At 64.7% G+C, this 461373-nt stretch carries 427 protein-coding genes, 1 tRNA gene, 1 other RNA gene and 5 pseudogenes (2 of these 434 only partly in view); 150 read left to right on the top strand and 284 right to left on the bottom strand.

Going from position 1 to position 461373, the window contains the following annotated elements; all coding sequences use genetic code 11:
• Nucleotides 1-568: the 3' portion of a malto-oligosyltrehalose synthase gene (gene treY / locus N2605_RS07485; protein WP_260346215.1), read on the top strand. The gene continues 2249 nt to the left of window position 1, outside the view; 568 of the gene's 2817 nt are visible here — the last part of the coding sequence; its start codon lies beyond the left edge, outside the window; it ends in the stop codon at nt 566-568.
• A 2-nt stretch (nt 569-570) separates the two neighbouring features.
• On the opposite strand, the gene N2605_RS07480 is transcribed toward treY, so the two are convergent.
• A complete protein-coding gene (locus N2605_RS07480) occupies nt 571-888 on the bottom strand; it encodes a polyhydroxyalkanoic acid system family protein (protein WP_225112103.1) in 318 nt (105 codons plus the stop codon).
• A 179-nt stretch (nt 889-1067) separates the two neighbouring features.
• Here N2605_RS07480 and N2605_RS07475 point away from each other — a divergent pair, with 179 nt between their 5' ends.
• Nucleotides 1068-1232 carry a DUF3309 family protein gene (locus N2605_RS07475; RefSeq protein WP_009798696.1) on the top strand — a complete coding sequence of 55 codons (165 nt, stop codon included), beginning with the start codon at nt 1068-1070 and terminating at the stop codon, nt 1230-1232.
• A 130-nt stretch (nt 1233-1362) separates the two neighbouring features.
• On the opposite strand, the gene ligD (N2605_RS07470) is transcribed toward N2605_RS07475, so the two are convergent.
• Nucleotides 1363-4038 carry a DNA ligase D gene (gene ligD / locus N2605_RS07470; RefSeq protein WP_260346214.1) on the bottom strand — a complete coding sequence of 892 codons (2676 nt, stop codon included), beginning with the start codon at nt 4036-4038 and terminating at the stop codon, nt 1363-1365.
• Nucleotides 4039-4156: 118 nt separating this feature from the next.
• Here ligD (N2605_RS07470) and ku (N2605_RS07465) point away from each other — a divergent pair, with 118 nt between their 5' ends.
• Complete coding sequence (gene ku / locus N2605_RS07465) at nt 4157-5041, top strand: non-homologous end joining protein Ku (protein ID WP_225155286.1); 885 nt, start codon at nt 4157-4159, stop codon at nt 5039-5041.
• A 120-nt stretch (nt 5042-5161) separates the two neighbouring features.
• Here ku (N2605_RS07465) and N2605_RS07460 read toward each other — a convergent pair whose 3' ends face one another.
• The 7 genes from N2605_RS07460 to N2605_RS07430 all read right to left on the bottom strand — a co-directional run bounded on the left by N2605_RS07460 (nt 5162) and on the right by N2605_RS07430 (nt 13554).
• Nucleotides 5162-5851 carry a response regulator transcription factor gene (locus N2605_RS07460; protein ID WP_109144771.1) on the bottom strand — a complete coding sequence of 230 codons (690 nt, stop codon included), beginning with the start codon at nt 5849-5851 and terminating at the stop codon, nt 5162-5164.
• Nucleotides 5848-8571, bottom strand: a complete 2724-nt coding sequence (locus N2605_RS07455) for a sensor histidine kinase (protein ID WP_260346213.1) — start codon at nt 8569-8571, stop codon at nt 5848-5850. Before N2605_RS07455 ends, N2605_RS07460 begins: the two co-directional genes overlap by 4 nt.
• A 40-nt stretch (nt 8572-8611) precedes the next feature.
• Complete coding sequence (locus N2605_RS07450) at nt 8612-9217, bottom strand: K(+)-transporting ATPase subunit C (RefSeq protein ID WP_109144773.1); 606 nt, start codon at nt 9215-9217, stop codon at nt 8612-8614.
• 111 nt (nt 9218-9328) lie between these two features.
• Nucleotides 9329-11446, bottom strand: a complete 2118-nt coding sequence (gene kdpB, locus N2605_RS07445; protein ID WP_260346212.1) for a potassium-transporting ATPase subunit KdpB — start codon at nt 11444-11446, stop codon at nt 9329-9331.
• A 23-nt stretch (nt 11447-11469) separates the two neighbouring features.
• On the bottom strand, nt 11470-13173 hold the full coding sequence (gene kdpA / locus N2605_RS07440; protein WP_225112098.1) for a potassium-transporting ATPase subunit KdpA: 1704 nt from the start codon (nt 13171-13173) through the stop codon (nt 11470-11472).
• A 112-nt stretch (nt 13174-13285) separates the two neighbouring features.
• Nucleotides 13286-13375 (bottom strand): K(+)-transporting ATPase subunit F, encoded by a 90-nt coding sequence (locus N2605_RS07435; RefSeq protein WP_035698142.1) that lies wholly within the window; start codon nt 13373-13375, stop codon nt 13286-13288.
• 11 nt (nt 13376-13386) lie between these two features.
• A complete protein-coding gene (locus tag N2605_RS07430; RefSeq protein ID WP_225112097.1) occupies nt 13387-13554 on the bottom strand; it encodes a hypothetical protein in 168 nt (55 codons plus the stop codon).
• Nucleotides 13555-13909: 355 nt separating this feature from the next.
• On the opposite strand from N2605_RS07430, the gene N2605_RS07425 reads away from it, so the two are divergent.
• Together N2605_RS07425 and N2605_RS07420 are read left to right on the top strand one after the other, a co-directional pair.
• Nucleotides 13910-14374, top strand: a complete 465-nt coding sequence (locus tag N2605_RS07425) for a hypothetical protein (RefSeq protein WP_225126115.1) — start codon at nt 13910-13912, stop codon at nt 14372-14374.
• Between the two features lie 23 nt (nt 14375-14397).
• Nucleotides 14398-14589 (top strand): hypothetical protein, encoded by a 192-nt coding sequence (locus tag N2605_RS07420; RefSeq protein WP_036007210.1) that lies wholly within the window; start codon nt 14398-14400, stop codon nt 14587-14589.
• A 40-nt stretch (nt 14590-14629) separates the two neighbouring features.
• Here the strand turns inward: N2605_RS07420 and N2605_RS07415 are convergent, their stop codons facing one another.
• A complete protein-coding gene (locus N2605_RS07415; RefSeq protein ID WP_036007209.1) occupies nt 14630-15211 on the bottom strand; it encodes a TetR/AcrR family transcriptional regulator in 582 nt (193 codons plus the stop codon).
• An 85-nt stretch (nt 15212-15296) separates the two neighbouring features.
• On the opposite strand from N2605_RS07415, the gene N2605_RS07410 reads away from it, so the two are divergent.
• The 3 genes from N2605_RS07410 to N2605_RS07400 all read left to right on the top strand — a co-directional run bounded on the left by N2605_RS07410 (nt 15297) and on the right by N2605_RS07400 (nt 18365).
• Nucleotides 15297-16037 (top strand): crotonase/enoyl-CoA hydratase family protein, encoded by a 741-nt coding sequence (locus N2605_RS07410; RefSeq protein ID WP_260346211.1) that lies wholly within the window; start codon nt 15297-15299, stop codon nt 16035-16037.
• 84 nt (nt 16038-16121) lie between these two features.
• A complete protein-coding gene (gene upp / locus N2605_RS07405) occupies nt 16122-16757 on the top strand; it encodes a uracil phosphoribosyltransferase (protein ID WP_036007202.1) in 636 nt (211 codons plus the stop codon).
• A gap of 33 nt (nt 16758-16790) precedes the next feature.
• A complete protein-coding gene (locus tag N2605_RS07400) occupies nt 16791-18365 on the top strand; it encodes an AMP-binding protein (RefSeq protein WP_260347424.1) in 1575 nt (524 codons plus the stop codon).
• 20 nt (nt 18366-18385) lie between these two features.
• Here N2605_RS07400 and N2605_RS07395 read toward each other — a convergent pair whose 3' ends face one another.
• A complete protein-coding gene (locus tag N2605_RS07395) occupies nt 18386-19552 on the bottom strand; it encodes an acyl-CoA dehydrogenase family protein (protein WP_060735112.1) in 1167 nt (388 codons plus the stop codon).
• Between the two features lie 96 nt (nt 19553-19648).
• On the opposite strand from N2605_RS07395, the gene N2605_RS07390 reads away from it, so the two are divergent.
• Nucleotides 19649-20152: a MaoC family dehydratase gene (locus tag N2605_RS07390; RefSeq protein WP_341850358.1), complete on the top strand. Its 504-nt coding sequence runs from the start codon at nt 19649-19651 to the stop codon at nt 20150-20152.
• On the top strand, nt 20152-21003 hold the full coding sequence (locus N2605_RS07385) for an HpcH/HpaI aldolase/citrate lyase family protein (RefSeq protein ID WP_260346210.1): 852 nt from the start codon (nt 20152-20154) through the stop codon (nt 21001-21003). The genes N2605_RS07390 and N2605_RS07385 overlap by 1 nt, the downstream gene beginning before the upstream one ends.
• A 31-nt stretch (nt 21004-21034) precedes the next feature.
• On the opposite strand, the gene N2605_RS07380 is transcribed toward N2605_RS07385, so the two are convergent.
• Nucleotides 21035-21436, bottom strand: coding sequence for a hypothetical protein (locus tag N2605_RS07380; RefSeq protein WP_192893299.1), 402 nt, complete (start codon nt 21434-21436; stop codon nt 21035-21037).
• Between the two features lie 264 nt (nt 21437-21700).
• On the opposite strand from N2605_RS07380, the gene N2605_RS07375 reads away from it, so the two are divergent.
• Both N2605_RS07375 and N2605_RS07370 read left to right on the top strand, forming a co-directional pair.
• Nucleotides 21701-21919: a hypothetical protein gene (locus tag N2605_RS07375; RefSeq protein WP_225123961.1), complete on the top strand. Its 219-nt coding sequence runs from the start codon at nt 21701-21703 to the stop codon at nt 21917-21919.
• A complete protein-coding gene (locus N2605_RS07370; protein ID WP_225112092.1) occupies nt 21916-22092 on the top strand; it encodes a hypothetical protein in 177 nt (58 codons plus the stop codon). Before N2605_RS07375 ends, N2605_RS07370 begins: the two co-directional genes overlap by 4 nt.
• 294 nt (nt 22093-22386) lie before the next feature.
• Here the strand turns inward: N2605_RS07370 and N2605_RS07365 are convergent, their stop codons facing one another.
• The 4 genes from N2605_RS07365 to N2605_RS07350 all read right to left on the bottom strand — a co-directional run bounded on the left by N2605_RS07365 (nt 22387) and on the right by N2605_RS07350 (nt 25111).
• Nucleotides 22387-23496 carry a trypsin-like peptidase domain-containing protein gene (locus N2605_RS07365; protein ID WP_425248837.1) on the bottom strand — a complete coding sequence of 370 codons (1110 nt, stop codon included), beginning with the start codon at nt 23494-23496 and terminating at the stop codon, nt 22387-22389.
• Between the two features lie 161 nt (nt 23497-23657).
• Entirely contained in the window at nt 23658-23993 is a 336-nt protein-coding gene (locus N2605_RS07360) for a hypothetical protein (RefSeq protein WP_124162497.1), read from the bottom strand.
• An 87-nt stretch (nt 23994-24080) separates the two neighbouring features.
• On the bottom strand, nt 24081-24572 hold the full coding sequence (locus tag N2605_RS07355) for an Hsp20/alpha crystallin family protein (protein WP_036007189.1): 492 nt from the start codon (nt 24570-24572) through the stop codon (nt 24081-24083).
• A gap of 77 nt (nt 24573-24649) precedes the next feature.
• Nucleotides 24650-25111 carry an Hsp20 family protein gene (locus N2605_RS07350; RefSeq protein WP_036007176.1) on the bottom strand — a complete coding sequence of 154 codons (462 nt, stop codon included), beginning with the start codon at nt 25109-25111 and terminating at the stop codon, nt 24650-24652.
• A 310-nt stretch (nt 25112-25421) separates the two neighbouring features.
• On the opposite strand from N2605_RS07350, the gene N2605_RS07345 reads away from it, so the two are divergent.
• The gene (locus tag N2605_RS07345) at nt 25422-26984 is read left to right on the top strand and encodes a glycosyl hydrolase family 79 N-terminal domain-containing protein (RefSeq protein ID WP_260346209.1); all 1563 of its coding nucleotides are present in this window, start codon (nt 25422-25424) and stop codon (nt 26982-26984) included.
• On the opposite strand, the gene N2605_RS07340 is transcribed toward N2605_RS07345, so the two are convergent.
• Nucleotides 26973-28274 carry an MFS transporter gene (locus tag N2605_RS07340; RefSeq protein ID WP_260346208.1) on the bottom strand — a complete coding sequence of 434 codons (1302 nt, stop codon included), beginning with the start codon at nt 28272-28274 and terminating at the stop codon, nt 26973-26975. The genes N2605_RS07345 and N2605_RS07340 overlap by 12 nt on opposite strands.
• A gap of 401 nt (nt 28275-28675) precedes the next feature.
• On the opposite strand from N2605_RS07340, the gene N2605_RS07335 reads away from it, so the two are divergent.
• The 3 genes from N2605_RS07335 (at nt 28676) to N2605_RS07325 (ending at nt 32504) form a co-directional block, all read left to right on the top strand.
• Nucleotides 28676-29890 carry an ABC transporter substrate-binding protein gene (locus N2605_RS07335; protein WP_260346207.1) on the top strand — a complete coding sequence of 405 codons (1215 nt, stop codon included), beginning with the start codon at nt 28676-28678 and terminating at the stop codon, nt 29888-29890.
• An 8-nt stretch (nt 29891-29898) separates the two neighbouring features.
• Nucleotides 29899-31632 (top strand): FAD-dependent oxidoreductase, encoded by a 1734-nt coding sequence (locus N2605_RS07330; protein ID WP_260346206.1) that lies wholly within the window; start codon nt 29899-29901, stop codon nt 31630-31632.
• Between the two features lie 77 nt (nt 31633-31709).
• Entirely contained in the window at nt 31710-32504 is a 795-nt protein-coding gene (locus tag N2605_RS07325) for an IclR family transcriptional regulator (RefSeq protein ID WP_260346205.1), read from the top strand.
• 152 nt (nt 32505-32656) lie between these two features.
• Here the strand turns inward: N2605_RS07325 and N2605_RS07320 are convergent, their stop codons facing one another.
• Genes N2605_RS07320 through N2605_RS07305 form a run of 4 tightly spaced genes read right to left on the bottom strand, consistent with a single transcriptional unit; the run spans nt 32657 to nt 37158 of the window.
• Nucleotides 32657-33436, bottom strand: a complete 780-nt coding sequence (locus N2605_RS07320) for an SDR family NAD(P)-dependent oxidoreductase (RefSeq protein WP_260346204.1) — start codon at nt 33434-33436, stop codon at nt 32657-32659.
• 40 nt (nt 33437-33476) lie between these two features.
• Nucleotides 33477-34217 (bottom strand): aspartate/glutamate racemase family protein, encoded by a 741-nt coding sequence (locus N2605_RS07315; RefSeq protein WP_225134472.1) that lies wholly within the window; start codon nt 34215-34217, stop codon nt 33477-33479.
• Nucleotides 34218-34226: 9 nt separating this feature from the next.
• Nucleotides 34227-35492: an NAD(P)/FAD-dependent oxidoreductase gene (locus N2605_RS07310; RefSeq protein WP_260346203.1), complete on the bottom strand. Its 1266-nt coding sequence runs from the start codon at nt 35490-35492 to the stop codon at nt 34227-34229.
• 4 nt (nt 35493-35496) lie between these two features.
• Nucleotides 35497-37158 (bottom strand): thiamine pyrophosphate-binding protein, encoded by a 1662-nt coding sequence (locus tag N2605_RS07305; RefSeq protein ID WP_260346202.1) that lies wholly within the window; start codon nt 37156-37158, stop codon nt 35497-35499.
• Nucleotides 37159-37371: 213 nt separating this feature from the next.
• Here N2605_RS07305 and N2605_RS07300 point away from each other — a divergent pair, with 213 nt between their 5' ends.
• Entirely contained in the window at nt 37372-38061 is a 690-nt protein-coding gene (locus tag N2605_RS07300; protein WP_260346201.1) for an aspartate/glutamate racemase family protein, read from the top strand.
• A gap of 58 nt (nt 38062-38119) precedes the next feature.
• On the opposite strand, the gene N2605_RS07295 is transcribed toward N2605_RS07300, so the two are convergent.
• The 6 genes from N2605_RS07295 to N2605_RS07270 form a co-directional block, all read right to left on the bottom strand.
• Entirely contained in the window at nt 38120-38905 is a 786-nt protein-coding gene (locus tag N2605_RS07295) for an ABC transporter permease (protein WP_036027377.1), read from the bottom strand.
• On the bottom strand, nt 38902-39714 hold the full coding sequence (locus N2605_RS07290) for an ABC transporter permease (protein WP_260346200.1): 813 nt from the start codon (nt 39712-39714) through the stop codon (nt 38902-38904). The genes N2605_RS07295 and N2605_RS07290 overlap by 4 nt, the downstream gene beginning before the upstream one ends.
• A 68-nt stretch (nt 39715-39782) precedes the next feature.
• Nucleotides 39783-40829 (bottom strand): ABC transporter substrate-binding protein, encoded by a 1047-nt coding sequence (locus N2605_RS07285; RefSeq protein ID WP_260346199.1) that lies wholly within the window; start codon nt 40827-40829, stop codon nt 39783-39785.
• A 21-nt stretch (nt 40830-40850) separates the two neighbouring features.
• Nucleotides 40851-42158 carry an NAD(P)/FAD-dependent oxidoreductase gene (locus N2605_RS07280; RefSeq protein ID WP_260346198.1) on the bottom strand — a complete coding sequence of 436 codons (1308 nt, stop codon included), beginning with the start codon at nt 42156-42158 and terminating at the stop codon, nt 40851-40853.
• Nucleotides 42159-42172: 14 nt separating this feature from the next.
• Nucleotides 42173-42889 carry an HAD family hydrolase gene (locus tag N2605_RS07275; RefSeq protein ID WP_260346197.1) on the bottom strand — a complete coding sequence of 239 codons (717 nt, stop codon included), beginning with the start codon at nt 42887-42889 and terminating at the stop codon, nt 42173-42175.
• 33 nt (nt 42890-42922) lie between these two features.
• A complete protein-coding gene (locus N2605_RS07270; RefSeq protein ID WP_225171429.1) occupies nt 42923-44002 on the bottom strand; it encodes an ABC transporter ATP-binding protein in 1080 nt (359 codons plus the stop codon).
• A 210-nt stretch (nt 44003-44212) separates the two neighbouring features.
• Between N2605_RS07270 and N2605_RS07265 the strand changes: the two genes are divergently transcribed.
• A complete protein-coding gene (locus N2605_RS07265) occupies nt 44213-45151 on the top strand; it encodes a LysR family transcriptional regulator (protein WP_128263869.1) in 939 nt (312 codons plus the stop codon).
• 59 nt (nt 45152-45210) lie between these two features.
• On the opposite strand, the gene N2605_RS07260 is transcribed toward N2605_RS07265, so the two are convergent.
• The 7 genes from N2605_RS07260 to N2605_RS07230 all read right to left on the bottom strand — a co-directional run bounded on the left by N2605_RS07260 (nt 45211) and on the right by N2605_RS07230 (nt 53068).
• Nucleotides 45211-46365, bottom strand: coding sequence for an IS4 family transposase (locus N2605_RS07260; protein ID WP_036046927.1), 1155 nt, complete (start codon nt 46363-46365; stop codon nt 45211-45213).
• Between the two features lie 314 nt (nt 46366-46679).
• Complete coding sequence (gene uxuA, locus N2605_RS07255; RefSeq protein WP_260346195.1) at nt 46680-47870, bottom strand: mannonate dehydratase; 1191 nt, start codon at nt 47868-47870, stop codon at nt 46680-46682.
• 72 nt (nt 47871-47942) lie between these two features.
• On the bottom strand, nt 47943-48992 hold the full coding sequence (locus tag N2605_RS07250) for an L-idonate 5-dehydrogenase (protein ID WP_260346194.1): 1050 nt from the start codon (nt 48990-48992) through the stop codon (nt 47943-47945).
• Complete coding sequence (locus N2605_RS07245; RefSeq protein WP_225182751.1) at nt 48989-50395, bottom strand: TRAP transporter large permease; 1407 nt, start codon at nt 50393-50395, stop codon at nt 48989-48991. The genes N2605_RS07250 and N2605_RS07245 overlap by 4 nt, the downstream gene beginning before the upstream one ends.
• A gap of 4 nt (nt 50396-50399) precedes the next feature.
• Nucleotides 50400-50978, bottom strand: coding sequence for a TRAP transporter small permease (locus N2605_RS07240; protein WP_260346193.1), 579 nt, complete (start codon nt 50976-50978; stop codon nt 50400-50402).
• Between the two features lie 216 nt (nt 50979-51194).
• Nucleotides 51195-52160: a sialic acid TRAP transporter substrate-binding protein SiaP gene (locus tag N2605_RS07235; protein WP_425248851.1), complete on the bottom strand. Its 966-nt coding sequence runs from the start codon at nt 52158-52160 to the stop codon at nt 51195-51197.
• A gap of 83 nt (nt 52161-52243) precedes the next feature.
• A complete protein-coding gene (locus N2605_RS07230) occupies nt 52244-53068 on the bottom strand; it encodes a FadR/GntR family transcriptional regulator (protein ID WP_260346192.1) in 825 nt (274 codons plus the stop codon).
• A gap of 143 nt (nt 53069-53211) precedes the next feature.
• Between N2605_RS07230 and N2605_RS07225 the strand changes: the two genes are divergently transcribed.
• A complete protein-coding gene (locus N2605_RS07225) occupies nt 53212-54696 on the top strand; it encodes a mannitol dehydrogenase family protein (RefSeq protein ID WP_199751051.1) in 1485 nt (494 codons plus the stop codon).
• 95 nt (nt 54697-54791) lie between these two features.
• Nucleotides 54792-55199 carry a nuclear transport factor 2 family protein gene (locus N2605_RS07220; protein ID WP_036007097.1) on the top strand — a complete coding sequence of 136 codons (408 nt, stop codon included), beginning with the start codon at nt 54792-54794 and terminating at the stop codon, nt 55197-55199.
• A gap of 24 nt (nt 55200-55223) precedes the next feature.
• Here the strand turns inward: N2605_RS07220 and N2605_RS07215 are convergent, their stop codons facing one another.
• The gene (locus tag N2605_RS07215) at nt 55224-55979 is read right to left on the bottom strand and encodes an HAD family hydrolase (protein WP_260346189.1); all 756 of its coding nucleotides are present in this window, start codon (nt 55977-55979) and stop codon (nt 55224-55226) included.
• Nucleotides 55980-56134: 155 nt separating this feature from the next.
• On the opposite strand from N2605_RS07215, the gene N2605_RS07210 reads away from it, so the two are divergent.
• Together N2605_RS07210 and N2605_RS07205 are read left to right on the top strand one after the other, a co-directional pair.
• Nucleotides 56135-56983: an SDR family oxidoreductase gene (locus N2605_RS07210; protein WP_260346188.1), complete on the top strand. Its 849-nt coding sequence runs from the start codon at nt 56135-56137 to the stop codon at nt 56981-56983.
• Nucleotides 56984-57106: 123 nt separating this feature from the next.
• Complete coding sequence (locus N2605_RS07205; RefSeq protein ID WP_260346187.1) at nt 57107-58375, top strand: serine hydrolase domain-containing protein; 1269 nt, start codon at nt 57107-57109, stop codon at nt 58373-58375.
• Between the two features lie 55 nt (nt 58376-58430).
• Here N2605_RS07205 and N2605_RS07200 read toward each other — a convergent pair whose 3' ends face one another.
• Entirely contained in the window at nt 58431-59318 is an 888-nt protein-coding gene (locus tag N2605_RS07200) for a dienelactone hydrolase family protein (protein ID WP_260346186.1), read from the bottom strand.
• A 631-nt stretch (nt 59319-59949) separates the two neighbouring features.
• Here N2605_RS07200 and N2605_RS07195 point away from each other — a divergent pair.
• Entirely contained in the window at nt 59950-60528 is a 579-nt protein-coding gene (locus tag N2605_RS07195; RefSeq protein ID WP_036007089.1) for a MarR family winged helix-turn-helix transcriptional regulator, read from the top strand.
• A gap of 12 nt (nt 60529-60540) precedes the next feature.
• Here N2605_RS07195 and N2605_RS07190 read toward each other — a convergent pair whose 3' ends face one another.
• Complete coding sequence (locus N2605_RS07190; RefSeq protein WP_036027405.1) at nt 60541-61497, bottom strand: hypothetical protein; 957 nt, start codon at nt 61495-61497, stop codon at nt 60541-60543.
• An 820-nt stretch (nt 61498-62317) separates the two neighbouring features.
• Here N2605_RS07190 and N2605_RS07185 point away from each other — a divergent pair.
• Nucleotides 62318-63088, top strand: a complete 771-nt coding sequence (locus tag N2605_RS07185; protein ID WP_036027407.1) for a response regulator transcription factor — start codon at nt 62318-62320, stop codon at nt 63086-63088.
• 233 nt (nt 63089-63321) lie between these two features.
• Here the strand turns inward: N2605_RS07185 and N2605_RS07180 are convergent, their stop codons facing one another.
• The 37 genes from N2605_RS07180 to motA form a co-directional block, all read right to left on the bottom strand.
• On the bottom strand, nt 63322-63780 hold the full coding sequence (locus N2605_RS07180; protein ID WP_057030136.1) for a hypothetical protein: 459 nt from the start codon (nt 63778-63780) through the stop codon (nt 63322-63324).
• Nucleotides 63777-64289, bottom strand: a complete 513-nt coding sequence (locus tag N2605_RS07175) for a flagellar biosynthesis protein FlgN (protein WP_260346185.1) — start codon at nt 64287-64289, stop codon at nt 63777-63779. Before N2605_RS07175 ends, N2605_RS07180 begins: the two co-directional genes overlap by 4 nt.
• A gap of 39 nt (nt 64290-64328) precedes the next feature.
• Nucleotides 64329-64808: a rod-binding protein gene (locus N2605_RS07170; protein ID WP_260346184.1), complete on the bottom strand. Its 480-nt coding sequence runs from the start codon at nt 64806-64808 to the stop codon at nt 64329-64331.
• Nucleotides 64805-65224 carry a hypothetical protein gene (locus tag N2605_RS07165; protein WP_260346183.1) on the bottom strand — a complete coding sequence of 140 codons (420 nt, stop codon included), beginning with the start codon at nt 65222-65224 and terminating at the stop codon, nt 64805-64807. The genes N2605_RS07170 and N2605_RS07165 overlap by 4 nt, the downstream gene beginning before the upstream one ends.
• Before the next feature lie 7 nt (nt 65225-65231).
• Nucleotides 65232-65984: a flagellar biosynthesis protein FliR gene (gene fliR / locus N2605_RS07160; RefSeq protein ID WP_036007054.1), complete on the bottom strand. Its 753-nt coding sequence runs from the start codon at nt 65982-65984 to the stop codon at nt 65232-65234.
• Nucleotides 65981-68062 carry a flagellar biosynthesis protein FlhA gene (gene flhA / locus N2605_RS07155; protein ID WP_036027411.1) on the bottom strand — a complete coding sequence of 694 codons (2082 nt, stop codon included), beginning with the start codon at nt 68060-68062 and terminating at the stop codon, nt 65981-65983. The genes fliR and flhA overlap by 4 nt, the downstream gene beginning before the upstream one ends.
• A gap of 75 nt (nt 68063-68137) precedes the next feature.
• Nucleotides 68138-68404 carry a flagellar biosynthesis protein FliQ gene (gene fliQ / locus N2605_RS07150; protein WP_025034323.1) on the bottom strand — a complete coding sequence of 89 codons (267 nt, stop codon included), beginning with the start codon at nt 68402-68404 and terminating at the stop codon, nt 68138-68140.
• On the bottom strand, nt 68401-68820 hold the full coding sequence (flgD, locus tag N2605_RS07145; RefSeq protein ID WP_036007048.1) for a flagellar hook assembly protein FlgD: 420 nt from the start codon (nt 68818-68820) through the stop codon (nt 68401-68403). Before flgD ends, fliQ begins: the two co-directional genes overlap by 4 nt.
• Before the next feature lie 15 nt (nt 68821-68835).
• Nucleotides 68836-69246, bottom strand: coding sequence for a flagellar biosynthesis repressor FlbT (gene flbT / locus N2605_RS07140; RefSeq protein WP_036007045.1), 411 nt, complete (start codon nt 69244-69246; stop codon nt 68836-68838).
• Entirely contained in the window at nt 69246-69590 is a 345-nt protein-coding gene (flaF, locus tag N2605_RS07135) for a flagellar biosynthesis regulator FlaF (RefSeq protein WP_036007043.1), read from the bottom strand. The genes flbT and flaF overlap by 1 nt, the downstream gene beginning before the upstream one ends.
• A gap of 68 nt (nt 69591-69658) precedes the next feature.
• Nucleotides 69659-70705 (bottom strand): flagellar hook-associated family protein, encoded by a 1047-nt coding sequence (locus N2605_RS07130; RefSeq protein WP_260346182.1) that lies wholly within the window; start codon nt 70703-70705, stop codon nt 69659-69661.
• Between the two features lie 3 nt (nt 70706-70708).
• Entirely contained in the window at nt 70709-72184 is a 1476-nt protein-coding gene (gene flgK, locus N2605_RS07125) for a flagellar hook-associated protein FlgK (protein WP_225126162.1), read from the bottom strand.
• A 34-nt stretch (nt 72185-72218) separates the two neighbouring features.
• Entirely contained in the window at nt 72219-73451 is a 1233-nt protein-coding gene (locus tag N2605_RS07120) for a flagellar hook protein FlgE (RefSeq protein ID WP_025034317.1), read from the bottom strand.
• A gap of 106 nt (nt 73452-73557) precedes the next feature.
• Entirely contained in the window at nt 73558-74139 is a 582-nt protein-coding gene (locus N2605_RS07115; protein WP_036007033.1) for a transglycosylase SLT domain-containing protein, read from the bottom strand.
• Nucleotides 74090-75433, bottom strand: a complete 1344-nt coding sequence (gene fliK / locus N2605_RS07110; protein ID WP_260346181.1) for a flagellar hook-length control protein FliK — start codon at nt 75431-75433, stop codon at nt 74090-74092. Before fliK ends, N2605_RS07115 begins: the two co-directional genes overlap by 50 nt.
• Nucleotides 75430-76605 (bottom strand): chemotaxis protein, encoded by a 1176-nt coding sequence (locus tag N2605_RS07105; protein WP_036027420.1) that lies wholly within the window; start codon nt 76603-76605, stop codon nt 75430-75432. The genes fliK and N2605_RS07105 overlap by 4 nt, the downstream gene beginning before the upstream one ends.
• Complete coding sequence (locus N2605_RS07100; RefSeq protein ID WP_260346179.1) at nt 76602-77915, bottom strand: MotB family protein; 1314 nt, start codon at nt 77913-77915, stop codon at nt 76602-76604. The genes N2605_RS07105 and N2605_RS07100 overlap by 4 nt, the downstream gene beginning before the upstream one ends.
• 6 nt (nt 77916-77921) lie before the next feature.
• Nucleotides 77922-78617, bottom strand: a complete 696-nt coding sequence (locus N2605_RS07095; protein WP_260346178.1) for a FliH/SctL family protein — start codon at nt 78615-78617, stop codon at nt 77922-77924.
• On the bottom strand, nt 78614-80239 hold the full coding sequence (gene fliF / locus N2605_RS07090; protein WP_036007021.1) for a flagellar basal-body MS-ring/collar protein FliF: 1626 nt from the start codon (nt 80237-80239) through the stop codon (nt 78614-78616). Before fliF ends, N2605_RS07095 begins: the two co-directional genes overlap by 4 nt.
• Before the next feature lie 296 nt (nt 80240-80535).
• Nucleotides 80536-81450 carry a flagellin N-terminal helical domain-containing protein gene (locus N2605_RS07085; RefSeq protein WP_057030126.1) on the bottom strand — a complete coding sequence of 305 codons (915 nt, stop codon included), beginning with the start codon at nt 81448-81450 and terminating at the stop codon, nt 80536-80538.
• Between the two features lie 267 nt (nt 81451-81717).
• Nucleotides 81718-82626: a flagellin N-terminal helical domain-containing protein gene (locus tag N2605_RS07080; RefSeq protein ID WP_057030125.1), complete on the bottom strand. Its 909-nt coding sequence runs from the start codon at nt 82624-82626 to the stop codon at nt 81718-81720.
• Between the two features lie 255 nt (nt 82627-82881).
• On the bottom strand, nt 82882-83622 hold the full coding sequence (gene fliP, locus N2605_RS07075; protein ID WP_225112060.1) for a flagellar type III secretion system pore protein FliP: 741 nt from the start codon (nt 83620-83622) through the stop codon (nt 82882-82884).
• Complete coding sequence (locus N2605_RS07070; RefSeq protein ID WP_225146811.1) at nt 83619-84062, bottom strand: flagellar basal body-associated FliL family protein; 444 nt, start codon at nt 84060-84062, stop codon at nt 83619-83621. The genes fliP and N2605_RS07070 overlap by 4 nt, the downstream gene beginning before the upstream one ends.
• A 42-nt stretch (nt 84063-84104) precedes the next feature.
• A complete protein-coding gene (gene flgH, locus N2605_RS07065; RefSeq protein WP_057030122.1) occupies nt 84105-84812 on the bottom strand; it encodes a flagellar basal body L-ring protein FlgH in 708 nt (235 codons plus the stop codon).
• The gene (locus N2605_RS07060; protein WP_225146810.1) at nt 84813-85559 is read right to left on the bottom strand and encodes a MotE family protein; all 747 of its coding nucleotides are present in this window, start codon (nt 85557-85559) and stop codon (nt 84813-84815) included.
• A 67-nt stretch (nt 85560-85626) separates the two neighbouring features.
• Nucleotides 85627-86757: a flagellar basal body P-ring protein FlgI gene (gene flgI, locus N2605_RS07055; protein ID WP_036007006.1), complete on the bottom strand. Its 1131-nt coding sequence runs from the start codon at nt 86755-86757 to the stop codon at nt 85627-85629.
• Nucleotides 86754-87230, bottom strand: coding sequence for a flagellar basal body P-ring formation chaperone FlgA (flgA, locus tag N2605_RS07050; protein WP_225146809.1), 477 nt, complete (start codon nt 87228-87230; stop codon nt 86754-86756). Before flgA ends, flgI begins: the two co-directional genes overlap by 4 nt.
• Nucleotides 87231-87243: 13 nt before the next feature.
• Nucleotides 87244-88032, bottom strand: coding sequence for a flagellar basal-body rod protein FlgG (gene flgG, locus N2605_RS07045; protein ID WP_260346177.1), 789 nt, complete (start codon nt 88030-88032; stop codon nt 87244-87246).
• 18 nt (nt 88033-88050) lie between these two features.
• On the bottom strand, nt 88051-88380 hold the full coding sequence (gene fliE / locus N2605_RS07040; protein WP_109144820.1) for a flagellar hook-basal body complex protein FliE: 330 nt from the start codon (nt 88378-88380) through the stop codon (nt 88051-88053).
• A 2-nt stretch (nt 88381-88382) separates the two neighbouring features.
• Nucleotides 88383-88799, bottom strand: a complete 417-nt coding sequence (gene flgC, locus N2605_RS07035; protein WP_036006988.1) for a flagellar basal body rod protein FlgC — start codon at nt 88797-88799, stop codon at nt 88383-88385.
• Between the two features lie 11 nt (nt 88800-88810).
• Complete coding sequence (flgB, locus tag N2605_RS07030; RefSeq protein ID WP_260346175.1) at nt 88811-89212, bottom strand: flagellar basal body rod protein FlgB; 402 nt, start codon at nt 89210-89212, stop codon at nt 88811-88813.
• A gap of 64 nt (nt 89213-89276) precedes the next feature.
• Nucleotides 89277-90362 (bottom strand): flagellar biosynthesis protein FlhB, encoded by a 1086-nt coding sequence (gene flhB / locus N2605_RS07025; RefSeq protein ID WP_260346174.1) that lies wholly within the window; start codon nt 90360-90362, stop codon nt 89277-89279.
• Between the two features lie 13 nt (nt 90363-90375).
• Nucleotides 90376-91416 carry a flagellar motor switch protein FliG gene (locus N2605_RS07020; protein ID WP_036027431.1) on the bottom strand — a complete coding sequence of 347 codons (1041 nt, stop codon included), beginning with the start codon at nt 91414-91416 and terminating at the stop codon, nt 90376-90378.
• 2 nt (nt 91417-91418) lie between these two features.
• A complete protein-coding gene (gene fliN, locus N2605_RS07015) occupies nt 91419-91793 on the bottom strand; it encodes a flagellar motor switch protein FliN (RefSeq protein ID WP_036006979.1) in 375 nt (124 codons plus the stop codon).
• A 76-nt stretch (nt 91794-91869) separates the two neighbouring features.
• Nucleotides 91870-92184, bottom strand: coding sequence for a hypothetical protein (locus tag N2605_RS07010; protein WP_036006976.1), 315 nt, complete (start codon nt 92182-92184; stop codon nt 91870-91872).
• A complete protein-coding gene (locus N2605_RS07005; protein WP_036006973.1) occupies nt 92165-93106 on the bottom strand; it encodes a flagellar motor switch protein FliM in 942 nt (313 codons plus the stop codon). Before N2605_RS07005 ends, N2605_RS07010 begins: the two co-directional genes overlap by 20 nt.
• Entirely contained in the window at nt 93103-93999 is an 897-nt protein-coding gene (motA, locus tag N2605_RS07000) for a flagellar motor stator protein MotA (protein ID WP_036027433.1), read from the bottom strand. The genes N2605_RS07005 and motA overlap by 4 nt, the downstream gene beginning before the upstream one ends.
• Before the next feature lie 143 nt (nt 94000-94142).
• Here motA and N2605_RS06995 point away from each other — a divergent pair, with 143 nt between their 5' ends.
• The 5 genes from N2605_RS06995 (at nt 94143) to N2605_RS06975 (ending at nt 100566) form a co-directional block, all read left to right on the top strand.
• On the top strand, nt 94143-94931 hold the full coding sequence (locus N2605_RS06995) for a DUF1217 domain-containing protein (protein ID WP_036006968.1): 789 nt from the start codon (nt 94143-94145) through the stop codon (nt 94929-94931).
• A 3-nt stretch (nt 94932-94934) separates the two neighbouring features.
• Complete coding sequence (gene flgF / locus N2605_RS06990; RefSeq protein ID WP_036027436.1) at nt 94935-95663, top strand: flagellar basal-body rod protein FlgF; 729 nt, start codon at nt 94935-94937, stop codon at nt 95661-95663.
• 40 nt (nt 95664-95703) lie between these two features.
• Complete coding sequence (gene fliI, locus N2605_RS06985; RefSeq protein WP_260346173.1) at nt 95704-97029, top strand: flagellar protein export ATPase FliI; 1326 nt, start codon at nt 95704-95706, stop codon at nt 97027-97029.
• An 815-nt stretch (nt 97030-97844) separates the two neighbouring features.
• Entirely contained in the window at nt 97845-98480 is a 636-nt protein-coding gene (locus N2605_RS06980) for a MarR family winged helix-turn-helix transcriptional regulator (protein ID WP_036006959.1), read from the top strand.
• Nucleotides 98481-99501: 1021 nt separating this feature from the next.
• Entirely contained in the window at nt 99502-100566 is a 1065-nt protein-coding gene (locus N2605_RS06975) for a ketopantoate reductase family protein (protein WP_036006955.1), read from the top strand.
• A 22-nt stretch (nt 100567-100588) separates the two neighbouring features.
• Here the strand turns inward: N2605_RS06975 and N2605_RS06970 are convergent, their stop codons facing one another.
• Nucleotides 100589-101047: a hypothetical protein gene (locus tag N2605_RS06970; RefSeq protein ID WP_260346172.1), complete on the bottom strand. Its 459-nt coding sequence runs from the start codon at nt 101045-101047 to the stop codon at nt 100589-100591.
• A 240-nt stretch (nt 101048-101287) separates the two neighbouring features.
• Here N2605_RS06970 and N2605_RS06965 point away from each other — a divergent pair, with 240 nt between their 5' ends.
• Nucleotides 101288-102802 (top strand): helicase HerA domain-containing protein, encoded by a 1515-nt coding sequence (locus N2605_RS06965; protein WP_036027460.1) that lies wholly within the window; start codon nt 101288-101290, stop codon nt 102800-102802.
• Between the two features lie 3 nt (nt 102803-102805).
• Here the strand turns inward: N2605_RS06965 and N2605_RS06960 are convergent, their stop codons facing one another.
• The 8 genes from N2605_RS06960 to N2605_RS06925 all read right to left on the bottom strand — a co-directional run bounded on the left by N2605_RS06960 (nt 102806) and on the right by N2605_RS06925 (nt 110687).
• A complete protein-coding gene (locus tag N2605_RS06960) occupies nt 102806-103543 on the bottom strand; it encodes an ABC transporter ATP-binding protein (protein WP_036027461.1) in 738 nt (245 codons plus the stop codon).
• Entirely contained in the window at nt 103540-104388 is an 849-nt protein-coding gene (locus tag N2605_RS06955; protein WP_036027462.1) for an ABC transporter ATP-binding protein, read from the bottom strand. Before N2605_RS06955 ends, N2605_RS06960 begins: the two co-directional genes overlap by 4 nt.
• Complete coding sequence (locus N2605_RS06950; protein WP_036027464.1) at nt 104388-106211, bottom strand: ABC transporter permease; 1824 nt, start codon at nt 106209-106211, stop codon at nt 104388-104390. The genes N2605_RS06955 and N2605_RS06950 overlap by 1 nt, the downstream gene beginning before the upstream one ends.
• 54 nt (nt 106212-106265) lie before the next feature.
• Entirely contained in the window at nt 106266-107423 is a 1158-nt protein-coding gene (locus tag N2605_RS06945) for an ABC transporter substrate-binding protein (protein WP_036027466.1), read from the bottom strand.
• Between the two features lie 58 nt (nt 107424-107481).
• Nucleotides 107482-108057, bottom strand: a complete 576-nt coding sequence (locus N2605_RS06940) for an alkylhydroperoxidase domain protein (RefSeq protein ID WP_036027469.1) — start codon at nt 108055-108057, stop codon at nt 107482-107484.
• An 11-nt stretch (nt 108058-108068) separates the two neighbouring features.
• Nucleotides 108069-108668, bottom strand: coding sequence for a CMD domain protein (locus N2605_RS06935; protein ID WP_225142484.1), 600 nt, complete (start codon nt 108666-108668; stop codon nt 108069-108071).
• A gap of 38 nt (nt 108669-108706) precedes the next feature.
• Nucleotides 108707-109744: a putative FMN-dependent luciferase-like monooxygenase gene (locus tag N2605_RS06930; RefSeq protein WP_074447555.1), complete on the bottom strand. Its 1038-nt coding sequence runs from the start codon at nt 109742-109744 to the stop codon at nt 108707-108709.
• A 160-nt stretch (nt 109745-109904) separates the two neighbouring features.
• Nucleotides 109905-110687 (bottom strand): MetQ/NlpA family ABC transporter substrate-binding protein, encoded by a 783-nt coding sequence (locus tag N2605_RS06925; protein WP_036027487.1) that lies wholly within the window; start codon nt 110685-110687, stop codon nt 109905-109907.
• A 333-nt stretch (nt 110688-111020) separates the two neighbouring features.
• Here N2605_RS06925 and N2605_RS06920 point away from each other — a divergent pair, with 333 nt between their 5' ends.
• Nucleotides 111021-112808, top strand: coding sequence for a peptide ABC transporter substrate-binding protein (locus N2605_RS06920; RefSeq protein WP_036027471.1), 1788 nt, complete (start codon nt 111021-111023; stop codon nt 112806-112808).
• A gap of 280 nt (nt 112809-113088) precedes the next feature.
• On the opposite strand, the gene N2605_RS06915 is transcribed toward N2605_RS06920, so the two are convergent.
• The 11 genes from N2605_RS06915 to N2605_RS06865 all read right to left on the bottom strand — a co-directional run bounded on the left by N2605_RS06915 (nt 113089) and on the right by N2605_RS06865 (nt 125019).
• The gene (locus N2605_RS06915) at nt 113089-113367 is read right to left on the bottom strand and encodes a DUF2934 domain-containing protein (RefSeq protein ID WP_036006918.1); all 279 of its coding nucleotides are present in this window, start codon (nt 113365-113367) and stop codon (nt 113089-113091) included.
• Nucleotides 113368-113496: 129 nt separating this feature from the next.
• Nucleotides 113497-113682, bottom strand: a complete 186-nt coding sequence (locus N2605_RS06910; RefSeq protein ID WP_074447556.1) for a hypothetical protein — start codon at nt 113680-113682, stop codon at nt 113497-113499.
• Nucleotides 113679-113840, bottom strand: a complete 162-nt coding sequence (locus N2605_RS06905) for a DUF2934 domain-containing protein (RefSeq protein ID WP_074447557.1) — start codon at nt 113838-113840, stop codon at nt 113679-113681. Before N2605_RS06905 ends, N2605_RS06910 begins: the two co-directional genes overlap by 4 nt.
• Before the next feature lie 292 nt (nt 113841-114132).
• Complete coding sequence (locus N2605_RS06900; protein WP_050996019.1) at nt 114133-116157, bottom strand: S8 family serine peptidase; 2025 nt, start codon at nt 116155-116157, stop codon at nt 114133-114135.
• Between the two features lie 47 nt (nt 116158-116204).
• A complete protein-coding gene (locus N2605_RS06895; RefSeq protein WP_036006916.1) occupies nt 116205-116435 on the bottom strand; it encodes a hypothetical protein in 231 nt (76 codons plus the stop codon).
• 61 nt (nt 116436-116496) lie between these two features.
• Complete coding sequence (locus N2605_RS06890; protein WP_225126204.1) at nt 116497-117645, bottom strand: hypothetical protein; 1149 nt, start codon at nt 117643-117645, stop codon at nt 116497-116499.
• 97 nt (nt 117646-117742) lie between these two features.
• Nucleotides 117743-118567, bottom strand: a complete 825-nt coding sequence (locus N2605_RS06885) for an AfsR/SARP family transcriptional regulator (RefSeq protein ID WP_050996197.1) — start codon at nt 118565-118567, stop codon at nt 117743-117745.
• Nucleotides 118568-119016: 449 nt separating this feature from the next.
• Nucleotides 119017-120192 (bottom strand): Gfo/Idh/MocA family protein, encoded by a 1176-nt coding sequence (locus N2605_RS06880; RefSeq protein ID WP_225146800.1) that lies wholly within the window; start codon nt 120190-120192, stop codon nt 119017-119019.
• 15 nt (nt 120193-120207) lie between these two features.
• Nucleotides 120208-121263, bottom strand: a complete 1056-nt coding sequence (locus tag N2605_RS06875; protein WP_260346168.1) for a sugar phosphate isomerase/epimerase family protein — start codon at nt 121261-121263, stop codon at nt 120208-120210.
• A gap of 142 nt (nt 121264-121405) precedes the next feature.
• Nucleotides 121406-123526: a glucans biosynthesis glucosyltransferase MdoH gene (mdoH, locus tag N2605_RS06870; RefSeq protein ID WP_260346167.1), complete on the bottom strand. Its 2121-nt coding sequence runs from the start codon at nt 123524-123526 to the stop codon at nt 121406-121408.
• Nucleotides 123514-125019: a glucan biosynthesis protein G gene (locus N2605_RS06865; protein WP_260346166.1), complete on the bottom strand. Its 1506-nt coding sequence runs from the start codon at nt 125017-125019 to the stop codon at nt 123514-123516. Before N2605_RS06865 ends, mdoH begins: the two co-directional genes overlap by 13 nt.
• A gap of 219 nt (nt 125020-125238) precedes the next feature.
• Here N2605_RS06865 and N2605_RS06860 point away from each other — a divergent pair, with 219 nt between their 5' ends.
• Nucleotides 125239-126063, top strand: a complete 825-nt coding sequence (locus tag N2605_RS06860; RefSeq protein WP_036006856.1) for an SDR family NAD(P)-dependent oxidoreductase — start codon at nt 125239-125241, stop codon at nt 126061-126063.
• A gap of 244 nt (nt 126064-126307) precedes the next feature.
• Here the strand turns inward: N2605_RS06860 and N2605_RS06855 are convergent, their stop codons facing one another.
• From N2605_RS06855 to N2605_RS06845, 3 genes are all read right to left on the bottom strand, one after another.
• Nucleotides 126308-127927 (bottom strand): tetratricopeptide repeat protein, encoded by a 1620-nt coding sequence (locus N2605_RS06855; protein ID WP_260346165.1) that lies wholly within the window; start codon nt 127925-127927, stop codon nt 126308-126310.
• A gap of 1004 nt (nt 127928-128931) precedes the next feature.
• Nucleotides 128932-129423 (bottom strand): DUF4145 domain-containing protein, encoded by a 492-nt coding sequence (locus N2605_RS06850; protein WP_260346164.1) that lies wholly within the window; start codon nt 129421-129423, stop codon nt 128932-128934.
• A gap of 572 nt (nt 129424-129995) precedes the next feature.
• On the bottom strand, nt 129996-130823 hold the full coding sequence (locus N2605_RS06845) for a hypothetical protein (protein ID WP_260346162.1): 828 nt from the start codon (nt 130821-130823) through the stop codon (nt 129996-129998).
• Between the two features lie 1419 nt (nt 130824-132242).
• Between N2605_RS06845 and N2605_RS06840 the strand changes: the two genes are divergently transcribed.
• Nucleotides 132243-132629: a hypothetical protein gene (locus N2605_RS06840; RefSeq protein ID WP_260346161.1), complete on the top strand. Its 387-nt coding sequence runs from the start codon at nt 132243-132245 to the stop codon at nt 132627-132629.
• A gap of 887 nt (nt 132630-133516) precedes the next feature.
• Here the strand turns inward: N2605_RS06840 and N2605_RS06835 are convergent.
• The 7 genes from N2605_RS06835 to N2605_RS06805 form a co-directional block, all read right to left on the bottom strand.
• Nucleotides 133517-134398 carry a terpene synthase family protein gene (locus tag N2605_RS06835; RefSeq protein WP_260346160.1) on the bottom strand — a complete coding sequence of 294 codons (882 nt, stop codon included), beginning with the start codon at nt 134396-134398 and terminating at the stop codon, nt 133517-133519.
• Nucleotides 134395-135945: a hypothetical protein gene (locus N2605_RS06830; protein ID WP_260346159.1), complete on the bottom strand. Its 1551-nt coding sequence runs from the start codon at nt 135943-135945 to the stop codon at nt 134395-134397. The genes N2605_RS06835 and N2605_RS06830 overlap by 4 nt, the downstream gene beginning before the upstream one ends.
• Nucleotides 135946-136205: 260 nt before the next feature.
• The gene (locus tag N2605_RS06825) at nt 136206-137204 is read right to left on the bottom strand and encodes a polyprenyl synthetase family protein (protein ID WP_260347422.1); all 999 of its coding nucleotides are present in this window, start codon (nt 137202-137204) and stop codon (nt 136206-136208) included.
• A gap of 122 nt (nt 137205-137326) precedes the next feature.
• Entirely contained in the window at nt 137327-138670 is a 1344-nt protein-coding gene (locus N2605_RS06820; RefSeq protein ID WP_260346158.1) for a cytochrome P450, read from the bottom strand.
• On the bottom strand, nt 138670-139515 hold the full coding sequence (locus N2605_RS06815) for an SDR family oxidoreductase (protein ID WP_260346157.1): 846 nt from the start codon (nt 139513-139515) through the stop codon (nt 138670-138672). The genes N2605_RS06820 and N2605_RS06815 overlap by 1 nt, the downstream gene beginning before the upstream one ends.
• The gene (locus N2605_RS06810; RefSeq protein ID WP_260346156.1) at nt 139502-141100 is read right to left on the bottom strand and encodes a cytochrome P450; all 1599 of its coding nucleotides are present in this window, start codon (nt 141098-141100) and stop codon (nt 139502-139504) included. Before N2605_RS06810 ends, N2605_RS06815 begins: the two co-directional genes overlap by 14 nt.
• Nucleotides 141101-141195: 95 nt before the next feature.
• Nucleotides 141196-142398, bottom strand: a complete 1203-nt coding sequence (locus N2605_RS06805; protein WP_260346155.1) for a cytochrome P450 — start codon at nt 142396-142398, stop codon at nt 141196-141198.
• A gap of 386 nt (nt 142399-142784) precedes the next feature.
• Here N2605_RS06805 and N2605_RS36625 point away from each other — a divergent pair, with 386 nt between their 5' ends.
• The 3 genes from N2605_RS36625 to N2605_RS06790 all read left to right on the top strand — a co-directional run bounded on the left by N2605_RS36625 (nt 142785) and on the right by N2605_RS06790 (nt 146219).
• Entirely contained in the window at nt 142785-142949 is a 165-nt protein-coding gene (locus tag N2605_RS36625) for a recombinase family protein (protein ID WP_260346154.1), read from the top strand.
• 754 nt (nt 142950-143703) lie between these two features.
• The gene (locus N2605_RS06795) at nt 143704-144333 is read left to right on the top strand and encodes an FMN-binding negative transcriptional regulator (RefSeq protein ID WP_260346153.1); all 630 of its coding nucleotides are present in this window, start codon (nt 143704-143706) and stop codon (nt 144331-144333) included.
• A 983-nt stretch (nt 144334-145316) separates the two neighbouring features.
• A complete protein-coding gene (locus N2605_RS06790; RefSeq protein ID WP_260346152.1) occupies nt 145317-146219 on the top strand; it encodes a TauD/TfdA dioxygenase family protein in 903 nt (300 codons plus the stop codon).
• A gap of 184 nt (nt 146220-146403) precedes the next feature.
• On the opposite strand, the gene N2605_RS06785 is transcribed toward N2605_RS06790, so the two are convergent.
• The 23 genes from N2605_RS06785 to N2605_RS06675 form a co-directional block, all read right to left on the bottom strand.
• Nucleotides 146404-146646 carry a DUF2274 domain-containing protein gene (locus tag N2605_RS06785; RefSeq protein ID WP_057026419.1) on the bottom strand — a complete coding sequence of 81 codons (243 nt, stop codon included), beginning with the start codon at nt 146644-146646 and terminating at the stop codon, nt 146404-146406.
• 4 nt (nt 146647-146650) lie between these two features.
• Entirely contained in the window at nt 146651-147844 is a 1194-nt protein-coding gene (locus tag N2605_RS06780) for a TraB/TrbI/VirB10 family type IV secretion system protein (protein WP_260346151.1), read from the bottom strand.
• Nucleotides 147841-148875, bottom strand: coding sequence for a P-type conjugative transfer protein TrbG (gene trbG / locus N2605_RS06775; RefSeq protein WP_260346150.1), 1035 nt, complete (start codon nt 148873-148875; stop codon nt 147841-147843). Before trbG ends, N2605_RS06780 begins: the two co-directional genes overlap by 4 nt.
• Nucleotides 148872-149555, bottom strand: a complete 684-nt coding sequence (gene trbF, locus N2605_RS06770) for a conjugal transfer protein TrbF (RefSeq protein ID WP_260346149.1) — start codon at nt 149553-149555, stop codon at nt 148872-148874. Before trbF ends, trbG begins: the two co-directional genes overlap by 4 nt.
• Before the next feature lie 100 nt (nt 149556-149655).
• On the bottom strand, nt 149656-150885 hold the full coding sequence (trbL, locus tag N2605_RS06765) for a P-type conjugative transfer protein TrbL (protein WP_260346148.1): 1230 nt from the start codon (nt 150883-150885) through the stop codon (nt 149656-149658).
• The gene (trbK-alt, locus tag N2605_RS06760; protein WP_260346147.1) at nt 150882-151253 is read right to left on the bottom strand and encodes a putative entry exclusion protein TrbK-alt; all 372 of its coding nucleotides are present in this window, start codon (nt 151251-151253) and stop codon (nt 150882-150884) included. The genes trbL and trbK-alt overlap by 4 nt, the downstream gene beginning before the upstream one ends.
• Nucleotides 151250-151981: a P-type conjugative transfer protein TrbJ gene (gene trbJ, locus N2605_RS06755; RefSeq protein WP_260346146.1), complete on the bottom strand. Its 732-nt coding sequence runs from the start codon at nt 151979-151981 to the stop codon at nt 151250-151252. The genes trbK-alt and trbJ overlap by 4 nt, the downstream gene beginning before the upstream one ends.
• Nucleotides 151978-154419, bottom strand: coding sequence for a conjugal transfer protein TrbE (gene trbE, locus N2605_RS06750; RefSeq protein WP_260346145.1), 2442 nt, complete (start codon nt 154417-154419; stop codon nt 151978-151980). Before trbE ends, trbJ begins: the two co-directional genes overlap by 4 nt.
• Before the next feature lie 10 nt (nt 154420-154429).
• Nucleotides 154430-154693: a VirB3 family type IV secretion system protein gene (locus N2605_RS06745; RefSeq protein ID WP_260346144.1), complete on the bottom strand. Its 264-nt coding sequence runs from the start codon at nt 154691-154693 to the stop codon at nt 154430-154432.
• Entirely contained in the window at nt 154693-155016 is a 324-nt protein-coding gene (locus N2605_RS06740; RefSeq protein ID WP_260346143.1) for a TrbC/VirB2 family type IV secretion system protein, read from the bottom strand. The genes N2605_RS06745 and N2605_RS06740 overlap by 1 nt, the downstream gene beginning before the upstream one ends.
• 1 nt (nt 155017) lies before the next feature.
• Complete coding sequence (gene trbB, locus N2605_RS06735) at nt 155018-155932, bottom strand: P-type conjugative transfer ATPase TrbB (RefSeq protein ID WP_260347421.1); 915 nt, start codon at nt 155930-155932, stop codon at nt 155018-155020.
• A 230-nt stretch (nt 155933-156162) separates the two neighbouring features.
• Complete coding sequence (locus N2605_RS06730) at nt 156163-157488, bottom strand: MFS transporter (RefSeq protein ID WP_260346142.1); 1326 nt, start codon at nt 157486-157488, stop codon at nt 156163-156165.
• A 133-nt stretch (nt 157489-157621) separates the two neighbouring features.
• Nucleotides 157622-158047 carry a ribbon-helix-helix domain-containing protein gene (locus N2605_RS06725; protein WP_260346141.1) on the bottom strand — a complete coding sequence of 142 codons (426 nt, stop codon included), beginning with the start codon at nt 158045-158047 and terminating at the stop codon, nt 157622-157624.
• A 6-nt stretch (nt 158048-158053) separates the two neighbouring features.
• Nucleotides 158054-160042, bottom strand: a complete 1989-nt coding sequence (locus N2605_RS06720; RefSeq protein ID WP_260346140.1) for a conjugal transfer protein TraG — start codon at nt 160040-160042, stop codon at nt 158054-158056.
• A gap of 35 nt (nt 160043-160077) precedes the next feature.
• Nucleotides 160078-161841: a relaxase/mobilization nuclease domain-containing protein gene (locus N2605_RS06715; RefSeq protein WP_260346139.1), complete on the bottom strand. Its 1764-nt coding sequence runs from the start codon at nt 161839-161841 to the stop codon at nt 160078-160080.
• A gap of 666 nt (nt 161842-162507) precedes the next feature.
• Entirely contained in the window at nt 162508-163140 is a 633-nt protein-coding gene (locus N2605_RS06710; protein ID WP_260346138.1) for a lytic transglycosylase domain-containing protein, read from the bottom strand.
• Between the two features lie 263 nt (nt 163141-163403).
• Entirely contained in the window at nt 163404-163916 is a 513-nt protein-coding gene (locus tag N2605_RS06705; protein ID WP_225158341.1) for a S26 family signal peptidase, read from the bottom strand.
• Nucleotides 163913-164377, bottom strand: coding sequence for a DUF2840 domain-containing protein (locus N2605_RS06700; protein WP_225158340.1), 465 nt, complete (start codon nt 164375-164377; stop codon nt 163913-163915). The genes N2605_RS06705 and N2605_RS06700 overlap by 4 nt, the downstream gene beginning before the upstream one ends.
• Nucleotides 164378-164666: 289 nt before the next feature.
• The gene (locus N2605_RS06695) at nt 164667-165548 is read right to left on the bottom strand and encodes a replication initiator protein A (RefSeq protein WP_225158339.1); all 882 of its coding nucleotides are present in this window, start codon (nt 165546-165548) and stop codon (nt 164667-164669) included.
• A 22-nt stretch (nt 165549-165570) separates the two neighbouring features.
• Entirely contained in the window at nt 165571-165852 is a 282-nt protein-coding gene (locus N2605_RS06690) for a helix-turn-helix transcriptional regulator (protein ID WP_092295092.1), read from the bottom strand.
• A 134-nt stretch (nt 165853-165986) separates the two neighbouring features.
• Nucleotides 165987-166427 carry a DUF2285 domain-containing protein gene (locus N2605_RS06685; protein WP_311735360.1) on the bottom strand — a complete coding sequence of 147 codons (441 nt, stop codon included), beginning with the start codon at nt 166425-166427 and terminating at the stop codon, nt 165987-165989.
• Nucleotides 166428-166563: 136 nt separating this feature from the next.
• Complete coding sequence (locus N2605_RS06680; RefSeq protein WP_225158338.1) at nt 166564-166758, bottom strand: transcriptional regulator domain-containing protein; 195 nt, start codon at nt 166756-166758, stop codon at nt 166564-166566.
• A gap of 165 nt (nt 166759-166923) precedes the next feature.
• On the bottom strand, nt 166924-167196 hold the full coding sequence (locus tag N2605_RS06675) for a DUF2285 domain-containing protein (protein ID WP_225158337.1): 273 nt from the start codon (nt 167194-167196) through the stop codon (nt 166924-166926).
• Between the two features lie 146 nt (nt 167197-167342).
• Here N2605_RS06675 and N2605_RS06670 point away from each other — a divergent pair, with 146 nt between their 5' ends.
• Nucleotides 167343-167591, top strand: a complete 249-nt coding sequence (locus tag N2605_RS06670) for a helix-turn-helix domain-containing protein (protein ID WP_172789211.1) — start codon at nt 167343-167345, stop codon at nt 167589-167591.
• A gap of 102 nt (nt 167592-167693) precedes the next feature.
• Here N2605_RS06670 and N2605_RS06665 read toward each other — a convergent pair whose 3' ends face one another.
• The 7 genes from N2605_RS06665 to N2605_RS06635 all read right to left on the bottom strand — a co-directional run bounded on the left by N2605_RS06665 (nt 167694) and on the right by N2605_RS06635 (nt 179167).
• Nucleotides 167694-168014, bottom strand: a complete 321-nt coding sequence (locus N2605_RS06665) for a DUF736 domain-containing protein (protein WP_225158366.1) — start codon at nt 168012-168014, stop codon at nt 167694-167696.
• A gap of 576 nt (nt 168015-168590) precedes the next feature.
• Nucleotides 168591-169040, bottom strand: coding sequence for a hypothetical protein (locus tag N2605_RS06660; protein WP_225158336.1), 450 nt, complete (start codon nt 169038-169040; stop codon nt 168591-168593).
• A 138-nt stretch (nt 169041-169178) separates the two neighbouring features.
• The gene (locus N2605_RS06655; RefSeq protein WP_260346137.1) at nt 169179-170102 is read right to left on the bottom strand and encodes a DUF2493 domain-containing protein; all 924 of its coding nucleotides are present in this window, start codon (nt 170100-170102) and stop codon (nt 169179-169181) included.
• 329 nt (nt 170103-170431) lie between these two features.
• A complete protein-coding gene (locus tag N2605_RS06650) occupies nt 170432-171493 on the bottom strand; it encodes a DUF7146 domain-containing protein (RefSeq protein ID WP_260346136.1) in 1062 nt (353 codons plus the stop codon).
• On the bottom strand, nt 171493-175809 hold the full coding sequence (locus tag N2605_RS06645) for a strawberry notch family protein (RefSeq protein ID WP_260347420.1): 4317 nt from the start codon (nt 175807-175809) through the stop codon (nt 171493-171495). Before N2605_RS06645 ends, N2605_RS06650 begins: the two co-directional genes overlap by 1 nt.
• A gap of 179 nt (nt 175810-175988) precedes the next feature.
• Nucleotides 175989-178106 (bottom strand): ParB/RepB/Spo0J family partition protein, encoded by a 2118-nt coding sequence (locus N2605_RS06640; RefSeq protein ID WP_260346135.1) that lies wholly within the window; start codon nt 178104-178106, stop codon nt 175989-175991.
• Between the two features lie 74 nt (nt 178107-178180).
• Complete coding sequence (locus N2605_RS06635) at nt 178181-179167, bottom strand: ArdC family protein (protein ID WP_260346134.1); 987 nt, start codon at nt 179165-179167, stop codon at nt 178181-178183.
• A 1397-nt stretch (nt 179168-180564) separates the two neighbouring features.
• Here N2605_RS06635 and N2605_RS06630 point away from each other — a divergent pair.
• Nucleotides 180565-180843, top strand: coding sequence for a hypothetical protein (locus N2605_RS06630; protein ID WP_260346133.1), 279 nt, complete (start codon nt 180565-180567; stop codon nt 180841-180843).
• A gap of 25 nt (nt 180844-180868) precedes the next feature.
• Here the strand turns inward: N2605_RS06630 and N2605_RS06625 are convergent, their stop codons facing one another.
• Nucleotides 180869-181057, bottom strand: a complete 189-nt coding sequence (locus tag N2605_RS06625; RefSeq protein ID WP_128931710.1) for a DUF3606 domain-containing protein — start codon at nt 181055-181057, stop codon at nt 180869-180871.
• A gap of 105 nt (nt 181058-181162) precedes the next feature.
• Here N2605_RS06625 and ligD (N2605_RS06620) point away from each other — a divergent pair, with 105 nt between their 5' ends.
• Together ligD (N2605_RS06620) and N2605_RS06615 are read left to right on the top strand one after the other, a co-directional pair.
• Nucleotides 181163-182083: a non-homologous end-joining DNA ligase gene (gene ligD / locus N2605_RS06620; RefSeq protein WP_260346132.1), complete on the top strand. Its 921-nt coding sequence runs from the start codon at nt 181163-181165 to the stop codon at nt 182081-182083.
• Between the two features lie 351 nt (nt 182084-182434).
• Complete coding sequence (locus N2605_RS06615) at nt 182435-182638, top strand: hypothetical protein (RefSeq protein WP_260346131.1); 204 nt, start codon at nt 182435-182437, stop codon at nt 182636-182638.
• 93 nt (nt 182639-182731) lie between these two features.
• Here the strand turns inward: N2605_RS06615 and N2605_RS06610 are convergent, their stop codons facing one another.
• Nucleotides 182732-183334 (bottom strand): cell envelope biogenesis protein TolA, encoded by a 603-nt coding sequence (locus tag N2605_RS06610; RefSeq protein ID WP_260346130.1) that lies wholly within the window; start codon nt 183332-183334, stop codon nt 182732-182734.
• A 140-nt stretch (nt 183335-183474) separates the two neighbouring features.
• On the opposite strand from N2605_RS06610, the pseudogene ligD (N2605_RS06605) reads away from it, so the two are divergent.
• Nucleotides 183475-184421 (top strand): annotated as a pseudogene (ligD, locus tag N2605_RS06605) (non-homologous end-joining DNA ligase).
• A gap of 30 nt (nt 184422-184451) precedes the next feature.
• On the opposite strand, the pseudogene N2605_RS06600 reads toward ligD (N2605_RS06605), so the two are convergent.
• From N2605_RS06600 to ku (N2605_RS06585), 4 genes and pseudogenes are all read right to left on the bottom strand, one after another.
• Nucleotides 184452-185259, bottom strand: a pseudogene (locus N2605_RS06600) (ribonuclease HII).
• Between the two features lie 339 nt (nt 185260-185598).
• Nucleotides 185599-186015: a hypothetical protein gene (locus tag N2605_RS06595; protein ID WP_260347419.1), complete on the bottom strand. Its 417-nt coding sequence runs from the start codon at nt 186013-186015 to the stop codon at nt 185599-185601.
• A gap of 14 nt (nt 186016-186029) precedes the next feature.
• Nucleotides 186030-186230 (bottom strand): hypothetical protein, encoded by a 201-nt coding sequence (locus tag N2605_RS06590; RefSeq protein WP_092220504.1) that lies wholly within the window; start codon nt 186228-186230, stop codon nt 186030-186032.
• A gap of 420 nt (nt 186231-186650) precedes the next feature.
• A complete protein-coding gene (ku, locus tag N2605_RS06585; protein WP_260346129.1) occupies nt 186651-187583 on the bottom strand; it encodes a non-homologous end joining protein Ku in 933 nt (310 codons plus the stop codon).
• Between the two features lie 146 nt (nt 187584-187729).
• Here ku (N2605_RS06585) and N2605_RS06580 point away from each other — a divergent pair, with 146 nt between their 5' ends.
• The 4 genes from N2605_RS06580 (at nt 187730) to N2605_RS06565 (ending at nt 190728) form a co-directional block, all read left to right on the top strand.
• A complete protein-coding gene (locus tag N2605_RS06580) occupies nt 187730-188125 on the top strand; it encodes a hypothetical protein (RefSeq protein WP_260346128.1) in 396 nt (131 codons plus the stop codon).
• 46 nt (nt 188126-188171) lie between these two features.
• A complete protein-coding gene (locus N2605_RS06575; RefSeq protein ID WP_260347418.1) occupies nt 188172-188615 on the top strand; it encodes a hypothetical protein in 444 nt (147 codons plus the stop codon).
• Nucleotides 188616-188624: 9 nt separating this feature from the next.
• Nucleotides 188625-189350 (top strand): SOS response-associated peptidase, encoded by a 726-nt coding sequence (locus N2605_RS06570; RefSeq protein ID WP_260346127.1) that lies wholly within the window; start codon nt 188625-188627, stop codon nt 189348-189350.
• Between the two features lie 796 nt (nt 189351-190146).
• Nucleotides 190147-190728 (top strand): ATP-binding protein, encoded by a 582-nt coding sequence (locus tag N2605_RS06565; protein WP_260346126.1) that lies wholly within the window; start codon nt 190147-190149, stop codon nt 190726-190728.
• Here N2605_RS06565 and N2605_RS06560 read toward each other — a convergent pair.
• A complete protein-coding gene (locus tag N2605_RS06560; protein WP_260346125.1) occupies nt 190714-191139 on the bottom strand; it encodes a hypothetical protein in 426 nt (141 codons plus the stop codon). The genes N2605_RS06565 and N2605_RS06560 overlap by 15 nt on opposite strands.
• Nucleotides 191140-191380: 241 nt before the next feature.
• On the opposite strand from N2605_RS06560, the gene N2605_RS06555 reads away from it, so the two are divergent.
• Genes N2605_RS06555 through N2605_RS06545 form a run of 3 tightly spaced genes read left to right on the top strand, consistent with a single transcriptional unit; the run spans nt 191381 to nt 193852 of the window.
• Nucleotides 191381-192148, top strand: coding sequence for a hypothetical protein (locus tag N2605_RS06555; RefSeq protein WP_260346124.1), 768 nt, complete (start codon nt 191381-191383; stop codon nt 192146-192148).
• Between the two features lie 56 nt (nt 192149-192204).
• Nucleotides 192205-193200 (top strand): ImmA/IrrE family metallo-endopeptidase, encoded by a 996-nt coding sequence (locus N2605_RS06550; protein WP_260346123.1) that lies wholly within the window; start codon nt 192205-192207, stop codon nt 193198-193200.
• Nucleotides 193193-193852 (top strand): hypothetical protein, encoded by a 660-nt coding sequence (locus N2605_RS06545; RefSeq protein ID WP_260346122.1) that lies wholly within the window; start codon nt 193193-193195, stop codon nt 193850-193852. Before N2605_RS06550 ends, N2605_RS06545 begins: the two co-directional genes overlap by 8 nt.
• Here N2605_RS06545 and N2605_RS06540 read toward each other — a convergent pair.
• The 5 genes from N2605_RS06540 to N2605_RS06520 all read right to left on the bottom strand — a co-directional run bounded on the left by N2605_RS06540 (nt 193849) and on the right by N2605_RS06520 (nt 200691).
• Complete coding sequence (locus N2605_RS06540) at nt 193849-194430, bottom strand: hypothetical protein (protein WP_260346121.1); 582 nt, start codon at nt 194428-194430, stop codon at nt 193849-193851. The two genes, N2605_RS06545 and N2605_RS06540, sit on opposite strands and share 4 nt — an antisense overlap.
• The gene (locus N2605_RS06535) at nt 194427-195263 is read right to left on the bottom strand and encodes a bis-aminopropyl spermidine synthase family protein (RefSeq protein WP_260346120.1); all 837 of its coding nucleotides are present in this window, start codon (nt 195261-195263) and stop codon (nt 194427-194429) included. Before N2605_RS06535 ends, N2605_RS06540 begins: the two co-directional genes overlap by 4 nt.
• 732 nt (nt 195264-195995) lie before the next feature.
• Nucleotides 195996-197027 (bottom strand): DUF4365 domain-containing protein, encoded by a 1032-nt coding sequence (locus N2605_RS06530; protein WP_260346119.1) that lies wholly within the window; start codon nt 197025-197027, stop codon nt 195996-195998.
• Between the two features lie 90 nt (nt 197028-197117).
• Nucleotides 197118-200189, bottom strand: coding sequence for a DEAD/DEAH box helicase (locus tag N2605_RS06525; protein ID WP_260346118.1), 3072 nt, complete (start codon nt 200187-200189; stop codon nt 197118-197120).
• 277 nt (nt 200190-200466) lie between these two features.
• A complete protein-coding gene (locus tag N2605_RS06520) occupies nt 200467-200691 on the bottom strand; it encodes a hypothetical protein (RefSeq protein ID WP_260346117.1) in 225 nt (74 codons plus the stop codon).
• A 216-nt stretch (nt 200692-200907) separates the two neighbouring features.
• Between N2605_RS06520 and N2605_RS06515 the strand changes: the two genes are divergently transcribed.
• Nucleotides 200908-202422 carry a DUF2235 domain-containing protein gene (locus N2605_RS06515; RefSeq protein ID WP_260346116.1) on the top strand — a complete coding sequence of 505 codons (1515 nt, stop codon included), beginning with the start codon at nt 200908-200910 and terminating at the stop codon, nt 202420-202422.
• Between the two features lie 145 nt (nt 202423-202567).
• Here the strand turns inward: N2605_RS06515 and N2605_RS06510 are convergent.
• From N2605_RS06510 to N2605_RS06490, 5 genes are all read right to left on the bottom strand, one after another.
• A tRNA-Lys gene (locus tag N2605_RS06510) sits at nt 202568-202643 on the bottom strand.
• 165 nt (nt 202644-202808) lie between these two features.
• Entirely contained in the window at nt 202809-203405 is a 597-nt protein-coding gene (locus tag N2605_RS06505) for a Spy/CpxP family protein refolding chaperone (protein ID WP_260346115.1), read from the bottom strand.
• Between the two features lie 198 nt (nt 203406-203603).
• Nucleotides 203604-204608: a TRAP transporter substrate-binding protein gene (locus tag N2605_RS06500; RefSeq protein WP_057026372.1), complete on the bottom strand. Its 1005-nt coding sequence runs from the start codon at nt 204606-204608 to the stop codon at nt 203604-203606.
• 118 nt (nt 204609-204726) lie between these two features.
• Entirely contained in the window at nt 204727-206289 is a 1563-nt protein-coding gene (locus N2605_RS06495) for a 2-isopropylmalate synthase (RefSeq protein WP_036037552.1), read from the bottom strand.
• A gap of 388 nt (nt 206290-206677) precedes the next feature.
• A complete protein-coding gene (locus N2605_RS06490; RefSeq protein ID WP_036006754.1) occupies nt 206678-206941 on the bottom strand; it encodes a hypothetical protein in 264 nt (87 codons plus the stop codon).
• Between the two features lie 182 nt (nt 206942-207123).
• Between N2605_RS06490 and N2605_RS06485 the strand changes: the two genes are divergently transcribed.
• Together N2605_RS06485 and N2605_RS06480 are read left to right on the top strand one after the other, a co-directional pair.
• A complete protein-coding gene (locus N2605_RS06485) occupies nt 207124-208356 on the top strand; it encodes an SMP-30/gluconolactonase/LRE family protein (protein ID WP_036006753.1) in 1233 nt (410 codons plus the stop codon).
• A gap of 145 nt (nt 208357-208501) precedes the next feature.
• On the top strand, nt 208502-209812 hold the full coding sequence (locus N2605_RS06480; protein ID WP_057026370.1) for an ABC transporter substrate-binding protein: 1311 nt from the start codon (nt 208502-208504) through the stop codon (nt 209810-209812).
• A gap of 214 nt (nt 209813-210026) precedes the next feature.
• Here the strand turns inward: N2605_RS06480 and N2605_RS06475 are convergent, their stop codons facing one another.
• From N2605_RS06475 to N2605_RS06440, 8 genes are all read right to left on the bottom strand, one after another.
• Nucleotides 210027-211196, bottom strand: a complete 1170-nt coding sequence (locus N2605_RS06475) for a Gfo/Idh/MocA family protein (protein WP_260346114.1) — start codon at nt 211194-211196, stop codon at nt 210027-210029.
• 113 nt (nt 211197-211309) lie between these two features.
• Nucleotides 211310-212155 carry a CmcJ/NvfI family oxidoreductase gene (locus N2605_RS06470; protein ID WP_260346113.1) on the bottom strand — a complete coding sequence of 282 codons (846 nt, stop codon included), beginning with the start codon at nt 212153-212155 and terminating at the stop codon, nt 211310-211312.
• A 332-nt stretch (nt 212156-212487) separates the two neighbouring features.
• Nucleotides 212488-213426: an ABC transporter substrate-binding protein gene (locus N2605_RS06465; protein ID WP_036006740.1), complete on the bottom strand. Its 939-nt coding sequence runs from the start codon at nt 213424-213426 to the stop codon at nt 212488-212490.
• On the bottom strand, nt 213423-214523 hold the full coding sequence (locus tag N2605_RS06460) for an LLM class flavin-dependent oxidoreductase (protein WP_260346112.1): 1101 nt from the start codon (nt 214521-214523) through the stop codon (nt 213423-213425). Before N2605_RS06460 ends, N2605_RS06465 begins: the two co-directional genes overlap by 4 nt.
• A gap of 20 nt (nt 214524-214543) precedes the next feature.
• Complete coding sequence (locus tag N2605_RS06455) at nt 214544-215716, bottom strand: acyl-CoA dehydrogenase family protein (protein WP_074448139.1); 1173 nt, start codon at nt 215714-215716, stop codon at nt 214544-214546.
• Complete coding sequence (locus N2605_RS06450; protein ID WP_260346111.1) at nt 215710-216507, bottom strand: ABC transporter ATP-binding protein; 798 nt, start codon at nt 216505-216507, stop codon at nt 215710-215712. Before N2605_RS06450 ends, N2605_RS06455 begins: the two co-directional genes overlap by 7 nt.
• Nucleotides 216501-217523 (bottom strand): ABC transporter permease, encoded by a 1023-nt coding sequence (locus tag N2605_RS06445; protein WP_109144911.1) that lies wholly within the window; start codon nt 217521-217523, stop codon nt 216501-216503. Before N2605_RS06445 ends, N2605_RS06450 begins: the two co-directional genes overlap by 7 nt.
• Nucleotides 217501-218601 (bottom strand): ABC transporter substrate-binding protein, encoded by a 1101-nt coding sequence (locus N2605_RS06440; RefSeq protein ID WP_225183983.1) that lies wholly within the window; start codon nt 218599-218601, stop codon nt 217501-217503. The genes N2605_RS06445 and N2605_RS06440 overlap by 23 nt, the downstream gene beginning before the upstream one ends.
• 477 nt (nt 218602-219078) lie before the next feature.
• On the opposite strand from N2605_RS06440, the gene N2605_RS06435 reads away from it, so the two are divergent.
• Nucleotides 219079-220059: an ABC transporter substrate-binding protein gene (locus N2605_RS06435; protein ID WP_260346110.1), complete on the top strand. Its 981-nt coding sequence runs from the start codon at nt 219079-219081 to the stop codon at nt 220057-220059.
• Between the two features lie 123 nt (nt 220060-220182).
• On the opposite strand, the gene N2605_RS06430 is transcribed toward N2605_RS06435, so the two are convergent.
• On the bottom strand, nt 220183-220629 hold the full coding sequence (locus N2605_RS06430) for a hypothetical protein (RefSeq protein WP_260346109.1): 447 nt from the start codon (nt 220627-220629) through the stop codon (nt 220183-220185).
• A gap of 340 nt (nt 220630-220969) precedes the next feature.
• Here N2605_RS06430 and glgC point away from each other — a divergent pair, with 340 nt between their 5' ends.
• The 3 genes from glgC to N2605_RS06415 are packed head-to-tail and all read left to right on the top strand — an operon-like array spanning nt 220970 to nt 223975.
• Nucleotides 220970-222232, top strand: coding sequence for a glucose-1-phosphate adenylyltransferase (gene glgC, locus N2605_RS06425; protein ID WP_036006706.1), 1263 nt, complete (start codon nt 220970-220972; stop codon nt 222230-222232).
• Nucleotides 222229-223683 carry a glycogen synthase GlgA gene (gene glgA, locus N2605_RS06420; RefSeq protein ID WP_109144914.1) on the top strand — a complete coding sequence of 485 codons (1455 nt, stop codon included), beginning with the start codon at nt 222229-222231 and terminating at the stop codon, nt 223681-223683. Before glgC ends, glgA begins: the two co-directional genes overlap by 4 nt.
• Nucleotides 223684-223714: 31 nt before the next feature.
• Nucleotides 223715-223975 (top strand): SemiSWEET transporter, encoded by a 261-nt coding sequence (locus tag N2605_RS06415; RefSeq protein ID WP_036006700.1) that lies wholly within the window; start codon nt 223715-223717, stop codon nt 223973-223975.
• 47 nt (nt 223976-224022) lie between these two features.
• Here the strand turns inward: N2605_RS06415 and N2605_RS06410 are convergent, their stop codons facing one another.
• Nucleotides 224023-224817 (bottom strand): DODA-type extradiol aromatic ring-opening family dioxygenase, encoded by a 795-nt coding sequence (locus N2605_RS06410; RefSeq protein ID WP_225137738.1) that lies wholly within the window; start codon nt 224815-224817, stop codon nt 224023-224025.
• A 154-nt stretch (nt 224818-224971) separates the two neighbouring features.
• On the opposite strand from N2605_RS06410, the gene N2605_RS06405 reads away from it, so the two are divergent.
• Complete coding sequence (locus N2605_RS06405; protein WP_036006694.1) at nt 224972-225151, top strand: hypothetical protein; 180 nt, start codon at nt 224972-224974, stop codon at nt 225149-225151.
• 7 nt (nt 225152-225158) lie between these two features.
• On the opposite strand, the gene N2605_RS06400 is transcribed toward N2605_RS06405, so the two are convergent.
• Together N2605_RS06400 and N2605_RS06395 are read right to left on the bottom strand one after the other, a co-directional pair.
• Nucleotides 225159-226643 carry a carboxylesterase/lipase family protein gene (locus N2605_RS06400; RefSeq protein ID WP_260347417.1) on the bottom strand — a complete coding sequence of 495 codons (1485 nt, stop codon included), beginning with the start codon at nt 226641-226643 and terminating at the stop codon, nt 225159-225161.
• Nucleotides 226644-226722: 79 nt separating this feature from the next.
• Nucleotides 226723-226971: a hypothetical protein gene (locus tag N2605_RS06395; RefSeq protein ID WP_036025032.1), complete on the bottom strand. Its 249-nt coding sequence runs from the start codon at nt 226969-226971 to the stop codon at nt 226723-226725.
• A gap of 191 nt (nt 226972-227162) precedes the next feature.
• Here N2605_RS06395 and N2605_RS06390 point away from each other — a divergent pair, with 191 nt between their 5' ends.
• The 3 genes from N2605_RS06390 to N2605_RS06380 all read left to right on the top strand — a co-directional run bounded on the left by N2605_RS06390 (nt 227163) and on the right by N2605_RS06380 (nt 230665).
• Complete coding sequence (locus N2605_RS06390; protein WP_260346107.1) at nt 227163-229850, top strand: flavin-containing monooxygenase; 2688 nt, start codon at nt 227163-227165, stop codon at nt 229848-229850.
• Between the two features lie 137 nt (nt 229851-229987).
• On the top strand, nt 229988-230260 hold the full coding sequence (locus tag N2605_RS06385) for a hypothetical protein (RefSeq protein WP_036006682.1): 273 nt from the start codon (nt 229988-229990) through the stop codon (nt 230258-230260).
• An 84-nt stretch (nt 230261-230344) separates the two neighbouring features.
• Complete coding sequence (locus tag N2605_RS06380) at nt 230345-230665, top strand: hypothetical protein (RefSeq protein ID WP_036006679.1); 321 nt, start codon at nt 230345-230347, stop codon at nt 230663-230665.
• 318 nt (nt 230666-230983) lie between these two features.
• On the opposite strand, the gene N2605_RS06375 is transcribed toward N2605_RS06380, so the two are convergent.
• The 15 genes from N2605_RS06375 to N2605_RS06305 all read right to left on the bottom strand — a co-directional run bounded on the left by N2605_RS06375 (nt 230984) and on the right by N2605_RS06305 (nt 247156).
• Nucleotides 230984-231139: a hypothetical protein gene (locus tag N2605_RS06375; RefSeq protein ID WP_167361678.1), complete on the bottom strand. Its 156-nt coding sequence runs from the start codon at nt 231137-231139 to the stop codon at nt 230984-230986.
• A gap of 103 nt (nt 231140-231242) precedes the next feature.
• Nucleotides 231243-231761, bottom strand: a complete 519-nt coding sequence (locus N2605_RS06370) for a septal ring lytic transglycosylase RlpA family protein (RefSeq protein ID WP_036025042.1) — start codon at nt 231759-231761, stop codon at nt 231243-231245.
• A 199-nt stretch (nt 231762-231960) separates the two neighbouring features.
• A complete protein-coding gene (locus N2605_RS06365) occupies nt 231961-233556 on the bottom strand; it encodes an NAD-dependent malic enzyme (protein WP_036006676.1) in 1596 nt (531 codons plus the stop codon).
• A gap of 261 nt (nt 233557-233817) precedes the next feature.
• On the bottom strand, nt 233818-236142 hold the full coding sequence (locus N2605_RS06360; RefSeq protein ID WP_260346106.1) for a mechanosensitive ion channel domain-containing protein: 2325 nt from the start codon (nt 236140-236142) through the stop codon (nt 233818-233820).
• 765 nt (nt 236143-236907) lie between these two features.
• On the bottom strand, nt 236908-237945 hold the full coding sequence (locus N2605_RS06355) for a patatin-like phospholipase family protein (RefSeq protein ID WP_225183977.1): 1038 nt from the start codon (nt 237943-237945) through the stop codon (nt 236908-236910).
• Complete coding sequence (locus N2605_RS06350; RefSeq protein ID WP_225172898.1) at nt 237942-238871, bottom strand: polyphosphate kinase 2 family protein; 930 nt, start codon at nt 238869-238871, stop codon at nt 237942-237944. The genes N2605_RS06355 and N2605_RS06350 overlap by 4 nt, the downstream gene beginning before the upstream one ends.
• The gene (locus N2605_RS06345) at nt 238831-239850 is read right to left on the bottom strand and encodes a branched-chain amino acid ABC transporter permease (protein ID WP_225172897.1); all 1020 of its coding nucleotides are present in this window, start codon (nt 239848-239850) and stop codon (nt 238831-238833) included. The genes N2605_RS06350 and N2605_RS06345 overlap by 41 nt, the downstream gene beginning before the upstream one ends.
• Nucleotides 239847-240728 carry a branched-chain amino acid ABC transporter permease gene (locus tag N2605_RS06340; protein ID WP_109145936.1) on the bottom strand — a complete coding sequence of 294 codons (882 nt, stop codon included), beginning with the start codon at nt 240726-240728 and terminating at the stop codon, nt 239847-239849. The genes N2605_RS06345 and N2605_RS06340 overlap by 4 nt, the downstream gene beginning before the upstream one ends.
• A gap of 5 nt (nt 240729-240733) precedes the next feature.
• Complete coding sequence (locus tag N2605_RS06335) at nt 240734-241438, bottom strand: ABC transporter ATP-binding protein (protein WP_036025019.1); 705 nt, start codon at nt 241436-241438, stop codon at nt 240734-240736.
• Between the two features lie 3 nt (nt 241439-241441).
• Nucleotides 241442-242209: an ABC transporter ATP-binding protein gene (locus N2605_RS06330; protein ID WP_225141612.1), complete on the bottom strand. Its 768-nt coding sequence runs from the start codon at nt 242207-242209 to the stop codon at nt 241442-241444.
• A gap of 12 nt (nt 242210-242221) precedes the next feature.
• Nucleotides 242222-243544, bottom strand: coding sequence for an ABC transporter substrate-binding protein (locus N2605_RS06325; protein WP_036006653.1), 1323 nt, complete (start codon nt 243542-243544; stop codon nt 242222-242224).
• Between the two features lie 93 nt (nt 243545-243637).
• On the bottom strand, nt 243638-244342 hold the full coding sequence (locus N2605_RS06320; RefSeq protein WP_036006647.1) for a hypothetical protein: 705 nt from the start codon (nt 244340-244342) through the stop codon (nt 243638-243640).
• Nucleotides 244343-244372: 30 nt separating this feature from the next.
• The gene (locus N2605_RS06315) at nt 244373-245398 is read right to left on the bottom strand and encodes an ABC transporter substrate-binding protein (RefSeq protein WP_225141610.1); all 1026 of its coding nucleotides are present in this window, start codon (nt 245396-245398) and stop codon (nt 244373-244375) included.
• A gap of 151 nt (nt 245399-245549) precedes the next feature.
• Nucleotides 245550-246338 carry an ABC transporter permease gene (locus tag N2605_RS06310; protein WP_036006641.1) on the bottom strand — a complete coding sequence of 263 codons (789 nt, stop codon included), beginning with the start codon at nt 246336-246338 and terminating at the stop codon, nt 245550-245552.
• Nucleotides 246338-247156, bottom strand: coding sequence for an ABC transporter ATP-binding protein (locus N2605_RS06305; protein ID WP_260346105.1), 819 nt, complete (start codon nt 247154-247156; stop codon nt 246338-246340). Before N2605_RS06305 ends, N2605_RS06310 begins: the two co-directional genes overlap by 1 nt.
• Nucleotides 247157-247434: 278 nt before the next feature.
• Here N2605_RS06305 and N2605_RS06300 point away from each other — a divergent pair, with 278 nt between their 5' ends.
• Together N2605_RS06300 and N2605_RS06295 are read left to right on the top strand one after the other, a co-directional pair.
• Nucleotides 247435-248217, top strand: a complete 783-nt coding sequence (locus N2605_RS06300) for an ATP-binding cassette domain-containing protein (protein WP_225147801.1) — start codon at nt 247435-247437, stop codon at nt 248215-248217.
• Nucleotides 248214-249770, top strand: coding sequence for an ABC transporter permease/substrate-binding protein (locus N2605_RS06295; RefSeq protein WP_225143051.1), 1557 nt, complete (start codon nt 248214-248216; stop codon nt 249768-249770). Before N2605_RS06300 ends, N2605_RS06295 begins: the two co-directional genes overlap by 4 nt.
• A gap of 70 nt (nt 249771-249840) precedes the next feature.
• On the opposite strand, the gene N2605_RS06290 is transcribed toward N2605_RS06295, so the two are convergent.
• Nucleotides 249841-251553 carry a sulfatase-like hydrolase/transferase gene (locus N2605_RS06290; RefSeq protein WP_225127745.1) on the bottom strand — a complete coding sequence of 571 codons (1713 nt, stop codon included), beginning with the start codon at nt 251551-251553 and terminating at the stop codon, nt 249841-249843.
• A gap of 210 nt (nt 251554-251763) precedes the next feature.
• Nucleotides 251764-252417: a TetR/AcrR family transcriptional regulator gene (locus tag N2605_RS06285; RefSeq protein ID WP_225141606.1), complete on the bottom strand. Its 654-nt coding sequence runs from the start codon at nt 252415-252417 to the stop codon at nt 251764-251766.
• Nucleotides 252418-252522: 105 nt separating this feature from the next.
• Here N2605_RS06285 and N2605_RS06280 point away from each other — a divergent pair.
• Nucleotides 252523-253125 (top strand): annotated as a pseudogene (locus N2605_RS06280) (hypothetical protein); the annotation flags it as partial.
• 243 nt (nt 253126-253368) lie between these two features.
• On the opposite strand, the gene ilvC reads toward N2605_RS06280, so the two are convergent.
• The 8 genes from ilvC to miaA all read right to left on the bottom strand — a co-directional run bounded on the left by ilvC (nt 253369) and on the right by miaA (nt 261343).
• Nucleotides 253369-254388, bottom strand: a complete 1020-nt coding sequence (gene ilvC, locus N2605_RS06275) for a ketol-acid reductoisomerase (RefSeq protein WP_036006621.1) — start codon at nt 254386-254388, stop codon at nt 253369-253371.
• Between the two features lie 133 nt (nt 254389-254521).
• Nucleotides 254522-255124 carry a LysE family translocator gene (locus N2605_RS06270; RefSeq protein ID WP_036006650.1) on the bottom strand — a complete coding sequence of 201 codons (603 nt, stop codon included), beginning with the start codon at nt 255122-255124 and terminating at the stop codon, nt 254522-254524.
• Nucleotides 255125-255132: 8 nt separating this feature from the next.
• A complete protein-coding gene (locus tag N2605_RS06265) occupies nt 255133-256008 on the bottom strand; it encodes an EamA family transporter (protein WP_260346101.1) in 876 nt (291 codons plus the stop codon).
• A 49-nt stretch (nt 256009-256057) separates the two neighbouring features.
• On the bottom strand, nt 256058-256753 hold the full coding sequence (locus N2605_RS06260; RefSeq protein ID WP_036006616.1) for a class I SAM-dependent methyltransferase: 696 nt from the start codon (nt 256751-256753) through the stop codon (nt 256058-256060).
• A gap of 3 nt (nt 256754-256756) precedes the next feature.
• A complete protein-coding gene (gene ilvN / locus N2605_RS06255) occupies nt 256757-257299 on the bottom strand; it encodes an acetolactate synthase small subunit (RefSeq protein WP_018640841.1) in 543 nt (180 codons plus the stop codon).
• 22 nt (nt 257300-257321) lie between these two features.
• The gene (locus N2605_RS06250) at nt 257322-258293 is read right to left on the bottom strand and encodes a threonine dehydratase (RefSeq protein WP_036006612.1); all 972 of its coding nucleotides are present in this window, start codon (nt 258291-258293) and stop codon (nt 257322-257324) included.
• Between the two features lie 4 nt (nt 258294-258297).
• Nucleotides 258298-260073 (bottom strand): acetolactate synthase 3 large subunit, encoded by a 1776-nt coding sequence (locus tag N2605_RS06245; protein WP_225189715.1) that lies wholly within the window; start codon nt 260071-260073, stop codon nt 258298-258300.
• A 328-nt stretch (nt 260074-260401) separates the two neighbouring features.
• Nucleotides 260402-261343 carry a tRNA (adenosine(37)-N6)-dimethylallyltransferase MiaA gene (miaA, locus tag N2605_RS06240; protein ID WP_225137973.1) on the bottom strand — a complete coding sequence of 314 codons (942 nt, stop codon included), beginning with the start codon at nt 261341-261343 and terminating at the stop codon, nt 260402-260404.
• Nucleotides 261344-261354: 11 nt separating this feature from the next.
• On the opposite strand from miaA, the gene serB reads away from it, so the two are divergent.
• Nucleotides 261355-262260: a phosphoserine phosphatase SerB gene (gene serB / locus N2605_RS06235; protein WP_074448134.1), complete on the top strand. Its 906-nt coding sequence runs from the start codon at nt 261355-261357 to the stop codon at nt 262258-262260.
• A gap of 144 nt (nt 262261-262404) precedes the next feature.
• On the opposite strand, the gene N2605_RS06230 is transcribed toward serB, so the two are convergent.
• The 10 genes from N2605_RS06230 to N2605_RS06185 all read right to left on the bottom strand — a co-directional run bounded on the left by N2605_RS06230 (nt 262405) and on the right by N2605_RS06185 (nt 271895).
• The gene (locus tag N2605_RS06230) at nt 262405-263922 is read right to left on the bottom strand and encodes a Do family serine endopeptidase (protein ID WP_225147803.1); all 1518 of its coding nucleotides are present in this window, start codon (nt 263920-263922) and stop codon (nt 262405-262407) included.
• A 144-nt stretch (nt 263923-264066) separates the two neighbouring features.
• Nucleotides 264067-264273 (bottom strand): DUF2065 domain-containing protein, encoded by a 207-nt coding sequence (locus tag N2605_RS06225; RefSeq protein WP_025038031.1) that lies wholly within the window; start codon nt 264271-264273, stop codon nt 264067-264069.
• 67 nt (nt 264274-264340) lie between these two features.
• Nucleotides 264341-265237 (bottom strand): protease modulator HflC, encoded by an 897-nt coding sequence (hflC, locus tag N2605_RS06220; protein ID WP_036037453.1) that lies wholly within the window; start codon nt 265235-265237, stop codon nt 264341-264343.
• Nucleotides 265234-266370, bottom strand: coding sequence for an FtsH protease activity modulator HflK (gene hflK, locus N2605_RS06215; protein ID WP_225141599.1), 1137 nt, complete (start codon nt 266368-266370; stop codon nt 265234-265236). The genes hflC and hflK overlap by 4 nt, the downstream gene beginning before the upstream one ends.
• Before the next feature lie 153 nt (nt 266371-266523).
• Complete coding sequence (locus tag N2605_RS06210) at nt 266524-267033, bottom strand: dihydrofolate reductase (RefSeq protein WP_260346092.1); 510 nt, start codon at nt 267031-267033, stop codon at nt 266524-266526.
• Nucleotides 267033-267518, bottom strand: coding sequence for a GNAT family N-acetyltransferase (locus N2605_RS06205; RefSeq protein WP_260346091.1), 486 nt, complete (start codon nt 267516-267518; stop codon nt 267033-267035). Before N2605_RS06205 ends, N2605_RS06210 begins: the two co-directional genes overlap by 1 nt.
• A gap of 6 nt (nt 267519-267524) precedes the next feature.
• Nucleotides 267525-268319: a thymidylate synthase gene (locus N2605_RS06200; RefSeq protein WP_036006577.1), complete on the bottom strand. Its 795-nt coding sequence runs from the start codon at nt 268317-268319 to the stop codon at nt 267525-267527.
• A gap of 173 nt (nt 268320-268492) precedes the next feature.
• Nucleotides 268493-269473: a tripartite tricarboxylate transporter substrate binding protein BugD gene (locus N2605_RS06195; protein WP_036006574.1), complete on the bottom strand. Its 981-nt coding sequence runs from the start codon at nt 269471-269473 to the stop codon at nt 268493-268495.
• 138 nt (nt 269474-269611) lie between these two features.
• Nucleotides 269612-271126 (bottom strand): tripartite tricarboxylate transporter permease, encoded by a 1515-nt coding sequence (locus N2605_RS06190; protein ID WP_036006571.1) that lies wholly within the window; start codon nt 271124-271126, stop codon nt 269612-269614.
• Nucleotides 271127-271133: 7 nt separating this feature from the next.
• Nucleotides 271134-271895 carry a tripartite tricarboxylate transporter TctB family protein gene (locus N2605_RS06185; protein ID WP_036006570.1) on the bottom strand — a complete coding sequence of 254 codons (762 nt, stop codon included), beginning with the start codon at nt 271893-271895 and terminating at the stop codon, nt 271134-271136.
• A gap of 587 nt (nt 271896-272482) precedes the next feature.
• On the opposite strand from N2605_RS06185, the gene ssrA reads away from it, so the two are divergent.
• The 10 genes from ssrA (at nt 272483) to N2605_RS06135 (ending at nt 282162) form a co-directional block, all read left to right on the top strand.
• Nucleotides 272483-272849: a transfer-messenger RNA gene (ssrA, locus tag N2605_RS06180) on the top strand.
• A gap of 115 nt (nt 272850-272964) precedes the next feature.
• Nucleotides 272965-273483 carry an SspB family protein gene (locus N2605_RS06175; RefSeq protein ID WP_225141597.1) on the top strand — a complete coding sequence of 173 codons (519 nt, stop codon included), beginning with the start codon at nt 272965-272967 and terminating at the stop codon, nt 273481-273483.
• 88 nt (nt 273484-273571) lie between these two features.
• Complete coding sequence (fumC, locus tag N2605_RS06170; RefSeq protein WP_260347416.1) at nt 273572-275005, top strand: class II fumarate hydratase; 1434 nt, start codon at nt 273572-273574, stop codon at nt 275003-275005.
• A gap of 275 nt (nt 275006-275280) precedes the next feature.
• Entirely contained in the window at nt 275281-275469 is a 189-nt protein-coding gene (locus N2605_RS06165) for a DUF4169 family protein (protein WP_036006566.1), read from the top strand.
• Nucleotides 275466-275717 (top strand): ribbon-helix-helix domain-containing protein, encoded by a 252-nt coding sequence (locus N2605_RS06160; protein ID WP_025038043.1) that lies wholly within the window; start codon nt 275466-275468, stop codon nt 275715-275717. Before N2605_RS06165 ends, N2605_RS06160 begins: the two co-directional genes overlap by 4 nt.
• A 115-nt stretch (nt 275718-275832) precedes the next feature.
• Nucleotides 275833-276108 carry a FeoA family protein gene (locus N2605_RS06155; protein WP_036006563.1) on the top strand — a complete coding sequence of 92 codons (276 nt, stop codon included), beginning with the start codon at nt 275833-275835 and terminating at the stop codon, nt 276106-276108.
• 37 nt (nt 276109-276145) lie between these two features.
• Nucleotides 276146-278017: a ferrous iron transporter B gene (gene feoB / locus N2605_RS06150; RefSeq protein ID WP_225186394.1), complete on the top strand. Its 1872-nt coding sequence runs from the start codon at nt 276146-276148 to the stop codon at nt 278015-278017.
• Between the two features lie 197 nt (nt 278018-278214).
• Nucleotides 278215-278709, top strand: a complete 495-nt coding sequence (locus N2605_RS06145) for a GNAT family N-acetyltransferase (RefSeq protein WP_260347415.1) — start codon at nt 278215-278217, stop codon at nt 278707-278709.
• A gap of 235 nt (nt 278710-278944) precedes the next feature.
• On the top strand, nt 278945-280459 hold the full coding sequence (locus tag N2605_RS06140; protein ID WP_260346090.1) for an ATPase domain-containing protein: 1515 nt from the start codon (nt 278945-278947) through the stop codon (nt 280457-280459).
• The gene (locus N2605_RS06135; RefSeq protein WP_260346089.1) at nt 280456-282162 is read left to right on the top strand and encodes an ATP-binding protein; all 1707 of its coding nucleotides are present in this window, start codon (nt 280456-280458) and stop codon (nt 282160-282162) included. The genes N2605_RS06140 and N2605_RS06135 overlap by 4 nt, the downstream gene beginning before the upstream one ends.
• 51 nt (nt 282163-282213) lie before the next feature.
• On the opposite strand, the gene N2605_RS06130 is transcribed toward N2605_RS06135, so the two are convergent.
• The 4 genes from N2605_RS06130 to N2605_RS06115 form a co-directional block, all read right to left on the bottom strand.
• Nucleotides 282214-282456: a hypothetical protein gene (locus N2605_RS06130; protein WP_225143065.1), complete on the bottom strand. Its 243-nt coding sequence runs from the start codon at nt 282454-282456 to the stop codon at nt 282214-282216.
• A gap of 31 nt (nt 282457-282487) precedes the next feature.
• Complete coding sequence (locus N2605_RS06125; protein WP_260346088.1) at nt 282488-283606, bottom strand: DUF2336 domain-containing protein; 1119 nt, start codon at nt 283604-283606, stop codon at nt 282488-282490.
• Between the two features lie 334 nt (nt 283607-283940).
• On the bottom strand, nt 283941-287630 hold the full coding sequence (locus N2605_RS06120) for an AsmA family protein (protein ID WP_260346087.1): 3690 nt from the start codon (nt 287628-287630) through the stop codon (nt 283941-283943).
• 133 nt (nt 287631-287763) lie between these two features.
• On the bottom strand, nt 287764-288993 hold the full coding sequence (locus tag N2605_RS06115) for a cytochrome P450 (protein ID WP_260346086.1): 1230 nt from the start codon (nt 288991-288993) through the stop codon (nt 287764-287766).
• Between the two features lie 130 nt (nt 288994-289123).
• On the opposite strand from N2605_RS06115, the gene N2605_RS06110 reads away from it, so the two are divergent.
• From N2605_RS06110 to N2605_RS06095, 4 genes are all read left to right on the top strand, one after another.
• Nucleotides 289124-289735, top strand: a complete 612-nt coding sequence (locus tag N2605_RS06110) for a TetR/AcrR family transcriptional regulator (RefSeq protein ID WP_109144943.1) — start codon at nt 289124-289126, stop codon at nt 289733-289735.
• Between the two features lie 309 nt (nt 289736-290044).
• Entirely contained in the window at nt 290045-290254 is a 210-nt protein-coding gene (locus N2605_RS06105; protein WP_109145937.1) for a cold-shock protein, read from the top strand.
• Between the two features lie 96 nt (nt 290255-290350).
• A complete protein-coding gene (locus N2605_RS06100) occupies nt 290351-290593 on the top strand; it encodes a transcriptional regulator (protein WP_225114925.1) in 243 nt (80 codons plus the stop codon).
• A gap of 51 nt (nt 290594-290644) precedes the next feature.
• Nucleotides 290645-290866: a hypothetical protein gene (locus N2605_RS06095; RefSeq protein WP_036006506.1), complete on the top strand. Its 222-nt coding sequence runs from the start codon at nt 290645-290647 to the stop codon at nt 290864-290866.
• A 52-nt stretch (nt 290867-290918) separates the two neighbouring features.
• On the opposite strand, the gene N2605_RS06090 is transcribed toward N2605_RS06095, so the two are convergent.
• The 3 genes from N2605_RS06090 to N2605_RS06080 form a co-directional block, all read right to left on the bottom strand.
• Nucleotides 290919-293501 (bottom strand): EAL domain-containing protein, encoded by a 2583-nt coding sequence (locus N2605_RS06090; protein WP_425248850.1) that lies wholly within the window; start codon nt 293499-293501, stop codon nt 290919-290921.
• A gap of 156 nt (nt 293502-293657) precedes the next feature.
• Nucleotides 293658-294953 (bottom strand): MFS transporter, encoded by a 1296-nt coding sequence (locus tag N2605_RS06085; RefSeq protein ID WP_225147896.1) that lies wholly within the window; start codon nt 294951-294953, stop codon nt 293658-293660.
• 88 nt (nt 294954-295041) lie between these two features.
• The gene (locus tag N2605_RS06080) at nt 295042-297471 is read right to left on the bottom strand and encodes a bifunctional diguanylate cyclase/phosphodiesterase (RefSeq protein WP_036006497.1); all 2430 of its coding nucleotides are present in this window, start codon (nt 297469-297471) and stop codon (nt 295042-295044) included.
• A 288-nt stretch (nt 297472-297759) separates the two neighbouring features.
• Here N2605_RS06080 and N2605_RS06075 point away from each other — a divergent pair, with 288 nt between their 5' ends.
• Nucleotides 297760-298926, top strand: a complete 1167-nt coding sequence (locus N2605_RS06075; protein ID WP_260346084.1) for an ABC transporter substrate-binding protein — start codon at nt 297760-297762, stop codon at nt 298924-298926.
• A gap of 6 nt (nt 298927-298932) precedes the next feature.
• Here the strand turns inward: N2605_RS06075 and N2605_RS06070 are convergent, their stop codons facing one another.
• The gene (locus tag N2605_RS06070; protein WP_036006494.1) at nt 298933-299910 is read right to left on the bottom strand and encodes a hydroxyacid dehydrogenase; all 978 of its coding nucleotides are present in this window, start codon (nt 299908-299910) and stop codon (nt 298933-298935) included.
• A gap of 187 nt (nt 299911-300097) precedes the next feature.
• On the opposite strand from N2605_RS06070, the gene N2605_RS06065 reads away from it, so the two are divergent.
• Entirely contained in the window at nt 300098-301567 is a 1470-nt protein-coding gene (locus tag N2605_RS06065; protein WP_036006491.1) for a caspase family protein, read from the top strand.
• A 51-nt stretch (nt 301568-301618) separates the two neighbouring features.
• On the opposite strand, the gene N2605_RS06060 is transcribed toward N2605_RS06065, so the two are convergent.
• The 3 genes from N2605_RS06060 to N2605_RS06050 form a co-directional block, all read right to left on the bottom strand.
• Nucleotides 301619-301984, bottom strand: coding sequence for a hypothetical protein (locus N2605_RS06060; RefSeq protein WP_036006488.1), 366 nt, complete (start codon nt 301982-301984; stop codon nt 301619-301621).
• A gap of 34 nt (nt 301985-302018) precedes the next feature.
• Nucleotides 302019-303311 carry a Spy/CpxP family protein refolding chaperone gene (locus N2605_RS06055; RefSeq protein ID WP_260346083.1) on the bottom strand — a complete coding sequence of 431 codons (1293 nt, stop codon included), beginning with the start codon at nt 303309-303311 and terminating at the stop codon, nt 302019-302021.
• Nucleotides 303312-303411: 100 nt separating this feature from the next.
• Entirely contained in the window at nt 303412-304836 is a 1425-nt protein-coding gene (locus N2605_RS06050; protein WP_036006475.1) for an FAD-binding oxidoreductase, read from the bottom strand.
• Nucleotides 304837-304923: 87 nt separating this feature from the next.
• Between N2605_RS06050 and N2605_RS06045 the strand changes: the two genes are divergently transcribed.
• Nucleotides 304924-305430 carry a thioesterase family protein gene (locus N2605_RS06045; protein WP_260346082.1) on the top strand — a complete coding sequence of 169 codons (507 nt, stop codon included), beginning with the start codon at nt 304924-304926 and terminating at the stop codon, nt 305428-305430.
• A 65-nt stretch (nt 305431-305495) separates the two neighbouring features.
• Here the strand turns inward: N2605_RS06045 and N2605_RS06040 are convergent, their stop codons facing one another.
• Complete coding sequence (locus N2605_RS06040) at nt 305496-305669, bottom strand: DUF1328 domain-containing protein (RefSeq protein ID WP_036006471.1); 174 nt, start codon at nt 305667-305669, stop codon at nt 305496-305498.
• 236 nt (nt 305670-305905) lie between these two features.
• Between N2605_RS06040 and N2605_RS06035 the strand changes: the two genes are divergently transcribed.
• The 9 genes from N2605_RS06035 to N2605_RS05995 all read left to right on the top strand — a co-directional run bounded on the left by N2605_RS06035 (nt 305906) and on the right by N2605_RS05995 (nt 314120).
• Nucleotides 305906-308464 carry an ATP-dependent helicase gene (locus N2605_RS06035; protein WP_225186408.1) on the top strand — a complete coding sequence of 853 codons (2559 nt, stop codon included), beginning with the start codon at nt 305906-305908 and terminating at the stop codon, nt 308462-308464.
• An 8-nt stretch (nt 308465-308472) separates the two neighbouring features.
• Nucleotides 308473-308760, top strand: coding sequence for a type II toxin-antitoxin system HicB family antitoxin (locus tag N2605_RS06030; RefSeq protein WP_225114917.1), 288 nt, complete (start codon nt 308473-308475; stop codon nt 308758-308760).
• A gap of 88 nt (nt 308761-308848) precedes the next feature.
• The gene (locus N2605_RS06025) at nt 308849-309265 is read left to right on the top strand and encodes a hypothetical protein (RefSeq protein WP_036006450.1); all 417 of its coding nucleotides are present in this window, start codon (nt 308849-308851) and stop codon (nt 309263-309265) included.
• Complete coding sequence (locus tag N2605_RS06020) at nt 309265-309930, top strand: OmpA family protein (RefSeq protein WP_109144953.1); 666 nt, start codon at nt 309265-309267, stop codon at nt 309928-309930. Before N2605_RS06025 ends, N2605_RS06020 begins: the two co-directional genes overlap by 1 nt.
• A 171-nt stretch (nt 309931-310101) precedes the next feature.
• On the top strand, nt 310102-310620 hold the full coding sequence (locus tag N2605_RS06015) for an Mpo1 family 2-hydroxy fatty acid dioxygenase (protein WP_036006444.1): 519 nt from the start codon (nt 310102-310104) through the stop codon (nt 310618-310620).
• 28 nt (nt 310621-310648) lie between these two features.
• Complete coding sequence (locus tag N2605_RS06010; RefSeq protein WP_036006442.1) at nt 310649-311680, top strand: NAD-dependent epimerase/dehydratase family protein; 1032 nt, start codon at nt 310649-310651, stop codon at nt 311678-311680.
• A gap of 26 nt (nt 311681-311706) precedes the next feature.
• Nucleotides 311707-312333, top strand: coding sequence for a methyltransferase family protein (locus N2605_RS06005; protein WP_036006440.1), 627 nt, complete (start codon nt 311707-311709; stop codon nt 312331-312333).
• A gap of 133 nt (nt 312334-312466) precedes the next feature.
• The gene (locus tag N2605_RS06000) at nt 312467-312676 is read left to right on the top strand and encodes a hypothetical protein (protein ID WP_260346081.1); all 210 of its coding nucleotides are present in this window, start codon (nt 312467-312469) and stop codon (nt 312674-312676) included.
• 139 nt (nt 312677-312815) lie between these two features.
• Entirely contained in the window at nt 312816-314120 is a 1305-nt protein-coding gene (locus N2605_RS05995) for a PQQ-dependent sugar dehydrogenase (RefSeq protein WP_260346080.1), read from the top strand.
• Nucleotides 314121-314124: 4 nt separating this feature from the next.
• On the opposite strand, the gene N2605_RS05990 is transcribed toward N2605_RS05995, so the two are convergent.
• Nucleotides 314125-314949, bottom strand: coding sequence for an aspartate dehydrogenase (locus tag N2605_RS05990; protein WP_260346079.1), 825 nt, complete (start codon nt 314947-314949; stop codon nt 314125-314127).
• A 47-nt stretch (nt 314950-314996) separates the two neighbouring features.
• The gene (locus N2605_RS05985) at nt 314997-315914 is read right to left on the bottom strand and encodes a LysR family transcriptional regulator (RefSeq protein ID WP_109144957.1); all 918 of its coding nucleotides are present in this window, start codon (nt 315912-315914) and stop codon (nt 314997-314999) included.
• Nucleotides 315915-316186: 272 nt separating this feature from the next.
• On the opposite strand from N2605_RS05985, the gene N2605_RS05980 reads away from it, so the two are divergent.
• A complete protein-coding gene (locus N2605_RS05980) occupies nt 316187-317260 on the top strand; it encodes a tartrate dehydrogenase (protein ID WP_260346078.1) in 1074 nt (357 codons plus the stop codon).
• 207 nt (nt 317261-317467) lie between these two features.
• Here N2605_RS05980 and N2605_RS05975 read toward each other — a convergent pair whose 3' ends face one another.
• A complete protein-coding gene (locus N2605_RS05975; protein ID WP_225143097.1) occupies nt 317468-318403 on the bottom strand; it encodes a LysM peptidoglycan-binding domain-containing protein in 936 nt (311 codons plus the stop codon).
• 172 nt (nt 318404-318575) lie between these two features.
• Entirely contained in the window at nt 318576-319055 is a 480-nt protein-coding gene (locus N2605_RS05970; protein ID WP_225127783.1) for a MarR family winged helix-turn-helix transcriptional regulator, read from the bottom strand.
• Between the two features lie 107 nt (nt 319056-319162).
• On the opposite strand from N2605_RS05970, the gene N2605_RS05965 reads away from it, so the two are divergent.
• Entirely contained in the window at nt 319163-320371 is a 1209-nt protein-coding gene (locus N2605_RS05965) for an ABC transporter substrate-binding protein (protein ID WP_050995928.1), read from the top strand.
• A gap of 16 nt (nt 320372-320387) precedes the next feature.
• The gene (locus N2605_RS05960) at nt 320388-321566 is read left to right on the top strand and encodes a cytochrome P450 (RefSeq protein WP_260346076.1); all 1179 of its coding nucleotides are present in this window, start codon (nt 320388-320390) and stop codon (nt 321564-321566) included.
• Between the two features lie 30 nt (nt 321567-321596).
• Here N2605_RS05960 and N2605_RS05955 read toward each other — a convergent pair whose 3' ends face one another.
• On the bottom strand, nt 321597-322316 hold the full coding sequence (locus N2605_RS05955) for a hypothetical protein (RefSeq protein WP_260346075.1): 720 nt from the start codon (nt 322314-322316) through the stop codon (nt 321597-321599).
• 285 nt (nt 322317-322601) lie between these two features.
• Here N2605_RS05955 and N2605_RS05950 point away from each other — a divergent pair, with 285 nt between their 5' ends.
• From N2605_RS05950 to N2605_RS05935, 4 genes are all read left to right on the top strand, one after another.
• On the top strand, nt 322602-323525 hold the full coding sequence (locus tag N2605_RS05950) for an ABC transporter ATP-binding protein (protein ID WP_260346074.1): 924 nt from the start codon (nt 322602-322604) through the stop codon (nt 323523-323525).
• Complete coding sequence (locus N2605_RS05945; RefSeq protein ID WP_036006407.1) at nt 323522-324283, top strand: ABC transporter permease; 762 nt, start codon at nt 323522-323524, stop codon at nt 324281-324283. The genes N2605_RS05950 and N2605_RS05945 overlap by 4 nt, the downstream gene beginning before the upstream one ends.
• 163 nt (nt 324284-324446) lie before the next feature.
• Entirely contained in the window at nt 324447-325256 is an 810-nt protein-coding gene (locus N2605_RS05940) for a L,D-transpeptidase (protein WP_260346072.1), read from the top strand.
• A 37-nt stretch (nt 325257-325293) separates the two neighbouring features.
• Entirely contained in the window at nt 325294-326289 is a 996-nt protein-coding gene (locus N2605_RS05935; protein WP_260346071.1) for a glycerophosphodiester phosphodiesterase, read from the top strand.
• Between the two features lie 106 nt (nt 326290-326395).
• On the opposite strand, the gene N2605_RS05930 is transcribed toward N2605_RS05935, so the two are convergent.
• Nucleotides 326396-328675, bottom strand: coding sequence for a fused MFS/spermidine synthase (locus tag N2605_RS05930; protein ID WP_260346069.1), 2280 nt, complete (start codon nt 328673-328675; stop codon nt 326396-326398).
• 218 nt (nt 328676-328893) lie between these two features.
• On the opposite strand from N2605_RS05930, the gene N2605_RS05925 reads away from it, so the two are divergent.
• Nucleotides 328894-330504, top strand: coding sequence for a phytoene desaturase family protein (locus N2605_RS05925; RefSeq protein ID WP_225127795.1), 1611 nt, complete (start codon nt 328894-328896; stop codon nt 330502-330504).
• A gap of 274 nt (nt 330505-330778) precedes the next feature.
• Here N2605_RS05925 and N2605_RS05920 read toward each other — a convergent pair whose 3' ends face one another.
• Nucleotides 330779-330934, bottom strand: a complete 156-nt coding sequence (locus tag N2605_RS05920) for a Flp family type IVb pilin (RefSeq protein ID WP_085968950.1) — start codon at nt 330932-330934, stop codon at nt 330779-330781.
• Between the two features lie 162 nt (nt 330935-331096).
• Between N2605_RS05920 and N2605_RS05915 the strand changes: the two genes are divergently transcribed.
• Complete coding sequence (locus tag N2605_RS05915; RefSeq protein ID WP_260346068.1) at nt 331097-331984, top strand: 50S ribosomal protein L11 methyltransferase; 888 nt, start codon at nt 331097-331099, stop codon at nt 331982-331984.
• 39 nt (nt 331985-332023) lie between these two features.
• On the opposite strand, the gene N2605_RS05910 is transcribed toward N2605_RS05915, so the two are convergent.
• A complete protein-coding gene (locus N2605_RS05910; RefSeq protein ID WP_036037320.1) occupies nt 332024-332203 on the bottom strand; it encodes a hypothetical protein in 180 nt (59 codons plus the stop codon).
• A 187-nt stretch (nt 332204-332390) separates the two neighbouring features.
• Here N2605_RS05910 and N2605_RS05905 point away from each other — a divergent pair, with 187 nt between their 5' ends.
• Together N2605_RS05905 and N2605_RS05900 are read left to right on the top strand one after the other, a co-directional pair.
• On the top strand, nt 332391-334220 hold the full coding sequence (locus tag N2605_RS05905) for an aminopeptidase P family protein (RefSeq protein ID WP_260346067.1): 1830 nt from the start codon (nt 332391-332393) through the stop codon (nt 334218-334220).
• Nucleotides 334221-334453: 233 nt separating this feature from the next.
• Nucleotides 334454-335726: pseudogene (locus N2605_RS05900) on the top strand (multidrug effflux MFS transporter).
• A gap of 169 nt (nt 335727-335895) precedes the next feature.
• Here the strand turns inward: N2605_RS05900 and ppdK are convergent.
• The gene (gene ppdK / locus N2605_RS05895) at nt 335896-338811 is read right to left on the bottom strand and encodes a pyruvate, phosphate dikinase (protein ID WP_036024905.1); all 2916 of its coding nucleotides are present in this window, start codon (nt 338809-338811) and stop codon (nt 335896-335898) included.
• Nucleotides 338812-338907: 96 nt separating this feature from the next.
• The gene (locus tag N2605_RS05890) at nt 338908-339063 is read right to left on the bottom strand and encodes a DUF3096 domain-containing protein (protein ID WP_008562090.1); all 156 of its coding nucleotides are present in this window, start codon (nt 339061-339063) and stop codon (nt 338908-338910) included.
• A 223-nt stretch (nt 339064-339286) separates the two neighbouring features.
• On the opposite strand from N2605_RS05890, the gene N2605_RS05885 reads away from it, so the two are divergent.
• Nucleotides 339287-339640, top strand: a complete 354-nt coding sequence (locus N2605_RS05885) for a DUF1236 domain-containing protein (protein WP_036006381.1) — start codon at nt 339287-339289, stop codon at nt 339638-339640.
• 275 nt (nt 339641-339915) lie between these two features.
• Here the strand turns inward: N2605_RS05885 and glyS are convergent, their stop codons facing one another.
• The 6 genes from glyS to N2605_RS05855 form a co-directional block, all read right to left on the bottom strand.
• Complete coding sequence (gene glyS / locus N2605_RS05880) at nt 339916-342015, bottom strand: glycine--tRNA ligase subunit beta (RefSeq protein ID WP_225147833.1); 2100 nt, start codon at nt 342013-342015, stop codon at nt 339916-339918.
• The gene (locus N2605_RS05875; RefSeq protein WP_036006377.1) at nt 342015-342953 is read right to left on the bottom strand and encodes a glycine--tRNA ligase subunit alpha; all 939 of its coding nucleotides are present in this window, start codon (nt 342951-342953) and stop codon (nt 342015-342017) included. Before N2605_RS05875 ends, glyS begins: the two co-directional genes overlap by 1 nt.
• 213 nt (nt 342954-343166) lie before the next feature.
• Entirely contained in the window at nt 343167-343358 is a 192-nt protein-coding gene (locus N2605_RS05870) for a hypothetical protein (RefSeq protein WP_057026308.1), read from the bottom strand.
• A gap of 104 nt (nt 343359-343462) precedes the next feature.
• Nucleotides 343463-344371, bottom strand: a complete 909-nt coding sequence (locus tag N2605_RS05865) for a S49 family peptidase (protein ID WP_260346062.1) — start codon at nt 344369-344371, stop codon at nt 343463-343465.
• A 216-nt stretch (nt 344372-344587) separates the two neighbouring features.
• On the bottom strand, nt 344588-345352 hold the full coding sequence (locus N2605_RS05860) for a tRNA1(Val) (adenine(37)-N6)-methyltransferase (protein WP_036006371.1): 765 nt from the start codon (nt 345350-345352) through the stop codon (nt 344588-344590).
• Nucleotides 345345-345572 carry a putative signal transducing protein gene (locus tag N2605_RS05855; protein WP_008562067.1) on the bottom strand — a complete coding sequence of 76 codons (228 nt, stop codon included), beginning with the start codon at nt 345570-345572 and terminating at the stop codon, nt 345345-345347. Before N2605_RS05855 ends, N2605_RS05860 begins: the two co-directional genes overlap by 8 nt.
• Nucleotides 345573-345705: 133 nt before the next feature.
• Between N2605_RS05855 and N2605_RS05850 the strand changes: the two genes are divergently transcribed.
• The 5 genes from N2605_RS05850 to N2605_RS05830 all read left to right on the top strand — a co-directional run bounded on the left by N2605_RS05850 (nt 345706) and on the right by N2605_RS05830 (nt 350421).
• Nucleotides 345706-346713 (top strand): polyprenyl synthetase family protein, encoded by a 1008-nt coding sequence (locus N2605_RS05850; RefSeq protein ID WP_036006386.1) that lies wholly within the window; start codon nt 345706-345708, stop codon nt 346711-346713.
• A gap of 383 nt (nt 346714-347096) precedes the next feature.
• Nucleotides 347097-347612: a winged helix-turn-helix transcriptional regulator gene (locus tag N2605_RS05845; RefSeq protein WP_260346058.1), complete on the top strand. Its 516-nt coding sequence runs from the start codon at nt 347097-347099 to the stop codon at nt 347610-347612.
• A gap of 1 nt (nt 347613) precedes the next feature.
• Complete coding sequence (fabF, locus tag N2605_RS05840; RefSeq protein ID WP_260346057.1) at nt 347614-348876, top strand: beta-ketoacyl-ACP synthase II; 1263 nt, start codon at nt 347614-347616, stop codon at nt 348874-348876.
• A 44-nt stretch (nt 348877-348920) separates the two neighbouring features.
• Entirely contained in the window at nt 348921-349553 is a 633-nt protein-coding gene (locus N2605_RS05835; RefSeq protein WP_260346056.1) for a LysE family translocator, read from the top strand.
• The gene (locus N2605_RS05830) at nt 349546-350421 is read left to right on the top strand and encodes an alpha/beta fold hydrolase (RefSeq protein ID WP_260346054.1); all 876 of its coding nucleotides are present in this window, start codon (nt 349546-349548) and stop codon (nt 350419-350421) included. Before N2605_RS05835 ends, N2605_RS05830 begins: the two co-directional genes overlap by 8 nt.
• On the opposite strand, the gene N2605_RS05825 is transcribed toward N2605_RS05830, so the two are convergent.
• From N2605_RS05825 to N2605_RS05815, 3 genes are all read right to left on the bottom strand, one after another.
• Nucleotides 350418-351302, bottom strand: a complete 885-nt coding sequence (locus N2605_RS05825; RefSeq protein ID WP_109144972.1) for a 4-(cytidine 5'-diphospho)-2-C-methyl-D-erythritol kinase — start codon at nt 351300-351302, stop codon at nt 350418-350420. The genes N2605_RS05830 and N2605_RS05825 overlap by 4 nt on opposite strands.
• Before the next feature lie 84 nt (nt 351303-351386).
• The gene (locus tag N2605_RS05820) at nt 351387-353183 is read right to left on the bottom strand and encodes a tetratricopeptide repeat protein (protein WP_260346052.1); all 1797 of its coding nucleotides are present in this window, start codon (nt 353181-353183) and stop codon (nt 351387-351389) included.
• A 287-nt stretch (nt 353184-353470) separates the two neighbouring features.
• Complete coding sequence (locus tag N2605_RS05815) at nt 353471-355132, bottom strand: electron transfer flavoprotein-ubiquinone oxidoreductase (protein WP_109144973.1); 1662 nt, start codon at nt 355130-355132, stop codon at nt 353471-353473.
• Between the two features lie 135 nt (nt 355133-355267).
• On the opposite strand from N2605_RS05815, the gene N2605_RS05810 reads away from it, so the two are divergent.
• Nucleotides 355268-356083, top strand: coding sequence for a uracil-DNA glycosylase (locus tag N2605_RS05810; protein WP_225147840.1), 816 nt, complete (start codon nt 355268-355270; stop codon nt 356081-356083).
• A 122-nt stretch (nt 356084-356205) separates the two neighbouring features.
• On the opposite strand, the gene N2605_RS05805 is transcribed toward N2605_RS05810, so the two are convergent.
• From N2605_RS05805 to N2605_RS05790, 4 genes are all read right to left on the bottom strand, one after another.
• Nucleotides 356206-357714 carry a glycosyltransferase family 39 protein gene (locus N2605_RS05805; RefSeq protein WP_225147841.1) on the bottom strand — a complete coding sequence of 503 codons (1509 nt, stop codon included), beginning with the start codon at nt 357712-357714 and terminating at the stop codon, nt 356206-356208.
• 206 nt (nt 357715-357920) lie between these two features.
• Nucleotides 357921-358778: a ribonuclease HII gene (locus N2605_RS05800; RefSeq protein WP_109144975.1), complete on the bottom strand. Its 858-nt coding sequence runs from the start codon at nt 358776-358778 to the stop codon at nt 357921-357923.
• Nucleotides 358779-358855: 77 nt separating this feature from the next.
• Entirely contained in the window at nt 358856-359311 is a 456-nt protein-coding gene (locus N2605_RS05795; protein WP_260346048.1) for a VOC family protein, read from the bottom strand.
• 24 nt (nt 359312-359335) lie between these two features.
• Nucleotides 359336-360499, bottom strand: a complete 1164-nt coding sequence (locus N2605_RS05790; RefSeq protein ID WP_109144977.1) for a PA0069 family radical SAM protein — start codon at nt 360497-360499, stop codon at nt 359336-359338.
• 211 nt (nt 360500-360710) lie between these two features.
• On the opposite strand from N2605_RS05790, the gene N2605_RS05785 reads away from it, so the two are divergent.
• Both N2605_RS05785 and N2605_RS05780 read left to right on the top strand, forming a co-directional pair.
• Nucleotides 360711-363122 (top strand): phosphoketolase family protein, encoded by a 2412-nt coding sequence (locus N2605_RS05785; protein WP_260346046.1) that lies wholly within the window; start codon nt 360711-360713, stop codon nt 363120-363122.
• Between the two features lie 2 nt (nt 363123-363124).
• Nucleotides 363125-364297 (top strand): acetate/propionate family kinase, encoded by a 1173-nt coding sequence (locus N2605_RS05780; RefSeq protein WP_260346045.1) that lies wholly within the window; start codon nt 363125-363127, stop codon nt 364295-364297.
• Nucleotides 364298-364385: 88 nt separating this feature from the next.
• Here the strand turns inward: N2605_RS05780 and N2605_RS05775 are convergent, their stop codons facing one another.
• Complete coding sequence (locus N2605_RS05775; RefSeq protein WP_036024879.1) at nt 364386-365228, bottom strand: RMD1 family protein; 843 nt, start codon at nt 365226-365228, stop codon at nt 364386-364388.
• A gap of 252 nt (nt 365229-365480) precedes the next feature.
• Here N2605_RS05775 and N2605_RS05770 point away from each other — a divergent pair, with 252 nt between their 5' ends.
• Together N2605_RS05770 and N2605_RS05765 are read left to right on the top strand one after the other, a co-directional pair.
• Nucleotides 365481-366056, top strand: coding sequence for a glycosyltransferase family protein (locus tag N2605_RS05770; protein ID WP_260346044.1), 576 nt, complete (start codon nt 365481-365483; stop codon nt 366054-366056).
• A gap of 63 nt (nt 366057-366119) precedes the next feature.
• Complete coding sequence (locus N2605_RS05765; protein WP_260346043.1) at nt 366120-367079, top strand: bifunctional helix-turn-helix transcriptional regulator/GNAT family N-acetyltransferase; 960 nt, start codon at nt 366120-366122, stop codon at nt 367077-367079.
• 191 nt (nt 367080-367270) lie between these two features.
• Here N2605_RS05765 and moaB read toward each other — a convergent pair whose 3' ends face one another.
• On the bottom strand, nt 367271-367834 hold the full coding sequence (gene moaB, locus N2605_RS05760; RefSeq protein ID WP_036037229.1) for a molybdenum cofactor biosynthesis protein B: 564 nt from the start codon (nt 367832-367834) through the stop codon (nt 367271-367273).
• Nucleotides 367835-367869: 35 nt separating this feature from the next.
• Nucleotides 367870-368811, bottom strand: coding sequence for a KPN_02809 family neutral zinc metallopeptidase (ypfJ, locus tag N2605_RS05755; protein WP_036006315.1), 942 nt, complete (start codon nt 368809-368811; stop codon nt 367870-367872).
• A 418-nt stretch (nt 368812-369229) separates the two neighbouring features.
• Here ypfJ and N2605_RS05750 point away from each other — a divergent pair, with 418 nt between their 5' ends.
• From N2605_RS05750 to N2605_RS05740, 3 genes are all read left to right on the top strand, one after another.
• Nucleotides 369230-370360, top strand: coding sequence for a site-specific DNA-methyltransferase (locus N2605_RS05750; RefSeq protein ID WP_260346042.1), 1131 nt, complete (start codon nt 369230-369232; stop codon nt 370358-370360).
• Nucleotides 370361-370553: 193 nt separating this feature from the next.
• Nucleotides 370554-370880: a hypothetical protein gene (locus N2605_RS05745; RefSeq protein WP_036024861.1), complete on the top strand. Its 327-nt coding sequence runs from the start codon at nt 370554-370556 to the stop codon at nt 370878-370880.
• A 128-nt stretch (nt 370881-371008) separates the two neighbouring features.
• Entirely contained in the window at nt 371009-371689 is a 681-nt protein-coding gene (locus tag N2605_RS05740; RefSeq protein ID WP_260346041.1) for a glutathione S-transferase family protein, read from the top strand.
• 54 nt (nt 371690-371743) lie between these two features.
• Here N2605_RS05740 and N2605_RS05735 read toward each other — a convergent pair whose 3' ends face one another.
• The 5 genes from N2605_RS05735 to N2605_RS05715 all read right to left on the bottom strand — a co-directional run bounded on the left by N2605_RS05735 (nt 371744) and on the right by N2605_RS05715 (nt 377941).
• The gene (locus tag N2605_RS05735) at nt 371744-373753 is read right to left on the bottom strand and encodes a HAMP domain-containing methyl-accepting chemotaxis protein (protein WP_260346040.1); all 2010 of its coding nucleotides are present in this window, start codon (nt 373751-373753) and stop codon (nt 371744-371746) included.
• Between the two features lie 269 nt (nt 373754-374022).
• Nucleotides 374023-376569, bottom strand: a complete 2547-nt coding sequence (locus N2605_RS05730) for an HWE histidine kinase domain-containing protein (RefSeq protein ID WP_260346039.1) — start codon at nt 376567-376569, stop codon at nt 374023-374025.
• Complete coding sequence (locus N2605_RS05725; protein ID WP_311735358.1) at nt 376566-377222, bottom strand: biliverdin-producing heme oxygenase; 657 nt, start codon at nt 377220-377222, stop codon at nt 376566-376568. Before N2605_RS05725 ends, N2605_RS05730 begins: the two co-directional genes overlap by 4 nt.
• A 54-nt stretch (nt 377223-377276) precedes the next feature.
• Nucleotides 377277-377408 (bottom strand): DUF1127 domain-containing protein, encoded by a 132-nt coding sequence (locus tag N2605_RS05720; protein ID WP_260347413.1) that lies wholly within the window; start codon nt 377406-377408, stop codon nt 377277-377279.
• 89 nt (nt 377409-377497) lie between these two features.
• The gene (locus tag N2605_RS05715; protein ID WP_260346038.1) at nt 377498-377941 is read right to left on the bottom strand and encodes a nuclear transport factor 2 family protein; all 444 of its coding nucleotides are present in this window, start codon (nt 377939-377941) and stop codon (nt 377498-377500) included.
• Nucleotides 377942-378032: 91 nt separating this feature from the next.
• Here N2605_RS05715 and N2605_RS05710 point away from each other — a divergent pair, with 91 nt between their 5' ends.
• Nucleotides 378033-378956: a LysR family transcriptional regulator gene (locus N2605_RS05710; RefSeq protein WP_260346037.1), complete on the top strand. Its 924-nt coding sequence runs from the start codon at nt 378033-378035 to the stop codon at nt 378954-378956.
• A gap of 97 nt (nt 378957-379053) precedes the next feature.
• On the opposite strand, the gene N2605_RS05705 is transcribed toward N2605_RS05710, so the two are convergent.
• A complete protein-coding gene (locus N2605_RS05705) occupies nt 379054-379674 on the bottom strand; it encodes a glutathione S-transferase family protein (RefSeq protein WP_260346036.1) in 621 nt (206 codons plus the stop codon).
• Between the two features lie 124 nt (nt 379675-379798).
• Here N2605_RS05705 and N2605_RS05700 point away from each other — a divergent pair, with 124 nt between their 5' ends.
• Nucleotides 379799-381076 carry a flavin-dependent oxidoreductase gene (locus N2605_RS05700; protein ID WP_260346035.1) on the top strand — a complete coding sequence of 426 codons (1278 nt, stop codon included), beginning with the start codon at nt 379799-379801 and terminating at the stop codon, nt 381074-381076.
• Nucleotides 381077-381285: 209 nt separating this feature from the next.
• Here N2605_RS05700 and N2605_RS05695 read toward each other — a convergent pair whose 3' ends face one another.
• Both N2605_RS05695 and mutY read right to left on the bottom strand, forming a co-directional pair.
• Nucleotides 381286-381708: a PaaI family thioesterase gene (locus N2605_RS05695; protein WP_036006298.1), complete on the bottom strand. Its 423-nt coding sequence runs from the start codon at nt 381706-381708 to the stop codon at nt 381286-381288.
• 65 nt (nt 381709-381773) lie between these two features.
• Entirely contained in the window at nt 381774-382865 is a 1092-nt protein-coding gene (gene mutY, locus N2605_RS05690; protein WP_260346034.1) for an A/G-specific adenine glycosylase, read from the bottom strand.
• 83 nt (nt 382866-382948) lie between these two features.
• Between mutY and N2605_RS05685 the strand changes: the two are divergent.
• From N2605_RS05685 to N2605_RS05640, 10 genes and pseudogenes are all read left to right on the top strand, one after another.
• Nucleotides 382949-383231 (top strand): annotated as a pseudogene (locus tag N2605_RS05685) (type II toxin-antitoxin system RelE/ParE family toxin).
• Entirely contained in the window at nt 383206-383526 is a 321-nt protein-coding gene (locus N2605_RS05680) for a HigA family addiction module antitoxin (protein WP_036024868.1), read from the top strand. The pseudogene N2605_RS05685 and the gene N2605_RS05680 overlap by 26 nt, the downstream one beginning before the upstream one ends.
• A gap of 10 nt (nt 383527-383536) precedes the next feature.
• Nucleotides 383537-384034, top strand: a complete 498-nt coding sequence (locus N2605_RS05675) for a DUF721 domain-containing protein (RefSeq protein WP_109144991.1) — start codon at nt 383537-383539, stop codon at nt 384032-384034.
• 140 nt (nt 384035-384174) lie between these two features.
• Entirely contained in the window at nt 384175-384846 is a 672-nt protein-coding gene (locus N2605_RS05670) for a DsbA family protein (protein WP_109144992.1), read from the top strand.
• Nucleotides 384847-385063: 217 nt separating this feature from the next.
• Complete coding sequence (smc, locus tag N2605_RS05665; protein WP_109144993.1) at nt 385064-388528, top strand: chromosome segregation protein SMC; 3465 nt, start codon at nt 385064-385066, stop codon at nt 388526-388528.
• Nucleotides 388529-388652: 124 nt separating this feature from the next.
• Complete coding sequence (locus tag N2605_RS05660; RefSeq protein ID WP_260346033.1) at nt 388653-389630, top strand: small ribosomal subunit Rsm22 family protein; 978 nt, start codon at nt 388653-388655, stop codon at nt 389628-389630.
• A 138-nt stretch (nt 389631-389768) separates the two neighbouring features.
• Nucleotides 389769-390329, top strand: coding sequence for a LemA family protein (locus N2605_RS05655; RefSeq protein WP_036006288.1), 561 nt, complete (start codon nt 389769-389771; stop codon nt 390327-390329).
• 32 nt (nt 390330-390361) lie between these two features.
• A complete protein-coding gene (locus N2605_RS05650) occupies nt 390362-391570 on the top strand; it encodes a M48 family metallopeptidase (RefSeq protein ID WP_225147860.1) in 1209 nt (402 codons plus the stop codon).
• Between the two features lie 208 nt (nt 391571-391778).
• A complete protein-coding gene (locus N2605_RS05645; protein WP_036024846.1) occupies nt 391779-392531 on the top strand; it encodes a P-loop NTPase family protein in 753 nt (250 codons plus the stop codon).
• 60 nt (nt 392532-392591) lie between these two features.
• On the top strand, nt 392592-393260 hold the full coding sequence (locus tag N2605_RS05640; protein ID WP_036006282.1) for a hypothetical protein: 669 nt from the start codon (nt 392592-392594) through the stop codon (nt 393258-393260).
• A 106-nt stretch (nt 393261-393366) separates the two neighbouring features.
• Here the strand turns inward: N2605_RS05640 and N2605_RS05635 are convergent, their stop codons facing one another.
• The 6 genes from N2605_RS05635 to petA all read right to left on the bottom strand — a co-directional run bounded on the left by N2605_RS05635 (nt 393367) and on the right by petA (nt 400166).
• A complete protein-coding gene (locus tag N2605_RS05635; protein WP_036024845.1) occupies nt 393367-393906 on the bottom strand; it encodes an adenine phosphoribosyltransferase in 540 nt (179 codons plus the stop codon).
• A gap of 9 nt (nt 393907-393915) precedes the next feature.
• Complete coding sequence (locus N2605_RS05630; protein ID WP_036006277.1) at nt 393916-396081, bottom strand: anthranilate synthase component I; 2166 nt, start codon at nt 396079-396081, stop codon at nt 393916-393918.
• Between the two features lie 301 nt (nt 396082-396382).
• Entirely contained in the window at nt 396383-396544 is a 162-nt protein-coding gene (locus tag N2605_RS05625; protein WP_157784007.1) for a hypothetical protein, read from the bottom strand.
• Nucleotides 396545-396548: 4 nt separating this feature from the next.
• On the bottom strand, nt 396549-397223 hold the full coding sequence (locus N2605_RS05620; protein WP_036006275.1) for a dienelactone hydrolase family protein: 675 nt from the start codon (nt 397221-397223) through the stop codon (nt 396549-396551).
• Nucleotides 397224-397500: 277 nt separating this feature from the next.
• Nucleotides 397501-399573, bottom strand: coding sequence for a cytochrome b/c1 (gene fbcH, locus N2605_RS05615; protein WP_225143169.1), 2073 nt, complete (start codon nt 399571-399573; stop codon nt 397501-397503).
• A gap of 62 nt (nt 399574-399635) precedes the next feature.
• Nucleotides 399636-400166 carry a ubiquinol-cytochrome c reductase iron-sulfur subunit gene (gene petA, locus N2605_RS05610; RefSeq protein WP_036006265.1) on the bottom strand — a complete coding sequence of 177 codons (531 nt, stop codon included), beginning with the start codon at nt 400164-400166 and terminating at the stop codon, nt 399636-399638.
• Nucleotides 400167-400445: 279 nt separating this feature from the next.
• On the opposite strand from petA, the gene N2605_RS05605 reads away from it, so the two are divergent.
• The 4 genes from N2605_RS05605 to N2605_RS05590 are packed head-to-tail and all read left to right on the top strand — an operon-like array spanning nt 400446 to nt 403213.
• The gene (locus N2605_RS05605; protein WP_225114465.1) at nt 400446-400913 is read left to right on the top strand and encodes a tRNA (cytidine(34)-2'-O)-methyltransferase; all 468 of its coding nucleotides are present in this window, start codon (nt 400446-400448) and stop codon (nt 400911-400913) included.
• 10 nt (nt 400914-400923) lie between these two features.
• The gene (queE, locus tag N2605_RS05600; RefSeq protein ID WP_260346025.1) at nt 400924-401556 is read left to right on the top strand and encodes a 7-carboxy-7-deazaguanine synthase; all 633 of its coding nucleotides are present in this window, start codon (nt 400924-400926) and stop codon (nt 401554-401556) included.
• A gap of 20 nt (nt 401557-401576) precedes the next feature.
• Nucleotides 401577-402464: an oxygen-dependent coproporphyrinogen oxidase gene (gene hemF, locus N2605_RS05595; protein WP_260347412.1), complete on the top strand. Its 888-nt coding sequence runs from the start codon at nt 401577-401579 to the stop codon at nt 402462-402464.
• Nucleotides 402455-403213, top strand: coding sequence for an HAD family hydrolase (locus N2605_RS05590; RefSeq protein ID WP_260346024.1), 759 nt, complete (start codon nt 402455-402457; stop codon nt 403211-403213). The genes hemF and N2605_RS05590 overlap by 10 nt, the downstream gene beginning before the upstream one ends.
• 283 nt (nt 403214-403496) lie before the next feature.
• On the opposite strand, the gene N2605_RS05585 is transcribed toward N2605_RS05590, so the two are convergent.
• The 5 genes from N2605_RS05585 to N2605_RS05565 all read right to left on the bottom strand — a co-directional run bounded on the left by N2605_RS05585 (nt 403497) and on the right by N2605_RS05565 (nt 410448).
• Complete coding sequence (locus tag N2605_RS05585; RefSeq protein ID WP_051056898.1) at nt 403497-404480, bottom strand: Bug family tripartite tricarboxylate transporter substrate binding protein; 984 nt, start codon at nt 404478-404480, stop codon at nt 403497-403499.
• A gap of 304 nt (nt 404481-404784) precedes the next feature.
• Nucleotides 404785-405156 (bottom strand): hypothetical protein, encoded by a 372-nt coding sequence (locus tag N2605_RS05580; RefSeq protein ID WP_036024835.1) that lies wholly within the window; start codon nt 405154-405156, stop codon nt 404785-404787.
• A gap of 30 nt (nt 405157-405186) precedes the next feature.
• Nucleotides 405187-408306, bottom strand: a complete 3120-nt coding sequence (locus N2605_RS05575; protein WP_260346023.1) for an efflux RND transporter permease subunit — start codon at nt 408304-408306, stop codon at nt 405187-405189.
• A gap of 6 nt (nt 408307-408312) precedes the next feature.
• Entirely contained in the window at nt 408313-410013 is a 1701-nt protein-coding gene (locus N2605_RS05570; protein ID WP_260346022.1) for an efflux RND transporter periplasmic adaptor subunit, read from the bottom strand.
• A 51-nt stretch (nt 410014-410064) separates the two neighbouring features.
• The gene (locus N2605_RS05565) at nt 410065-410448 is read right to left on the bottom strand and encodes a hypothetical protein (RefSeq protein ID WP_225136674.1); all 384 of its coding nucleotides are present in this window, start codon (nt 410446-410448) and stop codon (nt 410065-410067) included.
• Nucleotides 410449-410705: 257 nt separating this feature from the next.
• Here N2605_RS05565 and N2605_RS05560 point away from each other — a divergent pair, with 257 nt between their 5' ends.
• Both N2605_RS05560 and N2605_RS05555 read left to right on the top strand, forming a co-directional pair.
• The gene (locus N2605_RS05560; RefSeq protein WP_128263021.1) at nt 410706-411755 is read left to right on the top strand and encodes a hypothetical protein; all 1050 of its coding nucleotides are present in this window, start codon (nt 410706-410708) and stop codon (nt 411753-411755) included.
• 103 nt (nt 411756-411858) lie between these two features.
• Nucleotides 411859-412062 (top strand): DUF2158 domain-containing protein, encoded by a 204-nt coding sequence (locus N2605_RS05555; protein ID WP_036024831.1) that lies wholly within the window; start codon nt 411859-411861, stop codon nt 412060-412062.
• Nucleotides 412063-412126: 64 nt separating this feature from the next.
• Here the strand turns inward: N2605_RS05555 and N2605_RS05550 are convergent, their stop codons facing one another.
• The 7 genes from N2605_RS05550 to N2605_RS05520 form a co-directional block, all read right to left on the bottom strand.
• Complete coding sequence (locus N2605_RS05550) at nt 412127-412480, bottom strand: cupin domain-containing protein (RefSeq protein WP_109145945.1); 354 nt, start codon at nt 412478-412480, stop codon at nt 412127-412129.
• 163 nt (nt 412481-412643) lie between these two features.
• Nucleotides 412644-413489: an outer membrane protein gene (locus tag N2605_RS05545; RefSeq protein ID WP_225143179.1), complete on the bottom strand. Its 846-nt coding sequence runs from the start codon at nt 413487-413489 to the stop codon at nt 412644-412646.
• Nucleotides 413490-413700: 211 nt separating this feature from the next.
• Entirely contained in the window at nt 413701-414471 is a 771-nt protein-coding gene (locus N2605_RS05540; RefSeq protein WP_036013768.1) for a sulfite exporter TauE/SafE family protein, read from the bottom strand.
• Nucleotides 414468-415724, bottom strand: coding sequence for a CCA tRNA nucleotidyltransferase (locus N2605_RS05535; protein WP_260346020.1), 1257 nt, complete (start codon nt 415722-415724; stop codon nt 414468-414470). The genes N2605_RS05540 and N2605_RS05535 overlap by 4 nt, the downstream gene beginning before the upstream one ends.
• Nucleotides 415725-415734: 10 nt before the next feature.
• A complete protein-coding gene (locus N2605_RS05530; protein ID WP_036013774.1) occupies nt 415735-415998 on the bottom strand; it encodes a DUF6111 family protein in 264 nt (87 codons plus the stop codon).
• Nucleotides 415995-416666 carry a CoA pyrophosphatase gene (locus N2605_RS05525; RefSeq protein ID WP_036024826.1) on the bottom strand — a complete coding sequence of 224 codons (672 nt, stop codon included), beginning with the start codon at nt 416664-416666 and terminating at the stop codon, nt 415995-415997. The genes N2605_RS05530 and N2605_RS05525 overlap by 4 nt, the downstream gene beginning before the upstream one ends.
• Before the next feature lie 2 nt (nt 416667-416668).
• On the bottom strand, nt 416669-417280 hold the full coding sequence (locus N2605_RS05520; RefSeq protein WP_225143183.1) for a DUF1285 domain-containing protein: 612 nt from the start codon (nt 417278-417280) through the stop codon (nt 416669-416671).
• Nucleotides 417281-417548: 268 nt separating this feature from the next.
• Here N2605_RS05520 and N2605_RS05515 point away from each other — a divergent pair, with 268 nt between their 5' ends.
• The 6 genes from N2605_RS05515 (at nt 417549) to N2605_RS05490 (ending at nt 427466) form a co-directional block, all read left to right on the top strand.
• Nucleotides 417549-418547: an AAA family ATPase gene (locus N2605_RS05515; RefSeq protein ID WP_036013780.1), complete on the top strand. Its 999-nt coding sequence runs from the start codon at nt 417549-417551 to the stop codon at nt 418545-418547.
• Nucleotides 418547-419491 carry a DUF58 domain-containing protein gene (locus N2605_RS05510; RefSeq protein ID WP_036013782.1) on the top strand — a complete coding sequence of 315 codons (945 nt, stop codon included), beginning with the start codon at nt 418547-418549 and terminating at the stop codon, nt 419489-419491. The genes N2605_RS05515 and N2605_RS05510 overlap by 1 nt, the downstream gene beginning before the upstream one ends.
• Nucleotides 419488-422298, top strand: coding sequence for a DUF4159 domain-containing protein (locus N2605_RS05505; protein ID WP_260346017.1), 2811 nt, complete (start codon nt 419488-419490; stop codon nt 422296-422298). Before N2605_RS05510 ends, N2605_RS05505 begins: the two co-directional genes overlap by 4 nt.
• Before the next feature lie 7 nt (nt 422299-422305).
• Entirely contained in the window at nt 422306-424369 is a 2064-nt protein-coding gene (locus tag N2605_RS05500) for a hypothetical protein (RefSeq protein ID WP_260346016.1), read from the top strand.
• 142 nt (nt 424370-424511) lie between these two features.
• The gene (locus N2605_RS05495; protein WP_036024819.1) at nt 424512-424919 is read left to right on the top strand and encodes a DUF2946 family protein; all 408 of its coding nucleotides are present in this window, start codon (nt 424512-424514) and stop codon (nt 424917-424919) included.
• A 144-nt stretch (nt 424920-425063) separates the two neighbouring features.
• On the top strand, nt 425064-427466 hold the full coding sequence (locus tag N2605_RS05490; RefSeq protein WP_260346014.1) for a TonB-dependent receptor: 2403 nt from the start codon (nt 425064-425066) through the stop codon (nt 427464-427466).
• A 279-nt stretch (nt 427467-427745) separates the two neighbouring features.
• Here N2605_RS05490 and N2605_RS05485 read toward each other — a convergent pair whose 3' ends face one another.
• The 3 genes from N2605_RS05485 to N2605_RS05475 all read right to left on the bottom strand — a co-directional run bounded on the left by N2605_RS05485 (nt 427746) and on the right by N2605_RS05475 (nt 429873).
• Nucleotides 427746-428261 (bottom strand): GNAT family N-acetyltransferase, encoded by a 516-nt coding sequence (locus tag N2605_RS05485; RefSeq protein WP_225130880.1) that lies wholly within the window; start codon nt 428259-428261, stop codon nt 427746-427748.
• 92 nt (nt 428262-428353) lie between these two features.
• The gene (locus N2605_RS05480; RefSeq protein ID WP_260346011.1) at nt 428354-429295 is read right to left on the bottom strand and encodes a glycosyltransferase family 2 protein; all 942 of its coding nucleotides are present in this window, start codon (nt 429293-429295) and stop codon (nt 428354-428356) included.
• A gap of 86 nt (nt 429296-429381) precedes the next feature.
• A complete protein-coding gene (locus N2605_RS05475) occupies nt 429382-429873 on the bottom strand; it encodes an NUDIX domain-containing protein (RefSeq protein WP_036013806.1) in 492 nt (163 codons plus the stop codon).
• 108 nt (nt 429874-429981) lie between these two features.
• On the opposite strand from N2605_RS05475, the gene N2605_RS05470 reads away from it, so the two are divergent.
• Nucleotides 429982-430866, top strand: coding sequence for a metallophosphoesterase family protein (locus N2605_RS05470; protein ID WP_260347411.1), 885 nt, complete (start codon nt 429982-429984; stop codon nt 430864-430866).
• Between the two features lie 105 nt (nt 430867-430971).
• On the opposite strand, the gene N2605_RS05465 is transcribed toward N2605_RS05470, so the two are convergent.
• From N2605_RS05465 to N2605_RS05455, 3 genes are all read right to left on the bottom strand, one after another.
• A complete protein-coding gene (locus N2605_RS05465; protein ID WP_109145012.1) occupies nt 430972-431526 on the bottom strand; it encodes a hypothetical protein in 555 nt (184 codons plus the stop codon).
• Nucleotides 431527-431709: 183 nt separating this feature from the next.
• Nucleotides 431710-431919, bottom strand: a complete 210-nt coding sequence (locus N2605_RS05460; RefSeq protein ID WP_036013800.1) for a DUF4170 domain-containing protein — start codon at nt 431917-431919, stop codon at nt 431710-431712.
• A gap of 70 nt (nt 431920-431989) precedes the next feature.
• Complete coding sequence (locus tag N2605_RS05455; RefSeq protein WP_036013803.1) at nt 431990-433624, bottom strand: isocitrate lyase; 1635 nt, start codon at nt 433622-433624, stop codon at nt 431990-431992.
• A 225-nt stretch (nt 433625-433849) separates the two neighbouring features.
• Here N2605_RS05455 and N2605_RS05450 point away from each other — a divergent pair, with 225 nt between their 5' ends.
• Nucleotides 433850-435295, top strand: coding sequence for a helix-turn-helix domain-containing protein (locus N2605_RS05450; RefSeq protein WP_036013804.1), 1446 nt, complete (start codon nt 433850-433852; stop codon nt 435293-435295).
• Nucleotides 435296-435459: 164 nt separating this feature from the next.
• Here N2605_RS05450 and N2605_RS05445 read toward each other — a convergent pair whose 3' ends face one another.
• A complete protein-coding gene (locus tag N2605_RS05445) occupies nt 435460-435753 on the bottom strand; it encodes a hypothetical protein (protein ID WP_036013813.1) in 294 nt (97 codons plus the stop codon).
• Between the two features lie 227 nt (nt 435754-435980).
• Between N2605_RS05445 and N2605_RS05440 the strand changes: the two genes are divergently transcribed.
• Nucleotides 435981-436781 carry a hypothetical protein gene (locus N2605_RS05440; RefSeq protein WP_260346008.1) on the top strand — a complete coding sequence of 267 codons (801 nt, stop codon included), beginning with the start codon at nt 435981-435983 and terminating at the stop codon, nt 436779-436781.
• 166 nt (nt 436782-436947) lie between these two features.
• Nucleotides 436948-437298 (top strand): hypothetical protein, encoded by a 351-nt coding sequence (locus N2605_RS05435; RefSeq protein ID WP_225127863.1) that lies wholly within the window; start codon nt 436948-436950, stop codon nt 437296-437298.
• A 418-nt stretch (nt 437299-437716) separates the two neighbouring features.
• On the opposite strand, the gene N2605_RS36360 is transcribed toward N2605_RS05435, so the two are convergent.
• From N2605_RS36360 to htpX, 3 genes are all read right to left on the bottom strand, one after another.
• Nucleotides 437717-438112 carry a DUF3551 domain-containing protein gene (locus N2605_RS36360; RefSeq protein WP_311735357.1) on the bottom strand — a complete coding sequence of 132 codons (396 nt, stop codon included), beginning with the start codon at nt 438110-438112 and terminating at the stop codon, nt 437717-437719.
• 209 nt (nt 438113-438321) lie between these two features.
• Entirely contained in the window at nt 438322-438963 is a 642-nt protein-coding gene (locus tag N2605_RS05425; protein WP_192893321.1) for a tetratricopeptide repeat protein, read from the bottom strand.
• 135 nt (nt 438964-439098) lie between these two features.
• The gene (gene htpX, locus N2605_RS05420; protein ID WP_225138005.1) at nt 439099-440037 is read right to left on the bottom strand and encodes a zinc metalloprotease HtpX; all 939 of its coding nucleotides are present in this window, start codon (nt 440035-440037) and stop codon (nt 439099-439101) included.
• Nucleotides 440038-440405: 368 nt separating this feature from the next.
• Between htpX and N2605_RS05415 the strand changes: the two genes are divergently transcribed.
• Nucleotides 440406-441671 (top strand): HlyD family secretion protein, encoded by a 1266-nt coding sequence (locus tag N2605_RS05415; protein WP_425248836.1) that lies wholly within the window; start codon nt 440406-440408, stop codon nt 441669-441671.
• Nucleotides 441668-443608 carry a glycosyltransferase gene (locus N2605_RS05410; protein WP_074448122.1) on the top strand — a complete coding sequence of 647 codons (1941 nt, stop codon included), beginning with the start codon at nt 441668-441670 and terminating at the stop codon, nt 443606-443608. The genes N2605_RS05415 and N2605_RS05410 overlap by 4 nt, the downstream gene beginning before the upstream one ends.
• 39 nt (nt 443609-443647) lie before the next feature.
• Here the strand turns inward: N2605_RS05410 and N2605_RS05405 are convergent, their stop codons facing one another.
• Nucleotides 443648-445972, bottom strand: a complete 2325-nt coding sequence (locus N2605_RS05405) for an AI-2E family transporter (protein WP_225127864.1) — start codon at nt 445970-445972, stop codon at nt 443648-443650.
• A gap of 281 nt (nt 445973-446253) precedes the next feature.
• Between N2605_RS05405 and N2605_RS05400 the strand changes: the two genes are divergently transcribed.
• The 3 genes from N2605_RS05400 (at nt 446254) to N2605_RS05390 (ending at nt 449444) form a co-directional block, all read left to right on the top strand.
• On the top strand, nt 446254-447549 hold the full coding sequence (locus N2605_RS05400; protein WP_109145014.1) for a lytic murein transglycosylase: 1296 nt from the start codon (nt 446254-446256) through the stop codon (nt 447547-447549).
• Between the two features lie 111 nt (nt 447550-447660).
• Nucleotides 447661-448164: a DUF1993 domain-containing protein gene (locus N2605_RS05395; protein WP_036013837.1), complete on the top strand. Its 504-nt coding sequence runs from the start codon at nt 447661-447663 to the stop codon at nt 448162-448164.
• Nucleotides 448165-448343: 179 nt separating this feature from the next.
• Entirely contained in the window at nt 448344-449444 is a 1101-nt protein-coding gene (locus N2605_RS05390; RefSeq protein ID WP_225147884.1) for an alkene reductase, read from the top strand.
• A 237-nt stretch (nt 449445-449681) separates the two neighbouring features.
• Here N2605_RS05390 and N2605_RS05385 read toward each other — a convergent pair whose 3' ends face one another.
• The 7 genes from N2605_RS05385 to glpD all read right to left on the bottom strand — a co-directional run bounded on the left by N2605_RS05385 (nt 449682) and on the right by glpD (nt 457398).
• Entirely contained in the window at nt 449682-451424 is a 1743-nt protein-coding gene (locus N2605_RS05385) for an ABC transporter substrate-binding protein (RefSeq protein WP_036013842.1), read from the bottom strand.
• A gap of 130 nt (nt 451425-451554) precedes the next feature.
• Nucleotides 451555-451884, bottom strand: a complete 330-nt coding sequence (locus N2605_RS05380; protein ID WP_036013844.1) for a DUF2160 domain-containing protein — start codon at nt 451882-451884, stop codon at nt 451555-451557.
• 10 nt (nt 451885-451894) lie between these two features.
• On the bottom strand, nt 451895-452701 hold the full coding sequence (locus N2605_RS05375; RefSeq protein ID WP_036013847.1) for a carbohydrate ABC transporter permease: 807 nt from the start codon (nt 452699-452701) through the stop codon (nt 451895-451897).
• Nucleotides 452701-453675, bottom strand: a complete 975-nt coding sequence (locus tag N2605_RS05370) for a carbohydrate ABC transporter permease (RefSeq protein ID WP_036013849.1) — start codon at nt 453673-453675, stop codon at nt 452701-452703. Before N2605_RS05370 ends, N2605_RS05375 begins: the two co-directional genes overlap by 1 nt.
• Nucleotides 453675-454760, bottom strand: a complete 1086-nt coding sequence (locus N2605_RS05365) for an ABC transporter ATP-binding protein (protein ID WP_036013850.1) — start codon at nt 454758-454760, stop codon at nt 453675-453677. The genes N2605_RS05370 and N2605_RS05365 overlap by 1 nt, the downstream gene beginning before the upstream one ends.
• Before the next feature lie 14 nt (nt 454761-454774).
• Nucleotides 454775-455851, bottom strand: coding sequence for an ABC transporter ATP-binding protein (locus tag N2605_RS05360; RefSeq protein ID WP_057026248.1), 1077 nt, complete (start codon nt 455849-455851; stop codon nt 454775-454777).
• A complete protein-coding gene (gene glpD / locus N2605_RS05355) occupies nt 455848-457398 on the bottom strand; it encodes a glycerol-3-phosphate dehydrogenase (protein ID WP_260345993.1) in 1551 nt (516 codons plus the stop codon). The genes N2605_RS05360 and glpD overlap by 4 nt, the downstream gene beginning before the upstream one ends.
• Before the next feature lie 227 nt (nt 457399-457625).
• Between glpD and N2605_RS05350 the strand changes: the two genes are divergently transcribed.
• Both N2605_RS05350 and N2605_RS05345 read left to right on the top strand, forming a co-directional pair.
• A complete protein-coding gene (locus N2605_RS05350; RefSeq protein ID WP_260345992.1) occupies nt 457626-457910 on the top strand; it encodes a type II toxin-antitoxin system Phd/YefM family antitoxin in 285 nt (94 codons plus the stop codon).
• The gene (locus N2605_RS05345) at nt 457907-458332 is read left to right on the top strand and encodes a type II toxin-antitoxin system VapC family toxin (protein ID WP_260345991.1); all 426 of its coding nucleotides are present in this window, start codon (nt 457907-457909) and stop codon (nt 458330-458332) included. Before N2605_RS05350 ends, N2605_RS05345 begins: the two co-directional genes overlap by 4 nt.
• 3 nt (nt 458333-458335) lie before the next feature.
• Here N2605_RS05345 and N2605_RS05340 read toward each other — a convergent pair whose 3' ends face one another.
• Together N2605_RS05340 and N2605_RS05335 are read right to left on the bottom strand one after the other, a co-directional pair.
• Entirely contained in the window at nt 458336-459181 is an 846-nt protein-coding gene (locus N2605_RS05340; RefSeq protein ID WP_036013860.1) for a DeoR/GlpR family DNA-binding transcription regulator, read from the bottom strand.
• A 106-nt stretch (nt 459182-459287) separates the two neighbouring features.
• On the bottom strand, nt 459288-459974 hold the full coding sequence (locus N2605_RS05335; RefSeq protein ID WP_260345990.1) for an HAD family hydrolase: 687 nt from the start codon (nt 459972-459974) through the stop codon (nt 459288-459290).
• Between the two features lie 152 nt (nt 459975-460126).
• On the opposite strand from N2605_RS05335, the gene N2605_RS05330 reads away from it, so the two are divergent.
• Nucleotides 460127-460579, top strand: a complete 453-nt coding sequence (locus N2605_RS05330; RefSeq protein WP_036013866.1) for a nuclear transport factor 2 family protein — start codon at nt 460127-460129, stop codon at nt 460577-460579.
• Nucleotides 460580-460828: 249 nt separating this feature from the next.
• Here N2605_RS05330 and N2605_RS05325 read toward each other — a convergent pair whose 3' ends face one another.
• Together N2605_RS05325 and N2605_RS05320 are read right to left on the bottom strand one after the other, a co-directional pair.
• Nucleotides 460829-461020 (bottom strand): hypothetical protein, encoded by a 192-nt coding sequence (locus N2605_RS05325; protein ID WP_036013862.1) that lies wholly within the window; start codon nt 461018-461020, stop codon nt 460829-460831.
• Nucleotides 461021-461252: 232 nt separating this feature from the next.
• A protein-coding gene (locus N2605_RS05320) for an acyl-CoA thioesterase (RefSeq protein ID WP_036013863.1) crosses the window boundary here: on the bottom strand, nt 461253-461373 show its end. 287 nt of this gene lie beyond the right edge of the window; 121 of the gene's 408 nt are visible here — the last part of the coding sequence; its start codon lies beyond the right edge, outside the window; it ends in the stop codon at nt 461253-461255.

Raw genomic sequence — 461373 nt, 5'->3', positions numbered from 1 at the left:
GCTGAGCCAGCTCACGCTCAAGGCGACGCTTCCGGGCGTGCCGGACTTCTATCAAGGCACCGAATTCTGGGACCTGTCGCTGGTCGATCCCGACAACCGCCGCCCGGTCGACTTCGCCGCGCGCCGCGCGGCGCTGCCATCACTGGAAGCGCCGGACTGGAGCGGCCTGATCAAGAGCTGGCCGGACGGCAGCCTCAAGCTGGCCTGGACGCGGCATCTGCTCAAGCTGCGCAACGAGCTTGCCGACGTCTTCGCGCAGGGCGACTACCAGCCGCTGGAAGTAAGGGGCGCCCATGCCGACCATGTCATCGCCTTCGCGCGTCGTCAGGGCCGCGCCGCCGCGATCGTCGTGGTCGGGCGTCAGTTCGCGCCGTTCACCCAAGCAGGCCGGGAATGGCCCGCACCGGAAGCTATTGACGCCACTATCGACACCACGGGCTATGTCGTGCCCGGCCTTGCCGGCAATGACTTGCCGCTCGCGCAGGCCTTCCGCGATTGTCCTGCCTTCGTCGTCGCAGGCCGAACGGCGAATGCCGTCAGGGCGGCGCGGCAGCGCGTGCGCGCCTGAAGTCACTTTCCCCCGTCTTTGGTCAGCAGCAATTGGCCGCGCTTCCTGATCGTCGCCTGCGCCATCTCGGCAAAGCGCTGCAACAGCCAGGGCAGCACCACCTCGACCCGAACCTGATCGTCGCCGACATCGACCTGCCCCGTCGCGACCTGGCCGAGCGCGCGGACGCGGAAGGCCAGAGTGTCGCCGCTCCAGCTTTCCTCCTCGACCTGCATCACGGGAATGCTCGCCGCGGCGCGGCCAAGCCCCGTCTTGAGCCGGCGCACCGCCTCCTCACGGCCGAGACGATGCGGAATCGAGACGACGAGCGGTGCTGACATGGGTCCTGCCTTTCTGACTGACGTCACATAGTCATGTCGCGTCCACCAACAAAGGTTCCATGCAAGTTGATCCCCCGGCCGTGTTTCAAAGCCGGAACTTTACAACCTGCGGCAAGTTGCTCCCGCACAACGGGACAGGTTGCAATGACCCTTCTTACGAAGGGCTGGAGGAGATTCGCATGTCAATCGGCACGATCATTCTGATCATCTTGATCATCGCCCTGCTCGGCGGCTTCAGCGGCATCGGCGGCGGGCCGTTCTATGGCACCGGCTATTACGGCGGCGGCGGCCTCGGGCTTGTCATCGTCATTCTGCTGATCCTGATCCTGATGGGAAGGATCTAGTACTGGCTCCGTAGGGTGGGCTAAGGCGCAACGCGCCGAGCCCACCACTTCGCTCGAACGAAACAAGGTGGTGGGCACGCTCCGCTTTGCCCACCCTACGACACCCGCCTTCCCCGCAACAGCGGCAGACCTACTTCACCTTCCCCGCCAGCTTCTTCATCGCGGCCTTGATCGACACGGCTGCATCCTCATACCCCTCCCATGCCTTCGATCGCGCCAGCAGGGCCGGCACGGTGCGCAGCGTATAGCGCTTGGGATCGAGGTCGCTCTTCACCTGCGCCCAGGTCACCGGCATCGAGACCGTGGCCCCGGCGCGCGCTCGGGGCGACAACGGGGCCACCGCCGTCGACATGCGGTCGTTGCGCAGATAATCCAGGAAGATCTTTCCCTTGCGCAGCTTCTTCGACATGTTGAGCAGATAGCGCTCGGGATCGTCGTCCGCCATCCACTGGCAGACGCCTTGGGCAAACGCCTTGGCCTCCTTCCAGCTCACCTTGTCGCGCGCGCCATGGAGCAGCGGCACCACGACGTGAAGGCCCTTGCCGCCGGTGGTCTTGCAGAAGCTCTCCATGCCGATATCAGCGAGCCGCTGCCGCATCTCCTTGGCGGCCTCGACAACGTCGGGAAAGTCCACGTCAGGCGCGGGATCGAGATCGAACACCAGGCGGCCCGGGGTGTCATAGGCATAGGGCGCGCAGTTCCACGGATGCAGCTCGACGCCGCCGATCTGCGCCACCGCGGCGAGCCCTTCGATCCGGTCGATCTGAAGATACGGCTTGCGGTCGCCGGAGACCCGCGCGAGCTCAAGAAGGTTCGACGTTCCCTGCATGGCATGGCGCTGGAAGAAGCACTCGCCCTTGATGCCGTCGGGCGCGCGGATCAGCGAACAGGGCCGGCCCTTGAGATGCACGATCATCCATTCGCCGACGGCTTCGAGGTAGCGGGCAAGATCCAGCTTGGTGACGGCACCACCATCGCCGTCATCCGGCCAGAGCTCCTTGTCCGGCTTGGAGATGACGACGCCCATGACCTCGGCATTTTGAGCGGTCTGCTTCGCTCGCCCGCCCGCCTTGGTGCGCGCCGCCTTCCTGGCCCGGGGCTCGGCGAGCTCGGTGTCGACGGGCGTCTCGGCCTCGACCTCCTCCGCCGCCTTGTCCTGCCGCAAGCCCTTGAAGGCCGCCTGGCGAATATTGCCGTCGGCCGTGAAGCCCGCGAACTCGATTTCGGCGACGAGCTCGGGCTTCAGCCAATGCACGTCCCGCGTCTTCTTCGGCGCGTTCTTGCCGCCGAACGGGCTTTCCTTGCTCTCAATCGCCTTCAGCGCCGGCATGATGCGCTTGACTTTATCAGCGCCAAAGCCGGTACCGACCATGCCGACGAAGGCGAGATGATCGCCGCGCTGCACGCCTGCCATCAGGGAGCGGAATTTGCCGTTGGTGGTCTTGTAACCGCCGATCACCACTTCGTGGCCGGCGCGGCATTTCGATTTGACCCAGCTCTCGGTGCGCCCCGAACGATACGGCGCATTCAGCTTCTTCGACACGACGCCTTCGAGCTCGAGCTTGCAGGCCGATTGCAGCACGGCATCGCCGCCGCTCTCGAAATGCTCGACATAGCGGATCTGAGTCGATTTCCGCTTGCGCGCTTCCAGCAGCTTCTTGAGCTGCGCCTTGCGCTCCCCAAGCGGCAGCCGACGGTAGTCCTGCCCTTCCGCGAAGAGCAGATCGAAGGCGAAGAAGATCAGGTCGTCGGTCTTGCCATCGGACAGCGCAGCTTGCAGCGAGGAGAAGTTCGGCGCGCCGTTATGGTCGAGCGCGACGATCTCGCCGTCGATCATCACGTCCGGCAGCGCGGCGGCTTCCTCGGCGATGGAGGCGAACTTGCTGGTCCAGTCGAGACCCTTGCGCGTCTTCAGCGTCGCCTCGCCGTCCTCGACCCGGAGCTGGACGCGATAGCCGTCGAATTTGATTTCGTGGCACCAGCCCTCGTCTCCGGGCGGCCGCTCGACCAGCGTGCAGAGCTGCGGCGCAACGAAATCCGGCATCTCAGACACCGTCTTAGCCCTCGTCGCGGTCGCGGCAGTTTTCTTCGCCGCTTTGCCGCCCTTCAACGCGGTGCGCGGCGACGGCTTCACCGTCCGCCCTTTCGTCTCTTCCGCGCGGTTGGACTGCCAGACTGCGTCGGCCTTGCCCTTGGTGCCCTTTGCCAGCATGAACGGCTTCGGCGCGCGGCCCTTTCCTTCCGCGATCTGTTCCATCGCCCGGCCCGAGGCGACGGACTTGTCCTGCTCGAGAATATCGTTGTCCGCGCCTTCGCGGACATACTCGTCACGATGCTTGATCAAGAGCCAGTTGGTCCGCTTCTCGCCGCCGCGGTTGCGCATCCGCACCAAGACCCAGCTTCCCTGCAGCTTGTCGCCATGGAGCGTGAACTTCAGGTCGCCTTTCTTGAAGCCGGCTTCCGGATCGTCCGATTCCCAGGTGCCGCGGTCCCACAACATCACGGTGCCGCCGCCGTACTGGCCTTCCGGAATCGTGCCTTCGAAATCGCCGTAATCGAGCGGATGGTCCTCGACTTCGACGGCCAGCCGCTTGTCGTGGGGATCAAGCGAAGGCCCCTTCGTCACCGCCCAGGACTTGAACACGCCGTCGAATTCGAGCCGGAGGTCGTAGTGCAGCCGGGTCGCATCATGCTTCTGGATGACGAAGCGCCGCTGTTTCGATGGCGCCACGGCGGTCTTGCCCGAAGGCTCCGGCGTCTTCTCGAAGTCCCGCTTCTGTCGGTAGGTGGAGAGTTTCTGCAGCACGTCCGGTCCCGCTTCTCGTTCGGCACTTGAAGCCTATCACGGCGAAAGTCCCGCCCGGAACCAAAACCCGATGGGACGGTTGGGGTTCCAAAACGCCTTGAAAACGCTGGAGAATGGAATGGCCCCGCGCGCCTACTGGAAGGGAACGTTGAAGCTGTCGCTGGTCAGTTGCCCGGTCGTGCTCTATCCGGCGACCACCGCGGCCGAGAAGACGCGGTTTCACCTGATCAACCGCGAGACCGGGAACCGGCTCAAGCAGCAGATGATCGATTCCGAGACCGGCGACGTCGTCGAGAGCGACCAGAAGGGCCGCGGCTACGAAGTGCGCAAGGGCAAATACGTCGAGATCGAACCGGAGGAGCTCGAGGCAGTCCAGATCGAGAGCAATCACACCATCGACATCGAGAGCTTCGTGCCGCGCGAGGAGATCGACCAGCGCTTCCTCAACCATCCCTACTACATCGCCCCCGACGGCAAGGCCGCGGTCGACGCCTTCGCGGTGATCCGCGACGCCATGAAGGACCAGGAACGCGTGGCGCTCGCCAAGATCGTTCTGACCAATCGCGAGCACGTCATGGCGATCGAGCCGCGCGGCAAGGGCCTGCTCGGCACCACGCTGCGCTTCCCTTACGAGCTGCGCGAGGAGGACCAGTTCTTCGACGACATCAAGAGCCCGAAGATCACCAAGGACATGGTCGAGCTCGCCGGCCACATCCTGCAGACCAAGGCGGCGCATTTCGATCCCAGCAAGTTCAAGGACGAATACGAGGATGCGCTGAAGGCCCTGGTGAAGCGCAAGGCCAGCGGCAAGAAGATCGAGCTGCCCGAGCCCGAGGAGCGGCCGAGCAACGTCGTCAGCCTGATGGACGCACTGAAGCAGAGCCTGAAGGGACGCGGCGGGAAGAAGACGGCGGCGAAGTCGCACGCGCGCCGCGCGACCGGACGGCACCGCAGTGCGAAGAAGGCGCACCGGTCGACGGCAAGGCACAGGAAGGCGGGTTAGTTCGTCATTCCGGGGCGATGCGAAGCATCGAGCCCGGAATCCATCGTGCCAAGCGCGACGGGCAGAGAAATGGATTCCGGGCCCGCGCCAACGGGCGCGTCCCGGAATGACAGCCGGGGTCTATTCCCCCGCCTTCAGCCGATACCCGATCCCCGTCTCCGTCAGCACGTATTGCGGCCGCTCTGGATCGGCTTCGATCTTTTGGCGAAGCTGGCGGACATAGACGCGCAGATATTGCGCGTCGGTCAATTCGTCCCACAGCTCCTTCAGCAGGAAGCGGTGGGTGAGCACCTTGCCGGCGTGCTGCACCAGCACGCGCAACAGGTCATATTCCTTCGGCGAGAGCTTCACCTCGCGCTCCCCGACCTTGACGATGCGACGGACGAGATCGACCGAGAGATCGCCGGTGCGGAACACCGGACGCTCGCCCTTGACCTGAAGCTGGTGGCGCAGCGCGGCGCGCAGGCGCGCCAGCAGCTCCTCCATGCCGAACGGCTTGGTGAGATAATCGTCGGCGCCGAGATCGAGCGCCTGCACCTTGCCGGCTTCGTCGCCGCGGCTCGACAGCACCACGATCGGCACGCCGTCGTTGCGGGCGCGGATGGTGCGGAGCAGCTCATGGCCTTGAACGTCGGGCAGGCCGAGATCGAGAATGATCAGCGCCGGCTCCTCGCCAAGTTTCTCCAGCGCCGTCTTGCCGTTCGGCGCTTCCAGGATTTCGTAGCCCTGGGTCGTCAGCCCCATTCGCAGCAATTTGCGGATCGGCGGCTCGTCGTCGATGACCAGGACCTTGATCGGAGCAGCGCTCATGCGGCGGTATCCAATGCGTGGCTCTCTGCCGGAACCGGCAGGCGAATGGTGAGGACCGCGCCGCTCCGCTCGCTGCGATTGGCGGCGGAGATCGTGCCGCGCATCGCCTCGACGAAGCCGCGCGAGATGGCAAGCCCGAGCCCGGTGCCGGGACGGACGTGATCGCCCTTCTGCACGCGATAGAACTTGTCGAATACGCTCTCGAGCTCGTCCGGTGGAATGCCGGCGCCCTCGTCGGCGACCTCGAGCACGACATGAGCGCTGTCGCACCGGCCGCGGATCGAGATCGTGGTTTCGGGGGGCGCGTATTTCGCGGCATTGTCAAGCAGGTTGAACAGCACCTGCTCGAACAGCACGGCGTCGAGCTGGAGCATCGGCAGATCGGCGGCCAGCACCAGCTCGACCTTGTGGCGGCTGAGGATCTTGCTGGCGCGCCGGAGCGCGCTGCCGACGATCTCGCTGAGATCGTGCAGCGCTGTGTTGGGCACGATGGCGCCGGATTCGAGCTTGGTCATGTCGAGCAGATTGGCGATGAAGCGGTTGAGCCGCTCGGATTCGTCGATCACGGTGGCGAGCAAATCGCGCTTCTCGGTGTCCGAGAGCGCGCCGGCGAGATCGCGCATGGTGGAGGCCGCCCCTAACACCGAGGCGAGCGGCGTCTTCAGATCGTGCGAGATCGAGGTCAACAGCGCCGAGCGCAGCCGCTCGGATTCGACGGTGCGCTTGACGCGGTCCATGTCCTCGACCAGCAGCACACGCTCGATCGCGAGCGCGCCCTGGTCGACCAGCGCATCGAGCAGCCGCCGCTGGTCCGGCGTCAGCAGCGGGCCGGTACGATCGTTGTCGATGCCGATCACACCGATCGGGCCCCGCCCGGTGCGCATCGGCAGAAACAGCCGCTTGGCGCCCGGCAAGGTATCCGAGCCGCGGCCGGCGGGACGATCGTTGCTCCAGGCCCAGTTGGCGGCGGCAAGGTCGGCCTGGTCGAGCTCGTCCTCGGGCGGATAGCCTGATTTCACCGTGAGCAGGCCTTCATCCGGCAACAGCAGCACCACGCGGACCTTCAGCATCAATGCGGTCTGGTAGGCACTGGCCCACAAGACGTCGTCCAGCGTGGCGGTGCCGGCGAGCTTGCGGCTGAAGGCATAGAGCTGCTCGGTCATCCTGATCCGGCCGATCGCGGTGTCGGCCTGGATGCGCACGCGCGCCGCGACATTGGAGACGATCATCGCCACCACCATGAACAGCACGAAAGCGGCGACATTGGTCGGGTCGGTGATCGTGAAGGTGTAGATCGGCGGGATGAAGAAGAAATTGTAGCAGAGCGAAGCCGCCACCGTGGCCAGCAGCGAGGGCCACAGGCCGTAGCGCACGGCAACTGCGACGACCGAGGTCAGCAGCACGAGATCGACGTTCTCGATGCCGAAATAGGGCTGGATCAGCTTGGCAGCGCCGAGACCCACAAGCACGATCCCAAGCGCCTTGAGAAAAGGCAAGGGATCGAACGGCTCGGATCGTGCGGCGGTCTGCACCGCCATCTTGGGCGCGGCCTCTCCGGAAAGCTCGTTGCCGGGAATGACGTGAACGCTGATATTGCCCGCGCGGCGCACCAGGTCGTGCACGACCGAGCCGCGTGTCATCTCGAACCAGCGCGAGCGCGTCGACTTGCCGATCACGATCTGCGTGACGTTGTTGCCGTGCGCGAAACCGATGAGATCGTCAGCGATGCGGCGGCCGACGGCGGGAATGGTCAAGGCTTCGCCGCCGAGCGATTCCGCGAGCCGCAGCGTATCGGCCAGCCGATCGCGCTCCTCGTCGGACAATTGCAGCGATCGCCGCGTCTCGATCGAAATCGCGGTGAACGGCGCATGCAGCCGGTCGGCCAATCGCTTGGTGTAGCGCACGAGGCCGGCCGCGCGCGGGTCCTCGCTGACGCAGACCAGGATGCGCTCACCCGCGGCCCAGGGCCCCGGAATCGCATTCGCCTGCATGTGGTTGAGCAGCTGCTCGTCGACCCGCTCGGCGGTGCGCCGCAGTGCGAGCTCGCGCAGCGCCGTGAGATTGCCTGGCGAGAAATAATGCTCCAGCGCCCGCTCGGCCTGCTTGGGCACATAGACCTTGCCCTCCTTCAGGCGCTGGATCAGGTCGTCGGGCGTGAGGTCGATCAGCTCGATCGCGTCGGCGCGGTCGAACACCGAATCCGGCACGGTCTCGCGCACCCGGACATGGGTGATCTGGGCAACGACGTCGTTCAGGCTCTCGATGTGCTGGATGTTGACGGCGGTATAGACGTCGATGCCGTGCGAGAGCAGCTCCTCGACGTCGAGATAGCGCTTGGGATGGCGGCTTCCGGACGCATTGGTGTGGGCGAGCTCGTCGACCAGCGCAATCTGCGGCCGCCGCGCGATCACCGCGTCGAGGTCCATCTCCTCGACGATCTGGCCGCGGTAGTCCAGCCTCTTGCGCGGGACCACTTCGAGGCCGCGCACCAGCGCCTCGGTCTCGGCGCGGCCATGAGTCTCGACGAAGCCGACCACGACATCGATGCCGGCCTTGCGCTTGGCCTGGGCGCTTTGCAGCATCTCGTAGGTCTTGCCGACGCCGGGAGCGGCGCCGACGAAGATCTTCAGCCTGCCGCTCGCACCCTCCTCCCGGCGCGCCGCTTCCAGCAGGGCCTCCGGTGACGGACGTTGTTCGGGATCGCGACGCTCTCGGACCATCTTGCCAGTATAATCACCCGTCCACTGCGAGCCTAGACGGCTACTTCGCGGCCATGCGATCGAGCGCGAGATTCAATGCCAGAACGTTAACCCTGGGTTCGCCGAGCAGGCCGAGCAGGCGGCCTTCGGTGCTGGCGGACACGAGCTGCTTGACCTGATCCTCGGGCAGATTGCGCGCCTTCGCCACGCGCGGCACCTGGAATTGCGCCGCTTCCGGCGAGATGTTCGGGTCGAGGCCGCTGGCCGACGTCGTCACCAGGTCGACCGGCACCGAGGCGTTCGGATTCTCGCGCCTGAGCTTGTCCACATCTTCCTTCAGCCGGTCGGCCAGCGCCCTGCTGGTCGGACCGAGATTGGAGCCGCCCGAATTGGCGGCGTTGTAGGGCGCGGGCACCGTCTTGGTCGAATCGTTCGGGTCCGGCGCCAGCGTCGCCGAGCGGCGGCCGTGGAAGTACTTGTCGTCCTTGAACTCCTGCCCGATCAGGGCGGAGCCAATCACCTTGCCGTCTTTCTCGATCAGGCTGCCTTGCGCCTGCACGGGAAACAGCGCGCCGGCAATGCCGGTCATGGCGAGCGGATAGGCAAGGCCCGTGATGGCGGTGAGCGCCAGCAAGAGGACGATGGCGGGGCGGATTTCTCTGAGCATGTGCGTTCTCCAATTTCTCCCGTCATTGCGAGGAGCGAAGCGACGAAGCAATCCAGGCTATCAACTGCTGAGATATTTCTGGATTGCTTCGCTTCGCTCGCAATGACGAATTCAAGCCAAATGCAAGGCGGTCACCGCGAGATCGATCGCTTTGATGCCGATGAAGGGAATGACGATGCCGCCGAGCCCGTAGATCAGGAGGTTGCGGCGGAGCAGTGCGCCGGCACCGACGGCGCGATAGGCGACGCCCTTCAGCGCGAGCGGGATCAGCGCGATGATGACGAGCGCGTTGAAGATGATCGCCGACAGGATGGCGCTCTGCGGGCTCGACAGGTTCATGACGTTGAGTACGTTGAGCTGAGGGTAGAACGCCAGGAACATCGCCGGGATGATCGCAAAATATTTGGCGACGTCGTTGGCGATCGAGAACGTCGTCAGCGCACCGCGCGTCATCAAGAGCTGCTTGCCGATCTCGACCACCTCGATCAGCTTGGTCGGGTTGGAGTCGAGATCGACCATGTTGCCGGCCTCGCGGGCGGCTTGCGTGCCGGTGTTCATGGCGACGCCGACGTCGGCCTGGGCGAGCGCCGGCGCGTCGTTGGTGCCGTCGCCGCACATCGCCACCAGCTTGCCCTTGGCCTGCTCGTCACGGATCAGCTTGAGCTTGTCCTCGGGCGTTGCCTGCGCCAGGAAATCGTCGACGCCGGCTTCCGCGGCGATGGCGGCCGCCGTCATCGGGTTATCGCCGGTGATCATGATGGTGCGGATGCCCATGCGGCGCAGCTCGGCAAAACGCTCGCGGATGCCGCCCTTGACGATGTCCTTGAGCTGGACGATGCCGAGCAGCCTGCCGTCCCTGGCGACAGCCAGCGGCGTGCCGCCCGATTTGGCGACCTCGTCGGCAATGGCGCTGATCTCGCGGCCCGCCTCGGACAGTGCCGCAGGCTGCATCCCCCGTGCCGTATTGCCGGAGGCGATCCTGGTCGGCGCCCCGCCGCCGATATAGTTGAGGATGGCATCGACCGCGCCCTTTCGAACCGACGAGCCGCCGGCGTCGACGCCGCTCATGCGGGTCTGCGCCGTGAACGGAACGAAGGTCGCGCCAAGCTCGGCCATATCGCGGCCGCGGATGCCGTACTTCTCCTTGGCCAGCACGACAATGGAGCGGCCTTCCGGCGTCTCGTCCGCCAGCGAGGCGAGCTGGGCGGCATCCGCCAGGTCCTGCTCGGCGACGCCGCGCACGGGACGGAAGGCGGTCGCCTGCCGATTGCCGAGGGTGATGGTGCCGGTCTTGTCGAGCAGCAGCGTGTCGACGTCGCCGGCGGCCTCGACCGCGCGGCCCGACATCGCCAGCACATTGAAGCGCACCAGGCGGTCCATGCCGGCGATGCCGATCGCCGACAACAGCGCACCGATCGTGGTCGGGATCAGCGTCACGAACAGGGCCACCAGCACGACCACCGAGATCGAGCCGCCGGCATAGGCGGCGTAGCTCGGGATCGTCACGGTGGCGAACACGAAGATGATGGTGAGGCCGGCGAGCAGGATGTTGAGCGCGATCTCGTTCGGCGTCTTCTGCCGCTCGGCGCCCTCGACCAGCTTGATCATGCGGTCGATGAAGGTCGATCCCTGCGCGGCGGTGATGCGCATCCGGATCCAGTCCGACAGCACCTGCGTGCCGCCCGTCACCGCCGAACGGTCGCCGCCGGATTCGCGGATCACGGGCGCGGACTCGCCGGTGATGGCGGCCTCGTTGACGGAGGCGACGCCCTCGACCACCTCGCCGTCCGAGGGGATGGTGTCGCCGGCCTCGACCAACACGAGATCGCCGACCTTCAGGCTCGTGCCTGACACGAGCTTGTAGTCCCGGCCCGCGCCGCTCAGGAGCTTGGCCTGGCTCTCGGTGCGGGTCTTGCGCAGTGTCTCGGCCTGCGCCTTGCCACGGCCCTCGGCCACGGCTTCGGCGAGATTGGCGAACAGCACGGTGAACCACAGCCAGAGGATGATCTGGAAGGTGAAGCCGAGATTCTCCCCGCCGGTGACGAGGTCGCGCAGGAAGATCACGGTCGTGAGCGCGGCCACGATCTCGACCACGAACATCACAGGGTTCTTGATCATGGCGCGCGGATCGAGCTTGGTGAAGGCAGCGCCGATCGCTGGCATCACGATCTTCGGATCCAGCATCGCCGAGACCGGCATGCGCTTGTTGGATTTGTGGACAGGTTCCATGGAGGTCACTCCGAAAAGCGAGATCAGAAGACGTTGCCGGCGTTCATTGCGAGATGCTCGACGATGGGGCCGAGTGCGAGCGCCGGGAAGAAGGTCAGGCCGCCCATGATCAGGATGACGCCGACGACGAGGCCGACGAACAGGCCTCCGGTGGTCGGGAAAGTGCCCATCGACGGCGGGATCGACTTCTTGGCCGCGAGCGAGCCTGCGATCGCCATCGCCGGCACGATCATGAAGAAGCGGCCGACGAACATCGCGGATGCGCCCGTCAGGTTGTAGAACGGGGTGTTGCCGGTCAGGCCGGCGAAGGCGGAGCCGTTGTTGGCGGTCTGCGACGTATAGGCGTAGAGCACTTCCGAGAAGCCGTGCGGGCCCGCATTCGCCATCGAGGCAACGCCGGTGGGAAGCACGACCGCGACGGCCGACCAGCCCAGGATCATCAGCGGCAGGATCAGGATCGCGAGCATCGCCATCTTGACCTCGCGGGCCTCGATCTTCTTGCCGACATATTCCGGCGTACGGCCGACCATCAGGCCTGCGACGAAGATCGCGAGAACGACGAACAGCAGCATGCCGTATAGGCCGGCGCCGACGCCGCCGACGATGATCTCCCCTAGCTCCATGTTGATCAGCGGGATCATGCCGCCGAGCGCGGTGAAGCTGTCGTGCATGGCGTTCACGGCACCGCAGGACGCGGCGGTGGTGATCACCGCAAACAGCGAGGACGCAACGATGCCGAAGCGGACTTCCTTGCCCTCCATGTTGCCGCCGGTCAGGCCGAGCGCATGCAGGGTCGTGGTGCCGCTGGCTTCAGCCCAATAGCAAACGGCGACGCCTGCGACGAACAGCACGCCCATCACCGCGAGGATCGCCCAGCCCTGGCGCTGGTTGCCGACCATGCGGCCGAACACGTTGGTGAGCGCCGCGCCGAGCACGAAGATCGACAGCATCTGCACGAAGTTCGACAGCGCGGTCGGGTTCTCGAAGGGGTGAGCGGCATTGGCATTGAAGAAGCCGCCGCCATTGGTCCCGAGCATCTTGATCGCGACCTGCGAGGCGACCGGGCCGACCGCGATGGTCTGCTTGGCGCCCTCGAGCGTGGTCGCTTCGACGTAGTCGCCAAGCGTTTGCGGGATGCCCTGCCAGACCAGGAACAGAGTGAACACGACGCAGATCGGCAGCAGGATATAAAGCGTGCAGCGGGTCACATCGACCCAGAAGTTGCCGATTGTGCGCATGGACGCGCGGGCAAAGCCGCGGATCAGGGCAACGGCGAGCACGATGCCGGTGGCCGCCGACAGGAAATTCTGGTGCGTCAGGCCGACCATCTGGGTCAGATAGGACAGCGTGCTCTCGCCGCCGTAGTTCTGCCAGTTGGTATTGGTGATGAAGGAGATCGCGGTGTTGAAGGACAGATCCTCGGCGACCGCGGATTGGCCGGCTGGATTGAACGGCAGCACGGCCTGCAGCCGCATCAGGCCGTAGATGATGAGGAAGCCACCGACATGAAACAGCAGCATCGCGACCGTGTAGGTCAGCCAGTGCTGCTCGCGCTTCTCGTCGATGCCGGAGATCCAATAGATGCCGGCCTCGATCGGCCGCAGGACGGGCGACAGGAAGGTGCGCTCGCCGTTGAACACGCGCGTCATGTACCAGCCGAGCGGCTTGGTCAGCGCGACCACGATCGCGCAATAAAGAATGATCTGGAACCAACCGATCACAGTCATGGCATCAACCCTTCAGGCTTTTGGTCCGGCGCAAAAGCGGCAGGAGCAGCGCGAGCAGGCCCGCGACGAGCGCAGCGTCGGCCAGCAGCAATTTTGCGAGCAGCAACACGGCTCAGAACCGCTCGGGCCGCAGCAGTGCATAGGTGAGATAGATCAGGAGGCCGAACGAGACGGCGCCGGCGAGCGCATAATCGAAGATCATGGCCCGCTCCCTCACAGCCGTTCGCAGGCATAGGTGTAGCCGATCGCGAGGGCAAAGAAGAAGAAGCCCAGCGCCAGCATCAAAAGGTCCATCATGGCGATACTCCTTAGGAGAGACGATGTCCGGCATAGCCCGTCTCTGGATCCCGGCGGGCCGCTTGCTGCGATCGAGCGCGGCACGGGCGGGAACTTCACCGCGCTGAAGTGCCACCGCGCCCATAGGTTTTCGAGATGAGACCTATGGCGACGTTATAGGAATCTCATAAAGGCCGGCCCGTCCCGGCGCAGGGCTCGCGCCTGAGAGCTTTCCCCGCAGCCATCCTTCGAGACGCCCGCTTGGGCGGGCTCCTCAGGATGAGGGCGGAGTGCGCGGCCATAGTTTCAGCGGGCACTGACGCCGATGAGCCTCATCCTGAGGAGGCCGCTTATGGAATCCTTATATCTCTCACCCGAACCCTCTCTCGTTTTCAAATGCCCTCCAGGCCATCTTGGCGAGGCCGGCCGACTGACCGACGCCAATTCCAGGAGGCCTGATATGACCGCTCTCCACCCGCTCGATCTCCCCTCGCTCGCCGAGCAGCTGCGCAAGGCCCATTCAATGACGCGGCCGCTGATGCTCGACATCATCGGTCGCGCCTGCCGACGCTTGCCGTCGCTGGGCCGGAGCGAACGCGCAGCCCGCGTCGTGCGCCTGATCGATGCGGAAGCCTGGGCCGATGCGGCGCTGGCGCTGCTGGAGCTCGAGCTGCCGATGTGGCAGGTCCGCCGCATCGCCTACGATGACGGCGAGTGGCATTGCGCGCTGTCGCGCGAGCGCGAGCTGCCGGACTGGCTGGATTCCGCGGTCGATGCGCGCCATGCCGACCTCGCGCTCTCTCTGTTGTCGGCCTTCGTCGAAGTCCGAACGCTGGCCATCGAAGTGTCGCGGCCGAGCGTTCCGTCGGTGCGCCCTATGCTGGATCCGCTTTACGAGCCGGTCGCCTGCCACAATTCCCGCTAGACGCATCTGAAAGGACACGAGAAATGCCGACGCCGATTCTCGGCTTTGAGCGACCCCGTCTGAGGGCTGAACAGCAGTTGCCCATATCGAAGCTGCGCAAAGCTCGACTCGAGCGTATCGCCCTGCATGGGTTGGCCATGCTGTCGATGGGCAGCGTGCTCACCGCGCTGATCGCGCTGAGGACCGCAATCCATATCTGGCATCTCCAGGCCTGACCGGCATTGCGGACGTGATGATCTTTCGCGGCCTCAGCGGCTAGCTCCTCACCTCCGCCTCGATCAGTCGCGCCAGCTCCGACGCGGTGACCTCGATCGGCCGGCCGCTGCGCTCGACGCGGGCCTGGATCAGCGCGCCCTGGAGCGCCGACGTGCAGAGCACCGCCAGCGCCTCCGCCCGCGGCCTGGCAAACCCGTCGGCGACGAGCTTGTCACGCAGGATCGATAGCCGTGCCGCATAGGCCTTGCGACCGGCCTCCGACACGGCGCGCTCGCGCGGCGCCAGCTCGAGCAGCACGGTCGTGATCGGGCAGCCATTGCGGAAGCCGGAGCCCTGCATCCAGCCTGCCAGCAGTCTGGCGTGGGCGCGCAAGAGCTCGCCGGTCGAGCCGCACTCTGCCGCGAGCTCGGCGACCGTCGCCGCGACGCGGCGGCCCGCCTCCTCCACCGCCGCCACCGCGATCGAGGATTTTCCGTCCGGAAAGTAATGATAGAGCGACCCCTTCGGCGCGCCGCTGACGTCGACGATGTCGTTGAGGCCGGTGCGGGCAAATCCCTGGCGGCGGAATAGCGTCACCGCGGCATTGATGATGGGCTGACGGTGCTTCGGCACGGCCGGCATGGCACTCTCCTCCGCTCGGAAATTATATTGATTGGTCTACATCAGCCTCCGACAGTCAAGGCATGACAATGACGGAGAGAGGCAGATGCCTGAGAGAGTGACCTATGAACTGAACGACGGCGTGGCGCGGATCGGGCTCGACGACGGCAAGGTCAACGTGATGTCGGCCGCGATGCTGGGCGAGATCGGCGCCGCCTTCGACCGCGCCGAGACGGAGGCGGAGATCGTGGTGCTGCGCTCGGGCCGGCCAGGCATCTTTTCCGCGGGCTTCGATCTGAAAGTGTTCGCCTCGGGCGATGCTGCCAAGAGCCTGGAGATGGTCCGGGCCGGCGCCGAGCTTGCGCTGCGGCTGATGTCGTTTCCGCATCCGACCATCGGCGTGATGGAGGGCCATGCTTACCCGATGGGAACGTTCCTGCTGCTCGCCTGCGACGTCAGGCTGGGCGCGCGCGGACCGCACCGCATGGGGCTGAACGAGGTGGCGATCGGCATCGCGCCTCCCAGCTTTGCCATCGAGCTCGCGCGCAGCCGGCTGCATCCGGCCTGGCTCAGCCGTACCGTCACGCTTGGCGAGATGTACGAGCCCGAGGCGGCGCAGACGGCCGGCTTTCTCGATCGCGTGGTTGCACCTGAGATGGTCGACGCCACGATCGAGACGATCATCACCGGCCTGCGCGCCATCCACATGCCGTCGCATGCCACCGCAAAGCGGCGCCTGCGCCAGGGAGCCATGGACGCCATGCGCGCGGCGATCGACCGCGAGCTGACCATGGCTGCCTATGAGGCAAGCAACCGCGCGCGCAGCGCAGTCGCGCTGCCCGGTTGAGGCCGGCTATCCCGCGGCAAAGGCGTTGCCTAAAACTACCTGGCCGATCTGGCGCAGTTTCACGGAACCGTGTAGAGCGCTTTCATGAGCACAGGCAATGTCAACGTCGTCGCCCACCCCCTGGTCCAGCACAAGCTCTCCCTGATGCGGGAGAAGGACCGCTCGACCAAGAGCTTTCGCGAGATCCTGAACGAGATCGGGATGCTGCTGGCCTACGAGGTGACGCGCGACCTGCCGCTGGAGCTGGTGGACATCGAGACGCCGATCGCGCCGATGCAGGCACCCAAGATCGCCGGCAAGAAGCTCACGCTGGCGCCGATCCTGCGCGCCGGCGTCGGCTTTCTCGACGGCATGCTCGCCCTGATGCCGTCGGCGCGCATCGCCCATATCGGGCTCTACCGCGACCCCGAGACGTTGCAGGCCGTGGAATATTACTTCAAGGCGCCGCAGGACCTGTCCGACCGCACCGTGATCCTGATGGATCCGATGCTGGCGACCGGCAATTCCGCCTGCGCCGGCGCGTCCCTGCTCAAGGCTCGCGGCGCCCGCGACATCCGCTTCGTCTGCCTCCTGGCCGCGCCCGAGGGCATCGCCAAGTTCCAGAGCGAGCATCCCGACGTGCCGATCTGGACCGCCGCGATCGACGAGCGGCTCAACGACCACGGCTATATCGTGCCAGGCCTGGGCGACGCCGGCGACCGGATGTTCGGCACCAAGTAGACAGGTTTGCACGACCGGGTTAGTCCGATGGCCATGAGTGCCAACGATTTTTCGCTGCAATCGCTGCTCCGGATCAAGACCGCCGCCGACCCTGCCCTGGTATTCGACGGCACAGCCGTCTCTCGCGCGGAATTCTCGGCGAAGATCGAGCAGAGCGCCGCCTGGCTAGCCGCGCAAGGCATCGGCAAGGGCGACGTCGTCGCGGTCTGGCTGGTCAACCGGGTCGAATGGCTGGCACTGCTGTTCGCCGCCGCACGGCTCGGTGCCGTCGCCGCCGCCGTCAATACGCGCTATCGCAGCGCGGAGGTCGCGCACCTGCTCAAGCTATCAGGCGCGAAGCTCATGGTGGTCGAGGCGGCATTCCGCGCGATCGACTTTGCCGCCATCCTCGCCGATGTCGCCGAGGCCGAAGTGCCCGCGCTGCAACGGCTTGCCGTGGTCGGCGCGGATGCGATCCCATCACGCTGGCCCTGCGTGCGGTTCGATGCGTTCGAGACGTCTTACCCGCCCCCTCCGCCGATCCAGGATGATGTCGACCTGCCCGTGCTGCTCTACACCACGTCGGGCACGACCAAGGGGCCGAAGCTGGTCGCGCATTCGCAGCGGACGCTGGCGAGGCACGCCGCCTCCGTCGCTCACGCACTCCAGCTCGATCACCACCGTCATTCGCTGCTGGCGATGCTGCCGTTCTGCGGCACGTTTGGCATGACGAGCCTGCTCGGCTTCCTCGCCGCCGGCGCGACCATTCATGTGCTCGATGCCTTCGAGGCAGCGCCGGCGCTGCAGATCCTCAGCACGCAACCGATCACGCATTCCTTCGGTTCGGACGAGATGTTCCGCCGTATCCTCGCTCTGACCGATGCGCCGCGCCCGTTTCCGCATCTCGAAGTCTGCGGCTTCGCTGCATTCCAGCCCGGCTGGCGCGAGCTGGCCGCGGAAGCCGAAGCGCGCGGCCTGAAGCTGTTCGGGCTCTACGGGTCGAGCGAGGTGCAGGCGCTGTTCTCGATCGGCCGCCTCAGTGATGCCTTTGCCGATCGGATCGAGGGCGGCGGCTGGCCGATGTCGCCGGAGGCGAAAGTCCGCGTGCGCGATGTCGAGACCGGAGAACTTGCGGCCAGCGGCATCTCCGGCGAGATCGAGATCAGCGCACCCTCGCGCTTCCTCGGCTATTTCAACAATCCGGAGGCAACACGCGAGGCGATCACCGCCGATGGGTTCTTCCGCACCGGCGACATCGGCCGGCTGCGCGGCGACGGGTCGTTCGTCTACGAGACTCGCGCCGGCGATGCGATGCGCCTCGGTGGCTTCCTGGTCGCGCCCGGTGAGATCGAGGACGAGCTCAAATCCTGCGCCGGTGTCGCCGACGCCCAGGTTGTCGCCGTCGATCTCAAGGGCCAGGCGCGCTGCGTCGCCTTCGTGATCCCGACAAGTGAGCCGCCCATGCAGGAGACGCTGATCGCGCGTCTGCGCGAGCGGCTCGCCGGTTACAAGGTGCCGGCGCGGATCTATGTCGTGGACGCCTTCCCGGTCACCGACAGCGCCAACGGCGTGAAGATCCAGCGCGCCCGGCTTCGCGCCATGGCGATGGAGCGGATCGCCGCCGAATAGACCCGTTCAGCACGACTTGTTCAGTACGATTTGGCGAGCCCCAGCACCTTTTCCGCGATAAAGCTGAGCGCGAGCTGCGGGCTGACCGGCGCGATGCGCGGGATCAGCACTTCACGCAAATAACGTTCGACATGGAATTCCTTGGCATAGCCGAAGCCGCCATGGGTCATCACCGCCTGCTCGCAGGCCGAGAAGCCCGCTTCTCCCGCCAGATACTTTGCAGCATTGGCCGCCGCGCCGCAGGGCATGCCCTTGTCGTATTGCCAGGCCGCCGACATCACCATCAGCCAGGCCGCCTCGAGCTCGACCCAGTTCACCGCAAGCGGATGCTGGATGCCCTGGTTCTTGCCGATCGGCCGGTTGAACACCACGCGCGTCTTGGCGTATTCGGTCGCGCGCGACAGCGCGAGTTTTCCCAAACCGACAGCCTCGGCCGCGATGAGAATGCGCTCCGGATTCATGCCTTCGAGGATGTACTCGAAGCCTTTGCCCTCCTCGCCGATGCGATCCTCCATCGGGATCTCGAAGTCCTCGAAGAACAGCTCGTTGGAATCGACGATCTTGCGGCCCATCTTTTCGATCTCGTGGACCTTGATCCTGTTGCGGTCGAAATCGGTGTAGAACAGGCTGAGCCCGTGGGTGGGCGAGCGCACCTCTTCCAGGGGCGTGGTGCGCGCCAGCAGCAAAATCTTGTGCGCGACCTGCGCCGTCGAGATCCACACCTTCTGACCATTGACGATGTAGCGGTCGTTCTTGGCGACCGCGCGGGTCTTGAGCTGGGTGGTGTTGAGGCCGGTGTTGGGCTCGGTGACGGCGAAGCACGCCTTCTCGCGGCCCTCGACCATCGGCGGCAGCATGCGCCTGCGCTGCTCCTCGGTGCCGAACACGACGACGGGGTTGAGCCCGAACACGTTGATGTGCACCGCCGAGGCACCGGACATGCCGGCGCCCGACTCGGCAATGGTGCGCATCATGATCGCAGCTTCCGTGATGCCGAGCCCGGAGCCGCCATACTCTTCCGGCACGCAGATGCCGAGCCAGCCGGCGTCCGCCAGCGCCTTGTGGAAGTCGTGCGGGAAGCCGCCGTCGTGGTCCTTCTTCAGCCAATAGGCGTCGGGAAAGCCTTCGCAGATCTTGGCGATGGCGTCGCGAATGGCTTCCTGCTGATCGGTGAGCGCGAAATCCATGGTCTTGATCTCCCTTCGCCAAGCGTTCTTTAGCTCGAAAAACTGCAGGCAGATACGTGAATTTGCCCGCGAAGTGTGTCTACCATGCATGGGGTCATGCGGCGCGACGTGACGCGCGCGCCGTTATTTCGCAGGGAGGAAACCGCGATGGCCGGACTTTATTTCGAGGACTTTTCCGTGGGCCAGGAGTTCAGGCATCCGCTGACCCGGACCGTCACGGAGATGGACAACACCATGTTCAGCCTGCTGACGCTCAACCCGCAGCCGCTGCACATCGACGCGCATTTCGCCGAGAAGACCGAGTTCGGCCAGCGCATTTTCAACAGCCTATACACCCTCGGCATCATGATCGGCATGACGGTCTATGATACGACCTTAGGGACTACCGTCGCCAATCTCGGCATGACCGACGTCACCTTTCCGAAGCCGGTCTTCCATGGCGACACGTTGCGGGCCACGACAAAGGTGCTCTCTGTGCGCGAATCCAGATCGCGGCCCAAGGCCGGCATCGTCGAGTTCGAGCACCATGCCCTGAACCAGAACGACGAGATTGTCGGCAAATGCCGCCGCATGGCGATGATGCACAAGAGGCCGGTCTGATGCGTTCGATGCTGTTCGTGCCGGGCGATTCCCCGCGCAAATTCGAGAAGGCGAGCGAAGGCAAGGCCGACGCGCTGATCATCGATCTCGAGGATTCCGTCGTCACCGAGAAGAAGGCGGAGGCGCGTGAGCTCACGCTCTCGATGCTGAAGAGCCGCCCCGGCCCGCATCAGCTCTATGTCCGCGTCAACGCGCTCGACACCGGCATGACGCTGGCCGATCTTGCCGCGGTGATGCCGGGCAGGCCTGACGGCATCGTGCTGCCGAAATCGCAAGGCGGCGACGACGTGCGACAGGTCGCGACCTGGCTCGAGGCTTTGGAAGCGGCGTCCGGCATCGCGATCGGCGCGACCCGCATCGTCTGCGTCGCGACGGAGACCGCCGGCTCGATCTTCGGCCTCGGCAGCTACAAGGGCTGCTCCCCTCGCCTCGCCGGACTGATGTGGGGCGCGGAAGATCTCTCCGCCTCGCTCGGCGCTACCGAGAAGGCGAGCGGCGGCGTGTTCCACAGCCCCTATCGCCTGGCGCGGGATCTCTGCCTGATCGCGGCGGCAGCCGCCGAGGTCGCGCCGATCGACACTGTTTACACCGACATCGACAATCTCGCCGGCCTCGAGCAGGAGACGCGTGCCGCGCGGCGCGACGGTTTTTCGGCCAAGGCGCTGATCCACCCCAAGCATGTCGACATCGTCAACGCGGCCTTCGCGCCGACGGAGGCCGAGCGCGCCTGGGCGGAGAAGGTGATCGCGGCGTTCGCGAGCAATCCCAATTCCGGCACGCTGCGGCTCGACGGTCAGATGATCGACAAGCCGCACCTTCGCGCGGCGATGAAGGTTCTCGGCCAGTCCTAGAGCGGGACGCAAGCCGGGCCGGCTGCCGGCCTCAGTCGAACCCCTGAACGGGCGGTGCCGAGGAATGCGCCGGCGCGGCAGGCGCGGCTTGAACCGGCGGAGCCTGGACCGGCGGGGCCGGATTGCCGGCAGCTCTCATCTGGCCGTTGGCGGCCATTGCCTCGCGCGTGCGCGACGGGCTACCGGTCGCGGCGGCGCGACGCGGCGGCGGCTGCCGGTGCCTGGCCGACTGCGAGCCTCTCAGGCCCCAGGACCGGGCGATCGAAGGTCCGGCCGTGTAGCCGATCAAGGCGCCGGCGACCGCACCCACCGGCCCAAGCACGACCGCACCCGAGACCGCGCCGAGCGCCGCGTCGCCTGCGCGCTCCTGCGCGAGCGCGCCCGCGGGCACGCAGGCCAGCATTGCGACAGCAGTGATCAGTGCCTTGTTCATCGGAGCGCCTCCCTCGCGACAGATCACTCCTGCTCAAATATGGCCACACGAGGTTCGCTTGCCGGCCAACAAAAGGCAATCGCGCCCGGAACCCGGGCGTCCGGACAGCTCGATTGGCCGACCATCGATCTCCAGGAGCCAGCGACAAGGACAGGCGCGCCAACATCTTGACACCGCTCACCCGCTGAATATTTTTTTGCCGAGAAGAGATCTTCTCATCCTCGCAAACCAAAGGATCTAACGCGACCGTCTGGAGAGACGACGATGCTCGATGAGAATTTGGCCCGCATTCGTGCGCACCGCAACAACATCCACCGCTACCGGCGCCTGCTGAAGACCAGGCTGTCGCAGCTCGAGCGCCAATTCATCGAGAGGCGACTTGCCGAAGAGCGATCGGCGCTCGATGGCCTGACCGCCACCACCTTTCCCGTCGGCTTCCGCGCCGCCGAAGCGCCGGCGAACGCGTTGGGGATGGCGCAATGAACAGCCAACGCGACCTGCTCATCCGCGGCAGCGAGAAGGTCATCGGCCATTACGAGCTGCTTCTTGCCAGCGCCAAGAGCGAGCATGAGCGCCAGCTTTATCGCCAGCGCATCGAACGCGAGCGGCGGCTGATCCGGGACCTGCAAGGCGAATGGGATCACCGCGCGGCCTGAGCTGGGAGATCACGCCTCCCCGGCACCGTCGCAGGGAGGGCTATCGCATTTGAGAGCTCTCCCCTGCGGCCATCCTTCGAGACGCTCGCTTGAGGCGGGCTCCTCAGGATGAGGACGGAGTGTGTGGCTGCAGTTTCAAGAGGCACTGACGCTGATGAGCCTCATCCTGAGGAGGCGCGTAAGCGCCGTCTCGAAGGACGAGGCGTGCGCAACGACCGCCATCACAAGTCATATGCCATAGCCCTGCCGTCGCAGGGACGAACCGCTTCCGCGGTTCGTCCCTGCGCATTCGTTTCAGCGGACGAGGCGATTGGGGCCTGCGAGTGCGCTGCTCGTGCCGGCTGCGGGCGCCACTCTCACCGTGGCGGTGAACGGCGCACCGTTGCGTAGCAGCGTGAGCTTCACGTCCTCGCCGATCCGCGCCAGGCCGATCGTGTTGCGGAGCTGGGCGGCAGTGCGGATCGGGCGGTCGTCGGCGCCGGTCACGACATCGCCCTTGCGCAGGCCGGCCTTCTCTGCGGGCGAATCCGCCGCGATCTCGGCGATGACGGCGCCCTGATTCAATCCCTTGTTGACCGACGGATGCAGGTCCTTCAGCGAAATGCCGATGCGGCCGCGCTCGACCCGGCCGCTCACGATGATCTGCTCCATCACCTTGCGCGCCATGTTGACCGGAATGGCAAAGCCGATGCCGACGTTGCCGCCCGCGGGCGAGATGATCGCCGAGTTGATGCCGACGAGCTCGCCACGCAGGCTGACCAGCGCGCCGCCGGAATTGCCGGGATTGATCGCCGCGTCGGTCTGGATGAAATCCTCATAGCCCTGCTTGCCGAGGCCGGTGCGGCCCAGCGCGCTGACGAGCCCCGAGGTCACGGTCTGGCCGAGGCCGAAGGGATTGCCGATCGCGAGGACGAAATCGCCGACATCGAGCCCGTCGCTGTCGCCGAAGGCAAGCGCCTTGAGCCCGACCGGGTTCTGAACCTGGAGCACCGCGACATCCGTGGGCGGATCACGGCCGATCACCTTGGCGGAGAACTGCCGGCCGTCCTTGGTCGTGATCTGAACGGCGGATGTGCCCTCGACCACGTGATTGTTGGTCAGCACATAGCCGCGCTGGGCGTCGACGATGACCCCGGAGCCGGTCGCATTGACCTCCTTCTCGATCTGCCGGGGAACGTCGAAGAACTCGCGAAACAGCGGATCGCGATAGAGCGGATTGTCCTCGCGCACGCGGCCGTGCACGGAGATATTGACCACGGCGGGCGTCACCTGGCGCACCAGCGGCGCCAGGGTCGGCACCGGGCCGCCGGTCTTCACATCCGGGATCTGGCCGGCGGCAGGCTGCGACGCCGTGAGCGTCAGCATCAGCAAGGCCAGGAACAGCAGACGCACAGCATTCATCATCGTCACCCTGCCGCTTGTGTTGTGGGGAGTTTCGAAACCTTCGTGGCTTCAGCCTTCGTCGCCTGACGCGACGATCCAGCCTTGCAGGGCCAGAAGCGGGACAGTCCAGGCTGCCGCGGCCTGACCGAGCAGCACGAGAGCGAGGACGGTGGGCGTGACTATCATGCCGCCTGCCCTTCTGCGGCGGCCCATGGCCGCCGCAGCCGCATCGGCACGCCGCCGCCCCGCGGCGGATCATCATTGTCATTGTCGCCGTCGAGCTTGCGCAAGGCGGCCAGAATGTCGGCGAGCCGGACCGTGTGGCTCATGCCGGGAATCTCGCGCAAGGCGGGACAGGATTCGACCGCATACATGTCCGATGCCCAGGACGACAGGATGACGCGCTTCTCGGGCGACGAGAGCTCCTCGGCATTCAGGACGTCGGCAGGCGAGTCGTAGTGGGCGGCGGGATGAAACAGCGGATTGAGAGTGCCGGAATTGGTATTCACGTTGGTCATCGATGGGTCTCCCACATGCTCCTTTCCAGGGGGACGGCTTGTTGACGATGAGACGGCGGCGCCACATCGCCGCCGTCTCACCTGACGTTAGTGCGTATTGATCGCGATGCGCTTGACGCCTTCGCGTGCCTTCTCCGATTTCGGCAGCGACACGGTCAGGACGCCATTCCTAAACGACGCCTCTGCCTTGTCCTCCTCGACACCCTCCAGCGGAATCTGCCGTTCGAAGGCGCCGTAATAGCACTCGGTGAAGAACCTGCCTTCGCCGTTGCGCTCCGCCTTCTTCTCGCCGCGGACGGTCAGCACGCCATTGGCGATCTCGACCTGAACGTCCTTCTCCGTCAGGCCGGGAAGCTCGGCCGAGACGGTCAGCGTCTTGTCGGTCTCGCTGAGCTCGACCTTCGGCCAGCCGAAACGGCCCTCCATCAGCGGCGACAGGCTGGTCGCCCCGAAGCCGCGGAAGACATCGTCGAACAGACGGTTCATCTCGCGGTGAAGCGTCAGGAACGGATCGAAATTGTCGCGCGCCGGCGCAAGCTCCTGGTTCTTCGACCAGGGAATGAGATCACGAAAAGCCATGGTACCCTCCTTCATGCATCGGAAAGCGCGGCCCGCGCACGCGCGCGCCGCGTTCCGCTACCTGTTCGATCGAGCGCTCAGGCTGCTTTCTTCTGCTCGATCTGCGTTGCCGCAGGAGCGCCGCCCGCGATCGGAATGCGGCGCGGCTTCATGGCTTCCGGAACCTCGCGGACGAGGTCGATGATCAGGAGCCCGTCCTGGAACGAGGCCTGCTTCACCTGGACATAGTCGGCGAGGTTGAACACGCGCCGGAACGGACGCGCGGCGATGCCCTGGTAGAGGTATTCGCGCGCAGCCGTCTCGGGCTTCTTGCCCTCGATGGTGAGCGCGTTCTGTTCGGCCGTCACGGTGATGTCGTTGGCGCCGAAGCCTGCCACGGCAAGGCTGATCCGGTAATGGTCTTCGCCGGAACGCTCGATGTTGTAGGGGGGATAATTGTCCTCGGTCGCCTGGCGCAGCGTGCTGTCGACGAGGTCGGCCAGGTGGTCGAAGCCGATGGTGGAGCGCCACAGCGGCGCAAAGTCAAAGCTGGTCCTCATAACCAAGTCCTCCAAAGAGCAAGATGGATACGAAGGAGCGCAAGGCGGGATTTCAGACGGGTCCGAAAGACCAACCCGGCGCCCGTGCCGGACCCGGTTGGCATCCGACACACCGCTCTCGCGGCGAAAAACGACTTAGAAAACCGCAAACCGGTTTCAAGAGGGGCCAACGGATTTTTTTTCGACCCCATCGATGGTCCGCCGAGCCCGGACGCACTCGGCGGCAACGGCAAGGTAAAAAAGGGGTAAAATGGGCGGGTCGAGGGTAAGGCCAGGTTGCCTCCGCGCGTCTGGCCCCGGGGCAACGCGCATGACGAACCAGGCGGCAGCACACCGCAGACCAGGGACCCGACCGCGTCCGGCCGGGCGCACGGCCGGCGCGATTGCCCTGCTGGCCGCCGCAACCACCTTTGCGGCGCAGGCCGACGACATTGCCATCTCGCCTGCCGGGCTAAAGACGCTCGGAACGATCGATGCGCGCTTTCAATCCTACAACATCGAGATGGTGGAGGTGACCGGCGGACGGTTCTGGAAGCCTTATCCGCGAACCGCACGTGCGTTCGACGAACGGGATCGTTACAGCGCGCGGCCGCCGATCGATCTTGCCAATGCGCGACTGCGCCTGCTCGCCGCGGCGTTGTCGCCGGCCTATTTGCGCGTGAGCGGCACCTGGGCCAATGCGACGTTCTTTGCCGAGGCGCCGGGAGAGCCACCGCCGGGATTCAACACGGTGCTCAGCCGAGCGCAGTGGCGCGGCGTCGTGGAGTTCGCGCATGCGGTCGATGCGGAGATCGTCACCTCCTTTGCGATCAGTCCCGGCAGCCGCGATGACCACGGCATATGGAAGCCGGATCAGGCGCAGCAGCTGGTCGACACCACGCGCGCTCTGGGTGGGCGCATCGCCGCCGCCGAATTCATGAACGAGCCGACGCTCGCAGCGACGGGCGGTGCACCGGCGGGCTATGACGCGGCCGCGTATGGCCGCGACTTCAAGGTCTTTCGCGAGTGGATGCGGCGCGCCGCACCGGAGACGCTGATCCTCGGTCCCGGCTCGGTCGGCGATGCACCATCGCCGTCCGGAGCGGGGCTCACCACGCGGGACCTGCTTGCCGCATCCGGTCCCGGCGTCGATCGGTTCTCTTATCACCATTACAACACGATCTCACCGCGATGCGGCGGGCACGACGATCCGGCGCAGGCCCTCTCGGAGCAATGGCTGGGCCGCACGGATACGACACTCCGGACCTACCAGGCGCTGCGCGACGCATTCGAGCCGGGCAAGTCGATCTGGCTGACCGAGACGGCTGATGCCGTCTGCGGCGGCGGCTTATGGGACCGGACTTTTCTGGACACGTTCCGCTACCTCGACCAGCTCGGACGCCTGGCGAGGGCCGGCGTCCAAGTGGTGATGCACAACACGCTGGCTGCCAGCGATTACGGCCTGCTCGACGAAACAACGTTCCGGCCGCGGCCGAGCTATTGGGCCGCGCTGCTCTGGCGCCGGCTGATGGGAACGATCGTGCTCGACGCAGGCAAACCTGCTGCGCGCGATCTCCATCTTTACGCGCATTGCCACCCAGCCACGACAGGCGCGGTGTCGCTGCTCGCAATCAACACGTCGCGCGGCACATCGCGCACGCTATCGCTGCCGGATTCCGCCGAGCGGTACACGCTGCACGCAGCGCAGTTGCAGGGTACGATTGTGCAGTTGAACGGCAAGAGGCTCGCGCTGACCCCTGAGGGCCAGCTGCCCCGGCTCGAGGCACGCGCAGCACCGCCGGGAACGGTCAGACTTGCGCCAACGACCATCACCTTCCTGGTGTTTCGGAACGCTGCAAATCCGGCTTGCTTGTCCCGACGCTCAGGATCTTAGCGCTCCCCGCGCCGTCTCCGGCGCCAGCAGCGTCGCGACGATCGTGATGACCGACAGCGCGACGATGTAGACCGACACCGCCCAGTACGATCCGGCCCAGGCCAGCAGCGCCGCCGCGATCAGCGGCGAGAAGCCGCCGCTGAGCGCCGCCGCGACGTTGGCGCCGAGCGAGGCGCCGCTGTAGCGCACCTGGGTGCGGAACAGCTCCGGCATGAACGCGGCCTTCGGCCCGAACAGCAGCGCATGGGTGAGCGTCATCGTGACGACGAGCGCAAGCGTGATCAGCGCCGGCTCCCTGGTGTCGAGGAACCAGAACAGCGGAAACGCCAGGGCCACCGAGAAGACGCCGCCGGCCAGATACAGCGCCTTGCGTCCGAAGATGTCGGACAGCCAGCCGGCCAGCGGCAGCGTCGCGAACTCGACGATCGCGGCATAGACCACGGCATCCAGGATCACCTGCCGGGGCAGGCCGAGCCTGGTCGTCGCGTAAACCACCGTGAACACGGTGAGGAGATAAGCGAGCCCGACCTCCGATACCGTGATGCCGATCGCGAGCAGAAAGCTGCGCCAGTCGCGGCGCAGCACTTCGAGGGCCGGCTGCGCCAGCACCTCCTTGCGCTCGACGATCTCCTTGAAGTGAGGCGTCTCGGCGAGCTTGAGCCGCACGATGAAGCCGACGCCGACCAGCAGAATGCTGATCAGGAACGGCACGCGCCAGCCCCAGCTGAGGAAGTCCGCCTCGGGCAGCTTCGTCATCAGGGCGAAGATGCCGGTGGAGGCGGCGACGCCGACGGGGAAGCCGACCTGCACCAGGCTGCCGTAGAAGCCGCGGCGATTGCCGGCGTGCTCGATCACCATCACGACCGCGCCGCTCCACTCGCCCCCGAGCCCGATGCCCTGAACGAAACGGAGGATCACGAGCAGGATCGGGGCCCAGACGCCGATCTGATCGTAGGTCGGCAGGCAGCCGATCAGGAAGGTGCCGAACCCCATCGCGATCATGGTCGCAACCAGCATGGTCTTGCGGCCGAGCCGGTCGCCGTAATGGCCGATGATGGCACCGCCGATCGGCCGCGCGACGAAGCCGACCGCATAGGTCGAGAATGCCGCCAGCGTGCCGACAAAGGGATCGAAGCTCGGGAAGAACAGCTTGTTGAAGACCAGCGCCGCCGCCGTGCCGTAGATCAGGAAATCGTACCACTCGATCGCGGTGCCGAGCGCACTCGCCCACACCACATGCGCCGTCGTCGATCTTTCCGCGGAAGCGGAGACCCCCGTTGCTGTCGTCATGCCCTGCCCCAAAGGATTCCGGACGGCATCATGGCCAAGCCTTGTGACGGCTGCAATCTGTGGAGGTGTTGCCTCCCACAGGATTACGGCGCGGGATTTGTGCGCAGGTCGCGCACCACCCGTCATTGCGAGGAGCCCTTGCGACGAAGCAATCCAGACCGCCTCCGCGGAAAGACTCTGGATTGCTTCGCGGAGCCTGTCATCGGGCCGCGCTTCGCGCGGACCCGGTGGCTCGCAATGACGGGTGTTGAGGCAGGAGCGCTCCTTAAGGGGCATCATCCGGCCATCGTGGAACCGGCCCGACAGCCGTTATTCGCCATTGACAAACTAATTCGCCATTATCTAATTTCCCTCCACAACGACCCCGCCGCACCAAGCGGCCAAAAAGAGAGGAAACGATAATGAGAGGGCTTCTGGCCTGCGCCGTGCTCGCGGCCATGACTTCGGCTGCCATGACCACAGGCGCCAGCGCGCAAGTGTCCGACGACGCGGTGCGGATCGGCGTGCTGACGGACCTGTCGAGCTGGGGCCGCGACAACTCTGGGCCGGGCTCGGTCGAGGCCGCAAAGATGGCCGTGGAGGAATTCGGGCCGACCGTGCTGGGCAAGCCGATCGAGATCATCAGCGCCGACCACCAGATGAAGACGGACGTCGGCGTTCAGATCGCCCGCGGCTGGTTCGACAACGGCAAGGTCGACGCCGTCGTCGACATCCCCAATTCCGGCATCGCCATCGCCGTGCACAACATGGTGCGCGAGCGGGGCAAGGTCGCGCTGCTCTCCGGTCCCGGCGCGAGCTCGCTGACCGATGAGCTGTGCAGCCCGAACACCGTGCACTTCACTTACGACACCTACGCGCTGTCGAAGGTGACGGCCTCCGCCGTGATCCGGGAAGGCGGCAAATCCTGGTACTTCATCACGGCCGATTATGCCTTCGGCCATCAACTCGAGAAGGACGCCACGCGCTTCATCAACGAGATGGACGGCAAGGTGCTCGGCGGCGTCAAGCATCCGACCAACACCGCCGACTTCTCCTCCTTCGCGCTGCAGGCGCAGAGCTCGAAATCCGATGTGGTCGCCTTCGCCAATGCCGGCCAGGACACGGATAACGCCATCAAGCAGTCCGGCGAGTTCGGCCTGGTCCAGGGCGGCCAGAAGCTGGTCGGCCTGTTGATGTTCGACACCGACGTGCACGCGATCGGCCTGAAGGCCGCGCAGGGCACCTACATGACCACGGCGTCCTACTGGGCCATGGACGAGGCCACGCGCGCCTGGTCGAAGAAGTTCTACGAGCGCACCAAGGTGATGCCGACCATGATTCAGACCGGCGTCTACGGCGCGGTGCTGCACTATCTCAAGGCGATCAAGGCGGCCGGCACCGACGATTCCGCCAAGGTGATGGCGAAGATGCGCGAGCTGCCGATCGACGATATCTTCGTCCATGGCGGCAAGTTGCGCGAGGACGGCCGCGTCATCCGCGACATGTATCTCGCCAAGGTGAAGACACCCGCGCAGTCCAAGGAGCCGTGGGATTATCTGGACATCGTCAAGACCGTGAAGGGCGATGACGCCTTCCGTCCGGTCTCCGAGTCCAAATGTCCGCTCCTGAAGAAGTGAGGCCCGATATGGCTGGCAACGAGCATGGCACCATGGAGACGTACGAGTGCGACGTGCTCGTGGCCGGATCGGGTTGCTCTGGCATGTCGGCCGCGATCACCGCGCGTCATCGCGGGCTTGACGTGCTGATCGTCGAGAAGGAGCCGCGCTTCGGCGGCACCACGGCCCGTTCCGGCGGCTGGCTCTGGATCCCCGGCACGTCGCTGGCTAAGGCGTACGGCATCGAAGAGACGCCGGAACAGGCTCGCACGTATTTGCGGCATGAGGCCGGCAACAACTACGACGCAGCACGCGTCGATGCCTTTCTGAGCGCCGGCCCTGAAGCTGTCGATTTCTTCACCACCAAGACCGCGCTGCGCTTCGACATGCCGCTGGTGTTTCCCGACTACCATGCCGAAGCGCCCGGCGGCGCCCAGGGCGGCCGCTCCATGGTGACGCGCCCGTTCGACGGCCGCGAGCTCGGCAATCTCATCAAATCGCTCGGCATGCCGCTGCCCGAGCTCACCGTGTTCGGCATGATGCTCGGAAGCGGCAAGGAGATCATCCACTTCATGCGGGTGACGAAGTCGCTGACCTCGGCGGTCTATGTCGCGAAGCGCCTGACGCGGCATTTCATGGACGTGCTGCGCTATGGCCGCGGCATGACGCTCACCAACGGCAATGCGCTCGCAGGCCGCCTCGCAAAGTCAGCGCTCGACCTGAAGATTCCGATGTGGCTGTCCTCGCCGGTGCGCGAACTGACGGTCGAGAACGGCGCCGTGACCGGCGCCATCGTCTCGCGCGAGGGACGCGAGGTGCGCGTTCGTGCACGACAGGGCGTTGTGCTCGCCTGCGGCGGCTTTCCGCATGACGTCGGGCGGCGCAGGAAGATGTTCCCGCATGCGCCGACCGGCGTTGAGCATTATTCGCCCGGGCCTACGGGCAATACCGGCGACGGCTTGCGCCTTGCAGAAGGCGCCGGCGGCCGCATCGAGGACCGCCTGCCGAACGCGGCGGCCTGGGTGCCGGTATCGCTGACCACGCGCAAGGACGGCTCCAAGGGAGTGATGCCGCACTTCATCGATCGCGCCAAGCCCGGCGTGATCGCGGTGATGCGCGACGGCAGGCGTTTCGCCAATGAGGGCAATTCCTATCACGACTTCGTCCAGGCCATGATCAAGGCCGCCAAGCCTGGCGAGGAGATCGCCGCATTTCTCGTCTGCGATCACAAGACGCTGCGCAAATACGGCCTCGGCTGCGTGCCGCCGTTCCCGATGCCGCTGGGTCATCATTTGAAGACCGGCTATCTCATGCGCGGCGATACGCTGGAAGCGCTGGCGGCGAAAGCCGGGATCGACGCCAAGGCGTTCGCCGAAACGGTCAGGCAGTTCAATGTGACGGCGCCGCTGGGACAGGACGCCGCCTTCGGCAAGGGCTCGAAGGCCTATAACCGCTACCAGGGCGATGCGCTGCACGGCCCCAACCCCTGCGTCGCACCGATCGAGAACGGACCGTTCTACGCCATCAAGATGGTGATCGGCGATCTCGGCACCTATGCCGGCATCGTCACCGACGCGAACGCACGGGCGCTCGATGCCGAAGGACGGGTGATTCCCGGTCTCTATGCCGCCGGCAACGACATGGCGAGCATCATGGGCGGCAATTATCCGGGCGCCGGCATCACGCTTGGGCCGGCGCTGACCTTCGGCTACATTGCCGGCAGACATCTTGCCGACAGCGCCGCCAAGCGCGACGCGGCGTAGAGCATGATCCGGAAAAGTGTGCAGCGGTTTTCCGAAGAGACCATGCTCAAACAACGACTCAGGCGCATCGGAGGCGCATGAAGAGAGAGAGCCGCGGTATCCAGTCGATCGAGGTCGGCGGCGAATTGCTTCGCGCGCTCGCCCGCAGCAGCGAGCCGATGATGCTGCGCGATCTCGCGCGCGAGGCCGGCATGACGCCGGCCAAGGCGCATCCCTATCTCGCCAGCTTCTCCCGCATCGGCCTGATCGAGCAGGACGAGAGCACCGGCCGCTACGAGATCGGCGCGCTGGCGCTGGAGCTCGGCCTGATCAGCCTGCGCCGCCTCTCGGGCGTGCGCATCGCGCGTCCCAAGATCGCGGGCCTTGCGAGCCAGATCGGCCACGCCGTCTCGCTCGCGGTCTGGGGCACGCACGGCCCGACCGTGGTGCAGCTCGAAGAGCCGGCCCAGCCGGTGCACATCGTGATGCGCGTCGGCTCGGTGATGGCGCTCTTGGAGACCGCGACGGGCCGCGCGTTTGCCGCGTTCCTGCCGGAGAAGACCATCAGGGCCGCGCTCGACAGCGGCCTCGACCGCCACGGCGTCGGCTACAACCCGAAGCGCACCGTGAAGGGGGCCAAGGTCGCCGACATGCTCGCCGAGGTGCGCAAGCACGGTCTCGCCCGCGCGCTCGGCGATCCCCTACCTGGCGTGAACGCGTTCGCCGCGCCGGTGTTCGATCATTCCGGCCACGTCGCGCTGGTCATCACCGCGATGGGCCCGGAAGGCACTTTCGACGCGCGCTGGGACAGCCCGATCGCGCACGCGCTGCGCGACTGCGCGGGGGCCATCTCCAAGCGGCTCGGTCACGGGCTGACGGTTGCGGCGGAGTGAGGGCAGACTGCCCGCCTCACGACGACTGTCATTCCCCGCGAAGGCGGGGAATCCAGTACGCCGCGGCCCATCGATTCAATCACGACCGCCTCGGAATACTGGATCGCCCGGTCAAGCCGGGCGATGACAGCGAGAGTGGGGCGACAACGGCCCTACTTCTCCTTCACCGGCACCGTGTAATTCAGGACCAGTCGGCCGCCGTCCGGATAGATCGTCTGCCCGGTGATATAGGACGCATCGTCGCTGGCAAGGAAGGCCACGACGGAGGCCACCTCGCTCGGCTCGCCGCCGCGGCCCGCCGGCGTGCGCGACAGCACGGTCTTGCGCGCATCCTCGGACGTGTAGATCGCGGAAGCCACCATGTCGGTCAGGATCGTGCCCGGCCCGACCGCGACGACACGAATGTTGTGCGGGGCCAGCGCGACGGCGGCGACCGATGTCAGCTGCTTCATGCCGCCCTTTGACATGGCGTAGGTCGCCAGCGCCGGGATCGCCAGTAGCGCGTTCACCGAGGACATGTTGATGATGACCCCGCCGCCGCCTTGCGCGATCATTTGCCTCGCCGCCGCCTGCACGCCGAAGAACGCGCCCTTCAGATTGATGCCGAGGATCTCGTCGAACTCCTCCTCGGTGATGTCGAGAATGTCGCGATTGCGGGCGACGCCGGCATTGTTGACCATGATGTCGAGCCGGCCGAACTCCTTCACCGCGGTCGCGACCAGCTGATCCACGTCCGCGCGCTTGGCGACATTGCCGACGACAGTGCGTAGCGCATCCGGCCGCCCGAGCTCGGCGGCAGTCGCCGCCAAACCCTCGGCATCGACATCGGAGATGACGACCTTGACGCCGTCGTCCAAAAATCTCTTTGCGCAGGCCTTGCCGATGCCGCGCGCCGCGCCGGTGATGGCCGCGACCTTGCCGGATAGTTTCATGGGTTCACTCCTGCAACTTGTAACGATCTCTCGGACGCATTCACGCAAAGACGCGCGGGCGCAGCCCGGCATGAAACCAGGTGATCATGGAATAGATGTCATAGACGGGCAATCCGACCTCAGCCTGAAGCGCGGCGGCATAAGGCGGCATGTTGGTGCATTCGAGGACGATGGCGCCGACATCCGGATGCTTGGCAACGAGCTCCTTGCCGGCCTCGACCACGTCGCGCTCGGCTTGTGCGATGTCCATATCGTCCTTCTCGGCCTTGATCAGGACACGGAAGAACTCCTTGCCATTCTCGGTGCCGACCAGCGGCGTGTCGAGCGGAACGCCGGCACCCTCGAGATGGGCCGGCGTCAAGGTCGAGCCCGACACCGTGACCAGGCCGACGCGCTTGCCCGGCGGCAGGGTCGCTTGCACCCACGGCACCTGCATCAGCGATGACGTCGCGACGGGAACGCCGACGGCGGCCGCGATCTCCTTCTGGAACAGCGAGAGGAAGCCGCAATTGGTGGTGATGGCCTCCGCCCCCAGCCGCACCAGATCCTTGGCCGCATCGATGAAATCGGGCAAGAGGCCGGCCGCGCCCTTCAGCACGACCTTTTCGGGCGAGGCGCCGCTCACCACGCGATAGAGCACCGGGAATGGCCATGTCGTGCCGTTGCCCATGTCGCCGGGAATGCGGGGAAAGCGCGCTTCCAGCATCAGGATGCCGAGCGGCGCGCCGTAGATGGCCTTGCCGCCACGGGCGATACGGGAGGAGTTGCCGGGATCGGTCATGGTGCGCTCTCAGAGGAAACGATCGGGCGCGAACGGCGCGAGTGGAATCTCCGGCGCCTTGCCGCTCACGAGCTGGGCGACCAGACGGCCGGTGCGGGCCGAGCCGACCAGGCCGACATGGCCGTGGCCGAACGCATAGACGATGTCGCGGGAGGCGCGCGCATAGCCGATGCAGGGACGTCCGTCCGGCATGCTCGGCCGATGGCCGAACCAAGTCTTGACGCGCGAGGCCGGAAGATCCTTCGGCAATTTGGGGAACATGCTGACGAGGTGGTTGCGCAGGATCTCGGCGCGCTTCCAGTTCGGCGCGGCCTCGAGGCCCGCGATCTCGACCGTCCCGGCGGCACGCAGGCCCTTGTTGGTCCAGTTCACCACCAGCTTGGCGTCGGAGGCCATCATCGAGCTGCGCGGACCTGCTTCCGGATTCTCGATCACGACATGATAGCCACGCTCGGTCTCGAGCGGAAGGGGATCGCCGACCGACGCTGTGAGCTGCTTCGAACGGGCACCGGCCGCGACCACCGCGGCATCGCAAGCAATCTCGCCGGTCTCGGTGACGACAGCGACGAGCTTGCCGCCGCTGAGCTTCAGCCCGGTCGCCTTGGCGCGTACGTGCTTCGCGCCGCTCGCAATCGCATGATTGGCAAGGGCTGCAACATAAGCGCCGGGATCGCGGCAGCGCCCGGCCTCCTCCACCACGACACCGAAGGTGTAGCGCGGATCCAGATCCGGCTCACGTTGGCGCATCTCGTCGGCATTGAGCTCCAGCCATTCGACGCCGACCTTCTTGCGCAGGCGCCAGCCGAGATCATTGTCGAAATTGCCGCGCGAGGTGAACACGTGCATCACGCCGTTGCGCTCGATCAATTCAGGGACGCCGGCTTCTTCCGCGAGCTTCCTGTGCAGCAGCGGCGCGTCCTTCAGGAGATCGCGCAGCGCGAACGCCGTGGTCTCGACCCGCGCCGCGGTCCAGCCCGAGAGCAGATATTTGATCAGCCAGGGCAGCGCCTTCGGCAAGTATGACCAGCGGATCGCGAGCGGGCCGAGCGGGTCCAGGAGATAGCCCGGCACCTTCCTCCAGACACCCGGCTCCGCCGGTGGAATCACCGAATGCGACGACAGCCAGCCGGCATTGCCGTAGCTCGCCGCCTGTTCGCCGCCGGGCTCGCCAGGATCGATCAGCGTGACGCGGTGGCCCTCGCGCAGCGCCTCGATGGCGCTGATCACGCCGACCGCGCCGGCTCCGATGATGGCGACGTTGCGGCCTTCAGGCATCGCCCTAAGCCTTCACTGCGGGCGTAAAATCCTTTCCGACCGAGATCGCCCTGGGATCGATGATGCAGTGGAGGATCGACGGCTTGCCCGAGGCGAGCGCGCGCTCGAACGCCGGTGCGAACTCCTCGGTGCGCTCGACACGCTCGCCATGGCCGCCGAACGCCTTCGCATACATCGCGAAATCCGGGTTCTTGAGCTGGGTGCCGACGACGCGGCCGGGATAGTCGCGCTCCTGGTGCATGCGGATGGTGCCGTATTGCGCATTGTCGATGATGATGACGATCAGTGGCGCGTCGTACTGCACGGCGGTGGCGAACTCCTGGCCGTTCATCAGGAAGCAGCCGTCGCCCGCAAACGCGACCACGACACGATCCGGGTATTGCCGCTTGGCCAGCACACCCGCCGGCACGCCATAGCCCATCGAGCCCGAGGTCGGCGCGAGCTGGGCGGCAAAGCTGTGGAAGCGGTGATGGCGATGGATCCAGCCGGCGTAGTTGCCGGCGCCGTTGCAGACGATCGCGTCCTTCGGCAGGCGGTCGCGCAGCCAGGTCATCACCTCGCCGTACTGGAACCTGCCCGGCAGCTCGCGCGCCTTCCCGGTCCAGGCCAGATAATCCGCATGCGCCTTGGCGGCCTCGCCCTTCCACGCCACCGCAACTGACGGCTTCAGCGTCTCGACCGCGGCGGCGAAGGCGGCAGGCGTCGCCTGGATCGCCAGATCAGGCTGATAGATGCGGCCGAGCTCTTCGGAGCCCGGATGGACATGGATCAGCTTCTGCTTCGGATTGGGAATGTCGAGCAGCGTATAGGACGAAGACGGCATCTCCGACATGCGACCGCCGATGAGCAGGAGGACGTCCGCATTGTCGATGCGCGCCTTCAGGCCAGGGCTCGGCCCGATGCCGAGGTCGCCGGCATAATGCGAATGGTCGGCATCGATCAGCGAAGCCCGGCGGAACGAGGTCGCGACCGGCAGGTCGAACCGCTCGGCGAACCGCGCGATGCTCTTGGTCGCCTCGTCGGTCCAGCGCGAGCCGCCGAGAATGACGAGTGGCGCCTTGGCGCCGGCCAGCATGGCGCCAAGCTTCTCGATATCGGCCGGCGCCGGCCAGCTCACGGCGGGCTCGATGCGCATGGCGTCCGCCACCGCCGCCGTCTCGGTTAGCATGTTCTCCGGCAGCGCGATCACCACGGGACCGGGGCGGCCCTGCATGGCGACGCGGAAGGCACGCGCGACCAGCTCCGGAATGCGGTCGGGGCGATCGATCTCGACCGCCCATTTCGCCATCGAGCCGAACACCGCCTTGTAGTCGAGCTCCTGGAACGCCTCGCGCTCGCGCATGCCGGTGTCGACCTGGCCGACGAACAGGATCATCGGCGTCGAATCCTGCATCGCGATGTGAACGCCGTGGCTGGCATTGGTGGCACCGGGGCCGCGTGTGACGAAGCAGACGCCGGGCCGCCCCGTGAGCTTGCCATAGGCCTCCGCCATCATCGCCGCACCGCCTTCGGCGCGGCAGATCACGACGTCGATCGGGCTGTCATGCAACGCATCGAGCGCCGCCAGATAGCTCTCGCCCGGCACGCAGGTGACGCGCTCGACGCCCTGGGCGACGAGCTGATCGATCAGGATCTGGCCCCCGGTGCGGGTGTTGCGAATGGTCATGTCGGCTCCCTCAAGACTTCGGCGATACGCAATTGTTCGGGAACTGGCCTAAGACAGGCCGAGAGCGTGTGCAAGGTCGAAAGGCTTCTCGCAGCCTGCGCAGGCGTCATGCCCGTCCCTGCCGTTTGCACTACAGGCCCTGCCGCGGCCATGATGGCGAGGTTCGGCATCTTCGTCTACGATCCCTCTGAATCACTGTTCGGGAGCACCGGAATGCAAACCATTGGCCTGATCGGCGGCATGAGCTGGGAGAGCACCGCGCTTTACTACAAGCTCATCAACGAGCGGGTCCGCGACCGCATCGGCAAGCTGCATTCGGCCCCGCTTCTGATGTATTCCTACGATTTCGAGGAGATCAAGCAGATGCAATATGCCGGCCGCTGGCAGGAAGCCGCGGCGAGCCTGGCCGAGGTCGCGCGGCTGCTCGAAAGTGCCGGCGCCCGGGCGATCGTGCTGTGCACGAACACGATGCATAAATTGGCGCCGGAGATCATATCCAGCGTCAACGTTCCGTTCATCCACATCGGCGATGCGACGGCCGAGCGGATCCGGGCCAAGGGATACGGCCGCGTCGGGTTGCTTGGCACCAAGTTCACGATGGAGGAAGACTTCTACATCGACCGATTGCGCGCGCACGGTCTCGACGTCCTGGTCCCTCCCGCGGACGAGCGCGCCGAGGTGAACCGCATCATCTACGACGAGCTGTGCCTCGGCAACGTCGCCGTGCCCTCGCGCCAGCGCTACCAGGAGGTGATGGCGGCGCTCGTCGCCGGCGGCGCCGAGTGCATCATCCTCGGCTGCACCGAGATCACCATGCTGGTCGGCCCCGACGACATTTCGGTCGAGACCTTCGACACCACGGCCATTCACGCCGAGACGGCCGCCGATTTCGCGATCGGGTGAATTGATCTCCTCGGTCCAGCCCGTGCCGCGGTCGAGGTCCTGGGGACGTGGACTATCCTCACCCGCTCCGCTTCTGTCGCGCGCTCGCCAGCAGCACCAGCATGAATGAGGCCGCCGTCATCAAGGTCGAGATCGCGGCGATGGTCGGATCGATCTCGTCGCGCAGCGCGGTGAACATGCGCTTGGTCAACGGCTGATACTGGCCGCCGGAAATGAACAGCGCGACGATGGTCTCGTCCATCGCCGAGATGAAGGCGAAGATTCCGCCCGCAACCACGCTGGACTTGATCTGCGGCAGCGTCACCGCGAAGAAGCTGCGCAGGCGGTTCATGCCGAGGCTGCGCGCCACCATCTCCTGCGCGGGATCGAAACTCTGCAGGCCCGCGAGCACCGAGATGACGACATAGGGCAGGCCCAACATCACGTTCGCCAGCACGAGGCCGGGCATGGTCGCGACCAGACCGACCTTGGCATAGACGAAGAAGATACCGACGGCGGTGATGATGATCGGTACCACCAGCGGCAACAGCAGCGCCAAGTGGATCAGCCTCATGATGCGCAGCTTCGACTGGCTGATGGCATAGGCAGCGGCCACCCCGAACGGGGTCGCGATCACGACGGTAAGGAGGGCGACCGTCAGCGTCACCCGCGTCGCCTGCATCCAGGCGGGATTTGAGAAATATTGCTGGTACCAGCGCAGCGAAAAGGACGGTGGCGGAAAGGTGAGAAAGCGCGCGCTGGAGAACGAGATCGGCGCAATAATTAGAACGGGGAGGATCAGATAGACCAGCACCAGCGCGCTGACCACGTAGAGGGCGATCCGTGCGGGCGAGGCGCGCATCATTTCTGCCCCAACACGCGGTCGAGCGAGATGAAGCGGCTGACGACGAAGAAGATCACGAGCACACTGATGAGCAGCACCACCGCGACCGCGCTCGCCGCCCCGAACTGGTTGTAGAGCTCGACATTGCGGCTCACCAGCATCGACACCATCACGGTGCGGCCGCCGCCGAGTAGCTCCGGCGTGATGTAGAAGCCGAGGCAGAGCACGAACACCATGGTGCAGCCGGCGAGCACGCCCGGCAGCGACAGCGGCAGGAACACGCGCATGAAGGTGAGCGACGGGCTCGCGCCCAGGCTGGCGCCGGCCTGCATGAGATCGTTCGGAATCTTCTGCATGGTGGCGTAGAGCGGCAACACCATGAAGGGCAGCAGGATGTGCACGGTCGCAACCACCGTGCCAAAGGTGTTGTGGACCAGCGCGAGCGGCTCGGAGATGACATCGAGGTAGCGCAGGAGCTGGTTGATCACGCCGGTGCGCTGCAGCAGCGCCAGCCAGGCATAGGCGCGGACCAGCACGCTGGTCCAGAACGGCAGCACGACCAGCGAGAGGATGACGATGCTCCACCCTTTCGGCACCGAATTGGCAAGGTAGGCCACGGGATAGCCGAGCAGCAGCGCGATTGCCGTGACCGCGAGGCTGATCTCGAAGGTCAGCGCAAAGCTGCGCCAGTAGACGTCTTCGGTGAAGACGCGGCGATAGTTCTCCAGCGTGAAGCCGTCGTGGTAGATCGACTGCCAGGCCAGCCAGCCGACCGGCAGCAGGATCAGAGCCAGGATCACCAGCAGCGCCGGCGACACCAGTGCCAGCATCAGGCCGTGCTCACGGCGCTGATGTTTTTGGGAGGGATCTGGCACTGAAGTCGTCAACGCTGCCTCGCTCACTTCTGCATGAAGGACGCCCAGCGCTTCTCGGCGGCTTCGCCCGCCGGCGAGGACCACCAGGCGTAGGACATCAGCGCTTGCTTCGCCGCATTGGCCGGCTCGCTCGGCAATTGCGCGGCGCGCTCGGGCTTGATGACGCTGGTCTCGAATGCCTTGGGATTGCCCGGACCATAGTCGATGTGCAATGGCAGATTGGCCTGGTGCACGGGATCGACGGCCTCGTTGAGGAATTTTATCGCGGTGGCGAGATTCGGCGCGCCCTTGAGGATGCAGAGCGAGGTACTCTGCAGGATGCCCTGGTTGTAAGTGAAGGTGACCTTCGCGCCTTCCTTGGCGACCGCGCTGACGCGACCGTTCCAGGCCATCTCCATGTCGACCTCGCCGTCATTGAGCAACTGCGCCGACTGCGCGCCCGAGGTCCACCACACCGTGATGTGCGGCTTGATCTCTTCCAGCCTCTTGAAGGCGCGGTCGACGTCGAGCGGATAAAGCTTGTCCGGTGCGACGCCGTCGGCCATCAGCGCCGCCTCCAACGTTGCAAACGGATGGTTGCGCAGCGCGCGGCGGCCGGGGAATTTCTTCACGTCCCAGAAATCGGCCCAGCTGTTCGGCGCGTCCTTCGGGAATTTCTTCTGGCTGTAGGCAAGTACGCTCGAATAGAACTCGTAGGACACTGAATAGGGGCTGCGATAGGCCTCCGGCATCGCCGCGCCGTTTGGTATCTTCGAGAAGTCGAGCTTCTCCATCAGCCCCTGTTCGCCGCCGCGCAGGCAGTTACCGGTCGGGGTGTCGACGACGTCCCAGATCGGCTTGCCGCTGCCGACCTGCGTCTTGATCGCGGGCCAGGCATCGGGAATGGAGTCCTGGTTGATGGTGATGCCGAGCTTCTTGGCGGAGGGATCGAGGATCGCCACCGTCTGCGCCTGCTGATAGGCGCCGCCCTGCGAGACGAAGGTGATCTGCTCGGCGGCATCAGCCGCGCTGGTCAGTCCGATTGCGCCCAGCAGCGCGCAGCCCAATCCAAATTTCTGCTTCATCGTCATCCTCACCTCCTCCAAATGATCTCACCGACCGATCGCATCGAGAAACTGGTACCAGCCGGCGACCACGCGCACGGCGGGCTCCCGCAGCGGATAGAACGGAATCGCCTTCATGCGCCGGGCGTCGAGCAGGCCGACGTCGGGCGCCTCGCCGCGCACGAAGGCGGCGAGATAGCGGCCCATCAGGCTCGACATCGCAACGCCGGCGCCGTTGTAACCCACCGAGAACAGCGTGCGCTCGTCGAGCCGGCCGATATGCGGCACCGAGTCCAGCGTCATCGCAACGAGCCCCGACCATTTATATGCGAGCGAGACATCGGCGAGATCGGGGAAGATGCCGACCATCGCCTTGCGCAAGGCACCGAATGCGGCCTGCGAATCCTGCTTGCCGAAGGCGCCGCGGCCGCCAAAGATGACGCGGTTGTCGACCATGCGGAACCAGCGCATCATGCGCTTGGTCTCGGTGTAGGTGCGCCCCGTCGGCATCAGTTTTCCCGCGAGATTGCCGGGGAGCCGCTCGGTTGCGACCATGGCGCTGCGGAACGGGATCAGCGTGCGCTGCAGATGCGCGGTGGCGCCGGTCAAATCCGAATAGCTGTTGGTGGCAATGATCGCCTGCCTGACGCGCACCGCGCCTTGCGGTGTCTCGGCAACGATGCCGTCCTTCTCGCGCCGGAGCTTGACGACCGGCGACTCCTGGAAAATCGGAACGCCGCGGCTTGCAACGCCATTTGCGAGGCCGCGCAGATAGTTCAGCGGATGGATCCCGCCCGAGCCGGGATTGAGCACACCGCCGACAAAGATGTCGGAGCCGGTCTCCTCACGCACCTGTCCCTTGTCGAGAATGCGGACCGCGGCGGAGCCCATCTCGCGCGTCATCCAGTTGGCTTCGTCGATCGCGGCCTTGAGCGTCGTCTCATTGTGCGCGGCCTTGACCTGGCCGGTGCGCACAAGGTTCGCGCTGGTGATGCCGAATTCGGAGACGAGCTCCTCGACCATGTCGGTCGATTCATGCGCGATCTCGTACATGCGCCGCGCCATGGCGCGGCCGTGTGCGGCATCGATCTCACGGAACGAGAGGCGGAATTTTGCGGTGATCACGCCGCCATTGCGCCCGCTCGCGCCCCAGCCGGGACGGTTGGCCTCGAGCACGACGGGGCTGAGCCCGCTCCTGGCAATGTGGTGCGCGGCGGAGAGGCCAGTGTAGCCTGCGCCGATGATCACCACATCCGCCTGTTGCTCGCCCGACAGCACGGGAAACGCGCGCGCCGGCTCCGCCGTGGCTTCCCACAGTGAATTGACCGATGGCAGCGCGCGCCAGTCCCGTGTCATGCCACAGCTCTCCGTTACGCCGCCGGCCCGATGGCCGCGTCGGCAAGCGCCTTCAACGTCGGATAATGGAAGTCCGGCTTGGTCAGCGTCTCCACCGCCGGCGTACCGCCGAAGCCGGCAATGCCCTGGCGGCGCTCGATCCAGCACACCTTGTAGCCGAGCTTCCGCGCGATCCCGATGTCGTGATACTGGCTCTGCGCGACGTGCAGGATGTCGGACTGCTTGTAGCCGAAGGCGGACTGGCGGCCCTTGTTGTAGGCGAAGAATTCCGGGTTCGGTTTTGCAACGCCGGTGTCGTCGGCGCAGACGGTGTCATCGAAGGGATTACCGAGCGCATGCGCGTAGCATGAGAGTGCCACGCGGTCGGCATTGGTCATCGCGACCAGGCGGAATTTTGTGCGCAGGCGCTTCAGCGCCTCGACCGAGTCCGAGAACGGCCCCCAGCGCAGCACGGCAAGCTGGAAGACGTCACAGGAGGCATCGTCCGCCGGCAGCCCGAGCTCCTTGGCGAGATAGCGGTAGACGTAGAACATCACCTCGCTGGAGCGCTCATAATGCTTGTCGCGGCCTCGCTTGTAGGATTCGAAGATCTGCTCGTCGCTGAGCTCGGCCGCCTTCTTGCCTCCGATCTTGCGCACCGCTTCAAGTACGCCGGTCTCGAAATCGATCAGGGTGCCGACGACGTCGAAGGTGAGGACCTTGAAATTGCTGAACGCGGCTTGGGTCGACATATCGCTTCTTCTCTCGGTTGAACAAGGCTGGATTCAGTCCACCCTGGGCACGACAATGGTGTCCTCGGGGTGGAGCGTAACGGTGAGGCTGCCGCCGAGCGGCGGGATGCGGTGATAGGCCTGGTGATAGCTCGGTTGGCGCAGGCTGAGCGCGATGCCATCGGCGAGCGCGAGGAAAATGCGCAGGCTCTCGCCCTGATAGACGATGTCGGTGACGGTCCCGGTCAGCCGGTTGCAAGCGGCATCCTGCGCGCCATCATCGATCAGCAGCTTCTCGCTGTGCACGGCCAGCATCAGGGCATCGCCATCGGGAATGGCGCGCGCGCTGCGCAGCAAGACGTTGCCGAGCGCGACGCTGGCGGCATCGACGCGGCGAACCGGCAGCATCGTGGCTTCGCCGATGAAGCTGGCGACGAAGGAATCGACGGGATGGTCATGCAGCCGCGCCGGCTCGTCGATCTGAACCAGCCGGCCGTCCTTCATGACGGCGACGCGGTCGCTCATGGTCAGCGCCTCGCGCTGGTCATGGGTGACGTAGATGATGGTCGCGCCGATCCGCTTGTGCAACGCGCGCAGCTCGATCTGCATGGATTCGCGCAGCTGCTTGTCGAGCGCGGAAAGCGGCTCGTCCATCAGGATCAGGCGCGGCTCGAAGATCATGGCGCGCGCCAACGCCACGCGCTGGCGCTGACCGCCGGAGAGCTGCGCGATGCCGCGCTCTTCATAGCCGGCAAGCCCGACCATGCTGAGCGCTGCGCGCACCTTGTCCGGCCAGATGGATTTCGGCAGGCGTCGCGCGCGCAAGGGAAAGGCGACGTTCTCGCCGACGCTCATGTGCGGAAACAGCGCGTAATTCTGGAACACCACGCCGATGTCGCGCTTGTGCGGCGGCATGTAGGTGACGTCACGGCCTCCGAATAGAATCGTGCCGGAGGTCGGCAGGATGAAGCCGCCCAAAATGCCGAGCAGCGTGGTCTTGCCGGAGCCGGACGGGCCAAGCAGTGAGACGAATTCACCGGCGCTGACATTGAGCGAAACGTCGTCGAGGGCGCGAACGGCGCCATAGGCCTTGCTGGCGGACCTGATCTCGACGCTCTCCGCGCGCTTGTCCAACGATCGACCTCGCGATGTCCCTCAGCCGGCGTGCCTCACTGCGCGCCATAAGCCTGCTTTATAGACAGGGATTTGGAGCACTCACGGCAAAGCGTGCGCTGCACCAAATCCTCTCTCGAAGGGCCTGTCTTTAAGCTGTCATGCTGATGACACCAGACTTGGCAAAATCCGGCAATTGCCAAATTCTCACCGCGCCCATAACATGACGTTATGCCAGAGCTCCGTCGCATGCTGCCGTCCAGCAACGCCCTGTTCGTCTTCGACGCGGCGGCGCGCAATGGCAGCTTCACGGCTGCGGCCGCCGAGCTGAACGTCACGCAGCCGGCGGTGAGCCGGATGCTCGGCCAGTTCGAGGAGCATCTCGGCGTTCGCCTGTTCGATCGCAAGGCGGGCCGCGCGGTGCTCACCGAAGAAGGCGAGCTGCTCTATCGCCGCGTGCTCGAAGGCTTTCGCAGCATCGAGAGCGGGCTCGTCGAGATCGAGCGGCGGCGCAAGGGCACCGAGACGGTGACGCTGTCGGTCTCCTCCGCCTTCACCACGCACTGGCTGATGCCGCGCATCGACAAGCTGCAGAAGCAGTTTCCGCAAGTCGATCTGCGCTTCCAGTTGATTTCCGGCGCGCTGCGCGGGCCGGTGGAGAATGTCGATCTCGGCATGCGCTTCCGCGATCGCGACGAGCCGCCCTCCGGCGGCACGCTGGTGATGAAGGAAGTGATGCTGCCGATGTGCAGCCCTACCTATCTCGGCGAGACCGATCCCGCCGAGGGCAACACCATCATTCGCCTCGCCGAGACGCCGGGCGACTGGGCCGCGGATTACGCTTCGCTCCTCACCGGCCGCCGCGGCGCGGCCAAGGCGCTGAGCTTCACTGACTATGCCGTCGTGGTGCAGGCCGCGCTGCTCGGCCAGGGCATTGCGCTCGGCTGGCTGACGGTCGCCTCGCACTGGCTGCTCACCGGCGCGCTGGTGCCGGCCTCCGACCGGCTCACCACCACGCGCCGCATCTGCGAATTCCTGCCGCCGCGCAACCGCCCGATGCGCCCGATCGCCGCCGAGATCCGCGACTGGATCATCGCGCAGATGAAAAGCGAGATCGCCGCGATCGACCGGCTCTATCCGAAGCTCGGCGCCATGGCGGCGTGCTATTGAGCCTGGAGCGAGCTTCACAAGAAGCCGTCATGCCCGGGTCAAGCCCACGGCTGTCCGGTTTAAATTTGGCATAGTCTTAGGCTCATCTGGCGGTCATTTTTGATAATCGGGGGCGGTAGGTCGAGAAGGTGATCGATCCGGCGCCGCTGCATGAGATTTTGAGCGACCAGACGGGTGAAGATCAGAAGGTTCTCGACGCTTTGTTGCGCTTTGTGGGCCGAACGCAAGAGCAGGAAGGCGATCAGCGCGATGGCGATCTGGATGCGCACGGCATTCTCGGACGTGCCGAAGAAGTGACGGATTTTGAGAGTGTGCTTGACCCAGCGGAAGAACAGCTCGATCTGCCAGCGCCTCTTGTAGAGTTCAGCAATTTCGTCGGCCGGGGCATCGAGATCATTGGTCACGATGCGCAGGATCTTGCCAGTCTCGGTGCGAACCGTGATCTCGCGCACCGGATCCCTGAAGGGGTTTTTGCGGGACTTTGCCTGCCGTGCAGGCAACAGACCTATGCGGTCGGAGAGCGCGCAGGAGCCTTCAGGCAGCTTGTTCTCAACTATGTCGCTCAGGGGCGTGTTGACCTTGAGCCGGGTCACCAGGCGGCATCCCGCAGCGTCGAGCTCAGCCCACCAGCCATAGTCGTAGTAGCCGAGGTCGAAGATATAGGTGGCCCCGGGGCGGATCGGCATAGCCTTGGCGACGGTGATGTCGTTGACATTGGCGGGCGTCAGCTCGGCGAAGCTCGGACGCTCACTGTCCGGATTGTAGACGATATGCAGCTTGACCCCATGCACGCCGGAGCAAAACCGCGCCCAATCGGAACTCAGAGAGTTCAGCCGAAAGCCGGTCGAATCGACCAGATACACCGCTTCGGCCACTTTATCGGCAAGATCACGTTCGCAGCGGCCCATCAGCGCCGCCAACAGTTCGGCAAACACCGCGCTGGACCGCTTGGCGTTGGCGTCAGCCAAAGTCGATCGCGACAGCTCTTTGGTTCCGAGATGGTAAAGCCGTGCGGCATGGCTCTCGAAGGATGCTTCGATCGATCGTAGGCTTTGGGCGTCCGAAAGCTGCGCGTACAGCATCGCAACAAACTGATCCTGTGTGCTGAGCCGCCGCACCCGCTTATTGGCCTGGTACCTGTCCACAAGCCGATCCAGAACACCCCACGGCACCAAGTTCAGAATGCCGTGAAATACTGTATTGTGGTGGCGCATGGCGGGACTCTCCTGGCGTGTCTCGAACATTTGGCGATGCTCAAGACCGTAGAAGAATCCACGCCATGCGCCCTGTCCATGAAAATTAAACCGGACAGCCGTGGGCTTGTCCCGGGCATCCACGTTCGCCGTGCCACGTGGTAAGGCGTGGATGGCCGGGACAAGCCCGGCCATGACGCTGTGGAGGCGTCGCCCCCCTCCCTCCACGTCATTGCGAGCGCAGCGAAGCAATCCAGAGTCTTTCCGCGGAGGGATTCTGGATTGGTTCGTCGCAAGAGCTCCTCGCAATGACAGTGTGGAGAGAGGTTTGCCCGCTACCGATGCTCGATCGCCCTGATCGCACCGCGCAACTCTGCGAGGCCGCGCAGGCGGCCGATGGCGGTGTAGCCGGGATTGGTGCGCTTGGTGGCGGCGAGATCGTCGAGCATGCGGTGGCCGTGATCGGGACGGAACACGATTCTCTTGTCCGGTGCGCGCCGCGCGTTCTCCTTTAGCAGCGTCTTGAGCACCGCGATCATGTCGACGTCGCCATCGAGATGATCCGACTCGTAGAACGACAGCCCGTCCGCCTCGCGCTTGGTCGCGCGGAGATGGGCGAACGCGATGCGCGGGCCGAAGCGCTCGGCCATATCAGGGAGATTGTTCTCCGCGCGCACGCCGAGCGAGCCGGTGCAGAAGCAGATGCCGTTGGCCTTGGACGGCACGGCATCGAACAGCGCCTGATAATCGTCGGCGCTGGAAGCAATGCGCGGCAGGCCGAACAGCGGCCGCGGCGGATCGTCCGGATGCAGCGTCAAGGAGACATCGAGCTGCTCGGCCACCGGCGTCACGCGCGCGAGGAATTCCGCGAGATGCTGCCGCAATATCTTTGGCGTGATGTCGCGATAGGTGTCCAGCCGATCGCGGAATTGCGGGATCGTCATCGGCTCGGTGGTCGAGCCCGGCAGCGCGCTGGCAATGACCATGACGAGATAGTCGATATCCGCCTGGCTCATCTGCTCGAACAGCTTTTTCGCGCGCGCCTGCTGCTCGGGGCTATACTCCTGCGCGGCCGCCGGGCGCTTCAGGATGTGCAGCTCGAATGCCGCAAAGCGGTCCTGGGCGAAGCGCATGGCACGGGCGCCGTTCGGCAGCTCCCATTCCAGATCGGTGCGGCACCAGTCCACCACGGGCATGAAGTTATAGCAGATGATCTTGATGCCGGACGCGGCGACCGCCTCCAGGCTCGCGATCCACGCCTCGATCGACTTGGTCGCTTTTCCGCCGAGGCGCTTGACGTCGTCAGGGATCGGAATCGATTCCACCACCGACCAGGTCAGCTGCGAGCGGCTGGGCTGGCCGTTCTCGATGAAGTTCTTGCGCTCCTCGACCGCCTTGCGCGTCCAGGCCTCTCCGATCGGCACCTGATGCAGCGCCGAGACGATCTGGCTCGCCCCGGCCTGCCTGACATCATCGAGCGAGACCGGATCATCCGGTCCGTACCAGCGCCATCCCTCCAGCATCATGTGCTGCCTCCCAAAGCGTTTTCGAGCGAAGTGGGTACCGGTTCGCGTGAAGAAAACGCGTCAAAACAAAAGTCAGTTCGCGGTCAGCACGACCTTGACGCTCTTCGAACGGTCGAGCGCCAGCCGCAGCGCGTCGGGCGCGGTCGAGAGCGGCCGCTCGGCGGTGACCAGCGACAGCACATCGACGCTGCCGTTGCCGATCAGTTCCACCGCATTCATGAACTCGAAGCCGAAGCGGAACGAGCCGCGCAGGTCGATCTCCTTGGCCATCACCGCATTCGACGGCGTCGGGATCTGGCCGCCCGGCAGGTTGCCGATCTGCACCACGACGCCGCCGCGCCTGACGATGCCGATCGCGCTGGCAAGGCCCGCGGCCGTGCCCGAGACCTCGAACGCGACGTCATAGGGGCGCGACGCAGCCTGCGCCTTCAACCCTTCCTCGCCGGCAGAGACGTTCTCGACGTGGGAGGCGCCGAGCTTGGTCGCAAAGGCCAGCGGCGCCGGCGCGATGTCGGCGACGGTGATGTCAGCCATGCCGGCGCGGTGCGCCGCGAGCATGGTCAGAAGCCCGATCGGGCCGGCACCGAAGATGATGCCGCGCTTGCCCTCGATCTTGCCGGCGCGCGCCACCGCGTGCAGGCACACCGCGAGCGGTTCGGCCAGCGCGGCCGCCTGGTAGGACACGTGATCGGGAATCTTCACGCACTGCGCAGGGATCGCATCGAAGTAGTTGGCGAAGCCGCCCTGCATGTGCGGCGTCTTCGAAGCCGAGCCCATGAAATAGATGTTCTCGCACAGGTTCGGCCGGCCCTCGCGGCAGGCGACGCAATGGCCGCACCAGCGCGACGGGTTGACGGCGACGCGGTCGCCGACCTTCAGGTTCGCAGCGGCACCGGAGATCTCCACGACCTCGCCCGAGATCTCGTGTCCCAGCACCAGCGGCGACTTCACCACGAAGTCTCCGGTGCGGGCATGACGAAAATAGTGCATGTCCGAGCCGCAGATGCCGCCGGCGCCGAAGCGGATGCGCACCATGCCGTCAGCGAGCCTGTCGAGCGGATGCTCGATCATGCGCAGGTCTTCGGGGCCGAACAGGGTCGCGGCGAGAGCGGTCGAGGTCATTTGGAGAGTCCCATGTATTTTGGCAGCCAGAGGGTCAGTTCGGGAATGAAGGTGATCGCGATCAGCGCCAGCAGCAGCGGAACCAGCCAGGGCAGGATCGCCACCGTCGTTCGCTCGACGGAGAGCTTTGCCACGCGGGCGAGCACGAACAGCACCATGCCGAGCGGCGGATGCAACAGGCCGATCATCAGGTTCAGCGTCATGATCAGGCCGAAATGAATGGGGTCGATGCCGAGCTTGAGCACGATCGGGAGCAGGATCGGCACCAAAATGGTGATTGCCGCCGTGGTGTCGATGAAGCAGCCGACGAACAGGATCAGCACGTTGGCGAGCGCCAGGAACACCCATTTGTTCTGGGTGATGCTGAGCATCCAGTCCGAGAGCATCTGCGCCGCCTGCGACACCGTCAGCAGCCAGGCGAAGATCGACGCCGCCGTGACGATGAACAGCACCGAGGCCGTGGTCTCGATGGTATCGAAGGTCGCCTTGGCGACGGTCTGGAACGTCATGGTGCGGTAGCGGACGAGGCCGAGGAACAGCGACCAGATCACCGCGGCGACGGCGGCTTCCGTCGGCGTGAACCAGCCCAGCGTCATGCCGCCGATCAGGATCACCGGGGCCATCAGCGCCATCACCGCCGAGAAGTCGAAATACCAGTCGATCAGGAGCAGCGTGCCGAGGCCGATGACGACGGCCGTGTTGACCGAAAGGCCGGCCAGCACCATCAGCCAGATCGCCATCGGGAACGACAGCACGATCAGGATCTCGAGGCCGGCCGAGCCGAGCTGCGGCCAAGAGAACGGCGTGTCGCTGCCCCATTTGTTCTTGTGCGCGAAATAGGTGACCGTCACCATCATGAACAGCGTCAGCACGACGCCGGGAATGACGCCGCCCAGGAACAGCGCGCCGATCGAGACGTTCGCCATCATGCCGTAGATCACGAACGGCAGCGACGGCGGAATGATCGGTCCGAGCGTTGCGGAGGCCGCGGTGACGCCGACCGAGAACTCGGTGGAGTAACCGTGGTCCTTCATCGCCTTGATCTCGATGGTGCCGAGGCCGGCGGCATCCGCAATCGCGGTGCCCGACATGCCGGAGAAGATCACCGAGCCGATGATGTTGACGTGGCCGAGGCCGCCGCGCATCCACCCCACCAGCGCGACGGCGAATTTGTAAATGCGCCCGGTGACGCCGGCGATGTTCATGAGATTGCCGGCCAGGATGAAGAAGGGCACGGCGAGCAGCGGGAAGCTCTCGACGCCGGCGATCATGCGCTGCGCCAGCGTAACGTCGGGCGTCACGCCGCTGACCAGAATGTAGAGCAGCGACGACACCGCCATGGCGATCGCCACGGGAACGCCGAGCAGCATGAGAACGAGAAAGCCTCCGAGCAACAGCAGCATGGTTTTATCCTTCCGATCCGTCGTAGGCACCGGGACGTTCGAGGACCGAGTAACCCTGCCGCCAGTTCTGGATTGCCACCTGCACGGAGCGTGCGAACATCAGCACGAACCCGAGCAGCACGGCGTAATAGACATAGTCCTTGGGAAGATTGATGGTGGTCATCTGCTCGTCGCCGATGATCCTGATGTAGACCCAGACCAGCTTGATGGCGTAGCCGAAGAAGGCGATCCGGATCAGGTCGATCGCGGTCGACAGCACGCGCCCTACGGCATGCGGCAGGTAGCGATAGACGAGGTCGACCTGGATATGCCGCGACAGCCGTACGCACATCGACGAGCCGATGAAGACCACCCCGATCAGGCAATAGGTCGCGATCTCCTCGGTCCAGGCGTAGCTGTCGTTGAGCACGTAACGGGTGAAGAACTGCAGGAAGACGGCGAGCGCCATCACCCAGAAAATCGCCAGCGCCACCCAGTCCTCGAAGGCGTAGACGCCGAGATCGACCTTCGGCGTCGCCTCCTCCTCGAAGGTGTGCGCGATCTCTTCGGCGGTGATCTGCCGGTGGATTTCGGCGGTGGACATGTTACCTCTCTCCAAATCGTCGTTCCGGGGCTCGCGAAGCGAGAACCCGGAATGACGTCTTTGATCTACTGTCTCACGCTTGCTCCGCTCCTCATCCTGAGGAGCTTGCGAAGCAAGCGTCTCGAAGGATGCCCCCGGGGCACACCGGGGCCCTCATGGTTCGAGATGCCCTTCGCGCTCCTCACCATGAGGGTCTTATGGCGGGGCAAGCGGCGGTCACTTCACCGCCTGGATCTTCTCCCAATCCGCCTTGCGGTACCCGAAAGTCTCGAACGCAACGTTCTTCAACACGGTGTCGCGGAACTCGTTCTTGTCGACCTCGGTCACGGTCAGGCCCTTGTCCTTGAAGAAGGCGACCAGCTTGGCCTCGTTCTGCTTGATCTCTCCGGTGGCCTTGGCAGCCGCCTCCTGCGCCACGTCGGTGAAGATCTTCTTGTCCTCGTCGCTGAGCTTCTTCCACAGCGCGCCGGCGATCACCGTGTTGAGATGGTCGACGATGTGGCCGGTCAGCACGATGTGCTTCTGCACCTCGTAGAACTTCTTGGCCTCGATCGTGGTCAGCGGATTTTCCTGCGCCTCGACGGTGCCGTTCTGGAGCGCGAGATAGACCTCGGCGAACGCGATCGGCGCGGTGTTGGCGCCGCAGGCCCGCGGCATCGCCAGATAGGCCGGAACGTCGGGCACGCGGATCTTCAGGCCCTTCATGTCCGCGCAGGTCTTGATCGGCTTGTTGGACGAGGTCTGGCGCACGCCGTAATAGGTCACCGCGACGATGTGGTGGCCGCTCTTGTCCTCATAGCCCTTGGCGAGCTCCTTGAAGATGTCGCTCTTGGTGTAGGCGAGCAGATGATCGGCATCGCGGAAGGTGTAGGGATAATAGGTTACGCCGATCGGCGCGAAGCTCTTGGCCGCGAAGCTCGATCCGGAGATGATGATGTCGACCGAACCGAGCGAGAGGCCCTGGTTGATGTCGGTCTCCTTGCCGAGCTGCGAGGCCGGATAGACCTCGATCTGGTAGCGCCCGTTGGTGCGCTTATTGATCTCCTGCGCGGCCCAGACCGAGGCTGTGTGGAACGGCTCCGAGGGCTCGTAGACATGGGCCCATTTGAGCTTGGTCTGCGCCATGCTGGCGCTGGTCGCTGCCAACAGCGTGGCGGCGGAAATCACTGCTGCAATCGTCATCTTCTTTAACATCGACTTTTCCTCCATCGTTCAAGTCTGCTTCTTGTTCGCCCGCCCCGGCATGGATGCGGGCCGCCCAATCTTTATCGCTGCCGCGAGCTGCCGCTCTTGGCCCGTTCTTTGGCCCGCTTCTTCGGTGATCGCTTTGGTGTCGTCGGCTTCGCCAGGGGTCGCGCGGTCCGGCTTCGCCCCGAGGCCGCTGCTGCGGCGTTCTCGGCGCCAAAGTTCTGTGCAAAGCGCTCCTGGGATCGCGCCAGATGAACGCGCATGGCTTCGCGCGCCGCCTCGGGATCACGCGCCGCGATCGCGTCGCGAACGGCGCGATGCTCGTCGAGTGCCGTGCGCCACGTGCCCGGGTTCTCGAAATAATGCGCGAGCTGCGCGAAATAGGGATTGAGCCGCTGGTCGAACAGCTCGCCGACCACGCGCACCAGCACGGCGTTGCCGAGGCTTCCGGCGATGGCGACGTGGAACGCACGGTCGTGCACCATCGAGGCTTCGCCGGGATGCTCGACATTCTCCATCGCGACCAGGGAGGCGTCGATGCGGGCGACGTCACCCTTCGTCGCCACGCGCGCGGCCTGTTCGGAGATGGCGCTCTCCAGGAATTCGCGGGCGCGCAACAGCTCGAACGGGCCTTCGATGACGGCAGCTTGTGTGGGCGCGGCCACGGCGGCGGGCTCGATCACATAGATGCCGGATCCGACGCGGATGCGCAGGCGCCCTTCGACCTCGAGCGCAATCAAGGCTTCGCGCACCGTGGGCCTCGACACCTTGAGCTGTTCCGCGAGGTCGCGCTCGGTCGGCAAGCGGCTGCCGACCGCGTACTCGCCGCTGTCGATCAGGCTTCGCAATTGATCGGCGACCTGGCGATAGAGCCGTCTCGCCTCCACAGCTTCCAGCGGCACGCTGGTCCTCCCGAAAAGGTCTCGCGCGGCGCCTCCGGCGCCCGCGACCCGCCAATTTTGGAAAATTGGTCTTACCAATTGACCGGAGCATTGACCTGATACGGACGCCATGTCAAGCAGCGGCAAAGCAAGGGGAGACGTCCATGCGCCAGAGCTCGATGCGCCTTGGTCGCGCCAATCTCGACCGCCTGGCACCTGCCATCCGGCGGCCGGCCTATGACCGATCGCGCGTCACGCCCGGCATCGTGCATCTCGGGCTCGGGGCGTTTCATCGCGCCCATCAGGCCGTCGTCATCGACGATTGCCTTGCTAGGGGCAGCATGTCCTGGGGCATCATCGGCGCGAGCCTGCGCAGCCCGGAGACGCGCGACGCCCTCGCCCCGCAGGACCATCTCTACACCGTCGCTGTGCGCGCCGCCGAAGGTACCGAGCACCGCGTGATCGGCGCCCTGCTCGACAGCGTCGTGGCGCGCGAGAAGCCGGCAGCCCTGGTCGAGCGGATGGCCGATCCCGCTATCCGCATCGTCTCGCTCACGGTGACCGAGAAGGGCTATTGCCATACGCCGCAGACCGGCGATCTCGACGAGCGGCATCCTGATGTCGTGCACGACCTCAATAATTTCGACGCGCCGCGCTCGGCGCCGGGCTTCATCGTCGCCGCGCTGGCACGCCGGCGGGCGCAGGGTCTTTCGCCCTTCACCGTGCTGTGCTGCGACAACCTCGCCGCCAACGGCCACACCGTGCAGCGGATCGTCACGCAGTTCGCCGCGCTGCGCTCTAGGGAACTCGGCAAGTGGATCGCCGACACGGTTGCTTTCCCCTCGACCATGGTCGACCGCATCGTGCCGGAGACGACGGATGCCGACCGCGATGCGGTCGCATCCGCGCTGGGCATGCGCGACGCCTGGCCTGTCATGACCGAGCCGTTCACGCAATGGGTGGTCGAGGACCGCTTCACCGCGGGCCGGCCGGACCTTGCCGCAGCGGGTGTCGAGCTCGTCGGCGACGTCAAGCCGTTCGAGCTGATGAAGCTGCGGCTGCTCAACGCCAGCCATTCCGCGCTGGCCTATCTCGGCTATCTCTCCGGCTACGAGACCATCGCCGACACGATGCAGGATCCGCATTTTGCGCGCCTCGCCGCGCAGGTGATGGAAGAGGCCGCGGTGACGCTGACCATGCCATCAGGCACGGATCTCGCCGCCTATCGCGCCTCGCTGCTCAAGCGCTTCGCCAATCCGGCGCTGCACCATCGCACTTGGCAGATTGCCATGGACGGCTCGCAAAAGCTGCCGCAGCGGCTGCTCGGCGCGATGCAGGATCGCCTTGCCAGAGGCCTGCCCATCGCAACGCATGCGCTGGCGGTGGCCGGCTGGATCCGCTACGTCAGCGGCGTCGACGAGCAGGGACGGCCGATCGACGTGCGCGATCCATTCGCCGCCGAGTTCGCCGCGCTGGCGCGCGAGGCAGGACCCGTTGCCGAGCGCCTCGCGCCGGCACTGCTCGGGGTGGCGAAGGTGTTCGGGCCGCTCGGCGCCGAGCCGCGCCTGCGCGAGGCTGTCACCGCGGCGCTCGGCCGCCTCTATGCCGACGGCGCGCGGCGGGCCGTGGCAACGCACGTTTCAGCGTGACCACGACGCGGGCAGCATCCTGAATGCTGCACTGCGGCCAAAGTCGACGGAAAGTCGCGCTTGATTTTTGCCTGTCCTTGCCCCACCCGAGAGCGATGGGAAACGACACCAAGGTCATCGCCGCCAACGCGGCCTTTTACGCGGCATTCTCGACCGGCGACTTCGCCGGCATGGAACGGATGTGGGCGGATGACGACGGCATCTCCTGCATCCATCCCGGCTGGCCGGCCATCATCGGCCGCGCCACCGTGATCGGAAGCTGGCGCGACATCCTGCAAAACCCGCAGCGGCCGCAGATCGTCTGCGCCGAGCCGCAGGCCATCGTCGACGGCGACAGCGCCCGCGTGCTCTGCATCGAGATCGTCGACGGCACCGCGCTGGCTGCGGCGAACCATTTTCGCCGCGTCGGCGACGACTGGCGCCTGGTGCATCATCAGTCCAGTCCGATCGCACAGATTGTCGAGCAGGCCGAGGACGATAGAGCAAGTCACCGCGTCCACTGAGCACGGCGATCACGGCGCCGTGATCTACTGTGCATGGGGTTGTTTTTCAGCTTTTGTTTGGCGGGCCGAAAGTTCCGACAGATCGTCGAGCACGACATGCGCGCCGGTGAAGTCGTCGTCCCCGAAGAACGTGCTGCGGGTGATCAGAACCGGGACGCCGGCGCGCGAGGCCGCGATCAGACCGTTGGCGGAATCCTCAATCGCAACGCAATCGGATGCCTCGAGCTTCAGCCGCGCCAGAATCTCGAGATAGACGTCGGGCGCCGGCTTCTTGTGCCTGACGTCGTCGCCGGCGACGATCGCATCGAAATCCGCGGCCCAGCGTTTGCCCAGCGCCTGCGACAGCAGCGCATCGATATTGCCGTGCGATGTGGTGGTCGCAATCGCAAGCCGCTGGCCGCGCGCCTTCGCGGCCCTGAGCAAGTCCGTCACGCCTGGCCGCAAGGGACAGCGGCCGGCCTCGACCAATTCGGCATAATGCGCGGTCTTGATGCGGTGAAGTTCTGCGATGTCCCCGTCCGACAAGGGCGGAGCGGTCACTAGCCTCTCGTGGTAGGCGCGCATGCGCTCCTTGCCGCCCGTCACCCGCAACAGGTCCTTGTAGACGGCGCGGTCCCACTGCCAGTCGAGACCGAGGCGGGCGAAGGCCAGATTGAAGGCCTGCCGATGCAGCTCCTCGGTTTCGGCCAGGGTGCCGTCGACGTCGAAGATCAGCGCGGCCGCGCGCCGGATCAGATCGGCGGCGTCCGCTGGCGACTGAACCAACGCTTCGGCCTGCATGATCGATGCCTCCCTTCCGGCGCTGCGTAAAGCGATCATCGGCCGAGCCGGAGGGCGAGACAAATCGCAATATCTTTTGCCGGACCCAAAAATCTCTTATGAGCGAACGGTGCGCGACGGCGCGAACGGGAACTTTCGACCTGCACGGGAGACGCATGCGGCTCTTCATCCTCGGCCTCGGCTACAGCGCGCGGCATTTCGTCCGCAAGCACGGCGGCAGCTTCTCGCATGTCGCCGGCACCGTGCGCGATCGCGCGCAGCGGAATGACCTTGCCGGGATCGAGGTGCATCCGTTTTCCGGCAGCCTTCCGTCGCCCGAGACGGTTGAACGGGTTCGCGACGCCGACGTCCTCCTGGTGTCGATCCCGCCCGGCAGCACCGGCGATCCCGCGATCGCGGCGTTTGGCGGCGTGCTGCAGGGAAGCCGCCGCAAGGTCGTCTATCTCTCCACCATCGGGGTGTACGGCGATCACGCAGGCAGCTGGGTCGACGAGAGCACGCCGCCGCAGGCCATCCTCGACCGCACGCGGATGCGGATCGCGGCGGAGCAGGCCTGGACGGATGCGACGGGCGGCGATGCCGCGATCCTGCGGCTTGCGGGCATCTACGGTCCCGGCCGCAACGCGCTGGCGACACTGCGCGCGGGAACGGCGAGGCGCATCATCAAGCCGGGACAGGTGTTCAACCGCATCCATGTCGACGACATCGCGAGCGCGATCATCGCCGCTATTCATCACCAGGGCGGCGGCGTTTGGAACGTCTGCGACGACGAGCCGGCGCCGCCGCAGGACGTGATCGGCTATGCCGCGCAGCTGATGGGCGTGGCGCCGCCGCCGGAAGAAGCGTTCGCCACCGCCGAAATGTCGGCGATGGCGCGCAGCTTCTATGCCAGCAGCGCCCGCGTCTCCAACGAGAAACTGAAGCGCGAGCTCGGCGTCACGCTGGCCTGCCCCACCTATCGGCACGGCCTCGACGCTCTCTGGCGCGCAGGCGAAGGACGTTAGGGTTCCTGCACCTCCGATGCCGCCCAGACATGCCGCGCCCGCGCTTGACTTCCTGCCGGCGCGGTCGTGATCTAACCTTCGAGCGAGCCACCGCACAACGAGCTCGCCTCTTGGGAGAATGCAATGAACAAGACGATCGCCATGATCGCGGCAACGATTGCTGTCGTCACGCTCGGCGCCGCGCGCGCTGCGCCGCTGCCCGAAGCCAATCCCGACGATGTCGGATTTTCGAAGCAAGGCCTTGCACGCCTCGATAATTTCTTCGCGCGCGAGATCGCGGCCAAGCGCGTTCCCGGCGCAGTGGTCGCCATCGCGCGCGACGGCAAGCTCGTCCACTACAAGGCCTATGGCCTGCTCGATCCGGCCAAGGGCACGCCGATGCCGCTCGATGCGATCTTCGCGCTGGCCTCGATGACCAAGCCGATGGCCGCGGTCGCCGGCCTGACGCTGATGGAACAGGGTCGGCTGCCGCTCCAGGCCAAGCTGTCCGAATACTACCCGGGCTTCGCCGACATGAAGGTCGGCGTGCCTCAGGCGGATGGATCACTCAAGCTCGAACCGCAGGCCTCGCCGATCTTCATCCACGATCTCTACCGGCATACGTCGGGGTTGATGTATGGCGGCCGCCCGGACTCATCGAGCCCGGTGGCGCGGCAATATCCTGATGGCATTGCGCCGGCGATCGACGGCGACACCCAGGCTTTTATCGATCGCATCACCAAGCTGCCGCTGGCGCAGCAGCCCTCGACCGCGTTCGAATACGGCTTTTCGATCGACGTGCTCGGCGCTGTCGTCGAGAAGGTGAGCGAGCAGAAGCTTGGCGACTATCTCGCTGCCAATGTCTGGCATCCGCTCGGCATGAAGGATGCGACCTTTCATCCGACCGAGGCGCAGCGCCCGCGCCTCGCCCGCCCCTTCCCGAACGATCCGCTGACGGGCAAGCCGCAGGCCATCAAGCTCCTGGACACTCCAACCAAGTTCGACTGCGGCGGCGCCTGCTCCTTCGCGACGGTCGGCGACTACATCCGCTTCGGACAGATGTTGCTCAACGGCGGCGAGCTCGACGGGCAGCGCATCCTCGGTCCGAAGACCGTCCGTCACATGACGGCGAACCATCTCGGCCCCGAGATCAAGAACAACGTCGCCAATGTCGAGCCGCATCGCGGCGGCTTCGGCTTCGGCCTTTCGGTGGCGGTCCGGACCAGCGAAGGATTGTCGTCGGTCCCCGGCAATCCGGGCGAGTTCACCTGGAACGGAGCCTACGGGACGCAGTTCTTCTGCGATCCCAAGGAGCGTCTCGTCGTCGTGGTGGGAACGGCGGCACCGGGTGAGCTCAGGAAGTATTATCGCGAGCAGGTCCAGGACATCGTCTACGGCGCGATGACGAAGTGAGACCGTCACATGAAAGAGAAAGGGCGGCCACTTGGGCCGCCCTCTTGATTGACCGTCAGCTCAACACGCCGTATTTCTTGAACCAGGCCTCTGCCTGCTTCCAGGCATCTTCCGCGGCGTCCTTGCGGTAGCTGCCGCGATAGTCGGCATGGAAGCCGTGCGGCGCTTCGGGGTAGATCTTGAAGTCGGCCGTCTTCTTGCTCTGCTCGAGCGCGGCCTTCATCTGCTCGACCTGCGCGACGGGAATGCCGGTATCGGCGCCACCATAGAGGCCGAGCACCGGCGCCTTCATCTCGGGCGCGAGCTGCAGCGGGCTCTTCGGCCACAACGGGTTGGCTGGATCGACCAAGGTCCCGTAGAAGGCAACGCCCGCCTTGAGCGCACCGCTGTGGGCGGCATATTCCCAGACCGTGCGGCCACCCCGGCAGAAGCCGATGATGCCGAGCCTCGTCGTGTCGCCGCCTTTCGATCCTGCCCAGGCGACCGTCGCGTCCAGATCCGACAACAGCTCCGCGTCCGGCTTCGCATTCACCACCGGCAGCAGCTCCTTGATATCCGTCACCTTGGTCAGGTCGATGCCCTTGCGGAAATAATAGTCGGGCGCCACCGCGAACGCGCCGAGCTTGGCGAGGCGGCGCGTCACGTCCCGGATGTATTCGTGCAGGCCAAAGATTTCCATCGCCACGATGACCACCGGCGCCTTGGCGTTGCCGGCCGGGCGGGCGAAATAGGCGGGCATTTCCTCAGAGCCGACCTTGATCTTGGCATCGCCGGCCTGGAGACCGCTGGTATCCGTCGTGATGATGTCGGCCCGGACCGGACCGGCCGCGAGCGTGTAGCCAGCGGCGACGGCCGCGGTCGCGCTCATGAATCCGCGGCGCGAGAGCGGGGCGACTTTCGTCAGTCCAACGACGTCGGATGTCATGGTGGTTTCAAAGCTCATCGATCTTCCCATTCCTGATTCCCATGCTGATGCCCCTCGGGCGCCGCATTCGCCAGTAATTGCCGGATAAACGCAAGTCACCAGCCTGCGAGCACGCGGCTCACCACGTCATCCCTTCGTTAGCGAGCGCCGGTGTCCGCCGCCCGCCGGAGCGTGGGCCGTGTGCCGTGTGCCGTGTGCCGGGACTTAACCGTCTGGCTGCACTGCACCGCAACATCCATTAACCGAAAAGAATCGTTCTTTGCCTGCCGGCCAGGCCGCTTGTCGCTGCACAGAATGCGCCTGAGCGCACACCCGACAGGCTCTGCCGCAACAAATAGCAATCGCAGCGACGATGGTGACACATCATGTTGCTTACGCATCGCTCATCATCACCAAATCACGTGCGAACCGCCCTCATTTGATTGAAATTTTCGGAGGATCTTGGCCGCGCGATTTACCCGGTCTTTCTTTGTGACACCCTAGTTCCACGGCCGGAAGTTCCATCTTCGGAAACGCAGAGGCTTCTTCCCGCGACGCGCGATGCTCGCCCGCAACGGACGGCGGAGCGCGAGCGGGTCTCATTCTCGTCCGCCCCGATTGCGCTACCCGAGGCCCAATTGAATAAACGTTTATGCGACCTGGAACTGAAATGAATTTGGCTCGTGAATCGATTGAACTGTTGGAGCAGGCCGCACGCATCCTGTGGTTCGAAGGCACCAAGCACGGTTTGCGCGACCGCGAATGGATGGCGCTGCGCTTCCTCTCCCGCGCCAACCGATTTTCCCGAACCCCCTCGGCGCTGGCGAGCTACGTCGGCACCACGCGCGGCACCGCCTCGTTCATCATCGGCGAGCTCGAGCGACTCGGTTATCTCGAGCGGAAGCGCTCGGCCACGGACAAGCGTTCGGTGACGTTGAGCGTGACCCAGCAGGGCAAGAAGTTCTTGGTGCGCGATCCCGTCAACGTCCTCATCGAAGCGATTGGCGTTCTGGACGACGAGGTCAAGATCCGCTTCCGCGACACGTTCCGGCACGTGCTGGACCACTCCGATGCCGCCGAGCAGCGGCACCACACCGACGTCTGCAAGCGGTGCATCTTCCTGCGGGAGGATCGCGCCAATACCGACAGCAAGACGACGGCCGAGTTCAGCTGCCGCCTGTTTCGCGCACCGATCGCCGAAGCGGAGGTCGATCTGCTGTGCACCAGCTTCGAGCATCACCGCCAATAAAAGGCGGCTCGTTCAGGGCGTTGCCTTGCGCGACGAATAGATGACGCCGCCGCTTGATTCCACCACCAGGCGCCCGTTCTCGTTCCTGATCTCTTCGATGCGGCCAAGACCGGGCACCTGTTGTCCCAGCACGGCTTCGATGACACCGTTCGGGCCCTGCAGGATCGCAATTCCCTCATAGGCCTGGCGGACCGACCAGCCCTTGATCGCCTTGCGCGGCGCCAATGCACGCTCGGGTGCAGGCACCGATCCCGTGAATTCGGGCGCGGCGACCGCGGCCATCATCGGCCCTTGCGCTGACACCGGCTGCGTCTGCACCGTCGCCGGCGCGGGAGCTTGGGCTTGGGCTTGCACCTGAGCGAGCTTGTCGAGCTTCACCGTAGAGGACGAGCTCACCCGCTCGATCCGGTCGAGATTCTCGGCAAACCGGCCGAAGCGATCGTTCGTGACCTTGCTGGATTGATCGACCGCGGTCCGCAAGCCATCGAGGTTTTCAGACACGCCCGACACTTGCTTGCGCAGTTGCGCGACGGTCTCGCGCAGAATCCTGATCTCTGCATTGGCCGCAACGTTGTTTGGCGCGGGCTGGGTGGTGAGATAGGCGATCACGCCGGTGCAGGCGCAGACCACCAGCATGGCAGCGACCGCCAGAGTTGCGAGCGGCGCGACCCAGGTCGGACGGGGTGGCGGCGGCTTCGCCACGATCACGGCCGGCTTGATCACGACCGGCGCCGGCTTCGGGATCGCCATCTTGTCGAGGCGGGCCTTGGCACGAATCCGCTTCAAGCCGTCGAGTGCCTCCTTTGCGAGAGCCTCGTCGCTCGCCGTCGCCGATACGCGCTTTGCGCTCGCGGCAGGCTTGGTCGTCCGCGCCGCGTTGTCCATTGAATCGCTCGCCTCCGGCGCTGGCTTCGCCGCCGCGGAAGCGTCCGCGGTCGCGTTGGGACGAGCTTGTCCATCGGACAACATATGAAAATGCTCCGTTCGGTTCGGTCTGTCGAGCGACGACGTTATCTGTCGAAGCTTGCCTGAAACGTGCGGGTCGAAAGCCGTTCATCGCGCGCGATGCGACGTCGCATGAGTCGATCGCGCCATACACGTGGCGATAGTGCGACTCGAAAGACACACACTCGCCAAGATTTCATCAAGCTGGAGGCGCGGCGCAGACGTGAGTCGAACTTCCGCATGCGGAAAAGCGAGTTCCAGAGTCAATCCGGGGTTGAAAACCCATCAATGTGCGTGCCCCGGAGCACCACCCGAAATAGCTGTAATTGTACGGGGATGCGGAACTATACAACCATCACAATGCAAAACTAGTTCAGCATCAAAATCAACTGATACGTTTGGATGCATCAAGAAACAACCAGAAACAAATCAACAGCATCAAGTGCGTGTAGCAATCGCTTTCTTTCGCACGCTTGATCGGGAATCGGCAATCGCTACGGTTCTACTCAAGTGATTCTCGCCAGTTGGCGAGGAGATCGACATGGTTCAGCAGTGTTCGGACGCGATGAGCAACTTGGCGCAACTGTTCTAGGTCGTTTCTCAATCTGCTCCGCGAGGTGATCAGTAAGACACCCGCCGAGCCTCAACGCAGTAAGCGTTTCAGTATCGAGTTGAAGTAACAGGCCTGCGAGACGCAGGCACTGAACGCGTAGGGCTGCCCGCGAATATCGAAACCACAACAACGGTTCGCGGGATGGAATGTCGTCAAACAGCATCGTTGCCGAGCCGGAGCATCACAACAACCAACCGGCCGCAACAAGTGCGAAACAGGGGCGAAAGACTGATGTATATTATCGTTGATGATCGTGAGAGCGTCGCGAACAGCTATGTCGGAGGGCTCGTTCGCGAAGGCGTATCGTCGATCGGGTTCTCCTCCGGAGAATTCTGGGACTGGCTGCAATCTGCGAGCGAGTCCGATCTGGCGGCGGTGGACGCTTTTCTCCTCGGCGATTGCGATGCCCGCGGAAGCCTGCCGCGGGCGATGCGCAAGCGCTCCTCGGCTCCCATCATTGCCATGAGCGGCCAGAAGATGCTCAAGAACACGCTGGAGCTGTTCGAATCGGGCGTGGACGACGTCGTGCACGTGCCGATCCACCTGCGCGAGATCCTGGCACGAACGGCCGCGATCGCGCGCCGCCGGGTGGGCGAGCTGCCGAGGCCCTGCGAGAGCAGGATCCAGGTCTTCTTCAACGGCCGTGATCCCGAAATCGCGGGCCACGCCCTCACCCTGCCCCGCCGCGAACTGCGCATTCTCGAATATATGGTGGCCAATCACGGCAAGTGGATCACCAAGACGCAGATCTTCAATGCGGTCTACGGCATCTTCGAGTCCACCTTCGACGAGAGCGTGATCGAGAGCCACGTCAGCAAGCTGCGCAAGAAGCTCCGCGACCGCCTCGGCTTCGACGCGATAGTGGCAAGGCGTTACGTCGGTTACCGCCTCAACATCCCGGCGGGCGAAACTCTCGACGAGCCGGTGCAGGAGCTCGAGGACGTCGGCATCCTACTGAACAGGACGCAGGCCGCCCCCGCGGCATACCCGGCCGGCAACTGACAGGGCAGGACAGCGCCACGAACCGGCAACGGCCTCTGCGAAGCAGCTTCGCGGAGGCCGTTGCACTTTTGGCGGCGAGCTGAGCGCACGCCTCGTCCTTCGAGACGGCGCTGACGCGCCGCCTCAGGATGAGGCTAATCGGCCCCGGTGCGCGCTGAGACCGGCGCCGCGCATTCCGTCCTCATCCTGAGGAGCCGCGTAGCGGCCTCTCGAAGGATGGCCGCAGAAAAGAGCTACGGCTTCTGCTGGAATTCTTCCTTGGAGACGTAGTTGAAGTCCTCGACCAGGACGTCCTGGACAATGTCACCCTGCATCCGTTCGTTGACGCGCTGCTTGATGGCCGTCGTCAGGATGGCGAGGTCGTAACGGGCGAGCTTCCTGAAGTCGAGACGATCGTCGGCATAGATCCTGCGGAAGGCCTCGTCGACGACGAACGGCTCCGGCGGGACGTTCAGCTGGTGCATGGTCCGCGCCTCCATGGTGTAGACGAAGCGGGCGACGATGTAGCCCTGGACATTGCCGTTCTCGACCATCGGCACGCTCAGCGCCCGCGTCTTGTGATATTGCAGCCCTTCGAGATATTCGTCCTTCGCCGGCAGCAGGTTGCCCTTCTCCTTCCAATAGGCAACGGCATAGCTCGTGCCCGCCGTGAGGATGCATACCCAGAGCCCGGCCAGCACCAGCCTGATCATTTTCCGTCCTGCGCCGTGCGACCGGTATAGGTGCCGTCGGACTCGGCGTCCTTGACCGCCTTGACGATGATGCTCGCGACTTCGCGGACCGCGTCGTAGTGCATTTCCAGAATGGAACGATTCCGCTCGAGCTTCTCGCGCAGCCGCTGAATCTCCTCGCTGATCTCGACCTCGCCGCCGAGGTGCATCCGCGCCCGCATCAGGCGGACGAACTCGAGCATGCTCCGGCTCTTCCGCGCGCTGAAATCGTCGAAATCGATCTTCTGGCCGGTCGCGAGCGCAGTCGTCTCCTCCTCGACGATAGTCGCGAGCCGGCGGATTGCGGCCAGCAGGCCACGCATCTCGTCCGATCTCACCGTGTCCGCGGCGTCGACCCTTGCCTCGCCACCCCCGATCGGCAGCAACACGGGCAGCAGCGCATCGCTCGCTGCGGCTTCCGTCGTCATCATCTCGGTGTCCGCGACCGCCTGGTCCATCGCCACGGCCACCGCGCCTTCTTGTGCCTGCATTGGAAATTCACCTCTCAACTTCTGTCACCCGTTCGCGGATCATGATTTGGCCTTCGCAGCGTCCGCTCCAGCCGGATGCGCAGCGGCGAGCTGCCGGGCGATGCCGACACCGTTGCCCTTTGCCAGCTGACTGCCGAGCTGCTCTGCAAGCATCGACTTCCAGACGCCGCCAGCCGTGCCCTTGCCGAAGACCTCCTCCGACTCCTTCGGCAACATCGTCTCGACGAAGGTCTGGAGGATGAAGGCTTCGAACTTCCGGTAAACCTCGCCGGATGCCGGCGCCTTGATCACCTGCACCGGCGCGCCATTCACGGCACCCGACTGCGCTTCCGCGACTTTCGCCGCGGCTTGATCGGCGGTCGCCGCTTTGGCCTTGCCGACTTCCGCCTCCATCGTGGCGGCGAAATCGGCGTCCGACGATTTCAGCGCGTCGAGCTTCGCGGTCGCGGCGCGCTGCGTCGCGGGGTCCGCGGCTTCGAGGACGTCGAGGACGAGGTCGGGCGTCGCTGTCACGATCATGTCTTGTTCCGGTTGGCTGGCTGTGGCGTCCAGGCGTGCACGGTAAGGCTCGTTCCCGTCATGTCCTCGAGCGAGCGCTTCTCGGCATCGCGGAGCTTGTCTGCGAGTGCGGCCTTGGCGACCTCCTCGAGCTGTTTCACGCGGCGGGTCTCCCGGCGAACCTGATCGAGCTGCTGCACGGCCTGCGCCTGCACCGCACGGGCGCCGACGCTCGCCCTGTTGAGACGCCGCGCGATCGATTCGTTCGACGATCCCGCCGGCGGCTTTCCATCGTTCAAGGCTCCGACCAGCCATTCCTGCTCGTCCTGCAGGCTGCGCTCCTGCTGCCGCAATTGCGCGAGCTGCCATTCGGAGAGCCGGAGCTGCAGCTTCACCAGCGAGACCATCCGGCCGAGCTTGTCCGCGCGCGATGTCATGACCCGGTCACTCCGCCAGCCACGACGACACGCCCAGCATGAACTGCGTCAGCAGCTCGTCGCTGGTGAGGTAGAGCAGCAGGAAGCCGCCGAACAGCACGAAGGGCACCGAGATGAAATAGACCGGAATGGCCGGCGTCAGCTTGTTGATCAGGCCGACCGCCAGGTTGACGATGACCGAATAGACGATGAAAGGGCTCGAGATCCGCAGCGTCAGCACGAACGCTTCCGAAAGGCGGCCGACGAGCAGCTCGAGCGCGACGCTGCCGCCCAGCCTGCTGCCGGGCTTCCAGACGTCGTAGGAGTTCATCAGCCCCCGTAGCACCTGCCAGTGCTGGTCGGTCATGAAGAACAGCGTGGTGACGGCCGCCATGATCAGCGGCACCAGGGCCGGCGCCGGATCGGTGTCGGCGATCGGTGTGCCCGGGATGTTGCTCAGCCCGATCGCGCTCGCCATCATGGTCGCCATGGTCTGGAGGGCGAGGAAGAACACGCGCCCGCCGAGCCCGATGACGCTGCCGACCACGAGCTCGGAGCAGATCAGGAGCGCGAGCGTCAGGGGAGCCGCGTTGTCCGTGAGCGGCTTCAGGACGGCAATCAGGATCGGCGTCAGTGCAAACGTCGTGACCAGTGCGACGAACAGGCGCACCTGGGGCGGAACGTTGACGCTGGAATAGCCGGGCACCAGCATCAGGCAGGCGCCGATGCGGCAAAACACGATGAACGTCACCAGCACGCTGTCGGCGAGCCCTGAGATCACGATATGGCTCCGAGCGCCCTGATCTCGGCGCTGCGCGCGACTTCGACATGCGACAGGATCGGCAAAGTCGGGAACACCCGCTCCAGGATCATCCGGACATAGGGGCGCGCTTCCGGCGTCACTGCCAGCACCACGCTGGTGCCGCTCTCGGTGAATTTCCGGATCGCGGCGCTGGCTTCGGTCGCGAACTGCTCGATCAGGCGCGGGTCTGCGTCGAACTCGACGACGTCCCCCTTGGCATCGCGCTTCAGGCTCTGGTGGAAAGCGAGGTCCCAGCGGTTACCGAGACGAACCACGTTGAGCACGCCATTGTCGGAGAGATCGCCGCAGATCTGCTGGGCGAGCCGGGTCCGAACGTGCTCCGCCACCTGCTCGGAGCGCCGCACATGGGGCGCGATCTCGGCGATCGCCTCGAGGATCAGGTGAAGATTGCGAATGGAGACTCGCTCGGCAAGCAGGATCTTCAGGATCGCCAGCAGGCCCGAATAGGAGATCTGCGACGGGCAGAGATCCTCGACCAGGCGCTTGTATTCGGGATCGAGCCGGTCGAGCAGGGCACGCATGTCCTTGTAGGACAGCAGCTGGGCAAGGTTCGCCCTGATCACTTCGCTCAAATGCGTGAGCAGCACCGACAGATTGTCGACCGGCTTGCAGCCCTGCCGCTTGACTTCGTCGGTGAAGGCTTCCGTCACCCACAGCGCCTTCATGCCGAACGCAGGCTCGATCACCTCGTCGCCCGGCACGTCGGGCTTGCCGTCCTTGTCGACCAGCACCAGCACCTCGCCGAGCCTGAGCTCGCCATGGGCAACGCGCGTGTCGTGAATCCTTATCTGGTAGCTCTTGGGATCGATCGACAGATTGTCCGTGAGCTTGATCTCGGGAATGACGAAGCCGTACTGCTTGGCGAATTTCTTGCGGATCTTGGCCACGCGGTGGGCAAGCTCGGTGCGCGAGCCCAACAGATGGATTGAAAGGTGGCCGCCGAGCGCCAGCTCGATCTCGGCGGTCTTGAGCTGCTCCTTGACGGACTCCTTGGCCTCAGCCTGCGCGCGCTCGTCGGCCTTGCGGGCCTCCTCCTTCTGCTTCAGCGCAGCCTGCCGCTTCGGCAACGAATAGCCGACGAAGGCCATGACACCCCCAAGCAGCACAAACGGCGCCATCGGCAGTCCCGGCATCAAAGCGAGCACGAACATCATCAGCGCGGCGGCCGACACCGCGCGCGGATAGCCGCCGAGCTGCCGCAGCACCGCCTGCTCCGCCGAGCCCGTGGTGCCGCCCTTGGAGACCAGGAGGCCCGCCGACAGCGACACGATCAGCGCCGGCATCTGCGACACCAGACCATCGCCGACGGAGAGCTTGGTGTAGACGTCGGCCGCGCGGGACAGAGTCAATCCGTGATGGGTGACGCCGATGACGATGCCGCCGAAGATGTTGATCGCGGTGATGATGAGACCGGCAATGGCGTCGCCACGGACGAATTTCGAGGCGCCGTCCATGGCGCCGAAGAACGCGCTCTCTTCTTCGAGCTCGCGGCGCCGTCGCTGCGCTTCCTTGTCGTCGATCAAGCCGGCGGACAGGTCCGCATCGATCGCCATCTGCTTGCCCGGGATGGCGTCCAGGGTGAAACGGGCGCCGACTTCGGCGATACGCGTCGCGCCCTTGGTGATCACGACGAAATTCACCGTCACCAGGATCGCGAAGATGATGAGACCGATCACGAAGTCGCCGCCCATGACGAACTTCGAGAAGCCTGCAACGACATGGCCCGCCGCATGTTCACCCTCCCCGCCCCGTGACAGGATCAGGCGCGTCGTCGCGATGTTCAGCGCCAGGCGCAGGATCGTCGCGATCAGCAGAACGGTCGGGAAAGCAGAGAAGTCGAGCGGGCGCTGAATCCACAGCGCCACCATCAGGATCAGGGCCGACAACGCGATCGAGAACGCGAGGCCGAGGTCGATCAGGATCGGAGGAATCGGCAGGAACAGGATCGTGAGCATGGTCACGATGCCGGCGGCGAAAAAGGCATCCGTTCCGAGGCGGCGCTGATTGGGCGGGCTAGCAGCTAACGTATCGGCCATGGGGTCACCGGCAGAGGGGTCCGCCCGCAATCTGCCGCGCAAAGCTTACGCGGGGATGGTGCCGGGCCGTCCGGATCAGAAGCCGCGCTCGATCCTGGAATAGACCATCTCAGTGAAGGTCGACAGATGCGCGCCGATGAAGGAGCCGGAGACGGCAACGACCAGGAGAATGACGATGATCTTCGGAACAAAGGTCAGCGTCACCTCCTGGATCTGGGTCAGCGCCTGGATCAGCGCGATGACGGTGCCGACCAGCATGGCTGCGCCGACCGCAGGCCCGGAGGCGACGATGATGGTCCAGATCGCCGCCTGGACGATATCGAGGGCGTCCCGCTCGTTCATGACTGGCTGATCGTGAGGCCCGGTCCGACCGCGACCTTGGTGCCGTCCTGAAGCGTCGCGATGGAGCCGTCGCTGTTGATGGAGACCGAGACGACCTTGCCGCTGAAGGTCGCGCCGGTCGAGTCGGTGAAGCTGACCGTCTTCCCGATCAGCCCGTTGGCCTGCGACAAGGACTGCGAGGACAGCAGCGCGTCCAGCTTCGCATTCGTCTGCATCGCCTGCTCGACCGTCGAGAGCTGGGCGAACTGGCTCATATACTGCGCGGTGTCCATGGGATTGGTCGGATCCTGGTTCTTCATCTGGGCGATGAGGAGCTGGAGAAACGTGTTGTAGTCCACGCTGTTGCTCGACGTCGTCGAGTTGGTGTCGGTCGAACTGGATCTGCTGGTGCTGTCGGTCGCGCTGGTGACGTTCATCTTGTCTCTCCGCTGTCAGGCAGCTTCGACTGGGGAAACGGCGGCGGCGCCGGCCAGGATGGCCTGCTCCACCGGAAACAACGCGCGAATCCGCTTGAGCGCCTCGAAATAGCGGGTCGCCCCAACCAGTTCGTGGATCGCGCCGAGCCCATCGAGCATCTCGCGGTTCTCGCAAACGGCACAGAGGGCCGCGTGATGCTGGGCGTAGAGCGCCGCAGCGTCGCGAACGTCGGTCGGGTTCATCAGCATGAGCTGGACGATGAAATAGAGCTGCCGCAGGGCCGTGGTGGCGTCGGACGCCTGCATGACCTGCCCTTCGAGCAGGAACATCACGTCGTTGACGAGCTCGACGGAGACCTTGCGGTCGACGCGGAGCACCGCGCCGTTGATGTAGACCCGTTCGCCCGCGCGCAAGGAGATCTTCATTAAAGCGCGTCTCGGATCAGGCGGTTGATTTCGATGAGCTGCACCACGTCGCTGGACCGCTGCTCGCGGAGACGATCGGCTTCCTTGACCACCCACAGGCCGATCGAGATGATGTCGGCACGCAGCTTGTCCGGCAGGCCGTTGTCCGGGTGCGCGAGATCCTCGATGAAGATCGTCCACAGCCGCCGCACATAGAGCAGGCTCTCGACCTGATCCTCGGGGCTGAAACGTCCCTTCTGGATCCGCTCGAGCCGGTCGATGCCAAGGCTGAGTGCCTGCCGCTCACGGCTGCGCGCCTCATAGCCACTATCGTCAACGACCGCTTCATAGGCTTCAAACGTCATCAGGACCACTCTTCGCAGAAAACCGAACAACTGGACAAAGGTTACGAGCCTGACAGCGCAGCCTTGGCTCAGAGATAATTGATGAGGCTGATCTTCTGGAGCTGCGCGGTGAGCGCCAGCGCGGTCTGGATCTGTGTCTGCAGCGTATTGACGCGGACCGAGGCTTCGGTCGGGTCGACCGCTTCCATTCCGACGATCTGATTGTTCAGAATGTCCTGCTGCGTCTTGAGCTTGGCGGTTGCGGTGGTGACCCGCTGCTGGACCGTGCCGACGCTGCCGCCCAGCGCAGCGAGATCGTTGATGGCGTTGCCGACCAGCCCGATGGCCTTGTCCACCACGACCTGGAACGTCTCCTGGCTCAGCTTCACGTTCCCGAGATCGGCCATCATGGTGTAGGCCTCGGCGAGCCTGCGGAAGCCGATCTCGTTGGCGCTCACTGACGTGTCCGCGATCTCGGTGGTGGAGATTCGGCTTTGCATGGTCTGGTCCGTCGCCGAGGACCAGTTGGTGTTCCAGGCCGGGCTCGCGAACCCAGCATCGAAGGTGGTGTCCAGGAAGGTCTGCATCTGGGCCGGCGTAATGGTGGCCACGGCGGGCGAGGATTGCGGGAAGCCGAAGGCCGCGAGAAAATCGGCATCGACCTGGTTCTTGCTGGCCGAGCCCGCGGCGTACGGCGTGATGGGCGCGTTCTGCGTGTTGATGCCCGAGAACAGCGACGAGCCGTTATAGGAGACATTCAACGCGCCGATCAGGTCCTGGAGATTGGAGGATGCAGGCGGCAGGATGACCCGCCCGCCGCCGTCGGTGCTGCGGGCCGCGATCAGATCCTTGAGGAAGTCGGTCGCGGTCTTGTTGAGCTGGGTGATCCTGTTCTGCGTCACGTCCAGGCGTCCCGAGACGAGACCGTTGGTGTCGACGAGCTGATCGGCAAAGCTCCAGTCCGCCCGCAGCGTGAGGTCGCTTCCCGTCGTCGCACCGAGTTCCAGACCAACGTCGTAGAAGCGGCCGGTGGTCGCTTCGGTCGAGGCCTTGCTCAGCGCCGCCTGGTTGTTCGTGATCGAATACCTCAACGACGAGGACAGCATCAGGGTGGAAACGTAATTCGCGCTCATCATGGCTCAGTTCCCCACGGCGGCCAGCAGGCTCTGCAGCATTTCATCGACGGTCGAGATGATCTTCGACGAGGCCGAATAGGTTCGCTCGACCTGGAGCATCAAGGCCATTTCGTCGTCCATGTTGACGCCGTTGACGTTTGACAACGCCGTGATGCTGCGGTTGAGCAATGTGCTCTGGTACTCGGAGTTGGCGTCGGCGGTCTTGCGCTGGTTTTCGATCCAGCTCGCCGATGATGATGCGAAGTCGATCAGGCTGCCGCTCGGCTTGCCTTGCGTCGTTGCATCGAACGGCTGCGCGGCATCCATGCCGCCGATGAGCTGCTGCAGTCGGGCCGAATAGCCGCCGTTGCCGGCGGTGTTGTATTGGTAGGCGGGGTTGCCGCTGATCGCGCCGTCGCGTAGCAAATTCGGGTTGCCGCCCAGGCTCGGATCGACCGAGGCCGCGACCGAGATCGTGCCGGCGAGGCCCACCGAGACGGTCGCGCTCGCCGGCATCGCCGGCGCGCCCGGATAGGTGAAGAGACCGGGAACGTCGGGCAGCGCCGCGGCGGTCTGATCGCTTTCCCTGAACGTATTGATCAGGCCGCGCGCGATTTCGTCGAGCTGGCCCTGATAGGTGACGGTGTCCTGGTCGCGCAGCTGGGCGAGGCCTGCGAGCTTGCCCGACTTCAGCGGCATCACCGAATTGGCGCCGGTCACCGGGACCCCGTCGATGTAGACGGCGTTGCCCGTGGTGCCGGCGGTGTAGGCATTCGTCGGCGCAAAGCTCACCGTCCGCGCCGTCTTGTCGAACAGCACCACGCCGCTATCGGCGTAGAGCGCCGCGTCGCCGTTGGGGCGGATCGACATGTTGACGCCGACCTCCTGCGACAGCTGCGAGACGATGCTGTCGCGCTGATCGAGATAGTCGGTGATGTCGTCGCCGGAGATCGTGCCTTTCACGATCGCGGTGTTCACGGTCTCGAACCGGGAGAGCAACTGGTTGATATTCTGAACCGACGTCTTCATGTCGGCATCGGCGCTTTCGCGGACCGACTGCACGGTCCGGGTCGCCTGGTTGAGCGCGGTCGCCATGTCCCTGGCGGACGCGACGGCCGCCTGCGCCAGGGTGGCGTTGTCAGGGGCGTTGGCATATTTCTGCAACGCCTGCTTCAGCGCGTTGAGCTGCGCCGTCGGCGACTGGTCGAGCTCCGGATCGTCCACCGTCGCGGTGGCGATCTTCTGCAGGCCGTCATAGATCGCGGTCTGCTTGGCGGACGACGAGGTCGCGATCAGGACGTTGTTGTAGAGGCCCGAGCTGGCGGCGCGCTGGATCGCCGCGACATAGACGCCGGCGCCGGGCAGATTGTCCAGCACGGTGAGCTTGCGCGAATAGCCGGTGGCGCTGGCACCGGCGATGTTGCGCGAGATGACCGACGACTGAACGCTCGACGCCATGAGCGAGGAGCGAGCCGAGTTGAGAGCGGCGGTAAGCGACATGGCGTGCTCTTGCCCGAAACGAGCGCCTAGGAATTCAGCGCTTCAAGTTGACGACGACATCCAGCAGATCCGAGCCGGTCTGGAACGATTTCGAGTTCGCCGTGAAGCCGCGCTGGGCCTCGATCATGCCGGTGAGTTCGTCCGCAAGGTCGACGTTGGAGTCCTCCAGGGCACTGGACTGGATCGTGCCGAGCCCACCCGTGCCGGCATTTCCGACCTGCGCGTTGCCGGAATTCATGTTGGTCGAATAGACGTTGCCGGGCTCGGGCGTCAGATTGTCGGGGCTCGCGACGTCGGCGAGCATGATGGTGTAGAGCGTCAGCTGCTGCCCGTTCTTGAGGATCGCCGTCACATGGCCGGCATCGTCGATATCGACCTTGTCGATCGCCGAGGGAACGCTGCCATTGACAGTGGCCTTGAAGCTGAAGTCGGTGCCGACCTGGGTCAAGTTCGACAGGTCAAAGGTCATCGCCGCACCTCCGGGAACGGTGAAGGCGAGACCGGTCGGGCTCGCCGCGGCGAGCGCGCCCCTGCCGGCCGCCGTGGTGTCGAAGGTGAAAGTGGTGGCGGCGCCGAGCGAGGTGCCTGTCGCGGAGTCGTAGACCCCGATCTGCCAGGTATCCGAGCCGGCAGCCGTCGCCGTGTGGGACATATAGACGTCGAGCGTAACGGCCTGGCCGATATTGTTGTAGGCCACGATCGAGCTCTTCGATGAATATGACGCCGGGCCGGGTGGGCCAGCAATGACAGCCGCTTTCGGATCCAAATTGCCGGTCGTGAGCGTTCCCGCCGTTGACGGCACCGGCACCTGCGAGACCTGGGCGATGTTGACGATCTGCATCCCGGACAGGCTGTTCTGCGAGAAGTTGGTCACGTTGCCGGGCTGGCCGAGAAGATAAAAGCCGGCCCCGTTGACCAGATTGCCCTGGCTGTCGGGCACGAACGAGCCGGCCCGCGTCAGATATTGCTGCGTGTTGTTGGCGTTCGACACCACGAAGAAGCCATTGCCCTGGACGCGGAGGTCCGTGGTCGACGTGGTATACTGCGTATTGCCCCCGTCGCTGATGGCATAGCGGACCTTGGTTTCGACAGCGCCGGAATCGTAATTGCCGGAGCCGCTCTTCAGGATTAGCGAGGAGAACTCCGTCGAAGCCCGCTTGTAGCCCGTCGTGTTGACGTTGGCGATGTTGTCCGAGACCGTCGACAGCTTGTTGGACTGCGCGTTCATCCCGGAAACGCCGGTGCGCATAACACCATACAGGCTCATGAATTGGGCTCCTTTGGTAGGTTGCAGCTACAATGGGGGTTCTTGCTTGCGCGGGGCTGATGATTGGGCGCGATGCACAACTTGTCGTGGTCCGGTCAGCTCTGCTTCAGCTCGTCTTGGGCTGGCAGAACGAGCGCGCCTTGTCCGTCCACGCGCCGAAACCGCTCGAGACGAGATGCGCAACGATGTGACAGACATAGCGCTTCTGCGCCGGCTGATTGTTGGGACCCGCGTTGTAGCGCGCGACAGCCATGGTCCAGCTGCCCTCGCGCTGCTTCAACTCCTTCAGGAACCGCGCGGCGTATTCGACGTTCCCCGCGGGATCGAACATCGCCCGGACCGAAGCGAACTTTTCGGCGTGATAATAATGGTTGATCTGCATGCAGCCGAGATCGATCAGCTTGATGCCTTTGCTGCGCATGGCCTCGAAATTCGCGATTGCATCGTTGATGTCCTTCGCGAACACGGTCTGGCCGTCGGCCCCGAGCGCGTAAGGATGGAGCGCGCCGCGCCGGCCGGTCTCGGTGAGGCCGACCGCATAGAGAATGCCGAGCGGAATCCCATGCTGCCGGGCCGCGCGCGCCATCTCGCGCTCGCAGGGGCGCGCAGTCTCGGCGGCGGCTTCCGAAGCGCTCGCGTTACAGATAAACAGGGCCGCGACGGTGATGCGGCGCCACGTCCTGCTCATGACGCGTCTCCTGGTTGAACTGGCGCTCCTGGCGAGCCTGTTTCGCGCCGCCGTCGGATTGCCCCGACGACGTGCCGGCACCGCCGAACGCGCCTTGCGACTGCGGCGAGGATTGTTGCTGGCCCGAGAGCTGGGGCTGGGACTGGCCGGAGCCGCTCTGGAATCCGTCCAGCGAGCCGTGCTGGACCGGCGCGACGTCGGCGACGTAGCCGGCCGACTGCATGAGCTCGCGGATCTGGTCGCGCTGCTGGTCGAGCATCTGGCTCGTGTCCTTGCGCTCGGCCGCGAGCTGGACGGACACTTCGGTGCCGACGAGACGCAGGCGCACCGTGACGTTGCCGAGGGCGGGCGGTTCGAGATTGACCGTCAGGATCCTGAGCGGCTGATCCGGTGCGTTGGTCTGGGATGCGGCGAGATCGGGTGCCGCGGACGCAGCCGGTGCCGAGGACTCCTTCAGCTCGGCGACGACTGCATTGGCAACCTGCTGCGGGGCGTTGAACTGCGCCGGTGGCAGATGGGTTTCCTGCTGGACCACGGTGACCTTGGTTGTCTCGGGTAGCGCGGCGCGCGCCGAAGCCTTGGCAGCGCGCTCGACATCGGCCGTAACCGCCTCGAAGCCGGGTGATGCCGGCCTTGCGCTCGAGGCTTCCGCACCTTGCGTCAGCGCAGATTGCGACGCCGCCATCGCTTGCGAAGCCGCCGCCTGCGAGCGCGCGCCGGCCGGGGCAGGACTGGATGGACCGGCATCGCCGGTCGCCGCCTTCACCGCGCCCGGTGCCTCGTGCCTCGCCGAGGGCGACCGCTCGTCACGCGCGGGCGCGTCCTTGTCTGCGGAGGGCACTTGCATCTGCGGCTTCACGGCAGACACAGCAGCGATCTCCTGCCCGACCATCACAGCGATGCCGGATTGATCCTGGCGATCTGTCCCGGTGAGATGATCGACCGGACGTGGTTGCTCCGCCAGCTTGTCGGACTTGGTGTCGGAGGTCTCGTCCATGGACTTTGGATCAGCAATGGTCGCGACGCGTTCGCGCAGCGCCGCCTCCTTCGGCTGCTCCTGCTCGGCCGGATGGATCGGACACGTGCGCAGCGTTCTGGTCTTCGCGGCCGCCTCGCTGCCGTCTTCGCTCAGCGCCTGCTTGGCGAGGTTCGAGACGGTGTGGAGCAGATCGTTGAAGGACGAGTTCGCCTGTGGTTTGGTCGCGGCACCCTTTGCCGCGCGCGACCCGCGCATGTTGAGACTCTCGGCGAGACCGTTGAAGAGCTGTCCGGAGGTTCCACTGAGCTTGGTCATGGCCGGCGATCCTTGGTCAGGAGTTCGAGCTCCCCGAGCTGCTTCTGCGCGCGTGCGAGCGTCGCGGTCGATGACGCCAAATCGAGTCGCGCCGGCGTTGCCGGAGGCTTGTCCGCTGCCGCGGCGGATCCGCCCGCGAACGGCTTGCGAACGTCGAGCGCGAGCTGCACCGTGGCATTGAGAAGGGGGACGTCGCGTTCGGGCAGCTTCGACCGGTCGAGCGCCTTCAGTTCGGCGAGACCGCCGTCATATTCGTCGGTGAGCACGCGCGAGGCGCCGCGGAGGAAATGGGCGCGCTCGCGTTCCGCCGATGCATCCGCGCTCAGGGTCAATGCCCGCTCGCCCGCAAGTCGGGTCACGGTCAGCCGTCCGCGCACCATCGCGGCGCGCGCCATCATGAGATAGAGCTTGAGGCGGCTGGCGCGATCGATCTGCTCGAGCAAGGCTGAGATCCGCGCAAAGCGGCGCTCGTCGAGTGCCAGGCTCGATTGCGTCAGCCCCGCGGAGAAGCGCTGCCAGAAATCGCCCGCATAGATCGAGTTGCGGTAATGGCGGATATAGGCCAGCGTCAGGAACTCGAACTTCTCGAAATCCTCCGCCTGCCCCACCAGCAGGATCTCGCGCCGCAGGGCCGCCTCCTCGACCAGCGTGCCGGGCAACAGCAGGCGCGCATCGTCCAGGCGCTCGATCGCGAGCGAGGCCTCGGCGCGCGCGAACAGCGCGCCCTGAACCAGCGCGACCTGTCCGCCCAGTCCCGAAGGAATCGTCCGCGGCTTGATCTCCTTGAGCAGCTCCCGTGCTTCCTCTTGGCGACCCTCGACATAGGCGAGCGCACCGTTGAACAGCCGCTCGTCGACGTTCAACTTGTCGCGCGGTAGTTTGCGGACGATTTGCGGCGCACCGCCGCTGAGCAGGTAGATAACGACCGCCTGGCCGTTCCGCGGATTGCTCCACACCGCGGGATCGGCCGCGAGAAACTTCTCGCCGATTTGCCGGATCAGCGCGATATGACTGCCATGTGCGGCGGTGTCGCCATTGGCGATGCCGTCCTGCACCGCTTGCAGCGCGCGGACGAGCTCATAGGGTTCGCTTCCCTGGGGTGCAGGCTGGGCAAGCGCATTTGCCGCGATGAACGGCAGCAGCAAGACGGCGCGGCGCAGCAGCCTGATCAAGGTCGCTTCTCCCGGATCAGGATTTCGATCCGGCGGTTCTGGGCGGCCGCCGGATCGTTCGGGAGCTTCGGCCGCCGATCGGCGTAACCTTCGATATGCTCGATCCGCCGCGCATCGACGCCGGAACGGACCAACATGTAATAGGCCATCTGCGCACGCGCGGTCGACAGCCTCCAATTGTCGTAGGTTTCCGATCGATACGGCCGATTGTCGGTATGCCCGCGGACGATGATCATGCCCTGGCGCTTCATCAGCAGCGGCCCGATCTTGTCGATCACGCGGATCAGCTCGGGCCGCGGCTCCGCCGAGCCGACCGCGAACATGCCGAAGCTCACATCGTCGGTGAGGCTGACCAGGAGCCCTTCCTCGACCTGACGCACCTCGGCCGCCGGCCCCGCCCCTGCTTTGATGTCCGACAGCGCCTCCGCGACCGCGGACTGAAGCTGCTTGAGGGTGGGCTGCTGCGTTTGCGCCGCGTCGCGCGCTTCGGTTTCCTTGGCCGTATCGTTGAGACGAGCCTGCGGGGCGGTGCTCACCTGAACGCCAGCTTGGGCGCTGCCCTCGCGCGGCGACTGCGTCGGTGCGGCGCCCGGCGGCACCAGCGGCGACAGACTTGAGGACGAGCTCTCCGGGCCCGGAGCCACGTTGCCGCCGGCATCATCCGTCCTGCTCCGGCGCGCCTGCACCTCGCCCGGATTTGCTCCGGCTGCGCCGTCTCGCGCGGAGGCATTCGGCTTCGGCTCGCTCTCGATGAAGCGATCGGCGTCCTTGGACGCCTGTGGCGCCAGCTTCCAATAGCCGGGATCGAATGGATCGCGATAGGCATCGCCCCCCTTCAGGCCGTCCTCTTCAGCGGAGGTCAGAGCGCCGGCGCGCCGCTGGCCCGTCGACTGGTTCGCGCTGTTGGCGATCTCGGCGAGCGTCGCATAGGGGTCACGGAACAGGACCTTCTCCTCGAAAGAGGCCGGCTTCTCAGCCGTCGGAGAATCGCCGCGCCTTTCCTCGTTCGTACCGGCCGGCTGACGCTTGCCGTCCTGGCCTTCGAACGACGACGGCTCCTTGTTGGAGAGATCCTTGAGGCCCTTTGGGGCAGGTGAGTTCTCAGCGAGCTTGATCGGATTGAAATAGCTCGCGACGACCTGCTTCTGGTCCTGGTTGAGCGCGTTGAGCAGCCACATGACCAGGAAGAACGCCATCATCGCGGTCATGAAGTCCGCATAGGCGATCTTCCAGACGCCGCCGTGATGCGCCTCCTCGGCGAAGGCGCTGCGGCGGCGGACGATCACGATCTCATGCTTGACCTCCTCCATGGCGGACTACCGGCGCGCTTCCTTGAGGCGTTCACTCCAGGCGGAGATCTGCGTCTCGATCACGGTCTGGTCGGCCACGACGCGCACCTCGAGCGTCTCGGCGGCCACGTATGCGATGCCCGTTCGCCTGGACGCCTCGAGCTGCGTCTTCACGAGGTCCAGCAGCTCGCTCGGGCCGGTGACCTTGAAGGCGGGCGCCGACGAGCTGCCGGTCAGCGCCGCGATCTGCTCGACCAGCGATCCGATCGCCTTGTCGCGCACCGCATCGGCGAGGAACGGCAGCAGGATCCGCGCCACGGAGCTTGCGATGTTGGTCTCGATCTCGCGGCAGGCCGCCTCGAAGCCGCTGACGATCGCGACCGCCTGCTGGTCGGACCATTTGGCCCGCTCTTCGCCGAGCCGGATCGCACTGCGGACGCGCTCCTCGGCCAATTTGGCGCCGCCTTCCGCGACGCCCGCGGCATGGCCGCGCCGATAGGCATCGTCCAGGAGATTGACCGGCGGCGCTTCCGTCGCGGGCGCAGGGGACTGAGCCTGAAGCTGCGTGTGGGCCTGCGGCTGCGATTGAGGCTGCGGATCGCGCCTCGCCTCCTTTGGCCTGGTCAGCACGTCCTGGATTTTCGGAGGCGGGGGCGGCGGCGACGACTTGACCCGGCCGTTCGCATCGAACTGCGTCAGGAGTTTTCCGATTGCCGCGTTCATGCCGCCTCCTCGCGTCGCATCCAGTCTTTAAGGATCGCCGCCGCCTGCGTCTGATCGAGCCGGACGATCTGCTCGAGCCGCTTCTGCGGCGTTCGCTGCATCTTGCCTTCGAGGTCTTCGACGAGGTTGAGCTCGGCCTCCTCGCCGTCGGGCAGCGCAAGGGCCGCCGAGGCCTCGAGCTGGGCGGCCTCGGCCGCCTCGGCCTGCTCCTGCTCCGCGCGATGGGTCAGGATGCCGTTGACCGCCGGCCGCAGCCCGAACCAGACCAGCATCGAAGCCACGGCCAGGATCGTGATCGCGTTGATGACGCTGCCGAGCTGCTTGTTGATCATCTCGACGAAGCTGATCGGCGGCACCGGCGCCAGCTCACGCGAGCCCTCGATGAAATCGACGGCCGTCACCTGGATCTGATCGCCGCGCGCCTTGTCCAATCCGCCCGCGGTCGCCGCGAGCTGGCTGATCTCGGCGAGCTTGCTGTCGATGATGGCCTGGTTGCTCTTGTCGCCGAGATCGGCAACCAGCCGAGCGCGATTCACCAGGACGGCGATGAACAGCTTCTTGACCGAATAGCCGTCGCTGACCGTCGTTGTGGTCTTGGAGGAGACCTCGAAATTGGTGACGTCCTCGCGGCGGGTCTTGTCCTCGCTGGAGTTCTTGCCGCCGCCCGCATTCACCTGCTGGTCGGGGAGATTCTGCTGCACCGTGGTCGGCGACGAGCGGTCGGCGTTCTGCGAGGATTCCTTCTCGCGTACGGCCCGCACCGAGCGCTCGGCGCGGTTCTCGGGATCGTAGACCGTCTCGTTGATCTGCCGCTTGTCGGTGGACAGCTGCGGAGCGACGCTCACCTCGAAATTGTCGAGGCCCAGATACGGCGTCAGCGCCTTGCGGATGCTCTCCTGCACCATGCCGCTGACCGTCTTCTGCAGGCTCGCCATCTTGGTTGGCGCGGCGCTGGCCTCGTCCTCTTCGGCGAGCAGCATCGAGCCGTCGGCATCGAGCACCGTCACCTTGTCGCGGCTCATGCCGGGAATGGCGGCGGCGACGAGATGCCGGATCGACTGTGCCGTGCGCGCCTCGATCGCGCCGTCGGTGCGCAGCACGACCGATGCCGAAGGCGGCTGCTGCGTGGCGCGGAACGAGCCGCGCACCGGCAGCACGATATGCACGCGCGCCGCCTTCACGCCCTTCATCAGCTGGACGGTGCGGGCGATCTCGCCTTCGAGCGCGCGCAGCTTGGTGACCTCCTGCATGAACGAGGTCAGCCCGAGCGAGCCGATCTTGTCGAACAGCTCGTAACCGGAATTGGCGCTGGTCGGCAGCCCCTTCTCGGCGAGCAGCATCCGCGCCTGCATGGTCTGGCTTGGACGCACCGAGACCGCATCGCCGGCGGAATTGACGTCGAAGGTGATGTTCTGCTCGCGCAGTGCCGCGCCGATGCGCGTCACATCTTCGCGGGTGAGGCCGGTGTAGAGCGTTTCGAACTCGGGGCGGCTGAGATAATAGGCGCCGCCGACGACGGTGACGAGAACCGCAAAACCGATCAGTCCCAAGGCCATCAGGCGTCGCGGCCCAAGCTCCAGCAGATTGTTGAGCAGTTGCTGTACCTGCGCACGACTGAGCATATGACCTCGTACCAATGCGAATGGTGACGACACTCAGCTGCCAACCTTGTCTGAAGGTTGCGCGAGGCGCGAATGTGTGGGTTCGCTGGCGAGGCGTTGCAATTATGCAAGACGGGGCGACGCAATCGGTTTGGCAGCCGCGAGCGAGCGCTCGGGCGCACGGCAGCCCGACCGGCCGCGGCATGTCGCAAGACGTATGACGAAGGTTCGATTGCCGGCACGTCGCGAGTCGGCGCCCACCATCACGGCGGAGACCGTGCTCCCTGAGGGAGCACGGTCGTTTTCGAGAGCGCCGCTTAGCCGCGGAACAGCGACAGGATGCTCTGGCTGTTCTGGTTGGCGATCGACAGCGCCTGAACGCCGAGCTGCTGCTGGGTCTGCAGGGCCTGAAGGCGGGTCGATTCCGCGTTCATGTCGGCGTCGACGAGCTGGCCGACGCCGCGATCCACGGAGTCCATCAGGGTCTTGACGAATTCCGTGTTGGTCGAGATGCGGTTCTTGACCGCGCCGAGATCGGCAGCGGCCGAGGCCACCGAGTTGATGGCGGCGGTGACCTGCGCGATGTAGGCATCGAGCGTGGTCTGGTCGGCCGCCGAGTCAGTCAGCGCGGAGATGTTGATCGTGTCGACCGAAGCGCTGCCGGCCACGGTATCCAGAATGCCGGTCTGCGTCGTGGAGTACAGCGTGTAGTTGGCGGTCGTCACGGTGATCGAGCCGATGGTGGGCGTACCGCCGACGCGGGAGTAGGACGACACGAGGTTGAAGCTCGTCGGGGTGGTACCCGTCGTCGTGCTCAGCCAGTTGATGCCGTTGAAGGTCGCCGAATTGGCCTTCAGCTTCATGTCCTGCTGGATCTGGGTGATGTCCGCCTGGATCTTGGTGCGGTCGATACCCGCGGTCTTGGCTTCGACCAGCAGCGCCTGGAGCTTGGTCAGACCGGATTCCTTGTCGCCGATCACCGAGGTCAGAGCGGTATATTCGGTGTCCACGGTGGCAGCCGACAGGCCGAGCGAGTCGGAGACAGCGGACAGCGCGGCGTTGTCGGAGCGCATCGAGGTCGCAATCGACCAATAGGCGGCGTTGTCCGAGGCGGTGGACACGCGCTGACCGGTGGAAATCCGGTTCTGCGTGGTGGCGAGTTGCGTGCTGACAGACCGCAGGGTCTGCAACGCGGTCATGGCGGAGGAGTTGGTGAGAAGACTAGAACCCATTTTGATGTCCCTTTGAAGATTGACTTGAGTTGGGGACATACCGGGCTTGCACCGGTACGACAGGGCGGCGTCATGCCTTTGGGCGTGCCGCAAACGCGGGTTCAAGGCCCAATCTGTCGTAGCGGCGAGGTTAGCGAGCGAAGCTTGTGCGGGGCTTGTGGCCCTGTGTTCCGGCCGCAACAGGCGGCCGGACTTGGGCGCGCGTGGCTGCCCAAGCGAAAGGGCCGCGCTTCGCGAGAAGCGCGGCCCTCCCCGATGACTTCCGTCTTAGCGGAACAGCGACAGGATGCTCTGGCTGCTGTTGTTGGCGATCGAGAGCGCCTGCACGCCGAGCTGCTGCTGGACCTGAAGGGCGGCCAGGCGGGTGGATTCCGCGTTCATGTCGGCGTCGACGAGCTGACCGACACCGCGGTCAACCGAGTCCATCAGCGACTTCACGAAGTTCGTGTTGGTCGAGATACGGTTCTTGACGGCACCGAGATTGGCGGCGGCCGAGGCCACCGAGTTGATTGCAGTCGTGACCTGCGCGATGTAGCCATCGAGCGTGGTCTGGTCGGCCGCCGAGTCGGTCAGCGCGGCGATGTTGATCGTGTCGACCGACGCACTGCCGGCCACGGTATCCAGAATGCCGGTCTGCGTGGTCGAGTAGAGCGTGTAGTTGGCCGTCGTCACCGTGATCGAGCCGATGGTGGGCGTGCCGCCGACGCGCGAGTAGGATGACACGAGGCTGAAGCTCGTCGGGGTGGTACCCGTCGTGGTGCTCAGCCAGTTGATGCCGTTGAAAGTCGCCGAGTTGGCCTTCAGCTTCATGTCCTGCTGGATCTGGGTGATGTCCGCCTGGATCTTGGTGCGATCGATACCTGCGGTCTTGGACTGGACCAGCAGCGCCTGGAGCTTGGTCAGACCCGAGTCCTTGTCGCCGATCACCGAGGTCAGAGCGGTATATTCGGTGTCGACGGTCGCGGCCGACAGGCCGAGCGAGTCGGACACCGCCGAGAGCGCAGCGTTGTCGGAGCGCATCGACGTTGCGATCGACCAATAGGCGGCGTTGTCCGACGCGGTGGCGACGCGCTGGCCGGTCGAGATCCGGTTCTGCGTGGTGGAGAGTTGCGAACCCACAGACCGCAGGGTCTGGAGTGCGGTCATGGCAGTCGAGTTCGTAAGCAGGCTTGACATTGCGAATGTCCCTTTATGTACGCGTTTACATTTTCACGAGGGGACATACCGGGCTTTCACCGGTACGGAAGGGCGGCATCATGCCTTTGGACCGATCTGTGTGGGTCCAACCCGCCGTGCCGCATTGCTAGCACGCCGAATCTTGCTTCCGGATTAAGACGAGCTTGAATTCCGCAGTAGAATCATATGGTTAAAATAACGCGCCGCTAACCAAATCCAGCACCTTTCGCTTAACCATAACCGGCCGGCCAGTGCTCACGAGAACGAGCGGACCAGCCCGGAGGCCAGCAGATTCCAGCCGTCGATCAGCACGAAGAACAGCATCTTGAACGGCAGCGCGAGGATCGTCGGCGGCATCATCATCATGCCCATCGACATGGTCAGCGTCGCCACGATCATGTCGATCACCAGGAACGGCAGGATGATGAGGAATCCGATCTCGAACGAGCGCCGGAGCTCGGAGATCATGAAGGCCGGAATGATGACGCGCAGATCGACCCGCTTGTCGTCGAACTTCCTGCGGAAGCTTTCGGCGGCGAGCGCTTCGAAGGTCTGGAGATCCTTGTCGCGGACATGGGCCAGCATGAACTCGCGGAACGGATCGGTGATCTTCAGATAGGCTTCCTCTTCCGAGATCTCGTTCTTCATCAGCGGCTGGACGCCGGTTTCCCAGGCCCGGTCGAAGGTCGGCGCCATGACATAGAAGGTCATGAACAGCGCGAGACTGATCAGCACCAGGTTGGCAGGCGTGGTCTGGAGGCCGAGACCTGCGCGCAGGAACGACAACGCCACCGCAAATCGCGTGAAGCTCGTCACCATGATCAGCAACCCCGGCGCCACCGACAGCACCGTGATCAGCGCCATCAGTTGGATGATCCGGCCGCTTGTCGAGCCGTTTCCGGGCGGCAGCAGCGAATTCAGGTCGGGAATCTGGGCCAGCGCCGCTTCGGGCAGCACGACCAGAACCAGCGCGAGCAGCAGGACTTTCACCCTCACTGGATCACCAGCGTTTCGATGATCAATTCGCGGACCTTGCCTGACGAGCGGATACTGGCGCGCTCGGTCAGGTCGTCGCGCAGATGCTGGAGCCCGCGCGATCCTTCGAACTGCGCCACTGTCGCCGACCGCAGATAGGTCACGATGTCCTCGCTGATGTGGGCGGCCAGAATGCCGGCATCCTCGTCGCTCATGCTGTCGGTCACCATAGAGGCTTCGATGCGCGCCCAATTGTTGGCCGGCGCGGCGAGATTGGTCACGATCGGGGACAATTTCCGGAGCCGCGCACTGCCGGTGTAGCTCGACGCGATCGGCGGGGACGTGGCGTTCTTCTTCGCGTCGGCAACCCGCTCGGCGGTCGCGATCAGATGCAGACCGGCAATCGCGCCCGCGCCGATCGCGATCAGGGTCAGCACGACGATGGCAGCGATCAGGCGCATGGCGTCTCCTGCCATCGCGGCGCGATCCAGCCGGCTCGGGCCTCAGAATGGTGCCACGGCGTCATAGATCCGGTGTCCCCATCCAGGCTGCTGCACGTCCGACAGATTTCCGCGCCCGCCATAGGACACGCGCGCCTCGGCGATCTTGTCGTAGGAGATGGTGTTGGCTCGCGAGATATCGCGCGGACGCACGATGCCGCCGACCTTGAGCACGCGCATCTCCGTGTTGACGCGAAATTCCTGCGAGCCGCTGATCATCATATTGCCGTTCGGCAGCACGTCGGTGACGACGGCCGCGATCGAGAGCCTGATGTCCTCGGTGCGGTCGATCTGGCCGTTGCCCTTGATCTGGGTATTGGTGCTGAGATTGGCGTTGGCCGAACCCGTGTCGTTCCATCCAGCGATGTCCATCAGCCAGTCGAGCCCGAACTTGACCTGCGAATCGCGCGAACGGCCAGTCTTGTTGTCGAGCTTGGCCTTGTCCTGCATCGAGATGATCACCGTCACGACGTCGCCGGTGCGGCGGGCGCGCGGATCGCGGTAGAGATCGGTGCCGTCGTCCCAGGTCGAGCGATAGCTGACGGGCGTGCGCATGCGCGGCGTCACCGGGATCGGATCGGCCTGCATCCGCAGGCCGCTGCCGACGGGCGACATCTGCGGACCGGTCAGGACTTCGGCCGGATCATGGAAGCAACCGGCCAGAAGTACGGACGCCGCGAGCAGCGAGAGGATGAGGATCGGCTTGGTCATCTATTTGCTCTTTCCGTCGTCCACGCGACGCATGCCGCCGAGCAGGTCTGCGAGGTGCGCCGCGCGTGCCGTGTCCATCTCGTTGAAGATCGCGCTCGAGCTGCGCGGGCTGAGCTTGGCGAGCACTGCGGCGGCGGTCTCGTCGGCCATGCCGGCGATCTGCGTCGCCGCAGCTTCGGGCTTCATGCGCGAATAGATCTCGACGACGCTCGCTTCGGCCTTCTTCAGGAAGTCGTCGCGCAGCGCCATCCACTTCTCGTATTCGGCGCGCTTGGCCTCGACCTCGGCGATGCGCTCGCGCAGCAGGCTCTCGGCCTTCTCGAGCTCCTTGAGCTGCCAGGCCAGCCTGGCATCGACGGCGGGATCGGCGACGTTGCTGCAGAACAGCGCGATTTCGTTGTCCGGGGGCGGCGCAGCCTGCGGCGGTGCAGGCGTCGGCGGCGCCGTGACGCTGCCAGGCTTAGCCGGACGGGCAGGCGCCGGTGTCTCCGGCACCGCACCGGTGACCGCGGGGCCCGAATCTTCGGCCGCCCATGCCGTGGCCCGGACCGACGCATTGTCGACAGGTGTCGCGGTGGCCGACGGCTGCGGCTTCTGCGGTCCGCCAGCGCGGGCGCGGGCGAAGGAGAGCAGGTTGAGCGGTTTCGACGGCTTGGCCTCGTCCAAGGCGAGCGCGGGCGAGGCGCTCGCGAGCATTGCTGCCGCGGCCAGCAGGAGGAGTTTGCCTTTGTGATCCAGCTTCAGCATCGGGCCGCGTGCGATTCTCGCTTCAGACCTGAGCATTGAGCGACCAAGCTTGCACGACGCTTGCGCATCATTGCACGATGACGTCGGCCTGGAGCGCGCCTGCCGTCTTGATCGCCTGCAGGATCGCGATAATCCCCGATGGCTTCAGGCCAATCTGGTTCAGCCCGCGCACCAGGCGCTGGAGATCGACCCCGCTCAGGATCGCCACCTGCGATCCGGCCTCGTTGGCTTCGACCACGGTCTGCGGGACGACCACCGTCTGTCCCCGCGAGAACGGCGCCGGCTGCGACACAACCGGCATCTCCGTGACGCGAACCGTCAGATTGCCGTGGGTCACGGCGACGGTGGATATCCGCACGTCGCGCCCGATCACGACCGTGCCGGTGCGCTCGTTGATCACGACCCGGGCCGGCGTATCCGGCTCGACCACCAATTCGCCAATCTCGGCGAGGAAGCGAACAGGGCCGACATGACGCGGCTTCGACAGCACGATGGTGCGGTAGTCGCGCTCGAAGGCGATCTGCGCGCGGTAGCGACCGCCGGCGTAGCGGTTGACAGCGTCGAGGATGCGCGTTGCGGTGACGAAGTCCGGGTTCTTCAGCTGTAGCACCAGGAACTCCATCTCGTGGAGACTTCCCTGCACCTCGCGTTCGACCAGCGCACCGTTCGGGATGCGCCCGGCCGTCGGCGTGCCCTGGCTGACGTTCTGCGCCTGGCCTCCGACGCTGTAGCCGGCAACCGTGATCGCGCCCTGTGCCACCGCATAGACGGCGCCGTCCGCCGCGCGCAGCGACGTCATCACCAATGTGCCGCCGAGCAGCGACGTCGCATCGCCGAGCGAGGACACGGTGACGTCCATGCGCTCGCCGGGCCCGATCGAAGGCGGCAGGTCCGCCGTCACCATCACCGCTGCGACGTTGCGCGTGCGCAGCGTGGTCGGACGCGGGGGATTGTTGGTGCTCGTGGTCTCGTTCCTGACGTTGATGCCCATGTTCTCGAGCATCGACTGCAGGGACTGTTCGGTGAACGGAGCGTTGCGCAGCGTGTCGCCGGTACCGTTGAGGCCGATGACGAGGCCGTAGCCGACGATCTGGTTCTCGCGCAAACCCTTGATGTCCGCGATGTCCTTGATGCGGACGGCGGCCTGGGCGCCGGCGGCCGACACCAGCAGCATGAGCGCAAGCAGGAGCCTGGTCATGACCCGTCCATGACCTTGACGCTGCCGTCCGGCTGGACGACGCCCCTGATGATCACGCCGGTGTCCGTGTTGCGCACGGGGATCAGCGCGCCGGCCGCACCCGACTGCATGGCCGAGCCGTAAGTGACGATGGACAGGCCGCTGTCCTCGACCACGACCTTGACCATGGCGCCGCGCGCGACGGTCCAGGGGTCCTCCACCGCATTGGTTGGAATGGGCTGGCCCGGCAACAGCGCGCGCCGCGCCATGCGACCGACCAGGATCTGGCGTCCCTCGATGAACATTGCGACGCCGAGCAGGCTCGGCGCGAAGGCGCGCTCGGTGATCATCTCCTCGCGGATTATCTCGCCGGCGCGGATCGAGACGGCCGGTACGGGAAGCCGCTTCTCCTCGGCCGCGGCGGCCCGCGCCGCGGCGAGAACCAGCAGCACGGCGGCCAACCCGCGCACGATCAGGCCCACCCTGTTCAACATCGAGACACCGGAACTAGCGCATGCCCTTCGAGACCGTCTGGGCCATTTCATCCGAGGCCTGGATGACCTTGGCATTCATTTCGTAGGCACGCTGGGCCGAGATCAACTCGGTGATTTCCTTGACCGGGTCGACGTTCGAGGCTTCGAGCCATTTCTGGTTGATCTTGCCATAGCCGGCATCGCCCGGCAGACCGACGACCGGCGTGCCGGACGCCGTGGTCTCCTTGTAGAGATTGCTGCCCAGCGGCTCGAGACCCGCTTCGTTAGCGAAGTTGGCGAGGTTGAGCTGGCCGATCTGCCGCGGATTCACTTCCGTGTCGAGCTTGGCAAACACCTGGCCGGTCTGGTTGACCGTGACCTCGACCGTCCCCTGCGGGATGGTGATCGCGGGATCCAGCAGGTAACCGTCGATCGTGACCAGCTGAGCGTTGGCGTTGACGTTGAACGAGCCCGCACGGGTGTATTGCACCTCGTTGTTGGGGCCGAGCACCTGAAACCAGCCACGTCCGTTGATCGCGAGATCATAGGGATTGCCGGTCTGCGTCAGCGCGCCCTGGATGTGCAGCTTGCGGATCGCCGCGGACTTGACGCCGAGGCCGAGATTGGCACCTTCCGGAATCGGCGACGAGCCGTTGGTGTTCGCGATCCCCTGCATGCGGTCCATCTGGTAGAACAGATCGGTGAACTCCGCGCGCGCCCGTTTGTAGGAGGTCGAGTTGATGTTGGCGATGTTGTTCGCGATGACTTCGATGTTGGTCTGCTGGGCGTTCATGCCCGTGGCCGCGATGGCGAGCGATTTCACTGGTCCCACTCCTTCAGATCAAATCGACATCCGAACGACTTCCTGGTAGGCCTGGACGACCTTGTCGCGAACCGCGACCGCCGTCTGCAGGGCCTGCTCGGCCGACATCAGCGCTTCCACGACGCGGCGCGTCGATTCCTTGCCCTGCATTGCCGAGATCGATGCCGCCTCGCCCGCCTTCAGCGTCCCGATCGCATCCGACGTCACCTGCTTCATCACCGATTCGAAGCCGACGTCGTCACTGGTCTGGATCGCGGTGGACGCCGCCGGCGAGACGGCCTGCGTCTCGGTCGCACGGCTCGCGGCTTGCCCTGCGGAAATCGCGGTGGATGAAATCGCCTCAAGCATGGTCAGCTCCTCAAGAGATCGATGGTCATGCCGAGCATGGACCTCACCTGCTTCACGACCTGGAGATTGGCCTCATAGGAGCGGTTGACCTCCCGCATGTCGGCCATCTCAATCATCATGTTCACGTTCGGCAGCTTGACGTAGCCGGCCTTGTCGGCGGCGGGATGCCCCGGATCGTACTCGACGCGGTAGGGCGTGGTGTCGACCCCGATCTCCTTGACCTTCGCGAGCTGCGCGCCCGAGGCGCGATCCATCGCCGCATCGAAGGTGATGGTCTTGCGCTGATACGGATCGGCGCCGGCGGCGCGCCCCGTCGAGGTGGCGTTCGCGAGGTTCTCCGAGACGATGCGCATGCGCGTCGACTGCGCTTCGAGCCCGGAGCTTGCGACCGTCAGCGAGGCGCTCAATGAGTCCAGCATGTCAAATCACCTCAGGCCTTTGCACTCGACAGCACCATGCGGTGAAACGACCGCACGATCGCCGCGTTCATCGAATAGTCGCGATTGACGTCACTGCCCTTGATCATTTCCTGCTCGAGGCTGACGGAGTTGCCGGAGTGAACCACTTCCCAGCTGTCCTTCTTCGCGGTCGCCCGCGTGTCGATCTCGGCTGCGGCCAATTGCATGTGCGAAGGCGACGTCGTCGCGAGCCTCACCGGCATGCCGTCGAGCACCTTGCTGAACGGCTCGACGTCGCGCGCCCGGAATCCCGGCGTGTTGGCGTTGGCGACGTTGGTGGCGATGGTCGACTGACGCAGCTCGAGATAGCGCGCCTGCGACGATGCGAGTTCGAAGAGAAAAAGCGGTCCCACGACGGCCCCATTCTGATCCATTCGGGACGAGCCTAGGGCGTTAAGCTTTCGTCAAGCTGTTGCGCGAAGCACCATCCTCGGAAATCTATCGAACGTTCCCGGGCCGCGGCGCCTGCTTGGATTGGAGGAAGTAGATGATCTCGGCAACGGGCCGGAAGAATTCCGCCGGAATCACCTGATCGACCTGGACTGCCTCGTAGAGCGCGCGCGCCAGCGCCTTGTTTTCGATGACTGGGATTCGGTTCTGCTCGGCAATCTCGCGGATCTTCAGCGCGATCACGTCCATGCCCTTGGCCACGACCAGCGGCGCGGCGTTTTCCTCGCGCTTGTAGCGCAGCGCGATCGCGAAGTGCGTCGGATTGGCAATCACCAGCGTCGCGCGCGAGGCCGAGGCGATCATGCGCTGGCGCGAACGGTCGCGCGCCAGCGAGCGCAGGCGCGCCTTGATCAGGGGATCGCCTTCCGCCTGCTTGTGCTCGTCCTTGATCTCCTGCTTGGTCATGCGCAGCTCGCGCCGCCAGTGGAAGCGCGCCCAGGCGAGATCGATCGCCACCAGCACGATGGTGGCGATGCAGATCGCCGAGACGATGCGCATCGCGATGTTGAGGATCATCTCCGGCAGCGCGACCGGGTCGGTGTACATGGCCTCGAACGCCCTCGCTTCGGACGCGCGCAGCACGAAGGCGACCACGGCGGTCACCGCGGCGAGCTTGAACAACGACTTGGCGAACTCGATCAGGCCCTGCGTCCCGAACAACCGCTTCCAGCCGCTGACTGGAGAGATTCGCGACATGTCAGGCTTGATCCGCTCGAGCACCAGGCGCGGCGCGTTCTGCAGCAGCGAGGCCGCGAGCCCGAACACCACCAGGATGACCACCAAGGGCACCAGGAACCGCAGCGCCTGCAGGCCGACCACGGTGAGCAGGTTCTGCGCGTCCGCACCGGTCGAGAGCGGGAAGCCCTCGGGATCGTCGAGCAGGCTCTTCAGCGTCGGCGTCAATTGCTGCACGCCCTGGCCGATCAGGAATGCCTGGATCACCATCAGCGCGGCCATCGAGGCGAAAATGGAGGCCTCCCGAGAGACCGGAATCTTGCCCTGTTCGAGCGCATCGCGGACTTTCTTCTCGGTCGGCTCTTCTGTCTTGCTCTCCTGATCGGATGTTTCTGCCATGCCCGTTCAGCGGTCAGCGGAAGACCAGCCCATCCTCCTGCTCGGGGTTGAGCTCGATTTCGCCCTTCTCCGCGAGGTCGAGTGCAAGGTCGGTGATCACACGGCGCGCCTCGAGCACGTCGCGCTGGTTCGACGGCTCGCCGATCGCGAGCTCGGCCTCGACGACGCGGCGGACGCGCGAGGCGACCGCGGACAGGATCACCTCGCGGAAATGCTTGTCGGTGCCCTTCAGTGCGACCACGATGCGGTCGGTCGGAACCTGGTCGAAGATCATGGTGCGCGCCTTCGGCGCCAGGTTGATGACGTCGTCGAAGGTGAACAACAGCTCCTTTAGCACCTCGGCCGACTTCGGACGCTTCTCCGACAGGCTCTTCAGGATGTCCTCGATGTGGCCGCGCTCCATCTTGTTGATGATGTCGGCGACGCGGGCGTAGGTGTCGGCGCCGAGGTTGCGGGCGAAATTCAGCGTCAGATCTTCGTGCAGCGTCTTCTCGAGGACCTTCATCGCGTCATCAACGATCGGCTTGAGGCTGAGCACGCGCCGCATCAACTCGTTGCGCAGACTCGACGGCAGCTGGCTCATGACCTTGGCGGCGCAGGACGGCTTGACTTTGGACAGGATGAGCGCCGCGGTCTGCGGATGCTCCTTGGACAGGTAGGTGGCCAGCGAATTTTCCGACACCGACGAGACGCGGTCCCACACAGAGCGGCTCGAATTGCCGAGTAGGTCCGTCATGATCGCCGAAACCTGATCGGCCGGAAGCACGTCGCCGAGCACCGCTTCCAGGCCACCGAGGGTGCCGAGAATGTTCGCGCCCATCGAGAACTGCTGGGCGAACTCCTCGACGATCCCCTCGAGCTCCTGCGCGGTGATCGGCCGCAGCTCCGCCGCCGCCTTGGTGACGATGCGGATCTCCTGCGGCTCGAACTGCTGAAGCACGCTCGCCGCCGCCTGCCGGCCCATGGCCAGCAGGAGCGCGGCGACCTTTTCCGTGCCGCCCAGCGTGGTAACGCCTCGCTGCTTGACGGGAGCGATGCCGACCGGTGCCGCCATGGTCAGGTATCACCCTGCCCCAGCGGTCCGACGATCTCCGTGAGTGAGACGCCGAAGCGGGAATTGTCCTCTTCGACGACGACCACCTCGCCGCGGGCGACGATGCGGCCGTTGACGACGACGTCGACGGGCTCCCCGACCCGGTGATCGAGCGGAACCACCGCGCCGCGTCCGAGCTTCATCAGGTTCGCCACCGGAATGGTGGCCGATCCCAGCACCACCTGCATGGTGACGGGAATGCGCAAGATGGCGTCGACATTGGCGAACTTGCCGGTCTCCTCGGCCGTGCGCTGGGCGATCTCGGCCAGGCGTTCCAGCGGTGACGTCTCGGTCTCAGCCGATGCAGGTGCAGACTCGTAGTCGAATGATTGCGCCATATGGTATCGCCTCTTGGTACTTCCGCTGCCGGAGCGCCGTGGCGTTCCGGCCGTATTGCTCTGCCGGTGCCGGCATTCAGTGCTTGTTCAGCTCGGCGGTCGCGGCCGTCGCCGCGGGTGCGAGCCCGCTGCGCGCATCGAGCGCTGCGATCGCCTCGTGAGCCTGGTCGATCTTCGTGCTCAGCACGTTGGCGAGGCGTCCGAGATTCGCCGTGGAATCGTGCGCCGCGGTGATGACCGTGTCGAAGGCACCCGCGGTCTCGTGCATGATGGTTGAGAATTCGCCCTGATAGCTGCGCAGCCGCGCCAGCTCGCGATGCATCCTGGTCACCCGCAGGCTGGTGAAGGCGAGCGCAACCAGCAGCACGATATCAACGAGATAGGATATCATCGACGAACTCCCGCTTCTGATCGACGGGATCTGCCACCTGCATGGCGTAATAGCCGTCGAGCTGGCCGATCTGACACCAGAACAACACCTGATTGTTGCTTTCGAGACGGGCCAGCGTGCGCGGCGTGGCCTCGAGCTCGAGCACCTGCCCGACCTCGAACTTCACGACGTCGCCGAGCGTCACCATCTTCTCGTCGAGGACGGCGCTGAGGGTCACCTCGGTCCGCTGCACCTCGCTTTCCATCTGTTCGCGCCAGCGTGGGTCGGCGGCGCGACCGTCGCTGACGACCACGTGAGCGAGCTTCTGACGCAGCGGGTTGAGCGCGGAGTGCGGAATGATCAGGAACATCTGACCGCCGCGGTAGAGTGCCTGCACCATCATGTTCGCGCAGATCGACATGTTGCTGGCGCGTCCGATCGCCAGCGACGCCATCGCGGTCTCGACACGCTCGACGCGGAAGGTGACGTTGGACGTTCCGGCGAAGGCGCCTTGCAGCGCCTTGGCGAACCGCTCGAACAGCGCCTGGACCAGCCGTATCTCAATGTTCGAGAACGTCCGTTCGACGTCAAGCGGCGGTTCCGCTCCGTCAGAGCCGAACATCGCCTCGACCATCGTGAATACGAAGTCGCGGTCGAGCATGATAATGACGCGCGAATCCCACTGCTCGGCATAGAGCACGGCCGCGACCGCGTTGCCCTCGTAGTCCTTGATGATGTCGCCGAGCGGATCGTTGGTGATGCCGTTGACCGAGAAATAGCAGGGCGTTCCGGCCATCGGCTGCAGGCTGTCGGTGCACGATGCCGCCATGCGATCGAAGATCACATTGAGCATCGGCATACGCTCGATCGATATGCCGGCAGCGTCCAGCAGGTAGTTCGGCAGCTGCTTGCGCTGGTCGACTTCTGCGTCTTCCATCATCATGCGCGCGCCGCCTTGGGTTCAGCGTCGGCAGCGACGGGCTTGGGACCTGCGATCGTCTCGTTTTCGACGACGTCGATCGAGGGACGCTCGCTGCTGGAGATCATCTTGCGGCCGTGCTCGACGGCGATCTGCGGCATGGCACCGTTCATGAATGCCAGCAGCGTCTGCTTGACGATGATGTAGGGCCGACACTTCTTCTCGCGCGTCATCTTGATCTTGATCGCGAAGGGCGAAAGCACGCCATAGGACAGGAAGATGCCTGCGAAGGTGCCTACCAGGGCTGCACCGATAAAGCCGCCCAATAGCTTCGGCGACTGGTCGAGCGCGCCCATCGCCTTGATGACGCCAAGCACGGCGGCGACGATGCCGAGCGCCGGCAGCGCCTCGGACACCGTCACCAGCGCATGATAGGGCGCCAGCTTGCCTTTCACGATGGTATGGATCTCCTCGTCCATCAGCGCCTCGATCTCGTGCGTGCGCGCATTGCCCATGATGATCAGGCGGACATAGTCGCAGATGAACTGGAGCAGCGAGGGATCTCCGAGCACGCTGGGGAACGCCTTGAAGATCTCGGAGTTCGAGGGGTCGTCGATATGCGCCTCGACTTCGTTGCGCCCCTTGCCCCGCAGCTCGCGCATCAGAGCGTGGAGCGCGCCGAGCAAGTCAAGGTAGTAGCGCTGGCCGGGCACCGCGCCGGTGATGGCCTGCATACAGGCGACGCCCGTGTCCACCACCGTCTTCCATGGATTGGCCACGATGAAGGTGCCGACCGCGGTTCCCATGATGATCACGAACTCCCACGGCTGCATGAGCACGGCCAGGTGCCCGCCCATGGCGGCAAAGCCGCCGAGCAGCGCCGCTACCGTGATGAAAATCCCCACGAAACTGCCCAACGCGCCGCTCCATCGCCGATCCCACCTGGAATACCTAGTCGGCGACGCTTGCGCGAAGCTGGCTTCGAGGTCGCCAGCCCCGCGCAAGCAATTGGCGGCAGCTTGAAGCGGGGTCGCGACCTGCGGCCAGAGGGGCGCGTGTCATGCTATCCACCATCGCGGACTACACCAGGCTGACCAAGGACATGGGCAAGTCGCTGACGCAGGTCGCGAAGCAGCCGGACGTCAGCCGCGACACCGACTATTTCCTCGGCCATATCGGCAAAGTGAAGACCATCGACGATTTCCTGAAGGACTATCGTCTCTATTCCTATGCGATGAAGGCCTATGGCCTCAGCGACATGACCTACGCCAAGGCGTTCATGCGCAAGGTGCTGACCGAGGGGGTCACGAGCAAGGACGCCTTCGCCAACAAGCTGACCGACACCCGCTACCGGCAATTCGCGACCGCCTTCAATTTCGCCGCACTCGGCGACAAGGCGACCCAGACCGCCGCGGCCACGACCGGCACCGCGACCCAGTACGTCACGCAGACGATGGAGGAGAAGGCCGGCGATCAGAACGAAGGCCTGCGTTTGGCGCTGTATTTCACCCGCAAGGCTTCCACGATCACGACCGCCTACCAGATCCTGGCCGACAAGGCGCTGACGCAGGTGGTGCAGACCGCGCTCGGCCTGCCGTCGACGATCAGCGCGGCGAACATCGACGCCCAGGCCAAGATGATCGCGGACAAGATCAAGCTCACCGACTTCCAGGATCCCGCCAAGGTGACCAAGTTCGTGCAGCGCTTTGCGGCGATGTGGGATGCGACCCAGGCCCGGAACGACAGCTCGACCAATCCCGCGCTGGTCCTGATCGCCGGCGCCGCGACGTCGGTCAGCATGGATACCAACGTGCTCACGACGCTTCAGAACATCAAGTTCAACAGGTAAGTCATGCAATCGGCTCTCTATGTGGGATTGTCGGCGCAGGTCGCCCTCGAAAAGCGCCTCCAGACGATCGCCAACAACGTCGCCAACGTCAACACGGCCGCGTTCCGCACCGACGTGGTGAAGTTCGAGACCGTGCTGTCCAAGGCCGGTCCGACGCCGGTGGCGTTCTCCTCGCCCGGCGACAACATCATCTCGCGCGAGATGGGCAACATTACCGAGAGCGGCAACCCGCTGGACGTCGCCGTGGTCGGCCAGGGCTGGATCGCCTTCGCCGGTCCGAACGGCACGGTCTACACGCGCGACGGCCGGCTCCAGATCGCCCCCAACGGCGATCTTCAGACCGTGAGCGGCTTTCCGATCGTCGATTCCGGGGGCGCGCAGATCACGCTCGACCCGAACGGCGGACCGATCTCGATCGCGCGCAGCGGCGCGATCATCCAGGACAACAACGAGATCGGCACCATCGGCCTGTTCAGCATTCCGGCCGACGCCAATCTCGAACGCTACGGCAATTCAGGCGTGACGCCCGACCGGCCTGCGACCGCCATCGCGGACTTCTCCCGGGACGGCTTCAAGCAGGGCTATGTCGAAGGCTCCGGCGCCAATCCGATGCTCGAACTGACGCGGCTGATCTCGGCATCGCGCGCTTTCGATGGCACCAACTCGATGATCGAGGGCACCGAGAGCTCGCTGCAGAACGCGATCCGGACCCTCGGCGAACCCGGCAAGTAGATTGCGCGCCAAGCGCGCAGGATGAGGTTGGACGGTTTCCTTGAACGCTCTTCGGCAACTCGAGTGGGCGCTGCTGGAGCTTCAGCAGAGCACTCCCCTGGCAAGCGTCAGTGGCGCGATCTCCGAGATCGCGCCGACGCATTTCCGCGTCTCCGGCCTGTCGCGCTTCGTCAGGCTCGGCGAGCTCATCGGCGTCGATTGCGGCGGTAAGCGCCAGATCGGCGAGGTGGTGCGGATCGACAGCGACGGCATCATCGCCAAGCCGTTCGACCGGCAATTTGGCGGCGGGCTCGGCTCGGCGGCCTACCGGATGCCGCCGCTGTCCTTCGCGCCCGATCCGAGCTGGAAGGGCCGCGTCATCAACGCCCTCGGCGCGCCGCTGGACGGACAGGGGCCGCTCACGCAAGGGTCGCAGGCGGTCTCGGCGGAGGCGGAGGCGCCGTCGGCCATGAAGCGTGCGCGCGTGCACAAGCCGCTGCGCACCGGCGTACGCGTCATCGACCTGTTCGCGCCGGTCTGCGCCGGCCAGCGCGTCGGCATCTTTGCCGGATCGGGCGTCGGCAAATCGACGCTGCTCGCGATGCTCGCCCGCAGCCAGGGCTTCGATACGGTCGTGCTGGCCCTGGTCGGCGAGCGCGGCCGCGAGGTGCGCGAGTTCATCGAGGACGTGCTGGGCAACGACCGTCATCGCGCTGTCACAATCGTGTCGACGGGCGACGAAAGCCCGATGATGCGGCGACTGGCGCCGAAGACGGCGATGGCGGTCGCCGAATATTTCCGCGACCGCGGCGAATCGGTCCTGCTGATGGTGGATTCGATCACCCGTTTTGCCCACGCCGCCCGCGAGGTCGCGCTCGCCGCCGGCGAGCCCGCGGTGGCGCGCGGCTACGCGCCGACGGTCTTCACCGATCTGCCGCGCCTGCTCGAGCGCGCCGGTCCGGGCGAGGAGGGATCCGGCACCATCACCGGGATCTTCTCCGTGCTGGTCGACGGCGACGATCACAACGAGCCGATCGCCGACACCATCCGCGGCACGCTCGATGGGCACATACTGCTCTCAAGGCACATCGCCGACCAGGCGCGCTATCCGGCCGTCGATGTTCTGGCCTCGGTCTCCCGCCTCGCCCACAACGTCTGGGACCCCGAGGAGCGCGAATTGGTGAGCAAGCTGCGCGCCATGATCGCGAAATACGAGGACACGCGCGACCTTCGCCTGATGGGCGGCTATCAGCCGGGACGTGATTCGGGCCTCGACCAGGCGGTCGAGATGGTTCCGCGAATCTACAACGCGATGCGACAGGGCGCATCGGCCCCGCCGAGCGCCGATCCGTTCCGCGAGCTTCGGGACATGCTCAAGGGCGACTGACGGGTGGAGAGGGTGAGGCGCCTGCCGTCCGCCCTGCCCGTGGTTTTCGACAAGAGATTGCGCATGTCGCTACGCTTCCAGCGCATGCGCGTGCACACCGGCTCACCCATTTTCGTCGTGAGCGAATTCGCCGTTCGCGGTGTGCACGAGCTGGCAAGCGCTGTGCAAGCGATCGAAGAGTCTATTCTGCAAGCACGACGGGAACAACCGCCGCGTGCAATTCCAATGAGTTCCCTCGACGATTCCGCGGCAGAACGCACAAGTTGTGGATGACGTGCCGCCAAACGTCATCGTGATGCACAAGCTTCGATCAGTTTGCATCAACGCAAGACAACAACGCGCGTGCAATCAAACTCTCACAATATCGAGTGCATATTTCTCGCCGCGCCATGTATTGCGTTCACCATCATGTGTCCCGAACAACGAGATTGCCCTTGAACGTTACATTCGCCTGCCACGACATCCAGCCTGTGAGAGGGTCTCTACTTGATTTTGTTGAGAAGCTCATCCATCGTTTTGGTTGAGTATAAGAAACGTCTGCTTGTGACTTGAACTTTGGGGGCTCCGGTTGAGCTACTCCGATCCACCGTTTGCCGGCGACGGCAACCCGAGCTCCCGCGCGACGACCACGCCGTTGGCATGCCATCAGCGATACGGCTTCTCGCTGCGGACGATGCGACGCTCATCGGCCGAGGTCGGGCGCGGTGCGATCCGCGCCATTGTGCGAGAGTTCGACAGGGCATGCTCGTCTGACACTCAGGGCGCAAAGCGGCTTCGGGACGCCGCAGACGAAGTTCCGGGGACGAGGTAGATTCATGCCATTGGCGCGGGAAGCCGTCGAGCTGCTGGTTCAGGCGGCGCGGGCTTGGTATTTCGAAGGCAATCAGCATGGATTGCGCGATCGGGAATGGATGGCGCTGCGCTTTCTCGGGCGCGCCAACAGGTTTTCGCGCACGCCGTCCGCACTGGCCGGCTTCATCGGCGCCACACGCGCGACGGCGTCGCAGATCGTGAAGACTCTGGAGAGCAAGTCGTTCCTGGTGCGAAAGCCGTCGCATGAGGACAAGCGTTCTGTCGTCCTGCACGTCACGCCGCAGGGCGAGAAATGCCTGAGCCAGCACGACCCGATCAATCACGTGGTCAACGCGGTGACGTCGCTCGGGACCGAGGAGTGCATCAGGCTGCGCGACTCTCTCCGCGAGATCCTCAATCACCTCGATGCTGCCCATCAGCGGCTCGAAGCGAGCATCTGCCGGGACTGCATGTTTCTCGCAGAGCGCGGGCCGGGCACCGGCAAGGGGCGTGGAAACGCCGAATTCATGTGCCGGCTCTATCGTGCTCCGATCTCGCTCGAGGAGACCGAGCTGCTCTGCACCAGCTTCGAGCGCACGCGTGACCGCCCCAAGATCGAGCAGCATCTCGACCGCGAGCGCATGGCGAGCCAGGGCTGAGGCCGCCAAGAAGCGGCGCTCCATCAACGTCATTGCGAGCGAAGCGAAGCAATGACGGAGTATGAGGCGATAGCTCGCTCTCCGAGTGACGGCTGTCATTCCCCGCGAAGGCGGGGAATCCAGTACGCCGCGGCCTCTGCATTGAACAACTGTCGTCTCGGAGTACTGGATCGCCCGGTCAAGCCGGGCGATGACAGCGAGTGTGTGGTCGCAGACGTGCATATTCATTCTCGCGACTGATTTCGCCCGAGCTTTGCTTCGTCTCGCCGCCCTCATCGGCAAGAGGGCGCAGGGAAGACCGGGTGCTGACATCGCACCCGCGGTCTGCTGCGCAAAACGCACACGCAGAAAACCGCACAGCAGCATACAGGTGGTGCCAATCACTCGGCCTTCCCTGCGCGATGGTCGGACGGCTTATGCCGTGCTCTCCCGGGAGCCGAGTTCCTTCTGGCCTCCCTCACCCTCGCAAAAGTCACCGGCACCGCGCCGGTTGACGCCAATGCCGCATTCGCGAGAGCTTGACCGTAGCAACGACGGCCAGGACCACACGGTTTTGCCGTACGCACGGCCTGCCATTTCGCCGCAGTTTTCCCAGCTCCGTCGACAGAGCCGGAAACTTACAGACGAGACGAAACCTAGCAGCGCCGTTCGTCCGCGCGCGGCCGCGAGCTCACCGGGGACTACCCTCCCTGCCCGCACCTTTCGCGCCCGACGCTGCCGCGTCCACCGCAAGCCCGGCTCGCGACAATGACGACCTCATGATCGCCCCTCGAGATTGAGCCGGGACGACCGACACATACGACAAATCCGAATTTCGGTAAAGAAGAATATCTTTGCTTCACTGGGTTGACACGAGACCGAAACAGGCCGCCAGGCTGGCCCTGGAACCCGCGGGACCAAGATGCACCCTTGTATGCATTATCCCAGTTGCTATCCCCCTGCGCTTCGCTTTACATGCCCTCAACTGCCCCGCGGAACGGCCGGGGCCGGAAAAATCACACAGATTTCCAGGGGACGGAGCATGGCGCGCAACATATTGATTCTTGGGGCTTCTTACGGCTCCCTGCTGGGCACGAAGCTGCTGATGGCCGGGCACAACGTGACCCTGGTCTGCCGCGCAAAGACCGCGGAGCTGATCAACCGCGACGGTACCGAGGTGCGCATTAAGCTACGCGACGAGGCGGTGCACCGGGCGATCTTCTCCCGCAACCTCCCTGGCAAGCTCGACGCGGTGACGCCGGCCAATGTCGACCTCTCCCGCTACGATCTGGTCGGCCTCGCGATGCAGGAGCCGCAATACACCAACCACACGGTGCGCGTCCTCATGGTCAAGATTGCCGCGGCGAAGCTGCCGTGCCTGTCGATCATGAACATGCCGCCCCTGCCCTATCTGAAGCGGATTCCGGCACTCGCCGACATGGATCTCGAGGAGGCCTACACCAATGCGCAGGTGTGGGAGCGGTTTGAGCCCGGGCTGGTGACGCTGTGCTCGCCCGACCCGCAGGCCTTCCGGCCGCCGGAAGAGGCCGCCAACGTGCTGCATGTCGGCCTGCCCACCAACTTCAAGGCGTCGGTCTTCGCCGACGAGAAGCACAACAAGCTGCTGCGCGAGCTGGAGGCCGACATCGACGCGGTGACGCTCGACGGCCACGACGTGCCGGTGAAGCTGAAAGTGTTCGATTCCCTGTTCGTGCCGCTGGCGAAATGGTCGATGCTGCTGACCGGCAATTACCGCTGCATCACGCCGAACGAGCCGCAGTCGATCCGCGACGCCGTGCACGGCGATCTCAATCGTTCGCAGACGATCTACGACCATGTCGATGCGATCGCCCGCCGCCTCGGCGCCGATCCGCAGGACCAGGTGCCGTTCGCGAAGTACGCCAAGGCCGCGGAGAGCCTGCTCAAGCCGTCATCGGCGGCGCGCGCGGTCGCGAGCGGTGCGCCCTTCATCGAACGCGTCGACCTGCTGGTGAAGCTGATCTCGCATCAGCTCGGCGTGCCCAACGCCGAGATCGACCGCACCGTCGACACCGTGGACCAGAAGCTGAACGAGAAGATCGTGCAGGGCGGCTCCGGCGCGCAGTAGCGCCGCTCCCACCGAGGTCCGCTCAGGCAACCAGGAAGGATTGCAGCCAGATCAGGCCGGTCACGGCGACCAGCGTAACCGCGCCGGTGCGCGTGACGAGGTCAGGGCGCCCGAGGCGACGGGCGCCGCGGCCGAGCGTTGCGCCGAGAATGATCCACGCGGCGCCGGCGGTGAGAATCTGCAGCACGATCACGCGCAGCTCGCGCGTATTGACGCGCCAGAGCATGACCGCGAGGCACAGGATGTAGATGGTCACGGCGACGCGGAGCAGCAGCGCCGCAATCGGGATGTCGCTGATGACCGGACCGAGCGCCAGCCGCAGCACCGCGATCGCCAGCAGATAGCCGCACAGTTCCGCCGCAAGCAGATGAAGGGAGCGCGAGATGCCCGCTCCGGCCCCCGATGTCGCCAGCAGGGTGTTGGTCGGCCCCGGCACCGCCAGCAGGAAATAGGTCGCCGTGAAGAAGGTCAGAAAGGTCATACGGCCGGATAGCAGGTCTCGGGCCCGTCGATCTTGATCTGCGTCATTTGGCCGAGCGATGGCGGTCTGCACCATCTTCCCCGAGCCGAGGCCTTTCGGCACCGGGTTCCTGCCGCTCACGGCGCATGCTTTCCGGTTTTGGCGTGGGCAACACCACCTGATTCGCGCTGGAGCGCTCGACGCGCCGCGGCTGGATTGATAAGCCGCTGTCCGCGAATGACGGGACTTTGAGTCGGGGACATGACGGTTGCGATCGAGATGGGGCAGACCACGGCAGGCGCCGCGGCCGCCATGGACCTCGAGGAACTGCTGGCGACCCGTCTCCTGGTGCAGGGCAATTCGGGCTCCGGCAAGTCGCATCTGCTGCGGCGGCTGCTGGAACAGAGCGCACCCTGGGTGCAGCAGGCCATCATCGACCCCGAGGGCGACTTCGTCACGCTGGCCGAGCGCTTCGGCCATCTGGTGATCGAGGCCGAGGATCACACCGAGCGCGGCCTCCAGGTCGCGGGCGAGCGCGCACGGCTGCATCGCGTCTCCACCGTGCTCAATCTCGAAGGTCTCGACGCCGAGAACCAGATGCGGCGCGCGGCTGCGTTCCTTGGCGGGATGTTCGACGTCGACCGCGATCATTGGTACCCGATGCTCGTCGTCGTCGACGAAGCGCAGTTGTTTGCGCCGGCGGTGGCGGGCGAAGTCTCGGACGAAGCACGCAAGCTCTCGCTCGCCGCCATGACCAATCTGATGTGCCGCGGCCGCAAGCGCGGGCTTGCCGGCATCATCGCAACCCAGCGCCTGGCCAAGCTCGCCAAGAACGTCGCGGCCGAAGCCTCGAACTTCCTGATGGGGCGGACCTTCCTCGACATCGACATGGCCCGCGCCGCCGACCTGCTCGGCATGGAGCGGCGGCAGGCGGAAGCCTTCCGCGATCTCGAGCGCGGTCAGTTCATGGCGCTGGGACCTGCGTTGTCGCGCCGGCCGCTGCGCCTCAACATCGGCCCGACCGAGACCAGCCCGCGCAATTCGACACCGCGGCTGATGCCGCTGCCGGAAGCCACGCTTGAAGATGCCCGCGCGGTCATCCTCGCCGCACCGCCGCCCGATGCCAGCCGGCCGCAGCGACGGCCGGCTCCGGATCTGCTCGAGCAGCTTCGCGCGGCGAAGGCCGCCGCGGTGCCGGAGATTCGGGTCGAAGTGGTCGAGGCTCCCGTCAGTGCCGAAGAGCTCGCCGAGCGGCGCGATCGCGTGGATCGCACGCTGCGTGCCGTGATGGCCGAGCCCGACGCCGGCTTCCGCGCCATCGGCGTGCTCTATCAGGAGTTCGTGGTTCGCTGCCGCATCGAGGGGTTAGGGGCGGCGGTGCCCGATCTCAGCGAATTCCGTCGCATGCTGACGCATGCGCGCGCCGGGCTCGGGACGGATCTCACCGAAGACGACGCCTGGCAGGACGTGGCGCTGCGCGCCTCGATCCTGCCCGACGACATGCAGGGCGTGTTCATGATGATCGCGCGCGCGGCGAAGGAAGGCTGGCCCTGCCCCGGCGATGCCGCAATCGCCCGCGCCTACGGCTCGCACTCGCTGCGCCGCGCGCAGCGCCTGCTCGGCTACATGGAGGAGCAGGGCCTGATCGTCGTCCAGCTCGACGGCGGCGGCCGCCGGATCGTGACGCTGGTGGAGCTCGCCTGGGCGACCGCGCCGGGCGATCCCAACGGCGATGATCAGCCGGCGGAGCAGGTCGCAAGCGCGGCGTCGGCTTGAGCGTCAGGCCGCCTCGGAGCCGCCGAGATAGGCGTCGCGGATGCGGGGGTCGTCCTTCAGTGCGCGCGCGGGGCCAGACAGCACGATCTTGCCTGTCTGCAGCACATAGGCCTCGTGCGCGATCTCGAGCGCGAGGCTGGCGTTCTGCTCGACCATGAAAACCGAGACGCCCGCCTGGTTGATGCTGCGGATCAGTTCCAGCACGCGATCGACATAAAGCGGCGACAGGCCCATGGTCGGCTCGTCCATCACGATCATGCGCGGGCGGCTCATCAGCGCGCGCGCCATCGCCACCATCTGCTGCTCGCCGCCGGACAGCGAGCCGGCGCGCTGCGACAGCCGTTGGCCGAGCTTCGGGAACAGCGTCAGCATCCTGTCGAGATCCTGCGCGATGGCGTCGCGGTCATTGCGCACGAAGGCGCCCATCAGGATGTTCTCGCGCACGCTCATGTCGGCGAACAGCCGCCGCGCCTCCGGCACGGAGCCGATGCCGCGGCGGACGATCTGCGGCGTGGAGAGCCCGATCAGCGAAGCGCCGTCGAACGTCACCTCGCCCGAGCGCGGCTTCACCAACCCTAAGATGATCTTCATCGTGGTCGACTTGCCGCTCGCGTTGCCGCCGAGCAGGCAGACGATGTGGCCGCGCGCAACCGTGATCGACAGGTCGAAATGCACCTGGGCCTGGCCGTAGAAGGTGTTGACATCAGACAAAGCCAGCAGTGCTTCGGGTGCGCTCGTCATGCCGCGCTCTCCTGCTCCGTCGTCCCTGACAGTCCGTGGCCGAGATAGGCCTCGATCACCTTGGGATCGGTTCGCACCTGCTCGCCCGGCCCTTCCGCGATCTTCTTGCCCTCGTCCATGACGATGACGCGGTCGGACAGGCGCATCACCATCTCCAGCTTGTGCTCGATCAGCAGGATCGTCAGCCCTTCGGCTTTCAATTCGGCGACGAGTCCCTGCATCTCCGCGGTCTCGGTCGGATTCATGCCGGCGGTGGGCTCGTCGAGCAGCAGCAGCCGCGGCTTCAGCGCGAGCGCACGCGCGATCTCGACGCGGCGGCGGTTGGCGTAGGAGAGGCTATAGGCGGGCTGGTCGATGCGCGGCAGCAGCCGTTCGCCGAAACGCGCGAGGATGGCCTTGACCTCCTCACGCAGCCGCTCCTCCTCGGCCCTGACGCGCGAGGGACGCAGCAAGGCCAGACCCAATTCCAGCAGCGGACCGATCACCGGCACGGCCGGCTTCACGGCGCGCAGCCGCGTGTGCGCGCCGATCAGGACATTGTCCATGACGCTGAGATTGCCGAACACGCGGCCGAGCTGGAAGGTGCGCGCGATGCCTTCGGCCGCGAGCCGCTCCGGCGGCAGGCCGGTGATGTCCTGCCCTTCGAAGCTGACGGTGCCGGCATCGGGCCGGTCAAGCCCGGTGACGAGATTGAACAGCGTCGTCTTGCCGGCACCATTCGGGCCGATGATGCTGATCAGCTCGCCCCTGGCAAGGTCGAGGTCGATGGCGTCGACCGCGGTGAGGCCGCCGAAACGGCGCGTCAGGCCGCGCAGGGACAGCATGGCGTGAAGCTGCTTCTCCATCAGACCGTTCCCAACAGGCCCTGCGGCCTGAACCGCACCAGCAGCAAGAGAACGATGCCGTAGATCAGGATGCGGTACTCGGCCGCGATCCGGAACACCTCGGGCAGGCCGACCAGCGCCACCGACCCGACGATCGCGCCGACGACGTTGCCGAGGCCGCCGAGGATGACGACGGTCAGCGCCAGGATGGATTGCTGCGTGTTGAAGGTCTCGTGGTTGATGTAGGAATAAAGATGCGCGGCGATGCCGCCGCTGACGCCGGCGGCGAAGCCGCCGAAGATGAAGGCGATCGACTTGTAGCGGTTCAGGCTGAGGCCATAGGCGCGCGCGGCGATGTCGTCGTCGCGGATGGCGCGAAAGCTGCGGCCAAGATGCGAGGTAAGCAGCCGTCCCTGCAGCAGCGCCAGCACGACCATCACCGCAAGGCTGAACCAATAGACCGAGGTCGGGCTGATCAGGTCATAGCCGAATAGAGCCAGCGGCGGGATGCCGGAGATGCCGATCGGACCGCGTGTCACGCTTTCCCAATTCAGGATCACCAGCGCCACGATCTCGCCGATCGCAAGCGTCGCGATCGACACATAATGCCCGCGCAGGCGGAAGGAAGGCGAGATCAGGAGCGTGCCGAGCGCGGCGCTCATCAGGCCACCGCCGATGACGGCAAGTCCGGCCGGAACGGCCAGCACCAGCGACAGCAATGCGGAGGTGTAGGCGCCGATCGCAAGCAGCGCGGCATGACCGAGAGAGACCTGCCCCATCGTGCCCGCAACCAGCGTCAGGCTGAGCCCGAGCATGCCGAGCAACCAGGCATTGATCAGGGTCTGGAGCACGTAGAAGGACACCGGGAACAGCGGCAGGATCGCAAAGCCGGCAACAGCGACCAACAGCGCCCAGCGCGGAATATTCACCGGGCGGCTCGGCGCGATGAACGTGCCGGTGAGCGGCTCGGGCGGCGCCTGCCGTGCGCTGACGAACAGGCCGTTCGGCCGCACCACGAGCACGACGACGAGCAGCAGGAACGCGAACAAATTGCGGTAGCTGGTGCCGAGCACGGCGACGCCGTAGCTCTCGACGAGGCCCAGCAGCAGGCTGCCGATCACCGCGCCCGGCACGTTGCCGGCGCCGCCGACGACTTCCGCGACGACGCCCTTGAGCGTCGCCTGAAGGCTCATCGCCGTGTCGATCTGGTTGTAGTACATGCCGACCAGCATGCCGGAGACGCCGCCGAGCGCCGCCGCGATACCGAACACGGCCTGATTGACCCGGTTGACGTCGACGCCCATCTGCATGGCGGCGTCGCGGTCCTGCGCCGTGGCACGCACGGCCCAGCCGAGCTTGGTGTAACGCAGGAACACGAACAGCAGCAGCGCACTGGTGAGGCCGACGCCGGCAATGAGCAGATCAAGCGGCCCGATCGTCCCGCCACCGACCTGGAAGCGGACATCGGGCAACTGGCTCGGCAACGCGCGCGGATTGGGCGAGAAGATCAGCATCACCAGTTGGTCGAGCACGAAGCTGATGCCGATGGTCGCGAGCAGCGGCGCGATGCGCACCGAGTTTTGCAGCGGCCGCAGACCGAACCGCTCGATGATCAGACCGACGATCGCCGCCGCCACGGCGACCACGATGATGGTGAGAGGCAGCGGCGTGTGCAGCTGCACCACCGCGATCCAGCCGATATAGGCGCCGACCAGATAGATCGACCCTTGCGCGAAGTTGATCAGCCGGCTGACGCCGAAGATCAGCGCGAGCCCGACTGCAACGAGCGCGTAGACATTGCCGACGATCAGCCCGTTGATGGTGTGGTCGAGCCAGGAGGACACGCAGTATTCCTAATCAGGGAGAAAGCGGCCGGAGCGATCGCTTCGGCCATCGCATCAGGTCGGCTTGCCGTCCCACAGCGCGAACTGACCCTTGCGCACGACGAGCTCGGCGTTCATGGCGCCCTTGACGCGGCGGCTCTCGACGTCGAACGTCGCCTGACCGAAGATGACGCTGGAGACGTCCTTCACCTTGGCGAAGGCATCGCGGATGGCGCGGCGGTCGGTGCCGCCGATCTTCACCACGGCAGCGGCCATGTTCATCGCGTCATAGGAATAGGCATTGAAGGCGTCGGGCTCCTGCCCGTTGTACTTGGCCTTGAAGCCGTCGATGAACTTCCTCACCTCGGGCCGCGGATCTTGCGGGAAATAGCGCGTGCCGAGATGGACGTCCTCGACCGCCTCGCCCCCGAGCTCGATGAATTTCGGCGAATACACCGAGCTGGCCGCGCAGATCGTCTGCTTCAGGCCGACCTGGCGGGCCTGGCGCGCGATCAGCGCGCCGTCGGAATAATAGGAGATCAGGATCAGGCCGTCCGGGCTGGCGTCGCGCACGCGCACCAGAGTGGAGCGGAAGTCGCGTTCCTCGGCGATGTAGCCCTCGGTGATCGCGACCTCGGCGCCGTATTCCTTGGCCGCCTTGACGAAATGGTCGCGGCTGGTGCGGCCCCAATCGGTGTTGAGGTGCAGCACCGCAAGCTTCTTCAGGCCGAGCCGCCTGACGGCGTAGGACGCCAGCAGCGGCTGCTCGTCGGCCTGGCTCACGGACGTGCTCCACATGAAGTCACCGCCCTTGGTGAAGTCGGGGTGCGAATTGGTGAAGCCGAACTGCACCAGGCCGCCGCGCTGATAGATCGGGGAGGCCGCCATCGAGGCGGGACTGGAGAAATCGCCGAGCTCCATGACGATGCGGGGATCGGAGACGAATTTCTGGGCGATCGCGACCGACTGGCGCGGATCGCTCTGGCTGTCCTCGAACTGGTAGGCGAGCTTGCGGCCGTTGATGCCGCCGGCGGCGTGAATCTCGTCGAGCGCGAGATCAAAGCCCTGCTTCCACTGCGCGCCATATTGCGCGTTCGGTCCCGTGAGGGGGCCGCTGACCCCGAGCAGGATCGGCTCGGCGGATTGCGCCAGTGCGGCGCGCGAGAAGGCTGTGCCCGCCATCATGGCGGCGAGCGAACCTTTGACCAGGGTACGGCGATCGATGTTGCTCATTCACGGCTCCATCCATTCAATGTTGATACAGCAGCAATTCTCGTGCCGGTGAGATTGCCTATTTCGAGGGCTCGCCGAGCGACAGCATCAGCCGGTTCGCCCAGTTGAAGAACGCGGCGCCGTTGATGACGTCGACGATCTCGGCGTCGTCGAGACCGGCGCGGCGCAGCTCGGCGATATTGTCAGGCCCGAATGCGATCGGCGTTGCGGCCAACGCCACCGAGGCCTTGACCACCGCATTCCAGCGCTCACCGAGATCGGCCCCAACGCCCTCGTCAAGCAGACGCTGCACGTCGTCGCGGCGCTTGGAATAGGTGCTGGCGAAGCGCGCATGCACGGAGGCGCAATAGATGCAGCCGTTGTAGCGCGAGGTCGCCGCAGCGGCGAGCTCGCGCTCGGCGCGCGGCAGGCCGTCGGCGACGTTGTAGAAGATGTCCTTGTCGGTCTTGGTGCGGGCTTCCAGCACTTCGGGATCGCGCACCAAGAGACGAAAATATTCCGACTTGGCGCGGGCGCGGTCGACGAGGCCGGCGTAGTGCCGCTCGGTCAGCTCGGCCTCGGGCAGCGGGTCGATCCACGAGACCCAGCCGAGCTCGTCCTGGGTGAAGGCGACGGGCGGATTGACGGTGCTCATGATTGGACCTCCTACGCGTTCGCTGCGGCGAGCGTGCGCAGGCCGCTGACGACGCGCACCTGGAACGACAGGAACGCAACGAGCTGGGACAACGTGACGATGCCGGTGGATGACCAGCCGGCAGCCAGTAGCGCCTTCATGTCGGCGGACGCGGCATCGCGCGGGTGGAAGAGAAGCAGATGCGCGTGCTCCAATGCTGCGACCAGCCTGGCGCCGAGGACAGGCTTGCGCTCCGCGCTGACGCGATAGATCAAGCCGGCCTTGTTCTCGATCGACAACGGACCGGCCGGATAGGCGCCGTATGGGCCGGAGGTCTTGCCGCGCTCGATCTCGGCGTTGATCGCATCGAGCAGAGGCGCGCCATCCGCAGTCGCGGCAAGCTTGTCGCGATAGAAGGCGGCGACGGGGGACTCGCCATGGAGCCCGGTCGCGAAGGCCGCGACCACCGCGCGCTCGGCAAGCGAAAAATCGCCGGCGTCCACCGGCTCGAACAAAGCGAGATAGCTCTTCTGCGCATTCTCGCGCGCCTGCAGGCGGCGCGCGCGGATGGCGTCGAGTGTGGAGCCGGGCTCGATCCCGGCGAGCGTGTCGATGATGTCTTGCGTTCCCATCATTCAGCCTCGTGCAACGCGTTTTTCGTTCATTCCGGCTAACCTGCGAGGGCAATGTCTTTGGCGGCCGTCCGGGTCCAGCCCAGCACTGGGGCGACCTTGTCGGCGACGAGCTCGATGGAGCGCAGGACGTCAGCATGCGGCGCATCGACCGAATGCACCTGGAAGACGAGATCGGTCACCCGTTCCAGCGTGGCGTCGGTGCGGAGCGAGGCAATGACGTGGTCGGCATCGCCGACATGGGTGTCGAACGCGGTAATCATCTCCTCCAGCGTCTCGCCTGGAGGGGGATGTCCGCCCTTCATGAATTGCGGCAGCGCGCGGCGCAGTCCGATATCGGCGAGGCGCAGCGCCTCGCGATGGTCGTCGGCAACGAAGATGCTGCGCGAGGCCATGATGCGCGGCTCGCGGCCCGGCGGCAGCGCGGCGAGATAGGCGTCGATGATCGGGTTCTGGATCTCGGCGAGCGTCGCGTTCGGCGCGTCCTTGGCCCGCGGCTGCGTGCGCGAGAGCAGGAGGCCGTCGCCGGCCTTGCCGGCGCGGGCGCCGCCGGCAACGGAGAACGTCGCCTGCCAGATGCGCTTATCCAGTTGCGGCCGCTGCGGATAAAGCGTATCGCCGCCCTCGAGCGGCTTGCCGGTCAAGGCCTTGCGGACGATGTCCAAATTGCGGGCAAAGATCTCGTTGCGCTGGGCGCTGTCGAGGCCGAAAGCGGCGAAGGCGGACGGGTTGCCGCCGGTGCCGACGCCGAGCTCGAAGCGGCCGTTGCAGAGGAGATCGAGCACCGCGGCATCCTCCGCCACCCGCACCGCGTTCTCCAGCGGCAGCGTGACGATGCCGGTGCCGAGGCGGATGCGCGAGGTCTGCGCGGCGACATAACCCAGGAACGTGAAGGGCGACGGCAGGCCGCCCTCGCGCTCATGGAAATGATGCTGCGCGATCCACGCGGAATCGAGCCCGGCCTTCTCGGCGCGCACGATCTGCTCGGCGGCGAAGCGATAGCGGTCCGCCGCCGGCGCCTCGTCGAGCAGCCGCGTGAAGAAGCCCAGGCGTTTCAGGTTGGCAAAGCGTTTCATACGATCCCTGTCGGGCGAGGATGGGCCCCGATGATGTCGGTTGCCGCAGTTCCCGACAAGCGGGCATTACGCAGGGCACATACGCAAGATTCCTGCGCAAGGCTGATCGCAAGGCTGCCCGCCGGATCGCCTTGATGTGGACTCTGGGCGGGCAGATTGCCTACCAGCTCGGCAGCACCGCGCCCTTGAACTTGGTCAGGACGAACTCCTTGACCTCAGGCGTGTGGTAACTGTCCACGAGGATCTTGACCCAAGGCTTGTCCTTGTCGGCGCTGCGCACCGCGATCAGGTTGACATAGGGCCCCTTCGGGTCCTCGCGCAGGATCGGATCCTTGACCGGATCGAGGCCCGCCTGGGTTGCATAGTTGGTGTTGATCGCGGCGGCATCGACGTCGTCGAGCGCGCGCGGGGCCTGCGCCGCGTCGACCTCGATGAACTTCAGCTTCTTGGGATTGTCGGTGATGTCGAGCACGGTCGGCTTGAAGCCGGTGCCGTCCTTCAGCTTGATCACGCCCTTGTCGCGCAGCAGCAGCAGCACGCGGCCGCCATTGGTCGGATCGTTCGGGATCGAGACCTTGCCGCCCGCGGGGATATCGCCGAAGGCCTTGTGCTTCTTCGAATAGACGCCGATCGGGAAGTTCACGGTCAGGCCGACGGATTCGATCTTGTAGCCGCGGTCGGCCTTCTGGTTGTCCAGGTAAGGCTGGTTCTGAAACGAATTGGCCTGGATCTCGCCGGCATCGAGCGCGGCGTTCGGCACCACGTAATCGGAGAACTCCAGGAGCTGGATGTCGAGGCCCTGCTTGGCGGCGATCGGCTTCACCGCTTCGAGGATCTGCGCATGCGGCCCCGGCGTCACGCCGATCTTGATGGTCTCGGCCGCGGCTGCGGCGGACCATGCGGCCAGCACGGCAGAGAGAATCAGGGGAAGGCGAAACGGCATCTTGGTCTCCTTGGGTCTTGCGGCAACGGACCCGTATTCCCTTTTCTGCGGTGCGAAATCAATGAAATGGAAATCCATATTGTCCGCGGCTCGGGGCCAGCCTTTCTCCATTCGGCCGCAAACGGAAAACGAATGCAGAGTGCGACAAAGTGCGCGCGCGTAACCCGGATGAAGCGCCGCGCAAGCAGGGCTGCTGCCGCTCGTGGCAAGAATCCCGGATTGCACTTTCGTTCCATCCGCAGCCGGGCCAGCGTCCTTCTCTTTGACTCCACCACGCCCGACGTGCTGAGTTAGCGCGCACTGAGCCGGTGGCGACGAAGTGGGGATCATCCAATGAACGAGAACGAAATCCGCAATCTGGTCGCAGAAGTGAAGCAAGGCACGCTGTCGCGGCGCTCATTCATCAGGACAATGGCCGCGGTCGGAATCGCGGCGCCGATCGCCAGCCAAATCCTGGTCTGGCACGATGTGGCGATGGCTGACGCCACGTTGCCGTACAAGCCGGCCAAGGCCGGCGGCGGCGGCACGCTCAAGATGCTGCTCTGGCAGGCGCCCACCCTGCTCAATCCGCATTTCGCGCTCGGCACCAAGGACCAGATCGCCTCGCGCATCTTCTTCGAGCCGCTCGCCGGCTGGGACAAGGAGGGCAACCTCATCCCCTGCCTCGCCGCCGAGGCGCCGACCAAGGCGAACGGCGGCCTTGCGGCCGACGGCATGAGCGTGATCTGGAAGCTGAAGCGGAGCGTGACGTGGCATGACGGCAAGCCCTTCACCGCCGACGATGTCGTCTTCACCTGGCAATACGCCGCAGATCTCGCCACCGCGGCCTACACCACGGGCTCCTACAAGGACATCAAGGTCGAGAAGATCGACGACCACACCGTCAAGGTGATCTTCCGGGCGCCGACGCCGTTCTGGGCCGATCCGTTCGTCGGCTCGGTCGGGATGATCCTGCCGAAGCATCATTTCGGCGAGTATGTCGGGGCCAAGTCGCGCGAAGCGCCGGGCAATCTGAGGCCGGTCGGCACCGGCCCGTACAAATTCGTCGAGTTCAAGCCCGGCGATATGATCCGCGCCGAGCGCAATCCCGACTATCACATCAAGAACCAGCCGCATTTCGACATGGTCGAGATCAAGGGTGGCGGCGACGCGGTGTCCGCGGCGCGCGCCGTGCTGCAGACCGGCGAGTACGACTTCGCCTGGAACATGCAGGTGGAGGAGGAGGTCCTCAAGCGCATGGAGGCCGGCGGCAAGGGCAAGCTCGAGATCACGCCTTCAGGCAATGTCGAGTTCATCATCCTCAACACGACAGACCCCTGGACCGAGGTCGACGGCGAGCGCTCGAGCGTCAAGACCAAGCATCCGACGCTGTTCGATCCCGCCGTTCGCCGCGCGATCAACTTCCTGATCGACCGCGATTCGATCCAGAAGTTCATCTACGGCCGCGGCGCCATCGCCACCGCGAGCTTCGTCAACGCGCCCAAGCAGTTCAAGTCGCCCAAGCTGAAATACGAGTTCGACATCGACAAGGCCAACAAGATCCTCGACGAGGCCGGCTGGACCAAGGGCGCGGACGGCATCCGGGAGAAGGACGGCAAGAAGCTCAAATACGTATTCCAGACCTCGACCAACGCGCCGCGGCAGAAGACGCAGGCCATCATCAAGCAGGCGTGCCAGAAGGCCGGCATCGACATCGAGATCAAGGCGGTCACCGCCTCCGTGTTCTTCTCATCCGACGTCGGCAATCCCGACACCTACTCGAAATTCTATGCCGACATGGAGATGTACAACACCACGCAGCCGCAGCCCGATCCGGAGCGCCTCTTGAACCAGTGCGTGTCCTGGGAGATCGCCACCAAAGACAACAAATGGCTCGGCCGCAACAATTCGCGCTATTCCGACCCCGAAGCCGACAAAGCCTACAAGGCCGCGCAGAACGAGCTCGATCCGGTCAAGCGCGCCGCGCTGCTGATGAAGGTCGACGAGATCTTCTGCGAGGCAAACGTGTTCCTGCCGCTGCTGTCGCGCCACGTCGTCAACGCCGGCGCCAACAATTTGATGATCGACATCTCCGGCTGGGACACCATCACGTGGAACCTGGCGGCGTGGTACCGGACCTGAGGGGGCTCGTGAGCGCGCTGATGGTTGCAGCGCAGCGCGGGATTCAGATCGCGATGCCGAATCCCGTCCACTGTGTGCTCCAGATCACAGCGGAATCGCGCAACCTCGCCTACAAGGATCAGGCATGGCCGCAAACAAGGTAACGGCGGTACGCACGAGGCTGGGAAGACCATCAACAGCTACGGACTTTGTGACGCCGCCAGGGTGAACAACCCGGCGGCTTTTTCCTTGCTCGCGCGACCTGCGGTCCGCGCGCAGAGGACGGAGATACCGCCCGGCGCTATGAAGCGCCCGAGCTCTTTCGCTCCTCGCGTTCATCTTCGATCTGACGTTCGGCTTCCAGCCAGAACTCCAACTCGCGATTGCTCGGCCGTCCCGCCTGCTCCCAGAGCTCATAGGCGCGTGTGCGCACCTTGCCACGGCGCATTATGCGAAGCAGCTTTCGTTTCAGTTCCTCCGCGAAGCTCCTGAAGCGTTGTCCGGTGGTTTCATCCCTGACGAGCGAGGCCGCTCGCGTTGCGAGTTCGATCTGGTGCTCTAGCTTCTTCTGCTCGTCCACCACCGAAACTGCCGCGGAAAGAATTGTTGTCGGAGCCGTGCGGACACTAAATTCCTTTCCGGGATGGTCCGTTCCCTGAGGTGCAGCGTTTCGGAAGTGACCAGCCGAGCAGGCATCGGTTGGGCGCCGCTAGTGCCACGTCGTGTCGGCTTCGACGATCACCACCCTGATTTCAGGGTCCTCAGTCGTGTTGCAGGAGCAGGGCATGCCCTCGCCACAGCGGCAGCCGCCGAGCTTCTCGCTCCAGACCCGGAGCGGATGGTTTTCGCAGACCCATCCAAGACCCTGGCAGAATGGGCAGGTCTTGTCGGTCACAGCGTATCCGGCGTCCGCAGCGTGCTCGACCTGTCCTCGTTGCGCAGCTCCTGCTCCGCCGCGTGCCAAAATTCCTCCTCGCGCCCTTCGGGCTTGCCCGCCTGCTCCCACAATTGGTGCGCGCGTTCTCTGATCTCTTGCTCGGTCGGCTCGGACAATTGCACCTCCTGCTTGGAAGCACGGCCCCACCCAGGGGGGTATGGGGGGCTTGGAGGCGGGGCCGTGCAGGCCAGCGATCGGCGGCGATGCTGACCCGCGGAGTCAAGTTTCGATCGGGCGCGAGAGTTCCAAGCTGCGCCTGTGCGGCACGACGCCGCGAAGGAAAATCCAGGACGCGGCAAACAATCCACCATGTTCCCAAGGCGAGCGGCCGCAGCAATTGCCTCAAGGCAGTCGGCACTCGGGGCACAGCTGCTGCTGTGCCCCTTTCTGAGATGCCAAGGACGCGCGTTAGAGCAATCCCACCCTGTGCATGATTTCCCGGATCTGCGCCGGATTCGGATCCACCATCATGGGCGCGACTGCCGCGCCTGCGGTCTGTGCGGGACCGTGAGCGACGGAGCTCGATCCGTTCTTGATCGGATCGACGGACTGCAGATTCATTGCGGCCGCCGTTTGTGCCGGACCGCGCGCCACGTGGATCGCACTGCCGTGCACGGGATCGGCGGACGGCGGCGGCGACCCCACGGGAACCATGCTCGGCGCTTCGACCGACTGCAATCCAAGCAGACGCCGCAACGTTGCCAGCGCAGGGTCGGTTGCGGTAGCGGCGGCGATCACCGGGGCGACGCCGGTTTCCAGGCCGAGTGCCCGCATCACGTTCGGCAATCCCGCGCCGGTCCGATTTGGGTCGCCAAACTGCAGCGGCGTCGCGGTTTCCTTCAGAATTTGGAACAGCCGCTCGACACGGCGTGCGTCGCGATTCTGAAAGTTGCCTTTGGTGAAGTCCGGATGATGCGCCAGCACCAGCGCGGCCAGGCCCGTGACATGGGGAGTCGCCATCGAGGTGCCGTCCCATGCTCCGAAGCCATCGGCGGGAAGCGACGAGACGATCGCCACACCAGGCGCGCAGACGTCGACCTCCGGACCGAAGCAGGAGAACTTTGCCGGAAAATATCCGTCGCGGCTCTGGAAGCCGTCGAGGGCCTGCTGCGAATGATAGCTGTCGTTGGGGAATTCGCCCCACTTGCCGATCGCGGCAACCGCCAGGCAATGCGGCGTCGACGCGGGAAACTGCACCGGCCCCGAGGAATTGCCCGCGGCGATGATGCAGGCCATACCCATTTGCTTGGCCCGGATGATGCGTTCCTCGATAATGCGCGAAGGCTCGCCGCCGCCCAGGCTCATATTGGCAACATCGATGCCATGCTCCATGCAGTAATCGAGCGCGGAGACGAGATCGCTGAACCGGCCGCCGGGGAAGATGCGGCAGACGTGGATTTCCGCCGCGGGAGCGAAGCCGCGGATGCCGCCACCGGCGCCGACGGGTCCGCCAGCGATGATTCCAGCGCAATGCGATCCGTGGCCGATCGTATCGACGGTCCAGGCCGCCTTGTCGGTCCCGACGATACTGGTGCCTGCCGTGATCCCGTGCAGATTGCGATGGGTCGGCGCCAGGCCGGAATCGATGACTGCGATCTTCATGCCGGCGCCATCGAAGGACGGCGGCAGACGATCAAGGCCCATCGCGCGCTCACCCCATCCCATCAATTGCTGGCCGGGGAAATTCCGCAACACCGCGCCGAGCGCCCTGGCAACGATCCGGTTGACGCTGTTAGGAACGAGCTGCGGACGATCGAGCCAGAAGGTCCAGTAGTCGATCTTCGGTTTGACCAGGATCGAGCGGATGGTCTCGGGTCTTTCGCCTTGCAGGGTCACTGTGGCGCGGCCGGTGGCGTCCGTGATGCCTTGGGCCGGCCACATGCTGCCGAACACATAAACCTCGGCTTCAGGCAGCGGACCATCCTGGCCCAGCACTTCGATCGTGGTCGTGAAGCCGTCGGCCAGCGGTGTCAGCACCCCCGGATTGGGCAGCTGCGGCGTGGTCGGATCGAGCATGTAGCTCAGCCGCTCGTCGCGCTCCACCGCGCAACGCTGTCCCGCCTGGGTCTGCAGCAACTTGGCCTTGTCAGGAGTCATCTTGGCGAGGACCAGCGGGCTGAGCGGCACTTGTCCGAGCTCTGCGCTCTGAAATCCGAACAGGCGCGGCGGAGAGACCGTTTTCACCACTTCGATGTCGGGACTGTTGCTGAGCTGCTGAGTCAGGAAATCGACGCTGAAGGTCGCAAGCCCGGGCTGCTGCTGCGGCGCGATCATGAATTGCGCCGGGCGCGCTGCGATCGTTGCGGGCTCCTGCCCCCGTGACGATGATGGAGCGGTGCCCTGGTCCGGAACGGACCCGTTGCCGTTCATCGCGGCTTCGGTCGCGTCGTGCTCGCCCTGCGTGGAAGTTCCTGATTTGCCTTTCGTGGCCATCTGCGGCCTCCTTGATGTTTTGCGTGTCCAATGTTTGCCCACCGACGTCAGTCGGCATCGAATGGCTTCAGCGCTGAATCCGGTTCGACCACCAGCGTGGCAAACGTCGATTTCAGGCGATCGGCCTGTGTGGTCGTCATCGACAAGATGACGACATCGGGTGCGACTTGCGCGACTCGCTTCACGCCGGGTTCACGCTGCAAGTGTTCGTTGAGCTCACCGGATTGGACCGGGCCTCCCTGCACGATGAATTGCTGCGACGCGGTTGAATCGGCCATCTGGTTTCCATTCACGTCTAAGCGCAGAGGGCGGGCTTGCGCCCGCCCCCACGCGTTGGGTCTAGTGCATCGTGCCAGCGGGCTGGCCGGCGTTGAAGACTCCGAGCTGACGGCCGATATCGAGGCCGGTCTGGGCGCCCTGGCCGATCTTCTTCAGCACGCTCCAGAAGCCCTGCAGCTCGATGTCGGAGACCTGCGCCGCCGCGGGCTGCAGGCCGGGCTGGGCGCTGAACACGCCGAGCTGCTTGCCCACATCCAAGCCGGTCTGCACGCCCTGGCCGATCTTCTTCAGCACGCTCCAGAAGCTCTGCAGCTCCATGTCGGAGACTTGCGCCGCCGCGGGTTGCAGGCCGGGCTGGGCGCTGAACACGCCGAGCTGCTTGCCCACATCCAAGCCGGTCTGCACGCCCTGCCCGATCTTCTTCAGCACGCTCCAGAAGCCCTGCAGCTCCATGTCGGAGACCTCCGCCGCCGCGGGCTGCAGGCCGGGCTGGGCGCTGAACACGCCGAGCTGCTTGCCGACGTCCAAGCCGGTCTGCACGCCCTGGCCGATCTTCTTCAGCACGCTCCAGAAGCTCTGCAGCTCCATGTCGGAGACTTGCGCCGCGGCAGGCTGACCGCCGGGGCCGGCACTGAACACGCCGAGCTGGCGACCGATATCGAGGCCGGTCTGGGCACCCTGGCCGATCTTCTTCAGCACGCTCCAGAAGCTCTGCAGCTCGATGTCGGAAACCTGCGCCGCGGCGGGCTCCAAGCCGGGCTGGGCGCTGAACACGCCAAGCTGCTTGCCGACATTCACGCCGGTCTGCACGCCCTGACCGATCTTCTTCAGCACGCTCCAGAAGCTCTGCAGCTCCATGTCGGAAACCTGCGCCGCCGCGGGCTCCAGGCCAGGCTGGGCGCTGAACACGCCGAGCTGCTTGCCGACATTCACGCCGGTCTGCACGCCCTGGCCGATCTTCTTCAGCACGCTCCAGAAGCCCTGCAACTCCATGTCGGAGACCTGCACGGTACCTTGCATGTCCGGACCGGCCGAGAACGGCAGGAAGCCACCACCGATGTTGCCGATCGCGCCGCCGATCTGCTTCCCCTTCTTGCCGCCGAGCAGGTTGCCGATAACGCGTCCGGCCGCGCCACCGAGGATCGAGCCGAAGATCCCCTGCGGGTCCAATTGGCCGTAGTCCTCAGTCTGTTGCTGAAATCCAGTCATGTTCAAAATCTCCTGATGAAGTGCTTGAGCCGTGAGCGACACGCGCTCCCCACAGGGAGGCGGGATCACTGCGCACGATTGTGCGAGCGGCTGAAGGCTACGACAGGGATCGTGATGCAGGCGTCACGTCGAGCGTGAAAGTTGCGTCAGAATTCTTATCGCGAGGCAATTTGAGTGAAGTAGATCTTACAGCGGCTCGGAACGTGTGCCGGATTTCGAGCTGCAGCCGTTCCGTCTCTCGCTCCGGCGCTGCGCGAACCTCGCGCCACAGTACGGAGCGGCAGAGATCGTACTGACGGAGCGCATCGGTCCGGCGGCCTTGCTGCGCGTAACAGCGCATCAAGATGCGATGAATCTCTTCCTGCAACGGGTCGATTGCGAGGATCCGTAGCGCGAGTGCGATCGCGATATCCATGTGTTCGCGCCCGCCGGAGTCGAGCAGGCCCGCAAGCGCCCGCATCGCCTGGGTCCGCAGTCGCTGGCGCTCGGCAGACAGCCAGGCCTCGAATTGGCATGAAGTCGAGCCGATGCCCTCGAGAAGGTCGCCGCGATAAAGCACCGCCGCGCGGGCCAGACGTTCGGGATCCCCTCCCGTCAAAAGCCGCTCGAATTCCCCGACATCGGTGCTGATGCTGTTCGGACAGATGCGTATATCATCGCGATCGGCCAGGATCACATCCGAATATCGCGGCAGCTCACGCCGCAACGTGAGCAGGGCTTGTCGAAGACTGGCGCGCGCGCGATCGCCGAAATGACCGTCCCACAACAGCGTCGCGAGCTTGCCGCGCGAAATGGCGCGAGGAGAACTGAGCGCCACGTAGCCCAGGAGAGTTGCAGCCTTGCGACTGGGGATCAACACCGACTCGCCGGTCGCACACACGACCTCGACACCGCCGAAGAGATTGATCTGGAGCAGCGACATTGTCCTTTTCCTTCGGTCATTGTCTTCTGTCCCTCATTCTATCCAGGGGCGAACATTCTTCTTATGATCATGATCACTAGGACACGGACAGCGCCGATTGGCCGCACATCGTCGATCAGACCGGATGCTCTTACGGGCACCATACAATCTAGGTTAGACAAAGCAATGGAACTCGCCTTGGCTCCGCGTCAGCAATTTGTGAGAGCGGAAATTTCAGATGTGTGAGGTAGCCCATAGTCAGCATGCAAATTGCAGGCGCCACAATTGCTCGCATTTGGTGCATCTTTCGTGCGGACGCCGGACGCCGCAAGCTGTCGCATCACGTGACGCACCGAATGCCGTGCGAGTTGTCCCACTCGGCGGTACTCGACAAAGCGAAGTCATGGGTCACGATTGCATCCATATAGAGCAGATCCGTCGACAACGGGTTCCGCGGCTTCGCGACCGCCTTACGTCATCCGAACCCAGACGCCATTACCCGCGGACGACTTCACCGCAGCCTCGATCAACTTCACGCCGGCGAGGCCATCCTCGACCGTCGGGAAGACGACATCGGGATGCGGCTTTTCACCGGCCGCTGCCGCGCGGATGGCGCGCGCCGCCTCGGCATAGATCGTTGCGAAGCCTTCAAGGTAGCCCTCAGGGTGGCCTGATGGGATGCGGCTAACGCGGGCGGCCTCGCCCATTGCGCCGGCTCCGCCGCGGGTCAGGAGCTGCCTGGGCTTGCCGTAGGGTGTGAACCAGAGATGGTTCGGATTCTCCTGCGCCCATTCGAGGCCGCCTTTGCTGCCGTAGACGCGCAGCGTGAGCCCGTTCTCGTTGCCGACGGCAACCTGACTCGCCCACAGCATGCCCTTGGCGCCGCCCTTCCACTTCAGGAGGATCTGGACATCATCGTCGAGCCGCCGCCCCTCGACGAAGGTCGACAATTGGGCGAGCAATTCGTCGAGCTCGAGCCCGCTGACGAAGCAGGCAAGATTGTAAGCATGGGTGCCGATGTCGCCGATGCACCCGCCGGCGCCGGACCGGGACGGATCGGTGCGCCATGCCGCCTGCTTCTGGCCGGTGGTTTCCAATGGCTCAGTCAGCCAATCCTGCAGATACTCGGCCTTGACGAGACGGATCTCGCCGAGATCGCCGTTCGCGACCATGGCGCGCGCCTGCCGGATCATGGGATAGCCGGTGTAATTGTGCGTGACGACGAAGATCCTGCCGGTCTTCCTGACCAGCGCCACCAGTTCCTCGGCCTCGGCCACGGTCGTCGTCAGCGGCTTGTCGCAGATGACGTGGATGCCGGCTTCGAGGAAAGCTTTCGCGACCGGGCGGTGCATGTGGTTGGGCGTCACGATCGAGACCGCCTCGATGCCATCCGCCCTCGCCGCTTCAGCCCGCGCCATCTCCTCGAACGAGCCATAGGCCCGGCCGTCGGCGATACCGAGCTCCTTTGCGGACGTCTTGGCGCGAACCGGATCCGACGCGAGCGCGCCGGCGACCAGCTCGAACTGGTCGTCGATGCGCGCGGCAATGCGGTGGACGGCACCAATGAAGGCGCCCTGGCCACCGCCGACCATCCCGAGCCGGATACGACGATGGCCGCCGGTTTCGTTGCTTGCTTCGATCGCCATGTTGCACCCTCTTTTTTAGGAGATGCCGAGCATCTTGCGGTTGGCAGCCGCGTCAGCGCCGCTGCCTGCGAAATCGTCGAAGGCTTTCTCCGTCACCCGGATGATATGGTTTCGGATGAACTCGGCGCCCTCGGCCGCGCCTTGCTCGGGATGTTTCAGGGCACACTCCCACTCGAGCACCGCCCAGCTATCGTAATCGTATTGCGTGAGCTTGGAGAAGATGGCGCCGAAATCGACCTGACCATCGCCGAGCGAGCGGAAGCGGCCGGCGCGGTCGACCCAGCTCTGGAACCCGCCATAGACGCCCTGGCGACCGGTCGGATTGAATTCGGCGTCCTTGACGTGAAACGCCTTGATGCGCTGGTGGTAGATGTCGATGTAGTCGAGATAGTCGAGCTGTTCCAGAACGAAGTGCGAGGGATCGTAGAGCAGGTTCGCGCGCGAGTGGTTGTTCACCCGCTCGAGGAACATTTCGTAGGAGACACCGTCGTGGAGGTCCTCGCCAGGATGGATCTCATAGGCGAGATCGACACCGTGCTCGTCGGCATAGTCGAGGATGGGCCGCCAGCGCCCGGCGAGTTCGTCGAAGGCGGTCTCGATCAGGCCGGCGGGACGCTGCGGCCAGGGATAGACATAGGGCCAGGCAAGCGCGCCGGAAAACGTTGCCTGGGCACTTAGCCCGAGCCGCCGGGACGCCAGGATGGCGCGCTTGACCTGATCGACGGCCCATTCCGTGCGGGCCTTGGAATTGCCACGCACGTCCGGCGCGGCGAAGCCGTCGAACGCCGCATCATAGGCCGGGTGAACGGCGACGAGCTGGCCTTGCAGATGGGTCGAAAGCTCGGTGATGGAAAGCCCGTGCCGAGCCGCAACACCCTTCACCTCGTCGGCATAGGTCTGAGACTCCGAGGCTTTGTTCAGGTCGAAGAGCCGCCCATCCCAACTCGGAATCTGAATTCCCTTGTAGCCAAGCGAGGCGGCCCATCCGCATATGGCATCGAGCGAATTGAACGGCGCCGCATCGCCAGCGAACTGAGCGAGGAATATCGCAGGCCCTTTGATCATCTTCATCGCGTGCTTCCTTCCTTGGACGTTTTTGGGCGCTTTTCCGCGCACTTGGTTCGAGGATGCCGGCCATCAAGGGAGAGAGCAATACCGGACTATGCAACGAGAAAAGCTTCGAACGGCCGCAGGACAGATCCAGGCCGCAGCTTCATCGCTTCTGCAACACGCTGGAAAGCGCCGGACCGTCGTTCAAGATCGAGAAGATTTCCCGCGAGGATAGATGCTCTGCGGCCTCCTCGAAAGTTTCGCTTGCATCGACCTTGGCACGGCCGACCGCCAGGTTGGCGTCGACCGTATCGGGCCTGGTGGCGCGAGGAGGCAGCAACTGCGCGAGGTGGAAGGCCAGGAGCGCGGGGTCTTGGCGCAGCTCCACCAAGGCGGGGCTGCCCCCTACGTCTGCCGACGCGCTGAGTTCGTTCGCTCGCCGCAGCACGGAAGGCGGCTCTCGTTCTTCGGGAGTAACAAACAATCTTCCGGAGGCGGGCATGGCGGTCAGCGCGCCTATGGGAACGGCGAACAGCAGCCCAACGATGACCGGCGACATCCAAAGCAGAAGGGGCACCGAAACCGCGTACGCGCTTGCGGCCATCGCAACGCCGCACAGGGTTGGAATGCCGTACTTCCGATAGAGTTCGCGGCGCTCCACCGTGCCGTCGTCGCGCCTCTGGGTCTGCCAGCCGGCATCGCGGCCGGCCAGAATCTCGACGACGGCGATCGACTGAAAGATCATCATCACCGGCGCCATCAGCGCGGACACGACGATCTCTGCGAGAACTCCGGCCGAAGCACGCAACGCGCCGCCGAACTGGCGTCTCACCGAGCCGCGCATCCAAACGAGCACGAGGCTGAGCAGCTTCGGCAACAGCAGCAGACCCATCGTGGCGACGAACACCCAGATGGCGAGCACGGGATCCTGGGCCGGCCACGTCGGAAACAACGAGAAACCCTTCGGAAAATACTCCGGCCGCACGAAGCGGGCCTGCAGCGAGATCAACATTCCCAGCAAGAGGAACAGCAGCCAGAGGGGCGCCGTCAGATATGCCCCTATCCCCACCATGAAATGCACGCGCGAGACCCAGTGGAGACCCCGCGCAGGCACGACGGCGAGATGCTGAAGATTGCCCTGACACCAGCGCCGGTCGCGCGCCGCGAAATCGAGCAGCGACGGCGGCACCTCTTCGTAGCTTCCGCCGAGCGCCGGCAGCATGTAGATGCCCCACCCGGCGCGCCGCATTAGCGCTGCCTCGACGAAATCATGGCTGAGGATGTGCCCGCCGAACGGCTTGCGCCCGCGCAACTGCGGCAGCGCAGCCGATTCCGCGAACGCCTTCACCCGGATGATCGCGTTGTGGCCCCAGTAATTGCCTTCCGAGCCGTGCCACCAGGCGACGCCAGCGGCGATCATCGGTCCGTACAGGCGGCCCGCGAATTGCTGGACTCGGCTGAACAGGCTTCGCGCGTTGACGACCATGGGGAGCGTCTGCACGAGGCCGGCGCTCGGATTGCTCTCCATGGCATGGACCAGTCGGACGATGGTCTGCCCGCTCATGAGACTGTCGGCGTCGAGCACGATCATGAAGTCGTAGGCGCCGCCGAACCGCGTGATCCACTCGGAGATGTTGCCGGCTTTCCGAGCCGTGTTGTCGGCTCGATGGCGATAGTACAGCCTTGGCGTTCCGACGGCCTGTCGCAGCACAAGGAGCGCTTTTTCCTCGGCGACCCAGATGTCGGGATCGGTGCTGTCGCTCAGAACGTACCAGTCGAACAGCCTTCCTTGGGAGGTCGTCTCCAGGGATTCGATGATCGCGCGAAGCCGCGCCGTCAATCGTTGCGGATCTTCATTGTAGGTGGGAAGCAGCATGGCGGTGCGGCTTGCGATCGCAGGCAACTCCGCCTCTGGCGCGAGGGCGCCCGGACGATGGGCCAGCAGCACGAAGAAGCCGGCCAGCGCGGAGGCGAACGAGAAGGCGACCCAGGCGAGCAGGACCAGGAAGAGCGCCAGCACCATGGCTTCAAGGACGGTGACGCCGCCGACCTGCAGCACGCGATACATCTCATATCCGCCGGCCCCCGTGAGCGCCGCCGTCGAGAGCAGAATGAGGCCGCGCCGCCAGGCCATTGCGGGGGCAACCGGCGCAGGAATACGGTCGGGTACCAGGCTTTTTCCGAGGTCGCCAGGAGCCATCGGAAGGGGGGCCTCCGTCGGCAGCAGGCGCTGGGTCGCGATATCGCCGGCAATCGGCCGCGGTGCGGTGCTCAGGGCGCCCATCGGTAGACCCAGACTTCCGACAAGGGCTTGTCGCCTTCGGCCAGGAACGCCCGCAGTTCGATCGGCTCGCCTTTGACCCGGCACTGGAAGCTGAGCCGCCAGCCACCGGTGTAGGGATTGGGCTGCGTGACGATGTTCTTCACCTCGGACTTCTCCGCCGTCACCACGCCTTTGACACCGGCAGGATCGACGCCCTTGAGGTTGTCGCCATGCAGATCGAGCACGAACAGGCGCGCATCTCCGCCCCTCGCTCCTATCCCGCTTCGCGTGAATCTGGCCAGCGAATGCGGCTTCGGGCTATCTGGCCCCCAATGCAGCCGATAGGTGTAGTTGTGTTCGCCCTTGGCCTGGAGCGGGCTTTTCGGGCGCCAGAATGCGGCAATGTTGTCGTGGATCTCCTCCTTGGTCGGGATCTCGAACAGCACGACGCCGCCCTCGCCCCAATCGCCGATCGGCTCCATCCAGAGACTTGGACGTTTTTCGAAGCTGGATTCGATGTCCTGGTAGGCGAAGAAGTTTCTTTCCCGCTGCATCAGCCCGAAGCCACGCGGATTGAGATCTTGGAAGGTGCTGATCTGGAGATCGCGAGGATTGCTGAGCGGCCGCCACAGGCTTTCGCCCTTCCCGTTGAAGATCGCAAGGCCATCGGAATCGTGGACGGAGGGGCGGAAATCGTCGATGTCGTTGCGGTCGTTCGGACCATAAAAGAACATGCTGGTCATGGGCGCGAGACCGGCGCGCGGCATCTCGACGCGCGGGTAGACCGACATCTCGACGTCGAAGACCGTGGTCTCCCCGGGGCGCACGGTGAACCGGTAGCTCGCGGTGCAGCTCTTGCTGTCGAGCAGAGCATGGATCACCAACGAGGTCGCACCCGGCGCCGGCCGTTCGAGCCAGAACGTCTTGAAGAGCGGAAATTCCTCGCCCTTGGCTTCGCCCGTATCGATCGACAGCCCCCTCGCGGAAAGCCCGTAGGTCTGCCCCTTGGCCACGGCGCGGAAATAGCTCGCACCTAGGAAGACGCAGACCTCGTCGTAATAGTCGGGACGGTTCATCGGCGCATGGATGCGGAAGCCCGCGAACCCGAGATCGCTGTCCTCGAACGGCGGGACCTTCTCGCCGAAGGAGAAGTCCGCCTTGCGGTACTTGAGCTCGGATGCCTTTCCGTCCGCGACCTCGAAGATGTTCACCCTATTCTTGTAGAAGAAGCCGCGGTGGAAAAACTGCGCTTCGAACGGAAGATTCTTGCCGCGCCAGAGGGACCGCTCTGGCAAAAAGCGGATCGAACGATACTGATCGTAGTCCAGGTCCTTCAATCCGCCCGGGAGCTTCTCGTCGGGCGCCTCGTACGGCTTGCCCGCCAGCCTCCGCGCCAGGTCCCTCACGGTGGACGGCCCGAAAATGTCATCCGAAGGGGCGGCCAGACTGCATCGGGAAGCAAGCAGCAACGCCGGCAGCACTGCCGACCCTTGAACAAGCTGGCGTCGGTTCACGTGCTCTCCCCGATCGTTACTGCTGCCCCGGCCAAGCAAACGACCATCACGCCCACGAGTTCCAGCCCGTCCGGCGCCCAACTCGAGGAGCGGCCAAATAGAGGTAAGCTAAATGCCCAAACCGGATGAAATTCGCCGTCCGGCAGTGTGCCTGGTGCAAGCGCTGGCGATCGGCTTCAATGTCGCAGCGGAGTGACATTTCATAGCAGGAAGAGGATCATGGCATCGCCTGACAGGACGAGGATTTTGGCTGGGCAGGTGGCCCTGGTGACCGGCGCAGGGCGAGGGCTCGGCCGCGCCTTTGCGGAAAAGCTCGCCGCGCTCGGTGCCAGTGTCGCGATACACGGCATGCGCGAGAACGGACCGGCCGAATATGGCGAGGGCACCACGCTCACTGCCGTTGCCGCGGAGATCAGCCGAGAATTCGGCGTGAGCACCGTGCGCGTGCTGGGTGATCTCACCGGGAGCGACGCAATTTCGCGGGTGATTGCCGAAACCGAGGCCGCTCTCGGGCCGATCGACATCCTCGTGCACAATGCGGGCGGCGATATCGCGGCTGCGGGTGGCAAGCCCGATCCGAACGATGCCGTGAACATCAAGGAAGCCGACATACGGGCCGTGCTGGAGCGGAACCTGCTCTCGACCATCCTGACCTGCCAGGCGGTCGCGAAGGGCATGATGGAGCGGCGGCGCGGCCGCATCGTCACGCTCGGCTCGGTCGCCGCCTTCAAGGGCCGCACCAACGGCTCGATCTATGCGGTGGCGAAGGCCGGCGTGACGCATTACACGCGTTGTCTTGCCGACCAGCTCCGTGCCTACGACATCGCCGTCAACTGCATCGCGCCCGGTGACACCCGCACCGGCCGATTTCTTGGCACCCGAGCGGTCGACCCCAACCGGATGGTCGAGACCGGGACGCTCGACCGCATCGCCACCGTCGACGAGGTCGCGCGCGTGGTCGAGTTTTTTGCAGGACCCATGGGTGCCTTCGTCTCGGGCCAGGTGTTGCGGATCGACGGCGGTGGACAGGCGTGGCCGGCGTGAGCGGTCGAAAATGTCACCATGTCGCAAGTCCGATTGTCGGGCACGATGCGTGACCCGCGGACAGGGCCCTTGCGCCGATGGACCAGGGGGCAACATGCCTCCGACAGGCGCCACTCATTGCAGGCGACCTAGCAGCGCCGTTCGTCCGCGCAAGGATGAGCCGGGATGGGCGGGGTGTACGATATTCCGAAATTCGGCTCAATACCGTGAATTTTGGCCGGCGCGACAGCCAAAGCCTTGCGTCTCATTTCCCGGCAACGAAGTAAAAATCCTGCCGGCCCGAGACCGATCCGTAGCTGAACGGCTTTTGTGCACGATTGGTCGCCTCCATGACGTCGTCACGCACGACGTCGAACAGCCGGCGCACCTCGAGACCGGGCTTGCGCATGTTGTTGACGAACGCCGTGGCGAACGGGCTGTTCCTGCCCTCTCCGTCGAGCGCCATCTCTCCGTCCTTGGCGGCATACACCACCAGCGTGCCTGCCTCGGGCTCGATCGCCGCAAGGCCGCGCGACACCGAACGCGACGCCAGCGTCATGGTACGCTTCATCCGGTTGGCGAAGGGATTGTCGCGGCAGGCATCGAGGACGATGAGGCGCAGCCGCTTGGCGCGTTCCGCCGCGTTCAACACCTGGTCCAGCGCCACGGCTTCGAAGCTGACGTCGCGGTCGGAGGCGATCTTCGCGTCGATCGGGATCAGATAGTTGATGCCGCCGACCTCCATGCCGTGACCGGCGTAATAGACCATCGCCCAGTCGGCGGTTTCCGCCTGCCTTGCAAAGTCGCGCAGCGCCGCAGTCAACGCATCCTTGCGCAGATCGGTCAGCAGCGTGACGGAATCGAATCCGGTGAGCTTGAGCGTATCAGCGACGAGCGCCGCATCGCGCGCCGGATTGGCGAGCGCTGCGACATTCTCATAAGCGGAGTTTCCGACCACGAGCGCGATGCGCCTGTCATTTCTGCTTGACGGTCCCGGCAGCGCGATGACCGACGTGGTGGTGGCGGGAACGGTCTTGATGGACGTATCGTCCAGCGCGGCGAGGCGTTCGCGCGCCTTGTCCATCGACCATTTCGCGCTGTCGTACTTCTGCGGAGCAGCCAGAGCTGCGTTGAAGTCGGCGCGGGCCTTTGCGACCTCGCCCAGCTTCTCGAACACCATTCCGCGGTTTACCAGCGCGCTCTGATGTTGCGGATCATTGCGCAGCGACTCATTGAAATCGGCGAGGGCTTGATCGTACCTGCCCTGAAGGAGATAGATGTCGCCGCGGTTGTTGTAGGCCAGCGTCGTCCTCGGCAAAAGCCGGATCGCCTCGCTGAAATCGGCCACGGCACGCTCGGACTGGCCGGTGTCCCGATAGGACAGTCCGCGATTGTTGAACGCATAACCGTAGGTCGGGTCAATGCGAATGACCTCGGAGTATTCGGCGATCGCCCGGGTGTGGTCGCCCTTGCCGGCATAGAGCCGCCCTCGATTGAAGTAGGCGAACTTGAACCTCGGATTGATGCGGATCGCTGCGTTGTAATCCGAAAGCGCGCGCTCGGAATCACCTGCAGCGGCATAGGCCATGCCGCGGTCGTTGAAGGCGTTCAGATTGTTTGCATCGAGCCGGATCGACTGGGTCAGGTCGGCAATGGCCCGATCCACCTCGTTCCGGCGAAGCAGGGCGGCGCCGCGATGCTGCCAGGCAAGCGCGTATTTCGGATCGATGCGGATCGCCTCGCTGAAATCGGAGATGGCGCGATCGTAGTCGCCCTTGTCGCCGTATTCGGCACCGCGATTGTCGTACGCCACGGCGTCGCGCCCGCCGCTCTTTGCGATCAGCCGCGAGCACGCGGCGATGCGGTCTTCATGGCCGCGCTGCACGCAGATTGTCCGGTCGTCTGCGGCCGCAAGATCAGCAGCTGCCAGAGAAGCGAAAAAAACGAAACTGAAAACCAGTGCAATCCGAATCCGCATGGTCGCCACCCTGCCTCCGAGCCGCAGTATAGACAGGAAAGGCGGCCGCGCCTGTGATGGTGATCACAGAGCCGTCGGTTGCCCAAGCTCGGAGCGGGGCATCAACATCACGCAGATGCGGCGGCGTGCCGCGGTCACCCCAGCCACACTTGCCATTCGCCAATCAGCCTCGAATTCCAAATGCGGGACGCAGTTCCGCGTTCTCGCGGCTGATTTCGCCCGAGCTTTGCCTGGTCGCTCCACCCTCTTGAGCCAAGAGGGCGCAGGGAAGGCCGGGTGCTGACATCGCACCCGCGGTCCGCTGCGCGAAATGCACACGCAGAAAACCGCACAGCAGCATACAGGTGGTGCCGATCACTCGGCCTTCCCTGCGCGATGGTCGGACGGCTTATGCCGCGCTCTCCCGGGAGCCGAGTTCCTTCTGGCCTCCCTCGCGCCTCGCGGAATTCACCGGCACCCGCGCCGGTTGACGCGACTACCGCCTCCGCAAGAGCTTGACCGTAGCAACGACGGCCAGGACCACACGGTTTTGCCGTACGCACGGCCCGCCATTTCGCCCGCAGTATTCCCAGCCCTGTCGACGGAGCCGGAAACTTACAGACGAGACGAAGCCTAGCAGCGCCGTTCGTCCGCGCGCGGCCGCGAGCTCACCGGGGACTACCCTCCCTGCCCGCACCTTTCGCGCCCGACGCTGCCGCGTCCACCGCAAGCCCGGCTCGCGATCAAGACGACGACGCGATCGCCCCTCAAGGATGAGCCGGAATGAGCGACATGTACGATATTTCCGAATTTCGGTAAATGGGAATATTTTTGCGGAGAGGGGTTGACGGGGTGGCGAAACAGGGAGCCTCGCTCGGCGGGCGACATAGGTGCAGCACTACATTATCATCGCGCGCGCAGTTTCCGGCGGGCTAGGAGGATATCCTTTTGGACTTCGAAGGCACGCGCTTGCCCATATTCTTTGCTTCATCTGCATGACCGAAGATCGGCGCCAGCACGCCTTCCACTACGTCCAAGGCCGTGTAAAGATCTTCTTCGGTTGGCTCATAAGCGCGATGCATCGCGGCATGCCCCACTTCGAGCGTCGGAAGAATGCTTTCGCGCTGCCTCTGCGAAATGAACCCCTCGCGTTGAAACGCATCTAGGTTCTTAATGAAACCTTCCCGATCGCCCACCTTTAGAATCATCACTTGTTCGAGGACAGCACGTATACCCATCGCTGCCAATCGATACTGTCCGCCAAACACAGCTTGATACACTTCGTGCATCAGATCGCCAATCGCCTCGTGCCCCGGCCAAAGACGCATCATCGATAGCCATTTTGGCATCTTTCGCGATACAGGAGACGGATAATACGAATACTGCCACTTCTCGTTTGCGAAATACGGATCGCGTACTGACATGGAGATTGTCCCGCACCCATCGCACTCGATGAGCCGGTGAATGTAGGAACCGTATTCGGAAGAGTTATTCTCTTTCCGGAATAGCACCGAGTGCTTTGTCTCCCGTACGCATCTAGAACACGGCGCTTGAACCTTTATCTTTTCTGCCATAGCTCTTTGTGCCCCTAGAAGCTTTTGGGCCTCTTCATTCGACGACTTCCACTGGCCATCCGAAATAAGAATACAGAAACTCCCCGCCCCCTTCTCTATCAGTCAGTTTCACTCGCAGGCGGAAGCGTGTACCAACAGGATAGATCTTTGGGTCCATCAAGTCTTTGCTGCATTCAACGCGTAAGTGCGTAGGAAACTCCTCGCCGGGCACAGGTCGAATATGCACTGGTCCGTGTAGGCCGGCGGTGCTCGCTGGGTAGTAGCTTTCGACAATGCAGTAGCGGTAAGGTTCATTTCTCTTCGCCATGGTCTCTTTCCATTGCCCTGTCCTATCGTTTTCTGTCTTCGGCTCGAAGCGCTCGGAGTGTTTGGAACAATGTGAGGGAGGGCGCGGTGCTCTGCTCCTCAGAGGCTCCGCTAACTTATGGCTTCTCAGTGGCGTCATGTACCTCGTAGATCTTGTACAATGCAGGTTCACCCCGGATGGTGCTCATTTCCCCATCCACGATGTACGCCATCTTGAATGGATTATCCTGTTGATCGACGATTGCCGCTTTTACTTCAGGACTCATGAAGCGAAGCTTGATGGGCCTCTTAGAGAACTTCTCGATTACACCTCGATCGCCTGTTTTTGCTTTGGCGTCGCCCTTCATTTGATAAAGCTGGAGCAGTTCACTCCTGAACCCACCACTGGTGGGTATCTCTGGACCTAAATAGCGTCGAGCCTGATTTTGCAATGCATTGGCGCGTTCGTGATTGATGATGATCGGCTGGATATTAACTGGAGCAGTATTGCCTTGAACATGAACATTGACAGTTAGCGTCGATCCACCATCTTTGGCGACAGGATCGACGATCTCTGAAACGCGTTCGACCGACGCTGGATTAACGGCTTTGACTTTTTTCGACTTGCTTTGAGCCAGGAGCAGAAAGTCGACGATCTCTTGCAGATTTGTCACAAAGCCCGCAAATACGTCGATGTGCTTGACAATGAACGAAGCCTGATCAAGCAGCGGCTCGAGGATCAACAGAATACTGCCGGTCTCGACCCTCGCCACATAAAGTCGAGAGTTGGTCGGTGCAGGTTCGTAGCGACCAACCACAAACTCTTCGTATTCTTGTCCTAATGCCTGCAGACTGCGGCCAAGATCGGTAATATCGATCGGACGCCTATTATCGAACCTGACCTCGAGCCGTGCTTCAATCTCGTGCCGGTCAGCACGGCGCACAACGATTTTCCTCGCCGCCATATCCCCACTCCCCGCGAAGGGATCATAGACCTAAATCTTAGGTAGATTCCACCTATCCGAAGGAAGTAACTCGCCTCTCACGGCTAAGTCAGCCATCGGAATTGACGGTCGTAAAAAGGTCCTTGCCGCCGGACTTTAGTTGATCGAGGGCGGCGATTGATGCGGAAGAATTTTGGTAGCGGGGGAGCGCTACCGCTTTTCCCCACATCAGCCAAGCCTACAATACCTTATGCATTAGGTGAGCCGGGCGCAGCAACTGTAGGCTCGCACCAGAGGGATGTTGAAAGGTACCCGGTCCAGGGGAGCGACCTCCGGCGCGGAAAGTCGAAAGAAGGGGCATTTTGGTTTGTCTCCGGTCGGATTTCCCTTGGCCTGGTTCCAGGTTCAATCCCGGAAGGGCAAAAGGCATTCGCTCCGCGTGACAATCTGATCGAGAGCGGCCACTGCTTGCGAACGTAAATAGAGACAGAAGAACAACGGAGCTCTCGCTATTGATCACCTTAATCGCCGTTTGTTCGCGAATTTCGGTCAATCCGTGGGTCAGCTAGCCTCGTTGTCCATTGGCGCGATGCCGCCCGCACGCGCCATCCGCCTGAGCATCATCCTACCTCGTGATGCAGGGATCTTCGTTTCCGACAAAAAAAACGGGTAGCGCCTTCTACTGAAGTGGACCTCGGCAACCTGATGGCGGTGACATAAACCCAGGTGCCGATCCCAACCGAGCCGGCCCGGACGAAGAGAGTGCCCGCATCGAAGAGGAGACCGATCACGCTCCAGAGCAGAACAGCGCAGTTTGAAAGCCCCTTCATGGACCCTGACGGCTTCGTAGCCGAAACGTCTGCTCCGATTGTTGTCCACGCGCAAAAAGCCCCTTCGAATGGCCGCGCCTCGAGTCCTGCGTCTTCCCTCGTTATCGATGAGTGCCGTAACGGTTGCCAGTTCTCGAATTGACATAAGTCCCGCCACGGTGTGATGGGCCGGATCCGCCCAAATAGCTGCCGCCATGATTGGTAGTGTGATGTCCGCCCGCCGTAGCTGACGCGCCCTCCATGTCCTCCACGTGCGTTTGCTTGTCCGATCACGCCGAGCAGCAACAGACCGGAAACTATTGCAATCAACTTCATATTTCGCCCGCCCCTTTCGAATGATGCGTATCCAAGCGCAGTCGATGCGGGACAACAACCTTTGATACGCGCAAAGTTTGCAGCTTTACGCCGTGAACAGCTGGAGCGGAGCCGTTTTCCGGCGAGTAACGCGCGTGCCCTGGTCCGCGAAACTTCTCGAGCTGCCAATGGAGCCGGTAACCTCGCCTGAATGCGAAGCCGATCGAGCAGAAATACCGCAGATAAGGACTCTCTACGCTGATTATCATCGTGGCCGCGATGCTAACGTAGCACTGCTACTTGCTTGGGGCCAACATTGTCATCGCCGAAAATTTCCGCCCAGTCGACTACTGCAGCCAATCGGGATCTAATCTTCGTAGTGATCGAGCGTCATCGCGAGCTGTCGGCGCATTACGAGGCGGCCCTGTCCGTATCGGCGAAGCTCGATGAGGGGCCGGAGTTTGATGCCGCCGACCAAATCAGCTGTCAAAGGAACCATGCTCTCGGGGAGCAAGCGAATGTGCTCATCCGTTCGAGGCCAACCACGATCGCGGGCGTTATTGCTCTGACCCGTTATGTCGGTAGTCTACGAGAGTGGGACCTGCCAGATGATGATGCGTGGTATCGGATTTTCTTAGAAGGGCTGGCAGACGCGATCGATGCAATCGCCATGGCAGAGCGGCTTGGGCAAAATGGCGATTAACATGGCGGTCGCTTTTATCTTCCGCGGCATACTTTTCTGGGGAGCAATTGCTGCGCTTCTCTATTTCGTCTGGAAGTTGCCCTTCTGAAGCCTGACGATTAGCGGCTTGTCCGAGCCAGTGTCAAGGCAATGAGGAACAGCGGCTTTTCAAGCACGGTAAGCAGCCGCTCCTGAACATGGCTGCGATATCAGTTTCGGTGGCCGTGCCCGAAGCTGATCCGTCTTAGAATCGTCGACCACGAACGCCTTGCCAGCGGCGCGGCAGGCGCGTTGATCGACTGCTGCAGAAGGGCGCGCGCTTGACAAAGATGAAGAGAACGGCAGCCCAGCAAGCGGGCCCGCTGTGCCAAGGAGGCCATGCCATAGCGTCGGTCACGGCCTGCACCGTCGGTCACCTATCTGCCCGTTAAGTGCCCAAGGAAACATTAGTTTCTCTGGAAATTGGGACACTTCCGGACATCATGGGACAGACGACCGCAGGAGCCGCGTTGGAGCAGCCCCTGCGGTCGGTGCCACGACGTTCCGCACGATCGCCACGGCGCCTGCTGGTTAGCACGTAGATCTGCCAGCGTGAACTGGCGCGCCCACGCTACGGCCACAGTTGGAGCTGCTCCAATCCGTTCTCGATTCCTCAAGTCGGGTGGAAGTTGGAAGCCACTTCAAAGGCCGAGCGGCCGCCTGCCCGGCGATGTCCGCGGCGAGGCGGGTGGCGGCCTTCGCCAAATCGGCACCCCCACGCTGCGCGTGGCGCTAGCGATCTGCGCGAGGACGCCGCGCCAGTCGCGGTCGCCCTCCACCCCCCCTCGGGCGACGGCGTTGCGTCGGATCGGACCGCGGCAGCGCGCACGCCGCCGCCTCCCGCGCGTTCAGGCCGGCGCACGGTGGCCTCACCCCGCAGAGTCGCTGCGGTACCGGGTGGCCGAGGTCTGGTAGTACTGCGCGGGGATGGCCGCCATGGCGTCAATCAACGGTCCCCACGGGGCCGGAAAGCGTTCTTCCGCCATCACCCGGTGCAGCGCGCGCGTATGGCCGGCCAGCTCGTCGTTAAGGAACTCCACCACAGGCATAGCTGGATAGCGCTGCAGCAGCAGGATCGCCGCGTTGTCGGCCTCGCTGGCCGACCTGTCCTTGTCGCGTCCATGCAGATCGTTCTGCAGGCGCCCTATCGCTGATATGAGCCGCAGGACCTGGCAAAACGCCGGACGCGCGCGCAAGGTCGCCATGTCCAGCCCCCACAGCAACGACAGGCAACAGAACACGTTCGCGTAGGCAATCGAATCGATGCCGTTGTGCAGGTACTCGGCGTAGGACCAGCGTTCCGCCCCTGCCGCGTGCGCATGTCCCGCGCGCAGCGCCGCGCAGTAGCGCCGGGTATCGTCGAGAAGCTGAGCATAGTCGCGACGATCGTAGGCGAGCGCGGCCAGCGAAGCGCGCAGCACAGCGCAACCCTCGAATCCGGGGATCACGCACGGCTCGCCCTGCCCCAGCGCTTGCTCCACGGCGGCGAGCTGCTCCGGCGCGATCAGGCCAAGGTCGTTGCAATCGTCGAGCCAGAACAGCAGCGCCAGTTCGCGATAGAACGCGACGATCAGCGTTTCGTCCTGCGGATCGCGACCGGTGCGGGTGCTGGTGTCGCTCAGGCTCGGGTGGATGTGCCGGAGGATGTACTGGCCGCCCCTGGCCGCTTCCACGGCATGCTCGTCGGCGAACCCGGTCAGGGAACGCCCCCACTCCAGCACCTGCTGCAGCACGCGCTCGGTCTGCATCATGGCGCCGCTCCTGCTCCCTCGGCCAGAACGCGCCGCCCCCAACGGAGCGCCAGCCACAACCCAGCGAGTTCGGCCACGCGCACGACCCGAGTGGGGCAATACAATTCCTTGCCGATCCACAGCGGCGTCTGCGGCAATGCATGCGCCGCATGGCGGGCGAGCATCCACTCCAGCGCACGTGCGACCACCCGCGCGATGCGCCGGCGCCCTGTCGCCTCTTCACTCCCGTCCATCACATGTAACGCGAACAGCGCGTACGCGGTTTCCTCGAATGTGGACGCGCGACCGGCGCCCCAGCCCCCGTCGTCGCGCTGCGCCTGCAGCAGCGCCGCCAGCGCGCGCTCGTCGCGCCACTGGGGCTTGCCTTGCGCCAGCGCAGCGATCGCATGCGCGGTGGGATACAACCACGAAACGTGCCATTTTTCGTTGTCCCATAGACCGTGCGGGTTGCGATTGGCCTCGACGTACGCGCTGGTGCCTGCGGCGGACTTTCCCAAGAATCGCAACGCATGCAGGGCATGGATGTTGGTCGACACCGAGGCATTGCGCTCGCCGGGGAAGGTGACGAACAGCTCGCCAATTTCGAAACGGCGCAATGCATCGGCCGCTGGGTCGCGGCCTGCAAGGTGCAGGACGCACAACGCAATGGCGGTGTCGTCCGCATCAGCCGCGAAGTGCAAGGCGGGCCCCAGACCGCGCACACCCAGACGGGCGTCGAGCTGCGCGACGATGACGCGGACCACCTCGGCGAGCGCGGGATGCGCGAACAGCCCGGCCAGATTCAGGGTGTACAGCGACCAGCATGGCTCGAACACATTGATCGGCCAAACGTTGGGAAAGACACCTTCGATGCCGCTGCGCGTCGCCCGTGATGCCATCTGCAGATACGCGTCGGCGCGCCCTATCTGCGGCGTGCTCCCCCGTGTCACCGCGTGCGCACGCCAGGCGGCAGTGGCGGCCGGACTGATGCCGATGCTGCCGTCGTCGTCCGGGCATGCGGTGGTCGGCGACGTCCCCCAGGCTTCCCAGGAGTGCAGCAACGGATGGCCGCACGGCAACACCGCCGCCGCCCCCAGCTTGATCAGGCACGCTTGCCGCAACGGCAACAGCGCTGGATGGCGGGGAAACGCTACGCCACCCAGCAAGGATGCAGCCTCACCGCAAAACTGCGGCAGGATCAGCTCCGCGCCGACCGGCGCGTCGTCCGGGACCGCGTGCGCGTAGGGATCGGGTTGGCGCTGGAGGAACCGGGTCGCAGCCTGGACTGCGTCGGCAGCACCGGGAAGCGGACCGGCACGCTGCAATGCCAGTAACGCTGCCCACGTGGGCGCATGGCGGAACAGCGGGAAGTCCGCGCTTCCCCATCCGCCGTCGGCCTGTTGCTGCGTGATGAGCCACGCGTATGCGTCCTGCCGACCGGTGACGTTGCCGTGGAAGCGCAGCGCTCGCGCCGTGTCGTAAACAGACGGACCGACGCTGCCGCCATCGCTCATTTCGCTCAGCAGGCGGCGCAATTCGGAAAGGATCTGTTCGAACAACGCGTTCACGGGGGATGTTCCTTTTGCAGACGGTTGACGAGAACCGGGACGGGCAGACGCCGCGCATGTCGCCGCAGGTCCCTCGCATAGCCAGCGCCGGACGGCCCTGCTTCGGCGCGCCCCCCCGATGCTGGCGCCGGTCCGCCGCATAGGCCTGCGCGCGGCCCAACCGCTGCGATCGGCGCCGCGGACTCGGACACAGCGCAGCATGCACAGCTGCCGTTGGCCGATCGCAGCGGCACAGGGCGCCTCCATTCGGACGAGCACGCTCATGCGCATGGCGCGTGCCTGAACAGATACGCGTTGGCCCGCTGTAGGAGTTGTGCCAACCGTTCCGTACGCGGCCCCAGCGGCGCGATGGACTCCCCGGCATCGCGCAACAGATCCAGCGCGAACTGACGTGCTGCCTGCAGTCCCATGATCGACGCGCAGGTCGGCTTCTGCGCCGCCGCGTCTTTGCCGGGAGTCTTGCCCAGCGTCGCGGTATCCGCTGTCACGTCGAGAATGTCGTCGATCACCTGCAACGCCAGGCCGAAACAGGCGCTGTAGTGATCGAGCGCACAGTACAGTGCAGCGTGCGCGGCATCCTCCGCGATAGCGCATAGCGCGCCCATGCGAACGGACGCGCGCACTAGCGCTCCGCTCTTCATCCGGTGCATCGCCACGATCCTGTCCAGCTCGACGTGCTTTCCAACCAGCGACAGATCCATGGCCTGCCCGCCTGCGGCACCCTCGGCTGACACCGCCTGCGCCAGTTCGCGCACGAGCGCGATACGATTGTCGCCCGGTGCATCCAGGCTCGCCAGGGTCAGGAAGGCGTGCGCCTGCAGCGCATCGCCGACCAGGATCGCGGTAGCTTCGCCGAACTTGACGTGCACGGTCGGAAGGCCGCGGCGAAGCACGTCGTCGTCCATCGCGGGCAGATCGTCGTGGACCAGGGTACAGGCATGCATCATCTCGATGGCAGCGCCGACGTCGTCGAGCATGTGGGCCGGCGTGTCGGCCAGTGCGCCGGCAGCCAGACAGAGCAAGGCGCGGGTGCGCTTCCCGCCGTGCAAGGTGGCGTAGCGCATCGCCGCTATCAGCTCGGTCTCACCGTGATGTTCGGCGCAGAGAAGACGCGCTAGCACGTGTTCAACCCGCTTTGCGCCGTCCTGCATCCAGATCACGGGCGGCAGCTCGCCGGATGCGCTGCGCGCCTGCGCGCCCAATCCGCCGAGCACGGGATCACCAGTTCTGTCGTCCTGTGGCGTGGAACCGGTCTGCATGTTGTTCATGTCCTTGTCCCCTTACAGGCGAGCCGCCGCGGGGCACCGTGCGCGCGTGCCGAGTGCAGCATTGCCCCGCGTCGCCGGCGCCGCTGCCTCGCCACAGGAGCATGCGACCCCGCTCAGGAGAATCCGATGCGGATAGTCATGGACGGATGTGCGGTCGGGTAATAGCGCCGGCCTTTTTCGACGCCGCTCAGCAACCGCGGCCGCGCCCCGCGCTCGTGCATGGTCAGTGCCAAGGCGATGCAGAACTGCACCAGTTCCAGCCACGCCAAGTGGTAGCCGATGCATACGTGCGGGCCGGTACCGAATTGCAGCAGGTCCACCGGCCGGATCGGCTCGGAGCGTTGCAGCCACCGCGCCAGGCGAAACTGATCAGGTGCCTCGTGCAGCAGCGCCGAGGTCGAGAAATGCAGCACCGGGATGCACAGATCGGTGCCCGCGGGAATGCGCCGTTGGCCGAGTTGCAATTCACGCACTGCGCGACGCACAAGGAGCGGCGTCGGCGGATGCACGCGCAGGGTCTCGCGGAACAGCGCCTCGGCGACCGGACACTGCGCCAGGTCCGCGTGCCGGGTCGGCACCGCGCCCACGCGTTGCGCCTCCTCGACCAGGGCGTCCCACAGCCCAGGCTGCCGTGCCAGCTCAATCACCATCCAGGCCATCGTCGAGGCGGTGGTGTCGTGACCACCAAGCAGCAGCAATCGGAGATTGGCGACCAGGACGTCATCGGATAGCGCATCGTCGCTGCGATCGAAGGCGCTCACCATGTCGTTGATCAACCCGATGCGCGCGGCACGTTCGCGCGCGTCGCGGACGAACTCGCGCAACCGCGCATCGATCCAGTCGCGGGCGGCGCGGCCGCGCCGCAACGGCAGTCCGGGCAGGTCGACCGGGGGCGCGACGATCAACTGCAGCAGTTGCCGGTACTTGCGATGCCATTTCGGCAGGTCCTGCACGGGGATTCCCACGAGGCTGAAGATGAGCTTAAGCATCAGATCGCCGGTTTCGCGCAGGATGGTTACGTCGCCGCGGTCGCGCCACCTCTGCACCCGCGCCTGGATGATGGGCGCGAACAGCTCGCCGATCCCGGCCCGGGTCAGCCCCATGGGCAGGAGCGCCGGCTGGATTGCATCGCGCGCCTGCCGGTGCGCGGCGCCGTCCTGGGCAACCAACGTTCCGCCAAACAATTCGGGCGCGATCTCTTGGATCAGTGCCGTGGACACGTCCTTGTGCCGGAGCAGTGCGAACGCATCCGGATCCATGCAGGTCATCAGGTGTCCGGCAGGGCCGAAATCCAGCCAGAAGTGGCTGCCCAGGGTCCGTTCCGCGTGCCGCAGCAGGCGCGGCAGGCCGCAGACGATGGCGGGAAGATGCCCGACCAAGGGGAAAGCGCCGGGCACGACCGGGATGTCGTGCCGGAGCCGATGCCGACGGTTCAGCGGGTTGAGCAGCATGTTCATCAGCAGCACGGCGACGCGGCCGCTTGGGCGGTCTCGCCGGTGGGCCGCGCGGCGCGGCTGTTGCCACCGTCGGCGTACGTCGGCACATGCGCCAGCATGCCGCCGTCGATGCACATGACCTGGCCGGTGATGAACGCTGCATCGTCGGAGAGCAGGAACGCCACCAGCGCGGCCACGTCCTCGGGGCGACCGACGCGCGGCAGGAGCTGGTGCCGGCGCAGATGCCGTTGCATGCGCTCGTCCAGCTTGGCGAGGAGACGCTCGGTCATGATGAGACCCGGCGCAACCGCGTTGCAGCGGATCTGCGCATGACCGTACTGGGTGGCGAGCGAGGCCGATAGCATGTTCATCGCCGCCTTCGACGTGGCGTACGACGTCAGCGCGGTGTCACCGCTGAGCCCCTGGCACGACGACATGTTGACGATCGCGCCACCGCCGCGGGCGATCATCCGTGGGATGGCCTGCCGGCAGCAGAGCAACGTCCCGCGCAGATTGGTCGCCATGGTCTGATCCCAGACTGCCAGGTCCAGGTCGAGGATCGCGCGGTCGCGCGGAGTCAGATGCATGGCGCCCGCGTTGTTCACCAGCAGGTCGACCCCACCGAAGTGCCTTTCCGCCGTCTCGAACAGCGCTGCCACCGCCTGCGCCTCCGCGATGTCGGTAGCCAGGGCCAGCGCGTGGCCCGCCTCGGCCGCGATTTGCGCGGTGCAGGCGATGGCCGCCGAGCCATCGATGTCGGCGACCGCCACTCTGCCGCCCTCGCGCGCGATGGCGAGGGCGCATGCCTTGCCGATACCGGCGCCGGCGCCGGTCACCACGGCCACCTTGCCTTCAAACCGTCCCATCGTGTCCTCCTGAATTGCATTGGTCTCTCGCGGCAAGCCGCTGGGCCTCCGCCGGAGAAGGAGCACTGTTGGTGCTGGCGCGCTCGCCATCGCCAGCTTCGCTTTCGATGACCCGAATGGCGGCGACCGGGCACTGGCTCGCTGCGAGCTGCACGGCGGCGTGCAGCGCCTGCGGGACTGTCGCCCCACACACTTCGGCCACGCCGTCTGGTTCTCGCTGGCGAAAGGTGCCCGGTAGCGTCAGCACGCACTGTCCGCTGGTTCCGCACAGATCCTGGTCGACCACGACGCACATCTCAACCCCCGGCGCACGCAGCCGCACCGGCAGCGCGCGGAACGTCCTCAGGAACGCGGAGGGCTCCCGGATCGGCTGCTCGGCCAATGCCAGCGTGGGAAAGCGCGCCTGAAGCCGCGGCAAACTCTCGGCCAACTGCACCCGGGCCAGTTGCGCACCGAGGCAGAAGTGGATGCCGTGGCCGAAGCTCAGCATGATCTTTCCGTCGGTCGACATGCCAGGACTGGTGCCGTAGAACCGCGCGGGATCGAAGCGGTCCGGATCGGCGAAGGCATCAGGGTCGCGATTGCCGGACGCGATCAGCACGCGCACGTCCGCGTTCTTCGGGATCACCACGCCGCCCAATTCGATGTCGCGCTGGGCGATACGCGGAATGGAGCTGAACATGGCGGGCGCATCGCAGCGCAGGACTTCTTCGACGAATGCCTTTACCCCCATGGCGTCTCCCTGCAGCCAGTGCCGCTGTTCGGGATACGCCAGCATCGCCAGGACCGCATGGTCGATGGTCGCAGCAGTGGTGGCGAAGCCACCCAGCAGCATGCCCCACAACATGCTGATCAACTCCGCATCCGACAGCGTGTCGGCATCATCGTCGTTTGCACCGACCAGCATCGACACGATGTCGTGGCGGGGATCGGTGCGCTTGCGCTGTATGAGACCGCCGAAGTAGGCCTTCACTCTGGCACTGGCCACGTCCGCCGCGGCGAGCCGGGCATCGCTGGCGTGCGGGCTCAGGCCTTCCAGAATGGCGCCGATGCCGGCGGCGAGCCCGAACATGTCGTCCTGGGGCATGCCAAACAGTTCGGCGAAGACTAGCATGGGCAATGCCAGCGCGAATTCCCGATGCAGGTCCACGGCCTCCCCGCGCTCCAGCGCGGGCGCCATGACGTCGAGGCGCGCTGCGACGATGCGCGCGATGCTCGGCCGCAGGTTGTCGATCTGGCTCATGTTGAAATCGCGCGAGATCAGCCGGCGCAGACGCGTATGCGCCGGTGGGTCCTTCATCGCTAACGTGGAGGCTAGCAGATTAAGCGACAAGCTGGTCGCCGCATGGGGAAAATAGCGCGCCAGTTCGCCCGGCGCTGGTCCCCGAAACGCATCACCCGTGGCCTTGAGCGCCCAGTAGATATCAGCGTGGCGGCTCAACAGAAATCGGCCCGACGCCGCGCGATGCACCGGATCATGCTCGCGCAACCACCGCATGAACGGATACGGGTCGTTGATCCATGCCCGCGACGCCAGTTCGGCGAAGGCGTCGCGGCATGCTGCCGTGGTTTCTTGCACGTCCATCTTGGTTACCTGTTGGCTGGCTGATCTGACCGGTGCGCCACAGGCGCCCCGGCAAATCGCGGAGGCGATCGCGATTCCTCAGCGGCGTCCGCACATCACCAGAGCACCGGGAACTCCTCGAACCCGCCAGTGATGATCTCTTTGCGCAACTTCAGTTCTTCGGGCGCCATGGCCAGGCGCAGCGCGGGAAAGCGCTGGAAGATCGAACCGAACACCGCCTTGAGTTCCAGTCTGGCGAGCGCCCCGCCGATGCAGGAGTGCGGCCCGTAGGAGAACGCCAGGTGCGGCTTTTCCTCGCGTCCGATGTCGAAGATCTCCGGTTCGTCGAAATAGCGCGGGTCGAACGACGTTGCCGGCAAGCCGACGAGCACTTTGCTCTCCGCGGGAATATGAACGCCCGCGATGGTCACGTCGGTCTTCGGATAGCGCATGATGCCGTCCCAGCCCGCCCCCGGCGGGTACATGCGCAGGATTTCCTCCACCGCCTTATCCACCAGGGATGGATCGCCGACCAGGCGTTCGCGCTGTTGCGGATGACGGAACATGGCCAGCAGGCCGAATTCGATTTGAGCGACGGTGCTCTCGTGCCCCGCCACCAGCATGCCCGCCGCTAGGCCGATCGCTTCTTCTTCGGTCGCCTCGCGATGGTCGACCGCCGCGAGCAGATCCGTCAGCAAATTGTCGCCCGGATCCTGGCGTTTGTCCCGCATCTTGCAGCGGATGTAGGCGCGTAGTTCGTCCCAGGCCAGGCGCGACGCGCTGCGCGGGCCGCTTTCGTGCTGGTGCGTCATCACCTCGTCGGACAGCCGGGCGAAAAAGGCGTGATCCTCGTAGAGCACGCCCATCAGCGCGCTGATGACCATGGCCGGAAGCGGAAAGGAGAGGTGGCGCCGCAAGTCGGCGGGCTGGCGCTGCGCCGCCAGGTTCTCGAACAACTGCGCAGCGACCGCCTCGACATGCTGCGCCAGCAGCTTCACCCTGCGGCTGCTGAAGGCCGGCGCCACCAGCGTGCGCAACCGGACATGCTTGTCCCCCTCGTGCGAGACCAGCCACCCCGGCGAACCGAGAATCACCGAATCCGGGGTGAACGCCTTCGGCGGCATTCCCGCCGGCCGGAACGCCGCGTCCGACAGCACCGCCTTGGCCTCCTCGTAGCCTGTCACCCACCAACCCTCGTGCCCGGACGGGAAACGCACCCGGTGGATCGGACCGTTGGCGCGTAGCGCCAACATCTCGGGAGACGGCTCAATGTGATCGACGCGCCACATCGGGAGTGTCGGCAGAGGTTGTTCGGACACAGTGGCACTACACTCTCTAAGGGGAAGGTGCCCGCGGGCGCTGCGGGCAGCGACTTCCCGTGCGCTTGCATTCACTTCTGTTCGTCGATGATAATCGGCGGGGAAGGCGACCGAATCCTAGGGCCTCAAGTTGGCTTTAGCCACCTACCGACTCTTGTAGTTGCCCCTAAGCTAAACGCCTGGTGACGCAAAGATATGCGAAGAACTCTGTCGTGACGCACTACCATCGGAAAGCTAATTCCGATGGGCATCCGCCTATGTGGGTTGGCTACAGGCACGTATCACCGCACTTAGACCGCCCGAAAACGGACTTGCAACGCAATGCGCTGCTCGCGCCGGCGTTGATCCGCGGCACCTCTTCGAGGATCACGCCTCGAACGCGAAGGATGACCACACCGGCTTGGCGCGGGCGCTCGCTGTCGCACCTGCTCGCGATCGTGACTTCGCTCAAGCACAATCAGGTGGCGTTCTGCTCCCTGACCGAAAGCCTGGACACCACGACGCGCTCGGGCGAATTCCTGTTCCAGGTGCGGCGCGCACGCGCAGTATGAGCACGCTTTGATCCAGGAGCGTGTTGCAAGCCACTTGCGCACGTTCGCGCTGCCATCTCGCGAAGCACGTTGTCGTCGATCAAATACGCGGTCACGGAATCCGGCGGGGCGCACCCTCGCCCGCCTCAGCTTCGCTGATCGAACCCAACGTCCGCTAGCTTTGCCAGCGCCCGATTCAGACCGAGGGGGACAGGGACTCTCGCTTAGGATAAGCCTTGGCGTATTGGATCGCGGTGTCAACCTGATCGCGCGTCAGCGATGGAAAATTGTCGACGATCTCCCCGGCCACCACGGGCGATGGCGGCCACTATGTAGAGGGGAAATGTTGCTGCTTTAATGATGGTTTCGTTGCGATCACCTCCGACCTGTACGCATCGGCGTAGTTCTTCGAAACGAAGAAAGACGATTTTGAGGTGGGCGTCGATCTTGCCTCGATTCAAGGACTAGTTCGTAGACGCGTCTCGGTGCTCGTCGAAGGAGACCTGCCGGATCGCTTCACACAGGCGAGGCCGGGTGAGATCTCTAGAGGTTTATGAATGCCTAGCTCGGCCCAACGAGAACAGCTACGGAAACACCAACCCAACAGCAGCTCGACGGATTGAAGCGGCTGAGTGAAATCGTTAAGTCCCAGATAACCCCGAAATCGTCACGTCAAAAGAGGAAGCGGAGCACCTCCACGGGAACGACTGAAACTGGCAGTTTTCTAGCCTGTTGACTTGGGTTTATCTCAACGACTGCCAGCGGAGACCCTTTCATGTACATACCGCTCCACTTTCGAGACGACGACATCGAGAACATTCGAGCAACAATCCGCTGCGCCCGATTGGCTAATTTGGTCACAGCGACATCAGATGGGCCACTTGCGACGCCTCTTCCGCTCTTCCTCGATGAGAGCGAAGGCGAACACGGCGCGCTATACGGGCATTTGGCAAAAGGTAATCCGCAATGGCGCACGGCCCCGATCGGAGAAGCTCTGGCGATCTTTACTGGCGCAGAGGCTTATGTAACGCCATCCTGGTATCCCAGCAAGCGACAAGCTGAACAGGTGGTGCCGACATGGAATTACATCGCGGTCCACGCGCAGGGGCCGATTGAGTTCTTCGAGGACTCCACTCGCCTGCTTGAGATTGTGACGCGTCTGACGAATATCCATGAGGCGTCTCGTGCGACGCCCTGGGCCGTCAGCGATGCTCCCGCGGGTTTCATCGCCGCCCAGTTGCGTGAAATCGTCGGCGTGCGCATCCCCATCACGAGGATCGAAGGCAAACGGAAGATGAGCCAAAACCGCCCCGTGCCTGATCGCATTGGTGTCGCCACCGGCCTAGCGGCGAGCAAACTGGCACGGGACCAGGAAGTTGCATCGCTTATCTTGGCTCAGGACTGAGACGATAATGTTCATGACCCGCCAACAGCGCCGCTCGACAAGAGCGATCTTACATCAGCTTCACAGACTCTAGCGATCTGCTATCAATTACCTCGCGAAAATTCACGAACGGAACAGTCAGCTCCGGCTTGCCGCACTGAGTAGACACTTGTCCGTATTCCGACAGAAGTACAATCTCGTGTCCGGTCCAGTACAACGCGTAGTAAGCGTTGAGACTTTCGAAAGCCCCTTCGGCTTTGTGGCTTTCCCGGCGCCGCCTGGGGTGGCCATTGCTTAAAACAAATCGATCCAGAAACAGAGCCAGAAAAGCAGCTATACTCACGCTCCCAAAACTCCATCTCGCCCTGGAAGAACGGTCCGCCCGTTCAGGTCACTAACGCACGCTGCCCCCCTGACAACTCTGTTCGGACATATCCACTACCATCACCCCAGACATGTAGAACAGCAAATACCTATTACCGCACGATGACGTGCCCCAGGTTTACGCATGAAATCCGCCATTGAATTCGCCTGGAATGGCACACTACTCGATGAGGCAAATGCGGTCTTGTCAATGTTATTTTGAGCGGCCTCAGCCGCGCGACCATCGATATGCAGGTTTCGAGAGGAGTTTGAGCTCCCCTTCTCCATTCTTTCCGCAATTTGGATATGTCGAAAAAATGAAATCGAGCTCGTGCACGGCAAGGACGGCGCCATTTTTTCACGACACGTGCCTTTTTTTTCCAACGCAGTTGAGTTATTACAAAAGCATAACTGAAGATGCCGTTGGCGCTCTCCTGCTGTCCACTTCGCCATTCGACATTCGAAGGGATGAGCTCGGTGATCGAGTTATTTGTCACGCGACCCAGCCACTGGCTCAGTTTGAGGACTCGCGCCAAATGCTATCATGGAGGACATGTTCGTCTTTCGCTTGGCACGATGCTTGCTGAAGATCATTTCGCTTCAAGGGGCGAGGAAGAACTGCGAGGGCCTGGAAAAGCAGGATGAGCACAAATGTGATCGGCGGCGTCGCGAGCACCGATGTTATGAAACGTGCAGCGCGCATCGGTGCCGAAGTCAAAAATATCAAGCTATCGGGCGATCTACCGGACCACGCGATCGCCGCGATCAACAGCTTATTGCTCGAGCACAAGGTGATCTTCTTCCGCAATCAAGGACATCTCAATGACGCCGAGCAGGAGCGCTTTGCCGCTCGTCTCGGAAAGCTAGTGCCACATCCGATGCTCGGTGCTGCCAAGGGGACGGCGTCGCTCCTCGAACTGGACTCCACTCGCGGCGGCGGTCGGGCCGACGTTTGGCATGCGGATGGAACCTTCGCCGACGCATATCCCAAGATTTTAGTCCTGCGAGCCGTTGTAATGCCAACGTTCGGAGGCGACACCGTGTGGTCGAACACAGCTGCCGCTTATCTTGATTTGCCGCCGCCGCTACAACGGCTTGCCGAGGGCCTGTGGGCCGTTCACAGCAACGTCTTCGATTACGCCGGCATCGCGCGTGTCCGTGAGGTCGACAAGAAACACTTTGACGAGGTGTTCACCAAAACAGTTTTTGAGACCGAGCATCCCGTCGTACGCGTCCATCCCGAAACAGGCGAGCGGACGCTAGTGCTCGGCGCCTTGGTGAAGCAGTTTGTTGGGATCGCCAAATACGACGGACAAAAGCTGTTCGATCTGCTCCAGTCTCACATCACAGCGCCCGAAAATACTGTGCGCTGGAACTGGTTAGAGGGGGATATTGCGATATGGGATAACCGCGCAACGCAGCATTACGCGGTCAACGATTACGGGGACCAGCATCGGGTCGTACGTCGGGCCACGATCGAGGGTGACGTGCCTGTCAGCGTCCACGGCCGGAGCAGTGTAACGCGCCTGAAGGTGACCGAATAACTGCATGTCGACGCTCAGTGCTCTGTCTGAAAACCGAGAAAACCTGGGAATCGGAGTTGTTTCGGGCAAACGCGGCAAGACACTTTCCGACACGATATCTCAGCTCTTAAGCCAACGCGGCACCGCCTAGCTTGATGCAGACACCTATTTAGCGTCGACAACAGTCTCGAGGAAACTTTGAGCATCACTGTCCTTCGCCAGTGGCCGCTACGTGGCCTTGACGTTTCAGCTTAGAAAATCCTCGATCCGTCGCCATAAAGCGCGACAACATGGGGGCGATGAGTTTAGTCGGATCGACCACTTGCCCCCCCTGACGCGTAAGCGCTTCTGCATATGCAATGAGGTCACGGTGGACCGCCGCAGGGAGCTCCGTACTCACTTTGACGGGCTTGTCGTCTGGAAGCTCCCCTATTTTTAGTTTTGGCATGTTGTCACCCTCTATACAATGTAAGTATGAGGTCATGATTGACAAGAACACGAACCGGGAAGCCAGGTCGCACGTTAAGCGTGGGCTGGATGCTGAGACTGCGGCGAACCACCTGCTGCCCGGTCTGGTTTAGTGAGTCCGACGCTCCATGTCGCAATGCCTGGATGATTGCGCTGTCGTTGCTGTTGGTGTCCGAGCCGGCACCCAGTTCGGTCCCGATCGCCAGAAACGTCGATAGTGCCGCAGCTTTGAACAGTTCGCCCCAGTGATTGTCCACTTGGTCTTCGAGGCCGGCATACCCAGCGGTGTCAGCGCCAGGCTGCCGTTCGAGAACGATGGAACGTCCATTCGGCATAATCAGCCGTGTCCAGACGAGCAGCACACGAGACTGGCCGAAAGTGACCTGGCTATCGTAGATACCGATCAGACGCGCCCCCTGTGGCACAAGCAGAAAGCGGCCGGTCGGCGTGTCAAAGACATTCTCGGTTACCTGCGCGGTGATTTGACCTGGAAGGTCCGATCGGACCCCGGTGATCAGCGCCCCAGGAATCACTGTTCCAGCCTGCACGATGTAGGGTGAAGCGGGCCTAGTGAGGCGGTCAGGGCTTACAGTGCGACGGTCCACCGAAGCGTTTACGAAGGCAAGCTTGCGGTCCTGACCGTTTTGCGCATATCCATCGTCGCCAGAGTTCGTTGAGTTGGGCGGCACGATGCGGTCGCCTCCAACCGCAGCGCCGGACGGACGCATCTCTCGCCCATTAGTCGAAGCGAACAGACGACTGATGCGGGCTGCTTCGGTCTCTTGATCCTGGCGCTGCTTGTCGGGGTCAGCGCCACTCGTTGGCGACAAACCTTGAGCGGCAAGGATCGGTCGACCCAGGTCGCCGGGAAGCGGCGGACCTAGCTGCGGAACGCCAGCGTAGTCCTTCGGCAGTGTCGTAATGCCATCGGCAACATTGTGGTGATCGGTACTGTAAAGTTCGTCGACCGCCTGATTACGGGAGCGATTGTTTTGCAACGACCACAGCACTGCACCGCCGACGACGAGCAGAGCAACCGCGCTCCCGCCCGCCAGTATCTTCCGCGACAACCTCGTCACGGGCGGATGCTCTGCTCTCAAGCGAAAGCTCCTAGACTGCTCCTCTTGTGTTTGCGGCGGCGCGACTTGGGGCTGGTCGTTCTCGTTCGGCGCAATCATGATGACGGCCTCCCGTCTGTCCTGACAATCCTGACCTTCCGTTGGTGCTCACCGCCGAGCCGGAGTTCGGCAGCAGCAAACAGCCGATCCACGATCAACACGTTGCCGTAGGCGCGGTAGTTGACGAGTTCGGTCTTGCCATCCGGGCCAATGACAAAGAGCGGAGGCATCTCGCCCTGTACGATGCCTTGCGGGAATTCGACATAGACCTTGCGGCCATCATCATATGCGGCGAGCGGCCGCCAAGGAGGATTATCCCCTTCGATAGCGTAGCGGGAGATGCGTTGCGCCGGATCAGGAAGAACGGGTTTCAGAGCGACTGAACGCGACCGTTCGCGCACCGTCTCAGGATAGTACCAGGCAACGGATGGCATGTATGGCCGCTCGCGAGAGCGGAGCTCAATCAAGTAGGTTCGCCGGTCAGTGTTGACCACAAGGTTAGTCTCGATCGAAGCTCGGGTCGGCTTGACTAGGATATGGACGCGCCGTGTGTCGCCGCTCCCGCTTTCGGTGTCACCCACGACCCAGCGTATGGTATCTCCGGCCGCGATCGGCCCTGCCCCCGTCAGTTGCTCTCCTTCCTCTAGCGCGATATCCGTGATCTGCCCCGGCGCGGCGTAAATCTGATACAGCGCTCCGGGACTATAGGCGTAGATTTGCGCCGCGTTGAAATACCCCCGCTTGCGCGGTTCGACTCGGGCTGCGCTGTTTGCGGTCTCAACCCGGCTCACGGGTTCAGCGTCTTCCTTCCCTCCCGACTTGCCGCCAAGAGCCGGCTTCCAGAGCGGTGGAACGTGCAGCGGTCGCGACCTGTCGTCGAGAATTGCTGGAGCCGGCGGCAGCGGCGGGACCTCCGCGTCGTAGCTGATCTCCGGCGGAATGTAGGTCGCGCACCCGCCGAGCGCGAAGGAAGCAAGCAAGAGAGCAAACAAGACTGCTCGCTTCGCGGTCGAAAATTCGGGCGGAGTCGGACTGATCCTGCTGTACGGTACCGGATGCTTCGAATGAACGTCAGACGGCGTCTTGGTCACTGACTCAACTCCTTTGACCAGTTGATGGCGCGAACGTAGACGCCAAGGGGATTCTTGCGCAGGCGTTCGGCATCGCGCGGTGTCTCGATCACGATCGCGACAATTGCAGTCCAGCGCTCGGTCGAGCTCAACGAGCCGTTTTCGTAGACGCGCTGGGTCCACGCGACGCGAAAGCTTTCCGACGAGGCGCGAATGACGCTCGAGACGTCCACGGAGATTTGCACCTTACCCAGCTTGGCAAATGGATCATTGTTGCGCGCGTAGTCATTGAGCGCAGCGGCGCCGCGATCGGTCGTAAAATCATAAGCCCGGAGCCAGTTTTGGCGCAGAACTATGCTATCGGCGGGCAAGCCTCTGACATCCTCGATAAAGCGCGCGAGATGGTAGGCGATCTGCGCATCATTGGGTTGATAATTGATGTTGGCCGGCGCAACCCTTTGAGCCTGACCAAGATGGTCGACTTCGACCACCCAAGGCGTGATCGATCCTTGATTTGAATGCCAGACAAGTCCACCAGTGAGACCGGCTGAAAGCATCAAGCAGCCGAACGCCATCAGGCGCCAGTTCTTGGCCTGCGCGCGGGCCGATCCAATGCGTTCGTCCCAAACCTGCGCTGCCTTTTGGTAAGGTGTGATCGGCTCGGGCATGCGCCCGTAATGAACGGAAGGTCGTTTGAACATCGATAATTACCCCTGAGGACAAGTGATCGGTTTTGAGGTCGTGCGGTGTCCGGGTTGAGCCGCTGCCGCGCGGCGGGTGCGAAAGCGAGATGGCCGCGCGTCAGCGCTCTCCTTCAGACAGATCGACAGATGACCCGCTGCTGCCGTGATCGCCTGAGCGAACCGCGTGGCCAGCCGCCGACGCACCGTGCCGAATGGTCTGGGCTCGCTTCATGCGCCGCGCCCAATCTGGCTGCCCTTCAGCCGAAGTGCTCGCGGCCTGCCCTCCCGTTTGCCCACCTGCGCCGAACGCGGCCGCTGCTCGACGCAAAGGACTCATGGCAGCCGAGCTGCCAGCCTCCGCGACACCAGCAAGGCCTCCGCTTTGATAGGCGGCGGACGCTCCACTCAAGACGGCACCCCCGCCGCGCGCGACGCCAGCAATCGCGCCGCCAGCGAGACCGACACCGCCGGCGGCGAGGCCTCCGCCGGCGGCAACAATACCGCCAGCGGCAAGGCCCGTTCCAATCGCCGCACCGGCGCCGAGCTGCGGTCCGCCGGATACCAGTCCGTTGGCGATTCCGGGACCAAATATCCCGAGGCCCAGCAAGGAGAGTGCAGCAAGGACCAGCGTCATCGAGTCTTCGATGGTCGGCTGAGCGCCGCCGAAGCCAGCGGTGAACTGCGAGAACAAAGTCGAGCCGATCCCGACGATGACGGCCAGAACCAGGACCTTGATTCCGGAGGATATGACATTGCCCAGGACCCGCTCTGCCGCGAAGGCGGTTTTACCAAACAAGCCAAAGGGAATGAGCACGAAGCCGGCCAGCGTCGTGAGCTTGAACTCGATCAGGGTGACGAAGAGCTGGATCGCCAGACTGAAGAAGGCGAGCAGCACAACAACCCAGGCGAACAGGAGAACGACGATCTGGACGAAATTCTCGAAGAAGCTGATGTAACCTATCAGGTTGGAGATCGAATCGAGCAACGGTCGGCCGGCATCAAGTCCGACTTGGGCGATCTTTCCCGGCCGCAGGAAGTCCGACGCGGACAGGCTTGCGCCCGATGCTTTCAGTCCAAGACCAGCAAAGCTCTCGAAGACAATACGTGCCAGACTGTTCCAATTACCAATGAGATAGGCAAAAACACCGACGAAGAGCGTCTTCTTGACGAGGCGCGCCATGATGTCTTCGTCCGGCCCCCAACTCCAGAACAACGCGGCGAGCGTGACGTCGATCGCAGCAAGGGTCGTTGCGAGATATCCGACATCGCTCCCCAGCAGCCCGAAGCCGTTGTCGATGTAACGCGTGAATGTTTCCAGGAATTGGTCGATGATCTCCGTACCCATCATGGCTTGCTCGCCTCAGGCGTCGCCGGTTGCGGATATCCCTGTGGAACCCGGCTCTGATCCTTTGGGGCGGGCGCCAACGCTGCGGCGGGTTCTTCTTGGCCAGAAACCGCGCCACCGGATTTCTTGGCCAAGAAGCGGCGCCGGTTTTCGGCCCACACCTGCCTGCAATGCTGATAACCAGCCGTATCCTCAGCAGAGACGCTGCGGCAGCGTGCGAGGTCCGAACTGGTTGCATCTGTCGTCTGCTCCGCCTTCGGCAGCACGTGTGGCTCGTCTCCGCCACGAAGCTGAATCGTGCAGGCAGCGACGACCAACACGCCGATTGTCGTGAGCAGCGACAACGCCTTGAACGCCCTTATGTCGGTCATTGGTGGAACATCTGCACGTTGGATGATTGATAACCCTGCCCCGGCGTCAGGAATCGCCTGAGTTGCTCTCGCCCCTGATCCTGGGCCGAGGCGCGCTGAGCGGCCTCAAGACTCTGCGCCCTCCCCTGTGCCGCTATGACAGCGGTGAGGTCGGCGAGTTGCTGCGCGTTCAGAGCGAGGATCTGATTGCCGGCCTGAGTTGCCTGCAGAGCGCCACTTGCGCCTTGGCTTGACGTTACGAGTGCGGAGGTCTGGATACGATTGGTGTCGAGATTACCAACGATGCCCGCCTGGACGCGAAGCGCATCTTGCGTTGCGGCATAGGAATTCTGCCAACGCGACTGAGCATTAGAGATTAGCAATTGGTTTGATTGGCTACTGGTCGCCGGCGCGTAGCTGGTTGAGAACGCGCGATCGATCTGTTGGACGTCATAGGCGATCCGCTGGGCCTGGGCCAGCAATTGCTGGGTCCGCTGAATCGAGGACTGCAGTTGCTGGAGGGACGAATACGGCAGGTTTGCCAGATTTCTGGCCTGATTGATCAGCATCTGTGCTTCGTTCTGCAACGAGGTGATCTGATTGTTGATCTGCTGGAGCTCCCGCGCGGCCGTCAGGACATTCTGGACGTAATTGTTGGGATCAAAGACGATCAGCGCACGTGCGGGCTCCGTAACGCCAAGCACCAGCGCAAAGGCGGCCGTGGTCGCCAATAGGCCCAGACGTCTCATAGCGATTTCTCCAGATTGACGAGATTGGGGATCAGATCTGTCGCCCAGGCGACGCCACGGTGCTGAAGCCAGGCCGGCACGAAGCCGTCGGGTCCATGTTCGGCGAGGAGTTGCGTGATGGCGGCCTGGTCAGTCTTGGAAGAGGCTACGGTGAAAGCCAGCGCAACTTCACCCAAGCCGAGTTCGAACATCCGGTTGCCGCGGCGGGACTGGCAATAGTAGTCGCGCTTTGGCGTTGCCCGGCTCAGCAGTTCGATTTGGCGATCGTTGAGACCGAAGCGGCGGTAGATGGCGGTGATTTGCGGTTCGATCGCCCGTTCGTTCGGCAGCAACAAGCGTGTTGGGCAGCTTTCAATGATCGCCGGCGCGATTGCGGAGCCATCGATGTCCGAAAGCGACTGGGTGGCGAAGATGACGGACGCGTTCTTCTTGCGAAGCGTCTTCAGCCATTCCCGGAGCTGGCCCGCGAAATCCTCGTCGTCGAGGGCAAGCCACCCCTCATCGACGATCAGGAGTGTCGGCCGGCCATCGAGACGGTCCCCAATACGATGGAAGAGGTACGCCAGAACGGCCGGCGCGGCGCTCGTTCCGATCAAGCCCTCGGTCTCAAACGCCTGGACCGAGGCCTCGCCAAGGCGCTCAAATTCGGCATCGAGCAGGCGCCCGGAGGGGCCGCCCAGGCAATAAGGTTGCAAGGCGCGTTTCAGGGAATTCGATTGGAGCAGGACTGACAGACCCGTCAGGGTGCGCTCCTGCCTCGGCGCCGAGGCGAGAGACCTCAGCGCCGACCACAGATGATCCTTGACCTCAGGAGTGATCTCGATCTTTTCCCGTGCCAGGATCGCGCCGATCCATTCCGTCGCCCACCCTCGCTCGGAAGGATCGTCGATCCACGCCAACGGTTGCAGGGCGACGGGGTCTTCGTCCCCGTCAGAGAAAGCGCCACCGAGATCGTGCCAGTCGCCGCCCATGGCGAGCGCGGCCGCCCGGATCGAACCGCCGAAATCGAACGCAAAGACCTGAGAGTTCGGGTAACGCCTGAACTGCAGCGCCATCAGCGCGAGCAATACCGACTTGCCCGCGCCGGTCGGTCCCACCACAAGGGTATGGCCGACGTCGCCGACGTGGAGGGAGAACCGGAACGGCGTAGATCCCTCGGTCTTGCCGAACAGAAGCGGCGGACCCTTGAAGTGCAGATCCCTCGCCTCACCCGCCCACACGGCCGACATCGGAATCATATGAGCGAGATTGAGGGTCGAAACCGGCGGCTGCCGGACATTGGCGTAGACGTGCCCGGGCAGACTGCCGAGCCAGGCTTCGACGGCGTTCACCGTCTCGATCATGCAGGTGAAATCGCGGCCCTGAATGACCTTCTCGACCAGCCGCAGCTTTTCATCGGCGGCGTTAGGATCGCGGTCCCAGACAGTTATGGTCGCCGTGACAAAGGCTTGTCCGATTTGATCCGACCCCAGTTCCTGCAGTGCCGCGTCGGCATCAAGCGCCTTGTTGTGGGCGTCGGTATCGAGCAGCGCCGGTGCCTCGTTGGTCATAACCTCCTTGAGGATGGCACCGATGGATTTTCGCTTGGCGAACCACTGGCGGCGGATCTTGGTCAGCAGCTTGGTGGCGTCGGTCTTGTCGAGCATGATCGCCCGGGTCGACCAACGATACGAGAACGGCAGGCGATTCAGGTCGTCCAGGATTCCCGGGGTCGTGGCGCCCGGAAAGCCGACGATCGTCAGGACCCGAAGAGTGGCTGAGCCCAACATGGGCTCTAGCCCGCCGGTCAACGGCTGGTCGGCCAAAAGCGCATCGATATACATCGGAATTTCTGGCACGCGAACGCGGTGACGCTTGGTCGAGATCGTCGAGTGCAGGTAGGTCAGCGTGTCCTGATCATCGAGCCAGCTGCATTCCGGCATGAACCCCTCGACGAGCTGCAGCACGCGGTTGGTTTGATCGACAAACCCGCGGAGCACCTCGCGCGCGTCTGCGCCAACAGTCCGATCGCGGCCCTCATACAGCAGGCGCTCTGCCCTGGCGGCTCCCTCCTCCGGCGGTAGATAGAGGAAGGTCAGGAAATAGCTGGACTCGTAGTGAGCGCCGGCCTCTTCGAACTGGGCCCTGCGTTCGGCATCGACCAGTGCGGATGCGACATCTGGAAATGTACTCGGAGGATAGGACCCAGCAAAATGACGCTGCGCCTCGACAAATATGGCCCAACCAGATCCCAGACGGCGCAGGGCGTTGTTCAGGCGACCGGCGACGGCGACGAGTTCAGCCGGCACTGCGCTATCCAGGTCGGGTCCGCGGAATCTTGCTGTCCGCTGGAACGAGCCGTCCTTGTTCAGGACGATTCCCTCGTTGGCGAGCGCTGCCCAGGGCAGGAAGTCGGCGAGCCGCGCGCTGGAATGGCGATATTCGGCGAGATTCATCATGACCGAGAGCTCAGAGGTTGAGATGACTGGGGATGCGCAGATGCCGGCGCACCACATCGACGAAGGCGGAATCGCGTTTGGCGGCCCAGACGGCGGCCATATGGCCGATGAACCAGAGGACGAGGCCCGCGATCCAGAGCCGCAATCCAAGCCCAAGGGCTGCGGCAAGCGTGCCGTTGACGATCGCGACGGACCGCGGCGCGCCGCCCATCAGAATCGGCTCAGTGAGTGCGCGATGAACGGGCACGACAAAGCCTGCCGAAGGATCATCCATCAGATCACCACGCCGCCGCCGAAGGAGAAGAACGACAGAAAGAAGCTCGAGGCGGCAAACGCGATCGATAGACCGAACACGATCTGGATCAGCCGGCGGAAACCGCCCGAGGAGTCCCCGAACGCGAGCGTGAGCCCAGTCACGACGATGATGATGACGGCGATGATCTTGGCGACCGGACCTTCAACCGACTGCAGGATCTGATTGAGTGGCTGTTCCCAAGGCATGTTCGAGCCGGCCGCCCATGACGGCGACGCTGCCACAAGCACTGCGCCGAAGGCGGCCAACGATGCACGTCGAAGAAAGCGAAATTGATGACGCATGTCAGTCTCCTGCTGATGAAAGTTCGTAGTCGCCAGAGGCGCCAAGACCCGAAACGAGGGCGAGCTCAGCGAGACGACGCTCAGCGCCGCGGCCGGCAAGGACCGCGACGAGGTTGATGGTCTCAGCGATCAGGGCACGCGGAACCGTGATGACGGCCTCTTGGATGAGCTGCTCGAGCCGCCGCAGCGCACCGAGCGCGCTGCCCGCATGAATGGTCCCAATGCCGCCTGGATGCCCAGTCCCCCAAGCCTTGAGCAGATCGAGCGCCTCGGCACCTCGGACTTCGCCAATCGGAATGCGATCAGGTCGCAGGCGCAGCGAGGACCGAACGAGATCCGATAGCGTAGCCACGCCATCTTTGGTCCGCAGCGCCACTAGATTGGGCGCTTTGCACTGAAGTTCGCGCGTATCTTCGATCAGCACGACCCGATCAGCAGTCTTTGCCACCTCGGCCAGGAGCGCATTCGTCAGCGTCGTTTTGCCCGTCGATGTTCCACCAGCGACCAGGATGTTCTTCCGTGCAGCGACCGCGCTCTTCAGGAACTTGGCCTGCTCCGAGGTCATGATCTTCTTGGCGACGTAGTCGTCGAGCGTAAACACTGCGACAGCTGGCTTGCGGATAGCAAAGGCCGGGGCGGCAACGACCGGAGGCAAAAGGCCTTCGAAGCGCTCGCCGGTTCCAGGCAATTCGGCCGACACCCGTGGCGCGCCGGCATGCACCTCGGCGCCTACGTGATGCGCAACCAGGCGAACGATTCGCTCGCCATCTGCAGCCGACAGAGTTTCGCCTGTGTCGCTCAGACCATTCGACAACCGGTCGATCCACAGCCGCCCATCCGGGTTGAGCATCACCTCGATGATCGCTTCGTCTTCGAGGTAGCCGGCAATTGCAGAACCAAGCGCGCTGCGCAGCATTCGCGCGCCGCGCGAACTCGCTTCCGATTGAATGGAATTGATTGCCACCGTTCGTCCCCACCGAATGAGGACGTCCAACGAGCGTCCTCATGTGGGGATGATTAGAAAAGGCACCGATGGACTTGGCGCAACAAGCGGCTTCAGTGATCGTAGCCTAGCGTAGAAAAAGAAAGACTGAGAATTGATGTTTGAGGCCTACGCAATCGTGTTAGTTCGCGGGAGTGGTCTGCTCACCAATCCGCATTGTCATCCCCTGGCAGGAGGATGACCGAGTCTTCGTACAACCCGACTCGCTCGACCGCGCAGGAAACATCAGCCGGCCTGAAGAAGAGGATTGAACTCATCCACGAAGCGATGGATCGGCGCCAAGGCAGCGCGAACCAGACTAACGCCGCGATCTGCAGTACTACGTTCAGACCAAAAGCGACTTGATAGGCTTGGACGGGCCTATGCCCATCATTTGCGGACCATTGTTCCAGAACAAGTCCTGTTGCGTATTGCGCCAGAAATGCCCAACCGAAGTGCAAGACATTCAATGCACCATTGGCACGGCCGGCAAGCTCCGGAGGGAAGTAATCCGCTATCACCGCGAAGCTGACCACTGTCGCCGTTCCGACAATTGCGACAATAGACCAAAGCAGGATGGACGGCAAAGACACTCGCAGGATCAGGGATAACTCAGCCGCGATGAACAGCACCGCAACCATCGCTAACACCGTCTCCGCCCCGATTCCTTTCCGCTTGATGGCGTGGACGGTCGTACCGAATAACCAGGCGCCAGCGCTCAATACGATGGACATCATAAAAAGCTGTCTGACGAGACCTGCGCGATCAAGCCCCTCCACGTCGGTCAACCACGGGGATGCCCACAATCCCTGCAGAGACCAGGTTGATCCGACGCACGTCGCCGACAACGGGGCCATTCGCCAGAAGCGCCGATCGCCGAGAACGAAGCCAAGAGTGGCGCCCGCTGCTGATGGGACAATGCCTCGCTCAGGCACGACGGCATAGATGAGAATGGCCGTCGCACCGGTAGCGACCGCCAGGACCCCAAAAAGTTGCCGCCAACCCATCCAGGCGAGCAGGTGGTCGACGGGGACCGTAGCAGTCACCGCTCCAAGCGATCCCAGCATGACCATGTAGCCGTTAAGCAAGGCGACACGCTCCCTGGGGAACCAGAGGACGATCGACTTCAATCCTGCGGTCAACGCCGCCGCCACGCCAAGCCCGATCATTGCACGCGCGAACAAAAGCGACAGGAAGTCAGTCGATATCGCGAAGAGGCCGGCGCCTGCTGCGGCAAGCAAGAGCAGAACACTCTGGACGCGACGCGGACCAAAGCGATCCAACAATATACCGACAGGGATCTGAGCGACCGCGAAAACAAGAAAATAGACCGACGTAAGCAACCCGAGGTCGGCAGTCCCAAGCCCGGTATCCGAGCTGAGATGGTTGGCGATCAGAGCGTTGATCGTTCGAAACAGATACGAGAGATAGTACCCAACTGCAAAAGGGAGAAAAACGCGCGCGATTCGCCATGCGGTTGAGATTTGCATGCTGGCCCCTTTGCTCTCAGCTCGCTCAAGCCGATAGCGCGTCCAGCTTTTTGTCAGTTCGGCTAAATCGTTGCGGTCGTAGGCTGGCGTAGAAAAAGAAGGATCAGCGAAACGGCCTTTCTACATGGTTCGATCAGGTCTCTTCTGCCGGTTCCGGACGGCAGACATCTTCTGGAATCTCGCGCAGAAAGCTTTGCCCCTTTTGCAAACGACGCCCGAGCGCCTCAACGAATCCTTCAAAGCGCTCCCTGCCCTTTGCCTGCGCGGGCGCCTGCGCGTCGTTGGGCAACGGTGGCGTGATCGTCAACCAGAAACGAATGAACAAAGCCAAGGTCTCGGCCGTCAAACCAACGTCGCGCTCCAGCCTCTGCATTTGGCGCGACAATCGATCCAGGCGACGGGTAAACGCTGCCTCCCGCCTGTCCGCTCCGTCCGGTGACAGAAACGAAGCGACAGCTGCTTCCACGATCGCGGACCGGGAAAGCTTCTTACGATCGGCCAGCTCCGAGATCTGTTTCAAAAGCTCTGGCGGGAAATAGACGTTCATCCGGTCGCGCATATTGCCTCAGAGCTCCATACCGTCATTCGGGTCCAGAGCGACTTGACGGGCAACACCGCGCATCTGTTGGCGTATGAGCCGGGACTGACGGACCGCATCCTCGTCATCATCTAGAACGGCAGCAAATTCTTCTGCGGGTGTCGGTTCGGTCGTCTCCTTGGCGATCGCCACGTGATCGGGGAGTTCGGGCTCACGACGGAGTCCGCTGTTCGCCCTGTCTTCCTCGGCCCCCGAAGCTTGATCAGCTGGTCTAGCCGTCGGCTTCAGCGGTCCGAGCACTGACCATCCGTCTGTTCGCGACGATCGGCCGGCGCTCGCTGGATCGGGCGGCGGTAGAACCCGCTCGGTGAACCGCCGATCTTCGTAGTAGCGGACCTTCTTTGCCCGGATCGGCGGCGTGCCCGCCACCATGACGATCTCGTCCTTCGGCGGAAGCTGCATGACTTCGCCTGGGGTCAGCAGCGGTCTTGCCGTCTCCTGCCGCGAAACCATGAGGTGGCCTAACCACGGGTTCAACCTGTGACCGGCATAGTTCTTCATCGCCCGCATCTCGGTGGCCGTGCCCAACGCGTCGGAAACCCGCTTGGCGGTTCGCTCGTCGTTGGTCGCGAAGCTGACGCGGACGTGGCAGTTGTCGAGAATCGCATTGTTGGGCCCGTAGGCCTTTTCGATCTGGTTGAGCGACTGCGCGATCAGAAAACTCTTGATTCCGTACCCCGCCATAAAGGCGAGCGCAGACTCGAAGAAGTCGAGCCGCCCAAGTGCGGGGAACTCGTCGAGCATCATCAGGACCCGATGCTTGCGATTAGGAGCGTGCAAATCCTCGGTCAGGCGTCGGCCGATCTGGTTCAGCACCAGACGGATCAATGGTTTGGTCCGTGAGATATCGGAGGGCGGCACTACCAGGTAAAGCGTCGCAGGTAGGCTATCTGCGATCAGGTCGGCGATCCGCCAATCGCAACAGCGGGTCACCTGGGCCACCACGGGATCGCGGTAGAGCCCAAGGAATGACATCGCGGTGGACAGGACACCGGAGCGTTCATTCTCGGATTTGTTGAGGAGCTCGCGCGCGGTCGAGGCGACAACCGGATGGGCGCCCTGCTCGCCAAGATGGGCGGTCGTCATCATTGCCTTCAGCGTCACCTCGATCGGCCGCTTCGGGTCGGACAGAAAGGCCGCCACGCCGGCCAGCGTCTTGTCTGCCTCAGCATAGAGGACATGGAGTATGGCGCCGACCAGGAGCGAATGACTGGTCTTCTCCCAATGGTTCCGCTTGTCGAGCGAGCCTTCGGGGTCGACCAGTACGTCGGCGACGTTCTGAACGTCGCGAACCTCCCATTCCCCCCGCCGGACTTCGAGGAGCGGATTGTAGGCTGACGACTTTGGATTCGTCGGGTCGAACAACAGGACCCGGCCATGCCGCGAGCGAAAGCCGGCGGTCAATTGCCAGTTCTCACCCTTGATGTCGTGCACGATGGCCGAGCCGGGCCAAGCCAACAACGAGGGAACGACGAGCCCGACGCCCTTGCCGGACCGGGTGGGAGCAAAACACAAGACGTGCTCCGGTCCATCGTGGCGGAGGTAGTCGCTATCGAGCTTGCCCAGCACCACGCCATCCCGACCAAGCAGTCCGGCCGCTCGAACCTCCTCCAGACCAGCCCACCGCGCCGAACCATAGGTCTCGACGTTTTTGGCTTCACGAGCGCGCCATACCGACATGCCGATCGCTACGGCAATCGAAGTGAAGGTCCCAGATGCCGCAATGAACGCGCCCTCAACAAAGACCTGCGGCGCATAGGCGTCGTAGACGAACCACCACCAGAAGAAAGTCGGCGGGTAATAGATCTTGAATCCAGACAGTTCGAACCAGGGCCGCCCAAGCTCCGGTTGCCAGGCAAGCCGCCAAGCCGTCCACTCGGTTGCTCCCCAGATGGCCAGCAATACAATCACGCCGACCGCAATCACCTGTCCCCATAGGATTTTGGTTCCGGACATCCGAACGTCCTTCCGCAACTGAATTGAAAAGATTGCTAGAGGCCGAGGTCGCGCTTGCGACCAAAGCCCCACTCGATGCCACCGCCGTCCTTCACGACGCCGGTGACGTGTTGGCCGAGTTTCTGTTCGAGTTCGCGGGACCAGGGCACGAGCTGGAAGCCGAGCCCATTGTCGATCATGGCGAAGCGTCCCGAGGTGAGCGTCAGCCGGTGGCGGTACGTGCCCGCCACATGCTCCCCGGAGTCAGGCTTAACGTAAGGGAGGCGGGTCTCGGCAGAGACTTTTGCGGCCACCTCGTCCAGTTCACGTCGGCGCAACGTATTCAGGAGGTCGCGCTGGAGGATGAGGCGCTGGCCCTGCCGCCGCGCCAGGCCCTCCTGGATCAGATGCTCGGCGCGCGCTTCCAGGGCGTCGCGGGTCTCGCGGCCGAATCCACCCATGGCGAGCGGCATGGAGTCGCGTTCGACCAGCCTGTGGTCGAGCCAGGTTGCTCCTTTAGCAGTGACCTGATCGGCAAGATCGAGATCGGAACGGGTCGCCAGCACCATGGTCGGCCGCGGATCGCCGGTTTGACCGAAGTGCCGCACTTCCACGATGCCGCCGACCGGCGGTGCGTGCTCGAAAGCCTCGACGCCTCGGAAGCGCACATGGTGCGCACGTCCGTCCGTACCGTCGATCAGGGCGTAGGCCTCGCCGGTCAGTTCGTCATGCAATCCCCGGTCAACCAGCCGTCCGACAATCTGAGACGTGGGCTGTCCACCCTCGATGACAAAGTCTGCAATGCCGCGCGCTTCACCACGCTCCGTAAAGGTGCGGTGCATGGTCTTGATGATGTCGCCGCGCATGCCGAGTTCGCGCAAGCTACGCTCGGCCTCGAGTCCGACCGTCCACTCCCCCGGCGCGGCCGATGCGGCAAGGCCCATCTTCTCCAGATGCTGCAGGCGGCCGACCATCAGGCGCCTGATTTCAGGATCGGGCTTGCCGGGACTCTCAGGGCGAAGATCGATGTAGCCCGTCTCATCGGCCGCCAGCCGGATTTCCCGATCGAGCCGCGTCCATCGCTCCGCCGTGACTTCCCTCTCCAGCGAATTGCGGATCTCGTGCTCCGGCTTTGGACCGAGTTCAATGGCGACCAGTTCCTCGGCTCGTGAGCGCAGGCCCTGGCTGATGTAGTCGCGGGAGATCACGAGATCGCCGCCCTCCCCATCAACTCCACGAATGAGAAGGTGAACGTGGGGATTGTCGGTATTCCAATGATCGACAGCCACCCAATCGAGCTGCGTGCCGAGATCGGTCTCCATCTGCCTGGCGAGGTCGCGGGTGAAGGCCTTCAGGTCGGTCATCTCGCCGGCATCCTCGGGCGAGACGATAAACCTGAAATGATGCCGGTCGTCCTTGCAGCGTTCTGCCAAAGCCGCGCTATCGGCGCGGTCGCTGCCGGCATCGAACATCTCGGCCCGTTCACCACTCCGGGTCACGCCGTCGCGCTTCAGATATGAGAGGTGGGCGGTCAGTGGTGCTGAACGAAAGACTCGCCCTTTGTGCCGCACCACGCGCGCCTTCACCACAACGCGCCGCGTCGGGCTGAACAGCCTGGCGCGGCTGAAGGCGAGCCGGCCGCGGCCAAACGTCGAGCGCCCATAGGCCGCCGAACGCCTGCTGGCTGCGGCCTGTCCCGAGTTGTGTCCGGCTTTCTTCGCGGCACGCAGAACCTGATTGATGAAGCTCTTCGGCTTCGGCGCGCGGGTACTGCGGATGCGCCCAGGCCGAACACGCAGATCGCTGTCGCCCACGCTCACGGCAGGGCCTCCGAACGATCAAACGCCCACACGGTGCTGAAGACGCCCTTGATTGCTTTCATCAAAATGCAAGGCGCGGCACGCGCCCCGACCGACCGGCACGCCAGAACCCAAGCCATGCCAATGGCTTGCGGTTCGACCGGCGAGCCCCTTTTATCTCGCCGTCCTGCCGTCGTGGTCTCCCGGTCGCCGGATCCCGAAAGAGCCGCTGCGACTTGGCAGCCGGCTCGCGAAGCCCCCACTGCTTCCGAGCGCTTGCGATAGCGATCGTTACCCGAAGGGCCGAGACACCCGAAGGGTGGCTCGGTGAGGAGCGAAGCGACGAGTAGAGCGCGGGCCGAAGGCATCGCCCATACGCCGTCAGCTTGCGAACCCGCACACTTGGTCATTGCGATGCTCCCGAATCGATCGAGGCACGAACACGCCAATTGGCCGAGAGAACCGTGTGCCCGTCCTGCCGTCGTGGTCTCCCGGTCGCCGAAAGAGCCGCCGCGACTTCGCAGCCAACTCGCGAAGCCCCCACTCCTTCCGCGCGCTTGCGATAGCGATCGTTACCCGAAGGGCCGAGACACCCGAAGGGTGGCTCGGTGAGGAGCGAAGCGACGAGTAGAGCGCGGGCCGAAGGCATCGCCCATACGCCGTCAGCTTGCGAACCCGCACACTTGGTCATTGCGATGCTCCCGAATCCGATCGAGACACGAATACGCCAATAGACTGAGGAACCATGCGCGACACTTCGTGCACTGAGATTGCGGTCGTGGCGCCGCTCAACGGCATGAGCGCCGGCAACCGATCGTGCGTTTTCATGAGAACGGATCGCGTGACGAATAGCGTCCCAACTGCTGATGACTGACCGCTGGACGCCCACCTCGGCGGCAGTTCGATGGTCAGCAGATCTGCAAGCTTTGCGACGTATGCTCGCGTCTCGTCTGGCAGAGAGCCGCCTGCGAGATGCTCTTCATAGCGAGATGGTCCCGCGTTGTACGAGGCAAACACGCCAGGCGAGCCATACCGATCGAGCAGTTCGCGCAAGTAAGCCGTGCCGGCCAGAATGTTGTCGTGCGGGTCGTAGGGGTCGTTCCCGAGATTGTAGCGCTCGCGAAGCTCCGCCCAAGTCGCCGGCATGATCTGCATCAGGCCCATTGCTCCTCTGGGCGACTTGGCGTGCAGGTCTCCAGCACTTTCGACGTTAATGACCGAACCGATCCAGTTCACCGGAATTGCAAAACGCTGCGAGGCTTCGTCGACGAAAGCTGCAAACGGGCGGCTTTCCTGAGCAACCGCTTGAGCTAACGGCAATCTACTCCGGGCAAGAGCAGCACTGTCCGACGCAGCGAAAACAAGCAGCAGCGACGCGACGGCCCAAACACGCACGCCCGGCCGAGCCAGGCATGCCGTCGCGCTCACCCCCGTCCAGGGTAAAGCCGCTTCGCACCGGCCATGCGGCCGCCCTGGACCGCCGCGGCGCGCGTCGGCCCTGCAACGGTTGGTCAGGACGGAGGAATGGTCCCGCGATCGATCGAACAGAGGAATGGCGGGGTAAGAACGTGGAACACGCACGATCACTCCTCCCACGTCCACACGGGCAGCGCACGGCCGATCACCGCCGACGCAGGCAAGAATCCAAAATATCGGCCATCAAGAGAGTCGTCCGACTGCCAGTTCATCAGAAACAGTTCGCCATCGCCGACGACGCGGCAGCCCTGCCACTTCGGCAGCGGCCGGCCGCGTCCGTCGCGATCCTTCGCCTCACCCACCGCGACATCGTCGACTGAAATCGTGAGGCCGGTTCTGCAAACACGCTGCCCCGGAAGAGCGAGTACGCGCTTCAGCATGGGGATACCAATGGGCAAATAGCCGTTAAGGTCGAGGAAGGTCGCGAGCGGCTCCGGCGGCTGCACGGCGACCAAATCAGTGACTTGGAATTGGTCCGCCGATCGGAGGCGGTAGAGACCGATCGGCACGCTCGCGGATGCGTTCCAGATGTAAAGCGGAAGCGGCTCCAGCACGATCGTCGCGACGAGCGCAGTAGCAACCCCAATCGCCGCGGTCAGCGTCTTCATGCGGCCCGTCATCGCATCACCCTTTGACGATGGAGCCAGGCTTGGTGGCGCGCTTTCGTGTAGGGACGCGGGTTTTCGTTGACGGACAGGCGGTTATGAACATGATGCCAATGATCAGGCGCGACATCAGCTGGATCGATGCCGAGCGCCTCAACGGCATCGGTCATTTGTAATACCCGCTCGACCTTCGGCCAGCCGGACAGACGCAGCAAAATCTCACCGCCGGGTGTCACATAAGGCACGGTCGAGCAGCGCTGTCCCGGAGCGACTGCGCGCAAGATGTCGATCCGCGAAATGATTGTCCCAAAGTCGTTGGAGGTCCAACGGACGAAGGCAAAGATGCTGCCGGGCGCAAATGACAGGACGCGCCGATGGCGATCAAGCTTCCGTTCCTTGACCATGCGACCGAACCGAATGCGGTTTTCGATGCGCCTCTCCAGCCACAGAACTTCCACTTCGGTAAGATCGCTCATACCGTGGCTCCCATGCGCTCGAACTGGGAGCCGTCCGCTTTGGCGGAGGGGAAGGGCGTGTACGGCTTGTGAAGGCCAGCAGGACGGACGGGCGGGCTTTGCCGGCCACCTTCCATTCGCTTTGCGGCTTGGTCCGTTAGAAGAAATCCGAAGGATTTCTGGTTAGTAAAGTTAGAGCAGCTGGAATGCGCGGGGAAACAAGCTCTTAAGCTCGATTCCGGTCCCCGATAGCACGAGGATCGGGTCCCCGATAGCACGAGGGTTGCGGTCCTCGATAGCACGAGCTGATTCACAGGTTGTCCTCCGATTTTGGAATGAGACCGCGCCGGCGCAGGCGTGCCGTTAAGGGATGAACAGGCGATGGCGTGAAGTTCAGCCGCTCGGTGCCATCAGGATCCCGTGTCAGCACGAGCTGATAGCCAGGCAATGTCTGGCGCTGGACGATCTGACGAACGTCGTAAGCAAAGTGCTTGAGCGGCGAGAGGATGCCGGACTTGGCATGGAGATGCACAAGATCAAAGCTCCAGCCGCCGTCCTGGCGTCCACCGTGCTTGCGTACAAGGCGATAAAGCCAGCGCTCGAGCCCGCCCGTCAGGTCAAAATAAGCGCGGTCAATCGTCAGCACGAGCGCGTCATCGATGACGCCAGCGTAGAACCAATCCGGCAGGATCAACTCGAGCCCATAGGGGCGGCCATTCGCATCCGCCGTCTCCTTCCACTCGTTGATCCAGGAGAAGCGATGCCGTCGCCGTTCTGCCGGTTGACGGATCGACGTCAGCACCGTCGTTGACTGAAGTCTGTCGAGGCCCGCCTTCAGCCGGTCATAGTCGCGTGCGCTGGTGCCGCGGCCGACGAACGTCAGAATCTCGTAAGGCGTTGCAGCCATCAGGCGCGACGTCTTCAAGCCGGCATCACGGGCTTCGACGATCTGGGACGCCGCCCAGATCAGAACGTCTGCATCCCAAATGGTCGCCATGCCGTGTTCCGGCACAGCTTCAACGCGAATTGCGATCGCACCTGCGCTGAAATCGATCGGCACAGTTCGCTTTGTTTTTGCAAGCGAGAAGAACGGATAGGCCATCAGATCCTGCGCATCGCGCGGCGCGAGATCGCCGGGCAGCGCCCGAAAGAGCTCAAGCTGGTCGCGCTCGGAATGGTGTTTGCGCCGCATAGTCACAGCTCTCACGCTGACATCAGCGACGTTCCTGACCTGCGTAGGGACGCAGGACCGGATGCTTCTTGGCGGGCAGCACAGTCCCCTTCCCGGGGTCGGATGTCGACGTCTTGGCCCCGCGGTCGGCCCACGCCTTCAGGTCATCGACGGCGTAGACGACACGTCCGCCAATCTTCCGATATGTTGGTCCTGTGCCGTACGTGCGGTGCTTCTCCAGCGTGCGGCCGGAGAGGCCAAGGTAACGCGCGGCCTCAGGTGTGCGCAGGAATCGCGGGGGAAGACCGGCCATCGGATCGGGCATTTGAGAACTCCAGGAGGACAGCGCACTACGCTCGGCCTAGGCCGGCGCGTGTGCGGTCATCATGGAGGAGCAAGATCTCGGAGGGGGATGCCGAAGTTTCAGGAGGCGATTTTCGGCACCCCTCCGGAGCGGCACTACTCGTCCTTGCGCCCGGGCCGCAGAAGTTTGCGGTAACCACCGCGCATCAACGTGAGGCCGCCTTGCACCAAGCGGATCGTTCGATTGCGCAGATCATGCGTCTTCCAGGCGCGATCGGGGATGCGCTTTTTGCCGAACAGTACTTCGGCGATGACGCGATAGCTTGCGCCCGCGCCGTGCGCGTCGAGCGCACGGATCGCAACCCTCAAGCGGTCACGCCGCTGTTTCGACAGTTGATGAAAGGCAGGACCTGGCGCGCGTCCATTCATCGCGCGCCACAGCCTGCGGGCTGCATAAGCACGCGCGTCGAAATCGCCGTCAAATGGCAGCTCAGCCGCATATGACGCGCCGAGCACTGGCGGCTCTTTGGACCAGACACGGTGATCCACTGCACCGATGCGCAGCACGGCGTGCCAGCCGTCGGCGGCGCGGCGCACCTGGCCAGCTGCAAGGTCAAGCAGCGGTTGAGACGCTGAACTGCTATCGGCAGCCCCGGCAACCTTGACCGGAACGACCGCCGCTAGAACCTCCGGCGCCCAAAAGATCGTCTGTTCGTCGAAGGACCTCTGCGGGTCATGGGCGAAAGCAGAGGCCCCACCTCCTCCTGAATTCTGGTGTTACTTCGCCATCGGGACTGCTGGCGATCATCGCCTCAAAGTCGCGCCGATAGTCCGCGTTACGACGGAGACATTCCCAGGCGATGTCGGTGATTTCGGCGTCTTGTAGGCTCTTGTAGGATTCCGGCGACCGCCAGTCGAATTCAGGCATTGCTTCCGCCCCATTGCACGCAGCTAACAAGGATTGCGGCGCAATAGGTATGAACGAGGCGGTTGTAGGAAGCCCCTAGTTTGGCACCACGTGGTGCACCGAAATGACCACCGGTTAGCAAAAGAAAATAGTTCTGCCTGCAAGTCGCCGGCCGGCGGTTTTCTTCTATTTTGAGCCGGTGCCGCGCAAGAGGCGTCCCCGCTCGGTCACCCATTTGGCGCGCGCGAGATGACTCTGATATACGCTCCGCGCACGGTCCGGCTCCCGCACCGGATCGATATGCAGCACCACTCGAGCGACTTCCATCCAGTCAGCCCCTTGGCTTTCGGCCTGCAGAAGGCGCATGTAGGTCACGACATGCTGCTCATCGTAGACAGTGAGAATTTGATCTGCAGGCGCAGCGTCGGCGACGTCTGGGTCGAGCGGCGGCTTCCTCATAAGACTCCACGCCTTAGTTTAGACAATTTCTAACACACGGTCAGGAAGGAGCAGAAGCGCCAAAATTGTCGCGGGAGCCGTCCGGATCGCGTTTTGTCGAGAATACTCCGTGGTGAAATACTCTTCAAGAACATGCCCTCTCGCGTATGGATATACGCGAGATACTTGCAATTAATTTGCGGAAGCTTCGGCAGGCCCGTGGCTTGTCACAGGAGGAATTGGCTCATCGTGCTGAAATCGACCGCACTTACATCAGCGCACTCGAGCGAAGCGTTTACGCGGCAGGTATCGACGTTGTCGATCGGCTGGCGCGCAGCCTTGGTGTCGAGGCAGCCGACCTGCTCACTCGCCCGTCCGCAAGCGCCAAGAAAAGGACGCGGGGACAGGCCGAATAATTGATGTCGAGCCGCTCGATCCGACGGCCCTTATCGCTTACTCATGCCCGGAAGAATGAGAAGCCCCGCCCGGCGGACCGGACGGGGCTTGGTGGGACGCTCTTACTCGCCGGTCTTGCGCGGCCGCGACCAGAGCAGGGTGTAGCCTTGACCGCCTTCGTCGTCGAACAGGTTCGCGTAGATCGGCGCGTTGAACGAGGGGTCATCGAGCTTGAGCGAAAGGTAGTCGCGGCCCTCTTCGGAGCGCTTCGACCAGGCCGCGCCGATCTCCGCGCGACCCACATAAATGCGGTGGCTGGGAGCGTTGTCGTTGGATCGGTTGGTCTCGGCGACGATACGGACGCCCTTGGCCTTCAGGCTCAGGGTCACGATCTCGCCCTGGAACTCGTTGCCAACCTTCTTGAAAGAACCGATGCTAGCCATGTCACTTCTCCTGTTGTGTTTCGAGCCCGCGACCACCGCGGCCTCGATGGCGATCTGCAGGCCGAGGACGATCGGCGACGCACCCACTCGGGCCGAAGTGCAGCGGAGGACGCCGTTGTGGCGACTTTCTTGCCTCGCGAGGAATGGGCGAAGCCCAGGGGAAGAAAGTCGCATCAACGGCGTTGCGGCTCAGACGATCGAGGCGAAGCCGGTCTTCGGCCAGATCAAGCCATCAATGAGGCCACGTGCGTCGCGTGCTGAACCACAATCTCTGGAGAAGGGTGGCTAACTCGGTTTTGATAAACAAGAGGTCGGAACGATTCAGCGCGGAAAGAGAAACAATCTCCTGCAAAGGGCGGCATCGTCTCCGAAGAACGGATCAGGTAACATCGCTCTGCCGCGGCTGCGTGGGCCAGACCGAATGCCGGCAGCTTGATCGAGAGTCCCGAGGAGGGACTGCCTCTCCCGCGCTCAAGTTTCGATCTCCCCAGTTCAACGCGCCGATCCTACACGCACCTGTTCGACGACGAAGGTGGTAAACGGACATCCTTCGGGCCATGCGGCCGTATGAACCGGTTAGGACGGGTTATCCACCACCCCGGCCGGCTCGAACGGGCCGGTCTTCGCCAAAACAATCAAGCGCGTCCATGACGTAACGCCAATGCAAACCGCGCCAAGGCAAGCGAAGACCTCACGCCACGCCAGCGAGTGCATCCCGATCTGTGACAGGGCGAACACCACATGATAGCCGGCGACGGCAGCGGGGACAGCAAATGCGGTCGCGATGGCGATGCGCAGGATCAACGACCGAGTAATGGCGACGGCGGCCTGACCGACGGCAAGCGTCAACGCGCCACCGGCTGTTCCGATGAGCAGCGCACCGACCACGCCGGCGCCATTCTGAAACGCCGTCATCCCGATACTCAGTGCGACAAAAAACGGCAAGGCAGACACAGCGAGCGCAAAGATCGCCCAGCAGAACAAGCCGATGCCGAGTGTGCTGAGAACAAGCCCAAGGGCAAGCATGGTGGTGGCTCCATGTGCATAGGTTTAGCAGTCGCGCCTTCCACCACCACCACGGCGCAACTTGGACATAGGGTCGAAACGAGGCGGAGTTGCGGCGCACGCAATCCGCTTTGATGGTCTGGAGCGAGGAGACGGCGCTCACGCGCCGCCGAACCTCCAGACGGGAATGCCGAGGCGCTTCGCTTTGTCCGCCAGGTTGTCCTGGATTCCCGTGCCGGGGAATTGCATGACGCCGATCGGCAGGAGTTCGAGCATGGCGTCGTTGCGCTTGAATGGGGCTGCCTTGGCGTGCTTTGTCCAGTCAGGCTTGAAGGCGATCTGAGGCACCTTGCGATTGGTCGCCCATTTGGAGGCGATAAGCTCCGGACCTTTGGGCGAGCCGCCATGGAGCAGGACCATGTCGGGATGCTTGGAGTAGACCTTGTCGAGGCGGTCCCAGATGAGGTGGTGGTCATTGAAGTCGAGCCCGCCGGTAAGTGCGATCTTCGGTCCTGCTGGCAACAAGACCTCGGTTTCAGCGCGACGCTTGGCTGCGATGAAGTCGCGGGAGTCGATCATTGCTGCGGTCAGCGTGCGGTGGTTCACCAGCGATCCCGATCGAGGGCGCCAGGATGATCCGGTGTGAGTCTCAAAGCGCCCGATGGCCTGGTCGCGGAAGAGCTCCAGGCAGTTACGGCGCTCTATCAGCGTGATCCCTTCGGCCGTTAGGCGCTCGAGTTCGACCGATCGGACTTCGGAGCCATTCTGCTCGCGCTGGCTCTTTTGCTGCGCCTGCTCGTTGTCGTCGAGATGGCGTTCGATGCGGTCGACGGCACGATGGAACAGGTTGACGGTCGACCAGAGCAGATCGCCTAGGTCCGGCTCGAGCCGCGTGTCGCTCAGTGTCGCAACCAGGGCGTCGAAGACATCGGCAACGGCGCCAGCGATCATCTTGCCGTCGGGAAGCGGTCGTGAGTCAGGCTGGTCGTCGAAGGGACGGTAGCCGAAGAGTTGTAGCTCGGTGAGGACGTGGTCAGTTGGAGAAGAGGCGTGCGGCGGTTCAATGTCGTCGTGGTCGGTCATTGGAGGGATCCTTTGCCGGATCGGCCGCGCCCATCGCGGCCTTCGTGGCGATCACTCAGACGGCGGGCGGAGCGGGCCAGAACCCGCAAGGGCCGAAGCGGCAGCGGAGGATGGCGGAGGCCGGCTATTTTGCTTCGCGATGCAAAGCGCGCCGGTTTGATGGCTGTTGTGTCTGCTCATCGCCGGCGCGCGGCGGAAAATAGCCGGGCGTAGCCATTGCCGGCCCGGTCCGGTTGCCGTCCGATCGCCCTCTAGAAGGCCGAGGTCGCCTCCTCTTCCGGCAATGGCCTCGTTATGACCGACCTATCAACGTCGATCGAAGCACCGGTCTATTCTGCGGCCACCGTCGACGAATGCAGGAAGCGGACGATGTCCTCTGGTACGAGTTGAAGCCGCAACTCTGCTCGGAGGGTCTCGAGACCGAAGATGTGCAGGTCTTCGTTGAAATCGCCCAGCCTGGGCGACAACGCAATCGTTTCAACGCCGACGGCTTTTGCACGCCGGGTGAGAGTAGCCTGCACGGCATCTCCGGCGGCATCTGCGTCGCGGGCGATATAGAGCCGACGCAGGCCAGACGGCAGCAACATGGCCGAGAGGTGATTGGCCGAGAGCGCTGCGGCCATAGGCAGAGTCGGCAGCACGTAACGCAATGAAAGCATGGTCTCGATTCCCTCGCCGGCGGCGAGCACGTCGTCCACCACGCCGAAGCGAACGGCGTTGCCGAGCAGGTTGCCCATGGCCCTGCGTGGCGTGTCGATCGGAGCCTTGCCGAGACGAGTGCGATCAAAGCCGTCTGGATCGAGCCAGGTTCGGTGCGCTCCGGTGATCCGCCCCTCAAGGTCGGTGACACGGGCAATCATCGCTGGCCAGGTTTCGGTCGGCGAATGCTCGTCCGGTCGATAGTAGCAACGAGGCTGGAAGCGCAGGCTGCCACCATGGTGGACAAGGGCTATTCCGCGACGCTGCAAATAGGTCTCGACCACCGTCCCCTCGATAGAGCTGGATATCGCAAAGAGCCGACGGGCGGCTTCCTGCGATCCAGCGGGCACCATCGAACGAACGGGTTTCGCGGCCAGCTGCGGCTCAAGACGAGGCAGCTTCAGAAACCGCCTCGCTTCCTCGGCGGCCTCGCTGAAGTCGCGCAAACCCCGGCATTCGCGGATGATGTCGAGGAGGTCGCCATGCTCGCCGGTCGCAGCGTCAGTCCACTTGCCAGCGGGGCCCTTAGGTGATTCCTGGAGCCGCACGAACATCGAGCGGCCCGGCGTGTTGTGGACGTCGCCGACCACCCAGTACCGCCCTGCCCGCTTGCCATTGGAGAGATAGTATCGGCACACGGCCTCGGCCTCGCGCGCGAGGCGGCGTGCCAGTTCGCAAGGCGCGGGGGACATCACGCGGCCTCCCGCTCGCTGATGCGCGCGACCGGGTAGGTGTCGAGTACCTTTGTCAGGATCCCGACGCCGCTTGCGTCCGTGGGCACGAACATCCGCAGCTTCCAGGAGATAATCTCTCCAAAGAGGCCGTATGCGCGTAGGCGATCGCGCATCGTGTCGTTGAATCCCGACAGCTCGATGCGGCAAGCGCCCATCACCCGGACGCGTCGAAGCTGGAGCCCGGCCGCGAGGTCGAGGACAGCGCGTCGCTCCATTACCGCTGCAAAGGCAGCGTCCGGCGACAGCGTGGGCGCGTCCGCCGAGATGGCGTTTGCGACCCACGCGGCAGAAACCTTGCGCCCGATGATGCGTTCGCCCGCATCGGTCTGGAGCCGATAGACGCGGGTCGATTCGTTCGGCAGCCGCTTCCAGATGGGTAGCAGCAGTCCCGCAACGACGTGGATCGTGCTTTCCGTGAACTCCGGCACCTCGGCAAGTTCCGCCAGCCAGGCAGCGGCAAAGCGCTCGCGATCCGCTTCAATCCAATGGCTCTCCACCATCATGTTCAAGGGGACCTGGTGCTGCTCCATAGGCCGGATCAGGCGGACGCGGCTCTCGATCTCGCCGTCGTCGAGCATGATGCTCGAGGCCGGGACCTGCACGGCCGCCCTGCCCGAGCGCTCGTTGATCAGCAGGACAGCATGACTAGAAAGACGAGCAAGGGCGTCATCCAAACCAACAGGATGGTTACGCTGGCGCTGGACGATGGTGAGCAGCCGGGTCTCGGCGCTGGTGCCCGGATGGACATAGATCGTCCGCCGGTCGGTGACGACAAAGCTTTCGGCGCGGAGCGTTTCCAGCCCGAGGTCGTAGGTGCCCGACGCGACAGCGCCCTCGATCCGAGCGGTCAAGAGCTGCTCGAAGGCGGTGAACAGGACATTCTGCAGGTCGATGGTGAGCGCCAATAACCTGTTCAGGAAGGTCGTGATCGGCGGCAGGTCATCCCTAAGGCCATTGATATCCGTCAGTTTCAGGCCGGTCGCATCCTCGAACCTATCGAGCGAGCAACCTTCGACCTTGCCTCGGACGAGCAGCGTGTAGAGTTGACGCAAAGCATCGCGCCCGTACTGACTTTCGAGATTGTCCTCCGGCCGGAATAGACCCTGCCCTCCGGTCTGGCGCTGGCCGCGCGTGATGGCCCCCAACGTGTCGAGCCGGCGGGCAATGGTGCTGAGAAATCGCTTTTCGGCCTTCACGTCGGTCGCGATCGGGCGAAACAGCGGCGGCTGCGCCTGATTGGTCCGGTTGGTTCGACCGAGACCCTGGATCGCAGCATCCGCCTTCCAGCCGGGTTCGAGCAGGTAATGAACCCGCAAGCGGCGATTCCGGGCCGACAACTCGGCGTGGTAGCTCCTCCCCGTGCCGCCCGCGTCGGAGAACACAAGGATGCGCTTGACGTCATCCATAAACGCCGAGGTCTCAGCGAGATTGGCTGAACCCGCGCGGTTCTCGACCACCAAGCGCTCGCCCTTTCGGATGACCCGTCGCGAGCGGCCAGTCACTTCGGCGACCGTGTCGGTGCCGAAGCGCTGCACGATTTGATCCAGCGCGCCGGGTACCGGAGGCAGCGAGGCGAGTTTCTCGATGAGGCGATCGCGGCGTGCGACGGCTTCGCGGCTCTCGACTGGCTGTCCGTTGCGATAGACAGGCCGAGAGCAGAGGTTGCCCTCAGAGTCGGTGAACGGCTCGTAGAGCTGGACCGGGAAGGAATGGGCGAGATAGTCGAGCACATACTCGCGCGGGGTGATATCGACCTGGACGTCGCCCCAATCCTCGGTCGAGATCTCGGCGAGCCGGCGCTCCATCAGCGCTTCGCCCGTTGAAACAATCTGGATGACAGCGGCATGGCCGGCGTCGAGATCGCGGTCGATCGATCGGATGAGCGACGGCGTCTTCATCGAGGTCAAAAGATGGCCGAAGAAGCGCTGCTTGGCGCTCTCGAAGGCGGATCGGGCCGCGGACTTTGCCTGCCCGTTCAGCGTTCCGGTTTCGCCGGTGATGTTGGCGGCCCGCATCGCAGCGTCGAGGTCGTTATGGATGACGCTGAACGCACTGGCATAGGCGTCGTAGATGCGGACCTGCTCCGGCGTAAGCTGGTGCTCGAGGAGCTCATACTCGACGCCCTCGTAAGAGAGCGAGCGGGCCGCGTAGAGGCCGAGCGCCTTGAGATCACGGGCCAGCACCTCCATCGCCGCGACCCCACCCTGCTCGATCGCTTCGACGAACTCGGCGCGCGTGGCGAATGGGAAGTCGGCGCCGCCCCAAAGGCCCAGGCGTTGGGCATAAGCGAGGTTGTGGACCGTGGTAGCGCCCGTCGCCGACACATAAACCACGCGAGCATTGGGCAGGGCGTGCTGGAGCCTCAGGCCCGCGCGCCCCTGCTGAGAGGCCGCCTGGTCGCCGCGCTTGCCCTTGCCGCCGACCGCATTCTGCATGGCATGGCTCTCGTCGAAGACGATCACTCCGTCGAAGTCGGAGCCCAACCATTCAACGATCTGACTTACGCGCGAAAGCTTCTCGCCACGCTCGTCGGTGCGTAGCGTGGCGTAGGTGGCAAAAAGGATGCCTTCCGAAAGCCGGATCGGTGTGCCCTGGCGAAACCGGGACAGTGGCGTAACAAGCAGCCGCTCCATGCCGAGCGCGGACCAGTCGCGCTGCGCATCTTCGATCAGCTTGTCGGATTTGCTGATCCAGACAGCACGGCGGCGGCCCTTGAGCCAATTGTCGAGCAGGATGCCGGCGACCTGCCGTCCCTTGCCCGCACCGGTCCCATCACCCAAGAACCAGCCGCGGCGAAAGCGGACGGCATCTTCTGCGTCGTCGCGCGCGGCGGCCACAAGGTCAAAGGCCGCATCGACGGTCCAGGAGCCCGCGAGAAATTCGGAATGCGCCTCGCCGGCATAAATAACGCTCTCGATCTGGGCATCCGACAGAACTCCGTCTGCGACCAGGCTTGAACGCAGATGCGGACGATAGGAGGGCTTCGGTGGCGCAACGGAGGCCATCGCCGCGGACTGCACGAGCTTGGTCGGATGTGCGCATGATCCCGGAATACGGATCGACTGCAATCCGTACGCCTCATACAGCGCATCGGTGAGGCGGGCGCCTTCCGGCGGCGACCATTCGACGGTCTCGTACGCAAGTTCCACACCTTCCGGCGCGCTCCGCGCATTCGACGAGGGGCTTGGTGCAATGGCGCCGGCCGATCGGAGCATCGCAGGGCGCCTAACGATGTCGGCCACGACCGGCACTGCGACGGGCAGCCTCGCTGGCACATACTGGGTCACCCAATTGAGCAACGTGGCGACATCGCCGGCCATGCCTTGCGAGGCGGGAAAAGCCTTCGGATCGGCGGCGGGCCACTTGTCGATTACGAGCAGCCTCGTGTCCGTCTGAGTGCCGTGCTTGGCGTAGACGGCGCCGTCGATTGCGGCAGAGAACACGACCCGTCCGCGCTCCTGGAGGCGAACAAAGGCCTCCAGCCACGCCGGGTTATCCGGCGCAAGGCCTGCGCCAGCGATGGCGACGAGTCGCCCACCGTCGCAAAGACGCGCGAGTGAGGACGCAATGTGCCGGATAGCCGCGTCCGCCATCCGTCGATCGACGTTCGCTACCACGGAGAACGGCGGGTTCATCAGAACGACGCTCGGTACAGCGCTCGCGTCGAGATGATCATCGATCTGCGCGGCGTCGAACCGCGTGACCTCAACGTTGGCAAACAAATGATCGAGCATCGCCGCGCGGCCTTCGGCCAGCTCGTTCAACACCAGAGAGCCGCCGGCGAGCTCGGCAAGGATGGCGAGCAAGCCGGTCCCGGCGGATGGCTCCAGAACGCGATCGGCAGGCGTAATACCGGCTGCGGTGCATGCGGCCAGTCCAAGCGAGATCGGCGTCGAGAATTGCTGCAGCGCCTGACTGTCTTCGGAACGCCGCGTATGGGTCGGCAGACAGCTCGCAATTCTCGCGAGCATTGGCAGCATGGCAGCCGTCGAGCCAGCCTTGGCGCGCATGGCCGGACCGAACTTGCGAAGGAAGAGAACGGTTGCCGCCTCGCAGACGTCATACGCGGTCTTCCAGTTCCAGGCGCCGGCCGCATCCGAGGCGCCGAAGGCCGCTTGCATGGCGCTACGCAGGACGGCGGCATCGATGCGACGGCCGCGTTCGAGCTCGGTCAGGAGCTGTCGGGCGGCTTTGATAGCAGCAGAGGTGAGAGTAGCAGCGGCACGCATCGAGAGCGGCGCTGCGGCAGCGCCGCCCGCGAGAGATTCGGTCATGACAGGATTCTTTCGGAGAGCGGGAACGGGTCGAACCATCAGGCGCTCTCCTTTGACCCGACGGCTCAAACCCTTCCCGGCCCTGCTCTCCCTCTCAGCCCTCGCCCATAAAAATGGGGACCGGCGTTACACACTGGTCCCAAGCAACTGCGGGATGGCCGGAGCCATCCCGTTCTGTGTCACTCAGCCGCGTCGAGCTGTTGCGGGTCGTCCTCGCCGGCGTTCTCCCGATCCTCATCATCGGCAAGGAATTCGGGCAGCGGGCCTGCTTCGCCTTCCTGCGCCACGGGCGCCGCATCGGGATCGACGAGGCGCAGCGGCTCCGGCAACCAGCCTGAGCCGTCCAGAAGGCGCTCGGCCTCCTTGGCCATGTCGGCCTTCTTCAGGTGGTCGATCAACTGCGCGGAAGATTCGCCCTTTGCTTCTCGCACGGCCTCCAGAATGCGCGGCTTGGTGACCCGGCCAAGATAGTTGTCGACGGTGGGTCGCCAACCGGCCTGCACCATGTCGAGCCCGACCGCGCGCGCGAGCACGTTTGCCTGGTCGAGACGCGTGCGGACCCCGTGGGCGGAGACACGGCCTTGGTTGTAGCGGTTGGCCGACTCGTAGAGAGCGTTGACCGCAAATGACGCACAGTGAGCGAACAGGGACGCCTGCGCGGCGCCATCGAGGGCCGTGAGCGCATCCCAGAGATCGTTCTCGCTCTTCGGCAACCGCGATTTCCAGGATTCATGCCGCGCCTCGACGGCCTTCGCGGACGCGCTCTCCCGCAGGCCGGGCGCTTGAGCGGAAAAGGTCGGCGTGCGAAGTCCAATCTCAAGGGAGCTCCCAGTCGACGAGAATCGGTAAAAGGCCGTCAGCACGAAGTTGTGCAGCACCGCCTGGAACGCGATCGCGGGATTTTCTGCCAGCGCATCGCGCAATGCCAGGGTCCGATGCGCCGTCAGTTCGGTGATCAGCCGATCCGGCAGAAGCCTGGCCACGTCCTCATCATCCTCTTCGGCATCAGGAGCGCCACCTGCGACTGCGATGATCGAGCGCTGAACTGAAATGCCAGGCTCCTGCCCATCAGTCGACGACACGTCGGCGTCCTGCCCGACATCAGGATCAGCTGCCGGCACCTCGTCCTCCGGCCGGACGTAACCCCGGTCCACGGCGAGGCGTCCTTCGGAATCGATGCTGATGAAGACACCCGCTCGTGCGATCTCCGTCGCTTCGTAAAGCATCGGCCGGTCTTCGAATGCCGCCAGTGCCGCCTCGATTTCGCCGAGACGCTGGTCGATTTCGTCGGGCAGCTCGTCGGCATCCTGGTAATCGGTTTCAAGCTTGGCTTGCTCGGCGTTCAGGGCATCAATGGTGGCCCGCTCCTCGGGCGAAAGATCGATAGGTTTGCCTTCGATTCTGCGGAGGCCTTGAGCGTGACCATAGGAGAACTCTACGGCGACTGAGATCCACTTCCAACCTTCGGCAGCAATCATCTCAGCTTCGGCTCTGAGCTTTTCGGTTACGAGGCGGTCGAGCAACACGACGTCCTGAAGCCAGCCGCCGTCGTCGTGCTCGAACAAATCCCGCAGGACGCCGCCACCCGCGTGCTGATAGGCATCGAGGCCCACAAACTGCGCCCGGCGATCGGACCCGCGCACGGTGTTCTCGGTGAGCAGCCGGCGGATCTGGTAAGGCTCGTCATAACCGGAACGGCTTACGTTCTGCCAGACTTGCTCCTGACGGTCGTGATCGGCCGTGACCGAGAACGCCATGAGCTGCTCGAGAGTCATGCCGTCTTCGGCATAGACCTCATGCAGCTTCGGCGACACCGACGCCAGCCGCAGCCGCTGCTTCACGATCGCCGGGTTCACGAAATGGCGCGCGGCGATGTCTTCCTCGCTCATGCCGAGATCGCGGAGTGTCTGGAAGGCCCGAAACTGATCAAGCGGATGCAGGCCGACCCGCTCATCGTTCTCCGCCACCGAATCGTCCGCGGCGATGCCCCCTTCACGCACAACGCACGGCACCGCCTGCGTCTTTGACATGCGTTTTTGTTTCACCAGGAGCTCGAGAGCCCGATAGCGCCTGCCGCCTGCCGGCACCTCGAACATGCCGGTCTCGTTGCCATTTGCATCAACGACGGCCCGGACGCTCAGACTTTGCAGAAGCGTACGCTGCGCGATGCTCTCGGCTAGCTGCTCGATCGAGACACCGGCCTTGACGCGGCGAACGTTCGACTGGCTGAGCACGAGCTTGTTGAAGGGAATGTCCCGGGAAGGCGACAGCGTGATCTTTTGTGCGGCTTTCGTCATTTCGGCTCTCCACGACGGGCGGCCGTGAGACTCTCTCTCGGCTTCCAACCCGTCGCGAACAGCCTTCCCTCCTCTCACTCTCGCGCGAGGCCGAGCATCACGCCGGCTCGCGATCGGCGACAAGCCGAATCCAGCGACGCGGGCTCAACGGACCTGGGAATGAAGCCGAGCAAATAGTCCGCGGCCTTGCTCGCCTGCGAGGCGGCCCGCACGATGGCCCGATTGTCTTCGCGCAGGACTTCAAGCCAGGAGCCGATATAATCGGCATGGCGCACGGTCGGGACGATCCCGAGCGACGCGCAGCTGAACGCGGAACTCAACTCGGCGACCAGTTCTTCGAAGGCATACTTCTTCGTACCGTAGGATCCGCTCTGGTCGCGGTTGAGGCGCGAGGGATGCCCAGTTGCATGACCGAGTTCATGCAAGGCCGTGCGGTGCCAGTTGATGGGTTCGAAATAGGCCTGCGGCGGCGGGACCTGAACATAGTCTTCGGCTGTGGCATAGAATGCGCGATCTCCACCGATCCGGAATGAAATTCCGCTGCCCTTGATCAGAGCGTCGACCGTGGGTGCGATGAGGCCAGCCGGCGGTCGCGGCGCAGCGGTGGCAATCTCGTCAGGCAGATCTGCGCACTGATCGACGTTGAAAACGGTAAATCGTTTTAGGAATGGTATCGCCTGCGCGTCTTCACCGGTCTCGGCGGCGCGCCGCTTTTCGTCATTCGGCACGAAACGATCAGCGTAGACAACCGTGGTGCCACGCGCTCCCTTGCGAACGTGGCCGCCAAGCGAGAGCGCCTGACGGAATGTGAGCCAACTTTGTCCGGTGAATCCGCGTTCGATCACGGCGCCCCAGAGGATGAGGATGTTGACGCCGCTGTATTGCCGGTTAGTCGATGCATTTTTCGGCATCGCCAGCGGCGCTTTCGCCGCGGCAGTACCCCAGGGCTGAACCCAGGGGACGCGTCCGGCCTCAAGCTCGGCGATGATCTTGTCGGTGATTTCGCTATAGAGGGTTGCCCGGTCCTGGCCGGCGCGCGCGCGAGCAGTAGTGTTTGACATCGCGGGTCTCCGCGACGGGCGCCGCGAGTCTCTCTCGCAACTTCTAACCCGTCACGGAAAAACCAGCCTGCACTCTTACTCTCAGCCCTTGCGCCATGTACCGAGGGCCTCATTCGCGATCAGGCGTGCGCCCAAGGGCGCATCGCCGCAACGGAAAATGGCACCCGGAGAGCGTGAGCATAGCGACCCGAAGGGGCACGCGGGTCCGAGTGCAGCGACGAGACCGGTTCAATAGCGGCACCCGGGAACGGGGCAGTGATAGCGATCGCCGCAGGCGAGCCCCTTTCCCGAGTGCCCCCGGCGAGGAGCACCAAAGCTCTAGCGCGAGGGGTCGAAGCCGCAAGGCCGAGACGCTGCGCGGCTCGGTTCACGAGAGCCCGGTGCGGCCCTGGCCGCACGCGCCAAAACCTGAGCGAACGTGATGCAGGCAATGAATACGAGAACCGCCCGACATTTTCACAGAGTCTCACAATTATGGAAGAGAGGCCTGTAGGCGGAGCGACAGCGAAGACCCCTCGCGGACGCGGAAAAGGCACCCGCAGGAGGGTCAGCATAGCGCCGACGCGTAGCGGCGGGGCCCGGGACCGAGTGCAGTCGCGAGACCGGTTAAGAAGGCACCCGACCCGAAGGGCAGTGATAGCGACGCCGGCGTGCAATGACGGCGGGCCCGAGGGCGAGTGCCTCCGGCGAGCGACTCAATGCGGATTTACGTCTGCTTGGTATCAATTTTGCTTTTGTGATATCGTCTCACTCGTGTGCATGTCTATGCACGGCGTGGGCATGTTCACTGAGAGCCAATTCTTACAGAGGACGACATGGCCAAGAAAGCGAAGAAGGCGAAGAAGACCGCGAAGGCAGCTACCAAGAAGGTGGCAAAGAAGACTTCAAAGAAAAAGAAGTAGTCGTATCGGCTGCTGATATATTGCCGCCTCCGGGTCGGAACCCGGACGAAGAGCGAGACCTCCCAAAGGATATGAAGCGTCCTTTGCAGCCGTTTGGTATCGCGACGCGCTAAGATAAGGCCGGACCTTTGTGCAGGTGGCTGCTGCGTAAAGGTCCGGTTTTTCGTTTCTGCCCAACGAGGGCGTGATCTGGTCGTGCGCGAGGGATCGAAGCCGCAAGGCCGAGACGCTGCGCGGCTCGGTTCACGAGAGCCCGGTGCGGCGACAGCCGCACGCGCTGATCGGACAAGGAGCAATCACCTGAGCTCGGACGTCTGAAGTATTGGAAAAATGGTTTCTTCAGTTCGTTCTTGCCCACCCCTAGCACCTCGCCAAGCTGAAAATTCAGCCTTCGAAAAACCACGAGATCCCACGATCCCGAATCCCAGTCGTGTGTTAGCGATGGGGAACGTCTGCGGGACTAAACGATTCGTCCCAGCGTGGGAGAACCTTTCAATGCTGATGACCAAGCAGAGACGGCCGGCGATACGGACGCTGCGGGGATGGGCGATCCACGTCCTCCAGGAAGCGGGCGCCATCCGCGAGTGCGAGGAGCACAGTTGGATGCAGGACCGCGCCGATCCGCATGCACGAGAGCGCGCCTTCAATATTGCTCGTCAGGATCCGCCAGCAGACGTGTCCCGTGACGTAGCGGAAGCCGCGATTCGTGACGTGCTGGACTCGATTGGTGATACCTGCCCAGAATGCCCACCTGACGAGGAGGAGCGGCGCTAAAGCTTCGACGCCAGCCCGTCCCTACTCAGCGGCCTAGCCGCTTCTCTACCCGCTTGCGCGCGTTGCCAACCTTTTTGACGGCCTTTTTCACCGCCGGTGCCGACCTTCCGGTCTTCTTCGCCTCGTACTGCACCTCGTAGTCCTGCCCGCCGGCCACCCGTGCCCGGTCCTGCTTTCGTCCGCGGGACGTCTTCGACTTCTTCGCTGCCGCCATGGATACCTCCTGTTCGTGGCGTCGAGGCAACGCAACAAGGATTCGCCGGTTCCGGAACGATTCGAACTGTGCCAATTTGAATCGCCTGTAGCGTGGAGTTCTTCAGTGGCGTTTCAGCGTAAAATGCCGGCGGCTATTGGCGTCAAGGCGCCCTTCCCCGGCTTTATCGAACCGGCCCTGGCCACCTCGATCGAGAAGGTGCCATCCGGAGAGCGCTGGATTCACGAAATCAAGTTCGACGGCTACCGTGTTCAGGTCCATCTGGCCAACGAGACTGCGAAGATCTTCACCCGGCGCGGCCACGATTGGACGCATCGCTTCCGGAAGGTCGCTCACGATGCCTGGCGGATCAAGGCGAACTCGGCGGTGGTGGACGGCGAGATCGTGGTACCTGCCGCCGACGGCACGACCGATTTCTCGGTTCTGCAGAACGAGCTCAAGGGCAAGTCGAAGAGCATCGTGCTCGTAGCGTTCGATCTGCTCTATCTGAACGGCCGAGATATCCGGAAGCTACCGCTCTTTCAGCGCAAAGCCGAACTCAAGAAGATCCTGAGCGGCACCGACATCCAGTTCAGCGAAAGCTTCGAGATAGACGGCCGCGAGATATTCGCGCACGCCTGCAAGCTCGGCCTCGAAGGCGTCGTCTCGAAGGTCCGGGGCAGCGCCTATCCAACGGGACGCACGAATGATTGGGTCAAAAAGACCTGCGTACAGCGTGAGACGCTGACCATTGCCGGCTTCGCACTCGATGGGACGAAGTGGGACGGCATCTACGTCGGCCGACGCAAGGGCAACGATCTGGTCTACGCCGGCAAAGTCGACCACGGCTTCGACAAGGTCTCGGCCGCCGATCTGCAGAAACGGCTTAAACCCCTCATCCGAAAGACCCAGCCTTATACCAAGCGCATCGGTCACAAGGGCATCTGGGTCGAACCCAAGCTTCTGGCCGAGATCGAGTATCGCGCGAAATCGGCAGAGGGGAAAGTCCGCCATCCATTTTTCAGGGGGCTTCGGGAGGATCTGTAATGGACGCCTTTGACCGCTTCTGGGAGTGGGCGGAAAAGCCGCTCGATAGTCCGCTAACGATCCCTGCGGAGCTCCATCGAGCGGTGATGGAGCTGTCTCCGGAGAACAGGCGGGACCGCGCGAAGGTCAATGAGTCCGCAGCGCGGGCGGCTTACGACCGATAGTTACAAGCGATTGCCCAGTCTGAGCATGCCTGCTCGAGACGCGCCATTCAACATTGTCCAGCTCGAATTGGACAGTGTCCGAATTCGCGAAACGGAGTATGATCTGGTCATCACCGGAGAAGGCAGTGGCCGCGGGCACCGGTGGCTGAGAGACCAATCGCGCTCCCGCCTGCAGCAGGAGCCACCAATGTCTCATGATTCCGAACGTGTCATACTTGCGCGTCGCCATGTTGCCAAAGGACGCCAGATCGTCGAAAGGCAGCAACGGATGGTCGGCAATGGCGGTGGAAACACCGCGGAAGCTCTGAAGCTCCTGGCGCTCTTTGAAGCAACGCAGAATATCTTCGAGGATGATCTCGAACGCATCTTGCGGGAAGAGCGCAACGGCTAAGACTGGATACCTGGCAGTCTAGATTGGCGATTTCCGATCTCGGCGGCAAAGCAGGCGCATTTCCTGAGACTCGGGATGGTCACACTTCGAGAACTAAACTCGCGCCCGTCGTAACGCGGCTTCCACCCGGGCCTTCTCCTTTTCCCAACGTGCTTCCTCGTCCCGCGCGAGCTCCTCAAGAACCTCAAGCTGTTGTTGGATGTCAGCCGCCTTTTCTTCGTGCGTGCGACGGGCCGCGTCCAAGACACCTTGCGCCTTGTCGACGGCGAGCTGCCGTCGCTCGCGTTCCTTCTGCCGGGCGGCCTCTTCCTTGGCACGTTCGCGCTCCCGCCGCTGCTGCTCCTTCTCGAAAGCAAATGCAGCCTTCCGGTCGGCCGCATCGTTGTGGGCCCGCTTGGAAGGCTTCCGTGGTTGACGGCGGCCTGTCTTCTTTGAGCTGCCACTGGCAAGGTCGGTAGGTAACTCCGCATGCTCCCTGAATGGCCCGTTGGAGCCGACGGGTCTCTTCAGAACGACGCCCGGCGCATCCCTAGTCGCCTCGATGACGTCCGGATCGTCGCTTTCCTTCGCCGCGCCCTGGTGGAAGAGATTGCTGTTGGCGCCCCAGGCTTCGAGGGCCGCTTTCATGGAAGGAGCGGCGATCGCCAGATCGAAGAAGCCCAGCGAAGTCTGAAAGGTTTTCAGTTTTCTCGCCATCGGTCTGATCCGCCCTCCTCAATCGAGCGTCAACGTCGCATGCTACGGAGCCTGCGGAACACGACGCGGCCCCGAAGCGTTCCCTAATCCTTGAAGGACGTCCATGCATTTCGCAACGTGCTCTTAAGGATTGGCCTCGAATGAGCCGGACGTCGACCCTGCCTAAGAGCCTGCAGCCGATGCTCGCTACGCTCACCGACGCGCCGTTCGACGATCCCGGCTGGGTTTTCGAGGACAAGTATGACGGCTTCCGGATGATCGCGGAAATCCGGCGAGGCAAGGTTGCGCTCTACAGCCGAAATGGCAAGATCATCAGCCGCAGCTATATCGAGGTCGCCAAAGCGCTGGAGGGCGCGAAGGGCGATGCCGTGATCGACGGGGAACTCGTCGCGATCGGAAAGGACGGCGTCTCGCATTTCCAGTTGCTTCAAAACGCGCTGCGCCATGAGGCGAAGCTCCTGTATTGCGCCTTCGACCTCATGTTCGCAGACGGCGAGGACCTGCGCGCGCTGCCGCTCCTCGAGCGCAAGAAGCGGCTCAAGGCCATCCTTCCGCGCCACAAGCTCATCGCGTTCAGCAATCACCGCAAATGCAGGGGAACGAAGTTCTTCGCAGATGCCGAGCGGAGACATCTCGAAGGCATCATGGCCAAGCGCGCCGATAGCCCGTACGCGTCCGGACGCCGGACCGCCGACTGGCTGAAGGTGAAGACCGCGCAGCGGCAAGAGGTCGTGATCGCCGGCTTCACCGCGCCGAAGCGAACCCGGCCTTTCTTCGGCGCTCTCGTCCTCGCAGTACGCGAAGGGGATGCATGGCGGTACATCGGCCACGTCGGCACCGGATTCAGCCACCAGGTTCTCGAGAGCTTCACGGCAAGCTCGTGAGGCTCAAAACCGCCAAGTCACCGTTCCCTGCCAAGGTGAAGGATGAGCAGGTCACGACGTGGGTGGGTCCTGCGTTGGTCGCAGAAGTGAAGTTCGCGGAGTGGACCAGCAACGGCGAGCTGCGCCAGCCGGTCTATCTCGCGCTGCGGTCCGACAAAAACGCAAAGGACGTCGTTCGCGAAAAGAACTGGTCGCGAAAATAATGTCGGCGAGACCAGCCGTACGACCTGGAGTCAGCCGGCGGGTCGCTCGGATGCCGAAGGCCAGGGCGGCAGGGGTGGCAACCCGAGAACCTTACGAACGGGTCCAAACGACCGCCGGTGAGCTGCGCATGCGCCAAACCTGGCGAGCGCCTCGGTAGCCCTTGTGATCCGCGAAGCCATAGCCGGGGTGTCGCACGTCGAGCGTCCGCATGACGGCGTCGCGCTCGACTTTCGCGAGGATGGAGGCGGCCGCGATGCTGGCGGACTTGGCGTCGCCTTTGATGATGGCCTGCTGAGGAATATCGATCTCCTTCAACCGCTTCGCATCGATCAGCAAGTGCTGCGGCGTCAAGCCTAGCTCCCGGACCGCACGCTGCATAGCCTGAATGCCCGCCCAATAGATGTTGATCGCGTCGATCTCCTCGACCTCGACGAACGCCACAGACCAACACTCCGCCTTTTCCTTGATCTCCTTCGCGAGTTCTTCGCGAGCCGCAGCGTCGAGTTTTTTCGAGTCGTCGATTCCGACTATCCGCGTGCCCGGTTTCAGGATCACGGCGCCAGCGGAGAACGGCCCGGCGAGAGGGCTCATTCCGGCCTCGTCCACACCTGCCACGGCGGCATGGCCACTTTCCCAGAGCGAGGTCTCGAAGCGGAGCATCTTGCGAAGCCGCTGTCCTTCGGACCTATTCTCGAAGCGGCGTTTGTCGATCGCAGCCAGGATGGCACGCGCTCCGGCACGGGTGTCGGCCCGCAAGATCAGCTCGACGCTGGCCTCGAGCGGTCTTTTCTCGACGACATAGCGCTGACGCAATACATCGAGTGAGTACTGGGACATTACGGCCTTCGTGAAGATTGACTGTGGGGGAGCATGTCAGTGAACTTTATGGCGATTGTCTGAAGTAGCTATACAGCCTCACCGACCGCGCAACGCCCTCTCAAAAAGGAACCCGGCCAGCTCTCCCGCGCGGGTTCGGCCTCCATTTCCTCGCTATATTGTCGCTCGCCGGCTCGGTAGAAGGACCCGTGCTCATTCGCCGTGCCGAGTAGATCGGGGCCGGCATGGCCGCAAACAAGGTAACGGCGGTACGCTTGAGGCTGGGGAGGCATATCGACAGTTCCGGACTATCAAACCGCTGCTCCCATTTGGCGGATTTTTCTTCCCTCAGTCGCTACCTCAAGAGGCGTTTGCTCTTGCCCGTTCGCGCGCCTCGCGCCGGCGTTCACGTCTTTCGCGCCGCCGCTTGGCACGATCGGCGGGCTGCCGCAGCGGAGGAACAGGCGCGGGCGAGGTCGCACTCGTCTCCAGAACTGGAGGCGGCTCGGCCCTTTCCAAGGCCGTTGGCCGCGCTTCCATCAATTCGAGCAACGCCCGTCCTTTGGACGTGATCTTCCATCCTCCGCTTATCCGTTCGACCAATCCTTGTGAGAAGATGTCGAGGTCGGGCACTCTGGCCGCGAGGCGCCTGGTCCGGTCCGCCCAGTCGCGGCCACTCGTTGCCAGGATGGCCATATCCCTCTTGAGGTCCTCCATCACGGCAAAGCCGTCCGGATAAGCTACCAAAATCTTCAGGACGGTGACTTGGAAGATCACGCCCGCCCCCGCGATCAGCGCCACATCGTCGGCGCATGCGAGAGGGCGTCGCGACCAATCTGTTTGAGACCTTCGGGAGAGATCTCGCCTCTCGTCGCAGCCTCTAGGATTTTCGACGCGACGTGGGTACGTGCCCCGATCTCGCGGTGCGAGACGCTTTCACAGACTTCATCGAGAACCGCGCGCAAAAGCGCGGTGGTTGCCGTGTCGAACATAAGCTGCCCCCTAAGGGAAAATCTAATCCTAGCGCGGTTTCGCCCGCTTGGGAATTCAAGCATGTTAAACTTTGCGGACGGTGCACTGCACCCATAGCTGCGTCTCGCCCCCAATGGATCGCCTCTCTGGCTGAAGCCGTCAAAACCGAACTGATTAGGCTGAAAGACTACGCTGCCCAAACACTCTCCCCAGCGCAAACCGCAGTGGCGCGGCCTGCAGCGCGCAAAGTGTCCCCTCTCATTGCAAATCGCGAGGTCGACGGCTCAATGCGCCGTTGGTTCGGCCTCGCGGCTGTCGCCTTTCTGCCGGTCAGCGCGATAGTCTCACGCGACCTCGTCGAGATGGGATTTACCATCCGCCAGAGCCTGCGCGGATGACGAAGGAGTGACCGTCTGGCGTGACCGGTGCTTCACGATAGGCTAGGCCGACCTTCGCTGCGGCTTTGCGGCTGGCTTCTTGGCCGCGCCCTCCTTCGCCGGCTTCTTGCCTGCGATCGGCATCAGCATTTCCTTCTGCCCGGCCGCCGCCTTGCGCGGCTTCTTGGCTGTCTTCTTTGGCGCCTCTGCCGGGCCCGCCGCGTCTCGTCCGATGCTCTTGCGCAGCGCGTCCATCAGGTCCACGACGTTCTCGCCTCGAGGGCGCGCTTTGGCGGTGATGGGTTTGCCGGCGCGCTTCTGATTGATGAGATCGATGAGGGCGGTTTCGTACTGATCTTCGAACTTGTCCGGCTCGAAATGGCCCGCCTTCTGATTGACGATGTGCTTGGCGAGATCAAGCATGTCCTTGGTAACTTTGACGTCCTGGATATCGTCGAAATATTCATCCGCGGAACGGACTTCGTAGGGATAGCGCAGCAGCGTCCCCATCAGCCCCTTGTCGAGAGGCTCGAGCGCGATGATGTGCTCGCGATTGGTCAGCACCACACGGCCGATTGCGACCTTGTTCATCTCGCGGATGGTTTCCCGAATGACGGCGAAGGCATCGTGCCCGACTTTACCGTCGGGACGCAGGTAGTAGGGGCGAATGAGATATCGGGGATCGATCTCGCTGCGGTCGACGAACTCGTCGATCTCGATGGTTCGTGTCGATTCAAGCGCGACGTTCTCAAGCTCCTCCTTGGTCACCTCGATGAAGGTATCCGTATCAACCTTGTAGCCCTTGACGATGTCCTCGTTGTCGACCTCCTCGCCGGTGTCGGCGTCGACCTTGGCGTATTTGATCCGATGGCCGCTCTTTCGGTTCAGCTGGTTGAACGAGACCTTTTCGGATTCCGACGTGGCGGGATAGAGCGCGACCGGACAGGTGACGAGGGAAAGACGCAGGAAGCCTTTCCAGTTGGCGCGGGGGGCCATCGCGGGGGAACTCCATTACTGATGCCGGATTCAAGACGAACGAACCGCCTTGGTTCCGACACCGCGACCCGGCCAACGGGCCGATTTTTCTCACCTAGGCCCTTGGACGGACTCGACATTTGTTCTTGTTATGTTCTAATTCGGGCATGACCGACCGACCCGCGAGCTGGCGCATGCCGACCCCGAAGCAAATGGAAAAGCTGGCTGCCCAAGCCGCCCGTAGGCCGAGCCCTTCGACTCCGGCTCCGGATTCGCAGCTTCCGGCCGAATACTGGGAATCAGTCCTCAAAGACCCTCGCGCCGGGACGACACGGGCCGAAACGCGGCAGCGACGGCTTTCCGAAATTCAGCGCCATGTGCTGCGTGTCTCCTGCCGCCGTTGCGACCGGACCGTGGAAATCCAGACCGCCGATGCTGTCCGATTGTATGGCGCCAACGCGCTCTGGAAAGACGTCGCGCAGCGGCTGCTCGACAACACCTGCCAGCAGCGCACCGGCAGGCATGAAGAAGACGGGTGCTGGCCAGCGTTCGAGTCGCCGTAGTCGCTCAGGATTTGCCGATCCGATCTCGTTGCGCCTGGATGTCCGGATGGCCCCGAAGTATCACCCTACGCCCCTGTCGGGCGGCGATCGCAAGGCTCTGGCGAAAGAGCTCGGCAAGGCGCGCGCGATGGCTAACATTCTGGCGGCCCAATCGGCGGAGATGCGGGCCAAAGGCGAGGCAATGATCCAGCAAGCCGACAGGCTGCTTTGCGAAAGCTGGAACGAGCGCATGTGGAGTGACGGCGAACCGATCGATCCCTCGCCGACCATCGACCAGGCCATGAATGGAGGCTTCCCGTGGCTGGAGATCAGGTGCGCGCGCTGCAAGACGCCGAGCGACGTGGATCTCGCGGCGATGAAGCATCCGCCGACCACCTTCGTCCACGACCTCGCCAGTCGGCTGCGCTGCCGCAAATGCGCCAAGGCGGGCCGGCGTCCATCCGCGACTCTGCTACAGTTGACGTGGCAGCCGCGCCACCCTCGAAGCTAATCCTGACCGATGTGCAATCTTTATTCGATCACGACCAACCAAGAAGCCATCAGCGCGCTTTTTCGTGTCGTGAACCGATACGTTGGCAACCTGGCGCCGATGCCGGGGGTTTTTCCCGACTACAAAGCACCGATCGTGCGCAACGGGGCTGAGGGCCGCGAACTCGCTACGGCGCGGTGGGGAATGCCATCGTCGTCAAAAGCGCTGATGGATGCCACGAAGAAGCGAGCCGAGAAGCTGCAGGCCAAAGGCAAGGCAGTGGATTTCAAGGAATTGCTCAGAATGGAGCCGGACGGCGGGACGACCAACATCCGCAACGTGAAGAGCAAACACTGGGCCCGCTGGCTCGGCGTCGAAAACCGCTGCGTGGTTCCGTTCAACTCGTTCAGCGAGTTCAACAAGCCTGAGGGCGGTGACATCTGGTTCGCGCTCGATGAGTCCCGTCCCCTCGCCTGCTTCGCTGGCATCTGGACCAACTGGACATCGGTCCGGAAGGTCAAGGAAGGCGAGACCACCAACGACCTCTATGCGTTCCTCACGACTGAGCCGAACGCAGAGGTCGGCGCCATCCATCCCAAGGCGATGCCCGTAATCTTGACGACGCCGAATGAGGTCGAGGCCTGGATGATGGCCCCTCCAGATGAGGCCCTGAAACTGCAGCGGCCGCTTCCGGACGGATCGCTCAGGGTTGTCGCCCGCGGCGTCAAGGAAGACCCGGTCGGGCTGCCGGCGTGACGATGACGATAAGGGATCGGGCCCGTCCCGTCAGCGCAAGATCATCCACGTCGACATGGATGCGTTCTACGCGGCGGGTTAACCCGGGCCTCCGCGGCAAGCCGGTCGCGCTTGCGAGTATGTCCAGCCTGACTTTCACGATATTAAAGCGCCAACCGTATCAGCACGTTTGTATGCGGAAAGTCGCTGACGTCCGACTATGACCCACGACGCTCGGATTGCTCCGATCCACACGTGTGGCAGACGTCGCACTCGGCATGCTCGCTCCGGCTGATCACATTTCCCTTGCATTTGTCCGTGCCGCAGGCTTCCCGCACGACCGGATAGTCGGCGCTGCACATCAAACAATGGAGGGTGGATTTGTCCTTCAGATAGGCTGTCCTGCATCGGACAGGGTCGACCTCGTGATACCGCACGGAAGCGTCCGCAACGCAGGCATGGCAGAGATATCTGCGCGTGGTCTTCTCGCAGCGCGACATCGTTCAAGGCCTGCGGCGTCGGAACATTCACAATCATGCGGGGCGCTATCCGTTGGACGATGGAGTGGACACTATCGCCGCGATGCAACAGGGTCCATGCCACCTCGCTCTCCGCCGCGCCTACTGATCGGGCACTATTACGTGAGGATCGTCCGCCCGCACCGAAGTCTGAAAACTGAGCCACCACGACACTGCCGAGATAAGCATTCTCATAGCCTTCTGCTTGAGGACATCGCCGGGGCTTGCGGCCAGTTGGGACTAGACTAAGTTGGTCATTGCGGCAGGAAAGGGCTGGAAAGCGGCGACGAGGAGTTCGTATGGCTGAAGTGGTTTATCTCACCGGAGCGCCGGCCACCGGCAAGAGTACGCTTACCAGAACTTTGAAATCGCAGATCGCGGATCTCCAGATCTTCGAATTCGGCGAGCGACTGACGGCAAGGCTTGCGGGCTCCGGCCAGGTGACCGATCAGGCCGACCTTCGGTCTCAGTCTGCGCGAGCGATAACCCTCGACGACGTCCGCGCGGTGGATCGAGAGCTGCTCGATTTCGTTGCGACGCACAGGGCGACCCGCCCCGTCATCATCGACAGCCACGCCGTCACCAAGGAAAGTTACGGCTATCGGGTGACGCCCTACAGCCTCAAAGAGTTTGAAAAGCTCGGACCTACCCAGATCTGGGTGCTCTACACCGAACCGCAGGTGGCGCTCCGACGCATCGCCGCCAACGCGCAGGGGCGACCGCGGATCACAGAAGAGGAAGCGCGCTTCCACACGCAACTTCAGGCCAGCGTCGCCATCACCTACGGGATGCACCTCGGGACGGCGATACACTTCTTCGACTCCGCCGTGCCAGGCGAACAACTGGCATCTCAACTCGTCGCAAGACTATCGCGCTCCTGAATTTCGGCTGCGATCTTCGATGGCTTTCGCCACCTGCAGGTATCGCCCCAGCTGGCCTGCGCGCCACTGTCGTTCCGACCAGAACCACAATCTGTCATCGCGCACCACGAGCCGGAGAGCCGGCGGGTCGACCGCGTCGAGGTGAGAAAGCAGGGTCGTCGGCAGGACCATGCGTCCTGTGCCGTCGAGCCGAAGCCGGATGTACCGATCCATCGCCGCAAGCGCGACTTCGCTTCGATCGGGCTCGCTGAGATCTTGCAGGACCGCTTCGATCTGGGCGATCCGGTCCGCTCCCTCCCCCCTCCACGACACGACCTCGGCCGATCCGTTCGCTTCGAGGATTGCCAGGAGCTCGGTGGTCCCGGCAGACAGCCATTCCAGACGCCGCCTGGCCATCAGCGGAATGGACATCCGATCCTTCGAAGACAACCCCACGACCTCCGTCCAGACCGAGGGATGCACCCGTGATACCGGGTTCCAGTTTGGCTCGCGACCAGCGCTCATGGGACGATATGGGAAAAATTAAGCAACAGGATTTCCACCGGCTCTCAACACATCTATACACAGCAATTGCCAGAGATGTCACCATACATCGTTTGCGTCTCGTTTGACCGGAGTTTACGGTCTTTGGGAAGAATTTAGGATCATGCCAATGCTTGCCCGTACCCGATCGCTGCCGCTTGAAAGTTCTCCGCTGCGCGCGTCGTTGACTGAGACGGTTTGCTGGTCGCGCATGCAGACCGAGGCCGGCCAGGAGCTTCAGGCGATCGTCGACAGGAAGGAGCTCGAACGCTCGGCCGGGAACGGTGTGTTTTGCTGGGGAGTGGGCAATGCGCCTTCCCGGTCCATCCCCCAACTCGTCCGCGCAGGCGCGGATGTCGACGTCGTCTTCTCGATCATGAAGTCCCGCCCGAAAGCGGTCGATGTCGCCCCCAGCCGCCTTCGCATCTGGCGGTCTTTCTTCGATCATTCCGGCCGGGAGCAGCCCCTGCCGCCGGCCACCCTGATCACGAGTAGAGCAGATGCCGGCATACGGACTAGGAACGTCCACTACGCGTTGATGTGCCGGTCCGACCGGGAGCTGACGCTGGGCGATTTCGGACCGTTCGATCCGAGCGCCTACCGCAACCTCTCCGACACGGGGGGAGCCGTGGGCGCGTCGCAGGTAACCGCCCTGTTGCGGCGCGTCTCCGGCGAAGCGCCAGCTCCCGCATACAGGGTAAATCTCAAGGCCAAGCTCGGGCTTGGATATTGGGTCCGGCTGGGCGACCCGATTGATCTCACTGCGGGTCGGCGATCGATGCTCGAACGGGTCTTAGCGAACCTGTTGTCCGTAACCCCCGACGAGTGGCTGCGGATAGTCTCCGGTCTGCGATCGGGACCTTCGAGTGCGACCGAACCTCAGCCTAGGCTGTTCTAGCTCCCTAGAAGCGTGTAGAACGAAACGGGAATCATCGACGGACGGGCGGTGACAAGGTGGCGGCTGAGTCGGGCAAACTCAGGAAGGATCTGAAAGACGCCGGCCTGAGCGATCAGGCTATCGACGCCGCGTGGCCGACTTGGTGGAGCGAAGAGGCGGACGGATCGGCTTCGGCCCGCGCCGAATTGCGGTTCGCCCTTGCTCGCAAGCTCGGCGTGTCGCCGAAGGCCCTGTCGGACGATCGCGTGGAGTTCGTCTGGCAAGATACGGCACGGTTCAAGCACCTGTCTGGAGAAGGAGCCGCGCAGAAAGCCGCGCTCGCCTCCTTCGGGGTGGCGGTCGCACACCTCCTTCTTCAGGGTGTCGGCGAGGCGGCCATCCGCCCGCCTACGGCGGAAGAACTTCGCGACGCGATACGCGACGGCGGCGCGCCATTCGTCGATCTCACGTCTCTTCTGGCGACCTGCTGGGCACTCGGCATCCCGGTCATCCACCTTCGGGTGTTTCCGCTCGCGACGAAGGCGATGCATGCAATGGTCGTCGAGGCCAACGGACGCTTCGCAGTTCTCCTGGGAAAGGACGCGCAGTACCCGGCGCCGGTGGCATTCACGCTGGCGCACGAACTGGGGCACGCCTCGCTCGGCCATCTCAACGGCGCTTCAGCCATCGTGGACCTTGACGATCCGATCGAAAGCGAACAGGAAGACGACGACGAGAAGGCCGCCGACAGGTATGCGCTCGCTTTGCTGACCGGCTCCCCCGAACCCGACATCCGGACCAACATCGACAAGTTCGGCGCACGACAGCTTGCGGCAGCCGTCCAAGAAGAAGGTCCGAAACGGGGCATCGAACCCGGAACACTGGCTCTCTGCTACGCCTATCGCACCGAGAACTGGGCTCGCGCCATGGCGGCCTTGCGCCATATCTACTCCGAGAAGAAGCCGGTCTGGCGCGAGGTGAACGGCTTTGCCGAAGATCAAATCGACTGGTCCGCACTGAGCGATGATTCCGCGGAGTTTCTGCGGGCGATCATGGGAATGCCGAATGGCTGAACTCATGCTCGTCGACAACGACGTCCTGTTCAAGACGTCGTGCTACGGTTTGTCGCTCGATCTTATTGACATTTTGGCTGGCGAAAGCCGCGACGTGGCTGGCCTTGCGCTGGCGAAATTCGTCCTAAAGCGGAAGATCGAGAAGTCGGGCAAGATCGTCGACCGGCAAAGGGCCGCAAAGGCGCTGGACGCCGTGCTCGCCTCGATCTCTGCCCTCGAACCCGACGATACCGAACTCGGTCTGGCCGCGCAGTACGAAGAGCACGCGCTGTCGGCCGGTTACGCCTTCGACTCGGGCGAGAGCCAATTGCTTGCCGTGCTGGTCAATCGGGCGGCCAAAAACATGGTGACGGGCGACAAGCGGGCCGTGGCCGCCGCCTGGCAGTTGGCTACCGACCTCGAAATCGTTTCCGCGCTCGCTGGGCGCTTCGGATGCTTCGAACAGGTCATGCTGGGGATCTGGGCCAAGAAGGGTGGGCCGGCGCTCGCGGCTTCGGTATGCGCAGAACCTGCCGTAGACAAGGCGATGGCAATCTGTTTTGGATGCTCGTCGACGTTCGACGAGCAGAACATGCGAGAGGGGCTGGACAGCTACGTCGGACACCTGCGCGGCAACAGTGGCGAGTTGCTCTGCGACAAGCTTCCAGACTAGCGCGGATCCCTCAGAAAGACCGAATAGGGGTCGACCAATTCGGCGACCAAATTTATATTGATGTCGGAGGTCTCCGCTTGGTTGGCCAGCTCGGGCTTCTCATCCACGAGCAGGCAGGCCTTGTCGACCCGTCCCTTGATGTAGCGGCTGCCGACACGGCCAGCATTAGGCCCTACGGCAACGCGCGTTTCGTGCAATTTCAGGATGTGATCCTCCTCCCTGAGGCTCTTGATCATCAAGGCATAGCGCGATCCCAGCACGTTGATGTCCTTAGGAATCTCCTGCCACTTCAATCCGTCCACCGAGTATTCGTGGGCTCTCAGCGGCTCAGCTTCGTGCTTCGAATCCATGGCCTGCATGCAGAGGAAGATCGGCGCTCCGCTTTTCTGGACGTCCTCCGCGAACGGCTGCACCATCGTCGTCGGATGACAGGTGTTGCCGCCGTAGCCCCACATGCTGAAGCCGGCCTTTTTGATCTCTTCCGACTTCCGCTTGATGATGTCCGCGAGGGACTCCTGGGCGTGTTTTCCCACCTTCATGTAGAGGATGCCCGCACCCGGACGGATGATGGTCGTCATGACTGTCCCTCCAGCAGAATCAGCTCATATTCGTCTTCGTTCGCCATACCGTAATTCAACCGCTTCTTCTCGCGGACATAGCGGACCCGCGGAGCTTTCGATCGCCCATAGAAATTATTGAGCCGCTCCGGCTCCACGACAGGCGTGCTCTCGACGGCTCTGGCCGCGCCCGGCAACGCCGACAATATCAGATTGCAGGACTGCAGGTCAGGCGCATCGTCCAGGTGGTACAGATGCAGACGCGGCATCATCCTCGACACGAAGTAGCCGCTCTCCGCTCCGAAGCGCTGTACCTTGCCCAGGACCTGCTTCGGCCACTCCAGTTCCTTGTCGTCGGCGATCACGATCATTCCGTCGCCGCGGTAGCCGACCGCTTCCATACCTCGCTGCGCGAACACGTTGACGCTCTCGCCGTCGTTGTGCTGGCCCCACGGTGGGTTGGTATAGAATAGGTCAAACCCGCCTGGTTTCGGAAAGGCGTCCAGCACGTTATAGAGCTCGGCGGTTAAGTTCGGAATGTCCTCCTTCTGGGCGAAGCGCCTGATGGCCTCGACGATGCGTTCGTCGAAATCGAAGACGGTGACCGACTTCGGCCCGTACTCGGTGATTCCGCAGTGTTTGAAATAGGCGATCGAAATGCTGATCGCGTCGCCATCGCCGATGAATGCGACGTTCTTGTCCTCGACCCAGTTGGCGACGAACTCCGTCTGCATGACCATGTCGCCGCTCTTCATGTAGATCTGATCGAACTCCCGGAGCGGCCGCGGCCGGTTTTGAACCACGTCCGAAATCGCGTTCATCGCCATGCGCAGGTCGATCTGCTTTTTCGCCATCTTCCCCCCTCCAGAAAAGCGCGGCAAATCAATCAAAACGAGTATCTGGCTTACGCTTCCCGCGCACACAGGGCAACCGTGCTGCCTGGCCGGACCAGCCTTATTTCACATCCAATTAGACCTAGTCTGACCTATCTATAGGTCGATGCAACTGCATTTTCACCAAGCCGTCCGCGGCCTGAGCGACGCGAGCAAGTCGCGGCTCCCTCAACCTTCCGCGATGATCGCGGCGCCAGCGTTGGTCGACGCCTCCAGCCTGCCCCGTAGCTACCGCATCACTTGGGGGTCGTTCGGCTTGCGCTGCCGAGCTGAGGTGAGCTTGCGGCCTTCCCCGGCCTGTTAGCTGCCGGACCGACTAGTCGAACACGATGATATCCATGCGGTCGACCAAATCGGCATCCCAGACCTTCGACCAACATCGCCTCAGATTCATGGGCCGAGGTCAACATATTTGGTCCGTCCAGATGGGCCGGGGTCGCTTGGACGACGTCCCCGAACCAGAACACGAGGTAAATCCGCATCGCTGCAGCACCCGGATCGGAAGCGCAACCTTGCAGCTGCGTCGCGGCGGCGGTCCATAGGTCCGGTGAAAATGACGTTTGATCTGGCCGGCTCCCGAAAAGGCGAGCAAGTCGGTCGCGTCGCCTTTCCTCAGCGCGCCTCCGGAATGGTCGCAGCGATCCGGAATTTCTCAAGCCGGTCGCCAATGCAATCCAGAAGATTGCCGCCCTCTCAATCGACCTGGTATGCGAAATCCAGGATGGCGCAGTCGCCCCTATTCGCCCATTTGCTGAGACCCTGTTCCCTCGCACTTGAGTGCAGGTCGCGTCCGTCCACCGCGCAATCGTGTCCCCTCGTAATCAGCGCCATTACAGGAACTCCCGAATGCTTCTCGCGCAGCTTGCAGAAATAGGAAACTCTCCAATCATTGTGCCGCTCAAACTCTTCACCTAGCTTGAGGGTTTTCATGCGCTCGGGAAACTCGTCGTACATGATGCTTAAGGCATTTATTCCAGTTCTCGAATAGCCTTCCCCGCGCACCACGAGCTTCCGAATCTGATCGAGGTTGAACTGTCCGCCGTAAGACCGCGCCAACATGTAAAGGAGCTCCGCGAGCGCGTTTCCTTCGACGGTCGCCCATATTCGATTTCCCAAGGACAGCACTTCGTCCAAGACGAGGTCGATGGGAAAATATGAGATCTCCTTTTGATAGCGGGCCAGGAGTCGGTTTGCGGCTCCGACTAGTTCGTGGTCGTGCGTCTCCAACGCGAACCGGACCAGATCCCGAACGTGCGTCGCCCTGGCTATCGGATGAACACCACGGGCGATCAACTTCAGTTCCACATTCCCCGCCCCGTCGAGCGGGGCAAGCCACTCGGCCGCAATCGTCGTTGAGCCACGCGCACCGTAAATTGAAGGCCGAAGACGATTTGCCTCGATGCATCCCTGGAGCCAGCAGAACCAACTCTGGCCCGTAATTGATTCGACCAGCACAAGAATGACGGGAATCCTGCATTCACACGCGTATTTCAGGAATCCATTCTTCAACCTAACCGGTCTTTTGGCCGCGGCACCTTCGAAGCTCTTAATCTGGCACTTCAGAAAGTCGGCGGTCGGATCGGGATCGCACAGCTCGACCTCCATGTCGATGCCGACATCCTCCTCCTGATTTCTGACGATCCAACTGCCCAGCCGCTCGAACTGCGCAGCTGCGACTCGGTGTCCCAAGGACCCGATGCGTTGTGAGGGCGTTCGCCGTGGCATGTCCAAAGTCTGCTGGATTTTTGAGATGTAGCGCGTTGTGTCAGTTGGCGAGCGCTTTGAGCGCAAGCGGCGAAACCTTCGACGCAAGCCTCACGACGCAGAGAAAATCTTAAGGTTCACGCCCACCGACTGGCAAGCCGAATACGTTGAGATGACCAGGTGATAGAACTGCAATACGTGCGCCTTAGGGGGCGACGATTGGAATTCGCGCTCGAGAGCGGACTTGGAAAGCATCCCGCCCGCGCAAACGAGCCAGATCTCGCGTTCCGCACCGGGCGATTGCTTGACCCTCGCGAGCATCTTGCGGAACGCCGCGGATCCTGGCCCTGCCCGCCTCCTTGGGATGCGATCGGTCTTTTTTGCGTTGCCCTTTCCTTTGCTGAGCGTCCAATCCTGGTCGAATTTTTTGAGCGCCCCTGGCAAGTCGTCGCCATCGCTCTTCAGAAACGCGAGGTTCTTTACTCCTTGTCCACAGACGTCATAGAAATCCGCGGCTGAAACGCCGGGGTCCCCGGACTTATGCTTCGCTACGACGAAGACCGCCCGCGCGCTTAACGGATTGTCGTCCACGCCGATGAAATCCCCGGCCTCCGTCCCGAAGTCGTCGCAGACCAAGGCCGGGAAAGGCGCTCCGAATTCAGGGGTACCGCGCTTCTGCGTCAGAGCGTCGTCGATCACGCGGAAGAGCGAACCATGCTGCCAGGTCGGAAGGTCACCTCCGATCGGAACGCCCTTTTCCGACGTGACGGCGCCAAGTTGTTTGACTGGGGTGACGAGATCAAGGACGAGCCTTCCGGGACCATCGGACTTCGCCAGATCGAGATCGAGAGCATAGAACGCGCCGTTGACGTACGCATGGTGCATGTCTGCGGTTATTATTCGGAACGGTTGAAGTTGATTCAGACGCTTCGCGAGCGAGACCTTCGCCTCCGATTTCGACTTAACTTGGCTAAGAGTGGGTGACGTCAGCCAGTATTTGCGCTTCTTGGCGTCCCACTTTATCCAAACCTTCACATCTGCGCCATCGATCTTCAGCACGAAGCGGAAAGGTGCTGGCGCGGTCGGACCCACGTCCGTTTCGATGTCCACGCAGAGTCCATCCGGATCGAACTTGGTGTCAGCTTGCGTCGCCGGGCTGCTGAATTGCCCGGTCAACTCGAGCATATCGACCAGGATATTAATTGGCGTGGTATCGGCAGGTGTATCGGTCGGGGCGGCAAATCGTGACAGTATCTGGGATCCGGGTCGCTTCGACCGCAGGAGACCGTCGATTTCCGCGCACCAACCTTGAAACTCGGACGCGGTCAGATCCGTTCCCGCACCATCCCTGACGCGGCTGCGGGAAAATCCCACCGCTCGCCGCGTATCATCTGCCCAGCCGCCTGCCCGCGTGACGACGTTCATGTGCTCGCCCATGAAGACGCCTGCACGTTCCAGGGAGCGTGCGGACAGCGAGCGCGACCGAAGAGCGGACGGTCCGAGATCGGTATTCTTGACCGCGAGAAACGAAACCGTGTTGTCAACGTCTTCGGGTAGCAGCGAGCGCAAATGCATGGGACGAAGACGACCGATTAGCCCATCGAGTTCGTCGATCCACAGCCCGGCGCTGTCGTAGAAATACAAACGTCTGCCGATCAGGGTGTAGATCGTCACCTCGAGCGAGGCCGCCTGGAAGAGATATTCAGCCAGAAAGGGAGACTGATTCATCCGCAACGTGACGTGAAAGCGGCAGTTTCCTCCGGGAATGCCGCGAGTCTGGTGTTGAAACCGGTCTTCCGCATCGAGTGCCTGGGAAACCGCATTCTGAAATTTGTCCAGGTCAAACTGGTCAGAAACGTCATAGACGAGCGCAGCTTGGGGAAATCTCAGATCGTCCGAGAGATCCGCATCATCGAGGTCAATTCGCGTACGGAACTTTCCGCTGACATAATCCATCTGCGGCAGTGCGGCCACCAGACCTCGGAGCACATCGTCGCCGTTGCGCAGTGGCGGTTTTCCCCCGTTCGCGACGCAAGCCTTGTCGTAGGCGAGGAAGCTTTCCCAATCACGATCCGCGCCGTCGGAAGGCCTCGTCAAAATGCATGCCTCAGGCATCTTCGTTCCCAGGGGGCCCGACTGGCGCGTGAGCCTGCCGACTTGTTGCACCAGCATCCTCGTATTGCCGAAGGGCTCGTAAAGCGCGAGCACCGAGCATCTTGGATCGTCGATCCCCTCCACCAACATGAACTGATGGATCAAGAAGCGCTCGGATCTTTGCCGCAGATCCGCCGGTACGTCCGGCCGCAGTTGCGCCCCCGGTGGCCCGGTCAGCGTGAAGTTGTTGTGCAACGCCATAACTCCGTCCGTGCGCCCGGCCAGGGCGGCCACGAACGCCTGGTACAGATCGACAACCGAATCCTCGCTTCCCGCCCGTACGATGACCTTGTGCCCGCGATCCATGCGACCGGTCGTGACGAGCCGGTCCGATTCCGCCACCACCTGTGTCGCGAACGTCGTTGCGTCGTCCGACAGATCCATCTTCCGCAGTTCGACGCCGCGGATTAGAGCGCTTGCGACGGCCTTCTCAAAAGAGAGAAAATGGATGTGGCCGTCGTCGACGTTGAACACCTTCAAGTCGCCCCGGAAGGGCGTGGCGCTGAAGAGCACGGTCGGCACGTTGAAATCGCGGACGACGGCGGCCCAGAGCGGTGCCGGCTCGCGATGTCCCTCATCGAAGACGATCGTCCCGATCGTACCCCGGAGCAAGCCGATGTCGCCCGTAGCGTGGATCTGCTGCACGGCTTGGATGGTCGCGACCACGATCGTCCGTAGACCTACAGATCCGCGCAATTTGTCGCCCAGTTGCCGGACCGAACCTGGCAGTGCCTGAAGGATTTGATCGGGGCGCCACTCCGGCCCGGCACTGATCGTGTCCCAAAACCGCGATTGGAACTCGGACATCAACTGTTCTACAAGCGCGGCGGATGGACAGACAACGAGGACGGGGGCGGACGCTGCCCGCACTGTGGCGAGCACGGCCATGACGCCGGTCTTTCCGGTGCCGGTCGGCATGTGGATCAAGCAGCCCCGTTTGCTTCCGGATGCGAAGTAAGCCTCTCCAATTCGGACTGCGTCGCGCTGATGCTCCCAAAGTCCCAATTTCTTCAACTCTCGGCCAGTCATCCTCGATACCGTCAATTCACCCACGCGCCGGTGACCACGTCAAGCACACCCACCTAGCAGCGCATTAGTGCGGCATCTATGCAACCTTGGGTTAGGTAAGAGCCTGGCTGGAGTTGCGCCCGCAAGTCGCACGTCCATTAGCTCGACACCTCTTATTCAACCATTTTCAACGTGAACGCGGTTGGTCGGCTAACTGAGCGCCGTGGCGGAGATCATCGAAGCATATGCAGGCACCATGATTGACAATGAAATATCAAGCGGCGCCGGCTGGTCGAGCTCAAGGACAGTTGCGGTGGCCAACCCGAATCACCAGCGCTGCGGTTTGCGAGGTAGAACAGCCATAGTTCAAGACTGCATCGGGCCAATGCGGAAGATCGCGCTTTATGTCTGCAGAGATACCTCCGGCGGTCGCCACTTCTTCTAACGGGATCTCGGCAAGTTCTGTAGCTTCGAGCAGTGTTAAGCTCGACAATTCCTCGACGAGCTTCGGCACATCAGCCATGGCGTGATCCTGCGGCATGATTTTATTACCACTATCACAGAAACGCCAAACGGAGGCGGATGGCGGCTCCCTGCTTTCCGGCTGCCGAACGTGCCCTCATCATTGAGCACGACGTGTCAACCCGCGCGCTGTGCGAAAGTGGGCCAGCTCACATTTCGACACGCACAATCTATGATATAGGTCGGCCTTTTGGCGCACTTTGGGGGATGGTGTGCAATGCCGAAGAATATCGTGATCTTTTCCGACGGCACAGGCCAGGCTGGCGGCATCAATTTCGACGAAGCCCGGACGAATGTTTACAAGCTTTACCGCGCCTGCCGGGTCGGCCCAGACACGAAGGTCGAACCATCCAAACAGGTGGCCTTCTACGACGCCGGTCTTGGTTCGGCGTCCGACGGCGGTCACTTCAAGATCGGTTGGATGCGGTGGCTCTACAACCTCGCCAGTATGGCGACCGGCCTTGGGATCACCCGGAACATTGTCGACTGCTATGCCGCGATCATCGCCCTGTATGAGGAAGGCGATCGGATTTTTTTGATCGGCTTCAGCCGCGGCGCATACACGGTCCGATCGGTGGCCGGCGTCATGACGTATTGCGGGGTCCCGCGCCATATGCCGGACGGCTCGCCCCTGCGTCGCGACCCAAAGAGCATCCACAAACTGGCCGAGCACGCCGTAAAGGATGTCTATCAATTTTGCCCATCGTACTCGCGCAGGATTGTTGGGTATCGCCAATTCCTGCTGGAGACGCGCGACGCCATCGCCGCCCAATTCAGACAGCAGTACGGAAGCACAATCACCGTCAACGGCGCCGAGCACGCGAACGTCTTTCCCTACTTCATCGGGGTGTTCGATACCGTCGCCGCCCTCGGCCACAAATATCTGGGCGCGGCGCTCGTGACCTCCGGCATTGCGTTACTACTCGGGCTTCATTGGCTCGGTGGCTTCCTTCAGCCGATCTTTCCCTGGGCCGGATGGGGGGCCCGGCTTCTGAGCTACCTTGGCGTCGCCACAGCGCTGATCATCTTTCTCATGAACTATCTTAAGATCGCACCGGATCTGCCCGGCTACGGGTTCATCAAGCGCCTGCGGACGGTGCATTTCGCCCCGGCGAAGCACAAATTCTACGACACAACCCTCAACCCCAATGTCGGCTACGCCAAGCATGCGATCTCCATTGACGAGAACCGCGCCGACTTCAAGCGCGTCGGCTGGTCCCCGACCGTCGAGAAGCAGGACCAACGCGACGCGCACGGCAATCTTTACTTCGAACAGGTCTGGTTTCCGGGCGTGCACGCCGACGTCGGCGGCGGCTATATCGAAAATGAGGCTCGGCTCTCGGACGTCGCGCTGAACTGGCTGCTTGCCGGAGCTTCGCTCATTCCGGACGGGCTGAAACACGACGGCAGTGTGCTACGGCTGTCGCCCGATCCCGCGGGCCCCCAACACAATGAGCAGGCGGGAGGCTTCCTCAAGGCCGGAGTTCGTGATCTGCCGATCGATCCCGAGACGGAAGAATCGAGATCACCGATGCACAAATCGGTCTATCGGCGTTTCGAGGCCGTGTCCGTTCTTCTTTACGATCGCATGGCGGCCTACCGCCCGGACAACATGAGGGTCCACGTCGACTTCAAGCACTATTTCGACGGAAGCACCGCGCGACCGAACCAATGCGTCGCCGATGACATTGAACAGAAGTGGGAGAATGCAGGCTATGTGGGACGGCTTTAAAGCGAGTCGCCCGAGTCCCCGCCGCGTTGACGCAGATCACAATGCCGAGATTGGACTGGCCGACCAGCCACTAAAAACACCGTTTGAAAAACCGTTTTAGTTCGGCTCTCTCAAACGGTTTCTCTCGCTAAGGTCTTGATTTATATGGTGGGCGCACCAGGGCTCGAACCTGGGACCCGCTGATTAAGAGTCAGCTGCTCTACCAACTGAGCTATGCGCCCGAAAGGCGGTCAAGGCCTTGCGAGGCCGGTCGTTTAGCAAAGCGTTCCGGGTCTGGCAAGCGATCGGACGCAAGTTTTCCAAGGTCTCGTCCGCAGCCCCGGAAATGCGAAAAGCCGCTGGATTCCAGCGGCTTCGCCAGGTTTACGGCCTGAGAACCGGTCCGTTCAGAGCCGGCCCTCCCGGTCCCGGTCGGGACCGCGGTCACGGTCGAAGCGGTCATGGTGGAAGTGGTCCATGCCCCGTTCCATCATGCGGTCCATGCGCTCCATGAAGTGGTGGTGGCGCGGGCCGTCCCCGCCGCCGCCGAACGGGCCGCGGTGCCGGGTCAGCACGGCGAGACGCCGTTTCTGGCCCTCATCGAGGGTCTTGTAGAGCGGATCGGCGGCATCGGCGATCTTCTTCAAGGCGGCGGAGCTGGCGCCCATGTCCTCGGCGCGCTGGCGCAGGCGGGCGATCGGATCGTCCGGTCTGTCGGCATCGCCCGGCCCGGCATTCATTCGCGCATTGGCGCGGTCGATGCGCAGCTTGGCGAACTCCCGCACCGCCGCCTCGACCGGCGGCCACAGCTTCTCCTGATCTGCGCTCAGCTTCAGCCCGGCATGGACGGCGGCGATCCGCGCATCGACGAAGGCGGCCCGGTCCTCGGGGTTCATGCGCATGTGGCGGACGTGCTCCATCCACGGGCGATGATATTGGGCATAGACCGCGCCCGAGCCGGCGATGCTCAGCACGGCAATGGCGGCGATGGTGAATTTCTTCATCCTGACCTCCTCTGAAAGGATACCCGTGAGGATGAGCGCGAGGGGGCTGACGCGCAACTTACAACTTGGACAGGAAGCGCGCTCTTACAGAGATGTAATCGCCGTGAATGTCCGTTCAGATGCGAACAAAAAATAATTCGCAACAAAAAGGGCTTCCGTCGCTGCGCGGAAGCCCTTCGTTGGGGTCGCCCGTCGAGGTCAGTTCGTCGGGCTCTTGGCTTCCTTCAGGAACTCGTCGATCAGCCCCTGGCCGATGCGGCCCGCGGCCTCCTTGTAAACCGGCTCCATCGCCTTGCGCATCGCCTCGTCCTGATCGGCCGTCAGCTTGATGATCTCGCTCTTGCCGCTCTTCTTGATCTCGGCCAGCGCGTCATCGTTCTCCTTCTGCGACTGCGCGTTGCTGAACTCGGTCGCCTCTTTCATCGCCTTTGACAATGGGTCACGGATGTCGGCCGGCAGATCGTCCCAGAATTTCTTGTTCACGATCACCACGTAGCCGATGTAGCCGTGATTGGTTTCGGTGATGTACTTCTGAACCTCGTGCATCTTCTGGGTGTAGATGTTCGACCAGGTGTTCTCCTGGCCGTCGACCACGCCGGTCTGGAGTGCCTGGTAGACTTCCGAGAACGCCATCACCTGCGGCAGCGAGCCGAGCGACTTGAACTGGGCCTGGATCACGCGCGAGGATTGGATGCGGAATTTCACGCCCTGATAGTCGGCCGGCGCGATCAGCTTCTTGTTCGCGCTCATCTGCTTGAAGCCGTTGTCCCAATAGGCAAGGCCGGTGATGCCCTTGGCATCCAGCAGCTTCAGCAGCTTGGTGCCGAGCGGCCCTTCCGTCACCTTCCGCAGCGTCTTGATGTCGGGCAGGATGTAAGGCAGGTCGAACACCTCGAACTCGCGGATGCCGAGCGGCCCAAACTTGGAGTTGGACGGCGCCAGCATCTGCACGCTGCCGAGCTGGAGCGCCTCGAGCTCTTCCTTGTCCTTGTAGAGCGTCGAGTTCGGATAGACTTCGACCTTGACCTTGCCGCCGGTATACTTCTCGGCGAGCTCCTTGAACTTCTCCGCGCCCTTGCCTTTCGGCGTGTCGGTGGCGACGACGTGGCTGAATTTGATGATGATCGGTGATTGGGCCGATGCCGGCCCGCTCAAGCCAAGTGCCAGAACCGCGATGGAGGCGGCGATCGCCGAGGTGCGCATGGTCTCTCCCTGTCGTTTGTTTGAGCCGCCCGGCGGCGCCGGGTGGCCAGTCTTATGCCGGCTGCATCAATAGCGGCTCGCTTACACAGCCGCTATTGTCCCTTAGCAGGGCAGCCATTCAGCTCGCCGCCGCCGTCGTCACATTGTCGCGCTGGCGCTTCATGACGATCTTGTTGAGCGCGCCGAGATAGGCCTTGGCCGAAGCCACCAGGGTATCCGGGTCCGCCGCACGTGCGGTCATCGAGCGGCCGTCCTGCGCCAGCCGCACCGACACTTCCGCCTGCGCGTCGGTGCCCTCGGTGACTGCGTGCACCTGGTACAGCTCGAGCTTGGCCTCGTGCGGCACCAGGCGCTTGATGCAGTTGAAGACGGCGTCGACCGGGCCATTGCCCTCGGCTTCCTCGATCTTGATCTGACCGTCGACGTCGAGCTTCATGGTCGCGCGCTGCGGACCGTGGGTGCCGGCGATCACCGTCAGCGAGGTCAGCTTGATGCGGTCGTGGGAGGCCGCCATCTCCTCGTCGACCAGCGCCTCGATGTCCTCGTCGTAGATGTCCTTCTTGCGGTCGGCCAGCGCCTTCATCCGCGTGAACGCATCTTCCAACTGGTTCGGACCGAGCTTGTAGCCCATCTCCTCCAGCTTGTGCACGAAGGCGTGGCGACCGGAATGCTTGCCCAGCACCAGCGACGACTGCTTCAGGCCCACCATCTCGGGGCGCATGATCTCGTAAGTCGAAGCGTCCTTCAGCACGCCGTCCTGGTGAATGCCGCTCTCATGAGCGAAGGCATTCCGGCCGACGATCGCCTTGTTGTATTGCACCGGGAACGAGGTCGCCGCCGAGACCAGCTTCGAGGCACGGGTCAGCTGCGTCGTGTCGATCTTGTTCCAGTAGGGGAATTTGTCGTTGCGCACGTTGATCGCCATAACGATCTCTTCGAGAGCGGCGTTGCCGGCGCGCTCGCCGATGCCGTTGATGGTGCACTCGACCTGGCGCGCGCCGCCCGTGATGCCGGCCAGCGAGTTGGCGACCGCCATGCCGAGATCGTTATGGCAGTGCACGGAGAACACCGCCTTGTCCGAGTTCGGCACGCGCTCGATCAGCGTCCTCATGAAGTGGGTATATTCCTCCGGCACCGTATAACCGACGGTGTCGGGGATGTTCACCGTGGTGGCGCCGGCCTTGATCACGGCCTCGACGATGCGGCACAAAAAGTCCATCTCGCTGCGGGTGCCATCCTCGGCCGACCATTCGACGTCGTCGATCTGGTTGCGGGCGCGCGCGACCATCGCGACCGAGGTCTCGATCACCTGCTCCGGGGTCTTGTTCAGCTTCACCCGCATGTGCAGCGGCGAGGTCGCGATCACGGTGTGGACGCGGCCGCGCTTGGCGAACTTCACGGCTTCGGCACAGCGGTCGATGTCGGCGGGATGGGCGCGCGACAGGCCGGCGATGACGGCGTTCTTGGAGCGGCGGGCGATCTCGCTGACCGCCTGGAAGTCGCCTTCGGAGGTGATCGGAAAGCCGGCCTCGATGACGTCGACGCCCATATCATCCAGCAGTTCGGCGACCTCGAGCTTCTCCTCGAAGGTCATGGTGGCGCCGGGGCACTGCTCGCCGTCGCGCAGCGTGGTGTCGAAAATGATGACGCGGTCCTTCTCGGACTTGTTCACGGTGGCCATTCCTAGATTTCCTTTTGAGCGTTTGCGCCGTTCAGAGCCGTTTCAGTCCCTTGGCGCTTGAGGTGTCCGTTGATCTCGACCAACCCCTGAGCGCCCAGGCGCATGGCGCCCAGCCGGCCCTCAGGGGCAAGTAAGAAGAAGGCCGCCAATAAGGAGGGTGGGCAGCAGCGCAGCCGGGATCGCGGCGGCGGCCAGAGCCACCTCCCCCGAAATCCCCTCGATTTGGCCGCGAATCAGCATTGCCAGACCCTGTAGAGCCTCAAATCCTCGGTCAAAACCGTTGACGGTTGGTTTCGGGAGAGGCCCGATGTGGCCGTTTCTAGACGAGAAATGGCCGCAACTGCAACGCCAAAAGAGGGTCAACATAGGTGACCTAAAAGGGATAGGCCTACGCCGTGCCGGTGCGGCGGGCGCGCGCCCTGTTCTCCCAACGGTTCAGCATTTGGCCGAGCTCTCCGGTGGGCGCAGCGGTGTCGGTCTTCGCGATCTCGTTGGTGTTGGCCGGCGCATTGGCTGAGAGCCAGTCCGGCTCAGCGTACTCGCGCCAGCGGCGTGCCTCCGCGCGCCTTTTTCGGGAGACGTAATCTCGCGTGAAATAGCCAGCCGCAAACGCGAGTGAGAGAAGGATGACCAGGATGACGACTTGCACAATGAGCTCCGGCTTTATCCCCCGCTAGCGCCCTGCAATCCAAACGCACTCGAAGGTGACGGAATTGCGACCCGCGATCACGCCGCGGTTTCAAGTCTGCCTCTCGCAACCGGACGCGGACCGGACTAACCTTCGCCGCGCTTGGCCGGATCAACCGGCCGGCCGAACGTAACCGGGAGGATACGATGACACGCCAGGAGGCTCCTGAGCAGGAGCAGCGTGCGCACGATGCTGCGCTTTCACGACGAACGCTGGTCGGGGGGCTGGCGCTCGGCGCCGCGGCCACGTTGGCGGGCCCCGCGCTGGCCCAGACCGGACCCGCCGCACCGCCGACGACGATCACGACGCCGCCGCGCGATTTCGGCCCGGGCGGCGCGCCGACGACCTATTTCTGGGACCCCGACATCATCGCGGTCGATCCGTCCTTCAACGATCTCGCGCAGCCCAACACCGCGATCAAGCGTCTCTACACCGGGCTGCTCTGGGCGGAAGGCCCGGCGTGGAGTGCGCAGGGCCGCTATCTCTTGTGGAGCGACATTCCCAACAACCGGCAGATGCGCTGGACCGAGGACGACGGCCGCGTCAGCGTATTCCGCTCGCCCTCCAACAATTCCAACGGCAACTCGTTCGACTTCCAGGGCCGCCAGCTCTCCTGCGAACACCTGACGCGACGGGTGACGCGTTACGAGCATGACGGTACCGCCACCGTGCTCGCCGAGTCCTACCAGGGCAAGAAGCTAAACTCGCCGAACGACATCGCCGCGCATCCCGACGGCAGCTATTGGTTCACTGATCCGCCGTATGGCGGCCAGCTCTACGAAGGCGAGCCCGACGTCGCGGGCGGCCCGAGCAATGCAGGCGGCAAGCTCAATCCACGGATCGGACAGCCGGCCGGCTTCGTGCCGGGCAAGCGCGAGCTGCCGACCAACTGCTATCGCATCGATCCCTCCGGCCGCATCGACCTCGTCGTCACCGAAGACCAGGTGCCCGATCCGAACGGGCTCTGCTTCTCGCCCGACTACAAGAAGCTCTACATCGCCTCGACCGGCAAAGGACCGGGCGACACCGGCCCCGGCGGCAAGGGCGAGATCTTCGTGTTCGACGTCGGCAGCGACAACAAGCTGTCGAACCTGAAGAAGTTCACCGATTGCGTGATCGACGGCGTGAAGTGCGGACCGGATGGCCTGCGTTGCGACGTCAACGGCAATCTCTGGGCCTCCAGCAATGCCGGACGCGCCGTCGGCTACAGCGGCGTCACGGTGTGGTCGCCGGAGGGCAAGCTGCTCGGCCGCATCCGTCTGCCGGAAGTGTGCGGCAACGTCTGCTTCGGCGGCCCCAAGCGCAACCGCCTGTTCATGGCCGCAAGCCAATCGCTCTACGCGGTGTATACGGCGACCCAAGGCGCCGGGCCGGGCTGAGCGGCACCACCCACGAACGAACGCGCCGGCGTGAAGCGCCGGCGCCGAAGAACCTCGACTTTGGCGATATTGACTTTCCGCCGCCCCGCTCCCCATACTTTGCGAACAACAACAAGATCGAACGACGGTTTTGAGGGAGGATAGGATGCCGACTTCACGCAGGCAGCTGCTGAAGACATCGGCGGCTGCCGCCGCCGCACTCAGCCTCGATTGGACACGCGCCCAGGCACAAGCCGAGACTATACGCATCGGCCTGATCTACGACCTCACCGGCCCCTTCGCCGCCGGCGGCTCGGTCGCCTCCTCGATCGGCGCGCAGATCGCCATCGATCTCGTCAACGAGAAAGGCGGTGTCGGCGGCAAATACAAGGTTGCTCCGGTCGCCGCGGATTCGCAGAGCAAGCCGGACGTTGCGATCAACGAGGCCGAACGCCTGATCAGCCAAGAGAAGATCGACATCCTCAACGGCGTCTATGCGAGCTCGCATGCGGTGCCGCTCGCGGCCAAGGTCGAGCAGCAAAAAAAGATCCTCTGGATCACGACCGCGGTCTCGACCGCCGTGTTCAAGGACAAGAACCTGCAACACGTGTTTCGCGCGCAGATCCATTCGGATCAATACGGCCAGGCCTTTGCAAGCTTCCTCACCGAGCACGCCAAAGCCAAGCTCGGCATGGATCCGAAGGAGGTCAAGGTCGCGTTGATCCACGAGGACGGCCCTTATGGCGTCGGCGTTGCCTCCGCTGACGAAGCCTATGCGAAAGAGGCCGGCATTCCGGTGGTGCTGCGCGAAGGCTATTCGGCCTCGGCGCCCGATCTCTCGGTGCTGGTGACGAAGATCAAGCGGGCCAAGGCCGACGTGATCTCGCACGCGGGCTACAACCCTGACATCACCCTGTTCCTGCGCCAGGCCCGCGAGAGCGGGTTGCGCTTCAAGATGCTGTTCGGAGCCGGTGCCGGCTACAGCCAACTCGACAAGTTGCGCGCCACGTTCGGCGCCGACATCGACAATTTCTGCAACATCGACCCGGTGCCGGCACAGCTGCTCGATCCCGCCAAGCTCGCGCCCGGCATGGGCGATCTGATCAAGACCATGGTCAGTCGCTACCAGGCCAAGACCGGCGCCACCGACGTGCCGCCGCACTGCTCGATGGGCTTCAACCAGACCTGGGTGCTGCTCAACAACGTGCTGCCTGTCGCCAAGGAGAAGTACGGCAGCTTCGAGCCCGAGGCGATCCGGAAAGCGGCGCTCGACGTCGACATCCCCGCGGGCGGCACGATCCAGGGCTATGGCGTGAAATTCTTCCCGCCGGGCACGCCGCTCTCCGGCCAGAACGAACGTTCGACGCCGGTCGTGATGCAGAACGCCGGCGCGCACATCTCCGTCGTGTGGCCGACCAACATCCGCACGCAGGACCCGGTCTTCCCGCTGCCGAAGGGCTCGACCTACGGGGCGTGAGGGGGCGGCACGGGCAGTGTACACCCTCTCCCCTTGCGGGAGAGGGTGGCTCGCCGCGTTGCGGCGAGACGGGTGAGGGGTCTCCCTCCGCGTGTTCAACTCTCATTGGGATGCGCGGAAACAACCCCTCATCCGGCGCTTCGCGCCACCTTGTCCCGCAAGGGGAGAAGGATTTGCAGTGGGCCTGTGGCCCCGTTCAGCGACTTCGTGTCGCCTACAACACCACCCGCCGCCCCTCCTCCGCCGCCCAATATCCTGCGTAGTTCACCTTGATCGTCTCATAGGCCAGCGCGAGGTCCGACAGCGGCTGGCGGCCCGTCGCGACGCATTCCATGAAGTCCTGGATCTCCTGCAAATAGCCGCGCGTCCATTCCTCCTCGAGGCAGACATATTGCCAGCCGGTTTTGCGGTCGACCTTCTCGGTGATGTAGACGGAAGCGAGCTTCTCCTCGCTGGTCTGATAGCTCATCAGATGATTGTTGGGCGTGATGTTGGCAAACAGCGAGCCGCCGCTCGTATAGGTCTCGATCAGATTGCGCACGCCGCCCATGATCATGTCGCCGGAGAACACCGTCGCCTTGGTGCCGTCCGAGAAAGTGGCGGTGAGCGTGCCCCAGTCCTCGACATCGACGGGATTGGCCTTGATGTAGCTGCGCTCCTCCGGCTTGAGCCCGGCGGTGACGTTGCCGACATCGCCGGTGACGCTGGCCGCATGGATGCGCTCGCCGCGCGCCTTGGCTTCGACCTGCTTCAGATACAGCACGGCCGAGAGGGGATGGCAGCCCATGCGGATCAGCGAGCCGCCGCCGGTCATCGCCCATTGCGCGGCATGCGCGGCGTGCGAGCCGGAATGGCTCTCCTCGCCCTTCATGAACAGAATCTTGTCCTTGGTCGCCTTGATGATCTCGGCGGTCTTGGTTACGGCCGGCGCGTAGATCCAGTCCTCGGCATACATGAAGAGCTTGCCCGTGCGCTCGATCGCGGCCCGCGTCCTGTCCATCTCTTCGATCACGCGTTCATACATCAGCGCCTTCGGCACGTGCTTGCCGATCGGCTGCTGATCGCCTTCGCGGCCGAAATAGCCGGCGAACGGCTTTTCGCAGATGACGTGCTTGCCGGACTGCATGGCGGCGACGATCATCTCGGCGTGAAGATTGGGCGGGGTGCAGATGTCGACGACGTCGAGATCGCGGTCGGCGATCAGCTCGGCGAAGCTCCGGTAAACACGCGGGATATTGTGATGCCCGGCAAACGCGACAACCTTGTCGCCGCGGGCAGCAACCGCCGCGACCTCGACGTCAACGCCATAGACGCGCCGGAACGCATACATGTGCAACTCCGACACGAAGCCGCAGCCGACGAGTCCTACCCTGATCCTTGTCATAGCGCCCCCTTTGCATTGGGCGGCACTATAGCGCGCTCGGACGCCTAATCCACCGAGACCTGAACGACGCCCGCGCCCATGATGCATGGACCCGGCAGGGCCATCACACGTTGTTACTGCCGGTGGAACACCAGCGTGCGGACTTCGATGCTCTCGCGGGGCGCAGCATCAGCCGGCGTGGTCGGATCGACGAATGCGGTATGCGGCCCGAAACGGGTTCGGCCGTCGGTTGCGGAATCGTAGCACTTCAGCAGCAGCGCCTCATCCGGCGTCATCTCCGGGAAATAGAACCAGCGGTGGTTCGGATTGTATTTCACCGAATAGGTCTCGCCGCGGCGGTTGGGATAGATCAGGTCGGAAGCGACGAGGTCTTCCGGCTTGACCGTGGTGCCGTCGGCCATGGCGAGCGGTGAATCCCGCAAGGGACCGCGGATCGGCCGCCACAGATTGATCACCTGCACGCGCCCCTTCAGCAGCTCTTCGGCTTCATCAGGCAGATGCTCGCGGACGCGGTTGGTGCCGGACGCGATGGTCTGGTCGACATGGACGCGCGTGGCCGGCTGACGCGGGCCACCGTCGCGGATATCAGGCGCGCCCTCGACACGCTTGCGCACAGTGTGGTCGAAGATGACGACACGGTCGGCCTTCAGCGTCGCGCGCAGGAACGCCTCGACCGCTGGATAGTAGACGCTGCGGATTTCCTCGTCGTTGTAAAAATCCTTAACCTGGGTCGGATGACGCACCAACGCAAAGCCCTCGCGATCCAGCGAGAAGTTCTGCGCGATCAGCCGCGCATCGAAGATCGGCACCTGATGCGGCTCCGGCAGCGAGGTGGTTTTCGGCTCACCCGGCGGCGGATCGAACGCGTAGGTGCGCGGCTTGCCGTCGATCGGTGCGAGATAATTGAGTTCGGCGGTGACGAAGGGAAGCGATTCGATTTTTGTTTCTTGCAGGCCCATGGCCGGTCTCCCGATGTGGTCGTCGGATTGATCTTTGCGGGAGTGCGCCGTGCCGCAAGAGCTGCGGCGCAAATAGCAATAAGGGTGTTGTCGCGAGCGCTATGGGCAGGAGGATTGTTTCGAGGAACGCGATCAAGTTGGAAGTTGTCTTCCTGCTTCACGGATGCTTGAGCGCTTGAGAGGTCTCGTGCCCCGGACGCAGCGCATCACGAAGTGGTGCGCTGCTGAGCCGGGGCCCATCTAACCAAACGCAATCGGTGCGCCATGGGGCCGGCTCTGCGCAGCAGCGTTTCACGCTGCAGCGCGTCCGGGACACGAGAGTTGCGTAAAGGCTACAACCCCACCTTCGCGATCGCGTCCGTGAACGAGCGATCGACGATCTCCGCGGCATCCAGCTTCTGCTTGATCAGGCCCCAGCGGAAATAGAGGTCGATCGTCGCCTGCTCGTCTTTGACCACGCCGTCATCGATCGGCGCGATCCTGATCTTGGCGCGTGACAGCCAGTTCTGCGGCACGGCGGTGGGGATGTTCATCAACCTGCCCCAGGTCGCGGCATAGCTGTCGATATTGTTTAGCGACCAAGCCCGCGCCGCGGTGAGGCGGCGGATGAAATCGGTCAGCTCGGCGCGCTTGTCCCTGATCGCGTCGGGCCGCGCTACCTGGAAGCTCAGCCCCGGCGTCAGCCCTTCCGAGGTGATGACGCGCCGCGACTTGAACAGCACCTCCTCCTGGCTCACATACGGCTCCCAGGTCGACCATGCATCGACCGAGCCTTGCGTGTAGGCGATCTTGGCGTCGGACGGCGCCAGGAACGCGATCTGGACGTCGTTCGCGCTCCAGCCGTTCTTCTCGAGCGCAGCAAGGATCAGCTGATGGCCGATCGAGCCGCGGCCGGTCGCGATCTTCTTACCCCGGAGATCGGCAAAGCTCTTGATCGGCGAATTCTCGGGCACGAGGATGGCGAGCCCCTCGCGCGTCTGCCGGATAGCAGCGATCGCCTTCACCGGCGCGCCCGACGCGGCGGCGAAGGTGAAGGGCGCATCGCCAACGAGGCCGGTCTCGATCGCGCCGGCGCTGAGCGCTTCCAGAAGCGGCGCGGCCGCCGGAAACTCCCTCCACTCGATCTTGTAGGGCACATCCTTGAGCACGCCGGCCGCTTCCATCACGGCCTGCGCATTGCCCTTCTGGTCCCCGACACGGAGCGTGGTTTGCGCAGCTGCCACTTCGAACGAAGCGAACAGCAGCGCGCCGGCCAACATGAGGCGGATCATTCTGCGGCCTCGCCGCGAACGGCCTGGCGCTTGGCGACCAGCTCGCGTGTCAGCGGGATCAGCTCCCGGCCGTATTCGATGCTATCGATCAGCGGATCGAAGCCGCGGATTAGGAAATGGCTGATGCCGAGATCGTAATAGTCACCGAAGACCTCCGCAACCTGCTCGGGCGTGCCGACCAGTGCCGTGGTGTTGCTGTTGGCGCCGGTCAGCTTTGCGATCTCGGTCCAGAGCCGCTTGTCGATGCGGCTGCCCTGATCGGCGAGCGCGAGCAGGCGCCGTGCGCCGGCGGTGGCATGCCCGTCAGCGGGCTTGCGATAGCCGGTCTTGTCCTGGAGCGCGGTGGCGCGCGCGAGAATTTCCTCCGCCTTCTCCCAGGCCTGCTTCTCGGTCGGTGCAATGATCGGCCGCACCGACAGGCTGAAGCGCGGCGTCGGCCGCCCCTGCCGCACCGCGGCGTTGTGCACGCGCGAGGTGATATCGCGCACCTGCGCGTAGGATTCGCCCCACAGCGCAAAGGTGTCGGCATGCTTGCCAGCGACGTCGATCGCCGCATCCGAGGCGCCGCCGAAATAGACGCGGATGCCTTCGGGGCGATACGGCTTTACCTGCGAGAAGGCGTTCTCGACCTGGTAGTACCTGCCCTTGTAGCTGAACGGCTTGTCGCTCCTCCATTGCAGCTTGAGCACGTCGAGGAATTCAGAGGTGCGGGCATAGCGCTCGTCCTTGTCGTCGAGCGTGTTGCCGTCTTGCCGCAGTTCGGTGGCGTTGCCGCCGGTGATGACATGGAGCGCGACGCGGCCGCGGGAAAACTGGTCGAGCACGGCGAACTGCCGCGCCAGCAATGTCGGGGCGGTAAAGCCGGGCCGCTGCGCGATGAGCACGTTCAGCCTCTCGGTGTGATTGAGCACGTGCTGGGCGACCTGGAGCGCATCGGGCGAGGTCGAATGAAACGCCAGCAGCGCGCGGTCGAAGCCGGCATTCTCATGCGCCTTCGCCACCGTCTCGATATGGGTCGGATTGAGCACCGGTCCTTCCCGGACGATGGTCTCGGACGAATTGTTGTTGCTGATGAAGCCGATGAACTCGATCGACATGATCGTCTCCCTGTTGATCCCTAGAGGCCGAGTGCGAGGCGGCCGAGGCCGATGCGCGTGGAATCGTCCTGCGGCGTGTGCACGCGGCCGCACAGCACGTCGCGATAATGCCGCTCCAGCGGATTGGCGCGGCTGAGCCCGTGGTTACCGGTCAACGACAGCGCGTCCTCGACGACGGCAACGGCGTTGTTGGTCACGGTCAGCTTGATGACGTTGGATTCACCGGCAGAGAGATCGACGCCATCGTCGAAGTCGCGGGCAGCCGTGTCGATCAAACGTGCGTTGACCGCAAGCCGCGCCTCGATGGCCCCGACGATCTCCTGCGCGCGGGCTAAGGTCGCCAGCGGCGCGCCGAGGCTGGCAGGCACGCGCTGCTTCAGGAAATTGATCAGCCAGTCGCGCGCGGCGCGGGCAACGCCGTCGTAGATCGCGGCGATGAAGACGGTGTGCACAGTCTGCTGCGTAACGTCGAGCGTGCGCCAGTCCGCCGGCTTGCGCAAATCGACCTCGGCGTCGAGCGGGACCACGACGTCGTCGAAGATGACGTCGTGGCTGCCGCTGGCGCGCAGGCCGTGATGGTCCCAGGTCTGGACGATGCGCGTGCCCGGCAGGCCCGCCGGCACCAGGAACTGGCCGACGCGCGGCTCCGCCTCGTCGGTGCGCGCCCAGACCAGGTACCATTTCAGGATCGGCGATCCCGTCGAGTAGATCTTGTGGCCGGAGAGGCGCCAGCCGGTTTCGGTGCGCCGCGCGATCGTCGCCGGCAACCCTCCGCGCGCAGGCGAGCCGAGCTCCGGCTCCACGCGCAGGGCGTTGATGAGCGCGATGCCCTCAACACTTTCGCGCGCGAGCTTGCGCGACAGTCGCGCCGGCCAGTTCGGACTGCGCGCCATCACGAGATGATTGATGTAGTGCATCGACAGCACCAGCGCGGTCGACGGATCGGCCTTGCCGAGAATGCCGAGCACGCGCGCGGCATAGCGCGCGCCGGCACCGGCGCCGCCATGAACCGCCGGCACCGTCAGAGACAGCAAGCCTGCCTCCGAGAGCTCGCGAAAATTCTCGAAGGGAAAGCTGCCGAGCCGGTCGTGCTCGGCCGCGCGCGCCGCAAAGCTTGTGGCAAGCGTCGCTGCGCGGGCGATGTAGTCGGGCTCGCTGTGAGCCGTGCGGCCCTTGGCTATGGAGGTCACCATGTGGCATCTAACCCCAACAGCCCGAGGATCTGGCGACGCAGGTCGGCCAGATACGGATCGCCGCGATGGCGCGGATACGGACGGTCGACGCGGATATCGGCCTTCACCCGCGCGGGACGATCGCTGAACACGATGACGCGGTTGGCGAGCACCAGCGCCTCCTCCGCATCATGCGTCACCAGCAGCGTGGTGAACCCCTTGCGCTGCCAGAGCGCGACGAGCTCGGCCTGCATGGTGATGCGGGTCAGCGAGTCCAGTTTCCCCAGGGGCTCATCCAGGATCAGGATCTTGGGATCGTTGACCAGCGCCCGCGCCAGCGCGACGCGCTGCGCCATGCCGCCGGAGAGCTGGTGCGGATAGGCGTTGCGGAACGGCGAAAGCCCGACGAGGTCAAGCGCGTCATCGACGCGCTGGCGCTGGCTCCTCAAAATGCCCTGGGCCTCAAGGCCCAGGGCGACGTTGTCCCAGACCGACCGCCAAGGAAACAGGGTCGGATCCTGGAACACGACGACGCGCGAGGGATGCGGGTTCCTGATGCGCTCCTCGTCCTCCCGCAGCCTTCCCGCCTTCGGTTTGTCGAGGCCGGCGATCAGCCGCAGCAAGGTCGACTTGCCGCAGCCGGACGGGCCGAGCAGCGCGACGAACTCGCCGGGCTCGACCCAGATGCTGACGTCGCTCAGCACCGGCAGCTCGGTCCCGTCGATGTCGAAGGCGTGGCTGACCTGCTCGATATCGAGCGCGGCGCCGGTGGCCGGATGCGTGACCGCTTCGGCGAGAGCTGTGGCTACCATTTGACGGTCCCCTTCTGCCAGACCAGAAGGCGATCGCGGATCGCAAACAGCAGCGTGATTGCGCCGGAGCAGAGCAGCGACATCACGATCAGCGCTGCATACATGTTGGCGTAGGCGGCCCAGCCCTGCGCCCATTGCAGGTACCAGCCGAGCCCGGCCTTGACGCCGATCATCTCGGCGACGACGAGCACGGCAAAGGACGAGCCGAGCCCCATGAACAGGCCGACGAACACGTGCGGCAACGCGGCCGGGATCGCGACCTTCAGCACCAGGAACGAAGGCTTTGCCCCAAGCGTGCGCGCGACGTCGTAATAGGCGTTGCTGACGCTCGCGACGCCCGACCAGGTCAGCACGGTAACCGGGAAGCCCGTTGCCAGCGCGATCAGGAAGGTCGAGGCGCTCCAGCTCGACGGAAAGGTGAAGAAGGCGATCGGCAGCCAGGCGGTCGCCGGCAGTGGGCCGATGAAGCGCAGCACCGGATGCACCCAATAACCGACCGCGCGCGACCAGCCGATCGAGACGCCGGTTAGAAAGCCAATCGTGGCGCCGATCAGATAGCCGCCGAGCTGGAGCTTGATCGAGGCAAGGACGCTGTCGAGCAGCTTCGGCAGATCGTCGGTATAGACCTCGATGATCGCCTGCGGCGGCGGGAAGAACGGCAGCGGCAGCCAGGCGAATTTTGCCGTCGCGACCTCCCACACCGTCAGGAACACCCCGAGCGCGACCAGCCATGGCGCGCGCTTGTGCAGCGCCTGTCCTGCCGATCCCAGATAGTCGGCCCCGACGGTGCCGAACAGCGCGAGCGCCGCGATGATGAAGGCGGCGATGCCGAGTGAATGCGTGCGCGACCAATCGCCGACATCCTGCCACCAAAGGCAGGACAGGCCGAGGGCGATCCAGGCGACGCTGGCGAGAACGCCGGCGCCGGACTCCCGGATCCAGCTCGCCAGCAGCGGCACGCGCGAGGTGCGCGGCGCGCCCGAGGCAAGGCCGTCAGACAGCGAATACGTCGACATAGATGCGCTCCGCGAATTTGGCGGTGTCGGTGCTCTGCTTGAAGACCTGCACGCTCTTGAGGTCGTCGGCGTAGGCCTTGAGCTCGCGCTTCAAGATCTCGCCGACGGGATGATGATGGTGGGTGTGGTAGCGCACCATGCCCTCGATATCGGCGAGCGTCGCCGCCTTCGGCGCATAGGGCTGGAACGATTTCGCCGCGAGCGTCGCATTCTGCGCGGTGAACATCGCGGCATCGAGCAGCGCCTGGGTGATGGCGCGCGCGACTTGAGGCTCTTCGCGCACGAGCGAGCCGCGCAGGCCGAGGATGCAGCAGCTCTTCTCGCGGTACTCCCCATCGAGATTTGAGGCGACCTCCTTGTACTGTGTGTCCTTGAGCCAGAGATAGGCGAGCGGATCGGACGACAGGAACGCCTGCACCTCGCCCTTCTCCACGGCAACGTTGAGCAGATTGCCGGGATAGGCGCGCCAGTCGACGTCCTTCACCGGATCGATGCCGAGTTTGGCCAATTGGATCGAGAAGAAGTTCTTGTCGGGACCGGCGAGATCGCCGACCGCGACGATCTTGCCCTTGAGGTCGGTCAGCTTCGAGACGCCGGAATCGGTGCGCGACAGCACCCGCATGCAGCCGCCATGGGTGCCCGCGGCGATCTTGACGTCAAAACCCTGCTCCAGCGGCTTCAGCCAGCGCAGCGCCATGCCGAGACCGGCATCGCTTTTGCCTGTCGCGATGGCCTCGAGCAGCTGGTCGGTCGAGCCGGAATAGTTGACGAGCTCGACGTCGAGATTATGCTTCTTGAAGAAGCCGTGCTCGATCGCGACCGGCACCGGCGCGAGGCAGACGGCGCCGGCATTCCACGACAGCTTCAGCTTGCGCGGCGCGCCAGTGAGCGCGGGTGCGTCAGAGGCCGTGCGGCACAGCGGAAACTCGGAGAAGTCGACACCCGGCACGATCGCGGGCGGTGCGAAGGCCTGCGCACCCAGCGCGCCGAGCGGCGCCGCGAAAGCGGCGGCAAGCCCTGCCTGAAGCATGTGGCGCCGGTCGAGTTTCGATCCGCTGCGCTGGTTGTCGTTGTTCATCAGCCCCTGGCTCCTGCGCTGGCACGGCTCCGCCTCGTGCGCAACGGGTCGCGTTGCGCATGTTCCGTGCGGAGCTGCGTTGAGAGAAAATTGTTCCGTCGGCGCTTCCCGCGCCACGTTGATGCGATGCGCAAATCATGCGGCGCGTTCGCGGCATCGTCAATGAAATGGATTTTCGAATGTTGCGCGCAGGAAAGTCATTTCTCTCCACCCGCGCATGCGGGAGCGATGAAAGGATTTTCGCAGATGCATGGGCGCTCAAGTTCAAGCGCGACGCCCTTGACTGCCGCGTCCTTGTCCAGTTCGGCCGTGCACGCTGTGTATTCTCGAAAGCAGCGCTCCGCTGAAACGTCATTGCCTGAAGCACGCACAATACGGTTGGCCATTTCATTGACGGCGCACCGCGCGCTCATAGACTTGATCGTCTCGCTGCACCGTTCGCTCACGCATCGTGAGCAACGCAACAAGACGGATCCAATGAGCATCAACTCTCACGACCATTCCATCACACGCCGGCTCGCCACCTCGCTGCTCGCCGCCGTCATCACGCTATCGACCGCTGCCGCATCGCTCGCCGCCGACATTGTCGTGCTGCGCGTCGGCGACCAGAAGGGCGGCAATCGCTCGCTGCTCGACATCTCCGGCTATGCGAAGGACCTGCCTTACAGAATCGAATGGTCGGAATTCCCCGCGGCCGCGCCGATCCTCGAAGCGCTCAATGCCGGCGCGCTCGACGTCGGCTACACCGGCGATCTCTCGTTCCTCTCGGTCTATGCCGCGGGCGCGCCGATCAAGGCGATCGGCGGCACGCGCTCGGATGCGAAGACGCAGGCTATCCTGGTGCGTCAGGATTCGCCGATCAAATCGGCGGCCGACCTCAAGGGCAAGCGGCTCGCCGGCACACGCGGCGGCTGGGGCCAGTTCCTGATCGATGCGACACTGGAGAAGGCAGCGATCAAGCTGGAGGATGCGACCTTCGCGCCGCTCGGCCCGGTCGATGCCAAGATCGCGCTGCTCGCCGGCTCGATCGACGCCTGGGCGGTGTGGGAGCCCTACGTCTCGTTCGCGACGTTGAAGGACAAGGCTCGCGTCATCGCCAACGGCGAAGGGCTGACGCCGACCATCACCTTCATCGTCGCCTCCGACAACGCCATCGCCACCAAGCGCGCGGCGGTGCAGGATCTGGTGCAACGGCTGAACAAGGCGCGGCTATGGTCGCTCGACCATCTCGGCGAGTACGCCAAGAACACGGCCGAACTGACAAAACTGCCGGAGGACGTGCTGCTGTCGGCCTACACCTCGCAGCGCACCAGCCCGATCGTGATCGACGAGAACGTGGTCAAGGAGGTGCAGGAAGCCTCCGACCGCTCGACCCGTTACGGCATCCTGCCGAAGAAGATCGATGTCAGCAAAGCCGTCGACCGCAGCTTCACGGCTGCGGCCGCGGGATCGAATTAGGCGGAGGCGGCGGGATGCACCGGCTTCGCCTCAGGCCCGGCCCATTGCATCTCGCCGCGATCGTGCTCATGCATGCTGCATGCATGAGCCTGATCGTGTGGCTCTCGTTCTAGCCGCGCGGTCTCACCAGTAGCCGCGGTAGTAGGGACGGTAGACCCCGTACGGCCGGTGATAAACCCGGTACGGCCGGTAGTAGCCGTAGCTGTAGTACGGGCGATAGGGCCGATAATATCGCGGATAGACCGGTGCGTAGCCGTAGCCGCCGTAATAAGCGGGGGCGTAACCATAGCCGTAGCCCGGATATCCATAGCCGTAGCCGCCGTAATAGGGGCCGTAGCCGTAAGGAGACCCCGCGGCGATGGCACCGCCGATGAGCGCGCCGGCTGCGAGACCACCGAGGGCTAAGCCCCAGCCGCCGCCGCGCCAATGCACCGGTGTGAGATTATCACCGGCCGCAGCCTTCATCGTCGCAACGTTGGTCGGCATCGGGGCCGCCGTGGCCTGCCCGATCTGGGCCACCATGACCACGCCGGCCAATGAACAGGCAATCGCCGTCTTCCAGATCCTCATCGTCCTACTCCCTGTCTGACCTTTCGCTTGAAAAAGGGATCGCAGCGTCATGATCGGACATCCTTGCGCCAAGTCAAAGCATTGAATTTCAAAGCCTGGAGTTTGCGTGCACCGCACAAGACGCTTGCCTCCGTTCTGATCAACCGGTGCCCGGCGACGTCGCCGCCTGTGACAGCCGCGCGACGGTGGCTGAGGCCCGATCACCCGGCAAGGCATTAAGCTTCCCGTGCATTCGCAACCAACAACCACCTTCACGATTTACTATTCGTGCCATTACTATCGGTTCCAATGTGCGCGGCCGGGAGGCTTCTCGCGAGCGCCAGAGTTGTGGGAGGATCACATGAGTGCCGCGAGACCCGAGCCGCTTGCCCGTCAGGCGCTGGCGTTTGTCCTGGCCGGAGGACGCGGCAGCCGCCTGCTGGAGCTGACCGACCGCCGCGCCAAGCCGGCGGTCTATTTCGGCGGAAAGTCCCGCATCATCGATTTCGCGCTGTCGAACGCGGTGAACTCCGGCATCCGCCGTATCGCGGTGGCGACCCAATACAAGGCGCACAGCCTGATCCGGCACCTTCAGATGGGCTGGAACTTCTTCCGCCCCGAACGCAACGAGAGTTTTGACATCCTGCCCGCCAGCCAGCGCGTCTCCGAGAGCATGTGGTATGTCGGCACGGCGGACGCGGTGTACCAGAACATCGACATCATCGAATCCCACGCCTGCCGCTTCATCGTCGTGCTGGCCGGAGACCACATCTACAAAATGGACTACGAGGTGATGCTGCGCCAGCACGTCGAGAGCGGCGCCGACGTCACCGTCGGCTGCCTGGAAATGCCGCGGACCGAATCTTCCGGTTTCGGCATCATGCATATCGACGAGAACGGCTGGATCCAGGAGTTCCTGGAGAAGCCGAAGGATCCGCCGCCGATGCCGGGCAAGCCGGACGTCTCGCTCGCCAGCATGGGCATCTACGTGTTCGACGCGAAATTCCTGTTCGATCAGCTCAAGCGCGATGCCGAGGACCCGAACTCGAACCACGATTTCGGCAAGGACATCATTCCCTACCTGGTCAAGAACGGCCGCGCGATGGCGCACCAATATTCGACATCCTGCGTCCGCTCGGGCAGCGACACTCGCGCCTATTGGCGCGACGTCGGCACGGTCGACGCCTATTGGGCCGCCAATATCGACCTTACCGACGTGGTGCCCGAGCTCGACCTGTTCGACCGCGCCTGGCCGATCTGGTCCTATGCCGAGATCACGCCGCCGGCGAAATTCGTCCATGACGAGGAGAGCCGGCGCGGCCAGGCGGTGAGCTCGCTGGTCTCCGGCGGCTGCATCATCTCCGGCGCGTCGCTGCGCCGCTCGCTGCTGTTCACCGGCGTGCGCATCAACTCCTACGCCAATGTCGAGAATGCCGTGATCATGCCTTACGTGAGTGTCGGCCGCGGCGCCCGCTTGAGGAACGTCGTGATCGACCGCGGCGTCGAGATCCCGGAAGGGCTCGTCGTCGGCGAGGATCCCGAGTTCGACGGAAAGCGCTTCCGCACCACCGAGCAGGGCATCTCGCTGATCACCCAGCCGATGATCGACAGGCTCAATACATGACGCCTGTTCGCGTCCTCGCGGTCGCCTCTGAAGTCTATCCCCTCGTCAAGACCGGCGGCCTCGCAGATGTCGCCGGCGCGCTGCCGGTTGCGCTGAAGGCGCATGGCGTCGAGATGCGCACCTTGCTGCCGGGCTATCCCGACGTGATGCGCCTTTTGTCCGGCACAGAGGAACTGCGGCGCTGGTCGGATTATTTCGGCGGCCCCGGCCGGCTGCTGGCGGGCTCGCATGCCGGGCTCGATCTGTTCGTGCTGGACGTGCCGCATCTCTATGCGCGGCCAGGCAACCCCTATGTCACCACTGACGGCGTCGACTGGGCAGACAACGGCGTGCGCTTCGCCGCGCTGTCGCGCGTGGCGGCCGATATCGGCCACGGCCTCGTGCCGGCCTTCGTGCCCGATGTCGTGCACGCCCACGATTGGCAGGCGGGGCTCGCGCCGGCCTATCTGCACTACGACAATCGTCCACGGCCCGGCACCGTGATGACCATCCACAACATGGCCTACCAGGGCAAGTTCGCCCCTGAGCTGATCGGATCGATCGGCCTGCCCTGGCATGCCTTCAACGTCAACGAACTGGAATATTTCGGCGGCATCAGCTTCTTGAAGGCCGGCTTGAGCCTTGCCGATCGTATCACCACGGTATCGCCGACCTACGCGAAGGAAATCCAGAGCGACGAAGGCGGCATGGGCCTCGGCGGCCTGCTTCGTGAACGATCCAACGTGCTGAGCGGCATCCTCAACGGCATCGACACCGAGGTCTGGAATCCGCAAACCGATCCGCACATCGCCTACCGCTTCGGCGCGGAAGACCTGACCTTCCGGGCCGCGAACAAGGCGGTGCTGCAGCAGCAGTTCAATCTCGATTCCTCGGACGAAGCGCCACTGCTCGGCGTCATCAGCCGCCTGTCGTGGCAGAAGGGGCTCGATCTCCTGATGGAGGCCATCCCGACCATCCTGCGCGAAGGCATGCAGCTCGCGCTGCTCGGCAGCGGCGACCGCGATCTGCAGGATGGCTACCAGGCCGCGGCCCGCGCCAATCCGGGCCGGATCGGCGTCGTGATCGGCTATGACGAGATTCTCGCGCATTTGATCCAGGCCGGCTCGGACGCGCTGATCGTGCCGTCGCGCTTCGAGCCGTGCGGCCTGACCCAGCTCTGCGCGCTGCGCTATGGCGCGGTGCCGATCGTCTCGCGCGTCGGCGGCCTCGAAGACACCATCGTCGATATCGGCGAGGCCGACGCGTCCGGCCACGATGCCACCGGCTTCAAATTCGCCCCCGTGACGGCGGATGCCCTCGCCGGCACGCTGCGCAAGGCCAACACCGCCTTCCACGACAAGCTGACCTGGCGCCGCCTGCAACGCAGCGGCCTTGCGACCGACGTCTCCTGGCGTAATCGCGCCGGCGACTATGCCTCGCTGTACCGCGATCTCATGGCGGCGCGCGCGTGAGGCAGAGCCGAATCCATGCTATAGAGCCGACATGGACCCCTTCGCGATCAAGCTGCTCGGCTTTGCCGCCGCCACCTGCACCACCGTCGCCTACGCGCCGCAGTTCATCAAGGTCTGGAAGACCCGCTCGGCGCGCGACATTTCTCTCGGCATGTTTCTGGTCATGATGCTGGGCCTCACGCTCTGGCTCATCTACGGCCTGCTTTCAGGCGATGCCCCCCTGGTCGCGGCGAACGCCGTCACCATGGTTCTCGCCGGCGGCATTCTGGTGATGAAGCTGAGATATGGGTGAGGCTTTCTTCGCCTCTCCCCGCTTGCGGGACGACGGAGAAGAGATCATTACCCAAACACATACGAGGCCATCGCCACATGCGCGACCTCGTCGACGAAGACGCGCCGTCCGACGTCGCTTCCCGCAGCACCGGCCGCCACCATCAGCGGCAGCAGATGGTCCTCGCGCGGATGTGCAAGGCGTGCGCTCGGCGCATTCTCCCAATCGACCAGCATGGCATTGCGGCGCGCCGCATCGGGGTTGCTGATCGCCTCGTTCAGATAGGCCTCGAAATCATACGAGACGGGCTTGGACTCCGGACGGTTGAAGCCGCGCATGTTGTGATAGGTCAGGCCGCTGCCGACGATCAGGATGCCTTCGTCGCGCAAGGATGCGATCGCCTGCCCCACCTTGACGTGCTCGGCCGCGTCATAGCTGGACTTCAGCGACAGCAGCACGATCGGCATGTCGGCATTCGGATACATCAGCCCGAGCGGAACGAACGTGCCGTGATCGAAACCCTGGTCGGGATCTTCGCGGCAATCGAGGCCGGCATGCGTGAGCAGCGCCTTCACTTGCGCGGCAAGCTCGGGCTTGCCCGGCGCCGGATATTTGATGTGGTAGGTATGCTCGGGGAAACCGTAATAATCGTAGACCATCGGTGGACGCGGCGAGGTCGACACCGTGAAGGCGTCGGCTTCCCAATGCCCGGTGATGACCAGCACGGCCTTCGGCCTTTCGGGCAGAAGCTGCGGCAAGTTCGCGAACGCCTCGGCGGTCTTGGCATATTGCACCCGTCTGTCCTCCATGAAGGGCCAGGGGCCGCCGCCATGCGACAGGAACAGGGTCGGAAATCGCGTCATCGGCTCGTCTCGTTGACAACAGGCGCGTGCGAGCGGTCCGCACGATCGGCGGTGAGCATAGGCAAAGCGGCATGGTTAGCAAGTCGTTAACGATTTGCCGCCCAGAATCCCCGCTGGGCCGAAGCAGTCGGCCTGAAGACAAGTGAGACGTACGATGAGGAAGTTTGCGCTGGGGGACGTCGTCAACAGTGACAAGGGCCGCCGCGGTGTCGTCCGCGCCGCCTTCAAGTCGCGGGATGGCCAGCAGTTCTATGCCGTCGAGAAGGACGGCGCGATGGATTATCTGGAGGAAGACCGGCTCAGCCCGGCGCCGCGCGTCGAGCTCGCGGCTTAAATCCGCTTCATCTCCTGCCCTCATTTGCGAGCCGGTCGAGACGATCCGCGAACGGGTCGTCGCCGCTCGCGATGCCATCGTTCGTGATCAGCAGCAGGCGATCGCCGCTGGCTGCGTCCCAGCGTGGCAGGTCGGGACCATGTAGGTCGGGACCATTGGGATCGCCACTTCGGGCGAAGTTTATCCAATAGGCGCGCATGCGGCCTGCGACCTCGCGGTCGCGCCGCGACAGGATGCCCGCACCGGCCACGCCTTCCGTACCGAAGATGAACTGCAGCTCGCGCCCGTGGCCGACGTCCGGATTGGCGCGCCTGGCCTCCGGCACATAGGCGAAGCGGTAGCGAAAGGTCGGCGCGCCGCCTGCCGCGTGCAGACGTGCCAGCAGCCGCACCGGCTCGGAAAAGACCTTGTCGGTGTAAATTCTTGCCGCGAGATCCGAAGGTCTGGCGAGATCGGGATAGAGCTTGCGCAATTCGCCGCCGCCCGCGCCCGGCGGCGCAAGCTCCTCCTTGATCGCGGTCTCGTTCTCCAGGCCGGTCTCATCCTCGTTCGAGCCGATGATCAGGGGAATGCGGCTCTGGCGTCCGGCCACAAAACCCGCGGCGAGGTCCTCGGTCACGAGACGTCCATCCATCATCGGTGCAAAGCTGCGCGGCGATGTCTCCAGCAATTGTTTCTCGGCGGCCAGCAGGCGCCGCGGCTCGACTGCGCGCAGATCCGTCTTCGGCGAAAGCGCGGCCACGAACTTCCGGCCGATGGCCTCCGCCTCTTCCGCCGAGCGCAGGCGCGCGCGGCCGGGCACCGATTGCAGAATGGCCTTGTGGAAGAGATTGCGCGCTTGCGCGGACAGCATCAGCAGTGCAATCGATGTCGCGCCTGCATCGCTGCCGAACAGCGTGACGTTATCAGGATCGCCGCCGAAGGCCGCGATGTTGTCGTGCACCCAGTGCAGCGCGGCGATCTGGTCCATCAGGCCGAAATTGCCGGAGCCGGCGTCCGACAGCGCGGGATGCGAGAGCCAGCCGAGCGCGCCGAGGCGATAATTCACGGTGACCACGATGAGGCCCGCCTGCGCCAGCTTGGCACCATCGAACAGCGGATCGTTCGCGGTGCCCGAGACGAACGCGCCGCCATGGATGAACACCATCACCGGCAACGGGCCGTCGACCCCGAAAGGACGAAACACGTTCAGCGTCAGGCAATCCTCGCTCGCCGCCGGCAGCGCCGGCTGAAGGCACGGCGCGCCGTATTCGTAGGCGGTGCGCATCTCCGAGCTTTCGGTCGTCGGCTGCGGCGGTTGCCAGCGCAGCGCGCCGAGCGGCGGCGCCGCGTAAGCCAGCCCCTTGAACGAGGCCACCTCGCCTTCCACGGCGCCGAGCATCTGCCCTTCACGCGTCAGCGCGAATGGAAACTGCCCGACCGACTGGGCGAGGGCCGGGCCGGCGCCACACAGGACTGCAATAGCCGCAACGAATGCAAGCAGGGCCCGCATCTTCGCAACGATCTCGATGAAGGGTTTTGGCAGGTTATGTCCGAAGCCGTCGGCGAGGCAACCCTCGCGCGCCTTGAGCCTAACCGCCTTTGCCAATCAGCTCCGCGAGCGCGTGGCGCGCGACGATGCCGAGCTCGCCCAGGGTGGAGTGGCCCGCCCGTGCCGCCTCGATCAGGCGCTCGGCGATGAACCTGCGGCTGTCGTGATCGCCGCCATGCGGCAGTTGCCGGCACGTCTGCTCGAGGACGACGTCCATGTTCGCTCTGGTTCGCTCACTCAACTCTGTCATGACGCCCGGGCGGTACGCGTGGCTTGTAAGCGCAAGCATACACAGAAGGACGATGGCTGATTACCCCGGGCGATCACGGCCATTGTGCATCGCGGTGCGTGTGGTGCCACAACCTTCGCGCGGTCACGAAGCCGCCGCAAACGACCACCCTAAGATTGCACTTGCTCTAATGACAAGCTGAGCCTGCGGCGATAGCCTGCCGCCAAAACAAGACATCCGGGAGGAATACCATGCCTGACGCAATGGTTGCCACACGTGCCTCCGATGGGCGCGGAACCGCTCAGCAGGTCGATGTTGCCGTGGTCGGCGCCGGATTTGCCGGCCTCTACCTTCTCCATCGCCTGCGCAAGACGGGGTTCTCGGCAGTCGGGCTCGACGAGGCCGGCGATGTCGGCGGCACCTGGTATTGGAACCGCTATCCGGGCGCGCGCTGCGACATCCAGACCATCGACTACAGCTACACGTTCGATCCGGAGCTCGAGACCGCCTGGACCTGGTCGGAGAAATACGCGACCCAGCCCGAGATCCTGCGTTACCTCGGCTTCGTCGCCGATCGCTACGATCTTCGCCGCGACATCCGTTTCAAGACCAAGGTCACCGAAGCCAGATGGGACGAAGCGTCCGAGCGCTGGCTCATCACCACCGACAATGGGCCACCCGTCTCCTGCCGCCATTACATTATGGCGACCGGTTGCCTCTCCGCGCCAAAGCCGCCGGAGATCGACGGCGTCAAGGACTTCAAGGGCGAGGTCTATTTCACCGGGCGCTGGCCGCATGACGGCGTCGATCTCACCGGAAAGCGCGTCGCCGTGATCGGCACGGGCTCCTCGGCGATCCAGTCGATCCCTGTGATCGCCGAGCAGGCCGCGCATCTGACGGTGTTCCAGCGCACACCGAATTTCGCTTTGCCGGCGCATAACGGCCCGGCGCCCGCGGACCGCATGAGCCTGCTGCAGAGCGACCGCGCGGCCTATCGCGAGCAGGCGCGGCAGTCGATGGCCGGCGTGCCCTACCCGCAGCAGACGGTCGTGAGTTGGCAATTGAGCGATGCCGAGCGTCGCGAGCGGTTCGAGCGCGCCTGGGCGGCCGGCGACCTCGTCCACATTCTGACGCAGCTCTGGGCCGACCAGGCCGTAGACGTCGACGGCAACAAGATCGTCCAGGACCTGATCCGCGAGAAGATCCGCGCCGCCGTCAAGGATCCCGAGACCGCCGCGGCGCTGATGCCGGACGACCATCCTTTCGGCGCAAAGCGCCCCTGCCTCGAGACCAATTATTACGCAACCTACAACCGGCCGAACGTCACGCTGGTCAATCTGCGCAAGGAGCCGATCAAGGCGATCACCGCGAGCGGCATTTCCACGAACGGCCGCAGCTTCGACGTCGACGTCATCGTCTTCGCAACCGGCTTCGACGCCATGACCGGCGCGATCCGTGCCGTGCATCCGATCACCGGGCGCGGTGGCAAGTCGCTGTCCGATGTCTGGGCGCAGGGGCCGCAGACCTATCTCGGCCTCACGGTCGAGGGCTTCCCGAACTTCTTCATGATCACCGGACCCGGAAGCCCGTCGGTGCTGTCGAACATGGCGGTGTCGATCGAGCAGCATGTCGACTGGGTGGTCGATCGCCTTGCATCGCTGCGCGATGCCGGCTTCACCACGATCGAGCCGACCGAGACGGCGCAGGCCGGCTGGAACAGGCACATGGCCGACTGCTCGATGCTGACGCTGCACCGGCTCGCCAACACCTGGTACACCGGCGCCAACGTGCCCGGCAAGGTGCAGGGGCTGATGCCCTATACCGGCGGCGTCGGCCCTTATCGCAGCATCTGCGACGAGGTGGTCAGCCGCGGCATGCTCGGCTTCAAGCTCACCGGCCCCGATGGCGCCATCCAATGCAACGACGGCGAGGTGGTGCGCCTGCAGCCGGACGTGCGGCTGGTGCTGAACCTGCTCGCCTCGCTCAACCTGCCGCCGATCGAGTCGATGGGCGCGCTCGGCGCCCGCGCCTTCGTCAACGAGTTCAACAAGGGCCGGCCTGCGGGGCGGCCGATCGGCGAGATCGTCGACGGCACCCTGCCCGTCGCCGACGGTGCGTTGCCCTACCGCGTCTACAAGCCGGCAACGCCGGGACCGCATCCGGTCGTGGTCTATTTCCACGGCGGCGGCTGGGTGCTTGGCGACGAGCAATCGGACGAGCCGTTCTGCCGCGACATGGTGCGGCGGACCGGCATGATGTTCGTCAGCGTCGGCTATCGCCACGCACCGGAGCATCGCTTCCCGACCGCGGCCGAGGACGGCTATGCGGCCACGCGCTGGATCGCCGAGCACGCCGCCGAGCTCGGCGGCAGGCCGGGCCCGGTGCTGGTCGCCGGCTGGAGCGCCGGCGGCAACATCGCCGCCGTCACCTGCCAGCTCGCGCGCGACCGCGGCGGGCCCTCGATCGCCGGCCAGCTTCTGGTCTGCCCGGTCACCGACTGCAGCTTCGATCGGCCCTCCTACAACGAAAACGGGACCGCCTACTTCCTGACGCGCTCGCTGATGTACTGGTTCTGGGACCTCTATTGCTCGCCGGCGGACCGCACCGACCCGCGGGTCGCCCCGCTGCGCGGCAAGGTTGCCGGCCTGCCGCCGGCCCTCGTGGTCACCTGCGAGTTCGATCCGCTGCGCGACGAGGGCATCGCCTATGCCGAGGCAATGGCCGCAGCGGGCGTGCCGGTCGAGCAATTGAAGGCGCGCGGCCACTTCCACTCGTCCTTTGCGATGGTGGACGTGGTGATCACAGGCGTGTCGGGACGGGTGCAGATGGCGGAAGCCTTGCGGCGCTTCGCCGGACTGCCGCCCAAGATCAGCGGCAGTGACGGTCACGGAGATGGTCACGCCAGCCCGCGGCACGAGATCGCGGCGGCGGCGAGCTGACGCGGCCACGAGGCGGCCGGGAACCTTTTCCCGGCTGCCGCGTTGGCTGACCTGTGGCATTGAGATGCAGCGACAGATGTATGGGCCCCGGCACGCGAGCACGTGTGCTGGGGTCGTGTTTTGCGTGAGGCAGGGCGATGGGGGACGTGGTCGGGGATTCAAAGGTCAATTTCGGCGCGCTTGCGGTGCTGCATAAATGGCCATCACTTGCCAATCAGCGCCAGCCTGACCGGGAGCCCTACCAGCTCATCGAAGGCACGCTCGACGATTGCATCTCGGCTTTCATGCAGAAACCGGCGACGACCCGGCACCTCTACGAGATCCGCACCGTAGCGCAGCCGCCGCTCGTCACCGAGATCCTCTCCCCCGAACACGTCCTCGAGCTGTCGCGCTTGAGAGAATTTCTCTGACGCCCTTCACAAGCGTGCGAGCAGGAACCTTCTTCCGGTTCTTCCCGTTGTCAGGGATCAAAGCAATGACGTGAGCGCCTCGAGATGTTTGACGCCGGCGTATCATCACCGATCGTGCCTTACGGAGCGGACCAGACCCTGTTCGTGGTGGTTGATCGCCGTGACGAGGCGACCGAAATCCGCATCGAGCGCAGCGATCTCGACACCACGATCGGCGAGCTCGTCGCCGGCTGCTTCAATGACCCGATCAAGGTGATCTCGTTCAACACGCTCGAGCACTGGATGAAGGATATTTCGTGCGACGTCGCCGGCGAGATCCGCGCACGCTGCGACATCTATGGAATAGAGCTCCCCGATTATCTCAGCGACTTCATCGAAAGCCATTCCCAAAGCGCGATGAAATGAAGCTCACTTGCCGAAAAGGACGGAGGTGCGCTCCCTCCCTGCTTGCGGGAATGACTTCGCATTTGGGAGTTTTTCTCTGCGGCCATCCTTCGAGACGCCCGCTTTGGGCGGGCTCCTCAGGATGAGGGCGGAGTGCGCGGCAGCAGTTTCAACGAGCACTGATGCTGATTAGCCTCATCCTGAGGAGGCGCGTCAGCGCCGTCTCGAAGGACGAGGCGTGCGCGCAGGCCGCCGCCACAAGTCATATCCGATAGCCCTGCGCTTGCGGGTGAGGGAGTGCACCTCCCTTGTAGCAATCGAACCTGATCGCATCGTGCTTTAGTTGCGGCGGCGTTTGCCGGCGATGACCTCGATCTCGCGGCGGCGTTCGCCCGCGAAGGTCAGCAGCTTTTCGATCGTCAGCGTATCCGTGATCCGTTTGGCGAGCCGCTCGGCACGCGCAGCCTGATCTTCGAGATGCTGGATCGTGTTCAAGCGTCGCCTCCCCCAAAGCCCCGAATTGTGCGGACAGCCATGGTGCTTGAGAAGCCGCTAACAGCCGGTTAAGCGCGCCCGCACGGTCGCGACGCGTGGCGCCCTATTGCACGACTTCAAGCCTGACATTGGTAATGCCCTTGTCGACCATGCCGAGCGCCTCGGCGGCCGACGGCGAGATGTCGACAACGCGTCCGCGCACGAAGGGCCCGCGATCGTTGACCCTGACCGTAACGAAACGGCCGGAGGAGGTCTCGGTAACGCGCAGCTTGGTGCCGAACGGCAGGGTGGGATGCGCCGCGGTCAATTCGTTCCTGTCGAACTTCTCGCCGCTCGCGGTCTGCGTATCCGAATAGAAGCTGGCGATGCCGTGCGAAGCGGTTTGCTTTGCGTCGCGGGCGGGGACGCGCGCCCGGCTGATCGGGCGTGGATGCAGCGCCGCCACCCGGTGCGGGCGCTCGACCGCGGCTTGCCGGGTCGTTCCGGCGAGATCGGCTTTCTGACGGCCGACCGGCGATTGCGAGCAGGCAGCGAGCGATGCGGCGCCCAAGACCGCGAGCAATAACCGGCTCGAGCTCGCCAGCGACATCCGGGCAGTTTCGGCACTTGCAATGCGAGACATGATGCGCCCTCCGAACAACCCCAAGTTTCGGTGGGCAATGAGGGCAGAACCTTGTCGGAACAAAAGCGGCTCTGGGGCCGCCTTCGTTTCGCGCCAGCTGTGGCGATTCTACCACAGTGACCTGTTCAGAATCGGGACAGATCAGCGAAGGATCAGCCCGATACGCCCCGCGAGCCGCGTTTTCGGCGCGGCCCGATTTCTAGTACTTCGGCTCGTACATCTGCGACTGGACCAGGGCCTTCACGTCGTTGGGCGCGGGTCCGTCGGCGAGCGCGCGTTGATAGGCCACATCCGCAACCGCCGCCGCGATGCGCACGGAGACCTCGCGGATACGCGGCAGTGCCGGATAGAGGCTGCCCTGAGCGAGGTCCTCCTTGCCGACGCAATCGGCGAGCGCGTGGGCCGCCGCCATGAACATCTCATCGGTCACGAGGCGCGAGCGGCTGGCGATGACGCCGAGGCCGACGCCCGGGAAGATGTAGGAATTGTTGCCCTGGCGCGGCACGAAGCTGCGGCCGTTGAGCTTGACCGGATCATACGGACTGCCGCAGGCGAACAGCGCGCGTCCCTCCGTGTAGCGATAGGCATCCTCCGCCGAGCACTCGGCTTTCGAGGTCGGGTTGGAGAGCGCGAACACGATCGGCTGCTCGTTGAGCTCGGCCATCGCCTTGAGCACGTCGGGCGTAAAGGCGCCGCCGACCGCGGCGACGCCGATGATCGCCGTCGGCTTCAGCGTCTTGATGGCGGTGAGGAAGTCGGCGATCGGCGCCTGACCGGCATGGGCATAGCGGAGCTTATGGCCAGAAAGGCCTTCACGGCCGCTGACGACGAGACCGCGGGAATCCACCAGCCAGTTGCGGCGAAGCGCGTCCGCCTCGGACGCGCCTTCCGCCATCATGGCGGAGACCACGAGGTCGGCGATGCCGGTCGCCGCCTCGCCCGCGCCGAGGAACAGGATCTTCTGATCCTTCAGCTTGCCGCCGGAGATGCGCAGAGCCGAGAACAGGCCGGCGAGCGCCACCGCCGCGGTGCCCTGGATGTCGTCGTTGAAGACGCAAGCCTCGTCGCGATATTTGTGCAGCAGCTTGAACGCCGAATGATTGGCGAAGTCCTCGAACTGGATCAGCACGCCCGGGAACGTCTTGCGCGCGGCTTGCATGAACTCGTCGACGAAGCTGTCATAGGCCTCGCCCGTCAACCGCCGCTCGCGCAGGCCGAGATAATAGGGATCGTTCAACAGCTCTTCGTTGTTGGTGCCGACATCGAGCACGATCGGCAAGCACGCTTCCGGATGCACGCCGGCGCAGGCCGAATACAGCGATAGCTTGCCGACCGGGATGCCCATTCCGTTGGCACCGAGATCGCCAAGTCCCAAAATGCGCTCGCCGTCGGTGACGACGATCAGCCTGGCCTGGTAGGGCCAGTTCTTCAGGATCTCCGCGATCTGGCCGCGGTCGCGCGAGGAGATGAACATGCCACGCGGCCGCTGGAAGATCAGGCCGTATTTCTGGCAGGCAAGCCCGACCGTCGGGGTGTAGATGATCGGCTGGATCTCGTCGATATTGTCGACGACGACGCGGAAGAACAGCGCCTCGTTGCGGTCATGCAGCGCGTTCAGGGCAACGTATTTTTCCAGGTCCGTCGGCAGCGTGCGCAGATTGGTGAGCACGCGCTGAGCCTGGGTCTCCATCGTCAGCACGCAGGGCGGCAACAGGCCGCGCAAGCCGAGTGCGGCGCGCTCTGCTTCCGTGAAGGCCGTGCCCTTGTTGAGCAGGGGGTCGCGCAGCAGCGTCATGCCGTGTGCGGTGTCGGATGATGTCGAATGGGCGCTGACCCGAGCAGGTCTATTCACGATTCCCCCAAGGAGTTTCTTATTGAACCACGACCATTGTCGGCCAGCGTTCAATCGAGATCAAGGAGACTCCGGCCGCGATCGTGATCTCGCACCGCAGCAGATTTTGCAAACGCCTGGCACTTGCGCGCGAAAAGGTTTAACGCGCCAACCGGGGCGCGCGTTGGCGGACCCAAATAAAGGCAGGCGGGAGTTTGGGACTGCTTATCCCGCCGCCCGCCGGGGCGTCAGATTGGCAGCGCTGTCCGCCGGCGGCGCGATGTGCATCAGGATGGTCTGCACCGGCGATGCGACCTCGATCCCGTTCTGCTGGAAGCGCAGCTTCATGCGGCGGTTGAATTCGCGCTGGACCGGCCAGCGGCCGGCCTCGGTGCAGCGGATCTGCCCGACGATCGACACCATCGCGCCATCGACTTTGTCGACGCCCCACAGCTCGAGGTCGCCGCGGATGAGCGCGCGGAAGTCCGCTTCACGGCGCATCTCATCGACGATGTCCTTGAGGATCTGGCCGGCGCGGTCGGTGTCTTCCTTGTAGGCGACGTTGACGCTGACCGAAGCGTTGCCGGCGCCGCGGCTGGCATTGGTGATGGTCGTGACTGCGCTGAACGGCACGATGTGCACGGCGCCGTCGCCCGCGCGCAGACGGATGGTGCGGATCGAGACGTTCTCGACGACGCCCGACAACCCCGACACGCTGACGCTGTCGCCGACCTGCACCGTGTTCTCCAGCAGCAGGAACAGGCCGGTGATGAGATCCTGCACCAGCTTCTGCGAGCCGAAGCCGATCGCAATGCCGACGATGCCGGCGCCCGCCAGCAGCGGCGCGACGTTGACGCCGATCTCGCTGAGCGCGGTGAGGCCAACGATTGTCGCGATCAGGCAGAGCAGCGCTGTGCGCAGCATCGGCTGGAAGGTGCGCAACCGCGCGGCGCGGGCATAGTGCCCGTCCCGCGACAGCGTATTGATCTGGCGGTCTAGGAGCGCATTGCTGGCTTCCCAGATCGCCGCGGCGATGAGCACGGCAAGGCCAATGGTCACCACGGCCGAGATCAGCCGGCTGCCGATCTGGCCGCCATAGAACCAGACGATCGCGTCCACGCCCCAGACCTCGAGCACCGCCACGAAACCGATGAAGGCGATCACGCCGGATACGATCCTGCGGAGCAGCGGCAGATAGCGGTTGGCACGGATCTCGAGGCCGGGAAAGCGCTGGAGGATCTCCGGCTTGATGCGGAAACCGCGATCGATCAGGCTCAGCGTCAGCATGATGACGACACGTGCGACCAGCGCCACTGCGATGGTGCCGACGAAATATTGCAGCAGCAGCGAATAGCCGTTGCGGATGTTGAGTGCCCACACCGCCCAGAGCGCGAGGTCGAGCGCGATGGCAAGATAGTGCCAGCCGCCGGCGATGCGGTTGCGCAAACGAGCCGCGATCCCCTGCCGCTCGGCCGGCGCGCGGATGGCATCGGCGACCTGGCGGCGGCATTGCAGGATGATGACAGCGATGAAGAGGTGCACGACCAGCATCACCATGCGCAGCAGCGCGGCGTAGCCGGCGCGGTGCAGGCCGAGCAGCAGCGCCACATTGGCAAAGGCGATGCCGGAGATGCCGACGCCCACGATACGGCGCGCCCAGATCTCGACATAGGCGGCGGTCTCCGCGCGCACCGGAAACAAGCCGAACGGCCCCGCCAGCGCCCGGACCAGGCAGATGAGCCCGCGCGAGAACGCATAGGCGTTGACGACGGCGAGGATCACGAGGCGGACGGTTGTCGGTTCTCCAATCTCCGTCCCGAGCAGCGCGGTGGCGACGCCGACGAAGACGAGCACGGGAAGCAGCTCGAGCACGAAACGCCCGAGCACGAAGGGCAGGCGCAGCATGATCTGCCAAACCCGCGCAAGGCTGTGGCGTCGCTCCTGCATTTCAGGTGCAGGCGTAACGTCGGCGACTGACGATGGCGGATCGGCAAGCGGCAACGCGGGTGCCGGCAGGCGCGCGGTTTGCGGCACGCGTCCCTCCAGGAACGCGACCGGCCGGCGGATCAGGCGGAAGATCACCCATTCGGCCAAGAGGGCGCAGCCGAGCACCAGCGCCAGCTTCCAGGCGATCTCGATCAGAAGATTGTAAGCCGCGGGATCGTTCGCGGTGCGCACGATCCAGTAGTAGAACGCCGGAAAGTGCGTGAGCGTCCGCGCGATGCCGGCGATCTCACGCGAGATTTCGCCGATCTCCTCCGAGACCGTCAGCATGAGCTGCGCACCGAGGCCGTCGGCCGAAAGCGGGATCGGCGAATTCGGCTGCGGCGCGGCCTGTTGCGGACCAGACGCGTTGGCGATTGCACGGAGCGTATCGATCATCTGCGCGCGCTTCTTGTCGTCCTGAAGCGTGTCCAACGCACGCTTCGCCTCGTCAGGCGATAGCGCCGCGGCACCGTTCGCGGACGGCGCATCGGCGCGGGCGCAGGAGAGAGAAGAGATTGCAAGGAAAAGAGCGGCGAGAAGCGCCGGGACAAGCTTTTGCGACACGCAGATTCCCTGGAAAAGTGAATGTGCTCGCAGGTAGCGTGACCGCCCCCGCCGAAGCACATCCGTCATGTCGGATCGGCGCTATTCGCCCCCCGCCTGTGTCGGAAGTTGGCCTTTGGGACGACATTCTCTTGGCATTTGCCGCAGCGCAGGATCGGGAGCTGACGTCCCGTCAGCGCGCGCAAAGACCGTTTGCGGATCAACCAGCAGGATTGAGACGAGCGGGGTGTCAAAAAAATTGGTGCGGCGGCCTTCACGGCCATCCGACACGACTAAAATACAGCGCCGGGAAGGTAGGGGCTTTGCCTCACTGATGCAGCCCGCTAAACCTTGTCCCGGCGTGCCGTTCGCGGTTTCCGCCGCTATGCGATAGTCCGAACGAGCTCCATCGCAATTACCGCGGCTGGATTTGCGGAGGTGGTGTCATAGACCTCCCCTTGCTCATGAGGTGGACGTTGCGCGTCGCTTGTTTGCGACCGCTATGATGCTCCTCCTGCGTCGCAAAACTGTCAAGCGGGATCAATGATCTGACGATCACATTTGACGATCCGAGTTCCGCCGTGCAAATCGCTTCCGCGCGAAGTGAGGGATTTCCGAAGGCAGCCGGTATGGTGACATCATGCCCCTGTTTTGCCCGACGATGCAAACGAATTTCGTAAAATCCGCATCGCGGATGATGAAGGCCGATAAGCCATTGATTCCGCTATGCCCGGCTACTGTGCATGGGGTTGTTTTCGCACTTTTGGTCGATGGCCGCCCGGCCATCTAGAGAAACATCTCCGCGAGGTCGACCGTCGAGGCCTTTCCGATCTGGTCGAAGTTTCGCGCCAGCCAGTTGCGCGCCGCCGCGCGGCCCTCATCGCGCAGGCGGCACAACAGGCTCCATTCGGGGTGGAACTGCGTGGCCGTGCCGAGCTGCGACATCAGCGCGTCGTTGCCGATCCAATGCATGTACATGCGGCTGTGCCTGTTGCTGTCGAGCTCGCCGTCGTCGATCAGCCGGGTGGCGAAGGCGATCGCGCGCATCTCGCGCATCAAGGACGAATTGAAGCTGATCTCGTTGATGCGGTGCAGGACATCGGCGGCACTGGCCGGCAGCTCGTCACGCCGGATCGCCGTCACCTGCACGATGACGACGTCGTGGCTGCCCTTGCGGTAGATCAACGGATAGATCGCGGGATTGCCGAGATAGCCGCCGTCCCAGTAATGCTCGCCATCGATCTCGACAGCCTGAAAATAGGGCGGCAGGCATGCCGAGGCGAGCACGGTTTCCGCCGTCAGCAGCGGGCTCTGGAATACCTTGATCTTGCCGGTGCGGACGTTGGTGGCGTTCAGAAACAGCTGCGGCGCCTCCGGCGAGGAATTGAGCCGGTCGAAATCGATCACGCGCTGCAGCAGCGCGCGGAGCGGATTGAAATGAAAGGGATTGAGCAGGTTCGGCGGCAGCGTATGCGTCAGCGTATGGATGAAGGCATGGACCGGATGATATTCCGGCGGCAGCTTCAGGGCCTGGATCCACTGGTTCAGCGGCGACATCAGATCGTACGCCATGTCCATGCGCGACACTTCGTACCAGAACGCGTGCAGGCTCTCCCGCGCGGCCTCCGCGCCTCCATGCGCCATGCCGGAGGCCATCGCCACCGCATTCATCGCGCCGGCACTGGTCGCGCTGATCGCCTCGATCGCGAGCCTGCCGTCCTCGAGCACCTGGTCGAGCACGCCCCACACGAAGGCGCCGTGCGCACCGCCGCCCTGGAGCGCGAAGTTGACGTTCTTGCAGTTCGTGGTCCCGCCGGCTGTCACTTTGCTTGCCTCTTGCCTCCCGTGCCTTCTTTCTCCAGCGCCTTGCGCACCTGCTTGAACTCCTCCAGCGAGGCCCTGTCGGCGCGGGGGAAGCGCAGGTCGAGCTTTTCCAGCTCGGCATTGATCACCGAGCCGATCACGACGCGGGCGAACCATTTGTGGTCGGCGGGCACGACATACCAGGGCGCATGGGACGTCGCCGTGTGCCGGACGATGTCCTGGTAGACCGCCTGGTAGCGCGGCCACAGCGCGCGCTCCCTGATGTCGTCCATGGAGAACTTCCACTGCTTGGCCGGATCGTCCAGCCGCGCGAGGAAACGCTCGCGCTGCTCTTCCTTGGACAGGTTGAGAAAGAACTTCAGCACCACGGTGCCGTTGCGGCAGAGATAGCGCTCGAAGGCGGAGATGTCCTCGAACCGCTCCTTCCAGATGTTCTTGGTGACGAGCTTCGGCGGCAGCTTCTGCTTGGCGAGAATCTCGGGATGCACGCGCGTCACCAGGCATTCCTCGTAATGCGAGCGGTTGAAGATGCCGATATGGCCGCGCTCGGGCAGCGCGACCGCATGACGCCAGAGGAAGTCGTGGTCGAGCTCCTTGCTGCTCGGCGCCTTGAAGGCCGTGACCTCGCAGCCCTGCGGATTGATGCCCTCGAAGATCGCCTTGATCGCAGAATCCTTGCCGCCGGCGTCCATCGCCTGGAATACGATCAGGAGCGACCAGCGGTCCTGCGCGTAGAGCTTCTCCTGAAACGCGATCAGCCGCTTCTTGTTGGCATCGAGGATCGCCTGCGCCTTCTCCTTGTCGAGATCGCCCTTCTCGTCGGTCTTGTGGTCCTTGAGGTGAAACTTGCCCGAGCCATCGTAGCGAAACGGCGTGATGTAGCGGTCAAGCTCCTGGGCGAGCGACTGGGACGACTTTTTGCTCATGAGCGCGGGGCACCTTGCGTTGCAACTTCAATCGGTCGAGCAAGCTACCAAGGATGCCCTTGGGAAGGAATATGATGAAAAGCACGAGCAGCACGCCGTAGACGAGATTGTCCCAGCCGACCGCCTTGGTGCCGAAACCGATGCGCAGCGTTTCCGCCAGCAGGATGGTGATGATGGCGCCGACGGTCGGACCGAGCGAGACGAACAGCCCGCCGACGATCGCGGCGAACACCATCTGCAGCGAGACCGCGATGCCGCTGACCGTGTCGGGCGTGATGAACATCTGGTACTGGCAGTAGATCGCGCCCGCCAGCGCCGTCATCAGCGCGCTGAGCAGCGTGATCTTCAGCTTCTCGGCGGTGACGTCGACGCCGGCCGCGGCGGCGGCATCCTCGTCCTCGGAGATCGCCTCCAGCGCATAACGCGCCATGCTGCGGTCGACCCAGTGCCAGACCACGATGCCGAACAGCCAGACCGCAAGCGCGATCAAGTACCAGGTGGTCTTGTCGTCGAATTGCAGCGCCAGCAGCCTGTTGCCGGACGCGCGGTTCGGGGTGTAGCCGAGCGAGCCGCCGGTATAGTCGCGCGTCGCGGTGATGACCTGGAGCACGATGCCTGACAGCGCCAGCGTCACCAGCACGAAATAATGCCCTGTGATACGAAAGCGGAAGCAGGGATAGCCGACGATCATCGCCAGCGCGCCGGCCGCCGCCATGCTGATGGGAATGCCGATCCAGGGCGACAATCCTGCGTGATTCCACAACAGCGCCGTAACGTAAGCGCCGATCCCCATGAAGCCGCCATGGCCGAGCGAGACGAGGCCGAACCTCCCCATCATCGACCAGGACGTATAGGCGAACGACCAGATCAGGATCAGCACCAGGATGTGCAGATGATAGGGATCGCGATAGACGAAGGGCAGCGCGACCAGCGCCGCCAGCCCCACGCCCCATGCAGCAAGCCGCCCCTGCCCCATCATCGGCGCCTCGCAAGCAGGCCCGCGGGCCGGATGAACATCATGACGATGAAGAACGCGAAGGCCAGCACATAGCCCCATTCGAGGTCGGAGAACAGGCCCCCGAGCGAGATGATCTCGGCGAACACGAAGGCGGCGATGAACCCGCCGATGAAATTGCCGAGGCCGCCGAGCACGCAGATCAGGAAGGTGATCGGCCCGAAGGACAGACCGACGAAGGGATGCACGTCGTATTGCAGCACCAGGAGGCAGGCGGCGAGGCCGGCGAGCGCGCCGCCGAGCGCCGACGTGATCAAGTAGATCCGCTTGGTGTCGACGCCCATCAGCGCCATGATCTGCCGGTCCTGTGAGATGGCGCGGATCGCAGTGCCGGTGAAGGTGCGCGTCATGAACAGATAGACCGCGACCATGCCGACCAGCGCGGCGGCGAACGAAAGCAGTCGTGCGTAGCTGAAATTCATGTCGCCGAAGGCGAGCACCGGCAGGCGGATGCCGAGATTGCGGAAGTCGATGCCGAAGGCCACGGTGGCAAAGCTCTGCAGCACGAACAGCACCCCGCCGGTCGCGAGCAGTTGGTTGATCGGTGGCGCGGTCAGCAGCGGCGCAATGACGAGGTAGTGCAGCGCCGCACCAAGCACGGCGACCAGCAGGATAGTGAGCGGGGCAGCGACGAAATAGCTGACGCCGTAATACTGCACCATGAAATACATGCCGTACATGCCGATCATGACGAGCTCGGCGTAGCAGATCCAGGTCACGTCGATGACGCCGAAGATCAGGTTGAGCCCCAGCGCAAGCAGCGCCAGCACGCCGCCGAGCAGGATGCCGTTGATGACGGCCTCCAGCAGGTAGATGTCGAATACGTCCAGGAACGCCTGCATGCCCATCACACCCCGAGATAAGCTTCCTTGACCGTGTCGCTCGCCAGCATCTCGGCCGAGGTGCCGGAGGCGCGGATCGTGCCCGCCTCGATAAGATAGGCGCGGTCGACCACCTTCAGCACCTGCTGCACGTTCTGCTCGACGATCAGCACCGTCAGCCCGCTGGCACGGATCCGCTTCACCAACTCGAACACCTGCTGCACCACCACCGGCGCGAGCCCCGCCGAGGGTTCGTCGAGCAGCAACAGTTTCGGATTGGACATCATCGCGCGGCCGATGGCGCACATCTGCTGCTCGCCGCCGGACATGGTTCCGGCCATCTGGTGACGGCGTTCCTTCAGGCGGGGGAACAGGTCGAACACCACCTCCAGCCGCTCGGCGTAGTGGTCCCGCGCCTCCTTCATGAAGGCGCCCATCTTGAGATTGTCGTCGACCGTGAGCTGCGGAAACAGCCGCCGGTTCTCCGGCACATGCGCAATGCCGAGGCTGACGATCTTGTGCGACGGCGTCGCGACGAGGTCGACGCCCTCCATCCTGATCGATCCGCGCGAGGGACGGATCAGGCCGGAGATGACGCGCATCAGGGTGGTCTTGCCGGCGCCGTTGGGGCCGATGACGCCGACGGCTTCGCCGGCCTTCACGTCGAGGTTGACGTCGAACAGCGCCTGGAAGGTGCCATAGCCGGCATTGAGGCCGCGAAGCTCCAGCATCACCTAGCCCCCTGCGCGGCGGCGCGCTTCGGCGGCCGCGGCCTGCGTGGTCTCGGCGTCGGTGCCGAGATAGACCTCGATGACGCGCGGATCGCCCGCGACCGCGCTCGGCAGGCCTTCCGAGATCTTCTCGCCGTGATCGAGCACCATGACGCGGTCGACCACGCGCATCAGGACGCCCATGATGTGCTCGACCCAGATGATGGTGATGCCGAGCTCGTCGCGGATGTTGCGCAGCATGTCCGCAGCCTGGTCCATCTCGGCCTCGTCGAGACCGCCGAGGCTCTCGTCGGCGAGCAATAGCTTTGGCGCGGTGGCGAGCGCCTTCGCCAGCTCCAGCTTCTTCAGCCCCGCTGCGCCAAGCCCATCGACGCTAGCATGGCGATCGGTCGGCAGGCCGACCATCGCCAGCGACCGCTCGGCCGCCTCCTCCGCCTTGGCGCGGCTGTGGCGGCCCTGGCCGTAGAAGCCGGCAAGCGCGACGTTCTCGAAAATGCTGAGGCGGCGGAACGGCCGCGGGATCTGAAAGGTTCGCCCGATGCCGCTGTTGATGATCCGGTGCGGCGCAAGGCCCGCAATCTCGTGCCCGGCGAACACGATCGATCCGGAGGTCGGCGCCAGCGTGCCGGACAGCATGTTGAAGATCGTGCTCTTGCCCGAGCCGTTGGGACCGATCAGGCCGAGGATCTCGCCCTGATCGACCCGGAACGAGACGTTGTTCACGGCGGTGAAGCCGCCAAACCGCTTCACCAATCCGCTGACTTCCAACACCGCAGAACCCCGCTATTGGTTGCTGTAGGTGGTGCCCTTGGGCAGCGGCAGCACGGCCTCGCGCTGCGCCTGGCTCTTGGGCCACACCACATAGGACTTGTCGTCGACGTATTGGATCACGACCGGGAACGAGCGCTCGTTCTGGCCGGCCATTGGCGAGCCCTCGCCGTGGAATTTGACGCCGAAGCCGAGCATGGTGCCGCCTTCGGGTATGTCGGTGTCCAGTGCTGCCTTGCGCAGGGAATCGGGATCTACGCCGCCATATTTCTTGATCGCTCGCGGCAGCACGTCGTTCAGGAACAAATAGGTGTTGGACGCAGCCATGCCGACATGGGCCGAACGGATGGCGACACCCGGCTTGCGCTTGTCGAACTCCTCGCCGACCGCCTTGATGATCGGCGGCAGCTTCGGATCCATGCTCTTCTGGTTGGCGAGCCAGATCGAGATCGGATCGGTGTTGAAGACATAGTTTACGTCGGCGCCCAGGCCTTCCTTCAGCTTCTCATAGACCCCGTAGCCGGCGCCGTGTCCTACCAGTGCGCCGAACTTCAGCCCTTGTTCGCGGGCTTGCCGGAGCAACAGGGTGATGTCGGGATTATAGCCGGTATGGAACACCACATCCGGCTTGGCCCGCTTCAGCTTGGTGACCAACGCAGACAGATCCGGGGCCGTCGCCGAATAGCCCTCTCTGAGCACGATGTTGAAACCGGCCTTCTTGGCACCGGCCTCGTTGCCTTTGGCAACGTCGACGCCGTAGGCGCCGTCCTCGTGGATGATGGCGACCCGCAGGTCCTTCGGGTCCTTGCCCAGCTTTTCCTTCGCGTTCTGCGCGATGAAGTCCATCGTCATCATGCCGAACTGGTCGCCGGAGGCCTGCGGTCGAAACACGTATTTGTAGTTCTTGTTCTCCAGCACCGCCGACGAAATGCAGGTCGTGATCCACATGAACTTCTTCAGCTGCTCGACCCGCGCGGCCACCGGCACGCATTGCGCCGAGGAGAAGAAGCCGAGCAGCATGTCGACCTTTTCCTGCTCGATCAAACGGATCGCTTCATTGATGGCGATATCCGGCTTGCTCTGAGCATCGGCATAGATCGCCTCGATCTTGTAGCCTTCGACGTCTTTCGCGCTGTACTGATCCAGCATGATCCTTGCGCCGGTATATTGCAGCTCCGAACCGCCGCCGGCGAGCGGGCCGGTCAGATCGTAGATGACGCCGATCTTGAGCTTTTTCTCTTGAGCCTTGTCTTGGGCCGCGGCAGACACCGCCAAGCCCGTCGCTGATATCGCGACCAACAGCCCACGTACCAAGCGGGCAGCCATGCGCAGGCGCATCAAAACCTCCCTGGACGATTTGTGCATTGCATTCTTGGTGCAATTCTTCGGCCCATCACATGGGCTGCGCGCGGCGATGTCAAGCCTCGCGCATCAGCGCGCTGCGAACTGCTGCTCGACGAAGGCCGTGACAAATCGCGGCATGGACGGCCTGAGATCGCTGGTCCCGCGCACGAGATGAATGGCGGACAGCTCCGGCTCGATCTCGCGCGCAAGGTTGGCTTCGATCCTGGCGCGGGCCGCATCGCCCGGCATGTCCAGGTTGATGACCTGCAACATTGCGATCGTGGGGCCGGTAACCACGCAATGCCAGCCGGGCTGGATCCGATAATCGGCCGCGGTCAGGCCGGTCTCCTCGCCGAGCTCGCGGACGACGCTGCCGGGGATGTCGAGCGCGCCGTCCCTGACGTCGTCGAGATCAGGCGTTCCCGAGGGGAAATAGATGCGGCCCGCATTGGCGGTGTGGGGCGCCATCTCGCCCATGATGAAGGTGCCGTCGGAGGCGCGCAACGCGCCCATGCCAAAGCCGTTGAACACGGCCTTGTCGGGAAAGCCCCAGTCGCGCCAGGCGAGAAAGCTTGCGAAATCGGTCTCGAAATAGGTCGCCCTCAGGTAACCGTCACTGAACACAGCGTCGCGCCCGAGCAGGATGCGGCCGTTCCAGATCTTCGGCCGCTCGCGCTGCTTCTCGGCGAAATGCGCCGCGATCTCGGCGCGGCGCTCCTCGGCGAACGGCCAGACGATCGGCCGCACGGCAAGATCGAGCGTCGCGACGCGATGAATGACCGGAGACTTCATGACGGGTCGGTTACCACGCCTTCGCGTCGGCTATTTGACGCTCCCGGTGGTCTTCTTGGCCTGCTCGACGAATTTGTTGGTGAAGGTCTTGCTGACGTCGATCTTGGCGTTCGCCACCTCGGGCGAGCCGACGCTGAACACTGCAAGCACGGCGTCGGCACCCTTCGGGTCCATCTTGCCGGTCTCGGAATACATCGGGATCGTATTCTTCAGTGCGGCAAGATAGAGATCCTTGTTCTTGCCGACGGTCTGCTCGGGCATCTTCGCCATGATCTCCTCCGGCGTATGCGAATGGATCCAGGCGAGCGTGGCGAGGATCGCATTGGTGAGCGCCTGCGCCTCCTTCTCATGGCCGTTGATCCAGGCCACGGTCGAATACAGCGCGCCGCCCGGATATTCGCCGCCGAACGTCTCCAGCGTATCCTTCTGGGTACGGGTGTCCGAGAGGATACGCAGATCCTTGTGGCTGCCCTGCAGCACGGTCACGGACGGATCGAGCATCACTGCCGCGTCGATCTGGCCCTGCTCCATTGCGGCCACCGCAGTGGCGCCGAGGCCCACCCCGATGACGGCGGCGCTGGTGGGATCGAGCCCGTTCTTCTTGAGCATGTATTTCAGGAAGAAGTCGGTGGAGGAGCCGGGCGCACTGACGCCGACCTTCTTGCCGGCGAGATCCTTGACCGACTTGATGTCGTTGGTGCGCGAGGGCGCGACCACCAGAACGAGGCCGGGATAGCGGTCATAGACCACGAAGGATTGCAGCTCCTGCTTCTTGGCGGCGAGATTGACGCAATGGTCGAAATAGCCGGAGACCACGTCGGCGCTGCCGCCGAGCACGGCTTTGAGCGCATCCGAGCCGCCCTTGAGGTCGACGAGCTCGACACTGACGCCGGCCTTCTCGTATTCGCCGAGCTGCTTGGCCAATACCGTCGGCAGATAGCACAGGCAGGAGCCGCCGCCGACCGCGATGGTGACCTTGCTTTGCGCCGCGGCAAGCGAGGTGGTGAGCGTCAGCGCGAGCAGTGCGCCGGCGAGCCTGGCAATCGTGTTCTTCATTGGTTTCCTCCGTTCGGCCGCCGGCACCATAGAGCAGCGGGCCTGGCTTGAGAAGCTCCGCCTGAGCGGGCTGGCCATCAGCCCCTCGGCGCAATAGCGGTGCCCAACACACGTCCGCGATCGCATCGACGCGATCAAATAGACCTGCTTCCTAACCCCGCCCGTCCGACGCGGCCGGCCGCCACACCAGGAGGCGCCGCTCCACCAAGGTGACGCCGAAATCGATCAGGATGACGAAGGCCGACAGCACGAACATGCCGGCGAACACGCCGGCGACATCGAAGATGCCCTCGGCCTGCTGGATCAGATAGCCGAGCCCGGCCGCCGATCCCAGATATTCGCCGACCACCGCGCCGACCACGGCGAAGCCGACGGAGGTATGAAGCGACGAGAACATCCACGACAGCGCCGACGGCCAATAGACATGCTGCATCAGCTGCCGCTCGCTCATGCCGAGCATGCGGCCGTTGTCGAGCACGGTCCGGCTGACCTCCTTGACGCCCTGATAGACGTTGAAGAAGACAATGAAGAACACCAGGGTGACGCCGAGCGCGACCTTGGACCAGATGCCGAGCCCGAGCCACAGCGCGAAGATCGGCGCCAGCACGACACGCGGCAGGGCGTTGACCATCTTCACATAGGGGTCGAACACCGCGGCGACCAACGGCTGGCGCGCGAACCAGAAGCCGACCAGGACGCCGCCAAGCGATCCGATCACGAAGGCGAGGATCGATTCCGCGAGGGTGATGCCGAGGTGCTTCCAGATCACGCCGGAGGCGAACCATTTCACGATCTGGCTGAACACGTCCAACGGGTTGGAAAAGAAGAACGGCGGCAGCAGGATCTTGCCGAACACGGGAACGGTCGACAGCACCTGCCACAGCACCAAGCCGACGACAGCGACCAGGATCTGCAGCGCAAACAGCGTCGTGCGCGACATCAGACCGCCTCCGCCGCCTGCGTGGACTGTGCGTACCCCTTCATCACCTCGTCCTTCAGCACGCTCCATATCTCGCGATGGAGAGCATGGAATTCCTTGTCGAGGCGCACCTCGAAAATGTCGCGCGGGCGCGCCAGGCCGACGCGCCAGTCGCCGATGATGCGCGAGGATGGCCCCGCCGACATGATCACGACGCGGTCGGCGAGCGCGATGGCCTCTTCGAGATCGTGGGTGACGAACAGCACGGCCTTGCGGTCGGCACTCCACAGATCGAGCAGCAGATTGCCCATGACCTGGCGCGTCTGCGCATCGAGCGGCCCGAACGGCTCATCCATCAACAGGATCTTCGGATCGCGGATCAGCACCTGCGCCAGCGCCACGCGCTTGCGCTGGCCGCCCGAAAGCATGTGCGGATAGCGGTTCGCGAAGGCGCCGAGGCCGACGGCGGTCAGCCATTTCTGCGCCTGCGACAAGGCTTCAGCGCGCGGCGTGCCCTTGACCTCGAGTCCGATCGCGACATTGTCGAGCGCAGTCTTCCAGGGGAACAGCGCATCAGCCTGGAACAAATAGCCGGCATCCCGATTCAGCCCCGCCAATGGCTGGTCGAAAATCCTGACGCTGCCCGCGGCGGGCTTGAGCAGGCCCGCCGCGACGTTGAGCAGCGTCGATTTTCCGCACCCTGTGGGCCCGACAATGGCGACAAACTCGCCCTGTGCCACCGCGAGATGGGCCTTCTCCACCGCCGTATAGACCCGGCCGTCACCCAGCCGGAACGCAACCTTGGCATCTTCCAGCGCCACTGCCGTGGGCGTCGTCATGTGCTTCCTCCAACTCAGGCCGATGCCTTAGCCGCTCGTGCGGCCAAGTTCAATCAAGCCGCCAAGCGTGCTACGCATGGGGACTTGCCGTGCTCTCACCCTCCCCTGGAGGGGGAGGGTCGGTGCGCATGAAGCGAAGCGGAATGCGAACCGGGGTGGGGTGACGGTTTCTCCGCGTCGAATACTGCCCGCGTCGACAGATCACCCCACCCCGCTCGCGCTGCGCGCGATCGACCCTCCCCCTCGGGGAGGGTAAGAGAAAAGAGAGCTCTCCCACGATGTCTTCCAAGCTGGCGATCAGCTACCAGCGCGTCACCAAGCGCTTCGGCTCCCTTGCAGCCGTCGATAACGTGTCGCTCGACGTCGCGGCGGGCGAGTTTGTGGCGATCGTCGGCGGCTCGGGCTCGGGCAAGACCACGCTGCTGCGGCTCGCCAACCGGCTGATCGAGACCGATAGCGGCACCATCACCGTCGAAGGCGAGGACGTGCGGAATGTCGATCCGGTCGCGCTTCGGCGCCGGGTCGGCTACGTCTTCCAGAGCGGCGGGCTGTTTCCGCATCTGAGCGTCGCCGACAATATCGGCATCACGCCGAAGCTGCTCGGCGAGCCGGCTGCGGCCGTTGCAGGCCGCGTCGACGAGCTGCTGGAGCTGGTGCAGCTCGACCGCGCAACGCATCGCGACCGGCTGCCCGAGGCGCTCTCCGGCGGCGAGCGCCAGCGCGTCGGCGTGGCGCGGGCGCTCGCGGCAAGGCCCCGCATCGTGCTGATGGACGAGCCGTTCGGCGCGCTCGATCCCCTCACCCGCGATGCGCTCGGCGACGATTATCGCGCGCTGCACCGCAAGCTCGGCCTGACCACCGTGATGATCACCCATGACATGACCGAGGCGCTCCTGCTCGCCGACCGCATCGCGGTGATGCGCGGCGGACGATTGCTCGCACAGGGTACGGCTGCGGAGCTATCGAGCAGCAGCGACGATTACGTGCTCGAGCTGTTGCGTACCCCGCGGCGCCAGGTCGAGCGGCTGAATGCGTTGCTGCCGATGGGCGGTGCGGCATGAGCCTCTTCACCGATCCGCGCTGGGGCGAGGCGCTGTCGCATCTGCCGGACTACCTCGGCAACCATGTGCGGGTGAGCCTCGCCGCCCTCGCGCTTGGCCTCGCCGTGAGCCTGCCGCTGGCGATCCTGACGCGCAACCGTCCGGCGCCACGCGGCATCCTGCTCGCGTTGGCCAGCATCGTGCAGACCGTACCCGGGCTGGCGCTGCTCGCGCTGTTCTATCCGCTGCTGCTGCTGGCTGCTTCCGTCACGCTGGCCTGGTTCGGCGTATCTTTCTCCGCGTTCGGCTTCCTGCCGGCGATGCTGGCACTGGCGCTCTATTCGATGCTGCCGGTGCTGCGCAACGGCATCACCGGCCTCAACGGCATCGATCCCGCGCTGATCGAGGCTGCCGAGGGCGTCGGCATGACCGCGCGGCAATCGCTGCTGATCGTCGAGCTGCCGCTCGCGCTACCGGTGATGATGGCCGGCATCCGCACCGCGGCGGTGTGGGTGATCGGCACCGCGACGCTGTCGACGCCGATCGGGCAGACCAGTCTCGGCAATTACATCTTTGCCGGCCTCCAGACCCAGAACTGGGTCTTCGTGCTGTTCGGCTGCGTGGCTTCCGCTCTCCTCGCGCTCGCAGTCGACCAGTTGCTTGGGCTGATCGAGAGCGGCCTGCGCCGCCGCAGCCGTGTGCGCAGCGGTCTCGGGGCGCTCGGAATCGCGGCGCTGGTTGCAGCAACGCTGGTGCCGACCATGGGGCGCTCGTCGTCAGGCTATGTGGTTGGCGCCAAGACCTTCGCCGAGCAATATGTCCTGTCGGCATTGATGAGGGACCGCCTCGAGGCGGCGGGCCTCTCGGCGGCCGCACGCTCCGGCCTCGGCTCCAGTGTGATCTTCGGGGCGCTGAAGGCCGGCGACATCGATCTCTATGTCGACTATTCCGGCACGCTCTGGGCCAACCAGCTGCATCGCACCGACATCAAGCCGCGCGCAGAACTGGTGGCGGAATTGAAGACGGCGCTCGCCAAGGACGACATCACCCTGCTCGGCGAGCTCGGCTTCGAGAACGCCTATGCGCTGGTGATGCCAAGACGACGCGCCGATGCGCTCGGCATCCGAACCGTCGCCGATCTCGCCGCACATTCGGCCACGCTGTCGATTGCCGGCGACTACGAGTTCTTCTCGCGGCCCGAATGGGCTGCCCTGCAAAAGGCCTATGGGCTGCAGTTCCGCGCCCAGCGCCAGATGCAGCCGGACTTCATGTATGCGGCCGTTGCCAGCGGCGAGGTCGACGTCATCGCTGGCTACACCAGCGACGGCCTGATCGCCAAATACGAGCTCACAGCGCTCGACGATCCCAAACACGCGATCCCGCCCTACGACGCGATCCTGCTGCTCGCGCCGAAGCGCGCCGGAGACGAGCGACTGCAGGCGGCGCTCAAGCCATTGCTCGGCAAGATCGACATCGCCACCATGCGCGAGGCGAACCTGCGCGCCAGCGGCAACGATGCGAATTCATCGCCCGATGCGGTGGCGAAGTGGTTGTGGGAGAAGATCAAACAGTAGGTCCGCCGCCGCTTGATGAGCACCTCAGGGGTGACGGTCGAAGAGTTGCGTCCGCGATCCAAGCGAGAGGCTACAGCCCCCGGATCATCCCCGCGTCGATCAGCAGCCGGTTCAGCCGCCGCGCCTCGGCGCCATCCTTGCAGCCGTAAAAGATGCCTTTGCAGCGGAGCATGATCTCCTTCTGCTCGGCAAAGGACGGGTCGAGCGGGATGCCGGCGGCTTCCTGAACCACCAGCGGCAGATAGGGACCGTCAATCGTGTCCATCACGGCCTGGCTTCCGACCGGTTCGAAATTGATGGCGTCGATGGCATAATAGGTCGCGTAGAGGCGCGGATCGTAGGCGTCGAGCTTCTTGCCGATGGCGCCCTCGTCGAGCCCGGGCTCGAGGATGGCAGCCGCAAACTCCGGCTGATGATCGCCGTAGCGCACGATCAGGAATGGCTCGCCGGGAAAGGTCTTCTTCAAACCGGCAACGAACGCCTTGTACTGTTCGGCGCTCATAGTCTGGCGGCGCAGATATTCATCGATGGACGGCACATTGCCCGGCGCGCGCCAATTCGGCAGCAGATCGGGACGGAAGCGGGTCTCCCAGGGGAAGTGGTTGGCACCGAGATAGATGAAGGCGAACAGCGGCTTGTTCGGCGGCTGCTGGCCGATCAGCTGAAGCGCCTTGTCGTAGAAGAAGCTGTCGGGCTCGACACCCTTGGCGCCCAGATCCTTGGAATCGAGGAAGCGTTCGATTCCCGTCGTCATCTGGAAGCTGCGCGCGCCCATGAAGCCGCCATGGGCGGGATAGAGCGACAGCGTGTCGTAGCCGCAGCGGCGCAGCGCCAGCGGCAGGCCGCGCTCGACCCGGTTCGAGGCGATGCGCGTGACGAAATAGGCGAAGCGGCCGAATGAACGCGAGGAAAGCCCTGCGAGCACGTTATACTCGGTGAACCAGCTCGGCCCGCCATTGCTCTCGGCGAGGAACGTGCGCTGCTTGCCGTCCCACGATTTGAAATAGTCGCCATAGCGCGGCGGCACCTTGATGCCCTGGGCGGCGCGGATGTCGAAGCTCGATTCATCATGGATCATGATGATGTTGGGCCGGCGGCCAGCCGGGTGGCAGGCATCGACCAGCGGCATGTTGAGCCGCTCGCCGGTCGAAGCAGACGCCTCCATGAAGCCGTATTGCGCAAAATCGGAGACGGCCGTGACGCCCGAGCGGAAGAATTTCGAGAGATAGCCGTCGTCGTAATAGCCGCGCCAGGCCTCGTCCGGGTGATAGAGCGAATAGCAGACCAGGGCGGCAAGGCAGGCGAGCTTGCAGGCGAGCGCCGGCAGGCGGCGGATGCGGAACGGATCGAGCCACCACAGCGCATACATCAGCGGCAGCGTGACCAGACCGGCCAGGATCACCGACCAGCGTAAGTTCGGGAAGATCGTGAACAGGAACGCGACGGAGTCGCGGTCGATCATCATCAGGTCGATGAAGTTGACCGTCATCTGCACGACGTCGTGCTTGAGCCGCGACAGCAGCACCAGCACGACCACCATGGTCAGCGACAGCGCACCCGACAGCGCGGGGCGACGCAGCAGCGTGATCCAGAAGAAGTTGAGGATGCCCCAGGCCAGCGCGAAGGACAGGCGCGAGCCGAAATCGGTCTCGGTCTCGTACATCAGGGCGAGTGCCGCCAGATGCGGCGCTGCAACCGCGAGCAGCCGCCAGATGCCGAGCGCGGCGACGCTCGCCAGCACGGCCGTCGTGGCAGAAGGACCTGGATTGGGCGCGGACGCCATCGACGACACGCAACTTCTGGTCCGGCGCGGTGATGCCAAGCCTGGCTGGCCGACCCAAAAACAGCCAGGGCGTCCGGAGCAGCCGGAAGCCTGCACCGTGTCATAAAACTGTAACGGAATGATCAAGGAGAGGCAACGCGCGGCGCGGTCCGACCTTCGCTTAATGTTAGCGGGCTGCGCCGTACGGCATCGACCAGAGCCGCTGGCCCGCTAGGGCTTTGCGATACCTGCGATGAACAGGTCGATCACCCCCTCCGCCATCCGCTCGATCTCGCCCTCCCCGACGCCCCAGCGCGGGAAATGGCCGTCGAGATTCATCCGAGCGAAACCGTAGACGAGGGCGCGCCCGGCGACCTGGATACGCTTGAGGTCGGCCGACCGCAGCAGGCCTTGCTCTGCCGCGTCGACCAGCATCTGCTCCGTTAGCGCGATCAGCTCGGCGTTGTCTCGTGTCAGGTCCGGCGAGCTGCCATGGGCAAAATAGCGCCCGGTCGAGATGATCTCGAAATGCGCGGGATTGCGCATGGCCCAACGCAAATAGGCGAGACCGAAGGCGCGGAAGCGGGCGAGCGGGTCGGCGGCCGGAGCCTCGCGCAGCGCCGCATCGATCTCGGCGCGAAAGCGCCGCTGTGCCTCCTCGGCCGCGGCTGCCATGAGCGCATCGCGGTTGGGAAAGTGTCGGAACGGCGCCCCCGGCGACACCGCGGCTCGGCGCGCAGCCTCCCGCACCGAGACTTCGGCGCCTTCCGCTGCGAGTTGCAGCGCAGCATCGATCAACACGCGGCGGAGGTCGCCGTGATGGTACGGCCGGGCTTCCGTGGCAGGGCGGCGGACGCGCGGCTTGGACGGCTGACGAACAGGCATGGATCCTTCTAGCCTCACCCGAACGTGAATGTAAGCAATGATTACACCGTTGACGGCGCATTCACGCCAAATGTAATCGATGATTACATAGAGAGGGAGGTCGCCATGTCCGAACGTCGAAGCTGGCTCGAAGGCTGGCGCCTGCTGGCCGTTCTCTGCGTGAGCCTCGTCGCACTCAGCCTATGGATCGCCTCGATGCGGCAGTTCGAGGTCGAGGGCGTTCGCACGGTGATCCGCTTCACGGCGCGAAGCTCGCTCCTGTTGTTCTGCCTCGCCTTCAGCGCCGCGGCGCTGGCGCGGCTGTGGCCCAATGCCTGGACGCGCTGGCAGAAGCGCAACCGTCGCTATCTGGGCCTTAGCTTCGCGGCCTCCCACGCCATCCACGCGGCGGCGATCATGACGTTTGCCGGGATGGATCCGGCCGGATTTGCCGAGGCCACCTCGGCAGCCTCCTACGTCTTCGGCGGCATCGGCTACGGCTTCATCATCGCAATGGGCGCGACATCGTTCGACCGCACCGCCGCACTGATCGGCCCGCGCGCCTGGCGGGCCCTGCACCTTGTGGGCGGCTATTACCTCTGGCTCCAGTTCATGGTCTCGTTCGGCAAGCGCGTGCCGACGATGCCGCTCTATGCCGCCTTCCTGCTTCCGCTGCTCATCGTGCTGGCGCTGCGCATGATTGCGATGGCCCGCGATCCGCGTGGCAGACCGTCCCGGCGGGCTGATGCGACGCCGTATTTGGCAGGAGCCGAGCCGCTCAACTGCGCTTCAGGCCGCGGAAAGAATGAGAGAGCGATGTCTCGCCGAGACGAAAAGAGCGAGACCGCTGTTTGCGATCTCGCTCGACCATAGCCGCCAAGGTCCAAGATTTGGCTTGGCGAGCGAAGCTTGAATTTCGCTCGTCATTCCGGGGCGCGCGCTGAGCGCGAACCCGGAATGACGGCGCAGACGTCAGTTCTTGCTCTTGTCGACCAGCGCGCCCTTCTTGATCCAGGGCATCATGTCGCGCAGCTTCGCGCCGACTTCCTCGATCGGGTGCTCGGCGAGCTTGGCACGGGTCGCCTTGAACGAGGTCTGGTTGACCTTGTTCTCGAGCATCCAGTCGCGGGCGAACTTGCCGCCCTGGATGTCGGCCAGAACCTTGCGCATCTCCTTCTTGGTCTCGTCGGTGATGATGCGCGGGCCGGTGACGTACTCGCCGTACTCGGCGGTGTTGGAGATCGAGTAGTTCATGTTGGCGATGCCGCCTTCATAGATCAGGTCGACGATCAGCTTCACTTCGTGCAGGCACTCGAAATAGGCCATCTCCGGCGCATAGCCGGCTTCGACCAGGGTCTCGTAGCCGCCCTTGATCAGCTCGACCAGGCCACCGCAGAGCACCACCTGCTCGCCGAACAGGTCGGTCTCGCACTCTTCCTTGAACGTGGTCTCGATGATGCCGGCGCGGCCGCCGCCGATGGCGGAGGCGTAGGACAGGCCGAGGTCGTGGGCGTTGCCCGAGACGTCCTTCGCAATTGCGATCAGGCAGGGCACGCCGCCGCCGCGCTGATATTCCGAGCGCACAGTGTGGCCGGGGCCCTTCGGCGCGATCATCAGCACGTCGAGGTCGGCACGCGGATCGAGCAGGTTGAAGTGAACGTTGAGGCCGTGCGCGAACACCAGGGCAGCGCCCTTCTTCATGTTGTCGTGCAAGTGCTCGCGGTAGATGTCGCCCTGGAGCTCGTCCGGGGTCAGCATCATGACGAGGTCGGCCCATTTGGCAGCTTCCGCAACTTCCAGCACCTTGAAGCCGGCGGCTTCCGCCTTCTTCGCCGAAGCCGAACCCTTGCGCAGCGCAATGGCGACTTCCTTTACGCCGGAATCCTTCAGGTTGAGCGCATGGGCGTGACCCTGGCTGCCGTAGCCGACGATGGCGACCTTCTTGCCCTTGATCAGGTTCAGGTCGGCGTCGCGATCGTAATAAACACGCATAGGTCGTTTCCTCGTTCAGGGCCGAAATCGGCCAATGGTCAGTGTCCGAAGGGTGAAATTTGCGGATTTCGGGGGCTGTCTAGAGCATTTTCAGCCCTGAGGGAAACCCGTTTCTGCATGGAAATCCGCGACATCATGCATCCATGAAAACGGGGTAGAGGGAGGCCAGCAGCAGGATCGCCATCAGGATGTTGAAGGCGCGGACCAGCCGCTCGGAAGTCAGAACCGGCCGCAATGCGGTACCGAATAGCGCCCAGACTACCGTCGAGACCGTGCCGACGACGAGGCTGATCACGGTCTGAATGGCGATGTTGAGCGGGAATTGGGCGATCGCCGCATAGGCAGTGATGGTGCCGATCACGATCACCCAACCCTTGGCATTGATCCACTGGAACATGGCCGCGCCCCAGAAGGTCATGGGGCCGCGGCCATTCTCCTCGCCCGGCTTGGCCGGACCGGCCATGGCGATCACAGCGGCGAGATAGATCAGATAGGCGGCACCGGCATATTTCAGGATGGTCTGGAGGATCGGATAGGCCAGGAACACGGAGCCGAGCCCGAGGCCGACCGCGGCGACCATGAAGGCGAAACCGAGCACGATGCCGACGATGTGCGGGATGGTGCGCCGGAAGCCGTAGGTCAGGCCGGAGGACAGCAGCATGATGTTGTTCGGCCCGGGCGTGAAATACATCACGACCATGAAGACGAGGAAGGCGTAGAGCAGCGAGTAGGTCATCATCACCCTCACGCAGTCTTCGGTAGAACTTGCGGGCGCTTCGCCAGCACCATCACGGCGATCCCAAAGATCACGGTCAGCATGCCGGCGAGGCGCAGCGGCCCGAACCGTTCGCCGAACACGATGCTGGAGGCCGCCGAGCCCACGAACGGCACCAGCAGTGCGAACGGCACCACTTGTGCAGCCGGATAGTCGCGCAAGAGGCGGCCCCATAGCCAATAGGCGATGCTGGTGGAAATGCCGCCGAGCATCAGCACGCAGAGCGCCGATGTGAGCGACATGTGCGTCAGCGACGTCCAGGTCGGCGCCGGACCGTTGGCGATCAGCGCCAGCACGAACAGCGGCACGGCCGAGGCGAGACAGAGCCAGGCGAAGAGATCGAACATCGGCACGCCGCGGGCGCCGCGCAGCAACAGATTGCCGATGGCGAAGCTGAGCGGCGAGACCATCAGAACCGCGAAGGCGCCGACGCTGAAATCATAGCCGACGGTGCCGCAGATCATCAAAAGGCCCGCCGCGGCAACGACGATCCCCAGAGTCTGCACCGGCGTCGGCCGCTCACCGAACGCGAGCGCGGCAAAGCCGATCGTGAACAGCGCCTGGCTCTGCACCACGACGGAGGTCAAACCCACCGGCACGCCGTGGGCGATACCATAGGCCTGAGACAGGAACTGGCCGAGGAACAGCGTGAAGCTGATCGCGACCAGCAGTGACCAGGCGACCTTCGGCTTGGAAATGAACAGGCACGGCACCGCGGCGATGGTGAAGCGTAACGCCGTCATCAACTCCGGCGACAGCTCGTCGAGCGCGATCCGGCTCGCCACGAAGGCAAGCCCCCAGATGATCGCCACCATGACGGCGATGAGGATGTCGGCCGGCTTCATTGTTGTTTCCGGTTCTGCTTTGTCTCGCAGCCCTGTTTGTTGTTCTGGTCTAGCCTTGCTCGCCGGCTTTCGGTTTCCGCAGCAGATACGTGCCGTGCATCGGCGCGTGGTAGTCGGCCGCGACCAGGGTGAAGCCGACGTCGGTCAGCATCCGCTCCATCACCCAGCCGAAGGTGGAATATTCATCGCGCATGTGAGTCACCACGCCCTCGCGGGAGAAATCGTGGTTCTTGATCTGGAAGTCGGCCCATTGCTCGACGTCACGCTCGATCGCGTCGGGCATCGATGAGTAAACGATGTCGCGGAGATAAAATGTCGCCCCGGGCTTGAGGGCGCGAAAAATCCGCGACATCGCCACCGCCTTCCAGAAATCCGGCAGGTGGTGCAGCGTGAACTCGCTGACGATGAGATCGTAGGATTCCGGCCGGTAGGCGAAGCTGAGCAGGCCGGCGGATTGGGTGCGCACGGGCGCCTTGCGGTCGCGGGCGTAGATCTCGGCGAGCGCCAGCATGGCCGGCGAAATGTCGATGGCGTCGACGTCGGCCCCCATCAACGCCGCTTCGGTGGCGAGCACGCCGTTGCCGCAGCCGATATCGGCGATGCGCCAGCCGCGCTGGACCCCGAGCATCTTCAGCGCGGCGCGCGCGCGCAGATCGGCATCGTCATGGTTGTCGTAGATCGAGGCCACAGCGGGCTCGATCCCCATCCGGTTCCGCTCGTTGTAGTACCAGTCGCGCGCCAACATGGCTCACATCCCTTCAGGCCCGCGACCTATCGCGGCAACACCCGTGCGCGACACCTCGACGAGGCCGAGCGGGCGCATCAGATCGATATATTGATTGATCTTGTCCGTATTGCCTGTGATCTCGAACACAAAGCTCTCGGTGGTGGCGTCGATCACACGGGCGCGGAACGCATCCGCCAGCCTGAGCGCCTCGACCCGATGCTCGCCCTGCCCGCGCACCTTGACCATCGCCAACTCGCGCTCGATCGAGCGCTTGGTCTGGGTCATGTCGACGACCTGGTACACCGGGATCATGCGGTCGAGCTGGTTCTTGATCTGCGCGATCACCATCGGCGTGCCCGTGGTGACGATGGTGATCCGCGACAGATGCTTCTGGGCCTCGGTCTCCGAGACCGTGAGGCTCTCGATGTTGTAGCCGCGCCCCGAGAACAGGCCGATGACGCGCGCGAGCACGCCCGGCTCGTTCTGCACGAGCACCGCAAGCGTATGCGTCTCGTTGGGATCGTGACGGTCCTCGATGAAATAGGCGGATGCGGGCTGGTTCATTGTCGTCCCCTCTGTCTCTCCGTCACGCCGTCGCCGGCGCATCCGTCCCGACCCAACGGCGGAACAGATCGAAATCGATATTGCCGCCGGACAGCACGAGACCGACGCGCTTGCCCTTCAGCTTGCTCTTTTCCTGCAGCGCCGCCGCCAGCGCGGCAGCACCGGCGCCTTCGGCGAGATTGTGCGTGTCGGTCCAATAGGCGCGGATCGCGAGCGCGATCTCATCGTCCGTAACCTGGACGATGCGCGAGGCGCCCTTGCAAACAAGCGCAACAGCTTCCGCGTCCGGAAAGCGTGTCGCCACGCCATCGGCCAGCGTGTCACTAGTCTCGGTCGTTACGACCTTGCCGGCCGCGAACGAAAGCGCATATGACGGCGCCTCGGTCGATTGCACACCGATGATCTCCGTCTTCAGGCCCAGCAAGTCGCGCACCAGGATGCAGGCGCTGATACCGGAGCCCTGCCCGATCGGAACGTAGAGCACGTCGAGATCGGGCACCGCGCGGAACAGTTCCAGTGCGTAGGTCGCCACCCCCAGCACGAGGTCAGGGTGGAACGACGGCACCATGTGCAGGCCTTCGAACTGCGCGCGGCGCCCGGCTTCTTCGCGCGCCAGCTGGAAATCGTCGCCGTGCTCGACCAGATCGGCGCCGAACGCGCGCATGGCATGGTTCTTCTCAACCGAATTGCCTTTTGGCACGTAGATCACGGCGGGCACGCCGTGACGCCGCGCCGCGAAAGCAAGACTTTGGCCATGATTGCCGCGGGTGGCCGAGATGATGCCCGGCACGTTCGGCCGCTCTCGCTTCAGCCGATCGAGATAGACCAGGCCGCCACGCACCTTGAAGGCGCCGGTCGGCGTGTGGTTCTCGTGCTTGACCACGACCGCGGTGCCGAGCCGGCGGCTGAGCAACGGCCAAGCATGCGCCGGCGTCGCCGGCACCGCCTGCCCCACGATCGCATGTGCGCGCTCGAGTTCGTTCAGGTCGAACATGGCGTCACACCAACGCCTTGCCGCCGGCGAATGCCTTCGCAGTCGCCTCGTCGTTGGCCTGCTCCGGCAGCAGCATCTCGTTGTGGGCCTTGCCGGAGGGGATCATCGGGAAGCAGTTTTCGAGCGCCGCGACGCGGCAGTCGAACAGCACCGGGCGCTTGACCGAGATCATCTCCTTGATGGCGCCATCGAGATCGGCCGGCTTGTGCACCTGAAGCCCGACGGCGCCGTAGGCCTCCGCGAGCTTGACGAAATCCGGCAGCGCTTCGGAATAGGAATGCGACAACCGGTTGCCGTGCAACAGCTGCTGCCACTGGCGCACCATGCCCATGTACTGGTTGTTCAGGATGAAGATCTTGATCGGCAGCTCGTACTGAACCGCCGTCGACATCTCCTGCATCGTCATCTGCACCGAGGCATCGCCGGCAATGTCGATGACGAGGCTGTCGGGATGGGCCACCTGAACGCCGACCGCGGCCGGCAGGCCGTAGCCCATGGTGCCGAGACCGCCCGAGGTCATCCAGCGATGCGGCTCCTCGAAGCCGTAGAACTGCGCCGCCCACATCTGATGCTGGCCGACCTCGGTCGTGATGTAGGTATCCTTGCCGCGCGTCTGCTCGAACAAGGCCTGGATCGCGTGTTGCGGCAGGATGACGTCGCTGCTCTTCTTGTAATAGAGCGAGTTGCGGGCGCGCCATTGCGCAATCTGCTGCCACCACGACTTGATGTCGGGCTTCTTCGCCTCCGCCTTGAACACCTGGAGGATGTCGCCGAGGACGTTGCCGCAATCGCCGATGATCGGCACGTCGACGCGGATGTTCTTGTTGATCGAGGACGGATCGATGTCGATGTGGATCTTCTTCGAGCCGGGCGAAAACGCATCGACGCGGCCGGTGATGCGGTCGTCGAAGCGCGCGCCGACGCACAGCATGACGTCGCAATCATGCATGGTCATGTTGGCTTCATAGGTGCCGTGCATGCCGAGCATGCCGAGCCAGTTCTTGCCCGACGCCGGATAGGCGCCGAGGCCCATCAGCGTCGAGGTGATCGGGAAGCCGGTGACCTCAACCAGCTCGCGCAAAAGCCTGGTCGCCTCGGAGCCGGAATTGATGACGCCGCCGCCGCTGTAGATCACGGGACGCTTGGCGTTCGCGAGCAGCGAGACCGCCTTGCGGATCTGCGTCGCATCGCCCTTCACGCGCGGCGCGTAGGAGCGGTGCACGTCGGACTTGCGCGGGGGATGGTAAGTGCCGGTGGCGAACTGCACGTCCTTGGGAACGTCGACCAGCACCGGGCCCGGACGGCCCGAGGTGGCGACGTAGAAGGCCTCATGCAGCACCTTGGCGAGATCGTTGACGTCGCGCACCAGCCAATTGTGCTTGGTGCAGGGCCGCGTGATACCGACGGTGTCGCATTCCTGGAACGCGTCGTTGCCGATCAGATGCGTCGGCACCTGGCCGGAGATACAGACCAGCGGAATGGAGTCCATCAGCGCATCCGTCAGCGGCGTCACCATGTTGGTAGCGCCGGGGCCGGAGGTCACCAGCGCAACGCCCGGCTTGCCGGTGGAACGCGCATAGCCCTCGGCGGCATGGCCCGCGCCCTGTTCGTGGCGGACCAGGATGTGCTGGACCTCGCTCTGCTGGAAGATCTCGTCATAGATCGGAAGCACCGCGCCGCCGGGATAGCCGAAAATGTCGGTCACGCCGTGATCGATGAGTGCGCGGACGATCATCGCGGCGCCGGTCATCTGGTTCGGATCGTGGCTCTTGTCGCTCATTGGCTTGCTCCGGATGCGCTGTTGTCAGCGGCTTCATTCGTGTCGGGTTCGGGAAATAAAAAAGGCCCCGAAGAGGGCCCATGCACACCGCCTGTCATGTGGATGGCAGCTAGCCACCCCCGGCGGTGTGCCTGGGTACGACGGCGATAAGGAGTTTGGTAATAATGTTACGCATGGCGGGCGCTCGGCTTCCCAAAGGTTGCGCGAAACATAGCGGCCAAACCTTGGATGTCAAGGCAATGCGGCTGTTCCCGCGCGATTTCGGCAGTGTAGCGGTGTTCCCCGGGTTCGGCGAGAGGTAAATTCGGGAACCCGGCACAAAAGCGCGTCAGTCGGTGCGCCGTTCCGCCGGCACGGCCGCGGCGAGCCATCCGCTCGCTTGCTCCGGCCTCACCCATTCGAAGTCCGGCAGCTGGTGCCGGAACCAGGTGAATTGCCGCTTGGCGTAATGGCGCGTATCGGCGCGGCCAATGCTGGCGGCCTCCTCCAGGCTGAGCTCGCCGCGCAGGTGCCGGATCAAGGATGGCACGCCATGGGCCTTCATGGCCGGCAGCAGCGGATCGAGATGCCTGGCGGCGAGCCGCTCGACCTCCTCGAGCGCGCCGGCGCCCAGCATGGCATCGAAACGGGCATCGATGCGGGCATAGAGCTCGTCACGTTCGGGCGCGAGGAAGACCGCGCGAAATCTGTCCTTGGGCAATAGCGGTGGCTGTCCCTCCCGCTGCCAATCGAGCAGCGAACGGCCGGTTGCCTCGATCACCTCGAGCGCGCGGGCGATGCGGGTGCGGTCGCGCAGGTTCAATCGCTCGGCCGCGCGCGGATCGCGGACTGCGAGTTCCGCGTGCAGCGCTTCGACGCCGTTCCGTTCCAGCCGCGCGCGCACATCCTCGCGCAGCTCGGCGGGGATCGGCGGCACCGCGGAGAGACCTGTGGTCAGCGCCTTGAAATAGAGCCCGGTGCCGCCGATGAAGATCGGCAGCTGTCGCTGCGCCCTCGCCTCGTCGAGCGCCTTCGCCGCATCGCTTACCCAGGCACCGGCCGAGAAATTCACGGCGGCATCGACGTGGCCATAGAGACGATGCGGCACGAGCGCCTCGTCCGCCGCGGTCGGCCGCGCCGTGATGATGCGGAGGTCACGATAGACCTGCATGGAATCGGCATTGATGACGACGCCGCCGGCGGCACGCGCAAGCTCCAGCGCCAGCGCCGACTTGCCGCTGGCGGTCGGGCCTGCGATAAGCACGGCCTTGCTGGAATACCCCTCGCTCACGAAAACCTCAAATGTCCCTCGTCGCCACGCTGATCTGCAACCCTGACAATCCCGCGCTCGACTCGACCATCGTCGATGGCGCCCGCGCCGTGCTGCCGCAGGCGGCGCCCGCGCACTGGCTGTTCGACGGGGTTGCGGTCGACATCCCCTTCGGCGCGGACAGTAACCTCGAAGGCGACCGCAACGCCATCGAGCAGCGGCTCCGCGAGCTCCGCGGCGATTTGCCCATCGACATCGTCGTGCAGCCTGTCGGCTTCCGGCGCAAGAAGCTTTTTCTCGCCGACATGGATTCCACCATGATCGGCCAGGAATGCATCGACGAGCTCGCCGATTTCGTCGGGGTCAAGGCGCATGTCGCTGCCATCACCGAGCGTGCGATGCGCGGCGAGATCGAGTTCGAGCCGGCGCTGCGCGAGCGCGTCGCGCTGCTCAAGGACCTGCCCGCCAGCGCGGTCGACGAAGTCCTGGCCAAGCGCATCACGCTGACGCCGGGCGGCCGCGAGCTGGTCGCCACCATGCGCGCGAACGGCGCCTATACCTGCCTCGTCTCTGGCGGCTTTACGCTATTCACGAGCGCGGTCGCCGCCAAGATAGGTTTCCAGGAGAACCGCGCCAACGAGCTCGTCGTGCGCGACGGCAAGTTCACCGGGGAAGTGAAGGAGCCGATCCTGGGCCGCGCGGCGAAGCTCGCGACCTTGGTGGACCTGATGGAATCGTTCGATCTCGACGACATCGACTCGGTCGTGGTCGGCGACGGCGCCAACGATCTCGCGATGATCCAGGCCGCGGGTCTGGGCGTGGCCTATCACGCCAAGCCGGCGGTGGCTGCCGCCGCGGCCGCGCGGATCGATCACGGCGATCTCACTGCGCTGCTGTATGCGCAGGGGTATCGGCGGGACGAGTTCGTGGAGGGGTAAAGCCTCCCCTCTCTCTGTCATCGCCCGCGAAGGCGGGCGATCCAGTATTCCAGAGACAGCGAAGCTAGAACCGAGAAGCCGCGGCGTACTGGATGCCCCGCCTTCGCGGGGCATGACAGTTGAATGTGGCGCGAACAGCGCCCACTACTGCACGCTCAGCGCGACGAACCGCAGCTCGCCCTCGCCGTTCGAGACCAGCAGCAGCACCGATTTCTTGCCGTCCTTCTTGAGCTGATCGACCCGCTTCTGGATGTCGGCGCCGCTCGACACCGCCTCCTGCGCCACCTCGACGATGACGTCGCCGGCGGACAGACGCTTATCGGCGGCGTCCGAATTGGTGTCGACATTGGTGACGACCACGCCCTTGACGCTGTCCTTGATCTTGTAGCGCGTGCGCAGATCCTTGCTCAGCGTAGCAAGATCGAGGCCCAGCGCTTTCTGCGTCACCGGCTTCTCCGGCGCCGGCTCGTCGGTCTTCACCGCGGCCTGCACCTTGTCGGGATCCTGCAGGCGGCCGAGCGTGACCTTCTTGATCTCTTCCTTGCCCTTGCGGATGATGACGACGTCGACCTCCTTGCCGACCGCGGTGTCGGCGACGACGCGGGACAGGTCCTTCGGGTCCTTGACGTCCTTGCCGTCGAACTTGACGACGACGTCGCCGGGCTCGATGCCGGCGGGCTTGGCCGGGCCCTTGTCGTCGACACCGGCGACCAGCGCGCCCCGCGCGGGCTTGATGTTGAGGCTTTCGGCGATCTCGTCGGTGACGCTCTGGATGCGCACGCCGAGCCAGCCGCGGCGCAGCTCGCCGAACTGGCGGAGCTGGTCGACGACGCCCACCACCGTCTTCGACGGCACGGCGAAGCCGATGCCGATGGAGCCGCCGGACGGCGAGATGATCAGCGTGTTGACGCCGATGACGTCGCCGTCGAGATTGAACAGCGGGCCGCCGGAATTGCCGCGGTTGATGGATGCGTCGGTCTGGATGTAGCTGTCGTACGGCCCGGAGGAGATGTCACGGTTCTTGGCCGAGACGATGCCGGCAGTCACCGTGCCTCCCAGGCTGAAGGGATTGCCGATTGCGACCACCCAGTCGCCGAGGCGCAGCTTGTCGCTGTCGCCGAACTTGACCGCGACCAGCGGCTTCGTCGGCTTGATCCTGAGCACAGCGAGATCGGTCTTCTTGTCGACGCCGACCAGCTCGGCCTTGATCTTGGTGCCGTCGTTGAGGATGACGTGGATCTCGTCGGCGTCCGCAATGACGTGGTTGTTGGTGACGACGACGCCCGCGGTGTCGATGATGAAACCGCTTCCGAGCGAATTGGTCTTGCGCGGCGCGCTGTTCTCGCCGCCCTTGCTGCCGCCGCCGGGCCCTCGGCGGTTCTTGAAGAAATCGTCGAAGAACTCTTCGAAGGGTGAACCGGGCGGCAGCTGCGGCATCGAGTTGCTGCCCCCGCCCTTGGCTTCGACGTTCTGCGAGGTCGAGATGTTGACGACCGCGTCGATCACCTTCTCGGCGACGTCGGCGATGCCATCCGGTCCACGCGCATGGGCCGGCGCGCCGAACGCGCTGCAAGCACCGATGGCGAGCGCAACCAGCCCAAGTCGAACACCAAATCGCGCGCGGCGGCGCGAGCAGGACGGGGCATTGGTGGCAGCGGTCATTGTGATCTCCAGGCGAAAGGGATTCGGCGCCAGACTGCGCTCGAACGGGGGCGCGGCGCAAGCGCGGAGCTTATCGGGCCTCAAGAGCCCGATAATACGGCGAAAACCAGTCTGGCGCCTTCACTTTGGCGTTGGGCCGAAGGCCTAAATCGGGCGCCGCATAACCCAGATCAGGACCAGGCCGGCCACGGCCGAGCCGATCCCGACCGCCCGCAGGATGTTGTCCGGCGTGGCGATGGCGCTTTTCATGGCTTTGCGCATCCAGTTTGGACTGGCCGCGAACATCAAGCCTTCGAGGACGAACAGGATGCCTAGGCCGATGAGGAAGTCGGCGAACGCAATGGACCTCATCGGAATGGAACCTCCCGCTGTTCTTGTCTGGACGAAGGGCGGCGAAATCCGCCGCCCTTTGTCTGGCTTACGGCTTCGCCTGCGTCTCGGTTGGCGTCCTGCCTGAGGGGCTACCGAAGTACCGGAAGAAATCCGACTCCGGCCGGAGCAGGAAGCGGGTATCGTTCGCACGCAACCCGTTCTCATAGGCCGTCATCGACCGGTAGAAGGCGAAGAAGTCGGCGTCCTTGCCGTAGGCTTCTGCAAACAGGCGGTTGCGTTCGGCATCGCCCGCACCACGGGTCTGCTCAGCCTGCGAATTGGCCTCAGCGATGATGACGGTCGCCTCGCGGTCGGCCCTGGACCTGATCTCCTGGGCCTTCTGCCCACCCTGTGCCCGGAACTCGGCGGCCTCGCGCTCACGCTCGGTCTTCATGCGCAGGTAGACCGCCTGGCTGTTCTGCTCCGGCAGGTCGGCGCGGCGGATCCGGACGTCGACGACCTGAATGCCGTAGCCATCGGCCTCGCGGTCGAGCTGGTCGCGAATGCGCAGCATCAGCTTCTCGCGGTCGTCGCGCACCACGTTGATGAAGGTCACCTCGCCGAGCACGCGGCGCAGCGCCGCGTTCAGGAGCGTGGTGAGCTGGATGTTGGCGGCCTGGATCGAGCCGACGCTCTGATAGAAGCGCAGTGCGTCCTTGATGCGGTAGCGCGCGAAGGCGTCGACCACGAGCCGCTTCTGGTCGGAGGCGATCGCCTCCTGCGACGGGTTCTCCAGATCGAGTATCCGCTTGTCGATGTTGATCACCGAGTTCCAGGGCGCCTTGAAGTGCAGGCCGGGCGCGGTGACGACGTCGACCGGCCTGCCGAACTGGAGCACGATCGTCTGCTCGGTCTGCTGCACGGTAAACAACGACATATAGCCGACGATCACGACGAACAGGAGGGCGAGCAGCGTGACAAAACCTGTGACCGGAGACTTCATCGGGTGCCTCCGCTCGACTGCGGACCGGTCGTAGGTGTCCGCTTTGGCGCCAGTTCGGGAAGCGGCAGATAGGGCACGACGCCCTGGCCCGAGGGGCCACCATCATAGACGAGCTTGTCAGCCCCGCCGAGCACGCGCTCCATCGTCTCCAGGTAGATCCGTTCACGCGTCACGTCGGGCGCCTTCTTGTATTCCTCGTAAACCTTCAGGAAGCGTGCACTCTGGCCCTTGGCCTCGGCGACAGCCTGTTCCCTGTAACCTTCGGCATCCTGCTGGATCTTGGCCGCGCGTCCACGCGCCTGGGGGACAACCTGGTTGGCATAGGTCTGCGCTTCGTTCTGCAGCTGCTCCTGATTGGCGCGGGCCGCCTGGACGTCGCGGAAGGCGTCGATCACCTGCGCGGGCGGATCGACCTTCTGCATCTGCACCTGGGTGATCTGAATGCCGGCACCATAGCTGTCCAAGGTCCTCTGGATCAGCTCGTGCACGTTCTGCTCTGTGACGTTGCGCGCTCCGGTCAGGATCGGCTGGATCTGAGACCGGCCGATCACCTCGCGCATCGCACTCTCGGCGACCGCCTTCACGGTACCCTCGGGGTTCTGGATGTTGAAGAGGAAATCACCGACACCGTCCGGCTTGATGCGCCAGAGCACGGTGAAATCAACGTCGACGATGTTCTCGTCGCCGGTCAGCATCAGGCTCTCTTCCGGCACGTCCCGAATGGAGCGGCCGCGCCGCGCCGGATCCTCGATCACCGTCATGCCGATCGAGGTGGTGTTGACGCGCAGCGCCTTCGGCAGCAGCACGGTCTCGATCGGATAAGGCAGATGATAGTTCAGACCCGGCTGCACGGTGCGGACGTGCTTGCCGAAACGCATCACCACGCCGAGCTCTTCGGACTGCACGCGGAAGAAGCCCGACAGCAGCCAGAATGCGACGATCAGCAGAATGATCAGCGTGATGCCGACGCCGGAGAAATAACCGCCCGGCATGATCTGCTGGAGGCGGTCCTGGCCGCGCCGCAGAAGGTCTTCCAGATCCGGCGGCCTCGGCCCGACCGGTTGCGGGCCTGAGCCCCACGGTCCCTTTGGACCCGAGCCCCACGGGCCACCGCCCTGATTCTTCCACGGCATTCGACGTTCTCCTCGGCAGGGTGGAATTGCCACCGCCCGCTTTGTCCGGTCCGGCTTTATAGGGGACAGGCAAGTCCCTTACAACGCAGCCCTGACCGTCTTCCGAGCTATGCTCGGGCACGAAAAAGTCAATGTAAACATTGGCAAAAGCGGTTAATGGCCGCGCCGCCGACGATATGTCACATAGGACAGGTCGGCGCTGTCGTCGGGGCCGGCCGGATGGCGGATGCGTTCGACCTCGTCCCATTCCGCCTTGTCGATTTCAAAATGCGTGTCCCCTTCTGGGCGCGCGTGCACTTCGGTGATCTCGAGACGATCGGCACGACCGAGCCATTGCCAGTAGATCTCGGCGCCGCCGATCACCGCGATCTCAGTGACCGAACGCCGCAGAGCGTCGCCGCGCGCGACTGCCTCCGCATCCGCTGGCGATGTCGTGACGATGGCCCCATTGGCGCGATAGGCCGGATCGCGCGTGACCACGATGTTGGTGCGGCCCGGCAGCGGCCGGCGCAGGGTCTCGAAGGTCTTGCGGCCCATGATCACAGGCTTGCCGATCGTCAGCGCCTTGAAGCGCGCCATATCGGACTTCAATCGCCACGGCATCGCATTGCCCGCGCCGATGACGCCATTCTCTGCGATGGCGACGACGAAGACGATCTCCATCAGGCAGAGCTCCCGGCAAGCTGGGTCAGCGCAGGCCCGGTGACCCGGCACAGCGTCCAGTCGTCCATCATGACCGCGCCGATCGATTTGTAGAACGCGATCGAGGGTGCGTTCCAGTCGAGGACCGCCCATTGCAGGCGCGACCAGCCGCTGTCGACGCATTCCCCGGCGAGATAGGCCAGCAGCGCCTTGCCGAGGCCCTTGCCCCGATGCGACGGCCGCACATAGAGATCTTCGAGATAGATGCCGTGACGGCCGCTGAAGGTGGAGAAATTGAGAAACCACACCGCGAAGCCGACCGGCTCACGGTTCCACTCCGCGATCGCGCAATAGAGCTGCGGCCTCTCGCCGAACAGCGCGTCGGCGATGTCAGCCTCGGTCGCTTCGACCTCGTGCGACAGCTTTTCGTACTCGGCGAGCTCGCGGATGAAGGAGAGAACGAGCCCGGCTTCCTCAGGCCGTGCACGGCGGATGGTGAGCGACATAGGGCGCTAGACCGCCACTTCCGCCTTAATGTGCGGATGCGGATCGTAGCCGACGAGCTCGAAGTCTTCGTAGCGGAAAGAGAAGATGTCCTTTACCTCAGGATTGATCCGCATCACCGGCAGCGCGCGCGGCGCGCGGCTGAGCTGCAGCCTCGCCTGCTCCAGATGGTTGGAATAGAGATGAGTGTCGCCGAGCGAGTGCACGAAGTCGCCGGGCTTCAGGCCTGTGACCTGCGCGACCATCATGGTGAGCAGCGCGTAAGAGGCGATGTTGAAGGGCACGCCGAGAAACACGTCGGCCGACCGCTGATAGAGCTGGCAGGACAGCTTGCCGTTCGCGACATAGAACTGGAACAGCAGGTGGCAGGGCGGCAGCGCCATCTTCTCGACGTCGGCCGGATTCCAGGCGGTGACGATCAGGCGGCGGGAATCAGGCGTGCGCTTGATCATGTCGATGACATTGGCGATCTGGTCGATGCTGCGCCCGTCGGCCGCGGGCCAGGAGCGCCATTGATGGCCGTAGACCGGGCCGAGATCGCCATTGGCGTCCGCCCACTCGTCCCAAATGGTGACGCCGTTGTCGCGCAGATATTTGATGTTGGTGTCGCCCTTCAGGAACCAGAGCAGTTCATGCACGATCGCCTTCAGCGGCAGCCGCTTGGTCGTCAGCATCGGGAAGCCGGCCGACAAATTGAAGCGCATCTGATGGCCGAACACCGAGAGCGTGCCGGTGCCGGTCCGGTCGGTCTTCTCGGCGCCGTCGGAAAGAATCCGCTCGAGCAGGTCCTGATACTGGTGCATGTTGCGACTGAGCCTTTGGGGAGGCGGCGAACTTAACGACACCCCCCGCGCTACGACAGCGGCGATTCGCTGTCGCCGTCGATTATACCCGGAAAAGTGAGTGTTCCCGGCACAAACAGCAAGGGGCGGAACTCAGCGTTCCGCCCCTCGCCTAGCGCCTTGATCGCCTTCGCTTAATTCGCCGGCTTGAGCACCGGGCTCCACTTCGCGATCTCGCTCTTGACGAGGGTCGCCAGCGCCTCCTGGGTTCGGTCCTTCGGCGCGGGGATGACGCTGCCGAGCTCGAGCAGGCGCTTCTTCACCGTCTCGTCGTCGAGCGCCTTGACGGCGGCGGCGTTCACGCTTGCCACGATCGCGGGCGAGGTTCCCTTGGGCGCGAACATCGCGTTCCAGGCCTGAGCCTGGAATGCCGGCAGGCCGGCTTCCGCCGTGGTCGGCACGTTCGGCAGCGACGGGTTTCGTTCGGCCGTGGCGATCGCATAGGCCTTGATGGTGCCGGCATTGATCTGCGGGACGGCGTTGACGATCTGGTCGCACATGTAGTCGACCTGACCCGCCACCAGCGCGTTCATCGCAGGTCCCGTGCCGTTGAACGGCACGCCGACGGGCTTGATGTCGAGGATGGAGTGGAGGAGTTCGCACGAGACGTGCGAAACCGAACCGACGCCTGCATGCGCGGCATTCACCTTCTCGGCATTCGCCTTCACATAGGTGACGAACTCCTTGAGATCCTTCGGCGGAAAGTCCTTGCGCGCCAGGATCAGGATCGGCGTGCCGGCCAGCAATGCGATCGGCTCGAAGTCCTTCTCGGGGTGATAGGCCAGCTTCGGATAGAGCGGCACGGAGGCGGCATGCGTGCCCATATGCCCGGTGATCAGCGTATAGCCATCGTTGGCCGCACGCGCGGCACGCGTCGTGGCGGTGGTGCCGCCGGCACCGACCACGTTCTCGATGATGATGCTCTGCCCCAGCGTTTGCGCCATGTGCCCGGTGACGATGCGTGAGATCACGTCAGTCGGCCCGCCGGCTGCGAACGGGACGATCACGGTAATGTTGCGCGTCGGATAGGTCTGCGCCTCAGCCGTTGCGATGAAGGCGCCCAGCGATGCTATCGCTGCTGCACATGCGCCTGTAAGCGCGCGAATGAACGTCATGGCGATCCTCCCTTTGGACACAATAAAATGCCGGCCCAAAGGCCGGCATTTCCATTTCACAAAGCCGTAACACAAGTCGATTCGACTTCCGAATGCGGCGCGCCGACGCAGGACCGAGCCGACTCGGCGCGCACGACCTCAGTTCTCGGACTCGGTGAACACCTCGTCGCGCTTGGCGCGCAATACAGGTAGCACCGTAAGGACGAGCAGGCTTGCCGCGACCGCAAGCAGCACCGCCGACAACGGGCGCGTCAGGAACACGCTCCAGTCGCCACGCGAGATCAGCAGCGCCCGGCGCAGGTTCTCCTCCATCAGCGGTCCTAGCACCATGCCGAGCAGCAACGGCGCCGGCTCGAAATCGTGCTTGATCAGCCAATAGCCGACGAGACCGAAGACGCCCGCGAGGATGACGTCGACCGGCGCGTTGTTCACCGAATAGATGCCGATCGCGCAGAAGATCACGATCGAGGGGAACATCAGCCGATAGGGCACGCGCAACAGCCGCACCCAGATTCCGACCAACGGCAGGTTGATGATGATCAGCATCAGATTGCCGATCCACATCGAAGCGATCATGCCCCAGACCAGATCCGGCTGCTTCTGCATCACCTGCGGACCGGGCACGATGCCGTGGATGGTCATCGCGCCCACCATCAGCGCCATCACAGCGTTCGGCGGGATGCCGAGGGTGAGCAGCGGAATGAACGAGGTCTGTGCCGCGGCATTGTTGGCACTCTCCGGCCCCGCCACGCCCTCGATCGCGCCGCGGCCGAACCGGGACGGGGTCTTTGAGAGCTTCTTCTCGAGCGTGTAGGCCGCGAAGGACGCGATCACCGCGCCGCCGCCGGGCAGGATGCCGAGGATCGAGCCGAGCACGGTGCCGCGCAGGATCGGCGGCGTCGCATCGCCGAGGTCCTTCCTGGTGGGCATCAGTCCGGTGATCTTCTGCTGCACCAGATCGCGGTTCATTTCGGCGCCGTGGTCGAGGTTGCGGATGATCTCGGCAAAGCCGAACACGCCCATCGCCACGGTCGCAAAGCCGAGACCGTCGGCGAGCTCGGGAATGTTAAAGGCCATGCGCGAGGCGCCGGTCTCGATGTCCGAACCGACCATTGAGAGCAGCAGTCCGAACACGATCATCGCAATCGCCTTCAGCACCGAGCCCTTGGCCAGCACCACCGCGAAGATCAGGCCGAGCACCATCAGCGAGAAATATTCGGCCGGGCCGAACGCCAGCGCGAGTTTCGTCAGCGGCGCGCCGAGCAGTGCGATCAGGATGGTCGCAACGCAGCCGGCGAAGAACGAGCCGATCGCGGCGATCGCGAGCGCCGGACCGGCGCGGCCCTGCTTGGCCATCTGGTGACCGTCGATGGCGGTCACGACCGATGTCGCCTCACCGGGTATGTTGACCAGGATCGACGTGGTCGAGCCGCCATATTGCGCGCCGTAATAGATGCCGGCGAGCATGATCAGCGCGCCGACCGGCGGCAGCCCGAAAGTGATCGGCAGCAGCATCGCGACGGTGGCGATGGTGCCGATGCCAGGGAGAACGCCGACCAGCGTTCCGACCAGGGCGCCGATCAGGCACATCAACAGGTTGATCGGGGTGAACGCGACGGCGAAGCCGTGAGCAAGATTGGCAAAGATATCCATCACGCCCTCACTGGATCAGGAAACGCGGATACATCGGCATCGGCAGCCCGAGCACATAGGGAAACAGGATTGCGCAGCCGACCGTCAGGCAGGCGCCGACGATCACCGCTTCCAGCCAGCGCGTCTCGTGCGAGCCCGTCGCCGCGATCATGAAGCTCGAGAAGGCCGTGACAACGAGACCGAGGGACCGGATCGACAGGGCGAAGAACAGGATCGCCGCCACCACGAACAGCGGCCCGCGCCAGGAATAATGCGCAAGCGCCGGTCCCTCCGTGATCAGGCCGGTCAAGGCGATGCCGGCAGACAGGGCAACCAGCAGCCCGCCGAACATACGTGGCGCAGTGCCCGCACCGAAGGAGAAGCCACGCATGCCCTGCAAATCGCTCGATGCCCACAGCGCAAACAGGGCAACGGCCATCAGCACGACGCCGCCGACATAATCTTGCGCCGAGCGGATGGTCATAAACAGCGTGAGGATCGCCACCGCAAACAGCGGATAGGAATAGATCAGCGCCAGCAGCACCTCGGACGACATCTTCTTGGCGCCGCCGCCGAATGATCCGAAGAGGGCGCTCGGCGCGCCGGCCAGCAGCGCCGTCGCATGACCGGTGACGACCGCCGCCGGACCGCGGCCGGTCCCCCAGCCGAAAATCGTCCCGATCGACCAGATCAATTCGAAAATCTGCGGCGCAATCGCCAGCAGACAAAAGCCGAGCGCCACCCGGGTGTTTCGGGTGGCCGTCGCTGAGTGGCCCATCGTGTCGGCCATGCCTGTCTCCTCCGCGACCTGTAAGTCACGAGCACTGTTGTTCTAAATCGGCTGGAACTGGATACCCGCCCGGATCACTGCCTAGCGATTTTCATCAGACAATGCCAGCAAAACCCAACACGCCGCGGTAAGCAAAAGCCAGAGGGGATTGATGCGCGAGATGGACGCGACCACTGCAACCATCGCGGTCAGACGCAGTGCAGCAATTGCTGGATCGGCCCGATTAACGTCACGATAAGCGTTCGGACCTGGCAAGTCCTGCGAGGTCGGACCGGTGTCCTGGTCGGCCTCTGGTGCTTCGCCTCAACCGCGGTGCAGTGGGTCTCGCGCACTGCCGGCGCAGCGGCGACGGCGAAGAGCGAGATCGGGCCGAAGTGGAGATCACGCGGCTCGTCACGCTGCTACTTTCCGCCGCAGGAAATTGAACGTCGCTGAGACTGACATTGTCCGTTCGCTGGAGCAGCAGCGTTTCATTATGCGCAAGGATTCGGCACATCGGGCTGGCGACCTCTGGCAAAGGCCAGAGCCGCGATAGGCCCGGCACTCCGAAGCCTATCCAAAGGGAACCGCGGGATCGCGCCTCCAACCCTCTGTTTTTCGAAAGCTTTGCCCCCTATATTGGGGGTGCCGGTTCGCCGGCTATGGAAATAAACGGTCGTCGCAATAAACCATTCGGACCCGGGGGCGGTACCCGGCGCCTCCACCAAAGCCCACCATCGGGCGTGCCCGAAGCTGGGCTTTGGCGGGGGCGAAATAGGATCGACGAGGGCGTAAAGGGCGTACTTTTTCCCGGTATTGTTCCGCCGTTATCGGGCTACTGCAATAGTTGCCAACGACAACTTTGCTCCGGTTGCTCAGGCTGCGTAACGCAGTTTGAAAGACCACTCTAAAGTCCTAGTGGGTTAAGCTCCGCTAGGCGGGGTTCGGAGGCACCTGGCAACAGAAGCCTCCACTTTACTCTTTGATTCTTCCCCGGCGGGGACTCCTGCTCGCCCGTCAGGCGCGGTACTATTGCGACTTGGCGAGTCGGATCGGCAGGGTTCGGCTGCTTGGATGCAACAGGACCACCATGGCGACCGATCATATCCGATACGATGTGCTGGCCCGCGATGCGCTGCGCGGCGTGCTGCGGAAGGTGCTGACCGATGCCGCAGCCCATGGCCTGCCGGGCGAGCATCATTTCTTCATCACCTTCGTGTCCAAGGCCGAAGGCGTGAAGCTGTCGCCGCGGCTGCTCGCACAATATCCGGAGGAGATGACGATCATCCTCCAGCACCAGTTCTGGGACCTGACCGTGCTCGAGGACCGTTTCGAGGTCGGCCTGTCCTTTGGCGGCATTCCGGAGCGGCTCGTGGTGCCGTTCAGTGCCATCAAGAGCTTCCTCGATCCGTCCGTGAAGTTCGGCCTCCAGTTCGACACCTCCGACGTCGCCGAGGTCGCGCCGGACAATCTGCCGGCAGCGCCCGCGCCATCGGCCGTATCGGTCCCGACACCTGCCGCGGAGAAGCCGGAAGCTGCCGACGAGCCGCCGCCGCCGAGTCAGGGCGGCGCCGAGGTCGTGCGGCTCGATCGTTTCCGCAAGAAATGATCTAGGTTGGGCGCAGAGCCATCGCGCCCGGCCAACTGTCTATATAGAAGAGCACATGAACAGGCCGCGCGGCGTTTCGCGCGGCAGAATGGATGTGCTCATGGCCAAAGCGTCCCGCTCGAAGACTGCCCGCCCCGCAACCCGCACCGAGACCGACAGCTTCGGTCCCATCGAGGTCGCCGCCGACCGCTATTGGGGGGCGCAGACCGAGCGCTCGCGCCAGAATTTCCGCATCGGCACCGACCGCATGCCGATCTCACTCGTGCATGCACTCGGCATGGTCAAGCTCGCCGCCGCGCAGTCCAATCTCGAGCTCGGCCTGCTCGATCGGCGCCGTGCCAACGCCATCATCCGCGCTGCGCGCGAGGTGATCGAAGGCAGACTTGACGACCATTTTCCGCTTGTCGTGTGGCAGACCGGCTCGGGCACCCAGAGCAACATGAACCTCAACGAGGTGATTGCCAACCGCGCCAACGAGCTGCTCGGCGGCGAGCTCGGCGCCAAGAAGCCGGTGCATCCCAACGATCACGTCAACATGAGCCAGTCGTCGAACGACTCCTTCCCGACCGCGATGCACATCGCCGCGGCAAGCCGCATCAATGCCGATCTCATCCCTGCCCTCGGAGAGCTGCTGCGCGCTCTGCGCAAGAAGGAGAGGGAGTTTTCGAAGATCGTGAAGATCGGCCGCACCCATACCCAGGATGCGACGCCGCTGACGCTCGGTCAGGAATTCTCCGGCTATGCCGCGCAGGTCGAAAGCGGCATCGCCCGGCTCAAGATCGCGGTGAAGGACCTCTATCCGCTGGCGCAGGGCGGCACAGCCGTCGGCACCGGCCTCAACTCGAAGCCGCGCTTTGCCAAGCTGTTCGCAAAGCACGTTGCCGGGATTACGAAGCTCCCCTTCACCAGCGCCGCCAACAAATTCGAGGCGCTGGCCTCGAACGATGCCTATGTGCTGGCGCACGGCGCCATCAATTCGGTCGCGACCGGCCTGTTCAAGATCGCCAATGACATCCGCCTGCTCGGCTCCGGCCCGCGCTCGGGCCTCGGCGAATTGATCCTGCCGGAGAACGAGCCCGGCTCCTCGATCATGCCGGGCAAGGTCAACCCGACCCAGTGCGAGGCGATGACCATGGTGTGCTGCCAGGTGTTCGGCAATCACACCGCGATCACGGTCGCCGGCAGCCAGGGTCATTTCGAGCTCAACGTCTACAAGCCGGTGCTGGCTTACAACATGCTGCATTCGATCCGCCTGATGGCGGATGCCGCGCGCTCCTTCACCGAGCATTGCGTCAGCGGCATCCTCGCCGACGAGAAGCGCATCAAGGAGCTGATGCAGCGCTCGCTGATGCTGGTGACGGCGCTGGCTCCGAAGATCGGCTACGATAACGCCGCCAAGGTGGCCAAGACGGCGCACGCCAACGGCACCACGCTGAAGGAGGAGGCGCTGCGGCTCGGCTTCGTATCGGCCGACGAGTTCGACCGCCTGGTGCGCGCTGAGAAGATGATCAGCCCGGGATGATTCCGAATTCCGATAGCCATCCGTAATGATACGGACGCTCGGCGCCCAAAAATATGCGGTTTTGGGGGCGGGATTTGATTACCGTCAATGTTGCGGCGGGGCGGCGTGTTACGCAGCTCCACTGCCCTCGACGGGGCGAAATTCATCGTTTGATGGCCCAAGGGCCGATTGACGAGGACGAGCGAATGGCGATCAAGTCTTCTGCGGCGCAATGTGGCGCCCTGTTTCTGAATGTTTCATCCTGCCTGAAGAGGAGCGGATGATGGAGACGCGGCATGGGGAACGTCATCAACCTGAATCGTTTCAGGAAGCGCGTCGAGCGGGAAGCCTCGGCGAAGCAGGCGGACGCCAACCGGGCGAAGTTCGGGCGCACGAAGGCGGAACGGTCGTCCGAGGCGAAGCGGGCGGACCAGGCCAAGGAGAATCTGGACCAGCACCGGATCGATCGCGAGGAGCAGCCATGAAGTCGCCGGTCGTGAAACGATCGATCGTCGTCGCCGGCCACAAGACCAGCGTCAGCCTGGAAGAGGCGTTCTGGAACGGCATGAAAGAGATTTCCGGCCTGCGCAACATGACGTTGTCCGAGCTGGTCGGCGAGATCGACAACAACCGCCAGCAGGGCAATCTGTCGTCGGCGATCCGTCTGTTCGTCCTGGACTACTTCAAGAGCCGCGCCATGGCCGCCCAGCCGGACAAGGTCCCGGCCCAGTAGCCGTCGGGGGCGCCCGCGACGGCGCCCCGGCCTCTGCACTTTAAAATCGCTCTAAGGTGCAGCTTCGGCGCGCGGGCACGCTTGACCTCAATGCCCGGCGTTGAAAATACAGGGCATGACCGATACCACTGATACGCGTTCGCACATGCCGCTGGGTCTGGCCCAGCGCGGCTATACCGGCGTCATCCAACACCTTGCCGCCAAAGAGGCTGGCTCGGCGCTTTCGGACGTCGAGCTCGAGAGCCGCCTGATCGAACTCGGCTTCGTCGAGGGCGCCCGGGTCGAGATCCTGCATGAGGGGTTGGTCGGGCGCGATCCGATCGCGGTGCGGGTCGACAGCACCACGATCGCGGTCCGCCGTCGCGAAGCCATGGCCATCATCGTCGCCTGACGCGCGACCGCAATCTGCCCCGCAGGCCCTTGATCCCATGGAAGCACCGCTGCTGCATCTCGCCCTGGTCGGCACGCCCAACAGCGGCAAGACCTCGCTGTTCAACGCGCTTACCGGCAGCCGGCAGAAGGTCGCGAACTATCCCGGCGTCACGGTCGAGCGCAAGGAAGGCTTCTTCGTCACCCCGCTCGGCCGCCAGGTCTCCGTGGTCGACCTGCCCGGCACCTATTCGCTGCGCGGCCGCAGCCCGGACGAAGAGATCACCCGCGACTTCGTGCTCGGCAAGGCCTCCGGCGAGACCCTGCCCGATCTCGTGCTGTGCGTCGCCGATTCCACCAATCTGCGCCTGACCATCCGCCTGCTGCTGGAGCTGAAGCGCACCGGGCGGCCGATGATCCTCGTGCTCAACATGTTCGACATTGCAAGCCGCCGCGGCATCACTGTCGACGTCGCGCGGCTCGCCAAGGAGCTCGGCGTGCCCGTGGTCACCTCGATCGCGGTGCGCAAGGGCGGCACGGCCGACCTGCTCAAGCTGACCGACGAGATTTCCGCAGCGCTCGCCGCCGAACCGGTTGAGAACAGCTGGCGCGCGCTCGGCGTCTCCGAGCTGCGCGCTACCCAACGCGAGGCCGATCGCATCATCGCCGACTGCGTCAGCCTGCCTGCTCGCCCCGACACCTGGACCGCACGGATCGACGCGATCGTGCTGCATCCGGTCGGCGGGCTGATCGTGCTGGCGCTGATCCTGTTCGTGATGTTCCAGGCGGTGTTCGCCTGGGCGCAGCCGGCGATGGAGCTGCTGAAGTCCGGGTTCGACTCGCTCGGCGAGCTGGTGCAGGCCACCCTGCCCGACGGCTTGCTGCAAAGCTTCCTGCAGAACGGCGTGATCTCCGGCGTCGGCAGCGTCATCGTGTTCCTGCCGCAGATCATCCTCATCTTCCTGTTCATCCTGCTCCTGGAAGATTTCGGCTACATGGCGCGCGCGGCGTTCCTGATGGACCGCATCATGGGCGGCGCCGGCCTGCACGGCCGCGCCTTCATTCCGCTGCTGTCGAGCTTTGCCTGCGCCATTCCCGGCATCATGGCGACGCGGGTCATCGACAACAAGCGCGACCGGCTGACCACGATCCTGATCGCGCCGCTGATGACCTGCTCGGCGCGCATTCCGGTCTATACGCTGATCATCTCCGCCTTCATCCCGGCCAGAGACGTCTGGGGCTTCATCAACCTGCAGGGCCTCGTGATGTTCGGCCTCTATGCCGCCGGCATCATCAGCGCGCTGTTGGTCTCGTTCGTGATCAAGTTCTTCATGCTGCGCGACTTTGTGCCGGCGCCGTTCATGTTGGAGCTGCCGGACTACAAGATGCCGCGGCTGAAATCCATCGTGATCGGCATCTACACCCGCGCCAAGATGTTCTTGCAGCGCGCCGGCACCACGATCTTCTCGATGATGGTGCTGATCTGGTTCCTGGCCTCCTTCCCGCAGCCGCCCGCGGGCGCGACCGGGCCGGCCATCGAGTTCAGCCTGGCGGCGATGATCGGCAAGGCGCTCGAGCCCCTGCTCGCCCCCGTCGGCTTCAACTGGCAGATCGCGGTGGCGTTGATCCCGGGCATGGCGGCGCGCGAGGTCGCGGTCGCGGCGCTCGGCACCGTCTATGCGATCGAGGGCGGCAACGAAGCGGTCGAGCAGATCGGCCAGGTGCTGGCGACAAAATGGTCGCTCGCCACCGCGCTGTCGATGCTGGCCTGGTACATCTTCGCCCCGCAATGCGCCTCCACGCTCGCCGTGATCCGGCGCGAGACCGGCAGCTGGGCCTGGATGGGCGCCACCTTCGCCTACATGCTGGTGCTGGCCTATGCGGCGAGCCTCGTGACGTACAACGTCGCCGTCGCGCTGGGGGCGGGGTAGCCCTTCCAAAACGAAACTGCGAAAACAACCCCATGCACAGTAGACCGGGGGTCGTGAAATCAATGAGTTACGCGCAAGGCAACGATCCGGCCGTCGCCCGTTGACCCGTCGGGCAAAACAGGGGCATGATGTCACGATCAGCCCGCAGCGATAGCAGCATGAACGACGACACGCCTCGGAAGCGGCGATCTGTCGCCGTGGACCATTTCACCACCGACCGCCTGACCGCCGAACGGTTGCGCGAGGATCACCTCGCCGACCTCGTCGCGCTGCATCGCGACGCCGAGGTCTCCCGCTATCTCGGCGGGGTGCGGACGCCCGAGGTCACGAGGGCTTATCTCGCAACCAACATGGCCCATTGGGACCAGCACGGCTTCGGACTCTGGACGCTGCGAACGAAGGACGGGGCCTTCGCCGGACGGGCGGGCATTCGGCACATTCTCGTGGACGATGTCGACGAGGTCGAAATCGCCTACGCGTTCAAGCGCGAATTCTGGGGCCAAGGATTTGCCAGCGAGATCGCGACCGCGCTGACGGACATCGGGCTGTCACAGCTCGCACTGCCGTCTCTCATCGGCATTGTGTATGTCGGGAACGGCGCATCGCGGCGCGTGCTGGAGAAGTCGAACTACCAGCTCGAGCGAAGCACGAACCGTCACGGCGAGGACGTCGTGATCTACCGCATCCGGTAGTGAGGGCAGCAACGGGATGGACCGCGAGCGGACCGTTTGTGTTCATTTTTGAACCGACACCATCCACGGGTCGGCACAGTCTGAGCGGCAACGAACCGGTCGCCGGACCGCCAGTCGGGCGGGAACTCAGGCCCGGGCATCGGAGTTCCTTAGACGGACCTTTTCAGTCATCCGGCTCCCGGCGTGCGCTGGGAGCGCATGGAGAGCTTTGGGAAGATACGCGTAAGGGGGGTTCATGACCGGTCAATCCGCGGCTGCTCCAGGCAGCGACCTCAAGGATTTGCCGAGAGTTTCGACCGGCAGCGAAGGGCTGGATGACATCCTCGGCGGTGGCTTGGACCCCAACCGGATGTATCTCTATGAGGGACGACCCGGCACCGGCAAGACCACGATTGCGCTCCAGTTTCTGCTCCGCGGGGTCCGGGACGGCGAACGCGTGCTCTACATCTCGCTTTCCGAGACCAAGCGCGAGCTCACCCTGGTCGCGCAGCGACACGGCTGGTCGCTGGACGGCGTCAACATCTTCGAGCTGGTGCCGCCGGAAACGACACTCGATCCGGATCGAGAGCTCACGGTCTTTCATCCCGCAGAAATGGAGCTGAGCGAGACCACGGGTCTGATCTTCAAGGAGGTCGAACGGATCAACCCTACCCGCGTGGTGCTCGACAGCCTGTCCGAATTGCGCCTGCTGGCGCAGAACCCGCTCCGCTACAGGCGACAGGTTCTGGCCCTCAAGCACTTCTTCACCAATCGCAACTGCACCGTGGTTCTGCTCGACGATCTGTCGTCCTCCCAGGATGATCTGCAACTGCATTCGATCGCGCACGGCGTGGTGATGCTCGAGCAGCTGGCCATCGACTACGGTGCCGAGCGGCGGCGGCTTCGCGTGATCAAGATGCGCGGCATCCGTTTTCGCGGCGGCTTCCACGATTTTACGATCGCGCAAGGCGGCCTGCGCATCTTTCCGCGGCTCGTCGCGGCCGAGCATCACAGATCATTCGATGGCGACATGGTGTCCAGCGGCAACCCCGAGCTCGACCAGCTCCTCGGAGGCGGGCTCGAGCGCGGCACCAACGCTCTTCTCCTCGGCGCGGCCGGCGTCGGCAAGTCGTCAGTTGCGCTAACCTACGCCATCGCGGCGGCGGAACGCGGCGAGCACGCCGTATTCTTCGCCTTCGATGAAGGGCGCGGAACGGTGGAGGCCCGCGCCAGAGCGCTGGGGCTGCCGCTGGACAAACATCTCGCCTCCGGAAAGATCCGGTTTCAGCAGATCGATCCGGCCGAATTGTCGCCGGGTGAGTTCGCGGCAACGCTCCGCCGGAGCGTCGAGGTCGACAATGCCCGCATCATCGTCATCGACAGCTTGAACGGTTATCTGAACGCGATGCCGGATGAACGTTTCCTCGTCCTGCAGATGCACGAACTGCTCAGCTACCTGGCCCAGCAGGGCGTGCTCACCATTCTCATCCTCGCCCAGCATGGGCTTGTCGGTCCCATGGATACGCCGCTCGACCTCAGCTATTTGAGCGATGCAGTCGTGATGCTGCGCTATTTCGAGTTCGCCGGAACGGTTCGGCGCGCCTTGTCGGTCGTCAAGAAGCGCAGCGGCGGCCACGAGCACGGCATCCGCGAATTCCGGCTCGGCAGCAGCGGGATCAAGCTGGGCCCGCCGCTTCATGAGTTCAGCGGCATCTTTTCCGGCAATCCGCGCTATACCGGCACGGCCCTCCCGGAAGGGCCGCTCGAATGAGCGCGCAGCGCGATCACCGCGTTCTCGTCTTCGCCCCGGTGGGCCGCGACGGGCCGGCATCGGCCGAACTTTTGCGCAACGCGAACCTCGAGGCGGTCAATTGCCGGGACTTGGCCGAACTCGTCACCGAAATGACGGCAGGCGTCGGCACGGTGTTTCTTGCCGAGGAAGGATTGTTCGGCAAGGACACCGCGGCGCTGGCGCAGTGGATCGCCGGCCAGCCGCCGTGGTCCGATCTGCCCTTCGTCGTTCTCACCAGTCACCGGGAGCGGCCCGCGGTCGTCGCGTGGCGACGCAGTATCGTCGAGCTTCTCCGCAACGTGTCGCTGCTCGAGCGGCCGGTTCAGCCGATCACGCTGACCAGCGCCATCCAATCGGCGATGCGGGCACGCCGGCGCCAATATGAAATCCGGGCCTTGCTGGAAGCGCGCGAACAGACGGCGCAGGAGCTCGAGAAGCTCGTGATCGAGCGGACCCGGGCGCTGGAAGAAGCCAACGAGCAGCTTCGGCTCGAGATGAAGGAGCGCGCCCGGGTCGAGGAAACGCTTCGGCAGGCCCAGAAGATCGAGGCCATCGGCCAGCTCACCGGTGGTGTCGCCCACGACTTCAACAATCTGCTGATGGTGATTTCCGGCGGGCTCGACATGCTCGACCGCCAGACGGATCCGAACCGCCGTCGCCGCCTGATGGATGGGATGATCCAGGCCGCGCAGCGCGGTGCCAGCTTGACCAAGCAGCTTCTGGCATTTTCTCGGCGGCAGAAGCTGCGGCCGCAGCCCGTCGACGTCGCCGCGCAGATCGGCGGAATGCGCGAACTGCTCGATCGCAGCCTGAGAGGCGACGTCCACGTCGAGTTCGACTTTCCGGAGCAGCTTTGGCCGGTCGAGGTCGACCCCGGCGAGCTCGAGCTGGTCATTCTCAACCTGGCCGTCAACGCCCGCGATGCCATGCCCCACGGCGGCACGATCATCGTGCGCGGAGAAAACCTGCCCGATCTCAAGGACGATCAGATCTCCGGCGACTACGTCCGGCTATCCGTGATCGATACCGGCATCGGTATGCCTCCGGAGATTCTCTCGCGCGTCTTCGAGCCGTTCTTCACGACCAAGGACGTCGGCAAAGGGTCCGGGCTTGGGCTCGCGCAGGTCCATGGATTTGCGACGCAGTCGCAAGGCACGGTGCGCATTCAATCGGAGGTCGGCCGCGGCACGAGCATCGAGCTGTACCTGCCGCGATCGTTCGATGCTCCGTCGAGCCCGCGACATCTCGTCGATCTCACCAGGGCGAGGCCCAAGAAGAGCAATCAGGGCCGGATCCTGCTGGTGGAAGACGATGACGAGGTTGCCGCGCTGGTCAGCGAGATGCTGGGCCAGCTCGGCTACGACGTCACGCGCGCCTCCAGCGCCGCGGCAGCGCTCGGTGCCCTGGCGGATGGCCGTTCCATCGATCTGATCTTCTCCGACATCATGATGCCGGGCGGCATGAATGGGGTCGAGCTTGCGCGCGAGGTCAGGAAGAGACGAAGCGACATACCGATATTGCTGACCAGCGGATACGCCGAAGCCTCGGTCCATGAAGCGGAGAGCGCGGGTATCGAGATATTGCCCAAGCCCTATCACATCGACGAGCTCGCCGCAGCCTTGGCCGCGGCGAAGTCAGGTCTTCGGGGCGATGCAGGCTCCAAGCGCTCGAACTCCGGTTGAGAGTCGTCGCGGATTACGCTGCGCGTCAGTCTGCGCGCGATCCCGGGAGCCTTACCTGAAATATCCCAGCACGAGATCGACGTCGGCGCTGCGGGCCGCCGTGCCGTTCAGCTCGGCGTCGATAACGCGGCGGCAGGCGTCCACCGCGGCGTGGTCGCCGAGGTCGTTGGCGGCTTCCAGCACGAGCCAGGCGGCGTCCACCGAGGCCTTGTCCGAAGCTGCGCCGCCGAGATCGGTGGCGCCGGCATTGGCGAGATTCTTCTTGCGAACGGCGGTGCCGAATTGAGGTAACATTGCAGGTACTCCCCTCTCCTCAGTGGACCTGTCAGTGGACTTGAAGTTCGGGCTGACGGCCCGCATCGGCACCCGCGCCGGTCTTGCGCGACTGGTAGAACTTCAGAATGCTGCGCGACGTCTCGATCTTGAGCCGGCCGTACTCGCGCTCGTTGTCCTGGAGCTCGCGCGCCGTGATCAGATGATCCTTGGCGCCGAGGAACAACAGCGACATCGTCGTGTCCCAGGAGAAGTCGAGCGCCTTGCACAGCACCAGGATCATCTCGCGGTTGCGGTCCATCAGCGCGCGTTCGATCACGTCGACCGGCAGCGCCGACAGCAGCGACAGGCCGATCTGCACCTCGTCGAAGCGATGCTGACGGGCGTAGTTCGAGATCGAGTCCTGGTTGAGATTGCCCTGGCGATACTGCGTCGTGACCACGCGCTTGGCGACGAAATAGCTGCGCGAGGACGGGCCGAACTTGGACTGGAGATCGCCCGTGACCTCGGTCACCGAGCTCTGGATCTGTGTCATCATCTCGGGCCGCTCGGTCTCGAGGCGGCGGCGGACGTCTTCGGAGGCCTTCGCGATCAGCTGCTGGAAGATGTGGCGCGGCACGTCCTTGCGCAGGCCGAGCTGCTCGGCAAGGATCGAATCGCCCTCGGCGCGACGGACCATGTGCAAGAGACCCGAGCCGGAGAAGCGCGCGCCCTCGTTCTTGGCGACCGAAGTCACGACCTCCTGGTTGCCGCGCTTGACCAGCACGTCGGTCACGGCTTCGCCGATCGACTGGCGCTGCGAGATCGCCAGCAGATGCGCCTGGCCCTTGGTCATGGCGCTCTGGACCAGCATCTTCTCGTCGATACGGTTGGAATCGCGCAGCACGGGACCGGCAACCGCGATCTCGTCGTCGAGGGCGAGCCTTTCGATGACGTTGAGCGGGGCGTGATCGCAGGCCGACATCACTTCGGAGAGCTGCGCGCGCGCAGCCACCTCGATCTCGTCGGCGAGCCGGCCGATCACCTCGCCGAACATGCTGATCTCGTCGTCGCTGTAGCGGCCGGTGATCAGGATGTCGGTCGCATGCCATAATGCGCGTGACCGGCTTTCGTCGGTGCCGCGCGCGATCGCGTCGTCCAGATCCTGCAGAAGCGATTTCGCCCCGTTCATCTCGATCACCCCAGTTCTTGGCAGCCCGTTGGCGAGCCGTCCCGCCGCTCGCGGCGCGACGCCGAATTCCTCTGGGAACCTACGCTAGAGATGAAACGCGAGAATTCAGTAAAGTCGGCAAATCAGTTTTGCCGACGAAAATTCCGTCAAATGCGAGGGAATGGATTTACTGTTGTGCAAGAGCCGAGAAGCTTTGGGCACTGAAACCTCTCCGCGTCATGGCCGGGCTTGTCCCGGCCATCCACGCCTTGCCGCATGGCACAAAGAACGTGGATGCCCGGGACAAGCCCGGGCATGACGAGCATCGGCAACGGAGCGCTTTAGATAGCGCCGTCTACGGATTCTGCGGCGTCAGCACAAGCGGCGGCTTCGGCCTGGGCTTGGCGGGCGGCGGGCCCGGGGCGGGCTTCACGTCGATGGCCGGAGGGAGCGGCGCGAGCTGCTGGCTCGCGAGCGGCGGGCTCGTCAGTGAAGGGCTTGTCAGTGAGGGGCTTGGCGCGGCGGGCGCGGCCTGCGGAGCTTTCGGGGTCGGCGCCACCCTGGGCTTTGCCGGCGCGCGGCGCGGGTCCTGGCCCGGCAGCGGCACGTTGGGTGGCGCCTGCTCGGTCGCTATCTCCGGGGACACCAGCGTCGGCAGCGCAGCGGTGGCCGGCGGCGGCTCGCCGCGCTCGATGGCGTCGAGCCGCCGCGTCTCGCGATCAATCGTGCGCACCGCAAGCCATGACGACAGCGGTGCGAGGTCGACGGTACGGCTCAGCCTGTCGGGCGGGCCTGCCGCAAACAGCTGGATCTCGGGCGGGGCGCCGGAAAGCCCGGTCATGATCGGCGTCAGACTGGCGCGGATGTCGGCCTGGTCCGCCGGAATGTCGTAGCCGCCGGAGACGATGGCGCGGGCGTTCTTCGCTTCCAGCGGCGTTGCGCCGATGCGCAGGCGGCCGTCGCGGATCGTGAACGGAATCTGCGCCGAGGGCACCGCGATGCGCCCCGCCGACAGCGCGGGCTCGACGAGCTGCCGCAGCCGGTTGTCGTCATTGACCTGGCCGCCGTCGCTGGCGCGGATGGCGATCTCGAACGCACGCGGATTGAGGCCGGCGATCTCGGCGGATTCGAGCGTCACCGTGCCGTTGCCGGCGAGCGCACCGGTCAAGGCCGCGACGCTGCGGCCCTGGCTGGTCAGCGCCATCTGCACCGAGGCGCGCCCCTTGGGCAGGGCAAGGTCGCGATAGCGCAGCGCCGCCGCATCGACGTTGCTGAGCTCGATGCGCGCGTTCAGCGCAAGCCCACCCGCGCCATTGCGCGCGTCCAGGCTTGCGGACATGTCGCCGCCGCCGACGCCGCCCTTGAGCGCATCGAACGCGAGCGACTGGCCGTCGCTCCGGATCGTGCCGCCGAAGGGGCGGAGCTCGATGCCGCCGGGCAACATTCCGCGTAAGGCCTGGAAGGCGATGCGGCCGCGCCAGCCGCTAACCAATCCTGCGCTGAGCGGCTCGCCGGACTCACGACCGGCTGCGCCGACGGCGATTGCGAGCGCCGGCGCCAGATCGAGCGAGTCGAGACCGACCTCGCCGTCGATGCTCTTGTCCTGATCGAGCGTCACCGAAACATGGCCGCGCAGATGCGAGCCCGCGGCATTGCCGTCGAGATCGCCGAAGGTCAGGCGATTGCCTGATAGCGTGAGGCGGGAGGACAGGCTGACGTTCTGCGCCGACTTGCCGGCCGGGCTGGTCCCGAGCAGCGGCGCCAGATTGGCGTTGCGCACGCGCAGGTTCACGCTCGCCTTCGGTTCGAACGATTTGGGCTCGAACGATTTGGGTTCGGACGGTTTGGACTCCGACCATTCGACGCTGCCTTGCGCGTCGGCATCGAGCCCGCCGCCGCTCAGCTTTGCGTTCAATTGCGAGGGACGGCGCCAGGCTCCGCTCAACCGTCCTTCGAATTGCGAGGCGCCCTCGCCCGCGGCCACGATGCGGTCGAGCCCCAGCAGTGCCAACAAGGCGCCGGCCTGCGGCGCCGCCACTTTCGCGTCCAGCGTGAAGTCGCTGTTGCGCAGGCGTTCGAGGTCGATACCGCCGATGGCGGCCGCCGGCGTCTGCGCGGCCAGGGTCGCCGTGGTCTTGAGCTGCGGTGCGTCGAGGTCGAGCACGAAGCGGGCATTGCTGCGATCGGCATGCTCGGCGTTCTTGTCGAGGCTGAGATCGAGCTTGAGACGGGTCGCGCCGGGCAAGGACGGGAGCGCATCGAGGCGCGCGCGCAGCGCGGGCGCGAACGGCTCGACCAGCGCGGTGAGCTCGCGCAGCGAATTGGCCGAGGATTTCAGCGCGAGCTTGCCGGTCGTGTTGGTGCGGTCGAAGCTGCCGCTCGCCTCCGAGGTCACGCCGCCGCCCTGGCCGAAGCGCAGCTGCTCCAGCGACAGCGACGCCGGGCTGTAGGCGAGCCTGGCTGCGAACGGCCGCAGCTCCTGGCCGGCGGAGATCGCGCGGCCAATATCGAGCGAGAGCTTTGCCTCTTCCGGCCATTCGCCTTGCGGCCCCGCCAGCGCGCGCACGAAGCTCGCAGCGGCATCGAGGTCGAGCCGGTCGGCCCTGAGGTCCGCATCGATCCGCGAGCCGTTGCTCGCGCCTGTCTGCACGAAGACGATGCGGCCTTCGATCGCGCCGCCATCGATGTCGGCCTTCAGCCTGTCGATGGCGAGATGATTGGCTGCGATGGTGACGTCGCCCGCGAGACGCAGCGGCCGCGTGCTGCGGCGGGTGATCTCGCTGCGGCCCTGCAGCCAGGCCACCAGCGTGTCGGGATCCGGGGATTCAACGCTGAGCCGGCCGCTGAAACTGTCGGCGCCGGGAGCCGCGCCATTGAGCGAGACCTGCGTCATGCCCGGCGCGCGCAGCTCCAGCCGCCGGAAGGTCCAGGACCGGCCGTCGGTCGCAAGCTCGGTCGCGATGTTCTGGAGCGGACGGCCGCCGAGCATGATCTGATCGGCATTGAACTCGATCTGGGCAGGGATCGGCACCTGCGGGATCGCCGCCAGCCCTGCGCGCAGCGCCGGCAGGACGCGCTGCGGATCGGCATCATCCTTGGCGGTCAGCCTGTCGGCATCGACCTGCCGCGCCGACAGCACCGCGCGCAGCAAGGGCGATGCGCCAAACCTGAGATCGCCGACGCCGCCGAGCTTCAGCGCGGTGTCCTCCGGGCCGAAGCTCGCGTCGATCTGCTCGAATTTCGCGCCGGCCGGATCGGCCTTGAGCCTGGTCGCAAGCTTCCAGGGCGTCGGTCCCGCCTCGCCCGCCTTCCTGGCCGCGGGCACGGCGAGGGTCAGCGCGCCCTCGAATTTCGGCTGGCGATTATCGAAGGCGAGCACGCCCTCAAGATCGGCGAGGATGGCGCGCTCGCCGGGATCGATGTTGAGGTGGAGACGGGTGGCGCTGCCGTCGGCGCTGGGGCCGGAGGAGACGCGGAACGGGTAGCGCACGCCGCGCGCGGTGAAGCTGCCGTCGCCCCGCACCGAGCCTGCGAGCGAGCGCACATCACCGGAGAAGGCGATATCGTTCAATTCCAGCGTCGAGCGGCTGGCGGCATCGTGCAAGGCGATGCGGCCGGTGAGGTTCAGCCGCTCGATGGCGAGGGAGGCCAGGTTGAAGGTGCCGCTCGCGGTGGAGGGCAAATCGACCCGTCCGCGCGCGTCCAGACCAAGATCGACCGCCATGCCGCCGACCGAAAGCTCGGTGGCGCGCCATTCGCCGCGCATCAGGGAGCCGAGGCTGAACTCGACATCGAGCTTGTCGGCGCGCAGGCGGCCGAGATCGTTGTTGCCGCCGAAGGTGACGCCGCGCAGCCGCAGCGTCGGCGCCGGCAACAGCCGCGCATCGAGCTCGCCCGCCACCCGCACCGGCACGCCGATGATCTTGCCGGCCTCCGCCTCGAACTGGGGCCTGAACTGGTTCCAGTCGATGTAGTAAGGCCCGATCAGCGCGGCCAGCAGCGCAATGATGAAGGCAATCGCCAATCCGAGCAGCGTCGTCTGCACGGGTCTCCCCTCGGCCAAACCGGCCTGGGCCGAAGCTGAGAGCCTCAGGCGCGCCGGAACAGCCCCTTATATAGGGGGAAGTATGGCGAAGTCACAGCGACTGTTGCGCGCGGAGGTTAACGCGCAAGCCCCCTCACCAGCTCGCCGGCAGCCGCCTCAGCCCGCGCAGCACGAAGGTCGGCCGCCATTCCGGGGTCTCGATGTCGTCGATGCGCAAATCCGGCAGCCGCCGCAGCAGCGTGGCGATGGCGATCTCGGCCTCGATCCGCGCCAATTGGGCCCCAAGGCAGAAATGGATGCCGCCGCCGAACGACAGCGGCTTGACGTTCGCCCGGGTGACGTCCAGCCGGTCGGGCCTGTCGGGGTAGACCGCGCCATCGCGGTTGGCCGAGCCGAGCAGGCACAGCACGGTCTCGCCCTTGGGGATCGTCACGCCGCCGAGGTCCTCGATCTCCTCCAGCGTGACGCGCCCGGTCATCTGCACCGAGGAATCATAGCGCAGGAACTCCTCGATCGCGTTCGTCATCAGCTCCGGTTTCGCTTTCAGGAGCGCAAGCTGATCCGGGTTGCGGTGGAGCGCGAGCAGGCCGTTGCCGATCAGGTTGACCGTGGTCTCGTGGCCTGCGCCGAACAGCAGGATGATGTTGGCGGTCAGCTCCTCGTTGGTGAGCTTGTTGCCGTCCTCCTCGGCCTGCACCAGCTGGGTGATGAGGTCGTCGCCGGGATTCTTGCGGCGCAGCTCGAACAGCTGCTGGAAATACATCTGCGCCATCAAGTTGGCGGCGTTGCCCTGGCGGATCTCCTCCGGCGAGAGCGGCACGGGGTCGAGCAGCCGTCCGCCGTCGCGCGAGCTCTTGTAGAACACTTCGCGATGCTCCTCGGGGATGCCGAGCATGTCGCAGATGATGGTGACGGGCAGGCGGAAGGCGAAATCCTCGATCAGGTCCATGTGGCCGCGCTCGATCACGGCATCGATCGCCTGGTCGACGATCTCCTGGATCCGCGGTCGCATGTCCTCGACGCGGCGGGCGGTGAAGGCCTTCACGACCAGGCCGCGCAGGCGGGTGTGGTCCGGCGGATCGGCTTGCAGCATCCAGTAGCTCATGCTGCGAAACACCGGCTCCTTCATGATCTCCGGGCCGTAGCGGCGCGTGGTCCGTTCGACGAAATCCTTGCCGAAGCGCTTGTCACGCAGCACGAGACTGACCTCGGCGTGCCGGCTGGCGACGTACTGGCCGAAAGGCGTCACGTGGATCGGATCGACCGTGCGCAGCCGTTCATAGTGCGGATAGGGATCGCGGATGAAATCCGGCGAGAGCGGGTTGAACAGCGGTCCGCCAGCGGGTTGCACTTGCTCGTCCATGGTGACCTCGGATCGGTTGCCGCACGACACGCATACGCAAGGCTGCCCCATCGCCCGGCGTAACCATCCCTGTAAATTATCAACTCGATACATTGTTGTATCGAGTTGCATTCTGCCCTAAGCTGCGCCGATGTCAAGGGTGAGAACCAGGCCGACCAGGGACGACACACGCGAGGCGCTGTTCGAGGCGGCCGCGCGCGTGTTCGAGGCGGACGGCATCGGCGGCGCCAGCATCGAGGCGATCGCGGCGGCGGCGGGCTTCACCCGCGGCGCGTTCTATTCGAACTTCAAGAGCAAGGACGAATTGATCATCGCCATGCTCGAGGACCATGTCGCGCAGTCGATCCGGCGCAACATGGACATCCTGGCGCAGCACGACAATCTCGACGACTTCATCGCGGCGTTGAAGACGATGGATCGCAGCCGCCAGGATCCGCTCGGCCGCTCGCCCCTGCTGCACATGGAGATGATCCTGTTCGTGGCGCGGGCCGAAAAGCGCCGCCCGGAGCTCGCCAAACGCCTGCGCGCGCGGCGCAGGCTGGTCGCCGACATCATCGAGGCGACATCGAAGAGCAACGGGCGCAACGTCAATCTGAACCCGCCCTGGATCGCCTCCGTCGTGCTCGCGCTGGAAGACGGCTTTCGCCTGCACCGGCTGATCGACCCCGAGACGACGCCGGCCGACAGTTTCCTGCGCGCGATCACGGATTTGCGGCGGAGGACGGGATTGGCCTCAGCCTAGCGGCGCGGGCGGCGCAGCCGCGCCGATAGGCTGATCGTCAGCAGACCTGTTCGGTCAATCGATAACGCCTTGCTCGCAGATCGACCGACACAGCAAAGCGCCGCGATCGGAACAGAAGAATGGCCTCGCAGCAAACAAACTGGCTTCGCTCCTTGCAAATGCATGAAACTCGTATATATTGAAGTCGTTCGATTAGCCGCTGTGCCTTGTTGAATGCGCCCGCGGGCTCCTTTTCCAAAGACATCGACGAAGTTGAAGGTAACCGCGCGATCGTCGCGCGGGATGCGCTCGCGCGCTTTGGAGAAGAAAATGACGACAGGTACGGTCAAGTGGTTTAACGGCCAAAAGGGCTTCGGTTTCATCCAGCCAAACGACGGTGGCAACGACGTGTTCGTTCACATCAGCGCCGTTGAAAGGGCTGGGCTTGCCGGTCTCGGCGAAGGCCAACAGGTCAACTTCGAGATCAAGACCGACAAGATGCGAGGCAAAGTCAGCGCCGAGAACCTCTCGCTGGCTTGAGATCGTTGCGCCGTTTCACGGATGTACTGAAACGGTCGCTTTGCCCGCTCAATCCCTGGATTGAGCGGGTTTAGTCTTTGCGGATCCGGGTGAACGATGAGCAGCAAGAAGCCGGCAGAGCCGTCACCCGAAAGCATTACACGTTCCGATCGCAAGCGCCTGGCCGCCGAAGAGGGCGCGCGGGCATTGGCGGACGTGGAAAGGCAAGCCATCGAGGTTCGCAAGAACATGGCGCGACTTCGAGAGGCGCGCCAGGCGAGGGAAGCGGCCGATGAAGCTCTTCGATCGACTTTGCCGGTGCCTAAGCTCAAGAAGCGGACAAGGAAGTTGGCGCGATAGCCGTCTTCAACGCCGCCTGCGAAATCTGAAGTGCCGATCCCATGCCGGAGAGTGCAGATCGTGCCTCGCATAAAGCCAGATCACGGAACCATCACATTCTTTCTCGCGTCCGGCGCAAATCGGCAGATGTGCCGGCTTGCAACGACATTCAACACGCAGAAGCAGGCCTTCAGCTATCTACAGAAGCATCGCACGGAGTTCGAGCGCATGGCGCGGGCGCGCCTGGCTTCAGGAGAGCTCGAGGAAGGCATTGTCGTGCTTTCGATGCTCTAGCGAAGGCCGTTCTGCCGCCGGTCGCTGATGCGTTCCTACCGCTCAAAGGCGGCTACGCCGACTGCTTCACGGCAACCTCGTCCGCCACAAGGTCAAGCCGCCCCAGCATCGCCCTCGCCTGCTCGGCGCAATGCTCGATCAGCCAGCGCTCGAAGGCGACCGGCGGCAGGGGCGGCGCGTAGAGGAAGCCCTGGACGATGTCGCAGCCGAGCTCGGCCAGCGTCTTGCGCTGCCCCTCGGTCTCGACCCCCTCGGCGACCACGCTCATGCCGAGGCCCTGGCCGACGCGGACCACGGCGGTGGCGATCGCGAGCGCGCCCGCGTCCTGCTCGATGTCGCGCATGAAACTGCGGTCGATCTTGAGCTCGCGGATCGGCAGATGCGCTAGCCGGCTGAGGCTGGAATAGCCGGTGCCGAAATCGTCCACCGAGAGGCCGACGCCGAGCTCGCGGATCGCGTTCATCGTCTCCAGCGCCGCGGCTCCGTCCTGCATGAACGCGCCTTCGGTGATCTCCAGCATCAGCGCATCCGGCGGCAGATCGTGCTCGGCCAGGATGTCCTTGAGCCGCGCGGCCAGCGTGACGTTGCGGAAATTGATCGGCGACAGATTGACCGAGACGCAGGGGATGTTGAGCCCGGCGCGGCGCCAGCTCGCCATCTGACGGCAGGCCTCGCGCACGGACCACATGCCGATCTGCTCGATCAGCCCGCATTCCTCGGCGAACGGATTGAACTTTGCCGGCGAGACGTCGCCGAGCACGGCATCGCGCCAGCGCGCGAGCGCCTCGACGCCGTGGATCGCGCCGTCGCAGCTGCGGATCTGCGGCTGATAGCTGAGGCTCAGCACAGCTTCCGCGACGGCGCGGCGCAACGCCGCGATCAGCGCCAGCCGCTGCTCCGCGAGCACGTTCATCTCGGCACTGAAGAGGCGATGCGTCGAGCGTCCGGCCTGCTTGGCCATGTACATGGCGGCGTCCGCCTGCTGCATCAATGTGTCGATGTCGGTGGCGTGATCGGGATAGAGGCTGATTCCGATGCTGGCGGACATCGGCATCAGCTTCGATCCGAGCCGCAACGGTGCGGACAGGGCCTCGGTGATCCCGGCCGCGATGCGCTCAGCGGCCTCGGCATTGCGTTGCGGCAGCAGGATGACGAACTCGTCGCCGCCGAGCCGTCCCAGCATGTCGTCGGGACCGATCTGCTCGCGCAGGCGCTGCGCGAGCAGGATCAAGAGCTCGTCGCCGGCGGCGTGGCCGAGCGTGTCGTTGACGTCCTTGAAATGATCGACGTCAAGGAAGGCGAGCGCGACATGGCCTCCGGTCGGACAGGCATTGATCGCGGTCGTGATCAGGTGGCGCAGCTGCGCGCGGTTCGGCAGGCCGGTGAGCATGTCGTGATAGGCGAGCCGCGCGATTTCGGCGCGCGCCTCCTTGCGCTCGATCGCGAACGCGCCGAGGTTGACGCAGGCATCGACGATCTGGCGGTGCCATCGGCTCGGCGCCCGCGGCTCGCGATAATAGAAGCCGAAGGTGCCGATGACCCGACCGTCCTTGGCCTTGATCGGCGTCGACCAGCAGGCGCGCAAGCCCACTTCGAGCGGCCGCGCCTTGTAGGGCTGCCAGCGCGGATCGGCATCGATGTCGGCGACCAGAACCGGAATGCCGTAGAAGGCTCCGGTTCCGCACGTGCCGACCTCGGGACCGATCGCGATGCCGTCGAGCGAACGGGAATAGTCCTCGGGCAAGCTCGGGCCGCCCAGCGGATGGAGCAAGCCGGCGGCATCGACGTGCAGCAGCGAGCAGACGACGCCGGGCGCGATCTGCTCGACGCGGCGGCACAGCCGATCGGCAATCTCGGTGATCGGCGCCTCGTCGGCGAGCGCCGCCATGATCAGTTGCTGCAGCGAGCGCAGCTGCCGGGATTCGGTGATGTCCTCGAGCAGCGCAAAGATGTGCTTGACCCGGCCTTTCTTGTCGCGGAAGGCGTCGATCCGGGCAGAGACCCAGATCTCCTCACCATCCCTGTCGTAGACGAGCACCTCGGCCTCGTCGCTCTGGCCGCCATGCATCAGCCGCTTGACGAGCTTCGCAATCGCCTTGCGATCGGTGTGACGGCCGGCAATGAGCTCACCGGCGCGGCGGCCTTCGGCCTCCTCGCTGGTATAGCCGAACAGCGCCGTGAACGCGGAATTGACGTAGACGATGTTCTGCTCGACGTCGGTGATGATCACCACGCGGTTGGTCTGGTCGGAGACCGCGTGGAGAAGTGCGATCCTGGCGCGGCGTTCGGCATCGAGGGTGACGTCGCGCGCGAACACGATGTGATGGGTCGCGCCGTCGACCGTCGCCGACGACATCGCGATCTGCGCCTTGATACGGCTGCCGTCGTGCCGCGCGAGGCTGATCTCCTCGCGGAAATCCGCGGTCGCACCGGCGCTTAGACATTTGAGGGTGAGGACGGCGGCATCGCAGCCGAGCACCTCGGCGGCGGCGAGCTTCCAGATCCGCTCCGCGGCGGAGTTGAAGTGGGTGATGCGATGCGCCTCATCGACGATGACGATGCCGTCGTCGGCGCGCTCGAGCGCGGCGCGCAGCACGTCAGGAATTTCTGTCGCAAGGTGATCGGAGGCGGACATCGTCGGGACCAGCGGCATCGGGAAATGCGGCAATCGGCGAGAGGTTAATGCTCCGATGGTGTCCAAGACGTTTTTGCAGTTCCGTCGCGCCGCGCCAAGAGGCGGCATGATTAACGCTTCGCGAAAATGCCGAAGGTATCTTGAAGCGTACCGGACCTATTCGGATGCCGTTTTGAGCTTGTGCAGCCGGCCGGCCACGGCCCGCACCTTGCCCGGCGCCGCCCGCCAGATCGCAAGCGCCGACACCCCGCTCACGACCATGGCGAGGGCGAAAGCGAGCGTGTAGTCGCCGGCGCGATCATAGAGAACGCCGGTCAGCCACGGTCCGGCCGCACCGCCCGCCAGCGCCGCGAGCATGATCGTGCCGAAGATGCTGCCCTGGTGCCTGCCCTGGAAGATCTCGAACACCACCGCGCCCATGATCGAGGTGAGGCCGTAGCCGAGCGCGCCTTGCGTGAACACCATCAGATAAACCAGCCAGAGCGAAGCCTGATATTTCAGCGCGATCAGCGCGGCGAAGCAGATGACGAAACCCGCACAACTGATCGCCCACACCCACTCCCTGCCGATGCGGTCGGAGACGTGCCCCAGCACGATCTGGCCGGGAATGCCGAGCAGGCTAACCATTCCGAGCGCCCACACCGCAACGCCGGGGCTGAAGCCGACATCGAGCAGGAATTTGGTCTGGTGCACCTGCACCGCATACCAGATGTACAGGCCGCAGAAATAGCCGAGCCCGATCCACCAGAACCGCGCGGTCGCGACGGCGCGCCGCAGCGTCCAGTCGGTGTTGACCCAGACGTGATCGACCACGTTGGAGACCGGGCTTGCCGCGCCTGCGGCGGGGGCGGCATCGCCGTCCGGCTGGAGCCCGATGTCCTCCGGGCGCTTGTGCAGCAGCAGGTTGATCGGCGCCAGCGCGATCAGGACGAGCAGGCCCATCGCGGTGCAGGCGGTGCGCCAGCCGGTCTGCTCGATCATGTGCTGCGCCCATGGCAGCAGCGTCACCGAGCCGATACCGACGCCGGCGAAAGCGATGCCGATGGCGAAGCCGCGCTTGCGGATGAACCAGTTCGGCAGGAACAGCGACTGGCCGGAATAGCCGAGACAGACGCTGCCGGCACCGACCATGACGCCGATGGTGACATAGAGGTGCCACGGCGCGCTGGTCAGCGGCGCCAGCAAAAGGCCGCCGCCCATCAGCACGACCCCGAGCTCCATCACCGCGCGCGGACCCGCGCGGTCCATCAGGCGGCCGATCAGCGGGCTGACCACGCCCGACACCAAGAAGCCGAAGGAGAAGGCGCCCGCCGTGACGCCGCGCTCCCAGCCGAACTCGGAGATGATGGGTGGAAAGAACAGCGAAAAGGCGGTGCGCGCGTTGACGCCAATCGCCATGGTGACGAAGGTCACGGCGACGACGATCCAGCCGTAGAAGAACGGAAGCCGCATGTTGTATGCTTGTTTCATCCCTAGACGGTTCTTCGGACCATCCGGGGATGTCCCGGTCAAGCGCTTTTCGCGCATGCCTCGGGCGCGCTCAGGCGGCGTCGAGCCGTGATGATTTGACCGGCGCGTCGAACAGGATCCGCTCGATCGGATGCGGCCGGCCGAACAGATAGCCTTGCGCAAAATTGACGCCGAGCGCCTTCAGCCGGTCGAACTCCTCGCGCGTCTCGACGCCTTCGGCCGTGACCGACATGTCCAGTCCGCGCGCCAGCGTCACGATCGAGGAGATGATGGCGGAAGAGCGCGGCTGCTGCGTCAGGTTGCGAATGAACGACTTGTCGATCTTGATCTTGTCGAACGGGAACGCGGTCAGGTAGCTGAGCGAGGAATAGCCGGTGCCGAAATCATCGAGCGCGAGCTCGACCCCGAGCTGCTTCAGCCGCTCCATGAAGGCGTGATTCTCGCTACCACGCTCCAGCAGCACGGATTCCGTGATCTCGATCTCGAGCCGCTGCGGCGGCAGGCCGGAATCGGCGAGCGCCGCGCAGATCATGTCGAACAGCTCGGCTTCCTTGAACTGGATCGGCGACAGATTGACGGCGATCATGAGCTCGGCAGGCCAGCCGGCTGCGTCCGCGCACGCGCGCCGCAGCACGAATTCGCCGAGCGGCACGATCAGCCCGGTCTCCTCCGCAAGCGCAATGAACTGGTCCGGAGGGATCAGGCCGCGCGTCGGATGCCGCCAGCGCACCAGCGCCTCGAAGCCGCGTCGTTCGCCGCTGAGGGCGTCGACGAACGGCTGATAGTGCACCTCCAGCTGGCAGCGCGCGATGGCGTCGCGCAGATCTCCTTCCAGCGTGTTGCGGGCCTCCAGCTCGGCCGACATCGCCTCATCATAAACGGTGAAGCAGTTGCGGCCGGCCGATTTCGAACGGTAGAGCGCGAGATCCGCTTTCTTCAGGAGCTGCTCCTGATCGCTGCCATGATCCGGCGCAATTGCGATGCCGATGCTGGTGCCGATCTCGACGCGGTGTCCGGGCAGCAGGAACGGCTCGCTCACGAGCTTGGCGATCCGCGCCGCCAGATCGGTCGAGCAGGCGCGCTGGTCCTCGCCGGCTTGCTGGATGATGGCAAATTCGTCGCCGCCGAGCCGCGCCAGCACGTCGTTGGCGCGCAGCGCGGATTTCAACCGCTGCGCCACCTGGCGCAGCAGCGCATCGCCGGCCGCGTGGCCGAGGGAATCGTTGACGTTCTTGAAGCGATCGAGGTCGAGCATCAGGATCGCGAAGGGCTCGCCCCTCACGCTCAACTTGCCGTTCATCTCGTCGAGCCGGGTGAGGAAAAAGGCGCGGTTCGGCAATCCCGTGAGGATGTCGGTCTGGGCAAGCTCGAGCACGCGCCGGTTCGCCAGCGACAGCCGCCGCGAATTGCGGCTGGCGAGCATCAGATAGGTCGACAGCGACAGCGTCAGCAGCATGCCGACGACGAGGACCGCAACCGCGCGGTCGTAAGTCGTCGCCAGCGGACCGCCGGCGGTCGGAACCGCCCGCACCTGCCAATCGGTGTCGCCGATCTTGAGACTGCCCGACCAGTGCAGGGTCCGCGCGATGTCCCGCATCGACCGCAGCGCCGAGGCGGCCGACGCATAATCCGGCAGCATCTGCTCGAGGCTGACGATCTGCGCCGTGTACGGCGGGAAGACCGTCATGCTGACCGCGGGGCTGGCTCCGGTGGTCACGCGGATAGACTGGATCAGCAGCGGCAGGTCGAAGACGCCGACCACGACGCCGGCGATATTGCGGCGCCGGTCCGCGATCTCCTCGCGCGAGGTTCCCTTGGCGTAGACGGGAACGACGACGAGGACATAGGACGGCCGGTCGCTGTCCTTCGGCCCGAACAGGCGCGTGCGCATGGCTGCGACGCGATCGTTGTCGCGCGCGCGCTCCAGCACCGCCCGTCGCTCCGGAACGGTCGTGTAGTCCATGCCGTAAACCGACGAGGTCTTCGGCTGCGTCGAGTAGAACACCGGAAAATATTCGTCACTCTGCGGCGCGATGACGAAGCTCTCGCCCTGCAGCGCCTTGATGTGATAGCTCGACACACCGTCCCGGATCGCCGCGGCCTCGTAATCCGCGCGCTCCTTGCGGTTGATCCGCGGCAACCAGGAGATGCGCAGCATGCCGGGGTGACGCTCGAACAGGCGGGCGCTGAAGGTCTCGAATTCGCTGCGGGTGACTTCTTCGTTGGTCGATTCGAACAACGTGCGCAGCGCGAGAAGTCTCGATATGTACTCGTTCATGCCGTTCTGCAGGACGATCGCCTGGGTCTCGGCTGCGTTCTCGAACTCGATCCTGTTGACGCGATCTTCCCACCGCGCGACGGCGGCAGCGCCCACGATCGAGAACAGCAGGCCAACGCCAACCGCGACGAGCGCAGGACGATAGAGCCCGAGCAGCGGCGCGGCACGCCACCATCCGCCTCTACGTCTCCGATCCTGATCGTTCTGATCGCGACCGCCCATCTTGAAGCCGCCGTCCCCTGTCCGCGACGAACCGAACCTCTGGTTGAGGTGCCGGTGCCGCTATCGGAACAAGACGGCGGTTAAGAAGTGCACAATTTCGGAAACCAGCCGTACCGCAATGCGGAAACTAGTTAACGAAGTGCACGAGCGATCCCGGCTTTCTCGACATAAGTTGCCGGTTTTCCCCGGTGCAATACGGCCTCTCTGCGCCGTGGCGCTTAGCGAGCTATTCAGCCTCGCAAGGCTATGTTGCGCAAGGTTTCTTTCAAGGATCCGGCAAGCCTCCCGATGCATCGAATTCGATCAGCGAGATCCGTCGTTCTGACCATCGCGCTTCTGGCCGCGACCACGCTGGTTGCGAGGGGCAACGAGGCCGGCATCAGCGAGGATGCAATCCTGTTCGGCCAGGCCGCGGCGCTGGAAGGCCCGTCCTCTGCGCTGGGACAGCGCATGCGGCAAGGCATCGTCGCCGCATTCACCGAGGTCAATGCCAAGGGCGGCATTCACGGCCGCAAGCTCCAGCTCATCAGCCGCGACGACGGCTACGACCCCGACCGTTCGGTGGCGCAGACGCTGCATTTGATCAACGACGACAAGGTGTTCGCGCTGATCGGTGCGGTCGGCACGCCGACCGCGATGGCGACGATACCGATCTCCAGCTCCAGGAACGTGCCCTTCATCGGCCCGTTCACCGGCGCCGAGTTCCTGCGCGATCTCGAGCTTCCGAACGTCGTCAACATCCGCGCCAGCTACGGCGCGGAGGCGGAAGCCTGGATCAAGCATCTCACCGAAGATCGCAAGTTCACCCGCATCGGCATCTTCTACCAGGACGATTCCTTCGGCCGCGACGGGCTTGTCGGCGTGAAGCGGGCGCTCGCCAAGCGCGGGCTCGAGCTCGCCGCCGAGGGCACTTACGAGCGCAACACCCGCGCGGTCGGCCAGGCCTGGCGCATGATCAAGCGGGCCGACCCCGAAGCCATCGTCATGGTCGGGACCTATGGTCCGTGCGCGGAGTTCATCAAACTCGCCCGCCGCAGCGGCGCTCGTCCAACCTTCGTCAACATCTCCTTCGTCGGCGCCGTTGCGCTCGCCGCGGAACTCGGCCCTGAGGGCGACGGCGTCATCGTCTCGCAGGTGGTGCCGTTTCCCTGGGACCGCTCGCTCAAGCTCGTCGCCGACTACCAGGCGGCCCAGAAGGCGTTCGACCCGGCGCTGACACCGGATTTCGTGTCGCTGGAAGGCTATCTGTCCGGCCGGCTTGCGGCCGCGGCGCTGGAAAAGGCCGGCCCCAATCCGACCCGCGCCAGCCTACTGCGCGCCATCAACGATACCGGCCGTTTCGACATCAGCGGCAGCATCGTCACCGTCGGCACACGCATGCTCGACACGCCGCCGAAGGTGTTCCTGACCGTGATCCAGAAGGACGGGACGTTCAAGGCGGTGGACCGGCTCTAAGACCCTTCACGGCCGCCGCGTCCAGCGATCGGCGTTGACGGCGCCTTGCGGGGTTTCTCCCCTCGCGATGGCCTCGACCTGTCGCACCGTCTCCAGCGACTGGTATTCGATGGCCTGCGGCGTCAGGCCGCCGACGTGGGGCGTGGCGATGACGTTCGGCAGCTTGGCAAGATCGGGCGTCGGCATCTGGTCCGGCGCGCGGCCGACATCCATGGCGGCGCCGGCGATGCGGCCCTCACGCAGCGCGCCTGCCAATGCGGCCTCGTCGACCAGATTGCCGCGCGAGAGATTGATGAAGACGGCGTGCTTCTGCATGCGCGCCAGCGCCGCCTCCCCGATCAGGTTTTCGGTCTGCTCGTTGGCGATGGCGAGGCAGACGACATAGTCCGATGCGGCGAGGAGCTCGTCGAGACCGACCTGCCGGATCGCGGCATCGCTGACGGTTACGAAGGGATCGGAGACCAATACCTCCATGCGCAGCACTTTTGCGATCTCGGCGAGGTAGCGCCCGATGCTGCCGTAGCCGATGATGCCGATCCGGCTGCCGGCGAGCTGGCGGCCCATCCGTGATTCCGGCTTGCGGCCTGCCTGGTAATCTGCGGTGGTCCGCGACACACCGCGGGAGAGATCGACCATGAAGCCGAGCGCGAGCTCGGCCACGGCCTGCACGAAGCCGGGCCCGGCGCGGGTCACGAGCACGCCGGCTTGCGACGCCGCATCCACGTCGACGTTGCGGATGTCGACGGCGCAGCGGACGAAGGCCCGCAGACGCGGCAATTGCGCAAAGATCTCGCCGCGCCCTTCAGTCATGCGGTCGGCGACGATGATGTCGGCGTCTTTGGCTGCGCGCACCAGGCCGGCGGCGTCCAGCGGCTCATCCTTCTCGTGCAGGATCACCTCGGCGGCCGCCCGCAGGCCGTTCAGGCTGCGATCGCCATAATAGTTGCGCCGCATCTCCGGGGTGTGCGCGAGCAGGACCTTCACGACAAGCCTCCTTCACTAGCCGAATGCCCGCGACAGCGCGGTCGAAAGGTCTAGCACAGGGACGGCTCCCGCAGATACCCTGCCCCATTTTGCCGCGGCCCCTGCGTGATCCAGCGCACAGACGCCCTCACGGCGCGGACTTAGAAAAGGTGCCATCATCGTGCGCATTGCCGTTGGAGGTGACATCATGCGCCGTCCAGTCTTTTCGAATTTGCTTCTTGCGTCCGGTCTTCTCGCACTCACCCAGTTGATGACGCCCACGGACGCGGCCGCTGAGGCGCGGCTTGCGCTGGTGATCGGCCAATCGGCCTATCGCACCGTGCCGGAGCTGCCGAACGCCGCCAACGACGCCAAGGGCATGACGGAGCTGCTCGGCAGCGCGGGCTTCACCGTCACCACGGCGGCCAATCTGGCGCAGACCGAGATGCGCGCCGCGATCTCGGACTTCGCCGGCAAGGTCAGTGCCAGCGGCCCCGACACCGTCGCGCTGGTGTTCTATGCCGGCCACGGCCTTCAGATCGACGGCGAGAACTATCTGGTTCCTGTCGATCTCGATCCCAAGCGCGAGGCCGACATCCCGCTGCAGGGCGTGCGGCTGAACGACATGCTCAACACGCTCGGCGCGCTGCCGACGCGGGCGCGCATCTTCATGCTCGATGCCTGCCGCAACAACCCGTTCCCCGCGCTCAGCGGCGCCGGCCACGGCCTTGCGATCGTCGATACCAAGGCCGGCGCGCCCGGCTCGTTCATCTCCTATTCGACCTCGCCCGGCGCCGAGGCCGAGGACGGCAACGGCCTCGACAGCCCCTATACGACAGCCGTGCTGACGGTCGCCAAGCAGCCGAACCTGCCGATCGAGGAGATGTTCAAGCGCATCCGCGTCGCGGTGGCGCAGTCGACCGACGGCCGGCAGATCCCCTGGGAAAGCTCCTCGCTGACCACCGATTTCAGGTTCTTCGGCGAGAGCGGCGGCAGCACGCCCGCTCTTCCCGGCGCATCCGCCATGGCGCTCGCCGGCGGCACGCGCAACGTCGCGGACTGGCGCAAGACATTGCAGGGCAAGCCGGCCATGGTCGCCTATGAGCTCGTGATCACCGAGGACACCGTGGAGGCGTATCAGGCCTATATCGAGCTGTATGCCCAGGACACCCGCACGCCGCGCCTTCGCACCGTGCTGGAGCGGCGTCGCCAGATGCTGGCGTGGGAGCGTGCCACCGCGATCAACACCCGCGCCTCGTTCGAGGCATACCTCGCGAACTGGGACAACAGCGATCTCGCGGCAACCGCGCGCCGGCTGCTGCTGCGCGTGCAGAACCGCAACTACACCGTGCCCGTGGCCGCCGCGGCGACGCCCGTCGCGGTCGCGATGGCGCCGACCTGCCCGTGCTCGACGCCCGCGACCCCGGCAACGCCGGTCCCGCCCGTGATCAAGAAGCGCGTCGACGAGACCCCGCCGAAGCGCAAGGTGGTCGAGACGCCGCCCAAGCGACGGCCGCCGTCCGAGCAAGTGGTCTACGAGCGCGCGCCGCCGCCGGATCGCGGCCCGCCGCCGGAGGCCGTGATGCAGGGCATCGGCATCGGCGTGGGGATCGGCCTCGGCATGGGAATGGGCGGCCGCGGCGGCGACCATAACAGCGGTGGCTACCGCAGATACTGAGCCGGTCCGTCACCAGCAACATTCGGCTCGCGCCAATCGCGCGAGCCGAACTCATTGCGACAGGGCCGGATGGTCCCGGAGCACGGCTTCTCGAATCCAGCCTGCCTGGATCGCACGCGACAAGATCTGCGCCGTCTTGATGTCCTCAGCCTTCATGCAGAGATCCACGATGCGGCGCACGGCGTCGTCGCGCATCAGATCGTCGGAGATCTTCATCGCGATCTCCATGGCAGCGCGGGCTGCGCGCTCATAGCGCTCGCGCGTGCTGGTCGGCGCCGAAGCGCCGGCGGCTTCGGCGATCGCCCGCGCAGCCTGGCAGATGTTGCGAATCCGGTCGGCTGCGTCGATGTCGCCGAGCGGCCCCCCGATCGGCTCGTCCCAGACGTCTGCCGGCTCCCGCCTCGCGAACCACTTCATTGCCCCACCAATGGTCTTCAATTGCTCACGGCGTTCAGGACATGCGGCGCGGGCCGATCGCCTCGAACTGCGCCTTCTGCTCGTCGTTGAGCGTGGCGTAGAAATCATCGAGCGCCGCCCGCACCGACTTGATTCCGTCCAGCATGACATCGAGACGCTTGCGGATCGCGGCCATGCGGGCCGGAGGCGTCATCACCTCATTGGGCTCGCAGGACGCCTTGAGCGATGCGCTGACCTTGGCGCTGGTGTCGTGGAGCACCTGGAGTGCCGCGCGCTGGGTGTCGGTGGGACGAAGCCGTTCTTCGATCGTGGCGCCGGGCCAATCGAACGCGGCGGACGGGCTGCAAGTCTGCACCGACGATCCGCCCGCATTGTTCGATGCCGCGGCACGACGCTGATCGTCGGCAAGCGCATTGAAGCGCGCCTTCTGCTCGTCGTTGAGCGAACCATAGAACTGGTCCAGCGCAGGCTGAACCAAATCGACGGCCTTCTGCATCGCCTCGACCCGCTGCTGCATGGCGGCGAGCCGGCCGGGCGCCGTCGCCGCGGCCTGCGTCGGACAGGAGGTGCGGATCAGCGCTGCCGCGTCGACCGAGGCGTTGCCGAGCGCATCGAGAGCAGCGCCTTGCGCGTCCGTCGGCTGCACCGCGGCTGCGATCTGATCGATCGGCAGGCCGACGATGGCGCGCCGATCGCTGCCGCAGAGCTGATCGAGCGGCGCGCTGCGCGCCCGCCGCCGTCCCTGCGGCTGCTGCGGCAGATAAGCCGACAGCCGATCATAGCCATAGGGGCCGAAAATGCCGGCATAGATGTCCGGATACCCGTAGCCCCAGAAGCCGAGCCCGTCGCCCCAGATCGTGTAATCGTAGAGATCGTTATAGGCGAACGGCCAGAACAGCGGCCCGACCCAGCCGTAGCCGCCGCCGGGATGTTGCCACCATCCGCTGCTTGCACCGCTCCAGCCGGCGAGTGCCGCCGCCGCGGCAATCTGCGCGCGGGCCGCCGGATTGCTGATCAGCCGGCCGTTGCGGAAGGCGCTGGCGTTCCAGGCGTTGCGGAAGTTCGCCGGCCGTATCGCGGCATTGCGGATCTGGCCGAAGCTCGGGCCGCCACGCCGGGCGCCGGTTGTGAACCGCGTGGCGCGATGATGCCCGCCATGCGCATGCCCGCCGCCGTGGCCGCGGAAATGGCCGCCGTGGTGACCGCCGCCGCGCCCGCCGCCATGCCCACCTCCATGGCCGCCGCCGTGTCCGCCCTTCGCGAACGCGGCCCCCGCAAGCATGCAGGCAAAGGCCACCGCGGCAATTCCCATGACCGGTCGCACCATCGCACCCTCCCGCGCAAAGCCCTGCCATTGAGCATCGGAAATTGGCGGGAATTGGAACCGGCAGGATTGCCGAAAGTTCCCGGTTCCGGAGGGCGCCGCCTTATGCCTCCGGCACGATCTTGCCGGGATTGAAGATGTTGAGCGGATCGAGTGCCTGCTTCAGCGCCCGCATCGCATCGAGCGCCTCGGGGCCGAGCTCGGCCTCGAGATATTTCTGCTTGCCTTGGCCGATGCCGTGTTCGCCGGTGCAGGTGCCGTCCATGGCCTGCGCACGCTCGACCAGACGATGCATGAACTCCTCGCCGCGCGCCATCTCGTCGGCGTCGTTGGTGTCGCACACCAGCGAGCAGTGGAAATTACCGTCACCGACATGGCCGACGATCGGCGACAGCAAATTGAGCCGCTTGAGATCCTCCTCGGTCTCGCTGACGCAATCGGCGAGCCGCGAGATCGGCACGCAGACGTCGGTCGCGACCACGCCGATGCTGTCGCCGGGCCGCAGCGCCTTCACCGACCAATAAGCATCGTGCCGCGCCTGCCACAGCTTGGTGCGGTCCTCCGGCTTGGTGGTCCAGGAGAAATCGCCGCCGCCGCAGTCCCTCGCGATCTCGCCGAACGCCTTGGATTGCTCGGCGACCTCGATCTCGCTACCGTGGAATTCCATCAGCAGCAGCGGCGTCTCCGGCAGCTTCAGCTTGGAATAGGCGTTGCAGGCCTTGACCTGCGCGGCATTGAGCAGCTCGATGCGCGCGACGGGAATGCCGGTCTGGATCGCCAGGATCACGGCCTGGCAGGCGCCGTGGACGGTCTCGAACGACACCGCACCGGCCGCGATCGTCTCGGGGATGCCGCGCAGGCGAATGGTCAGCTCGGAGATGATGCCGAGCGTGCCTTCGGCGCCGACGAACAGATGCGTCAGGTCGTAGCCGGCGGACGATTTCTTGGCGCGCGTGCCCGTGGTGATGATCTCGCCGTCGCCGCGCACCACTTTCAGCGCCAGCACGCTGTCGCGCATGGTGCCGTAGCGCACCGCATTGGTGCCGGAGGCGCGGGTCGAGGCCATGCCGCCGAGCGAGGCATCCGCGCCGGGATCGATCGGGAAGAACAGGCCCTGGTCGCGCAGATGCTCGTTCAGCGCCTTGCGGGTGACGCCGGGCTGGATCACGCAGTCGAGGTCTTCGGCATGCACCGCCAGCACCTTGTTCATGTCGCGCAGGTCGATCGAGATGCCGCCCGCGGGCGCGTTGACCTGCCCCTCCAACGAGGTGCCGGTGCCGAAGGGAATGACGGGCACGCGATGTCTCGCGCAGATCCGCACCACGTCCTGGATGTCGGCGGTCTCCTGCGCCATCACCACGCCATCAGGCGGCTGGTTGGGTATCCAGGTGGTGGTATGGCCGTGCTGCTCGCGCACGGCCTGCGAGGTGATGAGGCGGTTGCCGAAGCGCGCGGCAAGCTGCTCCAGCGCGCTTGCGAGGGCTTTCGGCTCCGGCCGCGGCGGATTATTGGTGATGGTCGTACCCACGGAATTCCTCCCGACGAGAAGAGACCGTGGCAAAGGACATATAACCGGTCAAGTCAAGGGACCGGACGCATAGCTTGGGAAGGACACATGCCGGAGACCGCCGCCACAGCGCCGAACGCAGAGCCGTTTCGCTCCTCGATCATGCAGGTCGAGCCGCAATGGATCGACTATAACGGCCATCTCAACATGGCCTATTACAACGTGATGTTCGATCGGGCGATCGACGAGTTCTGGCTCGAGCTCGGGATTGGCCCGGTCTACAAGACAGAGCGCCACGGCTCGACCTTCACCGCCGAATGCCACGTGCGCTATTTGCGGGAGATCCATCTCGGCGATCCCGTGCAGATCTTAGTCTGGCTGCTCGACGCCGATGACAAGCGGCTGCACACATTCGAGGAGATGCGGCACGGCACCGAGGGCTGGCTGTCGGCGACGTCCGAGAACATGTCACTGCACATGGACATGAATGCGCGGCGCGTTGCGCCTTTTCCGCCCGACATCCAGCAGCGCATTGCTGGAGTTGCCAAGTCCCACAGCGCCTTGGCGCGACCCGAGGGCATCGGCCGGAGCGTGGCGATGCCCTCGAAGCGTTAGTGGCTCAGGCGCCGTCTGCCGCCTGTGGTTCACCTCTCCCCGTCGGGGAGAGGTGAACATCGCAGCTATATTCTGTTGCGGCCGCGGGCGAGGCCGACGACGGCCGAGACCAGGAACAGAACGACTGCGATGAAGAAGATGATCTTGGCGATCTCGATCGAAGCGCCGGCGACGCCGCCGAAGCCCAGGATGCCGGCGATCAGTGCGATAACCAGAAACGTCACAACCCAGCCTAGCATGGTCAAACCCTCGTCTTGATGTTGTCTGCGATCGACGCGGCTGGCCGCGCCACCTGTCCTGACAATCTCGACGCGGGAACGATAGTTCCGGTCCCGGCAGGAGCGAAATTCGCTGGCTCAGCTGGAACAAATCGGCCTGCCGCGCACGTGGAAAACCCGGCCCGGCGCCCCATATAGGCACCAATCCCTGTTAAGAAGGCTCCCTTCCACCACCCCGCGGTGCCATCGTGGGGCCGATGATTCGCATGACCGAGCCGAGCAAGATCACAGCCGTACCCGACCACCAGCCCGCAGCCGGCGGCATCGCCGCGCGTGCGCGCGCCTCGGTGGGCCCGAAATACCTCGCCGGGCTCAATCCGGAGCAGCGCGAGGCAGTGGAGACGCTGGATGGCCCGGTCCTGGTGCTGGCCGGCGCCGGCACCGGCAAGACCCGCGTCCTGACCACGCGCATCGCGCACATCTTGAGCCAGGGCCGCGCCCGCCCGGCCGAGATCCTGTCGGTGACCTTCACCAATAAGGCCGCGCGCGAGATGAAGCACCGGCTCGGCCAAATGCTCGGCCACGCCGTCGAAGGCATGCCATGGCTCGGCACCTTCCACTCCATCGGCGGCCGTATCCTGCGCATCCATGCCGAGCTGGCGCAGCTCAAGTCGAACTTCACCGTGCTCGACGTCGACGACCAGGTCCGGCTGCTCAAGCAGCTGCTGCAGGCCGAGAACATTGACGAGAAGCGCTGGCCGGCGCGGATGCTGGCCGGCCTGATCGACGGCTGGAAGAACCGCGGCTTGATGCCTTCACAGGTACCGTCGGGCGAGGCCGCGATGTTCGCCAACGGCAAGGGCGGCAAGCTCTATGCGAGCTACCAGGAGCGGCTGAAGATTTTGAATGCGGCCGACTTCGGCGATCTCCTGCTGGAGAACATCCGCATCTTCCGCGAGCACCCGGATATCCTCAGGCAGTACCAGCAGCGCTTCAAGTTCATCCTGGTCGACGAGTACCAGGATACGAACGTCGCACAATATCTGTGGCTGCGGCTGCTGTCGCAGGCGCCTTCTTCCACCTCTCCCCGCTTGCGGGGAGAGGTGGCATCGCGAAGCGATGCGGGTGAGGGGGCCTCTCCAAGCACCGAGCTCGTGGAGACTCCCCCTCATCCCGGCCTTCTCCCCGCAAGCGGGGAGAAGGAGAAGACCAAAAACATCTGCTGCGTCGGTGACGACGACCAGTCGATCTATGGCTGGCGCGGCGCCGAGGTCGACAACATCCTGCGTTTCGAGCACGATTTCCCCGGCGCCAAGGTCATTCGCCTGGAGCGCAACTATCGCTCGACGGGTCACATCCTCGCCGCCGCCTCGCACCTGATCGCACACAATGAAGGCCGGCTCGGCAAGACGCTGCGCACCGAGGACCAGGACGGCGAGAAGGTCACCGTCACGGGCTCATGGGATTCGGAAGAGGAAGCCCGCGGCATCGGCGAGGAGATCGAGCAGCTGCAGCGCCAGGGCGAGAAGCTGAACGAGATCGCCATCCTGGTGCGCGCGTCCTACCAGATGCGCGAGTTCGAAGACCGCTTCGTCACGCTGGGCCTGCCCTATCGCGTCATCGGCGGCCCGCGCTTCTACGAGCGCGCCGAAATCCGCGACGCGCTCGCCTATTTGCGCGTCATCAATTCGCCGGCCGATGATCTCGCCTTCGAGCGTATCGTCAATACGCCCAAGCGCGGGCTCGGCGACGCCACCGTGCAGATGCTGCACGACCACGCCCGCAAGCGCCGCATTCCCCTGTTCGAGGCGGCGCGCGCCGTGGTCGAGACCGACGAGCTGAAGCCGAAGGCGCGCGGCTCGCTTCGCGATCTCATCGTGCAGTTCGACCGCTGGCGTGCCCAGCGCGAGGTCACCGCGCACACCGATCTCGCCCAGATCGTGCTCGACGAGAGCGGCTATACCGAGATGTGGCAGAAGGACCGCTCGGCGGATGCCGCGGGCCGGCTGGAGAACCTGAAAGAGCTGGTGCGCTCGATGGAGGAGTTCGAGAACCTGCAAGGGTTCCTGGAGCACATCTCGCTGGTGATGGACCGCGAGGGTGGCGCCGAGGACGACGCGGTGTCGCTGATGACGCTGCATTCGGCCAAGGGGCTCGAATTCGACAACGTGTTCCTGCCCGGCTGGGAGGAAGGCCTGTTCCCGAGCCAGCGCACCTTGGACGAACAGGGCCGCGCCGGCCTGGAAGAAGAGCGCCGGCTCGGCCATGTCGGTCTGACCCGCGCCCGCCGCCGCGCAAAGATCTATTTCGCGACCAATCGCCGGATCCATGGCACCTGGTCGACCACGATCCCGTCGCGCTTCCTCGACGAATTGCCGGCGGCCAATGTCGAGATCACGGAGTCCAAGGGCGGCTCCGGATGGGGCGGCAGCGGCGGCTACGGCGCCTCGCGCTTCGACGACATGGAGGCGTTCGGCTCCAGCTATTCGACCCCAGGCTGGCAGCGCGCGCAGGCGAACCGGAATCGCGGCCGAAGCGGCGGCTTTGAGGAAGAGGCCGCGACGTTCTCGACCTCCTCGTCATCCGGTCCCGATTTCGGCAGCTTCGCCTCGCGCCGGCGCGGGCCCCTGACGATCGAAGGCGAGCTCGTCGCCAAATCGACCGGCACGACGTCCGAATTCTCGCTGGAAGACCGCGTCTTCCACCAGAAATTCGGCTATGGCCGCGTCACCAAGATCGACGGCAACAAGCTCACCATCGCCTTCGACAAGGCCGGCGAGAAGAAGGTCGTGGACAGTTTCGTGCAGCGGGCGTGAGGCCCGATATGGCTCAGTACGTTGCCATCATCGAGGACGCCGAGCCGGACGAAACCGTGAGCTTGTGGTTCCCGGACCTGCCCGGTTGCATCTCTGGCGGCGACGACGTCGACGAAGCCCTGGAGAATGCGCCCGAGGCGCTCGCATTCTATGCGCAGGAGCTGATCGCGGACGGTCGCCAGCTGCCCCCGCCACGGACGCTGGACGAGCTCAAGGCCGATCCGGCGTTTGCCGAGGATGTCAGGAACCACACGGCCGTCCTGATCGAATGGCCGCCCCGCATCGACGCCGAGTGAGGATTGTTCGCCGCACTGCGCAACTCTCGACAGTTCTCGCCCGAACGCCCCTTGACCGCCGCGGACTTCCCCGTATCAGATGCAACCCATGGTCCGGGGCTCCGTCACATTGATCGTGCTTGCATTGGGGATGCCGTCGCTTGCGGCGGCGGAGACCATGAGCTTTGGCGATTCGATCGGCAAGCTGGCGGCGAGCTGCGGGGCGGAAATCGTCGCCAATTGCCGCGGCGTCAACCCGGATTCGAACCGGCTGAAGGAATGCCTGTCGCGCAATCGCGACGTGCTCTCGCCGCAATGCACGAGCGACTATCTCGGCGTGTTCGACGCCATCCAGAAGCGCGTCGCCGCGCGCGTGACGGTAGCGAACGCCTGCCAGCGCGAGATCGTCAAGGTCTGCGGCGGCTCGACCAAGGAGACCAGCAAGTCGATCCCGTGCCTGGTCTCGACGCCCAAGGGCATCAGCAACAACTGCCTGAAGGCCGTTGACGACGCGGGGTATCGCTGATGCGCGCGAACGGGCTCGCCACCGCAGGACTGGGCTTGGCGCTGGGGCTCGCTTTGCTCGCGGGCCCCGCCGGCGCGCAGACGGCGGCGCCGACCCGCGACGACATTGTCGCGAAGCTGAACCATTTCGAAGAGGCCGCCGAGGTTGACCTGCCCGCGCTGAAGCAGCAGGTGATGGAGCGCGCCAAGACCAGGATCAAGAACGATCCGGGGCCGGTGAACCGGCCGCTGATCGCGCCGGAGCTCGCCAAGCTGCCCGCCTTCAATGCGCAGATCCAGTTCGACGCCGACACGCCGATCATCCAGCCGGCGTCCTACCAGACCGTTGGCCGCATTGCGGACGCGCTGGTTCATTCCTCGCTGCTGCCCTACACTTTCCTGATCGTCGGCCACGTCGAATCCAATTCGAAGACGCGCGAGGCCAATGCGATCCTGAGTCAGCGCCGGGCCGATGCGATCCGTGACGTCCTGGTGAACACCTTCAAGATCTCGACCAAGCGGCTGCATCCGATCGGCCTCGGCGAGGAGCAGTTTCTCGATCGGGCCAAGCCGACCTCCGCCGTCAACGGCCAGTTGCAGATCCTGACTTATGCCAAGCTGCCGGAAGAGACGCGTCCGGCTGCGACGCCAGCGCCTGCGGCGAAAAAGCCCGCCAAGAAGCGCTGAGCGAAGGCGGCTCCGCGGCTGACGGAACCCCTTGAAGTGCGGATTATTTTGCAGCCTGTCCCGGGCGCGCGCGCACGGTTTCACGCGACAAAAGTGCCGGTTTGTGCACCGCTCGGTCCAGTGCTATAGCCTCTGTTCGCCCTTCCCGACCCCGTGCTGCATGAGACCGAAATGGGTGGCTTTTTCCAGCGCCAACTTGCCGTTTATGTCGAGTACCATCGCGATCCCCGCAACACGGCGATGCATGTGGTCGGCATCCTGCTGCTGTTCACCGGCGCCGTGCTGCCGCTGACGCTGGTCAAGCTTCCGCTGTTCGGATTCAACGTCAGCCTGGCGGTGGTCCTGGCTGTTCCGGTCTTGATTTATTGGCTGCTGCTCGACGCGGCGCTCGGGCTCGGCATTCTGGCCGTCTCCGTCGTGCTGTTTTCGGTTGCGACGACCATCGCGGCGCAAGTCGGCACCGCGACGATGTGGGCGATTTTCGCCACGCTGGTGGTGCTCGGCCTCGCCGCACAGGCCATCGGCCACAAGGTTTTTGAGGGGCGCGAGGCCTCGTTGTTCACGTTCCCCTCGCATCTTTTGCTTGGACCGATGTTCGTCATGGCAAAATTATTCATTGCACTGGGTTTCCGTCGCGACCTTGCCGCGATTCTGGCGCCTCTTCCGGCCAATTCCCTTTCAACCCGATAACGCTCGAAGCGAAACAGCAACCTACTGCATGGCTCTCGTCCTGGTTACCGGTGGCAGTGGCTTCATCGGACATCACCTCGTAGAAGCGCTCCGCGCCCGTGGGCAGCGGGTCCGCGTTCTCGATGTCCGTGTGCCGAGCGCGGCGAACGCGGATGTCGAGCACGTCCACGGCTCGGTGCTGGACTGTGCCGCGGTCGATGCGGCGATCGCCGGCTGCGATCAGGTCTATCACCTCGCCGGCCTGCCCGGCATGTGGGTCGCCAACAAGCAGGACTTTCACGAGGTCAATTGCCGCGGCACCGAGATCGTGCTGGCGGCGGCGATGAAGCGCGGCGTCTCGCGCTTCCTGCATTGCTCGACCGAATCGATCCTGTTCCCCTATTCCGACCTCAAGGGCGTTCCCGCCGAAGAGGCGCTGCAGCCGGCCGAGGCGATGCCCGGCGCCTACACCCGGTCGAAATCGCTCGCCGAGCATCATGCCGCCAAAGCGGCAGAAGCGGGCTTCCCGCTGGTGATCGGCACGCCGACCATGCCGATCGGCGCCGCCGACCAACATCTGACACCGCCGACCGCGATGCTCTGGTACTTCCTGCAGAAGAAGGTGCAGCCGCACCTCAACTTCCTGGTCAATCTGGTCGACGTCCGCGACGTCGCCATGGGCCTGGTCCTGACCATGGAACGCGGCCGCCTCGGGCAGCGCTACATCCTCGGCGGCGACTGCGTCCCGCTCGGCGACATCCTGCGCATGATGTCGACGATGAGCGGACGCCGGCAATTTCCCGTCGTCGTACCCGGCAAGATCGCCGAGCTCTCCGCGATCATGCTCGAATACATCGCCGACCACATCACGCGCCGGCCGCCCAACGGCACCGCCGAGGGCGTGCGGATCGCGCTCGCCGCGAGCGATCTTTCGATCGGCAAAGCCCGTACCGAACTCGGCTATTCGCCGCGTCCGATCGAGCCCGTCTTGCGCGAAACCATCACCCACCTGCTCGCCCGCAACGGCCAGCAGCCCTCCGGCGCCCTCAAGCATCACGCGCTGTCCTCGCGCGCGAGCTGACGCCGCTTCAAACGCAAAGAACCTTCATGTCTTTCGATTTCAGCAAGCTTCTCTCTGTCGCCTGGGGTGGCTGGACCACGACCTGGCCGACGCAACTGCTCGCCCTGATCTGGCTCGCTTTTCTGGTCAGCTGGGTCGGCGCCTCGTTCTGGCAGGGGCAGACCAAGAAGCAGGTCATGACGCTGGAGTCGCAGCGCTATCGCCTGCCGATCCTGGTTGGCGGCATCCTGTACACGCCGTTCATTGCGGAAGCCATGGGCTGGAAGCCGCTTTGGGTGCTCGGCAACACCGGCATCATCATCGCTGCGGTCCTCTCCGTCGCCGGCATCGCTTTCGCATGGTGGGGGCGGCTGCATCTCGGAAAATTCTGGTCCAACACCATCACCCAGAAGGAAGACCACCGCGTCATTGACACCGGCCCTTACGGTATCGTCCGCCACCCGATCTACACCGGCCTAATCTTCGGCATGCTGGTGACCGGCGTTGCGATCGGCTTGGTGACGACGATCCTCGGCGCGATCCTGATCTCGCTCGGTATGTGGCAGAAGGGCCGGATGGAAGAGGTGTTCCTCTCGAAGGAGCTCGGCGAGGACGCCTATGGAGCCTATTGCCGTCGCGTTCCGATGATCATTCCGTTCACGTCGCCGCGGTGAGGGCGTCACTCTCCTGTCCGGACGCGCTGCGCTGCGTCCGGGGCACGAGTGCACGATCCGACTCGCCAAGGAACCACACCTCTGCTGGTCCGTTAGCCCTCGACATCTGTCAACGGCCGCAGAGCATCGAGCCATGTCGGACGCCTACGATTATTTTCGCGCCCACGCGATCGCCGCCGTCCGCAAGGCGCGGGCGCTGCCCCCCGGGCGTACGAAGCAGAAGCAGCGCACGGTGGCGCGGGTCTATCATCTGCTCTCCAGGGAAGCGGCGCTGGCGCCGAACATCCGTCACTTGGATGATTTTCGCGCGGCACGACGGCTGGAGCGGCAGATCGGCTGTTGATCTCCGGGCCGACGCCGCGACCTGTCCCATGCAAATTCGATCGGCTGCCATTCCACGGGAATAGGCCCGTGCTGAGCTCCGCACAGGTTGACGTCGGCCCCGTCAGCCAGTTGGATGCGCGCGCAACCGGGGGCTTGTCATGACGTTTTCCAGCATCTTCGCGCAGTTCGTCGCCTTCATCGGCGGCATCGCGCTGCAATGGCGCAAGATGACGGGCACCGACCCCGCGCCGGCCTGGGGCGAGAAGCCCGCCATTCCCGAAGCGAAACCGCAAGGCGCGATCCCCACCTTGAAGATGCCGACCGCACGCGGCTGGCGCGACGGACAGAAGCCGATCGCTGCACCCGGGCTCAAGGTCGATGCGTTCGCGACCGGTCTCGACCATCCGCGCTGGATCGAGGTGCTGCCCAATGGCGACGTGCTGATCGCGGAGGCAACGCAGATCGCGGGCGCCCCGCGCAGCGTGTTCCACTATGCGATGCAGGCGACGATGCGGCGCGCCGCCGCGCTCGGCGTCTCCGCCAACCGCATCACGCTGTTGCGCGACAAGGACGGCGACGGAGTCGCCGAAGTGCGCGGCACGTTCATGGAGAACCTCAGCCAGCCGTTCGGCATGGCGCTGGTCGGCGACACTTTCTACGTCGGCAACACCGACGGCGTGATGGCTTTTCCTTACGTTGCCGATGCCGACCGCATCACAGCACCGGGCAAGCGGCTGACAACATTCAAGCCCGCCGGCCACTGGACGCGCAGCCTGCTCGCCAGTCCCGACGGCAAGAAGCTCTATGCCGGCGTCGGCTCGCTCAGCAACATCGCCGAGATGGGCATGGAGGTCGAGCAAGGTCGCGCCGCGGTCTACGAGCTCGATCTCGTCGCCGGCACGCATCGCATCTTTGCGGCCGGCCTGCGCAATCCCGTGGGCCTTGCCTGGGAGCCGACGACCGGCGTGCTTTGGACCGTCGTCAACGAACGCGACGGCCTCGGCGACGAGACGCCGCCCGACTATCTCACCTCCGTGCGCGACGGCGGCTTCTACGGCTGGCCCTATTGCTACTGGGGCAAGACGGTGGACGACCGCGTGCCGCAGGATCCGGCGATGGTCGCCAAGGCAATTCAACCGGACTATGCGCTCGGTGGCCACACCGCTTCGCTCGGCCTGTGCTGGATGCCCGCAGGCACCCTGCCCGGCTTCGGCGACGGCATGGTGATCGGCCAGCACGGCTCGTGGAATCGCAGCAAGCTGTCCGGCTACAAGCTGGTGTTCATCCCGTTCGCGAACGGCAAGCCGTCCGGCCCCGGTCGCGACATCCTGTCGGGCTTCCTGTCGCCGGACGAGAAGGAATCCTACGGCCGCCCGGTCGGCGTCGCGATCGGTCCCGACAGGAAATCGCTACTGATGGCCGACGACGTCGGCAACGTGATCTGGCGCGTGACGGGGGCGTAGGAGCTCACGTCCCCACGCACAGCGTGGCGCGCTGCTTGCGGAGCAGCGCGATCACCGACAACGCGGTGATCAGGCCGGTCTTGGGATTCTCGGACGGGATGTTCTCGATGCCCATCGAGAAGCGCGCTGAGTCCGCCTCGACCTCGATGCGGTGAACGTTGCGCGTCACGGTCGGGTCGGCCCAAACCTGGATCTCGGTGCGATCGGGCCCGATGCCCGCGAGCGACAACGCAACGGCGACATTGACGTTGGCCGGAAAGCCCTTTGCCGCTTCGCGCGCGCTGCCCTCGAACAGCTTCAGCGGTTCGCGCAGATTGTCGATGTCGATGTTGTTCTGAACGATGAACGGCGCGCCCTTCAAGCCGTCGATCGGCTTGCGGGTCACCATCTTCACGGAATGGATGGTGCCGATTGCGGCGGCGTTGACGGCATCGAGGCCGATCAGCGCGCCGGTCGGCACCAGGATACGGCCGCTATTGGCGCGGGCGAGATCGACCAGATCGAAATTGTCGAGCAAGCCGCCGACGCTGACTACGACCGCGGCCTTGCCGCGCTTCGCCGCAGGCTCGACGATCGCACGCAGCTGGCTGCTCGGCGCGCATTCGACGACGATGTCGGCGGCCTTGCCGAGCTGGTCGAGCGGCAGGATTGTCGGTGGGCGACGCAAGCCGTCGATGAAGGCTTGATGCTTGGCGGGATCCCGCACGGCCACGGCCGCGAGCGACAGGCCCTCGATGCCCTGATCGAGCGCGGTCGCGATCTTGGTGCCGATCGAGCCCAGCCCGGCAATGGCCACCCGCAATTCGCCTGAAGCCGTCTGATCCGTCATCACCATCCCTCTGTCCTGGCCTCTGTCTTGGCCGATGTCATAGCCGCTCACGCCTCCCGCGCATAGCTGCGCAGGCGGGCTTCCAGAACCGCCAGCATGGCATCGCGGGCCGGATCGCGCGAGCCGCGCAGCCAGGCGGCGGCAAGCGGCAACCGGCCCACCGGCCCGCTCTGCCTCAGTCGAAGCGGAACGAAGCGCACACCGGTCACCGCCATCCGTGCGGTCCAGCGCGGCACGATCGCGACCCCGAGCTTCGTTGCCACGAGGTTGATGATGGTCTGCTTCTCGTCGGCGACCTGAACGATGCGCGGCGTCAGGCCGGCCTGTTCGAACAGCTTTATGGTGAGGTCGTGGCTGTGCGGCCGCGAGCGCCGGTCCGGCACCAGCATCGCCTCGTCGGCGATATCCGCCAGCGTGATCGCTTTGCGCCCGGCCAGCGCGTGCCGCCGCGGGAACGCAACGATCGCGCTCTCCTGGAGCAGGCCGCGGAATTCGAGCCGCTTGTCCGGCCGGTCAGGCGGACGGACGAAGGCGAGATCGAGCGCGCCGGTCAAAATCTTCGGCAGCAGCCGGACAGTCTTGTCTTCGAGGAGCTGCACCGCGATGTCAGGATGCCTGACGCGGAAATCGCGCAGGAGCGGCGGCAACAGTCCGGCCGCCGCGCTGTCGATAGCACCGACCCGCAGCCGCCGCGCGGTCCCCGCGCGCGAGCGATTGCGCAGGTTGCTCTCGACCGCCTCGACCTTGGCGAGGATGGTGCGGGCATCGCGCAGCAGCGTCGTGCCGTCCTCGGTGAGCGACACCGCGCGCGTGGTCCGCGCGAACAGCCGAGTGCCCAGGTCTTCCTCCAGCAGCCGGATCTGCCGGCCGAGCGCGGAGGGCAGCATCTGAAGCTGCTGCGCCGCGCGGCCGAAATGCAGCTGCTCGGCCGTCGCCACGAAGCATCGGAGCTGATGCAATTCCATTCGCCGTCCTCTCGCCTCGCCCGACCGCGCTTGAGACTTGCGCGAGGTCGTCATGCCCGGGCTTGTCCTGGGCATCCACGTTCTTGGGCCGCGGGGAAAGGCGTGGATGGCCGGGTCAAGCCCGGCCATGACGCCGTGGCGACCTCCCGATGATTATATCATTTTTTTGTATAAACCAGCGCCGATTGAGTTTGCCCGGCACTCCCGTCTAGATTCGCCAGCGACGCCGACGGCCGGATATGCCGGCGCGGTCTCTCAAACGGAGCCTTCCCATGCGCACCCATTCGATCGCAGCCATCCCCGCCGACGGCATCGGCCCCGAGGTGATCTCGGCCGGCGTCCGCGTGCTGGAGGCTCTCGCAAAACGCAGTGGCGATCTCGCCTTCAACGTCAAGACGTTCGACTGGGGCTCGGATTATTACAAGAAGCACGGCGTGATGATGCCGGCGGACGGCCTCAGCGAGCTGAAGAAGTTCGACGCGATCTATTTCGGCGCGGTCGGCGCCCCCGACGTGCCCGACCACATCACGCTGTGGGGCCTGCGCCTGCCGATCTGCCAGGGTTTTGACCAATACGCCAATGTGCGGCCGACCAAGATCCTGCCGGGCGTCGCCTCGCCGCTGCGCAATGTCGGCGTCGGCGATCTCGACTGGGTGATCGTGCGCGAGAACTCGGAAGGCGAATATGCCGGCATGGGCGGCCGCGCCCACAAGGGCCTGCCGGAAGAGGTCGGCACCGAAGTCGCCGTCTTCACCCGCGTCGGCGTCACGCGGATCATGCGCTATGCGTTCCAGCTCGCGCGGTCGCGCCCGCGCAAGCTGCTGACCGTCGTGACCAAGTCGAACGCGCAGCGCCACGGCATGGTGATGTGGGACGAGATCGCGGCCGAGGTCGCCGGCGAATTCCCTGACGTGACCTGGGACAAGATGCTGGTCGACGCCATGACGGTGCGCATGACGCTGCATCCGAAGAGCCTCGACACCATCGTCGCAACCAATCTCCACGCCGACATCCTCTCCGATCTCGCCGGCGCGCTGGCTGGAAGCCTCGGCGTCGCCCCGACCGGAAACATCGATCCGCAGCGCCGCTTCCCCTCGATGTTCGAGCCGATCCACGGCTCGGCCTTCGACATCACCGGCAAGGGCGTCGCCAACCCGGTCGCGACGTTCTGGACCGGCGCGCAGATGCTCGAGCATCTCGGCGAGAAGGATGCCGCCTTACGGCTGATGGCCGCCGTCGAGCGTGTCTGCGCCGCGGGCGTGCTGACGCCGGATGTCGGAGGCAAGGCGACCACGAAGGAGGTCACGGACGCCGTGATCGATGCGATCCACGGATCGAATGTTTAGTCTTATCGGATCGAGTGTCGCCAAGGACTCGCTGCACCTCTCCCACTTGCGGGGAGGGCGACGCGCTCGGCAGCGCAATTGCGCGCCAGAGCGCGGCGGGTGGGGGCTCTCTTCTCTGGGGTCCTCGATCGAGGAGAGACCCCCTCCCCAACCCTCCCCGCAAGCGGGAGAGGGAGCGCACCGCCTTCTGCGGCAAGATAACGGCCCCTACCTCCGCGCCGCCGGTGACGCCGGCGGCGTGGCCATCGCGGCGGCCGGCTCGGGCGGTGTCAGATGGCGGGGGACGATGATGGTCTGGCCCGGCGTCAGCTGCGCGTTCTCGGGCAGCGAGTTGCTCTGCGCGAGCGTCCACAGCGGCACGCGGTTTGCTGCTGCGATGCTCTCCATGGTGTCGCCGCGGCGCACCGGCACCCGCACGCCGCTGTCCCACAATTCGACCAGCGTGTCCGCCGGCACGAGATAGCGCAGCGGCACGGCATCGGCCTGCGTTTGCGGCGGAATGCGCGGCAGCTGCGTCACCATCTCGACGATCTGACGATGGATATCGTCGGACTTCTCGATGTTGATGTGGGTGACGCGCGCGTTCCGCTTGAGGTCATAGCTGGCGTAATGGCCGCGAAAGCCGGGAACAGCCACGACGTCGCCGCCGCCGAGCACGCTGTCGGACAGGAAGATGTTGATGAAGCGCTCGACGTTGAGGGGGACATCGCCGGTCGCTTGTGCGGGATCGATGGCGATGACGAGGCTGATCGGGATGTTCTCCTTGGCCGCCATCTCGGAGATGACGATCGAGCACAGCCCGCCCATGGAATGGCCCATCAGCACGATCGGCGCCGGCGATTCCTTATAGCTGGAGATGGCGCGATCGCCGATCCACCGGCAGATGGTGAATTCGTAGACGTTGGCCGAGAAGCCGGCCTTCGTTAGCTTCTCTTCGAGCCGATCCATGCCGGTCGAGAAGATCGGGCCCATGGCGCCGCGGAACAGGTAGATTTTTGGCGGCGGCAACGGCTCGAACGGCGGAGGCGCGGCGGGGGCGGTCGCGTTGGTCTTGGACTTGGGGGGAGTAGCAGCGGCCATGCCACTGCTCAAGGCGAGCAGCACCACTGCTGCCAGCGCGAGGAGTCGCCTCGAATGAATCATCAGTCCAGCAGTCCCACCACGGGAGGCAGGGGCCTCCCCTGACCGGCTTAGTGACCATCGATTGGGTGGATTTTGGGGCACGGAACCGACCATCTCTCGTCCGGCGCCCTCTCCGGCTGCCGCGCCGCTGGACGTGGCTGCGACCGTCGGCCTCAGGCGGGCCTCTCCCGGGCTAAAGCGGCAGCAGCCGATTGAGCAATTCGAGCAGGGTGCGTTGCTCCGCCTCGGTGAGCGGGGCCAGCATCTTCCGGTTATAGAGCCCCGTCAGGCTTGCCCCGTCCTGAATGAGCTTGGCGCCCTTCGGCGTAAGCATCAACTCGACGGCGCGGCGGTCGGATTTCGAGCGGTTACGCTTGATGAAGCCGGACGATTCCAGCTCGTTCAGGATCTTGATCAGGTTCGGCAGGCGCAGGCGGAGCAGGCTGGCAAGGCTGCTGGGGGGAACGCCCGGATTGTCGCGAATGACGACGAAGATCGCGTAGGTCGCCGGCGTCAGGCCCAGTGCGGCGAACTCCTCGTAGAAGCCTTCGAAGAACTTCAGCTGCGCGAGCCGCAGCATGAAGCCGGGCGTGCGCTGCAGCGCGCGCAAGTCCAGTGACGTCTCCGACGGTTGAGGGGGCTTCGCTCCGGGTCTGACTGCTTTCGGGCTCATGATCCTGGATCCGGCGGCCACAAGTCGGCCGAATTGACACTCTCAAAAATAGCTATAAAATATAACTATTATAGAGCGGCACCAAGACCGCCCATGGGAGGGACACAATGAACAGCAAATTCCTGCATAAGCTATGCATGGTGGCCGCGGTGCTGACCGCCGCACCGGCCTTGGCCCAGGACGTCGTGAAGATAGGCATCCTGAACGATCAATCGGGGCCGTTCGCGAGCTATCAGGGCATCGGCTCGGTCGTCGCCGCCAAGATGGCCGTCGAGGACTATGGCGGAAAGGCCGCCGGCAAGCCGGTGGAAGTCGTTGCGGCGGACCATCAGAACAAGACGGACATCGGCATCGGTATCGCCCGGCGCTGGTACGAGAACGAGAGCGTCGATGCGATCTTCGACATTCCGAACTCGTCGATTGCGCTCGCCGTGGCCGGCATGAGCGCCGAGAAGAACAAGGTCTTCGTCGGCTCGGGCGCCGGCACGGTACTGCTGACCGGCGAGAAGTGCACGCCAAACACCGTGCACTGGACCTACGACACCTATTCCTACGGGCGCGGCCTCGGCAAGGCCATCGTGCAGCAGGGCGGCAAAAAATGGTTCTTCATCACCGCGGATTACGCGTTCGGCCATGATCTGGAAAAGCAGGCCGCGGAAGCCGTGAAAGCGTCCGGCGGTGAGGTGCTCGGCAGCGTGCGGCATCCGTTGGGCACGGCTGATTACGCCTCATTCCTGCTCCAGGCCCAGGCGTCGGGTGCGAGCGTCATCGCATTCGCCAATGCAGGGGACGATACCATCACCTCGATGAAGCAGGCCGCCGAGTTCGGGCTGACGAAGGATCACAAGCTGGTCGGATTGATCCTCGGCATGAACGGCCTTCCCGCGCTTGGGCTCAAGTTTGCGCAGGGCGCGCAGATCATGAATCCGTTCTACTGGGATCTGACCGACGGCACGCGTGCTTTCGCGAAGCGCTTCGCCGAACGCATTCCCTCGAAGGCCTATCCGAACGACATGCAGGCCGGCGTCTATGCCTCGGTCATCCACTACCTCAAGGCGGTCGACAAGGCCGGCGGCGCCAAGGACGGCAAGGCCGTGGTCGCGACGATGAAGCAGATGCCGACCGACGATCAGTTGTTCGGCAAGGGCTACATCCGCAAGGACGGCCGCAAGATCCATCCGCTCTACCTGTTGCAGGTCAAGGCTCCCGAGGAATCGAATTCGTCCTGGGATCTGCTGAAGGTCGTTGCCACGATCAAGGGCGAGGACGCGTTCCGGTCCGAGAGTGACGGTCAGTGCCCGCTCGCAAAGCAATAGCGGTTCGGAGCTGACCATGAGCGGCATTGCATCCAGTCCGGTCGATCCGTTCGCGCCCGGCTTTCTGACGGATCCCTATCCCGCCTATGAGGCGCTGCGCGCAATCGGGCCGGTGTTCGAGGTGGAACGCTACGGCGTGTGGGCCATGGCGCGCAATGCCGAGGTCGAAGCGGCCCTGAAGGACTGGAAAACGTTCATCAGTGGCGAGGGCGTCGGGCTGAGCGGGATGAACCCGGCGCTGCCAAAGCCGCTGACGCTGCAGATCGATCCGCCCGACCACGACAAGGGCCGCCGCGTGCTCGGCCGCACGCTGTCTCCGGGCGTCGCAAGGAAGCTGCGCGAGACGTTCCAGCGCGAAGCAGAGAGGAAGGTCTCGGAGCTGATCGACAAAGGCACCTTCGATGCCGTGACCGATCTTGCGGAAGCCTATCCGATGAAGGTGTTTCCGGACGCGATCGGCATCCGCCCCAATGGGCGCGAGAAGCTGCTCGCCTGGAGCACGTTCGTATTCAACAGCTTCGGCCCGGAGAACGAGATCCTCGCGGCGTCGCGAAAGGATGGTCTCGCGGCGCAGAGCTGGATCATGGAATGTTGTGCGCGCGATGCGCTACGGCCCGACAGCCTCGGCATGATGATCTACCAGGCGGCCGATGAGGGCGAGATCACCGAGCACGAGGCGACGCATCTGGTGCGGCCGTTCCTCACGGCAGGAATCGACACCACCGTCAATGGCATCGGCAATACCCTGCTCGCGCTCGCCACTCATCCGGACGAATATCGCAAGCTGCACGAGAAACCAGAGCTGGCGCGCAACGCCTTCGAGGAAGGCCTTCGCTACGATTCACCGGTGCAGACGTTTTTTCGCACCACCTCGCGCGATGCCGAGATCGGCGGCGGCGTGATCCCGGCGCACCGCAAGGTGCTGCTGTTCATGGCCTCCGCCAATCGCGATCCCGCGCGCTGGGACAAGCCGGGCCGTTTCGACGTGGAGCGGGTTGCGACCGGCCATGTCGGCTTCGGCGCAGGCATACACGCCTGCGTCGGCCAGATGATCGCGCGTCTGGAGGGCGAATTGATCTTCGGCGAGCTCGCAAGGCGCGTGAAGACGATCGAGCTCGCGGCGGAGCCGAAGCGCAGGCTCAACAATTCCCTGCGCGGGCTGGAGAGCATGCCGGTTCGCGTGACGCCAGCTTAGGCGGCATCACGCGGCAGGATGCGCAACGGCTCAATTCCTCGCCGGATCCGTTGCCGCCGCCGCGCGTGCGGGCCGCGGCGCAGCGGGTTCGGCGACTCGCGCAGCCGGGGCGCGCGAGCGCATGATGGCAGCGTCGATCTCGGCGATGACGCGGCGCTGGATCGCCTCGTTCTTGTCGATCGAGATGTGGCCGACGCCACTGCCGCGGATGTCGACATTGTCGAGCTTGCCGCGGAACCCGGCCGCGGCCCGCACCGGCTCGCCGGGGCCATCGCCGATATAGATGTTGATGTAGCGTTCCGCGCCGGTCGAGAGCTTGGTCTTGAACACGGAGTCGAGGCCGATCGCGAGCTTCACGGGCACGCCGAGCTGGTTGAGCTTGGCGATCATGTCGGGCAGCGCGGTCGCACCCGAGGAATGGCCGACCAGGATGATGGTCTTGAGCCGACCGGCCTTGTAGGCAGCCGCCGCTTCATCGGCGAGCGAGGACCAGGACACGAAATTGGCGACGGTCACCGGGATGCCCTGCGCCTGGAGGCGGGCGCCGATCGTGTCGAGACCGAGCGAGAAAATGTTGAGCACGCCGCGGAGCAGATAGACATGCGTGGTCGCCACCGCGGCCTGGCTCGGCGCGGCCTTGGCAGTGGTCGGGCTGATGGCAACAGCTGACAGCAGGAGCAGGCCCATCGCCCAAACACGGAGGGCGGACAATTGGCTGGCGCCGGCGGTGTGACGGCCGTTCGGTCTCATCGATCTTTTCCCTGGAGACAATACGCTTCGCGATTGGCCGGAATCGTAGCCACGGCGCGCTCGCAGACGCAACAAAGAGGCGCGTGAGCGCCAATCTTAGCAGCAAGCCGTGACCATCGCGCAACACTTGCCCGGAACATGCCACTAAAGCGCCTGTTTTGAGACCATTTTTCTCCGGGGAATTGCGGAGGGACAATGGCGTTCCTATTTCAGGGCTCCGCCGTCCTGTCCTCCTGGATGGTCCGGCCCCCTCCCCAGCCTTTGCTCCTCAGCCTCGCGGCCATCATGTCTTCCATCATCTCCGTCGCCAATCTGTCGAAGACCTATGGGTCCGGCTTCAAGGCGCTCAAGAACGTCAATCTCGACATCAAGCGCGGCGAGATTTTTGCGCTGCTCGGCCCCAACGGCGCCGGCAAGACCACGCTGATCTCGATCATTTGCGGCATCGCCAATCCGAGCGAAGGCCGCGTCCTGGTCGGCGGCGAGGACATCCAGACCTCCTACCGCAAGGCGCGCTCGCTGATCGGCCTCGTGCCGCAGGAATTGCACACCGACGCCTTCGAGAGCGTGTGGGCGACCGTGAGGTTCTCCCGCGGCCTGTTCGGCAAGCCGAAGAACCCCGATCACATCGAGAAGGTGCTGAAGGCCCTCTCGCTGTGGGACAAGAAGGACAACAAGATCATCACGCTCTCTGGCGGCATGAAGCGCCGCGTGATGATCGCCAAGGCATTGTCGCACGAGCCGCAGATCCTGTTCCTGGACGAGCCGACCGCCGGCGTCGACGTCGAGCTGCGCAAGGGCATGTGGGAGGTGGTACGCGGGCTTCAGCAATCCGGCGTCACCATCATCCTCACCACGCATTACATCGAGGAAGCCGAGGAGATGGCCGACCGCATCGGCGTCATCAACAAGGGCGAGATCGTGCTGGTCGAGGACAAGACCACCTTGATGCAGAAGCTGGGCAAGAAGCGGCTGACGCTGCATCTGCAGAACAAGGTGACGGCGTTGCCGGAAAGCCTCAGCCAATACGAGCTCGAGCTCTGCGACGGCGGCGCGACGCTGGTCTACGATTACGACACCCAGGGCGAGCGCACCGGCATCACCAGCCTGCTCGGCGATTTGCGCGCCGCCGGCATCCGCTTCAACGACCTCGACACGACGCAATCGTCACTCGAGGACATCTTCGTCGACCTCGTGAGGACGTCATGAACCACCGCGCCATCCGCGCCATCTACCTGTTCGAAATGGCGCGTACCTGGCGGACCCTGCTGCAAAGCATCGTCTCGCCGGTGGTCTCGACCTCGCTCTATTTCGTGGTGTTCGGCGCTGCGATCGGCTCGCGCATCAGCGAGGTCGAGGGCGTCAGCTACGGCACCTTCATCGTGCCGGGCCTGATCATGCTTTCGGTGCTGACGCAGAGCATCGCCAACGCCTCGTTCGGCATCTACTTCCCGAAATTCACCGGCACGATCTACGAGATCCTGTCGGCGCCGATCTCCTATTTCGAGATCGTGCTCGGCTATGTCGGCGCCGCCGCCACCAAGTCGATCATCCTGGGCCTGATCATCCTGGCGACCGCCGGGCTCTTCGTTCCATTGCATATACAGCATCCGGTCTGGATGCTGGCCTTCCTGGTGCTGACGGCGGTGACGTTCAGCCTGTTCGGCTTCATCATCGGCATCTGGGCCGACGGATTCGAGAAGCTGCAGATGATTCCGATGCTGGTGGTGACGCCGCTCACCTTCCTCGGCGGCAGCTTCTATTCCATCGACATGCTGCCGCCGACATGGCGCACGGTCGCGCTGCTCAACCCGGTCGTCTATCTGATCTCCGGCTTCCGCTGGAGCTTTTACGAGATCGCCGACGTCAGCGTGTCCGTCAGCATCGGCATGACGTTGGCCTTCCTGGTGATCTGCCTGGTCGTGATCTGGTGGATTTTCCGAACCGGATACCGGCTCAAGAACTGACCACGCGGCGCTCGCGAAAATGTCAGCGCCGCCGGCCGGCGCGGCACAAAGCGGCCTTGCTTACGCCTGCCATCACGTTAACGATGGACAGGCTGGCCGCTGGAACCAACGCCGGGCTGCAGGCATAATGCACGCCGGGGGACGGAGAGCCGCGGCGCTAAGCATGAACAGGCCGGAGGCCAGAAGTCAGATGCGTTCGTTTTTTATTGCTCTCACATCCCTGATGCTTTTGAGCGCGAGCACCGCGCAGGCCAAGGTCGAGATCACCGTCGACAAGGACAATCAGCAGATGACCGTCGCCGTCGACGGGGTCGCGCGCTACCGCTGGCCGGTGTCGACCGGCCTCCCCTCGCGCGAGACGCCGAACGGCGCCTTCCGGGCCTTCCGCATGGAAGAGGATCACTACTCCAAGGAATTCGACGACGCGCCGATGCCGCACGCGATCTTCTTCACCAAGGTCGGGCACGCCATCCACGGCACGGACTCGGTCGGCCGGCTCGGCTCGCCGGCATCCCATGGCTGCGTGCGCCTGTCGCGCCAGAATGCCTCGACGCTCTATGCGCTGGTGCAGCAGCAGGGCGTGCTCAACACCACGGTGACGCTGACCGGCTCGGCCCAGGTGGCGCTGGCGCGCAATCCGCGCGGCCGCAACAACACTGCGGTCGCCCGCGCCCCGCAGCCGGCCGAAGACCAATACGCCACCACCGGCGCCCCCGTGGACCTGACCCCGCCGGCGCAGCCCGCGCGGCGCTACATGCCGCAGGACCACAATTACATCTACCCGGCCGATGGCAGCGACACCGGCGCGCGCTATCCGGCGCCGCGCTCGGCCACCCGCCCGCTCTACGACGCGCAGGTCTATCAGCAGCAGCCGCGGCCCTATTACGACCAGGGCTACGGCCAGCAGGGCTATTACTATCAGCCGCAGCCGCGGCAGGTTTATCAGCCGCGCGGCTACTACTATCAGAACTGACGCGGCGACCATCAACTGCCTTAACCGTCGAGGCACCATGCCATCACGTGCCACGACAATCCCGGTGCTGCTCTCGCTGCTCACTGCCGGACAAGCCACGGGATCTGATTTGGCCTTCGACCTCGAGGCACATCGCGGCGGGCGGGCGCTGCTGCCGGAAAACACCCTGCCCGCCTTCGCCCATTCGCTCACGATGGGCGTGGACACGCTGGAGCTCGACGTCGGCGTCACCGCCGACGGCGAAGTCATCGTCGCGCATGAGCGCGGGCTCAATCCCGATCTGGCACGGCGGCCCGATGGCGCCTACATCGCTCCGCCCGGCACGCCGTTCGTGAAATTGCGCCTCGACGAGATCAGGACCTATGACGTCGGCCAGATTCGGCCGGACAGTGCCTATGCGAAACAATTTCCGGGCCAGCGTGCCGTCCCGGGGACTCGCATTCCCACCTTGCGCGAGCTGTTCGCGCTGGTGCGCAAGTCCGGCAACAGGCAAGTGCGCTTCAACATCGAGACCAAGATCGATCCGAACCGTCCCGATGAAACGCTTGATCCGCAAGAATTCGTCGCGAAGCTGCTCGGGGTGATCGAGACCGAGGGAGTCTCCGATCGCGTCATGATCCAGTCGTTCGACTGGCGAACCTTGCGTCGCGTCCAGCAGCAGGCGCCGAACATCCCGACCGCGTACCTGACGATCCAGCGCAGCCTGGCTCCGACGGTAGCGCTCGACAAGGCGACAAACTGGACGGCGGGGTTCAACCCGGCCGACCACGCCGGCTCGCTGCCGCGCACGATCAAGGCTGCGGGCGGCGCGATCTGGTCGCCCTATTTCGGCGACGTGACCGCGCCTCTGGTCTCCGAGGCCCACGCGCTTGGACTGCGCGTCGTGGTCTGGACGGTGAACAAGCGTGAAGACATGACGCGCATGATCGAGCTCGGCGTCGACGGCATCATTTCGGACAGGCCGGATCTATTGCGAGAGGTGGCCGGCGCTAAGGGAATTGCGCTGCCGGTGGGGACGCCCGTGGCGCCGTAGTTGCGATGCCTCGTAGCCCGGATGGAGCGCAGCGAAATCCGGGACAGTACCACGCCGGGAGCGCTCCCGGATTGCGCTTCGCTCCATCCGGGCTACGAAGAGAGCCCTACTCGCCGTCCTTCCAACGCCGATACAACGCGCCCAGGATGTTCGAATAGTCATCGGTCCAGACCCGCACCCTGTCGTCGGCTTCGGTCTGTTCCCATTGCTTGGAGGACGCGAGCCTGCCGATGTCGGCCTCCTCGCGCGCGGAGATGACGACGTCGGTGGAGAAGATGTAGTCACCATCGCGCCCGGAATCCTCGTTGAAGACCCAGCTCTTGAGATCATTGGCGTCCGCGATACCGACGACGACGGTTTCGAGGTCCAGATGCCGGTTGGAGACGTGCATCACCACGGCACCGTGCGGCGCGAGCTTGTCCTTGTAGATCTTCATCGCCTCTTCGGTCGCAAGATGGATCGGGATCGCGTCGGACGAATAGGCGTCGACGATGACGAGATCATAGGCGCCGTCGGGCTCCTTGGCGAAGGTTAGGCGCGCATCCCCGATGACGGGCTTCATGTCGGGCATGCAGCTCGAGATGTAGCGGAAATTCCTGGGATCACGCGCCGCATCGACCATCGACTGGTCGATCTCGAAGAAGGTCCAGTCCTCCCCCTGCTCGGCGGCGCAGGCGAGCGTGCCGGAGCCAACGCCGATCGCGGCGACCTTCAGCGGCGCGCCCTTACGCTCGCGGATCGCGCTGACGGCCTGACCGATGCCGCCGTCCTTGTGGTAATAGGTGATCGGCTCGGGCCGGCCGGCAACAGGCGTGCCGTCATTGTTGCGGAAACGCTCGGCGCCATGAATGGTGGTGCCGTGCATCAGCACGTGGAAATAGCCGCCGGGCGTCACCACGATCTTGTGCACGCCGAAGAAGCTGCGCACGGTCGTGACGCGACCCTCGTCCGCGGGATAGACGCGGATCAACGCCAGCGCCAGCACGACGGTGGCAAAGATCTTCCAGCGCCCGGCATTGAGGATCAGCGCGAGCAGCGCGGCGAGCACGCCGACGGCGCCGGCGACCCAGACACGATGATCCTCGAACCAGGTCGAGAGGCCACCGGTCGTATATGACGGCGCGATGAGCGCCACCGCGAGCGCGGCGAGCGCCAGCCAGTACCATTTGACGATTGCGGCCAGCCGCTCATTCCCGGACGGACGGCACAGCGCGGCAAGCGCGATCAGGATCGGATATTCGGCGATCCACGAGAAGGTGAAGGGCGCAGCCAGCCCCGCGAACAAGCCGCCGACCATGCCACCGAACGACAACGCGACATAGAAGCCGGTGAGATATTTGGCGGCAGGCCGCGTCCGCGCCAGCTCGCCGTGGCAGGCCATGGCGATGACGAAGAAGCAGAGTTGATGTCCGCCGAGGGTCAGCAGCAGGTTCTGCTCGCCGCCGAAAGCCAGCAGGACGACGACGCCCGCAATCGCGACCGGCTGGAGCATCAGCATCCATTTGTGCGGCAGCAGCGGCCGCGACTGGAACACGACGACCCAGGTCAAGAGGTAAAGCGACAGCGGCAGCACCCACAAAAGCGGCGCCGCCGCGACGTCGGTCGAGATGTGCGCGGTGACGGCGATGAGCAGGCCCGATGGCACGGCGGCGAGGAAGATCCAGCGCAGCCGCGTCAAGAGGCCGGGCGCGGGTGCATTCACGTCCTCGGCCCGCGTGTCGGTCAGCGCCAACTTCGGCGAACGCAACAACAGCACGCCGCAGGCGCCGATGAGGAGGATCAGCAGGCCATAGCCACCGGTCCAGAACCGGTTCTGCATCTGCAGCGTGAACATCGGCTCCAGCAGGAACGGATAGGACAACAGCGCGAGGAAGCTGCCGATATTGGAGGATGCGTAGAGGAAATAGGGATCGTGCCCGGCCGGATGGCCGGTGCGGACGAACCAGGCCTGCAGCAGCGGATTGTTCGCGGCGAGCGCAAAGAACGGCAGCCCGATCGAGACCGCGAACAGGGCGAGCAGCCAGACTGCGTAGCCCGAAGCCGGCGGCTCGCCATAGGCGGAGGCGATGCCGAGCGGCAGCGTGGCGAAGGCGGCAAACAGCAGCACCAGATGTACCGCGACGGGGACGATCCGGTTCCGCGCCTGCATCAGCAGATGCGCATAGGCATAGCCGGCCAGCAGCAGCGACTGGAAGAACACCATGGCCACCGACCACACCGCCGGCGAGCCGCCGAGCCGCGGCAGCACCATCTTAGTGAACAGCGGCTGAACCGAGAACAGCAGCAGCGCGCTGACGAAGATCGCAGCGGTGTAGACCGTCAGCAGCAGCCGGTTGCGCGACGACGACGGCTGCTCCGTGGCGGCGGGTTGCACGATCGAATCCATGAATGCTCCGGCTCAAACCCCGGCGGGCGCCGGATCGCGCGCAATGGAGCACAAGGCGCCTGGACGGGCAATAAAGTGTGGCGTGATGTTGCAGCAAGGAATGCTTGATATAAGAGGGTCGTTCCGGGCGATGCAAAGCATCGAACCCGGAACCTCGAGATTCCGGGTTCTCGCTTCGCGAGCCCCGGAATGACAGTAGACCGGGCCTCGCATTCTTCATGACCGATACGGACGTCATCATCATCGGCGCGGGACATAACGGCCTCACCTGCGCGACCTATTTGGCAATGGCGGGCCTGCGCGTGCGCGTGGTCGAGCGGCGCAAGGTGGTCGGCGGTGCCGCGGTGACGGAGGAGTTTCACCCCGGCTTTCGCAATTCTGTCGCCGCCTACACCGTGAGCCTGCTCAATCCGCAGGTGATCCGTGACCTCAAGCTTGCCGAGCAGGGCCTGCGCATCGTCGAGCGGCGTGCGCAGAATTTTCTGCCCGCGCCGGACGGCAGCTATCTCCTCACCGGCGAGGGGCGAACGAAAGCCTCGGTGGCGCGGCTCAGCGCGCATGATGCGGAAGCGCTCGACGGCTTCGCGCGCGAGCTGGAAGACATTGCCGACGTGCTCAGGCGGTTCGTGCTCCGCGCGCCGCCGAACCTGCTCGACGGTTTTGGCACCAACGCGGTCCGCGAGGCCGTGAACGCTTTGCAGAGCGCCAACATTCTGCGCGGCCTGACGCTGGAACAAAGCCGCAGCCTGCTCGATCTGTTCACGCGCTCGGCCGGCGAGATGCTGGACGAACGTTTCGAGCACGATCTGGTCAAGGCGCTGTTCGGCTTCGACGCCATCGTCGGCAATTATGCCAGCCCCTACGCCGCCGGCTCGGCCTATGTGATGCTGCATCACGCGTTCGGGGAGGTGAACGGCAAGAAGGGCGTGTGGGGCCACGCCATCGGCGGCATGGGCGCGATCACGCAGGCGATGGCGCGCGCGGCACGCGACCGTGGCGTCGTGATCGACACGGATGCCGGTGTGCGCGAGGTCATCGTCGAGCGCGACCGCGCCGTCGGAATCGTGCTGGAGAACGGCTCTGCGATCCGCGCGAAATATGTCGCGGCCAATGTCAATCCAAAGCTGCTCTACACGCGCCTGATCGCGGCCGATGCTCTGCCTGCGGACTTCCTCGCCCGCATGCGGCATTGGAAGAACGGCTCCGGCACCTTCCGGATGAATGTGGCGCTGGACCGCCTGCCCTCCTTCACGGCGCTCTCAGGCGAGGGCGATCACCTCACCTCCGGCATCATCCTGGCGCCGAGTCTGGGCTATATGGATCGCGCCTGGCTCGACGCGCGCGCGCAGGGCTGGAGCCGCGAGCCTGTCGTGGAAATGCTGATCCCCTCGACGCTCGACGACACGCTGGCCCCGGCCGGCAAGCATGTCGCGAGCCTGTTCTGCCAGCATGTCGCACCAGGGCTTCCCGATGGAAAGTCGTGGGATGACCATCGCCACGAGGTCGCCGATCTCATGATCGCGACGGTGGATAAGTACGCGCCGGGATTTGCGGCAAGCGTGCTCGGCCGTCAGATCCTGTCTCCGCTCGATCTCGAGCGGCAGTTCGGGCTGCTTGGCGGCGACATCTTCCACGGCGCGCTGACATTGAACCAGCTGTTCTCGGCGCGGCCGATGCTGGGCCACGCCGACTATCGCGGGCCGCTGAGAGGCCTCTACCATTGCGGATCCGGCGCCCATCCAGGCGGCGGCGTCACCGGCGCGCCCGGCCATAACGCCGCGCAGGCCATCCTGCGGGATCACCGCGCCCTGTTCGGGAGCCGTGGATAGGGCTGTGGATTGGTTGTGGACAGGCTGTCGAAAGGCCTGTGAGCGGCCAGAGGAGGCCTGGGCGATACGGCCAGGAGCGATCCTGGGGAAAGCCGGTGGGAAATCGGCGAGGCGATCAGGGGAAAAGTGGTGGATAAAGTCCGGACAAGCAGGCGGATAAGCTGTGAAGTCGGGCGGCAAAAACGACCTCGCCCGCCAGGGGGAATCCCCAGCGGGCGGTGATCAGGAACAGCCTTTGAAGAAAATAGCCCCCGCTGGGAAATGGCGGCGGAAATTACTTCAAGGAGGTGCTAATCGAAGTGAACTTCTCGTTCATGGTGGTGCCCAGGCCGTTCACCACGGTAATGATCGCCAGGGCGATACCCGCGGCGATCAGGCCGTATTCGATCGCGGTTGCACCGGACTCGTCCGACCAGAACTTCTGAATCATGCGCTTCAAGACTCGCCTCCGTTTCAATTGCAAGCTGCGTGGAATTGCTTGTACATCCGCAAATATACGTGGCACGCGCTACAGGCGCGTTAACGCGGGGACGTCAACTTGTCCGAAAACTGGGCACTAAAAGTTCCAAAAATTGAACGCGACGGAACCTAAATGCAGCCTTCCCCGACCCATCGCGCCAGCTTTTCGATCGGCAGCGAAGCCGACGCCAAGCGCGTCGTCGACCTGCTCACCGAGATCTTTTTCGACGGCGATGCGGCGGTCGCCGCGTTCGAACGGCCTGACGGACGCTGGGACGTCACGTTGCATTTCGCCGCAGCGCCCGATCAGGCATGGCTGCGCGAACTCGTTGCAACTTCAGCAGGAAATGAGATCGCGGCGACGCTCGTCTTCGACACTGTCGAAGCCAAGGACTGGGTCAAAGCCAGCCTTGAAGATCTCGTCCCGGTGCCGGCCGGCCGCTTCGTCGTGCACGGCAGCCACGATCGCGACCGTGTGGCGCCGAACAAGCTTGCCATCGAGATCGAGGCGGCGCTCGCCTTCGGCACCGGTCACCATGGCACGACGCGCGGCTGTTTACTTCTGCTTGACCATGTCCTGAAGAGCTCCCGCCCAAGGAGCCTGCTCGATCTCGGCACCGGCACGGGCGTGCTGGCGATCGCGGCGGCGAAGGCGCTGCATCGCGCGGTGCTCGCTTCCGACATCGATCCGCCATCGGTCCGGGTGGCCGCCGAGAACGCCACGCTGAACGAAGTTGGCAACCATGTGCGGGTGATCCGCGCGACCGGCTTTGCCGCGCCAGATTTTGCGCGTGCAGGCCCGTTCGACCTGGTGCTCGCCAATATCCTTGCCAATCCGTTGCGGCAATTGGCGAGCCCGATGACGTGGCACCTTGCGCCTGGCGCCCGCGTCATCCTCTCCGGCCTCTTGACGCACCAGGCGCCCGCCGTGATCGCCGCCTACCGCGCCCGCGGCCTCGTGCCGGTGAAGCATCTGCACATCGAGGGGTGGAGCAGTCTGCTGCTGAGGAAGGTGGGATGAACTAACCGCGTCGCGACGGCGGTGCGCTCCCTCTCCGCGCTACTCGGCCGGCTTCTCGTCGCGGCGTGACGCGCGCTTGCCCCGCAAGGCGCGCTTGGCGCGGCGCTCGGCGAAACGGTCGATCATCTGGCTGATGAGGCCGCGCGGCTTCTTTGTTACTGCCGCTGTCGGAGCGCGGCGCGCCGGCGGCGAAATCTTCTCAAAGGTGAACGCTGGCATTGTGTGTCCCCTCGCCGTTGAGATGAACCACCCGCTCGAATTTCCCTGTTATCCGGACGAAGCGCAACTGCCGCATCCTTTACTCCACTCGATTCGAATGGAACTATTTCAAGCACAGTCCATGCCAGATGCGACGCAAATGCGTCTACATTGCGGACTGATCTCCATGATCCTAAAGTGATCCACCATGTTCGAAGCGCACTTCCAGACATTCGAGGAGCCGGAGGCCGGCGTCGCGTTGGCGGCACGACTGGCCGCACTTCGCGAAGAACTTGCCCGTCGCAAGTTGACCGGCTTCGTCGTGCCACGTGCCGATCAGCAGCAGAACGAATATGTGCCGCCATCGGAAGAGCGGCTCGCCTGGCTGACCGGCTTTACCGGCTCGGCGGGACTAGCAGTGGTTCTGCCGCAGGAGGCTGCGCTGTTCGTCGACGGCCGCTACACGCTGCAGGCGGCCAAGCAGGTCGATGCCAAGGCATGGGTAGTGGAATCGCTGATCGACCCGCCGCCGGAGAGCTGGGTGGCGGCGCATCTGAAAGCCGGCGACCGCCTCGGATTTGATCCGTGGCTGCACACTTTTTCGGCAGCCGAGCGATTGTCCGCCGCCTGCACCAAGGCCGGGGCCGAGCTGGTCGCGGTCGACAGCAATCCGATCGACGCGATCTGGCAGGACCGGCCGCAGCCGCCGATCGCCCCCGTCGCGGTGCACAGCCTTCAGCACGCCGGTATCACTGAAGCGGAGAAGCTGACCCAGATCAGGGCCGACATCGCCAAGCTCGGCACCGATGCCTTGGTGCTGTCGGACAGCCACGCGGTGGCCTGGACCTTCAACATCCGCGGCGCCGACGTCGCCCATACGCCGCTGCCACTGTCCTACGCGCTGGTGCCGAAGGACGGCCGTCCCACCATCTTCATCGACCACCGCAAGCTCTCCAACCTCACACGCGACCATCTCGAGCAGTCCGCTGACGTGCGCGAACCGGACGCCATGGCGCCGACGCTGATGGCGCTGGCCAAGAGCGGTGCGGCCATTGCGCTCGACAATGCCACAGCGGCCGACGCACTCAGCCGCCTGATCAGCGGGGCCGGCGGCAAGCCGGTGCGCGGCAGCGATCCGGTTGCACTGCTCAAGGCGGTCAAGAACGCGACCGAGATCAAGGGCACCAAGACGGCTCATTTGCGCGACGCCGTGGCGCTGGCGCGCTTCCTCGCATGGATCGATCGCGAGGCGCCAAGCGGCAAGCTCACCGAGATCGACGCGGTCGAGGCGCTGGAAACCTTCCGCCGCGACACCGGCGCGCTCAGGGACGTCTCGTTCCCGACCATCTCCGGCACCGGCCCGAACGGCGCCATCGTGCATTACCGCGTCACCCGCAAGAGCAACCGGCGGATCGCGCCCGGCGATCTCCTGCTGATCGATTCCGGCGCGCAATATGAAGACGGCACCACCGACGTCACGCGCACCATGGCGGTCGGCGAGCCGACGGATGAGATGCGCGACCGCTTCACCCGCGTGCTGCGCGGCCACATCGCGATCGCGCGCGCCGTCTTTCCGGACGGCACCACGGGCGCGCAACTCGACACGCTGGCGCGGCAATATCTCTGGGCCGTCGGGCTCGATTTCGAGCACGGCACCGGCCACGGCGTCGGCAGCTATCTCTCGGTGCACGAAGGACCGGCACGAATTTCGAAGCTCGGCACCACGCCGTTGAAGCGCGGCATGATCCTGTCGAACGAGCCCGGCTACTACAAGACCGATGGCTTCGGCATCCGCATCGAGAATCTCGAGCTGGTCGTCGCCGCCGACATCAAGGGTGCCGAGAAGCCGATGAACGCGTTCGAGACGCTGACCCTGGCGCCGATCGACCGCCGTCTGATCGATGTCGCGATGCTGAGCCGCGACGAGCTCGATTGGCTGAACGCGTACCATGCGCGCGTCAGGGACGACGTGCGGCCGGCGCTGGACGAGGCGACGAAGACCTGGCTCGATCAGGCCACGGCGGAGCTGAAGCTCTAACTCCGTCATAAGACTGCCTGCGTAGGGTGGGCAAAGCATCCGCTGCCGCTCGAAGAGCGGAGGCGGATGCGTGCCCACCATCCATCTCCGGGTGACGGCAGCAAATGGTGGGCACGCCGCGCAAAGAGCGCGTCTTTGCCCACCCTACAGGCCCAGCGCCTTGACGCCTCGCGCATAGCCGTATGCCGAAATGAGCGTATTCGCTCGCAACGCGATGCGGCTAGTGTCCGGCGATGCACGGCATCATCAGCAAGCCGCCCGAAGCGGCCGGCAACCTCGCGACCTCGCGTCTGGTGTTGCTGCTGCTGGTGGTGATGACCGGGGTCGCACCGATCTCGCTCTACATCCTGGTTCCGGCGCTGCCGGTGCTGGCGACGGATTTCGGCAGCGACATCTCGATCGCGCAGATGACGGTGTCGCTCTACATGGTCGGCATCGCGCTGTCGCAGCTGATCATGGGCCCGCTGTCGGACCGGTTCGGGCGGCGTCCGGTGCTGCTCGGAGGACTTGCACTGATGGTGGCGGCCAGCGTCGCCTGCATTTTCGCCGAGACCCTGCCGCAATTGATCGCCGCACGCTTCTTCCAGGCGCTCGGCGGCGCATCCGGCATGGTGATCAGCCGGGCCATCATCCGCGACATCTACGAGCGCGACCGCGTCGCCTCGATGATCAGCCTCGTGGTCGCGGCGCTGATGATCGGGCAGATGGTCTCGCCGCTCACCGGCGGCCTGATCGAGACCGCGTTGGGATGGCGCGCGATCTTTTATGCCATCACCATCGCCGCCATCGTCGTTGCCGTCGGGATCGCCTTGGCGCTGCCTGAGACCCGCCGCAGCCGCGCCGCCGGCAGCGGATTCCGCGGCGATATCGGCATGCTCATCCGCAACCGCGCCTTCGTCGGCTATGTGATGTGCCAGGTGCTGGCGTCCCAGATCATCTTCACCTTCGCCGGCGGCGGGCCCTACATCGTGGTGACGCATGGGCCGCAGCAGCGCCGAATACGGCGCCTGGTTCGCAACGACGGGCTTTGCGTTTCTGGTCGGCAACCTGCTCTGCGTGCGCTTTGCGCCGCGCCACTCGCTGGAGAAGCTGATCTGGTTCGGGCTCGCCCTGCAACTCTGCGGCAGCCTTGCGAACCTAATCTGGAGCTTCGTCGGCTGGAACGAGGCGCCCGCCTGGCTGTTCGGCACCCATATGATCGTGATGGCCGGCAATGCCTTCGTGATGGCGAATTCCGCCGCCGGCGCCATCAGCATCCGTCCCGAAGCGGCCGGCACCGCCTCGGGCGCGATGGGCTTCCTGCAGCAAGGCGTTGGCGCGCTGATGTCGCAGTTCGGCGCCTATCTCGGCGGCCACTCCGCAACGACGCTGCCGCTGACCTCAGCGGTCCTCGCGATCTCGATCCTTTGCGCCTGCGTGATGATGTTCGTCGTGCCCCGCCGCGAGGCGGTAGCGAGCGAGGCGCTGATCGGGCAGGCCGAGGAGGACGAGACGGGGATGATGTGAGGGGCGCCGAGTAGAGTCCCTCTGCGGAACGCTTCTGGATTGCTTTGTGGAGCCTGTCATCGGGCCGCGCTTTGCCCGGTGGCTCGCAATGACGACGCGGAGAGAGCAGTGCCAAAAATGAGAGGCGGGGCTGGGCCCCGCCTCTCTCAATTCAAGTCTGTGTTTCGGCTTACGCCTGGCTCGCGATCGCCTTGCCGAGCGCGGCCTGCGCCGCTGCAAGCCGCGCGATCGGCACGCGGTAGGGCGAGCAGGAGACGTAGTCGAGACCGATATGGTGGCAGAAGGCGACGGAGGCGGGATCGCCGCCGTGCTCGCCGCAGATGCCGACCTTGAGCGAAGTGCGGGTCTTGCGGCCGCGGGCGACGCCGATCTTGACCAGCTCGCCGACGCCTTCCTGATCGAGCGAGATGAAGGGATCGACCGTGAGGATGCCCTTCGCCACATAGGGACCGAGGAAGCTCGCCGCGTCGTCGCGGCTGATGCCGTAGGTCGTCTGCGTCAGGTCGTTGGTGCCGAACGAGAAGAACTCGGCCGACTGCGCGATCTCGCCCGCGAGCAGGCAAGCGCGCGGCAGCTCGATCATGGTGCCGACCTGATAGGCCAGCTTGGTGTTGGTCTCGCGCATCACGGCCTGTGCGGTGGCATCGATCCGTGCCTTGACCAGGTCGAGCTCGGCCTTGGTCGCGATCAGCGGCACCATCACCTCGAGGCCGACGGCCTTGCCGGTGCGCTTCTGCGCCTCGACCGCCGCCTCGAAGATCGCGCGGGCCTGCATCTCGGCGATCTCGGGATAGGCGATGGCGATGCGGCAGCCGCGGAAGCCGAGCATCGGGTTGAACTCCGAGAGCTCCCGGGCGCGGTCGGCGAGGCGCCGCGGGTCGGTGTTCATGGCGCGTGCCACTTCCTCGACCTCGGCATGGGTGTGCGGCAGGAATTCATGAAGGGGAGGATCCAGAAGCCGGATCGTGACGGGCAGGCCCTTCATGATCTCGAACAGCTCGACGAAGTCGGCGCGCTGCATCGGCAGCAGTTTTGCCAGCGCGGCGCGGCGCGACTGCTCGTCCTCGGAGAGGATCATCTCGCGCACCGTGCGGATGCGCGTCTCCTCGAAGAACATGTGCTCGGTGCGGCAGAGACCGATCCCTTCCGCGCCGAACTTGATCGCCGTGCGCGCGTCGTCAGGCGTGTCGCCGTTGACCCGGACGCCGATCTTGCGGACCTGGTCGGCCCAATTCATCAGCGTGCCGAACTCGCCGGACAGCTCCGGCTCGATCATCGGCATGCGGCCGGCGAGCACCTGGCCGAGCGAGCCGTCGATGGTGATGACATCACCGGTCTTGAAGGTGCGCGAGCCGATGCTCATGGTGCCGCGGCCGTAATCGACGCGGATTGTGCCGCAGCCGGAGACGCAGGGCTTGCCCATGCCGCGCGCGACCACCGCCGCGTGCGAGGTCATGCCGCCGCGCGTGGTCAGGATGCCTTCGGCGGCGTGCATGCCGTGGATGTCTTCCGGGCTGGTCTCGATGCGGACCAAAATCACCTTGCGTCCGTCGCCCTGAAGCTTGGCCGCCTCGTCCGAGGAGAACACGATCTCGCCGGAGGCCGCACCCGGCGAAGCCGGCAGGCCGGTTGCGATCACGTCGCGCTTGGCGTTGGGATCGATGGTCGGATGCAGGAGCTGGTCGAGCGAGGCCGGATCGATCCGCGTCACCGCTTCCTTCTTCGAGATCAGGCCCTCATTGGCGAGCTCGACCGCGATACGCAGCGCGGCCTTGGCGGTGCGCTTGCCGCCGCGGGTCTGGAGCATCCAGAGCTTGCCCTGCTCGACGGTGAACTCCATGTCCTGCATGTCGCGGTAGTGCTTCTCGAGCAGCGTGTAGATCCGCGTCAGCTCCTTGAAGGCTTCCGGCATCGCCGCTTCCATCGACGCCTTGTCGGAGCCCGACTCCTTGCGCGCCTCCTCGGTGATGTCCTGCGGCGTGCGGATGCCCGCGACCACGTCCTCGCCTTGTGCGTTGATCAGGAACTCGCCGTAGAGCTTGCTCTCGCCGGTCGAGGGGTTGCGGGTGAAGGCAACGCCCGTGGCCGAGGTCTCGCCCATGTTGCCGAACACCATGGCCTGCACGTTGACCGCGGTGCCCCAGGATTCCGGAATGTCGTGCAGCTTGCGGTAGGTCACCGCGCGCGCGTTCATCCAGGATGAGAACACCGCGCCGATCGCGCCCCAGAGCTGGTCGTGCGGATCCTGCGGGAATTCCTTGCCGGTCTCGCGTGCGACCGCGTCCTTGTACTTGCCGACCAGTTCGACCCAGTCCTCGGCGGACAGATCGGTGTCGAGCGTGTAGCCCTGGCTGTCCTTGAAGGTGTCGAGGATCTCCTCGAAGTGATGATGCTCGAAGCCGAGCACCACGTCGGAATACATCGTGATGAAGCGGCGATAGCTGTCATAGGCGAAACGGCGGTCGCCCGACAGCTCGGCCAGCGCTTCCACGGTCTGGTCGTTGAGGCCGAGATTGAGCACGGTGTCCATCATGCCCGGCATCGAGGCGCGCGCGCCGGAGCGCACCGAGACGAGCAGCGGGTTCCTGGTGTCGCCGAACACCTTGCCGGTCAACTTGCCGACATAGTCGAGCGCCTTCTCAACCTGCGGCTTCAGTTCCTTCGGGTAGGTCTTGTCGTGCTCGTAGAAATAGGTGCAGACCGAGGTCGGGATGGTGAAGCCCGGAGGCACCGGCAGGCCGAGATTGGCCATCTCAGCGAGGTTGGCGCCCTTGCCGCCGAGCAGGTCGCGCATTTCCGTCCGGCCCTCGGCCTTGCCGTCACCGAACGTGTAGACCCATTTGCCGGCCTTCGCCGCTGCCGGCGCCGCCTTGGCAGGCACAACCTTCTTCGGCGCAGGCTTCGCGGCAACCTTCGGCGAAGCCGCCTTGGTCATTGCCTTTGCCACCGGCTTTGCAGTGGGTTTGGCGACCGGCTTCGGCGCGCTCTTGGCCAGCGCCTTGCGGGCCGCCGGCGCGGCCTTCGCCTTGGCGGAGGGCTTTGATTTCGCTGCAGTTTTAGAAGGCTTCGAGGCGGCTTTGGCCATAGCTTGCACACAACCTGCGAGAGGAATGGGAAATCGCGGGCCTTACACCACTTTGGGCGGGCCCGCGCAAGACGGACAGTTCCGAAAAGTGAACGCCTAGAAGCGGAGCCACTTCAGGAGCCCGAGCCCGATCGCGCCGTTGACGATGAGGAAGATCGCGACGATGAGGTTGAGAAGCCGCGGCATGATCAGGATGAGCACGCCCGCAATCAACGACAGGATCGGCGAAATGTGGGCGACGGTGATGTGCATGAACTATCTTTCTGTGAGGTGAGGCGAATCGCGCGCGGATCATAACCGGATGGGTTCCGGGAGTAGAGATGCGCAAGGGCTGCTGCGAGTTCCGGCCTCACGAAAACTGCCCGAAATTGCCGCGAATGCGGCATGCCTTTTCCCGGAACATTGGCTTGAGGCACGCATTGGCAACCGGTCGCGCCGCTCGCGCGCCCGCAGAATCACGTCGAAGGAGTTGTCCATGCGGAACAGGATTTTTGCTCTCGCAGCGCTCGCGGCCGCAACCGGCGCGCCCCTTGCGGCGCAGGCGCAAAGCGATGTCACGATTGGACGCGCGCCCGCCATGGTCGACGGCGCGCCGACGATTGCCGTCGAACAACGGCCCGCCTTCCGCGAATATGTCGTTGAACAACGTGTGCCGCCCTTCCGCATTCCGGATCGCGTGGTGGTCGGCACCACCTTACCCGAGGCAGGCGTCACCTATTATGACGTGCCGCAACGTTTCGGCGCCACGACCTATCGCTACACCGTCGTGAACGGCGAAACCGTGCTGGTCGAGCCGCGCTCGCGCCGCATCGTCGAGGTGCTGGACTAAAGACGCAGCCGCTCCATTCGATGTCCGGCGCGTCACATCAGGCTGGCGCGAGCAGTGTTAAATCGGACATCAGGCCCCGCCCGGTCCTCCCCCCGCCGGGCGGGGCTTCTTTGGGCAAGCCACATCAGCAGCCGTCATTCCGGGACACGCCGGAGGCGTGGGCTATGGTGCGCAATTGCGCACCTGAGAATCCATACTCACGATCGTGGTTATGGATTCCGGGCTCGCGCCACGCGCGCCCCGGAATGACAGCGGTGTTTGCCGCAAACCGCGCCTCAATCCTGGATCTTCGAGAAGTCCGCCACCGCGCGCGTGGCGCTGCGGATCTCGTTGAGGAGCTTCAGGCGGTTCTCGCGCACCTTGGGATCGTCGTCATTGACGCGCACCTTGTCGAAGAAGGCATCGACCGGCGGACGCAGCTTTGCCATCGCGCTCATCGCGGCGGCGAAGTCTTCCTTGGCCACCGCAGCGCTGGCTTCCGCCTTCACCTCACCGATCGCCTTGGCCAGCGCCTTCTCCTCAGCGAGGCTGTAGAGCGCAGCATCCGGCGCGCCGTCGAAGCTGCGCTTGTCCTTCTTCTCCTCGATGCTGAGGATGTTGCTGGCGCGCTTGGTGCCGGCGAGCAGGTTCTTGCCGTCGTCAGAGTCGAGGAATTTTCCGAGCGCCTCGACGCGGCGGACGATCATCAGGAGATCGTCCTGGCCGCCGAGCGCGAACACGGCATCGACGAGATCGTGGCGCGCGCCCTGCTCGCGGAGTTGGACCTTGAGGCGATCGGCGAAGAAGGCGAGCAGATCGCTCGGAAGCTTCGAGGCATCGGCCGGCTTCACCGACAAGCCGGCGAGCGCTGATCCCGCCACCTTTATGAGCGACAGACGCAGCGCGTTCTCGGCGATCAGCCTGATCACGCCCAGCGCCGCACGACGCAGCGCATAGGGGTCCTTGCTGCCCGTCGGCTTCTCGTCGATCGCCCAGAACCCAACCAGGGTATCGATCTTGTCCGCGAGCGCCACCACGACGCTGACCGGATCGGTCGGAACGCGATCAGCAGGCCCTTGCGGCTTGTAGTGCTCCTCGCAGGCCGCGGCGACGGAGGCGTCTTCGCCCTGAGCCAGCGCATAGTATTTGCCCATCAGGCCCTGCACTTCCGGGAATTCGCCGACGACTTCCGTCAGCAGATCTGCCTTTGCCAGATGCGCCGCGCGCGTCGCCTTGGCGACATCGGCGCCGACCAGCGGCGCGATCTCGGCGGCCAGGCGCTCGATGCGCATGATGCGTTCCGCCTGCGTCCCGAGCTTCTCGTGAAACACGATCTGATCGAACTTCGGCAGCCGGCCCTCGAGCTTCATCTTCAGGTCCGTCTCGTAGAAGAACTTCGCATCCGACAGCCGGGCGCGAATGACGCGCTCGTTGCCGGCGATGATGGTCGCACCACCATCGGTCGCCTCGATATTGGCGACCAGGATGAACTTGCTCGCGAGCTTGCCCGTCTTGGGGTCGCGCACCACGAAACACTTCTGGTTGTTGCGGATGGTGGCGCGGATGACTTCGTCGGGAGTCTTCAAGAATTCCGGCTCGAACGAGCCCATCAGCACGACCGGCCATTCGACGAGGCCGGCGACCTCGTCGAGCAGGTTCTGGTCCTCGACCAGCTCAAAACCTTGCGCGAAGGCCAGCTGCTTGGCGTCGGTGAGGATGGCGTCCTTGCGGCGCTCGGGGTCGAGCACGACTTTTGCTGCAAGAAGCTTAGCCTCGTAGTCCTCGAAGCGGCGCACGGAGATCGGCGCCGGCGCAAGGAAGCGATGACCGTAAGTGGTCTGGCCGCTCTCGATGCCGTCGACCTCGAACGTCACGACATCGGGCTCTTCGGTCTCGGGTCCGAAGGTCGCGGTGATCGCGTGCAGCGGACGCACCCAGTTCAGCGACCCCGGCTTGCCGGAACGCGCGCCCCAGCGCATCGATTTCGGCCAGGGGAAGGTGCGGATGATGACAGGCAGGATCTCGGCGAGCACGTCGATCGCGTCGCGGCCGGGCTTCTCGATCAAGCCGATGTAGAAATCACCCTTGGGGTCGCGCTGGATTTTGGCTTCGTCCAACGACTTCAAACCGGTTGCCTTGAGGAAGCCCTGCACGGCCGCATCGGGCGCGCCGACCTTCGGGCCGCGACGCTCGGTCTTCAGATCAGGCTGGCGCGCTGGGATGCCGTGCACGGTGAGCGCAAGGCGGCGCGGTGTCGCGAACGCCTTTGCGCCCTCATAGACTAGGCCTTCGGCAACCAGCTTGTCGGTGACCATGCGGCGCAGATCGTCCGCCGCCTTCGCCTGCATGCGCGCGGGAATTTCTTCGGAAAACAGTTCAAGCAAAAGATCGGGCATCAGGCCGCTCCGCCCGCTTCAGTGTGGATCCAGGCCTCGCCACAAGCTTTTGCGAGCTCGCGCACGCGCAGAATGTAGCTCTGCCGTTCGGTCACGGAGATCACGCCGCGGGCATCGAGCAGGTTGAAGACGTGGCTCGCCTTGATGCACTGGTCGTAGGCAGGCAGCGCCATCAGATGCTGTTTCCGGTTGCCCCCGTCGCGCCAGCCGGCGTCGAGATATTTTTTGCAGGCAGCTTCCGCCATCTTGAACTGCTCGAACAGCATCGCGGTGTCGGCATATTCGAAATTGTGCCGCGAATATTCCTGCTCGGCCTGCAGGAACACGTCGCCATAGGTGACCTTCTGGTCACCGTCGCGTCCATTGAAATTGAGGTCGTAGACGCGGTCGACGCCCTGCACATACATCGCGAGGCGCTCGAGCCCGTAGGTGAGCTCGCCCGCGACCGGGGCGCATTCGAAGCCGGCGACCTGCTGAAAGTAAGTGAACTGGCTGACCTCCATGCCGTCGCACCAGCACTCCCAACCGAGGCCCCAGGCGCCCAGCGTCGGACTCTCCCAATCGTCCTCGACGAAGCGGATGTCGTGCACGGCGGAATCGATGCCGATCGCGGCGAGCGACTTCAGGTACAGCTCCTGAAGGTTCGGCGGCGACGGCTTCATGATCACCTGGAACTGGTAATAGTGCTGCATCCGGTTCGGGTTCTCGCCGTAACGGCCATCCTTGGGCCGGCGCGAGGGCTGCACATAGGCCGCGTTCCACGGCTTTGGCCCAAGCGCGCGGAGCGTGGTCGCCGGATGGAAGGTGCCCGCGCCCATTTCCATGTCGTAGGGCTGCAGGATCACGCAGCCCTGCTCGGCCCAGAACCGCTGGAGCGCGAGGATGAAGCCCTGGAACGAGCGTTCCGGGCGCATATGGGCGGGCAATGAGGCGTCCATCGTCAGATCGGGCTCTCGCGGGGGGTTTTGAATCGCGCGGGACCGTATCGACGGCGGGGATGGGAATCAAGGCGAAGGGGTTGGATTCGGGCGTCATTCCGGGGCGCCCGCAGGGCGAGCCCGGAGTCCATTGCGCCGCTCACTCCGTGGTTCGGATGGATTCCGGGCTCTCGCTTCGCGAGCCCCGGAATGACGAACGCGTGGAGGTGTGCCCTACCCCGGCCGGTAAGCTCCGGTCACGGGGTCACGCTTCAGCGTCTGGATATCCCCCATACGGGCGGCCTCGGCGACGCGCGACAGGCGCATCTCCTCAAGCTCCTGGTTGATTCGGATGGCGGTCTTGTAGGCCCAGCGGACCACGGCAAGCCCGCCCAGGACGCCCGCGAAAGCGACGAACGGCGGCATCGGTCGATCCTCGTCTCATGCTCAGCCCCCACACGCATTGTTGCGCAGATGGACCTGCGCCGCAATTGGCGCCGCCCGGGCGAAATGGCGCGGGAGCGCGAGACCTAGAACCCGAATTTCGCCCAAATCGCCCGCGTCTCGACCGCCGAGATCAGCTCGTCCGGCAGCCCGGCCATTGATTCCAGGGCCGAAAGCTGCCCCGCGCCGGGCGATTTCCGGCCCAAAAGGCCGGAGAGCAGCCCGGTCGGCTGCGCAATCACGGGGGTGAGAACCTTCTCACCATAACGGGCACGAAGAGTTGAGCGGAGATCGCCGATGCTGTCGGCGAGCCCCAGCGCGATCGCGCTGTCCCCCGCCCAGTATTCGCCCGTGAACAGCGTGTCGTCCGCTCCCTTCAGCCGGGCGCCGCGGCTTTCCTTGACCAGCGCGATGAAGATCTGGTGGATCTCGCGCTGGATCGCCTTCAGCCTCATGACGTCGTCAGGGTTTTCCGGAAGAAACGGGTCGAGCATCGCCTTGTGCTCGCCCGAGGTGTAGAGGCGCCGCTCGATGCCGAGCCGCCTGATCGCCTCCTGAAAACCGAAACTGCCGCCGACCACGCCGATCGAGCCGAGGATCGAGGAGGGATCGCAGATGATCTCGTTGCCCGCGCAGGCGATCATGTAACCACCGGAGGCCGCAACGTCCTCGACGAACACGAGCACCGGCAGCTTCTTCTCCGAGGCGAGCTGCTTGATGCGCAAGTAGATCTGGCGCGACTGCACCGGCGAACCGCCGGGCGAGTTGATCACCAGCGCCACGGCCTTGGCGTGCCGATAGGAAAACGCGCGCTCGAGCACCCGCGCGACGCTGGCAAGCGTCAGGCCCGGACGCAGCGGCGTCACCGCACCGATCACACCGGACAGCCGCACCACCGGCACGACCGCCGTGCCGGGACGAAAGCGCGCCGGCAGATATTGCATGAGCTTGTCGGCCAGGCCGGAACTCCCACGATCGTTCAATTGTTCGGCCATGGCCTTACCTCTGATTAACCATTTCTTATCACGCGAGTGTCATTGAAAGTGCCAGGAACGTGTTTTGCAGAATCCGCGTTGGGAAGCTGCAATAGGCAGCGGAAGGAAACGCCATGAAGATCTATCTGCTGTTGCTGTTGATCGGTGCGCTTTTCACGGCGCTTCACTTTACGTCGCCGCAAGAGCAACAGACGGAATCGCTTCCGCAATAAGCCGTCACGGCCTCGCCAGCGGCAACGCCGCCCTCCCCTCCAGAATATCCTTCACCTCTTTCTTCGGCACGTTTGACTCCTCGTTGAGCATGAGGCCCGGCAGCAATTGCGTCGGTGCCCGGCCGCCTTTGACTGCGCGCACCAGCACCCGGATGGCAGGCTTTCCCGCTTCGCCATGAACCGGCAGGATCGCGAGGCTGCCGAAGCCGCGTGACAGCGCTGCCACGACGTCGCCAATTCCGTCCGCGCGCCAGATCAGGGTCAGCACGCCGCTCGATCGGAGAATGCGCCGGGCTGCATGCACCCACGCATGCAGCGTCTCCTCCCTCGCCACATGCGCGGTGTGGCGCGCCTGATCCGGCGAGCCGCGATGGCGTGCGGGGTCGTTGAAGGGCGGGTTCATCAATACGGCGTCGGAACCGTCGGGCAGAAGTCCGTTCGCTGCAAACGCCTGCGCGTCGGCGGTGACGTCGAGCACGATGACCTCGGCAGGAATCGCGTTCGCGGCGGCGTTGGCCCGCGCGAGCTGCGCCAGTTCCGGATCGATCTCGACCAGGCTGAGCCTGATCCCCGCGACGCGCCGCGCCAGCGCAAGGCCCGCCGTGCCGACGCCGGCGCCAAGCTCGACCACGCGGTCACCCGCCTTAGCGTCGGTCGCTGCTGCCAGCAGGATGGCGTCGTGCCCGGCGCGGTGGCCTGACCGCTTCTGCATCAAGCGCAACTGCCCACCGAGAAACGCGTCCTCGGTAATATCCGCGGCCTCAATCATCGCCGCGCAGTTCGTGGCTGAGGCCTGCCTCGGTGAGGAGCGCCCTGGCTTCCTCGGCGTCGTCCTCATGAACCAGGATCCGCCGCGGCAGAATGCCGAGAGACCCCTCGATGATGCTCATGTTCTGGTCCAGCACCAGATGATGGATGTTGGCGCCGTCGAGCAGCGCGCCAATCGCCGACACCAGCACCATATCGTTGGTCCGAACCAGTTCACGCAAAACGGAGGTCTCCTGCCTGAAAGTGGCTAACGCGGCAAATGTCAATGGTTCCGCGGCCCTTGCCGCATCCGTCGCCAGTTTCTATTGTATTTCCATCAGAATAGCCCTTCCGGGGCAAATATTGGAGACCGGCGTGGCCGTCATCGTACCTTTCGAAACCCCCGGCGCGTCGATCGAAGAGCTGGTTGCCCTTGTCGCTCCCGACATGGAGCGCGTCAATGCCACGATCCTGTCGCGGACCGGCTCCGACGTGACCATGATCCCTGAAGTGGCCAACCACTTGATCTCCTCGGGCGGCAAGCGCCTGCGCCCGATGCTGACGCTCGCCATGGCCAATCTCGCCGGCTACACCGGTGACGGCCACATCAAGTTAGCTGCCAGCGTCGAGTTCATGCACACCGCCACCCTGCTGCACGACGACGTGGTCGACGAGAGCGAGATGCGCCGCGGCAAGCTGTCGGCGCGCATGCTCTGGGGCAACGAGGCAAGCGTGCTGGTCGGCGACTTCCTGCTCGGGCAGGCCTTCCGCATGATGGTCGAGGTCGGCTCGCTGCGCGCGCTCGACATCCTCTCCGCGGCGGCCGCCACCATCGCCGAGGGCGAGGTGATGCAGCTCGCCGCCGCCAAGAACACCGCGACCACCGAGGACGAATATCTCGCCGTGATCCGCGGCAAGACCGCCGAATTGTTCGCCGCCGCCTGCGAGGTCGGCCCCGTGATCGCGAACCGCCCGAAGGCGGAGCAGACTGCCTGCCGCTCGGTCGGCATGAATCTCGGCATCGCCTTCCAGCTCGTCGACGACGTGCTCGACTATGGCGGCAAGAGCGCCAAGCTCGGCAAGAACACCGGCGACGATTTCCGCGAAGGCAAGATCACGCTGCCCGTCGTGCTCGCCTTCCGCCGCGGCAACGACACCGAGCGCGCCTTCTGGATCCGGGCGCTCGAGCGCGGCGAGATCGGCGATTCCGATCTCGATCACGCCATCGGCCTGATGAACAAGCACCGCGCGCTCGAGGACACGCTGATCCGCGCCCAGCACTACGGCGCCATGGCCGTGGATGCGCTGGCGCTGTTCCCGCCCTCGCCGATGAAGAGCGCGCTGGAGCAGGTCGTGGCGTTCTGCTTGGCAAGGTCGCATTAGGCGACTGACGCTCACGCTTTGCGCGCTCCCTGCACCCGTCATTGCGAGCGTAGCGAAGCAATCCAGAATCCCGCCGCGGAAACAGTCTGGATTACTTCGCTGCGTTCGCAATGACGGAGTACGCCGCGACGGCACCGCTCGCTCTCGTGTCCCGGACGCGCTGCAGCGTGAAACGCTGCTGCGCAGAGCCGGGACCCATGCGACATCCGCAATCATGATCAATATGGGTCCCGGCTCTGCAGCGCACCGCTAGGGGGCGCTGCGCTGCGTCCGGGGCACGAGAGCGTGCTTCATCTCACCAGCATAATCCAGCCTCACTCGCTCCACATGGCTCCCCGCGCGGTCACTTGCATTTTGAAAGTGACTGACCTACCTTGCCCGCGATGCAGCCCAAATCCCCTTCCATCCTGGAATGCCCGGTCGGCCGCGCGGTGGAGACGGTCGGCGAATGGTGGAGCATCCTAATTCTGCGCGATGCGTTTCAGGGTGCGACGAGGTTCGACGAGTTCTCGCAAAGCCTCGGCATTGCGCCGAACATCCTGTCGCGGCGGCTGGCGCATCTGACCGAAAGCGGCATGTTCGTGCGTCGCCGCTATCAGGAGCGCCCGCCGCGCTACGAATATGTGCTGACGGACAAGGCGCTGGATTTCTTCCCCGTGATCGCTACGCTGCTCGCCTGGGGCAACAAGCATCTGGCGCCGAAAGGCGAATCCATCCTGCTGGCGAACCGGAGCGACGTCCGCCCGCTCGAGCCGATTGTGGTCGATGCCGCCGACAAGCGCCCGATCACGCTCGCCAATGCGGTCGTCGTCGCAGGTCCCCGCGCCAGCCGCGGCATGCGCGCACGGCTTGCTTCGCTCAAGGCCATGAACCCGGCCGTCGCGCCGGCTGGAGACTGACATGCGTCGTATCGTCGTGACGGGAATGGGCGCGGTGTCGCCGCTTGGCTGCGGCGTCGAATTGACGTGGCGGCGGCTGCTCGCCGGGCAAAGCGGGCTGCGCCTGTTGCCGGAATGGGCAGAGGCGCTGCCGGCGCGCATTGCAGGCCTCGTGCCCGATAAGACCGATGATGCCGAAGGCGGTTTTGATCCGGCGCAGGCTGCCGCGCCCAAGGATCAGCGCAAGATGGACCGCTTCATCTTGTTCGCGCTGCTCGCGACGGCAGAAGCCGTCGCGCAGGCGAAATGGACGCCGCAGGATGCTGGCGCGCTCGAGCGCACCGCGACGATCATCGCCTCCGGCGTCGGCGGCTTTCCCGCCATGGCGGAGGCGGTGCGCATCACCGCGCGACGCGGCGCGCGCCGGCTGTCGCCGTTCACGATCCCCTCGTTCCTCGCCAATCTTGCCGCCGGCCACGTCTCGATCAAGTACGGCTACAAGGGCGCGCTGGGCGCGCCCGTCACGGCCTGCGCCGCCGGCGTGCAGGCGATCGGCGATGCCGCGCGCATGATCCGATCAGGCGAAGCTGACGTTGCGATCTGCGGCGGCGCGGAGGCCTGCATCGATATCGTCAGTCTCGGCGGCTTTGCGGCCGCTCGCGCGCTGTCGAGCGGCTTCAACGACGAGCCTGCGCGCGCCTCGCGTCCGTTCGATCGCAATCGCGACGGTTTCGTGATGGGCGAAGGCGCCGGCATCCTGGTGATCGAGGCGCTGGAGCATGCGCAGGCGCGCGGCGCGACGCCGATCGCCGAGATCGTCGGCTACGGCACGACCGCGGACGCCTATCACATGACCTCAGGGCCGCCCGATGGCGATGGTGCCCGCCGCGCCATGGAGATCGCGCTTCGGCAAGCCAAGCTTGCGCCCGCGGATGTGCAGCACCTGAACGCGCACGCGACCTCGACACCGGCCGGCGACGAAAGCGAGCTCGGCGCCATCGGCGCGCTGTTCGGCCGCAACCGCGGCATTGCCGTGAGCGCGACCAAATCGGCCACGGGTCACCTGCTCGGCGCCGCCGGCGGGCTGGAAGCGATCTTCACCGTGCTCGCGTTGCGCGACCAGATCGCGCCGCCCACGCTCAATCTCGAAAACCCCGATGCGGGCGCCGAAGGCATCGATATTGTCGCAGGTAGCGCGCGGCCGATGCCGATGCAGCATGCCATCTCCAACGGGTTCGGCTTCGGCGGGGTCAATGCCAGCGTGATCTTGCGCCGGCTGGGCTAAGCAAGAGGTCTTGCAATCGCCGCCCGCTCCGCTACGAAAACGGCATGATCGAAACGAATTTCTGGCTGTTCCTGGCCGCAGCTCTCCTCATTGCCGCCGTTCCCGGCCCTGGCATTTTTTACGTCGCGGCGCGAACCTTGTCGGAGGGGCGTGGCAGCGGCTTCGCCTCGACCGCGGGCACGGCGCTGGGCGGATTGGTTCATGTGGTCGCGGGCAGCCTCGGCATCTCCGCCATCATCCTGGCCAGCGCGGAGCTGTTTGCCGCCGTGAAGTTCGTCGGCGCGCTCTATCTGGTCTGGCTCGGCATCAAGACGTTTCGCAGCGCCGGCAACAACCTGTCGCTCGGGAGGGAGCCGATCGGCGACAAGCGCGCGTTTCGCGACGGCGTGCTGGTCGAAGCGCTCAATCCGAAGACCGCGGCCTTCTTCCTCGCCTTCATTCCACAGTTTCTCGATCCGTCGGACTCGAACCCGACGCTGCAATTCATTCTGCTGGGTGCGATCTCCGTGGCCCTGAACACGCTCGCCGATGTCGTGGTGGTGCTGATGGCCTCCGCGACGCGCGCGCAGCTGACCGGACGGCCGCTTCTGATGCGTCGCCTCACACAAGGTTCCGGCGTCTTCATCGCGGGCCTCGGCCTCTCGCTCGCCCTGGCGCGGCGGCCGGCAAATGGCTAGCGCCCCGCAAAGCCGCTTCTATGAATCGCACGGCCTGCGGCTGCACTACGCCGACTGGGGCAACGAGGGTGCACCGGTCGCCATCCTGGTGCACGGCGGCCGCGATCATTGCCGCAGCTGGGATCACATCGCGCGCTCGCTGCAACCGCATTTTCACGTCGTCGCGCCCGACCTGCGTGGTCACGGCGATTCTGACTGGACGAGAGGCGGCAGCTACGCGCTGACAGAATACGTGTACGATCTCGCGCAGCTGGTTCGCACCTTAGCCACGTCTCAGGTCACCCTGATCGGCCATTCGATGGGTGGCATGGTGAGCCTGATCTTTTCGGGCGCATTCCCCGAACAGGTCACGAGGCTCGTCGTCCTCGACGGCGTGACCATGTTGCCGGACATACCGAAGCCGCCGGCGCATGAGCGCATCGGCAGATGGGTCGGCCAGCTCGACAAGCTCCACGACCGCACCCCGCGCCGCTATCCGAGCCTCGAGGACGCGGCCGCGCAGATGGTGCTTCACAACAAGCGCCTGTCACGGGATCTCGCGCTGCATCTCGCCAGGCATGGCGCGCGGCAGAACGAGGACGGCAGCTACAGCTGGAAATTCGATCCCTATCAGCGCGCCTCCGCGCCACATCGGCTCTGGCCCGACGATCACATCGAGCTGTGGTCGCGGATCACGTGCCCGACGCTGCTGCTCAATGCCGGCGAAAGCTTTCTAGCGGGCGCTCGCTCCGCCGGCCTGGAGCGATACTTCCAGAACGCGCGCGTTAAGACTATTGCCGGGGCGGGACACTGGCTGCAGCACGACAAGCCGCAGGAGGTGTTGGGTGAGATCCGGCGGTTTCTCGAGCTCAATGAGGACGAAGGCTAGCTCAACGTGCCCGCATGCACCCACCAGGCGGGGTGATCGCGCCGGATCGTTTCGGCCGCGGCATGTGCCTCCTCAGATGCGCCGTAGATCGCAAAGCACGTCGCGCCCGAGCCGGACATGCGGGCGAGCTTGACGCCGGCGGAATCGCGCAAGGCGTCCAGCACCTCGCCGATCACAGGCTCGATCCGCAGCGCGGGTGCTTCGAGATCGTTGGCGACCGTGTCGAGAACCTCGACCCAATCGGAAATCGAGCCGCCTTCGCCGGGCCAGGCCGGTGCGCGGATGACGTCGGTGACGCCGACCAGGAGCTCGCCGTTGCGCAGGCCCAGCGCCTGGAACACGTCCTTGGTGGCGACAGGCACACGCGGATTGACCATGACGCAAGGCATGCTCGGCAGCGCGAGCGGCAGCAGCTGCTCGCCGACGCCGGTCATGTCGCAGGCGCGCGAGAGGAGGCACACCGGCACGTCGGCGCCGGTTGCGAGCGCGACCTTCTGAATGCGGGGATCATCGAGCGACAGATCGTTGAGACGCGCCAGGAGCCGCAGCGCGGCCGCGGCATCCGCCGAGCCGCCGCCGATGCCGGCTGCAACGGGGAGCACCTTGTCGAGCGCGAAGGCGCCCAGCTGCAGGCCAGGGATCGCCTCGGCAAGGAGCTTGGCGGCCTTGAGCACGAGATTGTCGGCTGTGTCGCCGCAGGCGGCAGCCAGCGGCCCAGTCGTGGTGAGCTTCAGCTCCCCGCCCGGCTCCAAGGTGAGCCGGTCGGCGCAGTCGGCAAACGCGACCACGCTTTCGAGATCATGATAACCATCGGCACGACGGCCGACGACGCGAAGGCTCAAATTGACCTTCGCCCGTCCCTCTTCAATCAACGCCGACATTGGCGATCAGCCCCCAAGACTCACTTGTTTGCGCATGATCTGATCGGAAAACCGCTCCACACTTTTCCGGATCATGCGCCTAGCTTAGCCGCCCCTGCCGTCGTCCTTCTTCTTTTCGGCCTGCGCCGCAGAAGAGTTCGAATTGTCGTCGGGAAGGCCGTTGGCGATCTTGGCCTCGATCTTCGGCAGCTCTTCCGGCTCGGGCTTGAGATCGCGCGCATGCGACCACTGGAATTTTGCCTCCAGCGTGCGGCCGACGCGCCAATAGGCGTCGCCGAGGTGGTCGTTGATGGTCGGATCCTCGGGCTTGAGATCGATCGCGCGTTCGAGGTTCTTCACTGCCTCCTCGAAATTGCCGATGCGGTAATAGGCCCAGCCGAGGGAATCGACGATGTAGCCGTCGTCGGGACGCTGCTCGACGGCCCGCTTGATCATCTTCATGCCTTCGTCGAGATTCACGCCCTGGTCGATCCAGGAATAGCCGAGATAGTTGAGGACGTGCGGCTGGTCGGGCTGCAGCTCCAGCGCCTTCTTCATGTCGGCCTCGGCGTTGGCCCATTGCTTGGAGCGCTCCTGGCAGATGCCGCGATAATAGTACCAGACGCTGTTGGCCTTGTCGTTGCCGGGCGGCAGCACCTCGATGCCTCGTGAATAGGTCGCGCCGCAATCGCCGAACCGCTTGCGGCCGCGCTCGATGTTGCCGAGCGCCATGATGGCTTCGAGGTCCTTGGGATCCTCCGAGGTGACGCCCTTGAGGATCTTGATCGCCTCGTCGGTGCGGTCGGCGGAATCGAGATCGATGGCGAGCTGAATCTGCGCGTTGCGCTTGAGCGGCGAGTTGGCGGGCACGCGCTCGTAGACCTTGATCGCCATCTTCGGCCGCTTGACCGATTCGTAGAGATCGGCGAGCGACAGCAGTGCCAGCGGATGCGTCGGCTGCAGGTAGAGCGAGAGCTGGAGATAGACCAGCGCCAGATCCTCGCCACCGCGGCGGGTCAGCGTCGCGCCGATGCCGTAGAGCGCTTCGGCGGCGCCGGCCTGCGCGGAATCGACCAGCGGCGGCATCTTCTTGCCGGCCTTGGTCTCGCGCAGGCCTTCCTGGATCAGCGGATGGCGTGCCAGCTTCTTGTCAAAGGCCTGGTAGATATTGGTCGCCGCGGCGGAATCCTTGTTGCGCGACAGCCAGCGCGCATAGGCCTCGGTCACGCGCAGCATGGAATCGTCGAGCTTGTAGGCGCGCTCGAAGCGCGTGCCGGCGTCCTTCTCCTTGCCGGAGAGCTCCAGGATCATGCCGGTGTGGAGATCCTTGAACAGCGGATACCATTCCGGACCTGTCAGCTTGTCGATGGTGGCGACACCACCTTTGGCATCGCCCGCACCATAGGCGGCCCAGCCCGACAGCAGCGTGGCGACGAGATCGGTGATCGGACCACGGATCGACTGGTTGATGTTGGTCTGCGCCGCGACGTACTTCTTCAGCTTGAGATCGTGCACGCCGACGACGAGACGGGCGACGCGGTTGGTCTTGTCGATGGTGAGGATGCGCTCGGCGAGCTTGACCGCCTCCTCGATGTCGCCGTCGGCGACCGACGAGATGAAGGCACGGTCGAGCAGCTCGTTGTTCTTGGGATCGGTGCGGAGCGCCGAACGGTAGAATGCGGCGGCCGAGGTCGCGTCGCGCTCAACGCTAGCATGGCGGGCGGCGAGATAGCTGCCGGCGCCGGTGAGCGACTTCAGATCGTTTCGCGTCGGAAATTGCGCCGCCGTGTTTTCCGGATGATCCGGCGTCTGCGCCAGGACCGCGCCGGGGACCGTCGCGATCGCGGTGCCCATGAGGGCGATGGCGGCAGCAGTCCAGCGGTTGAAACGATTTGAAAACATCAGGGCTCGCCTTGAGTTGGGTGGTGCCTGGGTTTGCAGCAGAAGACCGTATCGCAAGCGAACGCGGCCGGTGACATCCGGGCCCGGAACCGTCAGGCCGACAATGCCGCTTTTGGCGCTTCGCCGCAAGGATTCGGACCCGGGAAGATCCCCTCCGCACGCCCAAACCGGCCCATTGAAACCGCGCCAGCGCCCCAAGACGCCGCCACTATGGCCTTATCGTGGCCGCGGCGGGTCGCCGCAGCCCCGTCCTCACGGGAACGTGCGCCTGGTCACCTGCGATGTCCTCACATCGCCTCGTAGTTCGGGCCGCCGCCGCCCTCCGGGGGAACCCAGGTGATGTTGCCGTTGGGATCCTTCACGTCGCAGGTCTTGCAGTGGACGCAGTTCTGGGCGTTGATCTGGAAGCGCGGGCCGGAGCCCTCCTCGATCCATTCATAGACGCCAGCCGGGCAATAGCGGTTCGAGGGGCCGGCATAGACGTCGTGCTCGGACGTCTTCTGGAGGTTCATGTCCGTGACCTTCAGATGGATCGGCTGGTCCTCCTCGTGATTGGTGTTGGACAAAAACACCGAGGACAGCTTGTCGAACGTGATCTTGCCGTCGGGCTTCGGGTAGTTCCTGGGCGCGTGGCTCTTGGCCGAATCGAGCGTGGCGCGGTCGGGCTTGACGTGCGACTGCGTGCCAAACAGTGAGGCGCCGAACAGCGTATTGCACCACATGTCGAAGCCGCCCAGCGCGACGCCGAGCACGGTGCCGAACTTCGACCACAATGGCTTGACGTTGCGGACCAGGAACAGGTCCTTGCCGACCGATGAGGAACGCCAGGCGTTCTCGTATTCGACGAGCTCGTCATTGGCGCGGTCGGCGGCGAGCGCGGCCGCAACATGTTCGGCAGCCAGCATGCCGGTGCCCATCGCATTGTGCACGCCCTTGATGCGCGGCACGTTGACGAAGCCGGCCGCGCAGCCGATCAGCGCGCCGCCGGGGAAGCTCAGCTTCGGCACCGACTGATAGCCACCCTCGGTGATCGCGCGCGCGCCGTAGGCGAGCCGCTTGGCGCCTTCGAAGGTGCCGCGGATCGAGGGATGGGTCTTAAAGCGCTGGAATTCGTCGAATGGGGACAGATAGGGATCGTCGTAGTTCAGATGCACGACGAAGCCGACGGCGACGAGATTGTCGTCGTAGTGATAAAGGAACGAGCCGCCACCGGTCTTGAGGTCAAGCGGCCAGCCGAATGAATGCTGGATCAAGCCCTTCTGGTGCTTGGCGGGATCGATCTGCCAGACCTCCTTGAGGCCGATGCCGAACTTCGGCGGCTCGCTCTTGGCGTCGAGCGCGAACTTGTTGATGAGCTGCTTGGTCAGGCTGCCGCGGGCGCCTTCGGCGAACAGCGTGTACTTGCCGAGCAATTCCATGCCGCGGGTGAAGGAATCCTTCGGCTTGCCGTCGCGGCCGATGCCCATGTCGCCGGTGGCGATGCCCTTGACCTTGCCCTCCTCGTCATAGAGCACCTCGGCCGCCGCAAAGCCCGGATAGATCTCGACGCCAAGCGCCTCGGCCTTGCGCGCCAGCCAGCGGCAGACATTGCCGAGCGAGCCGATGTAGCAGTGATGATTGTTCATCAGCGGCGGCATCATGAAATTCGGCAGCTTGATCGCGCCGCCGCCGGTCATCCAGTAGAAGCGGTCGTCCTTGACCTGCGTCTTCAGCGGGCAGTCGGCATCCTCGCGCCAGTCCGGGATCAGCTTGTCGAGGCCCGCGGGATCGATCACGGCGCCCGAGAGGATGTGCGCACCAACCTCGGAGCCCTTCTCCACCACGACGACGTTGAGCTCGGCGTTGAGCTGCTTGAGCCGGATCGCGGCCGACAGACCCGACGGGCCGGCGCCGACGATGACGACGTCGAATTCCATGGATTCGCGCGGGGGAAGTTCTTCGGTGCTCATCTGATCTCAGCCCTTGAGACGGTCCTTGGTCGTTTGCGCCCTCTTGTTTCCGATTTTTCCGGGTAGGACAACCTCGGAATCGCGTTCCGCCGGGATGCAAGGCCGCCCAAGGTGATATAAAAGTCAGACTTTGCCATGATCCCCGAACCCGCACCCACCGTCCGAGAGCTGCTCGCCTTCTATCTGGAGGCCGGTGTCGACTGCACGCTCGCGGAGGAACCGATAGACCGCCTGGCGGAAATCGATGCGCCGCCACCCAGCCCGCGCGCGGCCCCGCCAGCCGAAGCGCCGCGGCCGGTCGCCGCGCCAGCGGTCATGCGCGGCGAAGCCGCGCCTGCACCGGACGTCGCCATCGCCTCGGCACGCGAAGCCGCGCGCACAGCGCCGACCCTGGAGGCGCTGCGCGAGCTGATGCAAAATTTCGAGGGCTGCGCGTTGAAGCACACCGCGACGCGGCTCGTGTTCGCCGACGGCAACCCGCAGGCGCGCATCATGTTCGTCGGCGAGGCGCCGGGCCGCGACGAGGACATCGAGGGACTGCCCTTCGTCGGGCGCAGCGGCAAGCTGCTCGATCTGATGTTAGGGGCCATCGGCCTCAACCGCACCACCGCCTACATCGCCAACGTCATTCCCTGGCGGCCGCCCGGCAACCGCACGCCGACGCCGCAGGAGACGCAAATCTGTCTGCCCTTCATCCAGCGCCAGATCGAGCTGGTGAACCCGGACGTGCTGGTGACGCTCGGCAATCCCTCGACACAGACGCTGCTCTCGACGCGCGAAGGCATCATGCGCACGCGCGGGCGCTGGTTCGACTACGACACCGGCCAGCGGGTGATCCGCGCGCTGCCGACGTTTCACCCGGCCTACCTCTTGCGCTCGCCGGCCTACAAGCGGCTGGCCTGGCAGGATCTGCGGGCGATCGCGAAGGTGCTGGCGCAGGGCGCGGTGTAACGACACCCACGCCGTCATTCCGGGGCTCGCGAAGCGAGAGCCCGGAATCCATCGAGCGGCAGAGTTGGTGGATGAATGGATTCCGGGCTCGCGGCTTCGCCGCGCCCCGGAATGACACCGACCTACGTCCCCTTCGGCCGCACGATGGCCCAGCCGATGCGTAACAGCTGCTGGCGGCCGGTCACCAGCCATTCGAAGGCGCGCGGGACTTCCGGCACGATGCCGGGAAAGCGCTTGAGGATCTCCGGCGGCGGCGTGCCCGCGGTATCGGAGGCGCGCCAGACAACGACGCCGCCGGTCTCGCTGAACTTGGTCTGGCTCATCCACGGCGTCCGCGCGGGGGCGGCGTCGATGAACAAATGCGGCCGGCCGGAATGCAGCGCGATCAGGCTAGCGAGCTGGGTCTCGCCGGCGACGGCGCGCAGGCGATGGTTGGTGCGGCGGGCGAAGCTCTCGTCGAAGAAGTCCGAGATCGCGCGCGCCGGCATCGAGGTCGCAATTTCGCTAGTGCCCGTCCAGGGCAGGAACAGGACGGCAAGCACCACGCCGGCGGCGGGCGCGGCAACGGCGGCGGCCCAGACCATGCGGAGCATGCGCGCGCGGCGCATCGCGATGAGATCGCCGGCCGCGACGACCACGGCAAGCCCCGACATGATCAACACGACGCCGGGGCCGCCGACGACGGAATCGAGCCCCAGCAGGCCGGAGATCAGCACTGCGCCGAGCGGCAGAGCGAACGCGAAGAAATAGACGAAGTTGCGCGCAAGCGGCTCGACCGGCGGGCGGTAGATGATCGGCGGCTCCTCGCCCTTGCCGGCGAACATTCCGGTGTTGAGAAAGGTCAGCGCCGGGATCGCCGCCGCCCCGAGCACGAGGCCGCCGAGCAGCCAGACCGCATGCAGCGCGCGGTCGTTGAGCTCGGCGACTGGCGGCAAGGCCGGCAGCGCCAGCGTCTCGGCCCGCATCAGAAAGACCGCATAGGGCAGCGCCAGCACGGCGACGACGATTAGCGCGAACAGCGGATCGAGCCCGCGCAGCGTCCGGCGGCCGCCGGCGGTCGTAACCGCGAAGACGACGATCAGCAGCAGCAGGAAGATCGCGGCGGGCGTCGTCAGCAGCAGGAGGCCGGCTTCGATCGACCAGGCGAACCAGGCATTACCGCGGCGCTGGCCGATGATCTGCCAGGAGTGCAGCAGCAAGAGCGCCCAGAGCGGCCGCGCCAGGATCAGCGGGCCGAAGTCCAGCGCCGAGGAGGAGAAGGCCAGCACCGTCATGGTGAGGAGCACGGCAAGCACCGCCTGCTGCGAGCCGACCACGGCACGGGAGAGATGATAGAGCGCGATGAAGGTCGCGATCTCACAGAGCTGGGCGAGCACATAGACGCCGAGCATGTGGCCGCCGGCGGCGCGATAGGCGATGTCGGCGAGCCAGATGGCAAGCGGCGGGCCGAGATCGGTGCCGACCTGGTATTCCCTGCCGAAGGCCAGAAGGGTCGCGAGAGTGCCGGGCGGGCTGCGGTAGAACACCAGCGCCACGAACAGCCACATCGCGGCCTGCAGCAGCACCGCAATCCAAACGATCAGCCGCGGCCGGGCGCGAATGAGCTCGATGACCAGGGAGGTAAACCGCATGCAACGTCCGAAGGTGCAGCCAACCCGTCCAGCCGGCCCTATTCGCTCACGTCTGTTTTGATAAAGGGCGCCACGGGTTGTGGCAACCGCCGCAGTTCGTCATGCCCGGGCTTGTCCCGGGCATCCACGTTCTTCGTGCCGCTGGTAAGACGTGGGTGGCCGGGTCAAGCCCGGCCATGACGGATGGGAAAGCTGTAGGAGGATCGCTAGAGATTTACGGAAGCGTCGATCTCGACGCTCGCCTCGACCTGCACCTCGACCTCAGTCACCGAGAACAGGTCCTGCACCGGCTCGACGGTCCAGGGCATGTGCTTGGCGCGGGCGGCGGCGACGGGGGCGAAGAAGCTGCGGTGGTGGATGGAAGGGCCGAGGCGATCAAGCGCGTCGAGATGCTCGGGGACGGCATAGCCCTTGTGCTGCTCGAAGCCGTAGCCCGGGCAGTCCTGCGCCAGTGCGCACATCAAGCGATCCCGGGTGACCTTGGCGACGATGGAGGCCGCGGCGATCGAGAGCACGATACCGTCGCCGCCGATCACGGCCTCGCAGTCGCATGCGGTGTCGAGCCGGTCGCGGCCGTCGACGAAGACGTGCCTGGGCGCCTCGGGCAGGGCCACCACGGCGCGCTTCAGCGCCCACAGCGAGGCGCGCAGGATGTTGTCGCGGTCGATTCGCGCCGGCGAGGCGACGGCGACCGAGACCTGCGCGGTGGCGCAGATCTTGTCGAACAGCTTTTCGCGCTCCTCGGCGGTCAGGCGCTTGGAATCGTCGATGCCGCGGGGAATCCGGTCGGGATCGAGAATCACCGCGGCGGCCACCACGGGGCCTGCGAGCGGGCCGCGGCCAGCCTCGTCGCAGCCCGCGACCGGCCAGACGCCGCGCTTGATCAGCACGCGCTCGCGGCGGAAGCTGGGGGCAGCAACGGCAATGATGCCTTTCCTACCGGCAGGGACCTTCGCAGCATCGGCCGCAGATATCTTTGCCGCCTTGGCGGGCACAGCCTTCGGCGCGGCCTTTTTCTTCGGCGCGGCTTTGGCTGGGGTCTTGGCGGAGGGGTCCCGAATCATGACCGGGATCGTGCGCCAGGGGGCTTCGCCAGCGCAACCGGGAACCCACGATATTCCCGTTATTCAGGCCGCCCGCGCTACTCCGCCAGATGCACCCGCCGGTCCTCGCCCACCTCGATGCCGGGTGCGACCACGACTTCCCAGACATGTGCATCGGGATCGGCAAAATAGCCGCAATAGCCGCCGTAATCGGTCGCGTGCGCCGCCTTCAGCAAGGTGGCCCCCTTCTCGACGGCGAAGGCCAGCACCTCGTCGACCTCCTTGCGGGTCGCGCAATTCCAGGCGAGCGTCATGCCGCGAAAGATCGTGGGCCTCGGCTGGTCCTCCAAGGACGCGTCTGCGGCGAGCCGATCCCAGTGATAAAGCGCGAGCACCGGACCGCCGGTGTCGTAGAACGCAACCGCCTCGCCGGTCTCCTTCAGCCGGCGCGAGAAACCGAGCGCGTCGTAGAAGGCGATGCTGGCGCGGATGTCGTTCACACCGAGCGTGATGACGGTCAGCCGCGGCATCGGCACAGCGAGTTCCTTGAGCATGCGACACCTCTTGCACGTGTCCGCTCAAAACAGGCTGAGCTGATCACCGTTCCGCTTCGGCCGCGCAAAGTGATCAATGGTCAGCTTGGAGCGCCGCTTGTTGAGGCCGAGTCGCTCGCAGGCGATCTCGAAGCGGCGGCCGATGGTCCAGGCCATCGGTCCGGTGCCCTTCATCCGCTCGCCCCATTTGGCGTCGTAGTCGCGCCCGCCGCGCATGTCTCGGATCAGGGTGAAGACGTGACGATAGCGGTCCGGATAGTTCGCCATCAGCCATTCGCGGAAGAGATCGCGCACCTCCAGCGGCAGCCGCAGCAGCACATAGGCAGCTTCCTTGACCCCGGCATGGGCGGCGGCGTCGAGGATGCGCTCGATCTCGGAATCGTTCAGCGCAGGGATCACGGGCGCGACCATCACCGTGGTGGGAATGCCGGCGTCCGAGAGCTGCTTCAGCGCCTCCAGCCGTTTCGGCGGCGTCGAGGCCCGCGGCTCCATCGTGCGCGCCAGCTTCGGATCGAGCGACGTGACCGAGATCGCGACCTTGGCGAGGTTGCGCTTGGCCATCCGCTGGAGAATGTCGATGTCGCGCAGCACCAGCGCCGACTTGGTGACGATGCCGACGGGATGCCCTGCGCGCTCCAGCACTTCCAAAATGCCGCGCATGATTTTGCGCTCGCGCTCGATCGGCTGGTAGGGATCGGTGTTGGTGCCGATCGCGATCATCCGCGGCTCGTAGCCGGGAGCCGCAAGCTCCTTCTCGAGCAGCGAAGGCGCCTCGGGCTTCACGAACAGTTTTGACTCGAAGTCGAGCCCCGGCGACAGGCCGAGATAGGCGTGGGTCGGCCGCGCGAAGCAATAGACGCAGCCGTGCTCGCAGCCGCGATAGGGATTGATCGAGCGGTCGAAACCGATGTCGGGGGAATCGTTGCGGGTGATCACCTTGCGTGAGGTGTCGATGGCGACACTCGTCTTGAACGGCGGCAGCTCGTCGAGGCTCTGCCAGCCGTCGTCGAAAGCGACGCGCGCCTCGGCCTCGTAACGGCCGCTGGCGTTGGACTGCGCGCCCCGCCCTCGCCGTCGCGCGCGGTCGATGGCGACGCCAAGCTCGGGGAAATCTGAAGGCGCACCCGCCGGCTCGGAGGGCGCCGTGACCGGCGGGTGCTTGAGAGCATGAGAGGATGCTGGACTCATGCAGCCAAGATAGCACGACATAGGAACAAATCAAGAACACAAACCAAAAACGTGAAAAACAACCCCATGCACAGTAGAGCTGCCCAAACTTCGCGCGCCTGCCTTTGACCTCACGCAACACGGCCGTCACGACCATCCCGTTTCATGACCGACGGATCGATCGCCCCGGAACCGGGTTGGTGACGATCGCGAAGTGAAGGTCGGCAGGAACATGACAATCCAACAAAAAACGGCCGAAGCGAGCAGCGACCTCGATCTGCTCGATCGCTATTGGCGCGCCGCCAACTACCTTTCGGTCGGGCAAATCTACCTGCTCGACAATCCGCTGCTGCGCGAGCCGCTGCGGCCCGAGCACATCAAGCCGCGTCTGCTCGGACATTGGGGCACGACGCCGGGGCTGAACTTCATCTATGCCCATCTCAACCGCGTCATCCGGGCGCTCGATGTCAGCGTGATCTATGTCTGCGGTCCCGGCCATGGCGGTCCGGGCATGGTCGCCAACACTTATCTCGAAGGCAGCTACAGCGAGATCTATCCCGATATTGCGCGCGATGCGGACGGATTGCGCAAGCTGTTCAGGCAGTTCTCCTTCCCCGGCGGCATCCCGAGCCACGCCGCGCCGGAAACGCCGGGCTCCATCCACGAAGGCGGCGAGCTCGGCTATGCGCTGGTGCACGCCTATGGCGCCGCATTCGACAACCCGGATTTGATTGTCGCCTGCGTGGTCGGCGACGGCGAGGCCGAGACCGGCCCGCTCGCTGCGTCCTGGCACTCGAACAAGTTCCTGAACCCTGCCCATGACGGGGCGGTGCTGCCGATCCTGCATCTCAACGGCTACAAGATCGCGGGCCCCACCGTGCTCGGACGGATGCAGGACGCGGAGATCCGCGACCTCTTCCGCGGGTTCGGCCACGAGCCGCTGTTCGTCAGCGGCGACGATCCCAAATTGATGCACCAGGCCATGGCCGATGCGCTCGACGTTGCATTCGCCAGCATCCGCTCGATCCAGCAACATGCCCGCGACGGCCGCACAACCGTCGAGCGGCCGCGCTGGCCGATGATCGTGCTGCGCAGCCCCAAGGGCTGGACCGGCCCGAAGGAGGTCGACGGCAAGAAGGTGGAGGTCTGGCGCGCGCATCAGGTGCCAGTCGCAGGCTGCCGCGAGAACCCGGAGCATCTCAAGGTGCTCGAAGACTGGATGCGCAGTTACGAGCCGGAAAAGCTGTTCGATGGCAACGGCGCGCTCGTTGCCGAGCTTCAGGCGCTTGCGCCCGAAGGCATCAGGCGCATGGGCGCCAATCCGCATGCCAATGGCGGCGTGCTGAAGAAGGAGCTGAAGCTGCCCGACTTCCGCAGCTTCGCGATCGAGGTGACGCAGCCCGGCGAAGTCGTTGCGGAAGCGACGCGCGAGCTCGGCAAATTCCTGCGCGATGTCATCCGCCTCAACGCGAAGGAGCGCAACTTCCGCATCATGGGCCCGGACGAGACGGCATCGAACCGGCTCGACGCCGTGTTCGAAGCCACCGAACGCGTCTGGATGGAGCCCACCGAGCCTTACGACGTGCACCTCGCCCAGGACGGCCGCGTCATGGAGGTGCTGAGCGAGCATCTCTGCCAGGGCTGGCTGGAGGGCTATCTGCTCACCGGACGGCACGGCTTCTTCTCCTGCTACGAGGCCTTCATCCACATCGTGGATTCCATGTTCAACCAGCACGCCAAATGGCTGAAGGTGACGCGGGAGCTGCCGTGGCGGCGTCCGATCGCCTCGCTCAATTATCTGCTGACCTCGCATGTCTGGCGCCAGGACCATAACGGCTTCAGCCATCAGGACCCCGGTTTCGTCGATCTCGTCGCCAACAAGAAGGCCGACATCGTCCGCATCTACTTCCCGCCGGATGCCAACACGCTGCTCTGGATCGCCGACCACTGCCTGCGCACCTATAACCGCATCAACGTAATCGTCGCCGGCAAGCAGCCGGCGCCGCAATGGCTGTCGATGCAGGACGCGGCGACGCATTGCGATGCCGGCATCGGCATCTGGACCTGGGCGGGCACGGAGGACGGAAAGGGCGAGCCCGACGTCGTCATGGCCTGCGCCGGCGACGTGCCGACCCTGGAGACGCTCGCTGCCGTCGACCTCCTACGCAAGGCGCTGCCGGACTTGAAGATCCGCGTCGTCAACGTCGTCGACCTCATGACGCTGCAGCCGAGGGAGCAGCATCCGCACGGCCTGTCCGACCGCGACTTCGACAGCCTGTTCACGCGCGACAAGCCTGTGATCTTTGCCTATCACGGCTATCCCTATCTCATTCACCGGCTGACCTATAATCGCACCAACCATGCCGGCATGCATGTACGCGGCTTTGCCGAGGAGGGCACCACGACGACGCCCTTCGACATGGTCGTGCTCAACGAACTCGACCGCTACCACCTCGCGATCGAGGCGATCGAACGGGTGCCGGGACTGGCGACCAAGGCCGCTCAGGTGAAGCAGCAATTCCGCGACAGACTGATCGAACACTCCCGTTATGTCCGCGAGCACGGTGAAGACATGCCTGAGATTCGTGACTGGGTCTGGCAAAACAGCGCCGGCGGCAACACGCCGGCCGAGGCCGGCAATTAGCGATGCCGGACACGGTCCTCGTCCTCAACTCGGGATCGTCGAGCATCAAGTTCGGCCTGTTCGATGTCGCGGCGGCCGAGCCCGCCCTGCTCTGCAAGGGCCTGCTGGACGAGCACGAGGCCAAACCCCGGCTGGTGGTGAAGGGCCCCAGGGGCGAAGACCTGTTCGAGACAAGCAAGCAGGCGCCGGCGGCAGCCGGCGGCCATCTGTTCGCGGACGTACTCACCTTCATCGAGGACCGGTTCGGTGGACGCAGCCTGCGGGCCATCGGCCATCGCATCGTCCACGGCGGGCCGGATTATTCAGGCCCGGAGGTCCTGACAGACGACATCATTGCGAAACTGGAGGCCTTGACGCCGCTGGCGCCGCTGCACCAGCCGCGCTGCCTCGCGCCGGCGCGAACGCTCGCGGCGATCCGGCCCGAGCTGACGCAGATCGCGTGCTTCGACACCGCCTTCCACCACGGCCTCGCGCCGCCGGCGAGCCGCTTCGCCATTCCCCGGCGATTCGAGGCGCGTGGCGTCAGGCGGTACGGCTTTCACGGCCTCTCGTTCGAATATGTCGCGGGACGCCTGGCCGAGATCGCGCCGGAGCTCGTGGCCAAGCGCACTGTCATCGCGCATCTCGGCAATGGCGCCAGCCTCTGCGCCCTGCGCGATGGCCACAGCATCGACACCACGATGGGGCTGACGCCGCTCGACGGCCTCGTGATGGGCACGCGTTGCGGTACGATCGATCCGGGCGTGCTGCTCTATCTGCAACAGCACGAGAACATGTCGGTCGAGGATGTCCAGCACCTGCTCTATCACGAGTCAGGCCTCTTCGGCGTCTCCGGCTTGTCTGCGGACATGCGCACGCTGCTGGCGAGCCGCGAGGCTGCGGCGCGTGAAGCCGTGGATCTCTTCACCTTCCGTGCGGCGCAGCAGGTCGCGATGATGGCGACCACGCTCGGCGGCCTGGACTGCCTGATCTTCACCGGTGGCATCGGCGAGCACGCCAAGGAGATCCGCGGCGCGATCGGCGAGCGTCTCGCCTGGATGGGCGTGCGCATCGACGCCGCACGCAACGATGCCGCGCGCGAGCGCATCAACGGCAACGACAGCATGGTCGAGGTCTTCGTCATCCCCACCAACGAAGAGATGATGATCGCGCGCCATTGCGCGGCTCTGATCTAGGGCGTTATCCCGTTGCGAAAACACCCTCTCCGCAAGCGGGAGAGGGAGTGCACTCACGTTATAGCAATCAAACCTGATCTCATCATGCTTAGTGACCGCGGCCGGTCAGGAGCTGAAAAGTCCCCATCGCGACTTCGATCAGGATCAGCACCACGACGGCGATCTCCAGGCGGAGCGAGCGCTGGGTGTCGATGATATCGGTCAGCGCGTTGGCGGTCTCCGACACCGCGGCAAGCTTGCGCTCGAGCGTGTCGAGGCGCTCCTTCAGTTCGTATTCGTCCTCCAGGCGCGAATAGAGCCGGTCGAGCTCGGGCTTCTCCCAGAGCACGTCGGGCTTCTCGGCGACCGCGACGCGGCCGGCGACCCGCTGCTGCACCAGCAGCGCGTTGCCGATCAATTGCAGGATGCCCTTGCGCCGTTGCGGCGTGCGACCGCGCTCGGCGAGCTCCCGTGCAAACGGCTCGATCACGTCGAACACCGCGGCGACGCGGCGCTCATCGCGCGCCAGCGACGTGCTTTTGGCGAGTGCGTCCGCAACCAGCAGCAGCCGGTCGTCGGAGAACTTTGCGAGGCAGATCGGCCCGCCCGGCTGGATCGTCTCGCCGGCTTCCTCGTTACAGAGCTGCGCCTGCGCGATCTCCTCCTCGTAGGGGCTGAACTCTCCGGTCACGCGCGATCTCAGGTTGTCGACGAGGACCTTCTCCTCCGACGGCAACAGCCCGATCAGCACGACGACGCCGTAGCGAAAGATCACGGCAAGGCCGGCATGAACGCGGAAGGCGGCCGGCGTCGAGGACACCAGCGTGCCGATCTCGAGGCCAGACGCGTTGATGCGGTCGCCCAGCATCAGCGCCCGGATCCGCAAGGTCGGCGCGGCCTCCTGCTTCGGCGATGTTGGCGCGGTGCCAACGGCGAGGTGATCGGCGTTCATGCAAGGTCTCTCCCGGGCAGCGAAACGTCGCCACGAAGCATTCGGGGTTAATACCGTCAGGATCGGCTTGTGCCGAAACATTCGGCAATATTACCAGCCGCGCCTGGCACATCTGGTCGCGATGAACTCGCGGCAGTTTACCATCGCACGCCGAAGCCCCTTCCGAAAGTTGCACTCGGCAGCGCGACGGGTTTATGACAACATCATGCAACGCTACGCTTCTCCCGAAGTGCGGAAACTGAAGCCTCAATCATGCTGAGCGTCATCATTCCGACCGAAGGTATCGAGCAGACGGCGGTCGCAACCCTGGCCGCGCTGGTGCCCGGCGCCGCAGCCGGCGTGATCCGGGAAGTGCTTCTGGTCGACGGCACGCGCAACGGCGTCATCGAGCGCGTTGCCGACGTCGCGGGCTGCCGTTTCATCGGCTTCGAAGGGCCTTCGCAAGGCGCTGCGCTCGCTGCCGGGGCGCGCCAGGCCCGATCGCCCTGGCTGATGTTCCTGCCTGCGGGCGCGGTGCTGGAAACCGGCTGGATCGAGGAAACCACCCAGTTCATCCAGGCCGTCGCCACCAGCGGCCGGGATCGTGCCGCGGTGTTCCGCTACGCCCGCTCACCTTACGCAAATACCGCAGCGCGCGACGTCCTCTGGGCGGTGGCACGCAGGCTCGTCGGTCCGCTCGGCGATCAAGGGCTGCTGATCGCGCGCGATCATTACGACCGGATCGGCGGATACCCGCCCCACGCCCGGCATTCCGAGGCGCGGCTGCTCCGGCGGCTCGGCCGGTCGTCCCGGACCATGCTGCGCAGCCGGATTGTCATGGTCGGCTGAAGCGCCGAGATACTTGCCAACGTCAATCAATTAATTGACAATGGCAAATATCGAGGTGATCCCATGCTATCGAAAGCTTTGCCGTCAAGCGCCGTGGCCGAACAGGCTGCCGACGACCACGTCGCAGCGGTTCGCGCCTTCAACCGCTTCTACACCCGCAAGCTCGGTGTGCTCGACCAGCACCTCGGCAAGAGTCCGTTCTCGCTCAGCGAGGCACGGGTGCTCTACGAGCTCGCCCATCGCGACGACCTTGCCGCAAAAGAGATCGGACACGAGCTCGGTCTCGATCCCGGCTATCTCAGCCGCATCGTCCAGAGCTTCGACGAGAAGGGGCTGATCACGCGAAAGCCGCTGCCCGCGGACCGCAGGCAATACCAGCTCAGCCTGACCGCCAAAGGCCGGCAGGCTTTCGCCAAGCTGAACCTGAGCTCGCAAAACGAGGTCGCCGCGATGCTGGCTCAGCTTTCGCCCGGCGATGCGACCCGGCTCACGCAGGCGATGGCGACCATCGAGGCCGTGCTGGAGCAACGCCGAAGCCCGCCCGCTTCTTTCATGCTGCGCAGCCATCGCGTCGGCGATATGGGTTGGGTCGTCTCCCGCCAAGCTGCCGCCTACGCCGCGGACTACAATTGGGACATCAGCTACGAGGCGCTGGTCGCCGAAATCTGCGCCCAGTTCATCAGGAATTACGACGCCGCGCGCGAGCACTGCTGGATCGCCGAGGCCGGCGGCGAGCCGGTCGGCTCGGTGTTCCTGGTCAAGGCCACGGACGAGATCGCCAAGCTCCGCCTGTTGCAGGTGGAGAAGAAAGCACGGGGCCTCGGCGTCGGCCGCGCCCTCGTCGAGCAATGCATCCAGGGCGCCCGCGAGCGCGGCTACAGCAAGATGACGCTGTGGACGCAGAGCATTTTGGTGGCCGCGCGCGGGATCTACAAGAGTGCGGGATTCAAGCTGGTGAAGGAAGAGAAGCATCGCAGCTTCGGTGCCGACCTGGTCGGCGAGACGTGGGAGCTGGATCTCTGATCTCGCAGCGAGCGAGATGCGCGTTGCTGCGCCCTCTCCCCTTGCGGGAGAGGGCATGTCAACTAGCAAACGCAAGCTCGCTTGGGTGAGGGGTATGTCTCCACAAGCATTGGTGCGCGCGGAGAGAACCCCTCATCCGGCGCTTCGCGCCACCTTCTCCCACAAGGGGAGAAGGGAAGAAAAGCAAGAACTCACACCGTCGCGCCCTGCGCTTTTGGCCGGCGCAGATGCTCGTCCAGCCGCGGCATGATCTCGACGAAATTGCAGGGGCGCGTGCGGTAGTCGAGCTGAGCCGCCAGGATGCCGTCCCAGCCGTCGCGGCAGGCGCCGGGCGAGCCCGGCAGGCAGAAGATGTAGGTCGCGCCCGCGACGCCCGCGGTGGCGCGGCTCTGGATCGTCGACGCCCCGATCTTGGCGTGGCTCAGCATGTGGAAGGCGATCGAAAAGCCGTCCATGCGCTTCTCGAACAGCGGCTCGATCGCCTCCGGCGTGACGTCGCGCCCGGTAAAGCCGGTGCCGCCGGTGGTGATGACGACGTCGATGCCGCTATCGGCGATCCAGCGGCGGATCACGGCGCGGATCGCCTCGACATCATCGGTGACGATCTCGCGCGCGGCGAGATGATGACCTGCAGCGGTGAGACGATCGGCGAGGGTCTGACCGGACTTGTCGTCCGCAAGCGCGCGCGTGTCGGACACCGTGAGCACCGCAATGTTGAGCGGGATGAATTGTTTGGATTCGTCGATGGAGGCCATTCTTCACCCTCGCTCGTCGTTCCGGGGCTGACGCGTTACAACGCCCCCGCACCGAACGTGTTGCAGGCCTGGACCGTGCCCTGCTGGTAGCCGATCATGAACCATTGCTTGCGTTGCGCCGCCGAGCCGTGGGTGAAGGAGTCGGGTACCACACGGCCGGTGGCCTGGCGTTGCAGCGTGTCGTCGCCGATCGCGCTTGCCGTGGTCAGCGCGGCCTCGATGTCGCCGGGCTCGAGGAAGTTCGGACGCTTCTTCGCCTCACGGTTGACCCAGACGCCGGACAGACAATCGGCCTGCAACTCCACCTTGACCTGGAGCGCATTGGCCTCGGCCTTCGAGCCGACCTGCTGCTGCAGCCGCGTCACGCGCGGAATGATGCCGAGCAGGTTCTGGATGTGATGGCCGACCTCGTGCGCGATGATGTAGGCGGTGGTGAAATTGCACGCCGACTTGCCGGAACAGCCGCGAAAGCGGGTCTCGACCTCGCGGAAGAAGGCGGTGTCCAGGAAGATGGTCCGGTCGGGCGGACAATAGAACGGCCCCATGGCCGACTGCGCCATGCCGCAGCGACCGCCATTGGTGGCGTTGCGGAACAGCACGATCTTCGGACCGGTGTACGACTGGCCGTTGGCCTGGAAGATCTCGCTCCAGCGATCGTCGAGCTCGCCGAGGATGCCGGAGATCATGCTGCCCATCTCGTCGGTCGGCGCGCCGCGCTTGCCCGAGGAGGCCTGGCGATCGGTCTGGTAGGTCGGCGCATGCCCGCCGCCGGAGAGGATCTCGGCGCCGCCGATCAGGATGCGGGGATCGATGCCGAAGGCGTAGCCGACCAGGCCGAGGATGATGATGGTGCCGATGCCGAGCCCGCCACCGCCCATCGGCAGGCCGAACCCGCCGCCTCCGCCGCCGCCAAAGCCACCACCTTCGTCGCGACGATCCTCGATGTCGTCGCTGCGGCGGAAGTCATCGTAGCGCATGGCGGCCTTTCCTCTGGGGTCCCTGATTTAAGTTTCGACGGCGCACAGAAACGCGAAAGCTCAACGCGCCACATACGTAAAATTTCCGTTGCTTTTATCAATATCGTGGCCGGCAAAAATTGCCTAGTGCGACAGCCTGTCGATGCCAGCAAATTTTTCCGAGGGCCGAGCAGTTTTTTCCGAGAGAAATTTACAGCCTTTTTCCCGCCACGATCGATCCCGCGAGCCGCGCAATCGCGAAATACACTGTAAAACAAGGCGAATGCGCGCAACAATTTGTGCGCGAACGATGATGCGAGGAGTGCTCACGAAAGCGGCGGGTTAAGTCGATTTTTACTTTGCCCCTTCAATGTAACGGGCAGTCGGTTGTTTGGTCCCGCGTCGCCGACAGCGTCGCCTGAGTCAGAGTTCTTGAGTCATGGTAGAGTCGCGTCGCGGGGCGTCTGCAAGGGCGCCCCGCACAAATTTTGAGTCGCCTTCGCATCGCATCATCGTCGGCGATTGCGTCGCCGAGATGTCGAAGCTGCAGGCAGGCAGCGTCGACCTGGTTTTCGCCGACCCGCCCTACAATCTGCAGCTCAAGGGCGACCTCAAGCGCCCCGACGAATCCCATGTCGATGCCGTCAACGACGACTGGGACAAGTTCGATTCGTTTGCCGCCTACGACGATTTCACCCGCGCCTGGCTGCTCGCCGCACGCCGCGCCATGAAGCCGTCGGCGACGATCTGGGTGATCGGCTCCTATCACAACATCTTCCGCGTCGGCGCCATCATGCAGGACCTCGGCTTCTGGCTGCTGAACGACATCGTCTGGCGCAAGACCAATCCGATGCCGAATTTCCGCGGCCGCCGCTTCACCAACGCGCACGAAACCATGATCTGGGCCGCGCGTGACGAAAGAGCCAAGGGCTACACGTTCAACTACGAGGCGCTGAAAGCGGCCAACGAGGACGTGCAGGCGCGGTCCGACTGGCTGATCCCGCTCTGCACCGGCGAGGAGCGCCTCAAGGGCGCCGACGGCAAGAAAGTGCATCCGACGCAGAAGCCGGAAGGCCTGCTGGCGCGCGTGCTGCTGTCCTCGTCCAAGCCCGGCGATCTCGTCATCGACCCGTTCAACGGCACCGGCACCACCGGCGCGGTCGCCAAGCGCCTCGGCCGCTCCTATGTCGGCTTCGAGCGCGACAAGACCTACGCCAGGGCGGCCGAGGCGCGCATCGCCAAGGTCGAACCGTTGCCGGAAGAAAGCCTTGCCCCGTTCATGACCGCGCGCGAGGCGCCGCGCGTTGCGTTCTCCGAGCTGATCGAGCGCGGCATGATCATGCCCGGCACCAAGCTGTTCGACGCCAAGAAGAAGTTAGGGGCGCTGGTGCGCGCCGACGGCGCCATCATGCTTGGCGACAAGGTCGGCTCGATCCACCGCATCGGCGCGGTGGCGCAAGGCGCGCAGGCCTGCAACGGCTGGACCTTCTGGCACGTCGAGACCAAGAAGGGCCTCAAGCTGATCGACGAGCTCCGCGCCGAGATCCGCGCGGGAATGGCGGCGGAGTAGTTTCCTCTCCTAAGTCATTCCGGGACGCGCGCAAAGCGCGCGAGCCCGGAATCCATCAACAGCGTCCCATGCCGCCCAATGGATTCCGGGCTCGCGCTTCGCGCGCCCCGGAATGACGTCCGCGTGAGTTGAAAGCCGTGCCAACCAGGACTAGATTCGCCCGACTAGCCCCCTCCTGACCGGTTGGGCTCCCATGCGACGACAGTCCGAGACATTGCTGCTGGTGCCGCTGCTGCCGATCTTCCTGATCGGCATGTTTCCGATGTTCCTGATCGCGCTGCTCGGATTCTTCGGCCTGGCGCTGTTCGGCGTGCTCGTGATCTGCGTCGGGCTCGCCAGCAGCAACGAGGCGCACGACAATTTCAACCACGACGTTATCGTCCACGGCTATGCGCGCGGGTCGGAGCGCGCGGCACGGGCCTCCGACATGCATCTCGCCGCGCGGCTCGGCCTGCGGCTGGAGGCCGTGGGCGCGGCCATGGTCCTCGCGGCGGCAATCGGCCTCTGTTACGCCGCCTGATCTGCGTACCGCGCAGACACCGCCCGGCAAACTCGCCGGTTGCTCTCTCGGGCGAGGTTCAGGCAAGACAGGCTCGCCCAACGAGGCCGCGGCCGCGCGCGGCAATATAGACACCGGGGAGATGCTTGATGCTCAAGTTCTATTTCAATGGATCACCGAACCCGACCAAGGTCGCGCTCTTTCTCGAAGAATCCGGCCTGCCCTACGAGCCGGTGAAGGTCGACACCCGCAAGGGCGAGCAGTTCGCGCCGGAATTCCTCAAGATCAATCCGAACGGCAAGGTGCCGGCGATCGACGATGGCGGCACCATCGTGTTCGATTCGAACGCCATCCTGCTCTATCTCGCCGAGAAGACCGGCAAATTCCTCCCCTCCAACCGCGCCGAGCTCTTGTCCTGGCTGATGTTCGTCGCGAGCGGCGTCGGGCCCTTTTCCGGTCAGGCCGTGCATTTCAAGCATTTTGCGCCGAAGGACCAGAACCACGACTACGCCCATAACCGCTATCAGTACGAGACCGACCGCCACTACAAGATCCTCGACGCTCACCTGAAGGACCGCCGCTACATGGTCGGCGACAGCTATTCGATCGTCGACATGGCGCTGTGGGGCTGGGCGCGGATGGTGCCGTTCAAGCTCGGCGACGACGCCTTTGCGCGATACCCGAATGTGAAGCGGCTGGTCGACGAGATCTCGGCGCGCCCGGCGGCGGCGCGCGCGGTCGCCCTGAAGGACAAGTTCACCTTCAAGGCCGAGATGGACGACGAAGCGCGAGCCAACATGTTCAAGCACATGACGACCAAGGTGGCTTGATCGCGCCGCTGTTCGAGGCCACGCGCATCCGCGTGGCCTCTTGCTTTCAAGACGTCAGGCAGCGTGGACCGAGCTCAGGAACTTGGCGACTTCCTGCTTCAACCGGTTGCTGTCGGCCGACAGCGAGCGCGCCGCCGACAACACCTGCGAGGAGGCCGAGCCGGTCTCGGAGGCGCCGCGCTGCACGTCGCCGATGTTGGACGAGACGAGCTGCGTGCCCTGGGCCGCCTGCTGGACGTTGCGGGAGATCTCCTGCGTCGCCGCGCCCTGCTGCTCCACGGCCGCGGCGACCGTTGAGGCGATCTCCGACAGCCGCTCGATGGTGCCGCTGATCTCCCGGATCGAGCCGACCGACTCCTCGGTCGCGGCCTGGATGCCGGAGACCTGCTGGGCGATCTCGCCGGTGGCCCTTGCCGTCTGCTCGGCGAGCGCCTTGACCTCGGTAGCGACCACGGCAAAGCCGCGGCCGGCTTCGCCCGCACGCGCCGCCTCGATCGTGGCGTTCAGCGCCAAGAGGTTGGTCTGGCCGGCAATGGTGCTGATCAGCTCGACCACGTCGCCGATCCGCGCGGCGGCCTTGGAGAGCGCGCCGACGCGCTCGTTGGTCCGGCTCGCCTGACCGACAGCCTCGGTGGCGATGCGGGCGGATTCCTGCACCTGGCGGGCGATCTCGGAGACCGAGGAGGAGAGCTCCTCGGTCGCAGAGGCGACCGCCTGCACATTGGCCGAGGCCTCCTGCGAAGCGCTGGCGACCTCCGTCGAGAGGTCCTGGGCGCGCGCGGCAGTCGTCGTCAACGTGCCGGCGGAGGCTTCGAGCTCGCCCGATGCCGACGACACCGTGTTGACGATCTCGCCGACGGCCTGCTCGAACTGATCGGCGAGCCTGGCCATGTCTTTCCTGCGGTTCTCGGCCTGCCGCGCCTCGAGTTCGGCCTGCTCGGCGCGCATGCTCTCGGTCTCGATCATGTTGTCCTTGAAGACCTGGATCGCCTTGGCCATGTCGCCGATCTCGTCGGCCCTGCCGCGGCCGGGAATCTCGACCTCGAGATTGCCGCCGGCAAGCCGCCCCATCGCCTGCGTCATCGAGGTCAGCGGACCGACGATGCTGCGGGCGATCAGGAAGGCGACGATGCCTCCGAACAGGATGGCGAGGCCGCCGGCGATCTCCTGCACGGTCGTCGTTCCCGCGATCACGGCCTCGGCGGTGGTGCGCGATACCTGGTAGTCCTCCTTCAGCGTCGTTTCCGCCACCTTGAGCTTGCCGATGCTGTCGACGATGAGGGGCGCGAGGCTCTTGTGGTAGATCTCGTCCGCTTTAAGCATCGCTGCGGAGGTCGTCTCGAACGCCGTCTTGTAGGTTTCAAGCGAGGTCTTCACCGGCGCCAGCGTGGCGCGCAACGCCGCCGCCTGCGGGCTCTTTTCGAGTGCCCCGAGCCGTTGTAATGCCCTGTCGATGCTCGCCCTGAAGGTCGCAGGGCCCTGCGCATCGCGAAGGGCCAGAAAACGCCAATTTACGATCCTCACGAGCAGGATTCGGGATTCGAGATCGGCGACGAGGGAAGCGGTATCTTCATCGACGGCGGCGCGCGCCACGTCGACGAGCTTGTTCGTCTTGGTGGCCAGGTCCTCGCCACTCGGCAGCAGCGTCGCCTTGCCCGTTCTCGTCTCGTTGACGGCGTCGCCGAGATTGTCACGCAGGCGTCGCATTTTCGCGATCTCGTCGATCAGGCCGTTGTAGAGCGCGCGCCGCTCCTCGGAGAGCGCCCCCTGAGCGCCGACCCGGAGCAGCTCGCTCGCCGCGGTCTCGCGCTCTTGCGCTTCCTTCATTGCGGACTCGTTGCCGTCGTAGACGTAGCGCAAATTGGCCCGCTGAATCGCCTGCAGATGGGCCGATATTTCCAGCACCCGCGCCGTGCTGTCCGAGAGGGCGGATTGTCTTGCGACCTGATCCTGCACGTCCCGCAAATTCCAGACGGCAACCACCGCCATCACGAGACCGACCGCCACCAGGGCCATGAAGCCTGCGTACAGGCGTCCCCTGATCCGCAAACGAAATTTCGGCATTCCCACTGTCCACCCAGATACATGTGAATTCGAGGGGCCGAACGACTCCGGCGATCGTCACGGCCACTCCGACAGCCGCACGCCGCGCCCCTGGCGGCCTACGCTGCACCGCGACACAATGGGGGACACTTCTTAATTGAACCTTCAAATTCCTCGCGCGCCCGATCTCGACCCGCACCAAATCTGCCGATTTTGTCGGCAGCTATGCAAAGCCGCATGCGAATCCGCTGTGCCATGCACGCCGATGCATGCTGTTCGTCAGGGGATGCCTATTGGGCGCCGGCCTGCTGCAATTTGCCGAGTGCATTTTCGACCACTTCCAGCGTGTAGGGCTTCTGGACCACCGGCGCGGAGGCCAATTGCTCGGGGATCGGCGCGCGCTCGCCATAGCCGGTCGCGAAGATGAAGGGCACCCCGATCTCCTTTAGCTTCTGCGCCACCTTGATGCTGCTCTCGCTGCCGAGATTGAGATCGAGCAGAGCAAAGCTCGGCCGCGAACGCTCGATCGAGCGCAGTGCCTGGTCGACGGTTGCGGCGGTGTCGACGTGGCGGGCGCCGAGGTCGAGCAGGATGACCTCCGCGGCCATCGCGATGATCAGGTTGTCCTCCACGATCAGGGCCGTGTCGGAAATCCGTGGACGGGCAGATTGCTGCTCCTCGATACGCATGGCGGCTCCCGCGATGGATGGGACGAGCTGGACGAAGTTGGGCGGAATGACGAACTTCGCCTGGACGCCCAGGAGGTCGAAACGGATCTCGGCATCGCCCTTGAGATCGAACGGCACCGACCGCTCGATGATGGTGGTGCCGAAGCCGCGCCGCGACGGCGGCTGCACGGGCGGACCGCCGCTCTCCTTCCACTCGATGACGAGGCTGGAAGACGGGTCGAGGCGCCAGACCACCTCGACACTGCCGGTGGAATCGGCAAGCGCGCCGTACTTGGCGGAATTGGTCATCATCTCATGAACGACGAGCGCCAGCGTCGCGAACGCCTTTGGATCGAGCGCGACGTCCGGACCGCCCATCTTCACCCGGTCTGCGCGCGCACCGAGATAGGCGCCGGCCTCGGACTCGACCAGGGTGCGGAGCGCGACGGGTGCCCAGTTCAGGTTCGTGATCTGGTCGTGGGCGCGCGCGAGGGCCTGGATGCGGCCGCCGAGCACGCTGGCGAACTCCTCGATGCCGGTCGCAGTCTCCTTGCTCTGCGCCACCAGGGCGCGCACGAGGCTCAGGATGTTGCGGACGCGATGATTGAGCTCGGCGATCATCAGTTCCTGCCGCTCCTGTGCCCCGCGGCGCTCGCGCGCGGCGAGGTCGGACAGTTGCAGGATCACCTCCAGCAGCGTGACGCGCAGGCTCTCGGCGATGCGGATATCGGCCGCCGACCACGGCTTCGACTGCCCCGCCACCGTTTCCTGCCACAACTCGAAGCTCTTGCGCGGGGTGAGGCGCGGCCCGTGCGGACCTTCGTCGTAGACCTTGTTGGGATCGGCGGCCCACTTCACCGATCGCGTGACCTCGCGGCGGAAGAAGATCAGGCAATCGCGCGGCGTGCGCGAGATCGGGATGGCGAGAAAGCCCGCAGCGCGGTCACGGAAGGCCTGGCCGGCGGCGTAGACCTGGGCGATCTCGGCGCTGGCGAAGATCCGGCCCGGCGAAGTCCGGTTGATGAAGGCGACGAGATCCTTCACCTCGTCTTCGGTCGGGGTCTCGCCCTCGAGCGCGATCGTATTATCGGACCAGACTGCGACGCCGTCGCACTCGATCATCTTGCGGTAGTCGCCCAGGAAATCGACGATCGCCCGCCGGCTGTGGTCGTGCGAGGCCGCGATCTCGATCAATCGCTCCTGGACCTGATGCGCGCGGGCCTCATAGGCGACGTCACCCTCGCGCTCGCGGCCTTCCACGATCCACGAGAACATCTGACCGAACAGCTCGGAGGCCGTGCGTTTGTCGAACGAAATGTAACGCGGCGAATAATGGTGGCAGGCAAACAGACCCCACAGCTTGCCGTCGCGCAGGATCGACACCGACATGGAGGCGGCAACGCCCATGTTGCGCAGATATTCGATGTGGATCGGCGACACCGAGCGCAGCACGCTCATCGACAGGTCGAGCAGTCCCGCATTATGCGTGGCCGTGGACATCAGCGCGGCAGGCCGCGCGTTGACGTCGGCGATGATGCGCAGCCAGTTGCGCTGATAGAGCGCGCGCGCCTGCCTTGGGATGTCGGAGGCGGGGTAACGCAGACCGAAAAAGGATTCGAGCCCAGACTCCGCCGTCTCGGCGATCACCTCGCCAGACCCGTCCGGGTGAAACTGATAGACCATGACGCGGTCGAAGCCGGTCAGCACCTTAAGCTGACGCGCCGCCTCGCGCGCAAGATCGGCCATTCCGCGCGTCTTGCGGATCCGTTCGAGCATCAAGCGCACGAGCTCGCCGGAATTGACGCCGGGCTCGTGGACGCTCGGCTCCGCCTCGACGATCAGATAGACGCCGGAGAGATGGATCGAAAGATCAAAGGGTGGCTTGCCGGGCTGCAGCTCGACGCCGAACAGGCGCTCGGTCGCATCCGGACCGCCGAGATGATCGACCCGGCTGCGGATCGTTTCGACCGCCGCCTCGGAGATCACGCCCGACAGCGGCCGCTGCAGCAGGTCGGCAACATCCGTTCCAAGAAAGCTCCCGACGTTATCCGAGGCCATGCAGATCGTGAAATCCGAGAGCACGGCCAGCAGGAAGCCAAACGGCTGCACACTGCCGGGAATGTGGATCGGCTCGCGGTCGCAATTGGTGAGATTGACGGCCTGGTTCATGCCCGGTCCGCCGCCTGCTCGAATGCGGCGAAGGCGATGCGGGCCGCCTCGATTGCCTCGTCTTCGTCCCAGCACTCGTTGGTTGCAAGCTTCGCCAGGAAACTCTGCCAGAGCCGCCTGCCGGTGCCGTGACTGAGATAGGCGACAGCTTCGCGGAGGCGCGGATCGGCGGAATCCGCGACCATCTTCAGCAGGAATTTTGCCCCGAGACGGGAGCCTTCGAGCACATACATCGTGCCCACAACGCCGCTGCGCGTCAGTGGGGACACGGACACCAGCCGCGGCACCGCGCTGCCGAGGCGCTCGAGATCAGCCAGAATTGACGCGCTTCGCGACCGCTCCGGCCAGTCCGGGAAAGCGCTGCTGACGCCGGCCTCGACGAGTGCCGTCTCGAGCGGCAGCAGGGCGCCGGCACTGGCTTGCAGAAAGCGCCGATAGCCGGAGAGCTCGGCCAGCTCGAACGCCGACAGCTGCGCGTCGAGGTCGCGGTGCGCGGCCGACGTTGCGTCTCTTAGTCGTTCGCGCAGTCCGGAGAAGCTGCGGCCTCCCTGCGTTGAAACGTCCGAAGCCCCAGCCAGCATGAAATTCCCGAGAACGCAGGTTGCCGCGGGCGCGACGCGCCCGGCAACCGAGGGAACGCCGGCGGCACGCAATAGTTCCGCCGGCCTTGGCACTGCGAGAGGCGAGACATCGGGGGTCCACTCCGTTCATTTCCGCCGAACCGGCTTTCTGAGCTCGTGCTCGATCTCGCTCCGGGACATCCCGCAATCCTGAAGCTCGCGTTCGGTCATGGCCGCGAGCTGGCAGCGGACCCGAGACCGCTCGCGCCGGGCCTGCATGAGTTCCAGCAGCGCCCGGCAGGCCCGCACAAACATCGCGGGCCGTGACGAACAGGAGCGGCCGGTGGACGCGACCTGATCCAATCTGGTCAGCTCGCTGCCCTGGCGGGAGCTTGCGGAAACGGGCCGAGCGCCTTCTCGGTCAGCACGGAGTCGCAGTACTCGCGAATCTCCTTGATCCTGCCGTCCTCCAGACGAAACACGAGGCAATAATCGTTGTCGTAACGCACGCCCTCGGGCGTGACGTTATCGCCCTTGGCTTCGACCACCACGATGTCGCCATCGGCGATGAAGCGATGGGCGACGGTCCGCGTGCGGTCGCGCAGGCGCGTGCGGACATAGCCGTGCAGATCTTTGAGGATCGCGTCCTTGCCGGCAAAGGTGCGCGACCAGGAATATTGCCCGGTGACGACCCATTTGGCGTCGTCGGCGAGACTTGCTGTAAACAGGGCGCGGTCGCGCGCGGCCGGATCGGGATTGGCGGCCGCGGCAAAGATATCCTGCAGCAGTTTCTTGTTGGCGCTCGCGTTCATGGCGGCATCTCCTCGTGGTGACAACGTGGAGATCATCGCCGGGCCACCGCCATTCTTCAAATCGATAGAGAATATGATATCTATTCACCTCATGAATTTGAAAACGCTCGACCTCAACCTATTGACCGCGCTCGACGCATTGCTGCGCGAGGCCAATGTCAGCCGCGCGGCGATGAGGATCGGCCTGTCACAGCCGGCGACGAGCCACGCCTTGCAGCGCCTGCGCGACATCTTCGGTGACCCGCTGCTGGTGCGCACGGGCGTACGGATGGAGCTGACGCCGCGGGCGCTCGCCTTGCGTGCGCCGCTGGCGCAGGCGCTCGACCAGGTCCGCGGGCTGTTCGTGCCCGATGACTTCGATGCCGCGCGCAGCGAGCGGCAGTTCCGCCTGATGATGCCGGATCTCGCAGTCGAGCTGTTGATGCCGCCCTTGATGGCGAAAGTGACGCGCCTTGCCCCCAACGTCCGCATCGACGTGGTGCCGTGGCGGGGACCTGCGATCTTCCACGCCGAGTTCGCCCGCACCATCGACCTCGTGATCTCGATCGGCAACGCCTTCAAGGGGTTTCATCGCCAGCTGCTCTACACCGACAGCGACGCGCTGGCGGTGCGGCGCGGCCATCCCGTCGGATCGAGGCTGAAGCGGCGCGAGGCGTTCCTGGCCGCCCGCCATGTCGGCGTGATCATCCGCGGCAATGCCGAGGATCTCATCGACACCTGGCTGCGCGGCAAAGGCGTCGAGCGACATATCTCGCTGGTCGTGCCGGGCTATCTCGAAGCCTTGCACGTTGCCGCGCGCACCGATCTCGTCGCCTTCGTGCCGCGCCGGCTGATCACCGCGCTGTCGCAGCAGCTCGGCCTCGTCACGGTGACGCCGCCGCTCGATCCAGGGATCGACGAGCAGTTCATGTTCCACCCGACGCGCGCGCAGATGGACCCCGGTTCGATCTGGCTGAGAAGGCTGATGCTGGAGACGGGGCGGCAGCTGGAGCAAGCCAGGCGGAAGCTCTCGTAGGGTGGGTTAGCCGAAGGCATAACCCACCACTTTGGTTTCCGCAGCAACAGAAGAGGTGGGTTACGCTGCGCTAACCCACCCCACAACAGCTGCGCTCCTACGCCTTCTGCGCCGCCATCACCTTGCTCACCGCGGGGCGATCGGACATGCGCTTGAAGTGATCGGCGATCTTCGGCGTCGCATTGATGTCGACGCTGTCGCCTTCGAGCCAGGTCGAGAGCGTATAGAGATAGGGATCGCAGATCGTGTACTGATCGCCCATCACCCAGGGTCCCCGAAACATCTTCTGCTCGATCAGCTTGAAGCAGGCGCCCATGGTCTTCGGCACCATCGCCTTCATGTCGGCGAACGAGCTCTCCTCCGTCGCCCAGCGCGCGCCGCGCATCTTGTGGGCGTGGTTGATGTGCACGGTCGAGCAGAGATAGGAGTTGAACGACTGCACCTGGGCGAAGTCGAAGGGATCGTCGAGCGGCGCGAGCTTCGCCTTGGGGAAGATCTGCGCGAGATAGGCCAGCATCGCCGGCGTCTCGGTCAGGACGCCGCGGTCGGTGACCAGCGCCGGCACTCGGCCCTTTGGGTTGATGGCGAGATAGTCCGGGCTGTTCTGCTGGTTGTCCTTGAAGCTCAGCCGCTCAGCGGTGTAGTCGGCGCCGGCCTCTTCCAGGGTGATGTAGGTGGCAAGCGCGCAGGTGCCGGTGGCGTAGTAGAGCTTGAGCATGTCGGACCTCATGGGGAAAACCGGAGGTTAACGGTCCTCCGCCGCGCCGTCCATAGGCGGCCTGTTCGCAGTTGCCCACGGCCGCCCGGCTGTGCCAAGACGCCTCCATCGGAGGGGTTTTCTCATGACGGTACTCATCGCCGGTGGCGGCATCGGCGGGCTGACGCTTGCGCTCAGCCTGCATCAAATCGGCGTTCCCGTGAAAGTGTTCGAGAGTGTCGCGGAACTGAAGCCGCTCGGGGTCGGCATCAACGTGCTGCCGCATGCGGTGCGCGAGCTGATCGAGCTCGGCCTGCTGGACAAGCTGGACGCCAGCGGTGTGCGGACGCGCGAGCTCGCATATTTCTCCAAGCACGGTAAGCCGATCTGGAGCGAGCCGCGCGGCCTTGAGGCCGGCTACAAATGGCCGCAATTCTCGATCCATCGCGGCACGCTGCAGCAGATCCTGCTCGACACCGCGCTCGAGCGGCTCGGCCGCGACAACATCCTCACCAGCCATCATCTGACCGGCTGGAGCGAGACGGCGGGCGGCGTGCGCGCCGACTTTGTCGACAGGGCGACCGGCAAGGCCGCCGGCACCTACGAGGGCGCGATCCTGATCGCCGCCGACGGCATCCATTCCGCCGCACGAGAAAAGCTCTATCCGAATGAGGGCCCGCCGATCTGGAACGGCCGCATCCTCTGGCGCGGCGTCACGCCGGCCAAAGCCTTCCTCACCGGCCGCAGCATGATCATGGCCGGTCACGAGATCCTGAAATTCGTCTGCTATCCGATCTCGAAAGAAGCGGACGCCGACGGCAACCACCTCATCAACTGGGTCGCGGAGCGCCACATGCCGCCGACCTATCAGTGGCGTCGCGAGGACTATAACCGCACGGCGCGGCTCGATGAGTTCCTGCCCTGGTTCGAAAGCTGGCAGTTCGACTGGCTCGACGTGCCCGCCCTGATCAGGAACTGCCCGCACGCTTACGAATATCCGCTGGTCGACCGCGATCCGGTGTCGCAATGGACCTTCGGCCGCGTCACGCTGATGGGCGATGCCGCGCATCCGATGTACCCGATCGGCTCGAACGGCGCCTCGCAGGCGATCCTCGACGCGCGCGTCATCACCCGCGAGATCCTGGCGCACGGTCCGACGCAGGCGGCACTGCTCGCCTATGAGGCCGAGCGGCGGCCCGCAACCACCGACCTCGTCCTGCTCAACCGCAAGAACGGTCCCGAGCAGGTGATGCAGCTGGTCGAGGAGCGCGCGCCTGACGGGTACAAGGTCGTCACCGACGTGCTGTCGCAAAAGGAGCTGGAGGACATCGCCGCGAACTACAAGCGCGTTGCGGGATTTCAGGTCGAGGCGCTGAATGCGAAGCCGCCGATCGTGAGCAAGGACGCGCGCGCGGTCGGGTGAGTTCTTTGCTCAAGGCGAGATGTGCGCGAATACGCCCTCTCCCCTTGCGGGAGAGGGCAGCGACGCAGGTAGAAGCGGACTCACTTGGGTGAGGGGTTCTGTCCGCAGGTAAATCTTTTGCCGTAGAATTCGCTGAGGCAACCCCTCATCCGGCGCTTCGCGCCACCTTCTCCCGCAAGGGGAGAAGGAAGAGCAGTGGCACCGCCGAACTATTTTCCCACCACCCTCGCCGCCTCCAACAATCGCTCGCTGGCGCTTGCCGTCGCCAGCACGGTGCCGTCCTCTGCCATCAGCTTGGCTTCGACGAAGGCGATGGTCTTGCCGAGCTGCGTGACCTTGGCTTCGCCGGTGATCGGACCGGGCTTTGCGGGTGCCAAAAAATTCACGGTCATGCTGATCGTGGTGGTGTAGAGCCGGCCCTCGCTCATCACCAGCACCGCCGGACCCATGGTGTCGTCGAGCATCGCCGAGAGCATGCCGCCCTGGATGAAGCCCGCGGGGTTGCAGAACTCCGGCTTGCCGTCGAAGCCGAGCTTGATCCAGCCCTCCTCCGGACGGGCATCGAGCAGGCGCCAGCCGAGCAGCTCGGCGCATGGGGGCCTTGGGAAGTTATCGAGCGCGGTCTTGACCATGCGAGATCTCCTTTGCCCCCTGTTAGCGCAAGCCTGCTGACAGCCTGCTGTCAGCAGGATGGATGCTAGAGATCCAATCCATGCGCGATGACCTTGCGCATGACGTTGGGCAGCGCCTCATCTGCCAGAGTCGCGATCGCCACCCAACGCATGCCCTCGGGCGCGCGGACCCGGGCCTCGGCCTTGGCCGTGTAGACCACTAGCTCGAGCGGAAAATGCGTGAAGACGTGGGTGACGGCGCCCACCTTGCGCTGCCAGCGCGACAGCCCCTTCAGCTGCGGCGCCTGCTGCTTCGCCGTTGCATCGTCCTGGCCGGCGAGCCAGTCCGAGCACGGCACCTCCGTCATGCCGCCGAGCAACCCCTTTTCGGGCCGCGAGCGAACCAGCAATTCGGCGCCGCGCGTGACCACGAAGGCGGCACCGCGCCTGAGCATCCCGCTCTTCTTCGGTGCCTTGCGCGGGAACGTCTCCTGGGTGCCCTGCGCGCGTGCCGCGCAGTCCTCGTTCAGCGGACACAGCGAGCAGGCCGGCTTCTTCGGCGTGCAGATCGAGGCGCCGAGATCCATCAGCGCCTGCGCGCTGTCGCCGGCGCGAGACTCCGCCAGCAGCGTCGCGGCGAGTTGCTGGATGAGCGGCTTGGCTTGCGGCAGCTCCTCCTCGACCGCGAACAGCCGCGACACCACGCGCTCGATGTTGCCGTCGACCGGCATGGTGCGGCGGTCGAACGCGATCGCCGCAATCGCCGCCGCCGTGTAGGGCCCGATCCCCGGCAGCGCGCGCAGCCCCTCCTCGGTATCCGGAAACACGCCGCCATGCTCGCGCGTCACCGCCACGGCGCAGGCATGGAGGTTGCGTGCGCGCGAGTAATAGCCGAGCCCGGCCCACATCCGCAGCACGTCGTCCTGCGAGGCTCGCCCCAGCGCCGTGACATCAGGCCAGCGCGCGACGAACTTTTCGAAATAGGGGCCGACCGCCTTCACGGTGGTCTGCTGGAGCATGATCTCGGAGAGCCAGACGCGATAGGGATCGGATGCCTCGCCCGGCGCGGCGCGCCACGGCAATCGGCGGCGGTGGCGGTCGTACCATTGCAGGAGCGCGAGCGGGCGAACCGACGACGCCGTACTCTGTTCCTTCTTGCGCGCAGTCGTGGAGAGCATGCACCTTTACTAGAGGAGGATTCCGCCTGTGGCCAGCGCGACCGGACCGTTGCGCGCTATAACGCCTTGCGTTATACACAGACATGATCCAGAGCTTCGCCAACTCCGAGACAGAGTTGATCTGGTCCGGTCGGCGAAGTCGAAAACTGCCGTCCGACATTCAGAATGTGGCTTTGCGAAAGCTGCGCTTGCTAAACCAGGCGCGGGTGTTGGCGGGATCTCAAGGTTCCGCCGGGCAATCGGCTGGAAGCCCTGAAAGCCAACCGCGAAGGTCAGCACTCGATCCGGATCAACGATCAGTGGCGCATCTGTTTTGTGTGGGATGAAGGAGGACCGAGAGATGTCGAAATCGTCGACTACCACTAGGAACGGGTTCCTCCGCAATCCCCATCCCGGCGAGATCCTGCTGGAGGAGTTTTTGAAGCCGATGGAGCTGAGCCAGAACGCGCTGGCGCGGGCCGTTCACGTCCCGCCGCGGCGGATCAACGAGATCGTCCTCGGCAAGCGCGACATCACCGCCGACACTGACCTGCGGCTCGCCCGCTATTTCGGTCTGTCGGAGGGCTTTTTCCTGGGTCTGCAGATGGACTATGATCTGATGCAACGACGGCGCGAGATCGATCGCGACCTCAAGGCGATCCGGCCTCGCGCCGCGGCATAACGGACGGCTCATGTCCAAATCCGGCCCCATCTTCAAGCCCGGCCGCGTCAGCGCCAAACCGCTCGGGATCCTGCTCGACGACGTCTTTGCCGAGGCCTATGCCAAGCAGGGCTTTGCGGCGCGCGAGCTGGTGACGCGGTGGGCGCAGATCGCGGGGCCGGAGATCGCGGCCCATGCCGAGCCGCTCAAGATGCAATGGCCGCGGCCGGTGGAGGGTCAGCCGCAGGAGTCGGCAACCCTGGTGCTGCGGGTCGAGGGGCCGATGGCGCTGGAGATCCAGCATTCGGCCGACGTGATCCTGGAGCGGGTCAACCGCTTCTTCGGCTGGAGCGCTGTCGGCAAGCTGGCCTTCCGCCAGGCACCCCTGTCGCGGCCGCGGGCCCGGAAGCGGCCCGGCCCACCCGACCCCAAGGCCGTCGCCAAGGTGGCGGAGAACCTGACCGAGATCGAAGATGAAGAACTGAAGACCGCGCTGGCGCGCCTGGGGGCCGCCATCAAGCGAAATTGAGCCTCATTCCGCGGCCAAACTGGACCTGTCCGTAGCGCCCGCCATTGCCTCAAACGACGTTTCAAGCTAGCGACAGGCCGTCCGAGCAGGAAACCTTGACCCGTCCTTCGGGCGAACCTTGCCAATCCCGGGAGCCGACCTTGATCATCACCCGCCGCGCCTTCACCACGTTGCTGTCGCTGACCGGGCTTGCCGCGTTCGCCGGGCTCTCGCCGCTGCGGTTCATCTCGGACGCCATGATCCCTGAAGCAATGGCGCAGTCGGCCGCCGATGTCGCCAAGCCGGTGTCGCTGCCCGACATGGCGCTCGGCCCGAAGGATGCCGCCGTCACCATCACCGAATACGCCTCGATGACGTGTCCGCACTGCGCCGCCTTCAACGAGCAGGTGTTCCCGAAGATCAAGACGGAATACATCGACACCGGCAAGGTGCGTTACATCTTCCGCGAGTTCCCGCTCGACATCAAAGCCGCCGCCGGCTCGATGCTGTCGCGCTGCATCGCCAAGGACGATGCGCCGAAATACTTCGCGGTCACCGACATGCTGTTCCGCCAGCAGAATGACTGGGTGATGAAGAACACCACCGAGACCCTGACGCGGATCGGCAAGCAGGCCGGCCTCACCCAGCAGCAGGTCGAGGCCTGCCTGAAGGACCAGGCGCTGCTCGACAAGATTGCCGCCGACCAGAAATATGCCAGCGACGTGCTCAAGGTGGATTCGACGCCGACCTTCTTCATCAACGGCGAGAAGATCAAGGGCGACACCTCGTTCGAGGAGTTCGCCAAGAAGATCAACCCGCTGCTGAAGAGCTGATTCGCTCGTCAAGATCCTGATTCGCATCTCGAAAGCCGTATCTTTCCCGGCATAAATCCCTTGGGAAAAGCGGCTTTCGCCGGTTGCCCTGGCGGCGCACCGCGGCCATTGTCCAGCCGCATGAGGCGCCTCGCGCGACTCACCCAGACAGCGACATTGCCTTCCATGGTACTGTCCCGGCAGGGGGATTCGCGCCTGCCAACAGAGATGCGTGCTTATGAAAATCACCCGCCTGCGCCTTCACGGTTTCAAGTCCTTCGTTGAGCCCACGGACTTCGTCATCGAGCCCGGCCTGACCGGCGTGGTCGGCCCCAACGGCTGCGGCAAGTCCAATCTCGTCGAGGCGCTGCGCTGGGCGATGGGCGAGACCTCCTACAAGAGCTTGCGCGCCGCCGACATGGATGCGGTGATCTTCGCCGGCTCCGGCAACCGTCCGGCGCGCAACCATGCCGAAGTGACGATGACGATCGACAATGCCGATCGCACCGCGCCGGCGGCGATGAACGACAGCCAGATCCTGGAAATCTCCCGCCGCATCGAGCGCGAGGCGGGCTCGGTCTATCGCATCAACGGCCGCGACGTGCGCGCCCGCGACGTGCAGATCCTGTTCGCGGACGCCGCCACCGGCGCGCGCTCGCCCGCTCTCGTCCACCAGGGCAAGATCGGCGAGATCATCCAGGCCAAGCCCGAGCAGCGCCGCCGCGTGCTGGAAGATGCCGCGGGCGTTGCCGGCCTGCATGCCCGCCGTCACGAGGCCGAGCTGCGGCTGAAGGCGGCCGAAACCAATCTCACCCGCGTCGAGGATGTGATCGGCCAGCTCTCCGGCCAGATGGAAGGCCTGAAGAAGCAGGCCCGCCAGGCCGTGCGCTATCGCGAGGTCGCCGCCAAGGTCCGCAAGGCCGAAGCCACGCTGTTCCACCTGCGCTGGGTCGGTGCCCATGCCGACGTCAACGAATCCGGCCAGACCCACGATCTCGCCGTGCGCGAGATGGCCGAGCGCACCCAGCACCAGGCCGAAGCCGCCCGCATCCAGGCGATCCGCGCCGCCGAGATGCCGGCGCTGCGTGATGCCGAAGCGCGCGCCGCCGCCGGCCTGCAGCGCCTGACCAATGCCCGCGAGCAGCTCGACCGTGAGGAAGAGCGCGCCAAGGAGCGCGTCGCCGAGCTCGAGCGCCGCCTTGCCCAGTTCGAGGGCGACATTTCCCGTGCTCAGCAGCAGACCATGGATGCCGACGTCGCGCTGCAGCGGCTCGACGCCGAAGATGCCGAGCTGAAGGAAGAGATCAAGTCGCGCGTCGAGAAACGCTCCGGCGTCGACGAGCGCGTTGCCGAGGCCGAGGCGGTGCTGACCGAAACCGAGCAGCGCTTCGCCGAGCTCACCACCGCGCTCGCCGACCTCACCGCCAAGCGCAACCAGCTCGAGGCCAACGTCCGCACCCATCGCGACAAGCTCGCCCGGCTCGATCAGGAGATCGCGAACGTCACGGCGGAAGAGCAGAAGCTCACCGAAGCAACCGGCGGCTTCGGCGATCTCGACGAGCTGACCGCGCTGGTCGAGACGGCGGAAGAGACGCTGGCGGCCTCCGAAGCTGCGGCGCAGGCCAGCGAAGCTGCGCATGTCGCGGCACGCCAGACGCTGGAATCCTCACGCTCGCCGCTGGTCGAGGCCGACAAGCGCGTGCAGCGGCTCGAGACCGAGGCGCGCACGATCTCCAAGATCGTCAACGGCGAGACCAAGAATTTGTGGCCGCCGATCATCGACGGCATCACCGTCGACAAGGGCTTTGAAAAGGCGATCGGCGCGGCACTCGGCGACGATCTTGACGCTCCGATCGATCCGTCGGCGCCGATGCGCTGGACCAATGTCGGACACACCGAGGGCGATCCCGAGCTGCCCGAAGGCGCCGTGCCGCTCTCCAACCATGTGCAGGCGCCGGCCGAGTTGGCCCGCCGTCTCGCCCAGATCGGCGTGGTGCCGCGCGAGCGCGGCGCCGAGCTGGTCTCGCAGCTCAAGACCGGCCAGCGGCTGGTCTCGCCCGAGGGCGACGTCTGGCGCTGGGACGGCTTCGTCGCCGCGGCGCACGCACCGACCGGCGCCGCGCGGCGCCTGGCCGAGCGCGCCCGCCTCGTCGACATCGAGAACGAGCTGGAGCAGGCCCGCATCGACGCGCAGATCAAGCGCCAGGCGCTGGAGAATGCCGAGTCCGAGCTGCAGATGGCGGCCAGCACCGAAGGCGCCAGCCGCGAAGCCTGGCGCGGCGCCCAGCGCGAGCTCAACGTCGCGCGCGAGCGCCACGCCAATGCCGAGCGCGAGATCAGCCGCCATGCCGCGCGCAAGGCGACGCTGTCGGAGGCGCACAGCCGGCTCGCCGCCGATCGCGCCGAAGCCGAGGCCGCCTACGAATACGCCCAGGCCGGCATCGGCGAGCTGCCGTCAAGCGAGGACACCGAAACCCAGCTCGCCGCCGTCCGCAGCGACATCGAAGGCCGCCGCCGCATGGCCGCCCAGGTCCGCGCCGAGGCGCAGGCGCTGGCACGCGAAGCCGAGCTCGCCGATCGCCGCGTGCAGGCGATCCTCGCCGAACGCACCGAGTGGCAGAACCGCAAGGAGAGCGCGGCCTCCCATATCGACACCATCCAGGCCCGCATCGCCGAGCTCACGATCGAGCGCAGCGAGCTCGAAAACGCCCCGGCCGTGTTCGCCGAAAAGCGCAGCGCGCTGATCACCGAGATCGAATACGCCGAGAACGACCGCCGCATGGCCGCCGACGCGCTCGCCACCGCGGAAACCGCGATGGCCGAGACCGACCGCGTCGCTAAGCTGACGCTCGAGGCGCTCTCCAGCGCCCGCGAGGCCACCGCCCGCGCCGAGGAGCGCATGGAAGGCGCCCGCCGCCGGCTCGAGGACATCGAGCGCGAGATCCGCGACATGCTCGAGGTCGAGCCGCAGGCCGTCGCCGGCCTTGCCGAGCTCGAGCCCGGCGCCGAACTGCCGCCGCTGCACGAGATCGAGGAGGACCTCGAGAAGATGCGCCGGGACCGCGAGCGCCTCGGCGCCGTCAATCTGCGCGCCGAGGAAGAGCTGCGCGAGGTCGAGACCCAGCACACCGGCCTTGTCACCGAGCGCGACGACCTGGTCGAGGCCATCAAGCGGCTGCGCCAGGGCATCCAGAGCCTCAACAAGGAAGCCCGCGAGCGGCTGCTGACCTCGTTCGACGTCGTCAACGACCACTTCAAGCGCCTGTTCGTCGAGCTGTTCGGCGGCGGCGAAGCCGCGCTGCACCTGATCGAGAGCGACGACCCGCTGGAAGCCGGCCTCGAGATCATCGCCAAGCCGCCGGGCAAGAAGCCGCAGACGCTCTCGCTGCTCTCGGGAGGCGAGCAGGCGCTGACCGCGATGGCGCTGATCTTCGCGGTGTTCCTGACCAACCCCTCGCCGATCTGCGTGCTGGACGAAGTCGACGCGCCGCTCGACGACCACAACGTCGAACGGTACTGCAACCTCCTGCACGAGATGACTGGCTCGACCGACACGCGCTTTATCATCATCACGCACAACCCGATCACGATGGCGCGGATGAACCGCCTGTTCGGCGTCACCATGGCCGAGCGCGGCGTGTCGCAGCTGGTGTCGGTGAGCCTCGCCGAGGCCGTGGACATTCTCGACCAGAACGTGGCGTGATCTTGGACCGTCATTCCGGGGCGATGCGCAGCATCGAACCCGGAATCCATGGTGCGACCGACGCTGCAGATAAATGGATTCCGGGTTCTCGCTTCGCGAGCCCCGGAATGACGTGGGGTTGCTGATGATCTCCCCCACCCTTCCCGCCGAACTGAAAGCCGCCCTCGACGGCAAGCTACAGGGCTTGTCTCGCAGCGACGCGGCCCGGCGCTCGCAGAGGATCTCGACTACGTATCGCGCCGGCGGCACCTCCGGCACGATCAAGTCGGACGCAGATGCGCTCGCTTATGCGCTGGCGCGCATGCCCGCGACCTACGCGGCGGTGGCGGCCAGCCTCAATGCGCTCACCGAGATCGCGCCTGATCTCGCCCCCGAAACATTGCTCGACGTCGGCGCCGGTCCGGGCACCGCCAGCTGGGCCGCCGCGGAAGCCTTTCCGTCGCTACAGGATTTTACCCTGCTCGATGCCAACGCCACGCTGAGCCGGCTCGCGCTCGAACTGGCACACGGCAGCTCGCGATTGGCGGAGTGCCGTTATCTGCCCGGCGATGCCGGCGGCAACCTCGCCGAGGTCTCACAGGCCGATTTCGTCATCGCCAGCTACATCATCGGCGAGCTCAGCGAGGCCGATCAGCGCAAGCTGACCGAGGCCATGTGGGCCAAGGCGCGCCACGCGCTGGTGGTGATCGAGCCCGGCACGCCCGCTGGCTATGCCCGCATCCTCGCCCTGCGCCAGCAGCTGATCGCAGCTGGCGCCTTCGTCACCGCGCCCTGCCCGCACGAAAGGCCGTGCCCGCTCATCGCGCCCGACTGGTGCCATTTCAGCCAGCGCCTGCCCCGGTCGCAGGCGCACCGGCAGATCAAGGGCGCCGAGGTCCCGTTCGAGGACGAGCGCTTCATCTACGTCGCCCTGACCCGCACCCCGCCCGCGAGCCGCGCCGCGCGCGTGCTGGCACCGCCGGACGTCGGCAAGGCCGAGATCGCGGCCAAGCTTTGCACGGAGGCTGGGGTTGCGCCGGCAAACGTCCCGCGGCGGGACAAGGCGGCCTATGCCGAGGCCCGGCGCTGGCGCTGGGGCGATGCCGTCATGTCCGAAAGTTAATTTCGCTGGCCGTGCCTACCTTGAACTCGGGCCGTTCCTGATCCGACCAAGTCTTACCTTCCCTCCGCGCCGGGCTCTCATCCTGCGTTAATTTCGTCTACCCTAGCGCCCGCCTTCTTCCCTCTTCAGGAGTTCTCCATGTCGACCGGCTGGATCGTTCTCGGCGTCATCGTCGTCCTCGCGCTGATCGCTTTCAGCGCCTACAACCGCCTGGTGGCGCTGAGCCAGCGTGTCGGCCAGGCCTTTGCCGACATCGACGTGCAGCTCAAGCAGCGTCACGACCTGATCCCGAACCTGGTCGAGACGGTGAAGGGCTACGCCTCGCACGAGCGCGGCACGCTCGACGACGTCATCAAGGCGCGCAATTCGGCGATGTCGGCACAGGGCCCGGCGCAGGTGTCCGCGGCCGAGAACCAGCTCTCCGGCGCGCTCGGCCGGCTGATCGCGCTGTCGGAGGCCTATCCCGACCTCAAGGCCAACGCCAATTTCCAGCAGCTCGCGTCCGAGCTCTCCGACCTCGAAAACAAGATCGCGGCGAGCCGCCGCTTCTTCAACAACGCGGTGCAGGAATACAATACCGGCATCCAGCAGCTGCCCGCAGCTCTGTTCGCGGGCATGTTCGGCTTCACCAAAAAGGACTTCTTCGATCTCGGCGCCAGCCGCACCGAGGTCGAGACCGTGCCGCAGGTGAAGTTCTGATTTGAGCCGATAGGCCGGCAGGGCATCGCGTCATGGCCGCGTATGGTCTCTACACGCACATCGCCTCGAACAAGCTTCGTTCGATGCTGCTGCTCGCCGGCCTGTTCGCGCTGGTCTATGTGCTGGTCTATGCCGGCGCGCTGGTGGCCGAGGTGTTCATCGACGACAGTGAGACCGCCGCGTACTATCTGAGACACGCCTTCTCGGACCTGCTCAAGGCCGCGCCGATTGCAACGGTCGTGGCGGCGGTCTGGATCGTGATCGCCTATTTCTTTCACCAGTCGATGATCGATGCCGTGACCGGCGGCCACAGCGTCACCCGGCAGGAACAGCCGCGGCTCTACAATCTGCTCGAGAACCTCTGCATCTCGCGCGGCCTCACCATGCCGAAGCTGAAGATCATGGAGAGCCCGGCGCTGAACGCCTTCGCGACCGGCCTCAATCCGCGGCAATATTCCATCACGGTCACCACGGGTCTCCTCGATGCGCTCAACGACAAGGAGATCGAGGCCGTGCTCGGCCACGAGCTGACCCACATCAAGAACGGCGATGTGCAGCTCATGGTGGTCGCCGTCATCATCGCCGGCGTGGTCGGCTTCTTCGGCGAATTGTTCTTCCGCCTGTTCACGAATCTGAACTGGAGCTCCGGCGGCTCCTCGTCCTCGGGCTCCTCCTCGTCGTCGCGGTCGTCCTCGTCATCGAGCGACAGCAAGAGCTCCGGCGGCGGCGCGATCATCGTCATCATCATCGCCATCGTGCTGATCGTGCTGGCCTGGCTGCTGTCGCAGGTGGTGAAACTCGCACTGTCGCGGTCGCGCGAATATCTCGCCGACGCCGGTTCGGTCGAGCTGACGAAAGACCCCGACGCCATGATCTCGGCGCTGCGCAAGATCGAGGGCCGCGGCGAGCTTCCCGGCGCGACCTCGGCCGTGATGGAGCTCTGCGTCGACAATCCGCGCGAGGGCTTTGCCGACCTGTTCGCGACCCATCCTTCCGTGCAGTCCCGGATCGACGCGCTGGTCAAGTTCGCCGGCGGGCGCGATCCAGGCCCGCTGCCGGACCCCGCCGAAGAGACGGAACAACTCGAGACCGAACATGCCGGCGCACAGGACGGGCCGCCGCCGCTCTCGCAGGGGCCGTGGAGCGATGCGGCCGGTCCCGCCAGCCCGCCGCCCGTTCCCGCGCCCAGTCCCTCTGGAGCCCCGGCAGCCAATCCGATGGGACCGTGGGGCCGTCACTGACGGCGTGATTTGCCGCTTCATGCGCCGGGTTTCCCGGCAATCGGGAAAATCCTCGGGAATTGCCGTAAGTGGAGCGCGAGGAATTGAATTCTCCCTTGTTTCTGCCATGTTCGCGCCCAACAGCAGACTCGGGACGTCTTTCGGGACATCGATTTGGGGCCCGGCCGATTGCGACCTCGCGATCGGGGGCGCGCGTTAGGGGACAGCAATGGCAAAGCCGGCAGTGGTTGTGGTGGGCGCGGACAAGGGCGGGGTCGGCAAGACCACGGTATCGCGCACCCTGCTCGATTATTTCTCGGCCAACAACGTGCCGACGCGGGCGTTCGACACGGAGTCGCCGCGCGGAACCCTGAAGCGCTTCCACCCCGACATCACCGAGATCGTCGACATGACGACGACGGCCGATCAGATGAAGATCTTCGACACGCTCAACGCTGTCAGCCCTTCGGTCACCGTGATCGACGTCCGCGCCGGCCTGCTTTCGCCGGCGCTGGCCTCGCTGCGCGACATCGGCTTCCTCGACGCCGCCAAGGCCGGCCAGATCACCTTCGCCGTGTTCCACATCCTCGGACCCTCGATCGCCTCGCTGGAGGAGATCGCAGAGACCGCAGGCTTCATGGGGGGCGCGAAATATTTCCTGGTGAAGAACTTCATCAACGACACCCAGTTCTTCCAGTGGGACCAGGCGACCTATAATTCCTACTTCCACCGCATCAAGGACGCGACCGAGCTGACCATCCCCAAGCTCAACGAAATGGCCTATGAGCAGGTCGAGGTGTCCTCCGTCCCGTTCCTGAAATTCGTGGCCAACAAGGGCATCAGCGACGAGGCCGCGAACTATTCCTTCGTGCTGCGCGGTTATGTCCGGCACTGGCTGGCCAATGTCTGGAGCGAATACGACCGCATCCGCCTGACCGACATCGTCGGGTCGAAATCCGCCACCCGCAACAGCGAAAAATAGTTGCGCAAGCCGGGCTGATACGGCTGGATTGGGCGGTGAGTTGGCCTGATATAGCTGGCGATGCCCGCGACACCCGTCTACATCATCTGCTCGCCCCGCCCGCAGGTCGGCAAGACCTTGCTGGCGCGGCTTTTGAGCGAATTCCTGCTGCTCAAGAATGGCAACGTCGCGGCCTTCGACGTCAATCTGAAGGAGCCGTCGCTGCTCGATTACCTGCCGAAGGTGACCGAGACCGCCGACGTGATCGACACCTTCGGCAAGATGCAGCTGATGGACCGCGTCATCGTCGATGACGGACTTGCCAAGGTGATCGACCTCGGCTTCCACGCCTTCGACGAGTTCTTCAAGATGACCGACGAGATCGGCTTGCTGAAGGAGGCGGCGCGGCGCCACGTTGCGCCGATGATCCTGTTCGTGGCCGACACCGACCGCGTCTCGGCCCGCGCCCACGAGATGCTGCGTGGGCGGATCCCGCGGATGAACCTGGTCACGGTGGACAACGAATATGTCGTCCGCGGCGAGCTGCCGCCGGCAATGGGAGGCGGCCGGCTGTTCCGCCTTCCCGCGCTGCCCGGTTTCCTCAAGACTTATATCGACCGGCTGAATTTCTCCTTCACGGGCTATCTGCGCCAGGAGAAGGACTCTTCGACCGAGCTGCACCAATGGACCCGGCGCAACTACATCGCCTTCCGGGAGCTCGAGCTCAGCCTGATATTGCAGCGGTCGTGAAGCATTCGATCGGGAAGCTCGGTGTTCACCTCTCCCCAGCGGGGAGAGGTGAACCGCGTCCTTGGCCCACACACCGCCCCCGAAGCTTGTTCTGCCTCGTTGACGCTCAGTGCCCCTCGAACGACATCAGCGTGCGCACGGGCACGTCCATGGCGCGCAGCTTGGCGGCGCCGCCGAGCTCGGGCAGGTCGACGATGAAGCAGGCGGCAACCACGTTGGCGCCGATCTGGCGCAGCAGCTTGACCGCGCCTTCCGCGGTGCCGCCGGTGGCGATGAGATCGTCGACCAGGATCACGCGCTCGCCGGGTGCGACCGCGTCGACATGCATCTCCATCTCGTCGATGCCGTATTCGAGCGAATAGGCGATGCGCACCGTGGTATGCGGCAGCTTGCCCTTCTTGCGGATCGGCACGAAGCCCGCCGAGAGCTGATGCGCCACCGCGCCGCCGATGATGAAGCCGCGCGCCTCCATGCCGGCGACCTTGTCGATCTTGTTGCCGGCCCAGGGGTTGACGAGCTCGTCCACGGCTCGGCGGAACGCGCGCGCATCCGCGAGCAGGGTGGTGATGTCGCGGAACATGATGCCGGGCTTGGGATAATCCGGGATGGTGCGGACGCTGGCCTTGATGTCGTGGTCAAAAGTCATTCGTGCCTCTCAATTGACCGGCGCATCCAGCCGGAACGCGTTTTCGACAATACGTAGCCCCACCTCGCCGCCGAGCGACATCAGCGATTCCGGGTGGAATTGCACGCCGGCGACCGGCAGGGTCTTGTGCTCCAGCGCCATGGCGACGCCGTCCTCGGTGCTGGCGGTGACGCTGAGCACCTCCGGCATGCTGTCGCGCTCGACATAGAGCGAGTGATAGCGGCCGATGACGATCTCGTTCGGCAAATTGCGCATCAGCCGTCCGCCGCGCACCTGCACCCGCGAGGGCCGGCCGTGGGCGGGATGGGTGAGCTGGCCGAGCTCGCCGCCGAAATATTCGCCGATCGCCTGCACGCCGAGGCAGACGCCGAACACCGGCAGCTTCTTCTCCAGCGCCGCATCGATCGTCGTCTTGATCCCGAAATCCTCAGGGCGCCCGGGGCCGGGCGACAGCACCAGCAAGTCCCACCTCTTCTGCTTGAGCATGTCGAGCGCATGCACATAGCGGACCACGGTGACGCTGGCGCCGACCTGGCGGAAATAATCGGCGAGCATGTGGACGAAGCTGTCGTCATGGTCGATCAGCAGCACCTGCTTGCCCGAGCCGGTGGCATCAGGCGCAAAGGTCGAGAGCGGCTTCGGCGGATCGCCGCGCAGCGCCTGGAACAGCGCGGCCGCCTTGACCTGGCACTCGCGGTCTTCTGCGGCGGGGTCTGAATCGAACAGGCAGGTGGCGCCGACGCGCACTTCGGCGAGGCCATCCTTCATGCGGATGGTGCGGATGGTGAGGCCGGTGTTAATGCTGCCGTCGAAATTCACCGCGCCGATCGCGCCGGCATACCAGCGCCGCGGCGAGCGCTCGTGGTCCTCGACGAACTGCATCGCCCACAGCTTTGGCGCGCCGGTGACGGTGACAGCCCAGGCGTGGGTGAGGAAGGCATCGAGCGCATCGAAGCCGGGGCGCAACATGCCCTCGACGTGATCAACGGTGTGGAACAGCTTTGAGTAAGTCTCGATCTGGCGGCGCGCCAGGACCTTGATCGTGCCGGGCACGCAGACGCGCGCCTTGTCGTTGCGGTCGACGTCGGTGCACATGTTGAGCTCGAACTCGTCCTTCTCCGAGTTCAGCAGCTGGCGGATCTGCTCGGCATCGCCGATCGCATCAAGGCCGCGCGCGATCGTGCCCGAGATCGGGCAGGTCTCGACGCGGCGGCCGTCCGAGCGCACGAACATTTCGGGCGAAGCCGAGACGAGAAACTCGCCCTCGCCGAGATTCATCAGCGCACCATAGGGCGACGGGTTGATGACGCAGAGGCGCTGGAACACTTCGGCCGGCGAGCGGTCGCAGGGCTCGGCGAACAGCTGGCCGGGCACGGCCTCGAACAGATCGCCGCGGGCAAAGGCGGCGCGCGCTGTCTCGACCGTGGCCTGATATTCGCCCGGCGCGTGATCGGCAAAGCCCTGGCGCGGCGTCTTCAGATAGGGGCTGTCGGCGGTCTCGCGCGGCAGGCCTTCGGTCGACTTGCCCTTCCAGGCGAAATCGTAAGAGAGCACCACGCCGCGGCCGGTGGCACGGTCGTAGGCGAGCAGGCGATCGGGAATATAGAGCACGATATCGCGCTGGTCGGCCTCGCGCGGGCGCTTCTGCACGAGGTCCTCGATCTGGAACACGAGGTCGTAGGCGAAAGCGCCGAACAGGCCGAGCAGGCCGTCGTCACTGGCGGAGAAGGCAGCGACGAGATCGCGCACCAGCGACATCACGCTGGCACGCCGCGTGCGCTGGTCCTCCTCGACCGGCGCATCACCGCGGATGATGTGGCCGGCAAGGCGGCTCGCCGTTCTCTCGGAGATGACGACACAGGGTTCGCGCAGGACATCGCCGAGGAAGGCGATCAGCACCTCTCCGCGCGCGTTCAGCGCTTCCAGCTTGAAATTGACGCCAACTGTCTCGAGCTTGAGCGGCGGGTCGGAGAAGCCGAGATCGAAGCTCTCGTAGCGGCCGGGCACGGTCGTGCCCGAGGACAGCACCACGCCGCGGCGGCGGTCGAGCAGGTTGATCAGGTCGTCGAGCCGGTTGGCGCCGCCGGTGAACTGCTCGGCCACGCGCGTGATCGCAAGACCCGCGCGGGTCACGTAGTCGCTTCGAGCCGGGAGGGCAAAGACTGTCCTGTTCATGTCGTCCTCTTACGAAACTTGTCGAGGAAACGCCACACAGGACAAACGATCAGGCCGCCGCACTGCGTGGCGACCTCAGACGATTTTGAGAAATGAAATCGCACCGGCCACCTCTTTAGGAGGTGCGCCACCAACGACGGGCTGGGCGGACGGCGGTGCTCATGGGCGGATACTCACCATGGCGCGGGGGCGGCGTCAAGGGTGCGGCAAGGCGGTAGCCCGGATGGAGCGCAGCGCAATCCGGGGTTCGTCCACAATCGGAAAGTCCCCGGATTCCGCTTCGCTCCATCCGGGCTACGGACTAGAGGCCGCACCGCTTCCAAAGCGCGGCCATGTCTGCATCGGTCGCGTACTCGGCTCGATCGGCCTCGCGGAGCCCCTCAAGAACGGCAGCGCGATGGTCCTCCGGGACCTTGAAGGCCTCACGCTTCGACTGCGCATCGGCTTCAGATTTGTCCTTCACGCTCCTACCCCAGATGCTTCCTGAAAAACTCCGTCGCTCGGCCCCAGGCGAGCTCGGCGGCTTCGCGGTCGTGCACGGCCTGGCGCTGCTCGTTGACGAAGGCGTGCTCGGCGTCATAGCGGAACAGCTCCAGCGACTTGCCGGCGGCCTTCATGGCCTTCTCGAAGCCGCCCACCAGCTCTGGTGTGCACCAATCGTCCTTGTTGGCGAAATGGGCCTGGAGCGGGATCTTGACGTCGGCGGGCTTGGCCGCCTGCTCGGGCGGGATGCCGTAGAACACGACGCCGGCCGCGAGCTCCGGGATTTTGGTCGCGCCGATGATGGTCACGGCGCCGCCGAGGCAGAAGCCGGTCAGCCCGACCTTGGCACCGTTGCGCGACAGATATTGCGTGGCGCCGCGCACGGTCTGCGTGGTGGCGTCCATGAAGTCGAGCGAGTTCATCTCCTTGTTGGCGCTGTCCGTGTCGTGATACGGCACCACCTTGCCCTTGTAGAGATCGGGCGCCAGCGCGTCGAAGCCGGCCAGCGCGAAGCGGTCGCACAGGCCCTTGATCTGATCGGACAGGCCCCACCATTCCTGGATCACGACGACGCCCGGCGCATTGCCGCGCCCGGCATTGGCGAGATAGCCCGAGGCGTCCTTACCGTCCGGGCGCTTGAAGGTGATGCTGGTTCCCATGGTGTCCTCCGGTGAGTTTCTGGGGGATTGGTTGGCGGCATTTTGGCGGGTGGGAGGGCGATAGGCAATCGTGCCGAGCAACACACTCTCGTGCCCCGGATGAAATGCAGCGCGCCCCTGGCGATGCGCAGCATCGTCCAGTGCGGCGATGCATTGCTGATCCGGGGCCCAGCCCCACGCATCCAGTGTCCCGGCTCGCGCGCTTCGCGCGTCCGGGACACGGGACCAACAAAAAAGCCCCCTTGCGGGGGCTTTTTCATTTCTCGTCTTTCGCCGCTCAGTGCGAGGCGGCCCAGACCTTCTTCTTGGTGAAGTACATCAGGCCCGCGAAGACGATCAGGAACACGAAGACCTGGAAGCCGAGGCGCTTGCGCGCTTCCATGTGCGGCTCGGCGGTCCACATCAGGAAGGTGGTGACGTCCTTGGAGTACTGCGCGACGGTAGTCGGCGAGCCGTCGTCATAGGTCACCTGGCCGTCGCTGATCGGCTTCGGCATCTTGATGGCGTGGCCCGGGAAGTACCTGTTGAAGTACGAGCCCTCCGGGAGGGTGACGCCCTCCGGCACCTTGTCCTCATAGCCCTGGAGCAATGCGGCGACGTAGTCAGGCCCCTGCTCCTGGTACTGGGTGAAGACGTCGAAGATGAACCAGGGGAAGCCGCGCTTGTAGGAGCGCGCCTTGGTGATCAGGGACAGGTCCGGCGGGGCCGCACCGCCGTTCGCGGCACGCGCGGCCTGCTCGTTCGCGAACGGCGACGGGAAATAGTCCGCCGGCCGGCCCGGACGCTCGAACATGTCCCCCGCATCGTTCGGGCCGTCCTTGACTTTGTACTCGGATGCAAACGCCGCGGCTTGCGCCACCGAATAGCCAGGCCCGCCGGGCTCGGCGAGGTTACGGAAGGCGACGAAGGACAGGCCGTGGCAACTGGCGCAGACCTCCTTGTAGACCTTGAGGCCGCGCTGCAGCGCGCCGCGATCGAACTTACCGAAAGGGCCCGAGAACGACCATGTGTTGCCTGGCGGCTTATCGCTGCCTTCGGCTGCTTTCGCGCTGTCGATCGAGCCCGCGAACAGCGAGCCGGCGAGCGCCAGCACGATCGCGGTCGAGACCATCGGCGTCGACCGGCTGCCGGTCTTGGCCAGCACGGCATCCGAGATCGAGTTCGGCACCGGCCGCGGCTTCTCGATGCGCGCGAGCAGCGGCAGCACGATCAGGAAGTAGGCGAAATAGCAGAACGTCAGGATGCGGCCGGCGATGACGTAGATGCCTTCCGGCGGCTGTGCGCCGAGATAGCCGAGCAGGATGCAGACCGCGACGAAGATCCAGAAGAACTGCTTGGCGAGCGGTCGGTACTTCGAGGACCTGGTCTTGGCGGTGTCGAGCCAGGGCAGGAAGCACAGGATGATGATCGCCCCGAACATCGCGATGACGCCCGCGAGCTTGTCGGGAATCGAGCGCAGGATCGCGTAGAACGGCAGGTAATACCATTCCGGCACGATGTGCGGCGGCGTCACGCCCGGGTTCGCGGGAATGTAGTTGTCGGCGTCGCCGAGATAGTTCGGCATGTAGAAGATGAACCAAGCGTACAGCAGCAGGAAGCAGGCGACGCCGAACATGTCCTTGATGGTCGCATGCGGCGTGAACGGCACCGTGTCCTTTTCCGTCTTCGGCTCGACGCCATCAGGGTTGTTCTGGCCAGCGACGTGCAGCGCCCAGACGTGGAGCACGACGACGCCTGCGATCACGAACGGCAAGAGATAGTGCAGCGAGAAGAAGCGGTTCAGCGTCGGGTTGCCGACTGCATAGCCGCCCCAGAGCAGCGTCACGATGCTCTCGCCGACATAGGGAACGGCCGAGAACAAATTGGTGATGACGGTGGCGCCCCAGAAGCTCATCTGGCCCCAGGGCAGCACGTAGCCCATGAAGCCGGTCGCCATCATCAGGAGGTAGATGATGACGCCGAGGATCCACAGCACCTCACGCGGCTCCTTGTACGACCCGTAGTACAGACCGCGGAACATGTGGACGTAGACGGCGACGAAGAACATCGAGGCGCCGACCGCGTGCATGTTGCGCAGCAGCCAGCCGTAGTTCACGTCACGGACGATCAGCTCGACGGACTTGAAGGCGAGATCGGCGTTCGGCGTGTAGTGCATCGCCAGGATCACGCCGGTCAGGATCTGCATTCCGAGCATGAAGGAAAGAATGGCGCCGAAGGTCCACCAATAGTTCAGGTTGCGCGGGGTGGGATAGGCGACGAAGGAGGAATGGATGAGACCAAAAATCGGCAGGCGCCGCTCGATCCATTGCAGGGCCGGATTGCTCGGCTGGTAGTCGGATGGTCCGCTCATGATGCGATCCTGAGGAAATAGTACGACGAGACGGCGCGAAGCTTCGGACTTGAGTCCGAAGCTCAGCCGATCTGGATTTTGGTGTCGGAAACGAACTGGTACGGCGGCACGGCCAGGTTCGTGGGCGCTGGGCCCTGGCGGATGCGGCCGGACGTATCGTAGACCGAACCATGGCAGGGGCAGAAGAACCCGTCGTAGCTGCCTTCATGAGCGATCGGGATACAGCCGAGATGGGTGCAGATGCCGATCACGACCAGCCACTGCTCGTGGCCCGACTTGACCCGGGCCTCGTCGGTCTGCGGATCCGGCAGGCTCGCCACGTTGACGGCGCGCGCCTCGTCGATCTGCTTCTTGGTGCGGTGGCTGATGTAGATCGGCTTGCCGCGCCAGAACACCTTGATGTCCTGGCCTTCCGCGATCGGGCTGAGATCGACCTCGATCGGCGCACCGGCGGCGATGGTCGAGGCATCCGGATTCATTTGGGAGATGAAGGGCCAGAGCGCAGCCGCGCCCCCTACTGCTGCAAATGCCCCTGTTGCAACGAATAAGAAATCACGGCGTGTCGGATGGTCCGCCGAAGACGCTGTCGTCACGATTCCAACCCTTTCTTCTTGCGCTACCGGTGGAACCGCTCCGAGGGGCGCCCAAGAGGTCCCCGGAAAGGCTGCCGGCACCCGCGGCCCCCCGCGGCGGCAGAACTTGGCTTGTTCACCTCTAAACGGGTGAAACAGCAGTCCAGAATCGTTCTATTGGCACCCTTGCCGGGCGAGCGCAAGCCCGCTAACGGCGTGAGAGCGTGCAATGCACGAATTCCCGGGCGGGCGATGTTTTATTGAGACATTTTGCGCCCGCAAGCCAACTCGCCGCCGCCCATGCAGATCGCACTTTTCCAGCCCGACATCCCCCAGAACACCGGCACGATTCTTCGCCTCTGCGCCTGCCTGGGGCTCGATGCCCATATCATCGAACCGGCGGGCTTCCCCATCTCGGACCGCCTGTTCCGCCGGGCGGGAATGGACTACCTCGACCATGTCAGGCTGGCCCGCCACGTCTCCTGGGCGACATTCGAGGACTGGCGTGCAGGCCAGGGCCACCGGCTGCTGCTGTTCACCACCAAGGCCGCCACCGACTACCGCGATTTTCATTACCAGAGCTCGGACATCCTGCTATTCGGGCGCGAGAGCGCCGGCGTCACCGATGCGGTGGTCGAGGCGGCCGATGCGCGTCTGGTGATCCCGATCAAGGCGGGGCTGCGGTCGCTCAATGTGGCCATGAGCGTAGCCATGGCCGCCGGCGAGGCGCTGCGGCAGACCCGGAACCCGCAAGGTTTGACAGGTTGAGGAGAGAGGCTTGAGTTACGCGGTCAAGGAGATCTTCCTGACCCTGCAAGGCGAAGGCGCCCATGCCGGGCGCGCGTCGGTGTTCTGCCGCTTTGCCGGCTGCAACCTCTGGAGCGGGCGGGAGGCCGACCGCGCGGATGCGACCTGCAAGTTCTGCGACACGGATTTCGTCGGCACCGACGGCACGCTCGGCGGGCGCTATGGCTCGGCTGCGGAACTCGCCGATACCATCGCCGCGCAATGGACGGCGGCTGCCGCCAACCGCTACGTCGTGCTGACCGGCGGGGAGCCGCTGCTCCAGGTCGACGCCGAGCTGATCGAGGCGCTGCACGAAAGAGGCTTCGAGATCGGCGTCGAGACCAACGGCACGATCGCAGCTCCTGATGGGCTCGACTGGATCTGCGTCAGCCCCAAGGGCGGCAGCGAGCTGGTCCTGCGCCAGGGCCACGAGCTGAAGCTGGTCTATCCCCAGGCTTTGGCGATGCCCGAAGCATTTGAGGATCTCGCCTTCGAGCGCTTCTCGCTGCAGCCGATGGACGGGCCTGAGGTCATCGAGAACACCGCGCGCGCGATCGATTATTGCCTGCACCATCCGCAATGGCGGCTCAGCGTGCAGACCCACAAATCGCTCGGCATCAGATAGGACGCGACCCGCGAATGCAGATGGACGTGACGACGATCGAACACCGCAAGGCCCGCGCCCGCGCCTGGTTCGAGCGCTTGCGCGACGACATCTGCGCGAGCTTCGAGCGGCTCGAGGACGACGCGCCGCAAAGCCTCTATCCGGGCGAGGTCGGCCGCTTCAAGCGCACGCTTTGGCAGCGCACCGACCATTCCGGCGCGGCTGGCGGCGGCGGCGTGATGTCGATGATGCATGGCCGGCTGTTCGAGAAGGTCGGCGTGCACTGCTCGACGGTGCACGGCGAGTTCGCACCCGAGTTTCGGGCCCAGATCCCCGGCGCGGCGGAGGATCCAAAATTCTGGGCCTCCGGCATCTCGCTGATCGCGCATATGCGCAATCCGAATGTCCCTGCCGTGCACATGAACACGCGCTTCGTCGTCACCACGAAAGCCTGGTTCGGCGGCGGCGCCGACCTGACGCCGGTGCTGGAGCGAAGGCGGACGCAGGACGATCCCGACAGCATCGCCTTCCATGCCGCGATGAAACAGGCCTGCGCGCAGCCGAGCGGCATTGCCGACTACGACAAGTACAAGAAATGGTGCGACGAGTATTTCTACCTGCCGCACCGGAAAGAGGCGCGCGGCATCGGCGGCATCTTCTACGACTGGCACGACAGCGGCGACTGGGACGCCGACCTCGCCTTCACCCAGGACGTCGGCCGCGCCTTCCTGAAGATCTATCCCGAGATCGTGCGGCGCAACTTCGCGAGCGCCTGGACGCCTGCGGACCGCGAGGAGCAATTGATCCGACGCGGCCGCTACGTCGAGTTCAACCTGCTCTACGACCGCGGCACCATCTTCGGGCTGAAGACAGGCGGCAATGTGGACTCGATCCTGTCGTCGCTGCCGCCGGAGGTGAAATGGCCATGACGACGATGAAGCCCGCTGCAAGACCGCTCCCGCGCGCCATGCTGATCGACATGGACGACACCATCCTGTCGGCCTATGGCCGGCCCGAGATCGCCTGGAACACGATCACGGCCGAATTCGCCGAGGAGCTCGCCCCGCTGCCGCCGCCGATGGTCGCAACCGCGGTGCTGGCCTTCGCGCGAAACTTCTGGGCCAGTGCGGAAGCCGCGTGGCGGATGAAGCTCGCCGAGGCGCGGCACCTGACGGTCAAGGGCGGCTTCGCCGCGCTCGCGGCCGCAGGCCACCGCGCCCTGCCCGACGACCTCGCCATTCGCCTCGCCGACCGCTTCACCGCCTACCGTGAGGAGGAGATGTTCGTCTTTCCCGGCGCGCACGAGGCGATCGACCAGTTCAAGGCGCTCGGCATCAAGCTCGCGCTGGTCACCAACGGCGCCGCCAACATGCAGCGCGCCAAGATCGAACGCTTCGAGCTGGCGCATCGCTTCGACCACATCCAGATCGAAGGCGAGCACGGCTTCGGCAAGCCCGAGGAGCGCGCCTATCTGCACGCGATGCAGGCGCTCGGCGTCACCGCTGAGGACACCTGGATGATCGGCGACAATCTGGAATGGGAAGTGGTGACGCCGCAGCGCCTCGGCATCTATGCGATCTGGATGGACGTGCATGGCGAGGGCCTGCCCGAGGGCTCGACGGTCAGGCCCGACCGCATCATCCGCTCGCTCGGCGAGCTGCTGCCCGACCGGGCATGATCGAGGGCCCAAAACAAAACCTCGAAAACAACCCCATGCACAGTAGCGCGCTGCTGTAAAATCAAGGACTTACGGATTTTACGAAAAATTTCTGACCCGTCGGGCAAAACAGGGGTATTGTGGCACCGTCGCGAGGGTTGCGATCGAGCCTGGAGCGCGATGGCATCAGGATGAATCGTCATCGCGCTTTAGCTTATGTTTGAGCATGATCTTTTCGGAAAGCCGCTACGCACTTTTCCGGATCATGCTCTAGTCGCGCTCCCGCGAGCACGCCCAAGGCAACCTATTCCACGGTGATATTGCCGGCCTCGATGACCCGCTTCCAGCGGGCCAACTCAGAGACCAGAAACTCCTGGAATTGCTCCGGGGTGTTAGCCACGATTTCGAGGCCGATATCCTCCATTCGTTTGCGTACGTCCGGTGCCTTCAGCGCCGCGACGATCTCGCCATGCAATTTTGCTTTCACGTCGGCAGGAAGGCCCTTCGGAGCAGCCACCGCCTGCCACGAAAAGACGTCGACACCTTCAATCCCAAGTTCCTTCAAGGTAGGCACTTCGGGCAAAAGAGGGGATCTGGCATCGCCGGTGATGGCGAGAACCTTGAGCTGCTTGGATTGAATTTGCCCGATGACGGCGTTGATGTTTTGAAACGATACGTTGACATGCCCCGCGAGGAGATCACTCACGGCAGGCGCCCCGCCGCGATACGGCACGTGGAGACCGGTAGTCCCAGTGCGCTGCCAGAACAGCGCCGCCGTGAGATGATCGGACGAACCCGCACCCGAGCTTGCAAAAGTGATCTTGCCGGGGGCCTTCTTCAGTTGCTCCACCAACTCGGCGACGGTGTTTGCCGGAAAGTTCAAGTTGGCGACCAGGACGTTCGGTGCGCGCACAGCGACCGTCAAAAGGTCGAAGTCCTTCAGAGGATCATACTTCAGATTAGGCTGAAGAAATGGATTCGTCGCATAGACACCGATCGAGCCGACGAGAATGGTGTATCCGTCCGCTGGCGCCCGGGCAACCGCCGTTGCTCCAAGAGCGCCCGTTGCGCCGGACCGGTTTTCGACGACCACCGGCTGCCCCAACGTATCGGAGACCTTCTGTCCGATTGCTCGCGCGACCATGTCGGACGAGCCTCCCGCCGGGAATGGGACGATGAAGGTGATATTCCTTTCCGGCCAGGCCGCGTATGCCATCGAGGTTGCGGCAAGAAGCAGGATGCCAGCTGCACCAAATCGAATCTTCGATAAAAAAGTAGCATTGCCCATTGTCGATCCTCCGTTGCGACATTTTTCTGAGGGCCTATTTTACGTGCTCATGCCATCCCGATTGATGCTCAGATTGTATTGATTGATCCACTATTTATCACGGGCGCTTTGTCGCGGTGAAATCGCCGATGTGCAAACCTGCCGAGGGGTGGCGCTTCGCTCTTCCAAGCGCTGTCGAGTTTTGCCTACGCGTTCTCAACTCCCACGCTTCACCTTGAGCGTCAGCAGCGGCTTGCCTTTCTCGGCGATGTAGGTCGCGAGCTCCGCCGCGTTGCGGGCGCAAACGCGGTCTTTCACGCCCCAATCATTGCGCAGCGTATCTCGCGGTCAACGAATGACCGTGCAAGCTACCGGAGAAGACCACGATCGCCTTTGGCGACAGCTCGGCCTGCAGCTTTCCCGTCATCATGTTGGGATTGGCCGGCGCAAGCGGAACGGTGACCGTCTTGCCGCCATCCTGAACCGTTGCGCGTCCCCGCATATCCTTCGTCGACAGCGGCGATCCATCGTCGTCGCCAACGTAAAAGACGATGTCGGTCCCCTTGCTGACGAATTCGATCGGATGCCCCTGCGACTTGACGACGGGACCGCCGTTGCTGCCCTTCGTCTGCGCCGCGGCAACATCCAGCGTCGCGATCATCACAGCCGTCACGGCGAGGCCGATATAAGTTCTCATTGCAGGCTCCTCGGTGGTTGTCCGCGCGCATCAATAGGCTTCCGCGGGGGTGAACGTTGCGGCGTGTCCGGCCACCAGCCGCTGCAGCGGCTGCTGGCCGAACATCAGAAACAGAATCGGGGTCACGATTGTGTCGAGCACCGTGGCGCTGAGCAGGCCGCCGAAGATCGTCACGGCCACCGGGTGCAGGATTTCCCGGCCCGGCTCGTCCGCGCCGATCAAGAGCGGCGTGAGCGCTAGTCCTGCGCAAAGCGCCGTCATCAGCACCGGACTGAGGCGCTCCATGCTGCCGCGAATGACCAGCCCGGCCCCGAAACGCTCGCCTTCGTGGATGGCGAGATTGATGTAGTGCGAGATCTTCAAGATCCCGTTGCGCGCCGAGATGCCGGCCAGCGTGATGAAGCCGATCATCGATGCCACCGACAAGGGCTGCCCGGAGATCTTCAGCGCGGCGACGCTGCCGATCAGGGCGAGCGGAATACCTCCCATGATGATCAGCGCCAGTGCGATCGACCGGTAGCGGCTGTAGAGGACCACGAAGATCATCGCCATCGAGGCCAGCGACAGAATGCCGATGCGCCAGATCGCCTCCTGCTGGGCCTGGAACGCGCCTTCGAGGCTGGTCGTGTAGCCTTGCGGGAAATCGAGCTCGCGAACCGACCTCTGAATGTCGGCCGCGATATCGGCGATGTCGCGGCGTCCGTCCCCGTTGCCGTACACGACGATCCTGCGCTGGGTCCCCTCCCGCTGAATCTGGTTCGGCCCGTCTGTCTCGACGATGTCGGCCAAAGCGCTCAGCGGGACGAACTCCGAGCCGGTCGGGATGAGCAAATTGTGCAGTCCCGTCGTCGAACGGTCTTGCTCCGACAGGCGCATCACGACGTCGAAACGGCGATTGCCGTCGACGATCTGGGAGACCTTCCGGCCATTGGACAGCGCGTCGAGTGCCTGGGTGACCGCAGCCGGCGTCAGGCCGTGAAGCGCGGCGCGAGCATGGTCGATTTGAACCCGCACTTGCGGAATCAGCACCTGCTTCTCGACCTGGAGATCGACCAGACCCGGGATCGTCGATAGACGCTGGCGCACCGTTTCGGACAGCCGCCGCAACATCTCGATGTCCTGGCCGAAGATCTTGAGCACGATCTGGGCACGAATACCGGACTGGAGATGATCGAGGCGGTGGCTGATCGGCTGTCCGATGGCCACCGACGCCGGCAGCGCGGACAGGGCTTCCCGGATGCTCGCATAGATGTCCGCCTTCTGGCGCTTGGACGGTGTGAGATCGACATCGACCTCGCTGTAGTGCACGCCTTCGGCGTGTTCATCCAGTTCGGCGCGGCCGGTGCGCCGTCCGACCGATTTCACCTCGGGCACCTTTGCGAGCAACTGCTCCGCCAATAGGCCAAGACGGTTGGATTCCGCGAGCGAAATGCCTGGATTGTACTGCAGCGACAGGACCAGCGTCCCCTCGTTGAAAGGAGGAAGAAAGCTGCGGGGCATCTGGCTCGCGGCATAGCCTGCCACCGCGACCGCAGCGGCGACGAAGACCAGCACCAAACCCTGCCGCTGGAAGGCCCAGCCGAGCACCCGCCGATTGGCCTGCTTCAGCTTCGTGACGACAAAGCTCTCGCGGTCACCTGAATGAGCTCGTCCCGAAAGCAGATAATAGGACAGCACCGGCGTCACCGTGATCGAGGTCAGCAGCGAAGCCAGGATTGAGACCACATAGGCCACGCCAAGCGGCGTGAACAGCCGCCCTTCGATTCCCGGAAGGGCGAACAGCGGCACAAAGACGAGGACGATGATCATCGTTGCATAGACGATGCTGGAACGAACCTCCTGGCTCGCGCCGGAGATCACGTCGAGAACAGGGCGCGGCGTGCTCGACGCGGCGTTCTCCCGCAGGCGCCGCAGGATGTTTTCGACGTCCACGACGGCATCGTCGACCAGCTCGCCGATCGCGATGGCGAGGCCGCCCAGCGTCATGGTGTTGATCGTGAGGCCGAAGGCGCGAAACACCAGGACCGTCACCAGGATCGATATTGGAATGGCCGTCAGCGAGACGAACGCGGCGCGACCGTTCATCAGGAAGACGAACAGGACTATTGCGACGACGATCGCGGCCTCGATCAGGACGCGCTCGACATTGCCGATCGAGGTCTCGATGAAGGTCGCCTGCCGGAACTGCACGTTGGTGACGCTGATGCCCCCGCGCATGGTGCGTTGCAGCTCCCGCAGCGTTGATTCGACATTGCGCGTCAGTGCTACGGTATCCGCAGCCGGTTGCTTCATGACGCTGACGATGACAGCGGGCTTGCCGTTATATCCTGCGTCACCGCGCTTGGTCCGCGCGGCAAAATCCACAGAGGCAATCTGCTTCAGCAGGATCGGCTGCTCTCCGCGGTTGACGACGACGGTGTTGCGGAGGTCCTCGATACGCCTGGTGAGACCGACATTGCGGATCAGATATTCGCGGCCATGCTGGTCGACGAAGCCGCCGCCGCTGTTGGTGCCGAACCTTGCGACCGCCTGCTCGATCTGATCATGGGTGACGCCGAGTGCCTGCATGGTGGCGACGTTCGGCGTCACGCGATATTGGCGGACCTCGCCGCCGATGGGTATCACCTGGGCGACGCCGGGAATGGCGAGGAGTTGCGGTCGGACGACGAAGTCGGCGATCTCGCGCACGTCCATGGGTGAAGCCGTGCCATCGCTCGTCAGCGCGATCAGCATGATCTCGCCCATGATCGAGGTCACCGGGCCCATCTGGGGATTGACCGCGGACGGCAATTGCTCGCGGATCAGCGCCAGCCGCTCGGAGACGAATTGCCGGGCGTGGTAGATTTCGACGCCCCAGTCGAACTCGACATAGACGACCGACAGACCAACGCCCGAGACCGAGCGCACGCGAATGACGCCGGGCATGCCGTTCATCGACGTCTCGATCGGGAACGTCACCAGCTGTTCGACCTCCTGGGGCGCCAGCCCCTCTGCCTCGGTCAGGATGTTGACGGTTGGGCGGTTGATGTCAGGCAGGACGTCGACCGAAACGCTCGGCAGGACGAACAGGCCGTAGCCGACCAGGACGGCGGCGACCGCCAGCACGAATAGGCGATTGCGCAAGCTTGTCTGGACGATGAGCTTGAACATGGTCGGCTACCGGATCTGGTTGATGAGGTCGGTGCCGCGCACGACGATATGTTCGCCTTCGTTGACACCGGCGGCCACAATCACGCGGGCTGCGTCCACCGGCACCACGCGAACCGGCCTCGGCTCGAAGCGCTCGGGCTCTGTGTGCAGCCAAACGATATTCTCACCGTTGCCGCTTCGAACGACGGCATTGCGCGGCACGACCAGGCCAGACACGGGCGCTCCGGCCTGGACCATCACATTCAACGGCTGACCGATGTTGAGACCTGCTGGTGGCTCCGGAATGGCGAACTGAACCACGGACGCATGCTGGCGCAGCGCCCGGCTCGTCCCGACGAAGCTCAGCGCAATCTGCTGCCCGTTCGGAGCCATTGCCGTTGCGGCTTCAGGCTGCTTCAAGCCGATTTCGTCATAGGCGAGCGCCTCGACCCAAAGACTGCTTGGGTCCGCGATCTGAAACAGGACGTCTTGGGGCTGTATGACCTGGCCCGGCGCGACCTTGGCTGCGGTGATGATGCCATCGGTCGATGCCCGCAGCTCCTCGAAGCCGGTGCGCGAATTGCGAACGGTCTCGCGGCGCGCCCGCAGACCCTCCAATTCGCTTTCGAGGTCGTTGACCTGCCCTTGCGGCACCGCGCCGCGTTCGGCCAGCGGCCGGAGACGCCGCAGCTTGTTGTCCGTGATCGCCATCAGCTGTTCGATCTCGCCGACCTTCTCGAGGATCGTCGTGCGGTCGGCGATTGGCAGATGCGGCTCGATCCGGATGAGCAGATCGCCCTTGCGGACGGTTTGCCCGATGCGGGGGATGCCGTCATCGCCGGGAACCACGCGGCCGCCGTAGATGCTCTGCACGATGCTGCTGCGGTTGGGGTCGGCCATGACGCGGCCGATCAGGGTGACGGCGGGATGAATCGTCTGCGGCTCGGCTGCAGCGGTTCGTACCTCGAGCAGACGCTGCGTCGGCTTGGCCGCGAAGACGGTGCCGTCTTGCAGGCGGCGCGGGGCATCGCTCAGCGCGGGAACATCAGGCGGATTTGGTTGCGTTGCACTGGTCCGGCCCTCGCCGAACATGACGGAGGCGAGAATGACGAAAGCCCCCGCCAACACCGCGGACATCGAGGCCGCCATGAAGCGGCCACGCCGCTTCCAATAGGCGAAGAGACCGCCGAAGCCCAAAGCGGCGAGCACGGACGCGCCGATGGCGGCTCGGGTCGAGAGAAGCCAGCCGGGCTCGTGCTTCTGCTCTGCGGGCCGGGCCTCTGCACGCGGTATGAACGAGTCGACCAGCAGATCATTTCCCCTGCTAGCGTTGATCGAGAAGATCACCTCGACCGATCCGGACGGTGTGCCGTTCGGAATCGCGGCGGTGTAGACGCCGTCCTCCTGGCTCGATGCCTCGATCGGGGCGGAATCGCCGATCGTGACCTGCAAGGCGGCGTCCGAGACCGGCTCGTTCGTCGCGGCATCATCGATGAAGACGGACAGCCTGCCGTCCTTCAGGATGCCGACGACTTCGTAGAGCTCGGAGCGCGCGGCAATCCTCGGATAGGCTGAGGACACGACCGCCGTCTTTTCGGCGTCGCCGTGATCGTGCCCCTCATGGCCAAAGGCGCCCCACAAGCCAAAGACCAGGCTCGCCAACCAAAAAGCGCCAGCCAGCCCAAGAGCTGCGAGCCGCCCTTTCGGGCAGCGCTGATTCATCAACATCGAAAGATCCTTCAGACATGCGAAAAGGCGGCGACCGAAGCGCCGCCGGGACTACGCGATGCTGAAGGTACTTGGTGGCCGGACGAGTCCGTCGGGGCGCACCCCGACAATGGCCCGCGCGAGCGGCAGGTCCATGGCGCCGAGCACTTCGAAGACGCTGAGCAGGTGAACGACCTGCGCTGAGGCGATCGAGGTGCCAAACATGTCCCAGGCCACGCCGGGAGTGCCGTCCTCATCGTGATCCGGCCCGTCATGGACGTGGCCTTCCGCGTCGTCGCCGGCGTGGGAATGCACGTGGCCGGCCAATTGATCGTGGAAATGCAGGGAACCGCTGAGCGTGACGGACGGCATCGGAATGGCGCCAACAGCCGCCTGCGCCTGCGAGACCGAGATCAGGGCCGCCTGAAGCACAAACGCGGATATCGCCACGAACATGGCCGTTCTGGCGAGTTGACGAAGATGGTGGCGGACACCGTGCGGCACGCCGAAAAACTAGGCGATGCCGACCGCGAATTCAAGGCGACGTTCGCATCGCGGGAGGTGGTCCAGACACCCTCCCCGTTCGATCGAGGAGCTACCGCCGCCCGACATCCGGCAGCCCGCCTGCCTTACTTGAAGTGAAATGCTTCACAAGCCGCAATCCGGGATTGCGGTAGCCTCGTGCCATGGGGCGTGGCGAGTTGGAGGCGACAATGGAGCAGGACCTTCCGAAGCAGGCAGCGCGCACGCGATCCCCGGTGAAGGCGGCGGGTATCTGGCAGAGAATTCAATCCTGGGACAGCCGCCTCTCGGTCACCAAGGGACTGACGGCCGTGACCCTGCTGACCGGCTTCCTGGGCGGATATTTCCAGTACCTGAATTCCTATGAACAGAAGGTCGGCGAGCAGGCCAAGGCGGACATGCAGAAGGCGACCGACACCTTCCTCGAGATCTCGGACGCCTTCGCCGACGTGCAGATCCAGCAGGAGACCATGCTGCGCGAGCAGTTCGGCTCGCTGAAGGCGCAGGCAAGCCCCGCTTTCATTCCGGTGGACTCCAAGACATTCGGCTCGTTCTCGGACTATTGGAAGGCGCGCACGTCGCTGCGGCGGAACGGCGCCATCTTTGCGCGCAAGGCGGAGATCTACATCGACTGGCCCAGCGACCTCGGGCGCGACCCGGCCGCAGAGCACACGCTTGACCAGGATCCCCTGACGGCAACGCTGCTCACCAAGTACAATTTCGATTGCGATTCCGACGCCAACCTTCCGCAGTTCAAGGGTGCGATCTTCAATGGCGCCGATCCCGGACGCCCCAGCGACGAATTGTGCAACGACCCGACGGCCAATGGGCTCAAATCCTACGTCAACCTCTGTGCCAGGCGCGCGGATGGCGAGATCGATGCGTTGCAGAAGGTCGTGACCATCAACTGGTGGAGCGCCAAGCACCACGTCCTGGTGATGCACCATTGCTTCGAGGTGCTCCGCGGCGGGCCGAATGCGTTGCAAGCTCCGGCCTCCGGCAACGACGTGCCGAACGATCGCAAGCTCGACAAACCACGCGACAGCAATGAGCACAGGCTACAGCTTCAGGCCCGCCGGCTGGACGCGTTCATGACGCTGACCATGGCGCAGCTGGATCGCATCAGGGTGCGATACCGCCCCACCGGCTTCTTCTGCCATGTTCCGCTCGCGCGCGATGCCATCGGCTATTTCAGCAACCAGTGCCTGCCGAACCAGCCGGTCACGAGCGAGCGCAGCTGAGCCGTAGCGCGGAGACACCTTCCGGCACCGGCAGCCGGCGTGATCGGCCTGTCATGACGGCCTGTTAGCGTCGGCCGCGTCGATCAACCCGAAAGGACAATCCATGGATCTGAAGGCCGGCGATGTCGTGATGCTGAAATCCGGCGGTCAGCCGCTGACCGTCGCGGAGGTGAAGGAGAACGAGGCGCTGTGCCTGTGGATGGGCATGGAAGGCGACCTGTTCCGCGAGACGCTGCCGCTCGCCGTGCTCGTGCAGGTGGAAGAAGACGACGAGGACGACGAAGACGAAGATGATGACGAGGAGTAGGCACTTTTCGGCCTACATTCTCGTGAGAGCCGAGCGCTTCCCTTGATGACGGGCGCGGGGTTGATCAGACGAGGATACGAGGCGCCGCCGTGGCCCTGTCTCCGGAATTCGGCGTCCCCGTCGGTTCGATCAAGAGGATGTGCACTTCCCCACGCGCCACCGGCCGGTGCTCAACGCCTTTCGGCACGACAAAAACCTCGCCGGGGTTGAGGGTGACCGTGCGGTCCCGCAGCTCGATGTCGAGCGTCCCGCTGAGCACGAGAAAGAAGTCGTCCGTGTCCTCGTGCTTGTGCCAATGAAACGGCCCCTCAAGCTTGGCCACCATGATGTCGTTGTCGTTATAGGTCGCCACCGTGCGCGGGGAGAAGCGATCAGTAAAGGTTGCGAGCTTCTCGGCGAGATTTGCGGGTGCTTTCATGGCGTCTCCCTGGACAAGCAGCAGTCTGGTCCGCGTTTGCAAGACGAGCTGCGCCGGTTAGCACGAGCTGAATCACAATACGAGACTGCTGCGACGCCGGGAGTGGCACAAGGATGGGTTTCGCAACGGCGAAACCCATCCCTACGAGCTGATGCCGATCGGATCAGAACCGATAGTTGATGCCGCCCTTGGCTGTATGAAGCTGAACCTCGGTGTCCGTGAAGGACGCTCCGGGGAATGCAAGAGCATTGCCGTTCGACTTTCCGAGATTGATGTAGATGTACTCGGCCTTGAACGTCCAGCGCGGGTCGAAAGCCCATTCAATGCCGCCACCCGCGGAGAAGCCGACCTGGACGTCGGACGATGACGCGCTTCGCGTCAGGGCCGGGAAGAAGCCGTTGAAATTGGCGATATTCGGCGTGGCGAGATTGGAGGTGAAGATGCTGTTCTTGACGTGGCCCCAGGCGAAGCCACCGGTACCGTAGATCAGCACATTGTTCGCCGCGTATCCGAGACGTCCGCGGATCGTGCCGAAGACATCGATTTCCTGCTTGAGATTGAACACGCCGGTGAAGGCGCCATTGTCGCCGCCGATCGTTCCGGTGACGCTGAAGGGGCGGCTCGCCGTTTCCCTGATGGCAGCGCCGCTGACATCCGCTTCCAGACCATACACGAACGTGCCGGACTGCCAGTTATAGCCGATTTGGCCGCCGCCGAATCCGCCCTTGGGGCTCACATCCAGGGTGAACGGCCCAGTCCCGCCCGTGACGACATAGCCGGGCACCGTCCCGGTTGCGAGCGCGCCGGGATCGAAGGTCGCGGTCGGATCGCTCCAGCCATAACCGCCATGCACGCCGGCGTAAAAACCGGTCCAGCTGAATGCGACCGGCGCGGGCGGCGCCTTGGTGTAGGCCCTGGCAAGATCGGCCGCGGAGGCGGCGTGGGAGAGACACACAGCCGAGGCCAGAAGGGCAGCAGAGACGATGGATTTGGAGACAATGGATTTCATGACTTCCCTCGAACGCTGTGCGCGTGACAAGGCGGCACCGCTTAAGCCAAGGTATAGAGGTGGTCTCGCAATATTGCTGTAGCGTCGGCGACACAGCGTGGAACTGCGGAACACGGTTTGTGCGCGCGAAGTTCGCCTGACGCGACGCCGCCAGATTTTCGCGACATCAGATGCTCCTCAGACGCCAAGAACGCCATTTCAGCCGGCGTCGTTAGACCACGAGCTGCCTCGCGGCTGCCGAGATCATCACCAGCCCGCCGGTGATCACGGCGGCATCGAGGATCGCCGTGTGAATCTGCACCGGCATCCGTTCGACGAAGGCCTTGGCCAGGAACGCGCCGGGCACGGCCATGCCACCGATTAGCAGCGCCAAGGCGAGCACCTGCGCGGTGACGGCGCCGGCGAGGCCGAATACCGAGATCTTGATGAGGCCGGTGCCGAGCGAGATCATCGCGTCGGTCGCAATCACCGCGGCGCCTTCGAGCCCTGCGGCCATCAACAGCGAGAGCAGGATCACGCCGGAGCCCGAGGTGCCGCCGACCAGGACGCCATAGCCGACCGAGCCGGCGGCAAGGCCGGCGTCGCCGATCCTGACATCGCGCCGGCGGAGCACGCGGCGCAGCGGCACGCTCAGGATCAGCATGGTGCCGATCACGAGCGCGGCGCCGGCATTGGTGAGGCGCGTATAGCCGTAGGCGCCGAGTGCGGTGGTCAGCGCGGCGCAGGCCAGCACGATCAGCACGCGGCGGCGGTCGGCATGGCGGACATAGGCAAGCGCGCGGCTCGCGTTGGTCAGCATCGCGGAGATCGCGATGATCGGCACGACGGGCTCGGCCCCGACCAGCGGCACCAGCACCAAGGGCATCAGGGCCCCGGTGCCGTAGCCGGCGAGACCGCCGATGATCGATGCAAACAACGCCATAGTTGCGACCAGCAGAAGCTGCAGAAGCGAGATATCGGCGAAGCCTGAGACGATGGTCAATCTTTCTGGCCGCCTCTGATGCGGGCCACGGCTTGATCGGCGAGCGCGGCGAGCGCGGCTTCTTCCAGCGGGAAATCCGCCGCGAGCCAAGCGTCTTCGGCGAGCGCCAACACATGGCCGAGCGCAGGTCCTTCGGCGAGACCTCGGGCGATGAAATCGGCGGCCTTCAGCGGAAATTTCGGCGCGGTCCAGCGCTGCGGCAGCTCGGCAAGCGCGCGCCAGCGTATCGAGGTGACGTCGCCGCCGTTGCGTGCCCAGCCAAGCAATACGCGATCGTGATAGCTCTCGGGCCCGAGCCGGTACAGCAAGCGCCGTGCATTGGCTTCGTCCTTGGTGGCGAGGCGCCACCAGCGGTGCCCCATCGAATCCAGCGCCTTGGCCTCGGCATTGGAGAGCCGCAGGCGCACGGCGAGGCGCTTGGCGTCTTCGGTGACGGCGACCGAGAGCGCGGCCAAGCGCCGCGTGCTGCTGGGGCTGAGGCCGAGCTCGCGCTCGATCGCGATCATCGTGTCCAGGGGACCCGTATAGACGACGCCGCCAGTCAACGCCTGCAGCAATCCGCCCTCGGCCATGGCTCGCACGGCCGCAGCCGCACCACCGGCGACCAGCAGCTTGAGCATCTCCATGCGCACCCGCTCGGCCGACAGGCTGGCCAGGCCCGCGCGTCGGCGGATGCAGGCGAGATAGCCGTCCGGGTCGGGATCGCCGGCGCCGAAGGCGGCATGGATGCGGAAGAAGCGCAGGATGCGTAAGTAATCCTCGGCGATGCGCTGGTCGGGATCGCCGATGAAGCGCACGCGCCGCGCTTTGGCGTCGTTGATGCCGCCGACATAATCGTAAACCACACCGCGTGCATCGACCGACAGGCCGTTCATGGTGAAGTCGCGCCGCTCGGCATCCTTCACCCAGTCGCGGCCGAACGCGACCTTGGCCTTGCGGCCGAAGGTCTCGGTGTCCTCGCGCAGCGTCGTGACTTCATAGGGGTGGGCATCGATCACCAGCGTGACGGTGCCGTGGTCGATGCCGGTCGGCACGCTCTTGATGCCGGCAGCCTTGGCCCGCCGTATCACCTCGTCGGGCAGCGCCGTGGTCGCGATGTCGATGTCACCCGGCGCAAGACCGAGCAGCGCGTTGCGCACGGCGCCGCCGACCACCCGCGCCTCCTCGCCATCGGTGCCGAGCAGCGCCAGGACGCGCGCGGTGCCGCCTGCGGTCAGCCAGGGCGCATCGGCGAGTAAAGGCTCCGCGCTCATGGACCCGCCCCTACTTTTCCGTGCCCGGCACGAGCTTGCCGTCCTCGATATGGGCGGGGACGTAGGTCGAATCCGGCGGCGCGCCGGAGAACTCCGCCAAGCCGATGAGGCCGGCGATGACCAGCACGATCGCCACCAGCGCAAGACGCGCGACGATCGCGACCGGCCATGAGGAGCGTGCGAACACACCGGACCGCGTCGCCGCCAGGAACAGCGCATAGACGGCAAAGGGGATGAGGAAGATTCCGATCTCGGTCAGAACCGTCCGGATCATGACGAATAGATCCGCTCATACAGCACACGCAGCATGCCCGCCGTCGCCCCCCAGATGTAGCGTTCCGCGAACGGCATCGCGTAATAGGATCGCGGCGTGCCGCGGAATTCCTTGCTGTGCACCTGGTGGTTCACCGGATTCATCAGGAAGGATAGCGGCACCTCGAAGGCATCATCAACCTCGGAATGGTTGATGCTGAGCGAAAAGCCCGGCCTGACCTTCGCCACCGTCGGCAGGATGCGGAAGCCGAAGGCGGTGCCGTAGAGATCGAGATAGCCGAGCGGCTCGACGAAGTCGCGTGCCAGCCCGACCTCCTCCTCGGCCTCGCGCAGCGCCGCATCGAGCGGCGAGGCATCGATCGCGTCGATCTTGCCGCCGGGAAAGGCGATCTGGCCGGCATGGTCGTTGAGATGCGCCGAGCGCTGCGTCAGCAGGATGGTGGGCTCGGGATGGTCGACCACCGCGATCAGGACCGCTGCGGGACGCACCGGCTGCTCGCGCGCGATGATCTCGAGCATCTTGTCGGTGCCGGGATCGCCCGAGGCGGGGATGATGTTGGGATCATAGAGGCCGGGCGGCACGTCGAAGCCGAGCCTCGCCTTGGAGCGGGCGAAGAAATCCGCAGCGCCAAGCGCGACCGGCTCGTTCGTCAGGATAGGGTTGTTCAAATTCAAAGCGCCGCCCTCACCTGCTCCGCATCGGCCATGGCGAAGAACTCGCCGGCCGACTCGACACCGAACATCGGCTGGCCATCGACCATCCGCTCCTCACCCATGTCAACCAGATCGTAATAGAGCGCGCGCGTCACCTTGGCCCAGAGGTCCGCGCGGACGTGCAGATAGGGCGTCAGCCCGCCATCCTCCGCCTGCTCGAAGCGCAGCCGGTGCGCCGCGTCGCAGGTGACCCAGTCGTCGACATTGGTGCGGAAGTGCAGCACGCGATGGCTGCCCTCGCCGTCCTTCTGCATCTCGACCGCCATGAACGGCGCATCGTCGACGCGGATGCCGACCTTCTCCACCGGCGTGACCAGGAAATGCTTGTCGCCCTCGCGCTTGAGAATGGTCGAAAACAGCCGCACCAGGGCGGGACGCCCGATTGGCGTCCCCATGTAGAACCAAGTACCATCGGAGGCGATTCGGATGTCGAGATCGCCGCAAAACGGCGGATTCCACAGATGCACCGGAGGCAGGCCTTTCTTGGCGCCTTCGGCATTGGCAGCGCTTTTGGCGGCGGCAGTCAGTCCCTCGAGACCCCGATCGGCGCTCTGCCCTTGGTTCGCCATGGTTTGCCCTGACTTTGTGATTGGCACGATTGGTGCAGGTCTACGTTGTACTTAGGTGCGCGGTTCCATCCGGAATAGCCCGGTGTGGAGGTCGCCACTTCGTGATGCCGTACATACCCCGAAGCCGATAAGGTGGGGATAGGTTAATTCAACGAATACATGGCCTTCCTGCAAGTCTAGCATGGGGCCCATGATCTGGCGTGATGACCTGACGTGACAGGCTGACGATGCAAGCAAGCCGCGTTGCACAGGCTGAAGGAGCAAGCGAATGGCGGAGAGTGTCGAGAAACTCGAGGACGGGATCGTCCGTTCGGCCGAGCAGGTGTCGAGCCAGGTTCGCGCGGCCAAGGACGCGATCGCCTCGGTCATCTTCGGCCAGGATCGCGTGATCGAGAACACGCTGGTCACCATTCTCTCCGGCGGCCATGCGCTCCTGATCGGCGTGCCGGGCCTTGCCAAGACCAAGCTGGTCGAGACGCTCGGCGTCACGCTCGGTCTCGACGCCAAGCGCATCCAGTTCACGCCCGATTTGATGCCTTCCGACATTCTCGGCGCCGAAGTGCTGGACGAGAGCACCGCGGGAAGGCGCGCCTTCCGCTTCATTGCCGGTCCCGTGTTCGCGCAGCTCCTGATGGCCGACGAGATCAACCGCGCCAGCCCGCGCACGCAATCGGCGTTGTTGCAAGCGATGCAGGAGCAGCACATCACCGTCGCCGGCGCGCGTCACGATCTGCCGAAACCCTTCCACGTGCTCGCGACGCAGAACCCGCTGGAGCAGGAAGGCACCTATCCGCTGCCCGAAGCCCAGCTCGACCGCTTCCTGATGGAGATCGACGTCGACTATCCCGACCGCGATGCCGAGCGCCGCATCCTGTTTGAAACCACGGGCGCGGAGGAGACTCTGGCCAAGGGCGCGATGACGCCCGATGCGCTGATCACCGCGCAGCGCCTGATCCGGCGCCTGCCGGTCGGCGATTCCGTGGTGGAAGCAATTCTCTCGCTGGTGCGCTCGGCCCGCCCGGGTCCGGACTCCGGCGAAGCCGGCAAGTTCATTGCCTGGGGTCCCGGCCCGCGCGCCAGCCAATCCCTGATGCTGGCGGTGCGCGCGCGTGCGCTGATCGACGGGCGCCTGGCGCCCTCGATCGACGACGTGCTCGACCTTGCCGAGCCCGTGCTGAAGCACCGCATGGCGTTGACGTTCCAGGCGCGCGCCGAAGGCCGCACGATTCCGGACGTGATCCGGCAATTGAAGACACGGATCGGTTGATGGCAGCGGAGAACGGGCGGGCAGCGAAGGAGATATTGGCGATCCGACGTGCCGATGGCGAAAGCCGCACGCTCGCCGCTTCGTTGCCGCGCCTGGTGCTCGAGGCCCGCCGCATCGCCGCCAACGTCATCCACGGCCTGCATGGACGGCGCCGCGCCGGCTCGGGCGAAAACTTCTGGCAGTACCGCCGCTTCGTCTCGGGCGAACCGTCGCAGAACGTCGACTGGCGCCGCTCGGCGCGCGACGACCATCTCTACGTGCGCGAGCTGGAATGGGAAGCCTCGCACACGGTCTGGATCTGGCCGGACCGCTCGCCCTCGATGGCGTTCGCCTCGAAGACCGCGCGCGAGTCCAAGCTCGAGCGGACGCTGATCGTCGCCTTCGCACTGGCCGAGCTGCTCGTCGCCGGCGGCGAGCGCGTCGGCATTCCCGGGCTGATGGCGCCGACCGCAAGCCGCAGCGTCATCGACAGGATGGCGCAGGCGATGCTGCATGACGATGCAGACCGACTGAGCCTGCCGCCATCCTTCGTTCCGGCGGCGCTGGCCGAGATCATCGTGCTGTCGGATTTCTGGTCGCCGATCGCCGAGATCAGGACGACGCTCGCCGGGCTGTCCAGCTCCGGCGCGCATGGCACGATGGTGCAGGTGGTCGATCCTGCCGAGGAATCGTTCCCCTATTCCGGCCGCGTCGAGTTCGTCGAGCCCGAAGGCTTCGGCGTGATCACCGCCGGCCGCGCCGAGAGCTGGGCGCAGGACTACACCGCGCGCCTCGCGCTGCACCGCGACCAGATCCGTGCCGAGACCAACAAGCTCGACTGGCTGTTCACGACGCACGCGACCGACCGCTCCGCCGCCGAGCTCTTGCTGTTCCTGCATGCGGGCATGCAGGTGAGCAAGTCCGGCGCACGCACCACGACGATCAAGGCGGGGCCGGCCGCATGATGGGATTGCCGCTCGCCTTCACGCAACCGCTGCTCCTGATCGGCCTCCTCAGCCTGCCCGTGCTGTGGTGGCTCCTGCGCGTGATGCCGCCGCGGCCGCGCCGCATCGAGTTTCCGCCGACGCGGCTGTTGTTCGACATCACGCCGCGCGAAGAGACGCCCTCACGGACGCCGTGGTGGCTGACCGCGCTTCGCCTGCTCGCCGCCGCGCTGGTGATCTTCGCCGCCGCCGGCCCGATCTGGAATCCGCAAACGGGCATCGCCGGCAGCAAGGCGCCGCTGATGATCATGTTCGACGACGGCTGGAGCGCCGCATCGCACTGGGACGTCAGGATCAGGACCGCCGACGAGCTTATCGCCAATGCCGACAATGACGGCCGCGGCATCGCGCTGGTGCCGCTGTCCGAGCCGAACCGCGACATCACCCTGATGCCGGCGGGTGCGGCGCGCGTCGCGCTGCGGCAGCTGGCGCCAAAGCCCTATTCGATCGATCGCGTCGAGACGCTGGCCGCGGTCGACCGTTTCCTCAAGGTCACCGGCGACTGCGAGATCGCCTGGCTCTCGGACGGCGTCGACACCGGCCGCGGCGAGGACTTCGTGGCCGGCCTCGGCAAGACCATCGGCGATCGCAGCCTGACCGTGTTCCAAGGCGGCACCTCCTCGCCGTTGGCCCTGGTCGCCGCCGAGAATGCCGCAGCGAAGATGACGGTGAAGGTGCTGCGCACCGACGGCGGGATTGCGGTCGGCACGGTACGCGCGCTGGACCAGAAGGCGTCGCCGATCGGCGAAGCGCGCTATTCGTTCGGCCCGCAGGACAAGGAAACCGAGGCGGCGTTCGACCTGCCGGTCGAGCTGCGCAACGACATCACGCGGCTCGAAATCTCCGGCGAGCGCTCGGCCGGCGCGGTGCAGCTGCTCGACAAGCGCTGGCGCCGCCGCGCCATCGGCATCATCTCGGGCGCGACCAGCGAGACCGCGCAGCCACTGCTGGCGCCGACCTTCTATCTCACCCGCGCGCTGGCGCCGTTCGCCGACGTCCGGCTCGCCGACAAGGGCTCGCCGCAGCAGGGCATCACGCAGTTTCTCGACCAGAAGCTGCCGATGATCATCCTCGCCGATGTCGGCACCATCGCCCCCGAGCTGCGCGAACGCCTCAATGCCTGGGTCGACCAGGGCGGCGTGCTGGTGCGGTTCGCTGGGCCCCGGCTGGCACAGGCGGAGGACGACCTCGTGCCGGTCAAGCTGCGCAAGGGCGGCCGCACGCTCGGCGGCAGCCTGACCTGGGAGAAGCCGCAGCATCTCGCCTCCTTCGCCGCCGACGGTCCGTTCGCCGGGGTCGCAGTGCCGAAGGACGTCACCGTGAGCCGGCAGGTGCTGGCCGAGCCCGACGCCGTGCTCGCCACCAAGAGCTGGGCCTCGCTGGAAGACGGCACCCCGCTCGTCACAGGCGAGCATCGCGGCAAGGGCCTCGTCAGCCTGTTCCACGTCAGCGCCGACATGCGCTGGTCTGACTTACCGATGTCGGGCACCTTCGTCGAAATGCTGCGGCGGGTGGTCGACATGTCCGGCTACACCGCGAAGCCCGGCGCTGGCGTTGCCGGCGAAGCGACCACTGAGACCGTGGCGCCGCTGCACATCCTCGACGGATTTGGCGCGTTTGGTCCGCCGCCCGCGACGGCCAAGCCGCTTCCTGCGGATTACCGCGACCGCGCCACATCAGATCATCCGCCCGGCTTCTACGGCCCGGCAGAAGGACCGCTCGCCGTGAACACGCTTGCCAGCGCCGACCGCATCGCCGCCCTGAACACCGCGAGCCTGCGTGCCCGGCACGCCACCTACACCAATGCCGAGCCGCGCGACTTGCGCGGCTGGCTGCTGTCGACGGCGCTCGCGCTGTTCCTGATCGACGCCATCATCATCGCGGTGCTCGGCGGCGGCATTGCCGCGCTGCTGCGCCGCCGCGCCGCGCCCGCGATGATCGTGCTCGCCCTGCTCGCGGGATTCGCGGCGCTCTCGCCGGCGCCGTCGCGCGCCGACGGCGTCACGGACGAGTTCGCGATGAAGTCGGTGTCGCAGACCCGCCTCGCCTATGTCGTCACGGGCAATGCGGATGTCGATTCCATCGTCAAGGCGGGAATGAACGGGCTGACGCTGTTCCTGGCCCAGCGCACGGCGCTCGAGGCCGGTGATCCCGTCGGCGTCGATCCCGCGCGCGACGAGCTCGCGTTCTTCCCGCTGATCTACTGGCCGATCGTGCCGGGCGCGCCGAAGCCGCCGCAGGACGCCATCAACAAGATCGACGTCTACATGAAGCAGGGCGGCACCGTGCTGTTCGACACCCGCGACGCGATCGAGGCGCCGCCCGGCGCCAACGGCGCGGCGCAGACCCCAGCGATGCAGACGCTGCGCGAGATCCTGTCCTCGCTCGACGTGCCCGAGCTCGAGCCGGTGCCGCGCGAGCATGTGCTGACCAAGACCTTCTATCTGCTGCGCGACTTCCCCGGCCGCTTCACTGCCGGCCAGACCTGGGTCGAGACCTTGCCGCGCGAAGACGACGATGAGAGCGCGCAACGGCCGGCACGCGGCGGCGACGGCGTCTCCCCAATCATCATCACCTCGAACGACCTGGCCGGCGCCTGGGCGGTGCGGCCCGACGGACAGGCCATGCTGCCGGTGACCGGCGGCGACCCCCGCCAGCGCGAATTCGCCTACCGCGCCGGCGCCAACATCGTGATGTACACGCTGACCGGCAACTACAAAGCCGACCAGGTGCACGCTCCGGCGCTGATCGAACGGCTGGGGCAATAGGATCGACATGAACTACGGTATCGCGTTCACACCGCTTGTTCCTACCATCGTGCTGTGGCTCGCGCTCGCCGCGATCGTCATTGTCGCGCTCGTGCTGCTGGTGGCGCGCGCGCGCGGGGCCGCGGTGCGCGTGGCCGCGCTGGCGCTGTTCCTGCTGGCGCTCGCCAATCCCTCCTTCACCCGCGAGGACCGCGATCCCCTTACCTCGGTCGCCACTGTTGTTGTCGACAAGAGCCCGAGCCAGAACTTCGGCAACCGCAATCGCGAAGCTGCGCAAGCGCAGGAGGCGCTGGTCGACAGCCTGAAGAAGATCAAGGGCCTCGAGGTCCGTGTCGTCGAAGCCGGACAGGCCGACGGCGAGACCGACGGCACCAAGCTGTTCGGCGCGCTGGCCTCGGCCTTGGCGGACGTCCCGGTCGACCGCGTCGCCGGCGCGTTCCTGATCACCGACGGCCGCGTCCACGACATTCCCGCGAACGCCGCCGCGCTCGGCTTCCAGGCGCCGGTGCACGCGCTGGTCACGGGCCAGAAGGACGAGCGCGACCGCCGCATCGCGATCACCGCCGCGCCGCGCTTTGGCATCGTCGGGCAGAGCCAGACCATCTCCTACCGCCTCGACGACCAGGGTGTCACCGGCGAGCGCGCCAGGGTCACGGTCCGCCGCGACGGCGAGGTCATCAACGAGCGCACGCTCTCCAGCGGCCAGGCCGCGAGCGTCGACGTCGACATCAAGCATGCCGGGCCGAACATCGTCGAGATCGAAGCCTCGCCGCTCGAACGCGAATTGACGCCGGTGAACAATCGCGCCGTCGTCGCCATCGACGGCGTGCGCGACAAGCTGCGCGTGCTCCTGGTCTCGGGCGAGCCGCATTCGGGCGAGCGCACCTGGCGCAATCTGCTCAAGTCCGACGCCAGCGTCGACCTCGTGCATTTCACCATTCTGCGCCCGCCGGAGAAGCAGGACGGCACGCCGATCAACGAATTGTCGCTGATCGCGTTTCCGACCCGCGAGCTGTTCCAGCAGAAGATCAACGAATTCCAGCTGATCATCTTCGACCGCTATGCCCGCCAGGGCGTGCTGCCGATCCCCTATTTCGAGAACATGGCGCGTTACGTGCGTGCAGGCGGCGCCGTGCTGGTCTCGGCCGGCCCCGACTATGCCTCGAACAGCAGCATCTGGCGCACGCCGCTCGATTCGGTGCTGCCGGCCGAACCCGTCGGCGTCACCGAGAAGCCGTTCTATGCGCATCTGTCCGACCTCGGCAAACGCCATCCCGTCACGCGCGGGCTGGAAGGCTCCGCCAGCGAGCCGCCGCGCTGGAGCCGGTTCTTCCGCACCGTCGATACCCGCAATGCGGTCAACCCGCCCGTGATGACCGGCGTCGATGGCAAGCCCCTGCTGTTCCTGTCGCGCTTCGGCGAGGGCCGCGTCGCGCTTCTGCTGTCCGACCACATCTGGCTGTGGGCGCGCGGCTATGAGGGCGGCGGTCCGCATCTCGACCTGCTCAGGCGGATGTCGCACTGGCTGATGAAGCAGCCTGATCTCGACGAGGAGGCGTTGCGCCTCCAGGTGCAGGGCAAGGACCTCGTCGTGGTGCGTCAGACCATGGCGGACAGCGTCCAGCCCGTCAGCGTGACCTCGCCGTCGGGCGTGTCGCAGGATCTGACGCTGAGCGCCGGCGATCCCGGCGAGTGGCGCGCCAGCCTGCCGGCGAGCGAGCTCGGCCTGTGGCAGGCGACCGACGGCACGCTGAAAGCGCTGATCAATGTCGGCCCGACCAATCCGAAGGAATTTTCGGAAGTCACCTCCACGGTCGATACGTTGAAGCCGCTGACACAGGCGACCGGCGGAGATGCCGTGCGCGTGGCCTCTGGCTCAAGCGTCGAGCTGCCGCGCATCCTGCCGGTGCGCTCGGTCGGCATGTTCCACGGCGACGGCTGGATGGGCGTGCGGATGCGCGATGCCAGCGTGGTCAAGGGCGTCGGCGTGCTGCCGATCTTCTCCGGCCTGATCGGCCTGCTGCTGCTGCTCGGCGCATTCGCGGCGACCTGGGTGCGCGAGGGGCGGTAGTTGCCCGAACGACACATCGGCTTGGCGGCTTGCATGCGCCGATCCCCCCGCCGTTGACATCGGTGAACCGGTCGGGCGATGTTATACTATAACATCGCGGCGTCCTGGGATTGACGCCTCGGTGTGGGGTGGCGTTTTCCAGATGAAGTGGTTCCGGTCGAATAGCAGGCACGGCGCCCGGCTCGCGTTGTTCGCGATGCTGGTGCAGCTCGCGCTGACGTTCGGCCACAGCCATTGGTTCGCGCAGGCCGCGCCTTTTGCTCAATCATCGGTCCAGCACATCGAAGGCGGCGCCAAGGACGTTGCAGCGACCGACGGCGCCGCCGTCGAGAAGCAATCGCCCTCAAGTCCCGACCGCGAGCATTCGCGCGACGAGAGTTGCGCCATCTGCGCCATCATTGCGATGGCGGGTGCGATCGTGTCGGCGACGCCGCCCGTGCTGCTGCTACCGCAGGCGATCGAGCTGCTCAGGCGCAGCCTCGACGCCGAGTTCGCTCATCTGACATCGGCCGGCACGGCGTTCCAGCCGCGCGCCCCTCCTGCGTCCTGACTCCAACGCTTGATCACGCCCAGCCTCGCCGCACATCGGCAAGTGCCTGGGAGAAGTTGAAGTCGAATTCCGTCGCGTCGCGACGGCAGGCCGCCTCCGATCAGCAGAGCATCATCCGGACGGCGCCTGAGTGGAATCAGGACCATGTCATCTCAATTGCGACGCGCGCAGCGCCTTGGCGGAGCAAGCCTGCTCCTGCTCGGCGCCGCCGCTACATCCGCGTTCGCCCAGGACTCGGCACAACGACCGGCACAACAGCCGGCACAAGACAAATCGTCAACCGAACTCCCCGCTATCACCGTAACGGCGCCGAGCCCGATCGTACGCAGAGCAGTGGTGCCGACCCGCAACGCAGGCCGCGGCACGCGGACCGCGCGGGTGCGCAGCCGCGAGCAGGCGGCTGAAGCGGCACCGGCAGCTCCCGTGTCCGCCGCGCCCCAGCAAGGCGTGCTGCCTGTTGTGACCGATCAATTCGCGACCGTCACCGTGGTGCCGAACGAGGAGATTCGGCGCAACGGCGGCGGCACGCTCGGCGATCTCCTGTTCTCCAAGCCCGGCATCACCGGCTCTGAATACGCACCCGGCGCATCCAGCCGCCCGATCATTCGCGGGCTCGACACCAACCGGGTCGGCATTATCGAGAACGGAACGGGCAGCAACGGCGCGTCCGATCTCGGCGAGGATCACTTCGTGCCGATTGATCCGCTGGCAGCCACCCAGGTCGAGGTCATCCGCGGACCGGCGACGCTGCGCTACGGCTCCACCGCGATCGGCGGCGTGGTCAGCGCAACCAACAATCGAATTCCGGATGCCTTGCCGTCCTGCACGGCGCCCTTCCCGACTTACGGACTCCCGACCAAGGCACCCCTGGCAAACGTGGGATCGCCGGGCTGCATCACCGCGGAAACACGGACGGCCGTAACTTCGGTCGATCGCGGGACCGAAGGTGCCGTGCTGCTCGACGCCGGCGGCGGCAACTTTGCCTTCCACGCCGATGCCTTTGGCCGCAAGGCCGGCGACTACAACATCCCGAGCTATCCGTTCTTGACCGACCCGACGCTGCCGTTCAACGGACGCCAGCCGAATTCGGCATCGCAGGCCTACGGCGGATCTGTCGGCGGCTCCTACATCTTCGACGGCGGCTACGTGGGCGCGGCGATCACGCAGCACAACGCGCTCTATCACATTCCCGGTATCGAGGGCAGCGAGTTCCTGACGCGGATCGACGGACGACAAACGAAGTTCACGACAAAAGGCGAGTATCGGCCGGACGCGGCGGCGATCGATGCGATCCGGTTCTGGGCCAGCGCCACCGACTATAAGCACGATGAGGTCGGGCTCGCCGACTCCGCTGACCTCGGCTCCCTCGGCGTGAGACAAACCTTCACCAACAAGGAACAGGAAGGCCGCGTCGAGGTGCAGCTTGCGCCGTTCGACGTCCGCTTTGCTGCGCTGACCACCGCTGTGGGCGTTCAGGCGTCGCACCAGAAGCTGACCGCGCCGAGTCCGGACGATCCAGGCAGCCCGATCAACGGACTGTTCGATCCGAACAAGAACACAAAGGTCGCCGGGTACATCTTCAATGAGTTCAAGTTCAGCGAAGCCACCAAGGCTCAGATCGCCGGACGCGTCGAGAGCGCAAGGTTGAGCGGCACGGCGCCGGCCTTCGTCCCCGATGTGTTCGACCTCGCCGCCGATCCGGCCGCGATCGGCCCCGCAACGGCGGTCAACCGCAACTTCACGCCGGTGAGCGGGAGCATCGGCCTGATCCACAGCCTTCCCTGGGATCTGGTCGCCAGCGTCACCGGCCAATATGTCGAGCGCGCGCCGAAACCGGCGGAATTGTTCTCGCGCGGCGGCCACGATGCCACCACCACTTTCGACATAGGCAATCCCAATCTCGGCATCGAGACCGCCAAGTCGGTCGAGGCGGGACTGCGACGGGCGGTAGGTCCGCTTCGCTTCGAAATCACCGGCTACTACACCAAGTTCAACGGTTTCATCTACCGCCGCCTGACGGGCAACACGTGCGAGGACGGCGTTTGCCAGCTTGGCGCGGGCCTCGAACTGAATCAGGCGGTCTATTCGCAGCGCGACGCGACATTTCGTGGCGGCGAATTCCAGTTCCAGTACGACGTGATGCCGGTCTGGAACGGGATCTGGGGCATCGAGGGTCAATACGACATCGTGCGCGCGACCTTCGACGACGGCACTAACGTGCCACGCATTCCGCCCCAGCGGCTGGGCGGTGGTGTGTACTATCGCGACGCCGAATGGTTTGCCCGGATCAACCTGCTGCACGCGTTCGCGCAAAACGACATCGCACCGATCGCGGAGACGCCGACGCCCGGCTACAACCTGCTAAGGGCCGAGGTCAGCTACAAAACGCAGCTCGATCAACGTTGGTTCGGCGCGCGCGAGATGCATGTCGGGCTCGTCGGCAACAACCTGTTGAACGAGAATATCCGCAATGCCGTCTCCTTCAACAAGGACCAGGTGCTGTTGCCCGGCATCGGCGTCAGGGCGTTCGCGAACTTCAAGTTCTAGGTAACGACACGCGCCGTCATTGCGAGGAGCCCTTGCGACGAAGCAATCCAGACCGCCTCCGCGGAAAGACTCAGGATTGCTTCGCTGCGCTCGCAATGACGGAGTATGACGCGCGCAGCCGCGCGTCTTCTCGACGGTCTCTTAGCCGGATGAGCTACGAGCAGTGTCGTAGCCCGGATGGAGCGCAGCGTAATCCGGGGTTCTCTCGTTGCGGAAGACCTTCCCGGATTGCGCTGCGCTCCATCCGGGCTACGGCGTTTCCAACGACGCGCGCCGCTCCTATGTCCGCGCTTTGCTCCAGTCCGGGCCGACCGCGCCCGACACGCCCTCGAAGGCGCCGTCGACGAGCTCGAACACCAGGATGCGCGCGGCATCGACCGGGCCGGGCATGGTGACGCGGCCCTTCGGCACCTGCTTGAAGCCGACGCGGCTGTAATAGGGCTCGTCGCCGACCAGCAGCACGAGGCGGTGGCCTTTTTCCCTGGCGTCCTTCAGCGCGCGCTCCATCAACTGACGGCCGATGCCGCGATCGCGGAACGGCGGCTCGACGGTGAGCGGCCCGAGCAGCAGCGCCGGCGTTTGGCCGATCAGAATCGGCAATTGCCTGACGGAGCCGACCAGGAGCGTGCCGATACGGGCCGTGAAGGACAATTCGAGCAGATGGTCGACGTGCTCGCGGATCCGGTAGGCGCTCAGCACGAAGCGGCCGGGGCCGAAGGTGCGTTCGTGCAGCCGCTCGATCGCCTGAGCGTCGCCGGCGGCTTCGGGAAGAATGGTCAGTGAGAGATCGTTCATGTCAATTCGCGGAGTAGCACTTGCGCCTGCGAAGGTCCATGGGCGGCGGCGGTGCCCCGTTTACCTCCCGGCGGGCGAAGTGCAAGCCTGGCTCAACCTGCGTTCCGTTTCGACGCCGGCTGGGACAGATAGGCCAGCATCTTCATCTCCCGCCGCCCTCGCGTCACCGTATCGAGCACGAGCCCTGACGACACCGACAGCAAGGCCATGATCATCAGGCCCATCGACAGCACGGCAGTGGGCAGGCGCGGCACGAGGCCGGTTTCGATGAAGGTGATCACGATCGGAATCGCGAAGATGATCGACGCCAGCGCCAGCAGGATTCCGATCACCGTGAAGAAGCGCAACGGCCGCTCGCTGCGATAGAGCTTCAGCATGGTGCCGAGGATGCGAAAGCCGTCGCGCCAGGTGTTGAGCTTGGAGAACGAGCCTTCGGGGCGCGCATAATAGGGCGTCTCGACCTCGGCAACCGGCAGCGACAATTCCAGCGCATAGACCGCAAGCTCGGTCTCGATCTCGAAGCCGTCGGAGAGGACGGGAAAGGACTTAACGAAGCGGCGCGAGAACACCCGGTAGCCGGACAGGAGGTCCTTGAAAGCGTGGCCGAAGGTGTCGGACAGGAAGCCGGTCAGCATGCGGTTGCCGGTGCGGTGGCCGAGCCGGTAGGCAGCCTGGACCCGATCGACGCGAAGCCCGACCACCATGTCGAGATGCTCGTCGAGCAGCTTGTCGATCATGATGGGTGCGCTCGGCGCATCATAGGTGGCATCGCCATCGACCAGCACATAGACGTCGGCCTCGACGTCCGCGAACATGCGGCGCACGACGTGGCCCTTGCCCTGCCGGCGCTCGCTGCGCACGATCGCACCGGCTTCGCGCGCGACCGCGGCGGTCCGGTCGCGCGAATTGTTGTCGTAGACGTAGATCTCCGCCGCGGGCAGCGCCTTGCGGAAATCGGCAACGACGGTCGCGACCGCGGCCTCCTCGTTGTAGCAGGGCACCAGCACCGCGATACGAAGTTGCGTTGTGGTCATCAGGCAGCACTCCGAGGCTTGTCGGCTCGCGCCCGAGCGGCGTGGCCTGCCGTGCGCGTCGAGCGGGTTACTAGCACAAGCCGCCCTCAGCGCCACGTCGCAATCACGGGCCTGCCATCGAGCACTTCGGCGATTCGCAGCCGCGTGCCGGGCGTGGTGCCCTCGGGCAATGCGGCATTGTCGAAGAACCCGCATTCGACGATCTCGCGGTTGGGCTCAGGGACGCGGTCCTGCCTGAACTGCCTGACCACGTAGACCGCGACGTGGTCGCGGCGGGAGACGTGGCTGTTGAGGAAGACGCCGTGCAGGATCGCCTCGCCGGTCAGATCGATGTCGCCCTCCTCCTTGAGCTCGCGCCGCAACGCCTCTTCCATGGTCTCGCCGAAATCGACGCCGCCGCCAGGCAAATACCAGCCGCTGACGTAGCTATGCCTGACCAGGAAGACACGATTGTCGGCATCCAGCACCACGGCACGGACGCCGAGCGTCATGCCGCGGACGAGCAGGAAATAGCCGTGCAAGAACCGCCGCAGCAGCGGCTCGGCTTTCCGTCGGGCTCGGTTCAGACGTTCTCCCATCAGGCTCCTTGACGCCCCCTGTTTCAGGCCCTGCTTGCGCGGGGCGCGCGACCTTGCCATTACAGCGGAGCAATAGCGAGGCATTCGCGCGCCATGACTCCCTCCACGCTGGCTCCCTTCACGCTCGCCCACCTTTCCGATCCGCATCTGGCGCCTTTGCCGAAGCCGCGGCTGATCGAGCTCGCGGGCAAGCGCGCGTTCGGCTATGTCAACTGGACGCGCAACCGCCACAAGTACCAGCGCCGCGAGGTGCTCGACGCGCTCGTCGCCGACATGAAGGCGCAGGCGCCCGACCACATCGCAGTGACGGGCGATCTCGTCAACCTGGCGCTTGAGGCGGAGTTCGCACCGGCGCTGGCCTGGCTCGAAAGCGTCGGCCCGCCCGACCGCGTGACCGCGATCCCCGGCAATCACGACGCCTATGTCAGCGCGACGCGTCATCGCTTCGGCGAGACGTTCCTGCACTACATCGCCGCGGACACACCCGGCGGCGCAGCCTTCCCCGCGGTGCGCCGGCGCGGGCCGCTTGCCCTGATCAGCCTGTCCACGGCGGTGCCGACCCTGCCGCTGATGGCAACCGGCACGCTCGGGCGCGATCAGCTCACCGCGCTTGCGGAGGTGCTCGAGCGGCTCGCCGCGGAAGACGTCTTCCGCGTGCTGCTGGTGCATCATCCGCTGAAGTCCAGCGCGCGGGCGAAGCGGATGACGGACGCGCCGGAATTGCTGGGACTGTTGAAGCGCCACGGCGTCGAGCTGGTCCTGCACGGGCACGACCACATTCATTCGACGATGTGGTTCGAGGGTCCGAACGGCAACATTCCCGCCCTCGGCGTGCCGTCGGCCTCCGCGCTGGCGCACGGACGTTATCCGGCGGCGGCGTACAATCTGTTCACCATCGAGAAGGACAATGCCGGCTGGCGCTGCGAGCAGACGGTGCGAAGCCTCGGGGCGGGGTTTCAGGTTGGGCAGATAAAGCATGTGCGGTTGATTTAGCCCCGGTCGTCATTGCGAGCGCAGCGAAGCAATCCAGGAATCTCCGCGGAGGCAATCTGGATTGCTTCGTCGCAAGGGCTCCTCGCAATGACGAAGGAGAGAGCCTCACCAGCTCCGCAAGACCGCAAGCACTGCCACCCCGAACAACGCCGCAGCGCCGAGCACGAAGCCGAACACGAACGGCCACAGGCGCGAGCGGCGCGGCGGCGCGGCGGCCGGGGCCTGCGGTTCGGGCGCGACCACCATCGCCCGCTCGCGCTCGACCATGCGGCGCGCGACATAGTCGGTGACGGCCTCGACGATCACGGCGGTGTCGTGCGATTCGGCGAGCACGATGCGGCCGAAGCGGGTGTCCTGGACGAAGCGGTACATCCGCTTGTCGCGGCCCATCACGATATGGGCGACGACGTCGATCCACAGCCGCGGCGTATCGCCCTGGCTGATGCCGCGGTCGAACAGGTCGATCTGATCAGGCACCTGCGCGAACAGGGGATCGAGCGCGTCGTTGAGGATCTCGAGCCGCGCCACCTCGGCGTCGCGCAAATCGACGACGACGCCGGTGCGGTCGGCCGCCTCGATCCGCGCGCGCAGCAGCGCATCGCGCAGCCGCACCGGGCCCGGCTGGCCGGGATGGGTCCCGCTGGTCTCAGGCTCTGACATTGTCGGCCTCGTCCTCGACTTATGCCATTAACCTATCAGCAACCAAACCCTCCGCAAAGACCTACAATTCCAGAGACTTACGGCGCCCACAGCTGGTTCACCTGTGCCAAAAACAGACGATCCCACCCAGGCAGGGCCTGGATGGGACCATCCGTCCTTGGACGTCTTCTTAAGTCGGGGCGATCAGGCCGAGACCCGCGAGGGCTCTTCCACGATCGAGAAGCGGACGCCGGCCTTGTGACGGCTTTCTTCCGAGACTTCCTTCCAGCACTCTTCGGCTTCCTTGCGGGTCTTGAACGGACCTTTGACCTGGGCCGAGCCTTCCACGAGCTTGTGGAAGTTCATCGAACCGAACTCGCCGCCGATCACCCAGAAATTGCTGCCTTTGGTCATTGTCAGTCTCCTGTTGAGGTGCGTGACCGGCCTGGACTCAACCTGGCTTCCAGACCGGTCCGATCCGCCGTTAGCCGAACTGGTTCATCGTGTTGTGGACGCCGCCCGCCTTCAGCGCAGCTTCGCCCGCGAAGTACTCCTTGTGGTCGTCGCCGATGTCGGAGCCGGCCATGTTCTGGTGCTTCACGCAGGCGATGCCCTGACGGATCTCGGCGCGCTGGACGTTCTTGACGTAGCCCAGCATGCCCTGCTCGCCGAAATACTCGCGGGCGAGATTGTCGGTCGAGAGCGCGGCCGTGTGATAGGTCGGCAGCGTGATCAGGTGGTGGAAGATGCCGGCGCGCTTGGCCGAATCCGCCTGGAAGGTACGGATGCGCTCGTCGGCTTCCTTCGCCAGCGGCGTGTCGTCGTACTCCGCCTTCATCAGCTCGGCACGGTTGTACTTGCTGACGTCCTGGCCCGCTTCCTTCATCGCGTCGTAGACCTGCCAACGGAAGTTGAGGGTCCAGTTGAACGACGGCGAGTTGTTGTAGGCGAGCTTGGCGTTCGGCACCACCTTGCGGATGCGGTCGACCATGCTGGCGATCTGCTCGATATGCGGCTTCTCGGTCTCGATCCAGAGCAGGTCGGCGCCGTTCTGCAGCGAGGTGATGCAATCGAGCACGCAGCGGTCTGCACCGGTGCCGGGGCGGAACTGGTAGAGGTTGGAGGGCAGCCGCTTCGGACGCATCAGCTTGCCGTTGCGGTTGATGATGACGTCGCCGTTCTTGGCGTTCTCCGCGGTGATTTCCTCGCAATCGAGGAAGCTGTTGTACTGGTCGCCGATGTCGCCGGGCTTGTGGCTGACCGCGATCTGCTGCGTCAGGCCGGCGCCGAGCGAGTCGGTGCGGGTCACGACGATGCCGTCTTCGACGCCGAGCTCGAGGAAGGCGTGGCGGCAGGCGCGGATCTTCGCCAGGAAGACGTCATGCGGCACCGTGACCTTGCCGTCCTGGTGGCCGCACTGCTTCTCGTCGGAGACCTGGTTCTCGATCTGAAGCGCGCAGGCGCCCGCCTCGATCATCTTCTTGGCGAGCAGATAGGTCGCCTCCGCGTTGCCGAAGCCGGCATCGATGTCGGCGATGACGGGGACGACATGGGTCTGGAAGTTGTCGATCTTCTCGATCAGCTCCTTCTCGCGAGTCTTGTCGCCTTCCTTGCGCGCCTTGTCGAGCAGACGGAAGATGTCGTTGAGCTCGCGCGAATCGGCCTGACGCAGGAAGGTGTAGAGCTCCTCGATCAGCGCCGGCACCGCGGTCTTCTCGTGCATGGACTGGTCGGGCAGCGGACCGAATTCGGAGCGCAGCGCCGCGATCATCCAGCCGGAGAGATAGAGGTAGGTGCGGTCGGTCTTGCCGCCGAAATGCTTCTTGACCGAGATCAGCTTCTGCTGGGCGATGAAGCCGTGCCAGCAGCCCAGCGACTGGGTGTACTTGGTGGGATCCTTGTCATAGGCGGCCATGTCGGCGCGCATCACGGCCGCGGTGTAGCGGGCGATGTCGAGGCCGGTCTTGAAACGGTTCTGCAGGCGCATGCGCGCGACGGCCTCGGCCGACACGCCGTTCCAGGTCGGCTGGGTCTCGAGGAGCGCCTGAGCCGCCTTGACTTCGTCCTGATACGAGGACGGACCCTGGAGGGTGCTGATACCGCGGGGCTGGTAATTCATGTGCCTGGTCCTTTCGATGATGGCGGCAGCCATCGACATTCTTGACAATGCATTGCGAGATGGGTGTCAGAAGCTAAACGCGAAAAGGAAAAGTTCGTACAGATGGCTTGTTTTTTATTGGTGATGTCATGTAACATCTGAACGTGTAATACATGTCACTTTGTAAAATCTGTAAAAATAATAGGTCAACTATTCTGACCTTGGTTGAGTCTGGAGATCTGAGACATGCCCGCCGATTCCGGCAAGAAACTCTTCGTCGGCCCGCGCTTCCGGCGAATCCGGCAGCAATTGGGGCTGTCGCAGACCCAGATCGCCGAGGGGCTCGGGATCTCGCCCAGCTATGTCAACCTGATCGAGCGCAACCAGCGCCCGGTCACGGCGCAGATCCTGCTGCGGCTGGCCGAGACCTATGACCTTGACCTGCGCGATCTCGCCACCGCGGACGAGGACCGCTTCTTCGCCGAGCTGAACGAGATCTTCTCCGATCCCCTGTTCCGGCAGATCGACGTGCCCAAGCAGGAGCTGCGCGACCTCGCCGAGCTCTGCCCCGGCGTCACCCATGCGCTGCAGCGGCTCTACGCGGCCTATACCGAGGCGCGTCAGGGCGAGACCCTGGCCGCGGCGCAGATGGCCGACCGCGACGTCGGCACGCGCTTTGAAGCCAATCCGGTCGAGCGCGTGCGCGAGCTGATCGAGGCCAACCGCAACTATTTTCCGGAGCTGGAGCAGGCGGCGGAAAATCTGCGCGACGAGTTGAACGAGCCCGCCGAAGGGCTGTATGCCGCGCTGATAACGCGCTTGCGCGAGAAGCACTCGATCCAGACCCGCATCATGCCGGTCGACGTGATGCGCGAGACGCTCCGCCGATTCGACCGCCACCGCCGGCAGCTGCTGATCTCGGAGCTGGTCGATCCGCCCGGCCGCGCATTCCAGCTCGCCTTCCAGCTGGGCTTAGCGGAATGCGCGCAGGCGCTGGAGACCATCATCGGCCGGGCCGGCCCGCTGGACGATGCGCCGCGGCGGCTGTTCCGGATCACGCTCGGCAATTACTTCGCGGCCGCCGTGATGATGCCCTACCCGGCGTTCCTCGCGGCCGCCGAAGCGCTGAACTACGACATCCACGTGCTGGCACAGCGCTTCAATTCCGGCTTCGAGCAGGTCTGCCACCGCCTCACCACGCTGCAGCGACCGAATGCGCGCGGCATTCCGTTCTTCCTCTTGCGCGTCGACAATGCCGGCAACGTCTCCAAGCGTTTCTCCTCCGGCACCTTCCCGTTCTCGAAATTCGGCGGCACGTGTCCGCTCTGGAATGTGCATTCGACCTTCGACACGCCGGATCGCCTGCTCAAGCAGGTGATCGAGCTGCCCGACGGCACGCGCTATTTCTCGATCGCGCAGATGGTGCGCCGCCCCGTGGCGCCGCATCCGCTGCCGCAGCCGCGCTTTGCCATCGGCCTCGGCTGCGAGATCCGCCACGCCGCCCGCCTGACCTACGCCACCGGCATGGACCTGGAGAAGGCCGAGGGCACCCCGATCGGCGTCAACTGTCGCCTCTGCGAGCGCGAGAACTGCGCCCAGCGCGCCGAGCCGCCGATCACACGCACGTTGATCCTGGACGAGACGACGCGGCGGGTGTCGAGCTTTGCGTTCTCGAATGCAAGGGAGTTGTGAGGGCATGTTCTCCCTCTCCCCGCTTGCGGCGAGAGGGTCGGGGTGAGGGGGACTCTCCGCGAGGACGGTACAAGTTGGACTCGCGGAGAGTCCCCCACCCGGAATTCAAGCTGTGCTTGAATTCCGGCCTCTCCCCGCAAGCGGGGAGAGGCGAAGCCCCCCGCTCACGCCAGCGTATGCACAATCACCGGTCCCGCCACGGCGCGGGCGTCGCCGGCGAGCAGCGGGCCGAGATCCTTCTCGATCCAGGCGATGGCGCGCTTGTTCGCTTCCTCGGCCTGCTCGAACTTGTCGAAGATCGAGATCGCGGTGACCGTGTCGTCGCCGCCATAGACGACGTAATAGGCGCGGAAACCGTCGACGTCGCTGATGATGGGAACGGCGCCGTCCTTGATGCGGCGCGTCAGCTCTTCCGCGCTCCCGCTTTTTGCCTTGGCCTGACGGATGGCGGCATACATGGCATCCTCCCCTTCCGGCTATGATGTGAGGGCCTCGAGCCCGGGCGGATGTTACGCCGAAGCGCGCAGCCGATCCACGCTTGGTTAACCCGACCCTAATCCGCCCGCGCGATCTGCAACCAACGGTTAAGCACGCCTCAACATCAGTGCCTTAGTCTCGCCGCACTCACTTTTCGCAAACAAGGGCGGCCTAATCTGCCGGGCGAAGTGACATCAGGGGGTTCACCATGCGCATTGCGTTGCTGCTGACCGCGACCATCGTCGGCGCGCTATTCGCCAGTCCAACCATCGCCGGGTCGCTCGATGCCGGCGCGGCGCAGCCGCTGCCGCCGGGCTTCCAGAGCTACCGCGGCTACATGTTCGACATCTCCGAGAACCGCGACCGCAAGGACGTCGACAAGCTCACCGAGAACCTGAAGAGCCAGATCGACGTCGTCGAAGGCGTCGGCCTCTCCCCGCGCGTGCTGCGCTTCTTCCACACCGTTCCGATCGTCGCGAGCGAACTCGCCTGCCTCGACGAAGGCGCCGCCACCGCCTGCTACGGCCGGGTCACGCCGGACATGCAGCGCACCGCGCCCCGGACCCTGACGGTCTGGGACCCCGCCAAGCAGCGCTGGACCAATCCCAATGCCGTCGACCTCGCGGTCGATTCGGGCCTCGGCGTGATCATGCTGCGGCCGGACATGATGCGCTACGAGAAGGAGGCCGTGCTGCTGCACGAGATGCTGCACGCCTTCCACGCGCGGCTGCTGCCGGACGGCTACGCCAACAAGGGCGTGATCACCTTCTACGCCCTCGCCAAGTCCAAAGACCTCTTGCCCAAGGAATCCTATGCGATGAAGAATCCCATGGAGTTCTTTGCGGTGACCGCCAGCATCTTCCTGGCCGGCAAGAGCGAATTCCACGATCCGAAGTCGCGCGAGGCGCTTAAGGAGAAGATGCCGGACTATTACAAATATCTGGTCGGCGTGTTCGGCTTCGACCCCGAGCCGGCGGCCTCGAACGGCCCGGTCGCCTCGCTGAAATGAGCGGACGGCGCCAAGCCAAGCCAAAGAGCCGCGCGAACAGCGCGGCTTTTTTGTTTCGCACGCTCGGTAAGCTGCGGATGACGCACAGCCGGGAATTGCCAAGCCGGGGTCCGATCTGCATAGTCCCGCCCGCATCGATACCGTTTTTCGAAGGGGATGAGAGACCATGGCGGAAGCCGACCTGGATGTCGTGATCCGGCAACTGGCCAGACAGCTGCATGCGGGCCTGATGACCCGTGCCAAGGAGCGGCGGGATCGCTTCAACAGCCTTGCGGCCAAGGCCAAGGGCAAGGAGACCGGCGAGCGCTTCAAGATGATGGCCAAGGCCACCATGGAGCAGGCGACTGCAGCCGCCAAGCGCCTGCAGATGTCCGCCGATAACGTCGCCGACAGCTACGCGCGGTCGATGCGCCTCGCCGCCAGCACGCCTGTTACGGTGAAAGCGGAGAAGAAGGCAAAGGACGAGAAGCCGGCGAAGAAGGCCGCAAAGAAAGCCAAAGCGAAAAAGAAGACGTAGTCGTTGCACCCAGGGCTATCGCATATGACTTGCGGCGGCGGCCTGCGCACGCGCCTCGTCCTTCGAGACGGCGCTGACGCGCCTCCTCAGGATGAGGCTAATCAGCATCGGTGCTCGTTGAAACTGCTGCCGCGCATTCCGCCCTCATCCTGAGGAGCCCGCCAAAGCGGGCGTCTCGAAGGATGGCCGCAAGGAAAAACTCCCAAATGCGATAGCCCTGCCGTTGAACCGATCGCCGCTACGGGATTGGCGATCTGGAGGCTCGCCGACCTATCTCCCAATCATCTCCGGCTTGATCGGATCGCCGCGTTGCGCGTTGGCGACGCGCTCCCTCGCGGCCGCCGCAATCGGGCCGGCCGCGACCTCAACGATTCCTCCGCCCCAGGCATGGGCTGGTCGAACAGTCGAGCGACATCCCTCACATGTATTGCCTCACACTTTGGAGAAAGCGCTCTTTCTCGCCAGGCGCGTAACCTTGGGATGCCCCATAATAAGGTTCATTGAACTGATTATAGGGTACCGCCCGGTACTGGACCGGCGGCCTCGGTGGCGCGTAGGTCTGGCGATGATGCCGCCGAGCGTTTCCTCTCGCCGGAGGACCGGCGTAGTAGGGATTGAGGACGCACATCTGGCCGTTTGCCGACGCCCTGCATTGGTCCATCGTCGTGAAGCTGCATCGGTAGTATGGCGTCATTCCGCGAGAAACGACGTTCAAGCAAACGGGAAAAGCCGGGTCATATCTTTGGGCCCGAGCCTGCCCCGCTGTCAGAGCGATACTCAGGGTCAGAATCGTCAAAGCCCATTTGCTGCACATTGGAAGCTCCTCCAGGGGCGCACGACATGGATGCACTCTGGACCCTGCCAGTATTGATCCAACTCAATACTAGTTGAACTGGTTCATACGCGCAGCAGACAGCCGCGACAGTCTCGCTTTCCGCATCTCTCACCGATCTCGCCGCTATGCGGCAAGCCACCTGTCCTAAAGACGTGAGAGGGTGCCGCCGCAAATGCCGCGCCAGATCCTCATCTTCGCGGCGCGGCCACCAGTGTCGGCTCGGCGCTGGCGAGTTCCGCGAGCTTGGCGCGCGCGGCCTCTCGCGCGCGACCGTCCTTGCCGGCGGGCAGCGCCAGCGCGGCCTCGAAATCGGCGCGGGCGTCGTCCGTCTGGCCGCGGGCGAGGAACGCAAGGCCGCGGTCGAGACGGGCCTGCGCATCGGTGGGGTCGAGGCGGACCGCCGTGCTGTAGCTCAGGATGGCGCGGTCGAGATCGCCCATTGCGGCGAGCGCGAGACCGCGCTGGTGATAAGGTGCCGCGCGCTTGGGATCGTGCGCGATCGCCTCGTCGTAATCCGCAATGGCAAGCTCGAAGTCGCCGTTCTGCCGGCGCGCCAGCGCCCGGTCGCGATAGAGCGAAGCGCGGTTGGGATTGAGGTGGATGGCCTCGTCGAAATCGGCGATCGCCCGCTTGAAGTCGCCGTGACGCAGCGCGATCCGTCCACGTCCCGCATAGGCGAAGGCGATCAGCGAGCCGCGCAGCGGCGAGAAGCCGATCACGGCCGAGCAGATGTCGGGATCATCCTCGTCGCCGCAATTGACGACCATGTGCGTGGACAAGCCGACGAGCACGCAAAGGACGATCAGCAATGGTACGGCAATTCTGGTCATCTTCGACGGTGGCCGGCAGCGCGCCAGCCACCCATCCCCTTTCGAAGGAATGGTCACGCCGAGGAGTTAACACTGGTTGGGGACCCCCCTGTGTGCGCCAGATCACAAAGCCAGACGCAATCCTTGCCGGCTCCGTCAGCCCCAGGGACTACGACGTGAGGAGGAGCGGCCCCACGGCCCGCGCGGTGGATAGTTCTCGTTGGCGCCGACCGACGGCGCCGCGCGCGCGCCGAGCTCGGCCGCCAGTTGCTGGAGCGCGGCGACGCGGTTCTGCGTCGAGGGGTGGGTGGCGAACAGATTGTCCACCCCGTGGCCCGACAGCGGATTGATGATGAACATGTGCGCGGTCGCAGGGTTTCGCTCGGCCTCGTAGTTCGGGACCTGGTGCGCGGCGCCCTCGATCTTCACCAGCGCAGAGGCCAGCCACATCGGCTGTCCCACGATGCGCGCACCGAGATTGTCGGCGGCATATTCGCGGGTCCGGCTGATCGCCATCTGCACCAGCATGGCACCGAGCGGAGCAAGGATCATCAAGAGGATCGAGCCGACGATGCCCGGACCGTTGTTGTTGTCGCGATTGCCACCGAAGAACATGCCGAACTGCGCCAGCATCGAGATCGCGCCGGCGATGGTCGCGGTGATCGTCATCAGCAGCGTGTCGTGATGCTTGATGTGCGCGAGCTCGTGCGCAATCACGCCGGCGAGCTCCTCGCGGCTGAGCTGGTTCATCAGACCGGTGGTGACGGCGACCGCGGCGTTTTCCGGATTGCGGCCGGTGGCGAACGCGTTGGGCTGGATCTCATCCATCACGAACACGCGCGGCATCGGCAGGCCGGCACGGCCCGCAAGCTCGGCGACGAGGCCGACCAGCTCCGGCGCGGTCGAACGATCGACCTCATGGGCGCCGTACATCGACAGCACCATGCGGTCGGAGTTCCAGTAGGTGAAGAGGTTGGTTGCGGCGGCAATGACGAGCGCGATCATGGCGCCCGAGGCGCCTCCGATCAGATAGCCGACGCCCATGAACAGGGCGGTCAGGCCAGCGAGCAGCATTGCGGTACGAAAATAGTTCATGGCCGTCTCCTGGGGCGGCCGCGGGCGAACCTCTGGCCGGCACCTTCGAAGTATGAATGCGGCCGCTGGCTGCAAGGTTCGTGCGTCGTGGAGCCGCAGACGCCAGCGGCACCAGCCAGCCTTTCCGCCGCCACTAAAGCTTGACCGGGATTTGCGCAAAAACACACGCGGAGGCTTAGCAACCTGGAAAGCGCAATTTCCGCATAACTCGCGGTAACCGGGCACGCGGCATTGGCCTTGTGCATTGACCGGGTTCCCGTTGGCCTCCCGTCAGCAAGGTGACCGCCATGGTAGACCGCTCGAGCGCCGCCTCCGTCGCCCCCTCATCCGCCCCCTCTCCTCACGACGCCAGAACTGATGCGAAGGGTTTGCAAGACTCCCTGCACGAGCACCTCTTCACCAATGACGAGTCCGACCATGCTTCCACGACGCAGAGCGGGCAAGAATCGGGACGCCGCTGGCCGTATTTGCGGCGCGGAGCCAAGGTCGCGATCGGGCTCGCCATCGTCGCCGTGTTCGGCTGGCTGCCGCTGCGCGCGATCTGGGAAAATTCGAGCGTCGAAGCCGTGCTAAATTCCCGCCTCGTCACCTTGCGCACCCCGATCGGTGGCCGCGTCGCGGCCGCCCAGCGCGCCACTGACCAAGCCAAGCTCGAAGCCGGGACCGTCGTCCTGCGCGTCTTCAACTCGCGCGGCGATCGCACGCGGCTCGACGATCTCCGGCGGCAGAAATCGCGCCTGGAGAACGAACGGCCGAGCCTTGCGGCGAAGCTCGCTTCGGCGCAGGCGGCACAAAAGGATCTGGCGCGGCAGGCCGCGCTGTTTCGCGACGGACGCGTGCTCCAGCTCGAGGCCCGCATCGCGGAGATCCAGACCTCGATCGAGGCGGCGGCGGCGCGGCGGGACGAGGCCAGTGCCGCCGTCGAGCGCGCCTCCTCACTGGCAAAATCGGGCAATGTCTCGACCGTCGAACTGGCACGTCTGACGCGCGAGCTCTCCGTGTCGCAACAGACCGAGCTCGGTGCGCGCAAGCGGCTGGACGCGGCCAAGGTCGAGCTCGCCGCGGCACGGAACGGATCCTTCCTCGGCGACAGCTACAACGACCGGCCAAGCTCGGTTCAGCGCGAGGAAGAGATGCGCCAGCGTGCCGGCGACCTCGAGGCCGATCTCGCGCGCACCGACACGGAGATCGCCTGGCTCGCCAACGAGATCATCGTCGAGGAGGTTCGGTTCGCGGATCTCACCGAAGCCAACATTACGACACCCGTCGCAGGCCGCGTCTGGGAAATGATGACATCGCCGGGCGAGGACGTGCAGGCTGGCCAGCCGTTGCTCAAAGTGCTCGATTGCAGCGGCGCCGTGATCACCGCCAATGTCACCGAGAACGTCTACAACCGCCTGCAGCTCGGCGACCACGCGACGTTCGAGCCCAATGACGGCGGCGAGCCGATCTCCGGCACCGTGGTCAACCTGACCGGCGCTGCCGGTGCGCCGGCCAATCTCGCCATCAATCCGGATGCGCTGAGCAAGGAGCCCTATCGTGTGACCGTGGCCTCGCGCGATGCCGCAGCTCGCGCCTGCACGGTCGGCCGCACCGGCCGCGTGGTGTTTGCGCGGCACGAGACCGCACCGTGACGGCGGCGCTGACGCCCGGCCTGATCGCGCTCGGCGCCTTCATGGCGATCGTACCCCTGCTGAGGCGCGACAGCACGATGGCACGCTCGTTCCTGGCCATTGTCTCGGTGACCTTGCTGCTGCGCTATCTCTATTGGCGGATCATGTCGACGCTTCCGCCGCCGCGCCTGACCGTCGATGCCGTGATCGGCTACCCCTTCATGCTGCTGGAGGCGGCCTCGCTCGTCGCGGTCGCGTTGTCGCTGCTGTTCCTGAGCCGGACGCGCGACCGCACCGGCGCAGCGAAGGTCGACGGCCGCACCACCGATCCGGGCGCACCGCTGATCGACGTCTTCATCTGCACCTACAATGAGGAACGAGGGATCCTCGAGCGTACGATCATCGGCGCGACGGGCATGGACTACGGCAATTACCGCGTCTGGGTGCTCGACGACGGAAGACGGCCCTGGCTGCGGCGGCTGTCCGGCGAGCTCGGCTGCCACTATCTGACGCGGCCCGACAACCAGCACGCCAAAGCAGGCAACATCAATCACGCACTGAGGCATGTCGGGGCGCTGCCGGAGCGGCCGCAGTTCGTCGCCATTCTCGATGCGGACTTCGTGCCGCGGCCCGATTTCCTTGCGCGCACCGTCTCGCTCATGGACGATGCGTCGGTCGGCGTGGTCCAGACCCCGCAGCACTTCATCAATCCCGACCCGATCCAGACCAACCTCGCCGCGACCGACGTCTGGCCCGACGAGCAGCGCTTCTTCTTCGACATCCTGCTGCCGGCCAAGGACGCCTGGGGCGTCGCGTTCTGCTGCGGCACCTCCTCCCTCATCCGCTATTCCGGACTGATGCGGATCGGCGGCTTTCCGACCGATTCGGTGACGGAGGACTATCTCGTCACGCTGCGCCTCAAGGAGCGCGGACTCAATACGATCTATCTCAACGAGCGCCTGACGATCGGGCTCGCGCCGGAAGGGCTGAAGGAATACATCACCCAGCGCGCCCGCTGGTGCCTCGGCTTGATGCAGATCGTGCGCGGCCGCAGCGGACCGCTCTCGCGGGACTCGAAGCTGCCCTTCATCGACCGCCTCTCGCTGGCCGACGCCTTCATGAGTTGGTCGGCGGTCTACACCTCGAAAGTGGCGGGCCTTGTGGTGCCCTGGCTGTTCCTGCTGTTCGGCATCCAGGCGGTGCGGGCCGATCTGAGCGAGCTGTTGCGGGTCTTTCTGCCCTTCTATGTCTGGAACGGCCTCAGCATGGCCTGGCTTTCGCGCGGCCGCTCGCTCGCAATGATGACTGATGTCTCCCAACTGATTGCCGCGCCTGCCGTGCTCAAGGCGGTGGCGACCGGCCTGTTGAAGCCGAAGGGACACAAGTTCAAGGTCACCGCGAAAGGCGGCGACCGCGACCGACGCTTCGTCGAATGGCCGCTGCTGCGCATCTACGGCTGTGCACTTTTCATCACGCTCGCATCCATCGCCTATGCCTTCATCCTGCAGCAGCGCGGCGAGAACATCGCCTATGGCGGACTGGCGCTGGCCTGGAGCTTCTACAACGCGTTCATTCTCACCGTGGTCTGCTTCGTCTGCATCGAGCAGCCGCGCAAGCGCAAGGCGGAGCGCTTCAATCGCAACGAGCCGGTGCTGCTGCGCCAGGACGGCAGGTCGCATCTGGCGCGGCTCGCCGATATCTCCATCACCGGTGCGCGGCTAATCGATCCCGATCCGCCGGCGCCTGGGAGCACCATCGAGTGCCAAATCTACGGCCGCTCGATCGCGGCCATCGTGGTGCGGCGGACCATTGATGGATTTGCCGTGCGGTTCGCGGAAGGCATGGACACGCGCGTGCATGCAATCAGGGCGTTCTATGCCGGCGAATATGTTCGGGCCTATCGGGGCGTCAGGGCGCTCCCGGTCGGTAAGGCGCTGCTGATGCGGCTGTTCGGCTAGCGCCACGCACTGTTAGCGGCAAGGTCGGCTTCCTCGCCGCTAGGGGGCGGGATGCACCTCTCTCGAGCTATCCGACTCGACGCCTGTGGCCACTCGAGCGCTCTGGATATCGATCATCAATTGCTTCGCCATCTCCTGCAGGCGGTCACGATCCCGGTCGGTGAACTCACGCGGCTGAGTATCGATGACACAAAGGCAGCCTACAACATGACCGGATGAAGTCCGGAGCGGGACCCCCGCGTAGAAGCGAATGCCTCGCTCCAGCACATGCGGATCGTCGGCGAAGCGCGGGTCTTCGGTCACATCCTCCGAAACCAGCATATCGCCTGCAGCGATCACATGCGCGTCGAGGGAGCCCTCGTGATTGCTCGGCAGACCTGCTTGAACTTCTTGGGCGCGGGCTTCAACGGCGGTTAGCTGAATATGATCGACCAATGTCACCAGCGCGATCGGAACGTTGAACGCTTGCGCGACCTTTCTGGAGGCCTCATCCAGGTCCTGGCGTTTCGAGGCGTCCAAGCCAAGTCCGCGCAGCGCGGCGAGCTGCGCACGTTCGGCGTCGGCCGTGAGCTGGGGCGTATCGCCGAGAGCTGCCGCGCGACCGACCCATGCTTCAACCTGCTCGACGCATGTTTGGAGAGAGGCGAATGCCGCGTCGGCCGCCATCTGGGTCTTGAGCTCTCCCGTCTGTTCCGTTCCGGCGATCAAATTCCAGCAGCAGGCGGCAAGCTTCACCTGTGGAGCCCGACGGCGCAGGCGACGAAAGACATAGCGGGCGTAGACCTGCGGCTGCGGGTGAAAGTAGGACAGGCACACCACGTCGACCCCCTGGAGATCGAGTTGCTCCAATGCTCCCCGACTGACCGCGATCGGCGGCAAGACCTTGGCGCCGATGGTGCGCTCCTCGAGCACCTGCGCGAGCATCTCCGCCGCTGCATGATCGAGCTCCGTGCGTCCAGCGAGACAGAGGACGCATGGTCGCTGCGCAGTGTGATTTCCCTCGTCCACTGCATTCGCTTTTTCGCGGATATGGTCATCAACCTCCCGGACAACCGAGATAGCCGTATCCGCAACGAGACGCCGGTAATTGGTGTCGATGCCGCTGCGCTGACGATCATTCTCCGCCAGGCGCAGCGCCGGAATTCCGACGTTGTCGTACAGCTCGCGTGAGGAACACTCGTCGACATAGTTCTCGGCGAACTCAACCGCCTCCTCCAGGTTGCCAGCCAATAACCGCTGGTAGAGTTGCTCCTCCGGCGCGAGCACAGGGTCGCTGCCGAGCAGAACGCCCAAGAACTCCAACTGCGGGACGTAGCGCCCCATGACGACGAGGCAGACGGTCAAAGGCGTCGCCAGAAACAGCCCGACGGGTCCCCAGAGCATCGTCCAGAAGATCGCGGCGATGATAATTGCGAGGGACGACAGCCCGGTGCTGGATCCGTAGAGCCAAGGCTCGACAACATTGTTGCTGACGAGTTCAGCCGTAACGAACAAACCGACGACCCAGAACAGCATCGTCCAGCCTGGATCGACGGCGATGGCCAGGGCAACGGGAAATATAGCAGCCAGGAAAGGACCGAGGTAGGGAATGAATCGAAGTACCGCTGCGAGCAAGCCCCAAAGAATCGCGTTCGGCACGCCAACAAAGTAGAGTGCAACACCGATCGGCACGCCGTAAGTCAGATTGACAACAAGCTGCATCAGCAGATAGCGGCTGACCCGCGAGGCAGCATCGTTGATGGCCTGAGTACTCTTCTGAAGGTCACCGGCTCCGGCTAACTTGATGAATCGGTCGCGCAGGTCTTCGCGCTCGAGCAGCACGAAGATCACGAAAATGACGACCAGCCCGGAAGTCGCAAGCGGTGCCAGCAATGGACCTATGACCGATCGAATGAGCTCCAGCGGTCTCGGCTGTGGCGGCTCCACCCGCACGGTGACAGGCTCCCGACTCTCACTACCGGTGCCAAGCCGGGAGGATGCTGCCGCCGACTTTTTCTCATCTCCCGAGATCTCTCTGCCGAGATCCTGCATCGTCGTGGTAACGGCGTCGACGACCCCGCCGCCCGGCGCGGAGCTTTGCAACGAGCGGATCTTCTCGGTGATGGTGGTCTGATAATTGGGAAGGTTGCTGGCGAGTTGGACCAGTTGGCGCCCAACGACCAAGGCGACCCCTGCGACGACGATGAAGGCAATGGAAACGGCAATTAGCACCGCTGCAATGCGGGGCACTTTCCAACGTCTCAGCCAATTGACCAAGGGCGTGAGAACGAAGCTCAGCAGGATCGCAAGGGCAAAAGGAACGAAGATTTCCCGGCCGAGATAGAGGGCTCCGATGGCTAGGACGATGCCGCCGGCCGTGAGCATGGGCGAGGTTGCGGCTCGCACGGCCGGTGTTCGTTGCGTCGACGCCGGAGGCAACTCGGCCACAGATCGAGCCTTTCCGTAACGGTTTCGACAGGTCAACCCCGATTCGGCGGGATTGATCCAACCGAGCCGATGGCTTGATTTCTGAATACATGCCCCTGCGCACCAAGGCGGGCGACCTATCGTCCTCTAGATCAGGTGCAGGGTGGGGATGGCCTGGGGCGGCCGCTTCCCCTAAACTTCGGCCGAATCCACGCCTGCCCTTCCCCGCCGGAACCCCCATGGTCCAGACCCGATTTCCGATCGCGGCCCTCGCGCTTATCGCATGCACGGCCACGGCATCCGCCCAAATGCTTCCGCCTCCTGCCAAGCCCGCAGTGCCGAAGGCCCCCTCGCCGCGCGGGGCCTCGTGCCACAATGGCGCGAGCTTCGATCGCTTCCTGACCGAGGTGAAGCAACAGGCGGTGGCCGCCGGCGTGTCGCAGCGCACGATCGCGGAGGCATCGCCCTATCTCGTCTACGACCAGGGCATCGTCAACCGCGACCGCGGCCAGCGCGTGTTCGGACAGCTCTTCACCGAATTCGCCGGCCGCATGGCCGCGGCCTATCGCATGCAGAACGGGCAGCAGCACATCAAGCAATACGCCGCGGCGTTTGCGCGCGCGGAAAAGGAATACGGCGTGCCGCCCGCGGTGATCGCCGCGTTCTGGGGCCTCGAGAGCGATTTCGGTGCCAACATGGGCAATTTGCCGACGCTGAAATCGCTGGTGTCGCTCGCCTATGATTGCCGCCGTTCGGAGATGTTCGTGAACGAGACCATCGCGGCGCTGAAGATCATCGACCGCGGCGATCTGCATCCCGACGAGATGATCGGCTCCTGGGCCGGCGAGCTCGGCCAGACCCAATTCCTGCCCGTGCACTACGTCAACTACGCGGTCGACTTTGACGGCGACGGACGGCGCGACCTGTTGCGCTCGCCGGCCGACGTGATCGGCTCGACCGCGAACTACATCGCAAACGGATTGAAGTGGCGGCGCGGCGAGCCGTGGCTCGAGGAGATCAAGGTGCCGCCGAACCTGCCGTGGGAGAAGACCGATCTCACGGTACGCGAGCCGCGCTCGACATGGGCGCAACTGGGCGTCACCTATCCCGACGGCCGGCCCTTGCCGAACGACAATCTCGCAGCCTCCGTGCTGCTGCCGATGGGACGCTTCGGGCCGGCCTTCATGGCCTATCCGAATTTCGCGGCCTACACCGAGTGGAACAACTCGCTGATCTACGCGACCACCGCGGGCTATCTCGCCTCGCGCATCGCCGGGGCCGCGCCGATGCGCAAGCCGGCTGCGCCGGTCGCGCAGCTGCCGTTCAACGAGCTCAAGGAATTGCAGCAGCTCTTGGTGCGCGCCGGCTTCAACGTCGGCAAGGTCGACGGTGTGCTGGGGCAGCAGAGCCGCGCCGCGGTGAAGGCGACGCAGATCAAGTACGGCCTGCCGGCGGATTCTTGGCCGACCGCCGAGCTGCTTGCGCGCATGCGCGGCGGCACGGCGCAGGTCCTGCCCCAGACGACGGTGCGGTAGAATTTTCGCATCGCACAAGCGGCTTTCCGCGATTGCAATTTTCCATGAGGCTCCCATGTGAGTGGCTCAGGTTTTCTCCTGAGATTTCCCACCCTTTGAAGCGAGCATCACATGTCCTTCTACGACGCCGTCGTCCCCGCCTATTTGCAGATGCTGAACAGCGTGACCGGGCTGCTCACCAAAGCTGAGGCGCATTGCGCGGCCAGGAAGATCGATCCCAGCGTCCTGCTCGGCTCGCGCCTCTTCCCGGACATGCTGCCGCTGTCGCGGCAGATCCAGCTGGTCAGCGACTATCCGACCAGAGGCTGTGCGCGGCTGACGCATAGCGAGGTCCCCTCGACGCCGGACACCGAAACGAGCTTTGCGGAGTTGAAGCAGCGGCTGGCGAAAACGATCGACTATGTCAAATCCTTCAAGCCCGAGCAGTTTGAGGGCGCCGACGCCAAGGACGTCACCTTTCCGATCGGCCCCGGCAAGACCATCACCATGACGGGACAGCAATTCCTGAGCTCGTTCTCGCTGCCGAACCTCTATTTCCACGCGGCGATCGCCCACGGCATCTTGCGTCACAACGGCGTCGAGATCGGCAAGCGCGATTTCCTCGGCGCGAACTGATTTGTGAAATCGCACGGCCGCGACAGTGGGATTTCGCTGTCGCAGCCGACATTGCACATGAACTATGCTACGCGCGCCCTGCCGCGTAGCTCGCCTGCACTTTCCGTATGGCTCATCCCTTGCGCCCGATGTCGCGATGCACAATTGTTCGAGATCTCTCACCGCCCGGAAGCATTCCCATGAGCCGTTCGACCAAATTGTTTGAGACCTACAAGCTCGGCCCGATCACGCTGGCCAACCGCCTGGTCATGGCGCCGCTGACGCGCAACCGCGCCGTACCCGGCACCTTCGTGCCCGGTCCGCTCGCCGCCGATTATTACGCCCAGCGTGCATCCGCGGGCCTGCTGATCACCGAGGCGAGCCAGGTCTCGCAACAAGGTCAGGGCTACCAGGACACGCCCGGCATCTATAGCAAGGAGCAGGTCGCCGGCTGGCGCAAGGTCACCGACAAGGTGCATGAACGCGGCGGCAAGATCTTCATCCAGCTCTGGCATGTCGGCCGCATCTCGCATGTCGATCTGCAGGCGAATGGCGCAGCCCCGGTGGCACCGAGCGCGATCCGAGCCAAGGGCAAGACCTTCGTCAACGGCGGCTTCGCCGACGTCTCCGAGCCGCGCGCGCTCGAGCTCTCCGAGATTCCCGGGATCATCGACGACTTCAAGCGCGCCACGAAGAACGCACTGGAAGCCGGCTTCGACGGCGTCGAAATCCACGGCGCCAACGGCTATCTGCTCGAGCAGTTCGCCAAGGACGGCGCCAACAAGCGCACTGATGCCTATGGCGGCTCGATCGAGAACCGCGCGAAGCTGATGCTGGAGGTCTCCAAGGCCGTCGTCGCCGAGGCCGGCGCCGGGCGCACCGGCATCCGCATCTCGCCGGTGACGCCGGCCAACGACATCTCGGATTCCAACCCGCAGGCCCTTTACGATCACATCGTCGACGGCCTCAGCGCGTTGAAGCTGGTCTATCTCCACGTGGTCGAGGGCGCCACCGGCGGGCCGCGCGACATCGCGCCGTTCGACTATGCATCGTTGCGCAACCGCTTCTCGGGCGCCTACGTCGCCAACAACGGCTACGATTTCGAGTTGGCCAGCAAGGTGCTGGACGCGAACGCCGCCGACCTCATCGCCTTCGGCAAGCCGTTCATCTCCAATCCCGACCTCGTCGAGCGGCTGAAGCAGGGAGCGGCGCTGAACGACTGGGACAAGAACACCTTCTACGGCGGCGGCGCCAAGGGCTACACGGATTACCCGACGCTGGCGGCCGAGCCGGCGGAGTAGGTTCTTCTCCACACATGACGCTGTCATGCCCGGCGAAGGCGGGGCATCCAGTACGCCGCGGCTTCTCGGTTCAACCACGACCGTCTCTGGAATACTGGATTGCCCGCCCCTGTGCGCAATTGCGCACTAGGCGGGCAATGACCCCGAGGGTGTGAAAAACCCTCGCACCACAACGACAAAACAAAAAGGCCGGGATCGCTCCCGGCCTTTCGTGTTTGATATCGCTCTAAGCGCCGCTTACTTCACTTCCGCGCGCTTGGGCGGAGTGGCGGGCCACGACTTGATCAGGGTGTCGTAGTCCACCGTCTCGCCCTTCGGCTTCTCGTTGGCGAGCTTGCGCTGCGGCGCGATGGTGCCGTCCTTCTGGGCCTTGGCGAACCAGTACTCGGCCGACTCCTTCTTGTGCAGCTTCGGACCGCAGGCGCCCTGCACGCCGGACTTCTCCAGACGCTCCAGCACGGAGTCCTGGGCCGCCGCGAGAGCATCCATCGCCTGCTGCGGCGTCTTCGCACCGGACGACGCATCGCCGATGTTCTGCCACCACAGCTGCGCGAGCTTCGGATAGTCGGGCACGTTGTTGCCGGTCGGGGTCCACTGCACGCGCGCGGGCGAGCGGTAGAACTCGATCAGGCCGCCGAGCTTCGGCGCACGCTCGGTGAACGACTTGTCCCAGATGTCGGATTCACGGATGAAGGTGAGACCGACATGGCTCTTCTTCAAGCTCACCGACTTGGAGACGATGAACTGGAGATAGAGCCAGGCTGCCTTGCGGCGATCCGGCGGAGTCGACTTCAGCAGCGTGGCGGAGCCAGCGTCCTGGTAGCCGAGCTTCATGCCTTCCTTCCAATAGGAGCCGTGCGGCGACGGAGCCATACGCCACTTCGGCGTACCGTCCGCATTCACCACCGGCAGACCCGGCTTCACCATGTCGGCAGTGAAGGCGGTGTACCAGAACATCTGCTGGGCGATGTTGCCCTGCGACGGCACGGGGCCGGACTCGGAGAAGGTCATGCCCTGCGCCTGCGGCGGGGCGTACTTCTTCATCCAGTCGAGATACTTCGTGATCGAGTAGACTGCGGCCGGACCATTGGTGTCGCCGCCACGCTCCACCGAAGAGCCGACCGGGCGGCAGCCCTCCATCCGGATGCCCCATTCGTCGACCGGCAGACCGTTCGGAATGCCCTTGTCACCGTTGCCGGCCATCGACAGCCAAGCGTCGGTGAAGCGCCATCCGAGCGAGGGGTCCTTCTTGCCATAGTCCATATGGCCGTAGACCTTGACGCCGTTGATCTCCTTGATGTCGTTGGTGAAGAACTCGGCGATGTCTTCATAAGCCGACCAGTTCACGGGCACGCCGAGCTCGTAGCCATACTTGGCCTTGAACTTGGCCTTGTAGTCGGCATTGGTGAACCAGTCGTAGCGGAACCAGTAGAGGTTCGCGAACTGCTGGTCGGGCAGCTGGTAGAGCTTGCCGTCCGGCCCGGTGCCGAACGACTTGCCGATGAAGTCGTTGACGTCGAGCATGGGGTTGGTGACGTCCTTGCCCTCGCCGGTCATGTAGTCCGACAGCGCAATGGTCTGGCCGTAGCGGAAATGCGTGCCGATCAGGTCGGAGTCGTTGATCCAGCCGTCATAGACGTTCTTGCCCGATTGCATCTGGGTCTGGAGCTTCTCGACGACGTCACCTTCCTGGATGAGATCGTGCTTGAGCTTGATGCCGGTGAGCTCGGAGAATGCCTTGGCGAGCGTCTGCGCCTCGTATTCATGAGTCGTGATCGTCTCGGAGACGACGTTGATCTCCATGCCCTTGAACGGCTCGGCGGCCTTGGCGAACCACTCCAGCTCCTTCTTCTGGTCCTCCTTCGACAACGTCGAAGGCGTGAATTCCGCGATCCATTTCTGGATCACGGCCTCGTCGGCGGCTCGAACCGGCGCCGAGACGGCGAACGACACCGCGATGATCGCAGCGGCGCTGGACATGGTCAGAAAACTATTCTTGGTCAATGGACCTTTCCTTCTCCTAAACTGTCGCATGTTGTTCCTCCGTTGCAGCGACAAACTTTTATACAGGCCCGGGTTGGTCCCGGATCTGGCCGTCCCTTCGCAAGCTTCAGACCGTGCGGAAAATGAGCGCGGCCGTGACCAGCGAAATTCCTGATGCGAGCCACAGGCTCGAGATTTCAAACCCCTCCTCGCCGATAGGCAGCGTAGCGATCGCGTCGGTGCCGACGAGGCCGATCCACGCGAGGTGGATGACGGCGGCCGCAATCAGCGAGATGAACAGGCGGTCGCCGCGCGTGGTCGGGATGCGCAGCACGCCGACACGCTCGGCCTCGGGATAGACCGCGGCGAGCCAGGTCATCACGAGAAGCGTGCAGGCGAGCGCGGCGAAGAAGATCGCGGTCGGCAGCGTCCAGGCCATCCATGCGATGGATTCCATTGATGCCTCCTCAGACGCGGCCGAGCGCGAAACCGCGCGCGATGTAGTTGCGGACGAACCAGATCACCAGCGCGCCCGGAATAATGGTGAGCACCCCGGCGGCGGCGAGCAGGCCCCAATCCATGCCGGCCGCCGACACCGTACGCGTCATGATCGCTGCGATCGGCTTGGCATGCACCGACGTCAGCGTGCGCGCGAGCAAGAGCTCGACCCAGGAGAACATGAAGCAGAAGAAGGCGGCGACGCCGATGCCGCTCGCGATCAGCGGCACCAGGATCTTGATGAAGAAGCGCGGGAAGGAATAGCCGTCGAGGAACGCGGTCTCGTCGATCTCGCGCGGCACGCCGGAGACGAAGCCTTCGAGGATCCACACCGCGAGCGGCACGTTGAAGATGCAGTGCGCGAGCGCGACGGCCCAGGGGGTGTCGAACAGGCCGATCGCCGAATAGAGATTGAAGAACGGCAGCGCATAGACCGCCGCCGGCGCCATGCGGTTCGACAACAGCCAGAAGAATAAATGCTTGTCACCGAGGAAACGGTAGCGCGAGAAGGCGTAAGCCGCCGGCAGCGCCACGGCGATCGAGATGATGGTGTTGAGGACGACGTATTCGAGCGAATTGATGTAGCCCGAATACCAGCTCTCGTCGGTGAAGATGCGCTTGTAGTGCTGCAGCGTCGGAGTGTGCGGCCACAGCGTCATCGTCGAGACGATCTCGCTGTTGGTCTTGAAGCTCATGTTGACGAGCCAGTAGATCGGCAGCAGCAGGAAGATCAGGAACAGCCCCATGATGAGGCGACGGCCGGGGATCGAATGCATCAGGCCACTCCTTCCCTTGGCTCGAGTGCGGGCACGGGCTTGAGCGCGGCCGCGGGCTTGGGCTCCGCCGCCGGCTCGCTCGAAGCCTGGACTTTGCGTTCGACACCGGCATTGGTCATGACGGTGTAGAAGATCCAGCAGACGATCAGGATGATGAGGTTGTAGACCAGCGACAGCGCCGCGGCCTTGCCGAGGTCGAACTGGCCGAGCGCAATCTTGACCAGCTCGATCGACACGAAGGTGGTGGAATTGCCGGGCCCGCCACCGGTGACGACGAACGGCTCGGTGTAGATCATGAAGCTGTCCATGAAGCGCAGCAGCACCGCGATCAAGAGCACGCGGTTCATCTTCGGCAGCTGGATCGCCTTGAACACGGCCCAGCGCGAGGCGCCGTCGATCTGCGCGGCCTGGTAATAGGCTTCGGGGATCGACTTCAGGCCGGCATAGCACAGCAGCGCGACGAGGCTGGTCCAGTGCCAGACGTCCATCACGATGACCGTGAACCAGGCATCGATGTCGTTGGAGACGTAATTGTAATCGAAGCCCATGGCATTGAGGACGTAGCCGAGCAGGCCGATGTCGGGACGCCCGAAGATCTGCCAGATGGTGCCGACCACGTTCCAGGGGATCAGCAGCGGCAGCGCGAGAATGACGAGGCAGGCCGCGACGGTCCAGCCCTCGCGCGGCATCGACAACGCAACGACGATGCCGAGCGGCACCTCGATGGCCAGGATAACGAGCGAGAAGAACAGGTTGCGGCCGAGCGAAGCGAGGAAGCGGCCGCCGAGGTCAGTGGAGGGATCGAGCAGCTCCTTGAACCAGCCCACGCCGTTCCAGAAGAACTGGTTGTTGCCGAAGGTGTCCTGCATCGAATAGTTCACCACCGTCATCAGCGGCAGCACCGCCGAGAAGGCGACGACCAGGAACACCGGCAGCACCAGGAACCAGGCTTTTTGGTTGACGGTCTTGTCCATCAGGCGGCTCCCTCCACCAGAAGGCTGTCGGCATAGACGTGGACGTGCGACGGATCGAATTTCAGCCCGGCGGTACCGTCCGCGCTGGTGAAGCCACCAGGAGCGCGCGCCGCGAGCTTGGCGTCGACGACGCGCACGCGCGCGAAGCGGATGCGGCCGAGATCGTCGATGCGCTCGATCCTGGCGGTGAGCAGGCCAGGTGCGGGCGCGACCACCTCGACGAATTCGGGACGGACGCCGATCTCGATCTTCGCCCCTGCAGGCAGGTTGTCGTAGCTGCGGTTCAGCGCGATGACGTGGCCGTCGATCCTGGCCTCGCGCCCCCTCACCTCGGCCGGCAGGATGTTCATGCCGGGCGAACCGATGAAATAGCCGACGAACGTATGCGCCGGCTTGTCGAACAGCTCGGCCGGCGTGCCGCTCTGCACCACGCGACCGTCATGCATGACCACGACGGTGTCGGCGAAGGTCAGCGCCTCGGTCTGGTCATGGGTGACATAGATCATCGTGAGGTCGAGCTCGCGATGCAGCGCCTTCAGCTTGGAGCGGAGCTGCCATTTCAGCTCGGGATCGATCACCGTCAGCGGCTCGTCGAACAGCACGGCGGCAACGTCGTTGCGCACGAGACCGCGGCCGAGCGAGATCTTCTGCTTGGCGTCGGCGGTCAGGCGCGTGGCCTTGCGGTTCAGATAGGGCTCGAGATCGAGCAGGCGACCGATCTCGGCGACGCGCCTGTCAATGTCGGCCTTCGGCACGCCGCGATTCTTCAGCGGAAACGCCAGGTTCTCCCCCACCGTCATGGTGTCGTAGATCACCGGAAACTGGAACACCTGCGCGATGTTGCGCTTCTGGGTTGACAGCGGTGTGATGTCCTTGCCGTCGAACAGGATCTTCCCCCGCGACGGCGTGATGATGCCGGAGATGACGTTCAGCAGCGTGGTCTTGCCGCAGCCGGAGGGGCCGAGCAGCGCATAGGCGCCGCCCTGCCGCCAGGTCATGGTGACAGGCTTGAGCGCAAAGCTCTCCTGCGGCGCATCGTTGCCGCCGTAGGAATGGGCGAGATCGACGAGGTCAATGCGGGCCATGGCGCATCTCCCTCCTAAGAGCCCGGTGCCGCGACCAGACGGTCGGCGGCATCGAAGACGAAGACATCATTGGGATCGAGCACGGCATCGAGCATCTGGCCCGGCTCGAACTCGTGCACGCCGTGCAGCACCGCCACCCAATTCGATCCGTCGCGGGTCAGATGCACGAAGCTCTCCGAACCCGTGATCTCGGTCACCGTGACAGTGGCGTGGAAGGCGTGACGGTCGGCCTCGCCATTGGCAAGCCCGAGCTGATGGGCACGAAAGCCGACGCGATAGAAGCCGTCGGGCAGACCGGCATAAAGCCCGGACGCGGGCGCTGCACTCCCGCCCGCATATTGGACCATGCCGTTCCCCTTCTCGAGGCCCACGAGATTCAGCGGCGGATCCGAAAACACCTGCGCAACGCGCAAGGTCTGCGGCCGGCGATAGACATTGGTGGTCTCACCCATCTGCAGCGCCTGGCCCTCCCACATGCACACCGTGTTGCCGCCGAGCAGCAGCGCCTCGGTCGGCTCGGTTGTGGCATAGACGAAGATCGCGCCGGAGGCCTCGAAGATGCGCGGCAGCTCCGCCCGCAGCTCCTCGCGCAGCTTGTAGTCGAGATTGGCGAGCGGCTCGTCGAGCAGCACGAGGTCGGCGCCCTTGACCAGCGCGCGTGCGATCGCGGTGCGCTGCTGCTGGCCGCCGGAGAGCTGGAGCGGCGTGCGCTTCAGGAACGGCTCGAGCCGCAGCAGCTTTGCGGCCTCGGCGACGCGCGCCTCGATCTCGTCGCGCGGCTTGCCCTGCACGCGCAGGGGCGAGGCGATGTTCTCGTAGACCGTGAGCGAGGGGTAGTTGATGAACTGCTGGTACACCATCGCGACCGAGCGCTGGCGCACGTCGGCGCCGGTGACGTCCTTGCCGTTGACGAACACCTTGCCCGTGGTCGGCTTGTCGAGGCCGGCGAGCAACCGCATGATCGAGGTCTTGCCTGACAGCGTCGGCCCGAGCAGCACGTTGAGCGTACCGCTCTCGAGCGTCAGCGAGACGTCACGGATGTGCGGCACGCCTTCCACGGTCCGGGTCACGTGATCGAGTGTCACGGTCATGAGCGTCCTCCCGTTTCCAGCAGGGGACTTTGCGCCACGGCATGGCTCCTGATCCAGTCGTCGAGGGTCGCGATCTCGTCGGCAGATAGTCGCAGGCCGAGCTTGGAACGGCGCCAGACCACGTCGTCGGCGGTGACGGCCCATTCGTTGGCCATGAGATAGCGGACCTCGCGCTCGGTTAGCGTGGCGCCAAAGGCCTGGCCGAGATCCGCAGCCGATTTTGCATCGCCGAGCAGCTTGATGGCACGGGTGCCATAGGCGCGCGCCAGGCGCCGCGCATGCTCATGGCTGAGGAAGGGATAGCCGCGCTGCAGCTCGGCGATCAGGCCGTCGATGTCGGATACGTTCATGTCACCGCCCGGCAGCGGCCATTTGCCGGTCCAGCCTTCGCGCGCTTTCGCACTGCGCAAGTAAGGCGCAAGGCGCTCCAAGGCCTCTTCGGCGAGCCTGCGATAGGTCGTGATCTTGCCGCCATAGATCGACAGCAGCGGCACGCCGCCGGGCGTGTCGAGCTCGAACACGTAGTCGCGCGTCGCGGCCTTGGCCTCGCTGGCGCCGTCGTCATAGAGCGGACGCACGCCGGAATAGGTCCAGACCACGTCGGCGGGCGCGACCGGCTTGGCCAGATATTCGCTGGCCGCCTTGCAGAGATACTCGATCTCTTCAGTCGTCGCCTTCACCTTGGCGGGATCGCCGTCATAGTCGCGGTCGGTGGTGCCGATCAGCGTGAAGTCGTCCTGGTACGGGATCACGAAGATGATGCGGCCATCGGCATTCTGGAACATGTAGGCGCGGTCGTGGTCGTAGAGCTTCTTCACGACGATGTGCGAGCCCTGCACCAGGCGCACCTTGGCTTTCGCATTCACGCCGGCGCCGCGGCCGAGCACGTCCTCGACCCAGGGCCCGCCGGCATTGATCAGCGCCTTGGCCTGGATCTGCGAGCGCGCGCCGGTCAGCGTATCGACGATGCTGACGGTCCAGACGCCGTCCGACTGGCGAATCTCGGTGGCGCGGGTTCGGGTGCGGATCTCGGCGCCCTTGTCGGCGGCATCGCGCGCATTGAGCACGACGAGGCGGGCGTCGTCGACGAAACAGTCCGAATATTCGAAGGCGCGGCTGTAGCGGTTCGGGATCAGGGGCTTGCCGACCTCATCGCGCTTGAGATCGACCGAGCGGGTCGCCGGCAACAGGTGACGGCCGCCGATGTGATCATAGAGGAAGAGGCCGAGGCGCAGCAGCCAGGCCGGGCGCAGGCCGGCGTGATGCGGCAGAACGAATCGCAGGGGCCGGATGATGTGGGGCGCGATGCCCCAGAGGATCTCGCGCTCGATCAGGGCCTCGCGGACCAGCCGAAACTCGTAATATTCGAGATAGCGCAGGCCGCCATGCACGAGCTTGGTCGACCACGACGATGTCCCGCTCGCCAGATCGTTCATTTCGCACAGGAAAACGGTATTGCCGCGGCCCACCGCGTCACGCGCAATGCCGCAGCCGTTAACACCGCCTCCGATGATGGCGAGATCGAAAATACGCTCCAACAGACGCATCCCCCGGCGACCGCCCGTTCCATCAAGCGGCTACTTTCGCTTTTGATTAGATCACACCGAAAAACGAAAGCAAGATGAAAGAGAGGCGAAAGGAAGCGAAAGCGGAAGTTTCTTGGTGAGCAAGAGGAGTTCATGTTGGGCAGCGCCACGGCGATTTGGGAGGCACCAGCACCTTGATTGGTCAGCGTCGAGCGATTATAGTCATACTAGTCAAAATGGTTTCCCCTATGGTCAATCGTAACGCTGAACCCGACGCGCTTCCAACGAAGGACAGCTGGACGTTGGCCAATGCCAAGGCGCGACTGTCCGAGGTGCTCGACCGCGCCCAGACCGGCCCGCAGGTCATCACCCGTCACGGCAAGCCGAATGCCGTCATCGTTTCCGTCGAGGAATGGGCGCGCAAGACAGCGCGCAAGGGCACCCTGGCCGAATTCCTGCTGGCCTCGCCATTACGCGGCGTTGACCTTGAACTCGACCGGCTGCACGACACGCCACGCGACGAAGTGCCATGAACCTTTTGCTGGACACCAACGTGCTTTCGGAAGTTCAGCGGCCCGCGCCTTCGCCAAAAGTTGTGGGATGGCTGGATAGGATCGATGAGGACCGTGCGTTCATCAGCGTCGCCTCGATCGCCGAGCTTCGCCGTGGCATCGCATTGCTTGAGGATGGTCGCCGACGCACCGCGCTGGCCGTCTGGCTTGCCCACGATTTGCCTGCGCGGTTTGCCGAGCGCGTCCTGCCGATCGACCAAACAGTGGCCGAGCGTTGGGGTGACCTCATGGCGCAGAGCCGCAAGAGCGGCGTCGCATTGTCCGTCATGGACGGCTTCTTTGCGGCGACTGCGCTGGTCAACGATCTCACACTCGTCACACGCAACGTGAAGGATTTTGCGGCCTTCGGCGTTCCGCTGCTCAACCCCTGGGACGACGCTTAGCCTCTATCTCAGCCGCACCACTGGTGCGGCTTCCGGTGCGGCATCCTGCACCTCGGCCGACGCATCGTCGACCTCCGCGCCCTTCGGCATCGCCTCGACCACCTCGATGCCCTTGCTGTGGCAGATGGTGGCGAGGCGCTCGGGCAGCTCCTGGTCGGTGACGAAGGTCTGGATCTGGGTGATGTGGGCGATGCGCACCGGCGCGCTGCGGCGAAGTTTTGTGGAATCGGCGACCAGCATGACGCTGCGGGCATTGGCGATGATGGCCTGCGCCACCTGCACCTCGCGATAGTCGAAATCGAGCAGCGCGCCCTCCTCGTCGATCGCCGATGCGCCGATGATGGCATAGTCGACCTTGAACTGTCCGATCAGCTGCGTCGCGGTCGAGCCGACCACGGCGCCATCGGCGCGCCGCACCGTGCCGCCGGCGACCACCACCTCGATGCGCGGATGGCGGTAGAGCAGCATGGCGACATTGAGGTTGTTGGTGATGACGAGCAGATCCTCATGCGAGGTCAGCGCGCTCGCCACCTCCTCCGTCGTGGTGCCGATGTTGATGAAGAGCGAGCAGCCGTTCGGGATCAGCGAGGCGGCGGCAGCGCCAATCGCCTTCTTCTCGTCGGCGGCGACGAAGCGGCGCGCCTCATAGGCGAGGTTTTCCACGCCCGAGGCGATGATGGCGCCGCCATGGATGCGGGTCAGCGAACGCCGCTCACAGAGATCGTTGAGATCCTTGCGGATGGTCTGCGCCGACACCTCGAAGCGGCGCGCCAGCTCCTCGACCATGACGCGGCCGGAGGCGCGCGCGATGTTGAGGATTTCGGCTTGGCGATGGGTCAATCCGGTCACGGCAAAGGCCTCAAATCAGAATGATGCATGGTGCGGCGGTTCGCGCCTGCGGTCAATGCGGACGCCGATCACGGTTGACGGATGAAGGTCCTCACCCCGCCATTTCTCACCATGCCATGGCACTTGCAAGACGTGCGAGCAGCGTCGGGTCGTCGAACGCGCTGGCGGAGGCGACCGCGCCTGCTCCAACCAGGTCAGCATGGCTGAGGCTGGTGCGGATGCCGACAGTCGGAATGCCGGCGGCCGTTGCGGACTGCACGCCGGTGCGGGAGTCCTCGAATGCGATCGAGGCTCGCGGGCTCGCGCGGACGAAACGCAGCCCCTCCTGATAGGGCAGCGGATGCGGCTTGCCGTGCGGCAGCTCGGCGCCGATCACCAGCGCCTTGAAACGATGCGTGATGCCGAGTCCTGAGAGCAGCAGCTCGGCGTTGAGACGCGGCGCGTTGGTCACGGCGACCATGGGGATGCCGGCGCCATCGGCGCGGTCGAGCAGCGCCATCAGGCCCGGCAGCGGCGCGATCTGCCCGGCCACCAGCGTGCGGAAGACCTCCTCCTTCTCTTCGAGGATGAGGGCGCGCCGCTCCGGCGCCTCGTGGGGCAGAAAGCGATCGCCGATGGCGACATTGGCGAAGCCCTGCAGCTCGAGGGAGAAACGTGCGTGATCGAAGACGTGTCCGTGCGGGCCGAGCACCTGGTTGAAAGCCTTCAAGTGCAACGGATCGGTGTCGGCGAGCGTGCCGTCGATGTCGAACAACAGCGCCCGGCCCATTCCATCGTGTTTGGTCTCGATCATTTCCGTACTTTCCCAAATGCGCGGCGCATCGATGCTGAAGGCGTATCAATACGGCCTCGATCGCGCAATGACGCATCCACATGAGGCAGGTGACACTCGACAAAGTCGCGTGCGACTGCAACACTGATTGCAAGATCAAAAAGGAGGAAACGATGACGATCAACCGACGGGATCTGGCTCTCTCGACGCTCGCCGTGTCCGCGCTTGCGTTCGCCACGCCGGCGCTCGCCGCTTCGGCAGACGAGGACGCCGTGGCGAAGAGGGTCGAGGCCTTCCGCCTCGCCCAGATCGCGGCCGATCCCAAGGCGCTCGGCGCGCTCTGCGCGGAGGAACTGAGCTACAGCCATTCCAGCGGCAAGGTCGAAGACAAGGCGGCGTTCATCGCCAACGCCACCGACGGCAAATCGAAGTTTCTGTCCATCGAATACAAGGATCCCACCATCAAGGTCGTCGGCCCCGCAGCGATCGTGCGTTTCCACTGGCTGGGCGAGCAGGAGATGGCGGCCGATGGGAAAAAAGTATCGACCAACCTTCACATCCTGATGAACTGGCAGAAGCAAGGCGACGAGTGGAAGCTGTTGTCGCGGGCGGCGACGAAGTTGTGATCACGTCTTTCCCCTCTCCCCTTGCGGGAGAGGGTGGCTTCGCAAAGCGAAGCCGGGTGAGGGGTATCTATCCGCGGATCTAACTCTCTATTGAATTCGCGGAGCCAACCCCTTATCCGGCGCTTCGCGCCACCTTCTCCCGCATCCGCCTTCGCCAAGGCTTCGGCGGACATGAGGGGAGAAGGAAGAAGGCAGCAACATCAAGGGCGGCAAAAAATTCCGACCACGCCTCGCGCGCCGAAATGACAGTTACGCCGCCTCCTTCACGTCGCCATTCACCAGCCTGCGCGCGGCGCGCTCGGCTTCGCGGGCGTTGCGGAAGAGCTGGCCTTCGAGACGGTTGAAGCGGTGCGATGAGGCGAAGAAGCAGTAGCCTCCAGAAGAACGAACGACGATACCTGCGGTCTGCGAATCGACTTCGATGATGTAGCTGTCCGGCATAGTCCGTGGCTTCCTCAGTGCGGGCAAACAACGGCGCTCCCGCCCAAAGGTTCCCAAGGGCATTGCGGCGTTTCCACCCCGAATCGACACGCAATTGAGTACGCCGGGACCTCATCCGTTTTATGACTGGTTCTTGACTGGTTCTTGGCGAAGCCGCGACGATGTGACTTGCTCGTGCCGCGTTCTGCGGCGCTGCAAGGCCTCGCAATATGGGACAGTGCGTCGCGCGCGATTACGTCGCGATCGGCGGATCGTTTCGCTGGATCGCCTGGGGACGGCCGTGGTCGTCGATCGAGACGTAGGTGAAATGACCGTCGGTGACGAGGAACGGATGCAACTCCTTGCGCCGCAAT

Origin of the sequence: Bradyrhizobium yuanmingense (genome assembly GCF_025200905.1) — a bacterium.
Lineage (GTDB): Bacteria > Pseudomonadota > Alphaproteobacteria > Rhizobiales > Xanthobacteraceae > Bradyrhizobium > Bradyrhizobium yuanmingense.
The sequence above is the reverse complement of the archived record's forward strand: the minus strand, read 5'-3'. Positions and strand labels throughout refer to the sequence as shown.

Coding starts and splice junctions, on each gene's coding strand:
- N2605_RS07480 (WP_225112103.1), bottom strand. CDS start 888: ATGTCAGCACCGCTCGTCGTCTCGATTCCGCATCGTCTCGGCCGTGAG.
- N2605_RS07475 (WP_009798696.1), top strand. CDS start 1,068: ATGTCAATCGGCACGATCATTCTGATCATCTTGATCATCGCCCTGCTC.
- ku (WP_225155286.1), top strand. CDS start 4,157: ATGGCCCCGCGCGCCTACTGGAAGGGAACGTTGAAGCTGTCGCTGGTC.
- N2605_RS07460 (WP_109144771.1), bottom strand. CDS start 5,851: ATGAGCGCTGCTCCGATCAAGGTCCTGGTCATCGACGACGAGCCGCCG.
- N2605_RS07455 (WP_260346213.1), bottom strand. CDS start 8,571: ATGGTCCGAGAGCGTCGCGATCCCGAACAACGTCCGTCACCGGAGGCC.
- N2605_RS07450 (WP_109144773.1), bottom strand. CDS start 9,217: ATGCTCAGAGAAATCCGCCCCGCCATCGTCCTCTTGCTGGCGCTCACC.
- kdpB (WP_260346212.1), bottom strand. CDS start 11,446: ATGGAACCTGTCCACAAATCCAACAAGCGCATGCCGGTCTCGGCGATG.
- kdpA (WP_225112098.1), bottom strand. CDS start 13,173: ATGACTGTGATCGGTTGGTTCCAGATCATTCTTTATTGCGCGATCGTG.
- N2605_RS07435 (WP_035698142.1), bottom strand. CDS start 13,375: ATGATCTTCGATTATGCGCTCGCCGGCGCCGTCTCGTTCGGCCTCCTG.
- N2605_RS07425 (WP_225126115.1), top strand. CDS start 13,910: ATGACCGCTCTCCACCCGCTCGATCTCCCCTCGCTCGCCGAGCAGCTG.
- N2605_RS07420 (WP_036007210.1), top strand. CDS start 14,398: ATGCCGACGCCGATTCTCGGCTTTGAGCGACCCCGTCTGAGGGCTGAA.
- N2605_RS07415 (WP_036007209.1), bottom strand. CDS start 15,211: ATGCCGGCCGTGCCGAAGCACCGTCAGCCCATCATCAATGCCGCGGTG.
- N2605_RS07410 (WP_260346211.1), top strand. CDS start 15,297: ATGCCTGAGAGAGTGACCTATGAACTGAACGACGGCGTGGCGCGGATC.
- upp (WP_036007202.1), top strand. CDS start 16,122: ATGAGCACAGGCAATGTCAACGTCGTCGCCCACCCCCTGGTCCAGCAC.
- N2605_RS07400 (WP_260347424.1), top strand. CDS start 16,791: ATGAGTGCCAACGATTTTTCGCTGCAATCGCTGCTCCGGATCAAGACC.
- N2605_RS07395 (WP_060735112.1), bottom strand. CDS start 19,552: ATGGATTTCGCGCTCACCGATCAGCAGGAAGCCATTCGCGACGCCATC.
- N2605_RS07390 (WP_341850358.1), top strand. CDS start 19,649: ATGCGGCGCGACGTGACGCGCGCGCCGTTATTTCGCAGGGAGGAAACC.
- N2605_RS07385 (WP_260346210.1), top strand. CDS start 20,152: ATGCGTTCGATGCTGTTCGTGCCGGGCGATTCCCCGCGCAAATTCGAG.
- N2605_RS07380 (WP_192893299.1), bottom strand. CDS start 21,436: ATGAACAAGGCACTGATCACTGCTGTCGCAATGCTGGCCTGCGTGCCC.
- N2605_RS07375 (WP_225123961.1), top strand. CDS start 21,701: ATGCTCGATGAGAATTTGGCCCGCATTCGTGCGCACCGCAACAACATC.
- N2605_RS07370 (WP_225112092.1), top strand. CDS start 21,916: ATGAACAGCCAACGCGACCTGCTCATCCGCGGCAGCGAGAAGGTCATC.
- N2605_RS07365 (WP_425248837.1), bottom strand. CDS start 23,496: ATGATGAATGCTGTGCGTCTGCTGTTCCTGGCCTTGCTGATGCTGACG.
- N2605_RS07360 (WP_124162497.1), bottom strand. CDS start 23,993: ATGACCAACGTGAATACCAATTCCGGCACTCTCAATCCGCTGTTTCAT.
- N2605_RS07355 (WP_036007189.1), bottom strand. CDS start 24,572: ATGGCTTTTCGTGATCTCATTCCCTGGTCGAAGAACCAGGAGCTTGCG.
- N2605_RS07350 (WP_036007176.1), bottom strand. CDS start 25,111: ATGAGGACCAGCTTTGACTTTGCGCCGCTGTGGCGCTCCACCATCGGC.
- N2605_RS07345 (WP_260346209.1), top strand. CDS start 25,422: ATGACGAACCAGGCGGCAGCACACCGCAGACCAGGGACCCGACCGCGT.
- N2605_RS07340 (WP_260346208.1), bottom strand. CDS start 28,274: ATGACGACAGCAACGGGGGTCTCCGCTTCCGCGGAAAGATCGACGACG.
- N2605_RS07335 (WP_260346207.1), top strand. CDS start 28,676: ATGAGAGGGCTTCTGGCCTGCGCCGTGCTCGCGGCCATGACTTCGGCT.
- N2605_RS07330 (WP_260346206.1), top strand. CDS start 29,899: ATGGCTGGCAACGAGCATGGCACCATGGAGACGTACGAGTGCGACGTG.
- N2605_RS07325 (WP_260346205.1), top strand. CDS start 31,710: ATGAAGAGAGAGAGCCGCGGTATCCAGTCGATCGAGGTCGGCGGCGAA.
- N2605_RS07320 (WP_260346204.1), bottom strand. CDS start 33,436: ATGAAACTATCCGGCAAGGTCGCGGCCATCACCGGCGCGGCGCGCGGC.
- N2605_RS07315 (WP_225134472.1), bottom strand. CDS start 34,217: ATGACCGATCCCGGCAACTCCTCCCGTATCGCCCGTGGCGGCAAGGCC.
- N2605_RS07310 (WP_260346203.1), bottom strand. CDS start 35,492: ATGCCTGAAGGCCGCAACGTCGCCATCATCGGAGCCGGCGCGGTCGGC.
- N2605_RS07305 (WP_260346202.1), bottom strand. CDS start 37,158: ATGACCATTCGCAACACCCGCACCGGGGGCCAGATCCTGATCGATCAG.
- N2605_RS07300 (WP_260346201.1), top strand. CDS start 37,372: ATGCAAACCATTGGCCTGATCGGCGGCATGAGCTGGGAGAGCACCGCG.
- N2605_RS07295 (WP_036027377.1), bottom strand. CDS start 38,905: ATGATGCGCGCCTCGCCCGCACGGATCGCCCTCTACGTGGTCAGCGCG.
- N2605_RS07290 (WP_260346200.1), bottom strand. CDS start 39,714: ATGCTGGCACTGGTGTCGCCGGCGCTGCTGGTGATCCTGGCTCTGATC.
- N2605_RS07285 (WP_260346199.1), bottom strand. CDS start 40,829: ATGACGATGAAGCAGAAATTTGGATTGGGCTGCGCGCTGCTGGGCGCA.
- N2605_RS07280 (WP_260346198.1), bottom strand. CDS start 42,158: ATGACACGGGACTGGCGCGCGCTGCCATCGGTCAATTCACTGTGGGAA.
- N2605_RS07275 (WP_260346197.1), bottom strand. CDS start 42,889: ATGTCGACCCAAGCCGCGTTCAGCAATTTCAAGGTCCTCACCTTCGAC.
- N2605_RS07265 (WP_128263869.1), top strand. CDS start 44,213: ATGCCAGAGCTCCGTCGCATGCTGCCGTCCAGCAACGCCCTGTTCGTC.
- N2605_RS07260 (WP_036046927.1), bottom strand. CDS start 46,365: ATGCGCCACCACAATACAGTATTTCACGGCATTCTGAACTTGGTGCCG.
- uxuA (WP_260346195.1), bottom strand. CDS start 47,870: ATGATGCTGGAGGGATGGCGCTGGTACGGACCGGATGATCCGGTCTCG.
- N2605_RS07250 (WP_260346194.1), bottom strand. CDS start 48,992: ATGACCTCGACCGCTCTCGCCGCGACCCTGTTCGGCCCCGAAGACCTG.
- N2605_RS07245 (WP_225182751.1), bottom strand. CDS start 50,395: ATGCTGCTGTTGCTCGGAGGCTTTCTCGTTCTCATGCTGCTCGGCGTT.
- N2605_RS07240 (WP_260346193.1), bottom strand. CDS start 50,978: ATGTCCACCGCCGAAATCCACCGGCAGATCACCGCCGAAGAGATCGCG.
- N2605_RS07235 (WP_425248851.1), bottom strand. CDS start 52,160: ATGACGATTGCAGCAGTGATTTCCGCCGCCACGCTGTTGGCAGCGACC.
- N2605_RS07225 (WP_199751051.1), top strand. CDS start 53,212: ATGCGCCAGAGCTCGATGCGCCTTGGTCGCGCCAATCTCGACCGCCTG.
- N2605_RS07220 (WP_036007097.1), top strand. CDS start 54,792: ATGGGAAACGACACCAAGGTCATCGCCGCCAACGCGGCCTTTTACGCG.
- N2605_RS07215 (WP_260346189.1), bottom strand. CDS start 55,979: ATGCAGGCCGAAGCGTTGGTTCAGTCGCCAGCGGACGCCGCCGATCTG.
- N2605_RS07210 (WP_260346188.1), top strand. CDS start 56,135: ATGCGGCTCTTCATCCTCGGCCTCGGCTACAGCGCGCGGCATTTCGTC.
- N2605_RS07205 (WP_260346187.1), top strand. CDS start 57,107: ATGAACAAGACGATCGCCATGATCGCGGCAACGATTGCTGTCGTCACG.
- N2605_RS07200 (WP_260346186.1), bottom strand. CDS start 59,318: ATGAGCTTTGAAACCACCATGACATCCGACGTCGTTGGACTGACGAAA.
- N2605_RS07195 (WP_036007089.1), top strand. CDS start 59,950: ATGAATTTGGCTCGTGAATCGATTGAACTGTTGGAGCAGGCCGCACGC.
- N2605_RS07190 (WP_036027405.1), bottom strand. CDS start 61,497: ATGTTGTCCGATGGACAAGCTCGTCCCAACGCGACCGCGGACGCTTCC.
- N2605_RS07185 (WP_036027407.1), top strand. CDS start 62,318: ATGTATATTATCGTTGATGATCGTGAGAGCGTCGCGAACAGCTATGTC.
- N2605_RS07180 (WP_057030136.1), bottom strand. CDS start 63,780: ATGATCAGGCTGGTGCTGGCCGGGCTCTGGGTATGCATCCTCACGGCG.
- N2605_RS07175 (WP_260346185.1), bottom strand. CDS start 64,289: ATGCAGGCACAAGAAGGCGCGGTGGCCGTGGCGATGGACCAGGCGGTC.
- N2605_RS07170 (WP_260346184.1), bottom strand. CDS start 64,808: ATGATCGTGACAGCGACGCCCGACCTCGTCCTCGACGTCCTCGAAGCC.
- N2605_RS07165 (WP_260346183.1), bottom strand. CDS start 65,224: ATGACATCGCGCGCGGACAAGCTCGGCCGGATGGTCTCGCTGGTGAAG.
- flhA (WP_036027411.1), bottom strand. CDS start 68,062: ATGGCCGATACGTTAGCTGCTAGCCCGCCCAATCAGCGCCGCCTCGGA.
- fliQ (WP_025034323.1), bottom strand. CDS start 68,404: ATGAACGAGCGGGACGCCCTCGATATCGTCCAGGCGGCGATCTGGACC.
- flgD (WP_036007048.1), bottom strand. CDS start 68,820: ATGAACGTCACCAGCGCGACCGACAGCACCAGCAGATCCAGTTCGACC.
- flbT (WP_036007045.1), bottom strand. CDS start 69,246: ATGAAGATCTCCTTGCGCGCGGGCGAACGGGTCTACATCAACGGCGCG.
- flaF (WP_036007043.1), bottom strand. CDS start 69,590: ATGACGTTTGAAGCCTATGAAGCGGTCGTTGACGATAGTGGCTATGAG.
- N2605_RS07130 (WP_260346182.1), bottom strand. CDS start 70,705: ATGATGAGCGCGAATTACGTTTCCACCCTGATGCTGTCCTCGTCGTTG.
- flgK (WP_225126162.1), bottom strand. CDS start 72,184: ATGTCGCTTACCGCCGCTCTCAACTCGGCTCGCTCCTCGCTCATGGCG.
- N2605_RS07120 (WP_025034317.1), bottom strand. CDS start 73,451: ATGAGCCTGTATGGTGTTATGCGCACCGGCGTTTCCGGGATGAACGCG.
- N2605_RS07115 (WP_036007033.1), bottom strand. CDS start 74,139: ATGAGCAGGACGTGGCGCCGCATCACCGTCGCGGCCCTGTTTATCTGT.
- fliK (WP_260346181.1), bottom strand. CDS start 75,433: ATGACCAAGCTCAGTGGAACCTCCGGACAGCTCTTCAACGGTCTCGCC.
- N2605_RS07100 (WP_260346179.1), bottom strand. CDS start 77,915: ATGGAGGAGGTCAAGCATGAGATCGTGATCGTCCGCCGCCGCAGCGCC.
- N2605_RS07095 (WP_260346178.1), bottom strand. CDS start 78,617: ATGAACGCGGCAATCGGAAAACTCCTGACGCAGTTCGATGCGAACGGC.
- fliF (WP_036007021.1), bottom strand. CDS start 80,239: ATGCTCAGTCGTGCGCAGGTACAGCAACTGCTCAACAATCTGCTGGAG.
- N2605_RS07085 (WP_057030126.1), bottom strand. CDS start 81,450: ATGGGTTCTAGTCTTCTCACCAACTCCTCCGCCATGACCGCGTTGCAG.
- N2605_RS07080 (WP_057030125.1), bottom strand. CDS start 82,626: ATGTCAAGCCTGCTTACGAACTCGACTGCCATGACCGCACTCCAGACC.
- N2605_RS07070 (WP_225146811.1), bottom strand. CDS start 84,062: ATGCGCCTGATCGCTGCCATCGTCGTGCTGACCCTGATCGCGATCGGC.
- flgH (WP_057030122.1), bottom strand. CDS start 84,812: ATGACCAAGCCGATCCTCATCCTCTCGCTGCTCGCGGCGTCCGTACTT.
- N2605_RS07060 (WP_225146810.1), bottom strand. CDS start 85,559: ATGCTGAAGCTGGATCACAAAGGCAAACTCCTCCTGCTGGCCGCGGCA.
- flgI (WP_036007006.1), bottom strand. CDS start 86,757: ATGACCAGGCTCCTGCTTGCGCTCATGCTGCTGGTGTCGGCCGCCGGC.
- flgA (WP_225146809.1), bottom strand. CDS start 87,230: ATGTTGAACAGGGTGGGCCTGATCGTGCGCGGGTTGGCCGCCGTGCTG.
- fliE (WP_109144820.1), bottom strand. CDS start 88,380: ATGCTTGAGGCGATTTCATCCACCGCGATTTCCGCAGGGCAAGCCGCG.
- flgC (WP_036006988.1), bottom strand. CDS start 88,799: ATGCTGGACTCATTGAGCGCCTCGCTGACGGTCGCAAGCTCCGGGCTC.
- flgB (WP_260346175.1), bottom strand. CDS start 89,212: ATGGATCAGAATGGGGCCGTCGTGGGACCGCTTTTTCTCTTCGAACTC.
- flhB (WP_260346174.1), bottom strand. CDS start 90,362: ATGGCAGAAACATCCGATCAGGAGAGCAAGACAGAAGAGCCGACCGAG.
- N2605_RS07020 (WP_036027431.1), bottom strand. CDS start 91,416: ATGGCGGCACCGGTCGGCATCGCTCCCGTCAAGCAGCGAGGCGTTACC.
- fliN (WP_036006979.1), bottom strand. CDS start 91,793: ATGGCGCAATCATTCGACTACGAGTCTGCACCTGCATCGGCTGAGACC.
- N2605_RS07010 (WP_036006976.1), bottom strand. CDS start 92,184: ATGATATCCTATCTCGTTGATATCGTGCTGCTGGTTGCGCTCGCCTTC.
- N2605_RS07005 (WP_036006973.1), bottom strand. CDS start 93,106: ATGATGATGGAAGACGCAGAAGTCGACCAGCGCAAGCAGCTGCCGAAC.
- N2605_RS06995 (WP_036006968.1), top strand. CDS start 94,143: ATGCTATCCACCATCGCGGACTACACCAGGCTGACCAAGGACATGGGC.
- flgF (WP_036027436.1), top strand. CDS start 94,935: ATGCAATCGGCTCTCTATGTGGGATTGTCGGCGCAGGTCGCCCTCGAA.
- N2605_RS06980 (WP_036006959.1), top strand. CDS start 97,845: ATGCCATTGGCGCGGGAAGCCGTCGAGCTGCTGGTTCAGGCGGCGCGG.
- N2605_RS06975 (WP_036006955.1), top strand. CDS start 99,502: ATGGCGCGCAACATATTGATTCTTGGGGCTTCTTACGGCTCCCTGCTG.
- N2605_RS06970 (WP_260346172.1), bottom strand. CDS start 101,047: ATGACCTTTCTGACCTTCTTCACGGCGACCTATTTCCTGCTGGCGGTG.
- N2605_RS06965 (WP_036027460.1), top strand. CDS start 101,288: ATGACGGTTGCGATCGAGATGGGGCAGACCACGGCAGGCGCCGCGGCC.
- N2605_RS06960 (WP_036027461.1), bottom strand. CDS start 103,543: ATGACGAGCGCACCCGAAGCACTGCTGGCTTTGTCTGATGTCAACACC.
- N2605_RS06955 (WP_036027462.1), bottom strand. CDS start 104,388: ATGGAGAAGCAGCTTCACGCCATGCTGTCCCTGCGCGGCCTGACGCGC.
- N2605_RS06945 (WP_036027466.1), bottom strand. CDS start 107,423: ATGAGCAACATCGATCGCCGTACCCTGGTCAAAGGTTCGCTCGCCGCC.
- N2605_RS06940 (WP_036027469.1), bottom strand. CDS start 108,057: ATGAGCACCGTCAATCCGCCCGTCGCCTTCACCCAGGACGAGCTCGGC.
- N2605_RS06935 (WP_225142484.1), bottom strand. CDS start 108,668: ATGGGAACGCAAGACATCATCGACACGCTCGCCGGGATCGAGCCCGGC.
- N2605_RS06930 (WP_074447555.1), bottom strand. CDS start 109,744: ATGAAACGCTTTGCCAACCTGAAACGCCTGGGCTTCTTCACGCGGCTG.
- N2605_RS06925 (WP_036027487.1), bottom strand. CDS start 110,687: ATGCCGTTTCGCCTTCCCCTGATTCTCTCTGCCGTGCTGGCCGCATGG.
- N2605_RS06920 (WP_036027471.1), top strand. CDS start 111,021: ATGAACGAGAACGAAATCCGCAATCTGGTCGCAGAAGTGAAGCAAGGC.
- N2605_RS06900 (WP_050996019.1), bottom strand. CDS start 116,157: ATGGCCACGAAAGGCAAATCAGGAACTTCCACGCAGGGCGAGCACGAC.
- N2605_RS06895 (WP_036006916.1), bottom strand. CDS start 116,435: ATGGCCGATTCAACCGCGTCGCAGCAATTCATCGTGCAGGGAGGCCCG.
- N2605_RS06890 (WP_225126204.1), bottom strand. CDS start 117,645: ATGACTGGATTTCAGCAACAGACTGAGGACTACGGCCAATTGGACCCG.
- N2605_RS06885 (WP_050996197.1), bottom strand. CDS start 118,567: ATGTCGCTGCTCCAGATCAATCTCTTCGGCGGTGTCGAGGTCGTGTGT.
- N2605_RS06880 (WP_225146800.1), bottom strand. CDS start 120,192: ATGGCGATCGAAGCAAGCAACGAAACCGGCGGCCATCGTCGTATCCGG.
- N2605_RS06875 (WP_260346168.1), bottom strand. CDS start 121,263: ATGAAGATGATCAAAGGGCCTGCGATATTCCTCGCTCAGTTCGCTGGC.
- mdoH (WP_260346167.1), bottom strand. CDS start 123,526: ATGGGCGCCCTGAGCACCGCACCGCGGCCGATTGCCGGCGATATCGCG.
- N2605_RS06860 (WP_036006856.1), top strand. CDS start 125,239: ATGGCATCGCCTGACAGGACGAGGATTTTGGCTGGGCAGGTGGCCCTG.
- N2605_RS06850 (WP_260346164.1), bottom strand. CDS start 129,423: ATGTCAGTACGCGATCCGTATTTCGCAAACGAGAAGTGGCAGTATTCG.
- N2605_RS06845 (WP_260346162.1), bottom strand. CDS start 130,823: ATGGCGGCGAGGAAAATCGTTGTGCGCCGTGCTGACCGGCACGAGATT.
- N2605_RS06835 (WP_260346160.1), bottom strand. CDS start 134,398: ATGATGCAGACCGAGCGCGTGCTGCAGCAGGTGCTGGAGTGGGGGCGT.
- N2605_RS06825 (WP_260347422.1), bottom strand. CDS start 137,204: ATGCAGACCGGTTCCACGCCACAGGACGACAGAACTGGTGATCCCGTG.
- N2605_RS06820 (WP_260346158.1), bottom strand. CDS start 138,670: ATGAACATGCTGCTCAACCCGCTGAACCGTCGGCATCGGCTCCGGCAC.
- N2605_RS06815 (WP_260346157.1), bottom strand. CDS start 139,515: ATGGGACGGTTTGAAGGCAAGGTGGCCGTGGTGACCGGCGCCGGCGCC.
- N2605_RS06810 (WP_260346156.1), bottom strand. CDS start 141,100: ATGGACGTGCAAGAAACCACGGCAGCATGCCGCGACGCCTTCGCCGAA.
- N2605_RS36625 (WP_260346154.1), top strand. CDS start 142,785: ATGACCACACCGGCTTGGCGCGGGCGCTCGCTGTCGCACCTGCTCGCG.
- N2605_RS06795 (WP_260346153.1), top strand. CDS start 143,704: ATGTACATACCGCTCCACTTTCGAGACGACGACATCGAGAACATTCGA.
- N2605_RS06790 (WP_260346152.1), top strand. CDS start 145,317: ATGAGCACAAATGTGATCGGCGGCGTCGCGAGCACCGATGTTATGAAA.
- N2605_RS06785 (WP_057026419.1), bottom strand. CDS start 146,646: ATGCCAAAACTAAAAATAGGGGAGCTTCCAGACGACAAGCCCGTCAAA.
- N2605_RS06780 (WP_260346151.1), bottom strand. CDS start 147,844: ATGATTGCGCCGAACGAGAACGACCAGCCCCAAGTCGCGCCGCCGCAA.
- trbF (WP_260346149.1), bottom strand. CDS start 149,555: ATGTTCAAACGACCTTCCGTTCATTACGGGCGCATGCCCGAGCCGATC.
- trbL (WP_260346148.1), bottom strand. CDS start 150,885: ATGATGGGTACGGAGATCATCGACCAATTCCTGGAAACATTCACGCGT.
- trbK-alt (WP_260346147.1), bottom strand. CDS start 151,253: ATGACCGACATAAGGGCGTTCAAGGCGTTGTCGCTGCTCACGACAATC.
- trbJ (WP_260346146.1), bottom strand. CDS start 151,981: ATGAGACGTCTGGGCCTATTGGCGACCACGGCCGCCTTTGCGCTGGTG.
- trbE (WP_260346145.1), bottom strand. CDS start 154,419: ATGATGAATCTCGCCGAATATCGCCATTCCAGCGCGCGGCTCGCCGAC.
- N2605_RS06745 (WP_260346144.1), bottom strand. CDS start 154,693: ATGGATGATCCTTCGGCAGGCTTTGTCGTGCCCGTTCATCGCGCACTC.
- N2605_RS06740 (WP_260346143.1), bottom strand. CDS start 155,016: ATGCGTCATCAATTTCGCTTTCTTCGACGTGCATCGTTGGCCGCCTTC.
- trbB (WP_260347421.1), bottom strand. CDS start 155,932: ATGCTGCGCAGCGCGCTTGGTTCTGCAATTGCCGGCTACCTCGAAGAC.
- N2605_RS06730 (WP_260346142.1), bottom strand. CDS start 157,488: ATGCAAATCTCAACCGCATGGCGAATCGCGCGCGTTTTTCTCCCTTTT.
- N2605_RS06725 (WP_260346141.1), bottom strand. CDS start 158,047: ATGCGCGACCGGATGAACGTCTATTTCCCGCCAGAGCTTTTGAAACAG.
- N2605_RS06720 (WP_260346140.1), bottom strand. CDS start 160,042: ATGTCCGGAACCAAAATCCTATGGGGACAGGTGATTGCGGTCGGCGTG.
- N2605_RS06705 (WP_225158341.1), bottom strand. CDS start 163,916: ATGACGGGCCGCATGAAGACGCTGACCGCGGCGATTGGGGTTGCTACT.
- N2605_RS06700 (WP_225158340.1), bottom strand. CDS start 164,377: ATGAGCGATCTTACCGAAGTGGAAGTTCTGTGGCTGGAGAGGCGCATC.
- N2605_RS06695 (WP_225158339.1), bottom strand. CDS start 165,548: ATGCGGCGCAAACACCATTCCGAGCGCGACCAGCTTGAGCTCTTTCGG.
- N2605_RS06690 (WP_092295092.1), bottom strand. CDS start 165,852: ATGCCCGATCCGATGGCCGGTCTTCCCCCGCGATTCCTGCGCACACCT.
- N2605_RS06680 (WP_225158338.1), bottom strand. CDS start 166,758: ATGCCTGAATTCGACTGGCGGTCGCCGGAATCCTACAAGAGCCTACAA.
- N2605_RS06675 (WP_225158337.1), bottom strand. CDS start 167,196: ATGAGGAAGCCGCCGCTCGACCCAGACGTCGCCGACGCTGCGCCTGCA.
- N2605_RS06670 (WP_172789211.1), top strand. CDS start 167,343: ATGGATATACGCGAGATACTTGCAATTAATTTGCGGAAGCTTCGGCAG.
- N2605_RS06665 (WP_225158366.1), bottom strand. CDS start 168,014: ATGGCTAGCATCGGTTCTTTCAAGAAGGTTGGCAACGAGTTCCAGGGC.
- N2605_RS06660 (WP_225158336.1), bottom strand. CDS start 169,040: ATGCTTGCCCTTGGGCTTGTTCTCAGCACACTCGGCATCGGCTTGTTC.
- N2605_RS06655 (WP_260346137.1), bottom strand. CDS start 170,102: ATGACCGACCACGACGACATTGAACCGCCGCACGCCTCTTCTCCAACT.
- N2605_RS06650 (WP_260346136.1), bottom strand. CDS start 171,493: ATGTCCCCCGCGCCTTGCGAACTGGCACGCCGCCTCGCGCGCGAGGCC.
- N2605_RS06645 (WP_260347420.1), bottom strand. CDS start 175,809: ATGACCGAATCTCTCGCGGGCGGCGCTGCCGCAGCGCCGCTCTCGATG.
- N2605_RS06640 (WP_260346135.1), bottom strand. CDS start 178,106: ATGACGAAAGCCGCACAAAAGATCACGCTGTCGCCTTCCCGGGACATT.
- N2605_RS06635 (WP_260346134.1), bottom strand. CDS start 179,167: ATGTCAAACACTACTGCTCGCGCGCGCGCCGGCCAGGACCGGGCAACC.
- N2605_RS06630 (WP_260346133.1), top strand. CDS start 180,565: ATGCTGATGACCAAGCAGAGACGGCCGGCGATACGGACGCTGCGGGGA.
- N2605_RS06625 (WP_128931710.1), bottom strand. CDS start 181,057: ATGGCGGCAGCGAAGAAGTCGAAGACGTCCCGCGGACGAAAGCAGGAC.
- N2605_RS06615 (WP_260346131.1), top strand. CDS start 182,435: ATGTCTCATGATTCCGAACGTGTCATACTTGCGCGTCGCCATGTTGCC.
- N2605_RS06610 (WP_260346130.1), bottom strand. CDS start 183,334: ATGGCGAGAAAACTGAAAACCTTTCAGACTTCGCTGGGCTTCTTCGAT.
- N2605_RS06590 (WP_092220504.1), bottom strand. CDS start 186,230: ATGTTCGACACGGCAACCACCGCGCTTTTGCGCGCGGTTCTCGATGAA.
- ku (WP_260346129.1), bottom strand. CDS start 187,583: ATGGCCCCCCGCGCCAACTGGAAAGGCTTCCTGCGTCTTTCCCTCGTC.
- N2605_RS06580 (WP_260346128.1), top strand. CDS start 187,730: ATGACCGACCGACCCGCGAGCTGGCGCATGCCGACCCCGAAGCAAATG.
- N2605_RS06575 (WP_260347418.1), top strand. CDS start 188,172: ATGGCCCCGAAGTATCACCCTACGCCCCTGTCGGGCGGCGATCGCAAG.
- N2605_RS06570 (WP_260346127.1), top strand. CDS start 188,625: ATGTGCAATCTTTATTCGATCACGACCAACCAAGAAGCCATCAGCGCG.
- N2605_RS06565 (WP_260346126.1), top strand. CDS start 190,147: ATGGCTGAAGTGGTTTATCTCACCGGAGCGCCGGCCACCGGCAAGAGT.
- N2605_RS06560 (WP_260346125.1), bottom strand. CDS start 191,139: ATGTCCATTCCGCTGATGGCCAGGCGGCGTCTGGAATGGCTGTCTGCC.
- N2605_RS06555 (WP_260346124.1), top strand. CDS start 191,381: ATGCTTGCCCGTACCCGATCGCTGCCGCTTGAAAGTTCTCCGCTGCGC.
- N2605_RS06545 (WP_260346122.1), top strand. CDS start 193,193: ATGGCTGAACTCATGCTCGTCGACAACGACGTCCTGTTCAAGACGTCG.
- N2605_RS06540 (WP_260346121.1), bottom strand. CDS start 194,430: ATGACGACCATCATCCGTCCGGGTGCGGGCATCCTCTACATGAAGGTG.
- N2605_RS06535 (WP_260346120.1), bottom strand. CDS start 195,263: ATGGCGAAAAAGCAGATCGACCTGCGCATGGCGATGAACGCGATTTCG.
- N2605_RS06530 (WP_260346119.1), bottom strand. CDS start 197,027: ATGCCACGGCGAACGCCCTCACAACGCATCGGGTCCTTGGGACACCGA.
- N2605_RS06525 (WP_260346118.1), bottom strand. CDS start 200,189: ATGACTGGCCGAGAGTTGAAGAAATTGGGACTTTGGGAGCATCAGCGC.
- N2605_RS06520 (WP_260346117.1), bottom strand. CDS start 200,691: ATGGCTGATGTGCCGAAGCTCGTCGAGGAATTGTCGAGCTTAACACTG.
- N2605_RS06515 (WP_260346116.1), top strand. CDS start 200,908: ATGCCGAAGAATATCGTGATCTTTTCCGACGGCACAGGCCAGGCTGGC.
- N2605_RS06505 (WP_260346115.1), bottom strand. CDS start 203,405: ATGAAGAAATTCACCATCGCCGCCATTGCCGTGCTGAGCATCGCCGGC.
- N2605_RS06500 (WP_057026372.1), bottom strand. CDS start 204,608: ATGCGCACCTCGGCGATCGCCGCCTCCATCGCGGTTCTGGCACTTGGC.
- N2605_RS06495 (WP_036037552.1), bottom strand. CDS start 206,289: ATGGCCACCGTGAACAAGTCCGAGAAGGACCGCGTCATCATTTTCGAC.
- N2605_RS06485 (WP_036006753.1), top strand. CDS start 207,124: ATGACACGCCAGGAGGCTCCTGAGCAGGAGCAGCGTGCGCACGATGCT.
- N2605_RS06480 (WP_057026370.1), top strand. CDS start 208,502: ATGCCGACTTCACGCAGGCAGCTGCTGAAGACATCGGCGGCTGCCGCC.
- N2605_RS06475 (WP_260346114.1), bottom strand. CDS start 211,196: ATGACAAGGATCAGGGTAGGACTCGTCGGCTGCGGCTTCGTGTCGGAG.
- N2605_RS06470 (WP_260346113.1), bottom strand. CDS start 212,155: ATGGGCCTGCAAGAAACAAAAATCGAATCGCTTCCCTTCGTCACCGCC.
- N2605_RS06465 (WP_036006740.1), bottom strand. CDS start 213,426: ATGATCCGCCTCATGTTGGCCGGCGCGCTGCTGTTCGCTTCGTTCGAA.
- N2605_RS06460 (WP_260346112.1), bottom strand. CDS start 214,523: ATGTCGATCGAGTTCATCGGCTTCATCAGCAACAACAATTCGTCCGAG.
- N2605_RS06455 (WP_074448139.1), bottom strand. CDS start 215,716: ATGGTGACCTCCATAGCCAAGGGCCGCACGGCTCACAGCGAGCCCGAC.
- N2605_RS06450 (WP_260346111.1), bottom strand. CDS start 216,507: ATGGTAGCCACAGCTCTCGCCGAAGCGGTCACGCATCCGGCCACCGGC.
- N2605_RS06445 (WP_109144911.1), bottom strand. CDS start 217,523: ATGTCGACGTATTCGCTGTCTGACGGCCTTGCCTCGGGCGCGCCGCGC.
- N2605_RS06440 (WP_225183983.1), bottom strand. CDS start 218,601: ATGAACAACGACAACCAGCGCAGCGGATCGAAACTCGACCGGCGCCAC.
- N2605_RS06435 (WP_260346110.1), top strand. CDS start 219,079: ATGAGCATCAACTCTCACGACCATTCCATCACACGCCGGCTCGCCACC.
- N2605_RS06430 (WP_260346109.1), bottom strand. CDS start 220,629: ATGAGGATCTGGAAGACGGCGATTGCCTGTTCATTGGCCGGCGTGGTC.
- glgC (WP_036006706.1), top strand. CDS start 220,970: ATGAGTGCCGCGAGACCCGAGCCGCTTGCCCGTCAGGCGCTGGCGTTT.
- glgA (WP_109144914.1), top strand. CDS start 222,229: ATGACGCCTGTTCGCGTCCTCGCGGTCGCCTCTGAAGTCTATCCCCTC.
- N2605_RS06415 (WP_036006700.1), top strand. CDS start 223,715: ATGGACCCCTTCGCGATCAAGCTGCTCGGCTTTGCCGCCGCCACCTGC.
- N2605_RS06410 (WP_225137738.1), bottom strand. CDS start 224,817: ATGACGCGATTTCCGACCCTGTTCCTGTCGCATGGCGGCGGCCCCTGG.
- N2605_RS06405 (WP_036006694.1), top strand. CDS start 224,972: ATGAGGAAGTTTGCGCTGGGGGACGTCGTCAACAGTGACAAGGGCCGC.
- N2605_RS06400 (WP_260347417.1), bottom strand. CDS start 226,643: ATGCGGGCCCTGCTTGCATTCGTTGCGGCTATTGCAGTCCTGTGTGGC.
- N2605_RS06395 (WP_036025032.1), bottom strand. CDS start 226,971: ATGCTTGCGCTTACAAGCCACGCGTACCGCCCGGGCGTCATGACAGAG.
- N2605_RS06390 (WP_260346107.1), top strand. CDS start 227,163: ATGCCTGACGCAATGGTTGCCACACGTGCCTCCGATGGGCGCGGAACC.
- N2605_RS06385 (WP_036006682.1), top strand. CDS start 229,988: ATGGGGGACGTGGTCGGGGATTCAAAGGTCAATTTCGGCGCGCTTGCG.
- N2605_RS06380 (WP_036006679.1), top strand. CDS start 230,345: ATGTTTGACGCCGGCGTATCATCACCGATCGTGCCTTACGGAGCGGAC.
- N2605_RS06370 (WP_036025042.1), bottom strand. CDS start 231,761: ATGTCTCGCATTGCAAGTGCCGAAACTGCCCGGATGTCGCTGGCGAGC.
- N2605_RS06365 (WP_036006676.1), bottom strand. CDS start 233,556: ATGACGCTGCTGCGCGACCCCCTGCTCAACAAGGGCACGGCCTTCACG.
- N2605_RS06350 (WP_225172898.1), bottom strand. CDS start 238,871: ATGAGCAAAAAGTCGTCCCAGTCGCTCGCCCAGGAGCTTGACCGCTAC.
- N2605_RS06345 (WP_225172897.1), bottom strand. CDS start 239,850: ATGATGGGGCAGGGGCGGCTTGCTGCATGGGGCGTGGGGCTGGCGGCG.
- N2605_RS06340 (WP_109145936.1), bottom strand. CDS start 240,728: ATGCAGGCGTTCCTGGACGTATTCGACATCTACCTGCTGGAGGCCGTC.
- N2605_RS06335 (WP_036025019.1), bottom strand. CDS start 241,438: ATGCTGGAGCTTCGCGGCCTCAATGCCGGCTATGGCACCTTCCAGGCG.
- N2605_RS06325 (WP_036006653.1), bottom strand. CDS start 243,544: ATGCGCCTGCGCATGGCTGCCCGCTTGGTACGTGGGCTGTTGGTCGCG.
- N2605_RS06320 (WP_036006647.1), bottom strand. CDS start 244,342: ATGAAGTCTCCGGTCATTCATCGCGTCGCGACGCTCGATCTTGCCGTG.
- N2605_RS06315 (WP_225141610.1), bottom strand. CDS start 245,398: ATGAAGAACACGATTGCCAGGCTCGCCGGCGCACTGCTCGCGCTGACG.
- N2605_RS06310 (WP_036006641.1), bottom strand. CDS start 246,338: ATGTCGCGCACGACGCTGTTTGCGCTGCAGATCCTGGTCGCTGTCGTC.
- N2605_RS06305 (WP_260346105.1), bottom strand. CDS start 247,156: ATGACGACGCCCACGGCAGTGGCGCTGGAAGATGCCAAGGTTGCGTTC.
- N2605_RS06300 (WP_225147801.1), top strand. CDS start 247,435: ATGTCTTCCAAGCTGGCGATCAGCTACCAGCGCGTCACCAAGCGCTTC.
- N2605_RS06295 (WP_225143051.1), top strand. CDS start 248,214: ATGAGCCTCTTCACCGATCCGCGCTGGGGCGAGGCGCTGTCGCATCTG.
- N2605_RS06290 (WP_225127745.1), bottom strand. CDS start 251,553: ATGGCGTCCGCGCCCAATCCAGGTCCTTCTGCCACGACGGCCGTGCTG.
- N2605_RS06285 (WP_225141606.1), bottom strand. CDS start 252,417: ATGCCTGTTCGTCAGCCGTCCAAGCCGCGCGTCCGCCGCCCTGCCACG.
- ilvC (WP_036006621.1), bottom strand. CDS start 254,388: ATGCGTGTTTATTACGATCGCGACGCCGACCTGAACCTGATCAAGGGC.
- N2605_RS06270 (WP_036006650.1), bottom strand. CDS start 255,124: ATGACCTACTCGCTGCTCTACGCCTTCCTCGTCTTCATGGTCGTGATG.
- N2605_RS06265 (WP_260346101.1), bottom strand. CDS start 256,008: ATGAAGCCGGCCGACATCCTCATCGCCGTCATGGTGGCGATCATCTGG.
- N2605_RS06260 (WP_036006616.1), bottom strand. CDS start 256,753: ATGTTGGCGCGCGACTGGTACTACAACGAGCGGAACCGGATGGGGATC.
- ilvN (WP_018640841.1), bottom strand. CDS start 257,299: ATGAACCAGCCCGCATCCGCCTATTTCATCGAGGACCGTCACGATCCC.
- N2605_RS06250 (WP_036006612.1), bottom strand. CDS start 258,293: ATGTTCGACCTGAACGAACTCGAGCGCGCACATGCGATCGTGGGGCAG.
- N2605_RS06245 (WP_225189715.1), bottom strand. CDS start 260,073: ATGAGCGACAAGAGCCACGATCCGAACCAGATGACCGGCGCCGCGATG.
- serB (WP_074448134.1), top strand. CDS start 261,355: ATGTCCCTCGTCGCCACGCTGATCTGCAACCCTGACAATCCCGCGCTC.
- N2605_RS06230 (WP_225147803.1), bottom strand. CDS start 263,922: ATGACCGCTGCCACCAATGCCCCGTCCTGCTCGCGCCGCCGCGCGCGA.
- N2605_RS06225 (WP_025038031.1), bottom strand. CDS start 264,273: ATGAGGTCCATTGCGTTCGCCGACTTCCTCATCGGCCTAGGCATCCTG.
- hflC (WP_036037453.1), bottom strand. CDS start 265,237: ATGAAGTCTCCGGTCACAGGTTTTGTCACGCTGCTCGCCCTCCTGTTC.
- hflK (WP_225141599.1), bottom strand. CDS start 266,370: ATGCCGTGGAAGAATCAGGGCGGTGGCCCGTGGGGCTCGGGTCCAAAG.
- N2605_RS06210 (WP_260346092.1), bottom strand. CDS start 267,033: ATGGAGATCGTCTTCGTCGTCGCCATCGCAGAGAATGGCGTCATCGGC.
- N2605_RS06205 (WP_260346091.1), bottom strand. CDS start 267,518: ATGTCGCTCACCATCCGCCGTGCACGGCCTGAGGAAGCCGGGCTCGTT.
- N2605_RS06200 (WP_036006577.1), bottom strand. CDS start 268,319: ATGCACCAGTATCAGGACCTGCTCGAGCGGATTCTTTCCGACGGCGCC.
- N2605_RS06195 (WP_036006574.1), bottom strand. CDS start 269,473: ATGACGTTCATTCGCGCGCTTACAGGCGCATGTGCAGCAGCGATAGCA.
- N2605_RS06190 (WP_036006571.1), bottom strand. CDS start 271,126: ATGGATATCTTTGCCAATCTTGCTCACGGCTTCGCCGTCGCGTTCACC.
- N2605_RS06185 (WP_036006570.1), bottom strand. CDS start 271,895: ATGGCCGACACGATGGGCCACTCAGCGACGGCCACCCGAAACACCCGG.
- N2605_RS06175 (WP_225141597.1), top strand. CDS start 272,965: ATGGCGACCGATCATATCCGATACGATGTGCTGGCCCGCGATGCGCTG.
- fumC (WP_260347416.1), top strand. CDS start 273,572: ATGGATGTGCTCATGGCCAAAGCGTCCCGCTCGAAGACTGCCCGCCCC.
- N2605_RS06165 (WP_036006566.1), top strand. CDS start 275,281: ATGGGGAACGTCATCAACCTGAATCGTTTCAGGAAGCGCGTCGAGCGG.
- N2605_RS06160 (WP_025038043.1), top strand. CDS start 275,466: ATGAAGTCGCCGGTCGTGAAACGATCGATCGTCGTCGCCGGCCACAAG.
- N2605_RS06155 (WP_036006563.1), top strand. CDS start 275,833: ATGACCGATACCACTGATACGCGTTCGCACATGCCGCTGGGTCTGGCC.
- feoB (WP_225186394.1), top strand. CDS start 276,146: ATGGAAGCACCGCTGCTGCATCTCGCCCTGGTCGGCACGCCCAACAGC.
- N2605_RS06140 (WP_260346090.1), top strand. CDS start 278,945: ATGACCGGTCAATCCGCGGCTGCTCCAGGCAGCGACCTCAAGGATTTG.
- N2605_RS06135 (WP_260346089.1), top strand. CDS start 280,456: ATGAGCGCGCAGCGCGATCACCGCGTTCTCGTCTTCGCCCCGGTGGGC.
- N2605_RS06130 (WP_225143065.1), bottom strand. CDS start 282,456: ATGTTACCTCAATTCGGCACCGCCGTTCGCAAGAAGAATCTCGCCAAT.
- N2605_RS06125 (WP_260346088.1), bottom strand. CDS start 283,606: ATGAACGGGGCGAAATCGCTTCTGCAGGATCTGGACGACGCGATCGCG.
- N2605_RS06115 (WP_260346086.1), bottom strand. CDS start 288,993: ATGGACGAGCAAGTGCAACCCGCTGGCGGACCGCTGTTCAACCCGCTC.
- N2605_RS06110 (WP_109144943.1), top strand. CDS start 289,124: ATGTCAAGGGTGAGAACCAGGCCGACCAGGGACGACACACGCGAGGCG.
- N2605_RS06105 (WP_109145937.1), top strand. CDS start 290,045: ATGACGACAGGTACGGTCAAGTGGTTTAACGGCCAAAAGGGCTTCGGT.
- N2605_RS06100 (WP_225114925.1), top strand. CDS start 290,351: ATGAGCAGCAAGAAGCCGGCAGAGCCGTCACCCGAAAGCATTACACGT.
- N2605_RS06090 (WP_425248850.1), bottom strand. CDS start 293,501: ATGTCCGCCTCCGATCACCTTGCGACAGAAATTCCTGACGTGCTGCGC.
- N2605_RS06085 (WP_225147896.1), bottom strand. CDS start 294,953: ATGCGGCTTCCGTTCTTCTACGGCTGGATCGTCGTCGCCGTGACCTTC.
- N2605_RS06080 (WP_036006497.1), bottom strand. CDS start 297,471: ATGGGCGGTCGCGATCAGAACGATCAGGATCGGAGACGTAGAGGCGGA.
- N2605_RS06075 (WP_260346084.1), top strand. CDS start 297,760: ATGCATCGAATTCGATCAGCGAGATCCGTCGTTCTGACCATCGCGCTT.
- N2605_RS06065 (WP_036006491.1), top strand. CDS start 300,098: ATGCGCCGTCCAGTCTTTTCGAATTTGCTTCTTGCGTCCGGTCTTCTC.
- N2605_RS06060 (WP_036006488.1), bottom strand. CDS start 301,984: ATGAAGTGGTTCGCGAGGCGGGAGCCGGCAGACGTCTGGGACGAGCCG.
- N2605_RS06055 (WP_260346083.1), bottom strand. CDS start 303,311: ATGGTGCGACCGGTCATGGGAATTGCCGCGGTGGCCTTTGCCTGCATG.
- N2605_RS06045 (WP_260346082.1), top strand. CDS start 304,924: ATGCCGGAGACCGCCGCCACAGCGCCGAACGCAGAGCCGTTTCGCTCC.
- N2605_RS06040 (WP_036006471.1), bottom strand. CDS start 305,669: ATGCTAGGCTGGGTTGTGACGTTTCTGGTTATCGCACTGATCGCCGGC.
- N2605_RS06035 (WP_225186408.1), top strand. CDS start 305,906: ATGATTCGCATGACCGAGCCGAGCAAGATCACAGCCGTACCCGACCAC.
- N2605_RS06030 (WP_225114917.1), top strand. CDS start 308,473: ATGGCTCAGTACGTTGCCATCATCGAGGACGCCGAGCCGGACGAAACC.
- N2605_RS06025 (WP_036006450.1), top strand. CDS start 308,849: ATGGTCCGGGGCTCCGTCACATTGATCGTGCTTGCATTGGGGATGCCG.
- N2605_RS06020 (WP_109144953.1), top strand. CDS start 309,265: ATGCGCGCGAACGGGCTCGCCACCGCAGGACTGGGCTTGGCGCTGGGG.
- N2605_RS06015 (WP_036006444.1), top strand. CDS start 310,102: ATGGGTGGCTTTTTCCAGCGCCAACTTGCCGTTTATGTCGAGTACCAT.
- N2605_RS06010 (WP_036006442.1), top strand. CDS start 310,649: ATGGCTCTCGTCCTGGTTACCGGTGGCAGTGGCTTCATCGGACATCAC.
- N2605_RS06005 (WP_036006440.1), top strand. CDS start 311,707: ATGTCTTTCGATTTCAGCAAGCTTCTCTCTGTCGCCTGGGGTGGCTGG.
- N2605_RS06000 (WP_260346081.1), top strand. CDS start 312,467: ATGTCGGACGCCTACGATTATTTTCGCGCCCACGCGATCGCCGCCGTC.
- N2605_RS05995 (WP_260346080.1), top strand. CDS start 312,816: ATGACGTTTTCCAGCATCTTCGCGCAGTTCGTCGCCTTCATCGGCGGC.
- N2605_RS05990 (WP_260346079.1), bottom strand. CDS start 314,949: ATGACGGATCAGACGGCTTCAGGCGAATTGCGGGTGGCCATTGCCGGG.
- N2605_RS05985 (WP_109144957.1), bottom strand. CDS start 315,914: ATGGAATTGCATCAGCTCCGATGCTTCGTGGCGACGGCCGAGCAGCTG.
- N2605_RS05980 (WP_260346078.1), top strand. CDS start 316,187: ATGCGCACCCATTCGATCGCAGCCATCCCCGCCGACGGCATCGGCCCC.
- N2605_RS05975 (WP_225143097.1), bottom strand. CDS start 318,403: ATGATTCATTCGAGGCGACTCCTCGCGCTGGCAGCAGTGGTGCTGCTC.
- N2605_RS05970 (WP_225127783.1), bottom strand. CDS start 319,055: ATGAGCCCGAAAGCAGTCAGACCCGGAGCGAAGCCCCCTCAACCGTCG.
- N2605_RS05965 (WP_050995928.1), top strand. CDS start 319,163: ATGAACAGCAAATTCCTGCATAAGCTATGCATGGTGGCCGCGGTGCTG.
- N2605_RS05960 (WP_260346076.1), top strand. CDS start 320,388: ATGAGCGGCATTGCATCCAGTCCGGTCGATCCGTTCGCGCCCGGCTTT.
- N2605_RS05955 (WP_260346075.1), bottom strand. CDS start 322,316: ATGAGACCGAACGGCCGTCACACCGCCGGCGCCAGCCAATTGTCCGCC.
- N2605_RS05950 (WP_260346074.1), top strand. CDS start 322,602: ATGTCTTCCATCATCTCCGTCGCCAATCTGTCGAAGACCTATGGGTCC.
- N2605_RS05945 (WP_036006407.1), top strand. CDS start 323,522: ATGAACCACCGCGCCATCCGCGCCATCTACCTGTTCGAAATGGCGCGT.
- N2605_RS05940 (WP_260346072.1), top strand. CDS start 324,447: ATGAACAGGCCGGAGGCCAGAAGTCAGATGCGTTCGTTTTTTATTGCT.
- N2605_RS05935 (WP_260346071.1), top strand. CDS start 325,294: ATGCCATCACGTGCCACGACAATCCCGGTGCTGCTCTCGCTGCTCACT.
- N2605_RS05930 (WP_260346069.1), bottom strand. CDS start 328,675: ATGGATTCGATCGTGCAACCCGCCGCCACGGAGCAGCCGTCGTCGTCG.
- N2605_RS05925 (WP_225127795.1), top strand. CDS start 328,894: ATGACCGATACGGACGTCATCATCATCGGCGCGGGACATAACGGCCTC.
- N2605_RS05920 (WP_085968950.1), bottom strand. CDS start 330,934: ATGATTCAGAAGTTCTGGTCGGACGAGTCCGGTGCAACCGCGATCGAA.
- N2605_RS05915 (WP_260346068.1), top strand. CDS start 331,097: ATGCAGCCTTCCCCGACCCATCGCGCCAGCTTTTCGATCGGCAGCGAA.
- N2605_RS05910 (WP_036037320.1), bottom strand. CDS start 332,203: ATGCCAGCGTTCACCTTTGAGAAGATTTCGCCGCCGGCGCGCCGCGCT.
- N2605_RS05905 (WP_260346067.1), top strand. CDS start 332,391: ATGTTCGAAGCGCACTTCCAGACATTCGAGGAGCCGGAGGCCGGCGTC.
- ppdK (WP_036024905.1), bottom strand. CDS start 338,811: ATGGCCAAAGCCGCCTCGAAGCCTTCTAAAACTGCAGCGAAATCAAAG.
- N2605_RS05890 (WP_008562090.1), bottom strand. CDS start 339,063: ATGCACATCACCGTCGCCCACATTTCGCCGATCCTGTCGTTGATTGCG.
- N2605_RS05885 (WP_036006381.1), top strand. CDS start 339,287: ATGCGGAACAGGATTTTTGCTCTCGCAGCGCTCGCGGCCGCAACCGGC.
- glyS (WP_225147833.1), bottom strand. CDS start 342,015: ATGCCCGATCTTTTGCTTGAACTGTTTTCCGAAGAAATTCCCGCGCGC.
- N2605_RS05875 (WP_036006377.1), bottom strand. CDS start 342,953: ATGGACGCCTCATTGCCCGCCCATATGCGCCCGGAACGCTCGTTCCAG.
- N2605_RS05870 (WP_057026308.1), bottom strand. CDS start 343,358: ATGCCGCCGTTCGTCGCTTTCGCGGGCGTCCTGGGCGGGCTTGCCGTG.
- N2605_RS05865 (WP_260346062.1), bottom strand. CDS start 344,371: ATGGCCGAACAATTGAACGATCGTGGGAGTTCCGGCCTGGCCGACAAG.
- N2605_RS05860 (WP_036006371.1), bottom strand. CDS start 345,352: ATGATTGAGGCCGCGGATATTACCGAGGACGCGTTTCTCGGTGGGCAG.
- N2605_RS05845 (WP_260346058.1), top strand. CDS start 347,097: ATGCAGCCCAAATCCCCTTCCATCCTGGAATGCCCGGTCGGCCGCGCG.
- fabF (WP_260346057.1), top strand. CDS start 347,614: ATGCGTCGTATCGTCGTGACGGGAATGGGCGCGGTGTCGCCGCTTGGC.
- N2605_RS05835 (WP_260346056.1), top strand. CDS start 348,921: ATGATCGAAACGAATTTCTGGCTGTTCCTGGCCGCAGCTCTCCTCATT.
- N2605_RS05830 (WP_260346054.1), top strand. CDS start 349,546: ATGGCTAGCGCCCCGCAAAGCCGCTTCTATGAATCGCACGGCCTGCGG.
- N2605_RS05825 (WP_109144972.1), bottom strand. CDS start 351,302: ATGTCGGCGTTGATTGAAGAGGGACGGGCGAAGGTCAATTTGAGCCTT.
- N2605_RS05820 (WP_260346052.1), bottom strand. CDS start 353,183: ATGTTTTCAAATCGTTTCAACCGCTGGACTGCTGCCGCCATCGCCCTC.
- N2605_RS05815 (WP_109144973.1), bottom strand. CDS start 355,132: ATGAGCACCGAAGAACTTCCCCCGCGCGAATCCATGGAATTCGACGTC.
- N2605_RS05810 (WP_225147840.1), top strand. CDS start 355,268: ATGATCCCCGAACCCGCACCCACCGTCCGAGAGCTGCTCGCCTTCTAT.
- N2605_RS05805 (WP_225147841.1), bottom strand. CDS start 357,714: ATGCGGTTTACCTCCCTGGTCATCGAGCTCATTCGCGCCCGGCCGCGG.
- N2605_RS05800 (WP_109144975.1), bottom strand. CDS start 358,778: ATGATTCGGGACCCCTCCGCCAAGACCCCAGCCAAAGCCGCGCCGAAG.
- N2605_RS05795 (WP_260346048.1), bottom strand. CDS start 359,311: ATGCTCAAGGAACTCGCTGTGCCGATGCCGCGGCTGACCGTCATCACG.
- N2605_RS05790 (WP_109144977.1), bottom strand. CDS start 360,499: ATGAGTCCAGCATCCTCTCATGCTCTCAAGCACCCGCCGGTCACGGCG.
- N2605_RS05785 (WP_260346046.1), top strand. CDS start 360,711: ATGACAATCCAACAAAAAACGGCCGAAGCGAGCAGCGACCTCGATCTG.
- N2605_RS05780 (WP_260346045.1), top strand. CDS start 363,125: ATGCCGGACACGGTCCTCGTCCTCAACTCGGGATCGTCGAGCATCAAG.
- N2605_RS05775 (WP_036024879.1), bottom strand. CDS start 365,228: ATGAACGCCGATCACCTCGCCGTTGGCACCGCGCCAACATCGCCGAAG.
- N2605_RS05770 (WP_260346044.1), top strand. CDS start 365,481: ATGCTGAGCGTCATCATTCCGACCGAAGGTATCGAGCAGACGGCGGTC.
- N2605_RS05765 (WP_260346043.1), top strand. CDS start 366,120: ATGCTATCGAAAGCTTTGCCGTCAAGCGCCGTGGCCGAACAGGCTGCC.
- moaB (WP_036037229.1), bottom strand. CDS start 367,834: ATGGCCTCCATCGACGAATCCAAACAATTCATCCCGCTCAACATTGCG.
- ypfJ (WP_036006315.1), bottom strand. CDS start 368,811: ATGCGCTACGATGACTTCCGCCGCAGCGACGACATCGAGGATCGTCGC.
- N2605_RS05750 (WP_260346042.1), top strand. CDS start 369,230: ATGGTAGAGTCGCGTCGCGGGGCGTCTGCAAGGGCGCCCCGCACAAAT.
- N2605_RS05745 (WP_036024861.1), top strand. CDS start 370,554: ATGCGACGACAGTCCGAGACATTGCTGCTGGTGCCGCTGCTGCCGATC.
- N2605_RS05740 (WP_260346041.1), top strand. CDS start 371,009: ATGCTCAAGTTCTATTTCAATGGATCACCGAACCCGACCAAGGTCGCG.
- N2605_RS05735 (WP_260346040.1), bottom strand. CDS start 373,753: ATGCCGAAATTTCGTTTGCGGATCAGGGGACGCCTGTACGCAGGCTTC.
- N2605_RS05730 (WP_260346039.1), bottom strand. CDS start 376,569: ATGAACCAGGCCGTCAATCTCACCAATTGCGACCGCGAGCCGATCCAC.
- N2605_RS05720 (WP_260347413.1), bottom strand. CDS start 377,408: ATGCAGGCCCGGCGCGAGCGGTCTCGGGTCCGCTGCCAGCTCGCGGCC.
- N2605_RS05715 (WP_260346038.1), bottom strand. CDS start 377,941: ATGAACGCGAGCGCCAACAAGAAACTGCTGCAGGATATCTTTGCCGCG.
- N2605_RS05710 (WP_260346037.1), top strand. CDS start 378,033: ATGAATTTGAAAACGCTCGACCTCAACCTATTGACCGCGCTCGACGCA.
- N2605_RS05705 (WP_260346036.1), bottom strand. CDS start 379,674: ATGCTCAAGCTCTACTACGCCACCGGCACCTGCGCGCTTGCCACCTAC.
- N2605_RS05700 (WP_260346035.1), top strand. CDS start 379,799: ATGACGGTACTCATCGCCGGTGGCGGCATCGGCGGGCTGACGCTTGCG.
- N2605_RS05695 (WP_036006298.1), bottom strand. CDS start 381,708: ATGGTCAAGACCGCGCTCGATAACTTCCCAAGGCCCCCATGCGCCGAG.
- mutY (WP_260346034.1), bottom strand. CDS start 382,865: ATGCTCTCCACGACTGCGCGCAAGAAGGAACAGAGTACGGCGTCGTCG.
- N2605_RS05680 (WP_036024868.1), top strand. CDS start 383,206: ATGTCGAAATCGTCGACTACCACTAGGAACGGGTTCCTCCGCAATCCC.
- N2605_RS05675 (WP_109144991.1), top strand. CDS start 383,537: ATGTCCAAATCCGGCCCCATCTTCAAGCCCGGCCGCGTCAGCGCCAAA.
- smc (WP_109144993.1), top strand. CDS start 385,064: ATGAAAATCACCCGCCTGCGCCTTCACGGTTTCAAGTCCTTCGTTGAG.
- N2605_RS05660 (WP_260346033.1), top strand. CDS start 388,653: ATGATCTCCCCCACCCTTCCCGCCGAACTGAAAGCCGCCCTCGACGGC.
- N2605_RS05655 (WP_036006288.1), top strand. CDS start 389,769: ATGTCGACCGGCTGGATCGTTCTCGGCGTCATCGTCGTCCTCGCGCTG.
- N2605_RS05650 (WP_225147860.1), top strand. CDS start 390,362: ATGGCCGCGTATGGTCTCTACACGCACATCGCCTCGAACAAGCTTCGT.
- N2605_RS05645 (WP_036024846.1), top strand. CDS start 391,779: ATGGCAAAGCCGGCAGTGGTTGTGGTGGGCGCGGACAAGGGCGGGGTC.
- N2605_RS05640 (WP_036006282.1), top strand. CDS start 392,592: ATGCCCGCGACACCCGTCTACATCATCTGCTCGCCCCGCCCGCAGGTC.
- N2605_RS05635 (WP_036024845.1), bottom strand. CDS start 393,906: ATGACTTTTGACCACGACATCAAGGCCAGCGTCCGCACCATCCCGGAT.
- N2605_RS05630 (WP_036006277.1), bottom strand. CDS start 396,081: ATGAACAGGACAGTCTTTGCCCTCCCGGCTCGAAGCGACTACGTGACC.
- N2605_RS05620 (WP_036006275.1), bottom strand. CDS start 397,223: ATGGGAACCAGCATCACCTTCAAGCGCCCGGACGGTAAGGACGCCTCG.
- fbcH (WP_225143169.1), bottom strand. CDS start 399,573: ATGAGCGGACCATCCGACTACCAGCCGAGCAATCCGGCCCTGCAATGG.
- N2605_RS05605 (WP_225114465.1), top strand. CDS start 400,446: ATGCAGATCGCACTTTTCCAGCCCGACATCCCCCAGAACACCGGCACG.
- hemF (WP_260347412.1), top strand. CDS start 401,577: ATGGACGTGACGACGATCGAACACCGCAAGGCCCGCGCCCGCGCCTGG.
- N2605_RS05590 (WP_260346024.1), top strand. CDS start 402,455: ATGGCCATGACGACGATGAAGCCCGCTGCAAGACCGCTCCCGCGCGCC.
- N2605_RS05585 (WP_051056898.1), bottom strand. CDS start 404,480: ATGGGCAATGCTACTTTTTTATCGAAGATTCGATTTGGTGCAGCTGGC.
- N2605_RS05580 (WP_036024835.1), bottom strand. CDS start 405,156: ATGAGAACTTATATCGGCCTCGCCGTGACGGCTGTGATGATCGCGACG.
- N2605_RS05575 (WP_260346023.1), bottom strand. CDS start 408,306: ATGTTCAAGCTCATCGTCCAGACAAGCTTGCGCAATCGCCTATTCGTG.
- N2605_RS05570 (WP_260346022.1), bottom strand. CDS start 410,013: ATGTTGATGAATCAGCGCTGCCCGAAAGGGCGGCTCGCAGCTCTTGGG.
- N2605_RS05565 (WP_225136674.1), bottom strand. CDS start 410,448: ATGTTCGTGGCGATATCCGCGTTTGTGCTTCAGGCGGCCCTGATCTCG.
- N2605_RS05560 (WP_128263021.1), top strand. CDS start 410,706: ATGGAGCAGGACCTTCCGAAGCAGGCAGCGCGCACGCGATCCCCGGTG.
- N2605_RS05555 (WP_036024831.1), top strand. CDS start 411,859: ATGGATCTGAAGGCCGGCGATGTCGTGATGCTGAAATCCGGCGGTCAG.
- N2605_RS05550 (WP_109145945.1), bottom strand. CDS start 412,480: ATGAAAGCACCCGCAAATCTCGCCGAGAAGCTCGCAACCTTTACTGAT.
- N2605_RS05545 (WP_225143179.1), bottom strand. CDS start 413,489: ATGAAATCCATTGTCTCCAAATCCATCGTCTCTGCTGCCCTTCTGGCC.
- N2605_RS05535 (WP_260346020.1), bottom strand. CDS start 415,724: ATGAGCGCGGAGCCTTTACTCGCCGATGCGCCCTGGCTGACCGCAGGC.
- N2605_RS05530 (WP_036013774.1), bottom strand. CDS start 415,998: ATGATCCGGACGGTTCTGACCGAGATCGGAATCTTCCTCATCCCCTTT.
- N2605_RS05520 (WP_225143183.1), bottom strand. CDS start 417,280: ATGGCGAACCAAGGGCAGAGCGCCGATCGGGGTCTCGAGGGACTGACT.
- N2605_RS05515 (WP_036013780.1), top strand. CDS start 417,549: ATGGCGGAGAGTGTCGAGAAACTCGAGGACGGGATCGTCCGTTCGGCC.
- N2605_RS05510 (WP_036013782.1), top strand. CDS start 418,547: ATGGCAGCGGAGAACGGGCGGGCAGCGAAGGAGATATTGGCGATCCGA.
- N2605_RS05505 (WP_260346017.1), top strand. CDS start 419,488: ATGATGGGATTGCCGCTCGCCTTCACGCAACCGCTGCTCCTGATCGGC.
- N2605_RS05500 (WP_260346016.1), top strand. CDS start 422,306: ATGAACTACGGTATCGCGTTCACACCGCTTGTTCCTACCATCGTGCTG.
- N2605_RS05495 (WP_036024819.1), top strand. CDS start 424,512: ATGAAGTGGTTCCGGTCGAATAGCAGGCACGGCGCCCGGCTCGCGTTG.
- N2605_RS05490 (WP_260346014.1), top strand. CDS start 425,064: ATGTCATCTCAATTGCGACGCGCGCAGCGCCTTGGCGGAGCAAGCCTG.
- N2605_RS05485 (WP_225130880.1), bottom strand. CDS start 428,261: ATGAACGATCTCTCACTGACCATTCTTCCCGAAGCCGCCGGCGACGCT.
- N2605_RS05480 (WP_260346011.1), bottom strand. CDS start 429,295: ATGACCACAACGCAACTTCGTATCGCGGTGCTGGTGCCCTGCTACAAC.
- N2605_RS05475 (WP_036013806.1), bottom strand. CDS start 429,873: ATGGGAGAACGTCTGAACCGAGCCCGACGGAAAGCCGAGCCGCTGCTG.
- N2605_RS05465 (WP_109145012.1), bottom strand. CDS start 431,526: ATGTCAGAGCCTGAGACCAGCGGGACCCATCCCGGCCAGCCGGGCCCG.
- N2605_RS05460 (WP_036013800.1), bottom strand. CDS start 431,919: ATGACCAAAGGCAGCAATTTCTGGGTGATCGGCGGCGAGTTCGGTTCG.
- N2605_RS05455 (WP_036013803.1), bottom strand. CDS start 433,624: ATGAATTACCAGCCCCGCGGTATCAGCACCCTCCAGGGTCCGTCCTCG.
- N2605_RS05450 (WP_036013804.1), top strand. CDS start 433,850: ATGCCCGCCGATTCCGGCAAGAAACTCTTCGTCGGCCCGCGCTTCCGG.
- N2605_RS05445 (WP_036013813.1), bottom strand. CDS start 435,753: ATGTATGCCGCCATCCGTCAGGCCAAGGCAAAAAGCGGGAGCGCGGAA.
- N2605_RS05440 (WP_260346008.1), top strand. CDS start 435,981: ATGCGCATTGCGTTGCTGCTGACCGCGACCATCGTCGGCGCGCTATTC.
- N2605_RS05435 (WP_225127863.1), top strand. CDS start 436,948: ATGGCGGAAGCCGACCTGGATGTCGTGATCCGGCAACTGGCCAGACAG.
- N2605_RS36360 (WP_311735357.1), bottom strand. CDS start 438,112: ATGTGCAGCAAATGGGCTTTGACGATTCTGACCCTGAGTATCGCTCTG.
- N2605_RS05425 (WP_192893321.1), bottom strand. CDS start 438,963: ATGACCAGAATTGCCGTACCATTGCTGATCGTCCTTTGCGTGCTCGTC.
- htpX (WP_225138005.1), bottom strand. CDS start 440,037: ATGAACTATTTTCGTACCGCAATGCTGCTCGCTGGCCTGACCGCCCTG.
- N2605_RS05405 (WP_225127864.1), bottom strand. CDS start 445,972: ATGCTCACGGCCGGCGGCATCGTCCTAGCCATCGGAGCCCTCTATCTC.
- N2605_RS05400 (WP_109145014.1), top strand. CDS start 446,254: ATGGTCCAGACCCGATTTCCGATCGCGGCCCTCGCGCTTATCGCATGC.
- N2605_RS05395 (WP_036013837.1), top strand. CDS start 447,661: ATGTCCTTCTACGACGCCGTCGTCCCCGCCTATTTGCAGATGCTGAAC.
- N2605_RS05390 (WP_225147884.1), top strand. CDS start 448,344: ATGAGCCGTTCGACCAAATTGTTTGAGACCTACAAGCTCGGCCCGATC.
- N2605_RS05385 (WP_036013842.1), bottom strand. CDS start 451,424: ATGTCCAGCGCCGCTGCGATCATCGCGGTGTCGTTCGCCGTCTCGGCG.
- N2605_RS05380 (WP_036013844.1), bottom strand. CDS start 451,884: ATGGAATCCATCGCATGGATGGCCTGGACGCTGCCGACCGCGATCTTC.
- N2605_RS05375 (WP_036013847.1), bottom strand. CDS start 452,701: ATGCATTCGATCCCCGGCCGTCGCCTCATCATGGGGCTGTTCCTGATC.
- N2605_RS05370 (WP_036013849.1), bottom strand. CDS start 453,675: ATGGACAAGACCGTCAACCAAAAAGCCTGGTTCCTGGTGCTGCCGGTG.
- N2605_RS05365 (WP_036013850.1), bottom strand. CDS start 454,760: ATGGCCCGCATTGACCTCGTCGATCTCGCCCATTCCTACGGCGGCAAC.
- N2605_RS05360 (WP_057026248.1), bottom strand. CDS start 455,851: ATGACCGTGACACTCGATCACGTGACCCGGACCGTGGAAGGCGTGCCG.
- glpD (WP_260345993.1), bottom strand. CDS start 457,398: ATGCGTCTGTTGGAGCGTATTTTCGATCTCGCCATCATCGGAGGCGGT.
- N2605_RS05350 (WP_260345992.1), top strand. CDS start 457,626: ATGGTCAATCGTAACGCTGAACCCGACGCGCTTCCAACGAAGGACAGC.
- N2605_RS05345 (WP_260345991.1), top strand. CDS start 457,907: ATGAACCTTTTGCTGGACACCAACGTGCTTTCGGAAGTTCAGCGGCCC.
- N2605_RS05335 (WP_260345990.1), bottom strand. CDS start 459,974: ATGATCGAGACCAAACACGATGGAATGGGCCGGGCGCTGTTGTTCGAC.
- N2605_RS05330 (WP_036013866.1), top strand. CDS start 460,127: ATGACGATCAACCGACGGGATCTGGCTCTCTCGACGCTCGCCGTGTCC.
- N2605_RS05325 (WP_036013862.1), bottom strand. CDS start 461,020: ATGCCGGACAGCTACATCATCGAAGTCGATTCGCAGACCGCAGGTATC.